This is a genomic window from Burkholderia pseudomultivorans (assembly GCF_001718415.1).
GTDB lineage: Bacteria > Pseudomonadota > Gammaproteobacteria > Burkholderiales > Burkholderiaceae > Burkholderia > Burkholderia pseudomultivorans_A.
The window spans coordinates 3,657,901-4,111,674 of record NZ_CP013378.1 but is presented as its reverse complement, the minus strand read 5'-3'; the positions used below and the strand labels follow the sequence as shown (position 1 = coordinate 4,111,674).

At 67.4% G+C, this 453,774-nt stretch carries 416 protein-coding genes, 9 tRNA genes, 3 rRNA genes, 1 other RNA gene and 1 riboswitch (2 of these 430 cut by a window edge); of the genes, 244 read left to right on the top strand and 185 right to left on the bottom strand.

The genetic code is table 11. The annotated features are described in order from the left end of the window. From WS57_RS31325 to WS57_RS31315, 3 genes are all read left to right on the top strand, one after another. Positions 1-694: the 3' portion of an ABC transporter ATP-binding protein gene (locus tag WS57_RS31325; RefSeq protein WP_009688990.1), read on the top strand. 83 nt of this gene lie to the left of the window's left edge; only the last 694 of its 777 coding nucleotides appear in the window; its start codon lies off the left edge, out of view; the stop codon is at positions 692-694. Then, positions 694-1,410 (top strand): ABC transporter ATP-binding protein, encoded by a 717-nt coding sequence (locus tag WS57_RS31320; protein WP_040127994.1) that lies wholly within the window; start codon positions 694-696, stop codon positions 1,408-1,410. Before WS57_RS31325 ends, WS57_RS31320 begins: the two co-directional genes overlap by 1 nt. 238 nt (positions 1,411-1,648) lie before the next feature. Continuing rightward, positions 1,649-2,320 (top strand): DUF2278 family protein, encoded by a 672-nt coding sequence (locus tag WS57_RS31315; RefSeq protein ID WP_059513266.1) that lies wholly within the window; start codon positions 1,649-1,651, stop codon positions 2,318-2,320. A 61-nt stretch (positions 2,321-2,381) separates the two neighbouring features. Here WS57_RS31315 and WS57_RS31310 read toward each other — a convergent pair whose 3' ends face one another. The 3 genes from WS57_RS31310 to WS57_RS31300 form a co-directional block, all read right to left on the bottom strand. Next, the gene (locus tag WS57_RS31310) at positions 2,382-2,837 is read right to left on the bottom strand and encodes a GNAT family acetyltransferase (RefSeq protein WP_069245279.1); all 456 of its coding nucleotides are present in this window, start codon (positions 2,835-2,837) and stop codon (positions 2,382-2,384) included. A gap of 13 nt (positions 2,838-2,850) precedes the next feature. Further along, on the bottom strand, positions 2,851-4,035 hold the full coding sequence (locus tag WS57_RS31305) for an acetylornithine transaminase (protein ID WP_059603479.1): 1,185 nt from the start codon (positions 4,033-4,035) through the stop codon (positions 2,851-2,853). A gap of 299 nt (positions 4,036-4,334) precedes the next feature. Continuing rightward, positions 4,335-5,366, bottom strand: coding sequence for a CDP-6-deoxy-delta-3,4-glucoseen reductase (locus WS57_RS31300; RefSeq protein WP_069245278.1), 1,032 nt, complete (start codon positions 5,364-5,366; stop codon positions 4,335-4,337). A 106-nt stretch (positions 5,367-5,472) separates the two neighbouring features. Here WS57_RS31300 and WS57_RS31295 point away from each other — a divergent pair, with 106 nt between their 5' ends. Further along, positions 5,473-6,507, top strand: coding sequence for an NAD-dependent epimerase/dehydratase family protein (locus WS57_RS31295; protein ID WP_069245277.1), 1,035 nt, complete (start codon positions 5,473-5,475; stop codon positions 6,505-6,507). On the opposite strand, the gene WS57_RS31290 is transcribed toward WS57_RS31295, so the two are convergent. Then, positions 6,490-6,678, bottom strand: coding sequence for a hypothetical protein (locus WS57_RS31290; RefSeq protein WP_009690891.1), 189 nt, complete (start codon positions 6,676-6,678; stop codon positions 6,490-6,492). The genes WS57_RS31295 and WS57_RS31290 overlap by 18 nt on opposite strands. Before the next feature lie 106 nt (positions 6,679-6,784). Further along, positions 6,785-7,501, bottom strand: a complete 717-nt coding sequence (locus WS57_RS31285) for a pseudouridine synthase (protein WP_009690890.1) — start codon at positions 7,499-7,501, stop codon at positions 6,785-6,787. A gap of 104 nt (positions 7,502-7,605) precedes the next feature. On the opposite strand from WS57_RS31285, the gene copC reads away from it, so the two are divergent. The 4 genes from copC (at position 7,606) to WS57_RS31265 (ending at position 10,596) form a co-directional block, all read left to right on the top strand. After that, positions 7,606-7,980 (top strand): copper homeostasis periplasmic binding protein CopC, encoded by a 375-nt coding sequence (gene copC / locus WS57_RS31280; RefSeq protein ID WP_009690889.1) that lies wholly within the window; start codon positions 7,606-7,608, stop codon positions 7,978-7,980. Between the two features lie 66 nt (positions 7,981-8,046). Further along, on the top strand, positions 8,047-8,547 hold the full coding sequence (locus WS57_RS31275; protein ID WP_069245276.1) for a DinB family protein: 501 nt from the start codon (positions 8,047-8,049) through the stop codon (positions 8,545-8,547). Between the two features lie 214 nt (positions 8,548-8,761). After that, entirely contained in the window at positions 8,762-9,535 is a 774-nt protein-coding gene (locus WS57_RS31270) for an SDR family oxidoreductase (RefSeq protein ID WP_069245275.1), read from the top strand. A gap of 143 nt (positions 9,536-9,678) precedes the next feature. Further along, positions 9,679-10,596 (top strand): LysR family transcriptional regulator, encoded by a 918-nt coding sequence (locus tag WS57_RS31265; RefSeq protein WP_040127987.1) that lies wholly within the window; start codon positions 9,679-9,681, stop codon positions 10,594-10,596. Between the two features lie 24 nt (positions 10,597-10,620). Here WS57_RS31265 and WS57_RS31260 read toward each other — a convergent pair whose 3' ends face one another. Beyond that, a complete protein-coding gene (locus WS57_RS31260; protein WP_059513291.1) occupies positions 10,621-11,514 on the bottom strand; it encodes a LysR family transcriptional regulator in 894 nt (297 codons plus the stop codon). Between the two features lie 108 nt (positions 11,515-11,622). Here WS57_RS31260 and WS57_RS31255 point away from each other — a divergent pair, with 108 nt between their 5' ends. From WS57_RS31255 to WS57_RS31220, 7 genes are all read left to right on the top strand, one after another. Beyond that, complete coding sequence (locus tag WS57_RS31255) at positions 11,623-12,513, top strand: alpha/beta fold hydrolase (protein ID WP_059603481.1); 891 nt, start codon at positions 11,623-11,625, stop codon at positions 12,511-12,513. A gap of 1,049 nt (positions 12,514-13,562) precedes the next feature. Beyond that, positions 13,563-13,655, top strand: coding sequence for a K(+)-transporting ATPase subunit F (gene kdpF / locus WS57_RS31250; protein WP_063597840.1), 93 nt, complete (start codon positions 13,563-13,565; stop codon positions 13,653-13,655). Beyond that, the gene (kdpA, locus tag WS57_RS31245) at positions 13,652-15,460 is read left to right on the top strand and encodes a potassium-transporting ATPase subunit KdpA (RefSeq protein WP_058036676.1); all 1,809 of its coding nucleotides are present in this window, start codon (positions 13,652-13,654) and stop codon (positions 15,458-15,460) included. Before kdpF (WS57_RS31250) ends, kdpA (WS57_RS31245) begins: the two co-directional genes overlap by 4 nt. Before the next feature lie 22 nt (positions 15,461-15,482). Further along, positions 15,483-17,612, top strand: coding sequence for a potassium-transporting ATPase subunit KdpB (gene kdpB, locus WS57_RS31240; protein WP_081337682.1), 2,130 nt, complete (start codon positions 15,483-15,485; stop codon positions 17,610-17,612). A 15-nt stretch (positions 17,613-17,627) separates the two neighbouring features. Next, a complete protein-coding gene (kdpC, locus tag WS57_RS31235) occupies positions 17,628-18,209 on the top strand; it encodes a potassium-transporting ATPase subunit KdpC (protein ID WP_059493067.1) in 582 nt (193 codons plus the stop codon). A 375-nt stretch (positions 18,210-18,584) separates the two neighbouring features. Beyond that, positions 18,585-19,711 (top strand): IS3 family transposase gene (locus WS57_RS31225; RefSeq protein ID WP_419468979.1). Its coding sequence is split into 2 segments (ribosomal slippage): positions 18,585-18,843 and positions 18,843-19,711, totalling 1,128 coding nucleotides; the frame shifts between segments, so codons are not numbered across the junction. Continuing rightward, complete coding sequence (locus WS57_RS31220; protein WP_069245273.1) at positions 19,696-20,388, top strand: response regulator; 693 nt, start codon at positions 19,696-19,698, stop codon at positions 20,386-20,388. Before WS57_RS31225 ends, WS57_RS31220 begins: the two co-directional genes overlap by 16 nt. A gap of 249 nt (positions 20,389-20,637) precedes the next feature. Here WS57_RS31220 and WS57_RS31215 read toward each other — a convergent pair. After that, positions 20,638-21,848, bottom strand: a protein-coding gene (locus WS57_RS31215) for an IS3 family transposase (protein ID WP_155774271.1) whose coding sequence is annotated in 2 segments (ribosomal slippage) — positions 20,638-21,533 and positions 21,533-21,848 — 1,212 coding nt in all. Because the reading frame shifts where the segments join, the coding sequence is not laid out codon by codon here. 508 nt (positions 21,849-22,356) lie between these two features. Between WS57_RS31215 and WS57_RS31205 the strand changes: the two genes are divergently transcribed. Further along, positions 22,357-23,577: an AAA family ATPase gene (locus WS57_RS31205; RefSeq protein ID WP_060336949.1), complete on the top strand. Its 1,221-nt coding sequence runs from the start codon at positions 22,357-22,359 to the stop codon at positions 23,575-23,577. Positions 23,578-24,249: 672 nt separating this feature from the next. On the opposite strand, the gene WS57_RS31200 is transcribed toward WS57_RS31205, so the two are convergent. The 4 genes from WS57_RS31200 to WS57_RS31185 form a co-directional block, all read right to left on the bottom strand. After that, positions 24,250-24,468 (bottom strand): DUF6538 domain-containing protein, encoded by a 219-nt coding sequence (locus WS57_RS31200; protein ID WP_069245272.1) that lies wholly within the window; start codon positions 24,466-24,468, stop codon positions 24,250-24,252. An 83-nt stretch (positions 24,469-24,551) separates the two neighbouring features. Continuing rightward, positions 24,552-24,636, bottom strand: a tRNA-Leu gene (locus tag WS57_RS31195). 79 nt (positions 24,637-24,715) lie between these two features. Further along, complete coding sequence (locus tag WS57_RS31190; RefSeq protein ID WP_059514885.1) at positions 24,716-25,873, bottom strand: ABC transporter substrate-binding protein; 1,158 nt, start codon at positions 25,871-25,873, stop codon at positions 24,716-24,718. Between the two features lie 64 nt (positions 25,874-25,937). Next, on the bottom strand, positions 25,938-26,879 hold the full coding sequence (locus WS57_RS31185; RefSeq protein ID WP_009689198.1) for a CysB family HTH-type transcriptional regulator: 942 nt from the start codon (positions 26,877-26,879) through the stop codon (positions 25,938-25,940). Between the two features lie 216 nt (positions 26,880-27,095). Between WS57_RS31185 and WS57_RS31180 the strand changes: the two genes are divergently transcribed. The 6 genes from WS57_RS31180 to cobA all read left to right on the top strand — a co-directional run bounded on the left by WS57_RS31180 (position 27,096) and on the right by cobA (position 33,290). Further along, positions 27,096-28,775 (top strand): nitrite/sulfite reductase, encoded by a 1,680-nt coding sequence (locus WS57_RS31180; RefSeq protein ID WP_009689197.1) that lies wholly within the window; start codon positions 27,096-27,098, stop codon positions 28,773-28,775. A gap of 25 nt (positions 28,776-28,800) precedes the next feature. Then, a complete protein-coding gene (locus WS57_RS31175; RefSeq protein WP_009689196.1) occupies positions 28,801-29,343 on the top strand; it encodes a DUF934 domain-containing protein in 543 nt (180 codons plus the stop codon). Next, the gene (locus WS57_RS31170) at positions 29,340-30,092 is read left to right on the top strand and encodes a phosphoadenylyl-sulfate reductase (protein ID WP_009689195.1); all 753 of its coding nucleotides are present in this window, start codon (positions 29,340-29,342) and stop codon (positions 30,090-30,092) included. Before WS57_RS31175 ends, WS57_RS31170 begins: the two co-directional genes overlap by 4 nt. 75 nt (positions 30,093-30,167) lie before the next feature. Next, the gene (gene cysD / locus WS57_RS31165; RefSeq protein ID WP_060245126.1) at positions 30,168-31,130 is read left to right on the top strand and encodes a sulfate adenylyltransferase subunit CysD; all 963 of its coding nucleotides are present in this window, start codon (positions 30,168-30,170) and stop codon (positions 31,128-31,130) included. A gap of 22 nt (positions 31,131-31,152) precedes the next feature. Then, positions 31,153-32,469, top strand: coding sequence for a sulfate adenylyltransferase subunit 1 (locus tag WS57_RS31160; RefSeq protein WP_069245271.1), 1,317 nt, complete (start codon positions 31,153-31,155; stop codon positions 32,467-32,469). A 71-nt stretch (positions 32,470-32,540) separates the two neighbouring features. After that, complete coding sequence (gene cobA, locus WS57_RS31155) at positions 32,541-33,290, top strand: uroporphyrinogen-III C-methyltransferase (protein WP_059514889.1); 750 nt, start codon at positions 32,541-32,543, stop codon at positions 33,288-33,290. Between the two features lie 73 nt (positions 33,291-33,363). Here cobA and WS57_RS31150 read toward each other — a convergent pair whose 3' ends face one another. Genes WS57_RS31150 through lptF form a run of 3 tightly spaced genes read right to left on the bottom strand, consistent with a single transcriptional unit; the run spans position 33,364 to position 36,031 of the window. Next, positions 33,364-33,759, bottom strand: coding sequence for a sirohydrochlorin chelatase (locus WS57_RS31150; RefSeq protein WP_009689190.1), 396 nt, complete (start codon positions 33,757-33,759; stop codon positions 33,364-33,366). 28 nt (positions 33,760-33,787) lie between these two features. Then, positions 33,788-34,936 (bottom strand): LPS export ABC transporter permease LptG, encoded by a 1,149-nt coding sequence (gene lptG / locus WS57_RS31145; protein WP_009689189.1) that lies wholly within the window; start codon positions 34,934-34,936, stop codon positions 33,788-33,790. 3 nt (positions 34,937-34,939) lie between these two features. Next, positions 34,940-36,031, bottom strand: coding sequence for an LPS export ABC transporter permease LptF (gene lptF, locus WS57_RS31140; RefSeq protein WP_009689188.1), 1,092 nt, complete (start codon positions 36,029-36,031; stop codon positions 34,940-34,942). 122 nt (positions 36,032-36,153) lie between these two features. Here lptF and WS57_RS31135 point away from each other — a divergent pair, with 122 nt between their 5' ends. The 3 genes from WS57_RS31135 to WS57_RS31125 all read left to right on the top strand — a co-directional run bounded on the left by WS57_RS31135 (position 36,154) and on the right by WS57_RS31125 (position 39,064). Further along, complete coding sequence (locus WS57_RS31135; RefSeq protein WP_009689187.1) at positions 36,154-37,665, top strand: leucyl aminopeptidase; 1,512 nt, start codon at positions 36,154-36,156, stop codon at positions 37,663-37,665. A 34-nt stretch (positions 37,666-37,699) separates the two neighbouring features. Then, complete coding sequence (locus tag WS57_RS31130) at positions 37,700-38,116, top strand: DNA polymerase III subunit chi (protein ID WP_009689186.1); 417 nt, start codon at positions 37,700-37,702, stop codon at positions 38,114-38,116. Positions 38,117-38,245: 129 nt separating this feature from the next. Then, positions 38,246-39,064 (top strand): DUF2486 family protein, encoded by an 819-nt coding sequence (locus WS57_RS31125; RefSeq protein ID WP_059514891.1) that lies wholly within the window; start codon positions 38,246-38,248, stop codon positions 39,062-39,064. Positions 39,065-39,188: 124 nt separating this feature from the next. On the opposite strand, the gene WS57_RS31120 is transcribed toward WS57_RS31125, so the two are convergent. Together WS57_RS31120 and ilvD are read right to left on the bottom strand one after the other, a co-directional pair. Continuing rightward, positions 39,189-39,515 carry a c-type cytochrome gene (locus WS57_RS31120; RefSeq protein ID WP_040128981.1) on the bottom strand — a complete coding sequence of 109 codons (327 nt, stop codon included), beginning with the start codon at positions 39,513-39,515 and terminating at the stop codon, positions 39,189-39,191. 123 nt (positions 39,516-39,638) lie between these two features. Next, entirely contained in the window at positions 39,639-41,312 is a 1,674-nt protein-coding gene (ilvD, locus tag WS57_RS31115) for a dihydroxy-acid dehydratase (RefSeq protein WP_009695736.1), read from the bottom strand. 146 nt (positions 41,313-41,458) lie between these two features. Between ilvD and WS57_RS31110 the strand changes: the two genes are divergently transcribed. Together WS57_RS31110 and lgt are read left to right on the top strand one after the other, a co-directional pair. Then, the gene (locus WS57_RS31110; RefSeq protein ID WP_059514893.1) at positions 41,459-42,373 is read left to right on the top strand and encodes a LysR substrate-binding domain-containing protein; all 915 of its coding nucleotides are present in this window, start codon (positions 41,459-41,461) and stop codon (positions 42,371-42,373) included. 80 nt (positions 42,374-42,453) lie between these two features. After that, complete coding sequence (gene lgt, locus WS57_RS31105) at positions 42,454-43,344, top strand: prolipoprotein diacylglyceryl transferase (RefSeq protein ID WP_009692312.1); 891 nt, start codon at positions 42,454-42,456, stop codon at positions 43,342-43,344. Between the two features lie 113 nt (positions 43,345-43,457). Here the strand turns inward: lgt and WS57_RS31100 are convergent, their stop codons facing one another. From WS57_RS31100 to WS57_RS31080, 5 genes are all read right to left on the bottom strand, one after another. Further along, positions 43,458-44,198 (bottom strand): SIMPL domain-containing protein, encoded by a 741-nt coding sequence (locus WS57_RS31100; protein ID WP_009692313.1) that lies wholly within the window; start codon positions 44,196-44,198, stop codon positions 43,458-43,460. A gap of 179 nt (positions 44,199-44,377) precedes the next feature. Next, positions 44,378-44,839 (bottom strand): EVE domain-containing protein, encoded by a 462-nt coding sequence (locus WS57_RS31095; protein WP_059604674.1) that lies wholly within the window; start codon positions 44,837-44,839, stop codon positions 44,378-44,380. 135 nt (positions 44,840-44,974) lie between these two features. Next, positions 44,975-45,156: non-coding RNA, 6S RNA (gene ssrS, locus WS57_RS31090), on the bottom strand. A 90-nt stretch (positions 45,157-45,246) separates the two neighbouring features. Then, entirely contained in the window at positions 45,247-45,561 is a 315-nt protein-coding gene (locus tag WS57_RS31085; RefSeq protein ID WP_009692315.1) for a cell division protein ZapA, read from the bottom strand. Then, the gene (locus WS57_RS31080) at positions 45,558-45,908 is read right to left on the bottom strand and encodes a hypothetical protein (RefSeq protein WP_009692316.1); all 351 of its coding nucleotides are present in this window, start codon (positions 45,906-45,908) and stop codon (positions 45,558-45,560) included. Before WS57_RS31080 ends, WS57_RS31085 begins: the two co-directional genes overlap by 4 nt. A 166-nt stretch (positions 45,909-46,074) precedes the next feature. Beyond that, positions 46,075-46,327, top strand: a riboswitch (cobalamin riboswitch). A 63-nt stretch (positions 46,328-46,390) separates the two neighbouring features. Between WS57_RS31080 and WS57_RS37425 the strand changes: the two genes are divergently transcribed. Genes WS57_RS37425 through cobC form a run of 6 tightly spaced genes read left to right on the top strand, consistent with a single transcriptional unit; the run spans position 46,391 to position 51,096 of the window. Beyond that, positions 46,391-46,843, top strand: a complete 453-nt coding sequence (locus tag WS57_RS37425; protein ID WP_155741141.1) for a hypothetical protein — start codon at positions 46,391-46,393, stop codon at positions 46,841-46,843. Continuing rightward, entirely contained in the window at positions 46,840-47,853 is a 1,014-nt protein-coding gene (locus WS57_RS31075) for a FecCD family ABC transporter permease (RefSeq protein WP_059514947.1), read from the top strand. The genes WS57_RS37425 and WS57_RS31075 overlap by 4 nt, the downstream gene beginning before the upstream one ends. Then, positions 47,850-48,650: an ABC transporter ATP-binding protein gene (locus WS57_RS31070; protein WP_059514895.1), complete on the top strand. Its 801-nt coding sequence runs from the start codon at positions 47,850-47,852 to the stop codon at positions 48,648-48,650. The genes WS57_RS31075 and WS57_RS31070 overlap by 4 nt, the downstream gene beginning before the upstream one ends. 52 nt (positions 48,651-48,702) lie before the next feature. Beyond that, on the top strand, positions 48,703-49,761 hold the full coding sequence (gene cobT, locus WS57_RS31065) for a nicotinate-nucleotide--dimethylbenzimidazole phosphoribosyltransferase (protein WP_069245506.1): 1,059 nt from the start codon (positions 48,703-48,705) through the stop codon (positions 49,759-49,761). Beyond that, a complete protein-coding gene (locus tag WS57_RS31060; RefSeq protein ID WP_069245270.1) occupies positions 49,751-50,527 on the top strand; it encodes an adenosylcobinamide-GDP ribazoletransferase in 777 nt (258 codons plus the stop codon). Before cobT ends, WS57_RS31060 begins: the two co-directional genes overlap by 11 nt. Beyond that, positions 50,512-51,096, top strand: coding sequence for an alpha-ribazole phosphatase (cobC, locus tag WS57_RS31055; protein WP_069245269.1), 585 nt, complete (start codon positions 50,512-50,514; stop codon positions 51,094-51,096). The genes WS57_RS31060 and cobC overlap by 16 nt, the downstream gene beginning before the upstream one ends. A 174-nt stretch (positions 51,097-51,270) precedes the next feature. Here the strand turns inward: cobC and WS57_RS31050 are convergent, their stop codons facing one another. Genes WS57_RS31050 through cobU form a run of 4 tightly spaced genes read right to left on the bottom strand, consistent with a single transcriptional unit; the run spans position 51,271 to position 54,692 of the window. After that, a complete protein-coding gene (locus tag WS57_RS31050) occupies positions 51,271-52,188 on the bottom strand; it encodes a cobalamin-binding protein (RefSeq protein ID WP_059514902.1) in 918 nt (305 codons plus the stop codon). After that, the gene (cobD, locus tag WS57_RS31045) at positions 52,185-53,204 is read right to left on the bottom strand and encodes a threonine-phosphate decarboxylase CobD (protein WP_059514904.1); all 1,020 of its coding nucleotides are present in this window, start codon (positions 53,202-53,204) and stop codon (positions 52,185-52,187) included. Before cobD ends, WS57_RS31050 begins: the two co-directional genes overlap by 4 nt. Beyond that, a complete protein-coding gene (gene cbiB, locus WS57_RS31040; protein ID WP_059604662.1) occupies positions 53,197-54,141 on the bottom strand; it encodes an adenosylcobinamide-phosphate synthase CbiB in 945 nt (314 codons plus the stop codon). Before cbiB ends, cobD begins: the two co-directional genes overlap by 8 nt. Beyond that, the gene (gene cobU / locus WS57_RS31035; protein ID WP_040127966.1) at positions 54,135-54,692 is read right to left on the bottom strand and encodes a bifunctional adenosylcobinamide kinase/adenosylcobinamide-phosphate guanylyltransferase; all 558 of its coding nucleotides are present in this window, start codon (positions 54,690-54,692) and stop codon (positions 54,135-54,137) included. Before cobU ends, cbiB begins: the two co-directional genes overlap by 7 nt. Before the next feature lie 90 nt (positions 54,693-54,782). Between cobU and WS57_RS31030 the strand changes: the two genes are divergently transcribed. The 4 genes from WS57_RS31030 (at position 54,783) to WS57_RS31020 (ending at position 57,872) form a co-directional block, all read left to right on the top strand. Next, positions 54,783-56,288 (top strand): cobyric acid synthase, encoded by a 1,506-nt coding sequence (locus tag WS57_RS31030; RefSeq protein WP_059514908.1) that lies wholly within the window; start codon positions 54,783-54,785, stop codon positions 56,286-56,288. Positions 56,289-56,372: 84 nt separating this feature from the next. Then, positions 56,373-56,513: a hypothetical protein gene (locus tag WS57_RS37755; RefSeq protein ID WP_167361746.1), complete on the top strand. Its 141-nt coding sequence runs from the start codon at positions 56,373-56,375 to the stop codon at positions 56,511-56,513. Positions 56,514-56,672: 159 nt separating this feature from the next. Further along, a complete protein-coding gene (locus WS57_RS31025) occupies positions 56,673-57,086 on the top strand; it encodes a DoxX family protein (protein ID WP_040127964.1) in 414 nt (137 codons plus the stop codon). 126 nt (positions 57,087-57,212) lie between these two features. Beyond that, complete coding sequence (locus WS57_RS31020; RefSeq protein WP_040127963.1) at positions 57,213-57,872, top strand: ParA family protein; 660 nt, start codon at positions 57,213-57,215, stop codon at positions 57,870-57,872. A 119-nt stretch (positions 57,873-57,991) separates the two neighbouring features. Here the strand turns inward: WS57_RS31020 and panD are convergent, their stop codons facing one another. The 4 genes from panD to WS57_RS31000 all read right to left on the bottom strand — a co-directional run bounded on the left by panD (position 57,992) and on the right by WS57_RS31000 (position 60,535). Further along, complete coding sequence (gene panD / locus WS57_RS31015) at positions 57,992-58,378, bottom strand: aspartate 1-decarboxylase (RefSeq protein WP_009692999.1); 387 nt, start codon at positions 58,376-58,378, stop codon at positions 57,992-57,994. Between the two features lie 44 nt (positions 58,379-58,422). Then, on the bottom strand, positions 58,423-59,262 hold the full coding sequence (gene panC / locus WS57_RS31010; protein WP_059514949.1) for a pantoate--beta-alanine ligase: 840 nt from the start codon (positions 59,260-59,262) through the stop codon (positions 58,423-58,425). A 207-nt stretch (positions 59,263-59,469) separates the two neighbouring features. Next, positions 59,470-60,342 carry a segregation and condensation protein A gene (locus WS57_RS31005; protein ID WP_009692997.1) on the bottom strand — a complete coding sequence of 291 codons (873 nt, stop codon included), beginning with the start codon at positions 60,340-60,342 and terminating at the stop codon, positions 59,470-59,472. Positions 60,343-60,346: 4 nt separating this feature from the next. Then, on the bottom strand, positions 60,347-60,535 hold the full coding sequence (locus WS57_RS31000; RefSeq protein ID WP_009692996.1) for a DUF3460 family protein: 189 nt from the start codon (positions 60,533-60,535) through the stop codon (positions 60,347-60,349). Between the two features lie 255 nt (positions 60,536-60,790). Here WS57_RS31000 and WS57_RS30995 point away from each other — a divergent pair, with 255 nt between their 5' ends. Together WS57_RS30995 and WS57_RS30990 are read left to right on the top strand one after the other, a co-directional pair. Further along, positions 60,791-62,608, top strand: a complete 1,818-nt coding sequence (locus tag WS57_RS30995; RefSeq protein WP_059604659.1) for an autotransporter assembly complex protein TamA — start codon at positions 60,791-60,793, stop codon at positions 62,606-62,608. A gap of 28 nt (positions 62,609-62,636) precedes the next feature. Beyond that, positions 62,637-66,677, top strand: coding sequence for a translocation/assembly module TamB domain-containing protein (locus tag WS57_RS30990; RefSeq protein WP_069245268.1), 4,041 nt, complete (start codon positions 62,637-62,639; stop codon positions 66,675-66,677). A 38-nt stretch (positions 66,678-66,715) separates the two neighbouring features. On the opposite strand, the gene WS57_RS30985 is transcribed toward WS57_RS30990, so the two are convergent. The 5 genes from WS57_RS30985 to WS57_RS30965 form a co-directional block, all read right to left on the bottom strand. Then, positions 66,716-67,828, bottom strand: coding sequence for a DNA methyltransferase (locus tag WS57_RS30985; RefSeq protein ID WP_059514916.1), 1,113 nt, complete (start codon positions 67,826-67,828; stop codon positions 66,716-66,718). Further along, positions 67,812-68,966: a hypothetical protein gene (locus WS57_RS30980; protein WP_060336967.1), complete on the bottom strand. Its 1,155-nt coding sequence runs from the start codon at positions 68,964-68,966 to the stop codon at positions 67,812-67,814. The genes WS57_RS30985 and WS57_RS30980 overlap by 17 nt, the downstream gene beginning before the upstream one ends. Beyond that, complete coding sequence (locus tag WS57_RS30975; protein WP_059514920.1) at positions 68,963-69,169, bottom strand: hypothetical protein; 207 nt, start codon at positions 69,167-69,169, stop codon at positions 68,963-68,965. The genes WS57_RS30980 and WS57_RS30975 overlap by 4 nt, the downstream gene beginning before the upstream one ends. 82 nt (positions 69,170-69,251) lie before the next feature. Continuing rightward, complete coding sequence (gene metG / locus WS57_RS30970) at positions 69,252-71,408, bottom strand: methionine--tRNA ligase (RefSeq protein WP_069245267.1); 2,157 nt, start codon at positions 71,406-71,408, stop codon at positions 69,252-69,254. Between the two features lie 377 nt (positions 71,409-71,785). Continuing rightward, positions 71,786-72,433, bottom strand: a complete 648-nt coding sequence (locus WS57_RS30965; protein WP_040127958.1) for an OmpA family protein — start codon at positions 72,431-72,433, stop codon at positions 71,786-71,788. Positions 72,434-72,782: 349 nt separating this feature from the next. Here WS57_RS30965 and apbC point away from each other — a divergent pair, with 349 nt between their 5' ends. The 5 genes from apbC (at position 72,783) to WS57_RS30940 (ending at position 78,417) form a co-directional block, all read left to right on the top strand. Continuing rightward, the gene (gene apbC / locus WS57_RS30960) at positions 72,783-73,874 is read left to right on the top strand and encodes an iron-sulfur cluster carrier protein ApbC (RefSeq protein ID WP_040127957.1); all 1,092 of its coding nucleotides are present in this window, start codon (positions 72,783-72,785) and stop codon (positions 73,872-73,874) included. A 133-nt stretch (positions 73,875-74,007) separates the two neighbouring features. Beyond that, positions 74,008-74,544: a superoxide dismutase [Cu-Zn] gene (sodC, locus tag WS57_RS30955; protein ID WP_040127956.1), complete on the top strand. Its 537-nt coding sequence runs from the start codon at positions 74,008-74,010 to the stop codon at positions 74,542-74,544. A gap of 118 nt (positions 74,545-74,662) precedes the next feature. Continuing rightward, the gene (gene dcd / locus WS57_RS30950; RefSeq protein ID WP_006398615.1) at positions 74,663-75,232 is read left to right on the top strand and encodes a dCTP deaminase; all 570 of its coding nucleotides are present in this window, start codon (positions 74,663-74,665) and stop codon (positions 75,230-75,232) included. Positions 75,233-75,313: 81 nt separating this feature from the next. Continuing rightward, the gene (locus WS57_RS30945) at positions 75,314-77,593 is read left to right on the top strand and encodes an arginine/lysine/ornithine decarboxylase (protein ID WP_009690200.1); all 2,280 of its coding nucleotides are present in this window, start codon (positions 75,314-75,316) and stop codon (positions 77,591-77,593) included. Continuing rightward, positions 77,593-78,417: a lysozyme inhibitor LprI family protein gene (locus WS57_RS30940; protein WP_059514923.1), complete on the top strand. Its 825-nt coding sequence runs from the start codon at positions 77,593-77,595 to the stop codon at positions 78,415-78,417. The genes WS57_RS30945 and WS57_RS30940 overlap by 1 nt, the downstream gene beginning before the upstream one ends. Positions 78,418-78,503: 86 nt before the next feature. On the opposite strand, the gene WS57_RS30935 is transcribed toward WS57_RS30940, so the two are convergent. The 3 genes from WS57_RS30935 to WS57_RS30925 form a co-directional block, all read right to left on the bottom strand. Continuing rightward, the gene (locus tag WS57_RS30935) at positions 78,504-79,184 is read right to left on the bottom strand and encodes an HAD family hydrolase (protein WP_040127954.1); all 681 of its coding nucleotides are present in this window, start codon (positions 79,182-79,184) and stop codon (positions 78,504-78,506) included. 91 nt (positions 79,185-79,275) lie between these two features. Next, positions 79,276-80,685 carry an argininosuccinate lyase gene (gene argH, locus WS57_RS30930; RefSeq protein WP_009690880.1) on the bottom strand — a complete coding sequence of 470 codons (1,410 nt, stop codon included), beginning with the start codon at positions 80,683-80,685 and terminating at the stop codon, positions 79,276-79,278. 103 nt (positions 80,686-80,788) lie between these two features. Further along, on the bottom strand, positions 80,789-81,601 hold the full coding sequence (locus WS57_RS30925; protein ID WP_040127953.1) for a helix-turn-helix transcriptional regulator: 813 nt from the start codon (positions 81,599-81,601) through the stop codon (positions 80,789-80,791). A 231-nt stretch (positions 81,602-81,832) separates the two neighbouring features. Here WS57_RS30925 and WS57_RS30920 point away from each other — a divergent pair, with 231 nt between their 5' ends. Next, entirely contained in the window at positions 81,833-82,585 is a 753-nt protein-coding gene (locus tag WS57_RS30920) for a class I SAM-dependent methyltransferase (protein WP_059604645.1), read from the top strand. A gap of 91 nt (positions 82,586-82,676) precedes the next feature. On the opposite strand, the gene ppc is transcribed toward WS57_RS30920, so the two are convergent. After that, positions 82,677-85,661: a phosphoenolpyruvate carboxylase gene (ppc, locus tag WS57_RS30915; protein ID WP_059604642.1), complete on the bottom strand. Its 2,985-nt coding sequence runs from the start codon at positions 85,659-85,661 to the stop codon at positions 82,677-82,679. A gap of 207 nt (positions 85,662-85,868) precedes the next feature. On the opposite strand from ppc, the gene hemC reads away from it, so the two are divergent. Genes hemC through WS57_RS30900 form a run of 3 tightly spaced genes read left to right on the top strand, consistent with a single transcriptional unit; the run spans position 85,869 to position 90,033 of the window. After that, positions 85,869-86,870 (top strand): hydroxymethylbilane synthase, encoded by a 1,002-nt coding sequence (hemC, locus tag WS57_RS30910; RefSeq protein ID WP_059479027.1) that lies wholly within the window; start codon positions 85,869-85,871, stop codon positions 86,868-86,870. Next, the gene (gene hemDX, locus WS57_RS30905; protein WP_069245266.1) at positions 86,870-88,843 is read left to right on the top strand and encodes a fused uroporphyrinogen-III synthase HemD/membrane protein HemX; all 1,974 of its coding nucleotides are present in this window, start codon (positions 86,870-86,872) and stop codon (positions 88,841-88,843) included. The genes hemC and hemDX overlap by 1 nt, the downstream gene beginning before the upstream one ends. Before the next feature lie 2 nt (positions 88,844-88,845). Further along, positions 88,846-90,033, top strand: coding sequence for a heme biosynthesis protein HemY (locus tag WS57_RS30900; RefSeq protein ID WP_009690220.1), 1,188 nt, complete (start codon positions 88,846-88,848; stop codon positions 90,031-90,033). 148 nt (positions 90,034-90,181) lie between these two features. Here WS57_RS30900 and WS57_RS30895 read toward each other — a convergent pair whose 3' ends face one another. From WS57_RS30895 to WS57_RS30885, 3 genes are all read right to left on the bottom strand, one after another. Further along, positions 90,182-91,486, bottom strand: coding sequence for an MFS transporter (locus WS57_RS30895; protein WP_059479030.1), 1,305 nt, complete (start codon positions 91,484-91,486; stop codon positions 90,182-90,184). Between the two features lie 113 nt (positions 91,487-91,599). Beyond that, a complete protein-coding gene (locus WS57_RS30890; protein WP_040127947.1) occupies positions 91,600-92,358 on the bottom strand; it encodes an SDR family oxidoreductase in 759 nt (252 codons plus the stop codon). Positions 92,359-92,454: 96 nt separating this feature from the next. Next, on the bottom strand, positions 92,455-93,894 hold the full coding sequence (locus WS57_RS30885) for an aldehyde dehydrogenase family protein (RefSeq protein WP_059514933.1): 1,440 nt from the start codon (positions 93,892-93,894) through the stop codon (positions 92,455-92,457). Positions 93,895-94,228: 334 nt separating this feature from the next. Here WS57_RS30885 and ppa point away from each other — a divergent pair, with 334 nt between their 5' ends. Then, entirely contained in the window at positions 94,229-94,756 is a 528-nt protein-coding gene (gene ppa, locus WS57_RS30880) for an inorganic diphosphatase (RefSeq protein WP_009692593.1), read from the top strand. A 55-nt stretch (positions 94,757-94,811) separates the two neighbouring features. Here ppa and WS57_RS30875 read toward each other — a convergent pair whose 3' ends face one another. Both WS57_RS30875 and WS57_RS30870 read right to left on the bottom strand, forming a co-directional pair. Further along, positions 94,812-95,624 carry a GIY-YIG nuclease family protein gene (locus tag WS57_RS30875; protein WP_059602454.1) on the bottom strand — a complete coding sequence of 271 codons (813 nt, stop codon included), beginning with the start codon at positions 95,622-95,624 and terminating at the stop codon, positions 94,812-94,814. 58 nt (positions 95,625-95,682) lie between these two features. Then, the gene (locus WS57_RS30870) at positions 95,683-96,708 is read right to left on the bottom strand and encodes a helix-turn-helix transcriptional regulator (RefSeq protein ID WP_040127943.1); all 1,026 of its coding nucleotides are present in this window, start codon (positions 96,706-96,708) and stop codon (positions 95,683-95,685) included. 151 nt (positions 96,709-96,859) lie between these two features. Here WS57_RS30870 and WS57_RS30865 point away from each other — a divergent pair, with 151 nt between their 5' ends. Continuing rightward, the gene (locus WS57_RS30865; protein WP_069245265.1) at positions 96,860-99,118 is read left to right on the top strand and encodes a glycoside hydrolase family 3 C-terminal domain-containing protein; all 2,259 of its coding nucleotides are present in this window, start codon (positions 96,860-96,862) and stop codon (positions 99,116-99,118) included. A gap of 63 nt (positions 99,119-99,181) precedes the next feature. On the opposite strand, the gene WS57_RS30860 is transcribed toward WS57_RS30865, so the two are convergent. Beyond that, complete coding sequence (locus WS57_RS30860) at positions 99,182-100,354, bottom strand: GNAT family N-acetyltransferase (protein ID WP_069245264.1); 1,173 nt, start codon at positions 100,352-100,354, stop codon at positions 99,182-99,184. 104 nt (positions 100,355-100,458) lie between these two features. On the opposite strand from WS57_RS30860, the gene WS57_RS30855 reads away from it, so the two are divergent. Both WS57_RS30855 and WS57_RS30850 read left to right on the top strand, forming a co-directional pair. Beyond that, a complete protein-coding gene (locus WS57_RS30855) occupies positions 100,459-102,147 on the top strand; it encodes an NAD+ synthase (RefSeq protein ID WP_059514951.1) in 1,689 nt (562 codons plus the stop codon). Between the two features lie 135 nt (positions 102,148-102,282). After that, on the top strand, positions 102,283-102,621 hold the full coding sequence (locus tag WS57_RS30850; protein WP_006398637.1) for a P-II family nitrogen regulator: 339 nt from the start codon (positions 102,283-102,285) through the stop codon (positions 102,619-102,621). Positions 102,622-102,767: 146 nt separating this feature from the next. Here WS57_RS30850 and WS57_RS30845 read toward each other — a convergent pair whose 3' ends face one another. After that, positions 102,768-103,853, bottom strand: a complete 1,086-nt coding sequence (locus WS57_RS30845; RefSeq protein WP_069245505.1) for a porin — start codon at positions 103,851-103,853, stop codon at positions 102,768-102,770. A gap of 493 nt (positions 103,854-104,346) precedes the next feature. After that, on the bottom strand, positions 104,347-105,318 hold the full coding sequence (locus tag WS57_RS30840; protein WP_236871929.1) for a LysR family transcriptional regulator: 972 nt from the start codon (positions 105,316-105,318) through the stop codon (positions 104,347-104,349). An 85-nt stretch (positions 105,319-105,403) separates the two neighbouring features. Between WS57_RS30840 and WS57_RS30835 the strand changes: the two genes are divergently transcribed. Further along, positions 105,404-105,901 (top strand): GNAT family N-acetyltransferase, encoded by a 498-nt coding sequence (locus tag WS57_RS30835; protein WP_040127940.1) that lies wholly within the window; start codon positions 105,404-105,406, stop codon positions 105,899-105,901. 70 nt (positions 105,902-105,971) lie between these two features. Here WS57_RS30835 and WS57_RS30830 read toward each other — a convergent pair whose 3' ends face one another. The 4 genes from WS57_RS30830 to WS57_RS30815 form a co-directional block, all read right to left on the bottom strand. Further along, complete coding sequence (locus tag WS57_RS30830) at positions 105,972-106,751, bottom strand: ABC transporter ATP-binding protein (RefSeq protein ID WP_040127939.1); 780 nt, start codon at positions 106,749-106,751, stop codon at positions 105,972-105,974. 18 nt (positions 106,752-106,769) lie between these two features. Further along, positions 106,770-107,483 carry an ABC transporter permease gene (locus WS57_RS30825; protein ID WP_040127938.1) on the bottom strand — a complete coding sequence of 238 codons (714 nt, stop codon included), beginning with the start codon at positions 107,481-107,483 and terminating at the stop codon, positions 106,770-106,772. After that, complete coding sequence (locus WS57_RS30820; RefSeq protein WP_040127937.1) at positions 107,480-108,169, bottom strand: ABC transporter permease; 690 nt, start codon at positions 108,167-108,169, stop codon at positions 107,480-107,482. Before WS57_RS30820 ends, WS57_RS30825 begins: the two co-directional genes overlap by 4 nt. 244 nt (positions 108,170-108,413) lie before the next feature. Continuing rightward, on the bottom strand, positions 108,414-109,190 hold the full coding sequence (locus WS57_RS30815) for an ABC transporter substrate-binding protein (protein ID WP_009693182.1): 777 nt from the start codon (positions 109,188-109,190) through the stop codon (positions 108,414-108,416). A gap of 357 nt (positions 109,191-109,547) precedes the next feature. Between WS57_RS30815 and WS57_RS30810 the strand changes: the two genes are divergently transcribed. Next, positions 109,548-110,240, top strand: coding sequence for a pirin family protein (locus WS57_RS30810; RefSeq protein WP_059602465.1), 693 nt, complete (start codon positions 109,548-109,550; stop codon positions 110,238-110,240). Positions 110,241-110,312: 72 nt separating this feature from the next. Here WS57_RS30810 and WS57_RS30805 read toward each other — a convergent pair whose 3' ends face one another. Beyond that, positions 110,313-110,867, bottom strand: a complete 555-nt coding sequence (locus WS57_RS30805) for a periplasmic heavy metal sensor (RefSeq protein WP_009693255.1) — start codon at positions 110,865-110,867, stop codon at positions 110,313-110,315. Positions 110,868-111,092: 225 nt separating this feature from the next. Here WS57_RS30805 and WS57_RS30800 point away from each other — a divergent pair, with 225 nt between their 5' ends. Together WS57_RS30800 and WS57_RS30795 are read left to right on the top strand one after the other, a co-directional pair. After that, the gene (locus WS57_RS30800; RefSeq protein WP_009693256.1) at positions 111,093-111,818 is read left to right on the top strand and encodes a response regulator; all 726 of its coding nucleotides are present in this window, start codon (positions 111,093-111,095) and stop codon (positions 111,816-111,818) included. Beyond that, a complete protein-coding gene (locus WS57_RS30795) occupies positions 111,802-113,118 on the top strand; it encodes an ATP-binding protein (protein WP_059479044.1) in 1,317 nt (438 codons plus the stop codon). Before WS57_RS30800 ends, WS57_RS30795 begins: the two co-directional genes overlap by 17 nt. A 42-nt stretch (positions 113,119-113,160) precedes the next feature. Here the strand turns inward: WS57_RS30795 and WS57_RS30790 are convergent, their stop codons facing one another. Then, positions 113,161-113,424, bottom strand: a complete 264-nt coding sequence (locus WS57_RS30790; RefSeq protein WP_009694930.1) for a hypothetical protein — start codon at positions 113,422-113,424, stop codon at positions 113,161-113,163. Between the two features lie 526 nt (positions 113,425-113,950). Between WS57_RS30790 and WS57_RS30785 the strand changes: the two genes are divergently transcribed. Both WS57_RS30785 and WS57_RS30780 read left to right on the top strand, forming a co-directional pair. Next, the gene (locus WS57_RS30785; protein WP_040127934.1) at positions 113,951-115,708 is read left to right on the top strand and encodes an ABC transporter permease; all 1,758 of its coding nucleotides are present in this window, start codon (positions 113,951-113,953) and stop codon (positions 115,706-115,708) included. Between the two features lie 22 nt (positions 115,709-115,730). Further along, complete coding sequence (locus WS57_RS30780) at positions 115,731-117,068, top strand: AAA-associated domain-containing protein (RefSeq protein WP_040127933.1); 1,338 nt, start codon at positions 115,731-115,733, stop codon at positions 117,066-117,068. Between the two features lie 99 nt (positions 117,069-117,167). On the opposite strand, the gene WS57_RS30775 is transcribed toward WS57_RS30780, so the two are convergent. Continuing rightward, positions 117,168-117,662 carry a hypothetical protein gene (locus tag WS57_RS30775; protein WP_069245263.1) on the bottom strand — a complete coding sequence of 165 codons (495 nt, stop codon included), beginning with the start codon at positions 117,660-117,662 and terminating at the stop codon, positions 117,168-117,170. Next, complete coding sequence (locus WS57_RS30770; protein ID WP_040127931.1) at positions 117,659-118,210, bottom strand: hypothetical protein; 552 nt, start codon at positions 118,208-118,210, stop codon at positions 117,659-117,661. Before WS57_RS30770 ends, WS57_RS30775 begins: the two co-directional genes overlap by 4 nt. A gap of 291 nt (positions 118,211-118,501) precedes the next feature. Here WS57_RS30770 and WS57_RS36490 point away from each other — a divergent pair, with 291 nt between their 5' ends. The 3 genes from WS57_RS36490 to WS57_RS30755 all read left to right on the top strand — a co-directional run bounded on the left by WS57_RS36490 (position 118,502) and on the right by WS57_RS30755 (position 120,848). Next, positions 118,502-118,699: a hypothetical protein gene (locus WS57_RS36490; protein ID WP_081078835.1), complete on the top strand. Its 198-nt coding sequence runs from the start codon at positions 118,502-118,504 to the stop codon at positions 118,697-118,699. Positions 118,700-118,837: 138 nt separating this feature from the next. Continuing rightward, on the top strand, positions 118,838-120,259 hold the full coding sequence (otsA, locus tag WS57_RS30760; RefSeq protein ID WP_069245261.1) for an alpha,alpha-trehalose-phosphate synthase (UDP-forming): 1,422 nt from the start codon (positions 118,838-118,840) through the stop codon (positions 120,257-120,259). Then, on the top strand, positions 120,252-120,848 hold the full coding sequence (locus tag WS57_RS30755) for an AAA family ATPase (RefSeq protein ID WP_009688766.1): 597 nt from the start codon (positions 120,252-120,254) through the stop codon (positions 120,846-120,848). Before otsA ends, WS57_RS30755 begins: the two co-directional genes overlap by 8 nt. Before the next feature lie 16 nt (positions 120,849-120,864). Here WS57_RS30755 and WS57_RS30750 read toward each other — a convergent pair whose 3' ends face one another. After that, positions 120,865-122,232: an MFS transporter gene (locus WS57_RS30750; protein ID WP_040127928.1), complete on the bottom strand. Its 1,368-nt coding sequence runs from the start codon at positions 122,230-122,232 to the stop codon at positions 120,865-120,867. Positions 122,233-122,425: 193 nt separating this feature from the next. Beyond that, on the bottom strand, positions 122,426-122,806 hold the full coding sequence (locus WS57_RS30745; protein WP_040127927.1) for a DUF5594 family protein: 381 nt from the start codon (positions 122,804-122,806) through the stop codon (positions 122,426-122,428). Between the two features lie 157 nt (positions 122,807-122,963). Here WS57_RS30745 and WS57_RS30740 point away from each other — a divergent pair, with 157 nt between their 5' ends. After that, positions 122,964-123,332 (top strand): hypothetical protein, encoded by a 369-nt coding sequence (locus WS57_RS30740; RefSeq protein ID WP_059601315.1) that lies wholly within the window; start codon positions 122,964-122,966, stop codon positions 123,330-123,332. Between the two features lie 327 nt (positions 123,333-123,659). On the opposite strand, the gene WS57_RS30735 is transcribed toward WS57_RS30740, so the two are convergent. Further along, positions 123,660-123,968 carry a hypothetical protein gene (locus WS57_RS30735; protein WP_009688762.1) on the bottom strand — a complete coding sequence of 103 codons (309 nt, stop codon included), beginning with the start codon at positions 123,966-123,968 and terminating at the stop codon, positions 123,660-123,662. 142 nt (positions 123,969-124,110) lie between these two features. Here WS57_RS30735 and eco point away from each other — a divergent pair, with 142 nt between their 5' ends. Further along, a complete protein-coding gene (eco, locus tag WS57_RS30730; RefSeq protein ID WP_059601317.1) occupies positions 124,111-124,608 on the top strand; it encodes a serine protease inhibitor ecotin in 498 nt (165 codons plus the stop codon). A 149-nt stretch (positions 124,609-124,757) separates the two neighbouring features. Here the strand turns inward: eco and WS57_RS30725 are convergent. Further along, positions 124,758-124,832 (bottom strand) — tRNA-Arg (locus WS57_RS30725). 142 nt (positions 124,833-124,974) lie between these two features. Then, positions 124,975-125,157 (bottom strand): rubredoxin, encoded by a 183-nt coding sequence (locus WS57_RS30720; protein ID WP_006398668.1) that lies wholly within the window; start codon positions 125,155-125,157, stop codon positions 124,975-124,977. A 208-nt stretch (positions 125,158-125,365) separates the two neighbouring features. Here WS57_RS30720 and WS57_RS30715 point away from each other — a divergent pair, with 208 nt between their 5' ends. The 5 genes from WS57_RS30715 (at position 125,366) to WS57_RS30695 (ending at position 133,278) form a co-directional block, all read left to right on the top strand. Further along, a complete protein-coding gene (locus WS57_RS30715) occupies positions 125,366-125,770 on the top strand; it encodes a DUF4399 domain-containing protein (protein WP_009694757.1) in 405 nt (134 codons plus the stop codon). A gap of 163 nt (positions 125,771-125,933) precedes the next feature. Continuing rightward, entirely contained in the window at positions 125,934-127,919 is a 1,986-nt protein-coding gene (locus tag WS57_RS30710) for an ATP-binding cassette domain-containing protein (RefSeq protein WP_208610308.1), read from the top strand. 277 nt (positions 127,920-128,196) lie between these two features. Then, positions 128,197-130,179, top strand: a complete 1,983-nt coding sequence (gene parE, locus WS57_RS30705) for a DNA topoisomerase IV subunit B (RefSeq protein ID WP_009694760.1) — start codon at positions 128,197-128,199, stop codon at positions 130,177-130,179. A 70-nt stretch (positions 130,180-130,249) separates the two neighbouring features. Then, a complete protein-coding gene (gene parC, locus WS57_RS30700) occupies positions 130,250-132,571 on the top strand; it encodes a DNA topoisomerase IV subunit A (protein WP_040127924.1) in 2,322 nt (773 codons plus the stop codon). A gap of 248 nt (positions 132,572-132,819) precedes the next feature. Next, positions 132,820-133,278, top strand: a complete 459-nt coding sequence (locus WS57_RS30695) for a CopD family protein (RefSeq protein WP_009691819.1) — start codon at positions 132,820-132,822, stop codon at positions 133,276-133,278. Positions 133,279-133,394: 116 nt separating this feature from the next. On the opposite strand, the gene WS57_RS30690 is transcribed toward WS57_RS30695, so the two are convergent. Beyond that, entirely contained in the window at positions 133,395-134,279 is an 885-nt protein-coding gene (locus WS57_RS30690) for a LysR family transcriptional regulator (RefSeq protein ID WP_009691818.1), read from the bottom strand. A gap of 112 nt (positions 134,280-134,391) precedes the next feature. On the opposite strand from WS57_RS30690, the gene WS57_RS30685 reads away from it, so the two are divergent. Further along, positions 134,392-134,838 (top strand): multidrug/biocide efflux PACE transporter, encoded by a 447-nt coding sequence (locus WS57_RS30685; protein WP_009691817.1) that lies wholly within the window; start codon positions 134,392-134,394, stop codon positions 134,836-134,838. A gap of 36 nt (positions 134,839-134,874) precedes the next feature. Here the strand turns inward: WS57_RS30685 and WS57_RS30680 are convergent, their stop codons facing one another. The 7 genes from WS57_RS30680 to WS57_RS30650 all read right to left on the bottom strand — a co-directional run bounded on the left by WS57_RS30680 (position 134,875) and on the right by WS57_RS30650 (position 143,271). After that, positions 134,875-136,080 (bottom strand): chromate transporter, encoded by a 1,206-nt coding sequence (locus WS57_RS30680; protein WP_009691816.1) that lies wholly within the window; start codon positions 136,078-136,080, stop codon positions 134,875-134,877. 199 nt (positions 136,081-136,279) lie between these two features. Further along, positions 136,280-138,616 carry an EAL domain-containing protein gene (locus tag WS57_RS30675; RefSeq protein WP_059479071.1) on the bottom strand — a complete coding sequence of 779 codons (2,337 nt, stop codon included), beginning with the start codon at positions 138,614-138,616 and terminating at the stop codon, positions 136,280-136,282. A 274-nt stretch (positions 138,617-138,890) separates the two neighbouring features. Then, on the bottom strand, positions 138,891-139,775 hold the full coding sequence (locus WS57_RS30670; protein WP_059479072.1) for a PhzF family phenazine biosynthesis protein: 885 nt from the start codon (positions 139,773-139,775) through the stop codon (positions 138,891-138,893). A 13-nt stretch (positions 139,776-139,788) separates the two neighbouring features. Next, positions 139,789-140,247, bottom strand: a complete 459-nt coding sequence (locus tag WS57_RS30665) for a RidA family protein (RefSeq protein WP_059519593.1) — start codon at positions 140,245-140,247, stop codon at positions 139,789-139,791. A gap of 44 nt (positions 140,248-140,291) precedes the next feature. Next, positions 140,292-141,473 (bottom strand): PLP-dependent aminotransferase family protein, encoded by a 1,182-nt coding sequence (locus tag WS57_RS30660; RefSeq protein WP_059479073.1) that lies wholly within the window; start codon positions 141,471-141,473, stop codon positions 140,292-140,294. A 152-nt stretch (positions 141,474-141,625) separates the two neighbouring features. After that, positions 141,626-142,534 carry a DMT family transporter gene (locus WS57_RS30655; protein WP_059519591.1) on the bottom strand — a complete coding sequence of 303 codons (909 nt, stop codon included), beginning with the start codon at positions 142,532-142,534 and terminating at the stop codon, positions 141,626-141,628. Between the two features lie 44 nt (positions 142,535-142,578). Further along, positions 142,579-143,271, bottom strand: a complete 693-nt coding sequence (locus tag WS57_RS30650; RefSeq protein WP_059601321.1) for a VOC family protein — start codon at positions 143,269-143,271, stop codon at positions 142,579-142,581. Positions 143,272-143,479: 208 nt separating this feature from the next. On the opposite strand from WS57_RS30650, the gene WS57_RS30645 reads away from it, so the two are divergent. The 4 genes from WS57_RS30645 (at position 143,480) to WS57_RS30630 (ending at position 148,100) form a co-directional block, all read left to right on the top strand. Further along, positions 143,480-144,940, top strand: coding sequence for a PLP-dependent aminotransferase family protein (locus tag WS57_RS30645; protein ID WP_069245259.1), 1,461 nt, complete (start codon positions 143,480-143,482; stop codon positions 144,938-144,940). A 150-nt stretch (positions 144,941-145,090) separates the two neighbouring features. Then, positions 145,091-146,989 carry a molecular chaperone HtpG gene (htpG, locus tag WS57_RS30640; protein ID WP_069245258.1) on the top strand — a complete coding sequence of 633 codons (1,899 nt, stop codon included), beginning with the start codon at positions 145,091-145,093 and terminating at the stop codon, positions 146,987-146,989. 8 nt (positions 146,990-146,997) lie between these two features. After that, a complete protein-coding gene (locus WS57_RS30635; RefSeq protein WP_059479203.1) occupies positions 146,998-147,612 on the top strand; it encodes a chorismate--pyruvate lyase family protein in 615 nt (204 codons plus the stop codon). Then, a complete protein-coding gene (locus tag WS57_RS30630; protein ID WP_069245257.1) occupies positions 147,609-148,100 on the top strand; it encodes a DNA-deoxyinosine glycosylase in 492 nt (163 codons plus the stop codon). The genes WS57_RS30635 and WS57_RS30630 overlap by 4 nt, the downstream gene beginning before the upstream one ends. A 22-nt stretch (positions 148,101-148,122) precedes the next feature. Here WS57_RS30630 and WS57_RS30625 read toward each other — a convergent pair whose 3' ends face one another. From WS57_RS30625 to WS57_RS30615, 3 genes are all read right to left on the bottom strand, one after another. Further along, positions 148,123-148,446, bottom strand: a complete 324-nt coding sequence (locus WS57_RS30625) for a helix-turn-helix domain-containing protein (protein WP_009688335.1) — start codon at positions 148,444-148,446, stop codon at positions 148,123-148,125. After that, positions 148,446-148,823, bottom strand: a complete 378-nt coding sequence (locus WS57_RS30620) for a type II toxin-antitoxin system RelE/ParE family toxin (protein ID WP_069245256.1) — start codon at positions 148,821-148,823, stop codon at positions 148,446-148,448. The genes WS57_RS30625 and WS57_RS30620 overlap by 1 nt, the downstream gene beginning before the upstream one ends. 321 nt (positions 148,824-149,144) lie before the next feature. Then, a complete protein-coding gene (locus WS57_RS30615; protein WP_009688334.1) occupies positions 149,145-149,399 on the bottom strand; it encodes a hypothetical protein in 255 nt (84 codons plus the stop codon). A gap of 289 nt (positions 149,400-149,688) precedes the next feature. Here WS57_RS30615 and WS57_RS30610 point away from each other — a divergent pair, with 289 nt between their 5' ends. The 3 genes from WS57_RS30610 to mctP all read left to right on the top strand — a co-directional run bounded on the left by WS57_RS30610 (position 149,689) and on the right by mctP (position 152,594). Then, on the top strand, positions 149,689-150,606 hold the full coding sequence (locus WS57_RS30610) for a spermidine synthase (RefSeq protein ID WP_069245255.1): 918 nt from the start codon (positions 149,689-149,691) through the stop codon (positions 150,604-150,606). A gap of 198 nt (positions 150,607-150,804) precedes the next feature. After that, the gene (locus WS57_RS30605; RefSeq protein ID WP_009688332.1) at positions 150,805-151,047 is read left to right on the top strand and encodes a DUF3311 domain-containing protein; all 243 of its coding nucleotides are present in this window, start codon (positions 150,805-150,807) and stop codon (positions 151,045-151,047) included. Next, positions 151,044-152,594: a monocarboxylate uptake permease MctP gene (gene mctP / locus WS57_RS30600; RefSeq protein WP_040127912.1), complete on the top strand. Its 1,551-nt coding sequence runs from the start codon at positions 151,044-151,046 to the stop codon at positions 152,592-152,594. The genes WS57_RS30605 and mctP overlap by 4 nt, the downstream gene beginning before the upstream one ends. 67 nt (positions 152,595-152,661) lie before the next feature. On the opposite strand, the gene WS57_RS30595 is transcribed toward mctP, so the two are convergent. From WS57_RS30595 to WS57_RS30575, 5 genes are all read right to left on the bottom strand, one after another. Continuing rightward, positions 152,662-153,117, bottom strand: coding sequence for a VOC family protein (locus tag WS57_RS30595; RefSeq protein ID WP_040127911.1), 456 nt, complete (start codon positions 153,115-153,117; stop codon positions 152,662-152,664). 235 nt (positions 153,118-153,352) lie between these two features. After that, entirely contained in the window at positions 153,353-154,306 is a 954-nt protein-coding gene (gene tal, locus WS57_RS30590) for a transaldolase (protein ID WP_069245254.1), read from the bottom strand. A 157-nt stretch (positions 154,307-154,463) separates the two neighbouring features. Next, a complete protein-coding gene (locus WS57_RS30585) occupies positions 154,464-155,672 on the bottom strand; it encodes a benzoate/H(+) symporter BenE family transporter (RefSeq protein ID WP_009688328.1) in 1,209 nt (402 codons plus the stop codon). Positions 155,673-155,729: 57 nt separating this feature from the next. Beyond that, a complete protein-coding gene (locus WS57_RS30580; protein WP_009688327.1) occupies positions 155,730-156,905 on the bottom strand; it encodes a vWA domain-containing protein in 1,176 nt (391 codons plus the stop codon). A 25-nt stretch (positions 156,906-156,930) separates the two neighbouring features. After that, entirely contained in the window at positions 156,931-157,773 is an 843-nt protein-coding gene (locus WS57_RS30575; RefSeq protein ID WP_009688326.1) for an AAA family ATPase, read from the bottom strand. A gap of 245 nt (positions 157,774-158,018) precedes the next feature. Between WS57_RS30575 and WS57_RS30570 the strand changes: the two genes are divergently transcribed. Next, positions 158,019-158,378, top strand: a complete 360-nt coding sequence (locus tag WS57_RS30570; protein WP_006398704.1) for a c-type cytochrome — start codon at positions 158,019-158,021, stop codon at positions 158,376-158,378. Between the two features lie 39 nt (positions 158,379-158,417). Further along, on the top strand, positions 158,418-158,777 hold the full coding sequence (locus WS57_RS30565; RefSeq protein WP_009688325.1) for a c-type cytochrome: 360 nt from the start codon (positions 158,418-158,420) through the stop codon (positions 158,775-158,777). A gap of 112 nt (positions 158,778-158,889) precedes the next feature. Here WS57_RS30565 and WS57_RS30560 read toward each other — a convergent pair whose 3' ends face one another. Further along, positions 158,890-159,324, bottom strand: a complete 435-nt coding sequence (locus WS57_RS30560) for a DUF1841 family protein (protein ID WP_059479082.1) — start codon at positions 159,322-159,324, stop codon at positions 158,890-158,892. Positions 159,325-159,538: 214 nt separating this feature from the next. On the opposite strand from WS57_RS30560, the gene WS57_RS30555 reads away from it, so the two are divergent. After that, positions 159,539-160,468, top strand: a complete 930-nt coding sequence (locus tag WS57_RS30555; RefSeq protein WP_059519605.1) for a DMT family transporter — start codon at positions 159,539-159,541, stop codon at positions 160,466-160,468. A 160-nt stretch (positions 160,469-160,628) separates the two neighbouring features. Here WS57_RS30555 and nth read toward each other — a convergent pair whose 3' ends face one another. Next, on the bottom strand, positions 160,629-161,273 hold the full coding sequence (gene nth, locus WS57_RS30550; protein WP_069245253.1) for an endonuclease III: 645 nt from the start codon (positions 161,271-161,273) through the stop codon (positions 160,629-160,631). After that, positions 161,270-162,259, bottom strand: coding sequence for an electron transport complex subunit RsxB (rsxB, locus tag WS57_RS30545; protein ID WP_059519582.1), 990 nt, complete (start codon positions 162,257-162,259; stop codon positions 161,270-161,272). The genes nth and rsxB overlap by 4 nt, the downstream gene beginning before the upstream one ends. A 156-nt stretch (positions 162,260-162,415) precedes the next feature. Here rsxB and WS57_RS30540 point away from each other — a divergent pair, with 156 nt between their 5' ends. Continuing rightward, positions 162,416-163,048 carry a TetR family transcriptional regulator gene (locus WS57_RS30540; RefSeq protein ID WP_009687728.1) on the top strand — a complete coding sequence of 211 codons (633 nt, stop codon included), beginning with the start codon at positions 162,416-162,418 and terminating at the stop codon, positions 163,046-163,048. Positions 163,049-163,141: 93 nt separating this feature from the next. On the opposite strand, the gene WS57_RS30535 is transcribed toward WS57_RS30540, so the two are convergent. Together WS57_RS30535 and WS57_RS30530 are read right to left on the bottom strand one after the other, a co-directional pair. After that, positions 163,142-164,611 (bottom strand): polyhydroxyalkanoate depolymerase, encoded by a 1,470-nt coding sequence (locus WS57_RS30535; protein WP_040127904.1) that lies wholly within the window; start codon positions 164,609-164,611, stop codon positions 163,142-163,144. Positions 164,612-164,822: 211 nt separating this feature from the next. After that, positions 164,823-166,652 carry a glycoside hydrolase family 15 protein gene (locus WS57_RS30530; protein WP_040127903.1) on the bottom strand — a complete coding sequence of 610 codons (1,830 nt, stop codon included), beginning with the start codon at positions 166,650-166,652 and terminating at the stop codon, positions 164,823-164,825. Positions 166,653-166,815: 163 nt separating this feature from the next. Between WS57_RS30530 and WS57_RS30525 the strand changes: the two genes are divergently transcribed. Next, positions 166,816-168,063 (top strand): lactonase family protein, encoded by a 1,248-nt coding sequence (locus WS57_RS30525; protein WP_155774378.1) that lies wholly within the window; start codon positions 166,816-166,818, stop codon positions 168,061-168,063. 118 nt (positions 168,064-168,181) lie between these two features. On the opposite strand, the gene WS57_RS30520 is transcribed toward WS57_RS30525, so the two are convergent. Both WS57_RS30520 and WS57_RS30515 read right to left on the bottom strand, forming a co-directional pair. Beyond that, a complete protein-coding gene (locus WS57_RS30520; protein ID WP_069245251.1) occupies positions 168,182-173,554 on the bottom strand; it encodes a DNA translocase FtsK in 5,373 nt (1,790 codons plus the stop codon). 176 nt (positions 173,555-173,730) lie between these two features. Further along, a complete protein-coding gene (locus WS57_RS30515) occupies positions 173,731-174,276 on the bottom strand; it encodes an META domain-containing protein (protein WP_009689221.1) in 546 nt (181 codons plus the stop codon). A gap of 208 nt (positions 174,277-174,484) precedes the next feature. Here WS57_RS30515 and purT point away from each other — a divergent pair, with 208 nt between their 5' ends. The 4 genes from purT (at position 174,485) to WS57_RS30495 (ending at position 178,197) form a co-directional block, all read left to right on the top strand. Further along, positions 174,485-175,699 (top strand): formate-dependent phosphoribosylglycinamide formyltransferase, encoded by a 1,215-nt coding sequence (purT, locus tag WS57_RS30510; protein WP_009689220.1) that lies wholly within the window; start codon positions 174,485-174,487, stop codon positions 175,697-175,699. A 19-nt stretch (positions 175,700-175,718) separates the two neighbouring features. Further along, complete coding sequence (locus tag WS57_RS30505) at positions 175,719-175,904, top strand: DUF6726 family protein (protein ID WP_009689219.1); 186 nt, start codon at positions 175,719-175,721, stop codon at positions 175,902-175,904. A 76-nt stretch (positions 175,905-175,980) separates the two neighbouring features. Further along, entirely contained in the window at positions 175,981-176,361 is a 381-nt protein-coding gene (locus WS57_RS30500) for an MliC family protein (RefSeq protein ID WP_009689218.1), read from the top strand. Between the two features lie 318 nt (positions 176,362-176,679). Beyond that, positions 176,680-178,197 (top strand): DEAD/DEAH box helicase, encoded by a 1,518-nt coding sequence (locus WS57_RS30495; protein WP_081055823.1) that lies wholly within the window; start codon positions 176,680-176,682, stop codon positions 178,195-178,197. Positions 178,198-178,325: 128 nt separating this feature from the next. Here WS57_RS30495 and gluQRS read toward each other — a convergent pair whose 3' ends face one another. Beyond that, the gene (gluQRS, locus tag WS57_RS30490) at positions 178,326-179,219 is read right to left on the bottom strand and encodes a tRNA glutamyl-Q(34) synthetase GluQRS (RefSeq protein WP_059519578.1); all 894 of its coding nucleotides are present in this window, start codon (positions 179,217-179,219) and stop codon (positions 178,326-178,328) included. 22 nt (positions 179,220-179,241) lie between these two features. Next, positions 179,242-180,096, bottom strand: coding sequence for a sulfurtransferase (locus tag WS57_RS30485; protein WP_069245250.1), 855 nt, complete (start codon positions 180,094-180,096; stop codon positions 179,242-179,244). Positions 180,097-180,332: 236 nt separating this feature from the next. Between WS57_RS30485 and dnaE the strand changes: the two genes are divergently transcribed. The 3 genes from dnaE to WS57_RS30470 all read left to right on the top strand — a co-directional run bounded on the left by dnaE (position 180,333) and on the right by WS57_RS30470 (position 186,787). Then, positions 180,333-183,866, top strand: a complete 3,534-nt coding sequence (gene dnaE, locus WS57_RS30480) for a DNA polymerase III subunit alpha (protein WP_059601333.1) — start codon at positions 180,333-180,335, stop codon at positions 183,864-183,866. A gap of 255 nt (positions 183,867-184,121) precedes the next feature. Continuing rightward, entirely contained in the window at positions 184,122-185,195 is a 1,074-nt protein-coding gene (locus WS57_RS30475; protein WP_069245249.1) for a glycosyltransferase family 9 protein, read from the top strand. A gap of 416 nt (positions 185,196-185,611) precedes the next feature. After that, the gene (locus tag WS57_RS30470; RefSeq protein WP_009692955.1) at positions 185,612-186,787 is read left to right on the top strand and encodes a glycosyltransferase family 9 protein; all 1,176 of its coding nucleotides are present in this window, start codon (positions 185,612-185,614) and stop codon (positions 186,785-186,787) included. A gap of 128 nt (positions 186,788-186,915) precedes the next feature. On the opposite strand, the gene WS57_RS30465 is transcribed toward WS57_RS30470, so the two are convergent. The 3 genes from WS57_RS30465 to WS57_RS30455 form a co-directional block, all read right to left on the bottom strand. Continuing rightward, positions 186,916-188,196: an O-antigen ligase family protein gene (locus WS57_RS30465; RefSeq protein ID WP_069245248.1), complete on the bottom strand. Its 1,281-nt coding sequence runs from the start codon at positions 188,194-188,196 to the stop codon at positions 186,916-186,918. Positions 188,197-188,331: 135 nt separating this feature from the next. Continuing rightward, positions 188,332-189,174, bottom strand: coding sequence for a glycosyltransferase family 2 protein (locus tag WS57_RS30460; RefSeq protein WP_009688081.1), 843 nt, complete (start codon positions 189,172-189,174; stop codon positions 188,332-188,334). Positions 189,175-189,296: 122 nt separating this feature from the next. Continuing rightward, positions 189,297-190,049 carry a glycosyltransferase family 2 protein gene (locus tag WS57_RS30455; RefSeq protein WP_059519568.1) on the bottom strand — a complete coding sequence of 251 codons (753 nt, stop codon included), beginning with the start codon at positions 190,047-190,049 and terminating at the stop codon, positions 189,297-189,299. Between the two features lie 216 nt (positions 190,050-190,265). Between WS57_RS30455 and msbA the strand changes: the two genes are divergently transcribed. Continuing rightward, positions 190,266-192,017, top strand: coding sequence for a lipid A export permease/ATP-binding protein MsbA (gene msbA, locus WS57_RS30450; protein WP_040127891.1), 1,752 nt, complete (start codon positions 190,266-190,268; stop codon positions 192,015-192,017). Between the two features lie 90 nt (positions 192,018-192,107). Next, on the top strand, positions 192,108-192,479 hold the full coding sequence (locus WS57_RS30445) for an RcnB family protein (RefSeq protein WP_009694587.1): 372 nt from the start codon (positions 192,108-192,110) through the stop codon (positions 192,477-192,479). A 59-nt stretch (positions 192,480-192,538) separates the two neighbouring features. Here the strand turns inward: WS57_RS30445 and WS57_RS30440 are convergent, their stop codons facing one another. The 7 genes from WS57_RS30440 to WS57_RS30410 form a co-directional block, all read right to left on the bottom strand. Continuing rightward, complete coding sequence (locus WS57_RS30440) at positions 192,539-193,105, bottom strand: FUSC family protein (protein WP_009694586.1); 567 nt, start codon at positions 193,103-193,105, stop codon at positions 192,539-192,541. A 26-nt stretch (positions 193,106-193,131) separates the two neighbouring features. Further along, positions 193,132-194,394: an MFS transporter gene (locus tag WS57_RS30435; RefSeq protein WP_040127890.1), complete on the bottom strand. Its 1,263-nt coding sequence runs from the start codon at positions 194,392-194,394 to the stop codon at positions 193,132-193,134. Beyond that, positions 194,391-195,353: a PRC-barrel domain-containing protein gene (locus WS57_RS30430; protein WP_040127889.1), complete on the bottom strand. Its 963-nt coding sequence runs from the start codon at positions 195,351-195,353 to the stop codon at positions 194,391-194,393. The genes WS57_RS30435 and WS57_RS30430 overlap by 4 nt, the downstream gene beginning before the upstream one ends. Positions 195,354-195,730: 377 nt before the next feature. Next, a complete protein-coding gene (locus WS57_RS30425) occupies positions 195,731-196,975 on the bottom strand; it encodes a collagen-like triple helix repeat-containing protein (RefSeq protein ID WP_059519564.1) in 1,245 nt (414 codons plus the stop codon). 464 nt (positions 196,976-197,439) lie between these two features. Then, on the bottom strand, positions 197,440-197,775 hold the full coding sequence (locus tag WS57_RS30420; protein ID WP_009691293.1) for a YggL family protein: 336 nt from the start codon (positions 197,773-197,775) through the stop codon (positions 197,440-197,442). Between the two features lie 234 nt (positions 197,776-198,009). Beyond that, a tRNA-Met gene (locus tag WS57_RS30415) sits at positions 198,010-198,086 on the bottom strand. 95 nt (positions 198,087-198,181) lie between these two features. After that, positions 198,182-199,180 carry an AraC family transcriptional regulator gene (locus WS57_RS30410; protein WP_009691294.1) on the bottom strand — a complete coding sequence of 333 codons (999 nt, stop codon included), beginning with the start codon at positions 199,178-199,180 and terminating at the stop codon, positions 198,182-198,184. Positions 199,181-199,320: 140 nt separating this feature from the next. Here WS57_RS30410 and WS57_RS30405 point away from each other — a divergent pair, with 140 nt between their 5' ends. The 7 genes from WS57_RS30405 (at position 199,321) to WS57_RS30375 (ending at position 205,883) form a co-directional block, all read left to right on the top strand. After that, positions 199,321-200,169, top strand: coding sequence for a TauD/TfdA dioxygenase family protein (locus tag WS57_RS30405; protein WP_069245247.1), 849 nt, complete (start codon positions 199,321-199,323; stop codon positions 200,167-200,169). A gap of 33 nt (positions 200,170-200,202) precedes the next feature. Then, positions 200,203-201,261 carry a 3-keto-5-aminohexanoate cleavage protein gene (locus tag WS57_RS30400; RefSeq protein ID WP_009691296.1) on the top strand — a complete coding sequence of 353 codons (1,059 nt, stop codon included), beginning with the start codon at positions 200,203-200,205 and terminating at the stop codon, positions 201,259-201,261. 2 nt (positions 201,262-201,263) lie between these two features. After that, positions 201,264-201,830 carry an RBBP9/YdeN family alpha/beta hydrolase gene (locus tag WS57_RS30395; protein ID WP_059519560.1) on the top strand — a complete coding sequence of 189 codons (567 nt, stop codon included), beginning with the start codon at positions 201,264-201,266 and terminating at the stop codon, positions 201,828-201,830. Between the two features lie 17 nt (positions 201,831-201,847). Then, a complete protein-coding gene (locus WS57_RS30390; protein ID WP_009691298.1) occupies positions 201,848-202,819 on the top strand; it encodes a quinone oxidoreductase family protein in 972 nt (323 codons plus the stop codon). A gap of 78 nt (positions 202,820-202,897) precedes the next feature. Then, positions 202,898-204,199 (top strand): MFS transporter, encoded by a 1,302-nt coding sequence (locus tag WS57_RS30385; RefSeq protein ID WP_059519558.1) that lies wholly within the window; start codon positions 202,898-202,900, stop codon positions 204,197-204,199. A gap of 144 nt (positions 204,200-204,343) precedes the next feature. Continuing rightward, complete coding sequence (locus WS57_RS30380; protein ID WP_059519556.1) at positions 204,344-205,465, top strand: porin; 1,122 nt, start codon at positions 204,344-204,346, stop codon at positions 205,463-205,465. Positions 205,466-205,496: 31 nt separating this feature from the next. Further along, positions 205,497-205,883 carry a BON domain-containing protein gene (locus WS57_RS30375; protein WP_059519554.1) on the top strand — a complete coding sequence of 129 codons (387 nt, stop codon included), beginning with the start codon at positions 205,497-205,499 and terminating at the stop codon, positions 205,881-205,883. Between the two features lie 137 nt (positions 205,884-206,020). On the opposite strand, the gene rng is transcribed toward WS57_RS30375, so the two are convergent. From rng to upp, 9 genes are all read right to left on the bottom strand, one after another. After that, a complete protein-coding gene (rng, locus tag WS57_RS30370) occupies positions 206,021-207,490 on the bottom strand; it encodes a ribonuclease G (RefSeq protein ID WP_009691303.1) in 1,470 nt (489 codons plus the stop codon). Positions 207,491-207,498: 8 nt separating this feature from the next. Then, on the bottom strand, positions 207,499-208,134 hold the full coding sequence (locus tag WS57_RS30365; RefSeq protein ID WP_040127880.1) for a Maf family protein: 636 nt from the start codon (positions 208,132-208,134) through the stop codon (positions 207,499-207,501). Between the two features lie 51 nt (positions 208,135-208,185). Then, on the bottom strand, positions 208,186-208,656 hold the full coding sequence (gene rlmH / locus WS57_RS30360; protein WP_009691797.1) for a 23S rRNA (pseudouridine(1915)-N(3))-methyltransferase RlmH: 471 nt from the start codon (positions 208,654-208,656) through the stop codon (positions 208,186-208,188). An 18-nt stretch (positions 208,657-208,674) separates the two neighbouring features. Then, on the bottom strand, positions 208,675-209,124 hold the full coding sequence (rsfS, locus tag WS57_RS30355; RefSeq protein ID WP_060300811.1) for a ribosome silencing factor: 450 nt from the start codon (positions 209,122-209,124) through the stop codon (positions 208,675-208,677). 4 nt (positions 209,125-209,128) lie between these two features. Continuing rightward, positions 209,129-209,860, bottom strand: coding sequence for a nicotinate-nucleotide adenylyltransferase (locus tag WS57_RS30350; RefSeq protein ID WP_081055824.1), 732 nt, complete (start codon positions 209,858-209,860; stop codon positions 209,129-209,131). 10 nt (positions 209,861-209,870) lie between these two features. Further along, on the bottom strand, positions 209,871-210,794 hold the full coding sequence (gene hemF, locus WS57_RS30345; protein WP_009691793.1) for an oxygen-dependent coproporphyrinogen oxidase: 924 nt from the start codon (positions 210,792-210,794) through the stop codon (positions 209,871-209,873). Between the two features lie 113 nt (positions 210,795-210,907). Further along, entirely contained in the window at positions 210,908-212,188 is a 1,281-nt protein-coding gene (purD, locus tag WS57_RS30340) for a phosphoribosylamine--glycine ligase (protein WP_069245246.1), read from the bottom strand. Between the two features lie 104 nt (positions 212,189-212,292). Continuing rightward, a complete protein-coding gene (locus tag WS57_RS30335; RefSeq protein WP_009691791.1) occupies positions 212,293-213,021 on the bottom strand; it encodes a YebC/PmpR family DNA-binding transcriptional regulator in 729 nt (242 codons plus the stop codon). A 219-nt stretch (positions 213,022-213,240) separates the two neighbouring features. Then, positions 213,241-213,891 (bottom strand): uracil phosphoribosyltransferase, encoded by a 651-nt coding sequence (upp, locus tag WS57_RS30330; protein ID WP_009689258.1) that lies wholly within the window; start codon positions 213,889-213,891, stop codon positions 213,241-213,243. Positions 213,892-214,075: 184 nt separating this feature from the next. Between upp and WS57_RS30325 the strand changes: the two genes are divergently transcribed. The 16 genes from WS57_RS30325 (at position 214,076) to WS57_RS30250 (ending at position 231,330) form a co-directional block, all read left to right on the top strand. Next, the gene (locus tag WS57_RS30325) at positions 214,076-214,855 is read left to right on the top strand and encodes an SDR family oxidoreductase (RefSeq protein ID WP_009689257.1); all 780 of its coding nucleotides are present in this window, start codon (positions 214,076-214,078) and stop codon (positions 214,853-214,855) included. Positions 214,856-214,904: 49 nt separating this feature from the next. After that, positions 214,905-215,291 (top strand): methylglyoxal synthase, encoded by a 387-nt coding sequence (locus WS57_RS30320; RefSeq protein WP_059519545.1) that lies wholly within the window; start codon positions 214,905-214,907, stop codon positions 215,289-215,291. Between the two features lie 202 nt (positions 215,292-215,493). Continuing rightward, the gene (locus WS57_RS30315) at positions 215,494-216,468 is read left to right on the top strand and encodes a quinone oxidoreductase family protein (protein WP_069245245.1); all 975 of its coding nucleotides are present in this window, start codon (positions 215,494-215,496) and stop codon (positions 216,466-216,468) included. 305 nt (positions 216,469-216,773) lie between these two features. Continuing rightward, positions 216,774-216,866 (top strand): K(+)-transporting ATPase subunit F, encoded by a 93-nt coding sequence (gene kdpF / locus WS57_RS30310; protein ID WP_009689253.1) that lies wholly within the window; start codon positions 216,774-216,776, stop codon positions 216,864-216,866. Next, positions 216,863-218,668 (top strand): potassium-transporting ATPase subunit KdpA, encoded by a 1,806-nt coding sequence (gene kdpA, locus WS57_RS30305; protein WP_069245244.1) that lies wholly within the window; start codon positions 216,863-216,865, stop codon positions 218,666-218,668. Before kdpF (WS57_RS30310) ends, kdpA (WS57_RS30305) begins: the two co-directional genes overlap by 4 nt. Positions 218,669-218,705: 37 nt before the next feature. After that, a complete protein-coding gene (gene kdpB, locus WS57_RS30300; RefSeq protein ID WP_059479128.1) occupies positions 218,706-220,790 on the top strand; it encodes a potassium-transporting ATPase subunit KdpB in 2,085 nt (694 codons plus the stop codon). Between the two features lie 22 nt (positions 220,791-220,812). Then, complete coding sequence (gene kdpC, locus WS57_RS30295) at positions 220,813-221,394, top strand: potassium-transporting ATPase subunit KdpC (protein ID WP_059601336.1); 582 nt, start codon at positions 220,813-220,815, stop codon at positions 221,392-221,394. Positions 221,395-221,545: 151 nt separating this feature from the next. Further along, positions 221,546-224,401 (top strand): DUF4118 domain-containing protein, encoded by a 2,856-nt coding sequence (locus tag WS57_RS30290; protein WP_069245243.1) that lies wholly within the window; start codon positions 221,546-221,548, stop codon positions 224,399-224,401. Beyond that, entirely contained in the window at positions 224,394-225,092 is a 699-nt protein-coding gene (kdpE, locus tag WS57_RS30285) for a two-component system response regulator KdpE (RefSeq protein ID WP_040127870.1), read from the top strand. Before WS57_RS30290 ends, kdpE begins: the two co-directional genes overlap by 8 nt. 146 nt (positions 225,093-225,238) lie before the next feature. After that, positions 225,239-225,526: a DUF333 domain-containing protein gene (locus WS57_RS30280; RefSeq protein ID WP_009689438.1), complete on the top strand. Its 288-nt coding sequence runs from the start codon at positions 225,239-225,241 to the stop codon at positions 225,524-225,526. Between the two features lie 153 nt (positions 225,527-225,679). Beyond that, a complete protein-coding gene (gene sugE / locus WS57_RS30275) occupies positions 225,680-226,000 on the top strand; it encodes a quaternary ammonium compound efflux SMR transporter SugE (protein WP_040127869.1) in 321 nt (106 codons plus the stop codon). Between the two features lie 217 nt (positions 226,001-226,217). Next, the gene (locus WS57_RS30270; RefSeq protein ID WP_009689440.1) at positions 226,218-226,835 is read left to right on the top strand and encodes a DUF4126 domain-containing protein; all 618 of its coding nucleotides are present in this window, start codon (positions 226,218-226,220) and stop codon (positions 226,833-226,835) included. A gap of 95 nt (positions 226,836-226,930) precedes the next feature. Further along, positions 226,931-229,432 (top strand): ABC transporter permease, encoded by a 2,502-nt coding sequence (locus tag WS57_RS30265; protein WP_236871978.1) that lies wholly within the window; start codon positions 226,931-226,933, stop codon positions 229,430-229,432. Positions 229,433-229,473: 41 nt separating this feature from the next. Further along, the gene (locus WS57_RS30260) at positions 229,474-229,884 is read left to right on the top strand and encodes a group II truncated hemoglobin (RefSeq protein WP_006398765.1); all 411 of its coding nucleotides are present in this window, start codon (positions 229,474-229,476) and stop codon (positions 229,882-229,884) included. Between the two features lie 103 nt (positions 229,885-229,987). Next, a complete protein-coding gene (locus WS57_RS30255; RefSeq protein WP_069245241.1) occupies positions 229,988-230,716 on the top strand; it encodes an alanyl-tRNA editing protein in 729 nt (242 codons plus the stop codon). Continuing rightward, a complete protein-coding gene (locus WS57_RS30250) occupies positions 230,713-231,330 on the top strand; it encodes a DUF924 family protein (protein ID WP_009691947.1) in 618 nt (205 codons plus the stop codon). Before WS57_RS30255 ends, WS57_RS30250 begins: the two co-directional genes overlap by 4 nt. A gap of 94 nt (positions 231,331-231,424) precedes the next feature. Here WS57_RS30250 and WS57_RS30245 read toward each other — a convergent pair whose 3' ends face one another. The 11 genes from WS57_RS30245 to WS57_RS30195 all read right to left on the bottom strand — a co-directional run bounded on the left by WS57_RS30245 (position 231,425) and on the right by WS57_RS30195 (position 240,930). Beyond that, positions 231,425-233,317, bottom strand: coding sequence for an ArnT family glycosyltransferase (locus tag WS57_RS30245; RefSeq protein WP_069245503.1), 1,893 nt, complete (start codon positions 233,315-233,317; stop codon positions 231,425-231,427). Between the two features lie 228 nt (positions 233,318-233,545). Continuing rightward, positions 233,546-234,307 (bottom strand): SDR family oxidoreductase, encoded by a 762-nt coding sequence (locus WS57_RS30240; RefSeq protein ID WP_069245240.1) that lies wholly within the window; start codon positions 234,305-234,307, stop codon positions 233,546-233,548. 22 nt (positions 234,308-234,329) lie between these two features. Then, complete coding sequence (locus tag WS57_RS30235) at positions 234,330-234,911, bottom strand: TIGR00730 family Rossman fold protein (protein WP_040127865.1); 582 nt, start codon at positions 234,909-234,911, stop codon at positions 234,330-234,332. Continuing rightward, the gene (locus WS57_RS30230) at positions 234,908-235,645 is read right to left on the bottom strand and encodes a TetR/AcrR family transcriptional regulator (RefSeq protein ID WP_009695432.1); all 738 of its coding nucleotides are present in this window, start codon (positions 235,643-235,645) and stop codon (positions 234,908-234,910) included. Before WS57_RS30230 ends, WS57_RS30235 begins: the two co-directional genes overlap by 4 nt. A gap of 200 nt (positions 235,646-235,845) precedes the next feature. Continuing rightward, a complete protein-coding gene (locus WS57_RS30225; protein WP_009695433.1) occupies positions 235,846-236,373 on the bottom strand; it encodes a diacylglycerol kinase in 528 nt (175 codons plus the stop codon). Then, positions 236,370-237,404, bottom strand: a complete 1,035-nt coding sequence (locus WS57_RS30220; RefSeq protein WP_040127863.1) for a glycosyltransferase family 4 protein — start codon at positions 237,402-237,404, stop codon at positions 236,370-236,372. Before WS57_RS30220 ends, WS57_RS30225 begins: the two co-directional genes overlap by 4 nt. Positions 237,405-237,432: 28 nt before the next feature. After that, on the bottom strand, positions 237,433-238,371 hold the full coding sequence (locus WS57_RS30215; protein WP_069245239.1) for a UDP-2,3-diacylglucosamine diphosphatase: 939 nt from the start codon (positions 238,369-238,371) through the stop codon (positions 237,433-237,435). Positions 238,372-238,639: 268 nt separating this feature from the next. Beyond that, on the bottom strand, positions 238,640-239,146 hold the full coding sequence (locus WS57_RS30210) for an RDD family protein (RefSeq protein WP_196482470.1): 507 nt from the start codon (positions 239,144-239,146) through the stop codon (positions 238,640-238,642). 6 nt (positions 239,147-239,152) lie between these two features. Next, the gene (locus WS57_RS30205) at positions 239,153-239,914 is read right to left on the bottom strand and encodes a DUF3106 domain-containing protein (RefSeq protein ID WP_040127861.1); all 762 of its coding nucleotides are present in this window, start codon (positions 239,912-239,914) and stop codon (positions 239,153-239,155) included. 27 nt (positions 239,915-239,941) lie between these two features. Beyond that, a complete protein-coding gene (locus WS57_RS30200; protein WP_069245238.1) occupies positions 239,942-240,370 on the bottom strand; it encodes a DUF3619 family protein in 429 nt (142 codons plus the stop codon). Continuing rightward, complete coding sequence (locus WS57_RS30195; RefSeq protein ID WP_009688212.1) at positions 240,367-240,930, bottom strand: RNA polymerase sigma factor; 564 nt, start codon at positions 240,928-240,930, stop codon at positions 240,367-240,369. Before WS57_RS30195 ends, WS57_RS30200 begins: the two co-directional genes overlap by 4 nt. Before the next feature lie 354 nt (positions 240,931-241,284). Between WS57_RS30195 and WS57_RS30190 the strand changes: the two genes are divergently transcribed. The 6 genes from WS57_RS30190 to WS57_RS30165 all read left to right on the top strand — a co-directional run bounded on the left by WS57_RS30190 (position 241,285) and on the right by WS57_RS30165 (position 248,296). Next, positions 241,285-243,048 (top strand): acetolactate synthase 3 catalytic subunit, encoded by a 1,764-nt coding sequence (locus WS57_RS30190; protein ID WP_009688213.1) that lies wholly within the window; start codon positions 241,285-241,287, stop codon positions 243,046-243,048. Positions 243,049-243,159: 111 nt separating this feature from the next. Continuing rightward, positions 243,160-243,651: an acetolactate synthase small subunit gene (ilvN, locus tag WS57_RS30185; protein ID WP_006398781.1), complete on the top strand. Its 492-nt coding sequence runs from the start codon at positions 243,160-243,162 to the stop codon at positions 243,649-243,651. Between the two features lie 94 nt (positions 243,652-243,745). Further along, complete coding sequence (ilvC, locus tag WS57_RS30180; RefSeq protein WP_006478252.1) at positions 243,746-244,762, top strand: ketol-acid reductoisomerase; 1,017 nt, start codon at positions 243,746-243,748, stop codon at positions 244,760-244,762. A 138-nt stretch (positions 244,763-244,900) separates the two neighbouring features. Beyond that, on the top strand, positions 244,901-245,545 hold the full coding sequence (locus WS57_RS30175) for a phosphatidylserine decarboxylase (protein ID WP_031401923.1): 645 nt from the start codon (positions 244,901-244,903) through the stop codon (positions 245,543-245,545). A 15-nt stretch (positions 245,546-245,560) separates the two neighbouring features. Then, positions 245,561-246,433 (top strand): CDP-diacylglycerol--serine O-phosphatidyltransferase, encoded by an 873-nt coding sequence (gene pssA / locus WS57_RS30170; protein ID WP_009688216.1) that lies wholly within the window; start codon positions 245,561-245,563, stop codon positions 246,431-246,433. A gap of 318 nt (positions 246,434-246,751) precedes the next feature. Next, positions 246,752-248,296, top strand: a complete 1,545-nt coding sequence (locus tag WS57_RS30165) for a 2-isopropylmalate synthase (protein ID WP_009688217.1) — start codon at positions 246,752-246,754, stop codon at positions 248,294-248,296. Positions 248,297-248,369: 73 nt separating this feature from the next. Here the strand turns inward: WS57_RS30165 and WS57_RS30160 are convergent, their stop codons facing one another. From WS57_RS30160 to WS57_RS30150, 3 genes are all read right to left on the bottom strand, one after another. Beyond that, positions 248,370-249,920: a SulP family inorganic anion transporter gene (locus tag WS57_RS30160; protein WP_059519527.1), complete on the bottom strand. Its 1,551-nt coding sequence runs from the start codon at positions 249,918-249,920 to the stop codon at positions 248,370-248,372. A 37-nt stretch (positions 249,921-249,957) separates the two neighbouring features. Next, on the bottom strand, positions 249,958-250,590 hold the full coding sequence (locus tag WS57_RS30155) for a carbonic anhydrase (RefSeq protein WP_059519525.1): 633 nt from the start codon (positions 250,588-250,590) through the stop codon (positions 249,958-249,960). Between the two features lie 282 nt (positions 250,591-250,872). Next, entirely contained in the window at positions 250,873-251,385 is a 513-nt protein-coding gene (locus WS57_RS30150; RefSeq protein ID WP_009691051.1) for a hypothetical protein, read from the bottom strand. A gap of 170 nt (positions 251,386-251,555) precedes the next feature. Here WS57_RS30150 and WS57_RS30145 point away from each other — a divergent pair, with 170 nt between their 5' ends. From WS57_RS30145 to WS57_RS30010, 28 genes are all read left to right on the top strand, one after another. Next, positions 251,556-252,815: a branched-chain amino acid ABC transporter substrate-binding protein gene (locus WS57_RS30145; RefSeq protein ID WP_069245237.1), complete on the top strand. Its 1,260-nt coding sequence runs from the start codon at positions 251,556-251,558 to the stop codon at positions 252,813-252,815. A gap of 117 nt (positions 252,816-252,932) precedes the next feature. Next, the gene (gene rpsO, locus WS57_RS30140) at positions 252,933-253,202 is read left to right on the top strand and encodes a 30S ribosomal protein S15 (RefSeq protein ID WP_006398792.1); all 270 of its coding nucleotides are present in this window, start codon (positions 252,933-252,935) and stop codon (positions 253,200-253,202) included. Between the two features lie 290 nt (positions 253,203-253,492). Continuing rightward, the gene (pnp, locus tag WS57_RS30135; RefSeq protein WP_040127856.1) at positions 253,493-255,640 is read left to right on the top strand and encodes a polyribonucleotide nucleotidyltransferase; all 2,148 of its coding nucleotides are present in this window, start codon (positions 253,493-253,495) and stop codon (positions 255,638-255,640) included. A gap of 148 nt (positions 255,641-255,788) precedes the next feature. Next, entirely contained in the window at positions 255,789-256,808 is a 1,020-nt protein-coding gene (locus WS57_RS30130) for an NAD(P)H-quinone oxidoreductase (RefSeq protein WP_069245236.1), read from the top strand. 132 nt (positions 256,809-256,940) lie between these two features. Further along, positions 256,941-257,696: a triose-phosphate isomerase gene (gene tpiA, locus WS57_RS30125; RefSeq protein WP_059519521.1), complete on the top strand. Its 756-nt coding sequence runs from the start codon at positions 256,941-256,943 to the stop codon at positions 257,694-257,696. Positions 257,697-257,768: 72 nt separating this feature from the next. Next, positions 257,769-258,146, top strand: coding sequence for a preprotein translocase subunit SecG (gene secG, locus WS57_RS30120; RefSeq protein ID WP_059519519.1), 378 nt, complete (start codon positions 257,769-257,771; stop codon positions 258,144-258,146). 112 nt (positions 258,147-258,258) lie between these two features. Beyond that, positions 258,259-258,343, top strand: a tRNA-Leu gene (locus WS57_RS30115). Between the two features lie 154 nt (positions 258,344-258,497). Next, positions 258,498-258,857 carry an NADH-quinone oxidoreductase subunit A gene (locus WS57_RS30110; protein WP_006398798.1) on the top strand — a complete coding sequence of 120 codons (360 nt, stop codon included), beginning with the start codon at positions 258,498-258,500 and terminating at the stop codon, positions 258,855-258,857. A 62-nt stretch (positions 258,858-258,919) separates the two neighbouring features. Then, a complete protein-coding gene (locus tag WS57_RS30105) occupies positions 258,920-259,399 on the top strand; it encodes a NuoB/complex I 20 kDa subunit family protein (RefSeq protein WP_006398799.1) in 480 nt (159 codons plus the stop codon). 20 nt (positions 259,400-259,419) lie between these two features. Beyond that, on the top strand, positions 259,420-260,022 hold the full coding sequence (locus WS57_RS30100; protein ID WP_009694119.1) for an NADH-quinone oxidoreductase subunit C: 603 nt from the start codon (positions 259,420-259,422) through the stop codon (positions 260,020-260,022). Between the two features lie 9 nt (positions 260,023-260,031). Further along, a complete protein-coding gene (locus tag WS57_RS30095) occupies positions 260,032-261,285 on the top strand; it encodes an NADH-quinone oxidoreductase subunit D (RefSeq protein WP_009694120.1) in 1,254 nt (417 codons plus the stop codon). Between the two features lie 167 nt (positions 261,286-261,452). Further along, entirely contained in the window at positions 261,453-261,938 is a 486-nt protein-coding gene (gene nuoE / locus WS57_RS30090; RefSeq protein ID WP_009694121.1) for an NADH-quinone oxidoreductase subunit NuoE, read from the top strand. Further along, the gene (nuoF, locus tag WS57_RS30085) at positions 261,935-263,245 is read left to right on the top strand and encodes an NADH-quinone oxidoreductase subunit NuoF (protein ID WP_009694122.1); all 1,311 of its coding nucleotides are present in this window, start codon (positions 261,935-261,937) and stop codon (positions 263,243-263,245) included. Before nuoE ends, nuoF begins: the two co-directional genes overlap by 4 nt. Positions 263,246-263,327: 82 nt before the next feature. Beyond that, positions 263,328-265,658, top strand: a complete 2,331-nt coding sequence (nuoG, locus tag WS57_RS30080; protein ID WP_059601348.1) for an NADH-quinone oxidoreductase subunit NuoG — start codon at positions 263,328-263,330, stop codon at positions 265,656-265,658. Continuing rightward, the gene (nuoH, locus tag WS57_RS30075) at positions 265,659-266,726 is read left to right on the top strand and encodes an NADH-quinone oxidoreductase subunit NuoH (protein ID WP_009691264.1); all 1,068 of its coding nucleotides are present in this window, start codon (positions 265,659-265,661) and stop codon (positions 266,724-266,726) included. It abuts the gene before it with no gap. Between the two features lie 15 nt (positions 266,727-266,741). Continuing rightward, entirely contained in the window at positions 266,742-267,230 is a 489-nt protein-coding gene (nuoI, locus tag WS57_RS30070) for an NADH-quinone oxidoreductase subunit NuoI (protein ID WP_009691265.1), read from the top strand. Between the two features lie 92 nt (positions 267,231-267,322). Beyond that, positions 267,323-267,973 (top strand): NADH-quinone oxidoreductase subunit J, encoded by a 651-nt coding sequence (locus WS57_RS30065; protein ID WP_009691266.1) that lies wholly within the window; start codon positions 267,323-267,325, stop codon positions 267,971-267,973. An 18-nt stretch (positions 267,974-267,991) separates the two neighbouring features. Next, positions 267,992-268,297, top strand: a complete 306-nt coding sequence (gene nuoK, locus WS57_RS30060) for an NADH-quinone oxidoreductase subunit NuoK (RefSeq protein ID WP_004185739.1) — start codon at positions 267,992-267,994, stop codon at positions 268,295-268,297. Between the two features lie 17 nt (positions 268,298-268,314). Further along, positions 268,315-270,369: an NADH-quinone oxidoreductase subunit L gene (gene nuoL / locus WS57_RS30055; protein WP_069245235.1), complete on the top strand. Its 2,055-nt coding sequence runs from the start codon at positions 268,315-268,317 to the stop codon at positions 270,367-270,369. An 18-nt stretch (positions 270,370-270,387) separates the two neighbouring features. After that, positions 270,388-271,878, top strand: a complete 1,491-nt coding sequence (locus WS57_RS30050) for an NADH-quinone oxidoreductase subunit M (protein WP_009691269.1) — start codon at positions 270,388-270,390, stop codon at positions 271,876-271,878. A gap of 36 nt (positions 271,879-271,914) precedes the next feature. After that, positions 271,915-273,378, top strand: a complete 1,464-nt coding sequence (gene nuoN / locus WS57_RS30045) for an NADH-quinone oxidoreductase subunit NuoN (protein ID WP_208610320.1) — start codon at positions 271,915-271,917, stop codon at positions 273,376-273,378. Then, positions 273,378-273,674 carry a DUF2818 family protein gene (locus WS57_RS30040; protein WP_009691271.1) on the top strand — a complete coding sequence of 99 codons (297 nt, stop codon included), beginning with the start codon at positions 273,378-273,380 and terminating at the stop codon, positions 273,672-273,674. Before nuoN ends, WS57_RS30040 begins: the two co-directional genes overlap by 1 nt. A 35-nt stretch (positions 273,675-273,709) precedes the next feature. Then, on the top strand, positions 273,710-274,300 hold the full coding sequence (locus tag WS57_RS30035; protein ID WP_009691272.1) for an NUDIX domain-containing protein: 591 nt from the start codon (positions 273,710-273,712) through the stop codon (positions 274,298-274,300). A gap of 139 nt (positions 274,301-274,439) precedes the next feature. Then, a complete protein-coding gene (locus tag WS57_RS30030; RefSeq protein WP_009691273.1) occupies positions 274,440-274,862 on the top strand; it encodes a DUF1178 family protein in 423 nt (140 codons plus the stop codon). Between the two features lie 199 nt (positions 274,863-275,061). Next, positions 275,062-276,258 (top strand): acyl-CoA dehydrogenase family protein, encoded by a 1,197-nt coding sequence (locus WS57_RS30025; RefSeq protein ID WP_059601351.1) that lies wholly within the window; start codon positions 275,062-275,064, stop codon positions 276,256-276,258. 27 nt (positions 276,259-276,285) lie between these two features. Further along, on the top strand, positions 276,286-277,419 hold the full coding sequence (locus WS57_RS30020; protein ID WP_009691276.1) for an acyl-CoA dehydrogenase family protein: 1,134 nt from the start codon (positions 276,286-276,288) through the stop codon (positions 277,417-277,419). 40 nt (positions 277,420-277,459) lie between these two features. Continuing rightward, entirely contained in the window at positions 277,460-277,921 is a 462-nt protein-coding gene (locus WS57_RS30015) for a MaoC family dehydratase (RefSeq protein WP_009691277.1), read from the top strand. After that, the gene (locus WS57_RS30010) at positions 277,918-278,394 is read left to right on the top strand and encodes a MaoC family dehydratase (RefSeq protein WP_009691278.1); all 477 of its coding nucleotides are present in this window, start codon (positions 277,918-277,920) and stop codon (positions 278,392-278,394) included. Before WS57_RS30015 ends, WS57_RS30010 begins: the two co-directional genes overlap by 4 nt. Before the next feature lie 45 nt (positions 278,395-278,439). Here WS57_RS30010 and WS57_RS30005 read toward each other — a convergent pair whose 3' ends face one another. From WS57_RS30005 to WS57_RS29995, 3 genes are all read right to left on the bottom strand, one after another. Continuing rightward, the gene (locus WS57_RS30005) at positions 278,440-279,132 is read right to left on the bottom strand and encodes a glutathione binding-like protein (protein WP_009691279.1); all 693 of its coding nucleotides are present in this window, start codon (positions 279,130-279,132) and stop codon (positions 278,440-278,442) included. A gap of 99 nt (positions 279,133-279,231) precedes the next feature. Further along, positions 279,232-279,948, bottom strand: coding sequence for a histidine phosphatase family protein (locus WS57_RS30000; RefSeq protein ID WP_009691280.1), 717 nt, complete (start codon positions 279,946-279,948; stop codon positions 279,232-279,234). A gap of 6 nt (positions 279,949-279,954) precedes the next feature. Then, complete coding sequence (locus WS57_RS29995) at positions 279,955-280,746, bottom strand: oxepin-CoA hydrolase, alternative type (protein WP_009691281.1); 792 nt, start codon at positions 280,744-280,746, stop codon at positions 279,955-279,957. A 200-nt stretch (positions 280,747-280,946) separates the two neighbouring features. On the opposite strand from WS57_RS29995, the gene WS57_RS29990 reads away from it, so the two are divergent. After that, entirely contained in the window at positions 280,947-281,603 is a 657-nt protein-coding gene (locus WS57_RS29990; RefSeq protein ID WP_009691282.1) for a glutathione S-transferase, read from the top strand. 91 nt (positions 281,604-281,694) lie between these two features. On the opposite strand, the gene WS57_RS29985 is transcribed toward WS57_RS29990, so the two are convergent. Next, entirely contained in the window at positions 281,695-282,867 is a 1,173-nt protein-coding gene (locus WS57_RS29985; protein ID WP_059519509.1) for a pyridoxal phosphate-dependent aminotransferase, read from the bottom strand. Between the two features lie 31 nt (positions 282,868-282,898). Then, positions 282,899-283,402, bottom strand: a complete 504-nt coding sequence (locus tag WS57_RS29980; protein ID WP_059519507.1) for a putative toxin-antitoxin system toxin component, PIN family — start codon at positions 283,400-283,402, stop codon at positions 282,899-282,901. 57 nt (positions 283,403-283,459) lie between these two features. Between WS57_RS29980 and yaaA the strand changes: the two genes are divergently transcribed. Then, positions 283,460-284,242 (top strand): peroxide stress protein YaaA, encoded by a 783-nt coding sequence (gene yaaA, locus WS57_RS29975; protein WP_009691286.1) that lies wholly within the window; start codon positions 283,460-283,462, stop codon positions 284,240-284,242. An 88-nt stretch (positions 284,243-284,330) separates the two neighbouring features. Beyond that, on the top strand, positions 284,331-285,485 hold the full coding sequence (locus WS57_RS29970; RefSeq protein ID WP_059601357.1) for a M14 family metallopeptidase: 1,155 nt from the start codon (positions 284,331-284,333) through the stop codon (positions 285,483-285,485). Between the two features lie 732 nt (positions 285,486-286,217). Here WS57_RS29970 and WS57_RS29965 read toward each other — a convergent pair. The 4 genes from WS57_RS29965 to WS57_RS29950 form a co-directional block, all read right to left on the bottom strand. Next, the gene (locus WS57_RS29965; protein ID WP_059514587.1) at positions 286,218-286,865 is read right to left on the bottom strand and encodes a BspC domain-containing protein; all 648 of its coding nucleotides are present in this window, start codon (positions 286,863-286,865) and stop codon (positions 286,218-286,220) included. 141 nt (positions 286,866-287,006) lie between these two features. Further along, positions 287,007-287,681, bottom strand: coding sequence for an energy-coupling factor ABC transporter permease (locus WS57_RS29960; RefSeq protein WP_009688976.1), 675 nt, complete (start codon positions 287,679-287,681; stop codon positions 287,007-287,009). A gap of 75 nt (positions 287,682-287,756) precedes the next feature. Beyond that, on the bottom strand, positions 287,757-288,599 hold the full coding sequence (locus WS57_RS29955) for a response regulator transcription factor (RefSeq protein ID WP_009688977.1): 843 nt from the start codon (positions 288,597-288,599) through the stop codon (positions 287,757-287,759). A 207-nt stretch (positions 288,600-288,806) separates the two neighbouring features. Then, complete coding sequence (locus WS57_RS29950; protein ID WP_009688978.1) at positions 288,807-290,024, bottom strand: DUF2863 family protein; 1,218 nt, start codon at positions 290,022-290,024, stop codon at positions 288,807-288,809. Positions 290,025-290,588: 564 nt separating this feature from the next. Here WS57_RS29950 and WS57_RS29945 point away from each other — a divergent pair. The 8 genes from WS57_RS29945 (at position 290,589) to WS57_RS29910 (ending at position 297,330) form a co-directional block, all read left to right on the top strand. Beyond that, positions 290,589-292,121 (top strand): 16S ribosomal RNA (locus WS57_RS29945). A 62-nt stretch (positions 292,122-292,183) separates the two neighbouring features. Beyond that, positions 292,184-292,260, top strand: a tRNA-Ile gene (locus WS57_RS29940). A 38-nt stretch (positions 292,261-292,298) separates the two neighbouring features. Then, a tRNA-Ala gene (locus WS57_RS29935) sits at positions 292,299-292,374 on the top strand. A gap of 292 nt (positions 292,375-292,666) precedes the next feature. Then, positions 292,667-295,547: ribosomal RNA gene (locus WS57_RS29930) — 23S ribosomal RNA — on the top strand. A 186-nt stretch (positions 295,548-295,733) separates the two neighbouring features. Continuing rightward, positions 295,734-295,846: ribosomal RNA gene (gene rrf / locus WS57_RS29920) — 5S ribosomal RNA — on the top strand. Together the 16S, 23S and 5S rRNA genes with 2 tRNA genes alongside form the textbook arrangement of a ribosomal RNA operon. A 234-nt stretch (positions 295,847-296,080) precedes the next feature. Then, positions 296,081-296,485 carry a Cu(I)-responsive transcriptional regulator gene (gene cueR / locus WS57_RS29915; protein WP_009687218.1) on the top strand — a complete coding sequence of 135 codons (405 nt, stop codon included), beginning with the start codon at positions 296,081-296,083 and terminating at the stop codon, positions 296,483-296,485. Positions 296,486-296,700: 215 nt separating this feature from the next. Then, positions 296,701-296,847 carry a DUF3563 family protein gene (locus WS57_RS36435; protein ID WP_009687219.1) on the top strand — a complete coding sequence of 49 codons (147 nt, stop codon included), beginning with the start codon at positions 296,701-296,703 and terminating at the stop codon, positions 296,845-296,847. Positions 296,848-296,994: 147 nt separating this feature from the next. Continuing rightward, positions 296,995-297,330, top strand: coding sequence for a hypothetical protein (locus tag WS57_RS29910; RefSeq protein ID WP_059603728.1), 336 nt, complete (start codon positions 296,995-296,997; stop codon positions 297,328-297,330). A 15-nt stretch (positions 297,331-297,345) separates the two neighbouring features. Here the strand turns inward: WS57_RS29910 and WS57_RS29905 are convergent, their stop codons facing one another. Together WS57_RS29905 and WS57_RS29900 are read right to left on the bottom strand one after the other, a co-directional pair. Then, a complete protein-coding gene (locus WS57_RS29905; protein WP_009687221.1) occupies positions 297,346-298,191 on the bottom strand; it encodes a 23S rRNA (adenine(2030)-N(6))-methyltransferase RlmJ in 846 nt (281 codons plus the stop codon). Positions 298,192-298,310: 119 nt separating this feature from the next. Continuing rightward, positions 298,311-299,282 (bottom strand): potassium channel beta subunit family protein, encoded by a 972-nt coding sequence (locus WS57_RS29900; protein ID WP_009687222.1) that lies wholly within the window; start codon positions 299,280-299,282, stop codon positions 298,311-298,313. A 164-nt stretch (positions 299,283-299,446) separates the two neighbouring features. Between WS57_RS29900 and WS57_RS29895 the strand changes: the two genes are divergently transcribed. After that, positions 299,447-300,235 (top strand): 3-hydroxybutyrate dehydrogenase, encoded by a 789-nt coding sequence (locus WS57_RS29895; RefSeq protein WP_069245233.1) that lies wholly within the window; start codon positions 299,447-299,449, stop codon positions 300,233-300,235. 131 nt (positions 300,236-300,366) lie between these two features. Here WS57_RS29895 and WS57_RS29890 read toward each other — a convergent pair whose 3' ends face one another. Next, positions 300,367-301,566: an amino acid aminotransferase gene (locus WS57_RS29890; RefSeq protein WP_009695535.1), complete on the bottom strand. Its 1,200-nt coding sequence runs from the start codon at positions 301,564-301,566 to the stop codon at positions 300,367-300,369. A 238-nt stretch (positions 301,567-301,804) separates the two neighbouring features. Here WS57_RS29890 and uvrB point away from each other — a divergent pair, with 238 nt between their 5' ends. The 5 genes from uvrB (at position 301,805) to WS57_RS29865 (ending at position 307,350) form a co-directional block, all read left to right on the top strand. Continuing rightward, positions 301,805-303,895, top strand: a complete 2,091-nt coding sequence (gene uvrB / locus WS57_RS29885; protein ID WP_040127836.1) for an excinuclease ABC subunit UvrB — start codon at positions 301,805-301,807, stop codon at positions 303,893-303,895. A gap of 219 nt (positions 303,896-304,114) precedes the next feature. Further along, a complete protein-coding gene (locus tag WS57_RS29880) occupies positions 304,115-304,666 on the top strand; it encodes an iron transporter (protein ID WP_009695533.1) in 552 nt (183 codons plus the stop codon). A 56-nt stretch (positions 304,667-304,722) separates the two neighbouring features. Continuing rightward, positions 304,723-305,055 carry a cupredoxin domain-containing protein gene (locus WS57_RS29875; RefSeq protein ID WP_040127834.1) on the top strand — a complete coding sequence of 111 codons (333 nt, stop codon included), beginning with the start codon at positions 304,723-304,725 and terminating at the stop codon, positions 305,053-305,055. 58 nt (positions 305,056-305,113) lie between these two features. Further along, positions 305,114-305,956, top strand: coding sequence for an FTR1 family iron permease (locus WS57_RS29870; RefSeq protein WP_009695531.1), 843 nt, complete (start codon positions 305,114-305,116; stop codon positions 305,954-305,956). After that, positions 305,953-307,350 carry a 4Fe-4S binding protein gene (locus WS57_RS29865; protein ID WP_009695530.1) on the top strand — a complete coding sequence of 466 codons (1,398 nt, stop codon included), beginning with the start codon at positions 305,953-305,955 and terminating at the stop codon, positions 307,348-307,350. Before WS57_RS29870 ends, WS57_RS29865 begins: the two co-directional genes overlap by 4 nt. Before the next feature lie 239 nt (positions 307,351-307,589). Here WS57_RS29865 and hemP read toward each other — a convergent pair whose 3' ends face one another. The 3 genes from hemP to WS57_RS29850 form a co-directional block, all read right to left on the bottom strand. Continuing rightward, positions 307,590-307,835, bottom strand: a complete 246-nt coding sequence (gene hemP, locus WS57_RS29860) for a hemin uptake protein HemP (protein WP_009695529.1) — start codon at positions 307,833-307,835, stop codon at positions 307,590-307,592. 136 nt (positions 307,836-307,971) lie between these two features. Next, positions 307,972-308,454, bottom strand: coding sequence for an SRPBCC family protein (locus WS57_RS29855; protein WP_009695528.1), 483 nt, complete (start codon positions 308,452-308,454; stop codon positions 307,972-307,974). Positions 308,455-308,553: 99 nt separating this feature from the next. Beyond that, positions 308,554-309,426 (bottom strand): pirin family protein, encoded by an 873-nt coding sequence (locus tag WS57_RS29850; RefSeq protein WP_009695527.1) that lies wholly within the window; start codon positions 309,424-309,426, stop codon positions 308,554-308,556. 121 nt (positions 309,427-309,547) lie between these two features. On the opposite strand from WS57_RS29850, the gene WS57_RS29845 reads away from it, so the two are divergent. After that, a complete protein-coding gene (locus WS57_RS29845; RefSeq protein ID WP_009695526.1) occupies positions 309,548-310,522 on the top strand; it encodes a LysR family transcriptional regulator in 975 nt (324 codons plus the stop codon). A gap of 400 nt (positions 310,523-310,922) precedes the next feature. Here the strand turns inward: WS57_RS29845 and WS57_RS29840 are convergent, their stop codons facing one another. From WS57_RS29840 to WS57_RS29800, 9 genes are all read right to left on the bottom strand, one after another. Continuing rightward, entirely contained in the window at positions 310,923-311,351 is a 429-nt protein-coding gene (locus WS57_RS29840) for an ExbD/TolR family protein (protein WP_009695525.1), read from the bottom strand. Positions 311,352-311,365: 14 nt separating this feature from the next. Further along, complete coding sequence (locus tag WS57_RS29835; RefSeq protein ID WP_009695524.1) at positions 311,366-312,097, bottom strand: MotA/TolQ/ExbB proton channel family protein; 732 nt, start codon at positions 312,095-312,097, stop codon at positions 311,366-311,368. A 36-nt stretch (positions 312,098-312,133) separates the two neighbouring features. After that, positions 312,134-312,868, bottom strand: coding sequence for an energy transducer TonB (locus tag WS57_RS29830; RefSeq protein WP_059516389.1), 735 nt, complete (start codon positions 312,866-312,868; stop codon positions 312,134-312,136). 215 nt (positions 312,869-313,083) lie between these two features. Then, positions 313,084-313,320 (bottom strand): (2Fe-2S)-binding protein, encoded by a 237-nt coding sequence (locus WS57_RS29825; RefSeq protein WP_006482749.1) that lies wholly within the window; start codon positions 313,318-313,320, stop codon positions 313,084-313,086. Between the two features lie 149 nt (positions 313,321-313,469). After that, complete coding sequence (gene murI / locus WS57_RS29820; RefSeq protein WP_059516391.1) at positions 313,470-314,333, bottom strand: glutamate racemase; 864 nt, start codon at positions 314,331-314,333, stop codon at positions 313,470-313,472. 28 nt (positions 314,334-314,361) lie between these two features. Next, a complete protein-coding gene (gene bfr, locus WS57_RS29815; protein ID WP_009695520.1) occupies positions 314,362-314,838 on the bottom strand; it encodes a bacterioferritin in 477 nt (158 codons plus the stop codon). 196 nt (positions 314,839-315,034) lie between these two features. Further along, complete coding sequence (locus WS57_RS29810) at positions 315,035-316,558, bottom strand: fumarate hydratase (RefSeq protein ID WP_009695519.1); 1,524 nt, start codon at positions 316,556-316,558, stop codon at positions 315,035-315,037. Positions 316,559-316,602: 44 nt separating this feature from the next. Beyond that, positions 316,603-317,187: a TIGR00645 family protein gene (locus WS57_RS29805; RefSeq protein ID WP_069245232.1), complete on the bottom strand. Its 585-nt coding sequence runs from the start codon at positions 317,185-317,187 to the stop codon at positions 316,603-316,605. A 113-nt stretch (positions 317,188-317,300) separates the two neighbouring features. Further along, complete coding sequence (locus tag WS57_RS29800) at positions 317,301-318,200, bottom strand: DMT family transporter (protein ID WP_009695517.1); 900 nt, start codon at positions 318,198-318,200, stop codon at positions 317,301-317,303. Positions 318,201-318,502: 302 nt separating this feature from the next. On the opposite strand from WS57_RS29800, the gene acs reads away from it, so the two are divergent. The 12 genes from acs to WS57_RS29740 all read left to right on the top strand — a co-directional run bounded on the left by acs (position 318,503) and on the right by WS57_RS29740 (position 329,941). Next, the gene (acs, locus tag WS57_RS29795) at positions 318,503-320,485 is read left to right on the top strand and encodes an acetate--CoA ligase (RefSeq protein WP_009695516.1); all 1,983 of its coding nucleotides are present in this window, start codon (positions 318,503-318,505) and stop codon (positions 320,483-320,485) included. A gap of 85 nt (positions 320,486-320,570) precedes the next feature. Then, entirely contained in the window at positions 320,571-320,933 is a 363-nt protein-coding gene (locus WS57_RS29790) for a DUF4212 domain-containing protein (RefSeq protein ID WP_009695515.1), read from the top strand. Positions 320,934-320,936: 3 nt separating this feature from the next. Then, positions 320,937-322,952 carry a sodium:solute symporter family protein gene (locus WS57_RS29785; protein ID WP_009695514.1) on the top strand — a complete coding sequence of 672 codons (2,016 nt, stop codon included), beginning with the start codon at positions 320,937-320,939 and terminating at the stop codon, positions 322,950-322,952. 57 nt (positions 322,953-323,009) lie between these two features. After that, positions 323,010-323,100: transfer RNA gene (locus WS57_RS29780), tRNA-Ser, on the top strand. Between the two features lie 340 nt (positions 323,101-323,440). Continuing rightward, a complete protein-coding gene (locus WS57_RS29775) occupies positions 323,441-324,070 on the top strand; it encodes a LysE family translocator (protein ID WP_009695513.1) in 630 nt (209 codons plus the stop codon). Between the two features lie 56 nt (positions 324,071-324,126). Further along, entirely contained in the window at positions 324,127-324,267 is a 141-nt protein-coding gene (locus tag WS57_RS37745; protein WP_009695512.1) for a hypothetical protein, read from the top strand. Between the two features lie 345 nt (positions 324,268-324,612). Beyond that, on the top strand, positions 324,613-325,692 hold the full coding sequence (locus WS57_RS29765) for a toxic anion resistance protein (protein WP_069245231.1): 1,080 nt from the start codon (positions 324,613-324,615) through the stop codon (positions 325,690-325,692). Between the two features lie 19 nt (positions 325,693-325,711). Next, a complete protein-coding gene (locus WS57_RS29760; RefSeq protein ID WP_060253487.1) occupies positions 325,712-326,452 on the top strand; it encodes a VWA domain-containing protein in 741 nt (246 codons plus the stop codon). A 44-nt stretch (positions 326,453-326,496) separates the two neighbouring features. Further along, the gene (locus WS57_RS29755; RefSeq protein ID WP_059477845.1) at positions 326,497-327,513 is read left to right on the top strand and encodes a DUF475 domain-containing protein; all 1,017 of its coding nucleotides are present in this window, start codon (positions 326,497-326,499) and stop codon (positions 327,511-327,513) included. A 91-nt stretch (positions 327,514-327,604) separates the two neighbouring features. Then, entirely contained in the window at positions 327,605-328,261 is a 657-nt protein-coding gene (locus WS57_RS29750; RefSeq protein WP_069245230.1) for a TerD family protein, read from the top strand. Positions 328,262-328,312: 51 nt separating this feature from the next. Then, positions 328,313-329,179, top strand: coding sequence for a hypothetical protein (locus tag WS57_RS29745; RefSeq protein ID WP_059516396.1), 867 nt, complete (start codon positions 328,313-328,315; stop codon positions 329,177-329,179). Between the two features lie 141 nt (positions 329,180-329,320). Then, positions 329,321-329,941: an HAD family hydrolase gene (locus WS57_RS29740; RefSeq protein ID WP_059516398.1), complete on the top strand. Its 621-nt coding sequence runs from the start codon at positions 329,321-329,323 to the stop codon at positions 329,939-329,941. Positions 329,942-329,971: 30 nt separating this feature from the next. Here WS57_RS29740 and WS57_RS29735 read toward each other — a convergent pair whose 3' ends face one another. After that, on the bottom strand, positions 329,972-331,072 hold the full coding sequence (locus WS57_RS29735; protein ID WP_069245229.1) for a fatty acid desaturase: 1,101 nt from the start codon (positions 331,070-331,072) through the stop codon (positions 329,972-329,974). A gap of 221 nt (positions 331,073-331,293) precedes the next feature. Here WS57_RS29735 and WS57_RS29730 point away from each other — a divergent pair, with 221 nt between their 5' ends. Continuing rightward, the gene (locus WS57_RS29730) at positions 331,294-332,334 is read left to right on the top strand and encodes an AraC family transcriptional regulator (RefSeq protein ID WP_059604480.1); all 1,041 of its coding nucleotides are present in this window, start codon (positions 331,294-331,296) and stop codon (positions 332,332-332,334) included. 12 nt (positions 332,335-332,346) lie between these two features. Here WS57_RS29730 and WS57_RS29725 read toward each other — a convergent pair whose 3' ends face one another. The 5 genes from WS57_RS29725 to cysD (WS57_RS29705) all read right to left on the bottom strand — a co-directional run bounded on the left by WS57_RS29725 (position 332,347) and on the right by cysD (WS57_RS29705) (position 339,108). After that, entirely contained in the window at positions 332,347-333,396 is a 1,050-nt protein-coding gene (locus WS57_RS29725; RefSeq protein WP_059516400.1) for a lactonase family protein, read from the bottom strand. After that, entirely contained in the window at positions 333,383-334,750 is a 1,368-nt protein-coding gene (locus WS57_RS29720; RefSeq protein WP_069245228.1) for an MFS transporter, read from the bottom strand. The genes WS57_RS29725 and WS57_RS29720 overlap by 14 nt, the downstream gene beginning before the upstream one ends. Positions 334,751-335,003: 253 nt before the next feature. Next, complete coding sequence (locus WS57_RS29715; RefSeq protein WP_059477877.1) at positions 335,004-336,191, bottom strand: helix-turn-helix transcriptional regulator; 1,188 nt, start codon at positions 336,189-336,191, stop codon at positions 335,004-335,006. A gap of 104 nt (positions 336,192-336,295) precedes the next feature. Further along, positions 336,296-338,212 (bottom strand): sulfate adenylyltransferase subunit CysN, encoded by a 1,917-nt coding sequence (gene cysN, locus WS57_RS29710; protein WP_069245227.1) that lies wholly within the window; start codon positions 338,210-338,212, stop codon positions 336,296-336,298. Beyond that, positions 338,212-339,108: a sulfate adenylyltransferase subunit CysD gene (cysD, locus tag WS57_RS29705; protein ID WP_060253466.1), complete on the bottom strand. Its 897-nt coding sequence runs from the start codon at positions 339,106-339,108 to the stop codon at positions 338,212-338,214. Before cysD (WS57_RS29705) ends, cysN begins: the two co-directional genes overlap by 1 nt. Positions 339,109-339,321: 213 nt before the next feature. Between cysD (WS57_RS29705) and WS57_RS29700 the strand changes: the two genes are divergently transcribed. Genes WS57_RS29700 through WS57_RS29685 form a run of 4 tightly spaced genes read left to right on the top strand, consistent with a single transcriptional unit; the run spans position 339,322 to position 343,452 of the window. Further along, complete coding sequence (locus WS57_RS29700) at positions 339,322-340,431, top strand: DUF1214 domain-containing protein (protein ID WP_009692509.1); 1,110 nt, start codon at positions 339,322-339,324, stop codon at positions 340,429-340,431. After that, positions 340,428-341,621, top strand: a complete 1,194-nt coding sequence (locus WS57_RS29695; RefSeq protein ID WP_069245226.1) for a sulfotransferase family protein — start codon at positions 340,428-340,430, stop codon at positions 341,619-341,621. Before WS57_RS29700 ends, WS57_RS29695 begins: the two co-directional genes overlap by 4 nt. 41 nt (positions 341,622-341,662) lie before the next feature. Continuing rightward, positions 341,663-342,454 carry an SDR family oxidoreductase gene (locus tag WS57_RS29690; protein WP_069245225.1) on the top strand — a complete coding sequence of 264 codons (792 nt, stop codon included), beginning with the start codon at positions 341,663-341,665 and terminating at the stop codon, positions 342,452-342,454. Positions 342,455-342,471: 17 nt separating this feature from the next. Then, on the top strand, positions 342,472-343,452 hold the full coding sequence (locus WS57_RS29685; RefSeq protein ID WP_069245502.1) for an acetyltransferase: 981 nt from the start codon (positions 342,472-342,474) through the stop codon (positions 343,450-343,452). 42 nt (positions 343,453-343,494) lie between these two features. Here WS57_RS29685 and WS57_RS29680 read toward each other — a convergent pair whose 3' ends face one another. Together WS57_RS29680 and WS57_RS29675 are read right to left on the bottom strand one after the other, a co-directional pair. Beyond that, on the bottom strand, positions 343,495-343,947 hold the full coding sequence (locus WS57_RS29680) for a nuclear transport factor 2 family protein (RefSeq protein WP_069245224.1): 453 nt from the start codon (positions 343,945-343,947) through the stop codon (positions 343,495-343,497). A 13-nt stretch (positions 343,948-343,960) separates the two neighbouring features. After that, positions 343,961-344,440: an SRPBCC domain-containing protein gene (locus WS57_RS29675; protein WP_009692808.1), complete on the bottom strand. Its 480-nt coding sequence runs from the start codon at positions 344,438-344,440 to the stop codon at positions 343,961-343,963. Positions 344,441-344,882: 442 nt separating this feature from the next. Between WS57_RS29675 and WS57_RS29670 the strand changes: the two genes are divergently transcribed. After that, a complete protein-coding gene (locus WS57_RS29670; protein WP_069245223.1) occupies positions 344,883-346,361 on the top strand; it encodes a cryptochrome/photolyase family protein in 1,479 nt (492 codons plus the stop codon). Between the two features lie 26 nt (positions 346,362-346,387). Here the strand turns inward: WS57_RS29670 and WS57_RS38220 are convergent, their stop codons facing one another. From WS57_RS38220 to WS57_RS29660, 3 genes are all read right to left on the bottom strand, one after another. After that, on the bottom strand, positions 346,388-346,510 hold the full coding sequence (locus tag WS57_RS38220; RefSeq protein ID WP_060246505.1) for a hypothetical protein: 123 nt from the start codon (positions 346,508-346,510) through the stop codon (positions 346,388-346,390). Beyond that, on the bottom strand, positions 346,501-347,733 hold the full coding sequence (locus tag WS57_RS29665; RefSeq protein WP_069245222.1) for an MFS transporter: 1,233 nt from the start codon (positions 347,731-347,733) through the stop codon (positions 346,501-346,503). The genes WS57_RS38220 and WS57_RS29665 overlap by 10 nt, the downstream gene beginning before the upstream one ends. Before the next feature lie 163 nt (positions 347,734-347,896). Continuing rightward, positions 347,897-348,838: a LysR substrate-binding domain-containing protein gene (locus tag WS57_RS29660; RefSeq protein WP_069245221.1), complete on the bottom strand. Its 942-nt coding sequence runs from the start codon at positions 348,836-348,838 to the stop codon at positions 347,897-347,899. 224 nt (positions 348,839-349,062) lie between these two features. Here WS57_RS29660 and WS57_RS29655 point away from each other — a divergent pair, with 224 nt between their 5' ends. Together WS57_RS29655 and WS57_RS29650 are read left to right on the top strand one after the other, a co-directional pair. Then, positions 349,063-350,103, top strand: a complete 1,041-nt coding sequence (locus WS57_RS29655) for an alpha/beta fold hydrolase (protein ID WP_069245220.1) — start codon at positions 349,063-349,065, stop codon at positions 350,101-350,103. 86 nt (positions 350,104-350,189) lie between these two features. Then, positions 350,190-350,945, top strand: a complete 756-nt coding sequence (locus WS57_RS29650) for a 4'-phosphopantetheinyl transferase family protein (protein ID WP_069245219.1) — start codon at positions 350,190-350,192, stop codon at positions 350,943-350,945. 13 nt (positions 350,946-350,958) lie between these two features. On the opposite strand, the gene WS57_RS29645 is transcribed toward WS57_RS29650, so the two are convergent. After that, positions 350,959-351,864, bottom strand: coding sequence for a glutamate/aspartate ABC transporter substrate-binding protein (locus WS57_RS29645; RefSeq protein ID WP_009689681.1), 906 nt, complete (start codon positions 351,862-351,864; stop codon positions 350,959-350,961). 214 nt (positions 351,865-352,078) lie between these two features. On the opposite strand from WS57_RS29645, the gene hutH reads away from it, so the two are divergent. The 10 genes from hutH to WS57_RS29595 all read left to right on the top strand — a co-directional run bounded on the left by hutH (position 352,079) and on the right by WS57_RS29595 (position 364,604). After that, entirely contained in the window at positions 352,079-353,602 is a 1,524-nt protein-coding gene (hutH, locus tag WS57_RS29640; RefSeq protein ID WP_040127797.1) for a histidine ammonia-lyase, read from the top strand. A gap of 4 nt (positions 353,603-353,606) precedes the next feature. Next, entirely contained in the window at positions 353,607-354,302 is a 696-nt protein-coding gene (gene hutC / locus WS57_RS29635) for a histidine utilization repressor (protein ID WP_009689679.1), read from the top strand. A gap of 38 nt (positions 354,303-354,340) precedes the next feature. Beyond that, a complete protein-coding gene (gene hutU, locus WS57_RS29630) occupies positions 354,341-356,029 on the top strand; it encodes a urocanate hydratase (RefSeq protein ID WP_040127796.1) in 1,689 nt (562 codons plus the stop codon). 2 nt (positions 356,030-356,031) lie between these two features. Then, positions 356,032-356,643: a HutD family protein gene (locus WS57_RS29625; protein ID WP_069245218.1), complete on the top strand. Its 612-nt coding sequence runs from the start codon at positions 356,032-356,034 to the stop codon at positions 356,641-356,643. 4 nt (positions 356,644-356,647) lie between these two features. Then, a complete protein-coding gene (hutI, locus tag WS57_RS29620; RefSeq protein ID WP_069245217.1) occupies positions 356,648-357,868 on the top strand; it encodes an imidazolonepropionase in 1,221 nt (406 codons plus the stop codon). Positions 357,869-358,028: 160 nt separating this feature from the next. After that, complete coding sequence (locus tag WS57_RS29615; RefSeq protein ID WP_009694792.1) at positions 358,029-359,405, top strand: formimidoylglutamate deiminase; 1,377 nt, start codon at positions 358,029-358,031, stop codon at positions 359,403-359,405. 59 nt (positions 359,406-359,464) lie between these two features. Next, positions 359,465-360,262 (top strand): N-formylglutamate deformylase, encoded by a 798-nt coding sequence (gene hutG, locus WS57_RS29610; RefSeq protein WP_009694793.1) that lies wholly within the window; start codon positions 359,465-359,467, stop codon positions 360,260-360,262. Positions 360,263-360,990: 728 nt separating this feature from the next. Beyond that, complete coding sequence (locus WS57_RS29605; RefSeq protein WP_069245501.1) at positions 360,991-361,791, top strand: gamma-glutamyl-gamma-aminobutyrate hydrolase family protein; 801 nt, start codon at positions 360,991-360,993, stop codon at positions 361,789-361,791. A gap of 12 nt (positions 361,792-361,803) precedes the next feature. After that, positions 361,804-363,141, top strand: coding sequence for a glutamine synthetase family protein (locus tag WS57_RS29600; RefSeq protein WP_040127792.1), 1,338 nt, complete (start codon positions 361,804-361,806; stop codon positions 363,139-363,141). 29 nt (positions 363,142-363,170) lie between these two features. Then, positions 363,171-364,604, top strand: a complete 1,434-nt coding sequence (locus WS57_RS29595) for an aspartate aminotransferase family protein (RefSeq protein WP_069245216.1) — start codon at positions 363,171-363,173, stop codon at positions 364,602-364,604. 41 nt (positions 364,605-364,645) lie between these two features. Here WS57_RS29595 and cysC read toward each other — a convergent pair whose 3' ends face one another. After that, on the bottom strand, positions 364,646-365,185 hold the full coding sequence (gene cysC, locus WS57_RS29590) for an adenylyl-sulfate kinase (RefSeq protein ID WP_009693670.1): 540 nt from the start codon (positions 365,183-365,185) through the stop codon (positions 364,646-364,648). Between the two features lie 400 nt (positions 365,186-365,585). Here cysC and WS57_RS29580 point away from each other — a divergent pair, with 400 nt between their 5' ends. Continuing rightward, on the top strand, positions 365,586-366,581 hold the full coding sequence (locus WS57_RS29580; protein ID WP_069245215.1) for a tyrosine-type recombinase/integrase: 996 nt from the start codon (positions 365,586-365,588) through the stop codon (positions 366,579-366,581). Positions 366,582-366,700: 119 nt separating this feature from the next. Here the strand turns inward: WS57_RS29580 and WS57_RS37405 are convergent, their stop codons facing one another. The 8 genes from WS57_RS37405 to WS57_RS29555 all read right to left on the bottom strand — a co-directional run bounded on the left by WS57_RS37405 (position 366,701) and on the right by WS57_RS29555 (position 373,759). Beyond that, on the bottom strand, positions 366,701-367,255 hold the full coding sequence (locus WS57_RS37405) for a HEPN domain-containing protein (RefSeq protein ID WP_155774375.1): 555 nt from the start codon (positions 367,253-367,255) through the stop codon (positions 366,701-366,703). Between the two features lie 57 nt (positions 367,256-367,312). Next, positions 367,313-368,344, bottom strand: a complete 1,032-nt coding sequence (locus WS57_RS36405; RefSeq protein WP_081337680.1) for a ParA family protein — start codon at positions 368,342-368,344, stop codon at positions 367,313-367,315. Positions 368,345-368,680: 336 nt separating this feature from the next. Beyond that, on the bottom strand, positions 368,681-369,148 hold the full coding sequence (locus tag WS57_RS29575; protein ID WP_069245214.1) for a hypothetical protein: 468 nt from the start codon (positions 369,146-369,148) through the stop codon (positions 368,681-368,683). Then, positions 369,148-369,792, bottom strand: coding sequence for a hypothetical protein (locus tag WS57_RS29570; RefSeq protein WP_069245213.1), 645 nt, complete (start codon positions 369,790-369,792; stop codon positions 369,148-369,150). The genes WS57_RS29575 and WS57_RS29570 overlap by 1 nt, the downstream gene beginning before the upstream one ends. Positions 369,793-369,796: 4 nt before the next feature. After that, positions 369,797-370,279, bottom strand: coding sequence for a hypothetical protein (locus WS57_RS29565; protein WP_069245212.1), 483 nt, complete (start codon positions 370,277-370,279; stop codon positions 369,797-369,799). Between the two features lie 831 nt (positions 370,280-371,110). Continuing rightward, entirely contained in the window at positions 371,111-373,141 is a 2,031-nt protein-coding gene (locus WS57_RS29560) for a VapE domain-containing protein (RefSeq protein ID WP_081337679.1), read from the bottom strand. 96 nt (positions 373,142-373,237) lie between these two features. Then, the gene (locus WS57_RS37400) at positions 373,238-373,441 is read right to left on the bottom strand and encodes a hypothetical protein (RefSeq protein ID WP_155774374.1); all 204 of its coding nucleotides are present in this window, start codon (positions 373,439-373,441) and stop codon (positions 373,238-373,240) included. A 129-nt stretch (positions 373,442-373,570) separates the two neighbouring features. Continuing rightward, positions 373,571-373,759, bottom strand: coding sequence for a hypothetical protein (locus tag WS57_RS29555; protein ID WP_069245210.1), 189 nt, complete (start codon positions 373,757-373,759; stop codon positions 373,571-373,573). Positions 373,760-374,458: 699 nt separating this feature from the next. Here WS57_RS29555 and WS57_RS29550 point away from each other — a divergent pair. The 8 genes from WS57_RS29550 (at position 374,459) to WS57_RS29515 (ending at position 379,891) form a co-directional block, all read left to right on the top strand. Continuing rightward, positions 374,459-375,031 carry a hypothetical protein gene (locus tag WS57_RS29550; RefSeq protein ID WP_069245209.1) on the top strand — a complete coding sequence of 191 codons (573 nt, stop codon included), beginning with the start codon at positions 374,459-374,461 and terminating at the stop codon, positions 375,029-375,031. 17 nt (positions 375,032-375,048) lie between these two features. Further along, complete coding sequence (locus WS57_RS29545) at positions 375,049-375,474, top strand: hypothetical protein (protein WP_069245208.1); 426 nt, start codon at positions 375,049-375,051, stop codon at positions 375,472-375,474. Further along, on the top strand, positions 375,471-377,501 hold the full coding sequence (locus WS57_RS29540; protein WP_069245207.1) for a hypothetical protein: 2,031 nt from the start codon (positions 375,471-375,473) through the stop codon (positions 377,499-377,501). The genes WS57_RS29545 and WS57_RS29540 overlap by 4 nt, the downstream gene beginning before the upstream one ends. A gap of 4 nt (positions 377,502-377,505) precedes the next feature. Further along, positions 377,506-378,033: a hypothetical protein gene (locus WS57_RS29535; protein WP_069245206.1), complete on the top strand. Its 528-nt coding sequence runs from the start codon at positions 377,506-377,508 to the stop codon at positions 378,031-378,033. Positions 378,034-378,153: 120 nt separating this feature from the next. After that, a complete protein-coding gene (locus WS57_RS37395; RefSeq protein ID WP_155774373.1) occupies positions 378,154-378,759 on the top strand; it encodes a hypothetical protein in 606 nt (201 codons plus the stop codon). A gap of 10 nt (positions 378,760-378,769) precedes the next feature. After that, positions 378,770-378,967, top strand: coding sequence for a hypothetical protein (locus WS57_RS29525; RefSeq protein ID WP_155774372.1), 198 nt, complete (start codon positions 378,770-378,772; stop codon positions 378,965-378,967). Between the two features lie 90 nt (positions 378,968-379,057). Continuing rightward, positions 379,058-379,591 carry a hypothetical protein gene (locus tag WS57_RS29520; protein WP_069245203.1) on the top strand — a complete coding sequence of 178 codons (534 nt, stop codon included), beginning with the start codon at positions 379,058-379,060 and terminating at the stop codon, positions 379,589-379,591. Positions 379,592-379,678: 87 nt separating this feature from the next. Then, complete coding sequence (locus WS57_RS29515) at positions 379,679-379,891, top strand: hypothetical protein (RefSeq protein ID WP_069245202.1); 213 nt, start codon at positions 379,679-379,681, stop codon at positions 379,889-379,891. Positions 379,892-380,168: 277 nt separating this feature from the next. Here WS57_RS29515 and WS57_RS37390 read toward each other — a convergent pair whose 3' ends face one another. The 4 genes from WS57_RS37390 to WS57_RS37385 form a co-directional block, all read right to left on the bottom strand. Beyond that, complete coding sequence (locus WS57_RS37390; RefSeq protein ID WP_155774371.1) at positions 380,169-380,615, bottom strand: hypothetical protein; 447 nt, start codon at positions 380,613-380,615, stop codon at positions 380,169-380,171. A 71-nt stretch (positions 380,616-380,686) separates the two neighbouring features. Then, a complete protein-coding gene (locus tag WS57_RS29510; RefSeq protein WP_069245201.1) occupies positions 380,687-380,953 on the bottom strand; it encodes a hypothetical protein in 267 nt (88 codons plus the stop codon). A 49-nt stretch (positions 380,954-381,002) separates the two neighbouring features. Further along, positions 381,003-382,213, bottom strand: a protein-coding gene (locus tag WS57_RS29505) for an IS3 family transposase (protein WP_155774291.1) whose coding sequence is annotated in 2 segments (ribosomal slippage) — positions 381,003-381,898 and positions 381,898-382,213 — 1,212 coding nt in all. Because the reading frame shifts where the segments join, the coding sequence is not laid out codon by codon here. 78 nt (positions 382,214-382,291) lie between these two features. Continuing rightward, positions 382,292-382,501: a hypothetical protein gene (locus WS57_RS37385; RefSeq protein ID WP_155774370.1), complete on the bottom strand. Its 210-nt coding sequence runs from the start codon at positions 382,499-382,501 to the stop codon at positions 382,292-382,294. 152 nt (positions 382,502-382,653) lie between these two features. Here WS57_RS37385 and WS57_RS29495 point away from each other — a divergent pair, with 152 nt between their 5' ends. Next, positions 382,654-383,346: a hypothetical protein gene (locus WS57_RS29495; RefSeq protein ID WP_236871928.1), complete on the top strand. Its 693-nt coding sequence runs from the start codon at positions 382,654-382,656 to the stop codon at positions 383,344-383,346. 255 nt (positions 383,347-383,601) lie between these two features. On the opposite strand, the gene WS57_RS29490 is transcribed toward WS57_RS29495, so the two are convergent. Then, positions 383,602-383,676: transfer RNA gene (locus WS57_RS29490), tRNA-Val, on the bottom strand. 82 nt (positions 383,677-383,758) lie between these two features. Beyond that, on the bottom strand, positions 383,759-384,241 hold the full coding sequence (locus WS57_RS29485) for an Lrp/AsnC family transcriptional regulator (RefSeq protein WP_040127788.1): 483 nt from the start codon (positions 384,239-384,241) through the stop codon (positions 383,759-383,761). A gap of 190 nt (positions 384,242-384,431) precedes the next feature. Here WS57_RS29485 and WS57_RS29480 point away from each other — a divergent pair, with 190 nt between their 5' ends. From WS57_RS29480 to WS57_RS29465, 4 genes are all read left to right on the top strand, one after another. Next, the gene (locus tag WS57_RS29480) at positions 384,432-385,646 is read left to right on the top strand and encodes an amino acid aminotransferase (RefSeq protein ID WP_059516824.1); all 1,215 of its coding nucleotides are present in this window, start codon (positions 384,432-384,434) and stop codon (positions 385,644-385,646) included. A 33-nt stretch (positions 385,647-385,679) separates the two neighbouring features. Then, positions 385,680-386,066 carry a RidA family protein gene (locus WS57_RS29475; protein WP_009693673.1) on the top strand — a complete coding sequence of 129 codons (387 nt, stop codon included), beginning with the start codon at positions 385,680-385,682 and terminating at the stop codon, positions 386,064-386,066. 68 nt (positions 386,067-386,134) lie between these two features. Continuing rightward, positions 386,135-387,205 (top strand): porin, encoded by a 1,071-nt coding sequence (locus tag WS57_RS29470; protein WP_059603410.1) that lies wholly within the window; start codon positions 386,135-386,137, stop codon positions 387,203-387,205. Between the two features lie 101 nt (positions 387,206-387,306). Beyond that, positions 387,307-388,725 carry an amino acid permease gene (locus tag WS57_RS29465; protein ID WP_059481322.1) on the top strand — a complete coding sequence of 473 codons (1,419 nt, stop codon included), beginning with the start codon at positions 387,307-387,309 and terminating at the stop codon, positions 388,723-388,725. 41 nt (positions 388,726-388,766) lie between these two features. Here WS57_RS29465 and WS57_RS29460 read toward each other — a convergent pair whose 3' ends face one another. After that, positions 388,767-389,669 carry a LysR family transcriptional regulator gene (locus WS57_RS29460; RefSeq protein ID WP_009690501.1) on the bottom strand — a complete coding sequence of 301 codons (903 nt, stop codon included), beginning with the start codon at positions 389,667-389,669 and terminating at the stop codon, positions 388,767-388,769. A 162-nt stretch (positions 389,670-389,831) separates the two neighbouring features. On the opposite strand from WS57_RS29460, the gene WS57_RS29455 reads away from it, so the two are divergent. From WS57_RS29455 to WS57_RS29445, 3 genes are all read left to right on the top strand, one after another. Then, positions 389,832-391,583 carry an acyl-CoA dehydrogenase family protein gene (locus tag WS57_RS29455; protein WP_059516818.1) on the top strand — a complete coding sequence of 584 codons (1,752 nt, stop codon included), beginning with the start codon at positions 389,832-389,834 and terminating at the stop codon, positions 391,581-391,583. Continuing rightward, on the top strand, positions 391,580-392,791 hold the full coding sequence (locus WS57_RS29450) for a CaiB/BaiF CoA transferase family protein (RefSeq protein WP_059481317.1): 1,212 nt from the start codon (positions 391,580-391,582) through the stop codon (positions 392,789-392,791). The genes WS57_RS29455 and WS57_RS29450 overlap by 4 nt, the downstream gene beginning before the upstream one ends. A gap of 88 nt (positions 392,792-392,879) precedes the next feature. Beyond that, positions 392,880-394,295 (top strand): MFS transporter, encoded by a 1,416-nt coding sequence (locus tag WS57_RS29445; protein ID WP_059516823.1) that lies wholly within the window; start codon positions 392,880-392,882, stop codon positions 394,293-394,295. Between the two features lie 150 nt (positions 394,296-394,445). Here the strand turns inward: WS57_RS29445 and WS57_RS29440 are convergent, their stop codons facing one another. Then, positions 394,446-394,721 carry an oxidative damage protection protein gene (locus WS57_RS29440; protein WP_009692666.1) on the bottom strand — a complete coding sequence of 92 codons (276 nt, stop codon included), beginning with the start codon at positions 394,719-394,721 and terminating at the stop codon, positions 394,446-394,448. Between the two features lie 50 nt (positions 394,722-394,771). Continuing rightward, positions 394,772-396,151 carry an amino-acid N-acetyltransferase gene (gene argA / locus WS57_RS29435; protein ID WP_059516816.1) on the bottom strand — a complete coding sequence of 460 codons (1,380 nt, stop codon included), beginning with the start codon at positions 396,149-396,151 and terminating at the stop codon, positions 394,772-394,774. A 344-nt stretch (positions 396,152-396,495) separates the two neighbouring features. Between argA and hrpA the strand changes: the two genes are divergently transcribed. The 5 genes from hrpA to WS57_RS29410 all read left to right on the top strand — a co-directional run bounded on the left by hrpA (position 396,496) and on the right by WS57_RS29410 (position 404,287). Continuing rightward, positions 396,496-400,389 carry an ATP-dependent RNA helicase HrpA gene (hrpA, locus tag WS57_RS29430; protein WP_420481043.1) on the top strand — a complete coding sequence of 1,298 codons (3,894 nt, stop codon included), beginning with the start codon at positions 396,496-396,498 and terminating at the stop codon, positions 400,387-400,389. A gap of 169 nt (positions 400,390-400,558) precedes the next feature. Next, positions 400,559-401,548, top strand: coding sequence for a beta-propeller fold lactonase family protein (locus WS57_RS29425; RefSeq protein ID WP_009688926.1), 990 nt, complete (start codon positions 400,559-400,561; stop codon positions 401,546-401,548). 16 nt (positions 401,549-401,564) lie between these two features. Then, entirely contained in the window at positions 401,565-402,539 is a 975-nt protein-coding gene (locus tag WS57_RS29420) for a sterol desaturase family protein (RefSeq protein WP_009688925.1), read from the top strand. A 111-nt stretch (positions 402,540-402,650) separates the two neighbouring features. Further along, positions 402,651-403,478 carry an EI24 domain-containing protein gene (locus tag WS57_RS29415; RefSeq protein WP_059516813.1) on the top strand — a complete coding sequence of 276 codons (828 nt, stop codon included), beginning with the start codon at positions 402,651-402,653 and terminating at the stop codon, positions 403,476-403,478. Beyond that, positions 403,475-404,287, top strand: a complete 813-nt coding sequence (locus tag WS57_RS29410) for a competence/damage-inducible protein A (protein WP_009688922.1) — start codon at positions 403,475-403,477, stop codon at positions 404,285-404,287. Before WS57_RS29415 ends, WS57_RS29410 begins: the two co-directional genes overlap by 4 nt. Positions 404,288-404,429: 142 nt before the next feature. Here WS57_RS29410 and WS57_RS29405 read toward each other — a convergent pair whose 3' ends face one another. Continuing rightward, positions 404,430-404,894: a rhodanese-like domain-containing protein gene (locus WS57_RS29405; protein WP_009688921.1), complete on the bottom strand. Its 465-nt coding sequence runs from the start codon at positions 404,892-404,894 to the stop codon at positions 404,430-404,432. Positions 404,895-405,301: 407 nt separating this feature from the next. Between WS57_RS29405 and glnA the strand changes: the two genes are divergently transcribed. The 4 genes from glnA (at position 405,302) to WS57_RS29385 (ending at position 411,765) form a co-directional block, all read left to right on the top strand. After that, positions 405,302-406,717 carry a type I glutamate--ammonia ligase gene (glnA, locus tag WS57_RS29400; protein WP_009688920.1) on the top strand — a complete coding sequence of 472 codons (1,416 nt, stop codon included), beginning with the start codon at positions 405,302-405,304 and terminating at the stop codon, positions 406,715-406,717. Positions 406,718-406,886: 169 nt separating this feature from the next. Then, entirely contained in the window at positions 406,887-408,029 is a 1,143-nt protein-coding gene (gene glnL / locus WS57_RS29395) for a nitrogen regulation protein NR(II) (protein ID WP_009688919.1), read from the top strand. A gap of 46 nt (positions 408,030-408,075) precedes the next feature. Next, positions 408,076-409,587 (top strand): nitrogen regulation protein NR(I), encoded by a 1,512-nt coding sequence (gene ntrC / locus WS57_RS29390; protein WP_069245198.1) that lies wholly within the window; start codon positions 408,076-408,078, stop codon positions 409,585-409,587. Between the two features lie 78 nt (positions 409,588-409,665). Beyond that, positions 409,666-411,765, top strand: coding sequence for a prolyl oligopeptidase family serine peptidase (locus WS57_RS29385; protein ID WP_069245197.1), 2,100 nt, complete (start codon positions 409,666-409,668; stop codon positions 411,763-411,765). 18 nt (positions 411,766-411,783) lie between these two features. On the opposite strand, the gene xth is transcribed toward WS57_RS29385, so the two are convergent. Beyond that, positions 411,784-412,560, bottom strand: a complete 777-nt coding sequence (gene xth / locus WS57_RS29380) for an exodeoxyribonuclease III (protein WP_009689069.1) — start codon at positions 412,558-412,560, stop codon at positions 411,784-411,786. Positions 412,561-412,742: 182 nt separating this feature from the next. Here xth and WS57_RS29375 point away from each other — a divergent pair. Next, positions 412,743-412,819: transfer RNA gene (locus WS57_RS29375), tRNA-Met, on the top strand. A gap of 247 nt (positions 412,820-413,066) precedes the next feature. Here the strand turns inward: WS57_RS29375 and WS57_RS29370 are convergent. Next, on the bottom strand, positions 413,067-413,759 hold the full coding sequence (locus tag WS57_RS29370; protein ID WP_069245196.1) for an aspartate/glutamate racemase family protein: 693 nt from the start codon (positions 413,757-413,759) through the stop codon (positions 413,067-413,069). 164 nt (positions 413,760-413,923) lie between these two features. Here WS57_RS29370 and dinB point away from each other — a divergent pair, with 164 nt between their 5' ends. Next, the gene (gene dinB / locus WS57_RS29365; protein WP_069245195.1) at positions 413,924-415,087 is read left to right on the top strand and encodes a DNA polymerase IV; all 1,164 of its coding nucleotides are present in this window, start codon (positions 413,924-413,926) and stop codon (positions 415,085-415,087) included. Positions 415,088-415,136: 49 nt separating this feature from the next. On the opposite strand, the gene WS57_RS29360 is transcribed toward dinB, so the two are convergent. The 4 genes from WS57_RS29360 to fixL form a co-directional block, all read right to left on the bottom strand. After that, entirely contained in the window at positions 415,137-417,224 is a 2,088-nt protein-coding gene (locus WS57_RS29360) for a M3 family metallopeptidase (RefSeq protein ID WP_009689064.1), read from the bottom strand. Positions 417,225-417,435: 211 nt separating this feature from the next. Continuing rightward, positions 417,436-418,293 carry a bifunctional methylenetetrahydrofolate dehydrogenase/methenyltetrahydrofolate cyclohydrolase FolD gene (gene folD, locus WS57_RS29355; protein WP_040127771.1) on the bottom strand — a complete coding sequence of 286 codons (858 nt, stop codon included), beginning with the start codon at positions 418,291-418,293 and terminating at the stop codon, positions 417,436-417,438. Between the two features lie 235 nt (positions 418,294-418,528). Continuing rightward, complete coding sequence (gene fixJ, locus WS57_RS29350; protein WP_006493245.1) at positions 418,529-419,167, bottom strand: oxygen response regulator transcription factor FixJ; 639 nt, start codon at positions 419,165-419,167, stop codon at positions 418,529-418,531. Then, on the bottom strand, positions 419,164-421,680 hold the full coding sequence (gene fixL, locus WS57_RS29345) for an oxygen sensor histidine kinase FixL (RefSeq protein WP_040127770.1): 2,517 nt from the start codon (positions 421,678-421,680) through the stop codon (positions 419,164-419,166). The genes fixJ and fixL overlap by 4 nt, the downstream gene beginning before the upstream one ends. Positions 421,681-421,953: 273 nt before the next feature. Between fixL and aceE the strand changes: the two genes are divergently transcribed. The 3 genes from aceE to lpdA all read left to right on the top strand — a co-directional run bounded on the left by aceE (position 421,954) and on the right by lpdA (position 428,429). Beyond that, entirely contained in the window at positions 421,954-424,650 is a 2,697-nt protein-coding gene (aceE, locus tag WS57_RS29340; protein WP_009689059.1) for a pyruvate dehydrogenase (acetyl-transferring), homodimeric type, read from the top strand. A 68-nt stretch (positions 424,651-424,718) separates the two neighbouring features. Beyond that, positions 424,719-426,380, top strand: a complete 1,662-nt coding sequence (gene aceF, locus WS57_RS29335) for a dihydrolipoyllysine-residue acetyltransferase (RefSeq protein WP_069245194.1) — start codon at positions 424,719-424,721, stop codon at positions 426,378-426,380. A gap of 270 nt (positions 426,381-426,650) precedes the next feature. Continuing rightward, the gene (gene lpdA, locus WS57_RS29330) at positions 426,651-428,429 is read left to right on the top strand and encodes a dihydrolipoyl dehydrogenase (RefSeq protein WP_059517934.1); all 1,779 of its coding nucleotides are present in this window, start codon (positions 426,651-426,653) and stop codon (positions 428,427-428,429) included. A 263-nt stretch (positions 428,430-428,692) separates the two neighbouring features. Here the strand turns inward: lpdA and WS57_RS29325 are convergent, their stop codons facing one another. Further along, entirely contained in the window at positions 428,693-429,259 is a 567-nt protein-coding gene (locus WS57_RS29325) for a phasin family protein (protein WP_009691738.1), read from the bottom strand. A 650-nt stretch (positions 429,260-429,909) separates the two neighbouring features. Here WS57_RS29325 and pbpG point away from each other — a divergent pair. After that, positions 429,910-431,070 carry a D-alanyl-D-alanine endopeptidase gene (gene pbpG / locus WS57_RS29320; RefSeq protein WP_059517937.1) on the top strand — a complete coding sequence of 387 codons (1,161 nt, stop codon included), beginning with the start codon at positions 429,910-429,912 and terminating at the stop codon, positions 431,068-431,070. 123 nt (positions 431,071-431,193) lie between these two features. Next, positions 431,194-432,657 carry an IS1182 family transposase gene (locus WS57_RS29315; RefSeq protein WP_155741224.1) on the top strand — a complete coding sequence of 488 codons (1,464 nt, stop codon included), beginning with the start codon at positions 431,194-431,196 and terminating at the stop codon, positions 432,655-432,657. Positions 432,658-432,776: 119 nt separating this feature from the next. Here WS57_RS29315 and WS57_RS29310 read toward each other — a convergent pair whose 3' ends face one another. Next, entirely contained in the window at positions 432,777-433,586 is an 810-nt protein-coding gene (locus tag WS57_RS29310; protein ID WP_009691736.1) for an IclR family transcriptional regulator, read from the bottom strand. A gap of 180 nt (positions 433,587-433,766) precedes the next feature. Between WS57_RS29310 and WS57_RS29305 the strand changes: the two genes are divergently transcribed. From WS57_RS29305 to iscX, 12 genes are all read left to right on the top strand, one after another. After that, positions 433,767-434,489, top strand: coding sequence for a (Fe-S)-binding protein (locus WS57_RS29305; protein ID WP_009691735.1), 723 nt, complete (start codon positions 433,767-433,769; stop codon positions 434,487-434,489). 35 nt (positions 434,490-434,524) lie between these two features. Continuing rightward, on the top strand, positions 434,525-435,937 hold the full coding sequence (locus WS57_RS29300; protein WP_040127766.1) for a lactate utilization protein B: 1,413 nt from the start codon (positions 434,525-434,527) through the stop codon (positions 435,935-435,937). 129 nt (positions 435,938-436,066) lie between these two features. Next, positions 436,067-436,294 carry a hypothetical protein gene (locus WS57_RS29295; RefSeq protein ID WP_059518847.1) on the top strand — a complete coding sequence of 76 codons (228 nt, stop codon included), beginning with the start codon at positions 436,067-436,069 and terminating at the stop codon, positions 436,292-436,294. Between the two features lie 101 nt (positions 436,295-436,395). Then, on the top strand, positions 436,396-436,878 hold the full coding sequence (locus tag WS57_RS29290; RefSeq protein WP_059518845.1) for a low molecular weight protein-tyrosine-phosphatase: 483 nt from the start codon (positions 436,396-436,398) through the stop codon (positions 436,876-436,878). A gap of 118 nt (positions 436,879-436,996) precedes the next feature. Further along, positions 436,997-437,536, top strand: coding sequence for a Fe-S cluster assembly transcriptional regulator IscR (gene iscR / locus WS57_RS29285; RefSeq protein ID WP_009691731.1), 540 nt, complete (start codon positions 436,997-436,999; stop codon positions 437,534-437,536). Between the two features lie 63 nt (positions 437,537-437,599). Further along, complete coding sequence (locus WS57_RS29280) at positions 437,600-438,823, top strand: IscS subfamily cysteine desulfurase (protein ID WP_009691730.1); 1,224 nt, start codon at positions 437,600-437,602, stop codon at positions 438,821-438,823. Positions 438,824-438,893: 70 nt separating this feature from the next. Next, a complete protein-coding gene (gene iscU, locus WS57_RS29275) occupies positions 438,894-439,301 on the top strand; it encodes a Fe-S cluster assembly scaffold IscU (RefSeq protein WP_009691729.1) in 408 nt (135 codons plus the stop codon). 64 nt (positions 439,302-439,365) lie between these two features. Then, positions 439,366-439,689: an iron-sulfur cluster assembly protein IscA gene (gene iscA / locus WS57_RS29270; RefSeq protein WP_009691728.1), complete on the top strand. Its 324-nt coding sequence runs from the start codon at positions 439,366-439,368 to the stop codon at positions 439,687-439,689. A 94-nt stretch (positions 439,690-439,783) separates the two neighbouring features. Then, the gene (gene hscB / locus WS57_RS29265) at positions 439,784-440,311 is read left to right on the top strand and encodes a Fe-S protein assembly co-chaperone HscB (protein WP_009691727.1); all 528 of its coding nucleotides are present in this window, start codon (positions 439,784-439,786) and stop codon (positions 440,309-440,311) included. Between the two features lie 54 nt (positions 440,312-440,365). Continuing rightward, positions 440,366-442,234, top strand: a complete 1,869-nt coding sequence (gene hscA, locus WS57_RS29260) for a Fe-S protein assembly chaperone HscA (RefSeq protein WP_059481292.1) — start codon at positions 440,366-440,368, stop codon at positions 442,232-442,234. A gap of 93 nt (positions 442,235-442,327) precedes the next feature. Then, on the top strand, positions 442,328-442,669 hold the full coding sequence (fdx, locus tag WS57_RS29255; RefSeq protein ID WP_040127762.1) for an ISC system 2Fe-2S type ferredoxin: 342 nt from the start codon (positions 442,328-442,330) through the stop codon (positions 442,667-442,669). Positions 442,670-442,753: 84 nt separating this feature from the next. Beyond that, a complete protein-coding gene (gene iscX / locus WS57_RS29250; RefSeq protein ID WP_009691724.1) occupies positions 442,754-442,963 on the top strand; it encodes a Fe-S cluster assembly protein IscX in 210 nt (69 codons plus the stop codon). 128 nt (positions 442,964-443,091) lie between these two features. On the opposite strand, the gene WS57_RS29245 is transcribed toward iscX, so the two are convergent. From WS57_RS29245 to WS57_RS29225, 5 genes are all read right to left on the bottom strand, one after another. Next, positions 443,092-443,814, bottom strand: a complete 723-nt coding sequence (locus WS57_RS29245; RefSeq protein ID WP_040127761.1) for a glycine zipper 2TM domain-containing protein — start codon at positions 443,812-443,814, stop codon at positions 443,092-443,094. A 335-nt stretch (positions 443,815-444,149) separates the two neighbouring features. Then, positions 444,150-445,676 (bottom strand): lysine--tRNA ligase, encoded by a 1,527-nt coding sequence (gene lysS, locus WS57_RS29240; protein WP_009690698.1) that lies wholly within the window; start codon positions 445,674-445,676, stop codon positions 444,150-444,152. A gap of 72 nt (positions 445,677-445,748) precedes the next feature. Further along, positions 445,749-446,853 (bottom strand): peptide chain release factor 2 gene (gene prfB, locus WS57_RS37735; protein ID WP_194796231.1). Its coding sequence is split into 2 segments (ribosomal slippage): positions 445,749-446,771 and positions 446,773-446,853, totalling 1,104 coding nucleotides; the frame shifts between segments, so codons are not numbered across the junction. Between the two features lie 159 nt (positions 446,854-447,012). Beyond that, a complete protein-coding gene (recJ, locus tag WS57_RS29230) occupies positions 447,013-448,710 on the bottom strand; it encodes a single-stranded-DNA-specific exonuclease RecJ (RefSeq protein WP_059518841.1) in 1,698 nt (565 codons plus the stop codon). Between the two features lie 18 nt (positions 448,711-448,728). Beyond that, positions 448,729-449,793, bottom strand: coding sequence for a regulator (locus tag WS57_RS29225; RefSeq protein WP_155755054.1), 1,065 nt, complete (start codon positions 449,791-449,793; stop codon positions 448,729-448,731). Positions 449,794-449,958: 165 nt separating this feature from the next. Between WS57_RS29225 and WS57_RS29220 the strand changes: the two genes are divergently transcribed. The 4 genes from WS57_RS29220 to WS57_RS29205 all read left to right on the top strand — a co-directional run. Next, positions 449,959-451,212: a lipoprotein-releasing ABC transporter permease subunit gene (locus tag WS57_RS29220; protein WP_009695684.1), complete on the top strand. Its 1,254-nt coding sequence runs from the start codon at positions 449,959-449,961 to the stop codon at positions 451,210-451,212. After that, entirely contained in the window at positions 451,205-451,963 is a 759-nt protein-coding gene (gene lolD / locus WS57_RS29215; RefSeq protein ID WP_080292932.1) for a lipoprotein-releasing ABC transporter ATP-binding protein LolD, read from the top strand. Before WS57_RS29220 ends, lolD begins: the two co-directional genes overlap by 8 nt. Before the next feature lie 77 nt (positions 451,964-452,040). Beyond that, positions 452,041-452,829 (top strand): TatD family hydrolase, encoded by a 789-nt coding sequence (locus WS57_RS29210; protein ID WP_009691165.1) that lies wholly within the window; start codon positions 452,041-452,043, stop codon positions 452,827-452,829. Between the two features lie 54 nt (positions 452,830-452,883). After that, positions 452,884-453,774, top strand: the beginning of a protein-coding gene (locus WS57_RS29205) for a DNA internalization-related competence protein ComEC/Rec2 (protein ID WP_069245193.1). 1,590 nt of this gene lie beyond the right edge of the window; the window shows 891 of its 2,481 coding nt (coding positions 1-891); the start codon lies at positions 452,884-452,886; its stop codon lies off the right edge, out of view.

The following is a 453,774-nucleotide window of genomic DNA, read 5'->3' as shown; positions in this document are numbered from 1 at the left end:
GCAGATCAAGGAAGGCGAGATCTACGGGCTGATCGGCCCGAACGGCGCGGGCAAGACCACGTTCTTCAACGTGATCACGGGCCTCTACACGCCGGACTCCGGCGACTTCAAGCTGGACGGCCAGAACTACACGCCGACGGCGGTGCACCAGGTCGCCAAGGCCGGCATCGCGCGCACGTTCCAGAACATCCGGCTGTTCGGCGGGATGACGGCGCTGGAGAACGTGATGGTGGGCCGCCACGTGCGCACCAAGCACGGGCTGCTCGGCGCGGTGTTCCAGACGCCGGCCGAACGCCAGGAAGAGCGCGAGATCAAGGAGCGTGCGATCGAGCTGCTCGAATACGTCGGCGTGCTGCAGTACGCGGACTACACCGCGCGCAACCTGTCGTACGGCCACCAGCGCCGGCTGGAGATCGCGCGTGCCCTGGCGACCGACCCGAAGCTGCTCGCGCTCGACGAGCCGGCAGCCGGGATGAACGCGACCGAGAAGGTCGAACTCACGCGCCTGCTCGACAAGATCCGTTCGGACGGCCGCACGATCCTGCTGATCGAGCACGACGTGAAGCTCGTGATGGGGCTGTGCAACCGGATGACGGTGCTCGATTACGGCAAGGTGATCGCCGAGGGTCTGCCGCAGGACGTGCAGAAGAATCCGAAGGTGATTGAGGCATATCTCGGCGCAGGGGTGCACTGATGGCAGCGGCAATGTTGAAAATCAAGGGCTTGCAGGTCAACTACGGCGGCATCCAGGCCGTCAAGGGCGTTGACATGGAAGTCCGTCAGGGCGAGCTCGTGACGCTGATCGGCGCGAACGGCGCCGGCAAGACCACGACGATGAAGGCGATCACCGGCCTGAAGCCGTATTCGGCCGGCGACATCGAATACGACGGCAAGTCGATCAAGGGCGTGCCGCCGCACGAGCTGCTCAAGCGCGGCCTCGCGATGGTACCGGAAGGTCGCGGGATCTTCGCGCGCATGTCGATCGTCGAGAACATGCAGATGGGCGCGTACCTGCGCAACGACAACGACCAGATCAAGAAGGACGTCGACCGGATGTTCGGCTTCTTCCCGCGTCTGAAGGAGCGGGCGTCGCAGCTCGCGGGCACGCTGTCGGGCGGCGAGCAGCAGATGCTGGCGATGGCGCGCGCAATCCTGTCGAAGCCGAAGCTGCTGCTGCTCGACGAGCCGTCGATGGGGCTGTCGCCGATCATGGTCGAGAAGATCTTCGAAGTGGTGCGCGAGATCTCGAAGGAGGGCATCACGGTGCTGCTCGTCGAGCAGAACGCGCGCCTCGCGCTGCAGGCAGCCGACCGCGGCTACGTGATGGATTCGGGCACGGTCACGATGGAAGGCGACGCGAAGCAGATGCTCGACGATCCGAAGGTGCGGGCTGCGTATCTCGGTGAATGAGCGGACTCGCATGGCGCGGCGACAAGGCCGCGCCATGCGGGGGCTTTCGAAAGGCTGTCACGCGATGTCGTGACGGCCTTTTTTCATTCCGGGCGCCCGGCAGCGAACTGTGCGCGCGTTTCCGACTCCATTCGACGAACGTGCCGCGCATGCGGCACGGCACACGGCGCGCGGCTGTCGGCAGGCCGACATGCGCAGCGCGCAGCATGATCAGCCCCTCGGCGCATGGAGAGCACGCATGAGTCTGGATTACGGTTTCGTGAAGGCGAAGGTGAAGTCGGTGGCGCAACTGAAGGGTTCGCCGCATGGCAGCGAGATCCAGTATCACATCCACTTGACGCTGGCGCTGCCGGCGGGCGACTGGGATGTCGCGATCAACGTCGGCACCAACGATGCGGACGACCTGCTGAACTACAAGCTCGTCTACGATTTCCACCACCCGATCACGCAGACGCTCGCGGCGGCGCCCGAAGGCTACTCGGACCTCACCGGGCAGGCCGCGCTGCCGGCGCTCGACTACCTGCGCAGCGACATCCTGGACGAAACGGGTGCATGGCGCGCGAGCGCGGTGATGGACGGCACCGAGCATGCGGAGCCGATTCCGTCCTTGCTGCGGCTCGTGAGTGCCGCGCAGTCGCAAGGGCTCGACGTCGTCGTGTTCGGCCGTACGTATTCGGAAGGCAACGGCATCCACGACACGCACATGAACCAGGGCTCGACGGGCCAGAACTACCTGCACCGCGCGGGCGACGACCATAACGACCACAACGACGTGTGGCAGGACGGCGCGCTGATCGTGCGTGTCAGCGACACGCAGTGGGCCGCCTACTTCGCCGCGTTCGAACAGCAGGCCGTGCCGACCGATGCGCTCGGCAATCCGCTGCCGTGCGCGGGGCCGATCACGCGCTGACGCGCATGAAAAAGGCCGCCGTGCCCGCATGGGCAGGCGGCCGTTGCAACGGCATCGGCTTTTACGCGGCCGGCAGCGTCTTGCCGAACGAGATGCGTTCCTCGACGCGATAGCCGAGCGCCGCATAGAAGCGGCACGCGTCATCGTTGCCGGGCAGCACCTGCAGGTTGATCTTCAGGCAGCCGCGCTCGGCCAGCGCACGCTCCGCATGCGCGATCAGTGCGCGGCCGATGCCGAGCCGCCGCGCATCGTGCGCGACGCCGAACGAGTAGAGCCAGCCGCGATGCCCGTCGAAGCCCGCCATCAGCGTGCCGACCACGCGCGCGCCGCAGGTTGCGACGAAGAACAGCTCCGGCTGCGTCGCGAGCTTCAGCTCGATCGATCGCCGCGGATCGCGATGCGGCGGCGCGCCGGCCGCGTCGTAATGCGGAAACGCGTCGCGCCACACCGCGAGCACGGCATCGGTGTCGGCGCGTTCGAACGGGCGGATCACGACGGCATCGGCGGCGGCATCCATCGGCGGGTTCTCCTCAGAGCGTATCGAGCACCGACCGCAGCATCGCCATCATCTGGTCGATTTCCTCGGTCGTCACGTTCAGCGCGGGCATGAAGCGTAGCAGGTTCGGGCGTGCGGCGTTCAGCAGCAGGCCGTCGGGCTGCATGTCGCGCGCCTTCTCGACGATCTGCGGGCCGATGTCCTTGCCGAGCAGCAGCGCGCGCAACAGGCCTTCGCCGCGTTCGCCTTCGAAGCCGCGTTCCTCCGACAGCTCGAGCAGCTTGCGCTTCAGGTATTCGCCGCGCGCCCGCACGCCTTCGAGGAAGCCGGGCGCGACGAGCTGCGAGATCACCGAATGGCCGACCGCCGTCATCAGCGGGTTGCCGTTGTACGTGCCGCCCTGGTCGCCGGCCTCGAACACCGCGACGTCGGCCTTCGACAGCAGCGCGCCGAGCGGCACGCCGCCGCCGATGCCCTTCGCGAGCGTCATGATGTCCGGCTCGATGCCCGACAGCTCGTAGGCGAACAGCGTGCCCGCGCGGCCACAGCCGCTCTGCACTTCGTCGACGATCAGCAGCAGGTTGTGCTGCCGGGTCAGCGCGCGCAGCTCGCGCATGAATTCGGGCGTCGCCGGCAGCACGCCGCCTTCGCCCTGGATCGGTTCGAGCATCACCGCGACGGTCTTGTCGGTGATCAGCTTCTCGACCGAATTGATGTTGTTCAGCTCGGCCTTCGGGAAGCCCGGCACTTGCGGCGCGTAGATCGTGTCCCAGCCCGGCTTGCCGCTGGCCGACATCGTCGCGAGCGTGCGGCCGTGGAAGCTGTGGTCGAACGTGATGATCTCGTACGCGCCGTTCCTGAACTTGCGGCCCCACTTGCGCGCGAGCTTGATCGCGCCTTCGTTCGCTTCCGCGCCGCTGTTCGTGAAGAACACCTTGTCGAACACGCTGTGCTGCGTGAGCAGGCCCGCGAGCTTCGCCATCGGCTCGTTGTAGAACGCCGGCGACGGGTTCAGCAGCTTGTCGGCCTGCGTCTTCAGCGCTTCGACGATGCCGTCGTTGCAATGCCCGAGGCTGTTGACGGCCCAGCCCTGGATGAAGTCCAGATAGCGCTTGCCCGTGTGATCGTAGAGCCACGAACCCTTGCCGTGCGTAAACACGATGTCGGGGCGGTTCGTGATGTACATCAGCGAGTCGATCGGGTAATCGTTCAGGGGCATGGCAGCAGACTCCAGCGGACGTTGAAAGCGAAACGGGCAATAAAAAAGCCACGGAATGCCGTGGCTGGTGGATCGAACAGCTTGTGCGTAACCGGTGAAGCAGCGATGAAGCAGGTGGGGGTTACGCGCGAGTCCGTGACGAGCCGGCGGCATCCGGGAGGAGCGGCGAGCGGCGACGTCGGAGGGCGGACAGGAAGCGGTTCATGTGCGCAAGCATAAGGCATCCCGCGCCCGACTGTAAACCGCCGCGATGCCATCGATGTGACATCGCGGCGCCCGGCGCGGGACGCGCGCCGGCGTCAGACCGGATGCGCGAGGTCGGCAGCGCTCGTGAACGAGTCCGCGTAGAACTCGTCGGCCGGCAGCCCGTGGTGCTGCGTGAAGTCGCGCTGCGCCGACTCGACCATCACCGGCGCGCCGCACGCGTAGATCTGATGACCCGACAGGTCGGGCAGGTCCTCGATCACCGCGCGGTGCACGAAGCCGGTGCGGCCCGTCCACTGGTCGGCGGCGTCCGGCTCCGACAGCACCGGCACGTACTTGAAGTTCGGGATCTCGCGCGCCCACTGCTCGGCCAGCTCGCCGAGATAGATGTCCTTCTTGCGGCGCGCGCCCCAGTAGAGCGTCATCGGCCGCGTGATGCCCGCGTGCTTCACGTGCTCGATGATCGCCTTGATCGGCGCGAAGCCGGTGCCCGATGCGAGCAGCACGATCGGCTTGTCGGAATCCTCGCGCAGGAAGAACGTGCCGAGCGGCCCCTCGAAGCGCAGGATGTCGCGCTCCTTCATCGCGCCGAACACGTGGTCGGTGAACTTGCCGCCCGGCATGTGGCGGATATGCAGCTCGATCGGGCCTTCCTCGTGCGGCGCGTTCGCCATCGAGTAGCTGCGGCGCGCGCCGTCCTTCAGGATGAACTCGACGTACTGGCCCGCCAGATACTGCAGGCGCTCGTTGGCCGGCAGCTGCAGCTTCACGACCATCACGTCGTCGGCCTTGCGTTCGAGCGCGGCGATCCGGCACGGCAGCTTCTTGACCTGCACGCCGTCGACGCCGGCGATCTCGCGCACGTCGATCTCGAGATCGCATTGCGCCTTCGAGCAGCACAGCAGCGCGAGGCCGCGCGTGCGTTCGTCGTTGGACAGCGCCGACGCCGCGTGCGGACCCTGCTCGATCTGCCCCGACACGATCTGCCCCTTGCAGGAGCCGCACGCGCCGTTCTTGCAGCCGTACGGCAGATGGACGTTCTGGCGCAGCGCGGCGGCCAGCACGGTTTCATCCGACTCGACCTGGAACTGCCGGCCGCTTTGCTTGAGAGTGACGTTGAATGCCATAGAACCAAACTAGAACAAAATGTGGGGACCGTGCATGTCGCGCACGGCAGCTACAATGCAATCCGTTGCGCGTCGCGCAACGGTGGCTACTGATTTCGCAAACAACATGATCGCGACACGAACCCTGCGCCGGCCGCGCGCGCTGATCGTCGGCTGCGGCGACGTCGGCCTGCGCTGCGTCGCGCAATGGCGCGGCGCGCGCTGCAACCCGCGGATCGTCGCGCTGACGAGCCATCCGGCGCGCCGCGACGCGCTGCGCGACGCGGGCGCGACGCCGATCGTCGGCAATCTCGACCAGCGCGCCACGCTGCGCCGCATCGCGGGCCTTGCCCGCACGGTCCTGCATCTCGCGCCGCCGCAGCCCGACGGCCGTGACGACCGGCGCACGCGTGCGCTGATCGCCGCATTGAGCATGCCTGCCCGGCGGCCGGGCCAGCCCGTATCGGCGGTGGGCCGGCTGCGCACGCTGCGCGTCGCGTCCCGGCAGGTTGGCGCGCCCGGCCGGAAAGCGCGTATTGTACCCGACGGCCTTCGCGCGCCACGGCTCGTCTACGCGAGCACGACGGGCGTTTACGGCGACTGCGGCGGGGCGCGCATCGACGAAACCCGGCCGCTGCGCCCCGCGAATCCGCGTGCGTTTCGCCGCGTGTCGGCCGAACGGCAGCTGCGCGCGGCGACGGCGCGGGGCGTGCTGTCCGCGCGTATCGTGCGCATCCCGGGCATCTACGCGGAGAACCGGCTGCCGCTCGCGCGTCTCGAGCGCGGCACGCCTGCGCTCGAGACGGCCGACGACGTCTACACGAACCACATCCATGCGGACGACCTCGCGACGATCCTGCGCCGCGCGGCCGAACGCGGCAGGCCGGCGCGCGCGGTGCACGCGTCGGACGACAGCGAACTGCGGATGGGAGACTATTTCGACCGGGTCGCGCAGGCGTTCGGCCTGCCGCGGCCGCCGCGCATCAGCCGCGCGGACGCCGAGCGCCAGCTCGAGCCGACGCTGCTGTCGTTCATGCGCGAGTCGCGACGGCTGTCCAACGCACGGCTCAAGACCGAATTGTGCGTGAGCCTGCGCTATCCGACCGTAGACGAATTCCTTCAAACGCTCGCGCCGGGCGGCGCGTCAGGTCAGCGCCGGTAGCGCCTCGATCAGCAGGAAGCACAGCAGCGCGCCGATCAGTGCGCCGATCAGGTTCGGATGATATTGGTGCCTGGCGCGCATCGTGGCCAGCAGGGCACCGATCGCGATGGCGCCGACGACCGCGAACGCGATGATCACGTAGGACAGTTCGAACGATTGGTTGGTATGCATGACGTCTCCCCCAGCATCGCTGCTCGTACAGCTTGTCGTTTCAGTATAGCGGGGGAACCTGCGGCTGCGATGCGGGCAGCCTTCGAACGGTCGTGCGGATTTTCCCTTACAGGGTTTTGACGGGATTGCGCAGCGCTGAAAGGTCGGCGTCGTCGAGCCAGCGCCATGCACCCGGTGCCAGGTCGTCCGGCAGCGTGAAGCCGCCGATGCGCTCGCGGTGCAGCGCTTCCACGCGGTTGCTGGCCGCCGCGACCATGCGCTTCACCTGGTGATACTTGCCTTCGAGGACGGTCAGCGCGAGCGCGTGCGTGTCGCGCGCGTCGGCGGCGACCGCCGCGATCGGCCTGGGCTCGCCGTGCAGCTGCACGCCGGTGCGCAGCGCGTCGAGCTGCGCGTCGTCGAGCGGATGGCGCACGGTCGCGACGTAGGTTTTCGGTACCTTGCGCTTGGGCGACGTGTACGCGTGCACGAACTGGCCGTCGTCGGACAGCAGCAGCAGGCCGGTCGTGTCCTGGTCGAGGCGGCCGACGCACTGCACGCCGCGCGCGACGAGCGGCGCGGGCAGCAGGCTGAACACGCTCGCGTGATGCTGCGGATCGCGCGAGCACTCGTAGCCGGCCGGCTTGTTCAGCGCGAGATACGCGCGCGCATGGAAGGGCCACGGCGTGCCGTCGACGGTGAAGACGAGGCCGTCGGTGTCGAACCGGGCGTCCGGGTCGGTCGCGGGCGCGCCCGCGATGGCGACGCGGCCCGCGTCGATCAGGCCGCGGCACTGGCGGCGCGAGCCGAAGCCCTGCGTGTAGAGAATGCTTTCGAGATCCATAGCGCGCGCATTCTACCAAGCGCTGCGCGCGTGCCGGCGCGCGCTGGTAAGCTGCCGGGACGCCGCGCGGCGCGTGGCGCCTGTTCATTCTTCACGGAAAGCCCATGTATTTCGATTCGTTCCCGTTCGGCCGCAAGGCCGCCGCCGTCGTGCTCGCCGCGACCATTTCGTCGGCCGCGTTCGCGCATGCGCACGTCGCGAGCAGCGATCCGGCCGCGAACGCGGCGCTTGCCGCCGCGCCGGCGGCCGTCACGATCGACTTCACCGAAACGCTCGAGCCGGCGTTCAGCTCGATCGTGGTGGTCGACGGCGACGGCAAGACCGTGTCGGACGGCCGCGCGCGCATCGACGCCGCGAACCGCAAGCGCATGACGGTGCCGCTCGCCGCGCTCGGCGCCGGCGCCTACACGGTGAAGTGGGTGGCCGTCGCGACCGACGGGCACCGGACGCAGGGCGCATACGGCTTCAGCGTCAAGTAAGCTCGCCACGGCGTCGGCGGGCCGGTGCCGGGCTCGCCGGCGTCCCATCCGACACGGAGTCTCCGCATGAATCCGACGACGCTCGACGCACTCGCCGATTTTCCCCGCCAGCTCGAAGCGCAGTTCGCCGCCGTGCCCGACGGCTATGCGCGCTGGACGCCCGACGACTGGACCGGCATGCCGAGCGAGCATTTCTCGCCGCTCGGCCAGCTGTGCCACGTGCGCGACATCGAGATCGACGGCTATCACGTGCGGCTGCGGCGGATGCTCGACGAGGACTGGCCGCTGCTCGTGTCGCTCGACGGCGATGCGCTCGCGCTCGCGCGGCGCTACGACGACGCGTACGCGTCCGACGTGCTGGCCGCGTTTCGCGCGGCGCGGCGCGAGACGCTCGATCTCGTGTCGCGCCTCACGCCCGAGCAGTTCGCCCGCACCGGCGAGTTCGAAGGCTACGGCCCGCTGACCGTGCGCGGGCTCATCCATTACCTGTGCAGCCACGATCAGCAGCATCTCGCCGGGATGCAATGGCTGCTCGGCAAGATCGATGCCGCGCGCTACGCGCGCTGAGCGGGCGGGGCGGCGATCCTGTCGCGGGCCGCGTCGCGTCCGGCTGCCGCAGGCCGGTTGCCTTGTCGGTGCGGTAGCGCGCATTTCGCGCACTTGATCGCCGGTTTTTGCGCGATTGGTCAGGTTTTCTGGATAATCCATCCAGCCGCGGCCGGCTGACCGGCGCGTCGCACATGCCTACACTCGGAGCTTCTTCAACGAAAAGGAGTCAACCGTGGCTACTCATACGCTCGCAGACAAGGTCGTCCTGATCGCAGGCGGCGCGAAGAACCTCGGCGGCCTGATCGCTCGCGACTTGGCGAGCCACGGCGCGAAGGCGGTCGCGATCCACTACAACAGCGCCGCGACGCAGGCCGCTGCCGAAGAGACGGCCGCCGCCGTGCGCGCGGCCGGCGCGCAGGCCGACACGTTCCAGGGCGACCTGACGACCGCCGGCGCGGTCGAGAAGCTGTTCGACGTCGCGAAGCAACGCTTCGGCAGGATCGACATCGCGATCAACACGGTCGGCAAGGTGCTGAAGAAGCCGATCACCGAGATCAGCGAGGCCGAATACGACGACATGTTCGCGGTCAACAGCAAGTCGGCGTTCTTCTTCATCAAGGAAGCCGGGCGGCATCTCGAGGACAACGGCAAGCTCGTCACGCTCGTGACGTCGCTGCTCGGCGCATTCACGCCGTTCTACGCGGCCTACGAAGGGTCGAAGGCGCCGGTCGAGCATTTCACGCGCGCGGCGGCGAAGGAATACGGCGCGCGCGGGATCTCGGTGACGGCCGTCGGGCCGGGCCCGATGGACACGCCGTTCTTCTATCCGGCCGAAGGCGCCGATGCGGTCGCGTATCACAAGACCGCGGCCGCGCTGTCGCCGTTCAGCAAGACCGGCCTGACCGATATCGAGGACGTCGTGCCGTTCATCCGCCATCTGGTGACCGACGGCTGGTGGATCACCGGCCAGACGATCCTGATCAACGGCGGCTATACGACGAAGTAGGCGGCGCGCCTCGCGCGCCGCACTGGCCGGTTTGCGTGGACAATGAGCAGGCGCGCGGGCGACCCCCGCGCGCCTGTTTCGTTTCCGGCGCGGCCCGACGCGCGCCCGGGGGGCAGGCGATCAATCCAGCGAACGCGGTGACGATGGACAAGCTCGACCAGGTCAGGATCTTTCTTCAGGTTGCCGAAATGGGCAGCTTCATCAAGGCCGCGCATGCGCTCGACGTGCCGCGCGCGACCGTGTCGGCGGCCGTCCAGCAGCTCGAGGCGGCGCTCGGCACGCGCCTGCTGCATCGCACGACGCGGCAGGTGCAGTTGACCGCTGACGGCGCGCTGCTGCTCGAGCGCGGCCGCCGCCTGCTCGCGGAGGCCGACGAGCTCGACCGGCTGTTTCGCCGCCGCGATCGAGACGTGGTCGGTCGACTGAACGTCGACGTGCCGAGCCGGATCGCGCGCCGCATGATCGCGCCCGCGCTGCCGTCGCTGTTTCGCCGCCACCCTAAGCTGCAGCTGTCGCTCGGCTCGACCGACCGGTCGATCGACCTGGTGCAGGAAGGCGTCGACTGCGCGATCCGGGTGGGGCGGCTTGCGGACAGCAGCCTCGTCGTGCGGCCGCTCGGCCGATTCACGCTGATCAACTGCGCGAGCCCCGACTATCTGCGCGAATGCGGCGTGCCCGAGCATCCGGATGCGCTCGCGCACGGGCACTGGGCGATCGGCTATGCGTCGCCGACGAGCGGGCGCGAGCTCGAATGGGAGTATCGCGCGGACGGCGGCCTGCACACGCTGACGCTGCCGAGCCGCGTGATCGTCAACAACGCGGAAACCTATATCGCGAGCTGCATCGCGGGGATGGGGCTGATCCAGATTCCGCGTTTCGACGTCGCGCATCTGCTGGACAGCGGCGCGCTGGTCGAGGTGATGCCCGGGCATCGGGCCGAGCCGATGGACGTGTCGGCCGTCTATCCGCACCGGCGGCACCGGTCGCGGCGGCTCAACGCGTTCATCGACTGGTTCGGGGAACTGATGGCGGAGGCGTTGACGGGCGCGCACGACGACTGAAGCGACGCCGCGCGCCGCGCGATCTCAGTCGGCCGGCGCGAAGTGCCGGCCGCGTCCGGTTTCGCGCACCGCGTCGATCAGCGTCGCGCCGACGCCGTCGGGCTTCGCCGCGAACGCGTAGAAGCGCGCCGCCGGCAACGCCGGCAGGCCGTCCTGCGGCCCGCACGCGCGCAGGCCGTCGCGCAGCTGGCTGCGCGCCAGCGCGGTGACCGCGAACCCGGCGAGCGCGGCCGATACGCAGCCGGCCATGCTGGCGCTTTCGAACAGCACGCGAAACGGCCGCAATGCCGCGGCGAGCGCCGACACGGCGGCGTCCCGGTACACGCAAGGCTCGGGAAACAGCGCGAGCGGCACTTCGCGCGCCGCGTCGAGCGCGCGATCCGCCGCGAACGCCCAGACGAGCGGTTCTTCCCAGAGCAGTTCGCCGGGCGCGTCGACCTGCCGGCACAGCTTGCCGAACACGACGTCGAGCCGGCCGAGCGCCTGCTCGCGCAGCAGCGACGCGGTGATGCCGACCTTCAGTTCGATCGACGTATGCGGATGGCGATCGCCGAACGCGCGCAGCACCAGCGGCAGCCATGTGCCGGCGAAGTCTTCCGACGCTCCGATGCGCAGCCGGCCGTGCGCGGGCGCGCCGCGCAGCCTCGCGCGCGCCTCGCGCTCCATGTCGACGATGTTGCGCGCATACGCGTACAGCGTGTCGCCGGCCGGCGTGAGCGCGACGCGCCGCGTGGTGCGCGCGAGCAGCACCGCGCCGGCCGCCTGCTCGAGCCGCTTGATGTGACCGCTGACGGCCGACGGCGTCAGCGCGAGACGTTCGGCGGCCGGCGCGAAGCCGTGGCAGTCGACGACCGCGAGGAAGGTGCGCAGCAACGCGATGTCGAGTGCGCTCGAGGCGGGATCGGTGGGCGGTTCCATCGGGGGTTTCAACGCGAAACTCGGATAATGAATCATGATACTCCGCGAATCGTGACGAGATCGCGACCTACCATTGACCGGTCGGCTCGATCAACGAAGGAGTGCACGATGAGCGCCTATGCGCATGCGACGACCGCGTCGCTCGATATCGCCTATCTCGAATGGAACCCGCGCGGCGCGCGCACGGCCGTGCTGCTGCACGGCTGGCCCGACAGCCCGGTCGGCTGGGAGGGCGTCGCGGCGGCGCTCGCCGCGCACGGCTACCGCGTGCTGGCGCCCGCGCTGCGCGGCTTCGCGCCGACGCGTTTTCGCGACGCGTCCGCGCCGCGCAGCGGCCAGCTGGCGGCGCTCGGGCGCGACCTGCTCGACTTCGTCGATGCGCTGGGCCTCGACCGGCCGGTGCTGGTCGGGCACGACTGGGGCGCCCGCGCGGTCGCGAACGCGTGCGGGCTGCGCGACGGCGTCGCGTCGCATCTGGTGATGCTGTCGGTCGGCTACGGCACCAACGATCCGGGCCAGCCGCTGTCGCTGCCGCAGGCGCGCAACTACTGGTATCACTGGTTCCTCGCGACGCCGCGCGGCGAGCGCGCGCTGCGCGACGACCGCCGCGCGTTCGCGCGCCTGATGTGGGACACCTGGTCGCCACCGGGCTGGTATCGCGACGACGCGTTCGACGCGGCCGCCGCTGCGTTCGACGGCCCCGACTGGATCGACGTCGTGCTGCACTCGTACCGGCATCGCTGGGGATTCGCGCCGGGCGCGCCGGCGTATGCGGACGACGACGCGCGGCTGAACCCCGCGCCCGTGCTGTCGGTGCCGACGCTCGTGCTGCATGGCGGCGCGGATGCGTGCAATCACCCGGACAGCTCGGCCGGGCGCGAGCGCTTCTTCAGCGGTCGCTACGAGCGGCAGGTGCTCGACGGCGTCGGGCATTTCCCGCAGCGCGAGGCGGCGGCGCCGGTGGCGGACGCGATCGTGCGGTTCTGCGGGCGTGGTTGAGCGGAAGGGCGGGGAGAATGGGGCGCGGGAAAAACAAAAACCCGCGAAGCGACGAGCTTGCGCGGGTTTCGACGGGACTGCGAATGCTGGTGCCAGGGCCGGAATGAAATAATTCTATGTGAGGCCCGTGGTGTAAGGGTGTTGCTTGTGAAGTGATGCTGAGTTGCCCCCAGAGTTGCCCCCCACGCTTCTGGCAGCCGCCGAATTCATATCGATCTGCTGCGTATGCCGTTCGGGCGAGGTCGTTCAGAAGATACCAACAGGCGTATCGGCGTAGGCTCGATCAGTCGAAGGCCGGTGCCGTGCGGAACGTTGCTGTGCCGCCGGAAGCAAAAATATTTGGAGATTTGGAGATAGACGGTTGTATCGGCCTGTAAGCCTTGTCTGGTAAGGCTGTGGTTATCTCCAAGTCTATCTCCAAAGTACACATTTTCTTGGAGATAAAGTTGGAGACAGACTGCTGAGCTATGGCGTCCGCACGACGACGTTGAGAGTTGCCCCGCCTTCTGGAACGCTGCGCGCAAAGAACGCCCCGCGCGCCCACACCCCCGAGCCGGCGTTACGCTAGAAAGTTACTTTGCAACCGTCGCATCACGTGAGTGATTGGCACGAGCTGACCGGCCCCCGATTTTCCACCCGCAAACCGTCAGTTGACTCAAGTCAATCGCTCACGGGAGCCGACATCTAACCTGATGTTAGCCAGTCATCACGCTTTGCCCCCGGTAACCGATGCGTCGGCACGCATTGCGAGGTTTGCTTCGCATCTAGAAGACGCACGCGTCTCGTCGCGATACGTGCCAAGTGTGTCGGCAGCCGGGGCAACGTCGCGGCACCCACTGACCCGCTGTATACAACGTTTTTACGCGTTCCCGAGAGCCCTTACCGCAAAGTTTACTGTGGTCCACATACGCTGGATGTAGTGGAAGTCCAACAGGAGGCATGCTCATGGATCTCCTTTACCTGATCGGCATCGGCGCCTTTGCCGGCCTGATTGCCACGATGGTTGCCGGTTGCGACAAACTCCGCCGCGTAAAGGGAGGCCGGCCATGATCCCGTGGATGATGTGGCTCGCTGGAGCATCGACGTTCATTCTCTTCGCCTATCTCCTTTATGCGTTGCTGCGCGCGGAGGATCTCGAATGAACCTCAACAATCTGTTCCAGACGGCACTCTACATTGTCATTTTGACTGCGCTCGCACTGCCGCTCGGCCGTTACATCGCGAACGTGCTCGATGGCTCGTCCGTCGTCGTCCGGAGAATCGGGCGCCCCGTCGAATCGCTGCTGTTCAGGCTCGCGGGTGTCGATCCCGGAGCCGAGATGTCATGGAAACAATACGCGCTCGCGGTGCTCGTGTTCAACGCGCTCGGCGTACTCGTCGTCTATGGCGTGCTGCGCTTGCAGCAATGGTTGCCGGGCAATCCGCAGGGATTCGGTCCGATGACGCCCGATGCCGCATTCAACACGGCAGTCAGCTTCGTGACCAACACCAACTGGCAGGATTACACGCCTGAGCAGGCCGTCAGTTACTTGACGCAAATGACGGGCCTGACCGTACAGAACTTCTTTTCCGCCGCGACCGGCATTGCAGTCGTGATCGCGCTGATCCGGGGTTTCGCGCGTCATTCGGCAAAGACGATCGGCAATTTCTGGGTGGACCTGACACGCATCACGCTGTATATCCTGATGCCGATCGCGACCGTTGTCGCGCTGGTGCTCGTGAGCCAGGGTGCGATTCAGAACTACCTTGCCTATGTCGACGTCCCGACGTTGCAGGTCACGACCTATCAGGCGCCGAAAACGGATGCACAGGGTAACCCGGTGAAGGATGCGAAGGGCAACCCGGTGATGGTCGAGCAGAAGGCCGACAAGCAGACGATCGCGATGGGGCCGGCGGCCTCGCAGGAAGCGATCAAGATGCTCGGCACCAACGGCGGCGGCTTCTTCAATGCGAACTCCGCGCATCCGTACGAGAACCCGACACCGTTTGCCAACTTCGTGCAAATGATCGCGATGCTGGTGATCCCTGCTGCGCTATGCGTCGTCTTCGGCAGGGTGGTCGGTGACGCTCGCCAGGGCTATGCGATCCTCGCGGCGATGACGATTGCGTTCGCGGTCGCCTGCTGGGGCGAGATTTCTGCCGAGCAGGCCGGCAACCCCGTGTTCACGACGCTGCACGTCGATCAGAGTGCGACTGCCAGCCAGGACGGCGGCAACATGGAGGGCAAGGAAACGCGCTTCGGTATCGCGCAGTCGGGGATCTTCACCGTCGCGACGACTTCCGCCTCCTGTGGCGCGGTCAACAACATGCATGACTCATTGACGCCGATGGGCGGACTCGTGCCGCTGTTGCTTATCGAGCTGGGCGAAGTGATCTACGGTGGCGTCGGCTCCGGTCTGTACGGGATGCTCGTGTTCGCGCTGCTCGCGGTGTTCGTCGCCGGGCTGATGATCGGGCGCACCCCAGAATACGTGGGCAAGAAGATCGAGTCGTACGAGATGAAGATGGTGTCGATTGCTGTTCTGCTGACGCCCCTTCTCGTGCTCGTCGGCGCGTCGGTCGCCGTGCTGTCGGCGGCAGGCGTGGCGGGCATCGCGAACCCCGGGCCGCACGGCTTTTCGGAGATCTTGTACGCATACAGTTCCGCCGCGAACAACAACGGCAGCGCTTTCGCTGGTCTGTCGGTCAATACACCGTTCTACAACATAACGCTTGCGATCGTCATGTGGTTCGGCCGGCTCGGCACGATCGTACCAGTGCTCGCGATCGCGGGATCACTCGCAGACAAGAAGCGCCTTGCTGTCACGGCCGGTACGTTGCCGACCCACGGGCCGTTGTTCGTGGTGCTGCTGCTCGGGACCGTGGTGCTGGTTGGCGCGTTGACCTATGTGCCTGCGCTGGCGCTTGGGCCGATGGTCGAGCACTTGATGATGATTGCAGGTCACTGATGTCCTTGATGGTGAGGCAAGCATGACTTCCCATACCGAACCTCCGATGCATCGTCCGGACAATCTTGGTCATACGCGTATTGCGGCACGGTCGATGTTCGATCCGTCCATCGTGCGGCCGGCGCTGATTGATTCATTCCGCAAGCTTGCGCCTCGCACGCAACTGCGTAATCCAGTGATGTTCTGCGTGTACGTCGGTAGCATCCTGACGACGATCCTCTGGTTTGCCGCGTTGCGCGGCGAGGCGGAGGCACCTGCAGGTTTCATTGTCGCGATCGCGCTGTGGCTGTGGTTCACCGTGCTGTTCGCGAATTTCGCGGAGGCGCTCGCCGAAGGGCGCTCAAAGGCGCAAGCCGCGTCGTTGCGCGCGGCGCGTCACGATGTAATGGCGAAGAAACTGGAGGATGCACATCCGAAATCGCCGGTTCGCATCATGACGGCGAGCGATCTTCGTCGGGATGACATCGTTCTGGTCGAAACCGGAGACACGATCCCGGCTGACGGCGAGGTGATCGAAGGTGTCGCGTCGGTTGACGAGTCGGCGATTACGGGCGAATCCGCGCCGGTGATTCGTGAATCGGGCGGCGACTTTTCGTCGGTGACAGGCGGCACGCGCGTGCTGTCCGACTGGATCGTCGTCCGAGTCACGGTGAACCCCGGCGAAGCTTTCCTGGACCGGATGATCGCGATGGTCGAGGGCGCGAAGCGTCAGAAGACTCCGAACGAGATTGCACTGACAATCCTGCTCGTCGCGCTGACGATCGTACTGTTGCTGGCGACCGCAACATTGCTGCCGTTCTCGATCTTCTCCGTCGCGGCTGTGAAGGCCGGGCATGCCGTCACAATCACCGCGCTCGTTGCGCTGCTCGTGTGCTTGATCCCGACGACGATCGGTGGCTTGCTGTCGGCGATCGGTGTCGCCGGAATGAGCAGGATGATGCAGGCAAACGTGATTGCGACATCCGGCCGAGCTGTCGAGGCAGCGGGCGACGTCGATGTGCTGCTGCTTGACAAGACCGGCACGATCACGCTCGGCAACCGCCAGGCGTCCGCCTTTTTCCCCGTGATGAACGTGACCGAAGATGCTCTTGCCGATGCGGCACAACTGGCATCTCTGTCTGACGAGACGCCGGAAGGTCGTAGCATTGTCATCTTGGCGAAACAACGATTCAACATTCGCCAACGCGACATGGCTGCCCTCCACCCAGTCTTTCTCGCGTTCAGTGCGCAAACCCGCATGAGTGGCGTCGATCTGCCGGATCGAGAAATTCGCAAGGGCTCGGCCGATGCGATCAAGCACTACGTGGAGGTGCGCGGTGGTCGCTTTCCGGCAGAGATGGACCAGATCGTCAATGACATTGCGAGACGCGGCAGCACTCCGCTCGTTGTCTCTGAGCTGCACAATGGGCTCGCGCGCGTGCTCGGGGCGATCGAGCTGAAGGACATCGTGAAAGGCAACATCAAGGAACGCTTCGCCGAACTTCGCAAGATGGGCATCAAGACCATCATGGTCACCGGCGACAATCGCTTGACTGCGGCGACGATTGCCGCTGAGGCCGGCGTCGACGACTTTCTTGCCGAAGCGACGCCCGAGACGAAACTGACGACGATTCGGACGCATCAGGCCGAGGGGCGACTGGTCGCGATGACAGGTGATGGCACGAACGACGCACCCGCACTCGCACAAGCCGATGTCGCGGTAGCGATGAACACCGGCACACAGGCCGCGAAGGAAGCGGGCAACATGGTCGACCTCGATTCGAATCCGACCAAGCTGATCGAGGTGGTCGAGATCGGCAAGCAGATGTTGATGACGCGAGGCTCGCTGACGACCTTCTCGATCGCCAACGACGTCGCGAAGTATTTCGCGATCATTCCGGCGGCCTTCGCGACGACATACCCGCAGTTGCGGGTGCTCGACGTGATGCACTTGACGTCGCCGTCTTCGGCGATTTTGTCGGCCGTCATTTTCAATGCGCTGATCATCGTTGCGCTGATTCCGCTCGCGCTCAAGGGCGTGAAGTATCGTCCTCTCGGCGCGGCGGCGCTGCTGCGCCGTAACTTGTTGGTCTATGGGGTGGGCGGGATCCTGTTGCCGTTTCCGTTCATCAAGCTGATCGACATGACCCTCAGTGCATTTGGCTGGGCATGACTGTAGAGGTTCATCGTGAAAACAGTACTTCGTCCCGTGCTTGTGTTGTTTATCGCCTTGACCGTGATCACTGGCGGGATATATCCGCTGATCGTGACCGCGATCGGTCAAGCCGTATTTCCGTGGCAGGCTAATGGGAGTCTGCTGATGAAGGGCGGTAAGGCTATCGGTTCGGAGGTGATCGGCCAGCAATTCGATGCGCCACATTATTTCTGGGGACGGCTATCTGCCACGTCGCCGAACCCCTACAACGCGCAGGGGTCCGGTGGGTCGAATCTCGGCCCGACGAATCCTGCCCTTGCGGATGAGGTGAAAGGCCGCATCGACGCGCTGAAAGCCGCCGGCACCGACTTGTCGAAGCCCGTGCCAGTCGATCTCGTGACGTCGTCAGGCAGTGGCCTCGATCCGGAGATTACCCCGGCTGCTGCGGCTTACCAAGCAGAGCGGGTCGCCAAAGCGCGCGGTCTGGCCGTCGAGCAGGTAAACCAACTGATCGCCGCAAACACGTCAGGGCGCCAACTCGGTGTCCTGGGTGAAGCGCGTGTCAACGTACTCAAGCTGAACCTCGCACTCGACGAGATGAAGCCGATGCATTGATGGCCCAGCAACCGCCGCGGAGCACACTTGAATGCAACTCGCGGGAGCGACATCCCGGAAGCAATCCACTGCCATTCTGTCTCATGCCCATGACCCGACGTGAGCAGAGCCATCGCTCACGTATGGTGTATCGGGCAACTCGCGTCCGGCTGCCGCTGCGGCAAACATCACATCATGTTGCCGCGCCGGACTGGGCCGGTACGACGGCTTGACGACGAGCACTGCGGACGTGCGTCGTCATCCACCTGGATGAAACGATCGATTCGGCAAAGATGCGCAGCCCAAACACCACAGTTGTGCTCATCGACGACGATTGACCTGCTCCCCGCGTTTAGTACGGTGACGGTGTAGAGTCCGTTCCAGAGAGGAACGGCAATGAAAAAGCGATTCACCGAAGAACAGATCATCGGCATCTTGAAGGAAGCCGAGGCTGGCCTGAAGCCGGCGGAGCTGTGTCGCAAGTACGGCATCTCGGAAGCGACCTACTACAACTGGAAAGCGAAGTTCGGCGGGATGACGGTCTCCGAAGCTCAGCGCCTGAAGGAACTGGAGCAGGAGAACAGCAAGCTCAAGCGACTGTTAGCCGAATCGATGCTCGACAACGCCGCGCTGAAGGACCTGCTGGCTCGAAAGTAGCAAGCCCGCAGGCCAAGCGCGAAGCGGTCCGGATATTGATGACCGAACGTGCCATGGGTGTTACCCGGGCCTGCGGGCTGGTAGGGATTTCGCGCTCGCTGTTCCACTACGAATCACGCCGCCGAGTTGATGACGAAGCGCTGACTGGCCGGATGATGGCCATCGCCGCGCAGAAGCGCCGCTACGGCTATCGCCGGATTCACGTGCTGTTGCAGCGGGATGGCTGCTTCGCCAACCACAAGCGCATCTGGCGCCTGTACAGCAAGGCGGGGCTGAGCGTGCGCAAGCGGCGACGCAAGCGTATTGCGGCTGTCGAGCGCACGCCGCTGCCGTTAGCAACAGGCCCGAATCAGAGCTGGTCGATGGACTTCGTTTCTGACGGGCTGGCCTATGGTCGGCGGTTTCGATGCCTGAACGTGGTCGACGACTACACGCGCGAGTGCTTGGCCATCGAGGTCGATACTTCGCTGCCGGGCCTACGAGTGCAGCAAGTGCTCGAGCGGCTCAAGGAGATGCGAGGCTTACCCGCATCCATCACGGTCGACAACGGGCCGGAGTTCGCTGGTAAGGTGCTGGATGCATGGGCCTACGAAGCCGGTGTCACGCTGTCGTTCATTCGGCCTGGCAAGCCGGTGGAGAATGCCTATATCGAGAGCTTCAACGGGCGGTTCCGCGATGAATGCCTGAACGAGCACTGGTTCGTCTCAATGCGCCACGCCAAGCGGCTGATTGAGGAATGGCGTATCGAGTACAACACCGAGCGGCCTCATAGTTCACTCGGCTATCTGACGCCGGTGCAGTTCGCGCGGGCGCACGATGCAAAGCAGCAGTTTTTAACCTCGGACTCTAACTGCGGTTCGGACTAAAACCGGGGGCAGGTCACGATGCATGCATCCGCCATTTCGTGCGCGCATCACTCACGGACGAGGGCATGGCTGTCTTCGAAGCCGCTACCGGTATGCAAGGATTGTCGGAGGCCGCGACCCGGCGCCCTGATTTGCTGATCGTCGACGTCCACCTGCCGGACATCGATGGCATAGAGTTAATTCGGGAGTTTCGTCGCTGGTCCACTTCGCCACTGATTGTTCTATCGTCTATGGACCGGGAAGCGGATAAAGTTGCTGCGTTGAATGCCGGCGCTGACGACTATCTCACGAAGCCGTTCGGACTGCCCGAGTTGAAGGCACGTATTCATGCCCACTTGCGAAGGCAGGCGTGCGAAGGGGCAACCGGGGCTACGACGATTTGCTTTGGCAGCATTGTGGTGGACCTTGGCGAGAGAAGAGTGACACGTGAAGGCCGACCGGTTCATTTGAGCCGAATCGAATATCGTCTATTGGCTGAGCTGGTTCGGCACGCGAATCAATTGATGACGCACGACGAATTGCTTGGGGCGGTGTGGGGGCCGGCGCATGCCAAGGATCATCACTATCTGCGAGTTTATGTCGGGCATTTGCGGCAAAGGCTGGAACGTGACCCAACTCATCCCGAGCACATCATAACGGAGGCCGGTACGGGATACCGTCTCGTCGGGACTCGTTAAGCACGTAGCGCGTTGCAGCCCTTCGCGCGGCGAATCACTTGATCCACTTTGAGTGGTATTCATACCTTACGTGCAAATTCTGGTGCTCGGTTCGGAAATATCTTTCTGATCAAAGGCTTGCGAGATCGCGTTTTTATAAGCTGTCGCAGCGCAGCGGAGCCTCACGGGAAAAGGAGCTGCGCAAACTGGCTGCCAGAATTTGCACGTAAGGTACGAATTGGAGTTGACCCTGTAATCCCGGACACAGCGTCACACTAAGGTTGCTGAATCCATTGAGCGCCGGAACTCGCGAGGCGAGCGGTACTTCAGCGCGCTATGGGGATGCTTCTCGTTGTAATGCTCGAACGCGATGGCCAAGTTGCGTGCAGCAGTCGCTGCGTCCGGCTTTGGCATGAAGGCAACGTAGTCGCGCTTCATTGTCTTCACGAAGCTCTCGGCCATCCCGTTACTTTGCGGGCTGCACACCGGCGTGGTCAATGGCTTCAGGCCGATGGCCGCTGCAAACCGGCGCGTATCATCGGCCGTATAGCCCGAACCGTTGTCGCTCAGCCACTCGATTTCGGACGGGGTATGCAGTTCGTTGCCAAACCGATTTTCCACTGCAGCCAGCATCACGTCGCGCACGATGTCGCCGCTGTGACCTGCTGTCGTGGCTGCCCAGCTCATCGCCTCTCGGTCGCAGCAATCCAGCGCAAACGTCACCCGCAGCGGCTCGCCGTTGTCGCAGCGGAACTCGAAGCCGTCCGAGCACCATCGCTGATTGCTGCGCGCGACGGCCACCTTGCCATCGTGCCGACGTTGCGGCCGAGGCGGTGCTGGACGCCGTTGCATCAGCAGACCGTGAGTGCGCATGATGCGATAGATGCGCTTCGCATTGAACGGCACCTGTCCGGCAGCAATGCGTTCATTGCGCAGCGAGCCCCACACCCGGCGATAGCCATAGCTGGGCAAATCGCCGACGACTCGGCGGATTTCCTCGACCACGCTCGCATCGTCCGTCTGCCGCGATTGACGGCCATCGCGCCACGTCGCCGGACGCGACAGTCGTGCCGATACGTTCGAGCGCGACACGCCGAGAACTTCACAAACCAGTTTCACTGGTCGTCCTCCGGCAGCGAGGGCGAGTGCGCTATCCATTTTTTTGCCCGGCCGTACTCGACTGCTTCGCGGAGAATCTCGTTCTCCATGGTCTTCTTGCCGAGCATCCGTTGCAGCTCGCGAATCTGCTTGAGCGCGTCGGCCAGCTCTGAGGCCGGAACCACTTCCTCGCCAGCCTTGACCGCTGACAGGCTCCCATCCTGGTACAGCTTGCGCCAGTGGAACAGCTGGTTCGGGTTCACGCCGTGCTGCCGCGCGACCATCGAAACCGACTTCCCTGGTTCGAAACTCTCGCGAACCATCGCCAGCTTTTGCTCCGCCGTCCAGCGCCGCCGGCGCTCCGGGCCCGTCAACACTTCCATCACTTCCTGCCTGGTGTTAGTCAAAAACACAGTCTTATGCCTACCCGCTAGTTTAAGTGAGAGGCTATGTCCGGTGTTTCAAGGGGCTGCTCCAGTGACACTGCCCGATTTTGCGACGGTGTTACAAGGGTTCGCCGGTCGTTTATCCCCGGAAAGGCGTTGTCAGGCATCGGCGATGCGGGGTACGGGACGCCCCCGGACTGGTACAGGCTGCGCGAAAGATTGCCCGAGCCACCGACAACGCGCGCGCCGCCCTTTGATTGGCCGCTAATTGAGAGTGGATCCTTGGAATTTAAATGTAACAAATTATTACTGGCTTTGAATCAACTGAGCGTATCAGGGCCTCGCTAGGCATCCTCCGGGCAGGCGTCGGCACAGCGAAAGTGCCTTTACTTAGCTTCAAGGCAGTTTACTTGGCGAAAATTGACGCTACTTGGCTGTGTCGGCTCATACTTGGCTTCTTGTTGCGGGGTCACTACAATGAATCCAACTATTTAGGGAGTGACTCGTGGACGTAGCTGAACGGTTTGAGCGGATACAGAAAGTCGGTTCGGTGTTTACGCCGAGCGCGCCGATTGACCAGAAGTCGTTGTTCGCCGGTCGCATCGAGCAATTGCACGAGGTTGTCAGTGCGGTTTCGCAGCGCGGGCAACACGTAGTTATGTTTGGTGAGCGAGGCGTCGGCAAGACATCGCTCGCCACGGTCATCTCGCGCATTTTTCAAGGGACAACGAACACCTTGCCGTCAGGGACGATCAACTGCGATCCGACGACGACGTTTTCGTCCCTCTGGCACAAAGTGTTTCGCGAGATTCCTGTACCTACAGTTGGACGGGGCGTCGGATTCACCGCTGAAACGCAAATCGGTGCCGCCAATCTTGCTCAATTTCTTCCTCCTGTTGTCACTCCGGATGATGTGCGTCACTTGCTCCAACGGATTCCGCGCACTGTGATCGTGATTGACGAGGTGGACAGAATTCAAGACAAGGAGACAACGACACTCCTGGCCGATACGATTAAGAATCTTTCGGACCATTCTGTCGAGAGCACGTTGATTTTGGTCGGTGTTGCCGACTCTGTTGACGCATTGATTGCCGAACACCAATCGGTCGAACGGGCTCTGGTCCAGGTGCGGATGCCTCGTATGGGCATTGCCGAGATCAAGGAGATCATTGATAACGGCCTCAAGGTACTTGGGATGACGATGGATGAGAGCGCCCGCGAAAAAATCGCAGTGCTCTCACAGGGGCTGCCGCACTACACGCACTTGCTGTGTCTGAACGCATTGCAAAGCGCCGTCTACCGCGATAGCACGCACGTGCAGCCGGTCGACGTAACCAACGCAATTGAAAAAGCGCACAAGGGCACCCAGCAAACAATCGTCACCGCGTATCACAAGGCAACGAGTAGTAGCCGAGAGAATCTGTATCCACAAGTTCTGCTGGCGTGTGCACTAACGAACCGGGATTCGTTGAACTACTTTGCTGCTGCCGACGTTCGGGAGCCCATGTCACGCATCATGGGGAAACCGTACGACATCCCAGCGTACTCGCAGCATCTAAATGCGTTGTGTGAAGACGCGCGCGGCCCCATTTTGCAGCGCATCGGTGCGACACGAAAATTTCGCTTTCGCTTCGTTAATCCGCTGATGCAACCCTTCGTGGTTATGGAAGGGGTCAAGAGAGGTTTTATTAAGGAAGAGGATTTGATCGGCAGCGTTGATCACTGATGCTGTCGGAAATGAGGCGAACGGGAGTGGGGACTCCCGACGCCCGAGCAAAGGAACACCAAATTGCCCCTGGTGGTCCCTCGCAAACTACGACTCTAGTGCGCCCGGAATGGTAGGTTGCCAGATCCGGATAGTCAAGTTGTGAGTTTCGGTTGGGGCGCGCTTCTACGGAGGTGTCGCATGTTCACACAGAGCCTGCGCCCGAAAGTCGTCCGTGTAAGCAGCTATGTTCGCGTGCGGTTTGGCCGGCGTGAGCATGTCTGTCAGCACTGGCGTTCAGCTCCCAGCGTCTGATGGCTGGTTGTACGGCGGACGGGGAGATCCTCTGCCGCCGTGTAGTTCCAATCCGTCAACTTAACTTGAGAAAGAACATGACGAAACCTCTTAAACCAGGATCAATCGCCCCACGTTCGGGGGAGTATGAAATAAAAGGTCCGCGCGGCGGCGACACCGGGCAAGAGCGAACTGCCGTTAAAGGAAAGCCTCTGCCGCCAACTCCGAAGCCCGGTCAGAGCTACGAATTGCATCGCCCTGCTCATAACGGCGCGGGCCGGCCGCCCAAGAAATAGTCCGTTGGAGTCGCACGGGGCAGTCGATCGTCCCGTGCAATGATTTTGTGCCCGTAGAGCGGCGGGAGGAGCGATGGTTGCAGGGAAATGCAGCGCTTCCGGATCAGCGCGCAGCATCCGCCACTCTTTCCTCATACCGCTTGTTGAGGGCGTTAATCATGTGCGCCGCTTGGCCAACAGAAGTCTTGAGGTTGATCTTTACGGTTTTCTTGCCGTAGTGGCGTGGGAGGTCGCGGGGGATGGGGCGCGGGAAGTAGTAGGTGTCCCCACGCAGATAGCTGTTCTTCAAGGTGAAGGTGAGCGCGCCTAGGCGTAGCTTCATAGGAGGGTAACCACAGGAGTTACCACAGAAATACGCCGGGAATTGCTGGAGGGCCTACGGGATAAGGCTTTGAAGGAATTCGATGGTGCCCAGGGCCGGAATCGAACCGGCACGCCTTGCGGCGGGGGATTTTGAGTCCCCTGCGTCTACCAATTTCACCACCTGGGCCTGATCCTGGCCGCGCATGCGATTGTGCGCGGCGAAACGCGGATTATGGCGGAAATCCGCCCGCCGGGCAAGCCGCCCGTCACTGGCTCAGATAGACGAACTGTCCGTGCTTCACGATTCCCATCACGCTCGCGCGCTGATCGAGCCCCACGTGGTCCTTGTCGCTGGTATTGACGACGCCGTTCGGCACGACGAGTTCGTGCGCGCGTTCGAGCTCGCGCCGCAGCGCCGCGCGGAACGCGGGCGTGCCGGGCTGCGCGGTCTTCAGCGCGCGGCCGACCGCGTCGGCGAGGCGCGGGTAGACGCCGGCCGCGTCGCCCGCGAACTGCGTGACGGTGCCGGCGCCGTATTTCGCCTCGTACGCGTCGACGAACGCGAGCGCGGCCTTGCGGGCCGGATGGTCGGCCGGCAGCGTGCGCGCGACGACCACCGGCTGGGTCGGGAACAGCGTGCCGTCCACGTCCTTGCCGCCGAGCTTGATGAATTCCGGCGTCGCGATGCCGTGCGTCTGGTAGATCGGGCCCTTGTAGCCGCGCTCGATCAGCGTGCGCTGCGGCAGCACGGCCGGCGTGCCCGAGCCCGCGATCAGGATCGCGTCGGGCTTCGCGGCGACCAGCTTCAGCGCCTGGCCCGTGACGCTCGCGTCGGTGCGGTTGAAGCGCTCGGTCGCGACCACGCGGATCTTGCGCAGCTCCGCGAAGCGCGTGAACTCGTTGAGCCAGCTGTCGCCGTAGCTGTCCGCGAAGCCGATGAAGCCGACCGTCTTCACGCCGTGGTTCGCCATGTAGCGCGTCATCACGTCGGCCATCGCGCGGTCGCTCTGCGCCATCTTGAACGCCCAGGTGCGCGCGCCTTCCTGCGGCTCGACGATCGCGCCCGAGCCCACCAGCGTGATCATCGGCGTCTGGCCGGCCGCCACCGCGTCGAGCGCCGCGAGCGCGGCCGGCGTGATGTTCGGCCCGACCACCACGTCGACGTGATCCTCGTCCACCAGCTTGCGGATGTTGCGCACGGCGGCGCCCGGGTCCGACGCGTCGTCGAGCACCGTCACCTGCAGCGGCTGCCCGGCGATCGTCTTCGGCCACATCAGGATCGCGTTCTTGCTCGTGATGCCGATCGCGGCGGCGGGGCCGGTCGACGACAGGTCGACGCCGACCTTCAGGTCGGCCTGCGCGGCCATGCAGGCGAGCGCAAGGGCGGCGCCGGCGGCGCGGCGCAGCAGGGCGGGAGGCGTCATGCGGGAATCTCCGTCGGGCAATAAAAAGGGGCGCGATGTGCGCCCCTGTGGTTATACACGCGGCTCAAAGCTCGTACGATTCGGATTCGCCCTTGAGCGCCTGTTCGATCAGCTTGCGGTTCAGCGTCGGCGACAGCAGCTCGACCAGCGTATACACATAGCTGCGCAGATACGCGCCCTGCTTCAGCGCGACGCGCGTCACGTTGCTGCCGAACAGGTGGCCGACCGGAATCAGCCGCAGGTTGCGGTCGCGCTCCGGGTTGAACGCGATGTCGGCCATGATCCCGACGCCGAGGCCGAGCTCGACATAGGTCTTGATCACGTCGGCGTCGATCGCCTCCAGCACGATGTCCGGCGACAGCCCGCGCAGCGCGAACGCATGGTTGATCTTCTTGCGGCCCGCGAACGCGTCGTCGTAGGTGATCAGCGGATACTGCGCGAGATCGTCGAGCGTGACCGGCTTGCGCTCGAGCAGCGGATGGTCGGCCGGCACGACGGCCGCGTGATGCCACTGGAAGCAGGGCAGCGACACGAGCTCCTTGTAGTCGGCGATCGCCTCGGTCGCGATCGCGAGATCGGCCTGGTCGTGGATCACCATCTCGGCGACCTGCGTCGGGCTGCCCTGCAGGATCGACAGGTGCACCTTCGGGAAGCGCTTCTTGAATTCGGCGATCGCGGCCGGCAGCGAATAGCGCGCCTGCGTGTGGGTCGCCGCGATCGTCAGGTTGCCCTGGTCCTGCGCCGCATAGTCTTTCCCGACCCTTTTTAGGCTCTCGACCTCCTGCAGGATCCGCTCGACCGAGGCGAGGATGATCCGCCCCGGCTCGGTGAGCGAGCGCACGCGCTTGCCGTGCCGCGTGAAGATCTCCACGCCCAGTTCGTCCTCGAGCTCGATGATCGCCTTCGATACCCCCGGTTGCGACGTGTAGAGCGCCTTCGCGGCCTCGGTGAGGTTGAAATTCTGCCGGACGGCCTCGCGCACGAAGCGAAATTGGTGCAGGTTCATTTATAACCCTTCCGCATATCAACAGAATTTTTTAGTCGTTTGAAATATAAGGCGAGTTTATTACGATTCACCGGAGTTTTTCAAATATGGATATCTGTTTTCGTCATTAGCAATCCACCGGGCGGCGGATGACCCGGCGGCAGCGGCGGAACGGAGATTCGGGCGCGACGTGGCTAGGACGTCGCGCGGTCACCACGAAAACCCTGGGGTCCCCGAATGTATCAGTACGACCAGTACGACCAGACGATCGTCGACGAGCGTGTCGCGCAGTACCGCGATCAGGTGCGCCGCCGCCTGTCGGGCGAGTTGAGCGAAGACGAGTTCCGTCCGCTGCGCCTGCAGAACGGCCTGTACATGCAGCGCCACGCGTACATGCACCGCATCGCGATTCCTTACGGCAACCTGCGCAGCGAGCAGCTGCGGATGCTGGCGCGCATCGCGCGCGAGCACGACCGCGGCTACGGCCACTTCTCGACGCGCTCGAACATCCAGTTCAACTGGATCAAGCTGGAAGAAACGCCCGAGATCCTCGCCAAGCTCGCGTCGGTGCAGATGCACGCGATCCAGACGTCCGGCAACTGCATCCGCAACATCACGGCCGACCAGTTCGCGGGCGTCGCGCAGGACGAGGAGATCGATCCGCGTCCGTGGGCCGAGATCCTGCGTCAATGGTCGACGTTCCATCCCGAATTCGCATGGCTGCCGCGCAAGTTCAAGATCGCGGTGTCGGGCTCGAAGCACGACCGCGCGGCCGTGCAGATCCACGACCTCGGCGTGTACCTGAAGAAGAACGCGCAGGGCGAGGTGGTCGCGAGCATCCTCGCGGGCGGCGGCCTCGGCCGCACGCCGATCGTCGGCGCGGTGATCAAGGAAGACCTGCCGTGGCAGCACCTGCTCACGTACTGCGAAGCCGTGCTGCGCGTGTACAACCGCTACGGCCGCCGCGACAACATGTACAAGGCGCGCATCAAGATCCTCGTGAAGGCGCTGTCGCCGGCGAAGTTCGCGCAGCAGGTCGAGGAGGAATGGCAGCACCTGAAGGACGGCCCGTCGACGCTCACGCAGGCCGAACTCGACCGCGTGTCGCAGTACTTCAAGCCGCCCGTCTACGAGAAGCTGGCCGACACCGACGCGTCGTTCGAGCAGCACCTGCTCGAGAACAAGGCGTTCGCGCGCTGGGTCGAGCGCAACGTCGCGCCGCACAAGGTGCCGGGCTACGCGGCCGTCACGCTGTCGCTGAAGGATCACCGCGCGGCGCCGGGCGACGCGACCGACAAGCAGATGGAGCTGGTCGCGGACTGGGCCGATGCGTACTCGTTCGGCGAGCTGCGCGTGTCGCACGAGCAGAACCTGATTCTCGCCAACGTGAAGAAGCGCGACCTGTTCGCGGTGTGGGAAAAGGCCAAGGCCGCCGGTTTCGCGACGCCGAACATCGGCCTGCTGACCGACATCATCGCGTGCCCGGGCGGCGACTTCTGCTCGCTCGCGAACGCGAAGTCGATCCCGATCGCGCTGGGGATCCAGCAGCGCTTCGACGATCTCGACTACGTGTACGACCTCGGCGACCTGTCGCTGAACATTTCCGGTTGCATGAACTCGTGCGGCCATCACCACGTCGGCAACATCGGCATCCTCGGCGTCGACAAGGACGGCGCCGAGTGGTACCAGGTGTCGCTCGGCGGCGAGCAGGGCACGGGCCGCGACGGCGCGCGCCTGGGCCGCGTGATCGGGCCGTCGTTCTCGGCGGAAGAGGTGCCGGACGTGATCGCGAAGCTGATCGACACGTTCGTCGAGTCGCGCATCGACGGCGAGCGCTTCATCGACACGTACGACCGCATCGGCATCGCGCCGTTCAAGGAGCGCGTGTATGCGGCGCGCCAGGCAGTGAACGCCTAACCCACCGGCTAGAAGGAATTTGCAGATGGCTTCGATTATCAAGAACCGCGCAGTGATCGACGACGCATGGCAGGTCGTGCGCGCGTCGGAAGACGGCGCGCTGCCCGCGGTCGACGCATTGCCGGCCGGCAAGGTGCTGGTGCCGCTCGCGTTGTGGCAGGCCGAGCGCGCAGCGCTGGTCGCCGCGAAGACGAAGGACGAACTGGGCGTGTGGCTCGCGCCGGACAGCGAGCCGGCCGATCTCGCGGCCGACTTCGGCGCGATTTCGCTGATCGCGGTGGATTTCCCGCGCTTCGCGGACGGTCGCGGCTACAGCATCGCGCGCCTGCTGCGCGAGCGTCACGGCTGGACGGGCGAGCTGCGCGCGATCGGCGACGTGCTGCGCGACCAGCTGCTGTACATGTCGCGCTGCGGCTTCGATGCGTTCGCGGTGCGCGCCGACAAGGACATCCACGACGCGCTGAACGCGTTCGGCGAGTTCACGCAGCGTTACCAGGGTGCGTTCGACGAGCCCGCGCCGCTGTTCCGCCGCCGTGCCGCGTCGGCCGACACCAAGGTGAGCGCATGAGCACCGCGACCGCCACCGCGCTGACGCCGGAACTCGCGGCGAAGGTCGAGCGGCTCGACGCGCTGCTCGCGCAGATCGCCGCGCGCCATCCGAAGGTGAAGCTCGCGAGCAGCCTCGCAGCCGAAGACATGCTGCTCACGCACGCGATCCTGTCGAAGGGCGTGTCGATCGGCATCTTCTCGCTGAACACGGGCCGCCTGCACGCGGAGACGCTCGGCATGATCGACCGCGTGCGCGAGCGCTACGGCTACGAGATCGAGCAGTTTCATCCGCAGCAGGACGCGGTGGATCAATATGTGGCCGAACACGGGCTGAACGCGTTCTACGAGAGCGTCGAGCTGCGCAAGTCGTGCTGCCACATCCGCAAGGTCGAGCCGCTGAACCGCGCGCTGTCGGACGTCGGCGCGTGGGTCACGGGCCAGCGTCGCGAGCAGTCGGTCACGCGTGCCGAGCTGCACGAGCAAGAGCAGGACGAGGCGCGCGGGATCGCGAAGTACAACCCGCTCGCCGACTGGACGGAAGACGACGTGTGGGCGTACCTCAAGGCGTTCGACGTGCCGGTCAATCCGCTGCATGCGCGCGGCTACCCGAGCATCGGCTGCGAGCCCTGTACGCGCGCGATTCGCCCCGGCGAGGACAGCCGCGCGGGCCGCTGGTGGTGGGAGTCGCGCGACACGAAGGAATGCGGGCTGCACATCACGACGATCACGCCGATTCCCGCGAATGCCGAAGCCGGCGCCGCGCACTGAAAGCCGACAAGACACTGAATATTGCGCCGCCCGCGACAGCGGGCGGCACGAACCCGGAAGAGAAGGACTGAAATCATGAGCACGACGCTCGAGCAATCCGCCTTTGCCCCGCCCACCGGCGCCGACAGCCGCATGGGCCACCTCGACTGGCTCGAAGCCGAGTCGATCCATATCCTGCGCGAGCTGGTCGCCGAGTGCAGCAAGCCGGCGCTGCTGTTCTCGGGCGGCAAGGATTCGGTCGTCGTGCTGCACCTGGCGCTGAAGGCGTTCGGCCTCGGCGCGAACCGCAAGACCACGCTGCCGTTCCCGCTCGTGCACATCGACACGGGCCACAACTACGACGAGGTGATCGACTTCCGCGACCGTCGCGCCCAGGAGATCGGCGCCGAGCTGATCGTCGGCCACGTCGAGGATTCGATCAAGCGCGGCACGGTCGTGCTGCGCCGCGAAACCGATTCGCGCAATGCCGCGCAGGCCGTCACGCTGCTCGAGACGATCGAGCAGCACGGCTTCACCGCGATGATCGGCGGCGCGCGCCGCGACGAAGAGAAGGCGCGCGCGAAGGAGCGCATCTTCTCGTTCCGCGACGAATTCGGCCAGTGGGACCCGAAGGCGCAGCGTCCGGAACTGTGGAGCCTGTACAACGCACGCCTGCACAACGGCGAACACCTGCGCGTGTTCCCGATCTCGAACTGGACCGAACTCGACGTGTGGCAGTACATCGCGCGCGAAAACCTCGAGCTGCCGTCGATCTACTACGCGCACCAGCGCGAGATCGTGCGCCGCAACGGGCTGCTGGTGCCGGTCACGCCGCTCACGCCGATGCGCGACGGCGAGACGAGCGAAGTCGCGCAGGTGCGGTTCCGCACGGTCGGCGACATTTCCTGCACGTGCCCGGTCGAGAGCGACGCGGACGACGTCGAGAAGATCATCGCCGAGACGGCGGTGACCGAGATCACCGAGCGCGGCGCGACGCGGATGGACGACCAGACCTCCGAAGCCGCGATGGAGCAGCGCAAGAAGCAGGGTTATTTCTGAAGCACACGAGGACATTCACATCATGAGCATCATCGAGAACACCGAAGACCTCGGCGTGCTGCGCTTCATCACCGCGGGCAGCGTCGACGACGGCAAGAGCACGCTGATCGGCCGCCTGCTGTACGACAGCAAGGCCGTGCTGTCCGACCAGCTGTCCGCGCTGTCGCGCGCGAAGAACAAGCGCACGGTCGGCGACGAGCTCGACCTCGCGCTGCTGACCGACGGGCTGGAAGCCGAGCGCGAGCAGGGCATCACGATCGACGTCGCGTATCGCTATTTCGCGACCGCCAAGCGCAAGTTCATCATCGCCGACACGCCGGGCCACGAGCAGTACACACGCAACATGGTGACGGGTGCGTCGACCGCGCATGCCGCGATCATCCTGATCGACGCGACGCGCGTGACGGTCGAGAACGGCGTCGCGGAACTGCTGCCGCAAACCAAGCGCCACAGCGCGATCGTCAAGCTGCTCGCGCTGCAACACGTGATCGTCGCGATCAACAAGATGGACCTGGTCGACTACAGCGAGGCGCGCTTCAATGAGATCCGCGACGCCTACGTGACGCTCGCGAAGCAGCTCGGCTTGAGCGACGTGCGCTTCGTGCCGGTGTCGGCGCTGAAGGGCGACAACATCGTCGGCGCGAGCGAGCGCATGCCGTGGTATGCGGGCGAGCCGCTGCTCGACGTGCTCGAATCGCTGCCGGTCGAGACGCAGGCGCACGACGCGCTGCGTTTCCCGGTGCAGTGGGTCGCGCGCCAGGACGGCAGCTCGGCCGACGATTTCCGCGGCTACATGGGCCGCATCGAGTCGGGCGAAGTGAAGGTCGGCGACGCGATCGCCGTGCTGCCGTCGAACCGCACCGCAACGGTCGCCGAGATCGTCGCGCCGGTGCCGGGCGGCACCGCGTCGGTCGCGCACGCGTTCGCGGGCCAGACGGTGACGATCCGCCTCGCGGAAGACGTCGACGTGTCGCGCGGCGACATGTTCGTCACGGCCGCCGAACCGGTGACGCCGGCGAAGAAGCTCGAGGCCGACCTGTGCTGGTTCGACGAAGCGCCGCTGTCGCCGCAGCGCAAGTACCTGCTGAAGCAGACCACCAGCACGGTGTTCGCGAAGATCGGCGGCGTCAAGCAGGTGCTCGACGTGCATACGCTGTCGCACGCGACCGACCGTCAGGACCTGAAGATGAACGACATCGGCCGCGTCGCGCTGACGCTGCAAAAGCCGATCGTCTGCGACACGTACGACGCGCATCCGGGCACCGGCGCGTTCGTGCTGATCGACGAGGCGACGCATCACACGGTCGCGGCCGGCATGATCCGGGCCTACTCGGCGTAACCGGCATACCGCGCCGCTTCGCGGCGGCGCGGGCTGCAGCGGCCGTTTTCGGACCAAGCGAAGTGACTGAAATGGGCAAGGTTTATCTGATCGGAGCAGGGCCGGGCGCGGCCGACCTCATCACGGTTCGCGGCGCGCGGCTGCTCGAACGCGCGGACGTCGTGCTGCACGACGCGCTCGTCGAGCCCGCGATGCTCGACTATGCGCCGCACGCGCGCAGGATCGCGGTCGGCAAGCGCTGCGGGCAGCGCTCGACCGCGCAGCATTTCATCAACAAGCAGATCGTCGACGCGGCGCGCGAGCATGCATGCGTGGTGCGGCTCAAGGGCGGCGATCCGATGCTGTTCGGCCGTGCTGACGAGGAAATGCGCGCGCTCGAAGCGGCCGGCATCGACTACGAGATCGTGCCGGGCATCACCGCGGCGCTTGCCGGCGCCGCGACGCTGAAGCGCTCGCTGACCTTGCGCGGCGTCGCGCGCAGCGTCGCGTTCGCGACGCACAGCCGTGCGCCGGGCAGCGACGAGATTCGCGAAGCCGCACGCGCCGATTCGATGGTCTACTACATGGGCCGCGACAGCGCGCCCGGCATCGCGCAGCAGCTGATCGACGCGGGCCGTGCGCCGGCCACGCCGGTGGCGATCGTCGAGGCGTGCAGCACCGCGCGCGAGCGCACGCTGACGCTCACGCTCGCGCAGATGGCGGCCGGCGACGCGCAGGCGTGGCTCGATCCGGCGCAGCCGAGCCTGCTGATGATCGGCGATGCGTTCGCGGAGCGGGTGCGCGACGTCAAAGAGGGCGATGCGCTGCGGAACGCCGCCTGATCGCGACGTCGTCCGACATGAAAAACGCTGGCGAAGGCCAGCGTTTTTCATTTGAGCGCGACCGTTGCGCGTGTCACGCGTCGTCGCTTCCGAGCTGGTCGAGGCAGTAGCGTGCGATCGCGTCGAGCACGCCGTCGTCTTCGCCGACCGCCGTCGCGCAGCGGATCTCGACGCCCGGATGCGCGGCGCGGCACGCGTCGACCAGTTGCGGCAGGTCGCGGCGCACGTGGCCGCCCTGGCCGAAGAATACCGGCACCACGGTGACATGCGCGCAGCCGGCCGCGGCCTGCGCGGCGACTGCTTCGCCGAGCGAAGGCGTCATCAGTTCGAGGAACGCGAGCGACACGAGCGGCGCGGGGGAGGCGGGCGAGCTGGCGCCGCGCAGCCGCGCGGCGAGCCGCTCGAACGGCTCGGCCCAGCGCGGATCGCGTGCGCCGTGACCGAACAGGACGATGCCGTGCGAACTCATGTCGAAACCTCCGTCGGGTGCGCGGCGCTCAGTGCCGGTCGACCCATTTCAGCGCGAACAGGCCGAGCGCGAGATAGATCAGGCCCGGCGTGGCCGCGGTGAGCGGCGCGGGCCAGGTGTTCAGCGTGCCGATATGCGAGAACAGCGTATTGAGCAGCTGGAAGCTCATCCCGAGCATGATGCCGCCGAACACCTTCACGCCGACCACGCCTGCCCGCGTGTGCAGGTACGCGAACGGCAGCGACAGCACCAGCATCACGAACACCGCGAACGGATACAGCAGCTTGCGCCACAGCGCGATGTCGTAGCGCTGCGTGTCCTGCTGGTTCTCGCGCAAATGCTGGATGTAGCGGAACAGGTTGATGATCGACATGCGCTCCGGCGAGACGAGCAGCACCGACAGGATCTGCGGCGTCAGGTCCGAGCGCAGCCGGTATTCGGGCAGCGTGACCTGCTGCGACCGGTACACGGGATTCAGCGCGTCGGCCGGCTGGCCGGCGATCGGCTTGATCGGCGTCAGCTCGGTCTCGGTGACGCCCTTCAGCAGCCAGTGGCCGGGCGGCTCGTAGCTGCCCTTCTGCGCGATCCGCACGTTCTGCAGCTGGAATTTCGAGTCGAATTCGTAGATCCGCACGTTGCTGATCGTCGAGTCGGGCGACAGGCTGCCGACGTTGACGAAGCGCGTGACCTGCTCGCCGTTCTCGCGGGCCGCGAGCGTGTCCTTCACCCACACGCCCGACTGGAAGTTCGACGACACCGACGCGCCGAGCGCCTGCAGCCGCACGCGTTCGGACAGCTGATCCGCATACGGGCCGACGAACTCGCCGATCAGGTAGGTGACGATCACGAGCGGCACGCCGATCTTCAGCAGCGAGCGCAGCGCCTGGTTGGTCGCGAGGCCCGACACGCGGAAGATCGTGAATTCGGAGTTCGCGGCCATCTGCGCGAACACGTAGATCGCGCTGATCAGCGCGGCGACCGGGATGATCTCGTAGAAGCGCGACGGCGTCTGCAGCGCGACGCGCAGCACCGCGTAGCCGAACTTGTAGTTGCCGTGCCCGACCGAGTTCAGTTCGCTGATCAGGTCGAAGAAGAAGAACAGGCCCGAGAACGCGAACAGGATGAAGACGAACGTGACGTAGATCTGTCGCGCGAAGTACTTTTCATAGAGCCGCATCGATCATGCTCCCGAGCGGCCGAACAGCGCGCGTGTGAACAGCGGACGATTGCGCACGCGCAACCAGAAGATGAATCCGACGATCGCCGCGACGATCAGGTGCAGGCCGAGCAGGCCGACGCCGAACGACATCTTGCCCTGCTCGATCTGCGCCTGCACGACGTTCAGCAGGTTCGAGTACGTGAGGTAGATCAGCACCGCCATCACGAGGTTGATCGTGCGGCTGCGGCGCGGGTTCTGATAGGCGAGCGGGATGCCGAGCACCATCAGGTTGATCGCGATCAGCGGCAGCCCCGCGCGCCACGCGAATTCGGCGAGGTTGTCGCGCGTCGGGTTGCGCAGCAGGTCGAGCGTCGGCGTGCTGTTGGTGGTCGGCACGTTGACGACCGGCGTGCTGGTGATCTTCACGCCGTAGCGCTGGAACTCCATGATCTTGAAGTTCGGCTGACCGGGCGTGCCGTCGTAGCGGCGGCCGTTCTCGAGCACGACGAAGCGGTCGCCGTCGCGGGTCTCGGTGTGACCCGTCTGCGACACGACGACGTTGACCTTGCCGTTCTCGGTCGAGGTCACGAACACGTTCTGCACCTTGCTCTGGTCGGGTGTCATCTTCTCGATGAAGAACACGCGATGGTTCGTCGCCGATTCGCGGAACTGGCCCGGCGCGAGCAGCGAGATTTCGTCGCGCTGCTGGAAGCGCGCCTTGATCATCTTGCTCTGCTGGTTCGACCACGGCCAGCCGACGAACGCGAAGAACGCGATCAGCAGGATGATCGGCGTCGCGAACACGCCGATCGGCTTGATCAGGCGCGTGAGGCTCACGCCGGACGCGAGCCAGACGACCATTTCGGAGTCCCGGTACCACCGGGTGAGCACGAACAGGATCGACACGAACAGCGTGACGACGAGCATCACCGCGAGGTAGCCGATCACGGTCAGGCCGATCAGCACGAGCACGTCGCGCGGATCGATTTCGCCGGACGCGGCATAGCCGACGATGCGGATCATCATCGTCGTGAGCATGATCGTGAGCAGCACCATGAACACGGCGCCAGCCGTATACGCAAGCTCGCGCTGGAGGGAGCGTTCGAAGATCATTCTTGATGAGAAGAGGGCGGGAGGCTGCGCACGCGTGGTGGAGCGCTCGCGCCGCCACGGGAAAAATAGCGGATAATTGCGGCTTTCATCCTTAGCCCAGATTTTATCCGAGGACAAGCGCGATGGACTTTAGCATAAAAGGCTGTGATTGGAGCAAAGGCGAGGCCAAGGGGTTCCTGACCGGGAAGTCCGACTGCATCGTGCTCGGCATCTTCGAGGCGCAGACGCTGTCCGGCGCGGCGCTCGACATCGACACGGCCACCAAGGGACTGATTTCGCGCGTCGTGAAGGCCGGCGACATGGACGGCAAGCGCGGCAAGACGCTGTTCCTGCCCGAAGTGTCGGGCATCGGCGCATCGCGCGTGCTGCTGGTCGGCCTCGGCAAGCAGGATGCTTTCAACCAGAAAGCCTATAACGACGCGGCGACGGCCGCATGGCGCGCGCTGCTCGCGACCAAGGTCGTCCAGGTCACCTTCACGCTCGCGCAACTGCCGGTCGACGAGCGCGGCTCCGACTGGGGCGTGCGCGCGGCGATCCTCGCGCTGCGCAACGAGACCTACCGCTTCACGCAGATGAAGAGCAAGCCGGAACCGGTGTCGCACACGCTCAAGCGCGTCGTGTTCAGCGTCGATCCGGCGGACGAAAAGGCTTCGAAGCTCGCAGTCAAGCAGGCCGTCGCGCTCGCGAACGGGATGGACCTGACGCGCGATCTCGGCAACCTGCCGGGCAACGTCTGCACGCCGACCTATCTCGGCAACACCGCGAAGCAGCTCGCGAAGGATTGGGGCCTGAAGGCCGAGGTCCTCGGCCTCAAGCAGATCCAGGCGCTGAAGATGGGCTCGTTCCTGTCGGTCGCGCGCGCGTCGGTCGAGCCGCCGCAGTTCATCGTGCTGCACTACCAGGGCGCCGCCGCGAAGGCCGCGCCGGTCGTGCTGGTCGGCAAGGGCATCACGTTCGACACGGGCGGCATCTCGCTGAAGCCGGGCGAGGGCATGGACGAGATGAAGTACGACATGTGCGGCGCCGGCTCGGTGCTCGGCACGATGCGTGCGGTCGCCGAGATGGGGCTGAAGCTGAACGTCGTCGCGATCATCCCGACCTGCGAGAACATGCCGGGCGGCAACGCGACGAAGCCGGGCGACGTGGTCACCAGCATGAAGGGCCTGACGATCGAGGTGCTGAACACCGACGCCGAGGGCCGCCTGATCCTGTGCGACGCGCTCACCTACGCGGAGCGCTTCAAGCCGGCGGCGGTGATCGACGTCGCGACGCTGACGGGTGCGTGCATCATTGCGCTCGGCCATCACAACAGCGGGCTGTTCTCGAAGGACGACGCGCTCGCGGGCGAACTGCTCGACGCGTCGCGCGAGGCGAACGACCCGGCATGGCGCCTGCCGCTCGACGACGAGTACCAGGACCAGCTGAAGTCGAATTTCGCGGATCTCGCGAACATCGGCGGGCGTCCGGCCGGCAGCGTGACGGCCGCGTGCTTCCTGTCGCGCTTCACCGAGGCGTACCCGTGGGCGCACCTCGACATCGCCGGCACCGCGTGGAAGAGCGGCGCGGCGAAGGGCGCGACGGGCCGTCCGGTGCCGCTGCTCACGCAGTTCCTGATCGACCGCGCCGGCCAGTGATGGCGGCACGCAAGCTGTTGCAGGTGCGCGGACGATGACGCGGATCGACTTCCACTCGAACGTCGGCGATTCGCTCGCGTACGCGTGCCGGCTGCTGCGCAAGGCCTACCAGGCCGGGCAGCCGGTCGTCGTGCTCGCCGAGCCCGCGCGGCTGCGCGCGCTCGACGAGCGGCTGTGGACGTTCTCGCCGCTCGACTTCATCCCGCATTGCGGCGTCGACAGCGCGCACGCGGCCGGCACGCCGATCGTGCTGGCGGCCGACCTCGACCGCGCGCCGCATCATCATGTGCTGCTGAACCTCGGCGCGGCCGTGCCCGCGCAGTTCGCACGCTTCGAGCGCCTGCTCGAAGTGGTCGGCAATGCGCCGGACGAACTGGCCGCGGGGCGCGAGCGCTACCGCTTCTACCGCGATCGCGGCTACGCGCTGAACAACTACAAGCAGGGCGACTAGCGCGGTGTCCGAGGCGGGGCGGCACCGATGCGCCGCGCTTTCACCTGGAGGCGGCGTTGCGCGGCCTCGCCCGCGCTGCGAGCCGGCATTGCCCACTACACTAGCGGAAACCGTCGACGGAGTGCTGCCGTGACACAAGCCGAATCATCCTCGATCCCGACGCTGACCGACGTGCTGGTGCCGGGCAATCCCGACCGCGCGCGTCCGCCGGCTGCCGGCGCGCCGCAGCCGCACGACGACGCGGCGCTGCCGGTGCTGACCGACGTGATCGCGCCGGGCGGCGGCGCGGCGCCCCCCGTACCGCCTAAAGTCGAAGCCGACCCCGATACCGTCGTGGTCGAGCCGGTGCCGACGCCCGACGTGCCGGCGGTCGAATGGCCGCCGCGCGCCGAGGCCGCGATCCCCAGCGACGCCGATGCGCCGGCCGAGCCGGCCGCCGCGCAGCGTGTCGTCGCCGAACATGCGGCGATGGACGCGCCGCTCGCGTCTGCGCTGGCCGCGGACGCCCTGTCGCCGCATGCCGATCCGACGGCCGCGCACGGGCATGCGCCGCTCGAGCCAGTGTCGGGCGTGCCGCAAACGGCCATATCGGGCGCTGACGGGCCTGCGACCGTTGCCGGCCCCGGAGATGCGGCCATCGGCTCGGAACCGGCCGGCAGGCCGATTTCCGACTCGGCGCAACCCGCCGAAGCCGCGACCGCGCTCACGGCCGAAGACGCGCAGCATATCGCCGAGCGCCTGCGCAATCGTCTGACGAGCTATCTGACCGGCGCGGGGCGCGAAACCATCGAGGCCCGTTGCCGCGACGCGCTGCACGACCATTCGGCGTGGCTGGTCGGCCAGATCACGCGTGAAGTGGCGCTGGCGCTCGAAACGGAAGTGATGGAGTGGGTCCGCGACGCGGTCGACGAGGAGATCGCGCGGCGGCGGGCCGGGAATTCGGGCTGAGCGCGCGCGGCGCGGCGGCGGAAAAGAGGGAAGGCGGGCGACAGTCGGCTTGCCTGCGTGGCGACGAGGGCCGGCCTGCCGTTCGAACGAGGGACGTGTTCCGTCCCCGACAGGTGCTACGGATTCAGCGCAACGACAACACCCACTGCGCAAGCGCATGCGCCTCGGTGCTCGTCAATTGCGTATTGGCCGGCATCGGCACGTTGCCCCAGACGCCGACGCTGCCCTTCACGATCGATTGCGCGAGGTAGTCGCCCGCGTCGCTGCGCGCGGCGTATTTGCCGGCGATGTCGTGGAACGACGGGCCCATCAACGGCTTGCCGACCGCGTGGCACGCCATGCAGTTCTTGCGCTGCGCAAGCGCGAGCCCGTCGGCCTGTTCGGCGTGCGCGGCCGCTGCGCTGCCGGTCAGCAGCGTCGCCAGCAGCGCGCGCAATATCGTCTGTTTCATGCAGTTCTCCGCCGGCGCAACGGCCGGCTTCACGGTCCGCGCATTATAAAAGCAAAGGGAAAACGCGTTTTGCGCGTTCCCCGGTGCGCGCCGTTAAATGGGGCTGCATGACGCCGCGGCCGGTCAGCCGGTCACCGCGCCGCGGTTCGCCGGCCGCGCGAGCGCCGCGTATTTCGCGAGCACGCCGCGCGTGTAGCGGGGCGCCGGCTGCTTCCACGCGGCGCGGCGGCGCGCCAGCTCCGCATCGTCGACGTTCAGCTGCAGCAGCAGCTTATGCGCGTCGATCGTGATTGAGTCGCCTTCCTGCACGAGCGCGATCGTGCCGCCGACGAACGCCTCGGGCGCGACGTGGCCGACCACCATCCCCCAGGTGCCGCCCGAGAAGCGGCCATCGGTGATGAAGCCGACCGATTCGCCGAGCCCCTTGCCGATGATCGCCGAGGTCGGCGCGAGCATTTCCGGCATGCCGGGGCCGCCCTGCGGGCCAAGGTAGCGCAGCACGAGCACGTCGCCCGCGCGGATCTTGTCGCCGAGGATCGCGTCCATCGCGCTCTGCTCGTCGTCGAACACGCGCGCCGGGCCCGTGATCACCGGGTTCTTCAGGCCGGTGATCTTCGCGACCGCGCCGTCCTCGGCGAGATTGCCCTTCAGGATCGCGAGATGGCCCTCCTTGTACAGCGCGCGCTCGATCGGGAAGATCACCTGCTGGTCGGCGCGCGGCACCGACGGCACGTCCTTCAGCTCTTCGGCGATCGTGCGGCCGGTGATCGTGATGCAGTCGCCGTGCAGCAGGCCCGCGTCGAGCAGGATCTTCAGCACCTGCGGAATGCCGCCCGCGCGGTGCAGGTCGGTCGCGACGTACTGGCCGGACGGCTTCAGGTCGCAGATCACCGGCACGCGCTTGCGGATCCGCTCGAAATCGTCGATGGTCCAGTCGACTTCGGCCGCATGCGCGATCGCGAGATAGTGCAGTACCGCATTGGTCGAGCCGCCGGTCGCCATGATCAGCGACACCGCGTTCTCGATCGACTGCTTCGTGATGATGTCGCGCGGCTTCAGGTCGCGCTTCACGGCCTCGACGAGCACGCGCGCGGATTCGGCGGCCGAATCGACCTTTTCCTGATCGGGGTTCGCCATCGTCGACGAGTACATCAGCGACATGCCGAGCGCCTCGAACGACGAACTCATCGTGTTCGCGGTGTACATGCCGCCGCACGAGCCGGAGGTCGGGCACGCGTGCTTCTCGACCCCTTCGAAGTCTTCCTGCGACATCCGGCCCGCGGTGAACTCGCCGACGGCCTCGAACGCCGACACGATCGTCAGGTCGCGTCCCTTCCAGTTGCCGGGGCGGATCGTGCCGCCGTACACGTAGATGCCCGGCACGTTCAGGCGCGCGAGCGCGATCATCCCGCCGGGCATGTTCTTGTCGCAGCCGCCGACCACGACCACGCCGTCCATCCACTGGCCCTGCACGCAGGTCTCGATGCAGTCGGCGATCACCTCGCGCGACACCAGCGAGTACTTCATCCCTTCGGTCCCCATCGACATGCCGTCCGAGATCGTCGGCGTGCCGAAGATCTGCGGGTTCGCGTCGGCCGCCTTGACGGCCGCGACGGCGGCGTCCGACAGGCGCTGCAGCCCCGAGTTGCAAGGCGTGATCGTCGAGTGGCCGTTCGCGATGCCGATCATCGGCTTGTCGAAATCGTCCTCCTGATAGCCGAGGGCGTAATACATCGAGCGGTTCGGCGAGCGGGCCACGCCTTGCGTGATGTGCTTCGAGCGACGGTTGTACGGCATGGGGGACTCCATCGTTGTAGGGGCGACGCCGGCAGGACGCCTGCGACCGGTGCGCCGGTTCGGATGAAGCAAGAATGGCGTTTCGGTTAAGGCCTGTCCAATATATTATTTGTGACCTATTAGGTCGTTTTACGAATGAGTGACGCATGACCGATCCGGTCCCCGACTTGCGCCAGTGGCGCTATTTCGCGACTGTCGCCGACGAGCGCCATTTCGGCCGCGCGGCCGAGCGGCTGTCGATCACGCAGCCGCCGCTGTCGCAGGCGATCCGCGCGCTCGAGGAGGCGCTCGGCGTCGCGCTGTTCGTGCGCACCAAGCGCTCGGTCGCGCTGACGGCGGTCGGCGCGGCGCTGCTGCCCGACGTGCGGCGGCTGCTCGCAGCGGCCGAAGCGCTGCCGCCGCTCGCCAGGCGGCTCGCGCGCGGCGAGGCCGGCTCGCTCGCGCTCGCGTTCGTGTCGACGGCCGACTACGGGCTGCTGCCGTCGCTGCTGCGCGCGTTCGGCGCGCGCTATCCGCAGGTGCGGCTGCAACTCGCGGAGGCGACCAGCGACGTGCAGATCGACGAACTCGTCGCCGGCCGCATCGACGCGGGGCTCGTGATCCCGCCGGTGCCGCCGCGCCACGCGGCCGAACTGTCGTACCTGCCGGTCGTGCGCGAGCCGCTGGTGGTGGCGATGCCGGCGGCGCTGTCCGACGCGCCCGAGCACGAACCCGTGCAGCTCGCCGAGATTGCCGCGCTGCCGCTCGTGATCTTCCCGCGACGTTTGGCGCCCGGCTTTTATGACATCATTACGGGCTGCTATGGCGCGGCGGGGGAAACCCCGCGCATCGGCCAGGAGGCGATCCAGATGCAGACGATCGTCAGCCTCGTGTCGGCCGGCATGGGCGTCGCACTGGTGCCGCAGTCGCTGCGTAACCTGCGGCGCACCGGCGTCGCGTACCGGCCGCTCGCCGGCGAGGCGCCGGTCGTCGAGACGGGCCTCGTCTGGCGCACCGGCGACGTGAGCCCGGTGCTGGCTGGCTTCATCGACGTCGTGCGCGCGCAGTGCGCGGCCGCGTGACGCGAACGATGACGCGCGGGCGCCGTCCAATGCGCGGTGCCGGCGCGCCGCACCGCATTCGAAAACTTCATCGCTAACCCATGATCATTCACCCGAATTTCGACCCCGTTGCGATCCATCTCGGGCCGCTGGCCGTACGCTGGTACGGCCTCATGTATCTCGTCGGCTTCATCGCGGCGATCGTCGTCGGCCGGATCCGCCTGAAGCTGCCGCATGTGGCCGCGCAGGGCTGGACCGCGAAGGACATCGACGACATGATGTTCTACGGCGTGCTCGGCACCGTGCTCGGCGGCCGGCTCGGCTACGTGCTGTTCTACAAGGCCGACTTCTACTTCTCGCATCCGCTCGACGTGTTCAAGGTGTGGGAAGGCGGGATGTCGTTTCACGGTGGCTTTCTCGGCGTGACGCTCGCGATGGTGCTGTTCGCGTGGCAGCGCAAGCGCCACTGGCTGCAGGTCACCGACTTCGTCGCGCCGATGGTGCCGACCGGGCTCGCGGCCGGGCGCCTCGGCAACTTCATCAACGGCGAGCTGTGGGGGCGCGTGACCGATCCGCATGCGCCGTGGGCGATGCTGTTCCCGGGCGCGATGCGCGACGACGCCGCATGGCTGCCGAAGCATCCGGACCTCGTCGAGAAGTGGCATCTCGCCGATGTGTTCATGCAGTACCAGATGCTGCCGCGTCATCCTTCGCAGCTCTACGAAATCGCGCTCGAAGGGATCGTGCTGTTCTTCCTGCTGTTCTTCTTCTCGCGCAAGTCGCGGCCGATGGGCGCGGTGTCCGCGCTGTTCCTGATCGGCTACGGCCTTGCCCGCTTCACGGTCGAGTTCGCGCGCGAACCCGACGACTTCCTCGGCCTGCTCGCGCTCGGGCTGTCGATGGGGCAGTGGCTGTCGCTGCCGATGATCCTCGCGGGCGTCGCGCTGATGGTGTGGGCATATCGCCGCCGCACGGCGAACGCGACCGCATGAGCGAGGCGGCGCCGGTGCGCATGCGCCGGCGCCGCGCATCGATCGCCTCGCGCGTAAACGGCAAACGCCGGCCTGCGGGCCGGCGTTTGCACATGCGGGGCAGCAGTCGTGCGTTACTTCATCTGCACCGATCCGTTGACGGTGACCGACACGGTCGCTTTGCCGCCTTCGACCGAGATCGGCGCGCTCATCTTCGCGCTGTCCATCGGCGCCGCGGCCATCGCCATCATGCGCGGGTAGGGCTGCACGTTGCGGCCGCCGCCGACGTTTACGTCGCGGATCGTGTAGCTGCTGTAGCCGAACGCCTTCGCGGCCTCGTCCGCGCGTGCGCGGAACGACTTGATCGCTTCGGTCGTCAGCTTCTGCTCGGCCGCGCGCTGCGCCTCCGGCGACAGCGAGAACTCGACGTTCGCGACCTGCATCTGGTTCGACAGCTGGCCCGCGAGCTTCGATGCCGCGGCGAAATCGCGCGATTCGAGCACGACCTCGGTGCGGCCGCGCCAGGCGGAGATCTTGCCGTCGCGGTCGGTGCTCGGATAGACGGAGAACGCGCCCGTGTGCGCGGTGACGCCCGACACGCCCTTCGCCTGAGCGAGTGCGGCGTCGGCGCGCTGGTTCAGCGCGGACGTGAGGCTGCCCGGATCCTTCGCCTGCTGTTCGTAGAACAGCGTGATGTGGATGATGTCCTGCGGCACGTCGGCGCTGGCCTGCGACGACAGCGACAGCACGCCGGCCGGCTCCGGGAAGTGCGGGTTCACGGCCTGTGCGTGCGCGGCGGGCGACGCGAGCGTCAGCGCGACGGGAACGGCAGCGGCGAGTGCGAGCGACAGCGCGAGTGCGGATTTCTTGGTCATTGTTGGACTCCTTGTGCGAGGGCGCGCATGCGGATCACGCGTGCGCGACGCGGCATGCCGCGCGACAAAAACGAGCGCCGGCCCGATCGGCCGGCAGCGGTTGCTTAGGCCGCGCAAACGTGCCGCGAGTTCCACGGCGGTGCTGCGAACTGACCGGATTTGACCTTTGGCGCACGCGCCTACTTCATCAGCTTCTCGGTGATGAAGCGCCATTCCGCACGCGTCACGGGCGTGATCGACAAGCGGTTGCCGCGCGCGAGCACGCGCATGTCGGCCAGTTCGTCATGCTCGCGCAGCGCGGCGAGCGGCACCAGCGGCGATTTCTTCACGAAGCGCACGTCGACCAGCAGCCAGCGCGGCGACTCCTGCGACGACTTCGGATCGTAGTACGGGCTCTCGGGATCGAACTGCGTGGGATCGGGGTAGGGGGTCGACGACACTTCGGCGAGGCCGGCGATGCCCGGCTCGGGGCAGCTCGAGTGATAGAACAGCACGCCGTCGCCGATTTTCATCGTGTCGCGCATGAAGTTGCGCGCCTGATAGTTGCGTACGCCCGTCCAGGGCAGCGTGCGTAGCGGTGCGCTCGCGAGATCGTCGATGCTCGCTTCGTCCGGTTCGGACTTCATCAGCCAGTATTGCATGGATCGTAATCGACGCAAGAAGAGGCGGTCTGGAGCGATCGGCGGACAGGACGCGCAACGGCAGGATCGCGCGCTCCGTCCACAGACGGACCCTGAAAAAGGAAACGGCATCGGGACTCGCCCGATGCCGTTGAATAGGCCCCCGCCTTGGCCGCTAGGCCGGCATCCTGAACCTGAGGTTCAGAATTGGTCGCAGTTAGCAGCACTTCGGGTACATCAGACAGAGTGACGCGCGCGCCCGTGCTACAAATTTCCGCAACCGTGCACATGGCATTGGTTCAAGGAATATATGACCTTGGCGAACCAGGCAGGGAAGCTGACTAAACTGTGAAACGGTGAATCGTTGCGTCCAATTTGACCACCGTTGATCGTCGAGATCAAGGGAAATCGGCGCGTCGATTCGAAGCTTACTGCGGCTCGTGCTGTGCGAGCACCGCACCGAGCTGTTCATTCATCTGGCGCATTGTACGCCGGATTTCTTCGGCCGGAAATGCTTCACCGTGCCGCACGCTCGTTTGCAGTCGCAGCAATTCCGATGCGAGCGACAGCGCCGCCATGACCGCGATGCGATCGGTGCCGCGCACCGAACTGTTCGCGCGGATCTTCGACATTTCGGCGTCGACGCGCGCGACGGCCTCGAGCAGCGCTGCTTCGGTCTCGGCCGAGCAGGCGAGACGATAGGCCTGGCCGAGAATCGAGACTTCGATCTGCTTGGTGCTCATGCATGTTCTCCGTGGCTGGCCGCGTCGTCGCCATCGGTGCGCGCCTGCGCATCCAGCAGGTCGAGCTGGTTGTCGGATTGTTCCGCGCTCTTGGTGCGCGGCAGCTTCTCGAGGATCGCGTTCAGTTTGACCTGGGCGTCGTCGATCTTCGCCGACAGCGTGTCGCGCTCGGCTGCGAGCGCATTGCGTTCCTCGCGCAGTTGCGCGAGCTCCGCGCGGACCGTGTCCGCTTCCGCGCGCAATTGCGCGACCTGCTCCTCGAGCGCGAGCCGTTCCGAGTGGTAGCGCTTGTTCAGCGAAATCAGTCGGCCAATATTTTGAGAAAGGGTTTCGAGTTCGTTGAGCATCTGCTGCGTCCTCTAAAGACCCAGCATTTTAGCGCGGAATACCGGGCATTCCGACATCTGTAACGTTTCCAGTCGTAACACCCCCGCTTCTTGTCGCGAATCGGCGTGTTGCGCGGCACATTGCGCACGTCGCGCGAGGCTTTCTTGACGCTCGCGCGGCCCGCTCCTAAACTGGCGCCGCCTCGGTGCACGCGCGTGGCACGCGCGGTTAAACGGGAAGCAGGGCGCGCGCTTTCGCCAGCAAGCCGCCAACCTGCGCTGCCCCCGCAACGGTAAGCGGCCGCGTCGTTCGACGCAGGCCGGCTCGGGCGCGTCCGGCATGCGTTTCGCATGCGGCGCGGGCCACTGCGCGATTTCGCGCGGGAAGGCGAGCCGGTCCGCCGCCAGCCCGGATACCGGCCGGGGCGGGAAGCCCGCACGGGCTTCATGACGCGCGGCCTGCGGGGAGGCAGGATGCGCAGTGCTTGACGGGATTTTCTTCGATGCCGACCCCAATCGTGCGCCGGGCACCGGGCGCGCGCCGCAGCCTTGTCGCTTGCCGCCGTCGTGCGCATCGGCGCGGCTGGATCGCCGATCGTGCTGCGGCGCGCCGTGCCCTGTTCGAAGCGGCGCCGGCGCATCGGTCGCACGCGGTGCGGCCGTTCGCGTCGGGCCGCACCGTGCCGGCTCGACCTGACCGCCGTCCCGACCCGGACGCTTTCCTCTATATTGCGCACAATGCCTGCCGCGCGACCGCGCACGGATCCGGATCCGACGCGATCGCCGACTTCACCGTGCATGCCGGCGCGACGGCGGTTACGCCGGCGTGCATCCCGACACGCCGTTCGACAAGGACTACAAGCTTGCCTATGCCCATCCCCTGCGATGCCGCGATGCCGCTGTCGCGCCCGGCCGGCCGCCGCCGCGCATCGCGCACGGCGCCGCACGTCGCATGAACGCCGCGCGCGCCACGGCGATCTGGACCGCGCTCGCGGCCGTGGTCGCGCTCTTGCTGGTCGCGTCGCTGTCGATCGGCAGCGTGCCGATGTCGCCATGGCAGGCGCTTGCATCGCTCGTGCCGCACGGCGGCGGCGCGGCGGCCCACGACGCGCTGTTCGCCGACATCGTGCGCACCTTGCGCCTGCCGCGCGCGCTCGCGGGCTTTGCGTGCGGCGCACTGCTCGCGCTGGCCGGCGCGCTGCTGCAGGTGCTGCTGCGCAATCCGCTCGCGGAACCGTACGTGCTCGGCGTGTCGGGCGGCGCGGCCGGCTTCGCGCTGGTTGCGATGATCGCGGGCGGCGCATGGTGGCTCGTCGACGCGTCCGCGTTCGCCGGCGCGCTCGTGTCGATCGCGCTCGTGCTCGGGCTCGCGCGCCGCGAGCTGGGGCGCGGCGACGCACGCGACGCGTCGCCGCGGCTGCTGCTCACCGGCGTCGTGATCGCGGCCGGGTGGGGGGCGCTCGTCACGCTGCTGCTGTCGCTCGCGCCCGACGCGCGCCTGCGCGGCATCATCTTCTGGCTGACCGGCGACCTGAACGGCGCAAGCGCGCCGTGGTTCGCCTGGGGCGCGCTGCTGCTGGCGGCCGGCGTCGCGCTGCCGGCCGCGCCGCAACTGAACGTGCTGCTGCGCGGCGATGCGACCGCGCTTGCGCTCGGCGTGCCGGTCGCGCGCTTGCGCGTGCGGATCTATCTCGTCGCGTCGCTGGCCGCCGCCGCCGCGGTGACGACGGCCGGCACGATCGGCTTCGTCGGCCTCGTCGTGCCGCATGCGCTGCGGCTCGCGTTCGGCAACGACCAGCGCATGCTGCTGCCCGCCGCGATGCTCGCGGGCGGCGGCGGCGTGATGGCGGCCGACCTGCTCGCACGCACCGCGATCGCGCCCGCGCAGTTGCCGGTCGGCGTGATGACCGCGCTGATCGGCGTGCCGGTGTTCCTGTGGATGTTGCTGAGGAGACCGATGCGATGACGGCCGCCGCAAAGACGAGCTGCGCGGCGGTCGGCCTGACGCTGCAGGCCGGCGCGCGCACGCTGCTCGACGGCTTCACGCAGGCGTTTCGTCCCGGCGAGATCTGGTGCGTCGCGGGGCCGAACGGCGCCGGCAAGACGACGCTGCTCGCGACGCTCGCGGGCCTGCAGCCGCCGGCCGGCGGCCACGTCGAGATCGACGGGCGGCCGCTGTCCGCGTGGTCGCAGGGGCCGCTCGCGCAGCGGCGCGCGCTGATGCCGCAGCAACTGCACGACGCGTTCAGCGCGACCGTGTTCGACACCGTGCTGCTCAACCGCTTCCCGTATCTCGGCGGCTGGGGCTGGGAGCGCGACGACGATCGCGCGGCGGCCCGTGCGGCGCTCGCGACCTTCGGCCTGGGCGCACTCGCGGCGCGCGACGTGCTGTCGCTGTCGGGCGGCGAGCGGCAGCGCGTCGCACTGGCGGCGACCCTGTGCCAGGATGCGCCGCTGATGCTGCTCGACGAGCCGCTCGCGCATCTCGACCTGCATCACCAGATCGACTGCCTGACCGCGCTGGGCGCATGGCTCGACGCGGGGCCGCGCACCGTGCTGTTCTCGTGTCACGACCTGAATCTCGCGCGACGCTTCGCGACGCATGCGCTGCTGCTCGACGGCCGCGGCCGCGCGTGGGCCGGCCCGGTGCACGACGTGCTGACGCCCGAGCGCGCGAGCGACGCGTTCGGCTATCCGCTCGTGCTGATCCGCGAGCATGGCCGCGATGCGCTGCTGCCCGCGTGGCCCGCGCGGCGATCCTGACGAACTTTCTTTCGATGCGCGGCGCGAGCCGCGCCAACGAGGCTCCCCTTCGATGACGACGACCCCGACCGATTTTCCTCCCGCGATTGCGCCGCTCGACGATGCGCTGCGCACGCGCCTGCAGCACGTGATCGACCACAAGACCAAGCCGCCCGGCAGCCTCGGGCAGCTCGAGGCGGTCGCGTTGCAGATCGGGCTGATCCAGCAGAGCGAGCGGCCGAGCGTGCAGCGTCCGGTGACGATCGTGTTCGCGGGCGACCACGGGATCGCGGTCGAGGGCGTGAGTCCGTATCCGCAGTCGGTGACCGCGCAGATGGTCGCGAATTTCCTCGCGGGCGGCGCGGCGATCAATGCGTTCTCCGAGGTCGCGCAGAGCGTGCTCGAGATCGTCGATGCGGGTGTCGCGTCGCCGCTGCCCGCGTCCGACCGGCTGGTGTCGCTGCCGGTCGGACGCGGCACGCGCAACTTCGCGGTCGAGCCGGCGATGACGCGCGACGAGGCGATGACGGCGCTCGCGGCCGGCGCTTCGCGCGTGCGCCATCACGCGTCGCTCGGCACCAACGTGATCGGCTTCGGCGAGATGGGGATCGCGAACACGTCGGCGGCCGCGTGCCTGATGAGCCGGCTGCTCGACGTGCCGATCGACGCGTGCGTCGGGCGCGGCACGGGCCTCGACGATCAGGGCCTCGCGCACAAGCGCGCGGTGCTCGGCCGCGCGCTCGTGCGGCACTCGCATGCGATCGCGCCGCTCGACGTGCTCGCGACCTTCGGCGGCTTCGAGATCGCGATGATGACGGGCGCCTATCTGGCGGCCGCGAGCGAGCGCATGACGATCCTCGTCGACGGCTTCATCGCGACCTCGGCATTGCTCGTCGCCGAGCGGATCGTGCCGGGCGTGCGCGACTACTGCGTGTTCTCGCATGCGTCGCACGAGGCCGGGCACCGTCGGATGCTCGAGCATTTCGGCGCGAAGCCGCTGCTCGCGCTCGACCTGCGGCTCGGCGAAGGCACGGGCGCCGCGCTCGCGCTGCCGCTGGTGCGCGCGGCCGTCGCGTTCCTGACCGGGATGGCGAGCTTCGAATCCGCGGGCGTCGACAATCGTGACGCCTGAGCGCTCGCGCGGCGTGCGCGCCGAGGCGCGCTATTTCTTCGTCGCGCTCGGCTATTTCACGCGCGTGCCGGTGCCGAAGGCGATCGGCTATGCGGCCGGCGATCTCGACCAGGCCGCGCGCTATTTCCCGCTGGTCGGCGCGTGCGTCGGCGCGTGGGGCGCGCTCGTCTATCTCGCCGCGCTGCGCGTGCTGCCCGCGTCGATCGCCGTCGGCCTGTCGATGGCCGCGACGCTGCTCGCGACCGGCGCGTTTCACGAGGACGGCCTCGCCGACAGCTGCGACGCGTTCGGCGGCGGCTACACGCGCGACGACGTGCTGCGCATCATGCACGACTCGCGGATCGGCACGTTCGGCGCGGTCGCGCTCATCGTCACGCTCGGCCTGAAGTGGCAGGCGCTCGCCGCGCTGCCGCCGCTGCGCGCCGCATGGACGATGGTCGCCGCGCATGCGGCGAGTCGCGCGGCGGCCGTGAGCCTGCTGATGTCGCTCGACTACGTGCGGCCCGAAGGCAAGGCGAAGCCGGTCGCGCAGCGGATGCCGGCGCGCGCGGCGTGCGTCGCGGCGGCGTTCGGTTTGCCCTGGCTGTTCTGGCCGGACTGGCGCGCGGGCCTCGCTGCGCTGGCCGCGCTCGCGCTCGTGCGCGCATGGGCGGCGCGCTATTTCGTGAAGCGGATCGGCGGTTATACCGGCGACTGTCTCGGCTTCGCGCAGCAGCTGAGCGAGCTGGCGATCTATCTGGTGGTGCTCGGATGGATGTCGTCCTGATCCGTCATCCGGCCGTCGCCGTCGAGCCGGGCGTTTGCTACGGGCGCAGCGACGTGCCGCTCGCGGCGTCGGCCGACGCCGGCGCGCGCGCGCTGCGCGAGCGGCTTGCCGCGCTCGGCGCGCCGTTGCCCGCGCGTATCGGCGCGAGCCCGCTGGTGCGTTGCGCGTCGGTGGCTGCGCGGCTCGCGCGCGCGCTCGACGTGCCGCTCGCATGCGATGCGGGCTGGCAGGAAATGGACTTCGGCGCGTGGGAGATGCAGCGCTGGGACGCGATCGATCGCGCGGCGCTCGATGCGTGGGCGGCCGACCTCATGCATGCGTGCGCGCACGGCGGCGAGAGCGTCGCGCGCTTCGCCGCGCGCGTCGCGACGATGGCCGATGCGATCGGGCAGAGCGGCGGTGCGCATTGGGTCGTCACGCACGCGGGCGTGATCCGCGCGTTTGCGTCGCATGCGCTGCGCGTGCCGCTCGGCACGCTGCTGTCGCGACCGGTGCCGACCGGCGGCGTGGTCTGGCTCAGAGCGGGGGGCGGCGCGCATGCATGGGATGTCGTGCACTGGGACGAGTAGCGCGCAATCCTTCACGCGGGGAAATCATGCGCGAGGACGGCTCCAGGCGCGACCGTGATCCCGGCGTTTCGCGCGTTTGCACCGCTTCCTGAAGCGACGCACGCGGATAAACGTATTCGCCGTGCGCGAACGGTCGGCACAGCTGCGCCGGCGAAACGCGCGAGCCGCCCGAAGTCAGCGCGCAGGCCGCCGCGCACGCGCGGCGTCGAGGTCCTCGCACAGTGCCGCGGCGCCTTGCGCGATTCGCGGGGCGGGCCGCGTCAGCAGGTCGCCGTCGATCGCGAACAGGTTGCCGCGCGCGACGGCCGTCAGCGCGGGCCATGCGCGCCAGCGCTCGAGGCTCGGCAGCGCCTGGTCCGAACGCGTCGCACCGGCGCTCGTCGTCACGATCGCCTCCGGATCGGCGGCGAGCACCGCTTCGTCGGTGACGGTCGGCACCCGCGGCTGCAGCGACGCGAACACGTTGCGCCCACCGCAGAGCGCGATCACGTCGCTGATCAGGTGCGCGCCGTTGAGCGTCATCAGCGGCCGGTCCCATACCTGGAAGAACACCGTGACGGGCGGCCGTGCCGCATAGCGCGCGCGCAGCGATCCGATCGTGCGATCGAACGACGCGGCGGCCGCATCGGCCGCCGTCTGCGTGCCGAGCAGCGTGCCGAGGCGGCGCAGCGACGACGACACATCGTCGAGATGCTTCGGCTCGCTGAAGAACAGCGGGATATGCAGCGCGCGCAGCGCGTCGGTCTGCCGCGCGGCATTGCCGTGTCGCCAGACCACGATCAGGTCGGGTTTCAGCGCGGCGATTCGTTCGAGGTCGAGCGCCTTGTTGTCGCCGACGCGCGGCACCGACCTCGCGGCGGCCGGATAGTCGCTGTACGACACGGCGCCGACGAGCTTTGCGCCGCCGCCGGCCGCAAAGACCAGCTCGGTCGCATGCGGCGCGAGGCTGATCACGCGTTGCGCGGGCGCAGGCAGTGTCACGGTGTTGCCGGCATCGTCGCGCGCGCTGACATCGGCATGCGCGAGCGGCGCGTGCGCGAGCGCGGTCAGTGCGGCGGCCGGCAGCAGCCGGCGGAGCGTGCGTGCTTTCATGCGAAGGCCTGTTGCAGCGTGGGCGCGCATTGCGCGAGCGCGTCGGCAAGGCGCTGCCATTCGGCTTCGCTGCCCGGCAGCCCGACCCGCACGCTCGATGGCCGCGCGAAGTGACGCGTCCAGATGCCGCGTGCCGCGAGCGCCGCGTGCAGCGCCGCGGCGCGCGGATCGTCGGTCCAGCTGTAGAGCGGCGTCGCGCGCACCGCGAAACCGTGCGCGCGCAATAACGCGGCGAGGCGCGCACCGTCGGCGGCCAGCCGCTCGCGCGCGGCGGCCTGCCATGCGCGATCGGCGAACGCGGCGGCAACCGCGTGGCGTGCCGGGCCGCCGACGGTCCATGCGCCGAGCATGTCGCGCAGCGCGGCGATCCGGTCGGGGCACGCGAGCACGAAGCCCGCGCGGATGCCGGCGAGACCGAAGAACTTGCCGACCGAGCGCAGCACGACCAGGCCCGCACGATCCGCGTGCGCCGCGAGCGACGGCGTCGCGCCGGTATCGGCGAACGCCTCGTCGACGATCAGCGTACCGCCGCGCGCCGCCAGCTGTGCATGCCAGCCGAGGAGGCGGGCGGCTGGCACGACGTCGGCGGTCGGATTGTTCGGATTGCCGATGATGACGTGGCGCAGCGTCGCGGGCAGCGTGTCCGTGTCGATATCGAGCGGCACGACGCGATGGCCGTGACGCGCGAACGCGGGCGCGTATTCGCCGTAGGCGAGCGGCGCGACACCCGCGTCGCCGGCCGGCAGCAGCGCAGGCAGCGCGCGGATTGCGGCCTGGCTACCGGCGACCGGCAGCACGTGCGCGGCATCGGGCGCACCGTAGTAGCGCGCCGCGCATGCGGCGAGGCCGTCGCCGTCGTCGGGCAGCCGCCGCCATGCGTCGGCCGGCACCGGCGGCACCGGATAGCCGAGCGGGTTGATGCCGGTCGACAGGTCGAGCCACGCATCGTATGGAACGCCGTGGCGGCGTGCGGCCTCGTGCAGGTTGCCGCCGTGAGGAATCGGAGTGTCAGACATGATGGGTGGCCATGACGAGGGCGCCGCTCGCGACGAGCAGCGCGAGCCACAGCGCGAGCGTGCGCGTGACGAGCGACAGCGCGGCGACGACGTGCGCGGCGGTTGCCTGCGCGCCGGTGCCGAGCACGGGGCGGTCTTCGATTTCGCCGTGATAGACGGCCGGGCCGCCGAGCTGCACGTTCAGGCTGCCGGCGCCCGCGGCCATCACGGGGCCCGCGTTCGGGCTGTCCCAGTGGCGTGCCTGCGTGCGCCAGCAGCGCCACGCGGCGGCCGTGTCGCCGAGCAGCGCGTAGCTCGCGGCGGTCAGGCGCGCGGGGATCCAGTTCAGCGCGTCGTCGAGGCGCGCGGCGGCCCAGCCGAAGGTCAGGAAGCGCGGCGTGCGGTAGCCCCACATCGCGTCGAGCGTGTTCGCGAGCCGGAACAGCAGCGCGCCGGGGCCGCCGGCGACGACGAACCAGAACAGCGCGCCGAAGATCGCGTCGTTGCCGTTTTCCAGCGCCGATTCGACGGCCGCGCGCGACAGTGCGCCTTCGTCGGCCGTGCTCGTGTCGCGCGACACGATGCGCGCGGTCAGTGCGCGGGCCGTGTCGAGGTCGCGTTGCAGCAGCGCGGCGGCGATCGGCGCGACGTGGTCGGCGAGGCTCTTCGCGCCGAGCGCGAACCACAGCAGGGCGACGTGCAGCGCGGCCGCGAACGGCCACGGCAGCACGGCCACGAGCCAGGCCGCGATCGCGACCGGCGGCAGGACGGCCGCGGCCCATGCGGCGACGCCCGTCACGCGGCCGCGCCGGCCGGTGTTCCACGCGGCTTCGATGCGCGTGGCGAGGCGGCCGAACGCGACCAGCGGATGCCAGCCGGCCGGTTCGCCGAGCACGCGGTCGACGAGCACCGCCGCGACCGCGAGCATCGCGACGATCGGCAGCGACAGCATCAGCATGCAGGCGCTCCGGCCTTGAGCTCGAGCGGCAGCCCGGCGACCAGCAGCGTCACGCGCGTCGCGAGCGCCGCGATGCGCTGGTTCAGGCGCCCGAGCTCGTCGACGTAGCGGCGCGTGATCGATCCGAGCGGCACGACGCCGAGCCCGATCTCGTTGCTGACGACGATCACTTTCGCGCGGGCGCCGCGCAGCGCGGCGTCGAGCGCGTCGACGCGCGCGAGGTATTGCGCGTCGTCGAGCGGTTCGCCGTCGGCCGGGCACAGCAGGTTCGTGAGCCACAGCGTCAGGCAGTCGACCAGCAGGCACGCGCGCGGATCGTCGAGCCGCGCGAGCGTGCCGGCGAGTTCGAGCGGCGCGTCGGCGAAGCCCCAGTCGGCGGGCCGGCGCGCGCGATGGTGGGCGATGCGCCGGGCGAATTCGGCATCGTCGGTGGCGGCCGCGGTCGCGATATAGGTGACGGGACGGCCGCTGTCGGCCGCGAGCCGCTCGGCATAGGCGCTCTTGCCCGAGCGCGCGCCGCCGAGAACGAAGGTGAGGTCGTGCGGAATCATCGCGTGATTGTACCGGCGCGGAGGTCCCGTCACCGGCCATCCCGGCATCGGGCGATAATGCGCGCTCCGTTTTGCCACGACTTTCGCAACATGAATGCACCCGACCCGCTGCCGCGCGGCACGCTGATGATCCAGGGCACGACGTCCGACGCGGGCAAGAGCACGCTCGTCGCGGGCCTGTGCCGCCTCGCGCGCCGCGCGGGCGCGCGCGTCGCGCCGTTCAAGCCGCAGAACATGGCGCTCAACAGCGCGGTGACGGCCGACGGCGGCGAGATCGGCCGCGCGCAGGCGCTGCAGGCGCTCGCCGCCGGCGTCGCGCCGCATACGGATTTCAATCCGGTGCTGCTGAAGCCGACCAGCGACCGCGGCGCGCAGGTGATCATCCACGGCAAGGCGCGCGCGAACCTGAATGCGCGTGCGTATCACGACTACAAGCCGGTCGCGTTCGACGCGGTGCTCGAATCGTATGCGCGCCTGCGCGCCGGCTACGACACGGTGATCGTCGAAGGCGCGGGCAGCCCGGCCGAGATCAACCTGCGCGAAGGCGACATCGCGAACATGGGTTTTGCGGAGCGCGTCGACTGCCCGGTCGTGCTGGTGGCCGACATCGATCGCGGCGGCGTGTTCGCGCATCTGGTCGGCACGCTGGCCTGCCTGTCGGACAGCGAACGCGCGCGCGTGCGCGGCTTCGTGATCAATCGCTTTCGCGGCGATTTCAAACTGCTCGAACCGGGCCTCGACTGGCTGCGCGCGCAGACCGGCAAGCCGGTGTTCGGCGTGCTGCCGTACCTGCACGGGCTGCTGCTCGACGCGGAGGACATGCTGCCCGCCCAGGCGCGCAGCGCGGCCGCGCGCGGCGATGCCGGCGTGTTGCGGGTGGTCGTGCCGGCGCTGCCGCGCATCAGCAACCACACCGACTTCGATCCGCTGCGCGCGCATCCGCAGGTCGAGTTCACGTACTGGAAGAGCGGCCCCGTGCCGCCCGCCGACCTGCTGATCGTGCCCGGCTCGAAGAGCGTGCAGCGCGATCTCGCATGGCTGCGCGAGGCCGGCTGGGAAGCGGTGATCCACCGCCATCTGCGCTACGGCGGCAAGCTGATCGGCATCTGCGGCGGGATGCAGATGCTCGGCCGCACGCTCGACGATCCGCTCGGCCTCGAAGGCGCGCCCGGCAGCGTGCCGGGCCTCGGGCTGCTCGATTTCGCGACGACGCTGCAGCCGGACAAGACGCTGAAGAACGTGACGGGACGCCTCGCGCTGCCGGGCGCGGCCGCCGTGCAGGGCTACGAGATCCATATGGGCGACACGCGCGGGCCGGCGCTCGCGGCGCCCGCGCTGGAGCTGGCGGCCGACGGCGCAGACGCGCCGCGCGCGCGCCCGGACGGCGCGCTGTCCGCCGACGGACAGATCCTCGCCACCTATGTCCACGGGCTGTTCGACGCGCCCGACGCTTGCGCGGCGCTGCTTGCGTGGGCGGGGCTCGACGGCGCCGAGCGGATCGACTATCCGGCGCTGCGCGAAGCGTCGCTGGAGCGGCTCGCCGATACGTTCGCCACGCACCTCGACCTGGCTGCGCTGTACGCCGAATTCCGCTGAGGCCGGCCCGCGCGCCGGGCTCGCTTTTTCCGCCGGATCGCGTACAACACAGGAGGGCGGCTGTTCGTCCGGAGGAGTGCGACGATGAAGGCTCGATGGTGGTGGAGCGTACTGCTGGCGGCGCTGCTGGGCGCGTCGGCGGCCGCGCACGCGTGCGACGGGTACGGACCGGGCGGCAGCCCGTCCGGATCGGGCGATGCGACGCAAGGCAAGAGCGGTTACTGAGCGCCGCGAAACCGGCGGCAGGGCATGATCGGTCATGCCCTTTTTTATGCCCGGATTCGTTCCCAATAGGAATCAGTTAAAGCGAATGGGCGTGTTTATCGGCGGAAACGGTTCGAATAGAGTGCGATCCATTGCCATCCACTTACGAAGGAATCCGTCATGAACCCCGATCGCCTGAACGATTTCGCCGCGACGCTGCTGCGCGTCGCGCTCGGCGTGCTGTACCTCGCGCACGTCGCGCAGAAGGTGTTCGTCTTCACGCTGCCCGGCACCGCGCAGTTCTTCGCGTCGATCGGCCTGCCGGGCTGGCTCGCGTATCTGACGACGCTGGTCGAGCTGATCGGCGGTCTCGCGTTGCTGGCGGGCGTGCGCGTACGCGTCGCCGCGCTCGTGCTGCTGCCGTTCATGCTCGGCGCGACCGCCGCGCATCTGCCGAACGGCTGGAGCTTCGCGTCGCCGAACGGCGGCTGGGAGTATCCGGCGTTCTGGGCCGTGACGCTTGCGGTGCAGGCGCTGCTGGGCGGCGGCGCTTTCGCGATCGGCGCGCCGCAGCGGGCGGCCCGGTCCGCCTGAACGGGGCGCCGATCGGCGCAACCCGTTCCGGTGACACCCGTTTTGCCGATATCATCGCTCCCTGTATCCGCAATCGAGCGGCGCCTGCCATGCGGCGGGCGCCGCGCGGCTTTTTCGGGGGAATTCATGACGGTAATCGTGGTGGCGAATCCGAAGGGCGGCGTGGGGAAGAGCACGCTGTCCACCAACCTTGCCGGCTACTTCGCGGCGCAGGGCGCGTGGGTCGCGCTGGCCGATCTCGACCGGCAGCAGTCCGCGCATGCGTGGCTCGACCTGCGGCCGGCCGGGCTGCCGGCGATCGAGGCATGGGCGCTCGATCCGGACGCGCCGACGAAGCCGCCGCGCGGCCTCGAGTACGCGGTGATCGACACGCCGGCCGGCCTGCACGGCAACCGGCTCAATGTCGCGCTGCAGCTCGCCGACAAGGTGATCGTGCCGCTGCAGCCGTCGATGTTCGATATTCTCGCGACGCAGCAGTTTCTGGAGCGCCTGGCCGGCGAGAAGGCGGTGCGCAAGGGCAGCGTCGAGGTCGGGATCGTCGGGATGCGCGTCGACGCGCGCACGCGCTCGTCCGACCAGCTGCACCGTTTCGTCGAAGGGCTCGGCCTGCCGGTGCTCGGCTACGTGCGCGACACGCAGAACTACGTGCAGATCGCCGCGCATGGGCTGACGCTGTGGGACGTCGCGAAAAGCCGCGTCGAGAAGGATCTCGAACAGTGGCGGCCGATCGTCGAATGGGCGGAGCGCCGCGCGCCGAAAGCGGAGCGCGTCGCGAAGGCCTCCTAGGCGCGGCGGCTGCGCCGGCGCGGCGCTGGCGCCCGGCGGCGCGCCCGCTCCGAATGAAAAAGGGCCGGATTTCGCTTCGCGACGAAATCCGGCCCTTCGTGCGTCGACGACCGGGCGCGTCAGGTCCAGTTCTGCGTCGGCACGTGATCGCGGTGGCCCTTGATCTTGTTGCCTTCGTCGATGAACACGAGCTTCGGCTTCCAGCCGGCCTGCAGTTCGGCCTCGTCGACCATCGCGAACGCGGCGATGATCACCAGGTCGCCGAGCTGCGCGCGGCGCGCGGCCGAGCCGTTCAGCGAGATCATCCCGCTGCCGCGTTCGCCCTTGATCGCGTAGGTCGAGAAGCGTTCGCCGTTGTTGATGTTCCAGATGTCGATCCGCTCGTTTTCGACGATGTTCGCCGCTTCGAGCAGGTCCTCGTCGATCGCGCACGAGCCTTCGTAGTGCAACTCGCAGTGCGTGACCGCCGCGCGATGGATTTTCGATTTGAGCATGTGGCGCTGCATGATGTCTCCGTGATGCGTCGTGAGAGGCGCGGGCGGGCGGCCCGTCAGATTTCCAGGTTGTCGATGAGGCGCGTCGCGCCGAGCTTGGCGGCCGCGAGCACGACGAGCGGCTCGCCGGCTTCGAGCTCGGCCGCGCTCGGCGCGATCAGGTTCGCGCGGCGGCGGATCGAGATGTAGTCGGGCGCCCAGCCGCGCGCGCTCAGGTGCGCGCGCATCTGCGCCTCGAGCTTGCCGAGGTCGCGCTCGCCGCCGAGCACGCTGTCGCGCACGCGCTGCAGCGTCTTCGCGAGCTCGGGCGCTTCCTCGCGCTCGGCCGCCGACAGATAGCGGTTGCGCGACGACAGCGCGAGGCCGTCTTGGTCGCGCACGGTCTCGGCCGCGACGATGTCGACCGGCAGCGCGAGCTGCTGGCACATGCGGCGCACGATCATCAGCTGCTGGTAGTCCTTCTTGCCGAACACGGCGACGCGCGGCTGCACGCAGGCCATCAGCTTCGCGACCACCGTGCACACGCCGGTGAAGAAGCCGGGCCGGAACTCGCCTTCGAGAATCCCGCCGAGATCGTCGGGCGGCAGCACGCGGTACTCCTGCGGCTCCGGATACATGTCGCGCTCGGTCGGCGCGAACAGCACGTAGACGTTTTCCTTCTGCAGCTTCTCGATGTCGTCCTGGAGCGTGCGCGGATATTTGTCGAAATCCTCGTTCGGGCCGAACTGCAGCCGGTTGACGAAGATGCTCGCCACGACCGGGTCGCCGTGCTGGCGCGCGAGGCGCATCAGCGACAGGTGACCTTCGTGCAGGTTGCCCATCGTCGGCACGAACGCCGTGCGGTTCTGGCCGCGCAACTGGTCGCGCAGTTCCTGGATCGAGCTGATGACTTTCATGATCGGGTAGCGATTTCCTCGCGCCTAGGGCGCGTTGCCGCCGCGGCACGCGGCGTCGGGGTCGGAGCGAAACGCGCCCGGGCGCGGGCGGCGCATCGGGCGTCGGCGGATTGTAGAGGATTTGGCCGCCGCACGCACCGAAAAGAGAACGGTCGTTCTATTTTTGGGCGGCGCGCTGGCGGCGGGCCGTCGCGGCCGCGTGCGCGCTTACGCGGGCAGGTAGGCGAGGCGGACGTAGATCGGCGCGAACGGCTCGGCCTGCGTGATCTCGACGAGCGACTCGCGCGCGAGCTCGAGCATCGCGATGAAGTTCACGACGACGACCGGCACGCCGCGCGACGTGTCGAACAGATCGGCGAACTCCATGAAGCGCGCATTCTGCAGCCGGCGCAGGATCAGGCTCATGTGTTCGCGAACGGACAGTTCTTCGCGGGAAATCTTGTGATGCTGGACCAGCTTCGCGCGCTTGAGCACGTCGGCCCACGCGGCGCGCAGGTCGTCCGAGTTCACGTCGGGGAAGCGCGGCGTGATGCTCTGCTCGATGTACACCTCGGCGCGCAGGAAGTCGCGGCCGAGCTGCGGCAACTGGTCGAGGCGCTGTGCGGCGAGCTTCATCTGCTCGTACTCGAGCAGGCGGCGCACGAGTTCCGCGCGCGGATCCTCGGCTTCCTCGCCGGTATCGGCCTTCTTGACCGGCAGCAGCATCCGCGACTTGATCTCGATCAGCATCGCGGCCATCAGCAGGTACTCGGCCGCGAGTTCGAGGTTCGACGTGCGGATCTGGTCGACATAGCCCAGATACTGCGCGGTGACCTGCGCCATCGGGATGTCGAGCACGTTGAAGTTCTGCTTGCGGATCAGGTACAGCAGCAGGTCGAGCGGGCCTTCGAACGCTTCGAGGAAGATCTCGAGCGCGTCCGGCGGGATGTACAGGTCCTGCGGCAGCTTGAAGAGCGGCTCGCCGTACAGGCGAGCGAACGCCGCGACACCGTCGACCGTGTCGGGCGTCGAATCGGCGCCCGCGGGCGCGGCAACCGCGTCGTCCTGCCGGGCGGCGCTGGCCTCGTCGGCGGCGCTCACGTCGTCAGAAGTTCTGGTAGTAGACGTACGGCGTTTGCTTCACGCGCGATTCCTGCTGCTCGGCGCGCTCGTCGAGGTCGATCGGCTGCTTGTCCCACAGCAGCGAGCGGCCCTTGCGCTGCTCTTCCTCGAGCGTCGGCTTCTGCTGCTTGAGCTGGTTCAGGAATTGCGTGACGTCGGACTGGTACGGCATGGCTTGGCTTTCCGTTTCGGGCGGCGCACGGTGCGCCGGATTCTGCGATGGCGGGATTTTACCGCATCGCGGGGAACAGCCGGTGCCAATCGCACGTCGAAACCGCCGACCACCAGCCGGCGGCAGGGCCGGCACGCCGGAGCGCGGGCCGTTGCGCGCAAGCGTCAAAGCCGCGCCGGTGCGGGCAGCGCCGGCGCGCTGTGGTCAAATACAGGGTTTTCCACGAAACCGTGACAACCGACGGCGAGGTCTTATTTGGCGGGGCACGCGAACCAGCAACGACACATCGCGCATGACGCGGCGCACCGCGCATCGCAACCCCTGGCGCGCCGCGGCGCCGGCGCGGCGGCGCGGGCCGCGCTCGCGGGTTGCCTCGCCGCCTGCTTCGCGCTGCCGGCCCACGCGAAGTACGACGTCGACATCGACGCGCCGCGTTCGATCCGCAAGCTCCTCAAGTCGCATCTCGACATCGCGCGCTTCGCCAAGCGCGACGACATCAGCGACGACCAGTTCGACTTCCTCGTCACCGCGACGCCGCAGCAGGTGCGCGACCTCGCCGCGACGGCCGGCTATTTCTCGCCGGTGGTGCGCACCGACGTGCGCATGCGCGACGGCAGGCGCGACGTGCGGGTCGCGGTCGAGCCGGGGCCGCAGACGGTCGTGTCGTCGGTCGCGCTGAGCTTCAAGGGGCCGGTCGACAGCGAGGATCCGAAGCAGGAGGCCGCGACGCGTTTTGCGTTCACGCTGAAGCCGGGCGACCCGTTCACGCAGTCGGACTGGGACGGCGCGAAGAGCGCCGCGCTCAAGCAGCTGCAGTCGCGTCGCTATCTCGGCGCGAAGATCACGTCGTCCGAGGCGCGCATCGATCCGCGCACGCAGCGCGCGACGCTCGCGGTCACGTTCGACAGCGGGCCGACCTTCACGATCGGCAAGGTCGACGTCGACGGCGTGCGCCGCTATCCGGAGAAGATCGTCACGAACGTCAATCCGCTGTCGGAAGGCGAGATCTACGACGTGCAGCGGATCAACGAGCTGCAGCGGCAGCTGCAGAACACGCCGTACTACGCGAGCGTCGCGATCGACGTCGGCGACGACGTGAACAAGCCCGAGCGCACGCCCGTGCATGTGAAGGTCAGCGAGTTCCCGTACAACAACATCCGCGGCGGGGTCGGCTATGCGACCGACACCGGCCCGCACGTGCAGGGCTCCTACACGTACCTGGACACGTTCGGCGCCGCGTGGCCGCTGACCGTGTCGGGCCGGCTCGACCAGATCCAGCAGTACGGGCAGATCCAGCTGTCGATGCCGCCCGGCGAGCGCGGCTGGACCAACAGCGTGCTTGCGTCGTACACCAACACCAACGTGTCGGACACGCGCATCTACAGCGCGCGGGTCGGCGCGCAGCGCACCCGCACCGGGCAGTTCATCGACTATTCGTATTCGCTGATGTACTACCAGGACCGGCTCGACCAGAACGGCGCGGGACCGACCACCAGCCGCGCGCTGGTGCCGCAGTGGGCGTGGACGCGCCGCAACGTCGACGATCCGCTGTTCCCGCGCTCGGGCAACCTGATTCACGCGGAGGCCGGCTTCGCCATCAAGGGCGTGCTGACCGACCAGACCTTCATTCGCGGCTATGCGCGCGGCCAGCAATACCTGCCGATCGGCAAGCGCGACCTGTTCGTGTTCCGCGCGGAGCTCGGCGGCGTGTTTACGAGCGGCAGCTCGTCGGGCGTGCCGGCGTCGCTGCTGTTTCGCGCCGGCGGCTCGAACTCGGTGCGCGGCTACGGCTACCAGAGCATCGGCAACAGCGTCGACGGCTCGGTGCTGCCGACCAAGTACCTGATGACGGGCACCGCCGAATACCAGCACTGGTTCAACCGCGACTGGGGCGCCGCGACGTTCTTCGACATCGGCACCGCGACCGATGCGTGGGGCGAGAAGGTGTTCTACCCGGGCGTCGGCATCGGCGCGCGCTGGCGCAGCCCGGTCGGCCCGATTAACGTCGACGTCGCGTACGGGCTGCGCAACCATAGCGTGCGCCCGTACCTGACGCTCGGCATCGCATTCTGAACGAACCGCCTGATTCACGACGACCCGCATGACGAAGGACCCGAACGATACGCCGCCGCCTCACGATCCGGACTCGCCCGACGGCGCGCCCGACACGCCGCCGCGCGCGCCGCGGCGCGGCCGCGCGCTGCGCGTCGTCGCGTGGACGCTGGCGACGCTGGTGCTGCTCGTCGTGCTGGCGGTCGCGCTCGTGCTGGCCGCGGCGACTACCGAGCGCGGTACGCGGCTCGCATGGCAGACGGCCGTGCGCGTGCTCGGCGGCCGGCTTGCCGGCACGCTCGACGGCGGCGCGCTCGCGACCGGCGTGCGGCTGCGCGATGTCGCGTGGACGAGCCCGGGCGGCGCCGGCACCGAACTGCGCATCGACTGGATCGATGGTCGCTGGGCGCTGACGCGTGCGCCGCTGCGGCTGTCGATCGCCTATCTGCGCGCGGGCACGATCGACGTGCGGATCGTGCCGGGGCCGTCGACGCCGTCCAGGACGCCGCAGGATCTGAGCCTGCCGCTGCAGTTGCGGATCGACGACCTGCGCATCGATCACCTGGCGATCCACGAAGGCGCCTCGACGACGCAGCTCGACCGGATCGCGCTGAGCGGGCGCAGCGACGGCCGCCATCACGAGCTCGCGCTCGACAGCATCGAGACGCCGTGCGGCGCGCTGAGCGCGCGCGCGCAGCTCGACGGCGTGAAACCGTTCGCGCTGACGGGCGACGCGACCTATACGGGCAAGCTCGCCGACGAGCCGGTCGATGCGCGCGCGCGCGTGTCGGGCTCGCTCGAGGCGCTGGTCGCCGACATCGACGCGAGCGGGATGAAGCTGAACGGGCGGGCGCACGTCGAGGCCGCGCCGTTCGGCGAGGTGCCGCTCACGCGCGCGTCGCTCGCGTTCGACCACGTCAATCCGCAGGCGATCGCGCCGGGTGCGCCGGCCGCCGATCTCGCGGTGCGCGCGGAGCTTGCGCCCGTGACCGCGCCGGCCGGCGCCGCGCCGCACGGCTTCGCGGTGACGGGCCCGGTATCGATCGTCAACGCGAAGCCGGGCACGCTCGGCGACCACCTGCTGCCGGTCGTCGATGCGCGCGCGACCGTGCATCTCGACGCGCAGGCGCAGCGGGTCGACGGCCTCGCGCTGAAACTGATCCGCGACGGCAGCGTGACGGGCGGCGGCACGCTGAAGGGCGGCAAGGGCCGCTTCGACCTGAAGGTCGCGAACCTCGACCTGAACGCGTTCGTCGCCGAGCTGCGGCCGATGCGGCTCGGCGGCCCGCTCGGCGTGACGCTCGCGGGCGATGCGACGACCGTCGATTTCGACCTGGCCGATCCGAAGCTCGCGCTTGGCGCGCGCGCGAAGGTCGCGCTGACCTCGCAGCAGACCGTGCTGACCGACGCGCGCGTGACGGCCGGCAAGGGCCGCATCGACCTGACGGGCGTGTTCCGTCACGACGCGCATTCGAGCTACGACGCGAAGGCGACGCTGACCGCGTTCGATCCGCTGCTGCTCGCCGCGATGAGCGCGCCGCCGGGCGCCGCCGGCAAGACGAAGGCGCCGGCGGCCAAGGCGCCGGCGCGGCGCGGCGAGACGCGCGTGACGGGCACGCTGACGGCCTCGGGCGCGCTCGCGCCGCAGGTGTCGACCAAGGCGACCTTCAAGCTCGGCGACAGTCTGTACGACGGCGTGCCGCTGACCGGCGCCGGCGTCGTGCAGCTGGCCGGCTCGCGGATCCTGCCGAGCAACGCGACGCTGTCGATCGCCGGCAACCGTGTCGACCTGCGCGGCAGCTTCGGCGCGCCGGGCGACCGGCTGCGCTTCGTCGTCGACGCGCCGCAGCTCGACCGGCTCGGCTTCGGCATCGCGGGTCTCGTGCAGGCGCAGGGCGACCTGACCGGCAGCTTCGCGCATCCGAACGTGACGGCGACCTACAAGGCCGAGCGCGTGGTCGTCGGCTCGAACCGCATCGGCGCCGCGCAGGGGCGCGCGGACATCCGCGACGGCGCGCACGGCGCGCTGGTGTTCACGGCCGACGCGAGCGACCTCGCGCTGGGCTCGCTGCAGCTCAAGTCGCTGCGCGCGAACCTCGACGGCACGCGCGCGAAGCACACGCTGGAAGCGTCGGCGCTCGGGACGGCCGGCGGCCGCATGATCGACCTGACGCTCGCGGCGAACGGAGGCGTCGTCGAAAACCGCGACGGGATGCGCTGGGACGGCACCGTCACGCGACTGGCGAACCGCGGCACGCCGTCGGTCGCGCTGCAGGCGCCGCTGACCGTATCGGCCGGCGCGGGGCGCGTAACGCTCGGCGCGACGCGGCTCACGCTCGAAGGCGCGGCGATCGACCTGAAGTCGTTCGTGTTCGATCACGGCCAGATGCGCTCCGCGGGTTCCGTCAGCGGCGCGTCGGTCGCGCGTTTCCTCGAGATCCGCCAGGAGATGACGGGCCAGCGCCCGCCGGTGCGCACCGACGTCGTGCTCGACGCCGACTGGGACTTCTCGATCGGCGCGAGCGCGACCGGCTACCTGCAGGTGAAGCGCCGCGGCGGCGACGTGACGGTCGAAAGCGGACGCGGCATCGCGTCGCTCGGCCTGACCGAGCTGTCCGCGCGCGCGGCGTTCGGCCCCGGCAACCGGCTCAACGTGACCGCGCAGGCGAAGGCGAACCGGATCGGCACGCTCGACGCGAACGTCGCGGTGCCGTTCGCGCTGCGCGGCGGCGTGCTGTCGGTCGCCGACGACGGTCCGCTGTCGGGCCGCATCGATGCCGACATGCCTTCGCTGAAGGCGACCGGCAACCTGTTCGGGCCGAGCTACCTGCTCGGCGGGCGCGCGGCGCTGAAGCTGACGGTCGCCGGCACGCCGGCCAAGCCGAACCTGTCGGGGATGCTGACGGGCGACGACCTGTCGGCGACGCTGATCGACCAGGGCGTGCAGCTGAAGGACGGCATCGTGCGCGTGAAGCTCGCGGAGAACCTCGTCGAATTCCAGCAGGTCGAGTTCCACGGCGGCGACGGCACGTTGCGCGCGATCGGGCGCGTGCGCCTCGACGGCGAGGCGCCCGACCTGACCGCGAGCATCGTCGCCGACAAGCTGGAGTTGTTCGCCGCGCCGGACCGCAAGCTGTCGCTGTCGGGCAAGGCGACCGTCGCGAACGACGGGCCGCGCGGCGGGATGTCGATCGACGGCAAGTTCGTCGTCGATCGCGCGCTGTTCGACCTGCCGGAGGACGCGGCCCCGCACCTGTCCGACGATGTCGTGATCGTGCAGCCGGACGGCACGGTGCGCGGCGAGACGCCGAGCGGCAGCGCGGCCGCCAAGCCGCAGAAGGTGACCGACAAGCCGGCGCCGTCGCTCGCGCCGCGCGCGAACATCGACATCGGGCTCGGCAACAACTTCCGCTTCAAGGGACACGGCGCGGATCTCGGGCTGCGCGGCACGATCACCGTGATGAGCGCGCCGGGCGTGCCGCTGCGCGCGATCGGCAACGTGCGCGTGACCGAAGGCTCGACCTACACGTCGTTCGGCCGCAAGCTCGCGATCGAGAACGGCTTCTTCACGTTCAACGGCCCGGTGTCGAACCCGGGCGTGAACATCCTCGCGATGCGGCGCAACCAGGAGGTCGAGGCCGGCGTGCAGGTGACGGGTACGATCCAGTCGCCGACGGTCAAGCTGGTGTCGGAGCCGAACGTCACGGACAACGAAAAGCTGTCGTGGCTGCTGTTCGGGCACGGCACCGACCAGGGCAACAACGTCGGCCAGCAGGGCGCGATGACCGCGGCGCTCGGGCTGCTCGGCAGCGTGACCGGCAAGCGCGTCGCGCAGACCTTCGGCCTCGACGAGGTGTCGATCGGCCGCAGCGAAGTCGGCCTGACCGATCCGCAGGTCGTGCTGGTGTCGAAGGCGATCAACGAGCGCTTCGTGCTCGGCTTCGAGCAGGGGCTGCAGTCGGCGAGCAACGCGTTCAAGGCGACGATCAACCTGACGCGCTTCTGGTCGGTGTCCGCGTACGGCGGCACGTTCCAGGGCGTCGACCTGAATTACACGCGGCGCTTCGATCGCTGGTTCAGCCGGCGCTGAGGACGGGGCGGCCCTTCAGCGGCCGCGCCCCGCAACCGTCATGCCGGGTTCGCTGCCGCGCATGCGGCGAATCCTTCGTGCGTCTCGGCGACCGTGACGTCCACCTGCAGCAGCCGGCCGCGCGCGTCGACCCGCCGCGCGCGGAAGTAGTGACGGTAGCGCAGCGCCGCGGCGGCGACCGGCGGCGTGATCCGCGAATTCCACGATTCGATCGAGAAACCGTCGGCGTCGAGCCATTGCAGCAGCCGCGACAGGCCCGCATCGTCGGGCGGCACGACGAGATCGACGTCGTTCAGCGGCGCGGCGTCGGTCGCATCGGCCGCGAGCTGCCGGGCGAAACCGCCGAACACGGCGAACGCGAAGCCGTCGCGCGCGAGCGCGGCAAGCAGCGCGCGGGCCGCGTCGACGTCGCTGGCGAGCGGTGCCTTGCGGCACACGAGCGCGTATTCATGCGTGCGGTCGGTCGGCCCGTTGCCGTGCGGTGCGGGGCCGCCCGCACGTTCATAGACCAGCACGCGTTCCTCGTGCAGCACGAAGCGTTCGCCGAGCAGCCGCGCGACATCCCACGCGAGCGGCACGAACCGGCCGCCGAGCCGCAGGTTCTGCGCCATCGCGATACACCAGCCGCCCGGTTCGAGCAGCGCGTGCACGCCCGCGAACACGTCGCGCATCCGTTCCAGAAAGGTCGCGTAGTGCGTGATGCCGTACAACTGCCCGTCGGCGGCCCCGAGCCGCTCGTCGCAGCCGAAGTACGGCACGCTCGTCAGGCACAGCGTGAACGGTCCGCCCGCGTCGCGGGCGGCGGCCTGCGTCGCGGCGCGCGACAGGTCGCCCGCCAGCACCGGATGGCGGGCGGGCGTCGTGCCGGCCCGTGCGAGCCGCTCGCGCGCGAACCTTACGCGCTGCGCATCGACCTCGACGCCGAGCGCCGGCACGCCGCAGCGCGCGGCCGCGACCAGCGTCGTGCCGAAGCCGCAGAACGGATCGACGATCCAGCCGCCCGGCGTCGCGTGGCTGCCGATGAACGGCACCATCTGCTCGACCCAGCCGCAGTCGCGCGCGGCGAACGAATCCCGCGCACGCAGGTCGGCCGGCAGCGTCGATTCGGCGGCTTCGTCGCTCAGCCGCAGCCAGCTAGTCACGATGGTCATCGTCGCTCCACAGGATGTCGCGCGTCGGCTGCCAGCCGGCGCACAGGTTGCCGTTCGGATGGAACACGAGCTTGTACACGGCGTCGCGCAATTCGTGCTCGCGCATCGCGCCGTAGTCGGACGTCTCGAACACGACCTCGAACCCGTCGCGATGCGCCCAGCGCGCATTCCAGAAGTAGTAGCCGCCCGTCAGCGCGATCGGCTCGCAGCGCGCGGAGAAGCCGGGATCGGCGACGCATGCGAGCAGCAGCGCGTCGATCGCGATGCGCGCACGGTCGATGTAGCGGCGCGTCGCGTTGTGGCGGTATGTGTCGGGCAGCACGGAGAATTCGCGGAAGATCACCGTGCTCGCGCCGAGCGCGCGGGCGCGGTCCAGATAGCGCAGCACGTCGGCCGGCGTCTCGATGCCGCCGCGCTGCACGATGCACACGAGCTTGACCGGAAAGTGCGCGCGCGCCGCGGCGAACGCGGTCTCGAACGCGGCGTCGCGCATCACCGGCTGGCCGGGGCGAAAGCGCATGATCGACTGGTTCACGTCGTCGCGGTCGTGATGGCGCGACCATTCGAGCCACGACAGCCCGAACGCGGCGAGCGCCGGCAGCAGCGCGCCGCCGTGCTCGACGAGGCCCGCGCCGTTCGTGTACAGCACGCTGCCGCCGACCTCGGGGCCGTCGTCGCCGGCCGCGTCGAGCGTCGCGACGAGCGACAGCAGCCAGTCGGGATCGTCGGTGTTCTCGAGCCCGGACAGCGAATACGACAGCGGCACGCCGCGCAGCGCCCGCAGCGCGCGGGCGAGTCGCGCGAAATGATCGGCGCCGGGGCGCAGGCTGGCCGCCATCGGGCCCGACGCGGTATCGTCGACGAGCGTTTCCGAGCAGAACCGGCAGCGCGCGGAGCACGGCTGCGCGGCGGCGTATGGCGTGAAGGTCAGCGGCTGCGCGAAGCGGATCGTGCGTGCGCCGAGCTGATGCGCGTGCCAGCGTGCGCGATCGCCGGCGGGCGGCTCGCGCAGCGCGAGCCACGCGAAGCGTTCGGCGAGCGCGCCGAACGCGCGGCTGCGCGCGACGAGCGGCGCGACGCCGTTCGCGTCGGCGACCGGCACGAGCGGGATCGTCGGCAGGGAACGGGCGCGGCTCATGCGAGGCGGCGCGCGCGTCCGTCCGGCCGGAAGGGCATCGGATGCGTTCTCATGGTGTTGTTCTGGATGCGGAACCCGCCGCCACGGCCCGTGGCCGGCCGCATGCAGCGGCCGTCGGAATCCGGCGGGTTCCGGTGCTGCGACAGCATCGGCTTGCGCGAGCGGCTGCCGCGCAAGCCGACATGGTAGCGGAAGTCGCGCATCGCACGCAGACGCCGCGCCCGGATACAAAAACGCCCCGCACGAGGCGTGCGGGGCGCGTTGCGCGAGCGGCGGCGGGGCCGCTTACTTCACGCGCATGCCGGGCTTCGCGCCGCTGTGCGGCTCGAGGATGTACAGGCCCGGCTCGGCCTTCTCGTCGCTCGCCGACGCCGCGAGCACCATCCCTTCGGACAGCCCGAACTTCATCTTGCGCGGCGCGAGGTTCGCGACCATCACCGTGAGCTTGCCGACCAGCTGCTCGGGCTGATACGCGGACTTGATGCCGGAGAACACGTTGCGGGTCTTTTCCTCGCCGACGTCGAGCGTGAGCTGCAGCAGCTTGTCCGAGCCTTCGACGGCCTGGCAGGCGACGATCTTCGCGATGCGCAGGTCGACTTTCGCGAAATCGTCGATCGAGATCGGCGCATCGCCGTCCGTGCCATTGACGGCGGCCGGCTTCGCGTTCGCCTTGGCCTGCTTCGCCTCCTTCGCGGCGGCCGCGCCGGAGGCCGCTGCGCCGGCTGCGTCGGCCTGCAGCGAGTCGCGGTTCGCGGCGAGCAGCGCTTCGATCTGCTTCGCATCAACGCGCGTCATCAGGTGCTGGTACGCGCGGATCGGCTGCGCGGACGACAGCGGCTTCGCCGCGTCGGCCCACGCGAGCGGCGCGATCCCGAAGAAGGCCTCGACGGCTTCCGCGACACGCGGCATCACCGGCTTCAGCGCGAGCGACAGCAGGCGGAACGCCTCGAGGCTCACGCTGCAGGTTTCGTGCAGCGCGACCGCGTTGGCCGGATCCTTCGCGAGTTCCCACGGCTTCGCGCCGTCGACGTACGCGTTGACTTCGTCCGCGAGCTCCATCGTGTGGCGCAGCGCGCGGCCGTATTCGCGCGCTTCGTACTGCGCGGCGATCTGCGGGATCGCGTCGCGCAGCTTCGCGACGAGCGGGTGATTCATCGCGCTGTCCTGCACGCGGCCGTCGAAACGCTTGATCAGGAAGCCGGCCGCGCGGCTCGCGATGTTCACGTACTTGCCCACCAGGTCGCTGTTCACGCGCGCCTGGAAATCCTCGAGGTTCAGGTCGAGGTCTTCCATCGTCGCGTTCAGCTTCGCGGCGAAGTAGTAGCGCAGCCATTCCGGGTTCAGCCCCGTGTCGATGTAGCTCTGCGCAGTGATGAAGGTGCCGCGCGACTTCGACATCTTCGCGCCGTCGACGGTCAGGAAGCCGTGCGCGAACACGTTGGTCGGCGTGCGGTGGCCCGAGAACTCGAGCATCGCCGGCCAGAACAGCGTATGGAAATACAGGATGTCCTTGCCGATGAAGTGATACTGCTCGGCGGTCGAGCCCGGGCGGATCCATGCGTCGAAGTCGACGCCGTTGCGCTCGCACAGGTTCTTGAAGCTCGCGTAGTAGCCGACCGGCGCGTCGAGCCACACGTAGAAGTACTTGCCGGGCGCGCCCGGGATCTCGAAGCCGAAGTACGGCGCGTCGCGCGAGATGTCCCAGTCGGCGAGCTTCGCCTCGCCGGCGTCGCCGAGCCATTCGCGCATCTTGTTGGTCGCCTCGGGTTGCGCGAGGCCGCCGACCCATTCACGCAGGAACCACTCGCAGCGCGGGTCGGACAGGCGGAAGAAGTAGTGCGTCGAGGTCTTGCGCACGGGCGTCGCGCCCGACACGACCGAATACGGGTTCAGCAGCTCGGTCGGCAGGTAGGTCGAGCCGCACACTTCGCAGCTGTCGCCGTACTGGTCCTTCGCGTGGCACTTCGGGCACTCGCCCTTGATGAAGCGGTCCGGCAGGAACATTTCCTTGACCGGGTCGTACGCCTGCTCGATCTCGCGCTCGGCGATCAGCCCGTTTTCCTTCAGCGCGAGATAGATCTTCTCGCTCAGCACGCGGTTTTCTTCGGAGTCGGTCGAGTAGAAGTTGTCGAACGACACGCCGAAGCTGTCGAAGTCGCGCTTGTGCTCGGTCCACACGCGCTCGATCAGCTGCTTCGGGGTCAGGCCTTCCTTCTCCGCGCGCAGCATGACCGGCGTGCCGTGCGTGTCGTCGGCGCCGATGTAGTAGACCTCGTGCCCGTGCATTCGCAGCGTCCGCACCCAGATGTCGGTCTGGATGTACTCGACCAGGTGGCCGATATGGATCTGGCCGTTGGCGTAGGGCAGGGCGGACGTGACGAGGATCTGGCGGCGGCCTTGCGGCGCCGCGGCCTGCACGGAAGTGAGGTCGGATGCGGACATAGGGTCGGTAGAGAACAGCGGAAAACGACGGGAAACTGCGATTCTAGCAGGGGCGCGGCGCGGGAACGCGGGCGGGAGGCCGAGGCGGGTGCCGGCGAATGCGCAGGGCGGCGCAGGCCGCGTGCCCGGTGACGGGATGCTGCGGTGCAGCACAAATTTCGCGGGCAAAAAAAACCGGGGCGGATACGGCCCCGGAGCAACAACGACAAGAGGAGAATGGTGACGCGCCGGCAACACCAGCCGCGTACCGTAAAGACAGACCACGGCGCGCGACAGAAGTTCGAAATTTTTTTCGATTTGTTACCGGCGCGGCCGAAAGCCTTGTCCGGCGGGGCTGTGCGGGCAGCGCGCCCGCACCCTTCCTGTCGTTGCCGCGCTTACTGATGCTGCTGCGGCGCGCGCAGGTAGATCTCGACGCGGCGGTTCTGTGCGCGGCCGGCTTCGGTCGCGTTGTCCGCGATCGGGTTCGACGCGCCCATGCCTTGCGCCGACAGGCGGCCGCCCGCGACGCCGCGCTGCACGAGCGCGTTCACGACGCTCTGCGCACGGTTCTGCGACAGCGTCTGGTTCAGCTGGGCCGAGCCCGTGCTGTCCGTGTAGCCGACGATCGATGCCGTCACCTGCGGGTTCTGGTTCAGCGTCGTCGCCAGGTCGTTCAGCAGCGGCGTGAAGGCCGGCGTGATCGCGTACTGGTTCGTCGCGAACGTGACCGAGCTCGGCACGTTCAGCTTCAGCGAGCCGTCCGGCTGCTCGGTGACCTGCGTGCCCGTCTGCGCCGCCGACGGCGCGAGCTTGTTCTTGATCGCTTGCCAGTTGTAGCCCGTCACGCCGCCGACCAGCGCGCCGACGCCCGCGCCGATCGCCGCGCCCTTGCCGCCGCCTGCCAGTGCGCCGATGCCTGCGCCCAGCGCCGCACCCGTGCCGGTGCCGACGGCCGTGTTGTTGCCTTGCTGCGTCGCGCAGCCTGCCAGCAGGGCGCCGGCCAGTGCGAAGACGGACAAGCGGGTCGCGATTTTCATGTTCATCTTGGATTCCTCTCTTGGTTGAACGAGTCGACAACGACATCAACAGCTACGGCTCCCTACGCGGGCCGCCCGGAAAAAGGAGGGCCGGCCCGTGCTCGCGGCAGCCGCCGAGGCGGCCGCATGCCCAGTCCGTCAGCGTGGCTGTTCGGACAGGGCGGCGCGTCAGCCTCTACAATATAGGCGGTAAGCGGCCGATTTGGCCCCATAGCATGCCGCACGCGAAGATTGCGCCGCCGCGCGCGTTCGCGCAATGGCGTGCAACAGATTCTTTCACTTTTCCCGATTTTCGCCGCGTTATTTGATATTTCTTGACGTTTGAGTGCGGAAAAAACGTTTTCACGGAGTTTCGATGAGCATTGACCGGGCACAAGTCGACGCCGCGCTGGCGGCGGTCGTCGACCCCAATACCGACCGTCCGTATGCGGCGAACAAGGGCGTGCGCAACGTCGCGATCGACGGCGACGCCGTGACGGTCGACGTGGTGCTCGGCTACCCCGCGCGCAGCCAGCACGACGACGTGCGCGCGCGCGTCGCCGCCGCGCTGCGCAGTGTGCCGGGCGTGCGCGACGCGCGCGTGAACGTGTCGCAGGAGATCGTCGCGCACACGGTGCAGCGCGGCGTGAAACTGCTGCCGAACGTGAAGAACATCGTCGCGGTCGCGTCGGGCAAGGGCGGCGTCGGCAAGAGCACGACGGCCGTCAACCTCGCGCTCGCGCTGGCCGCGGAAGGCGCGTCGGTCGGCATCCTCGACGCCGACATCTACGGCCCGTCGCTGCCGACGATGCTCGGCATCCATGGCCAGCGCCCCGAGTCGCCGGACAACCAGTCGATGAACCCGCTGGTCGGGCACGGGCTGCAGGCGAACTCGATCGGCTTCCTGATCGAGGAGGACAACCCGATGGTGTGGCGCGGCCCGATGGCGACGTCGGCGCTCGAGCAGCTGCTGCGCCAGACCAACTGGCGCGAGCTCGACTACCTGATCGTCGACATGCCGCCGGGCACCGGCGACATCCAGCTGACGCTCGCGCAGCGCGTGCCGGTGACGGGCGCGGTGATCGTCACGACGCCGCAGGACATCGCGCTGCTCGACGCGAAGAAGGGCCTGAAGATGTTCGAGAAGGTCGGCATCCCGATCCTCGGCATCGTCGAGAACATGAGCATCCACGTGTGTTCGAACTGCGGCCACGAGGAGCACATCTTCGGCGCGGGCGGCGCCGAGCGGATGGCCAAGGACTACGGCGTGACCGTGCTCGGCAGCCTGCCGCTCGACATCGCGATCCGCGAGCGGGCCGACAGCGGCGCGCCGACCGTGGCGGCCGATCCGGACGGCGCGCTGGCGCGCCGCTACCGCGACATCGCGCGCGGCGTCGCGCTGGCGATTGCCGAGCGCGCGCGCGACATGACCTCGAAGTTCCCGTCGATCGTTGTTCAAAATACGTAAAACCCTTGCGGGGCGGGGCCTCACGCTGTTTACGCCGCCGCGAGGCGCGGTATCATGGCGACTTTTCCCGGGTCCCTTTACCCGTCCGGCGCGGCCGCCGTGTCAAATGGCCGTCAGCCGGCATGAGGATCGAATGAACCAACGACATCACGGCGTGCGCGCCGGCCGCGCGCGGCGCGCGCTGCTGGCCGCCGCCGCGCTGGGCCTGCTGGCCGGCTGTACCTCCTTTTCCTCGTCGCACGAAAAACGGGCCGATGCGCAGCTGCAGCCGACGGTCGGCTCGCAGACGCGCGGCGCGGTGACCTTCGTCGAGCGCCCGGACGGCGTCCAGGTCACCTACAACCTCGTCGGCCTGCCGCCGAACAGCGACCACGCGCTGCAGGTGCACGAGCGCGGCGACTGCAACGCGGGCGACGGCTCAAGCGCCGGCCAGGTGTTCGCGCCGGCGGCCGACCGCCTGCGCGCGGGAGCGCGGGTCGCGGGCGACCTCGGAAACATTCATGCGGATGCGAACGGCGTCGCGGCCGGCTTCATCGTCGCGCCCGATCTGGCCCTCGACGGCGTGCGCTCCGCGATGAACCGTTCGGCGCTCGTCCACCGCGATGCGAGCGACCCGGCGTTTCCGCAGCACGGTGCGGGCCCCGCGCTCGCGTGCGGCGTGATCCGGTGACGGGCGCGCATGCGCGAGCCGATGATCGCGTAAAATGTGCGCCTTTCCCGGTCGCCGGCCCGAACCGGCGGCCTGACCCCAACACCCACCGTCACGCAGCGTTTCCAGGCGCCCCGTTATGAGCATCAAGTCCGACAAATGGATTCGGCGCATGGCCGAAGAGCACAAGATGATCGAGCCGTTCGTGCCCGATCAGGTTCGCGCGTCCGAGGACGGTCGCAGGATCGTCAGCTACGGCACCTCGAGCTACGGCTACGATATCCGCTGCGCGGACGAATTCAAGATCTTCACGAACATCAACTCGACGATCGTCGATCCGAAGAACTTCGACGAGGGTTCGTTTGTCGATTTCAAGGGCGACGTGTGCATCATCCCGCCGAACTCGTTCGCGCTGGCCCGCACCGTCGAATATTTCCGCATCCCGCGCACCGTGCTGACGGTCTGCCTCGGCAAGTCGACCTACGCGCGCTGCGGGATCATCGTCAACGTGACGCCGTTCGAGCCCGAGTGGGAAGGCTACGTCACGCTGGAATTCTCGAACACCACGCCGCTGCCCGCGAAGATCTACGCGAACGAAGGCGTCGCGCAGGTGCTCTTCTTCGAGAGCGACGAGGTGTGCGACGTGTCGTACGCCGATCGCGGCGGCAAGTATCAGGGGCAGCGCGGTGTCACGCTGCCGAAAACCTGATCTGCTTGCATAACGTCTCACCAGTTTCCGGGTGACCGCTGCGCGTGACGCGCCGCGGTCGTTCTTTTTGGAGAATCGCCCATGAAGTTTCGTTTCCCCGTCGTGATCATCGACGAAGATTTCCGCTCCGAGAACATCTCGGGCTCCGGCATCCGGGCGCTGGCCGAAGCGATCGAGAAGGAGGGCGTCGAAGTCCTCGGCCTCACGAGCTACGGCGATCTGACGTCGTTCGCGCAGCAGTCGAGCCGCGCGTCGTGCTTCATCCTGTCGATCGACGACGACGAGCTGATGCTCGGCGAAACGGGCCCGGACGGCGAGCTGCCGGAGCTCGCCACCGCGATCATCGAGCTGCGCGCGTTCGTGACCGAAGTGCGCCGCCGCAACGCGGACATCCCGATCTTCCTGTACGGCGAGACGCGCACGTCGCGCCATCTGCCGAACGACATCCTGCGCGAACTGCACGGCTTCATCCACATGTTCGAGGACACGCCGGAGTTCGTCGCGCGCCACATCATCCGCGAGGCGAAGGTCTATCTCGACTCGCTCGCGCCGCCGTTCTTCAAGGAACTGGTCAAGTACGCGGACGAAGGCTCGTACTCGTGGCACTGCCCGGGCCACTCGGGCGGCGTCGCGTTCCTGAAGAACCCGCTCGGCCAGATGTTCCACCAGTTCTTCGGCGAGAACATGCTGCGCGCGGACGTCTGCAATGCCGTGGACGAACTCGGCCAGCTGCTCGACCACACCGGCCCGGTCGCGGCGTCCGAGCGCAACGCGGCGCGCATCTTCAGCGCCGACCACCTGTTCTTCGTGACCAACGGCACGTCGACGTCGAACAAGATCGTCTGGCATGCGACGGTCGCGCCGGGCGACATCGTGCTGGTCGACCGCAACTGCCACAAGTCGATCCTGCACGCGATCACGATGACGGGCGCGATTCCGGTGTTCCTGACGCCAACGCGCAACCACTTCGGCATCATCGGGCCGATCCCGCGCGACGAGTTCAAGCCGGAGAACATCCGCAAGAAGATCGAGGCGAACCCGTTCGCGCGCGAGGCGCTGCGCGAGAACCCGGACCTGAAGCCGCGCATCCTGACGATCACGCAGAGCACCTACGACGGCGTCGTGTACAACGTCGAGATGATCAAGGACCTGCTCGGCGACCTGCTCGACACGCTGCACTTCGACGAAGCGTGGCTGCCGCACGCGGCATTCCACGAGTTCTACCGCGACATGCACGCGATCGGCGACGGCCGTCCGCGCACCGGCGCGCTGGTGTTCGCGACGCACTCGACGCACAAGCTGCTCGCCGGCATCTCGCAGGCGTCGCAGATCGTCGTTCAGGATTCGGAAAACCGCACCTTCGACAAGCACCGCTTCAACGAGGCGTACCTGATGCACACGTCGACGAGCCCGCAGTACGCGATCATCGCGTCGTGCGACGTCGCGGCCGCGATGATGGAGCCGCCGGGCGGCACCGCGCTCGTCGAGGAATCGATCGCCGAGGCGATCGACTTCCGCCGCGCGATGCGCAAGGTCGACGCCGAGTACGGCGACGACTGGTTCTTCCGCGTGTGGGGCCCGGACGACCTGTCCGAAGAGGGCATCGGTTCGCGCGATGACTGGATGCTGAAGCCGAACGACCACTGGCACGGCTTCGGCCCGCTCGCGGAAGGCTTCAACATGCTCGACCCGATCAAGGCGACGATCATCACGCCGGGGCTCGACGTCGACGGCGAGTTCGGCGAGACGGGCATCCCGGCCGCGATCGTCACGAAGTACCTGGCCGAGCACGGCATCATCGTCGAGAAGACCGGCCTGTACTCGTTCTTCATCATGTTCACGATCGGCATCACCAAGGGCCGCTGGAACTCGATGGTGACCGAGCTGCAGCAGTTCAAGGACGACTACGACAACAACCAGCCGCTGTGGCGCGTGCTGCCGGAATTCGTCGCGCAGCATCCGCGCTACGAGCGCGTCGGCCTGCGCGACCTGTGCATGCAGATCCACGACGTGTACCGCGCGAACGACATCGCGCGCCTGACGACCGAGATGTACCTGTCGGACATGGAGCCGGCGATGAAGCCGTCGGACGCGTTCGCGAAGCTCGCGCACCGCAAGATCGACCGCGTGCCGCTCGACGAGCTCGAAGGCCGCGTGACGAGCATCCTGCTGACGCCGTACCCGCCGGGCATTCCGCTGCTGATCCCGGGCGAGCGCTTCAACAAGACGATCGTCAACTACCTGCGGTTCGCGCGCGACTTCAACGAGCGCTTCCCGGGCTTCCACACCGATATCCACGGCCTCGTCGCGGAAGAGGTGAACGGCCGCGTCGAGTACTTCGTCGACTGCGTGCGCGACTGATGGCGACGCACGGAACGAACCGGACGATGCGCGCGGCGGCGGCCGCGCTCGTCGTCTGGGCGGCAGGATTGGCGGGGGCGGGCGTCGTGCACGCGGAAGTCGCCGCGGCCGACCCGGTCGACGTCGCGATGCGGCAATGCCTCGCGCGGCGCGACCGGTCGTCGACGGCGGGCCAGATCCAGTGCATGGACGAGGCGCAGCAGCAGTGGCAGTCGGTGATGGACGGCGCGTACCAGCGCCTGTTGAAGGATGCGCCGGCCGACGCGAAGCGCGGCTGGCAGGACAGCCAGCGGCGCTGGCTGACGTGGCGCAAGGACGAGGCGCATCTGCTGAAGGCCGTGTACGACACGACGCGCGGCACGATGTACACGATGGCGAGCGCCGACATGCAGCTGCAGCCGGTGCGCGATCGCGCGCTGGCGTTGCGCGCGGCGGCCGACCGCTATGCGCCGCCGCCGGCGGTGCCGGTGGCCGCGACCAGCGGTGCGCAGGGCACGGCGGTTGCGGCCGGGCAGCCCGACCCGAAGGCGGCGAACGGCAAGCCGGCGGCGAACGCGCCGCGCGACCCGGCCGTGCGCCGCGTGCGTCCGTGCGAGCAGGATGCCGCGTGCGAGCATGCGGTGTTCGACCTGAACCGCTATTACCAGAAGCTGCGCCGCAAGATGCCCGCGCATTCGGCCGCGACGCTGGTGCGCGCGCAGCGCGCGTGGATCGCGTTTCGCGATGCGACGGCGCCGCTCGTCGGCGAGGACGGGCGCGTCGACCTGATCGGCGCGCGCATCGCGACGATGAAGCGGCTGTCGGAGACGGCCGGCAACAAGTAACGAGGAAGCCACGACGCCGCCGGTTCGACGGCCATCCACGACGGGCACCGCGAGGTGCCCGTTTGCATTCGGGGAGAGCGTGCGCGCTACGCGAGCTGCGTATCGCGGCGGCCGAACCACGACGGCACGAGCGCGACCGCATCGTCGAGCGACGCGAGCACGTGCAGGCTCAGCGCGACGATCTCGGGCGTCGGCGCCTTCAGGTCGGGCACGGTGACGACCGAGGCGCCCGCGCCGGCCGCCGACTGCGCGCCGAAATCGCTGTCCTCGAACGCGACGCACGCGTGTGCCGGCACGCCGAGGCGCTCGGCCGCGAGCAGGTATACGGCCGGGTCGGGCTTGCCGCGCGCGACCTCGGTGCCGCTTGCGATCGCCTGGAAGTACGGCAGCACGCCGACCGCGTCGAGCCGCGCGCGAATCACGTCCTGCGCGGACGACGACGCCACCGCGCACGGAATGCCGGCTTGCGCGAGCGTGTCGAGCAGCGCCAGCGCGCCCGGCTTCAGCGGGAACTTCGGGTGCGGCTCGGGCGCCGCCAGCCGTTCGCGCACGCGCGTGCGCACCGCGTCGAACGTGTCCGGGTCGCCGATCAGCCGCGCGAGAACCGTCTGGCCTTCGGCGAACGAGCGGCCGACGATCTGCAGGTAGTCGGCGACGGTCAGCACGACGCCATGCGCGCCCGACACGTCGATCCACGTGTTCATGATGGTCCGCTCGGAATCGACGAGCAGGCCGTCCATGTCGAAGAGCGCGGCGGAGAAGGTCATCGGGGGCATCCGGGAAGCAGGGAGCAGGCGGCGGTCGTCGCCGCCGGAATAAAAAACGGACGCCGAAGGCGTCCGTCTGCACGGGGCGGGCTTACTGGCCGAGGGCGGCGCGCGCGGCCTTCGCCGCTGCACGCACCTGGTCCGGCGCGGTGCCGCCCGGGTGGTTGCGGCTCGCGACCGAGCCTTCGAGCGTCAGGTAGCCGAACACGTCGTCGCCGATCAGGTGCGCGACGTTCGGCAGTTCCTGCTTCATTTCGTCGAGCGTCAGGTCGGCGAGGTCGATGCCGCGGTCGTCGCAGATCTTCACCGCGTGCGCGACGGCTTCGTGCGCGTCGCGGAACGGCAGGCCGCGCTTGACCAGATAGTCGGCGAGGTCGGTGGCGGTCGAGAAACCCTGCAGCGCGGCCGCGCGCATCGCATCCGGCTTCACGGTGATGCCGGCGACCATCTCGGCGAAGATCCGCAGCGTGTCGGCGACGGTGTCGACCGTGTCGAACAGCGGCTCCTTGTCTTCCTGGTTGTCCTTGTTGTACGCGAGCGGCTGGCCCTTCATCAGCGTGAGCAGCGCCATCAGATGGCCGTTCACGCGGCCGGTCTTGCCGCGCGCGAGTTCGGGCACGTCCGGGTTCTTCTTCTGCGGCATGATCGAGCTGCCGGTGCAGAAGCGGTCGGCGATGTCGATGAAGCCGACGCGCGGGCTCATCCACAGCACGAGTTCTTCGGAGAAGCGCGACACGTGCGTCATCACCAGCGCCGCCGCGGCCGTGAATTCGATTGCGAAGTCACGATCGGACACCGCGTCGAGCGAATTCGTGCAGATATCGTCGAAGCCGAGCGACTTCGCGACCGCATGACGGTCGATCGGGTAGCTGGTGCCGGCGAGCGCGGCCGCGCCGAGCGGCAGGCGGTTCACGCGCGTGCGGCAGTCGCGCATGCGCTGCGCGTCGCGCGTAAACATCTCGACATACGCGAGCAGGTGGTGGCCGAACGTGACGGGCTGCGCGACCTGCAGGTGCGTGAAGCCCGGCATGATCGTGTCGGCGTTCTGTTCCGCGAGGTCGATCAGCGCGCCGCGCAGGTCGTTCAGCAGGCCGCCGATGCGGTCGATCTCGCCGCGCAGCCACAGGCGGATGTCGGTCGCGACCTGGTCGTTGCGCGAGCGGCCCGTGTGCAGGCGCTTGCCGGCGTCGCCGATCAGCGCGGTCAGGCGCGCCTCGATGTTCAGGTGGACGTCTTCCAGGTCGAGCTGCCATTCGAACTCGCCGCGCTCGATCTCGCCCTTGATTTGCGCCATCCCGCGTTCGATCGCGGCGAGGTCGTCGGCGCTGATGATCTTCTGCGCCGCGAGCATGTTCGCGTGCGCGAGCGAGCCGGCGATGTCGACGAGCGCGAGGCGCTTGTCGAAAAACACCGACGACGTATAGCGCTTGACCAGCTCCGACATCGGTTCGGAGAAGCGGGCCGACCAGGCCTCGCCCTTTTTGTGCAGTTGGGACGTCATGGCGATTCTTCGAAGGGGAGTTGGGCGGCGTGCGCCGCCGAGGAATCCGGGGATTCTAACATTCGCGGGGCCGCCCGCCGCGGCGCGGCGCGCGGCAGCCGCGTCAGTCGCGCACCAGCACGACGAGCTTCAGGTCCTCGCGATGCGCGGGCTTCAGCGTGATCTGCTGGTACACGAGCCGGCCGTGCTGCGGATGGTCGAATTCGCGCAGGCCGCCTTCGCGCTCGAACACGTCCTGCGACGCCCAGTACTGCGCGAACGCGTCGCTGCCGGCCGTCAGCGCGTCGATCAGCGCGCGCGTCGGCGCGTCGGCGAGGTGGCGGATCGAATCGGCGCGGAATTCGGCCGCGAGCCGCCGTGCGCGGGTGTCCCAGTCGACGATCAGCGTGCGCGCGGCCGGCGACATGAACGTGAAGCGCAGCAGGTTGCGGTCGTGCTCGCCGTCGAGCCAGCCGGTAAACAGCGCGGTGGCCGGCGCGTTCCACGCGAGCGCGTTCCATTGGCGGTCGAGCACGTAGGCGGGCGTCGCGATCGCCGCGACGGTAGCGGCGAGCGTCGGCGGCAGGTCGCCGGCCGCGACGTCGGGCTCGGCCGGATCGCGCTGGGCGGCCAGCTCGAACAGGTACGCGCGCTCGGCCTTCGACAGCTGCAGCGCGACCGCGATCCGCGCGAGCGCGTCGGCCGACGCCGACACGGGGCGGCCCTGTTCGATCCAGGTGTACCAGGTCGGGCTGACGCCGCACAGCTGCGCGACTTCCTCGCGCCGCAGCCCCGGCGTGCGGCGGCGCGGGCCGGGCGGCAGGCCGACGGCCTGCGGCGACAGCCGCTCGCGGTGGGCACGGATGAATTCGCCGAGCGCACGGGCGGGCGTGGCGTCGAGCGGCGGGACAGGCGCGGAGGAGGAGGAAGGGTTCATGCGAAAACGGCGAAGCGCAGGCGGCAAAGGATTTGACAGGTGTATCGAATACCAGAATAACTACTTGACTTGTACTGGTACAAACGCAGGCCTATTGTAGCGGCTCGTGCGCTGACAGGCAGCGTCCACACGACCGACCCGGCACGGGACCTGCGCCAGCGCGACGGCGCGCCACCGTGCACGGGGCCGCCGGCGCCGATGCGCTCGCGGATCAGACAGGAGAAACATGCGATGAAACACCACGACCAGGTCGCCGACGCATTCGGCACGACGGCCGCCGCCTATCTGACGAGCACCGTCCACGCGACGGGCGCCGATCTGCAGACGCTCGCCGACGCGATGCGCGCGACGCCCGACGCGGCGGTGCTCGATCTCGGCTGCGGCGCGGGCCACGCGAGTTTCGCGGTCGCGCCGCACGTGCGCGAGGTGGTCGCGTACGACCTTGCCGCGCCGATGCTCGCGACCGTCGACGCGGCCGCGCGCGAGCGCGGGCTCGCGAACATCCGCACGCAGCAGGGGCCGGCCGAGCGCCTGCCGTTCGACGCGGCGAGGTTCGACTGGGTCGTGAGCCGGATGAGCGCGCACCACTGGCACGACGTGCGCGCGGCGCTCGCCGAGGTGCGGCGCGTGCTGAAGCCGGGGGGCCGCGTGCTGATGATCGACATTGCGGGCAACGACCATCCGCTGCTCGACACGTACCTGCAGGCGGCCGAAGTGCTGCGCGACGCGTCGCACGTGCGCGACTACCGCGCCGACGAATGGCTCGCGATGTTCCGCGAGGCCGGTTTCGACGCGCAGGTGCACAGCCGCTGGCGCCTGCCGATCGACTTCGCGACGTGGGTCGAGCGGATCCGCACGCCGGAAGACAGCGTCGCCGGCATTCGCGCGTTGTGGGCGCATGCGCCCGACGAGGTGCGCGCGTACTACGCGGTGCAGGCCGACGGGTCGTTCGAGCACGATGCGCTGCTGATCGACGCGCATTGAGATGAAAAAAGCCGCGACACGCGTAGCGGCGTGTCGCGGCTTCTGTCGCGCCGGTCGGGCACCGGCGTGCACCGGCGCCGCCGCATGCGGATCAGCCCGTGTTGCGCAGGCCGGCCGCGATCCCGTTGATCGTCAGATGAATGCCTCGGCGCAGCCGCGCGTTGGTATCGCCCGCGCGGTGTCGCTTGATCAGTTCGACCTGCAGATGGTTCAGCGGGTCGAGATACGGGAAGCGGTTCTTGATCGAACGCGCGAGCAGCGGGTTGGTCGCGAGGCGGCCTTCGTGCCCGGTGATTTCCGCGAGCGCCTGCGAGGTGCGCTCCCATTCGGCGACGATCCGCTCGAACACGTGCTTGCGCAGCTTGCGGTCGGCCACCAGCTGCGCATAGCGCGAGGCGACCGCGAGATCGGTCTTCGCGAGCACCATGTCCATGTTCGACAGCAGGTTCGCGAAGAACGGCCAGGTCTTGTTCATCTTCTTCAGCAGTGCGAGCCGCTTGCCGCGCTCGGCTGCGTCGCCCGCGCCGTCGAGGTACGCGCTCACCGCGCTGCCGAAGCCGTACCAGCCGGTCAGCAGCAGCCGGCACTGGCCCCACGAGAAGCCCCACGGAATCGCGCGCAGATCCTCGATCCGGCGGTTCTTCGGATCCTGCAGCTTGCGCGACGCCGGACGGCTGCCGATGTTCAGCTCGGCGATCTCGGTGATCGGCGTCGACGAGAAGAAGTAGTCGGTGAAGCCGGGCGTTTCGTAGACGAGCGCACGGTACGCGGCCATCGCCTCGTCGGACAGCGTCTGCATCGCGGCCTCGAACGCGGGCAGTTGCGCCGGTGCGTTCGACTGCGGCAGCAGCGACGCCTCGAGCGTCGCGGCGACCACCGTCTCGAGGTTGCGCCGGCCGATCTCGGGGTTCGCGAACTTGCTCGCGATCACCTCGCCCTGTTCGGTCAGGCGGATCTGGCCGTTCACGGTGCCCGGCGGCTGCGACAGGATCGCCTGGTAGGTCGGGCCGCCGCCGCGGCCGACCGTGCCGCCGCGGCCGTGGAACAGCCGCAGCGTGATCTTGCGCGCACGGAACAGTTCGACGAGCGCGAGCTCGGCGCGGTACAGCTCCCAGTTCGACGTCAGGAAGCCGCCGTCCTTGTTGCTGTCCGAGTAGCCGAGCATCACTTCCTGCTCGCCGCCCTGGTGCGCGATCAGCGCCTCGACGCCCGGCAGCGCGAAGTACTCGCGCATGATGCGCGACGCGTCGCGCAGGTCGGGGATCGTCTCGAACAGCGGGATCACCATCAGGCCGCTGCGCGCATGGCCGTCGGGCGTGCCGAGCGTGCCGTCGAGCAGCCCGGTTTCCTTCTGCAGCAGCAGCACCTCGACGAGGTCGCTGACCGTTTCCGTATGCGAGATGATGTAGTTGCGCACCGCGCGTGCGCCGAACTGCGCGCGCACGTCGCGCGCCTTCTCGAACACGCCGAGCTCGCTCTGCGCGAGCGCCGAGTATTCGATGTACGGCGAGCGCAGCGGGCGCGGGTCGGCGAGCGCCGCCAGCAGCACGCGCTGCTTGTCTTCCTCGGCGAGCCCCGCGTAGTCGGCCTCGACGCCCGCGCGCGCGAACAGTTCGGCGACCACCGCCTCGTGGATGTCCGAGCTCTGGCGCAGGTCGATGCTCGCGAGATGGAAGCCGAACACCTCGGCCGCGCGCATCAGCGGCGCGAGGCGCGGTGCGGCGAGCGACGCGCCGTGATGCTCGGCGAGCGAAGCGGTCAGCACCTTCAGGTCGGCGACGAATTCGTCGGAATCCGCGTACGGCGTCGCGCGCACCGGCGGCGCGCCGCGTCCGGCGCTGCGCACCGGCACCGTGCCTTCGCCGAGACGCACGCGCGCGCTCGCGGCGAGCCGCGTGTAGATGCCGATCAGCGCGCGGCGGTAAGGTTCGTCGACGCGGTGCGGCGACTGGTCGGGCGACGCTGCCGCGAGCGCCTTCACCGCGTCGTTCGCGCCGACCAGCAGGTTCGACACCGACAGCTCGGCGCCGAGCTTGTGCACCTGTTCCAGGTAGTGCTCGAGGATCACCGCCGACTGGCGGTTGATCGCCTCGTCGAGCGTCGCGGCCGTCACGTTCGGGTTGCCGTCGCGGTCGCCGCCGATCCAGCTGCCCATCTGGAAGAACGCGGGCACGCGCGCGGGCAGGCCGTGCTCGGCGAGCGCGGCCTCGATGTCGCCGTACAGCGCGGGCAGTTCGTCGAGGAAGGTCGCGCGGTAGTACGACAGCGCGTTCTCGATCTCGTCGCCGACGGTCAGGCGCGCGTCGCGCAGCATGCGGGTCTGCCACAGCGCGGTCACGCGCGCGCGCAGCATCGCTTCGTTGTGCTGGCGCTCGCGTGCGGTCAGTTCCTGGTCGCGCTCGGCGAGCAGCCGCGCGATGTCGTGCTGCGCGTCGAGGATGCTCTTGCGCTGCACCTCGGTCGGGTGCGCGGTCAGCACGGGCACGATCAGCGCGTCGTCGAAGAAGCGCTGCAGCAGGCGCTTCGATGCATTGCCGGTCGTCTTCAGCTGGTCGAGCGCATAGGCCATCGTGCCCGGCTGCGGCGCCGAGCCGGCCAGCGCGTGGATGCGGCGGCGACGGTTGTGATGACGGTCCTCGGCGATGTTCGCGAGATGCGAGAAATAGCTGAACGCGCGCACGACGCTCACCGTCTGCTCCGGCGTCAGCTTGCGCAGCTTCTTCTCGAGCGTCTGCGCGGCCTCGTGGTCGTCCTCGCGGCGGAACTTGACGGCGGTCTGGCGGATCGTCTCGACGACGTCGAACACGGTGTCGCCTTCCTGTTCGCGCACCACGTCGCCGAGCAGGCGGCCGAGGAAGCGGATGTCCTCGAACAGCGGGCGGTCCTTGTCCTCGCGCGTGCGTGCGGCGGGCTTCGCCGCGCCGGCCGCGCGTTTTGTCTGAGGTATCGTGGCTTTCGGTTTCGTTGCCGGTTTCGCACGACCGTTCGCGGCGGTGGTGACGGTGCTCGTCGGAGCGTCGGTGGAGGGCAGGGCAGCATTGCGGCGTGTCGTACGCGCCGATCCGGAAGACTTCACGATGGGTTTCCTTGGGAAAGCTCGAGTCAAAAGGAACTGCGGGAACTGCGGGAACTGCGGTCAAGCAACCAGCTGGGTGCGGCATATCTGCGCATCGGCGCCGCGCGCCGCGCGCGGGCGGCGCGGCGCGGGCTCCAGGCCCGGGCGGGCTGGGGCGTGCGTGCTACCATTGTTCGATCTTCAATCCCGTCCTTCGATGTTCCTGCAATGAATTCCGAGATCCTTTCGGCCGGGCCGAAACAGGCACAGCCGCCGGCGACGCTGACGATTGCCTCGCGAGAGAGCCGCCTGGCGATGTGGCAAGCCGAACATGTGCGTGATGCGCTGCGCAAATTATATCCAGCTTGCGACGTAAAAATCCTCGGGATGACGACCCGCGGCGACCAGATTCTCGATCGCACGCTGTCGAAGGTGGGCGGCAAGGGTCTGTTCGTGAAGGAACTCGAGAACGCGCTCGCCGACGGTCGCGCCGATCTCGCCGTGCATTCGCTGAAGGACGTGCCGATGGCGCTGCCCGACGGCTTCTCGCTCGCCGCGATCATGAGCCGCGAGGATCCGCGCGACGCGTTCGTGTCGAACGACTACGCGTCGCTCGACGCGCTGCCGGCCGGCGCGGTCGTCGGCACCTCGAGCCTGCGCCGCGAGGCGATGCTGCGCGCGCGCTATCCGCACCTGCAGGTGCTGCCGCTGCGCGGCAACCTCGACACGCGCCTGTCGAAGCTCGATCGCGGCGACTACGCGGGCATCATTCTCGCCGCCGCCGGCCTGAAGCGCCTCGGTCTCGAAGCGCGGATCCGCGCGCTGCTCGACGTCGAGGACAGCCCGCCCGCGGCCGGCCAGGGCGCGCTCGGCATCGAGATCGCCGCGCACCGCGACGACGTCGCCGCGTGGCTCGCGCCGCTGCACGACGCGCAGACCGCCCTCGCGGTCGAGGCCGAGCGGATGGTGTCGCGCGCGCTCGGCGGCAGCTGCGAGGTGCCGCTCGCCGCGCACGCGGTATGGCGGGCGGGCGAGCTGTATCTGCAGGGCCGCGTGTCGACGACCGACGGCAAGCGCGTGCTGACGGCCGAGGAATGCGCGGCCGTGATGACCGTCGCCGATGCGCTCGCGCTCGGCCGCGCGGTGTCCGACGAGCTCGAGGCGCAGGGGGCGCTCGAGATCGTCCACGCGCTGCTCGCCGCCTCGCAGGCCGGCAAGGGCGAGGCCTGATGGCGGGCGGCGCGCGCGCGTTCACCGCCGTCCTGACACGCCCGGACGGACAGTCGGCCGGGCTCGCGTCGCAACTGGCCGCAGCCGGTTGCGAGGTGCTCGAATTTCCGCTGATCGACATTGCGCCGCTCGACGATCCGGCGCCGCTGGCCGCCGCGTTCGCGGCGCTGGCCGACTACGCGCTGGTGATCTTCGTGTCGCCGAACGCGATCGACCGCGCGCTCGCGCAGTACGGCGCGATCTGGCCGAACGCGTTGCCGGTCGGCGTGGTCGGGCCCGGCAGCGTCGCGGCGCTCGAGCGTCACGGGATCGCGGCGCCCGCGTATCGCGTGATCGCGCCGCAGGCGCCCGCCGACGGCAGCGCACCGCATTACGACTCCGAAAGCCTGTACGCGAGCATCGAAGCCGCGTTCGGCGGCGCGCACGCGCTGTCCGGCAAGCGCGTGCTGATCGTGCGCGGCGACGGCGGCCGCGAATGGCTCGCCGACCGCCTGCGCGACGCGGGCGCCGACGTGACGCTGGTCGCCGCCTATCGTCGCGTCGTGCCCGAGCCGCGCATCGGCGCATGGGAGCGCGTGCATGCGCTGCTCGGCGGCGAGCCGCATGCGTGGCTCGTGACGAGCTCGGAGGGCGTGCGCAACCTGCACGAACTGGCGCGCACGCACCTGAACGACGCCGAGATCGACGCGCTGAAGCACGCGCCGCTCGTGACGCCGCATCCGCGGATCGAGCAGACCGCGCGCGCACTCGGTTTTGATAGGATTACGCTGACCGGCGCGGGCGATGAGCGCATCGTCCGCGCGTTTCGAACGATGGCCGACGAGGCCGTCCAACCGGCGACAGCCGCACCGGTGAATAAACGCATGACAGATACCAACGATTCCAAAAGTGTCGCTTCCCAGCCGGCCGCTGCATCCGCACCGCCGTCCCGGCCCGCGTACATGGCGTCCGAGCCGCCCGCGCGCCGCGGCGGCAGCGCGCTGCTGTGGCTGGTCGTCGTCGTGCTCGGCTGCGCGGCGGGCGTCGGCGGCTACGCGCTGAACCGCAAGGTCGACCGGCTCGACGACGCGCTGGTCGCGCGCCAGAAGGCGCTCGACGCCCAGACGGCCGAGACCCGCACCAAGACCGAGCAGGCGCTCGCGAGCGCGCATCAGGTCGACACGCAGCTCGCGCAGCTCGACGGCAAGCTGGCCGACGCACAGAACGCGCAGCAGGCGCTGCAGCAGCAATACCAGGATCTCTCGCGCAACCGCGATGCGTGGATGCTCGAGGAAGTCGATCAGATGCTGTCGAGCGCGAGCCAGCAGCTGCAGCTGACCGGCAATACGCAGCTCGCGCTGATCGCGCTGCAGAACGCCGACGCGCGCCTCGCGACCTCGCAGAGCGCGCAGGCCGTCACGGTGCGCAAGGCACTCGCCCAGGACATCGAGAAGCTGAAGGCCGCGCCGTCGGCCGACCTCACGGGCCTCGCGATCAAGCTCGACGACGCGATTGGCAAGATCGACGCGCTGCCGCTCGCCGGCGAGGCGATCGTCCCGCATGCGGCGCCGAAGGCGGTCGAGCCGACCGCGGCATCGGCCGCGGTCGCGGCCGGCGAGCCGCGCTGGAAGGTGTGGTGGCATGACTTCTCGGCCGGCCTCGGCCAGCAGTTGAAGGGCCTCGTGCAGGTGCGCCGGATCGACAACGCCGACGCGATGCTCGCGTCGCCCGACCAGGGCTACTTCGTGCGCGAGAACGTGAAGCTGCGCCTGCTGACCGCGCGGCTGTCGCTGCTCGCGCGCAACGAGTCCGCGATGAAGGCCGACCTGCACGCCGCGCAGGCGTCGCTCGGCAAGTATTTCGATCAGGCGTCGAAGGACACGCAGACCGTCGAGGATCTGCTGAAACAGGTCGACGGCGCATCGCTGACGGTCGCGGTGCCGAACCTGAACACGAGCCTGAACGCCGTTCAGCAGTTCAAGAGCCGGGGGTAACGATGACGCTTCGAGGAATCGTCTGGCTCGCGATCCTGTTCGCGATCGCCGTCGCGCTGGCCACGGTCGGCCGTTTCGATGCGGGGCAGGTGCTGCTCGTCTACCCGCCGTATCGCGTCGACGTGTCGCTGAACCTGTTCGTGATCGCCGTCGTCGTGCTGTTCATCGTCGTGTATGCACTGCTGCGCATCGTGCGCAACATCTGGCGCATGCCGCAGCGCGTCGCCGCGTATCGCGCGCGCGCGCGCAACGAGAAGGCGCAGGCGTCGCTGCGCGATGCGATCGCCAATCTGTACGCGGGCCGCTTCTCGCGCGCCGAGAAGGCCGCGCGCGAAGCGCTGGCGGTCGATGCGAACCAGGGCGCGGCGAGTCTCGTCGGCGCCACCGCCGCGCACCGGATGCACGAGTACACGCGCCGCGACGACTGGCTGTCGAAGGTCGACGCGCCCGAATGGCAGGATGCGCGGCTGCTCGCCGCGGCCGACATGCGCGCCGATGCACGCGACGCCGACGGTGCGCTCGCCGCGCTGGCCGACCTGCAGGCGGGCGGCAAGCGCATCCATGCGCAGCAGGTCGCGCTGCGCGCGCAGCAGCAGTTGAAGAACTGGGCCGAGGTGCTGAAGCTCGCGAAGGCGCTCGAGAAGCGCGAGGCGCTGCATCCGGCCGCGGCCGTGCGGCTGCGCCAGCAGGCCGCCGAAAACCTGCTGCGCGAACGCCGGCACGATCCGGACGCGCTGCTCGAGGTGTGGCAGTCGCTGTCGCCGGCCGAGCGCCAGTCGCCGCGTCTCGCCGATCTCGCGGCCGACCTGCTGGTGCCGCTCGAGCGCCGCACCGAAGCGCGCCGCATCGTCGAGGAGGCGCTCGCGCACAACTGGGACGCGCGCCTGCTGCGCCGCTATCCGGATACGGCGGGCGCCGATGCGCTGCCGCTGATCCAGAAGGCCGAAGGGTGGAAGAAGGATCATCCGGAGGACGCCGACCTGCTGTTCGCGCTCGGCCGCCTGTGCCAGCAGCAGCAGCTGTGGGGTAAGGCGCAGTCGTTCCTCGAGGCGGCGCTGAAGCTCGCCGACAACGAGGCGCTGAAGGTGCGCACGCATCGCGCGCTCGCGCGCCTGTTCGAGCATCTCGGCGAAACCGACAAGGCGGCGAAGCACTATCGCGAAAGCGCGCTGGCGATCACGGTGGTCTGACGCGAAGCCGCGGCAAGCGGCTCGTCACGGTTCGAAAGCCCAGAAGGCCGAATGGCGTTCGGGGCTTTTTCGTTTCCTTTGCAGCGTGGGTGCGCCGCGCTGTCCGGCGGTGCCGGCGATCGGCCGGCCCGCGGTCACACACCGCGCCTCACTTGTCGACCAGCCGCTTCGGCACCGACAGCGCGAGCAGCCCGCCGAGCACGAGGAACCCGGCCAGCATGTACATGCCCGAATCGTTGGCGCCCGTCGCCTGCTTGAGCCAGCCCATCAGGTACGGGCTCAGGAAGCCCGCGAGGTTGCCGATCGAATTGATCATCGCGATGCCGGCCGCGGCCGCCGCGCCGCCGAGGAAGGCGGTCGGCAGGCTCCAGAACAGCGGCAGCGTCGTCAGGATGCCGATCGTCGCGAGCGTGAGGCCGAGCATCGCGAGCGCGGTCTGGTGCGCCCAGATCACCGACAGCACGAGCCCGAGCGCGCCGATCGCGGCCGGGATCGCGAGGTGCCAGCGGCGTTCGCGGCGCTTGTCCGCGCTGCGCGCGATCAGGATCATCGCGACCACCGCGGCCGCATACGGAATCGCCGACAGCAGGCCGATCATGAACGAGTCGGTGACGCCCGTCGCCTTGATGATCGTCGGCAGCCAGAAGCCGACGCCGTAGAGGCCCATCACGAACGAGAAATAGATCAGCGCCATCAGCCATACGCGCGGGCTCGACATCACCGCGCCGAGCGGCAGGTCCTCCTTGGTCGCTTCCTCGGCGTCGACGTTGCGGGCGAGCAGCGCCTTCTCCTCGTCGGTCAGCCATCCGGCTTTCGCGATCCGCTCGTCGAGCGTGAAGAACACCAGCACGCCGGCCAGCACCGACGGAATGCCTTCGAGCAGGAACAACCATTGCCAGCCGTGCCAGCCGCTCACGCCGTCGAACGCCTTCAGGATGAAGCCCGAGATCGGCCCGCCGATCACGCCCGACAGCGCGACGGCCGTCATGAAGAAGGTCGTCATGCGGCCGCGCCGGTGCGCGGGATACCAGTAGGTGAGGTACAGGATCACGCCGGGAAAGAAGCCTGCTTCGGCGACGCCGAGCAGGAAGCGCATCACGTAGAACATCGCGGGCGTCGTGACGAACATCGTCAGGATCGAGATCACGCCCCAGGTCGCCATGATGCGCGCGATCCACACGCGCGCGCCGACCTTGTGCAGGATGATGTTGCTCGGCACCTCGAACAGGAAATAGCCGAAGAAGAAGATGCCGGCGCCGAGCCCGTACACGGTGTCGCTGAGGTTCAGGTCGCTCGCCATCTGCAGCTTCGCGAAGCCGACGTTGACGCGGTCGAGATACGCGACCACGTAGCACAGCAGCAGCAGGGGCGTGAGCCGCCACGACACCTTGCGATAGGTTGCTTCCTCGAATGCGCCGGACGAGCCCGGTAGCGACTGCGTCGATGTTGCCATGTTGTCTCCTGTCCTTGTTGTCGGCCGGACCGGCGCGTCGGCGCGGGGCCCGGTTGCGTGCGAAGCCAGCGTTACAGATGCGGCAAGGCCGGCCGTGGCGGCCGGGTACGGCTCTAGATGCAGCGTCCGCCGTCGACTTCGAGGCACACGCCGGTGATGAACTCGGCCTCGTCGGACGCGAGGTAAAGCGCCGCGTTCGCGATGTCCTGCGGCGTCGAGAAGCGGCCGAGCGGGATCGTCGCGAGGAAGCGGCGACGGTTCTCGGGCGTATCTTCGCAGCCCATGAACTCGGTCATCAGCGCGGTTTCGCCGAGCACCGGGTTGATGCAGTTCACGCGGATGCGATCGGCGCCGAGCTCGGCCGCGAGCGATTTGCTCGCGGTGATCATCGCGCCTTTCGTGCTGTTGTACCAGACGAGACCCGGGCGCGGCCGCACGCCGGCCGTCGACGCGACGTTCACGAACACGCCGCCGCCCTGCGAGCGGAAGTACGGGACGAAGGTCTGCACGCTCCAGAACAGGCTCTTCATGTTGACCGCGTACACGCGGTCGAACTCGGCTTCCGTCACGTCGAGCACCGGCTTGTTGCGATGCGTGGTGCCCGCGTTGTTCACGACGATCTGCACCGAATGGAAATCGTCGAGCGCGGCCTGCAGCAGCGCGCGCCAGTCGTCGCTTTTCGACACGTCGCCGGCGAGCGCGATCGCCTTGCCGCCCGCGAGCGCGATCTCGCTCGCGACGCGCTCGGCCGCCGCACCGTTCAGGTCGTTGACGACCACGTTCGCGCCTTCGCGCGCATACGTCTTCGCGATGCCTTCGCCGAAACCCGAGCCGCCGCCCGTGACGATCGCCGTCTTGCCGCTCAACCGCATGGTGTGTCTCCTTCGTTCGAGTGTTGTCGTCGTGTTGCGTGGTGCCGCGTCTGCCGGCGACCCGTGCGTCGCGGACGAGACCGGGCGGCGCCGCATTCAGCCGTGCCGGATCGCGATCGTCTTCAGCACGGTGAAGCCGTACAGCGCCTCGAAGCCCTTCTCGCGGCCGTGCCCCGAGTGGCCGACGCCGCCGAACGGCAGCTCGACACCGCCGCCCGCGCCGTAGTTGTTGATGAACACCTGGCCCGCGCGCAGGCGTCGCGCCATGCGCAGCTGGCGCGCGCCGTCGCGCGTCCAGATGCCGGCGACGAGGCCGTACGGCGTGCCGTTCGCGAGCGCGACGGCTTCGTCCTCGTCGACGAAGCGCATCGCGGCGAGCACCGGCCCGAACACTTCCTCCTGTGCGAGCCGGTGCGACGGCGGTACGTCGCGCAGCAGCGCGGGCGCCTGGTAGAAGCCGCTTTCGGGCGCCTCGGGCACGACCTGCCCGTGCGCGGCCATCGGAATGCCGTCGTGCTGCGCATCGGACAGGAAGTCCCACACGCGCTGCTGCTGTTTCGCATTGATCAGCGGACCGCAGTCGAGATCCGCGCGGCTCGGCCCGACGCGCAGCCCGTTGAACGCGGTCGCGAGCCGTTCGACGAGCGGTTCGTACACCGCGCGCTCGATCAGCACGCGGCTGCCGGCCGAGCAGGTCTGCCCGCCGTTCTGTACGATCGCGGCGACCAGCACCGGCAGCGCCGCCTCGAGATCGGCATCGGCGAACACGATCTGCGGCGACTTGCCGCCGAGCTCGAGCGTGACGGGCACGTGGTTTTCGGCGGCCATCTGCGCGACCAGCTTGCCGGTCGCGGGCGAGCCCGTAAACGAGATGTGGTCGATGCCCGGATGGCGGGCGAGCGCGGCGCCGGCCTCGTGGCCGTAGCCGGTGACGATATTCAATGCGCCGGCCGGCAAGCCGGCCTCGGCGGCCAGCTCGGCGACGCGCAGCACCGACAGGCATGCGTCCTCGGCCGGCTTGACCACGCACGCGTTGCCGGCCGCGAGCGCCGCGCCGACGCTGCGCCCGAAGATCTGCATCGGATAGTTCCACGGCACGATATGGCCCGTGACGCCGTGCGGCTCGCGCACGGTCAGCACCGTGTAGCCGGCGTGATAGGGAAGGGTCTCGCCGTGCAGCTTGTCGGCGGCGCCCGCGTAGAACTCGAAGTAGCGCGCGAGCGCGGCCGCGTCGGCGCGCGCCTGCTTCAGCGGCTTGCCGGTATCGCGCGCCTCGATCGTCGCGAGTTCCTCGATGCAGTCCGCGACGCGCATCGACAGCCGCATCAGCACGCGGCCGCGCTCGGCGGCGCTCGCGGCGCCCCATGCGCCGGCAAAGGCGTCCCGCGCCGCGGCGACCGCGCGCTCGACGTCGGGCGCCGTGCCGCGCGCGATCGTCGCGAACGGCTGGCCGTCGGACGGATCGATGACCGCGATCGTCTCCAGTTGCGCGGGCAACGTCCATTCGCCCGCGATGAAGTGCTTTGCCTCTTCCATGCCTGCTCCTGTCGGTAGGCGTCGATGCGTCGTCGCGGCTGGCGTCGGGGGCGCGCGCCAGCGCCGGTTGCCCGCGCTGCGTCCCGTCGGCGCACCGGCCGATCCCGCCCGTTGCGATGAATCGTGTCCGACGTGCGGGCGCGCCGCGCATCGTGCCGTGCCGTGTCGCCGGTCGTCCGACGCCGGACATCCGGAACGATTATCGCGCCGATCGTCATCCGGACGCCACCGGTCGATTGGCTATAATGGCGCAGTCCCGGCGGGGACGCCCGTGGCGGAGCATCGGCCGCGGCATGCCCTGTCCCGAATTCCCATCGACCAACAGAGAGCGCTCATGAGCTTCAATCATGTTCCGGCCGGCAAGGACCTGCCGCAAGATTTCAACGTGATCATCGAGATCCCCGCGCAAAGCGACCCGGTGAAGTACGAGGCGGACAAGGAGCTGGGCCTCCTCGTCGTCGACCGCTTCATCGGCACGGGCATGCGCTATCCGGTGAACTACGGCTACATTCCGCAGACGCTGTCGGGCGACGGCGATCCGGTCGACGTGCTGGTGATCACGCCGTTCCCGTTGCTGGCCGGCTCGATCGTGCGTTCGCGTGCGCTCGGCATGCTGCAGATGACCGACGAGTCGGGCGTCGACGCGAAGCTGATCGCGGTGCCGCACGACAAGGTCTGCCCGATGACGGCGAACCTGAAGTCGATCGACGACGTGCCCGAGTACCTGAAGGACCAGATCAAGCACTTCTTCGAGCAGTACAAGGCGCTCGAGAAGGGCAAGTGGGTGAAGGTCGAGGGCTGGGCCGGCATCGACGCCGCGCACAAGGAAATCACCGACGGCGCCGCGAACTACAAGAAGTAAGCGGCGCACCGGCCCGACGGCCGGTTCGCGTGAAGCGCAAACCGCGCGTGTCTCGTTACGAGGCCGCGCGGTTTTGTTTTGTGCGCGGGGTTTTGCTGGCGGTGGAAGGCGCGCGCGGGGCGGCGTCCTTCGCGCGTTTTGCGCGGGGCGAGCCGCGGCGGGGCGGCGGGACGGCGGTGTCGGGCGCGTTCGTGTCGAGGGCGACGGCCGGGGCTTTGCCGTTCGTCGATGGGCTGGGCGCGGATTTTTTGTGGCTCGCGGATACTCGGTGCGGTGACGCCTTCTTTGCAGATGTATCGTTGCTGGTCTTGGCGGTCTTGGCGGTCTTGGCGGTCTTGGCGGTCTTGCCGGCCTTCGCGCCTTTTCCGACCGTTTCCGTCTTCGTAGCCTTCGCGCTCTTCGCCGGCCTTGCCGCTTTCGCCGATTCAAGCCCGGCCGTACCCACGACCTTCGCCGTCTTCGCGCGCTTCCTTCCCTTGACGGCTTCCGGCGCTTCCACTGTTTCAGCCGCGTCCGTTGCTTCCACCTTCTTCTTCCGCCGCCCGCGCGCAGCTACCCCGGTCTCCACCGCATCGCCGCCCGCATCGGCCAGCAACCCGACCGGCAGCACCGATTCGAGCGTCCGGATGCCCGCCGCCAGCTCGCGCTTTTGCGCGGGCGTGAGCCGCTTCACCCAGTATTCGGCGCGCGACGCGATCGACCGGTCGCGCAGCGGAAACGACGCGAGCACCGCGCGCGGCTTGCGCGAGCGCGTGTAGCGCGCGCCCTTGCCGGCCGCGTGCTCGTCGAAGCGCGCGGCGACGTCGGTCGTGATGCCCGTATAGACGCTGTCGTCGGCGCATTCGATCAGATACAGAAACCAGGACATGACGGATCGTCTGAATGCGGAGCCGCCAGTGTCTCAGAAAAAGCGCGGGCGATCGTCGTCAATCGATGCGTCCGTCGCGAAAGCGGCTTGGCGGCGCGCCGAGTTCGCGCGTGAAGAAGCGCGTGAAGGCACTGGTCGAGCGGAACCCGACACGGCTGCCGATTTCGCCGATCGGCAGCCGTGTGTTCAGCAGCAGGTCGCGCGCTTCGCCGAGCCGCGCCTGCGCGACGAGTGCATGGAAGCCGACCGCTTCGCGATGCAGCCGCCGGCGCAGCGTCCAGCGCGACATCGCGAAGCGCGAGCACACGTGCTGCATCAGCGTGTCGGCCGGCACGTCGGGATCGTCCGACGTACGCAGCCAGTCGCGCACGCACTGCTCGACGGACGAGCCGAATGTCGAGCGCGCACGCACGCGCTCGCGCGCGGCGTCGGCCGCGGGGCGCTGGATACTGGCGAGCGGCGCGTTGTAGCGTTCGAACGGCGTGTCGAATCGTGCGGAGCGCAGCACGATGCGGTTGTGCGCGGCATCGAACGACGCCGGCGCGCCGAGGGCGTCGCGCAGCGCGGAGGCCGGCGCGAATGCGCGCCCGACGAAGCGCGCATCGTCGATGCGAGCCTGCGGATCGTACAGGCGCGCGAGCGCGGCGAGGATCGACAGGTTCACGAACGCGCTGTCGGCCGGTCGCCCGTCGCCTTCGTCCACATAGTCGAACGCGATCGCGTCGCCGGTTTCGCGCGCGAAGATCCAGTCGACGTTGCCGATCAGGTCGCGGTAGCGCAGGTAACCGTGCAGCGCGTCGCGCAGCGTCGGCGCGTTGCACGTGACGCCGGCCAGTTCGGGAAACGGCGCCAGCCACGGCACGCCGCCAGCCGGCGGCCGATGCCAGGACCGCGGCCACGCGCCGGTCAGCCGCATCGCGGCGACGTGCCGGTCGCCGGCGATGCGGCGCGCGTCGTCGGCGAGATCGGCCGGCCCGATGCCGAGCGTCGCGTACAGCGGCGCGACGTCGATGCCGTTTGCGCGCGCGTCGTCGAACAGCCCGCGGTAGATCCGGACCGATACCGATTTCTGGTGCAACTCCATGTCTGCCTCCCTGTCGTCATGCCGTTCGGGTTTGTCCCCGCTGCGAGAGGTCAACGCATGCTCCTGCCGGTCAAACGTGGTGACCGGTCGATTTTTAGACTCGGACGCTGGAGTGTGGCGACAAGTACAACAGAACCATCCTGGAGGATCAATGAAAACTTCGCTGTTCCGGTGTTCGACGATCGCGTCCGCATGCGCGCTCGCAGTACTGCTCGCGTCGTGCGGCGGCGACGACATTCATGCGGGCCCGGCCGCGCCGGCGGACGCGGACGCCGCGGCCGACCAGCGCGCGGCCGCGCTCGTCGCGCAACTGACGACCGACGAAAAGCTGCAACTCGTGCACGGCACGGGCCTGCCGGCGCTCGACCTGGGCGGACCGTTTCCCGCCGAGGCGCTGAACGGCGCGAGCTATATCCCCGGCGTGCCGCGACTCGGCATCCCGGCCGTCAGCAGCGCCGACTCGGCGGGCGGCGTCAACGTGAAGAATGCGCGCGTGACCGCGCTGCCCGCGCCGGTTGCGCTGGCCGCGACCTGGGATACGTCGCTCGCGGCCGCTTACGGCAAGCGCATCGCGCTCGAATTGCGCGCGCTCGGCTTCGCGGAAGGGCTCGGCGGCGGCATCAACCTCGCGCGCGAGCCGCGCAACGGCCGCACGTTCGAATACATGGGCGAGGATCCGGTGCTCGCGGGCACGCTGAGCGCCGCGCGCACGCAGGCAACGCAGGCGCAGAAGGTGATCGCGACGATCAAGCACTTCGCGTTCAACGACCAGGAAACCAACCGGATGACGATCGATTCGGTGGTCGACGAACGCACGATGCGCGAGGCCGAGCTGCTCGCGTTCGAGATCGGCGTGAAGGACGGCCAGCCGGGCAACGTGATGTGTTCGTACAACAAGCTGAACGGCGTATATGCGTGCGAGAACCCGTATCTGCTGACGACCGTGCTGAAGAACGAATGGGGCTTCAAGGGCGTCGTGCAGTCGGACTGGGGCGCGACGCACTCGACGGTCGCGGCCGTGCAGGCCGGCCTCGACGAGGAGGAGCCCGGCGCAGCCGACGACGGCAACGCGCCGCTCGGCTCGTACTTCAACACGAAGCTGCGCGCGGCGGTGCAGGCCGGCAGCGTGTCGGTCGCGCGGCTCAACGACATGGTGCAGCGCAAGCTGCGCACGCTGGTCCGGATCGGCGTGATGGATGCCCCGCCGAAGCCGGGCGGCGCGATCGACGAAGCCGCGGGCAACGCCGACGCGCTCGCGATCGCGCGGCAATCCGCGGTGCTGCTGAAGAACGCGGCCGCGCCCGGCGATGCGCAGCCGGTGCTGCCGCTCGCCGCCGGCGCGCTGCGCTCGATCGTCGTGATTGGCGGCCATGCGGACGCGGGCGTGCTGTCGGGCGGCGGCTCCGGCGCCGTGCCGGCGATCGACGGCAATGCGGTGACGGGCTGCCAGCAGCCGTCCGGCATGCTGTTCGGCGGCTGCGCGACCTGGTACAAGTCGGCGCCGCTGGCGGCAATTCGCGCGAAGGCGCCGAACGCGGCGGTCAGCTACGTCGACGGCACCGACGCAAACGCCGCCGCGACCGCGGCCGCGCAGGCCGACGTCGCGATCGTGTTCGCGACGCAGTGGCAGACCGAGGGGCTCGATCTCGCGAGCCTGTCGCTGCCCGACGCGAACGCCGATCCGTACAACCAGCAATACGACCAGAACGCGCTGATCGCGGCGGTCGCGGCCAAGGCGAAGCGCGTGATCGTGGTGCTCGAGAACGGCAGCCCGGTGCTGATGCCCTGGCTCGCGAACGTGCACGGCGTGCTCGATGCGTGGTATCCGGGCGTGCAGGGCGGCCAGGCGATCGCCGACCTGCTGTTCGGCGACGCGAATCCGTCGGGGCGGCTGCCGCTGACGTTTCCGAAGCAGGAAGCAGACCTGCCGCAGCCGACGATCGACGCGGCGAAGCAGCAGACCGTCTATGCGGAAGGCCTCGCATACGGTTACCGCTGGTTCGACGCGCAGGGAATCGAACCGCTGTTCCCGTTCGGCTACGGGCTGTCGTACACGAGCTACGCGTATTCGGCGATGCACGCGCAGGCCGACGCGGCAGGCAACGTGACGGTGGACGTGACGGTGACGAACACGGGCGCGCGGGCCGGCACCGAGACCGTGCAGGTGTATGCGGCGCTGCCCGCATCGCTCGGTGAACCGCCGCAGCGGCTCGTCGGCTGGACGAAGGTCGCGCTGCAGCCGAACGAGGCGCGCACGGTCAGCATCGCGATTCCGTCGCAGCGCTTCGCGGTCTGGAACGCGGACGCGCACGCATGGCGCGTCGGCGCGGGCAGCTATACGCTGTCGGCGGCGGCCTCGTCGCGCGATCCGCACGCGTTGTCGCAGACGGTGACGCTCGCGGCGCGTTAGGCCGGCGGCCCGGCGGAAGGCTCGCGGCGCGGCTGCACAGCTGCGCCGCGCTCGCGCGCCGCATCATCTCCGCCGGAACGGATCGTGCTCGCGCAGTTCGTCGACGTACGCGTGGATATGCTCGGTCTCGCGTTCGAGAAAGCGCGCGACCGCGTCCGAGAACGCGGGATGCGCGAGCCAGTGCGCGGAGTGCGTGACGGTCGGCAGGAAGCCGCGCGCGAGCTTGTGCTCGCCCTGCGCGCCGCCTTCGAAGGTGTCGAGCCCGGCCTCGATGCAGAATTCGAGCAGCTGGTAGTAGGCCGTTTCGAAATGCAGGCAGGGCACGTGCTCGAGCGCCCCCCAGTAGCGGCCGTACAGCGTGCCGCCGCCGTGCTCGCCGCGCCGGTAGACCGCGAGCGCGCTGGCGATCGGCCGGCCGTCGGCTTCCGCGATCACGAGCAGCAGGTTCTCGGGCATCGTCGCGCCGATCGTGCGGAAGAAGTCGAGATTCAGGTACGGGCTCGAAAAGTGTTCTCGATAGGTCTGCCGGTAGCAGCGCGAGAAGAAGCGCCAGTCCGCATCGCCGATCTGGTCGCCGGTGAGCCGCCGGAACCGGACGCCCGCATCGTGCACCTTGCGCCGCTCCGCGCGGATGTTCTTGCGCTTCTTCTGTTCGAGCGTGCCGAGGAAGTCGTCGAAGTGCCGGTAGCCGTCGTTGATCCAGTGGAACTGCACGCCCTCGCGCAGCATCATCCCCATCGATTCGAGCAGCCGCGCCTCGTCGCCGGTCGGGAACAGCACGTGCAGCGACGACACGTCGCTCTGCTCGGCGAACGCGAGCAGTGTGGCCGCGAGCCGGCGGCGCGCGTCGTCGTCGGCGGCAAGCAGGCGCGTGCCCTGCACGGGCGTGAACGGCACCGCGCACAGCAGCTTCGGGTAGTAGGGCAGGTCGTTGCGCTGGTACGCGTCGGCCCATGCCCAGTCGAACACGTATTCGCCATACGAATGCTGTTTCGCGTAGACGGGCGCGGCTGCCGCGAGGCGGCCCGTGCGCGCGTCGGTCAGCGTGACGAAGTGTGGCGACCAGCCGGTCTCGTCGACCGCGCAGCGCGCGACGTGCAGTGCGTCGAGGAATTCGTGGCGCAGGAACGGCGTCGGCTGCGCGTCGCGGGCGAGCAGCGCGTTCCATTCGTCGGCCGCGACCTCGGCGGGGGACGACAGGATGCCCGTGCGATAATCGATGCGTTCGTGTTTCAAGCGTGAATCCGTACCGTTGGATGTCGCCGGATGCGTGCCGCCTCGGCATGCGTCGGCGACGATTTCGTCAGCCGTTCAGGGCGCGCCGCCGCGCCGATCCCGTCATGAAGACCCGACTCGCTCTCGCCCAGATCAACGTCACCGTCGGCGACTTCGCCGGCAACGTCGCGCGGATCGTCGCGGCCGCACGCGCCGCGCACAACGATGGTGCGCAGCTGATGATCGCACCCGAACTCGCGCTGTCCGGCTATCCGCCGGAAGACCTTTTGCTGCGACCGGCGTTCTATGCGGCCGCCGCCGACGCGCTCGTCGCGCTCGCCGATGCGCTGAAGGCATTCGACGGGCTCGCGGTGCTGGTCGGCCATCCGCTGCGCGGCGCACCAGGCGTCGATGGTAATGCAAACGGCCCGATCGAGCGCGGCATGCCGCCGACCGATACCTACAACGCGGTCTCGCTGATCGTCGGCGGCGCGATCGTCGGCACCTACCGCAAGCAGGACCTGCCGAATGCCGACGTGTTCGACGAGAAGCGCTACTTCGCGACCGACGCAGAGCCGCTCGTGTTCGAGCTGGGCGGCGTGCGCTACGGCGTGATCATCTGCGAGGACGCGTGGCACGCCTCGGCCGCGCAGATCGCGAAGGCGGCCGGCGCGCAGGTGCTGCTGATCCCGAACGGCTCGCCGTACCACATGAACAAGGAGGCGGTGCGCATCGACATCCTGCGCGCGCGGATCCGCGAGACGGGGCTGCCGATGGTGTACGTGAACCTCGTCGGCGGCCAGGACGAGCTCGTGTTCGACGGCGGCTCGTTCGTGCTCGACGCGCAGGGCGCGCTCGTCGCGAAGATGCCGCAGTTCGACGAAGGGCACGCGATCGTCGAATTCGACGGTGCGCGGCCGCTGCCCGGCGCGATCGCGCCCGAGCTGCCGCTCGAGGCGCAGGTCTATCGCGCGCTCGTGCTGGGGGTGCGCGACTACATCGGCAAGAACGGTTTCCCCGGCGCGCTGATCGGCTTGTCGGGCGGCGTCGACTCGGCGCTGGTGCTGGCGGTCGCCTGCGATGCGCTCGGGCCCGAGCGCGTGCGCGCGGTGATGATGCCGTCGCGCTATACGGCCGACATCTCGACCACCGACGCGGCCGACATGGCGCGGCGCGTCGGCGTGCGCTACGACGAGATTGCGATCGCGCCGATGTTCGACGCGTTCCGCGCGTCGCTGGCCGAGGAATTCGCGGGCCGCGCCGAAGACGCGACCGAGGAGAACATCCAGGCGCGCATTCGCGGCACGCTGCTGATGGCGCTGTCGAACAAGTTCGGCTCGATCGTGCTGACGACCGGCAACAAGAGCGAGATGGCGGTCGGCTACTGCACGCTGTACGGCGACATGGCGGGCGGCTTCGCGGTGATCAAGGACATCGCGAAAACGCTGGTCTACCGGCTCTGCCGCTACCGCAACGAGACGACCGACTACGCGCTGCGCGACGTGATTCCCGAGCGGATCCTGACGCGCGCGCCGTCGGCCGAGCTGCGCGAGAACCAGACCGACCAGGACAGCCTGCCGCCGTACGACGTGCTCGACGCGATCATGCGGATGTACATGGAAGAGGACCGGCCGCTCGCCGAGATCGTCGCGGCCGGCTACGCGCCGGCCGACGTCGCGCGCGTGACGCGGCTCATCAAGATCAACGAGTACAAGCGGCGCCAGGCGCCGATCGGGATTCGCGTCACGCATCGCGCGTTCGGGCGCGACTGGCGCTATCCGATCACGTCACGTTTTACCGAGCGTCTCGATTGAGCCGGGTGCGGTGTACCGGCGCGGGCGTACCAGCGCGGGCATACCGGCGCGGGCATACCGGCGCGGGCATACCGGCGCGGGCTTACAATCGGGATCGCGATTTTTCATCCAAACGAGCATTGAGGGACAACCATCATGAAACGCATCACCGCCATCATCAAGCCGTTCAAGCTGGACGAAGTCCGCGAAGCGCTCGCCGAAGTGGGCCTCACGGGGCTGACCGTGACGGAAGTGAAGGGCTTCGGTCGCCAGAAGGGGCATACCGAGCTGTATCGCGGCGCCGAGTACGTCGTCGATTTCCTGCCGAAGATGAAGATCGAGGTCGTGGTCGCCGAAGCGCAGGTCGACCAGGTGATCGACGCGGTGATCGGCGCCGCGCGCACCGGCAAGATCGGCGACGGCAAGATCTTCGTGTCGGACGTCGAGCGCGTGATCCGCATCCGCACCGGCGAGGAGAACGAAGCGGCGGTCTGACGCCGGCCGCGACGTTCGCCGCGGGTCGTGCGATACCGGCCCGCCAATAAAAAACGGTGCGGATACCCGGTTGGGTACCGCACCGATACGCGCCTCTCGCAGCAGCGTGGAAAGCGTTGTCGAATCGTTCTTGGGACGGCGCCTGATCAGAACAGGTGCTGGATGCCGGCGTAGACGCCGGTCTGGCTGCCGCCCGGGTTCGGGTTGCCCGTCGACACGGCCGTGCCGGCCGGGTTCGCGTTCAGGCCGAAGTTGGCCGTCTTGCTGTTGCGCACCGTCGCGACCTGGATGTCGAACAGCGTGCGCTTCGAGATGTTGTACGAGCCGCCGACCGTGTAGATGTTCGCGTTGCCGCCGCCGTGGTTGGCATTCACGTGATACACGGCCCCGATCAGCGCCGCTGCCGGCGTTGCCTGCCACGTCACACCGCCCCAGACCTGCTGCGTGCCCGTGACGCCGTTGTTGACCGCCGGGCCGCCGCTGCCGTCCGCACGCGATGCCTGGTAGGCGGCCTGCAGCTTGAACTGGCCGAGGAACACGTTCAGGCCGGCGAAGTATTCGCGCGAGTAGTTGAACACGTCCGAGAAGCGGCCGTTGCTGTCGCGCGTTTCGTCATAGATGCCGCGCAACTGGAACAGCGAGTTCGTGTACGTGATCTGCGCGCCGGCCGCACGGCCCGGCTGGCCGGCCGTCGTGTTGCCGTTGAAGTTGGTCGAGTTCGAGAACGAGAACTGGCCGTAGAAGTCGAGGCCGTAGACCTGCGGCGACTGGTACGACACGTTGTTGCTGGTCTTGTTCCAGTTGCGGCCGCGCACGAGCGACGCGGTCGACCAGTTCGACTGGCCGAACGGGTCGAAGTCCCACACGCCGTTCGCGATCGCGAGTTCGCGACCGAGCAGCAGGGTACCGTAACGATCGTTCGACACGCCGACGGTCGCATAACGATCCCAGATCGTGCCGCTCGAACCGAGGCCGCCGTTCATCGTGTTGAACGCGCCTTCCAGGTGGAACAGCACCTTGTTGCCGCCGCCGATGTCCTCGGTGCCCTTCAAGCCCCACAGGCTCGTGCCCCAGTCGCCGCTTTCCGCGCGGAATTGATGGCCGTTCTGCAGGCCGTTCATATACTCGAGGCCGGCATCCAGGCGGCCATACAGCGTGACGCTGCTCTGCGCGTGCGCCGTTACCACCCCAGCAGCCATCAGCGCGGCCGCGACCAAAGCTTTCTTCATCATCTCCTCCATACCCTGTCAAAAAGTCAACCCAGACTACGTAAGATGCCCGGGGCGACGAGCGCCGGGCAAAAGCGGGATAACCAGGGAGACCTCGTGCGGGGCCGGTTCGGCTGGGCACGCGGGCAAGCGGACGGGAAGACCGTTGAGCGGTCCCGCGCGGCCGGGTGGGCTTGCGGGGTCTCCTTGTTGTGTCGTGAAGCTAAACTACATTTCACGCACTTCGTTTTGCTACTTTGGTTACTAATTTAGCAAAAATACAATTTTGTGGCGACGGAAATCGTTGTTTGACTAACACGTGTCGCCAAATTGCCATGCAACACGGGGCGCAACCGTTGCCGGATGGCCTGCCGATTCGCGGAAAACCCTTGTCCGACAAGGGAGGCACGAATTCGGCAAAGTTGGGTCAAGGATTGCCACTATTGACGGCGGCGAGGCGTGCGCGTAATGCGCAAAAGACGCGGAAAAGGTAAGGATTTCGTAATGAAAACCGGCGTCAGCCGCCATCCGGCCGCGCCTCGAGCAGTTGCGCGCGGATCCAGCGGTGCGCGTCGGTGCGCGCATGTTTGGCATGCGAATAGATCTTCAGCGTGTAGCGCGGTATCTCGAACGGCGCGGGGAAGAGGCGGATCGGCGCCGCAGGCAGCAATGCGCGCGCCGCGCGGTTCGGCACCGTCATCAGGAGTGCAGATTCCGCGATCACGAACGGCGCGGCCAGCACGCTCGGCAGCTGCACGGCGACCTGCCGCGCGAGGCCGATCCGGTCGAGCACGTGGTCGACGACGCCGCGCGACTCGTTCCACGGCGTGACGACGACGTGGCGCGCGGCGAGGTAGCGTTCGAGCGTCAGCCGCGTGCCGATCTCCGGATGCGTGGCGCTCGCGATCACCACGTAGTCGTCCGAAAACCAGTCGAAATCCTCGATGCCCGGCGCGTCGGCCGACGATTCCTCGTGATAGCCGAGCGCGAAATCGATGCGGCCGGCCGCGAGCTCGTCGACGGCGATCTTGCGGTCCGAATGGACCACGCGGATCCGCAGCTGCGGCGCGACGTGCTGGATGCGCGCGATGAAGGGCGGCAGCACGGCGAACGCCGTATAGTCGGTCGCCGCGAACACGAAGGTGCGGTCGCTGTGTGCGGGATCGAAGCGGCGCGCGCGGGCGAGCCCCTTCGACATCGCGTCGAGCGCGTCGCCGGCCCATGCTGCGATGTCGTCGGCGCGCACGGTCGGCTGCATTTCGTTGCCGAGGCGCACGAACAGCGCATCGCCGATCGCGTCGCGCAGCCGCGCCAGCGCATGGCTCAGCGCGGACGGGCTCATCGCGAGCTCGTGCGCGGCCGCCGCGACCGAGCGGTGACGGTACAGCGCGTCGAACACGAGCAGCAGGTTCAGGTCGAGACGGCGCAGGTCGGGATGCATCATGTTCAGGTCGGGATGAAGAAACTGCACTTCCTGCAGCGGCAGCATGACCGTAGCATGACGGTCTGATCGGCGCCAGCGCTTGCGGGGCGCCGGGTTTCGTTTCAGTCCGGGCCGGAGGAGGGCCCATTCCGTGCAAATCGACATCCGTTCCGCCAGCCCGGCCGACGTGCCGCTGATCCTGCGCTTCATCACCGAACTGGCCGTCTATGAAAAAGCGGAGCACGAAGTGGTCGCGACGCCCGCGTCGCTCGAGCGCAGCCTGTTCGGGGAAGGCTCGCCGGCGCGCGCGCTGATCTGCGAGGTCGACGGCGAGCCGGCCGGCTTTGCCGTGTATTTCTTCTCGTATTCGACGTGGCTGGCCCGGCAGGGGCTGTATCTCGAGGATCTCTACGTGTCGCCGCGCTTTCGCGGCGCGGGCGCGGGGCTGCGGCTGCTGAAGGCGCTCGCGCGGATCGCGGTCGAGTCGGGCTGCGGCCGTTTCGAGTGGAGCGTGCTCGACTGGAACGAGCCGGCGATCCGCTTCTACGAGAGCGTCGGCGCGGCGCCGCAAAGCGAGTGGGTGCGCTACCGGCTCGCGGGCGATGCGCTGCGCGCGTTCGCCGACCCCGCGCCGGCGCACGCCGCGTAAACGCAAAACGGGCGCCGCGCGGCCGGCTGGCCGCGGGCGCCCGTTCGCGCGCTACGACGCGCGCCGTGCGTTACTTGAGGCTGCCCGACAGGAACCCGCGCAGGCGCTCGCTCTTCGGGTTCGCGAACACCTCGGCCGGCACGCCTTCTTCCTCGACGCGCCCCTGGTGCAGGAACATCACGTGGTTCGACACGTTGCGCGCGAAGCCCATCTCGTGCGTGACGACGATCATCGTGCGGCCTTCCTCGGCCAGCTTCTGCATCACCTTCAGCACTTCGCCGACGAGCTCCGGATCGAGCGCCGACGTGGGCTCGTCGAACAGCATCACGTCGGGATGCATCGCGAGCGCGCGCGCGATCGCGACACGCTGCTGCTGGCCGCCCGACAGGTGCGACGGATACTGCTTCTCGACGCGCGGCGCGAGGCCGACCTTCTCGAGATAGGTGCGCGCGCGCTCCTCGGCTTCCTTCTTCGGGATGCCGAGCACGTTGACGGGCGCTTCCATCACGTTCTCGAGCACGTTCATGTGCGACCACAGGTTGAAGTGCTGGAACACCATCGACAGCTTGGTGCGCACGCGCTGCAGCTGCTTCGTATCGGCCGCGCGCAGCGCGCCGGTCTTGTCGAGCGCGGTGCGGACTTCCTCGCCGTCGACGAAGATGCGGCCCGAGTTCGGCTGCTCGAGGAAGTTGATGCAGCGGAGCATCGTGCTCTTGCCGGAGCCGGACGAGCCGATCACGCTGATCACGTCGCCCGAGTTCGCCTTCAGCGACACGCCCTTGAGCACCTCGTTGTCGCCGTACCGCTTGTGCAGATCGTCGACGAAAAGCTTCTGAGTCTGGGAATTCATCAATAGTCCTGCGGAAACTTACTTGCCTTGCGGGCGCAGATACGCGAGCCAGCGGCGCTCGGCCTGGCGGAACAGCCAGACGAGCGTGAACGAGATCACGAGATAGAGCAGGGCGGCGATGCCGAACGCGTGGAACGACATGTAGGTCGCCGAGTTCACGTCGCGGGCGATCTTCAGGATGTCCGGCACGGTCGCCGTGAAGGCGACGGTCGTCGCGTGCAGCATCAGGATCACCTCGTTGCTGTACAGCGGCAGCGCGCGGCGCAGCGCCGACGGCAGGATCACGCGGCGATACATCGTGAACGTCGACATCCCGTAGGCGCGCGCGGCCTCGATCTCGCCGTACGAGGTCGCCTTGATCGCGCCGGCGAAGATCTCGGTGGTGTACGCGCAGGTGTTCAGCGTGAACGCGAGCAGCGTGCAGTGCATGCCGTCGCGGAAGAACGCGTCGAGCATCGGCGTGCCGCGCACGACCTGCAGGCTGTAGAGGCCCGTGTAGCAGAGCAGCAGCTGCACGTAGAGCGGTGTGCCGCGGAACACGTACGTATACAGCCACACGGCGCCCGACAGCCATTTCCGCTTCGACACGCGCGCGACCGCGAGCGGCACCGACAGGCAGAAGCCGAGGCCGATCGACACGACCAGCAGCCACAGCGTGATCGCGACGCCGGTGATGCGGTAGCCGTCGGTATAGAGGTAGTTGCGCCAGTATTCTTGGATGAGTTCGATCATAGGTCTGCCTTGCGGACGCCGGTCGAGTAGCGTTTTTCAAGCCACATCAGCACGAAGTTCGAGATCGTCGTGATGGCCAGGTAGACCGCGCCGGCGATCAGCGTGAAGAAGAAGAACCGCAGCGTGCCCTTGCCGGCGTCCTGCGACGCCTTCACGACGTCGGCGAGGCCGATGATCGACACCAGCGCGGTCGACTTCACGAGCACCTGCCAGTTGTTGCCGATGCCCGGCAGCGCGAAGCGCATCATCTGCGGGAACATGATCCGCGTGAACACCTGCCAGTTCGTCATCCCGTACGCGCTGCCGGCCTCGAGCTGGCCGCGCGGCACCGACAGGAACGCGCCGCGGAAGGTCTCGGTGAAGTACGCGCCGTAGATGAAGCCGAGCACCAGCACGCCGGCGAGGAACGGGTCGATGTCGATCTGGTCCCAGCCGAGCGCGTCGGTCGCCATGTTCAGCCAGATCTGCAGGCTGTAGAACAGCAGCAGCATCAGCACGAGGTCGGGCACGCCGCGGATCAGCGTCGTGTAGACGGTGCCGATGCCGTTCGTGAAGCGGTTGCGCGACAGCTTCGCGCCCGCGCCGAGCAGGCCCAGCAGGAACGACAGCGCAAGCGAAAGCACCGCCAGTTTGACGGTTTGCCAGGTGCCTGCGAGGATCAGCGGGCCGTAACCTTGTAGAAACATATGTGGTCCCTGGTGTGGTCCCTGAGGGCGCACGCGGTGCGCCGCGAAAGACGCGCCCGCCAAGCTGCGCGGAACGCCCCGTGCGTATCATGACCGTCCGCCCCGGCGGTGCCGGGTCCGCCCGTCGCGCGAACGGCGGGCGGGGAGGCGGGCGGCGCGTGGTTGTCCGGCGCTGCGCAATGCGCGGCGCCCATACTGCCCGGACGCGGGGCCGCCCCCGCATCCGCTGCTGCTGCGTCGGCGCTCAGCGCGCCGAGTAGACGCTGAACGAGAAATACTTGTGCGACAGACGATCGTACGTGCCGTCCTTGTGCATGTCGGCCAGCGCCTTGTTGATCTTGAGCTTCAGGTCGGTATCTTCCTTGCGCAGGCCGATCGCGGTGCCGTCGCCGATCGTCTTCGGATCCTTCACTTCCGGCCCCGCGAACGCGAAGCCCTTGCCGCGCGGCGTGCGCAGGAAGCCGTAGTCAGCCTGCAGTTCGTCCTGCAGCGTCGCGTCGAGGCGCCCCGAGCCGAGATCGGTATAGACCTGGTCCTGGTTCTGGTACGGAATGACCGTCACGCCCGCCGGTTCCCAGTACGCCTTGGCGTAGCTTTCCTGCGTGGAGCCCTGCTCGACGCCGACGCGCTTGCCCTTCAGCGACGCGACCGTCGGCAGCAACGGCGAACCGGCCTTCGCGATCATCCGCGCGGGCGCGTCGTACACCTTGTCGGAGAAGTCGATCTGCTCGCGGCGCTTGTCCGTGACGGTCAGCGACGACACGATGATGTCGTACTTCTTCGCCTTGAGCGCCGGGATGATCCCGTCGAGGTCCTGCGCCACCCACACGCATTTCACGTCGATCCGCTTGCAGATTTCCTTGGTGAGATCGACGTCGAAACCGACGATCTCGCCGCTCGGCGCGGTCGACTCGAACGGCGGGTAGCTGGCATCGACGCCGATCCGCACGGTCTTCCACTCCTTCGCGAAGGCGCTGCCCGCCACAAGGGCAAGGGCGGCGCACAGGGCGGCCTTCTTCATTTCCATCCTTTTGTTGCTGACTTTCCGGGACGCTCGCGGCCGGTCGGGCCGGGCGTCGCGGCGTATTCTAGACGGCCAAAATTCGCGGCTAGGCGTTCTGGCGACGACGGCCGCCGGATCGGCGGACGCCAAAAGGGCGGTATTTTACCCGAACGCGATACCCGGAAAACGGCAATCCGGCGCAACCGATCGATTCTTCGGTGCGGCTGTTGCGGCAATCGACGTATTCGCAACGAGTATTGCGGCGATTGCGTGCGTGGGTGCAACGATGCGGTGCGTGCGCGCGGATTGCTGCGACATCGGCGCGCTTCTACAGTGGCGGCACATCCAGAACAACACGTATTACGGAGTGTCACCATGTTCCAGATTCGCCGCGCCGTCGATCGCGACCAGCGCAGCCAGGGCTGGCACGAATCCCGTCACAGCCTGCCGTGCGCGGCCGGCGGCGCGCCGTCGGCGTTCGGCGCGCTGCGCGAGCTGACCGAGGAGTGTCTCGCGCCGACCCGCGGGTTCGGCATGCAGCCCTACCGCGACGTGGAGATCGTCACGTTCGTGCTCGACGGCGCGCTCGCGTACCGCGACAGCCTCGGCAGCGGCGCGATCGTGCGCGCGGGCGGCCTGCAGCGCACCAGCGCCGGCACGGGCATCATGCTGAGCGAGACCAACGCGTCGCGCGACCGGCCGCTGCGGCTGCTGCGCTTCCGGCTCGCGCCGGCCGGGCCCGGCGCGCAGCCCGGCTACGTGGAGCGGCGCTTCGCCGACGACGAGCGGCGCGGCCGGCTGCGCGTGGTCGCGTCGCCGGACGGCGGCGAAGGCTCGCTGCGCGTGCATGCGGACGCGTCGATCTTCGCGGCGCTGATCGACGGGGACGAGCGGGCGGTGTACGCGGTGCCGGCCGGTCGCCGGGTGTACGCGCATGTCGTGAGCGGCGACGTGGAGATCAATGGCCACGCGCTGGCCGCGGGCGACGGCGCGCGCATCGGCGGCGTGGACGCGATCGCGCTGTCGAACGGCCGCGCGGCCGACGTGCTGCTGCTCGACGTCGCGTGAAATAAAAAAGGGGACGCGGGCCGGGCGCCCGCGTCCCCTATGTGCCGCCGCGGGGGGCGGCGGCCTGCCGGCTTACTGCGCCGGCGCCGAGGCCGCGTTGGCCGCCTTCGCCTGGCGGTGCTGCTGCCAGCGTTCCTTCATCTTCTCGTGACGCTGCTCCATCCGCGCGAACTGCTGCTTGAGCGCCGTGCTGACGGTGGTCTTCTGCTGGTCGTTCAGGCCGTTGTAGAACGCGAGCCATGCGGCCGAGGTCTGCTGGCGCAGCTGCGCGTTCTGCTGCTCGGCCTGCTGATGCGCGGCCTGCATCGCGCTCAGGTCGAGGATCGGCTGGTTCTGCTGCGCCTTGAACTGCTCGCGCATCTGCTCGTGGCTCTTGCGCATCGCTTCACGATTCTGCTTCATCGTGTTGAGCGCGGTCTGCCACTGCTGTTCCTGCGACGCGTTGAGCTTCAGCTGGTCGTGCAGCTTCAGCATCACGCCGAACGGGCCGCCGTGGTCGCCGTGCATGTGATGCATGCCGGGGCCGCCCGGCGGCGGGCCGTCGGGCTGGGCGGCATGGGCGGTACCGAAAGCGAGGGCGAGCACGGCGGCGGCAGCGATGGCCACGCGGGAAGTCTTCTTATACATTTCAGAAACTCCTTGTATCCAAAGGGTCCGGCGATGCGGCGGCCGGGCGAGCCGGTTGCCGCATCCGGTAAGACGCAGGTTAGCGGCGGGCGCACCGGCCGGTGTTACGCGGGGCGGCAGCCGGGTTACGGTGCATTACAGTTCCCTTGCGCGGTAACCCGCAGTAACCCTTTCGTCCCTTTGTTTCGTTCTTCGAGGCCGCCTGCGCGCGGTAAACTTCAAGCCATGACTACCCAGATCCTCATCGTCGACGACGACCAAGAACTCCGCGACCTGCTGCGCGACTATCTCGTGCGCCAGGGGATGGAGGTATCCGTGCTGCACGACGCGGCCACGCTCGAGAAGCGACTCGAGCGCGAGCGCCCCGACCTGATCGTGCTGGACCTGATGATGCCGGGCGTGGACGGCCTCACCGCGCTGCGCCAGCTGCGCGCGGCGGGCGACGACATCCCCGTGATCATGCTGACCGCGCGCGCGGACGACGTCGACCGCATCGTCGGGCTCGAGCTCGGCGCGGACGACTACCTCGGCAAGCCGTTCAACCCGCGCGAACTGCTCGCGCGCGTGCAGGCCGTGCTGCGCCGCCGCCGCGCGACGCCGTCGGCGGCCGCGCCCGAGCAGCGCGAGCCGTTCGCGTTCGGCCGCTTCGTGCTCGATTTCCAGGCGCGCACGCTGTCGGTCGACGGCAAGCCGGCGACGCTGTCGAGCAGCGAATTCGCGCTGCTGAAGATCTTCGTGAACCACGCGCTGCGCACGCTCACGCGCGAGCGGCTGCTCGAGCTGCTGCACGGGCCCGAGTACGACGGCACCGACCGCGGCATCGACGTCCAGGTGTGGCGCCTGCGCCGCATCCTCGAGACGGATCCGTCGACGCCGCGCTTCATCCAGACGGTGCGCGGGCGCGGCTACGTGTTCGTGCCCGACGGCGAGGCCCATGCGCAAACCCATTGATTCGCTGTTCGGGCGGCTCGCGCTGCTCGTCGTCGGCGTGCTGCTCCTGTCGCATTTCGCGTGGTTTTTCGCGATGCGGCTCGAGCGCAACCAGATGCAGACGCGCTACGCGGTCGAGGAGGCCGCGTTCCTGGTCGATGCGGTGCGCCAGCACGTCGCGCGCACGCCCGACCAGCCGCTGCCGTCGCGCGTGCGCCTGGTGACGCCGGGCAGCGCGGACGTGCCGAAGGGCGACGACGCAAACCTGCCGCCCGCGCTCAAGCGCTTTCGCGACGACGTGACCGAGCGCATGCCGCCCGGCACGCGCGTCGAGATCGGCGCGCCGGGGCGTCCGCCCGTGCTGTGGGTCAAGGAGCCGTCCGACCGCAACTGGATCGTCGTGCCGGTGCAGCCGCTGCGGCCGCCGCGCTCGATCGACCGGATGCTGCTGTGGCTCGGCACGATCTTCTCGGCGGGCGTGATCGCCGCGCTGTTCGCCGCGTGGCAGCTGCAGCAGCCGCTGCGCTCGCTGGCGCGCGCGGTCGCGCGCTTCGGCCGCGGGCAGCCGGTGCCGCCGCTGCGCGAGCGCGGCCCGCGCGAGCTGCGCCAGCTCACGCACGGCTTCAACCAGATGGTGGAACAGGTGTCGCAGGCCGAGAGCGACCGGGCGGTGATGCTGGCGGGCGTCGCGCACGACCTGCGCACGCCGCTTGCGCGGATGCGCCTGCGCGCGGAGATGATGGAGGACGCGCGGCTGCGCGACGGCGTGGTGCGCGACGTCGACTCGATGTCGCATATCGTCGACCAGTTCCTCGTGTTCGCGCACGGCGGGGCCGATCGCAGCGAGCCGGTGCCGGTCGACCAGGCCTGCGAGCGGATCGCGCGCACCTATCGCGCGGTCGCACCGAATGCGCCGACGGTCCAGACGCGCCTCATGGCCGACCCGGGCTTCTGCCTGCCGACCGCGACGCTCGACCGGATCCTGTCGAACCTGCTCGACAACGCCCATGCATACGGCGCGCCGCCCGTGCTCGTCGAGACGGCGCGCACGCCGGCCGGCTATGTGCTGGCGGTCAGCGATCACGGCAGCGGGATCGCGCCGCGCGACCTCGCGGCCGCGACGCGGCCGTTCGTGCGCCTCGATCCGGCGCGCGGCGGCAACGGGCACAGCGGGCTCGGGCTCGCGATCGTCGAGCGGCTGGTGCTCAGGCTGGGCGGGACGTGCGAGATCGGCAACCGCCCCGAAGGCGGGCTGCGCGTCGCGATGACATTCCCGTTCGACGTCGTGCCGAAGGGCGAACCGCACCCGCAGGCCGCATAAGCGGCGCCGGCGGCGCCAGGGCGGCCGCCGCGCCGCGCGGCGTCACTCGAACAGCGTGCCGAGCGTCTCCGCGGCGTTGCTGTCGACGGTGTTGTAGGTCACGCTCGTGGCCTCGAAGATATAGACGGTCGTATACCGGCCGAGGCGCTCCAGGATTTCCTCCTGCAACGATTCCGGCACGACGTTCATGTTCAGGTACCACGTCGTCGACGACAGCCGCGTCTGGAACGACCCGTATTCCTGCATCAGCTCGTAGAACGCGTCGGCATCCTGATCGCGACAGACGATCACCAAGTTTCCTGCCATTCCCTTCCTCCCGCTCGTCGATCGATCCCCGGCGCCTGCCGACGTCGTGCTCCGCGTGCGACTGCGGGCGTTCGCCCGCGCGTTCCCGTGTCGGCAGACCCCGAGGGCCAACCCCGATCATACCCGCTTCGCTGTGTCCGTCTGCTGACGCGCGACACGGTTTGTGTCCGCATGCGGCCGGCGGGTTCCCGGCCGGGCCGGATCACGGCATAATTCGGGCCTGCGCGCCGGCCGCAACACGGCGGCCGGGCTGCTTCGCCCCGTGCGAGCGTCGGCCCGCCGCGTGTCGGGCACGCTCCGTGCACGCGGCCGCGACCGCCGCGCCGCCTCCAGACGGTTGGACCTGACATACAGGTTGGTGTAGTGTCGTGCCGTCGCGGGCCGACTCGGCCGGGGCAGCGCATGCACGCACGGCGCGGCGCGCCAGCGTGAAATCGTGAGTCAACCGAATTACCGCGCCCGAGCGCTTTGCCATGAATCAACATCGTCTGCCGGCTTCGTTCGGCCTTACCGGGGAGGGCGCCTGATGGACGTCGGATTCTTCAATCCGAACCGGACCGCCAATGCGTCCGCGTGGCGCGTCCTGCCGAACCGGTGGGACTTCATTGCGTTTCCGCTGATCATCTGCCTGATCGCGATGGCCGTCGTCGGCTTCCACGAGACGATGGCGCCGATCGGGACGCTGCAGACGCAGAAGATCTCGCTCGACCCGTCGAACCTGCCCGAATACGCGCTGCGCACGACGCTGCGGATGCTCGCGGCGATGGTCGCGTCGCTCGCGTTCACGCTGATCTACGGCACGCTTGCCGCAAAGAGCCGCCGCGCGGGGATGGTGCTGATCCCGATCCTCGACATCCTGCAGTCGGTGCCGGTGCTCGGCTTCATCTCGTTTACGGTCACGTTCTTCCTCGCGCTGTTCCCGAGCCGCGTGCTCGGCGCCGAGCTCGCGGCGATCTTCGCGATCTTCACGAGCCAGGCGTGGAACATGACGTTCAGTTTCTACCAGTCGCTGCGCACGGTGCCGCGCGATCTCGACGAAGTGTCGCGCGGCTTCCACCTGACATCATGGCAGCGCTTCTGGAAGCTCGAGGTGCCGTTCTCGATGCCGGGGCTGATCTGGAACATGATGATGTCGATGTCGGGCGGCTGGTTCTTCGTGGTCGCGTCGGAAGCGATCACGGTCGGCAACCAGACGATCACGCTGCCGGGCATCGGCGCGTATCTCGCGCAGGCGATCACCGACAAGAACCTCGGCGCGATCGGCTGGGTGATCCTGACGATGACGGTCGTGATCCTCGCGTACGACCAGCTGCTGTTCCGCCCGCTGATCGCGTGGGCCGACAAGTTCCGGATGGAGAACACCGCGTCGGGCGACGCGCCGCAATCGTGGCTGCTCGACCTCGTGCGCCGCACGCGGCTGATTCATCAACTGCTGGTGCCGGCCGGCTGGTTCTTCGCGAAGGCCGCGCGGATTCCGCTGCGCCTGCCGCTGTCGGGCGCGATGCGCTTCACGCTGCCGAAAGTCGAGAAGAAGGCGTCGCGCACGGTCGACATCGTGTGGGCGACGCTCGTGCTGATCGGCACCGCGTATATCGTGTGGCGCGTGTTCAGCTTCGTGTCGACCGGCGTGACGATGGCCGAGGTCGGCCACGTGCTGGTGCTCGGGCTCATCACGCTGCTGCGCGTGGTGGTGCTGATCGCGATCGCATCGGTGATCTGGGTGCCGGTCGGCGTGTGGATCGGGCTGCGCCCGGCGCTCGCCGAGAAGCTGCAGCCGCTCGCGCAGTTTCTTGCCGCATTCCCGGCGAACCTGCTGTTCCCGGTGTTCGTGATCGTGATCGCGCGCTTCCACCTGAACGCCGATATCTGGCTGTCGCCGCTGATCGTGCTCGGCACGCAGTGGTATATCCTGTTCAACGTGATTGCCGGCGCGACGTCCTACCCGAACGACTACCGCGAGGCGGCGACGAACTTCCGCATCCGCGGCTGGCAGTGGTGGCGGCAGGCGATCCTGCCGGGCATCTTCCCGTACTACGTGACGGGCGCGATCACCGCGTCGGGCGGTGCATGGAACGCCAGCATCGTGTCCGAAGCCGTGCAGTGGGGCTCGACCCGGATCGAGGCGCACGGGCTCGGCGCCTATATCGCGCAGACGACCGCCGACGGCGATTTTCCGAAGATCATCCTGGGCATCGCCGTGATGTCCCTGTTCGTCACCCTGTTCAACCGCCTGCTGTGGCGCCCGCTGTATGCCTTTGCGGAAGCGAAGCTGCGGCTCGACTGAGACTGATTGAGAGCGAAACGCGATGCACAATCCGAATGCTGTAAACGCCCCCGTCCAGACTCCGCAGCCGCCGCGCCTCGGCGAGGAAATCCTGCGCGTCGACCACGTCTGCCGCGGCTTCAACAAGACGCAAGGCGAGCTGCTGGTGCTCGACGATGCGAATCTGTCGCTGCGCGAAGGCGAGATCGTCGGGCTGCTCGGCCGTTCCGGTTCCGGCAAGTCGACGCTGCTGCGGATCATCGCCGGGCTGATCGAGCCGACCGGCGGTGAAGTGACCTATCTCGGCAAGCCGCTGACCGGTCCCGCCGAAGGCGTCGCGATGGTGTTCCAGACCTTCGCGCTGTTTCCGTGGCTGACCGTGCTGCAGAACGTGGAAGCCGGCCTCGAGGCGCTCGGCGTCGGCGCGCGCGAGCGGCGCGAGCGCGCGCTGGCCGCGATCGACCTGATCGGTCTCGACGGTTTCGAGAACGCGTATCCGCGCGAGCTGTCGGGCGGGATGCGGCAGCGCGTGGGCTTTGCGCGCGCGCTGGTCGTCGATCCGACGATCCTGCTGATGGACGAGCCATTCTCCGCTCTCGACGTGCTGACGGCCGAGACGCTGCGTACCGACCTGCTCGACCTGTGGACGCAGGGCCGCATGCCGATCAAGTCGGTGCTGATCGTCACGCACAACATCGAGGAAGCGGTGTTCATGTGCGACCGGATCCTCGTGCTGTCGTCGAACCCGGGGCGCGTGATCGCCGAGATCAAGGTGCCGTTCAAGCATCCGCGCAACCGGCTGGATCCGGCGTTCCGCAAGCTGGTCGACGACATCTACGCGAAGATGACGGCCCGCCAGACCGGCGAGGCGACGAAGAAGGGGCTCGAACTCGGCAGCTGGCTGCCGCAGGTGTCGACCAACCTGATGGCCGGCCTGATCGAGACGCTTGCGATGGCGCCGTACCACGGCCGCGCGGACATGCCGGAAATCGCGCGGTCGCTGCATCTTGAGGTCGACGACCTGTTCCCGATCGCGGAAGTGCTGCAATACCTCGGTTTTGCCGACGTGCGGGAAGGGGACGTGTTCCTGACGCCGCCGGGGCGCGTGTTCGCGGAATTCGGCACGCAGGAGCGCAAGCTGATGTTCGCCGATCACCTGCTGAAGCACGTGCCGCTGGCCGCGCGGATCAAGAAGGTGCTGAACGAGCGGCCGGGGCATCGTGCGCCGCGCGTGCGCTTCGAGCAGGAACTGGAGGATTTCCTGTCGGACGGCGCGGCCGAGGAGACGCTTGACGCGGTGATCGACTGGGGTCGTTATGGCGAGATTTTCTCGTACAACGATCAGACGGAAATTTTCAGTCTTGAGGACGTCGAGTCCTGAAGCGATACGGCGAGGTCCTTCAGGGGCGCGAGCCGGTATCGCGCATTCCTGACCGGGCGCTCGCCGTTTTTCACACGGGCGCCCGCTCGCGCCACCCCGTCACTGCAAATTCCCCCACCGATCGACCGCCGGCTCCGCCGACGCCCACTTCCAGTGCGACCCTTGCTGGCACGCATTCGCGAAATACCAGTCGGCCTTGTCGCCGTCCTTCACCGAGAACGCGAATTCCTTGCACATCGCGAGCGCCGACGAATACGCGCGCGTGACGCGCACTTCGCCTTCGCCGTTCTCGAGCGGGATCGTCTTCTTCACCTTCCACGGCTTCACGTCGCCGACCGCACTGCTGCCGACCACGCTTGCGATCGCGTCCTGCTGGTTCTGATGGAGCTGCTTCATCGTGCGGTTGACGGCCTCGTCGGTCGCCGCCTGCACGGCGATGCCGACCCCGACGCCGACGGCCGGGTTTGCGGTGACGAGGCCCGTCGCCGCGCCGGCCAGTGCGCCGCTCGCGGCGCCGACCGATCCGCAGCCCGACAGCGCGACCGTCGCCGCGCACAGCACGCCGAGCGACGCGACACGGATCGCGACGCTCATTGCAGCGCGCCCCAGCGCTCGGTCGCGGGTTCCGCGGACGCCCACTTCCAGGTCGGGCCGTCGCGGCAGATCGTGGCGACGTAGAACGCCGACTGCGCGGCCTTGTCGGGCTTCGCCGGCGTATCGACCGCGAACACGATCTCCTTGCAGTCGAGCGGGCCGACGCTGATCATCCGGCTGACCGTCACGCGGCCCTGTTCGTCGTCCTCGATCGGAAACGAGTGATGCGTCGACCACGGTGCGACGCCGCCGACCTCGAGCGGACCGGCCGCCTTCGCGATCTGTTCCTGCGTATAGCGGTGCGCGACGCGCTGCGTGTACTGGACGCCGGCGCGCGCGCCGGCGACGGCGCCGAGGCCGATGCCCGTCGCGACAGCGGCGTTGTTGGTGACCTTGGACGCGATCGCCGCGCCCGCGATGCCGGCGCCGGCCGTCGCGCCTTCGCTGTACAGCGAGTTGCAGCCGGACAGCAGCGCGGCCGTGGCGGCCGCGGCCAGCACGATGCGCGCCGGCATGGCCCGACGCGGCGATTCGAAACGAATGTTCATCCCTGAGTGCAAGTCCTGTCTGGGTGAGCGGCGACCCGCCCCATGCCGCGTCATTGTTTCGCAATTGTCATAGGAAAACTGCAAAGCTTTGACAAATCGGCGGAAGCGGAACACCGCCGCTACGCGCGCGGGCGCGCGACGTCATTTTCGAACAGACGGCTGGCGAGGGGTCGAAACGTTACAAATTGAAGGGTCTTGTTACCGCGATGCGCGAAGAAGCGCCCTAAACTATTTCCTTATGACAGGTTTCAACGACGGCTCCGAGCCGCGCCGCATATGAGACACCCCGTCATGCGCCGTTCGAAACGGCCCGCGCACCGGCCCGCCGACGAGGGTGCCGACCATTCGCGCCCAACGACCGACGCGCCATCCGCACCGCCAGCCGGCACCCCTGGCGAGACGCCGTCCGACGGCGATCACAACCAGGGCGGCGCCCGCCCGGAAGGGCTCGACTATCAGCGCGACCTCGGCCAGGAGCAGGACGCTTGACCCTGTCGCCGCTGCATTCCGCTGTCGCATTTCATTGCATCTCTCACGTCTGAACTGCCGCGCGGCCGCCTGCGGGCCGTCGCGCCCGTCGTGGCGCGCGCTGCGCGTCATCCAATCGAATCGAGGAGGGAAAGCCGCATGAGCAGATTGATCGTGGTATCGAACCGTGTCGCCGCCGGCGAGGACACGCGCCCGAGCGCGGGCGGCCTCGCAGTCGGCGTGATGGACGCGCTGAAGGAAACCGGCGGCGTGTGGTTCGGCTGGAACGGCGAGATCGTCGGCACGCCCGACGCCGCGCCCGCGATCCAGCGCGACGGCAACGTCACGTACGCGACGCTCGGGCTGACCCGGCGCGACTACGATCAGTACTACCGCGGCTTCTCGAACGCGACGCTCTGGCCGGTGTTTCACTATCGCGGCGATCTCGCGCGCTTCGACCGGCAGGAGTACGCCGGCTACCTGCGCGTGAACGCGATGCTGGCGAAGCAGCTCGCCGCGCTGCTGCGGCCCGACGACCTGATCTGGGTGCACGACTATCATCTGCTGCCGTTCGCGCACTGCCTGCGCGAGCTCGGCGTGAAGAACCCGATCGGCTTCTTCCTGCACATTCCGTTTCCGTCGCCCGACATGCTGCGCCTCGTGCCGCCGCACGAGGAGCTCGTGAAGTTCATGTGCGCGTACGACGTCGCAGGCTTCCAGACCGACGCGGACAAGCAGGCGTTTACCGACTACATCGAGCGGCGCGGCATCGGCACGGCGAGCGACGACGGGATGCTGCATGCGCATGGCCGCGTCGTGAAGGTCGCCGCCTATCCGATCGGCGTGCACCCGGACGCGATTGCGCAGGCGGCCGTCCAGTACGGTTCGCGCAAGCCCGTGAAGATGCTGCGCGACGCGCTCGACGGCCGCAAGCTCGTGATGAGCGTCGATCGCCTCGACTATTCGAAGGGGCTCGTCGAGCGCTTCCGGTCGTTCGAGCGGATGCTGACGAACGCGCCGGGCTGGCAGGGGCGCGTATCGCTCGTGCAGATCGCGCCGCCGACGCGCTCCGACGTGCAGACCTACCAGCACATCCGCGAAACGCTCGAAGGCGAGGCCGGCCGCATCAACGGGCGTTTTTCGCAGCTCGACTGGACGCCGATCCAGTACCTCAACCGCAAGTACGAGCGCAACCTGCTGATGGCGTTCTTCCGGATGTCGCAGGTCGGCTACGTGACGCCGTTGCGCGACGGGATGAATCTCGTCGCGAAGGAATACGTCGCGTCGCAGGATCCGGCCGATCCGGGCGTGCTGGTGCTGTCGGAATTCGCCGGCGCGGCGGCCGAGCTGACGGGCGCGCTGCTCGTCAACCCGTACGACCTGTCGCAGATGGCCGACGCGCTCGAGCGCGCGCTGTCGATGCCGCTCGCGGAGCGGCAGGCGCGTCACGAGGAAAACCTCGCACGCCTGCGGGCAAACGACCTGTCGGTGTGGCGCGACACGTTCGTCGCCGACTTGCGCAGCGTCGCGGCGGCCGCCTCGGTCACGCAGCGCGCGGGCCGGCGGGTCGCGCATGCGTGAGTTCGCGCAGCCGGCCGGCGCGACGGAAGAGGGCGTCGCCGACGATGCGATCGAACGCTTCTTCGTCGTGACGGGCGGCCCCGGCTCCGGCAAGAGCACGCTGCTCGATGCACTCGAACGCGCCGGCTTCGCGCGTTCGCACGAGGCCGGGCGCGGCGTGATCCGCGACCAGATGACCGTCGACGGCCACGCGCTGCCGTGGCGCGATCCGGCCGCGTTCGCCGAACTGATGCTGAGCTGGGAGATGCGCTCGCACCATCTGGCGCGGCATGCGCGCGGCCCGGTGTTCTTCGATCGCGGCATGCCGGACGTGATCGGATATCTACGACTGACGGGCCTCGCGGTGCCCGCGCATGCGGAAGCGGCGGCGCGGCATTTTCGTTATCACCGGCGCGTGTTCATCGCGCCGCCGTGGCGCGACATCTACGCGCAGGACACCGAGCGCCGGCAGGATTTCGCGGAGGCGGTGCGCACCTACGACGCGATGGTGGAGTGCTACACGTCGTACGGTTACCGGCTGATCGAACTGCCACGCGCGAGCGTGAAGGCGCGCGTGCGTTTCGTGCTGGACACGCTCGACGCGGCGTGAGCGGCGAGCGACGGCATCAGGTCGACGCGTCCGGCTGCGGCGACGCGATGCGCAGCATGCTGACGACGGCTGCCGCCGCCGCGAACGCGGTGGCGACATAGAGCGCGATCGTCGGCCCGCGGTCGGGCGCGAGCCCGAAGATCAGTGCGACGAGCGCGGCGCCGAGCGTCTGGCCCGTTAGCCGCGCGGTGCTCAGCATGCCGCCCGCGCCGCCGCTGCGTGCGCGCGGCGCCGACGACAGCATCGCGCGGTTGTTCGGCGACTGGAACAGCCCGAAGCCCGCGCCGCACAACGCCATCCGCCAGACGATGTCGACGGTGCCCGGATGCGCGCCGATCGTCGCGAGCGACAGCAGGCCGGCCGCAAACAGCGCGAGCCCGATGCCGCCGAGGATGCCGGCCGAGTAGCGGTCCGACAGCACGCCCGCGAGCGGCGCGGCGAACACGATCACGAGCGGCCACGGCGTCATGTACAGGCCCGTCTCGACCTGCGAGAAGCCGAGCGAATTCTGCAGCCAGAACGGCAGTGCGACGAACGCGAGCATCTGCGAGGTAAACGACGCGACCGACGTGCAGATCGACAGCGCGAACATCGGGATGCGCATCAGGTCGACGGGCAGCAGCGGCGCCGGCTGCGTCAACTGGCGCTTCACGAAGAAATAGCCGACCGCAAACGCGACGGCCAGCTCGGCCGCGACATACGCGCGGCTTTCGCCGTGACCGAGCCCGTCGACCGCCATGATCAGCAGGCCGAACACGCATGCGTTCATCAGCGCGCTCGGGAAATCGTACGGCGCGTCGTGCAACGGATTGGCGGGCAGCGCGCGCACGCTGCCGAGCACCGCGGCGATGCCGATCGGCACGTTGACCGCGAACAGCCACGGCCACGACGCGAACGACAGGATCGCGGACGCGACCGTCGGCCCGATCGCCGACGACAGCGCGACCACCATCGCATTGATCGACAGTCCGCGCCCGAGCATCGACGACGGATAGATCATCCGTACCAGCGCCGCGTTGACGCTCATGATGCCGGCCGCCCCGAAGCCCTGGATCACGCGCATGACCGCGAGCATCGGCAGCGAGCCGGCGAGCGCGCAGCCGAGCGACGCGGCGGTGAACAGCGCGAGCCCGGCGATATAGATGCGGCGATAGCCGACACGTTCGCCGAGCGACGCGAGCGGCAGCAGCGTGATCGTGACCGCGAGCTGATAGGCGTTGACGATCCAGATCGATGCGGCGTCGGATGCGTGGAGGTCGCGTGCGATGGTCGGCAGCGCGACGTTGGCGATGGCGCCGTCGAGCACGGCGAGCGTGATGCCCAGGGCGACGCAGACGATCGCCCAGTAGCGTTGCGGAATCGGCAGGCCGGTATCGGCGTTCATGACGGGAGCGATTGCAGGGTTGTGCGCGCAGCTTGCGGCCGGTTGCATGCGCAACCATGAAGCCGGGCGAACGCGGCGGTGAACGGCCCGGCCGACGCGAACGCGCCGGATCGGGACCGGCCGAGTGTATCACCGGCGTGGATCGGGCGACGCGGACACATCTCGCCGTCCGGTCGCCGGCCGGCGCGCATGCTCAGCCTTCGAAGTCGAGGCCGCCGAGCCGCACGAGCGGGTCGGCCTGCGTGCGCGACGCGAGGTCGATGTCGCGCGCGCCCTGCCAGGCGCCGAGCTTCTTCGGCAGTGCGGCCAGATAGTGCTCGAAGCGCTGCGGGCCGTCGGGCTCCATCAGGCGTTCGATTTCGTCGGTGTCCCAGGTCAGCTCGAGATTCAGCGGATGCGTGAAGCCGCTGACGTGTTCATGCGGCGCGCTGCGGATCTGAACCCGCGTCGGATGCCCGTGGCCGCCATACGGCACGACGTCGGCACGGACATGATCGGAGAAGAAGGCGGCGATCGCCTGCGCGATGCGCGGCGCGAATTCGGTATCGAAACGGCGAGCGGTTTCGGGCTGCATGACGGTGTCTCCTTTGTGCGGAAAATCGTAGCACGGCGTTACCGCGTTTCGGCGGGCATTGCAGCGGTAATCGCGCGTTACCACTTGCTGCATCTATTACGGCGACTTGCGGCCACAATGCATCGCATCCCGTACCACTTCGCGTGGGAGTCCAATCATGAAAAAAATTGCCGCAGTCTGTGTTCTCGCCGGTTCGCTCGCCGTGGCGGGCCCGGCTTCCGCGCATGGCCGCGACGGCGGTGCCGTGATCGGCGCGCTGATCGGCGGCGCCGTGCTGGGCGCGATCGTCACGTCCGCGCTGAATCCGCCGGTCGCATATCAGGCGCCCGTGTATCAGGCGCCGGCCTATCAGCCGCCGACGTACTACCAGGCGCCGGCGTATCAGCAGCCGGCGTACCCGACCTATCAGCAGGCGCAGTACGAGGACGACGGCCCGCGGTATTGCTATGACCGCTATCAACGCGCGTACGTGTGCGGTGCACCTGTGTCGAGTGGTTACGGTTACGCGCAACCGGCGGGCTGGTAAGCGGGAGAATGCGTGATGCGCGAGTCGATGCGGCGTCGGAGGGCGGTGGAGCCGTCATGAGGCCCGGTGGTTGCGTCGGGCCGCTGATGTTATCGGTCGGCTGATGTTGCGCGTGATTGCGGAGTCACCGGTCGCTCGAGACGGCGTCGGCAGCAGCGATTGATTCTTGACCGGCATCGGTAGGACGTCCGGTGCGATAACGACGAAAGGCCCTCGCGTCATGCGAGGGCCTTTGCTTTTGCGCCGATATGCCGGCATACGATCGTTTCGCGCGCGACGCCGACGATCAACGACGCTCGCGCGCGGATACAAACGGTTGCAATTGAGTCAGTGGCGATGGCCGCCGTCGCCGTGGCCGCGTCCGCCGCCGTCGTTCCAGTCGTCGCGGCGTCCGCCGCGCCAGCCGCCGTGGTCGCCGCGATCGCGGTCCCAGCGACGGTAGTCGCGGTGTCCGCGGTCCCAGTCGCGCCCGCCGCCACCGCCCCAGATATTGACCGTGCCGTAGACGGGAGAAGGCCCGTACGCGTAGCCGGGATCGGAATAGTAGGGCTGGCCGTAGCCATAACCGGGGTCCGGGCCGACGACGCAGCCGGCCAGCAGGGTGGCGACGCCGGCGGCAGCAATGAGCTTCAGCATGATGTTCTCCGTTGTTTCGTTATAAGTACCGCGCGACGCGGTTGCCGGCTGTTTGGAATTGTGTCTTGAAATTACAGCGTCGTAAGGTGTCGCGACGAAAGTGTTAGCATCCGGGGCTCATTTGTTTTTCAGGAGCACATCGATGAAATTCGCGATCCGGGCCGCGCTGGCCGCTTTCTGCGTGACGACTGCCGCATGTGCGGCGGGGCCGGCGTCGGCGCCCGCCGTGCCGGCCGAATCGATCAAGATGTTTCCGCAGCCGACGGCCGGCCAGCAGCGCGTCGTGATCGCGCTGCCCGCGCTCGAGAACGAAGGCGACGCGCGCGTCGAGCTGATGATCGGCAAGACGCTGCAGACCGACTGCAACCAGCAGTGGTTCGGTGGCGAACTGACCGCCGAGGACGTGAAGGGCTGGGGCTATACGTACTATCGGCTGGCCGACGTGAAGGGGCCGGCGTCGACGCTGATGGCGTGTCCGGGGCAGGCGCCGCAGCAGCGGTTCGTGCAGGTGCGTGGTGGGGACCAACTGCTGCGTTATAACAGTCGTTTGCCGCTGGTTGTTTATGTGCCGGAGGGGTTCGAGGTGCGGTATCGCGTTTGGAATGCGTCGAAGGAAGTGCGGGAGGGGGTGAGGCAGTAAGGGCGGCGGGGCGACTGCGGGAGGGAAGGGACCTTCGTGTGGTCGCTTGATCGCGGCAATATCGTCGTCGTCGCGGGCGTTTGCTGATGACGCGGTGCGGATCGGGGACGGGCTGTGTTGTCGAGGATATAGAGGGACTACAAGAAGGATGGTCCCCCCGACAGGAATCGAACCTGTATCTAGCGCTTAGGAGGCGCTTGTTCTATCCATTGAACTACGGGGAGAGCCATGTCCGTTGCCCGACGCGCGAACGCGTCAGCCGGACGGCGATGTGGACAGCGCCGCAGAGTATAGCAAACGCGCGGCGCATCGGCTGACGGAATGCACGCCAACGCGACGCGCATTCCCCGCAGCCGCTCGCCGCGATCAGAAATCGACGACGACGAAATCTTCCTTGCCCACGTCGCACAGCGGGCAGCGCCAGTCGGCGGGAATGTCGGCGAAGCGCGTGCCGGGCGCGATGCCCTCGTCGGGCAGCCCTTCCGCTTCGTTGTAGACCCACCCGCAAATCAGGCAGACCCAGCTCTGGTATTCGGTGACTTCGCTCATGTCGCGTTCAGATGATGAAAGATCGGTGATGCCGTCCGCGCCACAGCCGGCGGACGAAAGGCGCAATAGTACCGGAATTTCGCCGATCTCTGCCGCAACGTCGTTTTAAACGTACGCATCGCGAACAATGCCCGTTCGGCGCGTGTCATCGCGCGCGGCGGGCATGCAGTGTATGCTTCGTGGGCCTGTCAATCTGAAGGAGAAAACGATGCTCAACAGAAAGTGGATCGCGGGTGCGGTATGTGTTGCAGCGCTGGCCGTGTCGACTGTCGCGCGCGCCGAAGCGCGCGTGTTCTTCATCGAGCCGAAGGACGGCGCGACGGTGTCGAGCCCGGTGCACGTGAAGTTCGGCCTCGAAGGGATGGACCTCAAGCCGGCCGGCGACATGACGCCGGACACGGGCCACCATCACCTGCTGATCGACGGCAAGCCGCTGCCGAAAGGCGACGTGATCCCGGCGACCGACCATTCGCTGCATTTCGGCAAGGGCCAGACCGAAACCGACGTGAAACTACCGCCGGGTCAGCACACGCTGACGCTGCAGCTCGGCGACGGCGCGCATCGCTCGTATGGCCCCGAAATGAGCTCGACGATTACGGTCAACGTGAAGTAAGCGCGTTTTCCCGTGTGCGGGCGCGAATCGCGTCCGCGCGCAGTGATCGGCCGGGCGCCCGCCGCGCTTCCGACTTCCGCCGTCCCGCGCGGCCCCGCTGCCGCCGCAACGCACGCTGCTCGTCCATCCGGCCATACCGTTGCCGGCGTCCGCCCCCGGTACAATGGGCGCTTCCGATTTCTTCTCTTCGCCGTCTCCCATGTCGCTTTATTCCATTACCGGCGCGCAACTCGCGTTCGGTCACGTCGCATTGCTCGATCATGCGGACTTCTCGCTGGAGGCCGGCGAGCGCGTCGGCCTGATCGGCCGCAACGGCGCGGGCAAGTCGTCGCTGCTGAAGATCGTCGCGGGGCTCGCGAAACCCGACGACGGGCTCGTCACGCGCCAGCAGGAGCTGGTGACCGTCTACGTGCCGCAGGAGCCCGAATTCGAGCACGGCGCGACCGTGTTCGACGCGGTCGCGTCGGGGCTCACGCATACGCGCGAACTGCTCGACGAATACGAGTCGATCGCGCACCGTCTCGCGGAGACGCCCGAAGGCGCCGAGCACGACGCGCTGCTCGCGCGCATGAACGCGCTGCAGTCGTCGCTCGACGCGCACGACGCATGGAACTGGCGCACGCGCGTGTCGATGACGCTCGCGCAGATCGGCCTGTCGGACGTCGACGCGCGCGTCGAAGCGCTGTCGGGCGGGATGCAGAAGCGCGTCGCGCTGGCGCGCGCGCTGGTGCTTCAGCCCGATGTCCTGCTGCTCGACGAGCCGACCAACCACCTCGATTTCGACGGCATCCGCTGGCTGGAGGAACTGCTGGTCGCGCAGCGCGCGGGCCTGCTGTTCATCACGCACGATCGCGCGTTCCTCGACCGCGTTGCGACGCGCATCGTCGAACTCGACCGCGGCCGCCTGCTGTCGTACCCGGGCAATTTCTCCGCGTACCAGACGCGCAAGGCGCAGCAGCTGGAAGTCGAGCGCGTTGAGAACGAGAAGTTCGACAAGCTGCTCGCCCAGGAAGAAGTCTGGATCCGCAAGGGCGTCGAGGCGCGCCGCACGCGTAGCGTCGGCCGCATCGCGCGGCTCGAGCAGATGCGCCGCGAGCGCGCCGAGCGCCGCAACACGCAGGGCAACGTGAAGCTCGACGTCGCGCAGGGCGAGAAGTCGGGCAAGATCGTCGCGGAGCTGACCGACGTGACGAAGCGCTACGGCGGCCGCACGATCGTCGACCGCTTCTCGGCGACGGTCATGCGCGGCGACAAGATCGGCTTCGTCGGCCCGAACGGCGCGGGCAAGACCACGCTGCTGAAGCTGATCCTCGGCGACCTGCAGCCCGACGAAGGCACGGTGCGCACCGGCACGAACCTGCAGGTCGCGTATTTCGACCAGATGCGCGCGCAGCTCGACCAGGAGAAGAGCCTCGCGGATACCATCAGCCCCGGCAGCGAATGGGTCGAGATCGGCGGCGTGCGCAAGCACGTGATGAGCTATCTCGGCGACTTCCTGTTCGCGCCGGAACGCGCGCGTTCGCCGGTGAAGTCGCTGTCGGGCGGCGAGCGCAACCGGCTGCTGCTCGCGCGCCTGTTTGCGCGCCCGGCCAACGTGCTGGTGCTCGACGAACCGACCAACGATCTCGACATCCCGACGCTCGAACTGCTCGAAGAGCTGCTGACCGACTACGACGGCACGGTGCTGCTCGTCAGCCACGACCGCGCGTTCCTCGACAACGTCGCGACCTCGGTGATCGCCTCCGAGGGCGACGGCAAGTGGCGCGAATATGTCGGCGGCTTCACCGACTGGCAGATCCAGAGCGAGCGCTCGCAGCAGCTCGCGCAGCAGGAAGCCGCGAAGCGGGCGGTGAAGGAGGCCGTGCCGGTCAAGGAGGAAGCGGCGAAGGGCGCGGCGGGCCGCAATACGCAGCGTACGGTGAAGCTGTCGTTCAACGAGCAGCGCGAACTCGATGCGCTGCCGGAGAAGATCGCCGCGCTCGAGGAAGAACAGAAAACGATCGGCGCGCAACTCGAGGACGGTTCGATCTTCGCGAAGGATCCGCAGGAAGGCACGCGCCTGACCGAGCGGTTCGCCGCGATCGACGACGAACTGCTCGCCGCGCTCGAACGCTGGGAAACGCTCGAGGCGAAACGCAAGCCGGTGTGACGCGCGGGCCGCGCCGGCGCCCATGCCGGCGGTCGCCCGCGCCGTGCAAGCGCACGGCTGCCGGCCCGCCGCGACAATCGGGCGATGGCGCGCCACGCGGAACCAGTAAAATACCGCGCGTCCCGGGCCGCGCAGCGCACGCCGCGCGCCCGCTTTCGGAGCAGTCCAAGCACACTGTTGTTTCGATTCGCTTTTTTACGGAACTCAACGTTTTGTCCACGACGTTATCCACACGAGGTGTGGACAACGTCCCGATGAATGACGAAATTCAGCGCCTATGTCAACGAAGAAGCCCAGCGCGGCCTATAGCGAAGCATCGATCAAGGTGCTCAAGGGTCTCGAGCCGGTCAAGCAGCGGCCCGGCATGTACACCCGCACCGAGAATCCGCTGCACATCATCCAGGAAGTCATCGACAACGCGTCCGACGAGGCGCTCGGCGGCTACGGCCGGCAGATCACCGTCACGCTGCATGCCGACCAGTCGGTATCGGTCGAGGACGACGGCCGCGGCATCCCGTTCGGCATGCATCCCGAGGAAGGCGTGCCGGTCGTCGAGATCGTGTTCACGCGCCTGCACGCGGGCGGCAAGTTCGACAAGGCCGCGGGCGGCGCGTACACGTTCTCGGGCGGCCTGCACGGCGTCGGCGTGTCGGTGACCAACGCGCTCGCGACGCGGCTCGACGTGACCGTGTGGCGCGACGGCAAGATCGCGGAACTCGGCTTCGCCGACGGCGACGTCGTGAAGCCGCTGTCCACGCAGTCGGCCGGTCGCGGCGAGAAGAAATCCGGCACGCGCGTGCAGGTATGGCCGAACCCGAAGTACTTCGATTCGCCGAACCTGCCGCTCGGCGAGCTGCAGCGCCTGCTGCGCTCGAAGGCCGTGCTGCTGCCGGGCGTCGAGGTCGTGCTCGTCAACGAGAAGAGCGGCGAGCGCCAGAGCTGGAAATACGAGGACGGCCTGCGCGGCTACCTGCTCGACGAGATGAACGGCAGCGAGCTGCTGATCCCGCTGTTCGAAGGCGAGCGCTTCGCCGATTCGCGCTCGGGCGACGACACGTTCGCCGAGGGCGAGGGTGCGTCGTGGGTCGTCGCCTGGAGCGAGGAGGGTTCGCTCGTGCGCGAGTCGTACGTGAACCTGATCCCGACGCCGGCCGGCGGCACGCACGAATCCGGCCTGCGCGACGGTCTTTACCAGGCGGTGAAAAGCTTCGTCGAACTGCATAACCTGCAGCCGAAGGGCGTGAAGCTGCTCGCGGAAGACGTGTTCGCGCGCGTGTCGTTCGTGCTGTCTGCAAAGGTGCTCGATCCGCAGTTCCAGGGGCAGATCAAGGAGCGCCTGAACAGCCGCGACGCGGTGAAGCTCGTGTCGTCGTTCTCGCGCCCGGCGCTCGAACTGTGGCTGAACCAGCACGTCGAGCACGGCAAGAAGCTCGCGGAACTCGTGATCAAGCAGGCGCAGGCGCGCACGCGCGCGGGCCAGAAGGTCGAGAAGCGCAAGAGCTCGGGCGTCGCGGTGCTGCCTGGCAAGCTGACCGACTGCGAGACCGAGGATACCGCGCGCAACGAACTGTTCCTCGTCGAGGGCGACTCGGCGGGCGGCTCCGCGAAGATGGGCCGCGACAAGGAATACCAGGCGATCCTGCCGCTGCGCGGCAAGGTGCTGAATACGTGGGAAACCGAGCGCGACCGCCTGTTCGCGAACAACGAGGTGCACGACATCTCGGTGGCGATCGGCGTCGATCCGCACAGCCCGGACGACGGCGTCGACCTGTCGAACCTGCGCTACGGCAAGATCTGCATCCTGTCGGACGCGGACGTCGACGGCTCGCACATCCAGGTGCTGCTGCTCACGCTGTTCTTCAAGCATTTCCCGCAGCTGATCGAGCGCGGTCACGTCTACGTCGCGCGTCCGCCGCTGTTCCGCGTCGATGCGCCGGCGCGCGGCAAGAAGCCCGCGCAGAAGCTGTATGCACTCGACGACGGCGAACTGGAAGCGATCCTCGACAAGCTGCGCAAGGACGGCGTGCGCGACACGCAGTGGAGCATCAGCCGCTTCAAGGGCCTCGGCGAAATGAGCGCCGAGCAGCTGTGGGACACGACGATGAACCCCGACACGCGCCGCCTGATGCCGGTGAAGCTCGGCGAGCTCGACTACGAGGCGACCGTCGAGCGGATGACGATGCTGATGGGCAAGGGCGAGGCAGCCGCGCGGCGCGGCTGGCTCGAGGAAAAGGGCAACGACGTCGAAGCGGACATCTAGGCGCCCCGACGCCCGCGGGCCGGACTGAGGTCCGGCCCGGCCTCACGCCACTTACGAATACGGAATTCAGATGGACGACAATACTTCCGATCTCTTCGCCGGGTCCGACGCACCCGGGGCCGATGCGCTGACGCTCGGCAACTACGCGGAGCAGGCGTATCTCAGCTACGCGGTCAGCGTCGTGAAGAGCCGCGCGCTGCCGGACGTGTGCGACGGCCAGAAGCCGGTGCAGCGCCGCATCCTGTTCGCGATGAACGAAATGGGCCTCGGCCCGGACGCGAAGCCGGTGAAGTCGGCGCGCGTGGTCGGCGACGTGCTCGGTAAATACCACCCGCACGGCGACCAGTCGGCGTACGACGCGCTCGTGCGTCTCGCGCAGGACTTCTCGCTGCGCTATCCGCTGATCGACGGGCAGGGCAACTTCGGCTCGCGCGACGGCGACGGCGCGGCGGCGATGCGTTACACCGAAGCGCGGCTGACGCCGATCTCGAAGCTGCTGCTCGACGAGATCGACCAGGGCACGGTCGATTTCATGCCGAACTACGACGGCTCGTTCGAGGAGCCGAAGACGCTGCCGAGCCGCATGCCGTTCGTGCTGCTGAACGGCGCGTCGGGGATCGCGGTCGGTCTCGCCACCGAAATCCCGTCGCACAACCTGCGCGAGGTCGCGGCGGCGGCGGTCGCGTTGATCCGCAATCCGAAGCTGTCGCACGCGGAGCTGATGAACCTGATCCCAGGCCCCGACTTCCCCGGCGGCGGCCAGATCATCTCGAGCGACGCCGAGATCGCGGCGGCCTACGAAACGGGCCGCGGCAGCCTGAAGGTGCGCGCGCGCTGGAAGATCGAGGATCTCGCGCGCGGCCAGTGGCAGCTGGTCGTCACCGAGCTGCCGCCGAACACGTCGGGCCAGAAGGTGCTCGAGGAAATCGAGGAACTGACCAACCCGAAGCTCAAGCTCGGCAAGAAGACGCTGACGCCCGAACAGCTCAACACGAAGAAGGCGATGCTCGACCTGCTCGACGCGGTGCGCGACGAGTCGGGCAAGGAAGCGGCGGTGCGGCTCGTGTTCGAGCCGAAGTCGCGCACGATCGACCAGACCGAATTCGTGAACTCGCTGCTCGCGCACACGAGCCTCGAGTCGAACGCGACGCTGAACCTCGTGATGATCGGCGCCGATGGCCGGCCGGGCCAGAAGGGGCTGCTGACGATCCTCGACGAATGGGTGAAGTTCCGCCAGCAGACGATGACGCGCCGCTGCCGCCATCGTCTCGGCAAGGTCGACGACCGCATCCACATCCTCGAAGGGCGGATGATCGTCTTCCTGAATATCGACGAGGTGATCCGCATCATCCGCGAGTCGGACGAGCCGAAGGCCGCGCTGATGAGCGCGTTCGGCCTGACCGAGCGCCAGGCCGACGACATCCTCGAAATCCGCCTGCGTCAGCTCGCGCGGCTCGAGAAGATCAAGATCGAGAAGGAGCTCGAGGCACTGCGCGACGAGAAGGCGAAGCTGGAAGACCTGCTCGCGAACGACAACGCGATGAAGCGGCTGATGATCAAGGAGATCGAGGCCGATGCGAAGCAGTATGGCGACGATCGCCGCACGCTGATCCAGCAGGAAAAGCGCGCGACGTTCGAGGCGAAGGTGGTCGACGAGCCGGTGACGGTCGTCGTGTCGCAGAAGGGCTGGGTGCGTGCGCTGAAGGGCCACGGGCTCGATCCGGCCAGCTTCTCGTTCAAGGCCGGCGACAGCCTGTACGCGGCGTTCCAGTGCCGCACGCCGGACCGGCTGATCGCGTGGGGCAGCAGCGGCCGCGTGTACTCGGTCGACGTGTCGGTGCTGCCGGGCGGGCGCGGCGACGGCGTGCCCGTCACGTCGCTGATCGAGCTCGAATCGGGCTCGCACCTGATGCACTACTACGCGGCGGCGGCCGACCAGCCGCTGCTGCTCGCGTCGAGCAACGGCTTCGGCTTCATCGCGAAGGTCGGCGACATGGTGAGCCGCGTGAAGGCCGGCAAGGCGTTCATGACGATCGACGCGGGCGCGGTGCCGCTCGCGCCGATGCCGGTGCTGCCGAACGCGACGCAGGTCGCGTGCCTGTCGAGCGGCGGCCGGCTGCTGGTGTTCGGCATCGACGAGATGAAGACGCTGTCGGGCGGCGGCCGCGGCGTGACGCTGATGGCGCTCGACGACAAGGAAACGCTCGTGCAGGCGCTCGCGATCGATCCGGCGGGCGTCGTGCTGATCGGCACCGGTCGCGGCGGCAAGGTGCAGGACGAGACGCTGTCGTACGCGGGCCTCGCGCCGCATGTCGGCAAGCGTGCACGCAAAGGCCGTACGCCGGACACGAAGCTGAAGGTCGTCAACGAGCTGCGTCCGCTGCTCGGCTGAGCCGGCGCGCAGCCGCCGGCGTCGAAAGCCGCACGTTCGCCTCGGCGGATGTGCGGCTTTTTTGCATGGCGCGCGTGGCGCGATGACGACACCGTCACGCACCACTTGCAAAATATTGTGAAATCGCGCGCAGGGCTTGAACCGCGCGGCGGCGCGCGGGTCGAACGTCGCTTGATGCCGCGTGCATCGCGCCGGTTCGTCGCCGGCGCAGCCGCGTTGCCGCTTCCACTCGTCACAGGATCGTCGCCATGTCCCATGCCGTTGCCGTCGCGCTGTTTCTTCATCTGCTGGCCGTCGCCGTGTGGGTGGGCGGGATGGTGTTCGCGAACTTCTGCCTGCGTCCCGCGCTGTCCGACCTGTCGCCGCAACTGCGGCTGCCGCTGATCGAAGGCGTGTTCAGCCGCTTCTTCAACTGGGTCGCGGGCGCGGTGATCGTGATCCTGCTGTCCGGCGGCATGCTGCTGATGCAGTTCGGCGGCGCGCATGCGACCTGGCCGCTGCACGCGATGGCGGGCCTCGGCGTCGTGATGATGCTGATCTTCGGCCACATCCGGTTCGCGCTGTTCCCGCGCATCCGGCGTGCGGTGCAGGCGCAGAACTGGCCGGACGGCGCGCGCGCGGTGAACGGCGTGCGCCTGCTCGTCGTCGTCAACCTGGTGCTCGGCGTCGTGACGATCGGCGCGGCGGTGTTGTCGCGCGGTTTCTGACGCCGGGGGCGAGGAGGCCGCTTGGCCGATCGCGGGTCGAATGCCGCGAAGGTGGCGAAGCGGTTATCCCGACGAATGCGCCACACGCAATGACGTGGCGCTCGCCGCCGCCGCGCCTATGCGGCCAGCATTGCGTCGAGCAGCCACGAACCGGCCGGCCCGAGCGGCCGGTTGCGTGACCATACCGCATCGACCCGCACGCGGCGCGGCCAGCCGCGTGCGCGCAGCTCGCACAGGCGCTCGCGCGCGAAGTGCTCGACCATCCAGCGCGGCAATTCGGCCCAGCCGAACCCCAGCACCGCCATCTCCAGCAGCATCAGGTAGCTCGGCGCAAGCCAGCGCTGCGTGCCGACGACGATCCGGCTGTCGTCGCCGCGGCCTTCCGGTTTCACGTAGGTATTGAGGCGCAGTTCGCGCGCGTCGCGCAGCGCCGCGTGCGGCACCTCGGCGTCGCCGTATCCGGCCAGCGCGTGCGTGCGCCCGACGAACAGCCCGATCTCCGATTCTTCCGCCACCGTCGCCGCACCGATGTCGGCCGGGTAGGTTGCGCGCGCGGCCATCAGGCCGAGCTGGGCGCGCCCTTGCTGGATCAGGTCCAGCACGTCCTCGTGCTCGGCGATCTGGCATTCGAGTTCGAGCGCCGGAAAGCGCTGCTCGAGCGCCTGCAGCGTTTCCTCGTAGCGCTTCGACTGATACGTGTCCGACACGACGAGCGTCAGCCGCGCTTCCTCGCCGCCGGCGAGCCGCGCGGCGGTGCGGTCGATTGCCGCGCCGGCCTCCAGCGCACGCTGGACCTGCGGCAGCAGCGCGCGCCCGGCGTCGGTCAGCGTCGGCGTGCGCGTCGAGCGGTCGAACAACTGCACGCCGAGGTCGATCTCGAGGTTCGCGATCGCTTCCGACACGGTCGACTGGCGCTTGCCGAGCTTGCGCGCGGCGGCCGTGAACGAACCGAGCAGCGCGGCCTCGGTGAACGCGAGCAGGGCTTCGGGAGCGTGGCGCATGCGCGGTCCTTTGCGGTTTATATCGGTAAAACCGATGATAACAAACTGGATCAATCCGGTTTTACCGATCAGAATGGCCGACATCCCCGCAATCCACGTATCGGAGAGAACCATGAAACAGACGAACAAAACCATGACGGAACGCCTCGCGCACGCGCTGACGTTCGAACTGGTCGCGATCGCGCTGTGCGCGCCGGTCGGCGCATGGCTGCTCGACATGCCGGTGGCGCACGTCGGCGTGCTGACGGTGATGGTGTCGCTGATCGCGATGGCCTGGAACATGACCTTCAACACGCTGTTCGACCGCTTCGAGCGGCGTGCGGGCTTGTCGCGCACGCTCGGCGTGCGGATCGTGCATGCGGTCGTGTTCGAGCTCGGCCTCGTCGCGATGGTGGTGCCGCTTGCCGCCTGGTGGCTGAACGTGGGACTCGTCGAAGCGCTGCTGCTCGACCTCGGCCTCGTGCTGTTCTTCCTGCCCTATACGTTCTGCTTCAACCTCGCGTACGACACGCTGCGGGCACGCTGGCTCGCGCGCCGCGTCGCGGCGCAGGCCGGTTGACGTCGATCGGCGCAGAAGCGGGGCGACTGCCGCCGCTCAGTGCGCGGCGGCCAGCAGCCATGCGCCGCACGCCATCGCGACCGCGCCGTAGACCGCATACACGGGCACCTTGAAGCGCGCAAAGCACAGCGTGGCGAACGCGCCGGTGAGCCAGTAGACGGGATCGGCCGGCTCGCGATGCAGGATCTTCACGACGGCGACGACCAGAAAGCCCGTCGTCGCCGCGCGCAGCAGGCGCATGCCGTGCTCGAAGCGCGAATGGCGCTTGAGCCGCAGCAGATGGCGCTGCGCGAACACGACGAGGCAGCCGGACGGAATGAACAGCGCGGCGGTCGCGAGCAGCGCGCCGACCCAGCCGTCGGTCAGGTAGCCGAGAAACGGCACGACGTTCAGCAGCGGCCCCGGCGATACCGGCGACAGCGCAAACGCGAGCGTGAAGTCGCGATCGGAGATGCCGGTGGCCGGCGTGACGAACAGCGTCTTCAGCACGGGCAGCGCGGAAAAGCCGCCGCCGAACAGCGTCATCCCGGCGCCCGCGAGCCGCGGCCACAGCAGCGTCGTCTGGTAGTCGCCGGGCAGCGGCAGCGCGAACAGCGCGACCAGCACGGCGAGCAGCACGAGCAGGTTGCGGTCGCGCTTCGACAGCGTGAAATCGACCGCGTCGCGCTGCGTCGGCCCGGTCAGCCAGCCCGCTGCAAACGCAGCGAACAGAATCCCGACGAAAGCGGCCGGACTATGCGCGAAAGCGAGCAGAATCGTCGACAGCGCAGCGATCGCCTGCTCGCGCCGCGTGCGCGCCAGCGTGCGCAGCTGCCTGACCCACGTGACGCCGATCAGCGCGGCGAGCACCATCCCGAAGTGATTGAGCAGCATCGGCGCCGCGAGCGCACGCACGAGCGGCGTGCGATAGAAGGTCGCGAACAGCGTCATCAGCACGAAGAACGGCAGCACGCTCGCGATCCCGGCCACCCATGCGCCGGCGCGGCCGTGCAGCGTCTGCCCGACCTGCACCGCGACATTGCAGCCGACCGGCCCCGGCACGAGCCATGCGAGCGCGACGAGATCGCCGAACACGTGCGGCTCGATGCGCTGCAGCCGCTCGACATAATGGCGTTCGAGCTGCGCCATCATCGACAGCCCGCCCCACGAGATCGCGGAAATGCCGGCGACGACCTTGAACAGCGCCCACAGGGACGCCCGTCCGACATGCTCGGTCGTTTCGACTTCGATGGTGGTCGCCATGATTGTGTGGTGGCCGGGAGGCCGGATCTCGCGCGTCAGAAAATGCCGGCGGCCCGCCGACACGATTGCCCTCCCGATTGTCCCCCGCGCACGATGACACTGCCATGCGCGAAAACGCTAGTAAATAAACTAAACAACAAGATCGGAAGCCGAAACAATCGGGACGGCGGCATACGTCGCACGCCGCGCGCGGACGCGTTCAGGCGCTCGCGTTGCCGGTCGCGCGGTGCGGGATCGACGGGCGATCGCCGCGCACGCCATAGCGCGCGATCAGTGCGGGAATCGCGTCGGCCGGCACCGGGCGCGAGAACAGGAAGCCTTGCGCCTCGATCTCGCCGAGCGCGGACAGCCACGCGATCTGTTCCTCGGTCTCGGTGCCTTCGACGACGACCGTCAGCCCGAGCGAGCGCGCGAGATGCACGATCGACGCGACCATCACGCATACGCTGCGATCGTTCGGGATCGCCTGCACGAACGAGCGATCGACCTTCAGCGTGTCGACGGAGAAGCGGTGCAGGTACGACAGCGACGAATAGCCGGTGCCGAAATCGTCGAGCGCGATCCGGATGCCGAGCTTTTTCAGCGCGACGATCTTCTCGGACACGAGCTCCGGATACTCCATCATCGCGGTCTCGGTGATCTCGAGTTCGAGATGGCTGGCCTCGATGCCGGTTTCCTGCAGCGTGCGCGAGATCGTCTCGATCAGGTCGCCGCGCCAGAACTGCACGGGCGAGATATTGACGGCAAGCGTCAGCGTGTCGTGGCCTTCTTCGTGCCAGCGCGCGATCTGCCGGCATGCGGTGCGGATCACGAAATCGCCGATCGGCACGATCAGGCCCGTCGATTCGGCGATCGAAATGAATTCGTTCGCGGAGATGATGCCGTGCTCCGGGTGGTCCCAGCGCGCGAGCGCCTCGAAGCCGGTGATCGTGCGGTGTGCGAGGTCGATCTTCGGCTGGTACGCGAGGAACAGCTGCCCCTCGGCGAGCGCGACGCGCAGCTGCTGCTCCCAGCGCATCAGGTGATCGGCGCGATGCGACAGGTGCGGCGCATAGAACTGATAGCAGTTCTTGCCGGCGTCCTTCGCGCTGTACATCGCGAGATCGGCCTTCTTCAGCAGGTCGATCTCGCTTTCGTTCGCGACGGTATGCAGCGCGATGCCGATGCTCGCATGCAGCACGAACGAGCTGCCGCGCACGTCGAACGGCTCGCCGAACATCCGGATGATCGCCTCGGCGAGCCGCACCGCGCGCCGCTCGACGTCGTCGCCCTTCATCACGACGACGAACTCGTCGCCGCCGATGCGCGCGAGCGTGCCTTCGTCGCCGACCGCGTCCGACAGGCGCGACGCGGTCATCTGCAGCACGATGTCGCCGGCGTTGTGGCCGAGCGTGTCGTTGACGGTCTTGAAGTTGTCGAGATCGATGAACAGCAGCCCCAGCCGCGACAGGCTGGCCGGCGCCGACACGTCGTTGCGCAGCCCGCGCAGCGTCGCGTAGCGGTTCGCGAGGCCGGTGAGCAGGTCGTATTCGGCGAGCTGGGTCATCTCGCGCTCGCGGCCGAGCAGCTTGCCGATCAGGCCCGTCGCGACGCCGAAGAACGCGAGCATCGCCAGCGTGATGAAGCTCGTCATCAGCAGGTAGACGTTGCGCGTGTGGTAGTAGTCCGCGTATTCCTCGGTCTGCGACAGCCCGACCATCACCGCGAGCGGATAGCCGTCCAGATGGCGGTACGACACGATGCGCGTCACGCCGTCGATCGGGTCGATGATCGTGCCGGTCACGCGCTCGGCGATCGGGTAGACGCCCGATGCGGAGAACGCGCCCGGCGCATTGCTGACCGAACCCGTGCGCCGCGCGAGCACGGTGCCCGTGTCCGACACCACCGCGATCACGCCTTCCTTGCCGATCGCCGCGTTGTTGTAGAAGTCGTTCGTGAAGTAGCTCGGGTCTTCCGACACCACGACGATGCCGGCGAAACTGCCGTCCGGATTGTTCAGGCGCCGCGTCATCTGCAGCGTCCAGTGGCTCGACACGCGGCCGAGCACGGGCTTGCTGATGTAGAGGCGGTCGTCGTTGTGCGCGAGGTGGACCTTGAAGTGCTCGCGGTCGGACAGGTTGATCGGCTGCGGATGGGTCTCGGCGGTGTTCGCGAACAGGATGCCCTTCGCGTTGACGAGCGAGACCTGGATCAGCGTGTCGCTCGGCACGACGCCTTTCTCGACCGCGCTCGCGAGGTTGAAGTGCGCGGGCGACTTCTCGAACTCGAACTTGACGAAGCGCGTGATCTGGTCGACCTGGTGGATCGCCTTGACCGTGTGCTGTTCGAGCGCGGACGACAGGATCGCGGCGGACGCGGCGGCTTCCTTGTACGCGCTGTCCTTCTCGACCGACAGCCGCGCGATGATCACGGCCCACAGCAGCGCCAGCGCGAGCATCCCGAGCAGCGGGATCGCGAACAGCGCGCGCCGGCGCGACTTGCGCGGCGTACGCAGCGGTCGGGGCGGCGACGGATGGGAGGACCGGGCGGAGCTCATCGAAAAGGGCGGCGTCCTGCTCGCATACGCCATCCTTCTGGATGGCCGGCTAGGGGTGGGGGCGCTCCGGCGTCCGTTCGTACGCAGGACGCGCAACCATGGACAGACCTCCGAAGCAACGGATTAGGCCCGATATTACTGGCTGGAAGGCTTTTGCGATAGCTAGGGTCTGTTTACATGCTGCATGCGGGGTTCGCATGGATTCCCGATGGCGCGCTATCGGCGGCAGTGGAGGGGCGCCGGTCGAGCCGGCGCCCGCGCGCAGCGTCAAACGTCAGGCGGGCGCCTGGAACGTGCCGTCGACGACCGTCACGACGTGGCCGCCGATCCAGGTCGTGCCGTCGTCGTCGTAGCGGACGAAGATGCGGCCGTCGCGGCCGATCGCGGTGCCCTGGCGGGCCGTGTACGACGTGCCGGGACGGCGCTGCTGACGCGTCAGCAGCCCGGCCAGCGCGGCGTTCGCACTGCCGGTGACCGGATCCTCGCCGACGGGGCCGAACGCGTCGCCCGTCATCAGGCAGCGGATTTCGAACGTGGCGGGGCCGCCGTCGGCGTGCGGCCCATAGGCGGCGAGGCCGTGCGCGCCGTAGCGGTGCACGATCGCCGCCAGCGCGGCCGGATCGGGCGTGAGCCCGACGCAGGCATCGGCCGACGTCAGCCGCACGACGAGCCAGGGCGCGCCGTTGTCGACCGCGCACGGTTCGGCGTCGAAGTCGATCGCGTCGCTGCGCAGCGCGGCGGCCAGCGCCGGGTAGTCCGACCGCTCGACCGGCGTGACGCGTGCCGGCGGCGCGGCGAACGCCCAGCCGTCGGCCTGCTCGCGCAATGCGACCCGGCCGACCCCGCACTGCTGGATCAGCCGCCCCGGCGTGCGCGGCCGCGCGCCGCTCTCGAGGAACGCGTGCGCGGTGCCGAGCGTCGGATGGCCGGCGAACGGCAGTTCGCCGCCCGGCGTGAAGATTCGCACGCGGTAGTCGGCTTCCGGATCGGTCGGCGAGCAGACGAACGTCGTTTCCGACAGGTTCGTCCAGCGGGCGATCGCGAGCATCGCGTCGTCGCCGAGCGAATCGGCGTCGAACACCACGGCGAGCGGATTGCCCTTGAACGGCACCGACGTAAACACGTCGACCTGCTTGAAACGCACGAGGCGGCTCGTCATCGCGACGCGCCCGTTACGCGACTTCGGCGATCAGTTCGATCTCGACGCACGCGCCGAGCGGAATCTGCGCGACGCCGAACGCCGAACGGGCATGCTTGCCCGCGTCGCCGAACACGTCGGCGATCAGTTCCGACGCGCCGTTCGTCACGAGGTGCTGCTCGGTGAAGTCGAGCGTCGAGTTGACGAGGCTCATCAGCTTGACGATGCGCGTGACCTTGTTCAGGTCGCCGGTGTGCGCGTGCAGCGTCGCGAGCAGGTCGATCGCGATCGCGCGCGCGGCGGCCTTGCCGTCTTCGGTCGTCAGGTCGGCGCCGAGCTTGCCGGCCCAGACCTTGCCGTCCTTCTTCGCGATATGGCCCGACAGGTAGACCGTGTTGCCGCTTTGCGCGCTCATCACGTAGGCGGCGGCCGGTGCGCCGGCGGTCGGCAGCTCGATGCCGAGCGATTTCAGTTTGTCGTAGACGTTAGCCATGTGTTCGATTCCTCGTAGAGAGTCGTGACAGGGAAAAAGGGGGATCAGAGACGCTCGCGGATCAGCTTGCCGAGGCGCGCGACGCCTTCCTCGATCTTCTCCGGCGGCACCGTCACGAACGACAGGCGCAGCGTGTTCTGCTGCGCGTCGTTCGCGAAGAACGGCGCGCCCGGCACGAACGCGACGTGGTTGTCGACGGCTTCGGCGAGCAGCTTCATGCTGTCGATCTGCGCGGGCAGGTTCACCCAGATGAACATCCCGCCTTCCGGACGGTTCCACGTGACGCCCTCCGGCATGTGACGCGCGAGCGAGCCGAGCATCGCCTCGCACTGCGCGCCGTACAGCTGGCGGATCGTCGGGATGTGCTCGTCGAGGAAGCCGTCCTTGATCACTTCGTGCGCGATGCGCTGCGTCAGCGTCGGCGTGTGCAGGTCGGTGGCCTGCTTGGCCTGCACCAGCTTGAAGTGGAGTTCCTCGGGCGCGATGATGTAGCCGATCCGCAGGCCCGGCGCGAGCACCTTCGAGAACGTGCCGAGGTGCACGACGTGGTCGGGCGCCATCGACAGCATCGTCGGCAGCGGTTCGCCCTGGTAGTTGAGCGCGCCGTACGGGTCGTCCTCGAGCACCGGGAACGGGCTCGTCTGCGCGAACGCGGCGAGCGCGCGGCGGCGCTCGACCGGCAGGCGGCGGCCGGTCGGGTTCTGGAAGTTCGGCTGCGCGTAGAGCAGGCGCGCGCCCTGCGTCAGCGCGGGCGTGAGGCCTTCGGGCAGCAGGCCCTGCTCGTCGGTCGGCACCTGCACGTAGCGCGGCTCGTACAGCGAGAACGACTGCAGCGCGCCGAGGTAGGTCGGCGTTTCGACGAGGATCGGGCTGCCCGGATCGACGAGCGCCTTGCCGAGCAGGTCGAGCGCCTGCTGCGAGCCGGTCGTGACCAGTACCTGCGACACGCGCACGCTGTAGCGCTCGGCGATCCACTCGCGCAGCGGCAGGTAGCCTTCGGTCGCGCTGTACTGCAGTGCCGCGGCCGGCGCGTCGCGCAGCACGCGGTCGGCCGCCGCGCGCATGCGCTCGGCCGGGAACGTCGCGGGGGCGGGCAGGCCGCCGGCGAACGAGATGACCTCGGGGCGCTCCGTCACCTTCAGGATCTCGCGGATCGCCGAGCTCGTCAGCTTGCGGGCGCGTTCGGAAAGCTGCCAGTGCGGCGGGTGCAGGTCGCTCGGATTCATAGTCTCCTCGTTCGGGTATCGTGGTCAGTCAAGAAAGGTCGGTCGGGCAGACCGCTTCGCGGCGGCCGGGTAGGCGCGCCGGAACGCGATCGAGCCTTCGCGGCTGGGTGGGCAACACCGATCAGGCAAAACAGCCATTATGGCGCACCTGTTCAGCCGGCGCGAGCGGGACGCGGGGCCGTGGCCACCGCCGAGCGCCGCCCGAGCATCACCGTCGCGATCACCGCGGCCGCGAACAGCCATGTCGACGGCGTCACCGTTTCGCCGAACAGCAGCGCGGAAAAGGCGATCGTGAAGAAGATCTGCAGCAACTGCACCTGGCCGACGCGCGCGGTGCCGCCCATCGCGAGGCCCGCGTACCACGCGAAGAAGCCGATGAACTGCGAAAAGAGGGTCACGTAGCCGAACGCGAGCCAGGTGCGCAGCGCGAGCGGGCCCGGGTGCGCGGCATGCTGCAGCCACGCGAGCCAGCCGACCGGCAGCACGAGGACCGGCGCGGACACCACGAGCGCCCAGCAGATCACCTGCCAGCCGCCGATCTGGCGCGCGAGGCGCGCGCCTTCCGCATAGCCGAGCGCGCCGATGCCGACCGCGACGAGCATCAGCGCGTCGCCGGCCTGCAGCGTGCCGCCGCCGTCGCGCAGCGCGAACGCGATCACGAGCGCGCTGCCGGTCACCGCGCTGATCCAGAACGCCTTCGACGGCCGTTCGTGCGACAGCCAGGCCGCATACAGCGCGACGAACAGCGGCTGCAGCCCGTTGACGACCGCGCCGTGCGAGGCGGGCACGGTCTTCATCGCCCACGCGGAGAACACCGGATACGCGACGATCACGCCGGCCGACACGACCGCGAGGCTCTTCAGCTGCGCGCGCGTCGGCAGCGCTTCGCGACGCCACCAGAGCAGCAGGCCGGCCGGCACCGACGCGGCGAGCGCGCGGCCGAGCCCGTTGAGCAGCGGATTGAGTTCGGACACGACGATCCGCGTCATCGGCAGCGTCAGGCTGAAGATCATCACGCCGATCAGGCCGAGCAGCATGCCCCGGGTTTCGCGCGAATTCATGTCGTGGGTGTCTCCGTATCGTCGGGTAGGTGAGTCGGGGGCGTTCAGCGCAGCGTGCGCGGACCTTGCGGTGTATCGAATTCGGCGACCAGCGCGGGCGGGCCGTCGCCGGCCTCGAGGTCGAGCAGGTGCGCGGCGCCGAGCCAGTCGAGCTGATCGCGAATCGCGTCGGCGCGCGGATGGCGGCCCTTGAGCGCCTTCAGCGCGACGCCGTCGTGCGGCAGCGATTCGGTCGGGTGGCGAGCGCTGTCCCACTGGATCAGCGACGGCAGCAGGCCGTCGCCCGCGCCCTGCCAGGCCGGAAACGCGCCGTCGTCCGGCACCGTCAGGCCCCAGCTCAGGTCGCCGCGCCGCATCGCGACCACGCGCGGGATGCGCGTCGGATACTGGCTTTGCCAGAGCGCAAGCTGGCGCGGACGCTCGACGCGCGCGACCCAGTGCGCGAGGAACGGGCCCTGCGCGAGCCGTGCGTGCATCGTCGGATCGTCGAGCGCGAACAGCCGCGCACGCGGCGGCGCGGCGGCATTGTCCGCGTCGCGCGCATCGGGATCGATCGCGATCACTTCGAGGTACAGGCCGCCCCACACGCCGAACAGCGCGTTATGGGTGCGCATCAGCGGATGGCGGCCGCCGCCGGCCGGTTCGATGCCGAGCGCGTCGGCGACGTGGCGCACGCCTTCGTCGAGCGTGCGCGCGGCAATCACGAGATGGTCGAGTGTCAGGGAACGGGCTGGCATGAGCGTCGGACGAGAAAACGAAAGTGTCATGGCGGGCGGACCGTCTGCCGGACCGGCCGGGGCGCGGGCGCCGCAGCCGCCGTGGCGGCGCGGCGACGCGCAGGCGCGCGCCGCACGGCCGCCATTTCGGTCAACTGTAATCGTGCGCACCGGCACAGTAACGGTACAATCGCCTCGATAGCTTTCGGTACAGTTGGAGTCGCCGCCCATGTCCACCGTCCCTCTTGCCCAGATTCCCGCGCCGCACGACACCGCCACGCTGACGCTGGTCGACCAGCTCGTCCAGTGGGCGCGCCGCCGCATCGACGAGCGCGTGTTCCGGCCCGGCATGCGGATGCCGTCGATCCGCAAGCTCGCGCTCGACAAGAGCGTCTCGCGCTTCACCGTCGTCGAGGCGTACGAGCGCCTCGTCGCGCAGGGCTACCTCGATTCGCGCCGCGGCTCGGGCTTCTACGTACGCGAGCGCACGGCCGGCCCGCAGCCGGTGCCCGACGGCGTCGTGCGCGTGGCCGAGGCCGCGCCCGTGCACAACACGATCGACGTCGTCTGGCTGCTGCGCAACATGCTGCATACCGCCAGCCCGGAAAAGGGGCCGGGTCTGGGCTATCTGCCGGGCCGCTGGCTCGACGGCGAGCTGATCACCGGCGCGCTGCGCGCGCTCGGGCGCCAGTCCGGCGCGCAGATGATCGGCTTCGGCACCGCGCAGGGCTTCCTGCCGCTGCGCCAGCAGCTGCAGACGCGGCTCGCGGAAGTCGAGATCGGCACGACGCCCGAGCAGGTCGTGCTGGTGTCGGGGATCACGCAGGCGATCGACCTGATCGCGCGCATCTACGTGCAGCCGGGCGACGCGGTGATCGTCGGCGATCCCGCGTGGTTCCAGATGTTCGGCCGCTTCGCCTCGCAGGGCGCGCAGCTCGTCGGGATGCCGTACACGCCCGACGGCCCCGATCTCGACGCGCTCGAGACGCTCGTGCAGATGTGGCGGCCGAAGATGCTCGTGATCAACTCGGTGCTGCAGAACCCGACCGGCACGTCGCTGTCGGCCGCGCAGGCGTTCCGGATCCTGAAACTCGCGGAGCAGTACGACTTTCTCGTCGTCGAGGACGACGTGTACGGCGACCTGTGCCCGCCGAGCTATCCGGCGACGCGGCTCGCGAGCCTCGACCAGCTGAAGCGCGTGATCTATCTCGGCAGCTATTCGAAGACGCTCGCGGCGAACCTGCGGGTCGGCTACGTCGCGTGCGCGCCGGAGATCGCGAAGGCGATCACCGACCAGAAGATGCTGGTCGGGATGACGACGCCCGAGCTCAACGAGCGCGTGCTGTACAAGATCCTGACCGAGGGGCATTACCGGCGGCACGTCGAGCGGCTGCGCGCGCGGCTCGACGGCGTGCGCGACAAGACCGCGCGGATGCTCGAGCGCACCGGGCTGAAGCTGTTCGCGATGCCGGCGGCCGGCATGTTCCTGTGGGCCGACACGGGCGTCGACTCGGACGCGCTCGCGGCCGCCGCGCACGAGGAAGGCTTCCTGCTGACGCCGGGCAGCCTGTTCTCGCCGCAGCAGTCGCCGTCGACGTGGACGCGCTTCAACGTCGCGAACTGCGGCGATCCGGCGCTGCCGGGGTTTCTCGCGCGCTATATCGACTCGGCCGTGCGGCGCGCGTCGTGACGCTGCTGCGGCGGCTCTTGAAATCGCCGGCGCGATCCCCAGATACCCGCGCAAGCCGCGTGCGCCACGCGGCGGTTCGACCGGCACCGGCATCGCGCGCCGGGCGCCCGCGCCACACCATTCAAGTTCAAGTAAGAGGAAACAGCATCCATGGCACACGAAACGATGAGCTTTCAGGCAGAGGTCAAGCAACTCCTCCACCTGATGATTCATTCGCTCTACAGCAACAAGGAAATCTTCCTGCGCGAACTGGTGTCGAACGCGTCCGACGCGGCCGACAAGCTGCGTTTCGAGGCGCTCGCGGACAACGCGCTGTATGAAAACGATCCGAACCTGCGCATCCGCATCGGCTACGACAAGGCCGCGCGCACCATCACGATCGACGACAACGGCATCGGCATGAGCCGCGACGAGGCGATCGCGAACCTCGGCACGATCGCGCGCTCGGGCACCAAGGAATTCTTCACGAAGCTGTCCGGCGACCAGCAGAAGGATGCGGCGCTGATCGGCCAGTTCGGCGTCGGCTTCTACTCGGGCTTCATCGTCGCCGACAAGATCACCGTCGAGACGCGCCGCGCGGGCCTGCCGGCGAGCGAAGGCGTGCGCTGGGAAAGCGCGGGCGAGGGCGATTTCACGATCGACGCGATCGAGCGCGCGCAGCGCGGCACGACGATCACGCTGCACCTGCGCGAAGGCGAGGACGAGCTGCTGTCGTCGTACCGGCTGAAGTCGATCATCCAGAAGTATTCCGACCATATCGCGCTGCCGATCCTGATGCAGAAGGAAGAGTGGGATCAGGAAAAAGGCGAGATGGTCCTGAAGGACGAGGACGAGACCGTCAACCAGGCGAGCGCGCTGTGGACGCGTGCGAAGAGCGACATCACCGACGAGCAGTACACGCAGTTCTACCAGCACATCGCGCACGACCACCAGGATCCGCTCGCCTGGACGCACAACCGCGTCGAGGGCCGCAGCGAATACACGCAACTGCTGTACGTGCCGTCGCATGCGCCGTTCGACCTGTGGAACCGCGACTATCGCGGTGGCCTGAAGCTGTACGTGAAGCGCGTGTTCATCATGGACGACGCCGAGCAGCTGCTGCCGCAGTACCTGCGCTTCGTGAAGGGCGTCGTCGATTCGGCCGACCTGCCGCTGAACGTGTCGCGTGAAATCCTGCAGGAAAGCCGCGACGTGAAGGCGATCCGCGAAGGCGTGACCAAGCGCGCGCTGTCGATGCTCGAAGAGCTTGCGAACGCGGAAGACGATGCCGGCAAGGAGAAGTACAAGACGTTCTGGAGCGCGTTCGGCCAGGTGCTGAAGGAAGGCCTCGGCGAGGATCACGCGAACCGCGAGCGCATCGCGAAGCTGCTGCGTTTCGCGTCGACGCATGGCGACACCGCCGCGCAGGACGTGTCGCTGGCCGACTACGTCGCGCACATGAAGCCCGAGCAGACGAAGATCTACTACGTGACGGCCGACACGTGGCAGGCCGCGAAGAACAGCCCGCATCTCGAAGTGTTCCGCAAGAAGGGCGTCGAGGTGCTGCTGCTGACCGATCGCGTCGACGAATGGATGCTGTCGTTCCTGCACGAGTTCGACGGCAAGCCGCTGGCGAGCGTCGCGCGCGGCGACCTCGATCTCGGCGAGCTGAACGACGACGAGAAGAAGGCGCAGGAAGCGGCGGGCGAGGCGATCAAGCCGGTCGTCGAGAAGATGAAGGAAGCGCTCGGCGACAAGGTGAAGGACGTGCGCGTCACGTTCCGCCTGACCGATTCGCCGTCGTGCCTCGTCGCGGACGACAACGACATGAGCGGCTATCTGCAGCGGATGCTGAAGGCGGCCGGGCAGAATGCGCCGGCGATGCAGCCGATCCTCGAAATCAATCCCGAGCATGCGCTCGTCAAGCAGCTGAAGGCCGACAGCGCCGATTTCGGCGACTGGTGCCATCTGCTGTTCGATCAGGCGCTGCTTGCCGAGGGCGGGATGCTCGACGATCCGGCGAGCTTCGTGAAGCGGACCAACGCGCTGCTGCTGTCGCGCGCGGCGTGAACGCACGCATGCGATTCGACGGCGGGCAGGCGGGCTGGCGCGAGACGCCGCGGCCCGGCTGCACGATCGATCAGCGCGACTGGCTGACGCGCGGCGGTTCGCTGACCGCGCATCTCGCGCGGCTCGGCCGCGTGAGCGTGCGCGTGACGCGCGAGTCGGTCGACTGCCCGTGGTTCGACGAGCATGCGGCGGTTGCCGCTTCGCCGCGCGCGCCGATGTGGGTGCGCGAGGTGATCCTGTCGGTGGACGGCACGCCGTACGTCGCCGCGCACAGCATCGCGCCGCTCGCGGCGAGCAAGGGCGTGTGGCAGGCGATGCGGCGGCTGCGCACGCGGCCGCTCGCCGAGCTGCTGTACAGCGATCCGCAGGTCGAGCGCTCGGCGCTCGTCAGCCGCCGCGTGATCGCCGGGCATCCGCTTTATGCTCTTGCGAGCCATGCACTCGGCGGCGCGCGGGCGCCGCATGCGTTTGCCGCGCGGCGCTCGGTGTTCCAGCGTCATGGCGAGCCGTTGATGGTGACCGAGTGCATGCTGCCGGCGCTGTGGCGGCATCTCGACGCGCATGGTGACGGGCCGCGCTCGGGCGGGCCGGGCGTCGTAACGGGAGCGGCGATCGCGCAATGAACAAGCGTTGCTTTCCGCCGGTCGTCGATGCGAACACGCGGATATTGATTCTCGGTAGCCTGCCGGGCGAGCGATCGTTGGCCCTTCGTCAATACTACGGACATCCGCAAAACAAGTTCTGGTCCCTGGTCGGCGAAGTGATCGAGCGCGATCTGGTGGGCATGAGCTATCCGGCGCGTCTCGATACGTTGCTCGAACACCGGATCGGCTTGTGGGACGTCGTTGCCGAGGCGCGTCGTATCGGCAGTCTCGATAGCCGCATACGCGATCACGCCAGCAACGATCTGGTCGCGCTGATCGATACCTTGCCGAATCTGACCACCATCGCCTTCAACGGCGGCACGGCAGCCAAAATCGGAATGACGGCGCTCGGTGACGACGGCTCCCGGTATCGATTGCTCCGTCTGCCGTCGAGCAGTCCCGCCTATGCTTCGATCTCGTATGCGGAAAAACTGGCCGTCTGGCGGCAGCTACGACTGTTGAATTGATGCGTCCAAGCCTGCCGTGCCGTCAGGCAGCGAAGACAACTTCGATGTGTCCTTCGGCTTCCGGATGACGGTCCGGCCCCACGACGATCTGTACGTCGCGCCCGAGCTTGGCGAGACAGTCCAGCATCTTTGCTTCGCTCACGCCGCGAAACTGCCCGCGCAGCATGTTCGACAGCTTGGGTTGCGTCATGCCCAGCAACCGGGCCGCGTGCTGCTGCGTCCATTTCCGCGCCTTGATGATCTCCGCGATCTTGGCGGCGAGTTGAGCCTTCACGCGCATTTCTTCGGCATCGGGCATGCCGAGGTCCGCGTAGACGTTGCCGCTGCCCGGTTCGATTTCGATCATCACTTTTCTCCCATTGCGTGTGCTTCGGCTGCCTTCAGACGCTCGCGAACCAGATCGACGTCCGGCTTCGGCGTAGCGATACCGCTGGACGATTTCTTCTGAAAGCAGTGCAGCACATAGACGGCGCTACCCAGTTTCACCGTATAGACGGCACGATACGTGCCGTTGTCCTCCGACTCCACGACCTCGAGCACGCCGGCCGATCCAAAGCCCCTCAACGGTTTGGCCTGATCGTGCTTTCTTCCCGTCTGGGCCAGATACAGCGCGTAGCCGAACGTGTCCTGCACCGCTTCGGGCATCGCTTTCAAATCCTTGCGTGCCGAGCCGAGCCAGTAGAGCGGTTTGGTGTACGGAGCCATCGATGAATTTATACCCATTTATGTATATTTGCAACCGTGACGCACGGAAAAAGCAGTTCGGTCATGCGGACCGTTGCGGTGGGTCACGTCGTATGCCGAACAGATCGGCATGGGCATTTTTGTCGTCAGCCAAGAGCCGGGGCAATTCGGCCGTTCGGGAGATATCGATACGGGAGCGACTGAGCGGTCCCTGAGGTTTCGAGGACGATGGGACGCAGCGCGCCGGAAACGGAACAGGCAGGTCGAAATGGCTTGCTGCGCGCGGGGCAAAAGGGGGCCGAGCGACCGCCTCCGCGTGTCCGATTGCAGCCCGAATTGCACGCGTTGGCGTACGACGCGTTACTCGTCCTTCCCCCATCGCCATTTCGGCTTTTCGCCTTTCGCCCAACACACGATCGTGAGCGCGACCACCAGACCCACGACGCATGCTGCGAATGCGAGCGGCGCCTGGGCCGGCGGAAAGCGCCGCGAACTCGCGACGAGGCCGAGCGCAAAGAGCAGCAGGACCACCCAGCCCTGCCATGCGACCGGCAGTCCCCATCCCCATCCGTAGCGTTTGGCCGGAAACCAGATCTTCCTGTTGGTCGAGGTCATGCGATCTCCCTTCGCGTACCGATCGTTCGACGAAGCTCGACAGCGTTTCGCCTTCCTGAAGGACGCCTTCGGCGGCGCCGCCCAGTTCGGGTTCGATCTGCCCTGACGGAAAAGGGCGGTTTTCATCATGGCCCTCGTTCGAGCGCGATTGCGATGCATTGTCGATCACCATACCTGCGCTCGCAAGTCGGCCGACCGGAGCCGCGCAATCCGTCCGGCGCAGGCGACGGGCGCCGCCAATGCTATCCTCTCGTCCGCCAAAACCAGCTTCATCGAGCGAGATTCATACATGACCCGACTGATCAAGCGCGCATCCGCCGAGGCGCGCGCGTTCAAGCGCAACCAGCCGTCCGCATACAACGGCTCCGAGAAACTGCAACCGCCGCGCGTGAAGCGCCGCAGCGAGCTCGACGAGCACGACGACGTGCCCGTGCTCGAAGCGCCGCGCAAGCCGCGCTTCGCGCCTGTCACGTTCTCCGAAGAGCGCGGCGTGCGCTTCCTGCATTTCGGCACCGAATGGGTGCAGGGCGCGATGCGGATCTCGAAGCCGCTGCATATCGAGCTCGAATACGCGCAGCAGATGATGGCGTGGCTGCTGTTCCTCGAAACCCCCGAGCGGATCGTCCAGCTCGGCCTCGGCACCGGCGCGCTGACGAAGTTCGCGCACCGCTTCCTGCCGCGCGCGAAGGTCGAGGCCGTCGAGCTGAACCCGGCCGTGATCGTCGCGGCGCGCACGATGTTCGCGCTGCCGCCCGACGATGCGCGCCTGGTCGTGCACGAAGCCGACGCGTGGGACTTCGTCAACGATCCGGCCAACCGCGGCACGACGGGCGCGCTGCAGATCGACCTGTACGACGCGACCGCGCGCGGCCCCGTGCTCGACAGCGTCGCGTTCTACCGCGCGGTGCGCGGCTGTCTCGCCGACGCAGGCATCGCGACGATCAACCTGTTCGGCGACCATCCGAGCTTCGTGCGCAACATGAAGCACTTGAACGCCGCCTTCGATCACCGCGTGATCGCACTGCCCGAAGTGCACGACGGCAACCGGATCGCGATCGCGTTCTCGGGCCCCGCGCTCGACGTGCCGTTCGAACAGCTCGACGCGCGCGCGAAGCTGATCGAGGACACGCTGAAGCTGCCCGCGCGCAAATGGGTGAAAGCTTTGAAAGAAACGACCGGCGCTCGCGGCGCGTCGTTCGCGATCTGACGCTGCATGCACCGGCCGCATGCCGGTGCAACCGCACGACAAGGGGCGGATCACCTCGGGTTCGCCCCCGCTTGACCGCATGAGCGCGGCTCCTATACTGGCGCGAAGCCAGGGGGGCTGCCGCTACCCGTTCCGCCGCTCCTCTCGCCGCCGTACCCGCTCAACAAGATCGATAACCGGGAAAGATGAGGAGACGTCATGGCTCACGATGCCGACGCCAACCGGGCCGCCAAGCGCTGGCTCTGGCTGCTGGTGCTGCCGTTGATCGCGATGGTCTGGGTGCCGTCGTACAGCAAGATCGAACCGCAATGGTTCGGGTTTCCGTTCTTCTACTGGTACCAGCTGCTGTGGGTCTTCATTAGCGCGGTGATTACCGCCTTCGTCTATTACAAGACGAAGAACGCGTGGAAGTCGAGCGGCCCGCAGGGAGGTGCGCGATGAATCTCGGCGCAACCTTCGTCTTCGTGCTGCTGTTCATCGGCGTCACGATCCTCGGTTTCCTGGCCGCGAACTGGCGGCGCGGCGATCTCGCCCATCTCGACGAATGGGGCCTCGGCGGCCGCCGCTTCGGCACGATCGTCACGTGGTTCCTGCTCGGCGGCGACCTCTACACGGCGTACACCTTCGTCGCGGTGCCCGCGCTCGTGTTCGGCGCCGGCGCGATGGGCTTCTTCGCACTGCCTTACACGATCCTGATCTATCCGTTCGCGTTCGTCGTGTTCCCGAAACTGTGGAGCATCGCGAAGCGGCACGGCTACGTGACGGCCGCCGACTTCGTCAACGCGCGCTACGGCAGCCGCATGCTCGCGCTCGCGATCGCGGTGACCGGCATCGTCGCGACGATGCCGTACATCGCGCTGCAGCTGGTCGGCATCGAGGTCGTGATCGGCGCGCTCGGCTTCGACACGACGGGCTTCGTCGGCGACCTGCCGCTGATCATCGCGTTCGCGATCCTCGCCGCGTACACGTACACGTCGGGGCTGCGCGCGCCGGCGATGATCGCGATCGTCAAGGACATCCTGATCTACATCACGATCGCGGCAGCCATCATCGTGATTCCGGCGAAGCTCGGCGGCTTCGGTCACATCTTTGCGAGCGTGCCGCCCGCGAAGCTGCTGCTGAAGGCGCCCGACGCGGCGAACCTGAACGGCTACAGCGCCTACGCGACGCTCGCGCTCGGCTCGGCGCTCGCGCTGTTCCTGTATCCGCACTCGGTCACGGCGATCCTGTCGTCGTCGTCGGGCAACACCATTCGCCGCAACATGGCGATGCTGCCCGCGTATTCGTTCGTGCTCGGCCTGCTCGCGCTGCTCGGCTACATGGCGCTTGCGTCCGGCGTGAAGGACATGCCGCAGTACGCGCCGTACTTCAAGGCGTTCGGTCCGAACTTCGCGGTGCCTGCGCTGTTCCTGAACTACTTCCCGTCGTGGTTCGTCGGCGTTGCATTCGCGGCGATCGGGATCGGCGCGCTGGTGCCGGCGGCGATCATGTCGATCGCGGCCGCGAACCTGTACACGCGCAACATCCATCGCGAGTTCGTGAATCGCAACATGTCGCACGAGCAGGAAACGCATGTCGCGAAGCTCGTGTCGCTGATCGTCAAGGTCGGCGCGGTCGCGTTCATCCTCGGCCTGCCGCTGACCTACGCGATCCAGCTTCAACTGCTCGGCGGGATCTGGATCATCCAGACGCTGCCGGCGATCGTGCTCGGCCTCTATACGCGCGTGCTCGACCATCGCGGCCTGCTGGTCGGCTGGGCGGCCGGCATCGTGTGCGGCACGTGGATGGCGATCTCGCTGAAACTGGCCGGCTCGATCTTCACGATCCACCTGTTCGGTCTCGCGATTCCCGGCTATGCGGCCGTGTGGTCGCTGATCGTGAACCTCGTGGTGTCGGTGGTGGTGAGCGTGCTGGTGCGCGTGATGGGCATCGCGCATGCGGAAGATCGCACGCGGCCCGAAGACTATCTCGACGTGGTCGAAAGCTGACGAAGGCCGCGCGGCCGGCCCATGAAAAAGCCCGCCACGGCAACGTGGTGGGCTTCGTTTCTTCGCGTCATCCCTGTGCGCGCTGCACCAGTTCGTCGCGTTGCGACAGGTCCTCGACGTTGACCATCCAGTGCACGCCGAAACGATCCTTGGCCATCCCGAAACCGAGCGCCCAGAACGTCTTGCCGAACGGCATCGTCACCTCGCCGCCGTCGGCGAGCGCGTCGAACAGCTTCTTGCCTTCCTCGACCGTGGCCGGGTTCAGCGACAGCGAATAGCCGGCGTGCCGGGCGCCCGCGGGCTGGCTGCAATCGCCGTCCGAGCACATGATCATCGAGTCGCCGATCGTGAAGCTCGCGTGCATCACCTTGTCGGCCATCTCGGGCGTGATCGGGTGCTCCGCGTTCGGCGGCGCATCCTTGAAGTGCATCTTGAACATCGTCTTCGCGCCGAGTGCCTTTTCATAGAACCGAAGGGCTTCGTCGGCCTGGCCGTAGAAGGTCAGGTACGGTTGGACTTGCATTGCTGTCTCCTGTGGTCCGGGTCGGCATGCTGGCGCCGGCTCGGTTCATGCAAGGTTGACGGGGAAGGGACGCGCCGGGAGCGGCCTGCGTATCCGTGACGTGGATTGTAGTGCGCGCGCTTGACGACGGAATGAAAAATTAAAGCGGCCGCGAACGCAAGGTTCGCGGCCGCCTACAGGGTGCTGCTGACGGCTGTTGTCAGCGTTGCCGACATCAGCCGGGGCGATGCACGCTTCAGCGCAACGCGTCGATCAGCTTCTCGAGCTTCACCGCATCGGCGGCGAATACGCGAATGCCTTCGGCGAGCTTTTCCGTCGCCATCGCATCGTCGTTCAGCTGGAAGCGGAACGATGCCTCGTCGATCGCGACGCGCTCGGTCGGCTTGTCGTGCAGCGCGTCCGGCGACAGCTTGCGCGCGACCGCGTCATTGCTGTCCTGCAGCTTCTGCAGCAAATCGGGACTGATCGTCAGCAGGTCGCAGCCCGCCAGTTCGGTGATCTGACTGGTCGTGCGGAAGCTCGCGCCCATCACTTCGGTGGCGTAGCCGAAGGTCTTGTAGTACGTGTAGATGCGGCGCACCGACTGCACGCCCGGATCGTTCGCGCCGCCGTTCTTCGTTTCGTCCCAGTCGGCGCCGGCCTGCTTCTTGTACCAGTCGTAGATGCGGCCGACGAACGGCGAGATCAGCTGCGCGCCGGCTTCGGCGCACGCGGCGGCCTGCACGAGCGAGAAAAGCAGGGTCATGTTGCACTTGATCCCTTCCTTCTGCAGCACCTCGGCCGCGCGGACGCCTTCCCACGTCGACGCGAGCTTGATCAGGATCCGTTCGCGGCCGATGCCGGCCGCTTCGTACAGCTTGATGAGTTCGCGACCCTTGTCGATCGAGCGTTTCGCGTCGAACGACAGGCGCGCGTCGACTTCGGTCGACACGCGGCCCGGGATCAGCTTCAGGATCTCGGTGCCGAATGCAATCAGCAGGCGATCGATGATGACGTCGTTGCTTTCGTTGCGATGATCGCGGACGGTTTTCTCGAGGATCGGCTTGTACGCGTCTTTCTGCACGGCCTTCAGGATCAGCGACGGGTTCGTGGTCGCATCCTGCGGCTGGTATTGCGCGAGCTGCTGGAAATCGCCCGTGTCGGCGACGACGGTCGTGTACTGCTTGAGCTGGTCGAGTGCGGTAGTCATGGCGATTCGGGAGGAGGGCGCACAGGCGCCGGGTTCTCACGGGCCGCGCGAACGCGGCGGCGAAGCGAGGCGACGCCATGCGCCGCCTTCGATCCACTATTTTAGGCCCGATTCGTGTCGAGCACCTTTTCGCGCATCGCGCCTACGCGGCGGCGCGTCACGGCGCGCGGCGCGCGTTCAGGATCACCTGCGTGACGATGCCGGCGACGAGCCCCCAGAACGCCGAGCCGATCGACAGCAGCGTGAGGCCCGATGCGGTGACCATGAACGTGACGAGCGCGGCCTCGCGCTGCTTCACGTCCTGCATCGCATTCGCGAGCCCGCTCATGATCGAGCCGAACAGCGCGAGCGCGGCGACCGACACGACGAGCGCCTTCGGCAGCGCCGCGAACAGCGCGGCGATCGTCGCGCCGAAGATCCCCGCGATCAGGTAGAACGTGCCGCACCACACGGCGGCCGTGTAGCGCTTCGTGCGATCCTCGTGCGCCTCGGGGCCGGTGCAGATCGCGGCCGTGATCGCCGCGAGGTTCACGCCGTGCGAGCCGAACGGCGCGAGCAGCAGCGACGCGAGGCCGGTCGTCGCGATCAGCGGCGACGACGGCGTCTGGTAGCCGTCCGCGCGCAGCACCGCGATGCCCGGCACGTTCTGCGACGCCATCGCGACGACGAACAGCGGAATGCCGATGCTGACGATCGACGCGATCGAGAAGGCGGGCATCGTGAACACGGGATGGGCGAGCGCGATATGGAAGCGGCTGAAGTCGAGCAGGCCGAGGCCGCCCGCGACCGCGGTGCCGACGATCAGCGTCGTGACGATCGCATAGCGCGGCGCGAGCCGCTTGACGATCAGGTACGTGAAGAACATCGCGAGCACGAGCGCGGTCTGGAACTGCGCGGCGCGGAAGATCTCGATGCCGATCTCGAACAGGATGCCCGCGAGCAGCGCGGCGGCGATGCCGGCCGGGATCCGGCGCATCAGCGTGTCGAACAGGCCGCTGACGCCGACGGCCGTCAGCAGCACCGCGCACACGACGAACGCGCCGATCGCCTCCGCGTACGGCACGCCGGGCAGCGACGCGATCAGCAGCGCGGCGCCGGGCGTCGACCACGCGACCACGACGGGCGCGCGAAAGCGCAGCGACAGGCCGATCGTCGTCAGCGCCATGCCGATCGACAGCGCCCAGATCCACGACGAGATCTGCGCATCGGTGAGGTGGGCGGCGCGCCCGGCCTGGAACATCAGCACGAGCGAGCTCGTATAGCCGGTCATCATCGCGACGAAGCCGGCGACGAGCGCCGAGACGGACGTGTCGGAAAAGAAGCGGCCGCCGGCGCGGTCCGCGCTCGCGGTGGGCGAAGGGTTCATGCTATCTCCGGGACGGGCCGCTCGACGGCGGCCTCGTATCTGCTGGTTGGGGATTCGTTACTTGCTCAGGGCGCGCATCGCGGTTTCGAGGCCCGCGAGCGTGAGCGGATACATGCGCTGGCCCAGCAGGTCGCGAATGATCGCGACCGACTGCCGGTATTCCCATAGCCGCTCGGGCTCGGGATTCAGCCATGCATGATGGGGGAACTGGTCGGCGAGGCGGCGCAGCCAGACGGCGCCGGCCTCCGCGTTGTTGTACTCGACCGAGCCGCCCGGCTGCAGCACCTCGTACGGGCTCATCGTCGCGTCGCCGACGAAGATCAGCTTGTAGTCGGGCGTGAACTTGTGCAGCACGTCCCAGGTCGCGGTGCGCTCCGCGTGGCGGCGCCGGTTGTTCTTCCACAGGTGGTCGTACACGCAGTTGTGGAAGTAGAAGAACTCCAGATGCTTGAATTCGGCCTTCGCGGCCGAGAACAGCTCTTCGGTGCGCTTGATGTGGTCGTCCATCGAGCCGCCGACGTCGAGCAGCATCAGCACCTTCACGTTGTTGTGGCGCTCGGGCACCATCCGCAGGTCGAGCCAGCCCGCGTTCGCGGCCGTGCTGCGGATCGTGCCGGGCAGGTCGAGCTCCTCGGCCGCGCCTTCGCGCGCGAAGCGGCGCAGCCGCCGCAGCGCGACCTTGATGTTGCGCGTGCCGATTTCGACCGAATCGTCGTAGTCGCGGTAGGCGCGCGCTTCCCACACCTTCACCGCGGTGCGGTTGCCGTTCGACGGGCCGCCGATGCGCATGCCTTCCGGGTTGTAGCCGCCATGGCCGAACGGCGACGTGCCGCCGGTGCCGATCCACTTGTTGCCGCCTTCGTGCCGCTCCTTCTGTTCGTCGAGCAGTTCCTTCAGGCGCTCCATCAGCTTGTCGAGGCCGCCGAGCGCTTCGATCTGCGCCTTTTCCTCGGGCGACAGCTCGCGCTCGAGGCGCTTTTCGAGCCAGTCGAGCGGCACGTCGAACGCATCGGACGGCAGCGCGGACACGCCGTGGAAGTACGCGCCGAAGGCCTGGTCGAACTTGTCGAAGTACTGCTCGTCCTTGACGAGCGTCATGCGCGCGAGGAAGTAGAACGCGTCGATCGACGGCTCGATCAGCCCGGCCTTCAGCGATTCGAGCAGCGTCAGGTATTCCTTCACCGAGACGGGCAGCTTGGCCGCACGTAGCGCGTAGAAGAAATTGAGCAGCATGGCCGGGCCTTTGCGGAAGGGGGGATTACCGGTTGTGCCGGTTCATGTAGACGAGCCGCTCGAGCAGGTTCAGGTCCTGCTCGTTCTTCAGCAGCGCGCCCGCCAGCGGCGGCACGATCTGCTTCGCGTCGGCGCCGCGCAGCGCGTCGGCCGGGATGTTCTCGGCGAGCAGCAGCTTGAGCCAGTCGAGCAGTTCGGACGTCGACGGCTTCTTCTTCAGCCCCGACACGCCGCGCAGCTCGAAGAAGCTCTCGAGCGCCGCATGCAGCAGTTCCTCGCGGATGTTCGGGAAGTGGACCGCGACGATCTTCTGCATCGTCGCCGGGTCGGGAAACTGGATGTAGTGGAAGAAGCAGCGGCGCAGGAACGCGTCGGGCAGCTCCTTCTCGTTGTTCGACGTGATGATGACGAGCGGGCGGTGCTTCGCGCGCACGGTCTCGCGCGTCTCGTACACGTGGAATTCCATCCGGTCGAGCTCGCGCAGCAGGTCGTTCGGGAACTCGATGTCGGCCTTGTCGATCTCGTCGATCAGCAGCACGCTCGGGCGTTCGGCGTCGAACGCCTGCCACAGCACGCCCTTGACGATGTAGTTCGCGATGTCCTTCACGCGTTCGTCGCCGAGCTGCGAATCGCGCAGCCGCGACACGGCGTCGTATTCGTACAGGCCCTGCTGCGCCTTGGTCGTCGACTTGATGTGCCATTGCAGCAGCGGCATGTCGAGGGCGGCCGCGACTTCCTCGGCGAGCATGGTCTTGCCGGTGCCGGGCTCGCCCTTGATCAGCAGCGGGCGTTGCAGCGTCAGCGCGGCATTGACCGCGAGCTTCAGATCGTCGGTGGCGACGTAGTGCGAGGACCCTTCGAAACGCATGGCGGCGCTCTTCTCTGTCGGGAAAAAATCCCAGTATAAGTCAGAAGGGCTGTCGGGTTCGGCGTGGCCCGCGTATCGTTGCGGGGCTGCGGCGGGGCGGACCGGGGCGCCCATATGGACGCGTTCCCCGCCGGCGCGGTACAATCTGGCCGTTTTTTTTGGCCTGCGTGGCGACCGACAAGCAAAACGGCGCGGGCCGTTGCCGCTTCGGCGCCAGTTTCCCCTCAAGCTAGGTTACAAGAGCTATGAACAAATTCGTCGGCAAACACGTCGTTGTCGCAGCGCTCGTGGCGCTCGCGGGCAGCGCGCAGGCGGCCGGTGTGGTCGGCAACCCGAAGGACGGGGCGAGCAAGGCCGCCATGTGCATCGGTTGCCACGGCATCCAGGATTACCGCGCGGCGTATCCGGAGGTCTACCGGGTGCCCGTGCTCGGCGGCCAGAACCAGCAATACCTCGAGAACGCGCTGAAGTCCTACCGCAAGAAGGATCGTCACTTCCCGTCGATGAACGCGATCGCCGGCTCGCTGACGGACCAGGACATCGCCGATCTGGCGGCCTACTACGCCGCCCAGAAGGTCGACTCGAAGGACAATCCCTACAAGTAAGCGCGCGCCGCTGATCTCAGCAGCGGGACAGGAGCATTCATGAACAACGCATTCAAGACGGCGGCGGCGATTGCGGTCGCGGCCGGCCTCGCGATCGGCACCGCGCATGCGGCCGATCTGGCGAAGGGCAAGGACCTGGTCGAATCGCACAACTGCGCGGCCTGCCACGGCGCCAAGCTGAACCAGCCGATCAACGCCGAGTATCCGCGCCTCGCGGGCCAGCACGCCGACTATCTCGTGTGGGCGATGCGCCAGTACCAGATGGGCCTGACGAACCCGCTGCTCGGTCGCAACAACGCGATCATGCAGGCGCAGGTGCAGAACCTGTCGGTCAGCGACATGAAGGACATCGCGGCCTACATCGAGTCGCTGAAGGGCGACCTCGTGTTCAAGAAGTAAGCGCGCCGGGCCTGCGGGCCCGTGCAGCGGAAATACCCCGCCGAGGCGGGGTATTTTTTTGCTCGCGCGCGGTGGCGGCGCGGCGGCGCCGCGCCCGTGTGCGTGCTGCGGCTCAGTCGCGCGACGCGCGGCGCAGGATGCGCTGCAGGTATGCGTCGGTATCGGGCGGCGTGTTGGTGCGCTGCGCTTCCCAGATCGTTTCGCCGAGGCATTCCATGATCGCGTGCTGCGCGTCGTGGGTCGAGCCGAGCTTTGCCGCGAGCTTGTCGTGCGCGGCGCGGATCCCGGGCGGCTGGTCGATCGACAGCTGCTCGCTGATCGCCAGGTGCATCGACAGGTGCAGGAACGGGTTCGTGCGGCCTTCCTCGGGCGTGTAGCTGCGCGCGGCCGCACCGTCCGCGTCCGCGAGTTCGGCGTGGTATTCGGGGTGCTCGACGATCCAGTCGGCGGCCATCGCTTCCAGCGGCGTCAGGATCTCGCCGGCGCGCTGCTTGCGCCAGGTCTCGGTGAAAAAGCGACGGACTTCGTCGCGACTCGGATTGAACATGGTGGGGAACGTCGTGATTCGCGCGGCGTCATGCCGCGTCGCGCATTGTACGCCGGGTCGGCGCACGGCGCTGGCGCCGGCCGTGCGGGGCCGCGCCCCGGCGCGCTGCGGCGTGAACAACGGCCTAGGCCCGCGGCCCGACTCCCGCTACACTCCGACGGTCTCCATCGTCCCGTCTTTCCCGTTGCCGCGCATCGTGCGTGCCCGTACCGCCATGACCGTCGCCACCCGCTCGTCTTCCGCCGCGCTGCAGGGCGCACTCTACGTCGCGTTGTCCGCCGCCGCGTTCGGCGCGATGGCGATCTTCGGCCGCTATGCGTATGCGGCTGGCGTCGACGTGCTCGGCCTGCTGATCGTGCGCTTCGCGATCGGCGGCGCGATCCTGGCCGCGATCGCGCGGCGCCGCGGCGTCGCCTGGCCGCGCGGCCGGGCGCTGATGCCGCTCGTCGCGATGGGCGCGCTCGGCTACGTCGGGCAGTCGTTCTGCTATTTCAGCGCGCTCCAGCACGCGCAGGCGAGTCTCGTCGCGCTGCTGCTGTACCTGTATCCGGCGTTCGTCACGCTGCTTGCCGCGTGGTGGCTCGGCGAGCGGCTCACGCGCGCGAAGGCCGTCGCGCTCGTGCTGTGCGTCGCCGGCTCGGCGCTGATGGTCGGCGGCGGTCACGGCGAGCCGCTCGGCATCGCGCTGGCGCTGGCCGCCGCGGTGATCTATTCGCTGTATATCGTCGGCGGCACGAAGGCGACGCGCGGCATCGATCCGCTCGCGACCACCGCGATCATCTGCCTGTCGGCGACCGCGACGCTCGTCGCGATCGCCGTCGTGCGGACCGCGGCGTTCGGCGCGCCGCCGCGCTGGCCGGCGAACGCGGGCGGCTGGGCCGCGATGCTCGCGATCGCGCTCGTATCGACGGTCGCGGCGATGCTCGCGTTCTTCGCGGGGCTGCAGCGGCTCGGGGCCGCGCGCACGTCGATGCTGTCGACGCTGGAGCCGGTCGTCACGGTCGCGCTGGCCGCGCTGCTGTTCGGCGAGGCGCTGTCGCCGCTGCAGTGGGCAGGCGGCGTCGCGATCCTCGCGGCCGTGCTGGCGCTGGTGCGCGCGGGCGGTGCGGCGGCCGACGACGCGACCGCGACGTCGAATGCATAGCCGGTCGGGAAGGGCGCGGGGCCGGTTCGGGGAACCGGACCTCCCCGGCGCGCGGATGCGTTGCCCGGGCGCCCGCCAGGCGGGGCGGTTCGCGGGGCCCCGTTGCGGGCGCCGGGATCGATCGGGTTCGCGCGACAGCCCGTCAACCGGCGCTGCCGGCTTATTCGTTGGGCGGCGGCGTCTTCGGCCGGAATTCGCACAGCGGCTCGATCGCGCAGTGCCAGCATTCGGGCTTGCGCGCCTTGCACACGTAGCGGCCGTGCAGGATCAGCCAGTGGTGCGCGTCGTGCAGGAATTCCTTCGGCGTGAACTTCTCGAGGGCGGCCTCGACGGCCCGCACATCCTTGCCGGGCGCGAGCCCCGTGCGGTTCGCGACGCGGAAGATATGCGTGTCGACCGCGATGGTCGGCTGGCCGAACGCGGTGTTCAGCACGACGTTGGCGGTCTTGCGGCCGACGCCGGGCAGGCTTTCGAGCGCCTCGCGGTCGGCCGGCACCTCGCCGTCGTAGCGGTCGAGCAGGATCCGGCAGGCCGCGACGACGTTCTTCGCCTTGGTCCGGTAGAGCCCGATCGTCTTGATGTAGTCGGCGACGCCTTCCTCGCCCAGCGCGACGATTTGTCGCGGGGTGTTCGCGACCGGGAACATCTTGCGCATCGCCTTGTTGACCGACACGTCGGTCGCCTGCGCGGACAGCATGACCGCGATCAGCAGCTCGAACGGCGTCGAGTATTCGAGCTCGCTGGTCGGATGCGGATTGAGGCTCTGCAGCGTTTCGTAGATCGCGCGTCGTTTGCTGGCGTTCATGGAGCGTTCTTGTCGGGCGGCGCAGACGGGCCGGGGTCGTCCTGGTCGTTGGCGGCGGGGGCGTCGTCGCCGGATGCCGGGCCGGCCGCCTCCGCATCGCGCGCGGCCCGCTGTTCGGCGAGCCGCTTGCGGCGCGCTTCGGCCGCGTCGATCTGCGCCTGCACGGCCGCGCTCACGCCTTCGGTGTTCTTCGGCGCGGCGCCCTGCGACGCGAGTTCTTCCTTCTTCTTGCGCGCGCGTTCGAGTGCGGCGGCGATGATCGCGCGTTTCTTCGCGGCGGCATCGTCCTCGGCGGCCGGTGCGGCGGCTTGTTCCGCGCCCGTCTTCGCGGCGCTTGCGCTGGCGGCGCGCCGTGCGGCGGCGCGCGCCTCGGCCGCCTCGCGCTCGCGGCGCTGGCGGGCGAGACGCCGGTCGTGGCGTTCGCGCGCGGCATCGGCCTGCTCCTGCGTCCACGCGTCCCAGCCGGTGCGCTCGCCGGTGACGGGCACCATCGCAATGCAGTCGACCGGGCAGGGCGGCACGCACAGGTCGCAGCCGGTGCACAGCGATTCGACGATCGTGTGCATCTGCTTGGGCGCGCCGACGATCGCGTCGACCGGGCAGGCCTGCATGCACAGCGTGCAGCCGATGCAGAGGCTTTCGTCGATGAAGGCGACCGCGCGCGGATGTTCGCTGCCGTTGACGGGATTCAGCGGAATCACCGGCTTGCCGAGCAGGCCCGCGAGCCGCGCGATGCCTTGGGCGCCGCCGGGCGGGCACTGGTTGTAGTTCGCGTCGCCGGCGGCGATCGCCTCGGCGTACGGACGGCAGCCGTTATAGCCGCACTTCGTGCATTGGGTCTGGGGAAGCAGATCTTCGATGCGATCTGCGAGTGTCTTGGAATCGGTCACGGTGACAACGGGCGCTGCGGCGCCGAATGGCTCTCGGCCGCAGCGGGTGCGGCCGGAAAGGTTTGCCAAACCCAGATTATCGCCGATTTCCCGCATTGCGCTGGACGCCGTCTGTGCGCATAATCAAACCGCTTTTTTGCAGGAGCGCAGCAGGAGGGCGGCCGCACGCGGCGCGTCCGTTCCACGGCGGCCGGCGCCGAGGCGGTGGGGGTGCCGGTCCGGATCACGCGGCTCACATAGCAAAACGCCACCATGAATCAGCCAAAAATCAAAAGAGATCCTGAAGGTACGCGCCGTCGCATTCTGATGGCGGCAGCCGAAGAATTCGCGAGTGGAGGGCTGTTCGGTGCGCGCGTCGACCAGATCGCGCGGCGGGCCGAGACCAACGAGCGCATGCTCTATTACTACTTCGGCAGCAAGGAGCAGCTGTTTACCGCCGTGCTCGAACACGCGTTCTCCGCGCTCACCGAAGCCGAACGCGTGCTCGATCTCGATGGCGTCGCGCCCGTCGAAGCCATCACGCGGCTTGCGCATTTCGTTTGGGACTACTATCGCGACCATCCCGAACTGCTGCGGCTCATCAACAACGAGAACCTGCACGAAGCGCGCTACCTGCACAAGTCGACGCGCATCCGCGAGATGATGTCGCCGATCGTGTCGATGCTCGCCAACGTGCTGACGCGCGGCCAGAAGGCCGGGCTGTTCCGCAGCGACGTCGATCCGCTGCGCTTCTACGTGACGCTGTCCGGGCTCGGCTACTACATCGTGTCGAACCGCTTCACGCTCGCCGCGACGCTCGGCCGCGACTTCAGTGAAGCCGACGAGCGCGCGGAAATGGTCAGGATGAACACCGAGGTGCTGCTCGCCTACCTGCTGCGGCGCTGAACGGGTGCAGCCCGAAGCGCCACGGCTCGCGCAGAAACGAAAACGCCGCCGTGCTGTGCGCACGGCGGCGTTTTTTCGTCGGAACGCGGCGCGTCAGGCCGCCTTGCGGGCGCGCACGGGTTTCGCACGCGTGCCGGCCGCGCGTTTCGCGGCGGGGGCGGCCGCCTTGGCGGGCGCCGCGGCCGGCGCTTTCACGCGCGTGCGCTTCGCGGCGGTGGCGCGGGCGGTTTCGGCCTGCGCCTTGTCGGTGGCCGGCACGGCCGCGAGCGTCTTGGCCGCCGGTGCGTCGGGGCGGTCCTTGGCTGCGCCGGGCTTCGGCTCCGGCGCATGCTCGCGGATGAAGTCGCGCAACTGCGGGTAGATGATGGTGCGCCAGCGGCGGCCCGAGAAGATCCCGTAGTGGCCGCACTTCTCGGCGGTCAGGCTGCGCCGGTGGTCCTGCGGGATGCCGGTGCACAGTTCGTGCGCGACGTGCGTCTGGCCGCTGCCCGAGATGTCGTCGAGCTCGCCTTCGATCGTCATCAGCGCGGTGCGCCGGATGTCCTGCGGACGCACGAGTTCGCCGCCGACTTCCCACGTGCCTTCGGCGAGCCGGAATTCCTGGAACACCACGCGGATCGTCTCGAGGTAATACTCGGCGGCCATGTCGAGCACCGCGTTGTACTCGTCGTAGAAGCGGCGGTGCGCTTCCGCGTCTTCCTCGTCGCCGCGCAGCAGGCTCTGGTAGAAGTCCCAGTGCGATTGCGCATGGCGTTCCGGGTTCATCGCGACGAAGCCCGTGTGCTGCAGGAAGCCCGGATACACCTGGCGGCCTTCGCCCGGATAGTTCGCCGGCACCGTGTGGATCACGTTGTTCTCGAACCACGACAGCGAATGCTGCGTCGCCAGCGAGTTCACCGACGTCGGGCTGCGGCGCGCGTCGATCGGGCCACCCATCATCGTCATCGTGAGCGGCGTGTCCTCGCCGCGGCTCGCCATCAGCGAGATCGCCGCGAGCACCGGCACCGTGGGCTGACACACCGAGATCACGTGCAGGTTGCGCGCGCCGATATGGCGGATGAATTCCTGGATGTACGCGATGTAGTCGTGCAGATGGAACGGACCGGTCTCGACCGGCACCATCCGCGCATCGATCCAGTCGGTGATGTAGACCTTGTGATCCTGCAGCAGCGTGCGCACGGTGTCGCGCAGCAGCGTCGAGTGGTGGCCCGACAGCGGCGCGCAGACCAGCACGGTCGGCTCGTCCTTCAGCTGCGTGACGGCATCGGCATCGTCCGAATAGCGTTTGAAACGCAGCAGCCGGCAGAACGGCTTCTCGATGATCGTCTGCTCGACGATCGGGATGTTGTGGCCGTCCTTGACGATCTGGTGAAGGTTGAATTCCGGCTTCTCGTAATCCTTGCCGAGCCGGTACAGCAGCTCGTAGGCGGCCGCCATGCGCGGCGCGCCGGGCATCAGCGAGAACGGGCTGGACGGGTTGGCGAACGATTTCGATGCAGCCTGGGCCCAGGCCGTGAGCGGGCTCAGCATCGCTCGCTGGAATTCGTGCAGTTGGTAAAGCATGCAGGCTACTCCCGCGTGGGGGACGGTGCGCAATGGCGGCGTGGGGCGTCGCCGCGTGCCGTGTGGGTCAGCGGCCGGCCATGTTGCAGTGCGGCCGGACAATCGCGTCGATCATATCGGACAACGATCGGTGGTGCAATGCAACATTTCCCCGATATTTCATCAAATTTTTGCGATTTGACGTTCTCTGACCAAGCTGCGCAGGCCGGTTTCAGCGTCCCGTGGCCACGGCCGGCGCCGGCTGGCCCGCCGCGCGCGCCATTGCATCTTCATGGTGCATGAGGTTCATGGCCGTATGCACGAGCGCGACGTGCGAGAACGCCTGCGGGAAATTGCCGACGAGGCGCCCCTCGACCGGATCGTACTCCTCCGCGAGCAGTCCGAGGTCGTTCGACAGCGCGAGCAGCCGGCCGAACAGCCGGTGCGCATCGTCGATCCGGCCGAGCAGCGCGTAATTGTCGACGAGCCAGAAGCTGCATGCGAGAAACGTGCCTTCGCCGGGCGGCAGGCCGTCGTTGTACTCGGTCGTGCGGTAGCGCATCACGAGCCCGTCGTGCAGCAATTCGCGCTCGATCGCCTCGACCGTGCCGACGATGCGCGGGTCTTCCGGCGGCAGGAAGCCGAGCAGCGGCAGCAGCAGCACGCTCGCGTCGAGCTCGTCGCTGCCGTAGCTCTGCGCGAACGCCTGCTTCTCCTCGTGCCAGGCCTTCTCGCACACGTCCGCGTGAATCCGCTCGCGCATCGCGCGCCAGCGGTCGAGCGGGCCGGACAGGCGGAACATCTCGGCCGACTTGATCGCGCGGTCGAACGCGACCCACGCCATCACCTTCGAGAACGTGAAATGGCGGCGGCCGCCGCGCGTTTCCCAGATGCCTTCGTCGGGCTCCTGCCAGATCTTCTCGAGATGATCGAGCAGCGCGCATTGCACCGACCACACCGTATCGTCGGCCTGCAGGCCGCCCACGCGCGCGAGGTGCAGCGCGGCCATCACCTCGCCGAACACGTCGAGCTGCAGCTGGTTCGCCGCGCCATTGCCGACCCGCACCGGCTTCGAATCCTGGTAGCCGGGCAGCCAGTCGAGCTCCATCTCCGGCAGCCGGCGCTCGCCGGCGATCCCGTACATGATCTGGATCTGCTCGGGCGAGCCGGCCATCACGCGGCCGAGCCAGGCGCGCCACGCGCGCGCCTCGTCGTAGTAGCCGCCGCGCATCAGCGCGAGCAGCGTGATCGTCGCGTCGCGCAGCCAGCAGAAGCGGTAGTCCCAGTTGCGGTTGCCGCCGATCTTTTCCGGCAGCGACGTGGTCGGCGCGGCGACGATGCCGCCGGTCGGCTCGTACGCGAGCGCCTTCAGCGTGATCAGCGAACGGCGCACGGCGGCCGCGTAGCGGCCCTGCACCTGGCAGCGGCCCGACCATTCGAGCCAGTAGTTCTCGGTGCGCGCGAGCATCGACAGCGGATCGCGCGCGGGCGGCAGACGCAGGTGCGACGGTGCGTAGCCGAGCGAGAACGGCACGCGTTCGTCGGCGCTTACCGTGAATTCGGCGAGCGTATGCAGGTTCTTGCCGGTGAGCGGCACCGGCGTGCGCAGCACGACCGTGTCGGGGCCTGCGATCGCCTTCATGCCGTCCTCGCGCGCGAGCTGCGTGACCCACGGGATCGAGAAGCCGTAGTCGAAGCGCAGCACCAGTTCCATGCGCATCTTCATCGTGCCGCGCCGGCCGACGACGATCCGCACCAGCTCGGACCAGCCGTTGCCGGGCGGCATGAAGTCGACCACGGTCACGGCGCCGTCGGCGCTCTCATAGTCGGTTTCGAGAATCAGCGTGTCGCCGCGATAGCGGCGGGTCGTGTGCGTGATCGCGGCGTCGGCGGCCGGCGCAAGCAGCCAGCGGCCGTGCTCGGGCGTGCCGACGAGTGCCGCGAAGCAGGCCCCCGAGTCGAAGCGGGGCCAGCACAGCCAGTCGACGGAGCCGTCTTTTGCGATCAGCGCGGCCGTGTGGCCGTCGCCGACGAGGGCGTAGTCTTCGATCAGGGCGGGCATGGGCGGCGGTCCTTGGATATCGAGTTCACAATGCGGACTACGGCGAGCGGGCTTCACGCCCGAGCGCCGCGGCCCGTATACTCGGCCGGGCGGCGGAGCGCATGAACGGCCGGCGTTTCGTCCTATCTCAACACTTGAAGCGACTCGACGCAAGGAGGATTCAATGCCCAACCGTTTACGCGAGCATGACGCCCGCGCTTCGACACGAGGGTTCCCGCTTAGGTTCGCTCACTGGATGAAAGGTTTCGCGATCGTGCTTTCGCTGTCCGCGACCCATGCATTTGCGCAGCAATCGCCGGCATCGGCCGACGGCGTCTACAACCTGCTGGTCGGCACCTATACCGGTGGCGGCAGCGACGGGATCTATGTTTACCGTTTCGATACGAAAACCGGCAGCGTCGCGCCGGTGTCGTCGGCGAAGACGGTGAACCCGTCGTACCTGTTGCCTAGCCGCGACGGTCAGACCGTCTACGCGGTCAACGAGCTGCCCGGCGACAACGGGCCGGCCACCCAGCGCGGCGGCATCAGCGCATTCCGCTTCGACGCGAGGACGGGGGCGCTCACGTTCATCGACCGCGTTTCTTCAGAAGGGAACGATCCTTGCTATCTCGCGCTGTCGCCGGACGGCAAATACCTCGTGACGGCCAATTATTCGGTCGCGGCGGATCCGGGCGGCAGCTTCGCGGTGTTCCCGATCGGCAGCGGCGGCGCGGTCGGGCCGGCCGTGCTGACCGTGCACCATGAAGGCACGGGGCCGGTGAAGGGCCGTCAGGACGGCGCGCACGTGCATTCGACGGTGTTCTCGCCGGACGGCCGCTATCTGTTCGTGCAGGATCTCGGCACCGACAAGATCTACGGCTACCGCTACACGGTGGACGGCAGCCGCGGCCTGGTCAGCCCGACCGACACGCGCTACACGCCCGTGAAGGCCGGCTCGGGGCCGCGTCACATGGTATTCAGCGCCGACGGCCGGTTCGCGTACGTGACGAGCGAACTGAACGCGTCGGTGGAGGTGTTCGGCTATCACGACGGCAAGCTGACGCCGGTCGAGACGGTGCCGATGACGGCGCCGGGCTTCAAGGGCAAGGTCGGCGGCGGCGCGATCCATCTGTCGCCGGACGGCCGGTTCCTGTACGCGAGCAACCGCGGCGACGCGAACGACATCGTGATCTACGCGGTGAACCGGGCCGATGGTCGGCTGAAGACGGTCGGCCGCCAGTCGAGCCTCGGCCGGACGCCGCGCGAGTTCCTGATCGACCCGACCGGCAAGTGGCTGATCGTCGGCAACCAGGACAGCGATACGTTCTACGTGTTCAGCCGCGACGTCGATACCGGCCTGCTGGGCGCCAATCCGCAGAAGGTCTCGGTCGGCAAGCCGGTCGATTTCAAGCTGGTGGGGGTGCCGCAGTAAATGAAAAGGGCGCGGCGGATGAACCGCAGCGCCCTTCGTGTTTCGCGAGGCCGGCGACGCGCGCCGGTTTCGCGGGTTCCGGTTGCGGCCGATCGCAGAGTATCGGCCGATCGGTCGCTCAGTCCGCCGCGGCCGGCACGAGCACCTCGCGACTGCCGTTGATGCCCATCGACGATACCAGCCCGGCCGCTTCCATCTGCTCGACGAGACGCGCGGCGCGGTTGTAGCCGATGCGCAGCTGCCGCTGCACCGACGAGATCGACGCACGCCGCGTGCGCACGACGAAGGCGACGGCTTCGTCGTACAGCGGATCGGCTTCCGCGTCGGGCGCGTCGCCGAACAGGTCCTGCGTCGCGCCGTCGGCCGCGGGGCCGTCGAGAATGCCTTCCTCGTACTGCGGCTCGCCGAACTGCTTCAGGTATTCGACGATCCGGTGCACTTCCTCGTCGGCGACGAACGCGCCGTGCACGCGCTGCGGATAGCCGGTGCCGGGCGGCAGGAACAGCATGTCGCCCTGGCCGAGCAGCGATTCGGCGCCCATCTGGTCGAGAATCGTGCGCGAATCGATCTTCGACGACACCTGGAACGCGACGCGCGTCGGGATGTTCGCCTTGATCAGGCCGGTGATCACGTCGACCGACGGACGCTGCGTGGCTAGGATCAGGTGGATGCCGGCCGCGCGCGCCTTCTGCGCGAGGCGGGCGATCAGCTCCTCGATCTTCTTGCCTGCGACCATCATCAGGTCGGCCAGCTCGTCGATCACGACGACGATCAGCGGCAGCGTCGACAGCGGTTCCGGATCGTCCGGCGTCAGCGAGAACGGGTTGCCGATCTTCTTTTCCTTCGCCTCGGCGTCGCGGATCTTCTGGTTGAAGCCCGCGAGGTTGCGCACGCCGACGGCCGACATCAGCCGGTAGCGCTTCTCCATCTCGCCGACGCACCAGTTCAGCGCATTCGCGGCGAGCTTCATGTCGGTGACGACCGGCGCGAGCAGGTGCGGAATCCCCTCGTAGACCGACAGCTCCAGCATCTTCGGGTCGATCATGATGAGGCGCACGTCGTCGGGCGTCGCCTTGTACAGCAGCGACAGGATCATCGCGTTGATCGCGACCGACTTGCCCGAACCGGTGGTGCCGGCCACGAGCATGTGCGGCGCCTTCGCGAGATCGGTGACGACCGGATGACCGGTGATGTCCTTGCCCATCGCGATCGTCAGCTGCGACGCCGAATGCTGGTACTGGCGCGACTCGAGGATCTCCGACAGCCGGATCATCTGGCGTTTCGCGTTCGGCAGTTCGAGGCCCATGCAGGTCTTGCCGGGAATCGTCTCGACGACGCGGATCGACGTGAGGCCGAGGCCGCGCGACAGGTCCTTCATCAGCCCGACGATCTGGCTGCCGCGCACGCCGAGCGCGGGCTCGATCTCGAAGCGCGTGATCACGGGGCCGGCCGACGCGCCGACGACCGTCACCGGCACCTTGAATTCCTGCAGGCGCTGCTCGATCACCTGGCCGGTCTGCGCGAGATGTTCGTCGCTGATCGTCTCGATGTCGTCCGACGCAGGCTCGAGCAGGTCGAGCGTCGGCAGTTCGACGTCGAACGACGCGGGCGCGTGGAATTCGAATGCATTCGGGCGCGGCTGGCGGGCCGGGGTGTCGGGTGCGGTGGGCGCAGCGGGCAATGGCGCGGCGGCTGCGGTGTCGGCGCTCGGGGCGGCCGTTGCCGGCGCGGTCGAGTCGACGGATGCGGCAGCGGCGACCGGTGCGACGACCGGCGGCGCGGGCGGGTTGGTGCCGGGAACGGTCGAAGCCGGCGCGGCCACGACGAATGCGGGCGCAACGGCCGTGGCGGGGGAGAGCGGTGACTGTGGCGCTGGCGATGCGATGGACGGGGCCGGTACGCCATGCGGCACGGATCCGCTGGATGCGGCTGACGGGGCGCCTGGCGTGGATCCGTAGGTCGCTGCCGCGGCGGTGTTCGACGCGGTGCCGTTTGCAGGCGCGAGGGCGGGGCTGGCCGCTGTCGTGAACGACGTGGCGGGCGCCGCGGAGAGCGCGGTTGCTGCGGCAGGCGTTGTCGATGCGGCCGGTACGGCAGCCGGAGCGGTCGTCTCGACGCTCGCGGGCGTGACCGGTGTGCCGGTGGGTACGGTCGGCACGGCAGGGCTGCCGGAAAGCGTCGCCGTGGGGGCTGCCGGCGACACGGGCGCGGCAGCCGGCGCGAGAGCGCCGGCGGTCGTGCCAGTCGTCGTCACGGGTGAGCTGGTCGCCGAGTGAACGGAAGCCGACGTTCCCGTCGTCATCGGAGCGATCGCGGCGGGAGCCGCGACGACAGGTGCATCGATTGCGGTTCGCGTCGTTTCGGTCGCGGCGGACGGCGTAGCGGTAGCGGGGATGTCGGCCACGCGATTCGACGGAACGGCTGGTGCCGGCGTCGCCGCTGCGGGATGAGCGGATACCGCGCCGCTCGATTGCGCCGTCGGAGGGGCGATCGTCGCGGAGCGTGTCGGCGCGACGGCCGACGGCTGATGCGTGGACATGGTCGTGCCGCTTGCCGCGGTCGGCGCAGCAGTCGGTGTGTGCGTCGCGGTATCGGCGATCGGCGCTGCCGAAGGCTGCAGGGCTGTCGAACCGGGCAGCGCGTTCGCTGACGCGGGAGCGAAGGCCGCAGGCGCCGGCGATTGCGAAACCAAGCCGGACGCGGCGCGCGCGACGCCAATGGCCGCGGACGTGCCGGCGAGCGTCGACGAAGCTGCTGTCGGCTGGACCGAAGCCGGTGCCGAACCCGCGGCGCCACCGGACGATGGCACGCGAACGGTCTGCGCGGCGGAAGCCGACGGCTGCGCGATCGTATCGGCAGCCGTACGCGCGACGCCGATCGGCGACGATTCAGCGCTCGATGCCGATGCGCTCGCCTGCGCGAACGAACCGGATGCAGCCGTCGCCGCGCCGAGAGGGGAGGTCGTCGCGGCTATCGACGCGGCGGATGCCGGTACTGGCGCAGCAGAACCGGTCGAGGACGTTGCCGCCTCATCGGACGTCGCCGTAATGGATATGGTGTTCGCGGCCGGTGCAGGTGCTGCGGAGCCGGGAGCGGACACCGTCGAGCCGCCGGACGAAGGCGTCGCAGCACTGGGCGCGCTGTTCGCGGCCGGTGTCAGTGCCGCAGAGCCGGAAGTAGACGCTGTCGAGTCACCGGGCGACAGCATCGCCGCAATGGGGGCGGTGCTCGCAGTCGATGCCGGCGTCGCGGGGCCGGAAGCAGACCCGGTCGTAGCAACGGGCGCGCCGTTCGCTGCGGAAGCCAGAGGCGTCGAACCACCGGATGCGGCGTCGGCAGGCGACGGCGTGGCGGCGATCGTCGCGGCCGAGAATGGTTGAGCCACCGAGGATTTGGGCGTCGATGCGACCGCGGTCACGCCCGAAGCGGGCGCCGGCTTCGCAGCCGACTGCACGCTGTCCTGCATCGACGATCCGGCATCGGCGACGGGCTTCGTCACGACGCTTCCTGCTGCCGCAGGCTCGACGGTTTCCGCCGCGGGATCGGCTGCTACCGCCACTGCTGCGATCGAAGCGGCGCCGCGCACCGCCTTCGCCGATGTCTCACCGATCGACGAAGCGGGAAGGGGCGAGACCGGCCCGGCCGGTGCGGCGACAGGCTGCACGCCGCCCGCGTTCGATTCCGCGCCGAGAGAATTCGACTTCCCGTTCCCGTCTTCCGATGCCGTGCTATCGGTTTCCGCCGCACGCTCGACGGTGTCGACCGACGAAGCCGATGCCGGCGCGATACCGTCATGTCGATTCGCGTCAGCTTCCGGCTGCGCGATTTCGACGGAGGGTCGCGACCCGGCCGCAGTCGCGGGCCGAGCGTCGGCCGCGGCCGGCGACAGCGCATCAGACGAACCATCACGCGACCCGCCGAACGCGGCGACCGACTGACCGGCAAAGTCTTCCCACGGCGCAAGCGCGATCGCCGCATCGGGCGCGGACGCCGGCGCGACGTCGAACGTCGGCACGGCAGGCGCCGCAACGCTGTTGTGCATCTCGTTGTCCGCGTGCGACGCAAATGCGTGAGGACCGACGGCGCTGCCCGACTGTGCATCTTGCGCGGCCATCCCGAACGTCGTCGCCGTACCTGCGCCGATCGTCGAAGCGAGGCCGTGCGGTTCAACCGGCGCGAACGCATCCAGCACGATCGGTGCATCGTCGTCGTGCGCGGTCGGCGCCGCCTCGCGCACGACCGTTTGGTCGCCACGATGCGCGGCATGGTCGGAAATGCCGGAAACGCTCGCGTCCGATCCGGTGGCGGAAAACGGCGCGGCCATGCCGTTCCCTGCGGCAGCGATCCCGGCCACGCCGGCCGCCGCCGCGCCGGCGGCGTCGCCGGGCTGCTGCGCGCCGGCCATCGCGGCCCATTGCGCGGTGCTCGCCTCGATCGAGCGGAGCGTTTCATGGACGCTTGGCGCCGGCGAGATCGGCGTCGCCGGCTTTTCCGCCCACGCGTAGAGCGGCGCGCGCTTAGGCGGCGGTGGCGTCACCGTGCGACGGCGCGACGGATCAGAAGCCGTGCCGGCCGGCACGATTCCGCCGACCGGCCGCACCGGCGGGCGCGGCTGCGTCGCGGGAGCGGGGCGGGGCGTGACGGCCGCGCGGGGCGCAGCCGGCTGTTTGTTGAGCGCAGCGGCGGCAACCGGCCGCGCGGCGGTCGGCCGAGGCCGTACCGGCTCGAAGCCGGCCGGCAGCGGGGCCGGATCGGGGCGCGGCACCTGCGCGTTCGCTGCGGCGCGCGCGAGGCTGGCGGTGCTGCCGGTCGTCGGCGGCGGCATCGCGCCGGTCGTGACGGGGACGGACGGCGGTGGCGGCGTGCGACCGGCCGGTGCCGACGGCTTCAGCCAGCCGGAAGGCGCGACGGGCTCGACCGGCGGACGCGGCGCGGTCTTGCGGCGCGGCTGCGGCCGTGCCTGCGGATCGGGCTTCCACAGCGTCGGGCGCGCATAGCGGCCGTTCTGTCGCGGCGCCATCGAGTTGACGGTGTGCGCGGTGGTCGGCTGCACGATGTCGTCGTCGCGATGCAGCGCGCTGCGCGGCAGGTCGGCGATGCCATGCGCATCGTCGTCGCCGCGGTCGCGCGACAGCTTGACGCCGAACGACGTGTCGACCCACGCGGCGAACTGCCGCCAGCCGATGCCGGTCAGCCAGGGCAGCCCCGCGAACAGCAGCACGACCATCGCGACCGGCGTGCCGACCGGGCCGAGCACGTGCGCGAAGCCGGCCGCGAACGCATGACCGAGCGCGTTCGTGTCGGGGCCGGAGAGTGCACTCGTCAGCGTGCAGCTCGCGACGAAGACGGCCGCGAAGCCGAGCCACAGACGGATCGACCCGCGGCCGGCGAGCCCGCCGCCGCCGGGCAGCATGGCCTGCACGAGACGCCAGAAGAGAAGGAGGAACCAGACGGCGGAGACGCCGAACCAGCCGAAAACAACCGTGTGCATGCTATGAAACAGGAATGAGGCGGGGAGCGCGACGCGCGACCCGCCGAGTTTAACCGGCCGACGAACAAGACTCTAAGACAAGGCGGCGCAAATATCGGTTTCACGCCGCGCCATGCGTGCGACGCGCAGGGAGAAGGCGGCCGGTCGGCCTTCGCGCCGCGCGCGGTTTCGGCGCTTCAGGGGCCGCGGCGCGTGAAGGTCAGCGTCGCGCCGGCTTCGGTCACGATCTGCAACTGCTGCGGGTCGCGCATCTGCACGCCGGTCTTCGCGATGTGCGCGAGCGCGTCGAGGTACGCGCGTTCGAGCTGACCGCCGAGCGTGTTCGGGCACGCCATCCGCGTGCCGGCGAGCGGGCCGAAGCTGAGCAGCCCGTTCTTCACGTTGTAGGCGCCCATGTAGCGGTTGCAGCCGGCGAACCCGCTCGCGCGCCGGATGCCCGACTGCGTCGACAGCTCGAGCTTGATCGGCTCGCCGTTGTCGCCGTGAGGGACCGTGCGCGACGTGCCGTCGGCGTTCTGCCAGCTCGTGAGTTCCCAGCTCGTGTCGTCGAGCAGCTGGACGGCGGCGGGGTTGTACGGGTCGGGTGCGGGGGCGGCGGAATCGGGGTGGGTCGGCATCGCGCAGGCGGCGAGAAGCGTGGCAAGCGTCAACGCGCAAAGCGGCGCGCGCAGCGGGCGGAGCAGGCCGTTGCATGCGCGGGCGGTGGCGGACAGGTGGGACATGAGCCTCGTTCCTCATCGGATTCTGAACAAGGCGTAAGAGTAACGCACCCGCCCCGCGCGAGCGAGCCGACACCGTGCGCATGAAAACGTTCGCAGCCCGCCTGCGCGCCGGGCGCGGCGGCGCGACGAAACGCGTCGGACCGGCCCGTGCGCGCGTGTTAACATCGAAGCCGTTTCGATCCTCCAACAGAAAGAAGCGGGAAATCACATGCAGATCGGTCAGCGGCTCGGGACGCCGCTTTCTCCGTCGGCCACGCGCGTCATGCTGCTCGGCGCCGGCGAACTCGGCAAGGAAGTCATCATCGCGTTGCAGCGGCTCGGCGTCGAAGTCGTCGCGGTCGACCGCTACCCGGACGCGCCGGGCCACCAGGTCGCGCACCGCGCGCACGTGATCGACATGACGGACGGCGCCGCGCTGCGCGCGCTCGTCGAGGCCGAGCGGCCGCATCTGATCGTGCCGGAAATCGAGGCGATCGCGACCGACGCGCTGGCCGCGATCGAGGCGGCCGGCCTCGCCGAAGTGATTCCGACCGCGCGCGCGACGCAGCTCACGATGAACCGCGAAGGCATCCGCCGCCTCGCGGCCGAGGAGCTCGGGCTGCCGACGTCGCCGTACGCGTTCGCCGAATCGTTCGACGCATTCGCGGCGGCCGTCGCGAAGATCGGCATGCCGTGCGTCGTGAAGCCGGTGATGTCGTCGTCGGGCAAGGGGCAGTCGGTCGTGCGCACCGACGCCGACATCAAGCCCGCCTGGGATTACGCGATGGCCGGCGGCCGCGTGAACCACGGCCGCGTGATCGTCGAGGGCTTCATCGATTTCGAATACGAGATCACGCAGCTGACGGTGCGCGCGATCGACCCCGCGACGCTCGACACGCGCACCTGGTTCTGCGAGCCGGTCGGCCACGTGCAGGTGGCGGGCGACTACGTCGAGTCGTGGCAGCCTCAGCCGATGAGCGCGGCGGCGCTCGCGAAATCGCGCGAGATCGCGCACAAGGTGACCGAGGCGCTCGGCGGCCGCGGGCTGTTCGGCGTCGAACTGTTCGTGCGCGGCGACGACGTGTGGTTCTCCGAGGTGAGCCCGCGCCCGCACGACACGGGGCTCGTCACGCTCGCGTCGCAGCGCCAGTCGGAGTTCGAGCTGCACGCGCGCGCGATCCTCGGGCTGCCGGTCGATCCGACGCTCGGCTCGCCGGCCGCGTCGGCCGTGATCTATGGCGGGCTCGACGAGCGCGGCATCGCGTTCGAAGGCGTGCGCGACGCGCTTGCGGTGCCGGGCGCCGACCTGCGGCTGTTCGGCAAGCCGGAAAGTTTTGCAAAGCGGCGCATGGGCGTCGCGCTCGCGACCGGCGCGACCGTCGACGAAGCCCGTGAACGCGCGAAGCGCGCCGCCGCGGCCGTCCGACCCGTGTCGGGCCGCTGAGCAACCGGGAGAGGACGAGATGACGTCGATGCTGTTGCGAATCGGGAAGCTGGGCGCCGCGCTGGCGCTCTTCGCCGGGCTTGCCGGCTGCGGCCTGGCGGCCGCGCCGTGCCGGGTCGCGTCGGCGGGGCTCAAGATCGTGCCGCTCGTCGGCCATGTCGCCGCCGCGCCGACCGATGCCTGCGCGGACGTCATCGATCCCTGATCCCGTCGAACCCGACCAAGAACAACCGCGCGCCGCGAGCGGTGCGCATCCACACCCGTCTCGTGAGAGGACCTGCATGATTCGCCAGACCCTTGCCGCGCTCGCGCTGGCCGGCACCGCCGTTTCCGTCGCGCACGCCGCGCAACTGACCGTCGAGGAGATCGACGCCGATTCGCGCCAGAACGCCGTCTACCAGTGCGCGAACCAGACGCAGCCGGTGCGCGTGTCGTACTGGCTCGCGGGCAACGGCCAGAGCTTCGCGCTGGTGCCGGTCAACGGGCAGCGGCTGCTGTTCGTCGATACCGTGTCGGCATCGGGCGTGCGCTATCAGGCCGGCCGCTATACATGGTGGACGAAGGGCAAGGAAGCGACGCTGCGCGACGAAATCGCCGACCAGAAGTCGCCGCCGCTGCTCAGCGACTGCGTGCAGGTCGAGAAGAAAAAGAAGAAGGGCTGATCGACCGCGCGCAGCGGCCCGAGAAACAGGGTTGGAACACTGCGGGCCGTTTCCTTCCGCCGGCCGTCGTCGCCGGTGCAGCGGCGAACGCGCGATCGCGCACGGACGCGCCCGCCGGCCGGGCGGGCCGCCGCATCGGCCGTTCGCGGCGTTGTCACGGACAGATTGCTGCGCAGTGCTACAATACGGCCCTTTCCGCCGGCATTCGCGCCGAACGGAGTCCGCACGGCCTGGTGCCCGGCGTTCGAATCGAACCGGTCCCAAGCGCCAGAGCGGCGCCGCGCGGCGCGCCGCGGCTCCGTCTACTTCCGAAATGTGATGAGCGCAGGCCCGGCCGGCCTGACGCACGATGTCCCCGCCGCGCCTTTTGAGCGAAACGCCACCATGTCCGATTCTGTCGCCAAGCCTGTCGACGCAACCTTCGATCAATTCGGCCTTGCCGCCGACATCCTGAAAGCCATTGCGGAGCAGGGTTATACGACGCCGACGCCGATCCAGGCGCAGGCCATTCCGGTCGTGCTCGCCGGCCGCGACGTCATGGGCGCCGCGCAAACGGGCACCGGCAAGACCGCGAGCTTCTCGCTGCCGATCATCCAGCGCCTGCTGCCGCAGGCCAACACCAGCGCCTCGCCCGCGCGCCATCCGGTGCGCGCGCTGATCCTCACGCCGACGCGCGAACTGGCCGACCAGGTCGCCGCGAACGTGCACGCGTATGCGAAGCACACTTCGCTGCGCAGCGCGGTCGTGTTCGGCGGCGTCGACATGAATCCGCAGATGGCCGAGCTGCGCCGCGGCGTCGAGATCCTGATCGCGACGCCGGGCCGCCTGCTCGACCACGTGCAGCAGAAGACGGCGAATCTCGGCCAGGTGCAGATCCTCGTGCTGGACGAAGCCGACCGGATGCTCGACATGGGCTTCCTGCCCGATCTGCAGCGCATCCTGAACCTGCTGCCGAAGGAGCGCCAGACGCTGCTGTTCTCGGCGACCTTCTCGCCGGAAATCAAGAAGCTCGCGTCGACCTACCTGCGCAATCCGCAGACGATCGAGGTCGCACGCAGCAACTCGACCAACGCGAACGTCACGCAGATCGTCTACGACGTCGCGGAGGGCGACAAGCAGGCAGCCGTCGTGCAGTTGCTGCGCGATCGCGGCCTGAAGCAGGTGATCGTGTTCTGCAACAGCAAGATCGGCGCGAGCCGGCTCGCGCGCAATCTCGAGCGCGACGGCGTGGTGGCATCGGCGATCCACGGCGACAAGTCGCAGATCGAGCGGATGCAGGCGCTCGACGCGTTCAAGCGCGGCGAGATCGAGGCGCTGGTCGCGACCGACGTGGCCGCGCGCGGCCTCGACATCGCCGAACTACCGGCCGTGATCAACTTCGACCTGCCGTTCAACGCGGAAGACTACGTGCACCGGATCGGCCGCACGGGTCGTGCGGGCGCGACCGGCGATGCGCTGTCGCTGTGCAGCCCGAACGAGCGCAAGCAGCTCGCGGATATCGAAAAGCTGATCAAGCGTCCGCTCGAGGTGCAGACGCTCGCGCTCGACAAGCCGGCGCGTCATCGTCACGACGAGCGCGGCGGCGAACGCGGTGGACGACGCGATCGCGACGAGCATCGCGGCGCGTCGGCACGCCGCTCGTCGGGGACGGAACGCGGCCATCATCGCCGCCACGAGGCGCCGGTCGACGATTTCTTCCTGAAGCCGTACGAGCCGTCGGCGTCGACGAAGCAGCCCGAGGAGACGAAGGCCGCGCAGCCCGAAAAGAAGGGGCCGAAGCGTCAGGTCGCCGCGCTGCTCGGCGGGTTCGGCATGCCGCGCAAGCCGTCGGCCTGAGGCGTCGGAAGCGGGACGGGCGGTGCGCAGGCGCCGCCGGAGAAGCGGGTGCATGCGTGGGCATGTGCCCGTTTTTTATTGGCGCGGCGGAGGATGAGGCGGGGACGCTGGGCGCGATCGCGCCCGATTCAGCCGGCCTGCGGCCCGAAGCGCCGCGCCCATGCCTGCGTGGCCGCCGCATGGAACGCATCCAGCGTGGTGCCGGGCAGCGCGCCGTCGGCCGTCAGGCCCAGATGCGCGGCGGCGGCCTGCAGTGCCGGCAGCGGATCGTCGCGTTCGAGCGCGGTCGCGCCCGTCTGCTTGCTGAGTTTTTCGCCGTTCGCGTCGACCACGACCGGAACGTGCAGATAGGCGGGCGTCGGCACGCCGAGGCAGCGCTGCAGATAGATCTGCCGCGCGGTGGAGTCGAGCAGGTCGGCGCCGCGCACCACGTGCGTGATGCCCGCGTCGGCATCGTCGACGACGACCGCGAGCTGGTACGCCCACTGTCCGTCCGCGCGCTTCAGCACGAAGTCGCCGACTTCGGTCGCCAGATCCTGCGACTGCCGGTGCTGCCAGCGGTCGTCGAACGCGATGACCGCGTCGTCGCCGTCCGGCACGCGCAGCCGCCATGCGCGCGCGGGCTTGCCGTGCAGGCCCGTGCGGCAGGTGCCCGGATACGCGAGCGTGGTGTGGCGCTCGTGTGCGGCGCGCAGCGAATCCGCGATTTCCTTGCGCGTGCAGCCGCACGGATACACGCGCCCGGCGGCGACGAGCCGTTCGAGCGCGGCCGCATAGGCGGCGTCGCGCGTGCTCTGCCAGACGGGCGGCTCGTCCGGCGTCATGCCGAAATGCGCGAGCGTCGCGAGGATGTCCTCGGCCGCGCCGGGCACCGTGCGCGGCGCGTCGATGTCCTCGATGCGCACGAGCCAGGCGCCGCCGTGCGCGCGCGCGTCGAGCCAGCTCGCCAGCGCACCGACCAGCGAGCCGAAATGCAGCGGGCCGGTGGGCGACGGCGCGAAGCGGCCGCGATAGCCGTTCATCGGGGCGCGGGACGGCGCGCGATTACGCGGCGCTGGCCGCCTGCGCGCAGGCCGGGCACGACTTGCCGGGCACGTAGCTCGGCGATTGCTGCGCCTGCGGCGTGACGACCGCGCGGCACGCGAAGCAGGTGACGTTCTCGGTCGGCTGCAGCTGCGGGTTCAGCGCGGTGCGGTAGTCGAACACGAAGCAGTCGCCGTGATAGTGCGCACCGCCGACTTCCTCGAAATACTTCAGGATCCCGCCTTCGAGCTGGTACACGTTCTCGATGCCGATTTCCTTCATGTGGATCGCGGCCTTCTCGCAGCGGATGCCGCCCGTGCAGAACGACACGACCGTCTTGCCTTCGAGATCGGCGCGGTTTGCGTCGATCACTTCCGGGAATTCGCTGAACTTGTCGATCCGGTAGTCGAGTGCGTCGTCGAACGTGCCGACGTCGACTTCGAACGCGTTGCGCGTGTCGAGCATCACGACCGGGCGGCCGGCATCGTCGTGGCCGCGGTCGAGCCACGTTTTCAGCGTGCGCGCGTCGACCGACGGCGCGCGGCCGAGCTCGGGCCTGATCGCGGGCTTCTTCATCGTGATGATCTCGCGCTTCATGCGCACCAGCATGCGGCGGAACGGCTGCGAGTCGGACAGGCTTTCCTTGAACTGCAGCGTCGCGAACTTGCCTTCGAACAGCGGATCGTGGCGGATGTAGTCGATGAAGGCGTCGGTCGCTTCGCGCGGGCCGGCGACGAACAGGTTGATGCCTTCCGGGGCGAGCAGGATCGTGCCGCGCAGGCCGAGTTCGTTGCAGCGGGCGGTGACGAGCGGGCGCCATTGCTCGTTCGCGTCGAGCGACACGAAATGATAGGCGGCGAGGTTGACGATGGTCATGATGATCGGACGCAAAAACGGCCGCGGCCGTGCGGCGGACGCACGGCGGCTCGCAGCAAAAAAGGGTGCGAAGCCAGGGCGATGATTCGAAAACCCGTATTATCCCGCAAACTGCGCACGCGCCGGCACTCTGCCGTTCGGCCGGGTCCGCGACGCGGCGTCGCGTGCATTGGCCGAACGGCCGGCGCGGGGATTTTTTGGGCAGCCGATGCGGCGACGCGGCTACAATAGCGCCCATGTCAGATCCTCGCTTCGTCCATCTTCGCGTTCACTCCGAATTCTCGATTGCCGACGGCATCGTGCGTCTCGACGACATCGTCAAGGCGGCGGCCGCGGACGGCCAGGGCGCGCTCGCCCTGACCGATCTCGGCAACGCATTCGGCCTCGTCCGTTTCTACCAGGAAGCCCGCGGCAAGGGCATCAAGCCGATCGCCGGCTGCGACGTCTGGATCACCAATCCGGACGATCGCGACAAGCCGTCGCGTCTGCTGCTGCTCGTGAAGGACAAGCGCGGCTACCTGAATCTGTGCGAGCTGCTGTCGAAGGCATGGCTCACGAACCAGTATCGCGGCCGCGCGGAGCTCGACCCGGGCTGGCTCGACGGCGAACTGTCGGAGGGCCTGCTCGCGCTGTCGGGTGCGCAGCAGGGCGATATCGGCCTCGCGCTCGCGGCCGGCAACGAGGAAGCCGCGCGCCGCCATGCGCAGCGCTGGGCGAAGGTGTTTCCGGGCGGCTTCTACATCGAGCTGCAGCGCTACGGGCAGCCCGGCGCGGAAGCGTACATCCAGCAGGCCGCGACGCTCGCCGCGTCGCTGAAGCTGCCGGTCGTCGCGACGCATCCGACGCAGTTCATGACCGACGACGATTTCACCGCGCACGAGGCGCGCGTGTGCATCTCCGAAGGCGACATCCTCGCGAACCCGCGGCGCCAGAAGCGCTTCACGACCGACCAGTATTTCCGCACGCAGGACGAGATGGTCGCGCTGTTCGCCGATCTGCCGTCGGCGATCGCGAACACCGTCGAGATCGCCAAGCGCTGCAACCTGAAGCTCGAGCTCGGCAAGCCGAAGCTGCCGCTGTTCCCGACGCCCGACGGCATGTCGCTCGACGACTACCTGGTCCAGCTGTCGAAGGAGGGGCTCGAAAAGCGCCTCGCGCAGCTGTATCCGGACGAAGCCGAACGCGACGCGCAGCGCGACACGTACTACAAGCGGCTCGAGTTCGAATGCGGGACCATCACGAAGATGGGCTTCCCGGGCTACTTCCTGATCGTCGCGGACTTCATCAACTGGGCGAAGAACAACGGCGTGCCGGTCGGGCCGGGCCGCGGCTCGGGCGCCGGTTCGCTGGTCGCGTACGCGCTCGGCATTACCGACCTCGACCCGCTGCGCTACAACCTGCTGTTCGAGCGCTTCCTGAACCCGGAACGCGTGTCGATGCCCGACTTCGACATCGACTTCTGCCAGCACGGCCGCGACCGCGTGATCCAGTACGTGAAGGAGAAGTACGGCGCGGACGCGGTGTCGCAGATCGCCACGTTCGGCACGATGGCCGCGAAGGCGGCCGTGCGCGACATCGGCCGCGTGCTCGACCTCGGCTACATGTTCACCGACGGCGTCGCGAAGCTGATCCCGTTCAAGCCCGGCAAGCACGTGACGATTGCCGACGCGATGAAGGAAGAGCCGCAGCTGCAGGAGCGCTACGACAACGAGGACGAGGTGCACCAGCTGCTCGACCTCGCGCAGCGCGTCGAGGGCCTGACGCGCAACGTCGGGATGCACGCGGGCGGCGTGCTGATCGCGCCCGGCAAGCTGACCGATTTCTGCCCGCTGTACACGCAGGGCGACGACGGCGGCGTCGTGAGCCAGTACGACAAGGACGACGTCGAAGCCGTCGGCCTCGTGAAGTTCGACTTTCTGGGCCTGACCACGCTGACGATCCTCGACTGGGCCGAGCGCTACATCCGCCGTCTCGATCCGTCGAAGGCCGACTGGTCGCTGTCGCAGGTGCCGCTCGACGATCCGGCGTCGTTCCAGATCCTCAAGAAGGCCAACACGGTCGCCGTGTTCCAGCTGGAAAGCCGCGGCATGCAGGGCATGCTGAAGGACGCGCAGCCCGACCGCTTCGAGGACATCATCGCGCTCGTGTCGTTGTACCGTCCGGGCCCGATGGACCTGATCCCGAGCTTCTGCGCACGCAAGCACGGCCGCGAGAAGGTCGAGTATCCGGATCCGCGCGTCGAACCCGTCCTGAAAGAGACCTACGGCATCATGGTCTATCAGGAGCAGGTGATGCAGATGGCGCAGATCATCGGCGGCTACTCGCTCGGCGGCGCCGACTTGCTGCGTCGTGCGATGGGCAAGAAAAAGCCCGAGGAGATGGTCAAGCACCGCGAGATCTTCGCCGAGGGTGCGGCGAAGAACGGGCTGTCGCGCGAGAAGTCGGACGAGATCTTCGACCTGATGGAGAAGTTCGCGGGCTACGGCTTCAACAAGTCGCACGCGGCCGCGTACGCGCTGCTCGCGTATTACACCGCGTGGCTGAAGGCGCACCATCCGGCCGAATTCATGGCGGCCAACATGACGCTCGCGATGGACGACACCGACAAGGTGAAGATCCTGTTCGACGACTGCATCGTGAACAACCTCGTCGTGCTGCCGCCCGACATCAACCAGTCGCACTACCGGTTCGAGCCGGTCGCCGAAGCCGACGGCAAGCGCTCGCGCACGATCCGCTACGGGCTCGGCGCGGTGAAGGGCAGCGGCCAGAACGCGATCGAGGAAATCCTGCGCGCCCGCGAGGAAAAGCCGTTCACGGATCTGTTCGATTTCTGCGAGCGCATCGACCGCCGCATCGTGAACCGCCGCACCATCGAGGCGCTGATCCGCGCCGGCGCATTCGACTCGCTGAATACGAACCGCGCGCAGCTGCTCGCGTCGGTGCCGCTCGCGATGGAGGCGGCCGACCAGGCCGAGGCAAACGCATTGCAGGCCGGCCTGTTCGACATGGGCGCCGAGTCGCCGCACGCGCATGCGCTCGTCGACGAGCCCGCGTGGGACGACAAGCGGCGCCTGCAGGAAGAAAAGGGTGCGCTCGGCTTCTACCTGTCGGGCCACCTGTTCGACGCGTATCGCGACGAGGTGCGCCGCTTCGTGCGGCAGAAGGTCGGCGAGCTGAAGGAAGGGCGCGACAAGCTCGTCGCCGGCATCATCGCGTCGCTGCGCACGCAGATGACCCAGCGCGGCAAGATGCTGATCGCGCTGCTCGACGACGGCACCGGCCAGTGCGAAATCACGATCTTCAACGAGCAGTTCGAGGCGAACAAGGCGCTGTTCAAGGAAGACGAACTGCTGATCGTACAAGGGCAGGCGCGCAACGATGCGTTTACCGGCGGCATTCGCTTCACGGCCGATACGGTGATGGACCTCGAACGCGCGCGCAGCCGCTACGCGCAGGCCGTGCGGCTGACGATGAACGGCAATGCCGATGCGACGGCATTGCGCCGCGTGCTCGAGCCGCATGTGTCGAAGGACGATCCGGCGGCGGCGAACGCGGTCGAGGCGCCCGCGCCGCGCGGCGGCGGACGCGACGGCGGCCGGCGTCCGCAGCCGCCGCTGCCCAACGGGCTCGCGGTCCAGATCCACTACAGCAATGCGCGCGCGCAGGGCGAGATGCGGCTTGGCGATGCGTGGCGCGTGAAGCCGAGCGACACGCTGCTCGCGGAGCTGCGCGCAGCCTTCGACGGCAGCACGGTCGAAATCACCTACTGATCGCGTACCGTTCCTGACGCGTCGCGACAAGCGGCCCGCCGCATCGCCATCGTGCGATGCGGCGGGCCGTTTTTCATGTGATCCGGTGCTTGGGTGCGTCAACCTGACGCTATACAATCCGTCGCGCGCGCGACGATCCGGCGGGGAAAGACCGGAGGTCGCGCGCCACCACACGCGGCGACGCCGGCATCGCGCAACAGGCGCGTGCCGCAGGCGGCGCACGACGATAAAAAACTGACAGCCACTATTACAACAATGGCCTACGGGAACTCGGCGGGACGGATCCTCGTGATCCGGATTGATTTTCTGGGCGACATGCTGTGCACGACGGCATTGCTCGGCGCGTTGAAGCGGCGCTGGCCCGGTTCGGAACTGCATGTGGTCGCGAACCGCTACAACGCGGCCGTGCTGGCCGGCAACCCGGACGTGGATGCGGTTCACACGTACGTGTACAGCCGTCAGTGCGAGCGCAACGATCGGCCGGGCCGGCTGCGCGCCTTCCTCGACCGCATGCGGCTGGTCCGGCGCCTGCGTCGCCTGCGGTTCGACCTCGTGGTCGTGCCGAACGGCGGCATGCACCGCAGCAGCGTGCAGTTCGCGCGGCAGCTCGGCGCAAAGGACTGCCGCTGGCACGATGCCGATACCGAATTCGACGATCGCAAGCCCGACCATGTCACGACGCGGCCGATCTGGCACGAGGCGCTGTCGGGGTTCCGGCTCGTTCCCGAGCTCGGCGGTGTCGGGATCGACGAGCTCGTGCTGACGGTGCATCCCGACCGCACGCTGCAACAGGCGTGGCGCGATCGGCTCGGGCCGCGCACGAAGCCGCGCGTCGGCCTGTTCGTGTCGAACAAGGCCGCCGAACGGCGCTGGCCCGCCGACCGGTGGCGCGAGCTCGGCCGGCGGCTCGCGCCGCTCGTCGACGTGATCGTGTTTCGCGATCCCGCGCTCGCGTCGGCGGACGGGGGCGCGTGCGACGCATGGCAGGGCGTGGAAGCGCGGCATGTCGTGCCGTCGTCGGTCGGCGAGTTGATGGCGCTCGCCAGCCTGCTCGACGCGATCGTGTCGGCGGACAGCGCACCCGTGCATCTCGCGTCGGCGCTGCGCGTGCCCGTCGCCGCACTGTTCGAGGACCGGCCGGAAAAGTATCTGCGCTGGCATCCGCTCGGCGTGCCGCACGCGATCCTGCGGGCGGGCGCGAGCGTCGATGCGATCGGCGTCGACGCGGTCGAGCGTGCGGTGCGCGATCTGCTGGCGCAGTCCGTGGAATGCGCCGTGCCGGAGACCGACGCGACGGAGACGGTGGCGATCGAGGCGCTCGCCGTGTAGCACGCGGGCGCGACGCAGCGGACGAGCCGAGCCAAGCCAAGCCCGGCTCGCCCGGCATCGCGACCGCGCCGCCGCATACCGGCGTACGATCCGCTGCGCCACTGCGCCACTGCGCCACTGCGCCACTGCGCCACTGCGCCACTGCGCCACTGCGCCACTGCGCCACTGCGCCACTGCGCCACTGCGCCACTGCGCCACTGCGCCACTGCGCCACTGCGCCACTGCGCCACTGCGCCACTGCGCCACTGCGCCACCGCGCCACTGCGCCACCGCGCCACCGCGCCACCGCGCCCCCGCGCCCCCGCGCCACCGCGCCACCGCGCCACCGCGTTCGCCGCGTTCGCCGTGCCGCGCCGGCTGCTGCAAAATCCTGTACATTGCCAGCCTTGTTCAGCCAGCTAGACGGACCGACTGCCGTGGCCCTGTTTTCCTCCGCCCGCCCGCCCAGAACCATCCTCGTCGCGGCGCCGCGCCGTATCGGCGACGTGCTGCTGACGACGCCGCTCGTGCGCTCGCTGAAGGCCCGCTGGCCCGACGCGCAGATCGACATGCTGGTGTTTCGCGGCACCGAAGGCGTGCTCGAGCACAACCCGGACGTGCGGCGCGTGATCGTCGTCGCGCAGCGCGCGGGATTCCGCGAGCGCCTGCGCGATGCATTGTCGATGTGGCGTCGCTACGACCTCGCGTGCGCGGCGCTGAGTTCCGACCGGCCGCGCTTCTACAGCTGGTTCGCCGGCCGCAAGCGCGTCGGCCTCGTCGATCCGGACCGCGTCACCTGGCTCACGCGGATGATGCTGCACGGGATCGCGATCAATCACCACGAGTCCGCGCATACGGTCGTCAGCACGCTCGCGCTGGCGCCCGTGATCGGCATCGAGCCGGTATCCGAGGTCGTCGCGCCCGGCATCGGCGACGATCCCGCGCGGCGTGCGCGCTTCGACGCGCGGCTCGCGGAGTCGCCGGCGCTTCGCGAGGGCAGGCCGCTCGTCGTCCTGCATCCGTACCCGATGTTCCGCTACAAGCAATGGCGGCTCGACGGCTGGGTCGAGATGATCGACTGGCTGCGCGGGCACGGCTTCGCGGTCGCGCTGTCGGGCGGTCCGGCCGATCGCGAGCGCGAGTATGGCGAGCAGGTCGCGGCGCAGGCCGGCGGCGACGTGCTGAACCTGGTCGGCCGGTTGAGCTTCGGCGAGAGCGCGGAACTCGTGCGGCGCGCGCGGCTGTTCATCGGGCCCGACACGGGAGCGACGCACGTCGCGGCGGCGACGGGCACCGACACGATCGCGCTGTTTGGGCCGTCCGATCCGGTGCGCTGGGGGCCGTGGCCGCAGCACTGGCCGGCGACCGAGAATCCGTGGCCGCTGCGCGGCTCGGGGCGGCACGGCAACGTGTGGCTGATCCAGGGCGAGGGCGACTGCGTGCCGTGCCGGCACGAGGGCTGCGAGCGTCACGTCGACAGCCGCAGCGATTGCCTCGTCAATCTCGGCGCGCAGCGCGTCAAGGCCGCGGCCGCCGAGATGCTCGGACTCAAGCCGCCGGGCGCGGAAGCCGTCGTCGACACGTCGCGACTGCATCGCAGCGGATCGGACTGACGCACCGCCGGGCGCGTCATCGCGTCGCGGGAACGAGCCCGCGGTGGAGGGGGGAAGCCGGAGCCACGTCGAAGCGGCCCCGTGCGGGCACGGGCCGGGGCCGACATAGCCCCGCCCGGCACCCGGTATTACGCGCTGCGCCGGATCGCCGAGGTTTCGCGCGGCAGCGCTTCGTCGCGGCCGCCGCAGCCGAGCAGGATGCCCGCGAGCAGCACCAGCAGGTGCCCTTCGGCGAAATCGAGCAGCAGCGAATTCGCGAGGCTGCCGACCGTGAAGATCGCGAGCCACCCGAGCAGCAGCTGCCGCGAGCGCGGATCGAGCGTGCGGCTGCCGCGCGCGATCTGCACGATCAGGTTGATGAACAGCAGCACGCCGAGCGAGCCAAGCTGCACGGCCATCAGCATGTATTCGTTATGCGGATTCGACGTGAGCTGGCCTTCGGCTGCCGTCTTGCCGGCCGCGAGCTTCTGGAACTCGAACTCGAGGCCGCCCGCGCCATAGCCGATCGCCGGTCGCATCCGGTACAGCTCGAGTCCCTTCTTGTACCACTCGAGGCGCAGCCCGGTCGACGTCGCCGCGTCGCTCTGACGGTACTGCTGCACTTCCGACGCGACCTTCACGAGCCGGCCGCCGTGCACCGTGCAGGCGGCCACCACCAGCGCCGCGCCGGCCAGCACCAGCGCGCCCGCGGCGAGCCCCGCGCGCAGCGCCGACTGCTTGCGCAGCAGCAGCACGAAACGCACGGCGACGACGAGGATCAGCAGCAGCGCGACGACCTGGCCGGTGCGCCCCTGCAGCATCACGAACACGTTGACGAGCGCCCACGCGGCGACGCCGGCGTACGCTGCGCGCGACAGCGCGGTGCGGGCCGCCAGCGCAAGGTCGGCCGCCTGGTAGAACAGCAGCGCGCCGAACATGCCGGCCGCGATATGGTTCTTGAACACCCACGCGCGCGACAGCGGCAGTTCGGTCGCATGGGCGGGCCCGATCGCGGTCAGCCCGAGATAGTTGGTCGTCGACAGCAGCAGGATCGCGCACAGCGTGCCGAACCAGCAGCGCCGCACGATCGGCGCCCAGTTCGACTGGCGGAACGCGAGCGCGGCGAAGGGCAGCAGCAGCAGCTTGTCGTACTTGGCGACCCAGTTCCACGCCTTGTCGTGCGGCGCGACCGTATAGGTGACGCTGACGGTCAGCGCGGCCAGGATCAGCAGCGCCGCGAGCGACGCGGGTTCGGTGACGAAGGTGCGCAGGTCGCGCCAGAATTCGGGCGAGATCACGAGCGCGGCCGCGAACAGCCCGCAGAACACGTTGGTCAGCGCGGTCGAGACGGGCACCATGCAGAGTGCGATGACGGCGAAGGCGCGGGCGGCGGTCAGGCGCCGCGTGGCGGAAGCGGAAAACGAAAGCATCGGAACCTGTCGAATGGACGAATGCGGCATGCGGGCACCGTGCTGCGCGCCGCGCGTCCCGGGCGGCACGCGGCGGGACGAACCGCGCAGTATACGCGAACCGAGGTACGTTTCCGTGTCGTTTTCGGGGCTGGATCAGCCAAGGGCGCGCTTGATCCGCGAACGCAGCAGCGCGCGCTTCAGCCGACCCTCGACCACCGGCGTGTCGAGCACGAGACGCGTGCCGACCGGCTCGCCGCGATGCAGGTAATAGCGGTCGAACGTCGCCTGCGTCATGCCCCATTTGTTGAGGAACTGGCGGCGGCCGTCGTTCTTGACGATCTTGCCCGTGCTCTTCTGCTGGAAGTGGTAGACCAGGCTGTCGCCGACGCCGATGAAGATCCGGCAGCCGGCGTCCCAGCATTTCATCGAGAAGTCGTTGTCGCTGCTCATCCCCGGCGACAGCTCGCTGCTGTAGCCGCCGATGCGGTTCCACCAGTCGCGATGCACGAGCGTCGGCGGCCAGGTCGAGCCGAGCCAGTCCGCGCGTGCGAGGCGCGGTGCGGCGGCGACGAGGCCCGCTGCGTCGAACTGTCCGGCGTCGCGGCCGAAGTCGGCGACCACGACGCACGGGTTGCCCGTATCGACCGGCTCGACCATCGTGCCGGACAGCATGAACAGGTCGGTCGGCATCTGCTCGATGCGCCGCACCAGCGCCGTGTCCCAGCCGGGGCAGCAGAACATGTCGTCGTTCATGTAGACGACGTAGTCGCGCGTCGCGCGCGCGGCGGCCAGGTTCACCGCATGACAGATGCCGATGTTGGCCGGCGACGCCGTGTGCTCGATGCCTTCGCTGCGCACCCAGTCGAGCGTGCCGTCCGAGCCGTCGTTCACGTGCACGATGATCTGGTGGTCGTACGCGGAATGGCGGCGCAGGCTGTCGACGACGAGCCTGAGGTACGGCAGGTTGTTCCAGGTCGGGATGATGATGGAGAACATGGCGGTCGGATTGGGTGTTCGTCGTGTCGGGCGGCGCGGCCGCTCCGCAGGCGTGCGGTGCACGGGCAGGCCGGCATTGTAACGCTGCTGCCGGCGCGCGCCGGCCGGGCCTCGGGGGAAGATCAGCGGGCCGCTTCGTGGCCGAGCTTCAGGAAGCGGTAGTAGACCGTCTCCGCGTTGAACACCGCGATCATGAAGCCGGCGCGGCCGTCGAGGAAGCCGCGCCGCAACAGGTAGGTGCGCACGAACGCCCACGCGCCGCGCGCGAGCGCCTTGCCGAAGCCGCCGCGCTGGCCGGCCGCGCGGCGCTGGCGCGCGCCGGCCGTCGAATATGCGTCGAGCTTGCGCACCACGGTTTCGAAATCTTCATATGAATAATGCATCAGCTTGCCGGGCAGGCGCTGCGCGGCGCTGTCGAACACGAGGCGTTCGTGCACGAGATCGTCCGAGAAGCGCGCGGCGCCGCGCCGGAACAGGCGCGGCACCCAGTCCGGATACCAGCCGCTGTGGTGGATCCACTGGCCGCAGAAGCTCGACAGCCGGTCGAGTGCGTACACCTGCGCGGCCGGCGCGCGAATCGCGTCGCGGATCGACTGCGCGAGTTCCGGGCTGACGACTTCGTCGGTGTCGAGCGACAGGATCCAGTCGGTGTCGAGCGCGTCGAGCGCGCGGTTCTTCTGCGGGCCGAAGCCCGGCCAGTCGCGCTCGACGATCACGCGCGCGCCGTGCGCCTGCGCGATCGCGACGGTGTCGTCGGTGCTGCCGCCGTCGATCACGACGATGTCGTCGGCGAACGTCAGCGCATCGAGGCACTGCGCGAGCCGCGCGGACGCGTTGAGGGCGATGAGGGCGACGCCGAGGGTGGGTTCAGCCATGAAAATCGTCGAAAGGGCGGAGAAACGGTGAGCGGCAGTATACCCGCGGCCCGCGTGCCGGCAGCGGCCGTGCGGCGGCAGGCGGTGCGGCTATAATGTTGGGCCATTTTCGGCACCCGCCCGACGGGGCAGGACCCCGGGCGGACCACGCGCCGGGCGCCGCGTCGCGGCTCAAGAAGGATCGCCTTGGAAACCCAGAACACTCTTCGCAAACCGATGGACGGCACCGGCACGTCGCCGCTCACCGTCCTCAAGCGCCTGTGGCCGTATATCCGGCCGCTGATCGGCATCGTGGTGCTCGCCGTGATGACGATGGGCGTCGTCGCGGCGACGGAAGCCGGGATTCCCGCGCTGCTCAAGCCGCTGCTCGACCATGGCTTCGGGTCGCACGGCAGCGACCGTGCGAAGTGGTACGTGCCGATCGCGGTGATCGGCCTCGCGCTCGTGCGCGGCGTGTCGCAGTACGCGTCGAATTACCTGCTCAACTACGTATCGAACCGCATCCTGCTGCAGCTTCGGCTCGAGATGTTCCAGCGGATGATCCACACCGGCGCGTCGTTCTTCCAGCGCGAGACCGCCAGCACGGTGATCAACGCGATCGTGTTCGAGGTCAACCAGATCCTGTCGGTGCTGACCGGCGTGATGGTCACGCTGGTGCGCGATTCGCTGACGGTGGTGTTCCTGCTCGGCTACCTGTTCTACCTGAACTGGCGCCTCACGCTGATCGTCGCGGTGATCCTGCCGGGCATCGGCTGGCTCGTCAGCAAGATCAACCGGCGCCTGCGGCGCCTGAACCGCGAGCACCAGACGCTGACCAACGAGCTGTCGTACATCGTCGAGGAGACGGTCGGCGGCTACAAGGTCGTCAAGGTGCACAACGGCGAGCCGTACGAGGTCGACCGCTTCACCGCGATGAGCAAGCGCCTGCGCGGCTACGCGATGCGCATGACGATTTCCGGCGGCCTCGCGCAGCCGCTCACGCAGTTCCTCGCGTCGATCGCGCTCGCAGTGGTGATCACGATCGCGGTCGTGCAGTCGTCGAACGACCAGACGACGGTCGGCGGCTTCGTCGCGTTCGTCACGTCGATGCTGCTGGTGATTTCGCCGCTGAAGCACCTGATCGACGTGAACCAGCCGCTGCAGCGCGGGATGACGGCCGCCGAACTGATCTTCGGGCTGATCGACGAGCCGGCCGAGCCGCAGGGCGGCGGCCGGCCGCTGCCGCATGCGCGCGGCGAAATCGAGTTCCGCGACGTGTCGTTCGACTACGGCGCGGCCGAGCGGCCGACGCTCGACCGCATCTCGTTCAAGGTCGCGCCGGGCGAGATGATCGCGCTCGCGGGCCCGTCGGGCAGCGGCAAGACGACGCTCGTAAACCTGCTGCCGCGCTTCTTCGATCCGACCGGCGGGGCGATCCTGCTCGACGGCGTGCCGGTCGCGGACTTCGACATCCACGCGCTGCGCAGCCAGATGGCGATGGTGAGCCAGGACGTCGTGCTGTTCAACGACACGATCGCCGCGAACGTCGCATACGGGCAGACACCCGACCGCGCACGCGTGCAGGCGGCGCTCGAGGCCGCGAACCTGGCCGACGCGGTGGCCGCGATGCCCGACGGGCTCGACACGCTGGTCGGCGGCAACGGGATGCGGCTGTCCGGCGGTCAGCGCCAGCGGCTCGCGATCGCGCGCGCGATCTACAAGGACGCGCCGATCCTGATCCTCGACGAGGCGACCTCGGCGCTCGATTCGGAATCGGAGCGCCATGTGCAGGCCGCGCTCGAACGGCTGATGGAAGGGCGCACGACGCTCGTGATCGCGCACCGGCTGTCGACGATCGAGCGCGCGGATCGCATCCTCGTGCTCGAGGCCGGCAAGATCGTCGAGTCGGGCAGCCACGACGAGCTGCTGCGCCACGGCGGCCTCTATGCGCATCTGCACCGGATCCAGTACCAGCAGCAGGCGGCCTGACCGGACGCCCGCGCCGTGGTTTCATGGCCGTGTGCTAGTCTTCACTGCGTAGTTGCCTCGTTTGATGTGACAACACGGAGGGAAGGCAGAATGAAAAAGACGCACGGCATGATGCTGGCGGCGCTGATCGCGGCGGGTTTCGCCGCGCCGGCCGCGATGGCGCAGGATCATCACGACGATCATGGCAGACCCGAGATGCAGCATGGCCGCGGGCAGCATATGCCGCCCGGCCAGATGCGTCATGAGGACGACGTGCCGCCGCGCTGGGCCGACCAGCCGCGCCGCGAGTGGCACAAGGGCGACCGCCTCCCCAGCGAATTCCGCGACCGCCAGTATGTGGTCGACGACTGGCGCGGCTACCACCTGAGCCCGCCGCCGCGCGGCTATCACTGGGTCGGCGTCGGCGGCGACTACCTGCTCGTGCAGATCGGCTCGGGCGTCGTGCTGCGCGTCGGTCCGTAACGAACGCCGGCAGTCAGTCGTCCATCATCCGGCTGTCGGGCAACGGCCCGGCAGCCGCGTCACTTCGTCGCCGACCGGCGAAACCAGCGCCGCTCGATCTGCGACATCCCCCAGCACACGGCCAGCGCGCATACGGTGCCGAGCGTGACTTCGGCGAGTCGCATCAGCGGAATGTCCCATAGCGGGCCGTTGCCCGGAAACAGCAGCACGATCGTCGCGGTGACGCCGCCGAGCCGTGCCGCGCTGCCGACGTTCAGGCACCAGCAGCAGACGATCACGACCGCGACCGTGAGCGCGTACGCGACCAGCCGGTCGCCGCCGAGCGCCGCGCCCGCGAAGCCGAGCACGCCGCCGACCATCGCGCCGACGAACTGGTCGCGCGACAGCGACATCGTGTCCGAGTAGTTGTGCTGCGTGACGGCGATCGCGGTGATCGCCGCCCACACGGCTTGCTCGGTGTGCAGCGCGCGGCCGATCGCATACGCGAGGCAGGCGCCGCACACGGCCTGGAACGCCATCAGCGCGCCTTGCGCGAGCCGCTCGCCGAACGTCAGTCCCTTGAACAGATCGAAGATCGACTGCTGGATCTGCTGGCGCGCTTCGTTGAGTGTCCTGATCGTATCCATCGTGTGTCGCCAAGAAGCGGGGTGCGTCAGTGCGCCTGTTCGGGCGAGGTGGCGGCCGGCTCGGCGGCGGGCGCGTCGCCGTTCTCGACGCGCGTTTCGGGCATCCCGAGCCAGACCAGCAGCACCGCGAGCGCGCCCGCGGCCGCGAGTCCGAAGAAGCTCACCGCATTGCCGAAGTGATCGGCGACGTAGCCGGCCGCGGCCGTGCTGAGCGTCGCGCCGATCCCGGCTGCGAGGCCGAACAGCCCGATGCACAAGTTGTAGCGGCCCTTACCGCCGGCGACGTCGGCCGCGATCAGCGGCAGCATCACGCCGAACACGGCCGCGCTGATGCCGTCGAGCATTTGCACCGGCACGAGCAGGTACGGGCTGCTCACGCCGGCGAACAGCAGGGCGCGCACCGGCAGCGCGGAGAAGCCGAGCAGCAGGATCGGCCGCCGGCCCCAGCGCTGCGCGGAGCGGCCGACCCACGGCGACAGCATCGCGACGATCGCCTGCGGCACGATGATGCACGCGGCAATCACGAGCTGCACGTTCTCGCCCATCCCGGCCGTCACTTCGCCGGCCGCGAGGTTCAGCATCGCCGCATTCGACAGGTGGAACAGCACGACGCACGCCGCGAAGATCAGCATCCGGCGGTCGCGCAGCAGTTCGAGCAGCGTTTCGCGCTCGCCGCTTTCATCGCCGTCGTCGTGTTTCGACGACGATTGCGGGATCACCTCGTGGGTCGGCTGGATCATCGCGAGCGCGAACAGCGCGGGCAGCGCGAGCACGGCGGTCAGCCAGAACACCGCGCGCGCGGAGAAGTATTCGCCGGTGAGGCCCATCAGGCCGGCTGCGACCGCGCTGCCGATCGACGCCCAGCGCGCGTTACGGCCGAGCCGGTCGCCGAGATCCGCGCGGCCGACGAGCGAGAACGAGATCGCGGCCATCGCCGGCACGAGCATGCAGCTCGCGAAGCCGTGGAACACTTCGGCGGCGATCACCGGCACGATCGTCGGGCTCGACGCGAGCAGCACCGCGGACAGGATGATCGCGGCGATCGCCCACGCGGCCGCGCCTTTCTTGTTCTTCAGCGCATCGACGGCGGCGCCGCCCGGCACCTGGCTGACCATCGCGCTGATCGTGCCGATCGACAGCACCATGCCGATCTCGCCCTGCGTCCACTTGTGCGACGCGAGGTAGGACGCGATGAACGGACCGAAGCCGGTTTGAACGTTTGCAACGAAGAAGTTGAGCCAGTCGAGGGCCCGCAGACTGCGAACGCTGACGGAATGCTTGATCGTCATCGGGTCGTACTCGCAGTCGAAGCCGGTGCCGGTGCGACCGGCGGGTAGACCGCGACGATCGGCTTGTCGGCCGCGTAGGGCGGCGCTGCCTTGATCTGTGCGTCGTTCAGGTCGAGCTGCGGGCGCAGTGCCTTGTCGCGCATGACGAAGCGCAGCGCGCCCCAGCTCGCGGCGATCGAACGGCGGTCGGTATTGACGAGGCCGCCGAGGTCGAGCACGACGGCCTGCGGCTCGGCGGCGCGGTCGATCAGCACGTCGACGACGCGGCCGATCTTCGTGCCGTTCGGGCGCTCGACGTCGCTGTCGAGCAGCGGCAGCCGCGTCGCCGGCGAGGCGGCTGCCGAACCCGACAGCGGCACGGCCTTGGGCCGTGCGGCCGGCGGCAGGTCGCCCGACGGCACGTCGAGCACGATCGGCTCCTGCTTGCCGCCCGGCGTGAAGCGGAACACGTTCCACGGGAAGCTGACCTTGCGGTCGCCGACGCCCATGAAGCCCTGCAGGTTGACGATCATCTCGCGCGGCTTGCCGCTCGGGTCGGTCACCATGTCGACCGCGCGGCCGATCACCTTGCCGTTGCGTCGCGCGACTTCGCTGTCGAGCAGCGCGTGGATCTGGGTGCGGTCGAGCGGGCGCGTCCCGACGATCGGCGGGGGCGGAGGCGGCGGTGGTGTCGGCGATTCGGGGCGCTGCACGGGTTTCGGCCGCGCGACTTCGCGGTGCGGCTTCTTCGGCGCTTCCGGCTCTTCCGGGCGCGTCGGCGCGGGCACGGGCGGCATCGTCAGCGGCTCGCCGGCCGTTTCCTCGACCGGCTCGACCAGCGCCTCGCTGATCGGTGCGGGCGGGTTCTGGACCGGCAGCAGCCCGCAGCCGGACAGCAGCGCGGCGGCAGCGAGAATCAGGAAGACCGTCGAGGACGGGAACGACTTGCGGGATGCGGGAAACGGGAGTCCGCCGCTCATTGACACTCACTCCATGGGTCGGGGGGCGGGCCCGGAGGCACGCGGCTGGCGATGGATGGCGGGTGCGGGCGGCGCACCACGCGAGGTGAGAGTTTAACGTGTCTAGCTTTCAGTCCCGAATTCGTCGGCGGATAGCGGGTGGCGGTGGGGCGGAAGGAGCGGTCCGGCCGCGTTTGCCGGAGTCCGGCAAGCGGGTATCGGCATGCCGCGCCCGGGGACTCGGGATGAGCGGCGCGGCGTCAGGCCGACGTATGCGCGGGTGAGGGAGCATGCGTGATGTGCGGCATCCGCGTCCGCATGCGCATCGACATCGATTCCGATTCAGCCTCAGCGCCCGGTCGTGGCGACGACGACCGGGCGCTGCGCGTGCCGCCGGCCTACTTGACCAGCGCGCCGAGCGTCGTCGTCACGGGCGCGAGCAGCCCGCCGCCCGTCTTCGACAGCGCGCCGCCGGTGCTGCCGCCCGCGAGGCCCGCGACCGGCGAACTGCCGGCCGCACCCGACACCGCGCCCGTCGCGGCGCCGACCGCCGACGTGAGCGCGCCCGCCGGATTGCCGCCGCCCGTCGCGCCGCCGAGCGCGCCGGCCGCGGTCGACACGAGCCCCGTCACCGGCGCGAGCGGATTCGTCGTCGCCGCGCCGCCGCCGAGCAGCGTCGTGCCCGCCGTCGATACGGTGTTGCCGGTCGCCGTCACGACGTTGCCGACGCCGGTCGTGACAGGATTGCCACCACTCTTCGCGAGCATCGTGCCGGCGCCCGCGACACCGTTGCCGACGGTCGTCACGAGGTTCGTCAGCGGCGCGCCGAGCGGCGTGCTCGACGCGACGGTCTGCGTGACCGAGCCGACCGTCGACGTGATCGGCGTGATCGCCGAACTCGCGGCGCCCGTCACCTGCGCGACCGGGCCGCTCGACAGTTGCGTGCCGAGCGTCGTGCCGCCGCCGGCGATCGTGTTGCCGAGCATCGTGACCGCACCGCCGACCGGCGACGTGACAGGCGCGAGCGGCGCCAGCGCCGACCCGCTGCCGCCGAGGCTCGATACGACGCCGCCCGTCGCCGCGACGGCGTGGCCGACGTCGGTGACCACGCCGCCGGTGCTCGCGACCGTCGTGCCGACCGGGTTCGACGATGCGCCGAGCTGGCCGAGACCGGAGCCGATGCCGTTGCCAAGCGTGGTGACGGCCGCGCCGGCATCCTGCACGACGGCGCCGAGGCCCTGCGTGGTCGCCGCGTTCGTGCCCGGCAGCGACTGGCCGCCGAGCGCGGCGCCGACACCCGAGACGGCGCCGCCGGCGGCCGTCACGATATTGCCCGATGCATCGATCGTCTGGCCGAGTGCATTGGCAGAGGCGCCGCCGGCAGCGGTGCCGGTGCCCGAGTTTCCACTCGTGCCGCCCGTGCTGCCGACGGTCGATCCGCTGCTCGACGTGCCACCCGAACCGCTGCCTGCGCCGCCCGTCGTGGCGGTGGTATCGCCCGAACCCGATCCGGAGCCCGAGCCGCCGGTGCCCTGGCTCAGCGTGCCCGAGCCGCCGCACGCGGACAGCGACATCAGCGCCGCGGCGCCCGCTGCAATCAAGATCGTTCGGAATCCTGCTTGATGGATGGTCGGCGTGTTCATGTCTTCCTCGTATCGATTGAAGCAATGGGTCAGGCGGCCTGCGCGTGCGGCGGCGTGTCGTCGCTGCGCAGGCAAGACGGCTGGCGTGTCGAGTGGTGTCTCCCTGATTGACCTGTCGCCGTGTCGTGTTTTCGCCCGTGTCGGAATCCCGGATGATGGCCGGACGAGCGGATCGCATTCTTTCGTATCGCTTGCCGATCGTGCCGGATACCGCGGGATTCTTTGCGATCAGAGTAGGTCTGTCGCCGCAAGACTTCCTTTAATCATCGTTAAATTGAAGTAAGCGTCCGATTCACTGCTGAAATCGGGGTAGTCACGGTCGACGCAATGCGAATGGTGTGGATCGACTGCCGGGCGAACAGAGGGAGAGGAGGAGGAGGCGCGGAGACGTCAGGTGGAGGCGCTGCATGCAGCGACGTGCGGTCCGCCCGCATGGCGGACTCGCACGTCGGATCGACCGAAGCTCAGGCGGCCGGATACCACGCGTCGGTGAATTCGCTGACCTCGACGTCGGTCAGTTCCGGCCGCGCGGCCAGCCATGCGCGCACGGCCTCGCGGTCGGCGTCGGTCGTCGTGCCGCGCGGTGCGCCGGAGATCACGTATGCGCCGATGCCTTCGTCGGCGGATGCGACGGTCAGCAGGCCGTTCGCTTCGACGAAATCGATGAACGCGTCGATCAGCTGGCCGCGTTCGAGATCGCTGAGCTCGTTGCGGTACTGCGCGGTCGCGTTGAAGGCGAGTTCCTGGAATTCGCCGATGTGCAGTTTCTTGCGCTGGCGGCGGTTATGGCGTTGGCTCATGGTGCTCGATGAATGCGAAAAGGGTAACGGAAGGGCCGCGACGGTCGATTGCGCGTCGCGATGCGCGATCGACCCGGCGCGGCATCGAGATGCCGCACGGCGATGCCGGCACGTTTGCGCCGGCTGCCCGTGGGGGATGGGACAGCATGATACAGGTCGGGTCGGCCGCTGTCGTGCGGATCGGCCCGCGCAATGCAAGAAGCCCGCTTGCTGTCGCAGAGCGGGCTTCGATATTGGTTGCGGGGACAGGATTTGAACCTGTGACCTTCGGGTTATGAGCCCGACGAGCTGCCAGACTGCTCCACCCCGCGGCGCGAAGTGTACGTCGAATGTTGCGGCGAGTCAAACGATCGGTGCGGCATTCGCGGCAGGCCGGCACGGCGGACGAGACGACCCGGATTTTTCATCATCCTCTATGCCTGCGGTTGCGCCACGCTTGCGGCGGACAGCCAAACTGCGCGCCGAACCAGCGCGTGAAGGCGCTGTGGCTCGCATAGCCGAGCATGGTCGCGATCTGCCCCATCCCGTAGTGCGGGTTGGCGAGGTAACGCCGGGCGAGGTCGTGCCGCACTTCGTCGAGCAGTGTGGTGAACGACAGTCCCTCGGCATCCAGTGCGCGCTGCAGCGTGCGCATGCTGCGCCCCAGCCCTTGCGCCACGCCCGCGCAGGTGGCCCGGCCCGAAGGCAGCAGCAGATAGATGGCGCGGCGCACCTGCTGGCCGATGCTGGCATCGCGGGCGCTGATCTGGGCGTCCACCAGCGTCTGCGCGTAGCGGGCGAGCGTGGGGTCGGCCAAGGGGTTGGGCTCGTCCAGGTCGGCCGCCTTGCAGACGATGCCGTTGAATTCCGCGTCGAACGCCAGGCGGCAGGCGAACAGCCGCTTGTGTACGGACAGATCGCGCGGGGCCGAATGGGAAAAGCACACGCATTGCGGCCGCCAGCGCTCGTGCAGCAGCGCCGCACACATGCGGTAGAGCACGCCGATGGCGAGATCGACGGACTGCCGCATGGGCCGCCCGGCCACGATGTCTTCGCGCAGGATGACCACGCCGTCCACGTCTTCCATCTGAATGGCGAGCGATTCGTTCAGTACATGCGCGTAAGCAATCAGCGTGGCCAGCGCATCGCGCAGCGTAGGCTGGTGCAGCAGCAGCAGGCTCACCACGCCAAAGTGGGAAAGCTGGCGCGACTCGGCCATGCGCAGGCCCAGCGTGTCGCACTGAACCGCTTCGGCCGCGTCTTCGATCACTTGCACAGCCAGGGCGGCGTCGATGAGTTGATCGGGTTCGCGAACGAGCGCATGGCGCAGCCCCGCGACCCGCAGCGCCTTGTCCGCGTCACCGCCGAGGGCGCGCATGACTTCGGCAAAGCCGGTCAATGCCGCCGCGCGCACCAAAGTCACCATTTCCGCCCCCTCGGGGAAAACCCAGGCTGGCATGAAGAGTATAGCCAGTGGCACGAAATGCAAAGCGGGGAAACACCCGTATTCCTAAGATTGCACCTGTTGGACGAACGATCCACACGGCACCGTGAAGGAGACAAGCGATGCGTATCGAACCATTGACCTGCGCCATTGGTGCTGAAATCACCGGAGTGAACCTGGCCGACGCCGCCCGCGACGACGCGCTGTTTGCCGACATCCGGGACGCCTTGCTGAAGCACAAGGTCGTGTTTCTGCGCAACCAGGACATCGCCCGCGCCGACCACGTGGCGTTCGCGCGCCGCTTCGGCGAACTCGAAGACCACCCGGTGGTGGGCAGCGATCCGGAGAACCCGGGCCTGGTGCGCATCTACAAGTCGCCCGACGCACCCAACGATCACTACGAAAACGGCTGGCACGCGGACGCCACGTGGCGCGAAATCCCGCAAATGGGCGCCGTGCTGCGCTGTGTCGAGTGCCCGCCTGTCGGCGGCGACACCATGTGGGCCAACATGGTGCTGGCCTATGAAAAGCTGCCCCGGCACGTCAAGGACCTGATCGCGCCGCTGCGGGCGCGCCACAGCATCGAAGCGACCTTCGGCGCGGTCATGCCGATCGACAAGCGCCTGGCGCTCAAGGCCCGGTTCCCCGACGCCGAGCACCCGGTGGTCCGCACCCACCCGGAGACGGGCGAGAAGGTGCTGTTCGTGTGCGGCTTCACCACGCACTTCACCAACTACCACAACCCCGGCAACGTGCGCGTCGGGCAGGACTTCACGCGCGGCGCCTCCGACCTGCTGCAGTACCTGATCAGCCAGGCCGCCATCCCCGAATACCAGGTGCGTTGGCGCTGGAGGCAGGGCGACATCGCCATCTGGGACAACCGCGCCACCCAGCACTACGCGGTGATGGACTACCCGCCCTGCCACCGGAAGATGGAGCGCGCCGGAATCATCGGCACCCGGCCTTACTGAATCTCACCATCCGCATACTCAGGAGATACCACCATGAACTTCCTCGACGGCCATCTGTTCCCGGAAAACCAGCCGCCGCTGATCATTACTGCCGCGCCCTATGCGCCGTCGTATGTGCCGTCGGATTTCCCCGAGGACATCCCGGTCACGATGGAGGCGCAGATCCAGAAGGCCGTCGATTGCTACAACGCCGGCGCAACCGTGCTGCACCTGCACGTGCGCGAGCTGGACGGCAAGGGCAGCAAGCGGCTGTCCAGGTTCAACGAGCTGATCGCCGGCGTGCGTGCGCGCGTGCCGGACATGATCATCCAGGTCGGCGGCTCGATCAGCTTCGCGCCGGAAACCGAGGGCGCGGCGGCCAAGTGGCTGTCGGACGACACGCGCCACATGCTGGCCGAGCTGGACCCGAAGCCCGACCAGGTGACCGTGACGATCAACACGTCGCAGATGAACTTCCTGGAGCAGTTCGACTATCGCGACTGGCAGGGCAGTTCGCTGGAAGACCCGGCGGTTCACGGCGCCTACAGGGAAATGACCGTGCCGGCGCAACCCGGCTGGGCCGAGGAGCACATTCGTCGCCTGACGGCCGCGGGCATCCAGAGCGCGTTCCAGTGTTACAACCAGAACAGCTTCGAATCGGTCGAGCGACTCATTCGCCGCGGCATCTACAAAGGCCCGCTCGTGCTGAACTGGGTGGCGATCGGCGGCGGCATGGATTCGCCCAACGTCTACACGCTGGCCAACTTCGTGCGTGGCGTGCCCGACGGCGCGATGCTGACGGTCGAAAGCTCGGTGCTCAACGTGCTGCCCGTCAACATGATGGGCATCGCGATGGGCCTGCACGTGCGCACCGGCATCGAGGACAACCTGTGGAACCAGTCGCGTACCAGGAAGATCGGCACGGTCGAACAGATCGAGCAGCTGGTGCGGATCTCGCGCGAGTTCGGCCGCCCGGTCGCCACCGCGAAACAGGCGCGCGAGATCTGCAGGATCGGCGTGTTCTACGACACGGTCGACGAAACGCTGGCCGCCAACGGCTTCGCGCCGAACGCCCCCGGCCGCCAGCAGGGCTTCCTGCGCAAGGTCGCCTGAACATGCCCGCCGTTACGCCCACCATCCTCGTCGTCCCCGGTCTGCGCGATCACGTGGATACCCACTGGCAGACGCTGCTGGCCGCGCAATTGCCGCGCGTACGCACCGTGCCGCCGATGGGGCGCAGCCGTGAAGGGCTGGACTGCGCGGCGCGCGTGGAGGCCATCGAGCGCGAAGCCTGCGCCATCGACGGCCCGCTCGTGATCGTCGCGCACAGCGGCGGCTGCGTGATGGTCGCGCACTGGGCGCAGCGCACGCGCCGCGCCGTGAAGGGCGCGCTGCTGGCCGCACCGCCGGAATTCGAGCGTCCGATGCCCGACGGCTACCCGACACGCGATGAGCTGCGAGACGGCGGCTGGTTTCCCGTGCCGCTGCAACCGCTGCCGTTTCCGAGCATCGTGGCCGCCAGCCGCAACGACCCGCTCGCGCGCCATGAACAGGTGGAACACATGGCGCGCTGCTGGGGCAGCCGCCTGGTGGACCTCGGCAACGTGGGCCATCTCAACCCCGCGTCCGGCTATGGCGAATGGCCGCGCGCGCATGAATTCATCACCGAGCTGTCGGCTTGAACCGAGGAGACACGATCATGGTCAAGGCAGTGCGTTTTTACGAAACCGGCGGCCCCGAGGTGCTGAAGCTCGAACACGTCGAGGTGGGCGACCCCGGCCCCGGCGAGGCGCGCGTGCGCCACAGCTTCATTGCGCTGAACTTCATCGACATCTATTTCCGCACCGGACGCTATCCGCTGGACCTGCCCAACGGTCTGGGCTCCGATGCAGTGGGCGTGGTCGAGGCCGTGGGGCCCGGCGTCGATTATCTGAAGCCCGGCGACCGTGTCGGCTACCTGATCGGCCCGCAGGGCGCGTACGCCGAAGCGCGCGTGATGCCCGCGGCCGTGTTGATCCCGCTGCCCGACGGCATCAGCGACCGCACCGCCGCCACGCTGATGATGAAAGGCATGACGGCTCAGTACCTGTTCCGCCAGGTCTATCCGTTGAGCGGCGGTGAAACCATCCTGTATCACGCCGCCGCCGGCGGCGTGGGCCTGATCGCCTGCCAGTGGGCGCGCGCGCTCGGCGTGACGATGATCGGCACCGTGAGCACCGACGAGAAAGCCGCGCTCGCCAAGGCCAACGGCTGTGCGCACACCATCGTCACCTCGCGCGAAAACATCGTCGATCGCGTGAAGGAACTGACGGACGGCAAAGGCGTGAGCGTGGTCTACGACTCGGTGGGCAAGGACACGCTGATGGATTCCCTGAGCTGCCTGCAACCGCGCGGCCATTTCGTGAGCAACGGCACGTCGTCCGGGCCGGTGGTCGTCGATTCGCAACTGCTCGCAGCCAAGGGCTCGATCTGGATGACACGGCCTGCGATGATCCACTACATCCACCCGCGTCCGCACATGCTCGACATGGCGAGGGAATTGTTCGACCACGTGCTGGCCGGCAACATCGTGAGCGAGCCGCAGCAGGCGTTCGCGCTCGAAGACGCAGCCGACGCGCACCGCGCGCTCGAAGCGCGCAAGACGGTCGGGTCGACCATCCTCGTGCCGTGAGGCGGTCGGTGCGGGCGTGACGGAGGCCGTCGCGACGCGAGCGCAGTCTCGCCGCGATAACGAATCAAGGAGACGAAGATGGGAATGCATGCGATCACGGCCCCGGGCGACGCCCTTGCGCCCGCACCGACCGTATCCCGGGCATACGCGTGGAGCGTTTTCGCGTTGACGTTCGGCCTGCTGCTCGCCGACTACATGTCGCGGCAGGTGCTCAACGCGGTTTTCCCGTTGCTGAAGGCACAGTGGCTGCTGAGCGATACGCGGCTCGGCTCGCTGAGCAGCATCGTGTCGCTGATGGTCGGGCTGCTGACGTTCCCGCTGTCGCTGCTCGCGGACCGCTGGGGGCGGGTGCGCAGCCTGATCCTGATGGCCGTGATCTGGAGCGTCGCGACGCTCGGCTGTGCGGTGTCCGCGAACTACGGCCAGATGTTCGCCGCGCGGTTCGTCGTCGGCGTCGGCGAGGCCGCGTACGGCAGTGTCGGGCTCGCGGTCGTGCTGAGCGTGTTCCCCGCGCATCTGCGTGCGACGCTGTCCGGCTCGTTCCTGGCGGGCGGCGCGTTCGGCTCGATGCTCGGGATGGCGTTGAGCGGCGTCGTCGCCGCGCACTTCGGCTGGCGCTGGTCGTTCGCGACGATGGCGATCTTCGGGCTCGCGCTCGCCGGTGTCTACCGGATCGTCGTGACCGAGAAGCGTCTCGCACCCGGCGGCGATGCCGCCGTACTCGCGGCGCTGCGCCGTGCACGACCGAAGGTCACGCTGCAAGGCCTCGTGCCGGCGCTGTTCGCGTCGAAGTCGATCGTCTATGCGTACGTCGGCTGCGGTCTGCAACTGATCGTGCCGGGCGCGCTCTACGCATGGCTGCCGAGCTTCCTCGGCCGCTACTACGGGCTGCACGTCGACCGCGCGAGCGCGCTCGCCGCGGTGTTCGTGCTGACGACGGGCGTCGGGATGATCGTTTGCGGCATCGTGACCGACCGCATCAGCCGGCGCCATGCGCCGCGCAAGTGGACGGTCGCGGCCGCTTACTGCATGGGCTCGTTCGCGGCGCTCGGCGGCGCGTTCCTGCTGCATCCGGGAATGACGCAGCTCGTGCTGATCGGCATCGGCATGTTCCTCGCGGCGGGCAGCGTCGGGCCGTCCGGCGCGATGGTGGCCGATCTGACGCCGCCATCGATTCACGCGACCGCGATGGCGGTGTGGTCGCTCGCGAACAATCTGCTCGGCCTGGCGGCGGGCCCGGTACTGACCGGCATGATCGCGGACCGGATCGGGCTGCATGCGGCGCTGCAGCTGATTCCACTCGCGGCCATCGCATCGACCGCACTGTTCCTGACCGGCAAGCGCCACTACCCGGACGACCGGCGGCGGGTTGCCGCGTAGCGGCACACGCCACACCCACACGCAGTACCCGATCAAGACCGGAATCGCCGGATCGGCGATTCCGCGCGTCACGATAACAAACGACAACAAGCAGGGCATCCGGCCGGATCGGTCCGGCCGGCACAGGGAATGGAGGAGACGTCAGTGAAACTGAAATGGAGCGGTGGGGCTGCACTCGCGATGTTCGCGTGCGTGGCGCATGCGCAATCGTCGGTCACGCTGTACGGTGCGATCGATTCGGGCCTCGTTTATCAGAGTACGTCGGCGTCGTCGTTCGCCCCGACCGCGAAGAACAACGGGCACATGTTCGGCTTCAAGGATGCCGGCATCTATTCGAGTTTCTGGGGCTTGAAGGGCAGCGAGGACATCGGCGGCGGCTACAAGGTGAACTTCCGGTTGCAGGGGGTGTTCAACAGCGGCAACGGCAAGCTCGGGCTCGCGGACACGACGGGCGGCACCGCGGTGTTCAATCAGCAGGCGACCATCGGTATCTCGGGGCCGTTCGGCACGTTGGATGTCGGCCGCCAGTTCACGCCGATGATCTACGCGATGGCCGACACCGACGTCCGCAATGCGCAGTATTTCGGCAGCATCCTGAGCGCGTGGCTCGGACTGAACCAGGTGGCCGGCTGGTCCGGCACGAACACGAACGTGCCGATCGGCGCGCTGTACGACAGCAATGCGCTCGTCTACCAGTCGCCGAAGTTCTACGGCGCGTCGATCGGGCTCGAATACGCGCCGGGCGGCGTGCCGGGGCAGATCCAGGGCGGCGCGCGCGAGTCGGCGGTGCTCAGGTATTCGAACTACGGGCTCAATCTCGCGGCGGTTTACTACAACGCACACGACACCAACACCGCGGCGGCGACGCCGACCGGTCTGGCCAACAATCGCTTCTACTACGTCGGTGCGAAGTACACGTTCAGCGGATTGTCGGTGTCGGCGTCGTACGCGATCGGCAAGAATCCGTCGAACACGAGCCGCACGAACTACGAAATGATTTCCGGCGGCCTCGGCTACCAGTTCAGCCCGTTCTTCCGGATCACGTCGGGCTACTACTACCTGAAGGATCGCAACAACGGCGCGAACCATTCGAGCGAATACGCGGCGGGCGCCGAATACAGCCTGTCGAAGCGCACGATGGTCTATGCGCAGGTCGGCTACGTCGCGAACCACGGCACGATGAACCAGACAATCACATACGGTCAGCCCGTCGCGCCGGGCGTGTCGACGACCGCCGCGATGATCGGCATGCGACACACCTTCTGACGATGTGAAAGCGAAACGGAGAACAACGACGATGAAGATGGGGCATGGCATTCGAGCAGCGCTCGGCGTCGCTGTCGCGGCGGTGTCGATCGGCGCAGGGGCGCAGTCGGGGGCGTCGGCGGGCATGGCGGCGAGCGCGCCGGCCGGCGTGGGAGGCGCCGCGTCCGCGGGCACGCGTGCGAAGGTGATGCGGCAGGCGAACCGCGCGCTGCGGCGCAAGGTCTACGCGGCGCTCGCCCGGCACCGGGAGATCGACGCGGGCAGCATCAGCGTGACCGCGAAGGGCGGCGCGATCACGCTGAACGGCACGGTCGCCGAGGCGTCGCAGCTCGAGACGGTCGAGCAGGTCGCAAGGGAGGTCGCCGGCGTGACGTCGGTGACGAACAGGCTGGCCGTGCAGCGACCGCTCGGCCAGTGAGCGGCGTTCGCCGGGAACCCGGCATGCCTGTGGCTGCCGCCGATCCGGCGAGCGAGGTCGCGCCGTCCTTCCATGCGCATGGTTCGTGCCGGCGCTGACGATCGAAGGCGCGGCACGCGCCGGCATTCAGCGCGGATTTACATCAAGACGATGTCGTACTGCTCCTGACTCAAATTCGACTCCACCTGCAGCGACACCGGCTTGCCGATGAAGTCGATCAGCATCGCGAGATGCTGCGACTCCTCGTCGAGAAACAGGTCGATCACCTGCTGCGCGGCGATCACGCGGAATTCGCGCGGATTGAACTGGCGCGACTCGCGCAGGATCTCGCGCAGGATGTCGTAGCACACGGTGCGCGACGTCTTCACCTGGCCCTTGCCCTGGCAGGTCGGGCAGGGCTCGCACAGCACGTGCGCGAGCGATTCGCGCGTGCGCTTGCGCGTCATCTCGACGAGCCCCAGCTGCGAGAAGCCGTTGACGGTCACGCGCGTGCGGTCGCGCGACAGCGCCTTCTTCAGCTCGGACAGCACCGCGTCGCGATGCTCGGCGTTCTCCATGTCGATGAAGTCGATGATGATGATCCCGCCGAGATTGCGCAGCCGCAGCTGCCGCGCGATCGTATGCGCGGCCTCGAGGTTGGTCTTGAAGATCGTGTCGTCGAAGTTGCGCGCGCCGACGTAGCCGCCGGTGTTCACGTCGATCGTCGTCATCGCCTCGGTCTGGTCGATCATCAGGTAGCCGCCCGACTTCAGGTCGACGCGGCGCGACAGCGCGCGCTGGATCTCCGTCTCGATGTTGTACAGGTCGAACAGCGGCCGCTCGCCGGTGTAGTGGTGCAGCTTCGGGCTCACGGCCGGCGTGAATTCGGCCGCGAAATCGGCGAGGCGCTGGTAGGTTTCGCGCGAATCGACCTGGATGCGCGTCGTGTCGTCGTTCGCGAAGTCGCGCAGCACGCGCTGCGCGAGGTCGAGATCCTGGTACAGCAGGCTCGTCGCCGGCAGCCGCTGCGCCTGCGCGACGATCGTCGCCCAGGTCTTGCGCAGGTACGCGACGTCGCCGGCCAGCTCGTCCGAGGTCGCATCCTCGGCGATCGTGCGCACGATATAGCCGCCTTTCTCGTCCGGCGGGATCACGGCCGTCAGGCGCGCGCGCACGGCTTCGCGCTCGGCTTCGCTCTCGATCTTCTGCGAGATGCCGATATGCGGCTCCTGCGGCAGGTAGACGAGCGTGCGGCCCGCGATGCTGACCTGCGTCGACAGCCGTGCGCCCTTCGTGCCGATCGGATCCTTGATCACCTGGACCATCAGCGTCTGGCCCTCGAACACGGTCTTCTCGATCGGCTGGTGGGCGGCGGCCGACGGCGGCTCGCCCGCGATGCGCGGCTGCCAGATGTCGGCGACGTGCAGGAAGGCCGCGCGTTCGAGGCCGATGTCGATGAACGCCGACTGCATGCCGGGCAGCACGCGCACGACCTTGCCGAGATAGATGTTGCCGACCCGTCCGCGCGACAGCGTGCGCTCGACGTGAAGTTCCTGCACCGCGCCTTGCTGGACGAGTGCGACCCGCGTTTCCTGCGGCGTGAGGTTGATCAGGATTTCTTCGTTCATGGTGCGGTTCAGAAAGCGACGCGGGCGGCGCGCAGCAGCGCGGCGGTCTCAAAAAGGGGCAGACCCATGATACCTGAATGGGAACCGTCGATTCGCTCGACGAACTCGGCCGCGCGACCCTGGATCGCATACGCGCCCGCCTTGCCGAACGGCTCGCCGGTCTCGACGTAGCGCGCGAACGCGTCGCGCGGCGCGGCCGCGAAGCGCACCGACGAGCGCGACAGCGCGGGCGGCAGCAGCGCGCCGTCGGCGCCGACCACCGCGACCGCGGTCAGCACTTCATGTGCGCGGCCGGCGAGGCGCGTCAGCATCGCGAGCGCGTCGGCCGCGTCGGCCGGCTTGCCGAGGATCGCGCCGTCGATCGTCACGGTGGTGTCCGCGACCAGCACCGGCGCGGCCGGCCTGCCGCTCGCGACGAGCCGCGCACGCGCGGCTTCGGCCTTCGCGACGGTCACGCGCTGCACGTACGTGTCGGCGGACTCGCCGGGCAGTTCGGCCTCCAGCGCCTCGGCGTCCTCGTCGGCGCGCGGCAGCAGCAGTTCGAAGCGCACGCCGATCTGCTGCAGCAGTTCCTGGCGGCGCGGGCTTTGCGAAGCGAGATAAAGGGTCGGGAAGCGTTCGGAGGAGGAGGGGCTGGACGGCATGGTGTCGTTATCTCGTTGAGCGCGCGCGGCGCGCGTCGCGAGGACGACGCGTCAGGCGCGGTGGTAGGGGTGATTCTGCGTGATGCTCCACGCGCGGTAAAGCTGTTCGGCGAGCAGCACGCGCACCATGCCGTGCGGCAGCGTCATGCTGGAGATGCGCAGCAGCAGGTCGGCGCGGCCTTTCAGTTCGGGATCGAGCCCGTCGGCGCCGCCGATCACGAACGCGACGTCGCGACCGTCCTGCTGCCAGCCCGGCAGCGCCTGTGCGAGCTGCATCGTGGTCCAGTCGCGGCCGCGCTCGTCGAGCGCGACGATGCGCGCGCCCTTCGGCAGCGCGGCCTCGATCTTCTGCCGCTCGGCCGCCATCACGCTTTCGGCGCTGCGGCCGCCCGAACGCAGTTCGGGCTTGATCTCGCGCAGCTCGATGCGCAGCTCGGGCGGCATCCGCTTCGTGTATTCGTCGAAGCCGGACGCGATCCAGCCGGGCATCTTGTGGCCGACCGCGAGGATGTAAAGCTTCATCGGGACGATTCGGGCAGCTTAACGGCGGCGGGCGGCCGTCTTGCGCGCCGGGCGGGCCGGTGCGGCTTCTTCCTCGTCGTCTTCGTCGTCGCTCGCCCCGGCCGCGCCGTTCGGGCCCTTGCCGCCGCCGAGCTTCATCCGCACCGGCTTGTCGCCCCAGATTTCCTCGAGGTTGTAGTACTGGCGCAGCGCCGGCTGGAGGATGTGCACGACCGCGTCGCCGCAGTCGACCAGCACCCATTCGCCGGTATCTTCGCCTTCGGAGCTGACGACGTCGCCGCCGGCTTCCTTGACCTTCTCGCGCACGCTCGACGCGAGCGCCTTGGTCTGGCGGTTGGAGGTGCCCGATGCGACGACCACGCGGTCGAACAGTTCGGTCAGGTGGCTGGTGTTGAACACCTTGATGTCTTGCGCCTTGACGTCTTCGAGGGCGTCGACGATCACGCGCTGCAGTTTGCGGATATCCATGGAATCAGGAATGGTAGAGACGATGTTGAAGAATATAGGCCCAGACGGCGGCCGGCACATGCTCGGCCGACGCGTCGGGCATCCGGGCGCGACGCGCGAGGCATTCGCGCAGGTGCGCGCGGATGTCGGTCGCGGCGATGTCGAACGCGAGCGTCGTGTCGATCAGCAGCCGGCCGGCCGGCGTGGCCTTCAGCTGGTCGGCGCCGGCCTGCCGCGCGGCGATTTCCTGCGCGACGGCCGGCGACGCCGCGCCGAGGTCGAAGCCCGGGCGCGTCGCCGCGCAGATGTGCGCGTAGTCGAACAGCCTGCGCCAGTCGCGCCACGTGTCGAGGCGCACGAGCTGGTCGGCGCCGATCAGCAGCGACAGCGACGCGTCGGGGCCGATCCGCTCGCGCCAGCGCGCGAGCGTGTCGACCGTGTAGGTCGGGCCTTCGTGCTCGATCTCGTCGGTCGCGACGCTGACGCTCGCGCCCGGCAGCGAAAGCGACGCGGCGGCCGCGCGCGTCATCGCGAGCCGATGCTCGGCGGCCGACACGTCCCGTTTCTGGTACGGCTGCCCGGCGGGCAGCAGCACGACTTCGGTCAGGTCGAGCACCTCGGCGAAACGGCGCGCGAGCGCGAGATGGCCGTCGTGGATCGGGTCGAACGTGCCGCCCAGCAGGCCGATACGGCGCGGCAGCGGGGCGGGGCGGGCGGTGGTGTCCAGAAAACGCGTCCTTTTGTTGGGGCGGGGCAGCGCGGCGGGCTCAGACCCAGTCGCGCGGCACGATGAAGTCGCTGTACAGGCGCGCTTCCGGCGAACCCGGCTCGGGCTGCCAGTTGTAGCGCCAGTTCGCGACCGGCGGCATCGACATCAGGATCGACTCGGTGCGGCCGCCGCTTTGCAGGCCGAACAGCGTGCCGCGGTCGAATACCAGGTTGAATTCGACGTAGCGGCCGCGGCGATAGGCCTGGAACTCGCGCTCGCGCTCGCCGTACGGCAGGTCGACGCGGCGCTCGACGATCGGCAGGTAGGCCGACAGGAACGCGTCGCCGACGCTGCGCATCATGTCAAACGACCGTTCGAATCCGGGCTCGGAGAAATCGTCGAAGAAGATCCCGCCGATGCCGCGCATCTCGTTGCGGTGCTTCAGGAAGAAATACTCGTCGCACCACTTCTTGAAGCGCGGGTACAGTTCGGCGCCGAACGGATCGAGCGCGTCCTTGCAGGTCTGGTGGAAATGCCGGGCGTCGTCCTCGAAGCCGTACACCGGGGTCAGGTCCATGCCGCCGCCGAACCAGAAGACCGGCGCTTCGCCGGGCTTCGTCGCGATCAGCATCCGCACGTTCATGTGCACGGTCGGGCAGTACGGGTTGCGCGGGTGCAGCACCAGCGACACGCCGAGCGCCTCGAAGCCGCGGCCCGCGAGCTGCGGGCGCGCCGCGCTCGCCGACGGCGGCAGCGCATCGCCCGCGACGTCGGAAAAGCCGATTCCCGCGCGCTCGAACACGCGGCCGCCTTCGAGGATCCGCGTGCAGCCGCCGCCGCGCAGCCGCTCGGCGGGACCGCGCTGCCAGGCATCGGTCGCGAGCGGCGTGCCGTCGAGTGCGCCGAGCGCATCGGCGATGCGCGTCTGCAGGTCCTGGAGATACGTGCGCACGCGCGCCACGTCGTAGGTCGAATCGGTCATGTGGACTGGGCGCCCCCGCCTGCGGGGGCCGTAAAAAAGGCTTCTGCCGGGCATTCTATCGAACCCCGGCAGAGGACAGGGCGCGCCGCGTCGCGGCGCACCCGCGGCCAGCGTCACGCGCTCTTGCGATTGAGCGCGCGGTAGCCGATGTCGCGGCGATACTGCATGCCTTCGAAATTGATCTGGTTGATCGCGTCGTACGCATGCTGCTGCGCTTCGCGCACCGAATCGGCGAGGCCGACCACGCACAGCACGCGGCCGCCCGACGTGACGAGCTTGTCGCCGTCGGCGAGCGTGGTGCCCGCATGGAACGTCACGGCCTGCTCGGTTTCGGCCGGGATCCCGTTGATGCGGTCGCCCTTGCGCGGCGCGTCCGGGTAGCCGTGCGCGGCCAGCACGACGCCGAGCGCGGTGCGGCGGTCCCAGTCGAGCTCGACCGTGTCGAGCGTGCCCGCGATCGCCTGCTCGACGACCTTCGAGAAATCGCTCTTCAGGCGCGCCATGATCGGCTGCGTCTCCGGGTCGCCCATCCGGCAGTTGAATTCCAGCGTGCGCGGATTGCCGTCCTTGTCGATCATCAGGCCCGCATACAGGAAGCCGGTGAAGCGGATGCCGTCCTTCTCCATCCCGCGCACGGTCGGCATGATGATCTCGCGCATCACGCGCGCGTGCATCTGCGGCGTGACGATCGGCGCGGGCGAATACGCGCCCATGCCGCCGGTGTTCGGGCCGCGATCCTCGTCGAGCAGGCGCTTGTGGTCCTGGCTCGAGGCGAGCGCGAGCGCGTGCTTGCCGTCGACCATCACGATGAAGCTGGCTTCCTCGCCGTCGAGGAATTCCTCGATCACGACGCGTGCGCCGGCATCGCCGAGCTTGTTGTCCGACAGCATCATGTCGACGGCCGCGTGCGCTTCTTCCAGCGTCATCGCGACGACCACGCCCTTGCCGGCCGCGAGGCCGTCGGCCTTCACGACGATCGGCGCGCCCTTCGCGTCGATGTACGCGTGCGCGGCGGCCGTGTCGGAGAAGGTTTCGTAGTCGGCGGTCGGGATGCCGTGGCGCTTCATGAACGCCTTCGCGAAATCCTTCGAGCTTTCGAGCTGCGCGGCTTCGCGGGTCGGCCCGAAGATCTTCAGGCCGCGCGCGCGGAACAGGTTGACGATGCCGGCCGCAAGCGGCGCTTCCGGCCCGACCAGCGTGAACGCGACGCTTTCGCGTTCCGCGAAATCGGCGAGTTCGTCGAGCGACGTGATATCGACGTTCTTCAGACGCTCGTCCTGCGCCGTGCCGCCATTGCCGGGCGCGACGTAGACCATCTGGACGCGCGGCGCTTGCGCGAGCTTCCACGCCAGCGCATGTTCGCGGCCGCCGGAACCGACGACGAGTAGTTTCATGGGATTCCCCGCAGACTAGAAAACAGGGCGGCCGGCACGCTCAGGCGCGCCGGCCGCGGAATCGGTCGGGCCGCCGCCATCGCGAGCGAGCGGCGGCCGGCATCTCATTCCTCGACGATGACGGCGTTCGTATACACCTCCTGCACGTCGTCGAGGTTTTCGATCGCGTCCAGGAGCTTCTGCATCTTTACCGCGTCGTCGCCGGTGAATTCGACTTCGTTCTGCGGCTTCATCGTCACTTCGGCGAGCTCGGCCTTGAAGCCGGCCGCTTCGAGCGCGTCCTTCACTGCCGAGAAGGCTTGCCAGTCGCACAGCACTTCGATCGAGCCGTCGTCGTTCGTGCTGACGTCGTCCGCGCCGGCTTCGAGCGCCGCTTCCATCAGCGCGTCTTCCGACGTGCCGGGCGCGAACAGGAACTGGCCGACGTGATCGAACATGAACGCGACCGAGCCGTCGGTGCCCATGTTGCCGCCGAACTTCGAGAACGCGTGGCGGACTTCCGCGACGGTGCGCGTGCGGTTGTCGGTCAGCGTGTCGACGATGATCGCCGCGCCGCCGATGCCGTAGCCTTCGTAGCGGATTTCCTCGTAGTTCGCGCCGTCCGCGCCGCCGACGCCGCGATCGATCGCGCGCTTGACGTTGTCCTTCGGCATGTTCGCGTCGGCCGCCTTGTCGACCGCCAGACGCAGGCGCGGGTTCGAGTTGACGTCGCCGCCGCCGAGACGGGCCGCGACCTGGATTTCCTTGATCAGGCGGGTCCAGACCTTGCCGCGCTTCGCGTCGGCCGCTGCCTTCTTATGCTTGATGTTGGCCCATTTCGAGTGACCAGCCATACCTTTCTCCGTGCCCGGGCGCGCTCGCGCGGGCGATTGTGCCAATGTGTCGTTGAATCGGCGGCCGTTGTGGCGGGCGTGATGCCGCGGGGCCGCGCGTGTCGAGTGGATCGTGATTTTATCACGCGGCGACCGCCGCTTCGGGGCCGCCGCGCATGGGCCGAACGGCCGGGGCGGGGCGCCGCACCGTGCGCGGCGCGGCTGCCGGCGCGGCCGGCGTCAGTTCTTGGTGCCGAACAGGCGGTCGCCCGCGTCGCCGAGGCCCGGCACGATGTATGCATGCTCGTTCAGGTGCGAATCGAGCGATGCGACGAACAGCTTCACGTCCGGGTGCGCGTCCTGGAACACCTGCACGCCCTCGGGCGCGGCGACCAGCGCGACGAACATGATGTTCGCGGCCGGCACGTTGCGGCGCTTGAGCACGTCGACCGCATGCACGGCCGAGTAGCCGGTCGCGACCATCGGGTCGCACAGGATGAAGATCCGGTCCTCGAGGTCGGGCAGGCGCACCAGGTATTCGACCGGGCGATGATCCTCCGCGCGGTACACGCCGATATGGCCGACGCGGGCCGACGGCACCAGGTCGAGCAGGCCGTCCGACATCCCGATGCCCGCGCGCAGCACCGGCACGATCGCCAGTTTCTTGCCCGCGATCACGGGCGCGTCGATCGCGACCAGCGGGGTTTCGACCCGCTTGGTCGTGATCGGCAGGTTGCGGGTGATCTCGTAGCCCATCAGCAGCGTGATTTCGCGCAGCAGCTCGCGGAACGTGCGGGTCGACGTGTCCTTGTCGCGCATGTGCGTGAGCTTGTGCTGGATCAGCGGGTGATCGGTGATGAAGAGATTCGGGAAGCGGCTGTCCTGTTTCATGACGGGGGCGCCTTGGCGGCAAAAGAGGATCGGGGGCGGCGGCGGGCGCAAGGCCCGCGGCGCGCTGATGGCCGCAATTTTACCAAGGCGCGCCGCACGATCCGGATAATATCGACGTCTCATTACCCACCGCGCGTCGCGTACGACCGTTCGCCCGACGCGCGTCGCCACAGAGGAATCGACGATGGATCTCGGCATCGAAGGAAAGACCGCGCTCGTGTGCGCGGCGAGCAAGGGGCTCGGGCGCGGCTGCGCGGAAGCGCTGGCCGCCGAAGGCGTGAACCTCGTGATCGTCGCGCGCACGCGCGACACGCTCGAGGAAACCGCGGAGGAGATCCGCGCGGCGTCGAACGTGTCGATCGCCGCGGTCGCCTGCGACATCACGACGCCCGACGGCCGTGCGGCCGCGCTCGCGGCGTGCCCGCAGCCCGACATTCTCGTGACGAATGCGGGCGGCCCGCCGCCGGGCGACTTCCGCGACTTCTCGCACGACGACTGGATCCGCGCGCTCGAGGCGAACATGCTGACGCCGATCGAGCTGATCCGCGCGACCGTCGACGGCATGATCGCGCGCCGCTTCGGCCGGATCGTCAACATCACGAGCTCGGCGGTCAAGGCGCCGATCGACGTGCTCGCGCTGTCGAACGGCGCGCGCTCCGGGCTGACCGGCTTCGTCGCCGGGCTGGCGCGCAAGGTCGCGCCGCATGGCGTGACGATCAACAACCTGCTGCCGGGGCTGTTCGACACCGACCGCATCGCGACCACGCTGTCCGCGTCGGCGAAAGCGCAGGGCGTGACGGTCGACGAGATGCGCGCGCGGCGCGCGAAGGAGATTCCGGCCGGGCGGCTGGGCCGGCGCGACGAGTTCGGCGCGGCCTGCGCGTTCCTGTGCAGCGCGCACGCGGGCTATATCACCGGGCAGAACTGGCTGCTCGACGGCGGCGCGTATCCGGGCACGTTCTGACGCGCCGCGCCACCCCGACCATAACAACCGAACCACGAAGGATCTGGAGATGAGCAACACTCGTATCGCACTGATTGCGCACGACGCGAAGAAGGACGAGATCGTCGCGCTCGCGGGTGAATATCGCGACACGCTCGCGCAATGCCGGCTGGTCGGCACGGGCACGACGGGCGGGCGCATCGCGGCCGCGCACGGGCTCGAGGTCGAGCGCAAGCTGTCGGGGCCGCTCGGCGGCGACCTGCAGATCGGTGCGGAACTGGCCGAAGGCCGCGTCGACATCGTCGTGTTCCTGCGCGACCCGATGACCGCGCAGCCGCATGATCCCGACATCACCGCGCTGGTGCGCGCATGCGACGTGCACAACGTGCCGGTGGCGACCAACGTCGCGACCGCGCGGATGCTGCTCGACGACCTGGCGCGGAAGATGCGGGACTAGGGCCTCGACGAACGCAGGCACGCCGCACGCTTGCCCCGTCGATTGCCCCTGTTGCCGTCAGGGCCATGCATGGCGCGCCGCGACGCGCGAGAATCGAGCGTCGCGGCGCGCCGGCCCGTCGGACTTCGGATCCGGCGGCTTGCCGGCCGGTGCGTCGGCGATCCGAATATGACCTGACCGATTGAGAACGAGGAGCGAAACGATGCCGAAAGCAATCCGATACGACCAGCCGGGCGGCCCAGATGTCATGAAATGGGTCGATGTCGAGGTCGGCGCGCCGAACGCGGGCGAAGTCCGGATCCGCCAGCATGCGGTCGGGCTCAACTACATCGACGTGTATTTCCGCACCGGCCTCTATCCGCAGCCGCTGCCCGGCGGTCTCGGGATGGAGGCGGCCGGCGAGGTCACGGCCGTCGGCGATGGCGTGAGCGCGCTGAAGGTCGGCGACCGCGTCGCGTATGTCGCGCAGCCGCCGGGCGCATATGCGCAGGAACGCGTGCTGTCGGCCGAGCGCGTCGTGAAGCTGCCTGACGGCATCGGCTACGACGACGCGGCGTCGGTGATGCTGCAGGGCCTGACCGCGCATTACCTGCTGCGCCGCACGTACCCGGTGAAGGCCGGCGACACGATCGTGATCCATGCGGCGGCCGGCGGCGTCGGCCTGCTGGTGTGCCAGTGGGCGAAGGCGCTCGGCGCGACCGTGATCGGTACGGTCGGTTCCGACGAGAAGGCCGAGCTCGCGAAGGCGCACGGCTGCGATCATCCGGTCGTCTATACGCGCGAGAACTTCACGCAGCGCGTGAAGGACCTCACGAACGGCGCCGGCGTGCCGGTCGTCTACGATTCGATCGGCAAGGACACCTACATCGGCTCGCTCGACAGCCTTGCGCCGCTCGGCTATTTCGTCAGCTTCGGCAACGCGTCGGGCCCGCTGCCGCCGATCGACTCGAAGGAATTCTCGTCGCGCGGCTCGCTGTTCTTCACGCGGCCGACGCTGTTCTCGTACATCGCGAAGCGTGCCGATCTCGAAGCGGCCGCCACCGAGCTGTTCGACGTGATCCAGTCGGGCAAGGTGAAGACCAGCATCAACCAGCGCTATCCGCTCGCGGAAGTCGGCCGCGCGCACGCCGATCTCGAGTCGCGCAAGACGACCGGATCGACGCTCCTCGTTCCCTGATCCGACGCGGCGCGCCGGCATGCCGCCGGCGCCAGCCTTCCTTTCGCCTCCCGGACGGCGCAGCCGCGCCGTCCGACGCGCACCCGCCTGCCGCCGTCCGTTTACACGCTTTTTATACCCGCCCGATCACCTTTGACCCGCCCTTTACGCGCGTTCCCATAAGGTTCTAGTCGTCCGATTTCGACGACGGAGAACACAAAAATGGATGGGGTTTTCATCGGCGCACTGGTGCTCTTCACCGCGCTGATCCTCGGTTTGATCGCCGGTTGCGACAAGCTCGCGCAATACGGCCGCGGGGGGCGAGCATGACCTGGATGCTATGGCTGGCGGGCACTTCGACCGCCCTGTTGTTCGCGTATCTCGTCTATGCGCTGCTGCGCGCGGAGGACATCGAATGAACGCGAACAACCTGTTTCAGGCGCTGCTGTTCATCGTCATGCTGCTGGCCGCGGCCGTGCCGGTTGCGCGCTACCTGTCGGCCGTGATGGACGGCAGCTCGCGCGTCGTGCGCGTGTTCGGGCCGCTCGAACGCGTGCTGTACCGCATCGCCGGCGTCGATGCCGGCACCGAGATGAACTGGAAGCAGTATGCGATCGCGACGATCGCGTTCAACGCGCTCGGCGCGCTGTTCCTCTATGCGCTGCTGCGCGTGCAGGGCCTGCTGCCGGGCAACCCGCAGCAGTTCGGCGCGATGACGGTCGACGGCGCGTTCAACACGGCCGTCAGCTTCGTCACCAACACGAACTGGCAGGACTACACGCCCGAGCAGACGGTCAGCTACTTGACGCAGATGCTCGGCCTGACCGTGCAGAACTTCCTGTCGGCGGCGACCGGCATCGTCGTCGTGATCGCGCTGATCCGCGGCTTCGCGCGCCACACCGCGCAGACGATCGGCAACTTCTGGGTCGACCTGACGCGCGTGACGCTCTACGTGCTGGTGCCGATGGCGGCGATCGTTGCCGCGCTGCTGATGAGCCAGGGCGTGATCCAGAACCTGAAGGCGTACCAGGACGTGCCGGTGCTGCAGGCGAGCACCTATGCGGCACCGAAGCTCGACGCGCAGGGCAACCCGCTCAAGGACGACAAGGGCAATGCGGTGACGGTGCCCACGCCGCTCACGAAGCAGACGCTCGCGATGGGCCCGGTCGCGTCGCAGGAAGCGATCAAGATGCTCGGCACCAACGGCGGCGGCTTCTTCAACGCGAACTCCGCGCATCCGTACGAGAACCCGACGCCGTTCGCGAACTTCCTGCAGATCTTCTCGATCCTGATCATCCCGGCCGCGCTGTGTCTCGTGTTCGGCCGCATGATCGGCGACCGCCGCCAGGGCATCGCGGTGCTCGCGGCGATGACGGTCGCGTTCGCGGTCGCGATCGGCGTCGAGCTGAGCGCCGAGCAGGCCGGCAATCCGACGCTCGCTGCACTGCACGTCGACCAGTCGACGAGCGCGCTGCAGCCGGGCGGCAACATGGAAGGCAAGGAAACGCGCTTCGGCATCGCGCAGACCGGCATCTTCACGGTCGCGACCACGGCCGCGTCGTGCGGCGCGGTCGACACGATGCACGATTCGCTGACGCCGCTCGGCGGCCTCGTGCCGATGCTGCTGATGCAGCTCGGCGAGGTGGTGTACGGCGGGGTCGGCTCGGGACTCTACGGGATGCTCGTGTTCGCGCTGCTCGCGGTGTTCGTCGCGGGGCTGATGATCGGCCGCACGCCCGAATACGTCGGCAAGAAGATCGAGTCGTACGAGATGAAGATGGTGTCGATCGTCGTGTTGCTCACGCCGCTGCTGGTGCTGCTCGGCACGTCGATCGCCGTGCTCGCCGACGCAGGCAGGGCCGGCATCGCGAACCCGGGCCCGCACGGCTTCTCGGAAATCCTCTACGCGTTCAGCTCGGCCGCGAACAACAACGGCAGCGCGTTTGCGGGCCTGACGGTCGGCACGCCGTTCTACAACTGGATGACCGCGATCGCGATGTGGTTCGGCCGCTTCGGCACGATCGTGCCGGTGCTGGCGATCGCCGGCTCGCTCGCGGCGAAGAAGCGCATCGCGGTGACGAGCGGCACGCTGCCGACGCACGGCCCGCTGTTCGTCGTGCTGCTGCTCGGCACGGTGCTGCTGGTCGGCGCGCTGACCTACGTGCCGGCGCTCGCGCTCGGCCCGGGCGTCGAGCATCTGATGATGTGGCTGGGCGCATGACGCGCGGCCGAAACGACAAGGCATCGAAGAGATCGCAATGACTCAACATTCCGCTACCCGCTCCATGTTCGACCCGGCGCTCGTGCGCCCGGCGATCGTGGAGTCGTTCAAGAAACTCACGCCGCGCACGCAGTTCCGCAATCCGGTGATGTTCTGCGTGTACGTCGGCAGCATTTTGACGACGGTGCTGTGGATCGCCGCGCTCACGGGGCAGGCCGAGGCGCCGGCCGGCTTCATCCTCGCAATCGCGCTGTGGCTGTGGTTCACGGTGCTGTTCGCGAACTTCGCGGAGGCGCTCGCCGAAGGGCGCTCGAAGGCGCAGGCCGCGTCGCTGCGCAGCGCGAAGAAGGACGTGATGGCGAAGAAGCTCAACGAGCCGCATCCGAAGTCGCCGATCCGCATCACGACCGCGTCCGACCTGCGCCGCGGCGACGTCGTGCTGGTCGAGGCCGGCGACGTGATTCCGGCCGACGGCGAGGTCGTCGACGGCGTCGCGTCGGTCGACGAATCGGCGATCACCGGCGAATCCGCGCCGGTGATCCGCGAGTCGGGCGGCGACTTCTCGTCGGTGACGGGCGGCACGCGCGTGCTGTCCGACTGGATCGTCGTGCAGGTCACCGCGAATCCCGGCGAGGCGTTCCTCGACCGGATGATCGCGATGGTCGAGGGCGCGAAGCGCAAGAAGACGCCGAACGAAGTCGCGCTGACGATCCTGCTCGTCGCGCTGACGATCGTGATGCTGCTCGCGACGGCGACGCTGCTGCCGTTCTCGATGTTCTCGGTCGACGCGATGAAGGCCGGCCACGTGGTGACGATCACCGCGCTGGTCGCGCTGCTCGTGTGCCTGATTCCGACGACGATCGGCGGCCTGCTGTCTGCGATCGGCGTGGCCGGGATGAGCCGGATGATGCAGGCGAACGTGATCGCGACGTCGGGCCGCGCGGTCGAGGCAGCGGGCGACGTCGACGTGCTGCTGCTCGACAAGACCGGCACGATCACGCTCGGCAATCGCCAGGCGTCGCTGTTCGTGCCGGCGCCCGGCGTGACGGAGGAGGCGCTCGCCGATGCCGCGCAGCTGTCGTCGCTCGCCGACGAGACGCCGGAAGGCCGCAGCATCGTCGTGCTCGCGAAGGAGCGCTTCAACATCCGCCAGCGCGACATGGCGCAGCTGCATGCGACCTTCCTCGGCTTCTCCGCGCAGACGCGCATGAGCGGCGTCGACCTGCCCGGCCGCGAGATCCGCAAGGGCGCGGCCGACGCGATCAAGCGCTATGTCGAGACGCACGGCAGCCGCTTTCCCGACGAAGTGCGGCGCGCGGTCGACGACGTCGCGCGCCGCGGCAGCACGCCGCTCGTCGTGGCCGACCTGCAGCAGGGCGCGGCGCGCGTGCTCGGCGTGATCGAGCTGAAGGACATCGTGAAGGGCGGCATCAAGGAGCGCTTCGCGGAACTGCGCAAGATGGGCATCAAGACCGTGATGGTGACGGGCGACAACCGGCTGACGGCCGCGGCGATCGCGGCGGAGGCGGGCGTCGACGACTTCCTCGCGGAAGCGACGCCGGAAACCAAGCTCGCGACGATCCGCGAGCATCAGGCGGCCGGGCGCCTCGTCGCGATGACGGGCGACGGCACCAACGACGCGCCGGCGCTCGCGCAGGCCGACGTCGCGGTCGCGATGAACACCGGCACGCAGGCCGCGAAGGAAGCCGGCAACATGGTCGACCTCGACTCGAATCCGACCAAGCTGATCGAGATCGTCGAGATCGGCAAGCAGATGCTGATGACGCGCGGCTCGCTGACGACGTTCTCGATCGCGAACGACATCGCGAAGTATTTCGCGATCATCCCGGCCGCGTTCGTGACCACCTATCCGCAGCTGAAGGTGCTCGACATCATGCATCTGAGCTCGCCGGCGTCGGCGATCCTGTCGGCCGTGATCTTCAACGCGCTGATCATCGTCGCGCTGATTCCGCTCGCGCTGAAGGGCGTCACCTACCGGCCGCTCGGCGCCGCGTCGCTGCTGCGCCGCAACCTGCTGGTGTACGGCCTCGGCGGCGTGCTGCTGCCGTTCCCGTTCATCAAGCTGATCGACATGACGCTCGCCGCGCTCGGCTGGGCCTGATGCGCCACTCGAAGGAACCATCATGAAATCGTTGATTCGTCCGCTCGTCGTGATCTTCGCCGTACTGACCGCCGTCACGGGGCTCGCGTATCCGGCGGTGCTGACCGCGTTCGGCCAGGCCGTGTTCCCGTCGCAGGCGAACGGCAGCCTGATCGAGCGCAACGGCCAGGTCGTCGGCTCCGCGCTGATCGGCCAGCAGTTCGACGCGCCGAAGTACTTCTGGGGGCGCCTGTCGGCCACCTCGCCGATGCCGTACAACGCGACCGGCTCCGGCGGCTCGAACCTCGGCCCGCTGAACCCGTCGCTCGCCGAGCAGGTGAAGGCGCGCCTCGCCGCGCTGCGGGACGCGGGCACCGACCTGTCGCAGCCGGTGCCGGTCGACCTCGTGACGGCGTCGGCCAGCGGCCTCGATCCGGAGATCACGCCGGCCGCCGCCGCCTACCAGGTCGAGCGCGTCGCGAAGGCGCGCAAGCTGGCGCCCGACGCGGTCGCGCGGCTCGTCGCCGCGAACACGACGGGGCGCCAGTTCGGCGTGCTCGGCGAACCGCGCGTGAACGTGCTGAAGCTGAACCTCGCACTCGACGCGGCGCAGGCCGCGCACTGAGCGCGCGGCGCGGCACACGCCGTCCGGTGCGGCCCGCGCCGCGCCGGGCGCGGGTTTTTCGACGGCGCGCGCGCCGTCTTTGCCTTTTGTGGCGATTTGGATCGACAATGCTCTCACTTGCGCGCCCCCGGGCGCTCCGCCTTCCGCCAGCATGAACCGCCCCGATCCCGACCAACTGCTCGACAAGCTGCAACGCGACGAGGAAAAGCAGCGGCGCGGCCAGCTCAAGATCTTCTTCGGCGCATCGGCCGGCGTCGGCAAGACCTATGCGATGCTGCAGGCCGCGCGCCAGCGCCGGCAGGACGGCGTCGACGTCGTGGTCGGCATCGTCGAGACGCACGGCCGCGGCGAAACCGCCGCGCTGCTCGACGGCCTCGACGTGCTGCCGCTCGCGCGCATCGACTATCGCGGCCGCACGCTCGCCGAATTCGATCTCGACGCCGCGCTTGCGCGCGCGCCGCAGCTGATCCTCGTCGACGAGCTCGCGCATTCGAACGTGCAGGGCGCGCGGCACCTGAAGCGCTGGCAGGACGTGTACGAGCTGCTCGACGCGGGCATCGACGTCTATACGACCGTCAACGTCCAGCATCTCGAAAGCCTGAACGACGTGGTCGGCGCGATCACCGGCATCCGCGTCTGGGAGACCGTGCCCGACCGCGTGTTCGACGCGGCCGACGAGGTCACGCTGGTCGACCTGCCGGCCGAGGAACTGCTCGCGCGGATGCGCGACGGCAAGGTCTATCTCGCGCAGCAGGCCGAGCGCGCGGTGCGCAACTTCTTCCGCAAGGGCAACCTGATCGCGCTGCGCGAACTCGCGCTGCGACGCACCGCCGATCGCGTCGACGCGCAGATGCGCGAATACCGCGCGGATCGCTCGATCCAGCGCATCTGGCAGGCGCGCGAGCGCCTGCTGGTCTGCGTCGGGCCGGGCCCCGAGGCGCCGACGCTGGTGCGCGCGGCCGCGCGGCTGGCGGCGAGCCTGAAGGCCGACTGGATCGCCGTCTATGTCGAGACGCCGCGCCTGCAGCGGCTGCCCGATGCGCAGCGGCAGCGCACGCTCGACGCGCTGAAGCTCGCGGCCGAACTCGGCGCGGAGACGGCCACGCTCGCCGGCGGCGATGCGGTCGCCGCGCTGATCGGCTATGCGAAGGTCCGCAACGTGTCGAAGCTCGTCGCGGGCGGCTCGCAGAAGACCGGCCTCGCGCGCTGGTTCGCACGCCCGTTCGGCGACAAGCTCGCCGAGCGCGCCGGCGACGTCGACCTGATGCTGATCCGCGCGTCGGCGAGCGACGAGGTGCGCGCGGCGCCGCTCGATGCGCGCGCGCGCGACTGGCGCGACGCGTTCGCGCGGCTCGGCGGACATCGTTCGCCGCCGCGCCACTACGCGTACGCGGCCGCGATCTGCGCGGCGATCACGGTGGTCGCGAGCTTCGTGGCCGAGCGGCTCGACCTGACCAATCTCGTGATGCTGTACCTGCTCGGCGTCGTGTTCTCGGCCGTGCGGCTCGGACGCGGCCCGGGCGTGCTGCAGTCGTTCCTGTCGGTGGCGGCGTTCGATTTCTTCTTCGTGCCGCCGCGCATGTCGCTGTCGGTCAGCGACACGCAGTACCTGCTGACCTTCTTCGGGATGCTGCTGACGTCGCTCGTGATCAGCCACCTGACGTCGAGCCTGACCCGCGCGGCCGACATTGCGCAGCGCCGCGAACGCCGCACCGGCGCGATCTACGCGATGGCGCGCGAGCTGGGCGCGGCGCTGACGACCGAGCAGATCGTCGAGATCGGCAGCCGCCACGTGGGCGAGGTGTTCCGCGCGCGCGTCGCGATCCTGCTGCCCGACAGCGCGGACCAGGTGCAGCAGAAGATCGAGGATCCCGACGCGGCCGTCACGTTGACCGGCGCCGAGCTCGACAGCGACGTCGGCCAGTGGGTGTACGACCAGCAGAAGCCGGCCGGCCGCGGCACCGACACGCTGCCCGCGACGGCCGCGCTGTACCTGCCGCTGAAGGCGCCGATGCGCACGCGCGGCGTGCTCGCGGTCGCGTCGAAAGAGCCGCGCGAGCTCGAAGTGCCCGAGCAGCAGCGGATGCTCGATGCGTTCGCCGCGCAGATCGCGCTCGCGCTCGAACGCGTGCACTACGTCGAGATCGCGCGCGACGCGCTCGTCAGCATGGAATCCGAGCGGCTGCGCAACTCGCTGCTGTCGGCGATCTCGCACGACCTGCGCACGCCGCTCACGACGATCGTCGGCTTCTCGTCGATGCTCGCGAACGGTCGCGCGGCCGCAGCGGGCGGCGACGCGGCCGCAGCCGGGCGCCTCGCGCAGCGCGAGGGCGAGCTCGTCGACGCGATCCACGACGAGGCGCTGCGCATGACCGGCATCGTCACGAACCTGCTCGACATGGCGCGGCTGCAGGCCGGCAGCCTGCAGCTCAAGCGCCAGTGGTCGCTGCTCGAGGAAACCGTCGGCGCGGCGCTCGCCGCCTGCAAGCGCGTGCTCGCGCGCCATCCGGCGCGCGTCGCGCTGCCGCCCGACCTGCCGCTGCTGCAGATGGACGCGGTGCTGATGGAGCGCCTGTTCACCAACCTGTTCGAGAACGCGGCGAAGTACACGCCGCCCGACACACCGATCGAGATCGGCGCGGAGCGCGTGACCGACGACGGCGAGCCCGAAGGACGACCGTTCGTGCGCGTGCATGTCGACGACTACGGCCCCGGCCTGCCGCCCGGCATGGAAACGCGGATCTTCGACAAGTTCACGCGCGGCGAGAAGGAATCGGCGACGCCCGGCATCGGGCTCGGCCTCGCGATCTGCCGCGCGATCGTCGAGGCGCACGGCGGTAGAATCGGCGCGCTCAACCGCACCGCGCCCGACGGCCGCGTGAGCGGCGCGCGCTTCTGGTTCACGCTGCCGGTCGACACGCCGCCGGACACGCCCGCCGCGCCCGACGACGAACCCGACGCGCTGCCCGCGCCATCCTCATCCGAATCATCGCCAGACCATGAGTGAACCGAGCCTGACCGTCGTCCTGATCGAGGACGAAAAGCAGATCCGCCGTTTCGTGCGCGCCGCGCTCGAAGAGGAGGACATCGCCGTGTTCGAGGCCGAGACGGGCAAGCAGGGGCTGATCGACGCGGCGACGCGCAAGCCCGATCTCGTGATCGTCGATCTCGGCCTGCCCGACACCGACGGGCTCGACGTGATCCGCGAACTGCGCGGCTGGTCCGAGGTGCCGGTGATCGTGCTGTCCGCGCGCACGCAGGAAGAGGAGAAGGTCGCCGCGCTCGATGCCGGCGCGGACGACTACCTGACCAAGCCGTTCGGCGTATCCGAGCTGCGCGCGCGGATCCGGGCGCAGCTGCGCCGGCGCAACCAGGGCGGCGCGAACGAATCGCCGAAGGTGAGCTTCGGCACCGTCAGCGTCGACCTCGCGTTGCGCCAGGTCTGGCGCGACGGCGAGATCGTGCACCTGACGCCGCTCGAATACCGGCTGCTCGCGACGCTCGTGCGCCACGCCGGGCGCGTGCTGACGCACCGCCAGCTGCTGCGCGACGTGTGGGGGCCGTCGCATGTCGAAAGCCATCACTACCTGCGCATCTACATGGCCCACTTGCGCCAGAAGCTCGAGCGCGATCCTGCGCAGCCGGAGCATATCGTCACCGAGACGGGCGTCGGCTACCGGCTCGTCGGCGCTGCATGACGTGCGGCGGTGCGGCGGCACGGCGCGGATTTTGCGGGACTGCCGCGGCGCCGTGTCGGGCGCGCATCGACGCGCGCGGATCCGCACACCCGCCGCGCATTCCCCGTTATGCTGACCGTTCCGGAACAATAAACGAGGAAGGTGCCATGCTCGTCCGTTTCGCTGTCTCCTGCGCACTGGCGCTTGCCGTGTCCGGCGCGCTCGCGCAACCGCTGCCGCCGGGGCAGCAGCCGGCCCAGACGTCCCGGCCGGCGCTGCCCAATCCCGCGTCGGTCAACTGCGAGAAGCTCGGCGGCCGGCACGTGATCCGCAGCCTGCCGCGCGGGCAGGTCGGGATGTGCGTGTTCAAGGACGGCCGCGTGTGCGAGGAGTGGGCGCTGTACCGCGACGACCGCTGCGTCGGCGGTGTCGCGCCGAAGCGCGTGTCCAACTGATGCTGTCCGGCGCGACCGCGTGCGGCGTGCCGGATCCGCCGGCCGCCCGCGCGGCGCATTCGTAAGCAACTTGTTATACTCGCGCCGCCCGGGGACGACCCCGGGTCATTCGTTTCAACGGGGACGGCCCCATCCGATACGGAGTACGTCGAGATGGCGTGGGTATGGTTGTTTATTGCCGGTTTGCTGGAAGTGGCCTGGGCGGCCGGCATGAAATCGTCGCAGGGTTTCACGCGGCTCGGGCCGTCGGTATTCACGATCGTGACGGCGCTGGCCAGCTTCGGGCTGCTTGCGGTCGCGATGCGCCAGCTGCCGCTCGGCACCGCCTATGCGGTATGGACCGGCATCGGCGCAGTCGGCGCGTTCGTGTTCGGCATCGTGATGATGGGCGAGGCGCTGACCGTCGCGCGCGTCGCGAGCGCCGTGCTGATCGTGATGGGGCTGATCGGCCTGAAACTGTCGTCGGCCGCGTAAGGCCCGCGTGCCGCGCCCCGGATCCGAGCGCGGCGGAATTGCGCCGGCCGGCCCGTCACCCTGTCTATAATGGAACGTATTCGGGTCTGAATGCCGTTGCACCGCGGGACGCGGGCGAGGCGGCACACGGCACCGGTCGCCATGCGCCGCGCGACCGGCCCACGCCGATTCGGTCCGGTCGATCGGCAAAGCGCACGGTACGTGCAAGGAGAGGGCCATGATCGAAGCCATTTCGCTCGGCGCGGGGCTCGCATGGGCGAGCGGCCTGCGTCTGTACCTGACGGTGCTGATCGCCGGCGTGCTCGCGCGCTTCGGCTGGCTCCATCTGCCCGATACGCTGGCTGTCCTCACGTCGCCGTGGGTCATCGGCGCCGCGGCCGTGCTGGCCGTCACCGAATTCCTCGCCGACAAGATTCCCGCCTTCGACTCGCTGTGGGATGCCGTCCATACGTTCATCCGCATCCCGGCCGGCGCGGTGCTCGCGGCCGGCGCGCTCGGCCACGCCGATCCGACCGTGCTCGCGGTCGCGGGGCTCGCCGGCGGCTCGCTCGCCGGCGCCGCGCATGTCGCGAAGGCCGGCACCCGCGCGCTGATCAACCTGTCTCCGGAACCGGTCTCCAACTGGGTCGCGTCGTCCACCGAGGACGGCCTCGTATTCGGCGGGCTCGCGCTCGCCTTTTTCGTGCCGCTCGTGTTCCTGGTGCTGCTCGTCGCATTCATCGCCGCGTCGGCGTGGGCGCTGCCGCGCCTGTGGCGCGGCGTGTCGGGCGGTTTTCGCGGGATGGCGAACCACATGGTCTCGCGCATCAACGCGATCGGAGGCAAGCGCGATTGAACCGGCAGCCGACCGTCGTCGGGCGTCCCGACCGTCAACCGCCCGCGCACGCCGGCCGCTTCGGCTGGCGCGACCTGATCCGGCAGGCCGCGCGGATGACCGCGCGCGACTGGCGCGCGGGTGAACTGACGCTGCTCGTGCTGGCGCTGGTGCTCGCGGTCGCCGCGCTGACCAGCGTCGGCTTTCTCGCCGACCGGCTGCGCCAGGGGCTCGAACGCGACGCACGCCAGATGCTCGGCGCCGATTTCGTCGTGCGCGCCGATCATCCCGTCGATCCCTCGTTCGACCGCGAGGCGCGCGCGCTCGGCCTGCGCACCGCGACGACCGCGATCTTCCCGAGCATGATCGCGTCGACCGTCGACGAGCAAGCCGGCAGCGCGCCCGCGCGCCTCGCGGCCGTGAAGGCCGTGTCGCCCGGCTATCCGCTGCGCGGCGCGGTCGAGATCCAGCCGGCCGGCGCCGCCATCGCACACAAGGCGACCGCGATTCCCGCGCCGGGCACCGTGTGGGCCGATCCCGCGCTGCTCGACGCGCTGCACCTGAAGGCTGGCGATACCGTGCGCGTCGGGCTGCGCACGTTTACGGTGGCCGCATCGATCTCCCGCGAACTCGACCGCGGCTTCTCGTTCGTCAATTTCTCGCCGCGGCTGATGATGCGCGCCGACGAGCTGGCGGCGACCGGGCTCACGGGCTACGGCAGCCGCGTCACCTACCGGTTGCTGGTCGCCGGCGACGCACCGGCCGTCGCGCGCTTCGAGGCCTATGCGCATGCGCGCGTCGACGGCGGCAAGCTGCGCGGCGTCGGCCTCGAGTCGCTGCAGGAAGGGCAGCCGCAGGTGCGGCAGACGCTCGATCGCGCCCGTCACTTCCTGACGCTCGTCGCGCTGCTGACGGCGCTGCTCGCCGCGGTCGCGATCGCGATGGCCGCGCAGCGCTATATGCGGCGCCATCTCGACGGCTGCGCGACGATGCGCTGCCTCGGCGTGAGCCGCCGCACGCTCGGCGCGCTGTTCGCGCTCGAATTCACCGGGATCGGCATCGTGTCCGGCATCGCCGGCGCCGCGCTCGGCTACGGCGGCCACTGGGCGCTGCTGTCGGCGCTCGGCGGGCTGATCGACGTGGTGCTGCCGCCGCCGACGCCTTGGCCGGCGCTGATCGGCGTCGGCGCGGCGCTCGTGCTGCTGCTCGGCTTCGCGCTGCCGCCGCTCGCGCCGCTCACGCGCGTGCCGCCGGTGCGCGTGCTGCGGCGCGAGTGGGGCGACGCATCGCGCACCGCGTGGGCGGCCTATGCGCTCGGTGTCTTGCTGTTCGCGGGGCTGCTGATCGTCGCTGCCGGCAACCTGAAGCTCGGCCTGATCGTTTCGGGCGGGTTCGCGGGCGCGCTGGTCGGCTTCGCGCTGATCGCGCGGCTCGTGCTGTTCGCGGCCGCGCGCGCGGTGCGCAACGCGCGGGTCGCCGCCGGCGTCGGCTGGCGCTACGCGCTCGCGTCGCTGCACCGGCGCGGCACCGCGAGCGCGCTGCAGATCACCGCGCTCGCGCTCGGCCTGATGTGCCTGCTGCTGATCGCGATCACGCGCAACGACCTGGTGGCCGGCTGGCGCGAGTCGACGCCGCCCGATGCGCCGAACCAGTTCCTGATCGACATCCAGCCCGACCAGCGCGACGACGTCGCGGCCTACCTGGCCGCGCACGGCGTACGCGATGCGGTGCCGGCGCCGATGGTGCGCGGCCGCCTCGTCGCGATCAACGGCAAGCCGGTCAACCCCGACGCATATCCGTCCGACGAGGCGCGCCGGCTCGTCGATCGCGAGTTCAACCTGTCGTATACGACCGAGCTGCCGCCGGACAACCGGGTCGTCGCAGGCGACTGGTTCGGCACCGCATCGACGCCGCAGATCTCGATCGAGGCCGGCCTCGCGAAGACGCTGAACGTGAAGCCCGGCGACAGGCTGCGCTTCGACGTGACCGGGCTGACCGTCGATGCGCCGGTCACGAGCGTGCGCAAGCTCGATTGGGGCACGTTCCGCGTGAACTTCTTCGTGCTGATGCCGCCCGCCGTGCTGAAGGATTTTCCGGCCGTCTATCTGACGAGCTTCCATCTGCCGGCGTCGGACGCCGCGCTGCTCGACCCGCTGATCGCGCGCTATCCGAACCTGACCGCGATCGACGTCGCGCCGATCCTCGCGCAGCTGGAGCGGATGATGCTGCAGGTGGTCGGCGCGGTGCAGTTCCTGTTTGCGTTCACGCTCGCAGCCGGCGTACTGGTGCTGTATACGGCGCTGGCCGGCTCGCGCGACGAGCGCGTGCGCGAGGCCGCGCTGCTGCGCGCGCTCGGCGCGTCGCGCGCGCAGGTCAACGCGGTGCAGCGCGCGGAGTTCGTGGTGGTCGGCGCGCTGGCCGGCGCGCTCGCGTCGGCGGGCGCGATCGCGGTCGGCTGGGTGCTCGCGTCGCGCGTGTTCGACTTCCGGCTCGCGGTCGATCCGTGGCTCGTGCCGGCGGGCATCGCGGCCGGCATCGCATGCGCCGGTGCGGCCGGCTGGCTGAGCCTGCATAATGTGCTGCGGCGCCCCGCGCTGCAGTCGCTGCGCGACGCGTGAGCGCCGCTGGCGGCCCCGAACACCCTGATTCCGATATCCGTATGACCGATGTGAATGACGATGCGCCGTCGCAGCCGACGGCGTTCGAGCTCGTGGGCGGCGAAGCCCGCGTGCGCGAAATGGTGGACCGCTTCTACGACCTGATGGATCTCGAGCCGGAGTTCGCGCAGATTCGCGCGCTGCATCCGGCGTCGCTCGACGGCTCCCGCGACAAGCTGTTCTGGTTCCTGTGCGGCTGGCTCGGCGGCCCCGATCACTACATCAGCCGGTTCGGCCATCCGCGGCTGCGGGCGCGGCACCTGCCGTTCCCGATCGCATCGGTCGAGCGCGACCAGTGGCTGCGCTGCATGGCGTGGGCGATGGAGGATGTCGGCCTGCCGGAGCCGCTGCGCGAGCGGCTGATGCATTCGTTCTACGATACGGCCGACTGGATGCGCAACCGGCCCGGTTGATCGACCGGTACGCCGCCGCCCGCGCGGCGGGCGAGCTGCGCTGGGCGCGCGCGCCGCGCGGCGCGACACTGGCCGTTTCTCCCTTCGATACGAGTTCTGCCCGATGACGACACAAGCCCTGTTTCGCGAAGACGCGTATCTCACGCACTGCGACGCGATCGTCGAGGCCGTCGGCGACGACGGCCTGCGGCTCGACCGCACGGTGTTCTATCCGCTCGGCGGCGGCCAGGCCGGCGACAGCGGCACGCTGACGCTGCCCGACGGCAGCACGATCGCGATCGCCGACACGCGCAAGGCGAAGTTCGACGGCGCGACGCCCGACGACGCCGTGCACGTGCCCGCGGCCGGGCAGGAGGCACTGGCGACGCTGGCGCCCGGCGCGCGCGTGGTCGCGACGATCGACTGGACGCGCCGCTACCGGCACATGCGCCTGCATACGGCCGCGCACCTGATGTGCGCGGTGCTGCTGTATCCGGTCGACGGCTGCAGCGTGACGGCCGACTACGTGCGGCTCGATTTCGCGACATCCGATGCGATCGACCGCGACGCGGTCGAGCGGCGTCTCGCCGAACTGGTCGGCGGCGCGCATCCGGTCACGACCGAATGGATTACCGACGACGAGATGGCCGCCCGGCCCGAACTCGTACGCACGATGAGCGTGAAGCCGCCGATGGGGCTTGGCCGCGTGCGGCTGCTGCGCATCGAAGGCGTCGACCTGCAGCCGTGCGGCGGCACGCACGTGCGCAATACGTCGGAGATCGGCGCGCTGCGGGTCGCGAAACTGGAAAAGAAGAGCGCGCGCACGCGGCGCCTCGTACTGGAGTTTGCATGACGAACGCATTACCGGCGCACGGCGCGGCGACGCTCGATCCGCAAGCGCGCGAGATCCTGGATTTCTGGTTCGGCGCGCCGGACTCGGCCGAATTCGGGCACAGCCGCAAGGTCTGGTTCAGCGGCGGCGCGGCGTTCGACGCGTTGTTGCGCGCACGTTACGGCGCGCTGCTCGATGCCGCGTGCGACGGCGCCTGCGACCATTGGGCCGAATCGCCGCTCGGCGCGCTCGCGCTGATCGTCGTGCTCGACCAGTTCTCGCGCAACATCCATCGCGGCACGCCGCGCGCGTTCGCGGCCGATCCGAAGGCGCTCGCGCTCGCACGGCGCATCGTCGCCGCCGGCTGGGATGCGCAGTTGCCGAGCGGGCATCACCGCGCGTTCGCGTACCTGCCGTTCGAGCACGACGAGTCGGCCGCAAGCCAGCGTGAAGCGGTGCGCCTGTGCGCGGCGATTCGCGCCGAGGCCGGTTGCGAGGGCTATCACGACTTCGCGCTGCGGCATGCGGCCGTGATCGAACGCTTCGGCCGCTTTCCGCACCGGAACGCGATCCTGGGCCGCGCGTCGACCGACGACGAGGCCGCGTTTCTGCGCGAGCCCGGTTCGTCGTTCTGAGGAGGGAGGGCGCGCCCGCGCATGTCGCGCGGGCATCGTCATCGAGCGGGAAGGAAATCGGGCCGGCAGCGCCGACGCGCCACACCGCCTCGCGTCACGGCGCGTGCTGCTCCGGCGTCCGCACGTAGACGCGCAGCAGCTCGTCGTTGTCGCCGGGCCGCGCGCCCGACCAGAACAGCTTCCATTCGTTGCCGGGCGCCGGATCGACGGCCCGCACACCCTGGACGATCATCCACGTGCAGCGGGTCGATTTCGCGTCGTCGATCGGCAGGTGCTGGATGCCCGAGAAGTAGTACAGCATCGGCGCTTCCGATTCGCCGAGCCCGTGCAGGCTCGCCATGCAGTCGCCGTCGTTCCATTCGAGCGCGAGATGCGCGTTCAGGTCGTCGAACACCGACCGGTAGCTCTTCGCGACGTCGAGCCACGGCAGCAGCAGCGTATAGACGAGCCCCCACGCGACGAGCGCGCCCGCACCCCACGACAGCGCGCCGCGCCAGCGACCGGTCGTGCGCAGCTTCGGCAGCAGCCACAGCCAGCCGAGCGTCAGCGCGAGCGCGCCGAGCACGAGGCCCGGCTCGATCGGCATCGTCCAGTCGAGCGGCAGCCAGCGGCCGAGCGGCGCGAGATGCGCACGCGACATCGTCGGGTCCGCCATCACCGACCAGATCGCCCAGGCCAGCACGACCACCGCGCCGAACAGCGCGCGGCTCAGGTAGTCCCAGGCGCGATGCAGCCCGTGCGGCAGGCGGTCGATGGCCTGGGCGGCGACCAGCGCGAGCGGCGCGAAGAACGGCAGGATGTAGAGCTGGCGCGAGGTGGCGGACACTTGCAGCACCGCGAGGCCGATGCCGGCGAACAGCACCGGCAGCGCGATGCGCGGCGTGCGCCAGTCGCGCCATGCGCCGCGGGCGAGCGCGACGATCGCGAGCGGTGCTACGGGGAAGCCGACGCCGACGAACGCGCGCAGGATGAAGAACGGCTTGTCGTTTTCCGCACCGAGTTCGGGCACCGAGAAGCCGAAGAAGCGGCCGACGTTGTTGTCCCAGAACCACGCGAGGAACAGCGTTTCGGAGCGCATGAATAGCGCGGTCGGCCAGATCAGTGCGAACGGCGCGAACACGAGCGCGGCGACGCCGAGCGCACGCGCGAACGCGCGGGTACGGCAGGCCGGATAGAGCACGGGCACGGCCGTGAGCGTGGCCGCGAACACGAGCGGCACGAACAGTCCCTTGGCCATCAGTGCGATGCCGACGCCCGCGCCGAACAGCGGCGCGGCCCAGCGGTTCGACGGCCGCACCGGCAGCCCGTGCCGCAGCTGCCGTGCGCGCGCGACATGATGCATCACGAGTTCGAGCAGCCCGCAGAACCCCATCGCCGTGCCGGCGAACAGCGCGACGTCGGTCATCATGTCGTGGACGTGCTTGATGACGACCAGCGTGCTCGCGCTCAGCACGACCGGCCCGATCACGCGCAGGTCGAACCAGCTGTCCGCGCGGCTCGCGGCGCGCGCCGCGCGCGCGACGAAGCCGAACGCGAGCATCGCGAACAGCGCGCTCGCGAGCCGCGCCGCGTCGTGCAGCGGCATCACGCGCTGCAGCAGCCATGCGAGGCTGGTGGCGACCCATGCGTAGAGCGGTGGCTTTTCCATGAACGGCTGGCCGGCGTTGGTCGGCACGACGAAGTCGCCCGTTTCCAGCATGTGCTGGATGATGCCGAACGTATAGGTTTCGTCCTGCTTCCACGGGTCGTGGCCGAGCACGCCCGGCAGCGCATACGCGCAGAACAGCACGGCGACCAGCAGCCAGGCCCGCCAGCCGAGCAGCGCGACACGGCCGCGCGACGCCGTCGTCGCGGCGCCGCCGCTCATCACGGAGGCGCCGGCCTCGCGCGGGGCGGCGGCAAGTTCGGCATCGGCGCTCGAGCGGGCGTGCGGGGCCGGGGCGGGCACGGACGTGCGTCGCCGGCTGGGCGCTGCGGTTCCAGGCATGGAAAAGATCTCGGGTTGATCGTGCCGGTTCGGCGGCATGGGCCGGACCGATAAAGGGCCGCATCGGCGGCAGTGGACAGGCGGCAAGACCGACTATCGAATTGGCCGCTAGTAGACCATGAAACTGTTACGGATGTTTACTGAAACTGTCGCGGAATTGTGGAGATTTGTGGTGTCGGGACGACAGGAGGCGCCGCGCGCGGCCGGAGTTCCGCGCCGGACGGTCGTTCAGCGGCCGCCGCCGACGTCGAGCAGGGCGCCCGTCGTGTACGACGCGGCGTCGCTCAGCAGCCACAGGACCGCCTCGGCGATCTCCTGCGCTTCGCCGGCGCGGCCGAGCGGCGTCTGCGCGCCGAGCCGGGCGGCGCGGCCCGGCTGGCCGCCGCTCGCGTGAATGTCGGTTTCGATCAGGCCCGGGCGCACCGCGTTGACGCGCACGCCGTGCGGGCCGAGTTCCTTCGCGAGGCCGATCGTCAGCGAATCGACCGCGCCTTTCGAGCCCGCATAGTCGACGTATTCGTTCGGCGAGCCGAGCCGCGCGGCGATCGACGACACGTTGACGATCGCGCCGCCCTGGCCGCCGCGGTCGGTGGACAGCCGCCGTGCCGCTTCGCGCGCACACAGGTAGGCGCCGAGCACGTTGGTGTCGAACATCCGCCGCAGCCGGTCGGCCGGCATGTCGGCGAGCGGCAGCGACGGCGCGACGATGCCCGCATTGTTGACGAGCGCATCGAGACGGCCGAACGCGGCCGCGACCGTGTCGAACATCGCGATGACGTCGGCCTCGTTCGCGACGTCGCCGGCCACGACGCACGCACGGCCGCCCGCGTCGCGCACGGCCTGCGCGGCCGACTCGGCCGCCGCCGCGTCGCGCGCGTAGTTGATGCCGACGTCCCAGCCGCGCGCGGCCGCCAGCACGGCGGTCGCGCGGCCGATGCCGCGGCTCGCGCCGGTGATGAGGACGGCCTTGCGGGCGGACGATGCGTTCATCGCTTGCGGTTCCCGGTCGGGTTCACTTCGCTGCGTCGGAGGCCCACTTGTCGCGGGCGGGCGGCTGGTAATTGCGCAGCCGGTCGATCAGCGCGACCGGCTCGGCGTCGATGCAGAGCGCGTCGAAATAGGTCGGGCGCATGAAGCCCTCGTCGACCGTGTGGCGCAGCAACGCGATCAGCGGGTCGTAGAACGAATCGATGTTGTACAGCGCGACGGGCTTGCGGTGATAGCCGAGCTGCGCCCACGTGTAGACCTCGAAGAATTCCTCGAGCGTGCCGGCGCCGCCAGGCATCGCGACGAACGCATCGGCGAGGTCGGCCATCATCTTCTTGCGGTGGTGCATGTCGGGCACGACGTGCAGTTCCGACAGCCCCGTATGGCCGACTTCCTTGTCGACCAGCAGTTCGGGAATCACGCCGACCGCGCGGCCGCCGACGGCCATCACTTCGTCGGCGATCACGCCCATCAGGCCCACGCGGCCGCCGCCGTAGACGAGCGTGAGACCCGCGTCGACGAGTGCGCGCCCGAACGCGCGCGCAGCATCGGTGTAGACGGGGCGCGCACCGGGCGCGGACCCGCAGTAGACGCAAACGGCCTTCATTGCTTCGTATCCTTGGTGGCGGGGGAGGCCGTGCGCGGCGAGCCGTCGCGCGGCGGCAGGTAGTCGGCGAACTGGCGCTTGGGCAGCTTGCCGGACACGAGATCGTCGAACAGCTGGCGCGAACGGCCGCGCAGGTACGGCGCCATCACCGAGATCACGTGCATGCTGACCTGGTGCAGTTCTTCGCGGATCGCGTCCTGGTCGTTGTACTTGCGCGGGTGCATCACGTACTGATACGACAGCCAGTACGTCGAGATCACGGCCATGTTGGTCGCGATGACCTCGATTTCGGCCGGCGTCGCGACCATCTCGGCATCGGACACGAGCAGTTCGCACATCTCGCGCGCGAAGCGCACCTTGTGGCTGATGATCTGCTTGAAGTGCGTCTCGAGCGTGCGGTTGCGCGCGAGCAGGTCGTTCAGGTCGCGATACAGGAACCGGTAGGTCCACATGAAATCGGCCATGTACTGCAGGTACGACCAGGTTTCGTCGATCGTCGGACGATGATCTTCGGGGAAGCGCAGCCGCCGTTCGATCTGCTGCTCGAACTGCGCGAAGATGCTGTTGATGATGTCGTCCTTGTTGCGGAAATGGTAGTACAGGTTGCCTGGACTGATTTCCATTTCCTCGGCGATGGTCGTGGTCGTGACGTTCGGCTCGCCGATCTCGTTGAAGAGTTTCAACGACAACTCGAGAATCCGTTCGCGGGTGCGGCGGGGAGGTTTCGCTTCCATGTCGTCCGGCCCTGTGTGCGCCGGACTGGCGTGCGCTGCAGATGCTGCGAGATTCGTCCGGCGCGGGTTGCTGTTCTTAAGTCTAGCGGACGATTATAAACCGGGGTTTCGTCGCATCGGGCGCATTTCGTGCCGAAGGCCGCGCCGGCACCATGGTGCAGCGCCGCAGGCGGGCGCCGCGAAGCGAACCGGAAGCCGCGCTAGAAGCCGAGCCAGCGCGTGACGACGGGCCCGAGCACGAAGCCCCAGGTCGTCACGCAGGCGAACAGCGCGACGGTGACGGCCGCGCTGCCGAAGTCCTTCGCGCGCTTGGACAGCTCGTGGCGTTCGAGCGAGATGCGGTCGATTGCGGCCTCGACGCTCGAGTTCAGCAGTTCGACGATCAGCACCAGCAGCACCGAGGCGATCAGCAGCGCGCGCGATGCGGCCGGCACCGGCGCGAACGCGCCGATCGGCAGCATCAGCGCGGCGAGCGTCAGCTCCTGCCGGAACGCGCTCTCTTCGCGGATCGCGACGCGAAAGCCGTTCAGCGAATGCTTGAGCGCGTACCACGCGCGCGTGATGCCGCGGTGGCGCTTGTACGGGTTCGGCGGCAGCGGCGACAGCGGATCGTCGGGGCCGAGCGGTTCGTGCGCATGCCCGTCCGCATCGGCATGCGCGTCTTCCTCGTCGAACGGCCGCGGCGACGCGGCGGGGAGCGGGGTCTTGTCGTTCAGGTCTCGTTTCAAACGGCGGCACCTTCGGCAGGCGAGTACGCGTTTTTCGGCAGCGGCTGCAGATGCGATGCGAACTGTTCGGAGGCCGCGCGCCACGAGAAGCGCTCCGCCCATTCCCGCGCGGTCGAGCGCTCGATCTTCAGCGCCTCGAGACAGGCTTCCTGCAGATCCTCGTTCATCGCGCCGGCGTTGCCGCCGGCGAGCACGTCGATCGGGCCGGTGACCGGATACGCGGCGACCGGCGTGCCGCAGGCGAGCGCCTCGAGCAGCACGAGGCCGAACGTGTCGGTGCGACTCGGGAACACGAACACGTCGGCCGCAGCATACACCTTCGCGAGCTCGGCCTGTGACAGCACGCCGAGATAATTCGCTTCCGGATAGCGCGACTTCAGTTCGGCGAGCGCCGGGCCTTCGCCCGCGACCCATTTCGAGCCGGGCAGGTCGAGGCGCAGGAACGCCTCGACGTTCTTCTCGATCGCCACGCGGCCCACGTACAGGAAGATCGGCCGCACGGTGTTGAGCACCTTCGACTCCATCGGCCGGAAGATCTCGAGATCGACGCCGCGCGTCCACAGCACGACGTTCGTGAATCCGTACTTTTCGAGGTCCGCCTTGACGACCGGCGTCGGCGCCATCACCGCGCGCGACGGGCCGTGGAACCAGTGCAGGAAGCGGTAGGTCGCGGCCAGCGGGATCCCGAAGCGTGCCTGCACGTATTCGGGAAAGCGGGTGTGATACGCGGTCGTAAACGGCAGCTTGCGGGTGCGCGCATAGCGGCGCGCGGCCAGGCCGAGCGGGCCTTCGGTCGCGATGTGCAGCGCATCGGGCCCGAACGCGTCGATCCGCGCGCGCAGCTTGCGGTACGGCAGGATCGACAGGCGGATTTCGGGGTAGGTCGGGCAGGGCACCGTGCGGAATTCGAGCGGGGTCAGCAGTTCGACGCGATGGCCGAGCGCGGCGAGTTCGCGCGACGTGCTCTTCAGCGTACGCACGACGCCGTTGACCTGCGGTTCCCACGCATCGGTGACGATCATGATCTTCATCGCGGCATGTGTCCTGTAGTGAGGGGTGTCAGGCGGTTGCCCGGGTCTTGCGCGCCGCGGGTGCGGACGGTGCGGTGCGCATCACCGTCCAGTAGACGACTTTCAGTTCGCCTTCCATCGTTTCGACCAGCGCGGACAGGCTTTCGACCCAGTCGCCGTCGTTGCAGTACAGCACGCCGTCGATGTCGCGGATCTCGGCCTTGTGGATGTGACCGCACACGACGCCGTCGCAGCCGCGGCGACGCGCCTCGTCGGTCATCACGGTCTCGAACTGCGAGATGAAGTTGACCGCGTTCTTCACCTGGTGCTTCAGGTACTGCGACAGCGACCAGTACTGGAAGCCGAGCCGGCTGCGGATCCGGTTGAACCAGCGGTTCAGCACGAGGATCAGCGTGTACAGCGTGTCGCCGAGATACGCGAGCCATTTCGCGTGCTGGATCACGCCGTCGAACAGGTCGCCGTGCACGATCCACAAACGTTTGCCGGCCAGCGTCGTGTGGAACGCCTCGCCGCGCACCTGGATGTCGCCGAACGCGAGGTCGCAGAACTGCCGCGCGCCCTCGTCGTGGTTGCCGGGGATGTAGACGACCTGCGTGCCCTTGCGCGCCTTGCGCAGGATCTTCTGCACGACGTCGTTGTGCGCCTGCGGCCAGTACCAGCCCTTCTTCAACTGCCAGCCGTCGATGATGTCGCCGACCAGGTACAGGTATTCCGAGTCGTTGTGGCGCAGGAAGTCGAGCAGGTACGGCGCCTGGCAGCCGCTCGAGCCGAGGTGGATGTCGGACAGCCAGATGGTGCGGTAGCGATGGGTGGACGGCTCGTGCTCGTCGTGTCGCGTGACGTGCTCGGCAGGCGGTTCTTGCGGCGCGAGTGCATCGGTGGCAGCCGAGCCGGACAGGAAGGCGGTGGCGGCGCGGGCGCCGAGGGGGTGACGGAACAGGGAGGTCGCGGACGTTTTCTGGCACATGCATGACTCGCGCCGGTTGACATTACCGGCATTGCGCCATGCGGGCGTGACTGTGCCGTGACAGTCACGAGACGTTCTTATTACGACCGTCGAACGATGTTTAGCAGTGAATCATGCGTTGTTGTGTCAGCTGCCGCACCGACGGTTCGGGCGCGTGTGTTTAGGTCCGGCGATGGGCGCTGCGGCACGCGCGGCCGGCATCGCGCGGCGTTTTTGTCCGATCAATGGTGAGTCGACCGCGCCATCGGGCGGCCGGGCGCGCGGCGCGTCAGCGCGGGACCGCGACCACGCGCGTGCGCGCGAGCCGGTCGTGCGGGAACTGGCGGTCGGCGTGCAGCCGCGCGGCGCCGGCCCAGACGACGATCCACGCGGCGGCGAGCGCGAGCGTGGCGGGCACCGACAGGCCGAGCAGCGGATGCAGCGCGAGCGGCGGCAGGAACCACAGCCAGCCGAGTACGTAGCGAACGAGCGCATGGGCGGCGCTCAGCGGCCGCCCGCTCGACGCTTCGAGCCGCAGCCGCCAGGTCTTCATCGGCAGCGTCTGGCCGCCGTGCGTCCAGAACCACACGAAATACGCGCCGACCACGAGCGCGATCCAGGCGGCGAGGAGGTTGTGGTGGACGAGGCCGTTGCGCTGCTGCGTCGCGAGACCGAACGCGAGCCCGGCGAAGAACACGACGCCGAACAGCAGCACGCCTTCGTAGAGGAGCGCCGCGAGACGCCGCCGGATCGACGGCGCGGCGACGGCGGCCGGGGCCTGGGGCGCGCTCGCCACGGCCGCTCAGGAACCCTTGAACAGCGACGGCGCGTCGGCGGGCGACACCGGCGTCACGGTGGCGGGCATGGACGCCGCGCCCGCCGTGGACGACGCGACGGCGGGCGGCGCCGCCGCACCGGTCGATGCCGGCGGAGGTGCGACGGCCGCGCCGCTGGCCGGATGCTCGTGGGCGTTGACGAGGCGGCGCACGTCGCGGTCGGCGCCGGTCGGCGGCGCGCTGACGACGCTCGGCCGGCGCCGGCGCTCGGCCGCCGCGAGCCGTTCCTTCTGCTCTTCGGGGAGTTGCTGGTAGGCCTTCCACGCGCGCTCGCGCGCCTGCGCGGACAGCTCCTTCGCGCTCTGGTAGTTCTCGCGGGCGACGCGGCGCTGCTCGGGCGTCATCCGCGCCCATTCGGTCATCCGTTCCTGCAGGCGCTTTTGCGCATCAGGCGTCATCTTCTGGAAACGCGACGCGATCTTCAGCCATTTGCGTTTGCGTGCGTCGCTGAAGCCGTCCCACTGGTCGGCGAACGGCGCGAGCGCCGCATGCTGCGCGGGCGTGAGGCGCGACCACGACAGCGGGCCGGTGGCGGCGGGCAGCGGAAGGGGCAGCGGGGCGAGGTCGGCGCTCAGCGCGGCCGCGGTCGAGGCGGGCGCGACTGCGCTGCTGGTCGCGACGGCGACCGTCTCGGCAGGCGGGTGGAATCGCGGGTACGTGGCGACGTAGGCGACGGCGACCGCGATCACGCATCCGAAAAATACGGCCAGGCCGCGCTTTTGACTCACCCGTGCGATCCCCTCGTTATTGGTTTGTTAGCGAGCGTGCGAAAGATACGCGTTGAACCCGTGGTCGAGATACGCGTTGAGCGGCAGGTCGTCGCTGAGCATCGCCGCGTCGATGTCGGCGAGTTCGGCGGTGCGCTGCATGTCTTCCCAGTACGCGATGCCGACCAGCCCCGCGAGCAGCAGGGCGAGCGGCCACGCGCGCAGCAGGCGGCGCGCGAACGAGGCGCGCGGGCGGGCCGGGCTGTGCGTCGGGCCGTATGCGCCCGCCGCGCCGGCGAACGCGGGCACGAACACCGGCGCCGTCGCGGCTTCAGGTTTCTTGCGCGCGAGCGCGGCCCGGCGCGCGGCGGCCAGCCGGTCGGTGGTGGCGGCTGGCAGCGCGGCCGTGCGCTCGTCGAGCGCGCGGCGCACCTTCAGCGCGAATTCGTGTTCTCGGTTTGCGGGAGCGGAGCTCATAGCGTGATTCCTTTGGCCTTGAGCGCGTGTGCCAGGGTATGGGTGGCTCGCGAGCAATGTGTCTTGACACTGCCTTCGGAGCACCCCATTGCGGCGGCAGTCTCGGCAACATCCATATCTTCCCAGTAACGCATCAGGAACGCTTCCCGTTGACGCGCCGGAAGTTTCTGGATTTCTTCGTCGATCAGGGCCAGAACCTGTTCCCGTTCGAGACGGTGCTCGCTGCTCTCGACGCCCGGGTTGTCGTCCGCGGCCTCGAGCGTTTCGAGCGGGTCGAAGTCCTCGTCGTCGGTGCTGTTGAGCGACGAGAACAGCGTCACCCATGTATTGCGGACTTTCTGGCGGCGGAACCAGTCGTGGATCGCATTCTGCAGGATCCGCTGGAACAGCAGCGGCAGCTCGGCCGCCGGCCGGTCGCCGTATTTCTCCGCTAGCTTGATCATCGCGTCCTGCACGATGTCGAGCGACGCATCGTCGTCACGCACGGCGTACGCAGCCTGCTTGAACGCGCGCCTTTCGACGCCCGCCAGAAAGTCGGCGAGTTCCTTGTCTGATGCCATTCCGTGAAGGTATGCGCTGCGGACTGCGGCGTGGTGTGAAAGGTCGAAAAATTTCGTAAAACCCGCGGATGCTAACAAATTTTCGGGCCGCTTGGCACCGGTACCGGTCCCGCGCGTTGCGCGCGAGCCGCGCGGGCGGGGCGCCGGACGCCGGCCATGATGCGCTGCGGGATATTTTGCTTGACGGCGCCTGCGCGAGCGGCTATCGTCGGCGATTCGCAACATGAAGTGATGGTCTCATTTGAGGCTGGCCCAAGAAGCCCGCCCTTCAACTGGACGCGCCGCTTGAACCCGAGCCACAAGCCCGGCAGAGAGCACCCGATCAATTTTTTGCCGAAAATTCGAAAGGTCAAAATGAACATGCCCAGCGCGGAATTCTCCACGTCGGAACCCCTTTCCCCTCCCGATAGCGACTCCATCGGCGGCACCGTGCTCATGAAGGCACTGGCCGACGAAAACGTCGAATTCATCTGGGGCTATCCCGGCGGCTCGGTTCTCTACATCTACGACGAGCTGTACAAGCAGGACAAGATTCAGCACGTGCTGGTGCGCCACGAACAGGCGGCCGTGCACGCAGCCGATGCGTATGCGCGTTCCACCGGCAAGGTCGGCGTCTGTCTCGTGACGTCGGGCCCCGGTGTCACCAACGCGGTGACCGGGATCGCCACGGCCTACATGGATTCGATCCCGATGGTCGTGATCAGCGGCCAGGTGCCGACTGCCGCGATCGGCCAGGACGCGTTCCAGGAGTGCGACACCGTCGGCATCACGCGTCCGTGCGTGAAGCACAACTTCCTCGTGAAGGACGTGCGCGACCTCGCGGAAACCGTCAAGAAGGCGTTCTACATCGCCCGCACCGGCCGTCCGGGCCCGGTGCTGATCGACATCCCGAAAGACGTCTCGAAGACGCCGTGCCAGTACGAGCCCGTCAAGAGCGTGTCGCTGCGTTCGTACAACCCCGTCACGAAGGGCCATTCGGGCCAGATCCGCAAGGCCGTGTCGCTGCTGCTGTCGGCCAAGCGCCCGTACATCTACACCGGCGGCGGCATCATCCTCGCCGACGCGTCGCGCGAGCTGAACCAGTTCGCGGACCTGCTCGGCTACCCGGTCACCAACACGCTGATGGGCCTGGGCGGCTATCGCGCGTCGGACAAGAAGTTCCTCGGCATGCTTGGCATGCACGGCACCTACGAAGCGAACATGGCGATGCAGCACTGCGACGTGCTGATCGCGATCGGCGCGCGCTTCGACGACCGCGTGATCGGCGACCCGGCGCACTTCGCGTCGCGCCCGCGCAAGATCATCCACATCGACATCGATCCGTCGTCGATCTCGAAGCGCGTGAAGGTCGACATCCCGATCGTCGGCGACGTGAAGGAAGTGCTGAAGGAACTGATCGAACAGCTGCAGACGGCCGAGCACGGCCCCGACACCGAAGCGCTCGCGCAATGGTGGAAGGACATCGAGAGCTGGCGCGCGAAGGACTGCCTGAAGTACGACCGCGACAGCGAGATCATCAAGCCGCAGTACGTGGTCGAGAAGGCGTGGGAGCTGACGGACGGCAACGCGTTCGTGTGCTCGGACGTCGGCCAGCACCAGATGTGGGCCGCGCAGTTCTACCGATTCAACAAGCCGCGTCGCTGGATCAACTCCGGCGGCCTCGGCACGATGGGCTTCGGCCTGCCGGCGGCGATGGGCGTCAAGATGGCGCACCCGGACGACGACGTGCTGTGCATCACGGGCGAAGGCTCGATCCAGATGTGCATCCAGGAGTTGTCGACCTGCCTGCAGTACGACACGCCCGTGAAGATCATTTCGCTGAACAACCGCTACCTCGGCATGGTTCGCCAGTGGCAGCAGATCGAATACAGCAAGCGCTATTCGCATTCGTACATGGATGCGCTGCCCGATTTCGTGAAGCTCGCCGAAGCGTACGGCCATGTCGGCATGCGGATCGAAAAGACTTCGGATGTGGAGCCGGCGCTGAAGGAAGCGCTGCGCCTGAAGGACCGCACCGTGTTTCTCGACTTCCAGACCGATCCGACCGAAAACGTCTGGCCGATGGTCCAGGCCGGCAAGGGCATCACCGAGATGCTGCTCGGATCGGAAGATCTGTAACGGCGCGACGCGCGCGCCGGCCGTTGCGGCCGCCTTCACGAAGGGCGGTGCGGCACGCGGCGGCGCGCGGCGCGAGTGAATCGACACGGACACATTCTGGAAGAAGCGAACATGAGACACATCATTTCCGTCCTGCTGGAAAACGAACCGGGCGCGCTGTCGCGCGTGGTCGGTCTGTTCTCCGCACGCGGCTACAACATTGAAACCTTGACGGTGGCGCCGACCGAAGACCAATCGCTGTCGCGGCTCACCATCGTATCCATTGGCTCCGACGACGTGATCGAACAGATCACGAAGCATCTGAACCGCCTGATCGAGGTGGTGAAAGTGGTGGACCTGACCGACGGTGCACACATCGAACGCGAGCTGATGCTGATCAAGGTCCGTGCAGTGGGCAAGGAGCGCGAAGAGATGAAGCGGATGTCGGACATTTTCCGCGGCCGCATCATCGACGTGACCGAGAAGACCTACACGATCGAATTGACGGGCGCGAGCGACAAGCTCGACGCATTCATCCAGGGGCTGGACGCGGGCGCGATCCTCGAGACCGTGCGCACCGGCAGCTCCGGCATCGGACGCGGCGAGCGCATCCTGAAGGTGTGATGCCGAAAGGCACGCCGGGTGCGCCGTCATGTCCCGGCCCGCAGTACTCCAATCGAACGAATTGTTGAATTTTTGAATTAGCGAAGGAACCATCATGAACGTTTTCTACGACAAAGACGCCGACCTCTCCCTCATCAAGGGCAAGCAAGTCACGATCATCGGCTACGGCTCGCAAGGCCATGCACACGCGCTGAACCTGAAGGACAGCGGCGTCAACGTGACGGTCGGCCTGCGCAAGGGCGGCGCGTCGTGGAGCAAGGCCGAGAACGCCGGCCTGTCGGTCAAGGAAGTCGCGGAAGCCGTGAAGGGCGCCGACGTCGTGATGATGCTGCTGCCGGACGAGCAGATCGCCGACGTGTACGCGAAGGAAGTGCACGCGAACATCAAGCAGGGCGCGGCGCTGGCATTCGCGCACGGCTTCAACGTCCACTACGGCCAGGTGATCCCGCGCGCCGACCTCGACGTGATCATGATCGCGCCGAAGGCACCGGGCCACACCGTGCGCGGCACGTACTCGCAGGGCGGCGGCGTGCCGCACCTGATCGCGGTTGCGCAGAACAAGTCGGGCGCGGCGCGCGACATCGCGCTGTCGTACGCGGCGGCCAACGGCGGCGGCCGTGCCGGCATCATCGAGACGAACTTCCGTGAAGAGACTGAAACCGACCTGTTCGGCGAGCAGGCCGTGCTGTGCGGCGGTACCGTCGAGCTGATCAAGGCTGGCTTCGAGACGCTGGTCGAAGCGGGCTACGCGCCGGAAATGGCGTACTTCGAGTGCCTGCACGAACTGAAGCTGATCGTGGACCTGATCTACGAAGGCGGCATCGCCAACATGAACTACTCGATCTCGAACAACGCCGAGTACGGCGAGTACGTGACGGGCCCGCGCGTCGTCACCGAAGAGACGAAGAAGGCGATGAAGCAGTGCCTGACCGACATCCAGACGGGCGAGTACGCGAAGAGCTTCATTCTCGAGAACAAGGCAGGTGCGCCGACGCTGCAGTCGCGCCGCCGCCTGACGGCCGAGCACCAGATCGAGCAGGTCGGCGCGAAGCTGCGCGCGATGATGCCGTGGATCGCGAAGAACAAGCTCGTCGACCAGACGAAGAACTAAGCACGCCGCAAGCAAAACGTGCTGTTCCGGCCCTTCGAGTGGAGGGTCGGTATCAAAAAGCCGCCCGAAGGCAGCAGTGCCCCGGGCGGCTTTTGCTATCCTACGGGCTTTGCAATTCACCGAACACAGAACGAATCCATGAACTATCCTCATCCGATCATCGCGCGCGAAGGCTGGCCGTTCATCGCGATCGCAGCCGTCATCGCGTTGTTGATCCACGCGGTCGGGGGCTTCGGCTTCGCGTGGCCGTTCTGGCTGCTGCTCGTCTTCGTCGTCCAGTTCTTCCGCGACCCGCAGCGCCCGATCCCGGCGCAGCCGAACGCGGTCCTGTGCCCGGCGGACGGCCGGATCGTCGCGGTCGAGACCGCGCAGGATCCGTACGCGAACCGCGAAGCGCTGAAGATCAGCGTGTTCATGAATGTCTTCAACGTCCACTCGCAGCGTTCGCCGGTCGACGGTGCGATCACCAAGGTCGAGTACTTCCCGGGCGCGTTCCTGAACGCGGCGATCGACAAGGCGTCGACCGAGAACGAGCGCAACGCGGTCGTGATCCAGACGGCGAGCGGCAAGACCGTCACCGCCGTGCAGATCGCCGGCCTCGTCGCGCGCCGGATCCTCTGCTACGTGCGCGCCGGCGAGCCGCTGTCGCGCGGCCAGCGTTACGGTTTCATCCGCTTCGGTTCGCGCGTCGACGTGTACCTGCCGCTCGGCAGCCGCGCGAAGGTGTCGATCGGCGAGAAGGTCTACGCGTCGTCGACGATCCTCGCCGAGCTCGAGCAGTAAGCGGCGAGGCGCACGATGGCCGCATTCAAACCGCGCCGCCCGCGCAACGGCGTCAACCAGCCGCCGCGCCCGTTCCGCCGCAACAAGGCGCTCGCGCCCGATCCGGCGCCGCTGGAAAGCCGGCGCGCCGCGCGCCAGCGGTTCCTGCGCACGCGCGGCATCTACCTGCTGCCGAACGCGTTCACGACCGCCGCGCTGTTCTGCGGCTTCTTCGCGGTCGTGCAGGCAATGAACGTGCGCTTCGAGATCGCCGCGATCGCGATCTTCGTCGCGATGGTGCTCGACGGGATGGACGGGCGCGTCGCGCGCATGACGCATACGCAGAGCGCGTTCGGCGAGCAGTTCGACAGCCTGTCGGACATGGTGTCGTTCGGCGTCGCGCCGGCGCTCGTGATGTACGAATGGGTGCTGAAGGATCTCGGCCGCTGGGGTTGGCTCGCCGCGTTCGTCTACTGCTCGGGCGCCGCGCTGCGTCTCGCGCGCTTCAACACGAACATCGGCGTGGTCGACAAGCGCTTCTTCCAGGGCCTGCCGAGCCCGGCCGCCGCGGCGCTGATCGCGGGCTTCGTCTGGCTCGCCACCGACAACCGCGTGCCGATGAAGCTCGGCTGGCTGCCGTGGGTCGCGTTCGCGCTGACCATCTACGCGGGCGTGACGATGGTGTCGAACGCGCCGTTCTACAGCGGCAAGGCGCTCGACGTGCGGCATCGCGTGCCGTTCGCGGCGATCCTGCTCGTCGTCGTCGCATTCGTGCTGGTGTCGTCCGACCCGCCGCTGATGTTGTTCTGCCTGTTCGTGCTGTACGGGCTGTCCGGCTACGTGTTCTGGGCCTACATGGCCGTGCGCGGGCGTGCGAACCCCGCGCGCTCGTCGCAGCGCGATCACTGACGCGCGCGATCTCAGCACGCAACACGGCGGCCGCGCGGCCGCCGTTTTTATTTGTCCCTTTTTCAGCGCCGGCGGACCGAATCATCGGGCGGCGTCCGATTGCGCGCGTCGCGGAATCTCGCTATAGTCTTTGGCATGACTGCATTTTCCCGCCTCTCCCTCCTTCTAGCCGGTGCGCCGCTACGCGCGCTAGCTTTGGCGCGCCTGCCGCGCTGACCGTTCCCGCCCTCCGTCAAGCCTCGTCTGTTGTTGAGCGTCGCCAGCGGTGGCGCGATCTCGTTACGTTTGACTTCCGTATAAAGAGCCCTGGAGCCCCCCATGACAGACAAGCTGATCATTTTCGATACGACGTTGCGTGACGGCGAACAATCGCCCGGCGCGTCGATGACGAAGGAAGAGAAAATCCGCATCGCGAAGAACCTCGAGCGGATGAAGGTCGACGTGATCGAGGCCGGCTTCGCGGCCAGCTCGAACGGCGACTTCGACGCGATCCACACGATCGCCGGTCTCGTGAAGGACAGCACGATCTGTTCGCTGGCGCGGGCCAACGACAAGGACATCCAGCGCGCGGCCGACGCACTGAAGCCGGCGAACAGCTTCCGGATCCACACGTTCATCGCGACCTCGCCGCTGCACATGGAAAAGAAGCTGCGGATGACGCCCGAGCAGGTGTACGAGCAGGCGCGTCTCGCGGTGCGCTTCGCGCGCAAGTTCACCGACAATGTCGAATTCTCGCCGGAAGACGGCAGCCGCTCCGACATGGACTTCCTGTGCCGCGTGCTGGAAGGCGTGATCGCCGAAGGCGCGACGACGATCAACATCACCGACACGGTCGGCTACGGCGTGCCGGAAATGTACGGCAACCTCGTGAAGACGCTGCGCGAACGCATTCCGAACTCGGACAAGGCGATCTTCTCGGTGCACTGCCACAACGACCTCGGGATGGCCGTCGCGAACTCGCTGGCCGGCGTGATGATCGGCGGCGCGCGTCAGGTCGAGTGCACGATCAACGGTCTCGGCGAGCGCGCGGGCAACACCTCGCTCGAGGAAATCGTGATGGCGGTGAAGACGCGCAAGGACTACTTCGGTCTCGACGTCGGCATCGACACGACGCAGATCGTGCCGACCTCGAAGCTCGTGTCGCAGATCACCGGTTTCGTCGTGCAGCCGAACAAGGCGGTGGTCGGTGCGAACGCGTTCGCGCACGCGTCGGGCATCCACCAGGACGGCGTGCTGAAGGCGCGCGACACGTACGAGATCATGCGCGCGGAAGACGTGGGCTGGACCGCGAACAAGATCGTGCTCGGCAAGCTGTCGGGCCGTAACGCATTCAAGCAGCGCCTGCAGGAGCTCGGCGTGTCGCTCGACAGCGAAGCCGAACTGAACGCCGCGTTCATGCGCTTCAAGGACCTGGCCGATCGCAAGTCGGAAATCTTCGACGAGGACATCATCGCGATCGTCTCCGAGGAGTCCGCGCTCGCGCAGGAGCAGGAGCACTACAAGTTCGTGTCGCTGTCGCAGCATTCGGAAACGGGCGAGCAGCCGCACGCGAAGGTCGTGTTCGCGGTCGAAGGCAAGGAAGTGACCGGCGAAGCGCGCGGCAACGGCCCGGTCGACGCGACGCTGAACGCGATCGAGAGCGAAGTCGGCAGCGGTTCCGAACTGCTGCTGTATTCGGTGAACGCGATCACGACCGGTACGCAGGCGCAGGGCGAAGTGACCGTGCGGCTGTCGAAGAGCGGCCGGATCGTCAACGGCGTCGGCACCGATCCGGACATCGTCGCGGCGTCCGCGAAGGCGTACATCGCGGCGCTGAACAAGCTGCACTCGAAGGACGACAAGCTCAACCCGCAGCGCTCGTAAGCGCGGCGCGCGGCGCACGTCGCGAAACGCCCCGTGCGGCCCTGTGCCGCCGGGGCGTTTTTTCATGCGCCGCTCATTCGGCGGCCGGCGCGCGGAACAGCCAGCGGCGCGCGGCCGCGCGCGGCGGCGGGCTCGGCCGGCGAAACTCGACGGCGATCCCGCGGCGCGGCGCATCGGCGACGAACGCGTCGAGCAGCTCCAGCACGTCGTGGTCGATGTAGTCGGCGCGCGTCGCATCGATGATCACCGCCGCGCGATCCGGAATGTGCCGCAGATGATGCTTGACCTGCACCTTGCCGAGGAACGACACGTCCTTGCGGAACGACAGCAGGAAGTGATCGTCGTGCTGCGCGAGCGTGACCGGGCTCTTCAGGTTCGCGACGGCGACCGACAGCACACTGCAGGCGAGGCCGAGCGCGATGCCGAACAGCAGGTCGACCGCGAGCACACCGGCGATCGTCGCCGCGAACGGCACGAACGCGGCCGGCCCTTGCTTCATCACCGCGCGGAACAGCGCCGGCTTCGCGAGCTTGAAGCCGGTGTGGATCAGGATCGCGGCGAGGCTCGCGAGCGGAATCAGGTTGATCAGGCCGGTCAGCGCGAACACGCTGGCGAGCAGCAGCACCCCGTGGACGATCGCCGAGAGCCGGCTCTGCGCGCCCGCATGGACGTTGACCGAACTGCGCACGATCACCGACGTGATCGGCAGCCCGCCCACCGCACCCGCGACGAGATTGCCGACGCCCTGCGCCTTCAGTTCGCGGTCGGGTTGCGTCGGCCGGCGCTTCGGATCGATCTGCTCGACCGCCTCGAGGCTCAGCAGCGTCTCGAGGCTCGCGACGACCGCGAGCGTGATCGCGACGCGCCAGACGTCCGGATTGACGAGCTGCGCGAAGTTCCGCCCGAGCTCCGCATGCTTGAGCGATGCCGCGAAGGCCGCGAACGATTCGAGTTCGGGCAGCGTGACGCGATGGGCGGCGCCCGGCGCGACCGACGGCGCGACGATGCCGAGCACCAGCGTGGCGCCGATGCCGAGCACCACGACCGCAAGCGGCGCGGGCACCGCGCGCACCAGCGCGAAGCGGCGCAGCGCGGGCGTGTCCCATGCGATCAGCAGCGCGAGCGATGCCAGCGCGATGGCCGTCGCGGCCCAGGCGGTCGGCAGGCCCGGCCACGACGAAAACGTTTGCGCGGCCGCGCCGCCGATGCCGAACGCGAACGGAATCTGCTTGACGATCAGCAGCAGGCCGATCGCCGCGAGCATGCCCTTGATCACGGGCGACGGCACGTAGGCCGCGAAGCGGCCCGCGCGCAGCATGCCGAAGCCGAACTGCAGCACGCCGGACAGCAGCACCGCGAGCAGGAACGCGGAGAAGCTGCCGAGTTGCGCGATGCCTTCGACGACGATCACGACGAGACCGGCGGCGGGCCCGCTGACCGACAGCGACGAGCCGCTCAGCAGTGCGACGACGATCCCGCCGACGATGCCGGACACGAGCCCGGCGAACGGTTCGACGCCGGAGGCATTGGCGATGCCGAGACAGAGCGGCAGCGCGACGAGGAACACGACGATGCCGGCGACGATGTCGCGCGGCAGGGTGGACAGACGCTCGTTGAGTTTCATGGTCGGGGCGATTTCATGGACATGAGGGCGGGGCGGTTCAGCCGAGCGCGGCGGCATGCGCGGGCTCGGCATCGACGGGCTGCGCGGCATAGCCGGAGTCGAGTTCGACGAGGCGGCCGTCGGCGAGCGAGAAGATCCAGCCGTGGACGAGCGGCGGCCGTTCGCGGTCGCGCACGATCGGCGACGCGCGCAGCAGCCGCACCTGTTCGAGCACGTTCAGCTCGGCGAGGCGGTCGGCGGCGGCCGCGTCGTCGAGGCCGGCGAGCGTGTCGCGATGGCGCCGCGCGAGCGCGCAGAGCGGCGCGATGCGGCGCGCGACGTGCGGCAGGTCGGACGGCGGCGGCAGCAGCGACGCGCGCACGCCGCCGCAACCGGTGTGCCCGCAGACGATCACGTGATCGACCTGCAGTACGCGCACCGCGTATTCGAGCACGCTCGCCGCGTTGTCGTCCTCGGGGTGGAACAGGTTCGCGATATTGCGATGGACGAACAGCTCGCCGGGCGCGCAGTGCGTGATGGTTTCGGCCGGTACGCGGCTGTCCGCGCAGCCGATCCACAGCACGCGCGGGTTCTGGCCGCGCGCGAGCGCGTCGAAGAAGCCGGGTGTGCGTTCGTGCGTCTCGCGGGCCCAGGCGATGTTGGCGACCAGCATGCTCTTGGGGCGATTCATGAGGACTCCTTTTTGATAAAGGCAAATGAAGATCGGCCGGAATGGTGCGGCGAAATGCTTTCTGAATTGAAAGGTTGGATTGGAACCGATATTAGGGGTATGCCCTAGCGGTCCGTATGCGCCGAAACAATTTGTTTCAAATTGACGCCGCGCGGTGCATCGGGCGCACCAAGGCGACGCATGACCGGTGCGATTCGAATCGCCCGGCGCAACAAAACGAACGGCCATTCACGAACGATTCATGAATGGCCGTCGGCGCAACCGCGGATCACGCGCTGCCGGTCAGAACAGGTTGCGGCGATCGGGGTCGTGAAGCGGATCGGGCGTTTTCTGCGTCATGCGCAGGATGCCCTGCGGGTCGAAATAGAAGCTGTACATCATGTACCAGACGTTGTCCTCGAGATACCGGTACGTCCACACCTCGCGCTTCATCAGCGGGAAGTAGGAGGTTTCGACCGGGCGGCCGAAATTGACGAGGACGTCGGTCCTGGTCCACTTGCCGATTTCCGCGCGATAGAACTCGTTCGGCTGCAGCACCTGGCGCACGTTGACGATCTTGTGGGCCGCGTCGACGTCGGCCGCGATCGTGACTTCGCCCATCGGCTGGGTCGGCCACATCAGGCGCTTGCCGCCGCCGGGCAGGTCGTAGATCTCGCGCGGCGGGCCCAGGCGCGCGACGATGGCCGATTCGTCCTGGCCGGCCTGGTATTGCTGCCACGGTTGTGCGCAACCGGCCAGCAGCACCGCCGCGCAGGCGGTCAGCATCGACAGGCGCGCGGGAAGGCGAATGCGCATCGGGATTCTCCAGAACACGGGAACAGCCCAGTTGTATCACGGACGACGCGCGCCGGCGCATCGCAGCGCAAAAATCGGTGCGGATCGCCGGATGGCCGCCGCGCTTGCCGGCCGCGGCCCGGCCGGCCTATGATCCGCGCTTCTCCGAATGATCGAAGGGCAGGTGGCCGATGCAGGGGTGGAAACGGTATGCGCTCGCGTGGAGCGCGGGATGGATGCTCGTGTCGTCCGCGTTCGCGGGCGGCGAGCCGGTGCGGATCGCGCTGATCGAAGGGATGTCGGGGCCGTTCGCGAATGCCGGGGCGGCGGTCGAGCGCAACCTGCGGTTCGGCGTCGAGCAGGTCAATGCGGCGGGCGGCGTGAAGCTGCGCGACGGCGCGCATCCGCTCGAACTGGTCGTGCTCGACAGCAAGGGCAGCCCGGAAGAGGCGCTCGTGCAGTTGCGCGCGGCGGCCGACCGCCATATCGGCTTCGTCGCGCAGGGCAACAGCTCGGCGGTCGCGGCTGCGCTCGTCGGTGCGCTCGACAAGCAGAACGCGCGCGATCCGGACAGCCGGATGCTGTTCCTCAACTACTCGGCCGACGATCCGGCGCTGACCGGCGCGCGCTGCAGCTTCTGGCATTTCCGCTTCGACGCGCACGCGGGGATGCGGATGGCCGCGCTCGCCGACGTGATGGCGCGCGACCGCGCGCTGCGCAAGGTCTATCTGCTGAACCAGGACTACAGCTTCGGCCACGACGTAAGCACGCTGGCGCGGCAGGCGCTCGCCGCGCGACGCGCGGACGTGAGCGTGGTCGGCGACGAATTCCATCCGATCGGCCGCATCAAGGATTTTTCGCCGTATATCGCGAAGATCCGCGCGGGCGGCGCGGATGCGGTCGTGACGGGCAACTGGGGCAACGACCTGACGCTGCTCGTGAAGGCCGCGCGCGAACAGGGCCTGAACGCGAAGTTCTACACGTTCTACGGCAACAGCCTCGGCGCGCCGGCCGCGCTTGGCGACGCGGGCGTCGGGCGTGTCGTGGCGGTCGCGGACTGGCACCCGAACGCGGGCGGCGCGAAATCCGACGCGTTCTACCGCGCGTTCCGCACCCGTTTCCCGGCCGCGCAGGACGACTATCCGGTGCGGCGCATGAGCCTGATGATCGAGATGCTCGCGGCCGCGATGAACCGCGCCGGCTCGGCCGATCCGGTCGCGGTCGCGCGGGCGCTCGAGGGGCTGTCGTTCGACGACGGCTTCCATCCGGCGCGGATGCGCGCGCAGGACCACCAGCTGATCCAGCCCCTTTATGTGATGGAAATGGGCCGGCTCGGCGCGCCGGGCGTGCGCTTCGACAACGAGGGTTCCGGCTACGGGTTCCGGACGGTGCTCGCGGTGCCGGCGGCGCGCACCGAGATGCCGTCGACCTGCTCGATGACGCGTCCGTGACGGCGATTGTCGAGACCGCTTAGGCGGGCTGCGGAGTTGTGCTACAATGCCGGCCGGTTGTAAGTCACGGCACGGCCATTCTTCCGTGTCCGCCTGTTCAGTTAGAAAGGAAATCACATGTCTGTTGCAGATATCAAGAAGTCGGAAGTCGTTGCTCAGTTCGCCCGCGGTACCAACGACACGGGTTCGCCCGAAGTCCAGGTCGCACTGCTGACCGCACGTATCGTCGAACTGACGGGTCACTTCAAGACCCACGCGAAGGACCACCACAGCCGCCGCGGCCTGCTGCGCATGGTGAGCCGCCGCCGCAAGCTGCTCGACTACCTCAAGGGCAAGGATGCCGATCGTTACCGCGCGCTGATCGAGAAGCTGGGTCTGCGTAAGTAATCGAGGCGATTGCCGCCAGCAAGATGCCTGTGTCAGTCCGCTGATACAGGCATTTTGTTTTTGCGCGGTGCGTAGCGTCACGCGCACCGCAGGCTGTCCGGCCGTTTGCGCCGGGCCGCCGGAACGGCTGATACCGGGGTCGGGATTTGTGTCATTCCAGCGCGCCGCTGTGCGAGCGCCGCGCTGGAATGGCATAAAAAACACACCTTGCTCCGGGTGAATCGGTCGCGACGCCGCCGCACGGCAGGGCCGGTGCGGTGAATGATAGAAATGCATTCAAAGGAGCAACCATGTCCATGTTCAACAAGGTCGTGAAGGAATTCCAGTGGGGCCAGCACAAGGTGCGCCTCGAAACCGGTGAAATCGCCCGCCAGGCGAGCGGCGCCGTGATCGTCGACGTCGAAGACACCGTCGTGCTCGCGACCGTCGTCGGCGCGAAGTCGGCGAAGCCGGGCCAGGATTTCTTCCCGCTGACCGTCGACTACATCGAGAAGACCTACTCGGCCGGCAAGATCCCGGGCGGCTTCTTCCGTCGCGAAGGCCGTCCGTCGGAGCACGAGACGCTGACCTCGCGCCTGATCGACCGTCCGCTGCGCCCGCTGTTCCCGGAAGGCTTCTACAACGAAGTGCAGGTCGTGATCCACGTGCTGTCGGTGAACCCGGAAATCCCGGCGGACATCCCCGCGCTGATCGGCGCGTCGGCTGCGCTCGCCGTGTCGGGCCTGCCGTTCAACGGCCCGGTCGGCGCCGCGCGCGTCGCCTACGTGAACGACCAGTACGTGCTGAACCCGACCCGCGAGCAGCTCAAGACGTCGCGCCTCGACCTCGTCGTCGCGGGCACGGAGCGTGCGGTGCTGATGGTCGAGTCGGAAGCCGATCAACTGCCGGAAGACGTGATGCTCGGCGCGGTCGTGTTCGGCCATGAGCAGATGCAGACGGCGATCGACGCGATCCACGAGCTGGTGCGCGAAGGCGGCAAGCCCGAGTGGGACTGGCAGCCGGCGCCGAAGGACGAGGCGCTGATCGCACGCGTGACCGAACTCGCGCAGCCGGAACTGCTCGCGGCCTACCAGATCCGCGACAAGCAGGCGCGTTCGACGAAGCTGAAGGAAGTGTACGCGGCGACCTCGGCGAAGCTCGAAGAAGCGGCGCTGGCGGCCGGCACGGTCGCGGCCGACAAGGCCACGGTCGGCAACATCCTGTTCGACCTCGAGGCGAAGATCGTCCGCGGCCAGATCCTGAACGGCGAGCCGCGCATCGACGGCCGCGACACGCGCACCGTGCGCCCGATCGAGATCCGCACCGGCGTGCTGCCGCGCACCCACGGCTCGGCGCTGTTCACGCGCGGCGAGACGCAGGCGCTCGTCGTCGCGACGCTCGGCACGAAGGGTGACGAGCAGATCATCGACGCGCTCGAAGGCGAGTACCGCGAGCGCTTCATGCTCCACTACAACATGCCCCCGTTCGCGACTGGGGAAACGGGCCGCGTCGGTTCGCCGAAGCGTCGCGAAATCGGCCACGGCCGCCTCGCGAAGCGCGCGCTCGTCGCGTGCCTGCCGAGCGCCGACGAATTCGGCTACTCGATCCGCGTCGTGTCGGAAATCACCGAGTCGAACGGTTCGTCGTCGATGGCATCGGTGTGCGGCGGCTGCCTCGCGCTGATGGACGCCGGCGTGCCGATGAAGGCGCACGTCGCGGGTATCGCGATGGGCCTGATCCTCGAAGGCAACAAGTTCGCGGTGCTGACCGACATCCTCGGCGACGAAGACCACCTCGGCGACATGGACTTCAAGGTGGCCGGTACGGAGCAAGGCGTGACGGCGCTGCAGATGGACATCAAGATCCAGGGCATCACGAAGGAAATCATGCAGGTCGCGCTCGCGCAGGCGAAGGAAGGCCGCATGCATATCCTCGGCAAGATGACGTCGGCGGTGGCCGGTGCGAACACGCAACTGTCGGAATTCGCGCCGCGCATGATCACGATCAAGATCAACCCGGAAAAGATCCGCGACGTGATCGGCAAGGGCGGTTCGGTGATCCGTGCGCTGACGGAAGAAACGGGCACGACCATCGACATCTCCGACGACGGCGTCGTGACGATCGCGAGCACGAACAGCGAAGGCATGGCCGAAGCGAAGAAGCGCATCGAGAACATCACGGCCGAGATCGAAGTCGGTCAGGTGTACGAAGGCACGGTGCTGAAGCTGCTCGATTTCGGCGCGATCGTGAACCTGCTGCCGGGCAAGGATGGCCTGCTGCACATCTCCGAAATCGTCAACGAGCGCGTGAAGGACATCAACGACTACCTGAAGGAAGGCCAGCAGGTCAAGGTCAAGGTGATCCAGACGGATGAAAAGGGTCGCGTGCGTCTGTCGGCGAAGGCGCTGCTGAACGAAGCAGCGGCTGCGTCGCAGTCGGATGCGCCGCCGCAGCAGTAAGCGGACAGGCGGACCAACGGCCGGCAGTGCGAAAGCGTGCCGGCCGTTTTTTCTGTAGCATCGTTGTGCGGCGCAGCAGCGCCGGCAAGGCGCCCGCGCCGTCGGCGCGGGCGTGCCATCCGATTCCGATTCAGGAGCGACCACGACCATGAAAGCCATCGAAATCACCGAATTCGGCGCCCCCGACGTGCTGAAGCTTGCGGAGCGTCCGCGCCCCGAACCGAAGCGCGGCGAGGTGCTCGTCAAGGTGGCGGCTTCCGGCGTGAACCGGCCCGACGTGTTCCAGCGCAAGGGCGCCTATGCGCCGCCGCCGGGCGCGTCGGACCTGCCGGGCCTCGAGATTGCGGGCGAAATCGTCGGCGGCGACCTGTCCGACGCTGCGCTGAACCCGTTCGGCCTGAAGCTCGGCGATCGCGTGTGTGCGCTGCTCGCGGGCGGCGGCTATGCGGAATACGCGGTCGTGCCGCTGCTGCAGTGCCTGCCGGTGCCCGGCGCGCTGACCGACATCGAGGCCGCGTCGCTGCCGGAAACGTTCTTCACGGTGTGGAGCAACGTGTTCGACCGCGCGCAGCTCGGCGCGGGCGAGGGCGGCGAGCAGGAGACGCTGCTGGTGCAGGGCGGCTCGAGCGGCATCGGCGTGACGGCGATCCAGATCGCGCACGCGCTCGGCTTTCGCGTGTTCGCGACGGCCGGCACCGCCGAGAAATGCCGTGCCTGCGAGGCGCTCGGCGCCGAACGCGCGATCAACTACAAGAGCGAGGACTTCGTCGAGGTCGTGAAGTCGCTGACGCACGATCGCGGCGTCGACGTGATCCTCGACATGGTCGCGGGCTCGTACGTGCCGCGCGAACTGTCCGCACTCGCGGACGGCGGCCGGCTCGTGCTGATCGCGCTGCTCGGCGGCGCGAGGGCCGAGGTCAATCTCAACGAGATCCTGCGGCGCCGTCTCACGATCACGGGCTCGACGCTGCGCCCGCGCCCGGTCGAGTTCAAGGCCAAGATCGCGGCGCAGCTGCACGCGCGCGTGTGGCCGCTGCTCGCCGACGGCCGCATCAAGCCGGTGATCTATCGCGTGCTGCCGGCGGCCGACGCCGCCCAGGCGCATGCGCTGATGGAAAGCGGCGAGCATATCGGCAAGATCGTGCTCGATTGGGGCGCGAACGCGTGACGGCCCGCGCGGCCGGGCTTGACATGCGCGGTTTGACCGGTTCAAGCCGCGCGCAGTAAAATCGCGGGTTTGCTTCGCCAGACCAATCCTGACGGCCGGCTCGCACGGCGCGTCGATGACGAGACAGACACGATGTCGAAACAAAGAACCAAGCGGGTGATCGGCAACTGGAAGATGCACGGCCGGCTGGCCGGCAACCAGGCGTTGCTGAACGAAGTGGTGCAGGGCGCGTGCGCGGTGGCGGCCGACACGGCGATCGGCGTGTGCGTGCCGTTCCCGTATCTGGCGCAGGTCCAGGCGCAGCTCGACGGCGGCCGTGTCGCGTGGGGCGCGCAGGACGTGTCCGCGCACGAGCAGGGCGCCTTCACCGGTGAAGTGGCGGCCGCGATGGTCGCGGAATTCGGCGCGCGCTACGCGATCGTCGGCCACTCGGAGCGCCGCGCCTATCACGGCGAGCGCAACGAGACGGTCGCGGCGAAGACGCAGCGTGCGCTGGCGGCGGGTCTGACGCCCGTCGTGTGCGTCGGCGAGACGCTCGACGAGCGCGAAGCGGGCGCGACCGAGCAGGTCGTCGGCGCGCAACTCGACGCGGTGCTGGCCGTGCTGACGGCCGACGAGGCGGCGCGCATCGTCGTCGCGTACGAGCCCGTCTGGGCGATCGGCACGGGCAAGAGCGCGACGTCGGCGCAGGCGCAGGACGTGCACGCGTTCCTGCGGGCGCGCCTGGCGGCGAAGGGCGCGGCGGACGTGTCCGTGCTGTACGGCGGCAGCGTGAAGCCGGACAACGCGGAAGAGCTGTTCGCGCAGCCGGACATCGACGGCGGCCTGATCGGCGGCGCGTCGCTGAAGGCGGAAGATTTCCTGGCGATCTGCCGGGCCGCGCGCTGAGCGGTCCGCGATCGAATTGAACCATGACGGCGGCCGGTCGAAGCGGTCGCCTGATCCAATCGGGTGGGTGTGATGCTGTTATTCAAGACGCTGATTATTGTGGTGCAGGTGCTGTCTGCACTCGGTGTGATTGGTCTCGTGCTGCTGCAGCACGGCAAGGGTGCCGACATGGGCGCTGCATTCGGCAGCGGCGCGTCGGGCAGCCTGTTCGGTGCGACGGGCTCGGCGAACTTCCTGTCGCGCACGACGGCCGTGCTGGCGACGATCTTCTTCGTCGCGACGCTCGCGCTGACGTACCTCGGTTCGTACAAGTCGACGCCGTCGGCCGGCGTGCTCGGCGGCGTGGCGACGGCTCCGGCGACAGCGTCCGCGGCGTCGGCGCCGGCGGTCGCGGCCTCCGCTGCGGCGGCTTCGGCGGCGAGCGCGCCGGGCCAGGACGTCCCGAAATAAAAATTTAAAATTTTTGCGTTTGTGCGTTGAACAATTCTGGAAGTCAGGTTAGAATTTAATTCTTGAAGCGATTCGCGGGAAACAAGTAGTTACAACCCCGGTTGCATGCAGTGCCGACGTGGTGAAATTGGTAGACACGCTATCTTGAGGGGGTAGTGGCGAAAGCTGTGCGAGTTCGAGTCTCGCCGTCGGCACCAAAGTTACTCAATGCCAGCCGCTTCTAGTGGCTGGCATTTTTCATTTGTGGGGTGCGCTTTCGGATGTCTTGCGATCGCATGCACTCCGAAATGATCCCTTCCGCCGGATAGTGGTATTCTCCGGACGCTCAGAACCAACCGATAGAGGATTGCCTTGAACCTCGCAGCCTATTACCCCGTCTTGTTGTTCCTCCTCGTGGGCACTGGTTTAGGTATAGCGCTGGTCAGTATCGGCAAGCTCCTTGGTCCCAACAAGCCGGACGTCGAGAAGAACGCACCGTACGAGTGCGGCTTCGAAGCCTTTGAAGACGCCCGGATGAAGTTCGACGTCCGGTACTACCTCGTCGCCATCCTGTTCATCATCTTCGATCTCGAAACCGCATTCCTGTTTCCGTGGGGCGTCGCGCTGCGGGACATCGGCTGGCCCGGTTTCATCGCTATGATGATTTTTCTGCTCGAATTCCTGCTGGGCTTTGCCTATATCTGGAAGAAAGGCGGCCTCGACTGGGAGTGATGGGTTAATCGCCGGTTTGCATGGGTGGCCACGCTCGGCCGCCCGTCTGGAGTGGAAAGCAAATGAGTATCGAAGGGGTCTTGAAGGAAGGGTTTGTCACCACGACGGCTGACAAGCTGATCAACTGGACGCGTACCGGCTCGCTGTGGCCGATGACGTTCGGGCTCGCGTGTTGCGCCGTCGAGATGATGCATGCGGGCGCGGCCCGCTACGATCTGGACCGGTTCGGGGTCGTGTTCCGTCCGAGTCCGCGTCAGTCGGACGTGATGATCGTCGCCGGCACGCTCTGCAACAAGATGGCGCCCGCGCTGCGCCGCGTCTACGACCAGATGGCCGAGCCGCGCTGGGTGATCTCGATGGGGTCGTGCGCGAACGGCGGCGGCTACTACCATTATTCGTACTCGGTGGTGCGCGGCTGCGACCGGATCGTGCCGGTCGACGTCTACGTGCCGGGCTGTCCGCCGACGGCCGAGGCGCTGGTCTACGGCGTGATCCAGCTTCAGGCGAAGATCCGTCGCACCAACACCATCGCCCGTCAATAAAGCCCCGAGCGTCCCCCAATATGGCAAGCAAAATCGAGACCCTCAAGGCCAACCTCGAAGCCGCGCTCGGCGCGCGCGTGGTGAGCCTCACCGAAGCGATCGGTGAACTGACGCTCGTCGTGAAGGCGAGCGATTACCTCGAAGTCGCAACGACGTTGCGCGACGATCCGAAGCTCCGTTTCGAGCAGCTGATCGACCTGTGCGGCGTCGACTACCAGACCTTCGGCGACGGCGCCTACGACGGCCCGCGCTTCGCGGCCGTGTCGCACCTGCTGTCGGTCACGAACAACTGGCGCCTGCGTCTGCGCGTGTTCGCACCGGACGACGACCTGCCGATCGTGGCGTCGCTGGTCGACATCTGGACCTCTGCGAACTGGTACGAGCGCGAAGCGTTCGACCTGTACGGCATCGTGTTCGAAGGCCACCCCGACCTGCGCCGCATCCTCACCGACTACGGCTTCATCGGCCATCCGTTCCGCAAGGACTTCCCGGTGTCGGGCTATGTCGAAATGCGTTACGACCCGGAAGAGAAGCGGGTCGTCTACCAGCCGGTGACGATCGAGCCGCGCGAAATCACGCCGCGCGTGATCCGCGAGGATCGCTATGGCGGTCTGAAACATTAAGGGGGCGTCATGGCAGAAATCAAGAACTACACGCTCAACTTCGGCCCGCAGCACCCGGCAGCGCACGGCGTGCTGCGCCTCGTGCTCGAGCTCGACGGCGAAGTCATCCAGCGTGCCGATCCGCACATCGGCCTGCTGCACCGCGCGACCGAAAAGCTCGCGGAATCCAAGACCTTCATCCAGTCCGTGCCGTACATGGACCGTCTCGACTACGTGTCGATGATGGTCAACGAGCACGGCTACGTGCTCGCGATCGAGAAGCTGCTCGGCATCGACGTGCCGGAGCGCGCGCAGTACATCCGCGTGCTGTTCGACGAGATCACGCGCGTGCTGAACCACCTGATGTGGATCGGCGCGCACGCGCTCGACGTCGGCGCGATGGCGGTGTTCCTGTACGCATTCCGCGAGCGCGAAGACCTGATGGACGTGTACGAGGCGGTGTCCGGTGCCCGGATGCACGCGGCGTATTATCGTCCGGGCGGCGTCTATCGCGACCTGCCTGACGCAATGCCGCAATACAAGGCGTCGAAGATTCGCAACGAGAAGGCGCTCGCGAAGATGAACGAGGCGCGCAGCGGCTCGGTGCTCGACTTCATCGACGATTTCTTCACGCGCTTCCCGAAGTGCGTCGACGAATACGAAACGCTGCTGACCGACAACCGGATCTGGAAACAGCGTCTGGTCGGGATCGGCGTCGTCAGCCCGGAGCGGGCGCTGCAGATGGGCCTGACGGGCCCGATGCTGCGCGGCTCGGGCATTGCCTGGGATTTGCGCAAGAAGCAGCCGTACGAAGTGTACGATCGCCTCGATTTCGACGTGCCGGTGGGCGTGAACGGCGATTGCTACGACCGTTACCTGGTGCGCGTCGAAGAAATGCGCCAGTCGATCCGCATCGCGAAACAGTGTATTGAGTGGCTGCGCAAGAATCCGGGCCCCGTGATGACGGACAATCACAAGGTTGCACCGCCGTCGCGCGTCGGCATGAAGACCAACATGGAAGACTTGATTCACCACTTCAAGCTCTTCACCGAAGGTTTCCATGTGCCGGAAGGCGAAGCGTATGCGGCGGTCGAGCATCCGAAGGGCGAATTCGGCATCTACCTCGTGTCGGACGGCGCCAACAAGCCGTACCGTCTCAAGATTCGCGCACCGGGCTTCGCGCATCTGGCGTCGCTCGACGAAATGGCGCGCGGCCACATGATTGCCGACGCCGTCACGATCATCGGTACGCAGGACATCGTGTTCGGCGAAATCGATCGCTAATGGTTACACCGCCCGCGCGAGCGGGCGGCGAGCAGTAAGTCACACGCGATGCGCGCTGAACCGGCGCGGCTTCGCAAGCTGTCAACAGTGAGCGCCAGGTCTGCCGTCTACGCACGCCGTGCGGCAGGTTGTTCGTTCGGTAGGAATTGAAAGAGTCGTGTCTGAAAATGATCTCAGCTGAAGGCCTGAAGGAAATCGATCGAGCGTTGACGAAGTATCCCGCCGATCAGAAACAGTCCGCCGTGATGTCGGCGTTGGCCGTTGCTCAGGAAGAGCACGGCTGGCTGTCGCCCGAACTGATGCAGTTCGTCGCGGACTATCTCGGCATGCCGGCCGTCGCCGTGCAGGAAGTCGCGACGTTCTACACGATGTACGAGCTGAAGCCGGTCGGCAAGCACAAGATCACGCTCTGCACGAACCTGCCGTGCCAGCTCGGCCCACACGGCGGCGCGGAAGCGACCGCCGACTACCTGAAACAGAAGCTCGGCATCGACTTCGGCGAGACGACGCCCGACGGCAAGTTCACGCTGAAGGAAGGCGAATGCATGGGCTCGTGCGGCGATGCGCCGGTGCTGCTGGTGAACAATCACAGAATGTGCAGCTTCATGAGCCGCGAGAAGATCGACCAGCTGCTTGAGGAGCTCTCGAAATGACGTCCCTCCACGACCGTCACATCAAACCGCTGATCCTCGCTGGTCTGAACGGCGAGAACTGGCATCTCGAAGATTACGTTGCGCGCGGCGGCTACAAGCAGCTGCGCCGCATTCTCGAAGAAAAGATCCCGCCCGAGCAGGTGATCGCCGACGTGAAGGCGTCGGGCCTGCGCGGCCGCGGCGGCGCGGGCTTCCCGACCGGCCTGAAGTGGAGCTTCATGCCGCGCCAGTTCCCGGGGCAGAAGTACCTCGTCTGCAACTCGGACGAAGGCGAGCCGGGCACGTTCAAGGATCGCGACATCCTGCGCTGGAACCCGCATGCGCTGATCGAGGGCATGGCCATCGGCGCGTACGCGATGGGCATCACGGTCGGCTACAACTACATCCACGGCGAGATCTTCGAAGTGTATCGACGCTTCGAAGCGGCGCTCGACGAGGCGCGCGCGGCCGGTTTCCTCGGCGACAACATCATGGGCTCGGAATTCTCGTTCCAGCTCCATGCGCACCACGGCTACGGCGCGTACATCTGCGGCGAGGAAACGGCGCTGCTCGAGTCGCTCGAAGGCAAGAAGGGCCAGCCGCGCTTCAAGCCGCCGTTCCCGGCGAGCTTCGGCGTGTACGGCAAGCCGACCACGATCAACAACACCGAGACGTTCGCCGCGGTGCCGTTCCTGCTGGCCATCGGGCCGCAGAACTACCTCGAGATCGGCAAGCCGAACAACGGCGGCACGAAGATCTTCTCGGTGTCGGGCGACGTCGAGCGTCCGGGCAACTATGAAGTGCCGCTCGGCACGCCGTTCGCGACGCTGATGGAACTCGCCGGCGGGATGCGCGGCGGCAGGAAGATCAAGGCCGTGATTCCGGGCGGCTCGTCCGCGCCGGTGGTGCCGGGCGACATCATGATGCAGACCGACATGGACTACGACTCGATCGCGAAGGTCGGCTCGATGCTCGGTTCGGGTGCGGTGATCGTGATGGACGAGACGCGCTGCATGGTGCGCTCGCTGCTGCGCCTGTCGTACTTCTACTACGAGGAATCGTGCGGTCAGTGCACGCCGTGCCGCGAAGGCACGGGCTGGCTGTATCGCGTCGTGAACCGCATCGAGCACGGCGAAGGGCGCCAGGAAGACCTGGACCTGCTGAACTCGGTGGCCGAGAACATCATGGGTCGCACGATCTGCGCGCTCGGCGATGCGGCGGCGATGCCGGTGCGCGGGATGCTCAAGCACTACTGGGACGAATTCGCGTACCACGTCGAGCACAAGCACTGCATGGTCGGCGGCCACGCGCACGCGGCGGCGGCCTGACGCGAAACCGGTTGCGGAATTTGAGCGCACGGTCGGGCGAATGCGCGAACGGGCGGAAATAGGTTAAGGACCATTCACCATCATGGTTGAACTTGAAATAGACGGCAAGAAGGTCGAGGTGCCCGAAGGCAGCATGGTGATCCAGGCTGCGCACAAGGCGGATACGTACATTCCTCACTTCTGCTATCACAAGAAACTGTCGGTCGCGGCCAACTGCCGGATGTGTCTCGTCGAAGTCGAGAAGATGCCGAAGGCCGTGCCTGCCTGCGCGACGCCCGTGTCGGCCGGCATGATCGTGCGCACGCAGTCCGACAAGGCCGTGAAGGCGCAGCAGTCGGTGATGGAATTCCTCCTCATCAACCACCCGCTCGACTGCCCGATCTGCGATCAGGGCGGCGAATGCCAGCTGCAGGATCTCGCGGTCGGCTACGGCAAGTCGTCGTCGCGCTACTCGGAAGAGAAGCGCGTGGTGTTCCACAAGAACGTGGGCCCGCTGATCTCGATGGAAGAAATGTCGCGCTGCATCCACTGCACGCGCTGCGTTCGCTTCGGCCAGGAAATTGCCGGCGTGATGGAGTTCGGCATGCTGGGCCGCGGCGAGCATTCGGAAATCACGACCTTCGTCGGCAAGACGGTCGATTCCGAGCTGTCGGGCAACATGATCGACCTGTGTCCGGTCGGCGCGCTGACCAGCAAGCCGTTCCGCTACAGCGCCCGCACCTGGGAACTGTCGCGCCGCAAGTCGGTGAGCCCGCACGATTCCGTCGGCGCGAACCTCGTCGTGCAGGTGAAGAACAACCGCGTGATGCGCGTGCTGCCGTTCGAGAACGAAGCGATCAACGAATGCTGGATCTCCGACAAGGACCGCTTCTCGTACGAAGGCCTGAACAGCGAAGAGCGCCTGACCAAGCCGATGCTGAAGCAGGGCGGCCAGTGGATCGAGACCGACTGGCAGACCGCGCTCGAATACGTCGCGAAGGGCCTGAAGGGCATCGCGGCCGATCACGGCGCGAACGCGCTGGCGATGCTCGCGAGCGCGCACAGCACCGCTGAAGAGCTGTTCCTCGTGAAGCAGCTCGCACACGAACTGAAGACGCCGAACGTCGATTTCCGTCTGCGTCAGCAGGACTTCTCGGCGCCGGTGCAGGGCGCACCGTGGCTCGGCATGCCGATCGCCGACCTGTCGACGCTGAACGCCGCGTTCGTCGTCGGCTCGATGCTGCGCCGCGACCATCCGCTGTTCGCATCGCGTCTGCGTCAGGCAGCCAAGAGCGGCGCGAAGCTGCACTTCCTGAACGCGACGGGCGACGACGCACTGATCCCGACCGCGCAGCGCATCGTCGCCGCGCCGTCGGCATGGCTCGACGAGCTGGCCGGCGTTGCCGCCGCCGTCGCGCAGCTGCGCGGTGTCGCGCTGCCCGACACGCTCGCCGGCGTCACGGCTTCGGCCGCCGCGCAGGCGGTGGCCCAGGCGCTCGCGAACGGCGAACGCCGCGCGGTGCTGCTCGGCAACGCGGCCGTCCGTCATCCGGAATTCGCGAAGCTGCACGCGGTTGCGCAGTGGATCGCCGACAACACCGGCGCCACGTTCGGTTTCCTGACCGAAGCGGCGAACACGGTCGGCGCGCACGTCGTCGGCGCGCTGCCGGGCGACGGCGGCCTGAATGCACGCGAAGCGTTCGCCCAGCCGCGCAAGGGCTACGTGCTGCTGAACGTCGAGCCGGAATTCGACACGGTCGATCCGGTGCAGGCGCTGGCCGCGCTGAACCAGGCGGAAATGGTCGTCGTGATGTCGCCGTTCAAGCACGGCCTCGACTACGCCGACGTGCTGCTGCCGATCGCGCCGTTCACCGAAACGGCCGGCACCTTCGTCAACGCGGAAGGCACGGTGCAGAGCTTCAACGGCGTGGTGCGTCCGCTCGGCGACACGCGTCCGGCATGGAAGGTGCTGCGCGTGCTCGGCAGCCTGCTGGGCCTGCCGAACTTCGAATACGAAACGGCGGAAGAAGTGCGCATCGCCGCACTGGGCGACGCAGGCATCGCCGGCCGCCTGTCGAACAAGACGACGGTCGCACCGGCACGCGTCGCCGCGCCGGCGGCCAACGGCGGCTTCGAGCGCCTGGCCGACGTGCCGATCTATCACGCCGACGCGCTGGTGCGCCGCGCGGGTGCGCTGCACCTGACGGCCGCCGCGAAGGCTGCGAACGCCGCCGGCCTGCCGGCCGCGCTGTTCGACAAGCTGGGCCTGAAGGATGGCGACGCGGTTCGCGTGCGTCAGGGCGAGCGTACGGTGCAGTTGCCGGCCGTGCGTGACGAGAATCTTGCGGAGACGGTCGTTCGCGTGTCGGCGGCGACGCCTGCCGGCGCAGCGCTCGGCAGCCTGTCCGGTGAACTGGTGGTGGAGAAGGCGTAAATGAGCTTGTTCGATACGATCAACTCGGGCGGAGCCCAGCTTCTCGGGTTCGCATGGCCGACGGTGTGGGCACTCGTGCGCATCCTCGTCGTCGCCGTCGTGATCCTGCTGTGCGTGGCGTACCTGATTCTGTGGGAGCGCAAGCTGATCGGCTGGATGCACGTGCGTCTCGGCCCGAACCGCGTCGGCCCCGGCGGCCTGCTGCAGCCGATCGCCGACGTGCTGAAGCTGCTGCTGAAGGAAGTCATCCAGCCGTCCGCTGCCAGCCGCTGGCTGTATCTGGTCGCACCGGTGATGACCGTGGTGCCGGCCTTCGCGGTATGGGCGGTGATCCCGTTCCAGGCCGAGGCGGTGCTCGCGAACGTGAACGCGGGCCTGCTGTACGCGATGGCGATTTCGTCGATCGGCGTGTACGCGGTGATTCTCGCGGGCTGGGCGTCGAACTCGAAGTACGCGTTCCTCGGCGCGATGCGTGCCGCGGCGCAGATGGTGTCGTACGAAATCTCGATGGGCTTCGCGCTGGTGCTCGTGCTGATGACGGCCGGCAGCCTGAACCTGTCGGAAATCGTCAATTCGCAGCAGCACGGCTTCTTCGCCGGCCACGGCGTGAACTTCCTGTCGTGGAACTGGCTGCCGCTCTTGCCGGCGTTCGTCGTCTACTTCATCTCGGGCATCGCCGAAACGAACCGTCACCCGTTCGACGTGGTGGAAGGCGAGTCGGAAATCGTCGCGGGTCACATGATCGACTACTCGGGCATGGCGTTCGCGCTGTTCTTCCTCGCCGAGTACATCAACATGATCGTGATCTCGGCGCTGGCCGCGACGCTGTTCCTCGGCGGCTGGGATGCACCGTTCGAATTCCTGTCGTTCATCCCGGGCATCTTCTGGCTCGTGCTGAAGGTATTCGCGCTGCTGTCGGTGTTCATCTGGGTTCGTGCGACGTTCCCGCGCTTCCGTTACGACCAGATCATGCGCCTGGGCTGGAAGGTGTTCCTGCCCGTCACGGTGATCTGGGTGGTCGTGGTCGGCTTCTGGATGATGTCGCCGCTCAACATCTGGGTGAAGTAAAGATCGGACGAAATCATGACGGCTATCCAACACTTCTTTAAGACCTTCTTCCTGACCGAGCTGCTGAAGGGGCTCGCGCTGACCGGTCGTTACACGTTCAAGCGCAAGTTCACCGTGCAGTTCCCGGAAGAAAAGACCCCGATTTCGCCGCGTTTCCGCGGACTGCACGCGCTGCGCCGCTATGAGAACGGCGAAGAGCGCTGCATCGCGTGCAAGCTGTGCGAGGCCGTGTGCCCCGCGATGGCGATCACGATCGAATCGGAAACGCGCGCGGACAACACGCGCCGCACGACGCGCTACGACATCGACCTGACGAAGTGCATCTTCTGCGGTTTCTGCGAAGAGAGCTGCCCGGTCGATTCGATCGTCGAGACGCAGATTCTCGAGTACCACGGCGAAAAGCGCGGCGACCTGTATTTCACGAAGGAAATGCTGCTCGCGGTGGGCGATCGCTACGAGAAGGACATCGCCGCGGCGAAGGCTGCCGACGCGCCGTATCGTTGATCGAGTTTCCAGCGCCGGCCCGAAGCACGGGCCGAGCCGCCGCGACGGGTGCGATACGCGCCTGACTATGGCCTAACGATGAACCGGTAATCATGGAATTCACGACCGTACTGTTCTACATCTTCGCGCTGCTCCTGGTGGTATCAGGGCTGAAGGTGATCACTTCGCGCAACCCGGTGGCGTCTGCGCTTTTCCTTGTGCTGGCGTTCTTCAACGCCGCCGCGATCTGGATGCTGCTGGAAGCGGAGTTCCTCGCGATCCTGCTGGTGCTGGTCTACGTGGGCGCCGTGATGGTGCTGTTCCTGTTCGTCGTGATGATGCTGGACATCAACATCGACTTCCTGCGACGCGACTTCAAGCGCTTCGTGCCGATGGCGACCGTGGTCGGCGCGATCATCGTGATCGAAACCGCGCTGATCCTGTGGCGCGGCTACGGCGACACGCACGCGGCGCACGCGATGGCGACCGGCGCGATGGCCGACTGGTCGAACACGCGCCTGATCGGCAAGGTGATCTACACCGACTACATCTTCGCGTTCGAAATCGCCGGCCTCGTGCTGCTGGTCGCGATCATCGCCGCGATCGGGCTGACCGAGCGCAAGGGCAAGGACAGCAAGCGCCAGCGCGTGTCGGATCAGGTCAAGGTGCGCCGCGACGACCGCGTGCGCCTCGTGAAGATGGAAGCGGAAAAGCCGCAGCCGGAAACGGCCCAGAGCGAAGCCGGTACGGGCGCCAACGGCTAAGCGGAGGAAAGGAAAACCATGTTGACTCTTGCTCACTACCTCGTGCTCGGCGCGATCCTGTTCGCGATCGCGATCGTCGGGATTTTCCTGAACCGCCGCAACATCATCATCATCCTGATGGCGATCGAACTGATGTTGCTCGCGGTGAATACCAACTTCGTCGCGTTTTCGCACTACCTCGGCGATGTACACGGCCAGATCTTCGTGTTCTTCGTGCTGACCGTCGCCGCAGCGGAAGCCGCGATCGGTCTCGCGATTCTGGTGACCCTGTTCCGTAAGCTCGACACGATCAATGTCGAGGATCTCGATCAGCTCAAAGGTTAATTTCAGGCAACGCTGTTATGTCAACGACACTCAATGAAAACCTGCTGCTGGCGATTCCGCTCGCTCCGCTGGCCGGCTCGCTGATTGCGGGGCTGTTCGGGAACGCAGTCGGGCGCAAGGGCGCACACCGGATCACGATCCTCGGCGTATTGATCGCGTTCCTCCTGTCGGCGAAAGTCTTCCTCGACGTGATGGGCGGCGCGAGCTTCAACGCGACCGTCTACGAATGGATGCACGTCGGCTCGCTGAAGCTCGAAGTCGGCTTCCTGGTCGATTCGCTGACCGCGATGATGATGGTCGTCGTGACCTTCGTGTCGCTGATGGTGCACATCTACACGATCGGCTACATGTCGGAAGAGGACGGCTACCAGCGCTTCTTCTCGTACATCTCGCTGTTCACGTTCTCGATGCTGATGCTCGTGATGAGCAACAACTTCCTGCAGCTGTTCTTCGGCTGGGAAGCGGTGGGCCTCGTGTCGTACCTGCTGATCGGCTTCTACTTCACGCGTGAGAGCGCGATCTACGCGAACATGAAGGCGTTCCTCGTGAACCGCGTGGGCGACTTCGGCTTCCTGCTCGGCATCGGCCTGCTGCTCGCGTTCGCCGGCTCGATGAACTACGGCGAAGTGTTCGCGAAGCGCGCGGAACTCGCGAGCCTGCACTTCCCGGGCACCGACTGGGGCCTGCTGACGGTCGCCTGTATCTGCCTGTTCATCGGCGCGATGGGCAAGTCGGCGCAGTTCCCGCTGCACGTGTGGCTGCCCGACTCGATGGAAGGCCCGACGCCGATCTCGGCGCTGATTCACGCGGCGACGATGGTGACGGCCGGTATCTTCATGGTGTCGCGCATGTCGCCGCTGTTCGAGCTGTCGGACACCGCGCTGTCGTTCATCACGGTGATCGGCGCGATCACGGCGCTGTTCATGGGCTTCCTCGGGATCGTCCAGAACGACATCAAGCGCGTCGTCGCTTATTCGACGCTGTCGCAGCTCGGCTACATGACGGTCGCGCTCGGCGTGTCCGCGTACCCGGTCGCCGTGTTCCACCTGATGACGCACGCGTTCTTCAAGGCGCTGCTGTTCCTCGGCGCAGGCTCGGTGATCATCGGCATGCACCACGACCAGGACATGCGCAACATGGGCGGCCTGCGCAAGTACATGCCGATCACCTGGATCACGTCGCTGGTCGGCTCGCTTGCGCTGATCGGCACGCCGTTCTTCTCGGGCTTCTACTCGAAGGACTCGATCATCGACGCGGTGAAGCTGTCGCACCTGCCGGGTTCGGGCTTCGCGTACTTCGCGGTCGTCGCGAGCGTGTTCGTCACGGCGCTGTACTCGTTCCGCATGTACTTCCTGGTGTTCCACGGCGAGGAGCGCTTCCGCAAGCCGAAGCATCCGGAATCGCCGATGGGCATGGCGGCCGCCCACGGCCACGACGATCACGGCCATGGCCACGGCCATGACGACCACGCGCACGAGCCGCACGAGACCCCGTGGGTCGTGTGGGTGCCGCTGGTCCTGCTGGCGATTCCGTCGGTGATCATCGGTGCGATCGCGATCGGCCCGATGCTGTTCGGGGACTTCTTCCAGCACGGCGTGGCGTTCGACAAGGTGATCTTCATCGGCGAAAACCATCCGGCGCTCGCCGAGATGGCCGAGGAGTTCCACGGCTGGGGCGGCATGGGCCTGCATTCGGTGTCGGGCCTGCCGGTCTGGCTCGCGCTCGCCGGCGTCGTCGTCGCGTGGTTCCTGTACCTGAAGCGTCCGGATCTGCCGGCGTCGATCCGCCGCGCGTTCGGCCCGATCTACACGCTGCTGGACAACAAGTACTACATGGACAAGATCAACGAAGTGGTGTTCGCCCGCGGTTCGGTGGCGATCGGCCGCGGCCTGTGGAAAGAGGGCGACGTCGTGGTGATCGACGGCCTCGTCAACGGCAGCGCCAAATTCATCGGCTGGTTCGCCGGTGTGATCCGCTTCCTCCAATCCGGTTACATCTATCACTACGCGTTCGCCATGATCATCGGCATGCTGGGGCTCCTGACCCTGTTTGTAACGCTCGGCGGCAAATAAGGCGGGGGGACAAAACTAATGCACGCTTTTCCGATTCTCAGTACCGCGATCTGGCTGCCGATCGTTTTCGGCCTCCTCGTGCTCGCGGTGGGTAACGACAAAAATCCGGGGACGGCGCGCTGGGTCGCGCTGATCGGCTCGCTGCTCGGGCTCGCGGTCACGATCCCGCTGATCACGGGCTTCGACTCGAGCACGGCCGCGCTGCAGTTCGTCGAGCATTCGACCTGGATCGAGCGTTTCGACATCTCGTACCACCTCGGCGTCGACGGCATCTCGATGTGGTTCGTCGTGCTGACCGCGCTGATCACGGTGATCGTCGTGATCGCCGCATGGGAAGTGATCACCGAGAACGTCGCGCAGTACCTCGCTGCGTTCCTGATCCTGTCCGGGATCATGATCGGCGTGTTCTCGGCGGCCGACGGCCTGCTGTTCTACGTGTTCTTCGAAGCGACCCTGATCCCGATGTACATCATCATCGGCGTGTGGGGCGGCCCGAACCGCGTGTACGCAGCGTTCAAGTTCTTCCTGTACACGCTGGCCGGCTCGCTGCTGATGCTGGTCGCGCTGATCTACCTGTACACGCAGACGCATTCGTTCGACCTCGCGACGTGGCAGAACGCGAAGATCGCGATGACGCCGCAGATCCTGCTGTTCATTGCCTTCTTCCTCGCCTTCGCGGTGAAGGTGCCGATGTGGCCGGTGCACACCTGGCTGCCGGATGCGCACGTGGAAGCGCCGACGGGCGGCTCGGTCGTGCTGGCCGCGATCATGCTGAAGCTCGGCGCATACGGTTTCCTGCGCTTCTCGCTGCCGATCACGCCTGACGCGAGCCACTTCCTGGCGCCCGTCGTGATCACGCTGTCGCTGATCGCGGTGATCTACATCGGTCTCGTCGCGATGGTGCAGGCCGACATGAAGAAGCTGGTCGCGTATTCGTCGATCGCGCACATGGGCTTCGTCACGCTCGGCTTCTTCATCTTCAACCAGCTCGGCGTCGAAGGCGCGATCGTGCAGATGATCTCGCACGGCTTCGTGTCGGGCGCGATGTTCCTCTGTATCGGCGTGCTGTACGACCGCGTGCACTCGCGCCAGATCGCCGACTACGGCGGCGTCGTCAACGTGATGCCGAAGTTCGCGGCGTTCGCGATGCTGTTCTCGATGGCCAACTGCGGCCTGCCGGGCACGTCCGGTTTCGTCGGCGAGTTCATGGTGATTCTCGCGGCCGTCCAGTACAACTTCTGGATCGCATTCGGCGCGGCGTTCACGCTGATCCTCGGCGCGGCCTACACGCTGTGGATGTACAAGCGCGTGTACTTCGGCGCGGTCGCGAACGACCACGTCGCGAAGCTGAAGGACATCGGCCGTCGCGAATTCCTGATGCTGGCCGTGCTTGCCGCGTTCACGCTGCTGATGGGCCTGTATCCGAAGCCCTTTACCGACGTGATGCACGTTTCCGTGGAAAACCTCCTCTCCCATGTCGCGCAGTCGAAGCTGCCGCTGGCCCAGTAATCGCGAGCGGAGGAACTCAAGATCATGAACGCTCCTATGAATGTCCTGTTGCCTGACGCGCTGGTGATGGCCGCCATCATCGTCGCATGGCTGAACGACACCTTTACCGGCGCCTCCGGCCGCCGCCTCACTTACCTGATCGCGGTGATCTCGTCGGTGGTCGCCGGCGTCTGGTTCGCGGTGCAGGCGCTCGATCCGCAGCATTACTACTTCTTCTCGCGGATGGTCGTCGTCGACTCGTTCGCCAGCGCGATGAAGGCGGTGGTGTCGCTCGGCTTTGCGGTGTCGCTCGTCTACTCGCGCCGCTACCTCGAAGATCGCGACCTGTTCCGCGGCGACGTGTTCCTGCTCGGCATGTTCTCGCTGCTCGGCCAGCTCGTGATGATCTCGGGCAACAACTTCCTGACGCTGTATCTCGGCCTGGAACTGATGTCGCTGTCGCTGTACGCGGTCATCGCGCTGCGTCGCGACGGCACCGTGTCGAGCGAAGCCGCGATGAAGTACTACGTGCTGGGCGCGCTTGCGTCGGGCTTCGTGCTGTACGGCATTTCGATGCTCTACGGCGCGACCTCGGGTTCGCTCGAGCTCGGCGAGGTGTACAAGGCGGTCAGCAGCGGCGGCACCGAGGATGCGGTGCTGATGTTCGGCGTGATCTTCATCGTCGCCGGTATCGCGTTCAAGCTCGGCGCCGTGCCGTTCCACATGTGGGTGCCGGACGTCTACCAGGGCGCACCGACCGCGATGACGCTGTTCGTCGGCGGCGGTCCGAAGGTGGCCGCGTTCGCGTGGGGCCTGCGTTTCCTGGTGATGGGCCTGCTGCCGCTCGCGCAGAACTGGCAGACCGCGCTCGTGATCCTCGCCGCGCTGTCGCTGATCGTCGGCAACATCACCGGTATCGTCCAGCGCAACATCAAGCGGATGCTCGCGTACTCGGCGATCTCGAACATGGGCTTCGTGCTGCTCGGCCTGCTCGCGGGCATCGTGAAGGGCGACGCGGCAGCGCCGGCGAACGCCTACAGCTCGGCGATGTTCTACGCGATCGTCTACCTGATCACGACGCTCGGCTCGTTCGGCGTGGTGATGCTGCTCGCCCGCCGCGACTTCGAAGCGGAAACGATCGACGACTTCAAGGGCCTCAACAAGCGCAGCCCGGTGTTCGCGTTCGTGATGATGGTCATGGTGTTCTCGCTGGCCGGCATTCCGCCGACCGTCGGCTTCTACGCGAAGCTCGCGGTGCTCGAGGCGACCGTCAACGCGGGCCTCACGTGGCTGGCCGTGCTGGCCGTGATCACCTCGCTGTTCGGCGCGTTCTACTATCTGCGCATCGTCAAGCTGATCTACTTCGACGCACCGCAGGATTCCACGCCGATCGGCGGCGATTTCTGCAAGCGCACGATCCTCGTGCTGAACGGCCTCGCGGTCGTCGTGCTCGGCCTGATCCCGAGCCCGCTGCTGACGGTTTGCCTCGACGCGATCCGTCACTCGCTGCCGACGCTGTAATGTCGGCCGCGGGCTGGTTTATCGTGCTGTTGGCGCTCGTGGGCGCCAACCTGCCGTTCCTGAACCAGCGCCTGTTCGCCGTCGTGCCGATCGGCGCGGCGAAGAAGGGCGCGTGGATCCGGATCGGCGAACTGATCGTGCTGTATTTCATCGTCGGCGCGCTCGGCTTCTGGCTCGAGTCGCGCGCCGGCAACCGCTTCGAACAGGGCTGGCAGTTTTACGCGATCACCTTCAGTCTCTTCGTCGTGTTCGCGTTTCCCGGCTTCACGTTCCAGTATCTCGTCAAACGACGCTGACGGCTTCGGCCGTCACGCTCATCCAGGAGCCGCCGATGGCCGAATTGCCCAATCACGACGCCGCACTGACCGAAACCTGCCTCGAAAGCGAAGCGATCTTCGAAGGCTCGTTCCTTAAGCTCAAGCGCGATACCGTCCGCCTGCCTGACGGCAAGCAGGCCACGCGCGAATACGTCCAGCACCCGGGCGCGGTGATGGTGATCCCGCTGTTCGACGACGGCCGCGTGCTGATGGAAAACCAGTACCGCTATCCGATCGGCAAGGTGATGGCCGAATTCCCGGCCGGCAAGCTCGACCCGGACGAAGGCGCACTCGCCTGCGCGGTGCGCGAACTGCGCGAGGAAACCGGCTACACGGCCCGCGAATATGTGTTCCTGGCCCGGATTCACCCGATCATTTCCTACTCGACCGAATTCATCGACCTGTATCTCGCGCGCGGCCTGACCGCCGGCGAGCGCAAGCTCGACGAAGGCGAATTCCTCGAAACCTTCACGGCGACGCTGCCCGACCTGCTCGAATGGGTGCGCACCGGCCAGATCAGCGACGTAAAGACCATCATCGGCACGATGTGGCTGGACCGCGTGCTGTCCGGCGCATGGCCGCTCGGCCCGGTCCTGACGCCCTGAAGGCAGCGCCGGCGGCGGGCGGAACGCCGCGTTACAATCCGGTGACACGCGGCGGCGCCGCTGCGCGCCCGACCGGATTTAGCACGATCGTTCACAAAACCGCTTTTTGCGCTACACTCGTCACACGCCCTGATTCAGCATGAAGGTCCTCGATTTACAGTGCCCGCATGGTCATCGGTTCGAAGGCTGGTTCGCTTCCGCCGATGAATTCGAAGCGCAGTTGTCCCGCAAGCTGGTCGAATGTCCGGTATGCGGGGCGACCGAGATCAGCCGTATGCCGTCCGCGCCGCGCCTGAACCTGTCGGGTGCGACGCAGGCCCAGCCGGCCGATCCGCATGCGCTGCAGGCGCAGGTCATGCGTGCGCTGCGCGAGGTACTGGAGAAGACCGAGAACGTGGGCGAGCGCTTCGCCGAGGAAGCGCGGCGCATTCATTACAACGAGGCGCCCGCGCGCAGCATTCGTGGCGTCACGACGCCGCAGGATGCGCAAGCCCTGGTCGAAGAAGGCATCGACGTGATGCCGCTGCCGATTCCTGCCGCGCTGAAAGAACCGCTGCAATAAGCTGCGCAGCGTGTCTCCCTGTCGCGGCCGGACGGCCGCGGCGAGCCATGGGGCTCGAGTGACCGCCGAAGCGATCGCTCGGGTCACCGCGAAGCATGGGACCGGAGTAAGCGCTAAAGCGCCAACTCCGGTCGACCGCGAAGCATGGGACCGGAGTAAGCGCTAAAGCGCCAACTCCGGTCGACAGGAGACACAGCGCATGGATCTGGATTATTCCCCCGCCGACGACGCATTCCGCGCCGACATTCGCGCCTGGCTCGAGGCCAACCTGCCTCGGGCGCTGCGCGCCAAGGTTCTCGATCACAAACGACTCGACCGCGAAGACTACGCGAGCTGGCACCGGATTCTCGGCCAGCGCGGCTGGTCCGCGCCCGCATGGCCGACCGAATACGGCGGCCCGGGATGGAACGCGACGCAGCGGCACATCTGGGACGAGGAATGCGCGCGGATCGGCGCGCCGACCGTCCTGCCGTTCGGCGTGTCGATGGTCGCGCCGGTGCTGATGAAATACGGCAGCGAAGCGCAGAAGCGTCACTACCTGCCGCGCATTCTCGACGGCACCGACTGGTGGTGTCAGGGCTATTCGGAGCCGGGCTCCGGATCCGATCTCGCGTCGCTGCGCACGCGCGCCGAGCGCCGGGGCGATCACTACGTCGTGAACGGCCAGAAGACCTGGACGACGCTCGGCCAGTACGCCGACATGATGTTCTGCCTCGTGCGCACCGATCCGGCCGCGAAGAAGCAGGAGGGCATCTCGTTCCTGCTGATCGACATGAAGACGCCCGGCATCACGGTGCGCCCGATCATCACGCTCGACGAGGATCACGAAGTCAACGAGGTGTTCTTCGAGGACGTGAAGGTGCCCGTCGAGAATCTCGTCGGCGACGAGAACCGCGGCTGGACCTATGCGAAATACCTGCTCGGCCACGAGCGCACCGGCATTGCACGCGTCGGCGCGTCGAAGCGCGAGCTCGCGTTCCTGAAGCGCGTCGCGTCGAATCAGCGCAAGAACGGCAAGCCGCTGCTCGCCGATCCGGTGTTCGCCGCGAAAGTCGCGGCGCTCGAAGTCGAGCTGATGGCGCTCGAGGTGACGGTGCTGCGCGTCGTCAGCCGCGAGACGAGCGGCAAGGGGCCGGGCCCCGAGGCGTCGATGCTGAAGATCAAGGGTACCGAGGTGCAGCAGGCGCTGACCGAGCTGATGTTCGAGGCGATCGGCCCGCTCGCGGCGCCGTTCGACGTGCCGTTCCTCAAGGGCGAGCGCGCGCACAGCTGCGCGGGCGACGACGACGCGGCGCCGCTCGCCGCGTACTACTTCAATTACCGGAAGACGTCGATCTACGGCGGCTCGAACGAAATTCAGAAGAACATCATCGCGCAGATGATTCTCGGGCTGTGAGCACCGGGAACGGGATCGGAGACAAGCATGGATTTCACCTTTACCGATGAGCAGCAGCAGTTCGCCGACGCGCTGCGTCGTTATCTCGGCGAGCAATACGGATTCGATGCGCGTCAGGCGATCGTGCGCAGCGACGCGGGCGTGTCGGACGCGCAATGGAGCGCGTTCACGGAACTCGGGCTGACCGCGCTGCCCGTGCCGGACGCGCAGGGCGGCTTCGGCGGCGGCCCGGTCGACATGCTGGTCGTCATGCAGGAGCTGGGCCGCGCGCTGGTCGTCGAGCCGTACTGGGCGACGGCGGTCGGCGCGGAGGCGCTGCGCATTGCCGGTTCCGGCGCGGGCGACGATGCCGCGCTGCTGGAGGCAATCGCGCAAGGGCAGAAGCGTGTGGCGGTCGCGTTTCACGAGCCGCACGCGCGCTACGACCTGTTCGAACTCGACACGCATGCAAGCGCGCAGGGCGACGCGTACCGGCTGACCGGCACCAAGTCGGTCGTGCAGCATGGCGCGCAGGCCGATGCGTGGATCGTGCCCGCGCGCGTCGACGGCGGCGGCATCGGCCTGTTCGTCGTCGAGCGCGATGCGGCGGGCGTGAAGCTCGTCGACTATCGGACGATCGATGGCCAGCGTGCCGCGACGATCGACTTCGACGCGACGCCCGCGCGCCTGCTGACCGGCGGTGCGCGCGACGCGGCCGCGCTCGAGCAGATCGCCGACTACGCAACCTTCCTGCTGTGCGCGGAAGCGGTCGGCGCGCTCGACGAGCTGAACCGCGCGACGGTCGAATACACGAAGACGCGCGAGCAGTTCGGCGTGCCGATCGCGCGTTTCCAGGCGCTGCAGCACCGGATGGTCGACATGCTGATCCACGCGGAGCAGGCGCGGTCGCTGACGTATCTGGCGGCGGTGCGCTATGCGAGCGGCGACGCCGATGCGCGCCGCAAGGCCGTGTCCGCCGCGAAGGCGCGGGTCGGCGCGGCCGCGCGCTTCGTCGGCCAGCAGGCCGTGCAGCTGCACGGCGGGATGGGTGTGACCAACGAGGTCGCGGCCGCCCACCTGTTCAAGCGGCTGTCGATCATCGAGACGACGCTCGGCGACACCGATCATCATCTGGCCCGTATCGCGGCGCTGCCCGATTTCGCGCAGGCCGACGCAGCATGACGGCGCCGCGCACCGGCGCGCGCCCATCAAGGAGACGCATGTGAGCATCAGTTACGAAGACCTGGTAGTCGGCAGCACCACCGAAGTGGGCCGCTATACGTTCGAAGCCGACGACATCAAGGCATTCGCCGGGCGCTACGACCCGCAACCCTTCCACGTCGACGAAGAAGCCGCGAAGGCGTCGCCGTTCGGCGGCCTCGTCGCGAGCGGCTGGCATACCTGCTCGGTGTTCATGAGCCTGCTGGTGCGTCATCTCGGCGCCGACTCGACCAGCATGGGCTCGCCCGGCATCGACGAGATTCGCTGGATCAAGCCGGTGCGCGCCGGCGACACGATCACGATGCACCAGAAGATCCACGACAAGCGCGTATCGGCGAGCAAGCCCGACCGCGGAATCGTGTCGACCGAGTGGATCGGCACCAACGATCGCGGCGAGACGGTGATCACGGTGCGGACCAAGGTGATCTTCGGGCTGCGTCATCCGGATGGAGCGCGCGCATGACGGACGTCACGCTGCCGCTGATCGCGTCGGCGCAGGCGCTGCACGCGCGCGTCGGCGCGGCGCCGCTCGAAAGCGGCTGGATCGCGATCGACCAGCGTCGCGTCGACGGTTTTGCCGACGCGACCGACGATCACCAGTGGATTCACGTCGATCCCGAGCGGGCGCGGCGCGAGTCGCCGTTCGGCGGCCCGATCGCGCACGGCTTCCTGACGCTGTCGCTGATTCCCGCGCTGATGAACGGCGCGATGCGCTTCGAGCAGAAGATGGGCGTGAACTACGGGCTGAACCGCGTGCGCTTCCTGAAGCCGGTGCCGGTCGGCGCGCGCGTGCGCGCGCTGTTCGCGGTGAAGGAAACGGCGGATGCCGCGCAGGGCGGCGTGCAGGTCACGTGGTCGGTATCGGTCCAGGCCGAGCGTGCCGACGCGCCGCTGCTCGTGTGTGCGGCGGAGTTCATCACGCTGCATTACTTCTGAAACGCGGGCCGGAAGCGGGTGACGCGTCACCCGCCGGCCGGTTCGTCAGTGCTTCGCGTATTGCGTCGCACCGAACAGCACCTCGCGTGCCTTGTCGTCCTGCAGGGCCTTGCGCAGCGATGCGAGCACCTCGACGCCGCGCTGCACGGCCGGCCGCGCGGCGATCGCTTCGTGCCAGCGCTTCACGTTCGGCAGTTCGTCGAGCACGATGCCCTGGTTCTGCCACGAACGCGTCCACGGGAACGTCGCGATGTCCGCGATCGTGTACGCGTCGCCGGCCAGATACTCCGATTCGCCGAGGCGCTTTTCCATCACGTTGTACAGGCGTTTCGCCTCGTTCGTGTAGCGGTTGACCGCGTACTCGATCTTCTCCGGCGCATAGAGGCGGAAGTGGTGCGCCTGGCCGAGCATCGGGCCGACGCCGCCCATCTGGAACATCAGCCATTCGAGCGTCGCATAGCGCGCGGCCGGGTCGGTCGGCAGGAACTGGCCGGTTTTCTCGGCGAGGTAGATCAGGATCGCCCCCGATTCGAACAGCGAGATCGGCTGGCCGCCGGGGCCGTCCGGATCGACGATCGCGGGGATCTTGTTGTTCGGGCTGATCTTCAGGAATTCGGGCTTGAACTGGTCGCCCGCGCCGATATCGACCGGATGCGCGCGATACGCGAGGCCCGTCTCCTCGAGCATGATGTGGACCTTGTGGCCGTTCGGGGTCGCCCAGCTATAGACGTCGATCATCGTCACTCCTTCGTTGCGTGCGCGAATGCGGCGCAGGCGGCGCGCCGCGACAGGCGGTCATTAGAGCATGGATCGACGCGGGCTGCAGACGGCCGGCGCTCAGCGCCGGACGGACTGCAGGTACTGGTGGTACAGCACGTCCATCGTCGTGTTGCGCGTGTCGCGATGCAGCGCGGCGGGCGGCGAATAGTTGAGCAGGCGGATCACCCAGTCGTGCGGCGCGTCGCCGACGTCGAGCGCGTTGATGCAGCCGGTCTCCTGCGACAGGTGGCCGATGAACAGGCGCTGGCCCGGCACCGTCGCGTGCGACAGCAGCGCGCAGTTGACGCCGCCGTGCAGCACCAGCAGCGCGGTATCCCAGGTGCGATCGGCGCGCAGCGCGTCGAGCGGCGGCAGCACGCGATCGATCAGTTCACCGATCGTTTCGCCGCCGAGAAAGCGCGTCGATTCGGGGACGATGCCGTCGAGCACGCGCAGGAATGCGTCGCGATGCTGCTCGGGCGGAATGTCGGCCAGGTGGCCGCCACGAATCTCGCGCCACGCCGGCTCGATTTCGATGTCGATGCGCTGCCCGGTTTCCGCGAGCACGCGCTGCGCGGTCTCGATCGTGCGCGGCAGGCCGCTCGCGATCACGCGGTCGAAACGGATCTGCTGCGCGGCGAACACGCGGCCCGCGGCGCTCGCCTGCTCGCGCCCGCGTGCATTGAGCGGCACGGTGTCGGGATCGATCGCGCGTCCGGAGTCGTCGAAATAGGTGACGTCGCCGTGGCGCATCAGATAGAGGCGGCGCCGGCGGGGCAGGTCGAAAGCGGGCATGGCGGGTCAGCGTTTGTAGCGGGGTTGGCGCTTCTCGAGAAACGCGGTGATGCCTTCGAGACCGTCGGCGTGATGCAGCGACGCGACGAAATGATTGCGCTCGGTGACGAGGTGCGTATCGAGCGGCTGCGCAACCGCGTCGTCGAGCAGCGACTTGATGCGCGTGAGCGCGTTCGGCGAGATGCCGGCGAGCGTGTCGGCCCACGCGAGCGCCTCGGTCAACGCGGCGCCGGGTGCGGTCACGCGGTTGACGACGCCGAGCGCATGCAGCCGCTCGGCCGCGACGGGCTTGCCTTCGAACAGGATTTCGGCGGCCAGCGCGCGCGGCAGCGTGCGGGCGAGGAACCACGAACCACCGCCGTCGGGCGTCAGGCCCACGCGCGCATACGACATCACGAACTTCACGTCGTGCGCGGCGACGATCAGGTCGCAGGCGAGCGCAAGCGAGAAGCCCGCGCCGGCCGCGGCGCGTTCGACCGCCGCGATCACGGGCTTGGTCGACGCACGGATCGCCGTGATCCAGGCGCCGAGCTGGTCGACGCTGTCGGCCTGGTACGACGGATCCTTCGCGCGATTGTCGAGCAGCCGGTTCAGGTTGCCGCCCGCGCAAAAGAAGCGATCGGCGCCAGTGAGCACGACCGCGCGAATCGACGGATCGCGCTCGGCGGTGGCGAGCGCTTCGACGCCGGCCGCGTACATGTCGGGATGCAGCGCGTTGCGCGCGCCGGGATTGGATATCGTGAGGACGAGGGTCGATTCGCTCTCGGGCGGGCGGCTGGCCAGCAGTTCGGCGCTCATGCGGTGTGTCTCCAGCGAATGGCGAGGCGGCGGCGTCGCATGTCGTGCCCGGACATGCGAGGCCGCCGCCGCAGCGGACGCGATGTTGTCGTGACGGACGTGAAACTGCTTTAGACTAGCACGAACGTGCTTTTCAGCGCGACGAATCCCGGTGCGGCCGACGCTGTCGCGGCCGCGCTTCAGCAAGGAAGGAGAGTCCGATGCTACAGCTGTGCGGTATTCCGTTATCCAACTATTACAACAAGGTGAAGTTCGTGCTGCTCGAGCACGACATTCCGTTCGAAGAGCGGCCGTGCGGTCTGCCGATCAGCGATCCGGCGGTGCTTGCCGATTCCCCGCTCGGCAAGATTCCGTATCTGAAGACCGACGAAGGCGCGCTGTTCGAGTCGCAGGTGATCATCGAGTACCTGGCGGCGCGCTATCCCGAGAAAGCCATTCTTCCGTCGGCGCCGTTCGCGGCCGCGAAGGTACGCGAACTCGTCGAGACGCTCGAGCTGTATCTCGAATGGACCGCGCGCGAGATCTATACGGAAGCGTTCTTCGGCGGCAAGGTCAGCGACGGGATGAAGGCGCACGTCGAGAAGCGCCTGCCGCGCGCGATCGACGCATTCAAGCGGATGACGAAGTTTGCACCGTACGTGATGGGCGAATCGTTCAGCCTCGCGGACATTGCCGCGGCGATTCACCTGCCGGTGATCGGGATGGCGACGAAGGCCGTCTACGGTCGCGATTTCCTGCTCGACGCGGGAATCGACTGGAAGGCGCACGCGAAGCAGGTCGGCGAGCGGCCGGCCGCGCAACGCGTGGCGGCCGATCGCAAGGCGTTCGTCGACGCGTCCAACGCCGCGCGTTCTTGACGGCGGTGCGGCGCCCAAGGGCGTCGCGCCATGAACGTGGCCGCTGCGTGCGGCCGATGATCGGGCGACGCGCGGTCGCCCGATCGCGCACTTACAGGCGGGCGAGCCGTTCGAGCGCGGCCGCCAGCGTGCTTTCCTGCTTCGCGAAGCAGAAGCGCACGACGCCCGATTCGTGCGGCGCGTGATAGAACGCCGACACCGGAATCGCGGCCACGCCGATCTCCGAGGTCAGCCATTTCGAGAATTCCGCTTCCGGCAGATCGCTGATCGCCGAATAGTCGACGCACTGGAAGTACGTGCCCGAGCACGGCAGCAGCTTGAAGCGCGTGCGTTCGAGGCCCGCGCGGAAGAAGTCGCGCTTGTTCTGGTAGAAGCCGGCGAGCGTCAGGTACGGCGCCGGATCGCGCAGGTAGTCGGCGAGGCCGATCTGCATCGGCGTGTTCACCGTGAACACGTTGAACTGATGGACCTTGCGGAACTCGGCGCTCAGTGCGGCGGGCGCCGCGACGTAACCGACCTTCCAGCCCGTCACGTGATAGGTCTTGCCGAAGCTCGACACGATGAAGCTGCGCGCCGCGAGTTCCGGATAGCGCGCGACGCTTTCGTGGCGCGCGCCGTCGTACACCATGTGCTCGTACACCTCGTCGGACAGGATCAGCACGTTGGTGCCGCGCACGATCTCCTCGAGCTTGCGCATGTCTGCCTCGCGCCACACGGTGCCGGTCGGATTGTGCGGCGTATTGATCAGGATCATGCGCGTCTTCGGCGTGATCGCGGCCGCGAGACGGTCGAACGGGATCGCGTAGTCGGGCGCTTCCAGCGTGACGAACACCGGTTTGCCGCCCGCCAGTTCGATCGACGGCAGGTAGCTGTCGTAGGTCGGCTCGACGACGATCACCTCGTCGCCCGGATGCACCGCGCACAGGATCGCGGTGAGCAGCGCCTGCGTCGCGCCGGCCGTCACCGTGATCTCGGTGGCCGGATCGTAGCGCCGGCCGTAGACCTGCGCGATCTTGTCCGCGATTGCCTCGCGCAGCGGCGCGACGCCCGCCATCGGCGGATACTGGTTGTGGCCGTTGCGCATCGCGGCCGCGACCGCGTCGACGATGCGCGGATCGCAGTCGAAATCCGGGAAGCCCTGGCCGAGGTTCACGGCGCCTTTTTCGGCGGAGAGCGCACTCATGACCGTGAAGATCGTCGTGCCGACGTTCGGCAGGCGCGAGGGAAAAACGGGAGTCGTTGGCATGTCGGAAGGTGCGTTCATCGGGACGGTCGAAGTCGTGGATGCCGGTCGCTCAGGCCGGCGTGGCGGTAACGGTGGCGGCCGGTGCGGCGTCGAGCGCGCAGGCCTCGTTGAACGGCGCGGGCTGTGCGATCCGGAAGCCGAAGTCGCGCGCGGTGCGCTTCGCGAGCTTCAGCAGCGCGCGGTCTTTCGACACGAGCCACTCGGCCTGCGCGGCGCGGGCGAGTTCGAGAAACTTCTGGTCGTCGCGGTCCTTGCATTTCGGCAGCGGCGGCGCGTCGGCGTCGACCGGCGCCGGCTCGACGAGGCGCGCGAGCCGGGCGACCGTCGCGAGCGCGGCGGCCTTGTCGATCGCGCGGGCCTGGAACTGCGGATAGTCGAGCACGTGCTCGAGCTCGGTCAGGCAGCGGCTGTCGATCACGGCGGCGAGCGCGCCGCATTCCAGCGCGGCGCGAATCGGACGCGTGGCGGGATCGTCGAACACGAGTATGTCGATCCAGACGTTCGAGTCGAGTACGACGCGGCGCGCGACGGGCGGGGCGAGGGAGCTGGGCATTCGTTACAATCGGTGGTTTTCGTCTGACCGCACGGCACGGCGTGCCAGCGAGCCTCTATGATAATCGTTCTCTCTCCCGCCAAATCCCTCGACTACGAGACGCCCGCCCACGTCCCGTCTTACACGGAGCCTGCATTCGTCGGCGACGCGTCGGAACTGATCGACGGGCTGCGCAAGCTGTCGCCTCAGGACATCGCGACGCTGATGGACATTTCCGACCCGCTCGCGCGGCTGAACTTCCAGCGCTACGCGGACTGGTCGCCCACGTTTACGCCGGCCAATGCGAAGCAGGCCGTGCTCGCGTTCAACGGCGACGTGTACGAAGGATTCGACGCGAAATCGCTGTCGGCCGACGATCTCGACTACGCGCAGCGGCACGTGCGCGTGCTGTCGGGCCTGTACGGGCTGCTGCGTCCGCTCGACCTGCTGCAGCCGTACCGGCTCGAGATGGGCACGCGGTTCGCGAACGCGCGTGGCAAGGATCTGTATGCATTCTGGGGCGACCGCATCACGCGCGCGCTGAACGAGCAGCTCGAAACGCGCAGCGGCGCGTCGCGCGTGCTGATCAATTGCGCGTCGACCGAGTACTTCAAGTCGGTCAAGCCGAAGCTGCTGGCCGCGCCGGTGATCACGCCGGTGTTCGAGGACTGGAAGGGCGGCCGCTACAAGATCATCAGCTTCCATGCGAAGCGCGCGCGCGGCCTGATGGCGCGCTATGTCGTCGAGAACCGCATCGCCGAGCCGCAGGCGCTGCGCGATTTTGCGGCGGAAGGCTATGCGTTCGACGCCGCCGCGTCGAACGATTCGACTTACGTATATCGCCGGCGAGTCGGCGAGTGACCCTGCCGGCCGTTCACGAGACGGCCGGCGCATGCATCAGGCCCGGCGCGCGGCACACCGCGCGTGACGGCCGCTCAAGGAGAAACGGATGGCCCTTTCGATCACCAGCAACTTCGACGCGGGCGCGATCGAGGTCGTGTCGTGCGACAGCCCGGATGCGATCCGGCTGCGCGTGCGCGGCGACAATCGCTCGGAATTCGCGCAGTGGTTCTACTACCGCCTGACCGGCGCGCGCGGCGAGCGGTGCGTGATGACGTTCGAGAACGCGGACCAGTGCGCGTATCCGTCGGGCTGGCGCAACTATGAAGCGGTCGCGAGCTACGACCGCGTCGTCTGGTTCCGCGTGCCGACGACGTTCGACGGCAAGACGATGACGATCGACCACACGCCCGAGTTCGACAGCATCTACTACGCGTATTTCGAACCGTACTCGGAAGAGCGGCACGCGGCGTTCCTCGGTGCGGTCCAGCAGTTGCCGCACGCGAACGTGGTTGAACTCGGCCGCACAGTCGAAGGCCGTCCGATGTCGCTGCTGACGCTCGGTACGCCTGAGACCGACGGCGCACCGAAGAAGAAGGTGTGGATCATCGCGCGCCAGCATCCGGGCGAGACGATGGCCGAGTGGTTCGTCGAAGGGCTGGTCAAGCGGCTGGCCGGGTGGGGCGACTGGGCCGGCGATCCGGTCGCGCGCAAGCTCTACGATCGCGTGACGTTCCATATCGTGCCGAACATGAACCCCGACGGCAGCGTGCATGGCAACCTGCGCACCAATGCCGCGGGCGCGAACCTGAACCGCGAGTGGATGGCGCCCGATGCGGAGCGCAGCCCCGAGGTGCTGGCCGTGCGCGATGCGATTCATGCGACCGGCTGCGACATGTTCTTCGACATTCACGGCGACGAGGATCTGCCGTACGTGTTCGTCGCCGGTTCGGAGATGCTGCCGAGCTTCACCGAGCAGCAGGGCAAGGAGCAGGCCGCGTTCATCGAGGCGTTCAAGGTTGCGAGCCCCGACTTCCAGACCGAGCACGGCTATGCGGCAAGCAAGTACAAGGAGGACGCGCTGAAGCTCGCGTCGAAGTACATCGGGCATCGGTTCGGCTGCCTGTCGCTGACGCTCGAAATGCCGTTCAAGGACAATGCGAACCTGCCCGACGAGCGCGTCGGCTGGAACGGCGAGCGCAGCGCGGCGCTCGGTGCGGCGATGCTGGCTGCGATCCTGAAGCACGTCGAGACGTTCGCGTAAGCGAGTTCGTCGACCGCAAAAAAAGCTGGGGCATCCTGCGATGCCCCGGCTTTTTGCTGTGCGCCCAGCATGGGCGCACTCCTGCGGGTGAAAGTCCCGCCATAAGCTGGTCATGGCGAATGAAGCGAAGCGCAACTGCATGAGGGCGACCGAGTGTGGGGAGGAAGCGTGGAGCGTAAATCGCGAGCCGATGGACAAGAACCGTATAGAAGGCGCTGCCGAGCAGGGCGAGCGGGCAACAAACCGCAAAGCTCTCGTGACCAAAGCGAAGCGGCGTAAATACGGCGGTTGTGCGATGAAGGAGTGCGTTCTTACCTGGGGAGATCTCGCCTTGTGCCTGAAAGGGCGACGGTGCAGACCGGAGCGAGAAGTCAGCAGAGGCCGTAGTAGTGAGGTGGTGTGGCCGGGAAGGCTAAAGCTGCCAGCGAAGGGCCGAAGGAATGGGAGGGCAAGCCCTCTGGTTCTCGGAAGTGAATAGCCTCAGATGTTCGCGTAAGTGAAGCTCGCCGAACGGTGGATAGGGTGAAGCCCGACAGGCCCAGGCAGCGAGGAATCAGTTTCGGTGAAGCAGACAACAGCGAACCTGGGTGTCGGGTCGGGAGCAACACAAGCCCGGCAACCTCAACCATTCCAACCGCCCGGTGCGGACCCGCATGCCGGGTGGTGTGGGAGGGGATCGGTCAGGTTAACTGACCGCCCCTATCCCGATTCTGTCGTTGCCGTTCCGTCGTATCAGGACTTCTTCGCGGTTTTCTTTTTCACGGTCTTTTTCTGCGCGCCCGATTTTTTCGCGGCGGCCGACTTCTTGCCGGTGTGGCCCGTTGCCTTGGCCTTGCCGCGATGCGTCTTGCCCTTGAGCTTCTTCGTCGACGGCGCGGGGCGTTCGACGCGCGGCTTCAGCGGCGGCACCGGATCGTTCCAGCTGAACGCGAGCATTTGCTGGCCGACATAGCCGCAGCGAAACTTCAGCGGCGTCGGATCGCCACCGTCACCGCGAATGCCGAGCCCATCGACGGTGACGATGTTGTCGACCTTCACGCGCTGCTTGCCCTGATCGAACGAATCGTTCCACGGCGTGATCGTCGCGTTGCTGCTGTCGAATGCATTCGGCGCGAAATCGACGCGCTCGAACGCGGACGACGTGCTGGCGATGAAGCTGCCGTGCGCCGCACAATCGGCGACGAGCGGATCGGCGTGCATGTCGTTGACGAATTTGTTGATCAGCTCGGAGCGCTGGTCGAGAAGGTCGGCGAAGACCGGTGCCGGAAGCGCAAGCGACAGGCCCGCGACACAGGCTGCCAGCTTGCCGAACGCCCGGAGAATCCGGAGCGAGGCGGGTGAGCTGTCCATCTGGTTATTGGTGAGGAGCGAATGAGGCATCGGGCAGATATAGAGGCCCGATGAAGAACAGGAGTTCAATCTTAGCGTAAAAAAGTCGTGCCGCAGTAGACGGCGCACTTTCTTGCGCCGAGCAGGCCGTGCACGATGCGCGTCGATGCGGCCCGGAACCGGGCCCGGTGCTCAGGCGCGCGGGCCGCCGAGGCGATAGCGTCGCACGTCGAAGGTCGTGACCCACGCAGGACGATAGACGGCGATGAGCGCGGTCGCCATCCCGGTGAACCATGCTTCGCCGAGCGCGAGCAGTGCGGTGTTCAGCAGATAGCCGGCCGGGATCACGACGGGGGTGCCGTCGGCAAGCGCGAGCTGGACACCGGCCGCGGCCGCGGCGACCGCGACGATCGCGATGGCCGGCGACAGGAATCCCTGGCCCGTGATGAACGAGGCGAGATTGTGCGGCAGCCATGCGAGCGCGGCGCGCTGCAGCAACGCCGATACGGCGACCGGTAATGCGCCGTAAACCAGATAGGTCAGGCCGACGCCTTGCCACGACGCGTCGAAGATGACTGCGGCGATGGCGGTGACGACGCCCATCGCAACGAGCGCGAGGGTCCAGTCGAATAGTGTGACGAGCAGCGTCGCGCCGAGCAGGTGCATGACGATGCCGTCGTCGAGCCACGCGTTCGAGGCCCACAGCACCGTGATCGCGGTGACGAGCGCGAGCCATACGTGCTGGAGCGTCGCATCCTGCAGCCGCACGAAGGGGCGATTCCAGAACGCGAGCGCGAGCAGGGCCGCGGCGGCGATCCAGCCACCGACGCCAATCCAGAACGGAAGCGGTGTGAAAAGAAAACCCATGTGTTCATATTACTCGTTGAGCATCAAAGGTGGGAATCCGCACATGTCGAGCGTCGCAATATCGAGACTGTCCGTCTAGCGTTCGCGGCGGAATCGTGCCGGCGGCTCGGCCGCGAGCTGCAATTCGTGCGTGCCGGCATGCTCGCCCGGCAGCGGGTACGGGCGGTCGCGACGTTGTGCGCGCAGCGGGACGGGGCCGCGCTCGCCGAGGGCCGGCTTGCGTGTGCAGTCGCGGCTGGCCAGCAGCACTTCGAGGTGGGGCGACAGCCAGCCGTTGTAGATCGCGACCGCGGCGGCGCGGTTTGCCGCACCGAGCTGCTGGAAGATGCTCGCAAGATGGATTTTCACGGTGCCTTCGCTGATGCCGAGCGTGCGCGCGATCATCTTGTTCGTGCTGCCGAGGTGAACGAAGCGCATGATCTGCGCTTGTCTCGGCGACAGCAGCCCGGCGGTCGGGCGACGGGGGAGCGATCCGGCAAGCGCCTGGAAATGGGCGTCGCGGCGGCCCGCGAGCGTCGACGTGGACGGCAGCAGGCTGAGCGCGATCGGCGGAATATAGTGGCCGCCGAGCAGCACCATTTCGAGTGCGCGAACGATCAGGTGCGGCCGCGTCGAATGCGGGATCACGCCTGCGACGCCGTAGTTGAAAAAGCGCTGGATCGACTGCGGCGTGGCTTCGTCGATCAGCATCGCGGCGGGCGTCGGCGAACAGGCGCTGCAGAGCGCCTGAAGCTCGCTGACCCTGCCGACATCCAGCCAGTCGATCGCGACGAGGTCGAAGCGCTGCGTGCGCAACAGGCGGCGCGCATGGAAGCCGTCGGGCGCGTCGTTGATACGGGCGTGACGGTCGATCTGCCGCAACAGGGCCTTCAGCCCGTCACGCCGCTCGGCGTCTGAGTTGAGCACCAGGAACCGCATAGTCAACCTCCATGGATGAGTCATTGATCTGCCGACGGGCATGCTGTGGGCCGAATAATGACAAATACCTTACACGATGTCTGCTTGGCCGAAAGGTCTAGGAGAAGTCCGAAATGTCGGGCGCGGGAGGTCGGATAAGAAAAAAGCCGCTCCGGCGGAACCGGGAGCGGCTTCGGACGCACAGGCCGTGCGGGCCTGTAGGGCGGATCAGTGGAAATGCGGCTGGGCGGGCGAGGCGTCTTCCGGCATTTCGGCGTGGACGATTTCGCCGAGCGGATCGGCGTAGAGCGGCACGCCGCAATCGTCGCAGTACTCGGGTTCGAAGCGGCCCGCGTGCCGGCGAATATCGGTGACGCCGCATTCCTTCAGCAGGCTGACGATTTCCTCGAGCGGCCCCTCGATCGGGGCTTCGCCCTCGAGCGTCGCGCTGTCGATCGACACGTCGCCGTTCTCGCGGCCATAAAGCGGCCATACGACGCCGTAGATCACGTCGTTGCTGCCGCGCCGCGTGAAGCCGACGCGATACTCGTCGATGCGCCGCTCGCCGAAGCCGGCGACGACGGCGCGCAGTTCCTGCGGCGCTGCACCAAGTGTGTCGAACAGATAACGAATCGCGGTGCGCACCGTGTGCGGGCGTATGCGTTCGTCCGCATCGCGGCATGCGGAGTAGTACGCGTCCGGAAGCAGGCACTCGAACTCGCATCCGGGCAGCGCGATCGACAGATTCGGGCCGCCCTGGGCCATCCATTGTTCGAGGCACTGGCCGCGCTCGATCCGGCTGCCGTGCTCTTCTTCCTGCCAGCGGAACAGCGGGGCGCCGGCCGGCGCCGCGACCACGGCGAGCAGGAAGCGCGGGTCGGCCAGGATCGGCGAGGTTTCGGGCAGGTCGCCGAAGTTGAGCTTGGCGGCGTGCTGGCCGAGTGCTGCGTGCGCGAGCTGCTGCGCGAGCCGATAGGTTTCGACGTGGTGCCGCGGCAACTGGTCGATGCTGTAGAGGAACGGCGCGAGCCCGACCAGCGTGCCGCTCGCGAGCACGTGCGCTTGGAGCTGCGTGCGCAGTGCGTCGGCGACATCGCCCTTCAGCGCGCCCGACGGAATCATGTAGCGCGTCCATGCGAGCACGGGCACCGCAACCAGCAGCGTGTCGTACGGCTGGCCGTCGTGTTCGACCACCATCGACTCGCTGTGCGTTTCGGCCATGTCGGCGAGTGCGCCGTATGCGTCGGGGTGATTTTGCTGAAGATGATCGAGCGCTGCGTCGAGCGTGGTCTGGTTGCCGTTGCGGATAATCTTGGCGAGCAGGGCGTCGAGCTTCGCTTCCCAGAAGCGATCCTCGATGCGGCTACCCGAGGCGAAGAGCGCAAGCGACAGGCCGACCAGCTTGTCGGCATCGGGGGGGAGGCGTTTGGCGATTCGCTGGCGCATGTTAAATACGTATAGAAAGAGGCGAAGAACCTCACATTCTAGTCCGTTCTGTGCGCTATAAGCGGTGTCGCGCCATCGTGCGGTCGGATGCCCGAAATTCGGGGCGCAAAAAAACTGCGCCAAACCCCTTGCGCGGAACGGCCAACGTGCCTAGAATCACGCCTCTTTCGCGCTGACGGCAACGCGGCGCGGAAGGGGAAGCGGAGTCGGCGGTGTGCTGCAGTGGGGGCGCGCTGGCGACGAAGGAAGAAGAACCCCGCAGTCGCAACGCTGAGTAGCAAAAAGTTGTTGACGCGCTGCGAAACACGGTTCATAATCTCGCTTCTCTGCTGCTGAAAACGCAGCGCTGCTGGAAGCGCCCGATGCCTCTCGCAGAATGCTCTTTAAAAACTAACAGCCGATAAGTGTGGGCGCTTGATGTGAGCGAGACCCGGTCCTCGGATCGGGATAGCAAAAGTATCAAGAGTCTCACACTAAAGTAAGTCAGGTTTATGAAGTAATTCATTGACCTGTCAGCTTTGAGTGAGCGACCGGTTCGAAAGAACCGAAAACAGTAACAGGTTTGAACTGAAGAGTTTGATCCTGGCTCAGATTGAACGCTGGCGGCATGCCTTACACATGCAAGTCGAACGGCAGCACGGGTGCTTGCACCTGGTGGCGAGTGGCGAACGGGTGAGTAATACATCGGAACATGTCCTGTAGTGGGGGATAGCCCGGCGAAAGCCGGATTAATACCGCATACGATCCACGGATGAAAGCGGGGGACCTTCGGGCCTCGCGCTATAGGGTTGGCCGATGGCTGATTAGCTAGTTGGTGGGGTAAAGGCCTACCAAGGCGACGATCAGTAGCTGGTCTGAGAGGACGACCAGCCACACTGGGACTGAGACACGGCCCAGACTCCTACGGGAGGCAGCAGTGGGGAATTTTGGACAATGGGCGAAAGCCTGATCCAGCAATGCCGCGTGTGTGAAGAAGGCCTTCGGGTTGTAAAGCACTTTTGTCCGGAAAGAAATCCTTGGCTCTAATACAGTCGGGGGATGACGGTACCGGAAGAATAAGCACCGGCTAACTACGTGCCAGCAGCCGCGGTAATACGTAGGGTGCAAGCGTTAATCGGAATTACTGGGCGTAAAGCGTGCGCAGGCGGTCTGTTAAGACAGATGTGAAATCCCCGGGCTCAACCTGGGAACTGCATTTGTGACTGGCAGGCTAGAGTATGGCAGAGGGGGGTAGAATTCCACGTGTAGCAGTGAAATGCGTAGAGATGTGGAGGAATACCGATGGCGAAGGCAGCCCCCTGGGCCAATACTGACGCTCATGCACGAAAGCGTGGGGAGCAAACAGGATTAGATACCCTGGTAGTCCACGCCCTAAACGATGTCAACTAGTTGTTGGGGATTCATTTCCTTAGTAACGTAGCTAACGCGTGAAGTTGACCGCCTGGGGAGTACGGTCGCAAGATTAAAACTCAAAGGAATTGACGGGGACCCGCACAAGCGGTGGATGATGTGGATTAATTCGATGCAACGCGAAAAACCTTACCTACCCTTGACATGGTCGGAATCCTGAAGAGATTCGGGAGTGCTCGAAAGAGAACCGGCGCACAGGTGCTGCATGGCTGTCGTCAGCTCGTGTCGTGAGATGTTGGGTTAAGTCCCGCAACGAGCGCAACCCTTGTCCTTAGTTGCTACGCAAGAGCACTCTAAGGAGACTGCCGGTGACAAACCGGAGGAAGGTGGGGATGACGTCAAGTCCTCATGGCCCTTATGGGTAGGGCTTCACACGTCATACAATGGTCGGAACAGAGGGTTGCCAACCCGCGAGGGGGAGCTAATCCCAGAAAACCGATCGTAGTCCGGATTGCACTCTGCAACTCGAGTGCATGAAGCTGGAATCGCTAGTAATCGCGGATCAGCATGCCGCGGTGAATACGTTCCCGGGTCTTGTACACACCGCCCGTCACACCATGGGAGTGGGTTTTACCAGAAGTGGCTAGTCTAACCGCAAGGAGGACGGTCACCACGGTAGGATTCATGACTGGGGTGAAGTCGTAACAAGGTAGCCGTATCGGAAGGTGCGGCTGGATCACCTCCTTTCCAGAGCTAGCTCGCCAGGTTGAGCGCTCACGCTTATCGGCTGTAAATCAAGACAGACTCAGGGGTCTGTAGCTCAGTCGGTTAGAGCACCGTCTTGATAAGGCGGGGGTCGTTGGTTCGAATCCAACCAGACCCACCAAGTTGTCTGGCGTGAAGAAACCTGGGGCGTCTCTGTATGGGGGCATAGCTCAGCTGGGAGAGCACCTGCTTTGCAAGCAGGGGGTCGTCGGTTCGATCCCGTCTGCCTCCACCAATCTTCAATGGGAAGCGTTTGGCTCACACGTAAGTGACGTGTGAGACGAGCATTTGCCATTGGCGATTGAGCCAGTCAGAGTGATGCAGGCAACTGTATCGGCTGTCGTTCTTTAACAATCTGGAAGAAGTAAGTAATTTGGATAGCGGAAGCGTCTTTGAGATGGACGTGGAAACTATCCGGGTTGTGATTGTATCGATGTATCTCAAGATGATTCGAACTTCATGTTCGACTCAATTGGAATACGGCACAACGCGAGAACTCAACCTGTAACGAGACAGACTCGTTATAGGGTCAAGCGAACAAGTGCATGTGGTGGATGCCTTGGCGATCACAGGCGATGAAGGACGCGGTAGCCTGCGAAAAGCCCCGGGGAGCTGGCAAACAAGCTTTGATCCGGGGATGTCCGAATGGGGAAACCCACTCCTTATGGAGTATCCATGGCTGAATACATAGGCCATGCGAAGCGAACGCGGTGAACTGAAACATCTAAGTAACCGCAGGAAAAGAAATCAACCGAGATTCCCAAAGTAGTGGCGAGCGAAATGGGATGAGCCTTGTACTCTTTATTTGTATTGTTAGCCGAACGCTCTGGAAAGTGCGGCCATAGCAGGTGATAGCCCTGTAGGCGAAAACAGTATGAAAGAACTAGGTGTACGACAAGTAGGGCGGGACACGTGAAATCCTGTCTGAAGATGGGGGGACCATCCTCCAAGGCTAAATACTCGTGATCGACCGATAGTGAACCAGTACCGTGAGGGAAAGGCGAAAAGAACCCCGGGAGGGGAGTGAAATAGATCCTGAAACCGCATGCATACAAACAGTCGGAGCCTCGCAAGGGGTGACGGCGTACCTTTTGTATAATGGGTCAGCGACTTACGTTCAGTAGCAAGCTTAACCGTATAGGGCAGGCGTAGCGAAAGCGAGTCCGAATAGGGCGTTCAGTTGCTGGGCGTAGACCCGAAACCAGGTGATCTATCCATGGCCAGGATGAAGGTGCGGTAACACGTACTGGAGGTCCGAACCCACTAACGTTGAAAAGTTAGGGGATGAGCTGTGGATAGGGGTGAAAGGCTAAACAAACCTGGAAATAGCTGGTTCTCTCCGAAAACTATTTAGGTAGTGCCTCGTGTCTCACCTTCGGGGGTAGAGCACTGTCATGGTTGGGGGGTCTATTGCAGATTACCCCGCCATAGCAAACTCCGAATACCGAAGAGTGCAATCACGGGAGACAGACATCGGGTGCTAACGTCCGGTGTCAAGAGGGAAACAACCCAGACCGCCAGCTAAGGTCCCCAAATATGGCTAAGTGGGAAACGAAGTGGGAAGGCTAAAACAGTCAGGAGGTTGGCTTAGAAGCAGCCACCCTTTAAAGAAAGCGTAATAGCTCACTGATCGAGTCGTCCTGCGCGGAAGATGTAACGGGGCTAAGCCATATACCGAAGCTGCGGATGCGAGCTTGCTCGCATGGTAGGAGAGCGTTCCGTAAGCCTGCGAAGGTGTCTTGTAAAGGATGCTGGAGGTATCGGAAGTGCGAATGCTGACATGAGTAGCGATAAAGGGGGTGAAAGGCCCCCTCGCCGTAAGCCCAAGGTTTCCTACGCAACGTTCATCGGCGTAGGGTGAGTCGGCCCCTAAGGCGAGGCAGAAATGCGTAGCTGATGGGAAGCAGGTCAATATTCCTGCACCATTGTTAGATGCGATGGGGGGACGGATCGCGGAAGGTTGTCCGGGTGTTGGAAGTCCCGGTCGCTGCATTGGAGAAGGCGCTTAGGCAAATCCGGGCGCAGGATTCAAGGGTGTGGCGCGAGCGACTTAGGTCGCGAAGCAATTGGAAGTGGTTCCAAGAAAAGCCTCTAAGCTTCAGTCTAACGATGACCGTACCGCAAACCGACACAGGTGGGCGAGATGAGTATTCTAAGGCGCTTGAGAGAACTCGGGAGAAGGAACTCGGCAAATTGGTACCGTAACTTCGGGATAAGGTACGCCCTTGTAGCTTGACCAGCCTGCGCTGGAAGGGTGAAGGGGTTGCAATAAACTGGTGGCTGCGACTGTTTAATAAAAACACAGCACTCTGCAAACACGAAAGTGGACGTATAGGGTGTGACGCCTGCCCGGTGCCGGAAGATTAAATGATGGGGTGCAAGCTCTTGATTGAAGTCCCGGTAAACGGCGGCCGTAACTATAACGGTCCTAAGGTAGCGAAATTCCTTGTCGGGTAAGTTCCGACCTGCACGAATGGCGTAACGATGGCCACACTGTCTCCTCCCGAGACTCAGCGAAGTTGAAGTGTTTGTGATGATGCAATCTACCCGCGGCTAGACGGAAAGACCCCATGAACCTTTACTGTAGCTTTGCATTGGACTTTGAACCGATCTGTGTAGGATAGGTGGGAGGCTATGAAACCGGAACGCTAGTTTCGGTGGAGCCGTCCTTGAAATACCACCCTGGTTTGTTTGAGGTTCTAACCTTGGTCCGTGATCCGGATCGGGGACAGTGCATGGTAGGCAGTTTGACTGGGGCGGTCTCCTCCCAAAGGGTAACGGAGGAGTACGAAGGTACGCTAGGTACGGTCGGAAATCGTGCTGATAGTGCAATGGCATAAGCGTGCTTAACTGCGAGACCGACAAGTCGAGCAGGTGCGAAAGCAGGTCATAGTGATCCGGTGGTTCTGTATGGAAGGGCCATCGCTCAACGGATAAAAGGTACTCTGGGGATAACAGGCTGATACCGCCCAAGAGTTCATATCGACGGCGGTGTTTGGCACCTCGATGTCGGCTCATCTCATCCTGGGGCTGTAGCCGGTCCCAAGGGTATGGCTGTTCGCCATTTAAAGAGGTACGTGAGCTGGGTTTAAAACGTCGTGAGACAGTTTGGTCCCTATCTGCCGTGGGCGTTGGATATTTGAAGGGGGCTGCTCCTAGTACGAGAGGACCGGAGTGGACGAACCTCTGGTGTACCGGTTGTGACGCCAGTCGCATCGCCGGGTAGCTATGTTCGGAAGAGATAACCGCTGAAAGCATCTAAGCGGGAAACTCGCCTTAAGATGAGATATCCCTGGAGGCTTGACCTCCTTGAAGGGTCGTTCGAGACCAGGACGTTGATAGGTCGGGTGTGTAAGCGCAGTAATGCGTTCAGCTAACCGATACTAATTGCCCGTAAGGCTTGATCCTATAACAAGTCTGTCTCGATAGCCGTTAGCGCTTCAGCGCTTACGGATATCGAGCGTCGAGTGCGAGGCACTCGACGTACTGCGGTTGAAGTACCGCGTATGTGTGAGATACAACCTCACAACCCAACCAAATTACTGCTTCTTCCAAGATTGGTTGCGCTGCGAAGCAACGCAACAACCCTCTTTGCCTGATGACCATAGCGAGTCGGTCCCACCCCTTCCCATCCCGAACAGGACCGTGAAACGACTCCACGCCGATGATAGTGCGGATTCCCGTGTGAAAGTAGGTAATCGTCAGGCTCCCTAAGCCAGAAACCCCCGCCCGAAAGGCGGGGGTTTTTGCATTTGTGGCGCGGAAAAGGGCGCAGCCAGCAGGCCGGCAGGACCGTCGATTTTCTCTGTCGTCGGAACAGACGCCATCGCTAACAGCCTCACCAGAACGAAACGACGCGATTTGATACGATCGAAACGTCACCGGCAGATCGCATCCGCCGGTGTTTCGTTCGAAATCAGGGCTTGAGAAGAGGGCGTGGAATGAATATCGGCGACGCGTCGCGCGAATCCGGGGTAAGCGCAAAAATGATCCGGTACTACGAACAGGTCGGTCTGCTGGCGCCGAGCAAGCGCAGCGATGCCGGCTACCGGCTCTACGGATCCGACGAAATCCATACGCTGCGCTTCATCCGGCAGGCGAGGCGGCTCGGTTTTCTCGTCGAGGATATCCGCAAGCTGCTGATGCTCTGGCAGGACCGTTCGCGCGCCAGCGCCGAGGTGAAGTCGATCGCACTCGAGCACGTCGCTGAACTCGACAAGCGCATCGCCGAGTTGACCGACATGCGCGACACGCTGGCCGACCTGGCCGCGCACTGCCATGGGGACGGCCGGCCCGAATGCCCGATTTTGGCGCGGCTGGCCGACCCGGTCGGTGAACCAGATTAGTGCACGTCCTCGACGTGTCAGAAGGTGCTTAACTCGATATCTATAAAAATCAAAGAGTTACAAGCGACGAAGGTGTGCACATTCCAGAATGGAATGGTTCCCATGCAAGCATTTCACTGGCTTCCTCGTGTGGCATCGCTATAATTCGGGATAACCCTATACGGGAAATCCCTGAATCTCGATTCGCCAGGGGTCCCCCTTCCTTGGAGAACATCATGATCGCCTACATCGTCGAAAAGCTGAGCAACTGGTTCGAATCCGCAGAGCGTGAGCGCCGTGAGGCCTACCTCGCCACGTCGTCGGACATCGTCCAGCTCGAGCAACGCATCCGTTCGCTCGAATCGAACGGCTACTCGCTGTAATCGCAGTTGCCGTCGGGTGCCGTGTGGCACCGATCGAGAAGCAAGCCCCGTATTGACGGGGCTTTGTTTTTTTGTGCGCCGAATCTGGCGAAATCGCGCGTGCGGCGCTATGGTATGGGCCTGTTTTTCAACCGAAAGGATAGGATCATGCGCCTGCGTCTCGATATGCGCCGCGTTTGCCGGGCACGGCTCGTTCTGGGCACGGCGGTGCTCGTCCACGGCATCGCGGCCGCGGCCGCGACGTCGTCGAAGCCGCTGATTCTCGATACCCAGCGTGGCATCCAGGACGGCAAGGGCGGATTGATGCTGCAAACGGCCCCGCTGTCGTCGGAGCCGATTGTCGAGCCGGCCGGCATGCGCGCGCCGGCGGGGCAGGGGGCGAACACGTCGATTCCGCTGTTCATCGCCCCGTATATCGACGTGCCGGGCGCGCAGCCCGCCGGTCGCCCAAGGCCGACACCGCGGCCGCAACTGCAGCCTTGATCGCGGCTCCGGCGCTCAGCCGCCGCGCTGCTCGATCTGGCAACGCGCGCCGCTGTCCTGTCCGAGCGCTTCCACCAGGTATGGCAGCGCGTCGTTCATGCTCTGCGCGAGCGTGTACGGCGGGTTCAGGATGAACATTCCGCTGCCGTAAAGACCAAGACCGTCAGCGGGCGGGTTCGATACCGTCAAGGTCAGATGCAGCCAGTTGTCCGGCTGCAGCCGCTTGAGCTGTTCGGCGAAACGCTGGGACTCCGTCCGCGCGACCTGCGGATACCAGATCGCATAGCAACCCGTCGCAAAACGCTTCAGACACTCGGACACACAAGTCACCGTGCGCGCGTAGTCCTTCTTGTCCTCGTACGACGGGTCGATCAGCACGAGGGCGCGCCTCGGCGGCGGCGGCAGCAGCGCCTTGATGCCCTCGAAACCGTCGCCGGCAAAGATCATCGCGCGGCGCCCCGCGTCGCGGAAATTGTGGCGCAGCACGTCGATTTCGGTCGTGTGCATCTCGAACAGACGCATCCGGTCCTGCTCGCGCATCAGCCGCCATGCGAGATACGGCGAACCCGGGTAGAAGCGCAGTTCGCCGTCGTCGTTCAGCGCGCGCACTTCGTCGAGATACTCGCCCAGCGCAGTCGGCAGATTCTTGTCGTTCCACAGCCGGCCGATACCGGTGTCGTATTCGACGGTCTTCGCGGCATAGCCGTCGCGCAGCGAATACACGCCGGCGCCGGCGTGCGTGTCGATATACCAGTACGACTTGTCTTTCTTGTTCAGGTAGCGCAGCAGCTGGACGACGACGGTGTGCTTGAGCACATCCGCGTGGTTGCCTGCGTGAAAACCGTGACGATAGCTGAGCATGGCGGGCTGCCTGAAACAGAGGGTGAATCGGTAAGCGATCGATCGTGCGCGGCCCCCGGGGCAGCGCCGATGCGGCCGCGTATTGTACGCGAGTGGTACGCGAGTGGCCGCGAATCGCCTTACTCGTACGCGTCGCCGACCACGGTCTCGATCCGTTGCTTCACGTCGGGCGTCAGCTTCCCGGCGACGTCGAGCGCGGCCATGTTGTCGGCGATCTGTTCGATTCGCGATGCGCCCGTGATCACCGAACTCACGCGCGGATTCGCGAGCACCCATGCGATCGCGAGCTGGCCGGTGCTGCAGCCGAGCTCGGTCGCGATCTCGCCGAGCCGTTCGACCACCGCGTTGCTGCCGGGATCGGTCAGGCGCTCGCGCAGCCAGTCGTAGCCCTGTACTTCCGCCCGGCTGCCCGGCGGCACGCCGTTCCGGTATTTGCCGGTGAGCAGGCCCGACGCCAGCGGGCTCCAGGTCGTCAGGCCGAGGCCGTAATCGTCGTAGAGCCGCGCATATTCCTGCTCGACCCGCGTGCGATGGAACAGGTTGTACTGCGGCTGCTCGACGACCGGCCGGTGCAGGTGATGGCGCTCGGCAATCTCGTACGCGGCGCGGATCTCGTCGGCGCTCCATTCCGACGTGCCCCAGTACAGCGCCTTGCCGCGCGTGATCATGTCGCTCATGGCCCACACGGTTTCGTCGATCGGCGTATGCGGATCGGGGCGATGGCAGTAGACGAGATCGACGTAGTCGAGCTGAAGCCGGCGCAGTGAACCGTCGATCGCGTTCAGCAGGTATTTGCGGTTCAGCGTGTGGTGCTGGTTCGGCCCTTGCGCGAGGCCCCAGAAGAATTTCGTCGACACGATGTAGCTGACGCGCGGCCAGCCGAGCGCCTTGAACGCGTGGCCCATGATCTCCTCGGACTGGCCGCCCGCATAGACCTCGGCGTTGTCGAAGAAATTGACGCCTGCGTCCCGCGCCGCGGCGAGACATTCGCGTGCGCGCCGCTGGTCGACCTGATTGCCGTACGTGACCCACGAGCCGAGCGAAAGGGCGCTGATCTGCAGGCCGGAGCGGCCCAGTCGTCGATAGTCCATGCGACTCTCCTGCATGACGAAGCCGACCTTAAGCTTAGACGTTTTGCGCGCGAACGGCAGGGGCGATCGTGCACAATAGCGGCTGGTTCGCCGGCGTGCCCGCGTGACGGATGCGGATGCGGCGGGCGTGTGCTTTATCGATCCGATCACTGAAGGAGACGGGCATGGCAGCAGATCTGAGCGGCAAGACCGCAGTCGTCACGGGCGCCGCGAGCGGCATCGGCAAGGAAATCGCGCTGGAACTCGCGAAGGCGGGCGCGGCGGTCGCGATCGCCGACCTGAACCAGGACGGCGCGAACGCCGTTGCCGACGAGATCGTCAAGGCGGGCGGCAAGGCGATCGGCGTGGCGATGGACGTGACCAACGAGGAAGCCGTCAACAGCGGCATCGACAAGGTGGCCGACACCTTCGGCTCGGTCGACATCCTCGTGTCGAACGCGGGCATCCAGATCGTCAACCCGATCGAGAACTACTCGTTCGCCGACTGGAAGAAGATGCAGGCGATCCACGTCGACGGCGCGTTCCTGACGACGAAGGCCGCGCTCAAGCACATGTACAAGGACGATCGCGGCGGCGTCGTGATCTACATGGGCTCGGTGCACTCGCACGAAGCATCGCCGCTGAAGTCGGCGTACGTGACGGCCAAGCACGGCCTGCTGGGCTTGGCGCGCGTGCTGGCGAAGGAAGGCGCGAAGCACAACGTGCGCTCGCACGTCGTGTGTCCGGGATTCGTGCGCACGCCGCTGGTCGACAAGCAGATTCCCGAGCAGGCGAAGGAACTGGGCATCAGCGAAGAGGAAGTGATCAAGAAGGTGATGCTGGGCAACACGGTCGACGGCGTGTTCACGACGGTGCAGGACGTCGCGCAGACGGTGCTGTTCCTGTCGGCATTCCCGAGCGCGGCGCTGACCGGACAGTCGGTGGTCGTCAGCCACGGCTGGTTCATGCAGTAAGCCGGATGCGTCGCGGGCGGCACGCATGCCTTGCGACGACGACGGAAATGAAAAAACGCGCTCCGTGGAGCGCGTTTTCCATTTCGGCAGGGCGGGGCCGATCGCGGCCGGCGCCCGCTGGAGCCGATGATTTACTTCAGCACCGTCGCGACTGCGTTGGCGACGACGTCGAGGTTGCGCGTGTTCAGCGCAGCGACGCAGATCCGGCCCGTGGCGACGGCGTAGATGCCGAACTCTTCGCGCAGGCGGTCGACTTGCGCGGCGGTCAGGCCCGAATACGAGAACATGCCGCGCTGCGCATTGATGAAGCTAAAGTCGCGATCGACGCCGCTCGCCTTCAGGCGCTCGACGAGGCCGTTGCGCATCGCGCGGATGCGATCGCGCATTTCGCCGAGTTCCTGCACCCATGCAGCGTGCAGTTCCGGCGACGCGAGCACCGCAGCGACCACCGCGCCGCCGTGAGTCGGCGGGTTCGAGTAGTTCGTGCGGATCACGCGCTTCAGCTGCGACAGCACGCGAGCGGCTTCGTCCTTGCTCGACGTGATGATCGACAGCGCGCCGACGCGTTCGCCGTACAGCGAGAACGACTTCGAGAACGACGACGACACGAATGCACTCAGGTCGGCCGCGGCAAACAGGCGCACGGCAGCTGCATCGGCCTCGATGCTCTCGCCGAAGCCCTGGTACGCGATGTCGAGGAACGGCACGAGGTTGCGCGCCTTGACGACGTCGACGACCTGCTGCCATTGCGCTTCGGTCAGGTCCACGCCGGTCGGGTTGTGGCAGCACGCGTGCAGCACGACGATCGTGCCGGCCGCGTAGCCGTTCAGCGCCGACAGCATGCCTTCGAAGTTCACGCCGTTGGTGGCCGCGTCGTAGTACGGATACGCGACGACCTCGAAACCGGCCGCTTCGAACAGCGCGCGGTGGTTTTCCCAGCTCGGATCGCTGATCGCGACCTTCGCGTTCGGGTTCACGGTGCGCAGGAAATCCGCGCCGATCTTCAGCGCGCCGGTGCCGCCCAGTGCCTGCGCCGTGACCACGCGACCCGCCGCGATCAGCGGCGAATCGTTGCCGAGCAGCAGCTTCTGCACGGCCGCGTCGTACGCGGCGATCCCGTCGATCGGCAGGTAGCCGCGCGGCAGGCCGGCGTCGACGCGAGCCTTCTCCGCGTCGCGAACCGCGCGCAGCAGCGGAATCTTGCCGTCCTCGTTCGTGTACACGCCGACGCCGAGGTTGACCTTGGTCGGACGCGTATCGGCGTTGAAGGCTTCGTTCAGGCCCAGGATCGGGTCGCGGGGAGCAAGCTGGACAGCGGAGAAGAGCGACATGATGATTCGGCAGTAGTGAAAAGAGGGTCAGGCTTTCAACCGGCGGGGCGGGCGCAGCGGAGCGCGCGGACAGCCACGACACCGGAAAGCGCAGCAGCCTGACATTGTAGCGAATTCACGCAGGCGCGACGCGCACAATCACGATTTCGGGCCCCGGCCGCGCGGCAGGAGCCGACAGCAGTTCGACCGGCCGCGAAGCGCTAGAATAGTTTTTTTGCCTACGCTGCGGCTGCACTCCATGTCAGAACATCATGCCGAAGTCGGCGACGCGCTCGACGAATCGAAATTCGTGACTTTCGAAGGCTCGCCGTTCCAGCTCTATCAACCGTATCCCCCCGCCGGCGACCAGCCGACCGCGATCGACACGCTCGTCGAAGGCGTCGAGGACGGCCTCGCGTTCCAGACGCTGCTCGGCGTGACGGGCTCGGGCAAGACCTTCACGATGGCGAACACGATCGCGCGGCTCGGCCGCCCGGCGATCGTGTTCGCGCCGAACAAGACGCTCGCCGCGCAGCTCTACGCGGAGTTCCGCGAGTTCTTTCCACGCAACGCGGTCGAGTACTTCGTGTCGTACTACGACTACTACCAGCCTGAGGCGTATGTGCCGCAGCGCGACCTGTTCATCGAGAAGGACTCGTCGATCAACGAGCATATCGAGCAGATGCGGCTGTCGGCGACCAAGAGTCTGATGGAGCGCCGCGACGTGGTGATCGTCGCGACGGTGTCCGCGATCTACGGTATCGGCAATCCGTCCGAATACCACCAGATGATCCTGACGCTGCGCACCGGCGACAAGCTGGGCCAGCGCGAAGTGATCGCGCGGCTGATCGCGATGCAGTACACGCGCAACGAACAGGATTTCCAGCGCGGCACGTTCCGCGTGCGCGGCGACACGATCGACATCTTCCCGGCCGAACACGCGGAGATGGCCGTGCGCGTCGAGCTGTTCGACGACGAGGTCGACACGCTGCAGCTGTTCGACCCGCTGACCGGCCGCGTGCGGCAGAAGATCCCGCGCTTCACCGTCTATCCGTCGTCGCACTACGTGACGCCGCGCGACACCGTGATGCGCGCGGTCGAGACGATCAAGGAGGAGCTGCGCGAGCGGCTCGAGTTCTTCCATCGCGACGGCAAGCTGGTCGAGGCGCAGCGCCTCGAGCAGCGCACCCGCTTCGATCTCGAGATGCTGCAAGAGCTCGGCTTCTGCAAGGGCATCGAGAACTATTCGCGGCATTTCTCGGGCGCGGCGCCCGGCGAGCCGCCGCCGACGCTGGTCGACTATCTGCCGCCCGATGCGCTGATGCTGCTCGACGAATCGCACGTGCTGATCGGCCAGTTGAACGGGATGTACAACGGCGACCGCGCGCGCAAGGAGAATCTCGTCAACTACGGGTTCCGGCTGCCGTCGGCGCTCGACAACCGGCCGCTCAAGTTCCATGAATTCGAGCGCAAGATGCGCCAGGTGGTGTTCGTGTCGGCCACGCCGGCCGATTACGAGCAGCGCGTGACAGGGCAGGTCGCCGAGCAGGTCGTGCGGCCGACCGGCCTCGTCGATCCGGAAATCGAAGTGCGCCCGGCGAGCTCGCAGGTCGACGACGTGCTGGCCGAGATCAACGCGCGCGTGAAGGCCGGCGAGCGCGTGCTGATCACCGTGCTGACCAAGCGGATGGCCGAGCAGCTGACCGAATTCCTTGCCGACCACGGCGTCAAGGTGCGCTACCTGCACAGCGACATCGACACGGTCGAGCGCGTCGAGATCATCCGCGACCTGCGGCTCGGCACGTTCGACGTGCTGGTCGGGATCAACCTGCTGCGCGAGGGTCTCGACATTCCGGAGGTGTCGCTCGTCGCGATCCTCGACGCGGACAAGGAGGGCTTCCTGCGCGCCGAGCGCTCGCTGATCCAGACGATCGGCCGCGCGGCGCGCAACGTGAACGGCAAGGCGATTCTCTATGCCGACAACATGACCGACTCGATGAAGCGCGCGATCGGCGAGACCGAGCGGCGCCGCGCGAAGCAGATCGCGTACAACGAGCAGATGGGCATCACGCCGCGCGGCGTCGTCAAGCGCATCAAGGACATCATCGACGGCGTGTACAACGCCGACGAAGCGCGCGCGGAGCTGAAGGAGGCGCAGCAGCGCGCGAAATTCGAAGACATGTCGGAGAAGCAGCTCGCGAAGGAAATCAAGCGCCTCGAAAAGCAGATGGCCGATTACGCGAAGAACCTCGAGTTCGAGAAGGCCGCGGCGACCCGCGACCAGCTCGCGCTGCTGCGCGAGCGTGTGTTCGGCGCGAATGTCGGCGATCACGTGAGCGGCGGCCGGTAAATCTTTCCATGCGTCACCGAAACCGGACGGTAACAAACCTGTAAGCCTTTTCGGATCAGGGGTTTAGGCAGCCTCGGGTTTGTTCCGGAACGGGTTCGGTGCTACACTCCGCAATTATTGAGAATAGTTCGCATTAACGTTCTTGGTTGCGTTAGTGTTTCCAGCGGGCCGCCCTGCGGGGCGTTCCGCGTATCAACCGATAAAAAACAAGGAGTGTCCATGTTGGGTTCTTCGTTCATCCGCACGTCGGTTGCGGTGGCGGCGGCGTTTGCCGCCATGTCGGCCTCGGCTGCCGAGTATCCGATCGGCAAGCAGCAGATCCAGGGCGGCATGGAGATCGGCGCGGTGTACCTTCAGCCGATCACGATGGACCCGGAAGGGATGATGCGCAAGGCGTCGGATTCCGACATCCACCTCGAGGCCGACATCCACGCGGTCAAGAACAATCCGACCGGTTTTGCCGAAGGCGACTGGATGCCGTACCTGCAGGTCACGTACAAGCTGACGAAGCAGGGCGACACGAAGTGGAAGGCCGAAGGCGACCTGATGGCAATGGTCGCGAGCGACGGCCCGCACTACGGCGACAACGTGAAGCTGAACGGCCCGGGCAAGTACCACCTGACGATGACCGTGAAGCCGCCGATGCAGTCGGGCCACATGGCGTTCGGCCGTCACGTCGACAAGGAAACGGGCGTGGGCCCGTGGTTCAAGCCCATCACCCTCGAATACGATTTCCCGTTCGCCGGCATCGGCAAGAAGGGCGGGTATTGATCGGCAGCATCACGGACGGCGCACCTCGGGTGCGCCGTCGGCGTAGAGAACCCAGAATGAAATTTCCCCAGAAAATCGTCGCCGCGACCGCCGCACTGTGGCTCGCCGGCGCAGCGTATGCCGCCGACCTGCCGACGTTCAAGCTCGAGATGGCGGACGGCAAGCTGAATCCGGCGCGCATCGAGGTGCCGGCCGGCCAGCGCTTCAAGATCGAAATCAGGAATACCGGCAAGGGCGCCGCCGAATTCGAGAGCGTGCAGCTGCGCAAGGAGAAGGTGCTCGCGCCGGGCGCCGATTCGTTCGTGGTCGTCGCGCCGCTGTCGCCGGGTGAGTACAAGTTTTTCGACGATTTCCACCAGCAGGCGCAGGGCGTGATCGTCGCGAAGTAACGCGTTTTATCTGCGTGCAGGTGCGCGGGTGCGCCGCCTTGCACGTCAGGAGGTATCGATGGGTCAGATCTTGTTCATCGTCTGGCGGGAGAGCGTCGAAGCGCTGCTCGTCGTCGGCATCCTTTATGCATGGCTGAAGAACGGCGACGACGATGCGCGCCGCGGCCTGCCGTTCCTGTGGACCGGCGTCGTCGTCGGCCTGCTGATGGCCGTCGGCCTCGGCGCCGCGCTCGTCGGCTTCACCGAAGTATTGTCCGGCGATGCGCAGGACTACTTCCAGACCGCGATGGTGCTGATCGCGTGCGTGCTGATCGTGCAGATGGTGCTGTGGATGCGCCGGCACGGCCGCACGCTGAAGCGCGACATGGAGCAGTCGTTGCAGCAGAGCACGCGCGATTCGAACTGGTGGGGCGTCGCGGTGCTGGTCGCGCTCGCGATCGCTCGCGAGGGCAGCGAGACGGTGATCTTCCTGTACGGCCTCGGGTTCGGCCAGTCGGGTCATGTCGACGGCAGCCAGATGCTCGCGGTCGTGATCGGCCTCGGTCTCGCGTTCCTGACGTTCTACCTGCTGCAGCTCGGCGGCAAGTACTTCTCGTGGCGGCACTTCTTCCGCGTCACCGAAGTGATGCTGCTGTTCCTCGGCGCGGGCCTGTTCCAGACCGGTGTCGACAAGCTGATCGACAAGGAAATCCTGCCGCTCGGCATCTCGCAGGTGTGGGATACGTCGTCGATTCTCGACGACTCCGGCACGTTCGGCTCGCTCGTCGCGACGCTGACCGGCTATCGCGCGCATCCGGCGCTGACCAACCTGATCGCATACGCGCTGTACTGGGCGGTCGTCTGGCTGCTGATGAAGCGCGCGAGCCGTCGTCCGGCCGTCGCAGCGGGCCGCGCGGCATGAGCGTCGTCGCAGCAGCCAAGCCGGGCCGGCTTGCGCAGGCCGGCCAGTGGATGCAGCGCCACGGCGCGCTGATTCGCGGCATCCAGTGGGTGGTCGTGGCCGTCTATGCGTTCCTGATCATCGTGCCGGCCGTGATGCCGCTGCCGGACGACTCCGCGCATCTGTGGAGCAATCTCACGCTCGCCGCGGAGTTCGTGTTCTGGGGCATCTGGTGGCCGTTCGTCCTGCTGTCGATGGTGATGCTCGGCCGCGTCTGGTGCGGCGTGCTGTGTCCGGAGGGAGCGCTCGCCGAGTTCGCGAGCACCTTCGGCCGCGGTCGCGCGATTCCGCGCTGGATGCGATGGGGCGGCTGGCCGTTCGTCGCGTTCGGGATCACGACGATCTACGGGCAGATGGTCAGCGTCTATCAGTACCCGCTCGCGGTGCTGCTCGTGCTCGGCGGCTCGACCGCCGCGGCGATCGTGATCGGCCTGCTGTACGGCCGCGAGAAGCGCGTGTGGTGCAAGTATCTGTGCCCGGTCAATGGCGTGTTCGGGCTGCTCGCGCGGCTCGCGCCGATGCGCTACAAGGTCGATGAAGAGGCCTGGCGCCGCTCGTACAAGAACGGCGAGCACGGGCATCGCGTGATTCCGATCAACTGCGCGCCGCTCGTGCCGCTGCGCAACATGAAGGGCGCCGCTGCCTGCCATATGTGCGGCCGCTGCGCCGGGCATCGCGACGCGATCGCGCTGTCGTGGCGCTCGCCGTCCGACGAGGTCGTGAATCTTGGCGCGCAGCAGGCGAACCCGTGGGATACCGCGCTGATCCTGTACGGGCTGCTCGGCGTCGCGATCGGCGCATTCCACTGGACCGTCAGCCCGTGGTTCGTGCAGATCAAGCAATGGCTCGCGGGCTGGCTGATCGATCGCGACATCACGTGGCCGCTCGAGACCAACGCGCCGTGGTTCCTGCTCACGCACTATCCGGACCGCAACGACGTGTTCTCGTGGCTCGACGGCGGGCTGATCGTCAGCTACATCGTCGGCACGGGGCTCGTGTACGGCACGGCGCTGCTGGTGCTGCTGGCCGGCGCGACGCTGATGCTCGGCCGCTTCGACCGCGTGCGCCTGCATCATCTCGCGCAGGCGCTGATTCCGATCGCGGGCGCGGGCGTGTTCCTCGGCTTGTCCGCGACGACGCTGTCGCTGCTGCGCGCCGAGCATGTGCCGCTCGGCTGGGCGACGGACGTGCGCATCGCGATCCTGGTCGGCGCAAACGCATGGAGCGCGTGGCTCGCATGGAAGGTGACGGCGCGCTATGCGGCGTGGCCGCGCCGGCTGATGGCATTCGCGTGGTTCGCGGCGGCACTGGCCGTTATCGACAGCGCGTGGTGGTTGATGTTCTGGGGTTTCTGACCGGCATCCGACAGGCAGCATGCCGAACGCTTCGGTTCTTCAACCGGCCAAACAAAAAGCGACACGTCTTTCGGCGTGTCGCTTTTTTTCTTCATGGGTGAGAACCAAAAAAGTGGCTTGGCTTGCTGCAACGGCTGCTTGAGTGTGTTTGCACGAAGGGGTCTAGATCTCGCGTGCAAGCCGTTGCGCTGGCTACTGCCCAACACCTCTCAGGGAGGTGGTCCCCACAATACGCTGTACTACTTCGTCAGGATCAGCTTGCCGAGCCGCGTGGCGCGCAACTGATAGGTTTCCCCGTTGTGCGCGATGCTGATGTGGCTGTGGCCTTGCAGCAGCGCATCGCTGCTGACGACCCGTGTGCCTGCATCGCGGTTTCCGGCCGGTTTCGCCGGCGTCGTAACCGCTGCCGTCTTCTGACGGCTGCTGCTTGCGGTGCCGGTCGTGCGGCGCAAGGTCAGCGTGGTCGGGCGCATGGTGTCGGTCATTCGGTTGATCGGTGACTGTCGATACGATGGAATGAATTCTAAATGATAACTATTCCCATTTACAAAAACTCTTTATCGATCGAATCGGCAAGCTTGATAGTCTGATCAAATGGCGGCCCGCAGGCCGCCGCCGGCATCAGTGCAGCGGATCGGGATCCCTGCGGCCCTGCGCGTATTCGCGGATCAGGCGGACCGTGTCGATATCGGACGTGCGATACGCTTCCTTGACGATCCCGTGCGTCTGCCGCGCTTCCTCGCTGTCGTCCGTGACGGTCAGCGTCGTGCGGTATTCGAAACGCAGGAACAGCTGCTGATCGTCGCGTTCCTCGATCGTCATCGTCAGCGAGCCGCCGATTTCGCCATCGGCTGCGTGGATGTCGTAGCGGACCTGGTGGTTCGGCGTGAACGTCACGCGGTCGCGCACGGTGGCGTGGCCGTAGTGCAGTTCGCGTTCGAGCGTCGTCGCCGTCCGTTCGTGCACGACGCAGCTGTCGAGGCCGATCACGAACAATTGCGGCTGTTCCGCGCGCAGCACGAGGCCTTCCCACAGTTGCTCGCGGGTCAGGGACGGCACGGCCGGATCGTCGGCGTTGATCTGGATCAGGTGTTCGAAGTTCAAGGGGACGGGTTCCTTCTGGTGGCGCACGGCCACGTGGTTCAAGGAGTCATTGTGACGCAAAATCCGCCGCTTCGCGGCACCTGCGTCCCCGCTCGTGCATCACGCGTCGATGCGCCCCATGCGGCCGGTCTGGTAGTCGACGACGGCCTGCCGGATCTCTTCCTCGGTATTCATCACGAACGGCCCGTAGCGGACGATCGGCTCGTTCAGCGGCACGCCGCCGATCAGCAGCAGATCGAGCGCGGTGTCGCCGGCCGCGAACGTGACCGCGTCGCCGTCATCGCCATAGACGACCATGTTGCGGGCCTCGACCGCCTGCCTGTCGGGCCCGTAGAGGCCCGTGCCGTCGAGCGGGTAGGCGAACACGCGATAGCCGGCCGGAACCGGCTGCGTGACCGTGGCGCCCGGTTCCAGCGTGAAATGCAGATAGAGGATCGGCGTGCGCGTCTCGATCGCCGCGTCGACGCCGAATGCCTCGCCCGCGATCACGCGCACGTGTGCGCGGCCGTCCGGCGAGGTCGCGCGCGGAATACGCGCCGCCGATATCTCCTGGTAGCGCGGCGCGATCAGCTTGTCGCGGCGCGGCAGGTTGACCCACAGCTGGAAGCCGTGCGAGCGGCCGCCGGCCTCGGCGAACGCCGGGTCCGGCATCTCGCTGTGCACGACGCCGGCGCCGGCCGTCATCCACTGGACGTCGCCCGGGCCGAGCGTGCCCGCATGGCCGGCCGAATCGCGATGGCGGAAGCGGCCGTCGAGCACGTAGGTGACGGTCTCGAAGCCGCGGTGCGGATGGTCGGGCGCGCCTTTGGCCTCGCCGGGCGCGTAATCGACGGGGCCCATTTCGTCGAGCAGCAGGAACGGATCGAAATCCATCAGGAGCCGGGTCGGGAACGGGCGGTGAACCACGAAGCCGCCGCCTTCGGTCGTGCGAAGCGCGGGATAGGTACGGTCAAGCGAGCGAGCGATCGTCATGCGGAAGCCCTCGATTCAGCGGAATAGCATCATTTTTGAAACATAGGGCTATTATATTGGGCGATTTGTCGTTAAATTGGCAGCAGTTCGCAATGGATTGTTCTGAAATTGGAACGATGACATGAATATCGATGCACACAACCTGAACGACCTGATGTACTTCTCGCAGGTCGTCGAGCACGGCGGGTTCTCGGCGGCGGAGCGCGTGCTGGGTATCTCGAAGTCGCGCCTGTCGCGGCGCCTGACCGAGCTCGAGGCCGCGCTCGGCGTGCGCCTGCTGCAGCGCTCGACCCGCAAGCTCGCGCTGACCGAGGCGGGCGAGCTGTTCTACCAGCACTGCCAGGCGATGCTGGCCGAAGCGCAGGCCGCGATGAACGCGGTGCAGCAACTGCGTGCGTCGCCGCGCGGTTCGGTGCGCGTCAGCGTGCCGGTCACGCTGTCGCAGACGATGCTGTCGCGCATCCTGCCGGAATTCCTGCATCGGTATCCCGAGGTGAAGGTGCACATCCGTGTGACGAATCGCGTGATCGACCTGTTCGAGGATTCGATCGACGTCGCGCTGCGCGTGCGCTCGGAGCCGCCGCAGAACGCGAACATCGTCGTGCGGCCGCTGTGGCGCACCGAGCAGATGCTGGTCGGGGCGCCGAGCCTGCTGAACCAGAACGCGCCGCCGCTCGTGCCGGACGATCTCGCGCATTTCGAAACGCTCGATACGCCGAGCGTCGACGGGCGGCACGTGTTCAACCTGATCGCGCCGGACGGAACGCGCCACGTGCACGAGCACGACCCGCGGCTCGTGACGGCGGACCTGATGACGATACGCGAGGCCGCGCTCGACGGTCTCGGCATCGCCGCGCTGCCCGAGATGATGTACGGCAACGCGTTGCGCGCCGGGCAGCTCTCGCCGGTGATGCCCGGCTGGACGCTGCCGGTGCCGCAGCTGTATGCGGTGTTCGTGTCGCGGCAGGGCATGCCGCCCGCGGTGCGCGCGTTCGTCGACTATCTGGTCGAGAAGCTCGATCACGGCGAATACAAGCAGCCCGGCTGTCCCGAGCGGGCGAAGAAGGACGCGACGGCCGATGTTTCGGCGACCTGAATGCGGCGTGCGCGACGCGGCAGATTTGTTTTGTCATTGAAGCGTCGCCTGCAATCGCAAGTTTCAATCGCGGGGGGCTTGAATGCGCGCGCGGGCAGGCCTATATTGAAATCCCATTTCGCGAAGGAAGTTCTGAGCGGAATCAGGTGGCCGCATATGTTGCGAGCCAGATAGGGCAGAACGCGCAAGTCCGTGCAGACCACGGCAAGTCGCATTTGCGTTGCTCGAGGCGCAACCGATACCGCCGAAGAGCCCGCCGCCCGAAGGCGCCCGCGTGCGCATGAAAAAAGGCCTTCATCTGGCGATGAAGGCCTTTTACTTTGTGTGCTTCGGTGGTGGGCCGCGGCCGGCCCTTCAAGCGCCACCGTCGATTACGACCGGCAACGCTTTGGCGCGCGCATTACTTCGCTTTCGCCGTCGGCTCCGTCACGAAGCCGAGCTTCGTCAGGCCGCCGGCCTGGGCATCCGACATCACTTCGGCCACGCGTTCGTAGGCCACCTTGCGATCCGCGCGCAGGTGCAGCTCGGGCTGCGGCTGATGCTGCGCCGCTTCCGCGATGCGGGCCTGCAACTGCTCGCGCGTGACCGTGTGGTCGTCCCACAGGATCGTGCCGTCGCCCTGGATCGCGACGTCGACGGTCTGCGGCTTTTCGTCGACCGGCTGGCTGCTGGCATGCGGCAGGTCGATCTTCACAGCATGCTGCATTGCCGGAATCGTCACGAGGAAAATGATCAGGAGTACGAGCATGACGTCGACGAGCGGCGTCATGTTGATCTCGCTCATCACGCCATCGTCGTCATCGTCGCTGAAACCGGTGTTCATCGCCATCGCTCACCCCCGCTTCAGCTGGCGCGCGTCGCGAGACGCAGGCCGTTGCGGTCCGACGACGACGCGAGGCGCTCGCCCGTCACGAAATACGCGTGCAGACCATGCGCGAAGCGGCGCAGCTTGCTGACGACGCCCTTGTTTGCGCGCGTCAGCGCGTTGTAGCCGAGCACGGCCGGGATTGCGACGAACAGGCCGAAGGCCGTCATGATCAGCGATTCGCCGACCGGGCCGGCGACCTGGTCGATCGAGGTCTGGCCGCTCATGCCGATCGCGAGCAGCGCGTGGTAGATCCCCCAGACCGTACCGAACAGGCCGACGAACGGCGCGGTACTGCCGATCGATGCGAGGATCGCGAGGCCGCTTTGCATGCGCGCGATGCCTTCGTCCATGGTGTCCTTCAGGCAGCGCGTGACCCAGTCCGATACGTCCATGCGATCGTGCAGGTGCGGCTGCGTCTGGTGGTGGTGATCGGCCGCTTCCTTGCCCGACAGCGCGAGCGCGAGGAACGGGTTGTCGCTCGGCGTCGACGTGGCGAGCCCGAGCTTCTTCACGCCGTCGTCGAAGTCGTCCGAATGCCAGAACGCCTGTTCGGCGTTCTTCGTCAGGCGGTTCAGGCGAACCACGTTCCAGCCCTTGACGATGATCACGATCCACGACAGGACCGACATCACGAGCAGCGTGATCGCAATGGCGCGCGTGACGAAATCACCTTGCGCCCAGACGTGCGCGATACCGTAGCTTTGCATTTTTGTTTCCTTTGAATCTTTTCCGGATAAGGCGGGTTAATCGGTGAGCCCGAAGTTGTAGGGCTGCGTGTGCGCAACGCGGATCGCCTGGCCGTTCTCCATATAGGGAGGGCAGGAGGATGCACGCATTGCCTCGAGGGCGGCTTCGTCGAGGCGCGGATAACCGCTGCTCTTCTGCAGCGTGATGTTTTCGATCTTGCCGGTGACGCCGACGACGAAGTGGACATAGGCCGTGCCCGTCTCGCCGCGGCGGCGCGACATCGACGGGTAGTCGGGCTTCACGAGCGTGCACTGCAGCGCCTGCACGTTCTTGGGCGCGCCGACGTGCATCGTTTCGCGGGCCGGGCCGGGGGCCGCGGCGGGCGCCGCGGGAGCGGGCGTCTCCGGCGCCGGCGTTGCGGCCACCGGTGCGGGCGCGGGCGTCGGCGACGGTTCCGGCGAAGTCGTGACGGGCTGCGGCACCGGCTTCGCGACCTTCGGCACCGGCTTCGGCTCGACCTTCGGTTTCACGTGCGGCGCGGGCTTCGGCGGCGCGGGCTGCTGGACCGATGCGACCGCAACCTGCGGGACCGGTGCCGGCGTGATGAGCTGCGCGGTGATCGACTGGACTTCGACCAGCTTCGGCGGAGGCGGCGCGCTGCGATGGAGCCATGCGGCGGTCAGCATGATCGCGTGCGCGGCCAGCACACCGACCGCGACGGTGACGACTCGGGGATTCATACGTGGAGCGGCCGGCAGGGCGCCGGCAGGTGCGGAATGCGATGCCTGCATGTTAGCTTGAAAGGACGACGTCGCACCCGGGGCGCGGCGGGTGAAACGGGATCACTTGCGGAAGATCAGCAGCGAGATGCACACGGTGGTCAAAAAACCGATCAGCAATTCCATACAGGCTCCTGGGCAGGTGGGCCGCTGGCTCGCGCAGACGCTGGCTTGCTGACGGGTAAAACAAAAAGGCGGCCGAAGCCGCTTGCGCGCACTCGACGCGATCAGGCCGCCTTGCGGTCGTAGAACGTTACCGGAATCGGGTGAGCGTGGTGCTCGACACCGCACCGGCTCGCGCAGACGCCTTGCTCGGCCATCAGGTCGCGTACGGACTCCTCGCACTTGCCGCAGCACGTGGCCACGCCAAGCTCGAACTGGAGTTCATCGAAAGAGTTCACGCCCTCGGCGAGGGACGCGCGAATCTTGCGATCGGAAACAGACTTGCACACGCAGACGATCATGATGAGTGCGATAGCTAACGTTAATGCGAATTATTATCATTAAATTCCCCCGCGTTGACAAGCCTGGTGTCGGCTTTTTTTAAAGCTCATCGGACCCTTGAATCGGAGGACGGCGCGGCGGTGCTGCGGAGCGAGCGTGTAGGGCGGCGTCAGGCCGGGGCGCACGCGCGTGCGTTCGGCGAGGAAATGGTGACGGATTCGACCGGCGCGTCGAGGCCGAGCAGCGTCGACGCCAGCGCCTGCAATTGCCGGCCGTCGCCTGTCGAGTAGAAGCGGGGTGGGGCGACGGGGGCGCCGCCAGGCGCGCGCAGGTCGTGCTGGTCGAGCACGCGGGCCAGTTGCAGGGCGATCGCGTCGCTCGTGTCGACGATCGTCACGCGCTCGCCGACAATGTCGCGAATCGTTGCAGTGAGAAACGGGTAGTGCGTGCAGCCGAGGACGATCGCGTCGGCGCCGGCATCGAGCATCGGCCTGAGGTAGCTGTCGAGCAGCGCGCGCAGCGCAGGCGACCCGGTGTCGCCGCTTTCGATCGCCTGCACGAGCCCGTGGCCCGGCTGGCAGATGAAGCGGCATCCGGCGCCGTGGCGCTCGAGCAGCGCCTGGAAGCGCGCGCTGCGCAGCGTCGCCTGGGTGGCCAGCACGCCGGCGACACCGCTGGCGGACTGCTGCACGGCCGGCTTGATGCCCGGCTCGACGCCAACCAGCGGAATCGCGAGGCGCTCGCGCACGGCCGCGATCGACTGGGCCGTCGCCGTATTGCAGGCGACGACGAGTGCTTTCGCACCCTGCTGCACGAACCATTCGCCGATCGCGAGCGTGCGCTCGGTGATGAACGCGTCGTCGCGCTCGCCGTACGGGTTGTAGCGCGTATCGGCGACATAGACGAGCGACTCGTGCGGCAGGTGCGCGCGCGCGGCGCGCAGCACCGACAGGCCGCCGAGCCCCGAGTCGAAGATACCGACGGGGGCGGCGGGGCGGGCCCCGGAAGCGGCGGGCTGGATCGTCATCGTCATGCGAACGGCGCGGTGGCGGGGGAGGCGATTACTCCGGCGAACCCATCATCGACTGCTGGTAGTTCTGGAGGCCGACCTTCGCGATCAGGTCGATCTGCGTTTCGAGCCAGTCGATATGCTCTTCGGTGTCGTCGAGGATCTTTTCGAAGATCTCGCGCGACACGTAGTCGCGGACCGATTCGCAGTAGGCGATCGCTTCCTTGCAGGTGGACTGCGAGATCTGCTCGAGCTTCAGGTCGCACTTCAGGATCTCTTCGGTTTCCTCGCCGACCAGCAGCTTGTGCAGGTCCTGCAGGTTCGGCAGCCCGTCGAGCATGAACACGCGCTCGATCAGCCAGTCGGCATGCTTCATTTCGCCGATCGACTCGTCGTATTCGTGCTTGCCGAGCTTGTCGAGGCCCCAGTGCTTGTACATGCGGGCATGCAGGAAGTACTGGTTGATCGCCGTCAGCTCGTTCTTCAACTGGGCGTTCAGGTATTCGATGACTTTCTTGTCGCCTTGCATGGTTGTTCCTTGTTCAGTAGCGCTTCAGAACCCGAACGATAATCGCTCGAACGCGAAATGCCAAGCCTCGAAGCCTTGCCCGGCCTGCGTTTGCGGCGTAATGAGAATCAGCCGCGCGCGATCGGCCGCACACCATAATGAGAATGAGAAGTAAAAAGGCCGGACACCTTCCGTCCGGCCTTTCGTGGCGTCGCGCTTAAGCGGCGGCGACCGGGATCTTGCCGATCTTCGCCTGCCATTCCTTCGGGCCGGTCTGGTGCACCGAGGTGCCCGACGAATCGACAGCAACTGTTACAGGCATGTCCTGCACGTCGAACTCGTAGATCGCTTCCATGCCCAGATCCTCGAACGCGATGACCTTCGCATCGCGGATCGCCTTCGACACGAGGTAAGCCGCGCCGCCGACCGCCATCAGGTAGGCGGCCTTGTGCTTCTTGATCGCCTCGATCGCGACCGGGCCGCGTTCGGCCTTGCCGATCATCGAGATCAGGCCCGTCTGCGCGAGCATCGTCTCGGTGAACTTGTCCATCCGCGTCGCGGTCGTCGGGCCGGCCGGGCCGACCACTTCGTCACGCACCGGATCGACCGGGCCGACGTAGTAGATCACGCGGTTCGTGAAGTCGACCGGCAGCTTCTCGCCCTTCGCGAGCATGTCGGCGATGCGCTTGTGCGCGGCGTCGCGGCCCGTGAGCATCTTGCCCGACAGCAGCAGCGTCTGGCCCGGCTTCCAGCTCGCGACTTCTTCCGGCGTCAGCGTGTTGAGGTCGACGCGCTTGCTGGTTTCCGTGTTCGGCTCCCACTGCACCTTCGGCCAGGCGTCGAGCGACGGCGCTTCGAGCTTCGCCGGGCCCGAGCCGTCGAGCACGAAGTGCGCGTGGCGCGTGGCCGCGCAGTTCGGGATCAGCGCGACCGGCTTCGACGCCGCGTGCGTGGCCGTGGCCATGATCTTCACGTCGAGCACCGTCGACAGGCCGCCGAGACCCTGCGCGCCGATGCCGAGCGCGTTGACCTTCTCGTGCAGCTCGACACGCAGCTCCTCGATCCAGTCCTGCGGGCCGCGCGCAATGATTTCCTGGATGTCGATCGGATCCATCAGCGATTCCTTCGCCATCAGCATCGCCTTCTCGGCGGTGCCGCCGATGCCGATCCCGAGCATGCCGGGCGGGCACCAGCCAGCGCCCATGGTCGGGACCGTCTTCAGCACCCAGTCGACGATCGAGTCGGACGGGTTCAGCATCACGAACTTCGACTTGTTCTCCGAGCCGCCGCCCTTCGCCGCGACCTGCACGTCGACCTTGTCGCCCGGCACGATCTCGTAGTGGATCACGGCCGGCGTGTTGTCCTTGGTATTCTTGCGGGCGCCTTCCGGCGGATTGACGATCGACGCGCGCAGCACGTTGTCCGGGTGCGTGTAGCCGCGGCGCACGCCTTCGTTGATCATGTCGGTGACGCCCATCGTCGCGCCGTCCCAGCGCACGTCCATGCCGACCTTCACGAAGATCGTGACGATCCCGGTGTCCTGGCAGATCGGGCGCTTGCCTTCCGCGCACATGCGGCTGTTCGTGAGGATCTGCGCGATCGCGTCCTTCGCGGCCGGGCTTTCTTCCAGCTCGTACGCGCGGCCGAGGGCCTGGATGTAGTCGAGCGGATGGTAGTAGCTGATGTACTGCAGCGAATCCGCGATGCTCTGGATCAGGTCTTCCTGTTTGATGACGGTCATGGCTGAGACTCTGTGAGGACTGTGGGGAATGCGTGGCCGGCGGTTCAGGCCGGCGTGCGGGACGCGGCGTGCGCCGGCGTCTCGTGGAAATGGGCCGGGTGCGTGTGGGTCGTCAGGCGGTCGACCCACGCCATCACGAGCGCCGACACGAGGAACGACACGTGGATGATCACCTGCCACATGATCGCGTGCACGGTGTGCTGATCCGGGTTGATGAAGGTCTTCAGCAGGTGGATCGACGAAATGCTGATCAGCGCCATCGACAGCTTCACCTTCAGCACGCCCGCGTTCACGTGGTCGAGCCATTCGGGCTCGTCGGGATGCCCTTCGATGCCGAGGCGCGACACGAACGTTTCGTAGCCGCCGACGATCACCATGATCAGCAGGTTCGAGATCATCACCACGTCGATCAGGCCGAGCACCGCGAGCATCACGCTGATTTCGTCGAGGCCCGTCGTATGCGACAGCAGGTGCCAGACTTCCTTCAGGAACAGGAACACATAGACGGCCTGCGCGACGATCAGGCCCAGATACAGCGGAACCTGGAGCCAGCGGCTCATGAAGATCAGCGCGGGCAGCGGGCGCAACGAACGAGGGGCGGGACGGCCGGGCGAATGCGGGGCGGACATGGTGAGCGTACGGGCGCGATGCGCAGGTATCGGGGGTATTCTTGAAAAGGCGCGCTATTGTAACGCGTCGGCCGGCGCGGCTGCAGCGACGCGCCGGGATCGCCGGGGACGGATCAGGACGCGGCCGCCGGCGCGCGCTTCACGCGCAGGCTGGCGAGCACGATGCCCGTGACGACGCAGGCGAGCGCGATGCCGTGCGCGAGCGTCGGGCGCTCGCCGAGGAACGCGATCCCGTAGACGGCCGCGGCAACCGGCAGCACCGCGCTGAACACGCCGGCGAGACTGCCCGGCACGTGCCGGATGCCCTTCATCCACAACCAGAACGAGAAGATGCTGGCCGACAGGCCATACCAGACGACCAGCGCCCAGGTGCCGGCCGGCACGCTCGCGTAATCGAAATGCCACAAGGCCGTCGCGCCGAGCGGCAGCATCAGGCACAGGCCGAACAGGTGCGTATACGCGCAGATGTCGATCGGCGCGAGCGTCTGCGTGAGCCGGCGCGACAGGATCACGTAGATCGATTCGCAGCACACCGCGCCGAGAATCAGCAGGTTGCCGGTGAGCGAGCCGGCCGACGCGCCGGGCGCGGTCGCACTGCCGTTCGCGAGATTGATCGTCACGACGCCGGCGATCGCGAGCGCGATCGACACGAGTGCACGAGCGTTCGGTTTTTCGCGCAGGATCAGCCATGCGAACAGCGCGACGATCGCCGGGATCGTGCTGGTGATGACGCCGGCCGCCACCGCGCTGGTGCGCTGCACGCCGTTGAGCATCAGCAGCGTAAACATGAAGGTGCCGAAGAAGGCCTGCAGGAACAGGTTCAGCCACTCGCCGCGCTTGACCGCGCGCATCTTGACGGGGCTGAACAGCGGCCACAGCACTGCGATGGCGATCACGAAGCGCAGCGTGGCGAGGATGGCGACGGGGACGAAGGCGACGATCGATTTGCCGATGCCGACGTTGCTGCCGACGAACAGCATCGACAGGATGAGGAAGAAAGCGTAGCGATTCAAGCTGGAATCCGGAAGGCGAGTTCAGTTAGGATTGTAGGGTCGCGGTCGTTGCCGCGCCAAGCGCCGGCCGGCGCGCGAAACGATCGCGCCGCGTAAGTGACGGGTAAGTTCAGGCGCTTATCGTGGAAGCTGACCGGCTCGCGCGATCTCCATCGCGTGGCCTGGTGCGGTGCAACATCGCACATGACCCGACGGGGCGTGTGCGGATGGGTGGGAGACAGCGGCGCGCATGCGCCGGCCAACACGCGGCGCGCACGATCGCGCCGCCATGCAGAGGATTCATGTTCACCAAGGGGTAGTCGATGTCTGCGATTGAATCGGTTCTTCACGAAAGCCGCCAGTTTGCGCCCCCCGCGGCGCTCGAGAAGGCGGCAACCATTTCCGGCATGCCGGCCTACCAGGCGCTCGCCGCCGAGGCCGAGCGCGATTACGAAGGGTTCTGGGCGCGTCTCGCGCGCGAAGGCCTGTCGTGGCACAAGCCGTTCACGAAGGTGCTCGACGAGTCGAACGCGCCGTTCTACAAGTGGTTCGACGACGGCGAACTGAACGCGTCGTACAACTGCCTCGACCGCCACGTCGAAGCCGGCAACGGCGAGCGCGTCGCGGTGATCTTCGAGGCCGACGACGGCACCGTCACGCGCGTCACCTATGCGGATCTGCTGGCGCGCGTGTCGCGTTTCGCGAATGCGCTGAAGAAACGCGGGATCGGCAAGGGCGATCGCGTCGTCATCTATATTCCGATGTCGATCGAAGGCATCGTCGCGATGCAGGCCTGCGCACGCATCGGCGCGACGCACTCGGTCGTGTTCGGCGGCTTCTCCGCGAAGTCGCTGAACGAACGGCTGGTCGACGTCGGCGCGGTCGCGCTGATCACGGCCGACGAACAGGCGCGCGGCGGCAAGACGCTGCCGCTGAAGAGCATCGCCGACGAGGCGCTCGCGATGGGCGGCTGCGAAGCGGTGAAGAGCGTGATCGTCTATCGCCGCACCGGCGGCAAGATCGACTGGCACGCCGGCCGCGACCTGTGGATGCACGAACTGACCGACGGCGAGTCCGATCGCTGCGAGCCGGAATGGGTCGGCGCCGAGCATCCGCTGTTCATCCTGTATACGTCGGGCTCGACCGGCAAGCCCAAGGGCGTGCAGCACAGCACCGGCGGCTACCTGCTGTGGGCCGCGCAGACGATGAAGTGGACCTTCGACTGGAAGCCGACCGACGTGTTCTGGTGCACGGCCGACATCGGCTGGGTCACGGGCCACACGTACATCACGTACGGTCCGCTCGCATGCGGCGGCACGCAGGTCGTGTTCGAGGGCGTGCCGACCTGGCCGGACGCCGGCCGGTTCTGGAAGATGATCGGCGACCACAAGGTCAGCGTGTTCTACACCGCGCCGACCGCGATCCGTTCGCTGATCAAGGCGGCCGAGGCCGACGAGAAAGTGCATCCGAAGAGCTACGACCTGTCGAGCCTGCGCATCATCGGCACGGTCGGCGAGCCGATCAATCCGGAAGCATGGATGTGGTATCACAAGAACGTCGGCCAGGAGCGCTGCCCGATCGTCGATACCTGGTGGCAGACCGAGACGGGCGGCCACATGATCACGCCGCTGCCGGGCGCGACGCCGACGGTGCCGGGTTCGTGCACGCTGCCGCTGCCGGGCATCATCGCCGCGGTGGTCGACGAGACCGGGCAGGACGTGCCGAACGGGCAAGGCGGCATCCTGGTCGTCAAGCGTCCGTGGCCGTCGATGATCCGCACGATCTGGGGCGACCCGGAGCGCTTCAAGAAGAGCTACTACCCGGAAGAGCTCGGCGGCACGCTGTACCTGGCCGGCGACGGCACCGTGCGCGACAAGGAAACCGGCTACTTCACGATCATGGGCCGCATCGACGACGTGCTGAACGTGTCCGGTCACCGGCTCGGCACGATGGAGATCGAGTCGGCGCTGGTCGCGCATGAACTGGTCGCCGAGGCCGCCGTGGTCGGCCGTCCGGACGACACGACGGGCGAGGCGGTGGTCGCGTTCGTCGTGCTCAAGCGTGCGCGTCCGGAAGGCGAGGAGGCTGCGGCGCTCGCGAAGACGTTGCGCGACTGGGTCGGCAAGCAGATCGGGCCGATCGCGAAGCCGAAGGACATCCGCTTCGGCGACAACCTGCCGAAGACGCGCTCGGGCAAGATCATGCGGCGCCTGCTGCGTTCGCTCGCGAAGGGCGAGGCGATCACGCAGGATACGTCCACGCTCGAGAACCCGGCGATCCTCGAACAGCTCACGGAAGTGCGCTGATCGCGTCCGGCATGCGCGTCGCGCGCATGAGCCCCTGCGCGGCATTCCCGATTGCCCGCGCAGGGGCTTTTTGTTACATAACGGCATGACCGTTTCGTCCCGCCCGGCGCCTGTCGCGCCGCCGCCCGTTCCCGAGCCGCTCGCGCGCGCACATGCGCGCTACTGGCGTTTCAACGTGGTGCTGATCGTGGTGCTGATGGCGATCGGCTTCGCGGTGTCGTTCGTCGTGCCGTTCTTCGCGCCCGCGCTCGCCGGTGTGCATTTCGCCGGCTTCAGCCTGCCGTTCTACGTCGGCGCGCAGGGCGCGATTCTCGTCTATCTCGTGCTGATCGCCGTCTACATCGGACTGATGCAGCGCGCCGACCGCGCGTTGCGCCGTGCATACGACGAGCATGCGGCGCGCGCGGGCAATACGCGCGATACGCCCAATACGCACGACGGACGCTGATTCATGCTCACGCATCGACTGATACGCGCGTATGCGCTCTACACGCTTGGCTTCCTCGGCTTCGTGCTGCTGCTGTGGCGCATCGAGCGCGCGGCCGGCTCCGGCGTATGGGTCGGCTACGTGTTCCTGTTCGTGCCGATCGCCGTCTATGCGGTGATCGGGCTGCTGTCGCGCACCTCCGATCTGGTCGAGTACTACGTGGCCGGGCGGCGCGTGCCGTCCGCGTTCAACGGGATGGCGACGGCGGCCGACTGGTTGTCGGCCGCGTCGTTCATCGGGCTGGCCGGCTCGCTCTACGCGACCGGCTACGACGCGCTCGCCTACGTGATGGGCTGGACCGGCGGCTTCTGTCTCGTCGCGTTCCTGCTCGCGCCATACGTGCGCAAGCTCGCGCGCTACACGATTCCCGATTTCCTCGGCACGCGCTTTTCCAGCACCGCGGTGCGTGCGCTCGCGGCGGGCGCGGCGATCCTCTGTTCGTTCGTCTATCTGGTCGCGCAGATCCAGGGGATCGGGCTGATCGCGACGCGCTTCATCGGCGTCGACTTCGCGATCGGCATCTTCTGCGGGCTCGCGGGCATCCTCGTCTGCTCGTTTCTCGGCGGGATGCGCGCGGTGACGTGGACGCAGGTCGCGCAGTACATCATCCTGATCAGCGCGATCCTGATACCGGTGTCGCTGATCGCGATGAAGAACGGACTCGGGCCCGTGCCGCAGTTCAACTACGGCAAGCTGATGGAGCGCGTCGCGGCGCGCGAGGCGCAGGTGCGCGACGCGGCCGAGGAGCAGCAGGTGCGCGAGGCGTACCGGCGGCGGGCCGCGTTCATCCAGACGCAGCTCGACCGGCTGCCGGCATCGTACGGCGAAGTGCGTCGTCAGCTCGTCGACCAGCTCGCCGAGCTGCGGCGCCACAACGGGCCGCTGCGCGAGATCAGCCAGCGCGAGCGCGAGCTGGCCGACTTCCCGCGCGACCCGGCGGCGGCGCGCGTGGTGTGGACGCAGATGCGCGACGACCTGCTCGCGCGTGCCGAGCCGCCGGTGCCGATGCACGAGCCGTTTCCCGCCGTCAGCGATGCCGAGCGCAAACCGCGCGAGCGCAATTTCCTCGCGCTGCTGCTGTGCCTGTCGCTCGGCACCGCGAGCCTGCCGCACATCCTGACGCGCTACAACACGACGACCTCGGTCGCATCGGCGCGCCGCTCGGTCGGCTGGACGCTGTTCTTCATCGCACTGTTCTATCTGAGCGTGCCGGTGCTCGCGGTGATGATCAAGTACGAGATCCTCGCGAACCTCGTCGGGCGGCCGTTTGCGGAACTGCCGGCGTGGGTCACGCAGTGGCATCACTTCGAGCCGGATCTGATCAGCGTGGTCGACGAGATTCGCGACGGCATCGTGCGCTGGTCGGAGATCCAGATGCAGCCGGACATGGTCGTGCTCGCGGCACCCGAGATCGCGGGGCTGCCGTACGTGATATCGGGGCTGGTCGCGGCCGGCGCGCTCGCGGCCGCGCTGTCGACCGCGGACGGGCTGTTGCTGACGATCGCGAACGCGCTGTCGCACGATGTCTACTACTGCATGGTCGCACCCGACGCGACGAGCCAGCGGCGCGTGACGATCTCGAAGGTGCTGCTGCTCGGCGTGGCGCTGTTCGCGTCGTACGTGGCGTCGCTGAACACGGGGAAGATCCTGTTCCTGGTCGGCGCGGCGTTCTCGCTTGCGGCCTCGAGCTTCTTTCCGGTGCTGGTGCTCGGCGTGTTCTGGAAGCGCACGACCACGCGCGGCGCGATTGCAGGGATGGTGACGGGGCTGGCGGTCTGCGTGTATTACATCGTGTCGACCTATCCGTACTTCACGCAGCTGACGGGCTTCGCGGGGCCGACGTGGTTCGGGATCGAGCCGATCAGCTCGGGCGTGTTCGGGGTGCCGGCCGGGTTCGCGGTCGCGATCGCGGTCAGTTTGTGCGACCGGCGGCCGGACGAGTACACGCGGGCGCTGGTGGATTACATCCGGCATCCGTGAGGTTCATCGGGGGAGTGGCGGGGTGCCGTCAGAGTTTGCTATACTCTCGTTCTTCCCGGAGAGATGGATGAGTGGTTTAAGTCGCACGCCTGGAAAGCGTGTATAGGTTAATCGCCTATCGGGGGTTCGAATCCCCCTCTCTCCGCCAGAATTCAAATGCCCGCGCAAGCGGGCATTTTCGTTTCCGCAAGGGGCGTCGGCGCCGGCCATTCTTTCATCGTCCGTGATTCCAGCTCGCTGATTTTCAGTGAGCCTTTAATTGCGTGAGTGCCGACGCTCAAAGCCGGGTACGGGCGCGAAAAATCAATACCACCGTGCAGCGGCGCCGAAGCGCGACCACGAACGCACGACAACTCGACCGCTTCGCCCGCCAACTTCCCGCTTCGCTATCATGTCGACGGCACAATCGTTCGATATGCGCGAGACCGGCGACACGCCCGCCAATCTCGTCCGCTCTTCCCACTCCATTCCCAAAGGAGCGCCGCAGCATGTCCCTTTCCGCCTTGCTTGCCTTTGCGCTGATCCTGTCCGTCGGCGTCGCGACACCCGGCCCGACGGTGTTGCTTGCGATGAGCAACGGCTCGCGATACGGGCTGCGCCATGCGATGGTCGGCATGCTCGGCGCGGTCACGGCTGACGTCGTGCTCGTCGCGCTGGTCGGCCTGGGTCTCGGCGTGCTGCTCGAAGCGTCCGAGGCGGCGTTCGTCACGCTGAAACTGGCGGGGGCGGCGTGGCTCGCGTACGTGGGTGTGCGGATGCTGCTGTCGAGCGGCGGCCCCGCAGCCGCGCAGCCGCTCGATCATCCGCCGCCCGATCGCAAGACAGCGTTCCTGAAGAGCTTTTTCGTCGCGATGAGCAACCCGAAGTACTACCTGTTCATGTCCGCGCTGCTGCCGCAGTTCGTCGACCGGTCGCACGCGATCGGGCCGCAGTACGCGATTCTGGCGGCGACGATCGTGACGATCGATGTCATCGGAATGACCGGCTATGCGCTGCTGGGCGTGCATTCGGTGCGCGTGTGGAAAGCGGCCGGAGAGAAGTGGCTGAACCGGATCAGCGGATCGCTGCTGTTGATGCTCGCGGGGTATGTCGCGCTGTACAGAAAGAGCGCGACCTGACACGACGATGCAACGGAACAGGGCCGCACGCGGGCTCGTGCAACGATGAAGGCGACATGACATGGACCGACGACCGGCACTTCAGCGCGACATTCGACGATATCGACGGACGATGGGACTTCACCATTCGCGACCGGCCGGCATGGTGCATTTTCCCGCGACTCGGCATGCGGCGCGTGCAGGGCGATTCCGCGTGAGCGCTAATAGAAAAAACGCCATGCATTCGCCCGCGCTCACCCGGACGCACAAAAAGCTCATATTTTTCATTTAACTTTCACATCGGCGACAGGTGTAAGATTCCGCCCTCGAAACCTGAGCTGTCCTGCGGCCCGATGCGGCACGAACGCCATCCGTTCATCGCCTTGCCCGCCCGCAATCTTACAAAATGAATGGAAATTGAAAGCAAGGCTTTCTTGACGCCATGCGCTCACGCCATTTATTGTCCGTCTGCCGGCCGCGAGAGAGCGCGACGGCCATCGCGGAAGTGCGCAGCGCGCACGACAACACGCAGCAAAAAGTAGAAAAGGAAACGTGGTAGCCACATGAAGCCGCTATTCGACGACAAGAAATCCGATGCGGTCAGCGATCGTCCTTCCATTCCGCCTTCGTCTCCCGTCGTCGTGACGGCTGCTCCCGCGCCGGTCGCGATCGAGCACGCGCGCCTGATCTCCGTCGACGAAATCGACCAGCTCGGCGCGGCGCAGGGCACGCGGATCGCCGCGTTCTCGCAGCAGATTCTCGCCAGCGTGCGCGCGTCCGATGCCGACCAGTTCGGCGACAAGCTCAACGAACTGATTGCGACCGCGAAGGGGCTCGACCCGCGCGGCGCCGACAAGGGCGGCCTGATCACGCAGGTCACGCGCCTGTTCCGCTCGACCAAGGAAAAGCTGCTGTCGCAATACGAGTCGGTGAGCAAGCGGATGGACACGCTCGTCGTCGAACTCGAAAGCCATGCGCAGCGGCAGAAGGCCGGCATCGACGAGCTCGAGCGGATGTACAACGACAACTACGCGCTGCACCAGGAGCTCGCGCAGGCGAAGGCGCACGGCGAAACCGCGCTCGCGACGCTGCGTGCGCATCTCGCGGCCGGGCAGCAGCCGGCCGACGACGCGTTCGCCGCGCAACGCCTGCTCGACGTGAAGCGCAAGGTCGACGCGCTCGAAAGCAAGCTCGACGATCTCGACCGCGCGATGCTGATGTCGAAGCAGCTCGCGCCGCAGATCCGCATGGAGCAGGACCAGAAGCGCACGCTGACGTCGAAGTTCATGACGATCAAGACCGTGCTGATTCCCGCCTGGACCAACGCATTCGCGCTCTATCTCGAACAGCTCAGCACCAAGCGCGCGGCGGCGCTGGCGAACGCGACCTACGACGCGGCCGACGAGGCGATCCGCGCGCAGGCCGATCTGAATCGCCGGAACGCACAGGAAGTCGCGAAGCTCGGCCAGCGCCCGGTGATCTCGACCGATACGTTCGAGTACGCGCAGCAGCAGCTGTTCGGCGCGTTCGACGACATCACGCAGATCATCGCCGACGGCAAGCGCCAGCGCGAGCAGGACGCGCCGCGCCTGCGCCAGCTCGAACAGGACCTGATCACCCGATTCGCTCCGAAGCACAACTGACAAAACTGAGAGAACCTGCATGATTACGCTTGAGAAACGCGCGGCGAAGGTCGCGATCGTCCTCGAAAAACGTCAGATCCTGAAGCCGCCCGTCGTGCGCGTGGGCGCAGCGCTCGACATCTCGGGCTCCGCGAAGCAGCTCTACCAGTCGGGCGTGATCCAGGACACGCACGACCGGATCCTCGGCATCGCGCTGAAGTTCGACGACAACGGCGAAGTCGACACCTGGACCTTCACCGAAGGCTTCGACCGCCTGCCGACCGCGACGCCGGACAACTACGGCTCGTACATCTCGGACTACGTGCTGAACGGCAAGATCGACAAGTGGGGCGGCACGCAATACGCGCCGGTGATGCACGACATCGTCGACTTCTTCTTCCGCGCGCCGGAGCCGAAGGCCGCGGCCAAGCGCGGTTTCCTGAGCCGCCTGTTCGGCGGCGACGAGGCGCCGGCGCAGGCGCCGGCCAGCGCACCGGTGAACGGCCATCTGCCGGCATGGGTGCTGTTCGTCACCGACGGCCAGAACCCGACGAACGACCGCAAGCGCGTGCGCCAGCTGCTCGCCGAGTCGCAGCACTTTCCGCTGTACTGGTCGCTCATCGGCGTCGGCGATCCGGCCGAATTCGGCTTTCTCGCGGAAGTCGCCGACGAGATGCCGAACGTCGGCTTCCTGCATCTCGAATCGCTCGACATCAGCGACGAACAGATCTACGAACAGCTGATCACGCAGGAATTCTGCGACTGGGTGCGCGCGAAGTAAGCGCGGCCCGCACGCTCCTTTATCCCGAACCCGATTTCCCCATCATGTTGAAAGACTTCAAGATCCCGCTGTCGCTCACGGTGCTCGCGCTCGTCGCGGCCTATCTCCTCGGCGGCGTAAAGGACATGCTGATCGTCGCGGTGCTGTCCGTGCTCGAAATCTCGTTGTCGCTCGACAACGCGGTCGTCAATGCGTCGGTCCTGAAGAACTGGTCGGAGAAGTGGCGCAACCGCTTCATGGTGTTCGGCCTGCCGGTGGCGGTGTTCGGCATGCGGCTCGTGTTCCCGCTGCTGATCGTCGCGGTGATTGGTCACATCGGCCTGTGGGATGCGCTGCGGCTCGCGATCGAGTCGCCGGAGCAATACGCGGCGATGCTGACGTCCGCGCATCACGAGGTGTCGGCGTTCGGCGGCGCGTTCCTGCTGATGGTGTTCTTCAAGTTCATGCTCGACACCGAGAAGGACGAGCACTGGATCGGCTTCCTCGAAGGCCCGATGCGCCATCTCGGCCGCATCACGGCGCTCGAGGTCGCGCTGACGCTCGGCATCATCATCGTCGCGTCGTTCTACGTGCCGGGCGCGGAGCAGGTCAGCTTCCTGCTCGCGGGCGCGTTCGGTGTGATCGGCTTCGTGATCGCGCACGGCGTGGGCGACCTGGTCGGCGGCGAGGACACCGGCACGCGCGTGGTGCGCGAAGGCGTCGCCGGTTTCCTGTATCTCGAGGTGCTCGATTCGTCGTTCAGCTTCGACGGCGTGATCGGCGCATTCGCGCTGTCGAACAACATCTTCCTGATCGCACTCGGCCTCGGCGTCGGCGCGGCCTATATCCGGGAGATGACGCTGGTGCTGCTGAAGAAGGGCACGCTCGCGCAGTACCGCTATCTCGAGCACGGCGCGTTCTGGGCGATCGGCGCGCTCGCGGCCATCATGTTCCTCGGCGTGAAGTTCGACGTGCCCGAGGTCGTGACGGGGCTGGTCGGCGCCGCGATGATCGGCGCGGCCGTGTGGTCGTCGATCGTCGCGCAACGCAGGGAAGCGCGGGCCGCGGTGGCAGGCGAGTGACGCGCGCGGCACGTACGGATCAACGAGGGGCCGCAGCGGGCGGCCCGGCATTGCCGCCGGCGCAACGGCGGTTCCAGCAGGAGAAGTTCAGATGATCAATTTGTCGAAAGGCGGTCGCGTCAACCTGTCGAAGGAAGCGCCCGGCACGCAGAAATTCCGCATCGGTCTCGGTTGGGACGCGAACGCGACGGACACGGGCACGGACTTCGATCTCGACGTGTCGGTGTTCCTGTGCAAGTACGACGCGCAAAGCAATCCGAAGCTGATCTCGGACCAGCACTTCGTGTTCTACAACAGCGAAGTGCGCACGATGGACCGCAAGGAAACCTTCATCCAGCCCGGCGACGAATTCCCGAAGCGCGGGATGCCTTCGTCGAAGTGCCTGGGCGTCGTCCACAGCGGCGACAACCGCACCGGCAGCGGTGACGGCGACGACGAGGTGATCTTCATCGACGTGACCAAGCTCGCGCAGGACGTCGAGGAAATCTCGGTGGTGGTCACGATCGACCAGGCCGAAGCGCGCCGCCAGAATTTCGGGCAGGTCCGCAACAGCTACATCCAGATCGCCGACGAGGTGTCGGGCGCCGTGATCGCGAAGTACGCGCTCGAAGAGGACTTCTCGATGGAGACGTCGGTGCAGGTCGGCAGCTTCTATCGTCGCGACGGCCACTTCATGTTCAAGGCGGTCGGTGCGGGCTACAACCGCGGTCTCGGCGACTTCGTCCGGGCCTACGGCGGCGCCGTCTGACTGGCGGCAGCCCGGCGCGCGGGCAGCCGCCGCGGCGGGCAGGATGCATCGATGACGAACCGGTCCGACGAGCCGAAACGGCTCGAGTTCGATACGACGCCCGAGCGCACGCCCGGGCGTCTTGCGTTCGACGCGCCGTCCGCTGCCGGCGCGGCTGCCGCGCGCGCGCCCGAGCGGCCGGTGCCGAAGGCGCTCGACCTCGGTCCCGCGCCGCCCAAGCCTGCGCAGGCGGCGCCGCTCGATGCGCCCGGCCGCGCGCTGTTCGGCGAAGCGAACCATCCGCTGCTCGAATCGTGCTTCCGCGCGGCGCAGGCCCGCTTTCCGAATCTCTATCCCGACTGCGCGCCGCGCATCGAGCGGTATATCCGCCAGCTGGTGCCGCTGAAGCTGGCCAGCGTCGCGACGATCGGCGACAGCGCGCTCGAAACCGCAGGCGATCTCGTCGAAGCGGTCGCGGCGACGACGCGCGAATTCAACGAACTCGGCGCGGCCGACATGATGGCCGGGATGCTGGCGCAGGCCACGCGCAAGGCCGGCATGTTCGAGCGCTGGTTCGGCGCGTCGTCGGCCCCGGTCGATTACCGCGCGGCGCTCGGTGCGCTCAAGCAGTCGCTCGGCTTCTTCCCGCGCCGCACCGAGGCGCTCGCCGCCAAGCTTCGTCATGCGGAGGAGAATCTCGTCGTCGTGCTCGCCGCATTGAGCGCGGTGTCGGACGTCGTGCGCGTGCCGGACGACGCGGGGCTCGAGCGCACGCTGTTCGATCGTCGCAACATCGTCGGCCAGGCGCTCCAGCAGATCCGCATGCAGCCCGCGCAGTTGCGCGGACTCGACGAGCGCGTGATCGATCTGTTGTCGCGCGCCGATCACCTGATGAACGTCGTGCTGCCCGCGGCGCTGGCGGCGCGGCCGCCGCGCTGAGCCGTCGGCGTCGAACGACGAGCGAACGGGAAAAGCGCACGCATCGGCGTGCGCGTTCGCCGTTGCGGCGCGCCGTTTCGCGCGAGCGGGCGCGAGTCTGCTATCTTCCCGGGCATCTCATCGCTTTCCCGCTGCCATTCCATGACCGACCGCATCGTCGCCGCATTCGATTTCGACGGCACCATCACGACTTCCGACAGCTTTCGCCATTTCGTCCTCGAGACGGTCGGCCTGCCGCGCTTCGCGTGGGCCGGACTGCGCGCGCTGCCGTGGATCGTCGCGATGAAGGCCGGGCTGGTGTCGCGCGGCGATGCGAAAGCGAAGTTCGCATGGTTCGCGTTCGGCGCGATGCGCGAGGATGCGCTCGATGCACAGGCGCGCAGGTTCGTCGACGCGTATCTGCCGCGCCTCGTGCGTCCGGAGATGCTCGAGCGCGTGCGCGAGCATCGCGCGCGCGGTCACGAGGTGGTGCTGGTCAGCGCATCGCCGTCGCTGTATCTCGACAAATGGGCGAAGACGGCCGGCTTCGACGCCGTGCTCGCGACGCGTCTCGCGTTCGAGCGCGGCCTGTTCACGGGGCGGCTCGACGGCCAGAACTGCTGGGGGCCGCAGAAGGTCGTGCGCCTGCGCGGATGGTGGGGCGATCGCCCGCCGCAGCGCCTGTTCGCGTATGGCGACAGCCGCGGCGACAAGGAGATGGCCGAGCTGGCGAACTGGTCGTGGATCCGCGGGCAGGGCCCGATGCCGCCGATCGGCGCTTGAGGCGGCCGGGGCCGCCCGGGCGCCGCCGCGTTACGCGTCGGCCCGCGCTGCGCGTCCGCCGCGACAGGCGCCCCAGCGATTCGCGCGGGCGAACGTGCCGACGTCGTTGAAGCGTACGCCGACCTCGCGCAGCGCCGCGTGCGCGGTGCGCGCGGTCAGCTGGCGGATATAGAACGGGTCGCGCACGACGAAGTGATGGATCGCATGCGTGCTGCCGAAATTGAAGCAGAACAGCTGGAACGGCAGCATCCACCACGGGTTGAGCACCTGCGTCTGCTGGATCACGTTGCGCGAATCGATGTCGCCGAAGTAGTGCATGTTCGAGCTGACGAAGTTGATGCAGAAGCTGCGCAGGAAGTTCGGCCCGAGCCACACGACGGCGAGGAAATCGACGACGCTCATCGCGCGCTCGACGACGGCCGGCACGGCGACCGACACGCCGCACGCATGCAGCACGAACAGGCCGGCGTGATAGACGATGAACGCGTGCCACAGCGCGTAGTACGCATGGCCGACCGGCATGTACGACGACACCTGCTCGACGCGCAGCTGCGCGCGCTCGGCCGGATCCTGCACCGGTTGCGCGGCGACGTACTGCTTCACCTTGCGGCGCATCGCGGCGGGCCGCAGCGCGACGGCGAGCATGCCGTCGGCGATCATCAGCAGGCGCTTCACGCCCCAGCGCTCGCCGTTCGTGATGCCGAATTCCTCGAGATCCGATTCGCCGCCGGACACCTTGTGGTGATGCAGGTGCATGCGCCGGCGCGTCCACGGGTTGATCGTGCCGGGCCGCGTGAGCCAGCAGAGTGCCATCATCAAGTGATACGCCCACGGCGTCTTCCTGAAGTACATCAGGTGGATCAGGTCGTGCTCGAGCTCGTGGATCAGCGACGTGACGAACGCGGCGAGCGGCAGCGCGACGTACCACGCGATCGTGCCGCGCGCATACAGCCACGCGAGCGCGAGCATCGCGCTCACCGACACGGCCATCACGGTCGCGCCGACGAGGTTCTGCTGGTCGAGCAGCGGATAGCGCGCGCGGATCGCATCGCTCGCCGCGTTGACCTCGCGGCGCACGTAAGCGACCTTGTCCGCGTCATCGCGAAAGACGGTTCGGGCGGGTTGATTCATCGACCGGGATTCCTGCGGAAGAGTGGGGCGCAATGCCGACCTGACAAGCATAGGCGCGCACGCGATCGTGCGCGAGGGCCGCAGGTGCCAATGGCGGTGTCATTTCGGGCCATGATCGCTTTGGCGGCCGGCCATCACGCCGGCCGGCGTAGAGTTCCGCTTCGGTGTCATTCCGGGCCAGCGCCGCTACAATCCGCCGAAACCGCTCCGGAGTCCATTGCATGGCCCTGTCCGTCCCGGATGCCGCGCGCCAGTTGAACCGGGCGACGGTGTCGTCCGCGTATGCGCTGTTCATGCTGATGCTCGCCGAGGAGCGCGGCATCGACGCGAGCCGGATTCTCGCCGGCTCCGGCGTCGAGCGCGAGCGGCTCGCGCAGCCCGATGCGCGCATCACGCCGCTGCAGCAGGCGGCGATCGTCTTCAACCTGCTCGACGCGACCGACGATCCGTCGATCGCAATCGAGATCGGCCTGCGCAGCAGCCTCACGAAAGCGGGGCTGATCGGCTTCGGGCTGATGAGCTGCGCGACGCTCGGCGAGGCGATCGCGCTCGGCATCCGCTATCTGCCGACCCGCGTGCCGTTTTTCTCGGTACGGCTCGCGCAGCTCGACGGCATCGTCGACATCGACGTGCTCGAGGCGTTTCCGCTCGGCCGGCTGCGCCAGTTCGCGGTCGAGAACTTCCTGGTGGAAACCGCGATCCTGTTCAACTCGCTGCTCGATCCGGCGCCGGCGCGCACGCTGCAGTCGCGCGCGGAGTTGCATTTCGCCTGGCCCGAGCCGCCGTGGTTCGACCGGTATCGCACGCGCCTGCCGCGCTGTCATTTCGACGCGAGCGCGAACCGGATCCGCTGCGACGCCGCGCTGCTCGACGAGCCGATCGGCACCGCGAACGCGCAGACCGCGCAGATGATCGTCCAGCAGTGCGAGGCCGAGCTTGCCCGGCTCGGCTATGCGGAAAGCATCGTCGAGCGCGTGCGCAACCTGCTGATCTGCGGCGACGCGGGCTATCCGTCGGTCGACGACGTCGCGCGCGAACTGCACGTGTCGTCGCGCACGCTCAAGCGCAAGCTGGCCGAATACGGCGCGACCTATTCCGCGCTGCTCGACGAGATCCGCCTGCGCGATGCGCTGCGGCTGCTCGAAGGCACGCGCTTGCCGGTCGACGAGATCGCCGCGCGGGTCGGTTATACGGACCGCGCGAATTTCACGCGCGCGTTCAAGCGCTGGACCGGCGTCGCGCCGAGCGAGCGGCGCGGCTGACGGCGCGCTTCGTCACACGATCGCGATCCAGTTCGCGCCGCGTCCGCCCGGTGCGCGTGCGTGCAGCGACAGCGCACCGTCATCGGGCGAGATCGCATAGACCGCGACGTGCTCCGAGCGCTCGCCGCATGCGACGAGCCAGCGTCCCGACGGATCGATCGCGAACCCGCGCGGCTGCGTCTCGGTGGCCGTCGCGTGCGCGGGCTCGAAGCGCTCGTCGGCGTTGCGCCGGTAACAGAGCAGCTGGCTCGACGTGCGTTCGCTGACGTATGCATGGCGTTCGTCGGGCGTCAGCTGCAGGTCGGCGGCCCATACGGCCGGTTCGATCGGCGCGGGCGGGCGCGCATGGCCCGGCGCGAGCCCGGCGACGGCCGGGTGGGGCGCGCTCACGTGCGCAACGTCGAGCCGGCCGCTGTCGGCGTCGCGCGCGAACGTCGCGAGCGTGCCTTGGAATTCGCTGACCGCGATCAGCGTTCGACCGTCGCGTGCGAAACGCAGGTGACGCGGCCCGAAACCGGCCGGCACGCGGGTCTCGCCATGCTCGCGCACGCGCAGGCCGTGCGCATCCTGTTCCAGCGCGAAGCAGAACACGCGATCCGAGCCGAGCGAGCTCACGTACGCGAAACGATTGTCCGGCGACACGACGACCGCGTGCGCATTCGCGATGCCGTCCGCCACGTGCAGCGGCGTGCCGTCGCCGTCGCGCACGCGCGCGGCGTCGTACACGCTCAGCGAATGGCCGCCGTACGACGCGCCGAGCAGCCAGCGGCCGCTGCGGTCGAGCGACAGGTAGGCGTGACTCGCGTCGATCGCGGTCGCGCCGAGCCGGGCCAGCGCGCCGCTGGCCGGCGCGACGCGGAACGCGACGATCGACGGCTGCGCGCCGCGCGTCGCGACGTAGAGCCGCGCGCGGTCGGCCTGCACGGCGATCGGCATCGCGTTGTCCGCGGCGGGGTAGCGGGCGAGCGGCGCGATCGCACCGTCGTTCGCGAGCGAGAAGGTGGCGAGGTCGCCGTCGACGGCATTCGAGACGACGACGGTCAGGCGATCAGTGTTCGGCATGGCGGAGCATCGAGGCGGAAGTGAAGGACTCGTCGGCCGGCAGCCCGCGCGGCGGATCGCTGCGCCGGTGCGTGCGGGCGAACAGCGCGGCGACCGCGGCGACGAGGGACGCGATCGCGAGCGCATACAGGCCGCCCGTGATCGATCCCGTATGTTGCTTCAGATAGCCGAATGCCGTCGGCGCGACGAAACCGCCGAGGTTGCCGACCGAGTTGATCAGCGCGATCACGGCCGCGGCGACGCGCGTGTCGAGGTAGCCCTGCGGGATCGGCCAGAACAGCGACGACGCGGCCTTGAAGCCGAGCGCGGCGAAGCAGATCGACGCGAACGACCACACCGGGTCGCGCGAGGTCGACGCGAACAGCCCGCAGGCTGCGAGTACCAGCGCGAACGCGAGCCAGCGCTGCGGGTGCTTCCATTTCGCGGACAGCACCGCGAAGCCGTACATCGCGCCGATCGCGATCATCCACGGAATCGTGTTGTAGAGGCCGACCTGGAAGTCCGTGAGGCCGCCCATCTTGCGGATGATCGTCGGCAGCCAGAAGGTGGCTGCGTAGATCGTCAGCTGGATCGAGAAATACAGGAAGCAGAACAGCGCGATCTGCGGATCGCGCAGCAGCGCAACGCCCGGCACGCGCACGTTCGAGCGCACGTCGCGGGTCGCGCGTTCGTCGTCGAGCGCGGTTTCGAGTGCCGCGCGCTCGTCGGCCGTCAGCCACGTCGCGTCGCGGATGTGCGACTTCAGCAGCAGCCAGCTCGCGCCGCACAGCGCGACCGAGAACAGCCCTTCGACGAGGAACATCCACTGCCAGCCTTCGAGGCCGAAGCCGTGGATCGACAGCAGCGCGCCGGTGACGGGCCCGGACAGCACCGACGCGAACGCCGAGCCGCCGAGGAAGATCGCCATCGCCTTGCCGCGTTCCTGCGGCGGCAGCCATTGCGACAGGTAGAGCACGACGCCGGGGAAGAAGCCGGCCTCGGCCGCGCCGAGCAGGAAGCGCAGCACGTAGAACGACGTGTCGTTCCACACGAACGCCATCGCCGCCGCGACGAGGCCCCACGTCGCCATGATGCGCGCGAGCCAGACGCGCGCGCCGTAGCGCTGCATCAGCAGGTTCGACGGAACTTCGAACAGCGCGTAGCCGACGAAGAACAGCCCCGCGCCGAGTCCGTACGCGGCCGCGCCGATGCCGATCGACGCCTCGAGATGGCGATCGACGAAGCCGACGTTGACGCGGTCGATGTAGTTCGCGATGAACATGATCAGCACGAGCGGCAGCACGTGCCATTTCACTTTCGAGACGGCCGAGGCGAGCGGATCGCGGCCGGGCAGGGTGGGCGAGGGCGGGTTCAAGCGTGTCTCCGGTCGGACGGCGGCGCGCGGGCAAGATAGCCGGCCTCGCTGTCCGGGTGGTGATGGATGTAGTACGTTGTCGTACAACATGGTACGCCGGATGGACGATCGTGACGTCGCGGGTTTACCCGGAAATTTTACTGAAATCTCTCAAAGTCGAAGTCGATTCGTTTGAGCCGGTAATGTCTGATGACGTATGACATAAACTAGCGCTATGCCAGCCGAAACAGGCGCGACGCGCCAACGCGGCGCCCTACGCCATCGACACGACGCTGTTGAGCAGCATCTTCACGAGCACGGCCTGCCGCGTCGCGCCCGTCTTCGCGAAGATCCCGCGCAGGTGCGCACGCGCGGTGTTCTTCGTGATGCCGGTCGCGGCGGCCGCTTCGTCGAGCGTCATGCCGTCGACGAGCAGCAGTGCGATCTCGGTTTCCATCGGCGTCAGGCGGAACAGCCGGTGCAGCATGTCGCGCGAGGTGTGCGGCGACGCCGCCGGGTCGCGCACGAACACCGCGACGGCCGGCCGGTGCTGGCGGTCCTCGGCGCCGCGGTACGGCGCGAGCGGACGCAGCAGCACGCTGAGCGGCATCGCACCGTCGGGGCGCGACAGCGTGGTGGCCTCGATGCGCGCGAGCGCGCCCGCGCGGAAGTGCTCGAGCGCGGCCTGCAGCGCCTTCTGCAGGCGGCGCTCGTCGAGCGGGCACGACGCATGCAGCCGCTGCTGGCGCAGGCACAGCCCGTCCTGCCGGTCGAACAGCCGCGCCGCGATGCGGTTGTGCTTGATCACGCGGCCGTCCTCGTCGACGATCGCGGTGCCGACGTCGAGCCGGTCGACGGTGCCCGCGTACAGCGCGCGCTCGGCGTCGAGCACGTCGAGCGCCGCATGCAGCTCGACCGCGCGCTGCAGGTGCGGCAGCAGCGTCGCGACCTGCGCGCGCTCGGCGGCATCGAAGTCGCGGCTGCGATGCGTGCGGCTCACGAAGAACGCGCATTCGACGCCGCGCTCGCCGCGCAAATTCGCGCCGAGGATGTAGCGCAGGTCGAGCGGCTGCAGGTACTGCCGATAGAAGTCGTGCGCGCACCATGCGGGCTCGCCGAACAGCCGGTCGGCGGTGAACACCTGGCCGGGCGGCTGGTCGAGGAACGGGCACAGCGCGTAGAACTGTTCGCTGTACGACGGCTCGCCGGGCAGCAGCGGGCCGTGCGTCGACGCGTTGATGATGAGCCCGCGCCGCGCGCCGCCGGGGTTGCGCAGCACGAGCGTCGTGAAGCTGGCGTCGAGCCGCACGCGGATCGCCTCGAGAAAACCGGCCCACGGCGTCGCTTCCGACGGCCCCTGATAGACGAGGCCGAGCCACGCGCTCAGTTCGCGCGCGGTCCACGCCGCATCGTCGAAGCCGTCGTGCGTGGCCGTGGGGTCGGGCGGCGCCGCGATCCGCATGCTCGTCGTCTCCTGATCGGGATGAGGGGTTTCGACGAGCATACCGGTCAGCCGGCGGCCCGCGTCATCCGAACGGAGTAGACGACGCGGGGCGGCCGGCCTCGTCAGGCCGCGCGTTCGCGCAGCAGGTACGCGACGATGCGGGCCGCCGCGTCCTCCGGCGTTTCGGTTACCGTATCGATGCGCAGCTCCGGCTGCGCGGGCGGTTCGTACGGCGAATCGATGCCGGTGAAGTGCTTCAGCTCGCCGCGCCGCGCCTTCCTGTACAGGCCCTTCGGATCGCGTTCCTCGGCGATCGCGAGCGGCGTGTCGACGAACACCTCGACGAACTCGTCGGCGCCGACCATCGCGCGTGCCATGTCGCGCTCCGCACGGAACGGCGAGATGAACGACACGAGCGCGATCAGCCCCGCGTCGAGCATCAGCCGCGCGACTTCGGCGACGCGCCGGATGTTCTCGACGCGATCGGCCTCGGTGAAGCCGAGGTCGCGGTTGAGCCCGTGCCGCACGTTGTCGCCGTCGAGCAGGTAGGTGTGCTTGCCGAGCGCGTGCAGCCGCTTTTCGACGAGGTTCGCGATCGTCGACTTGCCGGCGCCCGACAGCCCCGTCAGCCATACGATGCGCGGCGTCTGCGCCTTCTGTGCGGCGCGCGCGTCGCGATCGACGTCGACCGCCTGCCAGTGCACGTTGTGCGCGCGGCGCAGCGCGAAGTGCAGCATCCCCGCGCCGACCGTGTCGTTGCTGAAGCGGTCGATCACGATGAAGCCGCCCGTATCGCGATTCCGCTCGTACGGATCGAACGCGACCGGCCGGTCGAAGCTCAGGTTGCACACGCCGATCTCGTTCAGCGCGAGCGTGCGCGCGGCCAGGTGCTCGCGCGTGTTCACGTCGATCTTGTACTTGGGCGTCGCGCAGGTCGCGCCGACCGTCTGCGTGCCGAGCTTTACCAGATACGGCCGGCCCGGCAGCAGCGGCTCGTCGTGCATCCAGACGAGCGTCGCCTCGAACTGGTCGGCCACTTCCGGCGGCGCGTCGGCGCGCGCGATCATGTCGCCGCGGCTGATGTCGATCTCGTCGGCGAGCGTGAGCGTCACGGCTTCGCCGGCGCGCGCGACGCCGGTTTCGCCCGCCGGCGTGATCACCGACGCGACGCGGCTTTCCTTGCCGGACGGCAGCACGCGCACGCGCTCGCCGACGCGGATCTCGCCCGACGCGATGCTGCCCGCATAGCCGCGGAAATTCAGGTGTGGCCGGTTGACCCACTGCACCGGCAGCCGGAACGGTTCGTCGCGCGTCACGCGCGCGGCGAGCGGCACGGCGTCGAGTTGCTGCATCAGCGTCGGACCCGCGTACCACGGCATTTGCGCGCTCGGCACGATCACGTTGTCGCCGCGCAGCGCCGACATCGGAATGCTGACGATGTCCGACAGCCCGAGCTCGGCGGCGAATCCGCGATAGTCGGCGTCGATGCGCTCGAACACCGCGCGGTCGTAGTCGACGAGATCCATCTTGTTGATCGCGAGCACCACGCGCCGGATGCCGATCAGCGCGACGAGATGGCTGTGACGGCGCGTCTGCGTGAGCACGCCCTTGCGCGCATCGACCAGGATCACGGCGAGATCGGCGGTCGACGCGCCGGTGATCATGTTGCGCGTGTACTGCTCGTGGCCCGGCGTATCGGCGACGATGAACTTGCGCCGTGCGGTCGCGAAGAAGCGGTACGCGACGTCGATCGTGATGCCTTGCTCGCGCTCGGCCGACAGCCCGTCCACCAGCAGCGCGAAATCGAGTTCGCCGCCCTGCGTGCCGAGTTTCTTCGAATCGGCTTCGAGCTGCGTCAGCTGGTCGTCGAACAGCATGTTGGATTCGTAGAGCAGGCGGCCGATCAGCGTGCTCTTGCCGTCGTCGACGCTGCCGCAGGTGATGAAGCGCAGCAGGTCCCGGGTTTGCGTGTCGCCGGCGGCGAGCGCGTCGGAAGCGGGGCGCGCGAGCGGGTCGGGCGCGGTGAGTACGTGTGCCATCAGAAGTATCCCTCCTGTTTCTTCTTTTCCATCGACCCGGCCGAATCGCTGTCGATCAGCCGTCCCTGGCGCTCCGACGTGCGCGTCTCGCGCATCTCCCGCAGGATGTCGTCGAGCGACGTCGCGTCGCTGTCGATCGCGCCCGTCAGCGGATAGCAGCCGAGCGTGCGGAAGCGCACCTTGCGCAGCTGCGGCACTTCGCCGTCACGCAGCGGCAGCCGTTCGTCGTCGACCATGATCAGCGCGCCGTCGCGTTCGACGACGGGCCGTTCCTTCGCGAAGTAGAGCGGCACGATCGGGATCTCGTGAAGCTGGATGTACTGCCAGATGTCGAGCTCGGTCCAGTTCGAGATCGGGAACACGCGCAGGCTTTCGCCCTTGCGCTTGCGCGCGTTGTACAGCGACCAGAGTTCGGGGCGCTGGCGCTTCGGATCCCAGCGATGCTGCTCCGAGCGCAGCGACACGATGCGCTCCTTGGCGCGCGACTTCTCCTCGTCGCGGCGCGCACCGCCGAACGCGGCGTCGAAGCCGTAGTGGTCGAGCGCCTGCTTGAGGCCCTGCGTCTTCCACACGTCGGTGTGCAGCGCGGAGCCGTGCGTGAACGGATTGATGCCGTTCGCGACGCCATCGGGGTTCACGTGCACGCGCAGATCGAGGCCGAGCCGTTCGGCCGTCGCGTCGCGAAACGCGATCATCTCGCGGAACTTCCACGTCGTATCGACGTGCAGCAGCGGGAAGGGCGGCCGCGCCGGGTAGAACGCCTTCATCGCGAGATGCAGCATGACCGAGCTGTCCTTGCCGATCGAATACAGCATCACGGGGTTTTCGCTCTCCGCGACCACCTCGCGCATGATGTGGATGCTTTCGGCCTCCAGCCGCTCCAAGTGGGTCAACATCGTTCGTCTCCTGTTCCATGCCGGCGCCGCGCGACATGTGCGGCGATTCGTGCATGACGCCAACGGTATCGACGCACGACCGTGCCGCTCTTCGTCCGGATGAACTAAGTCGCGGTGCGGCCGGGGCGCGGATCTTTCCTTAGTCCACCCGGACGAAGTGACGCGCGGCGCGCCCGCTTAAGGTGGACGTTCGACCATCGGCGGAGACGACACATGACGGACGACACACGTGCCACGCAATTGCTTTCGGGCCAGACCTGGGCCGAGTTCTGCGACACCCTGAAACGCAGCGGACAGCAGATCCTGCGCGCCGAGGCGCCGGACGATCCGCTTACGCGTGCCGAAGGGTTCCGCTATCTGAGCCGGCTGATGCGCATTGCGCTGGAAATGCACGTCGAATTCGCGGACGGCGCATGGCCGGGCTTTTTCTCGCCGTCGCACGAGACCGCGAAGATCGGCGCCGACAATCCCGACAACCTCTACCAGTACGCGCGTCTCGACGGCCGCTGCGAATACCGCGTGACGGGGCGGCGCGGCACGGTCGCGTACCTGAGCTTCGGCACGCAGAAGGGCGGCTACGAGACCGACGGCAAGATGCTGCAGACGGGCTTTCTCGACGCGAAGCAGCTCGAGGTCGCGCCGGACGGCAGCTTCGAGATCGTGCTGGGCGAAACGCCGCGTGCCGGCAACTGGGTGCGCATGGAGGCCGCCACCAACGCGCTGCTCGTGCGCCAGACCTTCCTCGACCGGCGCACCGAGACGCCGGCGCAACTGAAGATCGAACGCATCGGCGCCGATACCCGTCCGGCGCCGCTCGATCCGGTCACGCTGCAGGGCGGCCTCGTGCGCGCCGCGCAGTTCGTCGAGCAGACGGCGCGACTGTTCGCGGACTGGGCCGCGAGCTATCGCTCGCACGTGAACGCGCTGCCGCCCGCCGACCAGGCGCTGTGCCAGTCGGTCGGCGGCGACCCGAACATCTACTACTACCACTCGTGCTGGTCGCTCGCCGACGACGAGGCGCTCGTGATCGACGTCGAGACGGTGCCCGACTGCGACTTCTGGAACGTGCAGCTCAACAACTACTGGATGGAATCGCTCGACTATCGTCATTTCGACGTGTGCGTGAACAAGCACGGCGCGAAGCGCAACGCCGACGGCGGCGTGACGATCGTGGTCGCCGCAGCGAAGCCGGGCGACGCGAACTGGCTCGATACGGCCGGGCACCGCACCGGCACGATCTGCTGGCGCTGGGTCGGCGCCGCGCACCCGGTGCATCCGCGCACGCGCGTCGTCAAGCTCGCGACGCTGCAGGAGGCCGCATGAACGCGCCGCTCGAGCAGATCCGCATGCAGCTCGACCCCGACGCACTGATCGCCGAGGCCGTGTCGCGCACGGGCGGGCTCACCGCGTTCGGCGACGGCCCGTATCGCGACGCGCTCGACGTGATGTGCGCGTCGCTGATCGACGACGCGCGGCTGTCCGCGCGCGGCGTGGCGATGATGCGCGAGAAGCTCGTCGGCCAGCTCGTGAACCGGCTCGTCGTCGAGGCCTACTGCCGGCGCCATCCGGACATCGCCGACATCGAGATCGACGATCCGCTCGTGATCGTCGGCCTGCCGCGCACCGGCACGACGCTGCTGCAGCGCCTGCTGGCCGTCGATCCGCGCTTTCATTCGGCCGCGTGGTGGGAAACCCGCTATCCGGCGCCGCTCGCCGGCGAAACGCTCGCCGCGCCGACCGTGCGCATCGCACGCGCGCAGGCCGAGGTCGCGACGATGATCGACTGCATTCCGCAGATCCTGTCGATCCATCCGCTCGATGCGATGCTCGCCGACGAGGAGTTCATGCTGATGGAGCACTCGTTCGTGTGCGCGATGGATTCGTACGCGAACGTGCCGCGCTATACGGCGTGGCTCGAGCAGCAGGACCTCACGCCGGTCTATACGTACCTGAAGCGGATGCTGCAGTTCCTGCAGTGGCAGAAGGCGCAGCGCGGCGTCGCGCCGGCCGCGCGCTGGCTGCTGAAGACGCCGCAGCACCTGCATGCGCTCGACGTGCTGTGCCGCGTGTTTCCGCGCGCGCAGGTGGTGCTCACGCACCGCGACCCGGCGCAGACGATCCCGTCGATGGCGAGCATGGCGCACACGCTGTGGCAGATGTACGCGGACAATCCGGATCCGCGCACCGTCGGCGCGCAATGGAGTGCGGGAATGGCGCGCGCGATCGGCGCGGCGATGCGGGCGCGCGATGCGCTGCCTGCCGAGCGGTTCCTCGATATCCGCTTCGAGGACACCGTGTCGAATCCGCTCGGTGTCGCCGAGGCCGTCTACCGCTTCGCGGGCCTGTCGCTCGATGCGCGGCAGCGCGCGGCGATGACCGACTGGCTCGCGCGCAACGGTCGCGACAAGCGCGCCGCGCACGACTATTCGATCGCGCGCTTCGGCCTGACCGATGCGCAGCTCGCGCGCGATTTCGCCGCGTACCGCGCGCGGCATCTGCGGGCAGCCGGCTGACGGCGGCCCCGCGAGACGCACGACAACCAGGAGACAAAGCCATGTTGCTGAAGGACAAGATCGTCGTGATTTCCGGGATCGGGCCGGGGCTCGGCGTGAAGCTCGCCGTCGAGGCGGCACGCGAAGGCGCGCGCGGCCTCGTCGTCGCGGCGCGCACCGTGCAGAAGCTCGACGATGCACAGGCGCGGATCGCCGAGCTCGGCGTCGACTGCGACGTGCTGAAGGTGGCGACCGACATCACCGATCGCGCGCAATGCCGGCAGCTCGCGACGCAGGCCGTCGAGCGCTTCGGCCGGATCGACGCGCTCGTGAACAGCGCATTCGTGCACGGCACGTTCCCCGAGCCCGTTGAGGAGGCTGACCTCGACGGCTGGCGCGAGGTGTTCGACACCAACGTGTTCGGCACGATGGCGCTGACGCAGGAAATCGTGCCGCACATGAAGCGGCAGAAGCGCGGCGCGATCGTGATGATCAACACGCAGGCGACCCGCAAGCCTTTTGCAGGGGAATCCGGCTACGCTGTGTCCAAAGGCGCGCTCGCGGTTGCGGCAAAATACCTGGCTCGCGAGCTCGGCGTGCACGGCATTCGCGCGAACAGCATCCACATGGGCTGGATGTGGGGCGTGCCGACGCAGACCTATTTCCGGCAGGCCGCGGCCGAGTACGGCGTGCCGGAAGCGCAACTGATCGCGCCGATCGCATCGAATATCGCGCTCGCGAAGCTGCCGACCGACGACGATTGTGCGCGCGCCGCGCTGTTCCTCGCGTCGGATTACGCGAACGCGGTGACGGGCGCGACGCTGGACGCGAACGGCGGCGATTTCATGCCCTGACGATGGAGCCACGGATCATGCAGCAACACCACGACGGACGACACTTCTACGCGTTCAACGGCGACGCGGACGGTCTGTGCGCGCTCCAGCAGCTGCGGCTCGCGGAAGGGGCGCAGGGCACGCTCGTGACGGGCGTGAAGCGCGACATCCGCTTGCTCGAACGGATCGACGCACGGGCCGGCGATCGCATCACCGTGCTCGACGTGTCGCACGACCAGAACCGCGACGCATGCGCGCGGCTGCTGCGCGACGGCGTGACGATCCGCTATTTCGACCATCACTTCGCGGGCGAGCTGCCCGGCGATCCGTGCTTCGTCGCGCATATCGACACGTCGGCCGACGTTTGCACGAGCGCGATCGTGAACCGCCATCTCGGCGGCCGGCACGCGCGCTGGGCGATCGTCGCGGCGTTCGGCGACGAACTGCCGGCGCTCGGCGACGCGCTCGCACGCGAGCACGGGATCGGCGCGGCCGAGCGTGACCTGTTCGCCGAGCTGGGGCTTTATCTGAACTACAACGCGTACGGCGAGTGTATCGGCGACCTCCACTTCGATCCCGCGGCGCTGGCCGAGGCGATGCTGCCGTGCGCCGATCCGATGGCGTTCGTGCGCGACACGCCGGTGTTCGCCGCGCTGCGCGACGGCTATCGCGACGACATGGCGCGTGCCTGCGCGCTCGCACCGTGGCGCGACGTGCCGGGCGCGACGCTGATCCGGATGCCCGATCATCCGTGGGCGCGCCGCGCGACCGGCATGCTCGCGAACGAGCGCATGCGCAACGCGCCGCATGCGGCGCTCGCGGTGCTGTCGCCGCGCGCGGACGGCGGGCTGGTCGTCAGCGTGCGCGTGCCCGACGGCCGGCCGCTCGGCGCCGACGAATTCTGCCGCGGTTTTCCGACCGGCGGCGGACGCAAGCGCGCGGGCGGCATCAACCATCTGCCGGAAGCCGAGTTCGACGCGTTCGCCGCGCGTTTCGAGGCGGCCTTCCGCCTCGACTGACGGCCGCGCGGCACGCGCCGCGCGCCGGCCGGCTCGGCAGGATCAGCCGGTTGCGTCGGCCAGCACGGCCGGCACGTTGTGGTCGTAGCAGCGCTCCTCGACGCGCTCGGCAATGCGCCAGCCGTGCGCGGTGCGCACGAAGCGGTCGACGTACCACAGCCCGAGAAACATCACCTCGGTGCCGCCGTCCGGCAGCGCGACCGCCATCGGATTGAAGCAGATCGTGCGGCCGCGCGCGGTGTCGCCGTCGAACCGGATCGACAGGTTGCCGACCATGTGCTGGTACTGCGGAAACTGCGGCAGCACGCTGCGCAGCCACGCCTTCACGTCCGGATAGCGGCCGGCGATGCCGCCCATCGCGCGATAGTCGATCGCCGCGTCGGGCGTGAAGACCGCGTCGAGCGCATAGAAGTCGCGCGCGTCGATCGCGGTCGAGTACGCGACGACCAGCTCGCGAATGTCGTGATGGTCGGACAGCGTCTGCAGGTCGGGCATCGGCGCGACTCCGTCATGCGCTTTTGCGGCTGCGCGCCGCATGCAGGGTTTCCGCGCGCTGCTTCACGTCGCGCGCGCACTGGTCGAAGCCCTGCTGCACCCAGGCGCCGTGGTTCTGCATGATGGTGTCGGCGTTGACGCCGAGGAACTGGTCGGTCGTGAAGTAGCGGCAGCGTTCGGCGCCGTCGGCCTCGATGTACTGATCGCGGCGCGCGGCGTCCTTGTTGTCGTCGGTCGGGCGCTGTTCCCACGACAGCAGGCGTTCGGGCTCGAACGCGACGAGGATTTCATTGACGGGGATCACGGTGTCGGTGCCCGGGATGCGCACCTGCATGTGCACGAAATCGCCGAGGCGGCCGGTCGTTTCGAGACCGACGCAGAAGCTGTTCCATTCGCCGTAGCGCGGGAAGTCGGTCAGCACTTCCCAGACGACGGAAGCCGGTGCGTCGATGTCGACGGTGATCGAGGTGACGAGATTGGCGGGTTTGGTCATGGCGGTGTCGGATGGGACTGCGCACGCGTCCGCGCACGGGCGGGGCGGGCAGCGATCGAAAGCGTTTGCGCCGACGCCGGCCGGCGCGCAGAGGCGGGCGGCGGCGCGGGCGCGCCTGGCGGGCGCGTCGCGCGATGCGCTGCGTCGGCGGCGGCCGACGTGCGCCGCGCATCGCGGCGAACCCGGGATCGAGCGTAGGCCGGTGCGCGCCGCGAAAAATCGTCGGAATGGACTAAGGCGTTTCACGGGGCCGGCTCGGACCGGAAGCGGCGGCGCCGCATGCGGCCGGCGCGCGCGACGAAAACCGCGGTCTGGCGTGGCGGCGTGATCGCCTGCCGACCGTCAAGCGAACCCGCGCGCCACCGCAGCCATCGAACGTCGACACCGTGCGGCGCACCCGCGACAATACGCATCACGTTCCGCTTCCCGCCTCGAGGTACCCGTGCCCGTCCCGTCGTCCGTTGCACCTGCGATCGTCTGGTTCCGCGACGATCTGCGCCTGACCGACCAGCCCGCGCTGACGCGCGCGGTCGCGTCGGGCCGGCCGCTCGTCTGCGTGTTCGTCGACGACACGGGCGCCGGCGCGGGGCGACCGCTCGGTGGCGCCGCGCGCTGGTGGCTGCACGGCTCGTTGGCCGGGCTCGACGCGGCGCTCGCGCGTCACGGCGGACGCCTGCTGGTGCTGCGCGGCGACGCCCGGCACGAGATCGAGCGCATCGCGCACGACACGGGCGCGGCGGCGGTCTACTGGAACCGTCGCTACGCGCAGCCGCAACGCGACGCCGATGCGGCGCTGAAGGCGTCGCTCAAGGCGCGCGGGCTGGCGGTCGAAAGCAGCAACGGCAGCCTGCTGAACGAGCCGTGGGAGGTGCTGACCGGCGCCGGCGCGCCGTTCCAGGTCTTCACCGCGTACTGGCGCGCGGCGCGCCGCGACCGTATCGTCGAGGCGCCGCTGCCGGCACCCGCGCACATCGTGTTTCATTCCTGGCCGGACAGCGTGCGCGAACGCGCGCTGACGCTCGACGCGCTCGCGTTGCGCACGCACACGCCGGACTGGGCCGGCGGCTTGCGCGACGCGTGGCCCGCACCCGACGAAGCCGGCGCGCACGCGCGGCTCGACGCATTCGCGAGCGCGTCGCTCGCCGGCTATGCGGGGGCGCGCGATCGTCCGGACCAGCCCGCGACGAGCCGGCTGTCGCCGTTCCTGCGCTTCGGCAACGTGTCGCCGCGGCAGGTATGGCATGCGGTCCAGGGGGCCGCGCAGGCGGGCGGCGCGGCCTGGTCGGCAGGTGCCGACAAGTTCCTGAGCGAGCTCGGCTGGCGCGAATTCAGCTACGCGCTGTTGTATCACTTCCCGTCGCTCGCGACCGACAACTTCCGTGCGCAGTTCGACGCGATGCCGTGGCGCGACGATCCCGCCGCACTGCGCGCGTGGCAGCGCGGCCGGACCGGCTATCCGCTCGTCGATGCGGGCCTGCGCGAACTGTGGACGACGGGCTGGATGCACAACCGCGTGCGGATGGTCGTCGCGTCGTTTCTCGCGAAGCATCTTCTGATCGACTGGCGCGAGGGCGAAGCGTGGTTCCGGGACACGCTGGTCGACGCCGATCCCGCGAACAACGCGGCGAGCTGGCAGTGGGTGGCCGGCTGCGGCGCCGATGCCGCGCCGTATTTCCGGATCTTCAATCCGGTCGCGCAGGGCCGCCGGTTCGATCCGCACGGCGCCTACGTGCGGCGCTGGGTGCCCGAGCTCGCGGGCCTCGACGATGCGGCGATTCATGCGCCGTGGCAGGCGTCGCCGCTGGAACTCGCAGCGGCCGGCGTGCGGCTCGGCGTCGATTACCCGGCGCCGCTCGTCGAGCACGACGCGGCGCGTCGTCGCGCGCTCGATGCGCTGGCCGCATTGCCGAAGCGGCGCTGAGCCCGACGCCGGCGCGGCACGCGCCTTCAATTGCAGAACGCGACGTGTTCGAGCAGCGCGAACGCGACGTGTGGATCGAAGTAGGCGGCGCCGCACCACGCGACGAACGCGAGCGCGGTGGCGGCGAGCGTCGCGCGGATCATGCCCACGCGGCCTCGCCCGGCGCGCGGCGCGCGACGCGCGCGTCGTCGATCGGCAGATGCAGGAGCGCCGCCAGCACGCCGAGCGCGATCGAGCCGAGCCACAGCGGCAGGTACGAATGCATCGCGTCGTACACGAGCGCGCCGAGCCACACGCCGAAGAAACTGCCGAGCTGGTGCCCGAAGAACACGAAGCCGAACAGCGTCGCGATATAGCGCACGCCGAACACCTGCGAGATCACGCCGTTGGTCAGCGGCACCGTGCCGAGCCACGTGAAGCCCATCACGGCAGCGAACACGTAGACGCTCGCGGGCGACAGCGGCGCGGCGACGAACACGGCCATCGCGAGCGCACGCATGAGGTACAGCACGGACAGCACGTACTTGCGCCGCAGCAGGCCGCCGAGATGACCGCACGCGTAAGTGCCGGCCACGTTGGTCAGTGCGATCAGCGCAAGCGCGACGCTGGCGTGGCGCGCCGGCAGTCCGTGATCGAGCAGGTAGGCGGGCAGGTGCGTCGCGATGAACGCGAGCTGGAAGCCGCACGCGAAGAAGCCGGCATTGAGCAGCCAGAAGCCGCGATGCGCGAACGCCTCGCGCACCGCGTCGCCGATCGACTGATCGGCATCGGCGGCGGCGCCCGCAGCCTCGGCGGGGCGGTCGCGCAGCAGCACGGCGAGCGGCGCGAGCAGCGCCGCGACGACAGCCAGCGCAATGAACGCATGCTGCCAGCCGATGCCGCCGATCAGTTCCTGCGCGACGGGCACCATGCAGAACTGGCCGAGCCCGCCGATCGCGCCGGCGACGCCGAGCGCCCAGCCGCGCCGGTCGGGCGGGAACAGGCGGCTGAGCGCGCCGTAGATCGACGCGAACGCGGAGCCCGACAGCGCGATGCCGATCACGAGCCCGGCGCCGACCGTAAACGTGCCGGTCGACGTCGCATGCGCCATCGTGACGAGCCCGGCCGCGTACAGCAGCATCCCGACCACGATCACGCGCACCGAGCCGAAACGGTCGGCGATCATGCCGGTGAACGGCTGCGCGACGCCCCAGATCAGGTTCTGCAACGCGAGCGCGAGGCCGAACGCTTCGCGCGACCAGCCATGATCGAGCGTGACGGGCGCGAGGAACAGGCCCTGCACGTGGCGGATGCCGAGCGCGGCGCCCATGATGAGGCCGCCCGCGAGCACGGGCAGCCAGCGGCGTCGGACGTCTTGCTCGATCGGGGTCATGCGGGTCTCCGGATGAACGCGCGGCGAAAGGGCCGCGTCCGGTCCGATTAGACGACCGGGCCGGCGCTCGCTCAAGCGATCATTCGGTCAGGTTCGCATGCGTGGCGGGAATGCGAGACGACGGGCGGCCGTTCTCTGCTGCGTGACGGCGAGCGACGCGCGTTCAGTCCCGGGCCGCGTCGTGCGCGCGGATCATCGCATCGCATTCGGCGGCTTCCGCGAGCATCCAGTCGCGCACCTCGGCGACTTCGCGCCGCGGCGCCGCATCGTGCTGAAACAGCCAGTAGCCGTACGGATCGGGCTGCGCGCGCGGGCGCGGCCCGAGCACCGCGAGCCGCCCGTCGGACAGCATCGGCGCGACCAGCGCGAGCCGTCCGAGCGCGACGCCCTGGCCCGCGATCGCGGCCTGGATCACCTGATCGTACTGGTTGAAGCGCAGCACGCCCTTCGGGCGCGCGTCGCCGAGCCCGGCCGCGTGCAGGTGCGTGCGCCATTGCAGGTGGGGCTGCTGCGGCCCGTCGAACTCGAGCAGCACGTGGTCGGCGAGCGCGGCGGCGTCGACGAGCGCTCGTGCGGCGAGCGCCGGATGCGCGACCGGCAGCACGACCTCGTCGAACAGGCGCAGCGCGCCGGGCGGCGCGCGATCGCGCGGGCAGTAGCGAATCCCGAGATCGATGCCTTCGGTGCGCAAATCGAGTACCTTGTCGTTCGCGGCCACGCGCAGGTCGATCTCGGGCAGGCGCGCCTGCAGGCGCCCGAGTCGCGGCAGCAGCCACAGCGCGGTGACGCCGATGCTGGCGGTGATCGTCACCGGCTGGCGCTCGCGCGCGGCGGCGAGCGACGCGACGGTGTCCTGCAGGCTGTGCAGCGCCGCATCGGCGGCGCGGAACAGCCGCTCGCCTTCCGGCGTGAAGGCGATGGTCCGGTAGCCGCGCCGCAGCAGCGCGACGCCGAGATGGGCCTCGAGCGCATGGATCTGCCGGCTGACCGCCGACTGCGTGACGCACAGATCCTGCGCGGCGAGCGTGATGCTCATGCGGCGGCCGACCGCGACGAAGCCGCGGACGAGGTCCAGCGACGGGAGACGAACGAGCGGCGTTGACATGCGTCTGGCTCATGCGAACGGAGCAGCAAGATTGGTTGAGAACGCGGCGCGCGTCAAGTTCAATGGAGGCGGGCGGCCGCGCGCCGGTGCGTCGCGGTTCCCGCATCGGGCGGCGGGCACGGGCCGCGTGGCGGACGAACGGGCCGCGCGCTGCAGCGCCGGGCCCGATCGGGCATGAAGCACGGATCGACGGCAGGCTCCGACCGCGATCGACAGGAGACAGGATGACGATTTCGAATGAAGGAAGCGGGCCGGCGCGCGGCGAACGGGCGACGGGCGCGCTGCCGCCCGAACCCGTGACGCTGCGCGCGGCCGACGGCTACGCGCTGCGCGGCCATGTCTGGCGGCATCGCGGCGGCGCGGCGGGGCGGCCGGTGACGGTCGTCAATTGCGCGACCTCGGTGCGCTGCGACTACTACTTCCGTTTCGCGGCCTGGCTGTTCGCGCAGGGGCGCGACGTGCTCGTGTACGACTATCGCGGCATCGGCGGGTCGCGTCCGGAGCGGCTCGCGGCGCTGCGGGCGAACTGGCTCGACTGGGGGCGGCTCGACTGCGAGGCCGCGCTGCAATACGCGCGCGACGCGTTTCCCGGGCAGCCGCTCGACGTGGTCGCGCACAGCGTGGGCGGGTTCGCGCTCGGGCTTGCCGCGTCGAACGTGCAGGTGCGGCACGTGCTGACGGTCGGTTCGCAGTACGCATACTGGCGCGACTATCTGCCGGCCGTGCGGCGGCGCATGTGGTGGAAGTGGCACGTCGCGATGCCGGCGCTCGCGGCCGTGTTCGGCTACGTGCCCGCGAAGCGGCTCGGCTGGATGGAGGACACGCCGCGCGGCGTCGCGCTGTCGTGGGCGCGCTCGCGGCCGCGTTTCGAGGACGTCTACACCGGCGGGCTGCTGGCCGAACCCGCCGCGAGCCGCGCCGCGCTGCCCGCGCGCTTCGCGCGACTGACCGCGCCGATGCTCGCGATCGGGCTCGACGACGACGAATTCGGCACCGTCGGCGCGATCGAGCGGCTGGTCGGCTACTACACCGGCAGCGACGTCACGCACTGGCGGATCGCGCCGCGCGATATCGGCGTCGAGGCGATCGGCCATTTCGCGTTTTTCCACAGCCGCTTTGCCGACACGCTATGGCCGCTCGCGCTGTACTGGCTGCAGCACGGCGCGCTGCCGGCCGATGCGCCGGGCTACGCGCATGCGCGCCATCCGGCGCGGCGCGCGCGGCCGACGGGCGTCGGCGTGCCGGGCGTCGTCGCGAACGGGTAGCGGCGCGTCGCGGCGCGCGACCCGGATCGCGCACCGGCGCGATCGATTAACATCGGACGTTTCATGTCACAGCCCGCCGCCCGCCGATGCATCGTCCGCTCGCTCCCGATTCTGCCGCCGACACGCCGCGTGCCTTTCGCGTGCATTCGCTCGACGCGCCGCCTGCCGCGTCCCGCGCCGGCGTGCGGATCGTCCGCATCGATTTCGACTGGAACGTGCCGCTCGCGTCGCCCGCGTATGCGGCGCTGAGCGACGCCGAGCGGGCGCGCGCCGCCCGCTACCTGAGACACGACGATGCGGTGCGCAGCGCCGCGACGCGCGCCGCGCTACGCGAGCGGCTCGGCGCGGCGCTGGGCGTCGCGCCGCATGCGGTCTCGATCGTCGTCGACGCGTCGGGCCGTCCGTCGCTGGATGCCGTGCATGGCACGTCGCTCGACTTCAACGTGTCGCACTCGGGCGATCATGCGCTGATCGCGTGGGCGCCCGCCGGCCGCGTCGGCATCGACATCGAATCGTGCCGCCGCCCGACCGACTGGCGTGCGCTCACGCGCGAAGTGTGCACGCCGGCCGAATCGGCCTATCTCGACAGCCTGCCCGACGCGGCGCGCGCACCCGCGTTCATGCGCGTGTGGGCCGCGAAGGAGGCGCTGCTCAAGGCGCTCGGCACCGGCATCGTCGGCGGGCTCGGCGCGTTCGCGGTCGTGCCGCCGCGCGACGCGGCAACGCCCGCGACGACGATCGTCGCGCCGGCCGCGCCCGCCGCCGGCGTGGCCGCGTTCGACGCCGCGTGGCTCGACGCGGCGCCCGACTACGCGGCGTGCGTCGCGTGGACGCGCACGTGAGCGGCGCCGGCGTTCATTCGAGCGGCATGTCGTTCGGCGCCGCGTAGCGCGCCTTGATCACGTCGCTCATCGGGAAGTCGAACGACAGCCCCTTCGGCGGCACCGGCTTCATGAACCACTTGTCGTACAGCGCGTCGATCTCGCCGCGCTTCATCAACTGGACGAGCACGCCGTCGACGAGCGCCTTGAACTGCGGATCGTCCTTGCGCAGCATGAACCCGTAGGCTTCCGACGACTGCGGCGTGCCGACGATCTGCCAGTCGGCCGGCTTCGCGGCAAGCTGGCGCACGCCCGCGAGCAGCACGTCGTCCATCATGTACGCGGCCGCGCGGCCCGATTCGAGCGTGAGGCGTCCTTCGCCGTAGTCCTTCGCGCTGATGATCTGCATGTTCATCTTCTTGTCCTCGTTCATCTTGCGCAGCAGGCGTTCGGACGTCGTGCCCTGGTTCGTCACGACCGTCTTGCCGGCGAGATCGGGAAAGTCGCGGATGCCGGACTGGGTGCGCGTGAGCAGGCGCGTCGTCGCGACGAAGAAGGTCGTCGAGAACGCGACCTGTGCATGACGCGCGGCGAGGTTGGTCGTCACGCCGCATTCGAGATCGACGGTGCCGTTCTGCACGAGCGGAATGCGGTTCTGCGAGGTGACCGGAATGAAGCGCACCTGCAGGTCGGGCTTGCCGGTGCGCGCCTTCACGGCGGCGATCACGCGGTCGCACAGATCCTGCGAGAAGCCGATCACCTTGCCGCTCGCATCGACGTACGAGAACGGCACCGAGGTTTCGCGATGGCCGATCGAGATCAGGTTGTTCTGGCGGATCTTCTCGAGCGTGCCCGAGAGCGGTTCGGCGGCGTGCGCGGCGGCGCCGGCGAGTGCGCCGGCGGCGACCAGCAGGGCGGCGAGCCGGGACGGGAAGTTCATGGCAGGGCTCCGTAGGCGAATGGTGATCCGTATGTTGCCAAAGACAAAATAAATACAACATCTGTTAAACCCGCGGTGCCGCGGGCCGAGCCGGCGGGCCGCGCCGGACATCAGGGAAACTCCTGAGTCGAAATCGCCGAAAACGGGTTGTCTAGACAAGTTCGGATGGCTACACTGCAATCCATCCCGAACTTGTCTAGACAGGATTGCTCACATGATCACGCTTACCCCCGGCCACCTGACCCTCCCGCAACTGCGCCAGATCGCGCGCGAGTCCGTGCAGCTGGCGCTCGATCCGGCCAGCTTCGCGAAGATCGACGCCGGTGCGAAGGCCGTCGCCGACATCGCCGCGAAGGGCGAGCCGGCGTACGGCATCAACACGGGCTTCGGCCGCCTGGCCAGCACGCACATCCCGCACGACCAGCTCGAACTGCTGCAGAAGAACCTCGTGCTGTCGCACGCGGTCGGCGTGGGCGAGCCGATGGCGCGCTCGTCGGTGCGCCTGCTGATGGCGCTGAAGCTGTCGAGCCTCGGCCGCGGCCACTCGGGCATCCGCCGCGAGGTGATGGACGCGCTGATCACGCTGTTCAACGCCGACGTGCTGCCGCTGATCCCGGTGAAGGGCTCGGTCGGCGCATCGGGCGACCTCGCGCCGCTCGCGCACATGTCGGCCGTGCTGCTCGGCGTCGGCGAAGTGTTCATCCGCGGCGAGCGCGCCAGCGCGCTTGACGGTCTGCGCGTCGCGGGCCTCGCGCCGCTGACGCTGCAGGCGAAGGAAGGCCTCGCGCTGCTGAACGGCACGCAGGCATCGACCGCGCTGGCGCTCGACAACATGTTCGCGATCGAAGACCTGTACCGCACCGCGCTGGTCGCGGGCGCGCTGTCGGTCGACGCGGCCGCCGGCTCGGTGAAGCCGTTCGACGCACGCATTCACGAACTGCGCGGCCATCAAGGCCAGATCGACGCGGCCGCGGCTTATCGCGAACTGCTCGAAGGCTCGCCGATCAACCAGTCGCACCGCGACTGCGACAAGGTGCAGGATCCGTACAGCCTGCGCTGCCAGCCGCAGGTGATGGGCGCGTGCCTGGACCAGATGCGCCATGCGGCCGACGTGCTGCTGGTCGAGGCGAACGCCGTGTCGGACAACCCGCTGATCTTCCCGGATACCGGCGAAGTGCTGTCGGGCGGCAACTTCCACGCCGAGCCCGTCGCGTTCGCGGCCGACAATCTCGCGCTCGCCGCATCGGAAATCGGCGCGCTGGCCGAGCGCCGCATCGCGCTGCTGATCGACGCGACGCTGTCGGGCCTGCCCCCGTTCCTCGTGAAGGATGGCGGCGTGAACTCGGGCTTCATGATCGCCCACGTGACGGCCGCTGCGCTCGCCTCGGAAAACAAGACGCTCGCGCATCCGGCGTCGGTCGACTCGCTGCCGACCTCGGCGAACCAGGAAGACCACGTGTCGATGGCGACCTTCGCCGCGCGCAAGCTCGCCGACATCGCGGATAACACCAAACACATCCTCGCGATCGAACTGCTGGCCGCCGCCCAGGGCGTCGACCTGCGCGCGCCGTACCACACGAGCCCGAAGCTCGCGGGCGTGATGGAAACGATCCGCAGCAAGGTCGCGCACTACGAGCTCGACCACTACTTCGCACCGGACATCGCGGTGATCGCGAAGCTCGTCGGCGAGCGTGCGTTCGCGAAGGTCGCGCCGTTCTCGTTCCCGTCGGAACAGTAAGCCGATGAACGCGCCGGTCTACCAGGAGATCAAGGATTTCATCCTGGGCCGCATCCACGCCGGCGAGTGGGCCGAGGGCGACCAAGTGCCGTCCGAGAACGAACTGGCCCGCGAGTTCGGGGTCGCGCGCATGACCGTCAACCGCGCGCTGCGCGAGTTGACGGCCGAGCAGGTGCTGACCCGCATGAAGGGCGCGGGCACCTACGTCGCGCGGCCGAAGTACGAGTCGACGCTGGTGGCGATCCGCAGCATCTCGGAGGAGGTCGACGCGCGCGGGCATGCGTACCACGCCCGCGTGCTCGGTCTCGAGACGGTCCGCGCCGACGAGGCGCTCGCCGACGAGATGCAGGTGGCCGTGCGCGCGAAGCTGTTTCATTCGCAGGTGCTGCACTTCGAGAACGACGAGCCGGTCCAGCTCGAAGAGCGTTGGGTGAATCCGGCGGTCGCGCCGGATTACGCCCGGCAGGATTTCACGAACACGACGCCGAACCAGTACCTGATGCGCGCGGCGCCGCTGCAGCGCGTCGAATACCGGATCGAAGCGGCGGCCCCGGCGCCCGAGCGGCGCGAGCAGCTGCGGATGGACGACGTCGAGCCGTGTCTGGTTTTACATCGGCGCACCTGGTCGCAGGGCGTCGTCGCCTCGGTGGCGAATCTGTGGCACCCCGGCAGCCGTTATCGCTTCACCGGGCATTTCTGATTCCTATTGATATTTCATTTCCTTCGGGAGCTGTCGTCATGAACCATCCGAAACACATCGATCCCCGTCTCGACCCGACGCGCACGATCCGCGCCCCGCGCGGCAGCGAGAAAGTCTGCAAGACCTGGCTGGCCGAGGCGGCCTACCGGATGATCCAGAACAACCTCGACCCGGAAGTCGCCGAGCATCCGCACGCGCTGGTCGTGTACGGCGGCATCGGCCGCGCGGCGCGCAACTGGGAATGCTACGACCAGATCCTCGCGTCGCTGAAGGATCTCGAGGAAAACGAAACGTTGCTGATCCAGTCGGGCAAGCCGGTCGGCGTGTTCCGCACGCACAAGGATGCGCCGCGCGTGCTGCTCGCGAACTCGAACCTCGTGCCGCACTGGGCGAACTGGGACCACTTCCACGAGCTCGACCGCAAGGGCCTGATGATGTACGGCCAGATGACGGCCGGCAGCTGGATCTACATCGGCAGCCAGGGCATCGTGCAGGGCACCTATGAAACCTTCTTCTCGGTCGCGAACCAGCACTTCAACGGCGACCCGTCGGGCCGCTGGATCCTGACGGGCGGCCTGGGCGGGATGGGCGGCGCCCAGCCGCTGGCCGCGACGATGGCGGGCTTCTCGATGATCGCGGTCGAATGCGACGAGACGCGCATCGACTTCCGCCTGAAGACGCGCTATGTCGACAAGAAGGCGACGACGCTCGACGAAGCGCTCGGCATGATCGAGGAAGCGAAGCGCACCGGCAAGCCGGTGTCGGTCGGCCTGCTCGGCAACGCGGCCGACGTGTTCGCGGAACTCGTCAAGCGCGGCGTCACGCCGGACTGCGTGACCGACCAGACCAGCGCACACGACCCGATCAACGGCTACCTGCCGCAGGGCTGGACCGTCGCGCAATGGCGCGAAGCGCAGAAGGTCGATCCGCAAAGCATCGTGAAGGCCGCGAAGCAGTCGATGGCCGCGCAGGTGCGCGCGATGCTGACGCTGCAGGAACGCGGCGCGGCGACGCTCGACTACGGCAACAACATCCGCCAGATGGCGCTGGAAATGGGCGTTGAGAACGCGTTCGACTTCCCGGGCTTCGTGCCGGCGTATATCCGTCCGCTGTTCTGCGAAGGCAAGGGGCCGTTCCGCTGGGTCGCGCTGTCGGGCGATCCGGAAGACATCTACAAGACCGACCAGAAGGTGAAGGAGCTGATCCCCGACGATCCGCACCTGCACAACTGGCTCGACATGGCGCGCGAGCGCATCGCGTTCCAGGGCCTGCCGGCGCGGATCTGCTGGGTCGGCGTGAAGGATCGCTATCGCCTCGGCCAGGCGTTCAACGAGATGGTGAAGAACGGCGAGCTGAAGGCGCCGATCGTGATCGGCCGCGACCACCTCGACACGGGTTCGGTCGCGAGCCCGAACCGCGAGACCGAATCGATGAAGGACGGCTCGGACGCGGTCAGCGACTGGCCGCTGCTCAACGCGCTGCTGAACACGGCAGGCGGGGCGTCGTGGGTGTCGCTGCACCACGGCGGCGGCGTCGGCATGGGCTTCTCGCAACACTCGGGCGTCGTGATCGTCGCCGACGGCACGGCCGACGCGCACGAGCGTCTCGGTCGCGTGCTGCTGAACGACCCGGCGACGGGCGTGATGCGCCATGCGGATGCCGGCTACGAACTCGCGCAGCAGACGGCCCGCGAAGCCGGCCTGAAGCTGCCGATGCTCGGTCGCTGAGCATGACGGCGCTCGACCAGGCGCCCGTGACCGCCGCGCAGACCCGCGCGGCGGATCTCGTCGCGTCGCCGTGGAAGAATGGCGGCGGCGTGACGCGCGAGATCGCCGCGTTTCCGCCCGGCGCCGCGCTCGATGCGTTCGCATGGCGCGTGAGCGTCGCGGACGTCGGCGCGGCCGGGCCGTTCTCGCGCTTCGACGGAATCGACCGCACGCTGGTGCTGCTGTCCGGCGCGGGCATGACGCTCGCGGCGGCCGACGGCGCGCGCCACGTGCTCGATGCGCCGCTCGCGCGCGCGGACTTCGCCGGCGAAACGGCGATCGACGCGACGCTGCACGACGGGCCGACCCGCGACTTCAACCTGATGACGCGCCGTTCGGCCGCGCGCGGCACGCTCGACGTGTGGCGCGCGGGCACGCATCGCATCGAGCGCGCCGATACCGTGCTGCTGCATTGCGCTACGGGCGCCGTCGACGTCGCGGTCGCCGGCGCGCGCTACGCACTGGAAGAAATGGACACGCTGCGGCTCGACGGGCCGCTGCGTGCGCTTGACGTCGTCGTGAGCGGTGGCGGCGCGCTGCTGGCCGTATCGCTTGCCGTCGGCGAACGAGACTGAACGCATGAAACCGACTGTCTGGCATCACCTGAGGCTGTGCGCGCACGGCCATCCCGACGAAACGATCGACGATGCGGCGATCGCCGTCGACGAAACCGGCACGATCGTGTGGCTCGGCGCATTCGGCGAGCTGCCGCACGGTTATGCACACTGGCAGCGCGAGGATCTGCGCGGCGCGTGGGTGACGCCGGGCCTCGTCGACTGCCATACGCACCTCGTCTACGGCGGCACGCGCGCCGACGAATTCGCGCAGCGCCTCGCAGGCGTCAGCTACGAGGAAATCGCGCGGCAGGGCGGCGGGATCGTGTCGACGGTGCGCGCGACGCGCGCGGCCGACGAGACCACGCTGTTCGTGCAGGCCGCTGCGCGGCTGCAGCCGCTGCTTGCCGAAGGCGTGACCGCGATCGAGATCAAGTCGGGCTACGGGCTCGACCTCGCGAGCGAGCGCAAGATGCTGCGCGTCGCGCGCCAGCTCGGCGAACGCTTCCCGGTGTCGGTCTACACGACCTTCCTCGGCGCGCATGCGCTGCCGCCCGAATACGCGGGCCGCGCGGATGCGTACATCGACGAAGTGTGCGACCGGATGCTGCCGGCGCTGGCCGGCGAAGGCCTCGTCGACGCGGTCGACGTGTTCTGCGAGCGCATCGGCTTTTCGCTCGCGCAGACCGAGCGCGTCTTCGTGGCCGCGACGCGTCGCGGGCTGCCCGTGAAGCTGCACGCGGAGCAGTTGTCGAATGCGGGCGGCACCGCGCTGGCCGCGCGTTATCGCGCGCTGTCCGCCGATCACCTCGAGTTTCTCGACGAAGCCGGTATCGAGGCGATGAAGGCGGCCGGCACGGTCGCCGTGCTGCTGCCCGGTGCGTATTACTTCATCCGCGAAACGCAATTGCCGCCGATCGAACTGCTGCGCAAGCACGGCGTGCCGATCGCGCTCGCGACCGATCACAATCCGGGCACGTCGCCGCTCGAATCGCTGCTGCTGACGATGAATCTCGCCTGCACGCTGTTCCGCATGACGGTGCCCGAGGTGCTGCAGGGCGTCACGCGCCATGCGGCCGCGGCGCTCGGCCGGGCGGATGCACACGGCGCGCTCGAGGTCGGCCGTCGCGCCGACTTCGCGGTGTGGTCGGTCGGTTCGCTGTCGGAGCTGGCTTACTGGATCGGTCGGCCGCTGTGCGAGCAGGTCGTGCGCGGCGGGACGACGGTGTTTCGTCGCGTGAATTGATGGTTTTGCATGGGGCCGGGCTAGGTACTGAAGCGCCAAGTCCGGTCGACAGCTTTGCATGGGGCCGGACTAAGCGCTGAAGCGCCAGGTCCGACCGACAGCTTTGCATGGGGTCTGACTAGGCGCTAAAGCGCCAAGTCAGACCGACAAAGGACTCACGATGATCGATTCGATATTGTTCGCGGACCATGCGTATCTGCCCGATGGCTGGCGCCGCAACGTGCTGCTGCGCTGGGACGCGAACGGCACGCTGACCGACGTGACGCCCGACAGCGACGCGCCGGCAGGTGTCGCGCGCGCGGCCGGGCCCGTGCTGCCCGGCATGCCGAACCTGCACTCGCATGCCTTCCAGCGCGCGATGGCGGGGCTCACCGAATACCGCGCGAATCCCGCCGACAGCTTCTGGAGCTGGCGTGACCTGATGTACCGCTTCGCGCTGAAGATCACGCCCGATGCGCTCGCGGCGATCGCACGCTGGCTGTACGTCGAGATGCTCAAGTGCGGCTACACGTCGGTCTGCGAATTCCATTACGTGCATCACGCGCAGGACGGCTCGCGCTATCCGCAACTCGCCGAACTCGGCACGCGCGTCGTCGGTGCCGCGCGCGCGGCCGGCATCGGCATCACGATGCTGCCCGTGTCGTACCAGTTCGCCGGCTTCGGCAACAAGCCGCCGCGCGACGACCAGCGCCGCTTCATCAACACGCCCGACGGCCTGCTCGAACTGCTCGACGCGATGCGCCGCGCCGCGCCCGAACATGGCGGGCTGCGCTACGGCGTCGCGCCGCATTCGCTGCGCGCGGTGTCGGAAAACGGACTGCGCGTGCTGCTCGACGGCCTGCCCGACGATGCGCCCGTGCATATCCATATCGCCGAACAGACGGCCGAGGTCGACGACTGCGTGCGCGCCTACGGCGCGCGTCCCGTGCAGTGGCTGCTCGACCGCTTTGACGTCGATGCGCGCTGGTGCCTCGTGCATGCGACGCACATCGACGCGGCCGAGACGCAGGCGCTCGCGAAGCGTCGCGCGGTGGCCGGCCTGTGCCTGACGACCGAGGCGAATCTCGGCGACGGCGTATTCCCGGCCGTCGACTATCTCGCGCACGGCGGCGTGATCGGCATCGGCTCCGACAGCCACGCATCGGTCGACTGGCGCGCGGAGCTGCGCCTGCTCGAATACGGGCAGCGGCTCGTGCACCGCGCGCGCAACGTGCTCGCGAGCGAGACGCAGGCCCGCGTCGCGGACCGTCTGTTCGATGCGTCGCTCGCGGGCGGCGCGCAGGCGAGCGGGCGGCGCATCGGCGCGCTGCGCGAAGGGTGCCGCGCCGACTGGCTGGTGCTCGATCCCGACCACCCGGCGATCGCCGAACACGACAGCGCGGCCTGGCTGTCGGGCGCGGTGTTCGCCGAGCACGGCGACACGCCGGTGCTCGACGTCTATACGGGCGGCGAGCGCGTCGTGAGCGGCCGCCGCCATCGCGACGAAGCCGCCGCGTATGCCGATTACCGCGCCGCGCTGGCGCAACTGCTGCGCTGACGCGCGGCAACCGGCGCACGCCGCACGCGTGCGCCGCTCGACTTCTACGGTGATGCGACATGACTGAACAACCGGCTGTATTCACGCTGAAGCAGGGCACGCTGCCGCTGCTGATCTCGATTCCGCACGCAGGCACCTACATCCCCGACGACATCGCCGCGACGATGACGCCCGACGCGCGCTTCGTCGACGACTGCGACTGGCACCTCGAACGCCTGTACGGGTTCGCGGCGACGCTCGGCGCGTCGATCCTCGTGCCGTCGCACGCGCGCTACGTCGTCGACCTGAACCGACCGCCCGACAACGAGAACCTGTATCCGGGGCAGGACACGACGGGCCTCGTGCCGGTCGACACGTTCGACAAGGCGCCGCTGTATCCGGCCGGCGCACTGCCCGACAACGACGAGATCATGCGCCGCCGCGATCGCTACTGGCTGCCGTATCACGACGCGCTGCAACGCGAAATCGAGCGGCTGAAGCGCGAGCACGGCCGCGTGCTCGTCTGGGAGGCGCATTCGATCCGTTCGCATGTGCCGCGCTTCTTCGAAGGCCGCCTGCCGGACTTCAACTTCGGCACGTCGAGCGGCGCGAGCGCCGCACCTGGCCTCGCCGAAGCGCTTGCCGCGCGCGTGCTCGAACACGGCGGCTACACGGCCGTCGCGAACGGGCGCTTCAAGGGCGGCTACATCACGCGCCACTACGGCGTGCCCGCCAGCGGCGTGCAGGCCGTGCAACTCGAACTGTCGCAGATCACCTACATGGAAGAAACGCGTCCGTACGCCTACGACGAAGCGCGGGCGGCGCGGGTCGCGCCGCTGCTGCAGACGCTCGTCGAAACCGCGCTCGCGCATCGTTGAGCATCGCGCCGCGCCGTTGCGGCGGCGCGGCGAAACGGTGCGGGGCGGCGCGCGGGCGCTTTGCGCCTGTGCGACCGCAGCGCACAAAACGGCATCGATTCGTCTGGATCGATGCCATTTTTTTCGTCTGCCCGATGCCGCGATCGGTACCTGAAAATTTGACGCAATTTTTAGGTGATATAAGCTGAATGTCAGGGAGTCGTCACATACGCATCGGCGGGGGCACCGAACCGTGCCGCGCCGGGGCGTGCCGTGATGTCCAGCCGACGTGCCGCGCGCCGTATCCGCTTGACCGCGACACGTGTCCTGCCTTCATCAGCCAGTCGAGTACGATCGTGAAAGCCGCCAGCCCATCGATACGCCGGACCCGAAGTCCGTCGGCGGGCGCGCCGCGTCAGGCCGGGACGAGCCGGCATGCTGATCGCGGCACGCGTGCCGCCCGTTTGCGCGAGCCTCGTTTTTTCCTTGCCTGTCCTCGCGGCCTGCGCCGCTTCAACCTCGCGACCGTGCACGTATTGAGCGCGGTGCGGTGCGACGGCAGCGCGTCGTTGTTGCCCTAGCGTCCCTTTCCGCTTCCACACCGGTCCGCATCGCCTGCCGCCGCATCGCCGGGGCGGCCGGAGCGTCCGTGCGTGCGCGACGCGGTGCGTGACGTGCATGCCGGCACGGCGCGGGCTTTCCTTGTCCAGCGCGCGGCCGTGCGTCGCGCCGTCACCGGAGACGCGATCATGCGGGCGCGCCCGATCGTAGCCGTCACCGCCGACCGCATCATGCGCGGCGCCCATCCGAACCATACGGCCGGGGAGAAATACCTCGCCGCGCTGATCGACGGCGCGGGCGTGCTCGCGTTCGTCTTGCCCGCGCTCGGCGCGCGGCAGCCGGACGATGCGATCGTCGCGTCGATCGACGGGCTGCTGCTGACCGGCAGCTATTCGAACGTCGAGCCGCATCACTATGGCGGCGAGACGAGCGCGCCCGACACGCTGCACGATCCCGCGCGCGACGCCACCGCGCTGCCGCTGATCCGCGCGGCGATCGACGCGGGCGTGCCGGTGCTTGCGATCTGCCGCGGCATGCAGGAGCTGAACGTCGCGTACGGCGGCACGCTGCATCAGCGGCTGCATGCGACCGCGGGCTTCGACGATCATCGCGAGCGGCTGGACGATCCGCTCGAGCGGCAGTACGGCCCCGCGCACGTCGTGCAGTTCGCGGCCGACGGGCTGCTGCAGCGGATCGCGCACGGCGCGCGCGAAGCGACCGTCAATTCGCTGCACGACCAGGGCATTGCGCGTATCGGCGCGGGGCTCGCCGTCGAGGCGAGCGCGCCCGACGGGCTGGTCGAGGCCGTCAGCGTGCGCGGCGCGCGCGCGTTCGCGCTGGGCGTGCAGTGGCATCCCGAGTGGCGCTACGCGGAGCAGCCGCTGTCGCGCGCCATCTTCGCGGCATTCGGCGCGGCGTGCCGCGCGCGCATGACGCATCGCATTCATGCGGCCGGCGGCGACTCGCCGTCCGCATCCGACGTCGACTGAAAGAGGCCGATCATGCAACCCGAACTGAGCGAATTCCTGCGTCAGCATCGCATCACCGAGGTCGAGGCGATCATTCCCGACATGGCCGGTATCGCGCGCGGCAAGATCATTCCGCGCAACAAATTCGAATCCGGCGAATCGATGCGATTGCCGCAGGCCGTGATGGTGCAGACCGTCACCGGCGACTATCCGGAAGACGGCACGCTGACCGGCGTCACCGATCCCGACATGGTCTGCGTGCCCGATCCGTCGACGATCTGCCTGATTCCATGGGCCGTCGATCCAACCGCACAGGTGATCCACGACTGCGTGCACTTCGACGGCTCGCCCGTCGAGATCTCGCCGCGCTACGTGCTGCGCCGCGTGCTCGACCTGTACAAGGCCAAGGGCTGGAAGCCGGTCGTCGCGCCCGAACTCGAGTTCTACCTGGTCGACATGAACGCCGATCCCGACCTGCCGCTGCGTCCGCCGGTCGGCCGCACGGGGCGCGCGGAAACCGGCCGTCAGTCGTATTCGATCGAGGCCGTCAACGAGTTCGATCCGCTGTTCGAGGACATCTACGAGTACTGCGAAATGCAGGGCCTCGACATCGAGACGCTGATCCACGAAGTCGGCGCCGCGCAGATGGAGATCAACTTCGTGCATGGCGACGCGCTGTCGCTGGCCGACCAGGTGTTCCTGTTCAAGCGCACGGTGCGCGAGGCCGCGCTGCGCCACAACATGTACGCGACCTTCATGGCCAAGCCGATGGAAGGCGAGCCGGGCTCCGCGATGCACATCCACCAGAGCCTCGCCGATGCACGCACCGGCCGCAACCTGTTCGCCGACGAGGACGGCGCCGTATCGCCGCTGTTCCACAGCTATCTCGCGGGCCTGCAGAAGTACACGCCGGCGCTGATGCCGATCTTCGCGCCGTACATCAACTCGTACCGCCGGCTGTCGCGCTTCATGGCCGCGCCGATCAACGTGCAGTGGGGCTACGACAACCGCACGGTCGGCTTCCGGATCCCGCAGTCGAGCCCGGTCGCGCGGCGCATCGAGAACCGGATTCCGGGCGTCGACTGCAATCCGTACCTCGCGTTCGCGGCGACGCTCGCGGCCGGCTATCTCGGCCTCACGCAACAGCTCGCGCCGACCGAGCCGATCGCATCGGACGGTTACGACCTGCCGTACCAGCTGCCGCGCAATCTCGAGGAGGGCATCTCGCTGATGGCCGCGTGCACGCCGCTGGCCGGCATTCTCGGCGACAAGTTCGTGAAGGCGTACCTGGCGCTGAAGGAAACCGAATACGAAGCGTTCTTCCGCGTGATCAGCTCGTGGGAACGCCGCCATCTGCTGCTGCACGTGTAAGCGCGCAACGACCGCCATACGGAGGAAACATGACGTACCGCAACGAATCTGCCTGGATCCAGCCCGCCGCGCCCGCGGCCCGCGCCACGCAAGCCGCGCGCTCGACCGCCGAATACCGCGCGCTCGACGCCGCGCACCACATCCACCCGTTCTCGGACATGGGCGCGCTGAACCGCGCGGGCAGCCGCGTGATCGTGAAGGCCGACGGCGTCTACCTGTGGGACTCGGAAGGCAACAAGATCATCGACGGGATGGCCGGCCTCTGGTGCGTGAACGTCGGCTACGGCCGCAAGGAACTCGCCGACGCCGCGTATCGCCAGCTGCAGGAGCTGCCGTTCTACAACACGTTCTTCAAGACCACGCACCCGCCGGTGATCGAGCTGTCCGCGATGCTCGCGGAAGTCACGCCGGCCGGCTTCAATCACTTCTTCTATTGCAACAGCGGCTCGGAAGGCAACGACACCGTGCTGCGCGTCGTGCATCAGTACTGGCGCGTGCAGGGCAAGCCGCAGAAGAAATACGTGATCTCGCGCCGCAACGGCTATCACGGCTCGACGATCGCCGGCGGCACGCTCGGCGGGATGGGCTACATGCACGAGCAGATGCCGTCGAAGGTCGAGAACATCGTGCATATCGACCAGCCGTATTTCTTCGGCGAGGCGCAGCCGGGCGAGACGCCCGAGGCGTTCGGCCTCGCGCGTGCGCAGCAGCTCGAGGCGAAGATCCTCGAACTCGGCGCGGAGAACGTCGCGGCGTTCATCGGCGAGCCGTTCCAGGGCGCGGGCGGCGTGATCTTCCCGCCGTCGACGTACTGGCCGGAGATCGAACGGATCTGCCGCAAGTACGACATCCTGCTGGTCGCCGACGAAGTGATCGGCGGGTTCGGGCGCACCGGCGAATGGTTCGCGCACCAGCACTTCGGCTTCGAGCCGGACCTGATCACGATGGCCAAGGGCCTGACTTCGGGCTATATCCCGATGGGCGCGGTCGGCATCCACGAACGCATCGCGCGGCCGATCATCGACAACGGCGAATTCAACCACGGCCTCACGTACTCGGGGCATCCGGTGGCGGCCGCGGTCGCGGTCGCGAACCTGAAGCTGCTGCGCGACGAAGGGATCGTGGCGCGCGTGAAGCAGGAGACCGGACCGTATTTCCAGCGGCGGCTGGCGGAGGCGCTCGGCGATCATCCGATCGTCGGCGAGATTGCCGGCGCGGGGCTGGTCGCAGGCGTTCAGCTCGCGCGCGACCGGCAGCGGCGCACGCGCTTCGATGCAGGCGTCGATATCGGCACGATCTGCCGCGACTTCTGCTTCAACGGCAACCTGATCATGCGCGCGACCGGCGACCGCATGCTGCTGTCGCCGCCGCTCGTGATCGGCAAGGAGGAGATCGACGAGATCGTCGACAAGGCGAAGCGCGCGTTCGACGCGACGGCGCAGCGGATCGGCGGCGCGGCGTGACGTCGGCCGCCGGCGGTTGCGTCGCCGCGTGCGGGCCGCGGCTACAGACAGGCGAAGCGCTGCCGGTCGAACGCGACGATGCGCGCGACGGAATCGGCGATCGACATCGCGCCCGTCTCGACGACGAGATCGGGCGATACGGGCGCCTCGTATGGATCGGAGATGCCGGTGAACTGACGCGTCTGGCCCGTCATCGCGCTGGCGTAGAGCCGCTTCGGATCGCGCGCGGAGCAGGTCGCGATGTCGGTCTTCAGATAGATCTCGACGAAGCGCTCGTCGCCGACGATCTCGCGCGCCAGTTGCCGGTCCGCCGCGTACGGCGAGATCAGCGCGACGACGGCCGTGATGCCCTGGCTGTTCAGCAGCTTCGCGATTTCGGCGGTGCGCCGGCAGTTTTCGGCGCGATCCTCGCGTCGGAAGCCGAGATCGGGCGAGACGCCCGAGCGCAATTCGTCGCCGTCGAGGATGCAGACCGGGATGGCGTGCATGCGCAGATGCGCGGCGACTTCGCGCGACAGCGTGGATTTGCCGGCGCCGCTCAGGCCGGTCAGCCACAGCGTATGTGAGTTGGACGTTGTCATGGGCAGTCGGAACGGTGCGAACCGGACACGCGATGCGTGTTCCTGTCCACTCGTCCTGTTGGTATTGACTGGGAGCCGGCGCCGCCTCGGTCGGCCGTTATTTGCGGGTCGATTCTAGTCAGCCGATATCGGGGCGATGTTACGAAATCGTTACCGGCGATTACGAGGAGGGGCGGATGTCGCGAATGCACGTTTGAGGCGTGCGGACGTCGATCGACGGGAAGGGGAGACCGGAAATGAAAAAGGCCTGCGTCGTGAGACGCAGGCCTTCGAATTCTTTGGTGGGCGGTACTGGGATCGAACCAGTGACCCCTGCCGTGTGAAGGCAGTGCTAGACCCAATAGCGGCGGGCTTCTCCGCCAGTTTTTGCGCCCGAGGGACTCATACGGGACGCAAAGTCATGGGTGCCATCGTCAAACGAGTTGCCAAAAACGGGGACGTAACATATCAGGCGAAGATTCGCCGTAAGAACTGTCCGACCCAGTCGAAGACCTTCCAGAACAAGAGGGATGCGGAAAGGTGGATGCGGGCCGCTGAGGCGGCGCTCGACCGTGGGGAAATACCAACACCTGCCAAGCCGAAGCCGAACGGCCTGAACACCCTCGCGGACGTTCTGCGGCGTTACCGGGATACGGTTTGTAACGACCACAAGGGCGGCTGGATCGAGGTATTGAAGATCAACATTTGGTTGCGACAGAGTTTTTCGAAGACGCCGTTGGCTGATCTATCGCCGTCAATGATGGCCGCGTGGCGAGACGATCGCCTGAAAGAGGTGAAGCCATCTTCCTGCGCGCGGGAGATGAACCTCCTGTTTGCAGCGATCAACAAGGCGCGGACGGAGTGGGGCTGCACGATCCCGGACTGTAAGGTGGCTCGGCCGAAAAGCCCGCCGCACCGTGAACGCGTTCTGGAAGACGATGAGGAAGTGGTGCTGCTGACTTCCGCGCGAGCGTCCATGAATCCGCACCTGGCACCGGCCATCGAGTTCGCGTTGGCGACGGCTATGCGGGCTGGCGAAATCATTGGTCTGCGCTGGGTGGATGTCGACCGGCAGCGGCGCGTCTGCCGCATTCGGGAAGCGAAGAACGGGCATCCGCGCGACGTACCGCTTTCATCCAAGGCGCTCGCCGCGCTGGAGTCAATCGAGCGGGACGGGGAACGCGTTTTCTCGCGGCTGACGTCCGACACGCTCAAACACCTGTTTGCTCGACTGACGAAGCGCTGCGAACTCGACAACCTCCGCTTCCACGACCTTCGGCATACGGCGATCACGCGTTACGCTCGGCTGGGCATGAACCCGATCCAACTAGCGGTGATCAGCGGTCACAAGGATATCCGGATGCTGGCGCGTTATACGCACCTGAAGGCGGAAGAGCTGGTTGGTGCGATGGGGTGATAGTCGCGTAAGAGCGGTTAGTTATGGCCGCCACTTCATGGCGGCTATTTTACTTGCATGAAGATTGAAAAACAGAGGAATATGCTGATCTGATGTTAAAAGGTATATAAAAATTCCAACTACCATGGGCTCGGTTTGCCGTGTTGATTTGCTATGTGGAGTGCCATGCCGAAATCGGTTTCTTTGACGAGCTCACTAAAAAATTGAGCAATATTTCTCAGTACACTACAGGTTAGGCGTGCCGCTCCGGTTGGATCTTGATTCCAAGTATAGATTGGCATCGTGAATCCGTGGGCAAAACTGTGGCGGACCTTGAATATTTCGTTTAGCCGATTGCGGACGTGCAACGAAGAGCCGGGTTGGCCGGCATATCGCCCAACTTTAGGCCAGCTAGTCCATGGATCAAATCCGGTATATTCGGCGCAGAAATTTCGACAGTTTTCGCTGTTTGGCGTGTTAAGTTTCTCCTTTGCGGCAATCATTCTGGTTTTGGCTATCGAATGAATGGCACTATATGATAAATCCAGTGGCTTAACTGTTGCGTCAAAATAGTCGTCTGCAAGTGCCTTAATATAAGCGTCCCATGCTGCTGTATATGCCGCGAGAGCGGCATGAAGGAAAATTGACTTCGCTGCTGCCTCGTTCTTTTTTCGCAGTTTGGCGGCATGGTTCACGAGGTGCGTGGCATTGTCCCTCAAATCCACGTACTTATTAAAGGCGCGCGAAGGCATTTAGAAGCGAGCAACCAGATTTGCAAGAGCGGCTTTATAGTTTTTCAGTGGCTCAAGGTTCACCTGAACGCGTTCGCCGTTAATCATTTTGGGGCCTGCCTTCATTTTGTGCATTGGTGTGCCAGTCAACGATGAAACGATAGATGCACCATGGTGGTCGGGGATTTCAACGAAGCGTTCGTCTACATCGACCTGTGGAGATGCGAAAAGTGTTCTATGCTTCTTTGCCAACTTTGACACGGTGGCCCGAATGCTGAGATTGGCTGCTTTGAAGGCTTTGCTTGGTTCGCCATCAAAAAGCATCACGCGATTGGAAATAAATGTATGTAATTTGGGAAGGTCAATTCCTTCTTCCTTTGCTCGCTTATAAAAGCTCAAGCGTGCGAAGCTTGCAATATATTCGTCACCCTGCCCATATAGCAGGGCGATTATGTTTTCCATGCCGCGCCGGGAGCTTTCGTCGGCAGTAAACGGTACCACTAGATAATCCGATGCTGCCACCGCAAGTTGCGTGTAAACTGCAAAGCTCGGGTTGCAGTCAAAGAAGAAGACTGATTCGTTTTCTCTGGACTCTCGGATACTGTCTTTGAGGTCTTTAATCCAATAGATGACTTTCTTCCAAGAGTCAATTGGAACGGAGAGCTGAGACGTTTGGCGAATTGCTTCAGCAAGTACTTCAACCAGATTGTCGCCGCAAACCAAATGCAGATTCTTCGGAACCTTGTCGTTCCACATAGATACCTGCGTTGCATATTTTGCAGCATCGGGAATTTGGTAGAACGGTGAATTCAGGCGGCGCTCCAGATAGCCGCCAACACTATTTCTATCGTTGCCGCCAAGGATTTCTCTTAGAGCCTTGCCACCCTTCTCCTGACCGCCTAACAACGTTTCTGAGACGTTAGCTTGGGGACACAAGTCAATAACGACTACATCGATGTCAGGGTGTAGGTGTGCGTATTCGCACGCGGCCACAAAGCACAGATAGCTTTTGCCTACTCCCCCTTTGTTGTTCCAAAAAGCGTACGATGACATAGAAGCCTTTTTCGGTTTGAGCCGCTGGCGTTGGTTATGCCAGTCGCAAACTTATGACATTACTGGAAACAAGGCGAACGGACAATGGGGGCGGCGAATATTCGAGCGCGACCGCCCGCTTAGACAGCTACGGAGCACTTCTAAGCGGAAAATTGGGAGGACGGACGCGACACGGGGCGTTTCTTCAGATCGTTGAAGATACAACTGCCTATGCGCGGCAGGGCCAAGTCAATGACGACGGACGTTTGGCGACCGGTGGGACGCATACGGGACTTTTGATCGTGTTGTACGTACGCGACGGGGTAGTGCGACCGGAGTTGATACCGGTCGCAGAGATCATCGGGAAAGCAAGTCGCGAAGGTGCATGAGGCCGCGCCGGGCGCGTTCGTTCTGCGCCTCTCTGAGCTCGGCCCGTTTGCTTTCGGGCATGGTCGACTCGCCGCGCATCGCACGGTGCGTCGACAGTTGATACAGGCCGTCAGGCTCGGCGGGCTTCGATCGTGGGCGCATGGCGTGCTCGATGCGCTGACGGATGGTCGGCTGCGCTTTCACGTCGGCAGTTGTTTGCACGCACTTTGCGAGGTAGTCGCGGCTTGTCTCCGTGATCTCAGTTTGGAGGGTGAGAGATTCGTCGACGTTGATCGTCGGGTCGATCGCCGCGCCAATACCGGGCGCTTGCTCGGTCCTCCACGCTCCGGGCGTATCGTCGGCCGTACCGCTGTCGAAGAATGTCCCTGCGGGCTTCTTCGCGTCGGTCGACGGTTCGGTTGCGCTCGGCTTTGCGCCCTTGGTGAACAGCCCCATTACGCTTCCTCCTGGTCCGTTTCCGGACGTTTCGATGGATACTTCATCTCTGCTTCCGGTGAGCCGGGTTCGGGGTGACGTTGGATCGGATGGGTGATGCCGCGCAACCAATCGAAGGTGAGGCGCAACGCTGCTATTTCGTCTTCAGCAAGGTCGTCAGAGAACGCAGCCCAGCCGCGCCAACCGTCGTACCAAAAGCAAAATGGCGCGCCGTCTTCTGCCTTCCCTTCGCCTTCGTCACGCGCGATGCTGTCGAGGGCTTCGATGGACTCGCCGCGATCGGCCAGCCATAAGCTCAGGTTGATGAACGCGATGACCCATTCTCCCCAGACTTGACGAGTCGACACGAGCCAATCGAACCATTGCGCGCTCAGGCCGTTCGTCAGGCGATATACCGGGCTGCGCTCGTCGCACGGGTGATCGGGATAAAGTCTGCTATAGCCGAGCGGGTCATAGCGATCGATCATCCCAGTACGGCAGCGCTCGCCCTCCGGCAATACGTCTTCGCGCCCGTACGCCTCGTAGAACCAGCCGAATTCCCGATCCTCTGGCCGTGTCGATTCGAGCACTGCGCGGTTCGCGACGCGCCGCCCGTGGGTGTCGAGCAGGCGCTGATATGTCTCGCGATCGACGGTCGTTGCCATCTGCTTAGTGGACCTTGTGCGCGTCCGCGTTCGCGCTGGGCGTCATCTTCAGCAACTCGTCGAGCGTCACGCCGCTGCGACGGGTGTTGCCCTTCTCGTCGATAATCGTGATGCCGTAGAGCACGTTGAGCTCCTTCGCCGCCGCGATGCGTTCGGTGCGCTTGGCTGACTCGTCGGTCGCGATCGAGATGAGGACGCGCGCGGCGGCCATCGCGTTCCACAACGGACTGTCCATCTTGTCGCGCTTGGCTGCGCCGCTGGCAAAGCCGCCCATGTAGAAGTCGCTCGTCTCGATCATGTCGATGATCGTGTGAGCGTACGGCGAGTGCGCGTACGACGGACCGAATGCGTTTGCCAGCGCCGCGAGCGCCTTGTGGCCGATCACGCGCAGGACGATGTAACGGTGCACCGCCGCGCCGTGGTGCGCTTCGATGCGATCGTTTTTGAAGGTTTCGAGCGGTGCGATACCGTCGTTGTCGTAGGACATGGGCTTGCTCTAGTGATCCGGTGTTACGCGCGAGTATGGCCGCTGCCAATGTCCACGGGTAGGCGTTCGTAGCCGAGCGGGTAGGGCGATAGGCGACGGGGCGACGGCAACTTGTCTCGGAGTGTTCTGGTTGGTCGCGCGGGCTTTCTTCGGGGCTTCCGTTGGGTTCGATCCGGCGCAGGCTCCGACGCATTAAACCGGGGAACGTCCCGCACGAGTCCCGGCGCGTCGCCAACACATGAATCGAGTCGCTGCAACTGCCCTAGCTCGGCAAGGTGCTTGATCCGTCGCAGGTGCACACCGATGCGCCGTTCGTGTTCGTGCGTCGGATATGGCCGCAGGGTGCTGCGCGGATGCGCATTTGAGGAAGGGTCCACGGCTCGTGGTTCGAAGCGGCTTGCCGCGCAGGATGATGGATTGTTCGCGCTTAGAACGCGGTGATAGCCGCAGGGCGCAGGGCGGTCTAAGGATCGCTCTAGCGGATTTTCCTTTGCCTTCAAGCGCTTACTCCTTCTTAGAACCTTAGAACCTTAGATATCGAGACGGAGAAAGTATGTAGAGCGATACAGCGTCTATATATGGTTGCAAACGCGCGTAGATCTAGCTCTAAGGTCTAAGCCCTCACCCGACCAATGTACAAGCCACGCGGCAGTAGGCTCTTCGGTGTTCGATTCCTTAGATATAGGCCGCTGCTTAGAGCAGGAACGTCAGACGATCTAAGCGTCGCCGCACGAGGGCGCATGTCGAATCACACAGCCAAACGTCCGCAGAAACGAAAACGGCGTCACCCGGATCGAGCAACGCCGCCCACGCACGTCGAATAAGGCCGAATCAGAACCGATCGTCCTGCACCTTCGTCGTCTCATCGTCCATCGAAGGATTTCGCTCAGCCAGCCTCTTATCGAACGCGGCTTGGTCCGCCAGCTTAGCAAAGCGATACTTCGGTATGCCACTGGGCTTCACCTCATCAGCGCCGCGCGCCGCCATAGCCTTTCGGAGACCGTTCGGGTGAATCTTCGCTTTGCCGTTCGACAGACCATGAATTACATCGAGCAGTTCAACGCGATCCACGCGCACGCACGTGCTACCGCTTCCGTCACGCATCTGGACAGTCTCCAGCTTCACCTTGCTCAGGGCTAGGTCGAGATAAGTCTCAATATCGCCATCCACGACAATCCCGCGCTCAGCGGCCATCTCGCCCTTGTTGAATTCAAGCACCTGCCGAACGACCTCGCGGACAAAAGCACCATAACCGCTCTCGCCGTTGTCGTTCATCCATTCGGCGCACTCCGCCATGATTTGCCACACGTCATCCTCAAAGCAGATGCCGCGCTCCTTATCATCAAAGATTGCTTCAAAGTCATGACGCCAGCGCGGCTGTCCGCCGACATCCTCCAGTTGACCGCAGAAGAGGGGCATGAAACGCCTGTTGCCGGTCTCGTCACGTTGAAGCTCATACTTATTCCCGTCCAGCATCATGATCCACTGGCGCTGTTGCGTGAATGTACCCTCGAATTTGTAGTGCATCTGATCGGCGACGCGTGTGGTGACGTCTTTGATCTTGTTGGTGTCGGCGCGCGTGAAGCCTGCCATTTCACCAACAGTCGCAATTACGCTATTACCGGTGATGGCTCGCAAGAACTCCATCCAATCTCCATCGAGGTTCAACTGGACCGAATCGGCTTCGTCATCGCCGGTGATGATCTGGCAAAGCTTCTTGGCGAACAGCGATTTGCCGCAACCTTGCGCGCCGATAAGGGCAATAGCGATAGGCGCCAATGATCCAGGAACCATCACGCGGTTGTACAGAGACAACCAGAAGTACTGCCCGACGTTCTGAGTGAGCGGCGTATCACGCAACTCGAAGAGGTCGATTAGCTTTCTCTTCATGCGTGACTGTCCGTCCCATTGCGGGATGTGACGGTTCACGCGGTCTATCAAGTCATTGCGCTCATGGCAAAGCGCGTACTCTTTGACTGCCTCGCGGGCTGCCCTTAGCGATACTCCCTTGAGGCCGGCCGCTGAGAAGGCTTGTACCCAGCATACAACCGGATAGTGGTCGTCAATGATGTTTCCTTCGTGGTCGACGATTCGGCCACGATAGTGGTCGCGATGCGGCCTCTCTTGCTCGTCAGAGAACAGCGCATTTAACACGCAGAGCTTGTTTTCGTCCGTCATCTGCGGCTGCGGGATGAACATATCCCCGTTACGCACCTTTTTGACGTCCTTGAACTGGATTTCCGGCGCCAGCCGTCGGGCGCGCTCGACGATATCGACAGTACGCCGCGCGCCTGCCATACGCTGCTGACGTTCACCCTCTGCGGCAAGCTGCCGCGCTTCAGCTTCCGCCACAGCCTTGTTTCCGTGTTCGAATCCTTCACTCACTTCAAACCATTCGATCCGCGTCGCAGCACGTGCATCGGCCATACGCGCTTCCCTGTCGGCCTCGGCCTTCTTTTGCCGTTCCTCGGACTCCGCGATGACTTTTTTGGCTTCACGGCTTTCGTCACCTTCACTCACTTCGCCCCATTCGATCCGCGTCTCTTCCCGGATCGCAGCCATACGCGCTTCCCTGTCGGCTTCTGCCTGCTTCCGCCGCGCTTCGCCCTCGGCGATCACCTTGGCAGCCTTCTTATCGAGCCCGTCGAACGCCTTTTCAAGCTCACTCAGTTCGTCCGCGCTGGACCGGCGATACCCCACAGCCTCCCCGATCGCCGCGACCGGATTCGTGGCGTCCGGCGTGGTGGGCGGAACGTATTGATCCGTAACGGATTTTTCAGCCGCACTCTTTTCGTCGACATATTCGTTAGGCATACTATATTTACTCGACAACGGTTCCTGATGGTTTGGGGTGTTGCTCATCGCTGTTCCTGTCCGGATGGGTGGTGTTCGGGTACTCTTGTGAGGTTGTTTTAAGCCGCTACGGTTCGCTCGCCGCAGCGGCTTTTCTTTTGGCCGTCATTCGTTCTCACGTCTCGCCGGTCGGCAGCTTGCACGCATGCCACTATGGCTCGCGAGCGCGGCGGGGCGCGCGTCGATCGCATGGATCACCGCACGGCGCATAAATTCGCTCGGATTTACGTTCAACTCGGCAGCAGCAGCGCGCAGCCGCTCGCGAAGCTCGATCGATGCAGTACAGAAAAGTGTGATATCGCCTTCCATGACTTTCTCCTTCGGCTGGATGGCTTAGTATCTAATCGATCGATGTGTTCACGTGTTCCACCGTCGCGACCGTTCGACGCCAAGCGAAGCGCGGCAGATCGATTCCGCCGCGCTACGTCTGAACGCTAGTCAGTTGCCGTTCTTCTTCGCATAGAAGCCGCGATTGAACATGTGCCGCTGGGCCTGTCGCGCGGCGACGGCTCTAGCTTTCGGATTAACAAACGAAAGGACGTACAGAAGCGCGTCGCGGTCCATGCCGATGTCAAGTCGGCCTTCCACGATAGCGGCGATGGTCTTTGCGGTGTTGACGGTTGTCATGATGGTCTGTTCCTTACAAATTTTGAGGGTTGGCCCTTCGCTTCAAAAAGGTTGTTCTGTCGCTTTGCGCGACCGAACGAAGCGTGGCGGGGTTCTCTGTAGGACAGACCGTGCGGGATGTGCCGGTGCTCATGTGAGCAACGACATTTGACTAAATCGTAGTGACAGACGCAAGTGGTTTATTTCGCTGCGTCGACTTGCATTGTTCATTGACTTATGGGAAGAGGGCGCGCCGCGCACCATGCGGCTTCGACTTCCGGATAGGCGACATCATTGACCACCGCGTCTTCACTCATCGCCTTCGGCCTCCGAAACGGTCGCATCGCTTGTAAGCTGCTCGGCGTCCATAGTGCTGTAAGTGAACCGGCTCCAACGCTTCCGCGCGGCCCTCATCGCGTCGCTCTCCGGACCTTTCTTTTGAGTCGACCTCGCGACTCCATCACGAACATCGACACCGAAAAAGGCATCTCTGAACTTGTCACCGGCGAAACGTGATTCTCCGACAGTAGGAAATGAAACAGGCGACATATTTCCACCGAGGCAATGTATTGGACGGGAGGGTAGTTGTCCGCGGCGTGTTCGCGCTATATACAAGAAGCGAGTGTTATACGCGTTTCGCGAACATATAGCTGCAAGGGAGAATCCCGACAGAGGTCGAACGGCTCGGCCTCAAAAATATCATATGGACAACATACCATCATGGGCGCGACCACGAACCCCCTCCACGCAATCCGCATCCGTTACAGCGAATACGCACCCCTCCAGCCCGAAGACTTCGGCAATCGTTCCGTCGTCCGCGCTCTGTTCGAGCCGGTCGACCGTCGCAAGCACGCGATGCTGCGCGCGGCCGGGTACAGCGCGGCGGAATCGTTTATGGCCGTGTTCGGACACCTCTTCATCGCGACGCCCGAAGCCCTCGCGCTCGCGGCGGACGCGTACGAAACCACGAACACCTTCACCATCGAGCTTGGTGAAGCACTCGCGACTGTCGATCCGGCGCTGCGTGACGTGCTGCTGACCCAGAACGTCGAACAGTTCGCCGCGCTCGCCAAGGTTGCTGCGGCAGATGCCGAACCGCTGTTGAAGGAGTACCGTCCGGCGCAGCACTTGCACCCGATCGAATCCAACTTCGAGGAGTTCGACGCGGTCATCGCCATGCGGCAGAAGGAAATTGACGACGCGGCGAACGAAGATGCGCGGAACGCGAACTGGTGCGCTCCGCAGCAGCGCATCAGCGAGTCCGGCGCGACGCGTCCGGGCGACTTCGAGTAAGCAGGAGGGCGGAAGACATGAACGCAAACACGATCAAGATCAAAACGAGCAAGGGTGAGAAGGACGTGACGCTTCATGTCTTCCCAGCTTTCGCGGGCTTCGATCTCAACCGGCGCTACCGCGTCGACTACCGGATGGAGAACGCGGATGCGCGCAAGCGTCTCGCGTACACGCTGGACGTGCTGGAGCACGCTGAGATCGACGGCGCGCGGCTCGACACCGAATCGGCGGTGAACGAGGCGCTGGAAACGTGGAAGAACGTCGAAGCCGTGTTCCACGCCGTCCTCGCGCACAATGAGGTCGATCTGGAACTGGCCGAGGAAAAGGCGCGCTGGTTCGAATATGCTGGTGCCGAACTCGCTACATCGTTCATCGCGGAAGCGGGCGCGCTACTCGCTCCCCTCGCGCAGATTCTCGATCAGAATAAAGAGGTCAGCGCATGAGTGACGATATCGATCGATTCGTGCTCGCGTACACCGTCGATCTGCGCGACTCGATTGCGCGGCTCGAAGCACTCAACGAAAAGGTCAGTAAGGTCGGCAAGGGCAGCGATAACCTGAGGGGGAAGGTCGGTCACGAATTGAAGGGCGCGCTGGACGATCTGACGAATTCGTTCGGCGGACTCGAAGGAACGTTGGGCCGCGTCATCGGCCGTCTCGGTGCCGTCGGGGGCGCGGCTGGTGTCGCGGCTGCGGGTGTCGCAGCGGCTGTCGCGCTCGCCGCCAAAGGCATCCGCGACATGAACGCGATGCAAGACCTGTCCTACAAGACGGGCATAGGCACGCTGTCGATGGAGGCCATCCAGCGCAATGTCTCGAAGTTCTCGAACGGGCGTGTCGACCGCGACATGACCAAGGGCGGCATGGAGAGCTTCGGCAACTTCTGGAAGGACGCGTACAAGAACCCGACAGGCAAAGCGTCGCTGGCGATGCTGCGGATGGGCGTAAACGTTCGCGAGCTTGGGCCGAATGCCGCGTTCGGCGCGGCGGCGGACTGGCTGCACGCGCATCAAGGGCCGGAAGCGCTCGCCATCGGCAACCAGATCGGGTGGAATCCAAACCTCACGAACGCGATCGCGGCACGCGGCAAGTCGATCAACTCGCTCGATTCGCTCACCACCGATCAGATCAACGAACACTCGAAAGCGCAGGAAGCCGCAAACCGCGTGAACAAGTTCGTGGGCGATCTGAACGAGACGTTGAGCGAATGGAAGTTCGAAGCGGCCGACAAGGTCATCAACTTCTTCCAGACTGTCGGACACGTTCTCGGCGGCGCGATGGCGCGCATCGGCCAAGCGCAGATCGATAGCAGCAACGCGCAGATGGCGGCACTCGGCATCGACCCAAACAAGATCGCCACCAAGCCGAAGGAAGTCACCGAGGCCGAGAAGAAGAAAGCGAAGGAAGAAGCCGACACGGCAGAGAAGGCGCGCAAGACCGCCGAGAAGCAGGCCGAAGATCAGGACGCGGCCGCGAAGGCACAAGCGAACGCTGACGGTCAGTGGCAGCAGATCATCGACCTGTTCAGTTCGTCCGTCTCGAAGTTCGCGGCAGCGGTCGACCAAAACCAGATGCTGGCGGCTTGGGCCGGTGAGATCGGGAAGGCGAACGGCCTGCCGGGTTCCTCGAACGACATCCGGAACGCCGCTAACCCCGGCGCGGCCGCGCGCGGCCTTCGCAACAATAACCCCGGCAATATCGAATACGGCTCCTTCGCGAAGTCGCAAGGCGCGATCGGCTCGGACGGGCGCTTTGCCATCTTTCCGTCAATGGAGCAGGGCGCAGCCGCGCGGAAAACCCTCCTGGACAAAAACTATTTTGCGAAGGGCTTGGACACGCCGCGCAAGATCATCAACAAGTACGCTCCGGGCAACGAAAACGACGTTCCCAAGTATCTCGCATACCTGAAGTCCAAGGGCTTCGATCCCGACATGCCGGTGAAGGATCGCGACGCGTTCAGCGCGGCCGTCATGGCGCACGAGTCTGGTTACAACAGTGGGCGCGGCATCGGTGAAAGCCGCGCGAAAATCCAGCGCCGTGAAGTCCAGGTACAGCTCGCCGGAGCGCTCGGCGTTCCGTTGTCGCAGGTTCAGCGCGGCGGCGTGTCGAAGGGTGACGCGCAGTTCGCGCTTCAACAAGCGCAGACGGGTGTATCGAACCACATCTACCAGCTTCGTAAAGAGTTGCTGAACCCGATGCTGCCGCCGCTTAAGCGCGGACAGATCCAGATGGAAATTCGTGACCAGCAGCGCGGCCTGAACCTGATGCAGCAGTACTCGGGCGGTATCGAGGCCGGCCAAAAAGCGGGCGGGCGCATGCTCACGGAAGGTCAGATTCCGGCGATCAGCATCCAGAACGTCATCAACGGCGGTCAGCAAGACTCGAAGGCCATCGCGGAAGAGGTCACCCGACAGCTTCGTAAGGCGCTGCTCGACGTGCTCAATCAAAACGCGAACGGCATCAAGGGGTAACGGTATGGCGCGGCAGACAAAAGAGTTCGAATCGTTCGGCGTCCGCTACCGCATCCAGCAGATGTCGGCGTTCGAGGCGTTCGCCTTCGTCATGATGAACGAAGAACCGAACCCGATCGATATCCTGCGCAGCAGCGCGGCCGAGGCGAAGGTGGACGGGCGCTGGGTCGCGCTCGATTCGGCCGAGGCCGTCGATGCATACGTTCGGGACGTGGCCGGGGCGCTCCAGCCGCGCGCAGTCCTGAACGGCCTTGTTCGGGTCGCGACCGATTACAGCTGGGGCTTCCTGAACACGCGTAAACAGGAGAAGGTGCCTTCGTATCTTCGATCCGATTCGACCGTGCGCAGTGTTGATGGTGTATCGCCGATCATGGGCGCGATCATCGCGACGGGGAAGGCGAGTTTGCGTGAGCTACAGGAGTTTTACTCCTTGGCAGACGCCTTCCAGATTTTCGACGTCATCTTTGCCGATCAATTGAATAAGGCGCAAGCCTCGTATGACGCCGCGCAGGCGATGAAGGCGAAGCGGTAGCGATCCGATCCATGTCGCGCTGGTGATCTGGTACATCGGTAGACACGGAGAATCGTACTTGAGCGAACGATTCTCCTTCGCTTTTAACAATATGGATATCTTATCAATGTGGAGAAAGAAATGACCACCCGTATGAGCCACGACAAAATCCCGCACAACCAACGCGTTCCTCGCAACAAGGCAAAAACCGCGCGCGACGCTGTTACGCCGTCCGTTCGCGGCATCACCGGCATCACCCCGTCCGTTCGCGGAATCGCCCTCCGCAAGATCACAGGCAGCGACCCGGTAGCGGACGCTCTGCGGAAGGCAACGAAGATCGCTGTTGGTCTTGACGCGCTCGTGACGGCGCAAAAGCTCGCGGCCGAAACTGGCGATGCGGAACTCGCCGCGCTCGTGAACAGCCCGAAGCTCATGAAGGCAGTCGACCGCGCAATCAAGCGCCTCGGTTGCGATGTAGACCTCTTCACGAATCGCCCCACCGAAGGCGATCCGAACGTCACGGCAGGCCTGATCGGCGACTCGCGCGGCCAATGGCACGCGATGGACCATCACACGCGCCTTCAGATGGAGCAAGCCGCCAAGAAGGCCGCCGAATTGCGCTCCACGATGGCGCTCGATACGGCGCAGAACAAGGTGCGAGCCCAGTTCGGCCTCGACCCCGTGCCGGTCGACGCAGACACGCTGTACGGCCTGTTCGGCCGCGAGAGCAAGCGCAGCGATGTGTAAGGAGCCTACGATGAACATCGCTAAAAGCATCCACCACACCCTGACTAACGAACGGGAAGACGATTCCCTCATTCGGTATCAGTCTGCGCGAGCCTACCTGACGGAAGCATCGGCGAACGCTGGCGAATCGGCCGAAGGTCAGGAAAAGCTCATCGGTGCGCTGTACACGTTTATTCGCGCTGCGGACCGTCTCGCCGAAACGACCTAGAAGCTCAAAGCAAGCAACCGCTGATAGAACGGCCCGCCGCGCCCTGATCGAATCGACGGGCGCGGCAATATAAATAAGGATGACGAAAGTATGAGAAACGAACATAAAGTCGACGCGAACAAGCGCTATCTGCTCGCTCATCTGACCGCCAAGTTATTCCGGCTCGCCTCCATTAACAATGAAGGCTTCGAACCGACCCAACTGCCAGATTTTCAACTGATCCCGAAGATCGTCCTCACCTCGTTCAAGTCAGGCGACCAGAGCGATACCGGAACCTACAACAAAATCACCATGTTCTGCGGCGTATTCGCGAAAGGCATGGACTACACCACTCTGCCATTCGTCGTATCGTTCAATTACCGGGCAGGCGTGCCGCGCGCTGCTCTCGGGCAGTTCGCTATCGGCTGTCGCGTCGCGACACGTGAGCGCATTCTGGCGTTCCTGTCGGTGATCGACTACCTGGAGCTGCTGGGTGACTTGCCGGGTGGGTCGCTGGAAGATCACGCACGCCGCCTCACGAAGAGCGGAAAGCTCACGGAGCGCGTGGCGATCGTCGACGAGTACCAGGAGTTCTGTACCCGCGCGGCACGTGACCTCCCGTATGACGACCTAATCGCCGCGTGAAGAAGGTGGTCGTGGTGCTGATCGTCCTATGGGCGATCTTCAAAGCGATGCTCGGCATCGAGCTTATGTACCAGAGGTGGAAGAACGATGAGTGACGGAATCCATTTCATGAGCCGCGAAGAGTTTGACCGGCTGTGGGAGAGCGGCGAACAGGACAAAATTTGGAGCCGTGAGAAGGCGATCGAGGCGCTGGAAAAGATGACGAAGTTTGGCAGCGGTAACCGGCTTACGCGCGCGGCGGCTCGCCGCGAACTGGAGCAGGTTCGTGCTGATGCGCCCGACGGTGCGTCGCGCGTGTAGGATCGACCGGGGGCGCGGCTCGGGAGGGCTGGGAATGCCGAAGCTAGGCCGGGAGAGTCGAAAGGCTCCCCGGTCTTTCTCTTGGGCGTTAGACCTTTGTGCCTGGACATATCGATAATCGCCGCAGCGATCGACCGTCCGGCCCGTCGCCGGTCTAGCCGCGCGGGCGGCGCTTTTACACAGTGTCCATTCGGGTGGCACCGTCCCGCCAGCGCCCTTCGCCGCAACGCTTCCACGCCGGTCCGCGCGGCGACAGCCTAGACGGGGCAGGGTGCGTTTATTGGCGGCTATATTTTCGCCAGCTTTCAAGGTGCAGTTGATTGTCTGGTACGCCGGAAATCTGCTCAAGCACCAGCCAGACCGCATCATGGATCATGATGTTTCGGTTTCGAAAGTCGGAGTAAAACTGATTAAGGCCATCGACGATTTGTCCGACGGTCACGTTGGTAAGATATTTTTGAGATTCCGTGTTGTAAGAGTCAAGAGCACTCCCTGCCTTGGAACGCCCGTCTTTACTCATAACGTCCCATTTCCACTGCGAGAAATTTGCACCGAGTCGCATGCCTTCCATGAATCCAAGGACATAGTCAAGGTGGGAGGATGCGGACTGTGTCGACCAGAAGTTGCCGTTTTGGATCAGATCGTCGGCTGATGCTGGCCTGGGAAGGGTGGAAATCGTGGTCGAGAGTGCAATTGCCGCGACCACCACGGTGAGCGCTTTCATTGTCAAGGTCTCCTTCTTGTTTCCTGCGGAAGCGATATCACATATCTTGGCAGGGAAATCTGGTCGAATTGCTATTGCTTCTGGCTCATACGTGCAGCCGCTATTGCTGTTTGCTGCTGGCCGATTTGACGACGAGTATCATCATCGGCCGCAAGTTCGCCGCGATACTTTTCGACTAATGTTGCTAGGCTCATCTTGATCTTGTGCGCGACAACTAGCTCGGTCTCCAACTGCGCTTCGGATAGAGCGGCAAAGTCCGTGCCTTCACTTCGGATGGACGCTCCGATCTGTTCGATTGTCGTGCGGTCAGTTTCAAGTGCCTGTTCCCAGATGACCATCGCGCCTGATCTGCCAAGTGGAGTTGACCCTGTAATCCCGGACACGGCATCACACTAAGGTTGCTGAATCCATCGAGCGCCGGAACTCGCGAGGCGAGCGGTATTTCAGCGCGCTATGGGGATGCTTCTCGTTGTAATGCTCGAACGCGATGGCCAAGTTGCGTGCGGCAGTCGCTGCGTCCGGCTTCGGCATGAAGGCGACGTAGTCGCGTTTCATCGTCTTCACGAAGCTCTCTGCCATCCCATTACTTTGTGGGCTGCACACCGGTGTGGTCAATGGCTTCAGGCCGATGGCCACTGCGAACCGGCGCGTGTCGTCGGCCGTGTAGCCCGAACCGTTGTCGCTCAGCCACTCGATTTCGGACGGGGTATGCAGTTCGTTGCCAAACCGATTTTCCACTGCAGCCAGCATCACGTCGCGCACGATGTCGCCGCTGTGACCTGCTGTCGTGGCTGCCCAGCTCATCGCCTCTCGGTCGCAGCAATCCAGCGCAAACGTCACCCGCAGCGGCTCGCCGTTGTCGCAGCGGAACTCGAAGCCGTCCGAGCACCATCGCTGATTGCTGCGCGCGACGGCCACCTTGCCATCGTGCCGACGTTGCGGCCGAGGCGGGGCTGGACGCCGTTGCATCAGCAGACCGTGAGTGCGCATGATGCGATAGATGCGCTTCGCATTGAACGGCACCTGTCCGGCAGCAATGCGTTCATTGCGCAGCGAGCCCCACACCCGGCGATAGCCATAGCTGGGCAAATCGCCGACGACTCGGCGGATTTCCTCGACCACGCTCGCATCGTCCGTCTGCCGCGATTGACGGCCATCGCGCCACGTCGCCGGACGCGACAGTCGTGCCGATACGTTCGAGCGCGACACGCCGAGAACTTCACAAACCAGTTTCACTGGTCGTCCTCCGGCAGCGAGGGCGAGTGCGCTATCCATTTTTTTGCCCGGCCGTACTCGACTGCTTCGCGGAGAATCTCGTTCTCCATGGTCTTCTTGCCGAGCATCCGTTGCAGCTCGCGAATCTGCTTGAGCGCGTCGGCCAGCTCTGAGGCCGGAACCACTTCCTCGCCAGCCTTGACCGCTGACAGGCTCCCATCCTGGTACAGCTTGCGCCAGTGGAACAGCTGGTTCGGGTTCACGCCGTGCTGCCGCGCGACCATCGAAACCGACTTCCCTGGTTCGAAACTCTCGCGAACCATCGCCAGCTTTTGCTCCGCCGTCCAGCGCCGCCGGCGCTCCGGGCCCGTCAACACTTCCATCACTTCCTGCCTGGTGTTAGTCAAAAACACAGTCTTATGCCTACCCGTTATTGTAAGTGGGTGACTGTGTCCGGCGTTTCAGGGGGCTGCTCCACCAAGTCCTCTGGCGGCGAGCGTTGCTCTTCGCGAGCCAGCGGCGGAGGCCATCAATTCTCGAAGCATGGTGACCGACTCGCGCGCTTCTCCCAAATCCTTCCGAAGTGCCAGTCGCATGTCCAGAGCCTTGATCTGGTTGCTGCGCCGGTAACCGACGTAACCCATCACTGCGCCGAACAGTCCAGTTGCCATTCCGACATAACCAGCCCAATCCGAATCGGCCATTTGGTCCCCCGATCTGGTAATTTTCGCTTTGGCATTCTGCCACCGACATAACCAACACGGCAGAGCTTTTCTACAGGGGCAGGTTGATGGCGTGGGTCGCGGATATAGCGAAGGATGCAGTGAAGAGTGTCGTGGGGGCGGCCTTGTTATCAGGCTTGGCAATGGTGTGGCAGCACTATTACGGAAGTACTGCTGAGTCTGCCTACAAAAAATTGGTTTCGCCCGTGGAGCTATCTCAATGGCAGTTGTGGCTATGGGGCGCTGCTACGGTGTTCCTCGTAATCTTCGGTGTGTCATCAACTCTTCGCAGACGGACGGCTGACGGAGCAGCTGCTGTTTCGAGCAATGCTGCACTCGATCCGAAGATCGAAATCTGCACTGAAGACAAGCCGCCATATCAGATCACCGACGTTAAAGCCGGACGCGTCGAGAGCACGGTCAAGGTTGGCATTAAGAACGCGGGCGGCAAGACGCTTTCAAACTGCAAGGTTTACATCGACCGAATTGCACCGCCTACCAATTCGCCAGGAGGCGATACGCATTTGCTGGAAGGGGGTGGCTTCCACCTACGGCATGACGATCCGGAAAAGCTCTTGGACATCGCGTCTCATTGGGATCACCTCGACAAGTTCAAGTTCAGTACACCCATATCTGGTGGATTTTTCGACAGTTCTGTCTATATGGAAGATGGAACGAAGCGAACGTTCGCGGTGCGGGTTGTGGCGACCGAGTGTGAGCGATCGGCCCTGTTCGAGATAGAGACTGACGCGGCGAAGCGCCTGCACCTGAAGTTCCTCAACTACATCAACTGAGTTGGAGGTTATGAAGGCGAAGTTGGAGTGTTACGGGGCGGCGAGACTGCCGCATGCGTCCTTCAGGGTAAACTTACGGAGCCTGACCGATCCCGGTCGGGCGCAACCAACCCGAAGACGCAGAATCTGACGGGACGCAGGCGGGACTTGAACTGTCCCGTGGCGCCGCTAGAAGAGGGGGCGTGGAAAAGAAAAAAGGGCTTACGCATCTCTGCATAAACCCTTGATTTTCCGGCATTTCTGCCTTGAATTCTTTGGTGGGCGGTACTGGGATCGAACCAGTGACCCCTGCCGTGTGAAGGCAGTGCTCTACCGCTGAGCTAACCGCCCAAAGAAGCTGAAATTATGTCAGAGCTTTTCGGGTTCGTAAAGCACTTTCTGCAAATTTTTTTCGGGCGCACGCACGAACCGGTCAGGCGGCCGTCGACGGCTCGACCAGGTCGAGGATCGACCCGTCCCGCTTGAGCGTCGCGAGCACGATGCTCGAATTGATCGACATCACGCCCGTCGCGCGGTGCAGCCGGTTGATCACGAAGTCCGAGTAGTGGTCGAGGTCGCGCGCGCGTACCGTCAGCACGTAGTTCGAGCCGCCCGTCACGATCTGCGCGGCGACGACTTCCGGCCACTGCCGGATCGCCTCCACGAACCTGTCGTGCCACTCCGGCACGTCGGGCCGCATCGACACATGCACGAGCGCCTCGAACGCGACGCCGACCTTCTTCGGCTCGATCGTGCAGCGATAGCCGGAAATCGCGCCGCGTTCCTCGAGCAGCTTCACGCGCCGCAGGCACGCGGACGGCGACAGCGCGACCGCGTTCGCCAGGTCCTGATTGCTGATGCGGCCGTCGCGCTCGAGGTGTCGCAGGATCCGCATATCGGTTCGGTCCAGAGCCATATCGCAGAATCCGATAAAAATTGAGATAGAAGCCGCAGACTCTACTGCAAACGGCCGGATTCGTCATCGAAAAGTGAAGCTCATTCTATTTCGTCCCCGATAACATGCGCCCCATGCCTTGACCGCACGGCCCGTCGCGACACGCGTCGCCGGCCGTGCCGCCGCCTTCCACCTTCACGTCATTTTCGCCATGTACGAACACATTCCCGCCTATCCGGGCGATCCGATCCTGTCGCTGTTCCAGGCGTTCCAGCAGGACGCGCATCCGCACAAGGTCAACCTCAGCATCGGCCTGTACTACGACGACGCGGGCCGCATTCCGGTGCTCGACAGCACGCGCATCGCGGCCGAGCGTCTGCACGAGGCCGCCGCGCCGCACACCTATCTGCCGATGGAAGGGCAGGCCGCGTATCGGCAGGGCGTGCAGCGTCTCGTGTTCGGCGCCGACTGCGCGGCGCTCGCGCAAGGGCGCATCGCGACGCTGCAGACGCTCGGCGGCTCGGGCGCGATCCGGCTCGGCGCGGAATTCGTGAAGCGCTACTTCCCGGACAGCGCGGTCTGGATCAGCGACCCGACCTGGGACAACCATCGCGTGATCCTGTCGGCGGCGGGCCTCGACGTGCATACGTATCCGTACTACGACGAAGCGCGCAACGCGCTGCGCGTCGACGCGATGCTCGCGACGCTCGATGCGCTGCCCGCACGCAGCGTCGTGCTGCTGCAGCCGTGCTGCCACAACCCGACCGGCCTCGACCTCGACCGCGACGCGTGGCGCGCGGTGATCGAGGTGCTCGCGCGGCGCGGGCTGATCCCGTTCCTCGACATGGCGTACCAGGGTTTCGGCGACGGCCTTGCCGAGGACGCGTGGGCCGTGCGCGCCATCGTCGACGCAGGGCTGCCGGCGATCGTCGGCAATTCGTTCTCGAAGAATTTCTCGCTGTACGGCGAGCGCGTCGGCGGGCTGTCGGTGGTCTGCGCGAGCGCAGGCGAGGCCGCGACGGTGCTGAGCCAGTTGCAGGCCGGCGTGCGCCGCACCTATTCGAGCCCGCCGCTGTTCGGCGCGCAGCTCGTGTCGACGGTGCTGAACGACGACGCGCTGCGCGCGCGCTGGGAAGACGAGGTGGCGCAGGTGCGCACGCGCATCAAGCGCATGCGCGGCGCGCTGAAGGAACGGCTCGATGCGCGTCTGCCCGGGCGGTCGTTCGATGCGCTCGTCGCGCAGCGCGGGATGTTCAGCTACACGGGCATCGCGGCGGCCGAGGTCGATCGCCTGCGCGCTTCGCACGGCGTCTATCTGCTGCGCTCGGGACGCCTGTGCATCGCGGGCCTGAACGACGCGAACGTCGACCACGTCGCGGCCGCGATCGCCGACGTGCTCGGCAGCCCGTCGCGCCGGGCCGCCTGAGCGCCCCGTTACCGATTCGAAGGAGGAAACACGATGGCAGAAACGATTCCGGTCGACTTGCCGCCGCTCGCGCAGCCGTTCTCGTGGGCGACCCGCGCGGCCGGGCTGATGTTTACCGGCCACGGACCGGTCGATGCCGCCGGCGCGATCGTCGGCGACACGATGGCGGAACAGGCGCGCGTCACGCTCGGCAATCTCGCGAAGGCCGTCGCGGCGGCCGGCGCGACGATGGACGATGTCGCACAGGTGCTCGTGTACCTGTCCGACGTGCAGGCGATGGCCGAATTCGACGCCGAGTACCGGCGTCATTTCCGCGCGCCTTATCCGAACCGCACGTGCGTCGGCGTGCAGGGCTTCGCGCATCCGGCGATGCGTGTCGAACTCGTCGCATACGTCGCGCTGCCGACGGTGCGCACCTAGCAGGAAAGCCGCCTGCGGGCGGTTTGCATCACCACACCACAATCATCAGAACAGGCTTGGAGGAGCACATGAGGAGAATTCGTCGATTGGCAGTCCCGATGACGGCAGGAATGTTCGTCGCCGGCGGCGCGATGGCGCAGGGCAGCGTGACGCTGTACGGCATCGTCGACCAGAGCGTCCGCTACACGACGCATGCAGACGCGTCGAACGACGCGAGCGTGCAGATGACCAACGGCGCCATCACCAACAGCCGCTGGGGCCTGAAGGGCAGCGAAGCGCTCGGCGGCGGGCTGAAGGCGATCTTCCAGCTCGAAAGCGGCTTCGAGCCGCAGAACGGGCAGCTCGACGGCGCATTGTTCGGCCGCTACGCGTATGTCGGCCTGGCGGGCGGCTGGGGCGCGGTGAAGCTCGGCCGGCAGGCGACCGAGGCGTTCAACCTGTTCGGCGACCTCGACCCGCTGACGGTCGGCAACTACACGGCGAACATGTGGCCGTACTTTCTCACGCAGGGGCGCGCGAGCAATGCGGTCAGCTACGACGGCACGTTCGGCGGGCTGAACGTCGGCGCGAGCTACGGCTTCGGCGGCGTCGCGGGCAGCCTCGGCGCGAATGCGTACTGGGGCGCGCACGCGTCGTATACGCAGGGCGGCCTGATGATCGGCGCAACGTACCAGCAGGTGCGCGACCTGAACAGTCGCGCGCAGCAGGCGTGGGGCGCGGGTGCGCGCTACGCGTTCGGCGCGGCGACGCTGTATGCGGGCTATCTCGGCGGCATCGACCGTTCGGGCGTGCTCGACCGGCAACTGCTGAATGCGCCGGGGCGCGACGTGAGCTACGGTTCGTTCGTCGACAACCCGCGCCGCGACGCGATCTTCTACGCCGGCGCGAGCGTGAAGCTCTCGCCGGCGGTTTCGGTAACGGGCGTCGCGTACTACGACGACATCCGCAACGTGAACGGCGTCGCCGGTAACGGCGGCAAGCGCTGCACGGGCGTGCTCGAGGCGGAATACGCGCTGTCGAAGGCGACCCAGGTCTACGCGACGGTCGACTACAACCGCGTCACCGGCGGCGCGTTCACCGAGATGCCGGGCCGCGGCAACCAGACCGGCGTCGCAGCCGGCCTGCGCCACATGTTCTGAGTGCGCGGCGTGCGTCGCGCCGCGGCAGCCGGAGAGACCGGCGCCGCGCCGCACGCCGTCGCGGCTTCGACCAGACAATCGCTTTCGAACGAGGTCATTCGATGCAACCAGAAGGGCAATTCCAGCATATCGCGGCGCGCGAGCACGGTCTGCGCCGCACGCTTTCCGCACGGCAGATGGCGATGATCGCGATCGGCGGCGCGATCGGCACCGGCCTGTTCCTCGGCAGCGGCTTCGCGATCGGCTTCGCCGGCCCGAGCGTGCTCGTCAGCTACGCGATCGGCGCGTTCATCTCGCTGCTGCTGATGGGCTGTCTCGCCGAGATGACGGTCGCCCATCCGACCTCCGGTTCGTTCGGCGCATATGCCGAGCATTACGTGAGCCCGTGGGCCGGCTTCCTGGTGCGCTACGCGTACTGGGCGTGCATCGTGCTCGCGGTCGGCACCGAGGTCACCGCGATCGCGCTGTACATGAAGTACTGGTTTCCGGGCGTGCCCGGCTGGGTATGGATCGTCGCTTTCTCGGCGCTGCTCGTGTTCGTCAACGCGCGCAGCGTCGACGTGTTCGGGGCGGTCGAGTACGGCTTCTCGGTCGTGAAGATCGCGGCGATCGTCGGCTTCATCGCGCTCGGCGCATATGTCGTGTTCGGCAATCCCGAGCTCGTCGGCAGCGGCGCGGCGCGTGCGGGCTTCCATCATTACACCGGTCACGGCGGCTTCTTCCCGAAAGGCATGTGGGGCATGTGGGTGGCGGTGATCGTGTCGATCTTCAGCTACCTGAGCATCGAGATGATCGCGGTCGCGGCCGGCGAGGCGCAGGATCCCGAGCGCGCGGTCACGCGCGCGTTCCGCTCGACGATCGTGCGGCTCGTGCTGTTCTATCTCGTCACGCTCGCGCTGATGCTCGCGATCGTGCCGTGGACGGCGGCCGGGCGCGACGAGAGCCCGTTCGTCAAGGTGATGGAGGCGATCCACCTGCCGGGCGCCGCGGGGCTGATCAATTTCGTCGTGCTGATCGCGGCCTTGTCGGCGATGAACAGCCAGCTCTACATCACGACGCGGATGATGTTCAGCCTGTCGCGCGCGGGGCACGCGCCGAAGGCGCTCGGCGAAGTGAACGCGCGCGGCGTGCCGTTCGGCGCGCTGATGCTGTCGACGCTCGGCATCGCGCTCGCGACCGTGCTGAGCGTGCTGTATCCGGACGCGTCGTTCACGATCATGATGTCGGTATCGATGTTCGGCGCGCTGTTCACGTGGATGATGATCTTCGTCACGCACTACTGCTTCCGGCGTCGTCGCGCGGCGCTCGGGCTGCCGGCGCCCGCCTTCCGGATGCGCGGCTTTCCGGTGCTGACGCTGCTCGGCGCGGGCCTGATGATCGCGGTGATGGCGACGACCTACTTCACGCCGGAATTCCACATGACGCTGATCTTCGGCATCCCGTTCCTGGCCGCATTGTCCGTCGTCTACGCGGTGTGGTATCGCCGCGCGCAGCCCGCGCTCCAGCCGGAGGCGAAGTAACGGCGCGCCGGCGACGGTTCGCGCGCTGGCGCGACCGGACGCTAGCCCGCCAGCGCGGGCAGCGCGTCGATCGACGCGCGCACATACCCGGCGAAGCGCAGCGCGACCGGTTCCGCGCTGCCGCTGCGCTTCAGCTCGAGCGTGCGCGATTCGAGCGACGCATCCTTCAGCGGCCGGAACGCGAGCCGGTCGCTCTTCACCTGCTGCAGCACGCGCGGCACCAGCGCGACGCCCATCCCGAACTCGATCATCGACAGGATCGTCTGCCAGAGCCGCGCCTCGTGGCGGATCAGCGGGCTGAATCCCGCGTTCACGCACTGCGCGATGATCAGGTCGTGATAGTGCGGCGCCGCGTCGCGCGGAAACAGGATGAACGGCTCCGTCGCCAGCGCGGCGAGCGCGACCTGCCGCCGCCGCGCGAACGGGTGCGCGGCCGGCAGGCAGCAGACGAACGGCTCCGCATAGACGGGCGTCGATTCGACCTCGGGCGGGAAGTGGCCCCAGTGCGCGTAGCCGAGATCGATCTGGCCGCGCTGCACGGCCTGCACCTGCGCGTGCGTATTCATCTCGCTCAGCACGACCTCGACGCCCGGATAGTCGGCTTCGAAGCGCCGCACCGCGTCGGGCAGCCCGCGATACAGCATCGAATGGACGAAGCCGATCCGCAGCCGGCCCGCCAGGCCCGACGCGGAGCGCACCGTCAGGCGCTCGGCCTCGGCCGCCTGCAGCAGCAGCCGGCGCGCTTCGCCGAGCAGCACCTCGCCCGCGTTGGTCAGCGCGACCGCCTTGTTGGTGCGCGAGAACAGCTGCACGCCGAGCGCATCCTCGAACTTGCGGATGTCGAAGCTCAGCGCCGGCTGCGAGATGAACAGGCGCTTGGCCGCGCGCCCGAAATGCAGCTCCTCGGCGACCGCCACGAAGTAGCGCAACTGCCTCAGTTCCATGGTGTCTCCTCCCGGCGCCGGCATCGATAAGTGCCGTCTATCGTACCGGATAAATCCTGTATTGGACGCTTATCGACCGCGCGCCTACGCTGTCCGGAAAGCCTGACAGAGCGCCGGCGCGGGGCAGCAGCCACGCGGCCGGCCGACACCGGAGACGCACGCATGAACGACACCGCTCGACCGCCGGCCGCCGGCGCATCCAACATCCCCGACAGCCGGGGCGTCAATTTCTTCACCGCCGATCCCGATCTTGGCGCATTGCTGAAGCTGCACCTCGGCGACGCGCAATACGCCGAACTCGAACCGCAGCTGCGTGCGCTCGGCGCGCGCGTGTCGGACGAGCTCGACGCATGGGCGTCGCGCGCGGACAAGCATCCGCCCGTGCTCGAACATCGCAACCGGCGCGGCGAGGCCGTGCAGCGCATCGACAAGGATCCCGCCTATGTCGCGCTCGAACGCGTCGCGTATTCCGAGCTGGGGCTCGCGGCGCTGAGCCACCGGTCCGACGCGGTGCCGCCGCTCGTCAAGTACGCGCTGACCTTCCTGTTCGTGCAGGCCGAATTCGGGCTGTGCTGCCCGGTCAGCATGACCGATTCGCTGACGCGCACGCTGCGCCGCTTCGGCGATCCCGATCTCGTCGCGCACTATCTGCCGAAGCTGGCGTCGCGCGACTTCGACACGCTGTACCAGGGCGCGATGTTCATGACCGAGCAGGCGGCCGGCTCCGACGTCGGCCGGATCGCCACGCGCGCGGCGCGCGACACCGACGCGCAGGGCAACGCGGTGTGGCGGCTGTACGGCGACAAGTGGTTCTGCTCGAACGCGGACGCCGATCTCGCGATGGTGCTCGCGCGCCCCGACGGCGCACCGGAAGGCATCAAGGGCCTCGCACTGTTCCTGCTGCCGAAGACGCTGCCGGACGGCACGCGCAACCGCTACCGGATCATCCGCCTGAAGGACAAGCTCGGCAGCCGTTCGATGGCGAGCGGCGAAATCGCGCTCGAAGGCGCGCAGGCCTACCTGATCGGCGAGATCGGCCGCGGCTTTCACCAGATGGCCGACATGATCAACATGTCGCGGCTGTCGAACGGCGTGCGCGCGGCGGGGCTGATGCGGCGCGCGCTGAACGAGGCGCTGCATGTCGCCGCGCACCGCGAGGCATTCGGCCGCAAGCTGATCGAGATGCCGCTGATGCAGCGCCAGCTGATCAAGATGCTGCTGCCCGCCGAGGCCGCGCGCGCGATGTTCATGCAGATCGCGCTGCTGCTGCCGCAGGCCGACGCGGGCGACCTTCAGGCCGCGCGCTGCGTGCGCATCCTGACGCCGCTGATCAAGTTCCGCGCGTGCCGCGACGCGCGCCGCGTGACGGGCGACGCGATGGAAGTGCGCGGCGGCACCGGCTATATCGAGGAATGGAGCGACGCGCGGCTGGTGCGCGATGCGCATCTCGGCTCGATCTGGGAGGGCACCAGCAACATCGTCGCGCTCGACGTCGCGCGCGCCGCGCAGCGCGAGCAGGCGCTCGATGCGCTGCGCGCGTTCCTCGGCGACCGGCTCGGCGCGGCGCCGCTGCCCGACGCGAGCCGCGCGGCGCTGCGGCGCATCCTGGCGCGGGCGTGCGACGCGCTCGCTCGCGTCGCATCGGCGGGCGACGACGCGTGCGTGCGGCAGGCCGCGTCCGCGCTGTACTACGCGAGCGCGGCCGTGCTGATGGCGTGCGAAGGCGCGCAGCTCGCGCCGGACTTCCGCCGCCTCGCGCTCGCACACCTGCTTGCGCGCTACAAGCTGCTGCCCGTCGATCCGCTCGCGCCGGCCTCGCACGACGACGAATCGGCGGCGATCGGCGCACTGCTGCGCGGCGCGCCCGTGCCGCTCGACATGGCGCTCGACCTGCTGCCGGAGGTGACGCGATGAGCGCGTCGCGCGGTGCGCTGGACGGCCTGAAGGTCGTCGACCTGAGCCGCGTGCTCGGCGGCCCGTACTGCACGCAGGCGCTCGCCGATCACGGTGCGACGGTGATCAAGGTCGAGCCGCCGGGCGGCGACGAGACGCGCGGCTGGGGGCCGCCGTTCGTCGGCGAGACGGCCTGGTACTTCATGGGCGTGAACCGCAACAAGGAAGGGCTCGCGCTCGACCTGTCGCGCGACGAAGGGCGCGCGATCCTGTGGCGCCTGCTCGAGGACGCCGACGTGCTCGTCGAGAACTTCAAGCCCGGCACGCTCGCGCGCTGGGGGATGGACTACGCGCGCGACCTGCAGCCGCGCTTTCCGCGCCTGATCCACTGCGCGGTGACGGGGTTCGGCGACGACGGCCCGCTCGGCGGCTTGCCCGGTTACGACGCGGTGATCCAGGCGATGGCGGGGCTGATGAGCGTAAACGGCGAACGCGACGGCGACGCGACGCGCATCGGCCTGCCGATCGTCGACATGGTCACGGGGCTCAATGCGCTCGCCGGGATCCTGCTGGCGCTCGCGGAGCGCGACAAGAGCGGGCGCGGGCAGTCGATCGACATCGCGCTGTACGACTGCGGCGTGTCGCTGCTGCATCCGCACCTGCCGAACTTCTTCGGCTCGGGGCGCGTGCCCGAGCGCAGCGGCAACGCGCATCCGAACATCGCGCCGTACGACAGCTACCGCACCGCGACTGCGCCGATCTTTCTCGCGGTCGGCAACGACCGGCAGTTCGCGCGGCTCGTCGCGCATCTCGGCGCGCCCGCGCTTGCCGGAGACCCGCGCTTCGTCGACAACCGCAGCCGCTGCGCGCACCGGCCCGAGCTGAAGGCCGAACTCGAGGCGCGGCTCGCCGCGCATGCGTGCGAACCGCTCGCGCGCGACCTGATGGCGGCCGGCGTGCCGTGCGGGCCGGTGCGTACGGTGGCCGACGTCGCATGCGATCCGCATGCGCTGCATCGCAACCTGTTCGTCGAACTCGGCGCGTACCGCGGCACCGCATCGCCGGTGAAGCTGTCGCGCACGCCGGCGACCTACCGTTCGCCGCCGCCGGCGCTCGGCCGCGACACGCGCGCGGTGCTCGACCGGCTCGGCATCGATCCCGAGCGCCAGCAGCAGCTGCTCGACGCCGGCGTGCTGAAGGCGGCGCCCGACCAGGAACCGCCCGGCTGACGGGCCGCCGCCGGCCGGCGGCGCGTTACCGGCCAAACGGACAAGGCGCGCGACAGTCGCGCCGCCGACAACGAACATGGAGACATCGATGACCGGTCCGCAAACCCAACCCGCCTCGTCCCCGAAGCCCGGCCGCGCCGCGCTCGCGGCCTTCGTCGGCACGACGATCGAATGGTACGACTTCTATATCTACGGCACGGCCGCCGCGCTCGTGTTCGGCAAGGTGTTCTTTTCGAGCGCGATGGATCCGGGCGTCGCGACGCTGCTCGCGTTCGTCACGTTCTGGGCCGGCTTCGCGGCGCGACCGCTCGGCGGCATCGTGTTCGGCCATCTCGGCGACCGCGTCGGCCGCAAGACCGCGCTCGTCATCACGCTGGTGATGATGGGGCTCGCGACGACCGGCATCGGCCTGCTGCCGACCTACGCGCAGATCGGCGTATGGGCGCCGGCGGGCCTCGTCGTGCTGCGCGTGCTGCAGGGCATCGCGGTCGGCGGCGAGTGGGGCGGCGCGGTGCTGATCGCGAGCGAGAACGCGCCGAAGCACAAGAGCATTCTCTACGCGGCATTCGCGCAGCAGGGCTCGCCGACCGGCAACCTGCTCGCGACGGGCGCGTTCTTCGCGCTGAGCGCGATGCCGACGCCCGATTTCCTGATGTGGGGCTGGCGCATTCCGTTCCTGCTGTCGGCGGTGCTCGTGATCGTCGGGATGGTGATCCGGCTGAAGCTCGAGGAGTCGGTCGACATGCAGCGCGTGCTCGCGCGCAAGCGCACCGTGAAGCTGCCGCTGCGCGAAGTCGTGCGCGATCACTGGGTGGTCGTGCTGCTCGCCGCCGGCACGCTGCCCGTGATCAACGTCACGTACTTCCGCAGCACGTTCGCGCTGTCGTGGGCGACCAAGGAGCTCGGCTACGCGCAGGGCACCTTCCTCGGCATCCTGTCGATGTCGCTCGTCGTGCAGTTCCTGATGCAGCCGGTCGGCGCGTGGTTCGTGTCGAAGGTCGACATGCGCCGTGCGATGTGCTGGATCCTGATTCCGGAGATCGTGCTGATGCCGGTGATGTTCCACGCGGTCGGCACGGGGTCGTACTGGATGGCTGTCGCGGGCATGTGCATCTCGACGATTCCGTCGGCGATGTTCTACGGCGCGGTGGGGGGCGTGCTGGCCCGCGTGTTCCCGGCGAACATCCGCTATACGGGGCTGTCGCTTGCGTACCAGTTGAGCGCGCTGGTCGTCGGCGGCGGCACGCCGGTGCTCGCGCAGGCGATCCTCAACGCGACCGGCAGCATCGTCGGCGTCGCGATCGCGTCGGGCGTCTATGCGCTGGTGTCGCTGCTCTGCATGCTCGCGCTGCTGAACCGCACCGGCCATCGCGCGGACGAGCTGTCGACGGCCGAGCGCAGCGACGCGGCCGAGTGGGGCGCCGAACACGCGGCGGGCGAGCCGGAGCAGGCCGGCACGGGCGACAGCGGCGACGGGCGCGGCGCGCTGAAGCCGGCCGGGTGAGTCGGCCGGGGCGGCGTGCCACACGGACGCGCCGGCGCGTCAGGATCGATCGCACCGCCCGAAACGAAAACGGCACCGTGCAGAACGAACTGCACGGTGCCGTTTTCGCGTGACCGCCAGGCCGGCCGTGTGCCGGCCGCGCGACGCGCGTCAGCCTTCCGTCGGCGGCACGTAGCCGGACGCCTGGTCCGCGCCTTCGCCGAAGAAGTATTTCTCGGTCTGCTTCATCAGGTACTGGCGCGCGCGCGGATCGGCCATGTTCAGGCGGTTCTCGTTGATCAGCATCGTCTGCTGCTTGAGCCAGCCCTGCCACGCTTCCTTCGACACGCTTTCGTAAATGCGCTTGCCGAGTTCGCCCGGCAGCGGCGGGAAATCGAGGCCTTCGGCTTCCTTGCCGAGCTTCGCGCATTGAATCATTCGAGCCATCGTGTACTTCTCCTGTAATCGGTCTGGGGGAAGGGCAGGCGTGCCTGCGCTCAGAGCTGCTTCATCAGCACGAGCGACTTGCGCTGCCAGTTATAGAGTTTGCGGCGGTCTTCGGGGAGGTCGTCGACGGTCGCCTTCACGAAGCCGCGCTTGAGGAACCAGTGCTCGGTGCGCGTCGTCAGCACGAAGATGTGCGTGAGGCCGCGCGCCCGCGCGCGCTGCTCGATGCGCTTGAGCAGGCGCTCGCCGTCGCCGGAGCCCTGCGCTTCCGGTGCGACCGTCAGGCACGCCATTTCGCCGATCTTCTCCTGCTGGTACGGATACAGCGCCGCGCAGCCGAACAGCACGCCATCGTGCTCGATCACCGAGAAGTGATCGATGTCGCGTTCGATCTGGTGACGGCCGCGCCGCACCAGCGTGCCGTCCATCTCGAGCGGCTCGATCAGCGACAGGATGCCGCCGACGTCGTCCGGCGTCGCCTCGCGCAGGCTCTCGAGGTTCTCGTACGAGATCATCGTGCCGACGCCGTCGTGCAGGAACAGTTCGAGCAGCATGCTGCCGTCGAGCGATTGCGGAATCAGGTGCGCGCGCGTGACGCCGCCGCGGCAGGCGCGGATCGCATGCTTCAGGAAGAACGCGTCGTCGCCCTGCAGGTCGCCGGAGTCGAGCAGGTCGGCGGCCGAATCGAGCGACATTTCGCGAATCAGCGCGCCTTCGTCGTCGACGATGCCGGGCCCTTCGGTCAGGAACACGATCTTGTCGGCGCGCAGCGCGATCGCGGCGGCCGACGCGACGTCTTCCATCGACAGGTTGAACGCCTCGCCGGTCGGCGAGAAACCGAGCGGCGACAGCAGCACGAGCTTGCGGCTCGCGAGCGAATGGCGGATCGATTCGGCATCGATCTTGCGCACGATGCCCGTATGCGCGAAATCGACCCCGTCGAGAATCCCGACCGGCCGCGCGGTCACGAAGTTGCCCGACACGACGCTGATGTGCGCGTGCGCCATCGGCGAGTTCGGCAAGCCCTGGCTGATCGCGGCCTCGATGTCGAGGCGCACTTCGCCGGCCGCTTCCTTCGCCGATTCGAGCGCGCGCGCATCGGTGATGCGCAGCCCGTGCGAAAACTCGGATTCGACACCGTGCAGGTTCAACTGCTCCTCGACCTGCGGCCGCGAGCCGTGCACCAGCACGATCTGGATGCCCATCGCCTGCAGCAGCGCGATATCGGACACGAGCGCGTTCAGCAGCCCCTGCTGCACCACCTCGCCACCGAACCCCACGACGAACGTGTTGTTGCGGAACTTGTGGATATAGGGCGCGACGGAGCGCATCCAGTCGACGAACTGCGCGTGGCTGGCGGCCGTATCGTCGGCGGCCGGCGGGTTCGTGTCGCCGGTCTGGGCGGGGGGGAGGTCGGTTTGGGAATTCATGGGCGGGATTATAATGCGCCCCCATGTCGAATGTACCTAAAAGTCCCGCGCCGACGCGGGCCAAGACGCCGTCGGCCCGGCACCCGGATGGTGCGGCCGACGCGCGCCAGCAGCAGGGCCAGCAGCAGGGCCAGGTAAAGGACCAGGCGAAGGGCCAGGCATCGGGCCAGGCATCGGGCCAGCCGCCGACGCCGCAGCAAGGCCGGTCGCCCGGCGGCGAACGGCGCGGCGAGCCGCGCCAGCCGGCCGCGCCCGACGCGCGCGCGCCGCGCCGCGAGCGTGCGCCGCGCGCGGCCGTCGCCCCGAACCCGATTCCGCCGATCACGTTTCCCGAAAGCCTGCCGGTGTCGGCCCGCCGCGACGAGATCGCGCGCGCGATCGCCGGTCATCAGGTCGTCATCGTGTGCGGCGAGACCGGCTCGGGCAAGACCACGCAGCTGCCGAAGATCTGTCTCGAACTTGGCCGCGGCCTCGGCGCGGGCGGCACGGGCCTGATCGGCCATACGCAGCCGCGCCGTCTCGCCGCGTCGTCGACCGGCCGCCGGATCGCCGAGGAACTCGGCACACCGTTCGGCGAAGTGGTCGGCTACAAGGTGCGGTTCACCGACAATCTCGCGCCGGGCGCGTCGGTGAAGCTGATGACGGACGGCATCCTGCTCGCCGAGACGCAGACCGATCCGCTGCTGAAGGCGTACGACACGCTGATCATCGACGAGGCGCACGAGCGCAGCCTGAACATCGACTTCCTGCTCGGCTACCTGAAGGAAGTGTTGCCGAAGCGGCCGGACCTGAAGCTGATCGTCACGTCCGCGACGATCGACGCCGATCGCTTCGCGCGCCATTTCGGCACCGACGCGCGCCCCGCGCCCGTGATCGAGGTGAGCGGGCGGCTGTATCCGGTCGAGGTGCGCTACCGCCCGGTGGCCGAGGATCGGCCGGCGGTGAAGCATGCCGAAGGCACCGCAAGCCGCGACCGCGTGAAAACCGCGCGCGAGGCCGAGCGCGACCTGATGGACGCGATCGTCGACGCGGTCGACGAGCTGTGCCGGGAAGGCCCGGGCGACGTGCTCGTGTTCCTGCCCGGCGAGCGCGAGATCCGCGAAGCCGCGGAGGCGCTGCGCAAGCATCACCCGCCGCATACCGAGATCCTGCCGCTGTTCGCGCGGCTGTCCGCGGCCGACCAGGACAAGGTGTTCAAGGCGTCGAACGCGCGCCGCATCGTGCTCGCGACCAACGTCGCCGAGACCTCGCTGACGGTGCCGGGGATCCGCTACGTCGTCGACACGGGTCTCGCACGCGTGAAGCGCTATTCGTACCGGAACAAGGTCGAGCAGCTGCAGGTCGAGTCGATCTCGCAGGCCGCCGCGAACCAGCGCGCGGGCCGCTGCGGCCGCGTGGCCGACGGCATCTGCATCCGCCTGTACGAGGAAAGCGACTATCAGGCGCGGCCGCGCTTCACCGATCCGGAAATCCTGCGCTCGTCGCTCGCGTCGGTGATCCTGCGGATGAAGTCGCTGCACCTGACGGCGATCGAAACCTTCCCGTTCCTCGAGCCGCCGCCGGGCCGCGCGATCGCGGACGGCTACCAGCTGCTCAACGAGCTCGGCGCGGTCGACGACGACAACGCGCTGACGCCGCTCGGCCGCGAACTCGCGCGCCTGCCGCTCGACCCGCGCGTGGGCCGGATGATTCTCGCCGCGCGCGACCAGCAGTCGCTGCGCGAGGTGCTGATCATCGCCAGCGCGCTGTCCGTGCAGGATCCGCGCGACCGCCCGATCGAAGCGCAGGAGCAGGCCGACCAGGCGCATCGGCGCTTTGCCGACGAGCGCTCGGAATTCCTGCAGTGGCTGAAGATCTGGGCATGGTTCGAGGAAGCGGTCGCGCACAAGAAGTCGAACCGCCAGCTGATCGACGCGTGCCGGCAGAACTTCCTGTCGCACCTGCGGCTGCGCGAGTGGCGCGACGTCCACTCGCAGCTGCTGACGGTCGTGCGCGAGCACGGCTGGCGCCTCAACGAAGCCGACGCGACCTACGAGCAGGTGCATCTGGCGCTGCTGACGGGCCTGCTCGGCAACCTCGGCATGAAGGCCGACGACGATCCGCACTATCTCGGCGCGCGCGGGATCAAGTTCTACCTGTGGCCGGGCTCCGCGCTCGCGAAGAAGGCCGGCCGCTGGGTGATGGCGGCCGAGCTCGTCGAGACGAGCCGGCTGTATGCGCGCTGCCTCGCGAAGATCGAGCCGGAGTGGGTCGAGAAGATCGGCGCGCACCTGCTGAAGAAGTCGCTGTCCGAGCCGCACTGGGAGAAGCGCCCCGCGCAGGTCAGCGCGTTCGAGCGCGCGACGCTGTACGGGCTGCCGATCTATCACCGGCGGCGCGTCGCGTTCGGCAGGCAGGATCCGGCGCGGGCGCGCGAGCTGTTCATCCGCGGCGCGCTCGTCGAAGGCGAGTTCGACACGAAGCTGCCGTTCTTCGCGCACAACCGCAAGCTGCTCGCCGACATCGAGCAGCTCGAGCACAAGTCGCGCCGGCAGGACGTGCTGGTCGACGACGAGCTGATCTACGCGTTCTACGACCACGCGATTCCGGACGGCATCCATACGGGCGCCGCATTCGAGCGCTGGTATCGCGACGAGGTGAAGAAAAGCGGCCAGTCCGAGGACAAGCCGCGCCTGCTGTACCTGTCGCGCGACGACCTGATGCGCCACGAGGCGGCCGGCGTGACGACCGAGCTGTTCCCGAAGCGCGCGACGATGGCGGGCGTCGAGATGGCGCTGACCTATCATTTCGAGCCCGGCACGCCGCGCGACGGCGTGACGCTCGCGGTGCCGCTGTTCGCGCTGAACCAGGTCGACGCGCGCCGCTGCGAGTGGCTGGTGCCGGGGATGCTGAAGGAAAAGGTGCAGCTGCTGCTGAAGTCGCTGCCGCAGAAGCTGCGCCGCCACTGCGTGCCGCTGCCCGAATACGCGGCCGGCTTCGTCGAGCGCACGGGCCGCGAGCGCTTCGGCGCGGGCGGCCTCGTCGAGGCGCTGATCGCCGACGTGCGCAGCGAGACGCAGGTCGCGATGAAGACGGCCGACTTCAAGCTCGAAACGCTGCCCGCGCACCTGTTCATGAACTTCAAGGTGATCGACGAGCACGGCCGCCAGCTCGCGATGGGGCGCAATCTCGCGCAGCTTCGCCAGGAGCTCGGCGCGCAGGCGCAGCAGCAGTTCCAGAAGATCGCGGCGGCATCGACGATCGCGGCCGGCGGCGACGCCGACGCGGGCGCCGCGACGATGCCGGCCGCCGCGGGCGGCGACGCCGGTCGCAGCGGCAAGGGCGGCAGCGGCGGCAAGGGCGCGGCGCCGCACACGGCCGTCCCGGCCGAAGCCGGCGCGACCGCGCTGTACGAGAACCTGACGACGTGGAATTTCGGCAAACTCCCCGAGCTGCTGGAAATCCGCCGGCGCGGCCAGACGCTGTACGGCTATCCGGCGCTCGTCGATCGCGGCAGCCACTGCGACGTCGAGGTGTTCGACTCGCCCGAGGAAGCCGCGCGCATCCACCGCGCAGGCCTGCGCCGGCTGTTCGCGCTGCAGCTGAAGGAGCCGATCAAGTACCTGGAGAAGAACCTGCCGGGCCTGCGCGAGATGGCGATGCAGTACATGTCGCTCGGCACGCAGGACGAGCTGCGCGACCAGCTGATCGACACGGCGCTCGACCGCGCGTGCCTGCAGGACCCGCTGCCCGACGACGACGCGAGCTTCCATGCGCGCCGCGACGAGGGCCGCAGCCGCCTGAACCTGCTCGCGCAGGAGATCGCGCGGCTCGTCGGGCAGATCCTCGCCGAATACGCGGGGCTCGCGAAGAAGCTCGCGCAGGCGAAGCCGTTCGCGTCCGCGTACGCGGACCTGCAGCAGCAGCTCGGCGCGCTGGTCGGCAAGCGCTTCGTGATCGACACGCCTTACGCGCAGCTTGCGCATTTCCCGCGCTACCTGAAGGGCATCGCGCTGCGGATCGACAAGCTGAAGGCCGATCCGGCGCGCGACGCGAAGCAGGCCGGCGAGCTGCAGCCGCTCGTCCAGCAATACCAGCGCGCGGTGTCGCAGCGCGGCGGCGTGGTCGACCCGCGCCTTGCCGAATTCCGCTGGCTGCTCGAAGAACTGCGAATTTCGCTGTTCGCGCAGGAACTGCGCACGCCGATGCCGGTCTCTGTCAAGCGCCTGTACAAGGTCTGGGAATCGATGCAGCGCTGACGCGCGACCGCCTGCCCGGCCCGTGCGGCTGCCGGCTTGGGCCGGCGGCCGGCCAGCGCCGCGCATGCCGCCGGCGGCGTGCGTCGAAGTGGCGCAACGCCGGCCTCCGTCAACCGGCGGGGCCGGCCGAACGTTTTACAATGACGGTTGTTCCTCGACGTGAGTCTTCATGCGCACTTTCCTTTCCCTCGGCCGCACGCTTGCGCTGGCCGCCGCCGTGCTGGCGCCCGCCGCACACGCGAATAACGTGATCGTCCTCAATTCGGCCGAGGCGACGCTTTCCCTGATCGACCAGCAGACCCGCGAGGTCGTCGGCACGATGCCGACCGGCAAGGAACCGCATCACCTGATGGCGACGCCCGACAATTCGTCGCTGATCGTCGCGAATTCGGTCTCGAACAGCCTGATGTTCCTCGATCCGAAGACGGGCAAGCTGCAGCGCACCGTCGAAGGGATCGACGACCCGTACCAGCTCGGCTTCTCGCCGGACCGCAAGTGGTTCGCGGCGGCCGGCCTGCGCCTCGACCGCGTCGACATCTACGGCTACGACGGCCGCGACCTGCATCTCGCGAAGCGCGTGCCGCTCGCGGTGATGCCGAGCCACCTCGCGTTCACCAAGGACAGCAAGACGCTGCTCGTGTCGCTGCAGGTGTCCGGCGAGATCGCGGCGATCGACCTGCCGACGCAGACGGTCAAGTGGAAGATGAAGGTCGGCAAGGTGCCGGCCGGCCTGTGGCTCACGCCCGACGACAAGTACCTGCTGGTCGGGATGACCGGCGCGGACTACGTCGCCGTGGTCGACTGGCGCAACCAGAAGGTCGTCAAGCAGATCTACACGGGCAAGGGCGCGCACAACTTCCGCTCGCTCGCCGACGGCACGCACGTCGCGGTGACCAACCGCGTCGCGAACACGATCAGCATCATCGACGAGAACACGCTGACCAACGTCGGCGACATCACCGGCCTGCTGCCGGGCCCGGACGACATGGAGCTGTCGGCCGACAAGAAGACGCTATGGGTGACGTTCCGCTTCGCGAAGAAGGTCGGGATCATCGACCTGGCGTCGCGCAAGCTGGTGCAGACGATCGCCGTCGGCCGCTCGCCGCACGGCATCTACTTCTACGATCGCGCGCCGTGGCGCGCGGCGAACGGCGCGTGACGAACGGAGGCGGGCCATGCTGCACCTGATCGATGCGTTCGTGTCGGACATCCAGACCTGGCTGTACGTCGACGTCGTGCAGCCGCTCCTCTTCAAGTTCAACCTGATGGACTACGACGAGGACACCTACGACGCGCTGTACTGGGTGATCGTCGGCGCGCTGCAGATGGTGCTGATGTTCGTGCTGCTGCGCCCGCTCGAGGCGCTGGTGCCGGTCGAGCGCTGGACCAGCCGCAGGGCGGTGCGGGTCGACGTGATCTACACGGCGATCGCGAAGCTCGGCATCTACTCGCTGTTCTTCTTCTTCGCGCTGCAGCCGCTGTTCGACAACTTCCAGGCGTGGCTGCGGCTGCACGGCATCGCGAACGTCAACCTCGACTATCTGTGGCCGGGCGTGACTTCGCAGCCGCTCGTCACGTTCGCGATCTACCTCGTCGTGCTCGACTTCGCCGGCTACTGGTACCACCGCTGGCAACACAAGTTCGGCATCTGGTGGGAGCTGCATGCGGTGCATCACAGCCAGCGGCAGATGTCGCTGTGGTGCGACGACCGCAACCACGTGCTCGACGATGTGATCCAGTCGTGCTTCTTCGCGGCGATCGCGCTCGTGATCGGCGTGACGCCGTCGCAGTTCGTCGTGCTGACCGCGTTCACGAACTTCATGCAGAGCATCCAGCATACGAATGCGCGGCTGTCGTTCGGCTGGCTCGGCGAGCGCCTGTTCGTGAGCCCGACCTTCCACCGGCGCCACCACGCGGTCGGCTATGGCCACGAAGGCACGAAGTACGGCTGCAACTTCGGCGTGCTGTTCCCGTGGTGGGACATGATGTTCGGCACCGCGTCGTGGAACCGCACGGTCGAGCCGACCGGCATTCGCGACCAGATCGAGGGCGTATCCTACGGCGACGGCTTCTGGGCGCAGCACGGCCTCGCGTTCGTGCGGATCTTCCGGCGCCTGTTCCCCGCCAAGCGCGGCGCGGCGTCGGCCTGATCCGGCCGTTTTCCCGTTGAACGGCTTTCCCCCGCGGCCCGCATGTGCTTTGGCGCATGCGGGCCGCGTGGTTTATCCTTTCCCCGTTTTTCCTCATCGAGACAGGCTCGCATGAACGACCTGCTGCGCTCCTTCATCCGTGCGTTCGCGAGTGCGCTGCACCCGCGCATGCTGTGGCTCACCCTGATGCCGTTCGTCGTCTCCGCGCTGTTCTGGGGCGCGCTGCTGTGGTTCTCGTGGCAGACGCTGATCGACGCCGCGCGCGGCGCGCTCGACGGCTTCGTGCTGACGGCCGCGCTGTACCGCGCGTTCGACGCGATCGGCATGTCGCAGCTGCATGCGGTGGTCGCGCCGTTCGTCGTCGTGTCGCTCGCGATCCCGCTGATCGTGCTGACCGTGCTGCTGCTGATCGCGTCGATCTCGATGCCGGTCGTCGTCAAGCACCTGTCGAACCGGCAGTTCGCCGCGCTGGAGGCGAAGCGCGGCGGCACCTTCTTCGGCAGCGTGTTCAATTCGCTGGGGGCGGCGATCGTCGGCGTCGTGCTGCTGATCGTCACGATCCCGCTGTGGCTGATCCCGCCGTTCTTCGCGCTGCTGCCGCCGGTGATCTGGGGCTGGCTCACCTATCGCGTGATGACCTACGACGCGCTCGCGCAGCATGCGAGCCGCGACGAGCGCCGCGAACTGATCCGGCGCCACCGCTGGCCGCTGATCGGCATCGGCATCGCGACCGGGCTGCTCGGCACCGTGCCGACCTTCGTCTGGGTGTCGTCGATCTGGATGATGGTGCTGTTCCCGTTCGTCGCGGCGGCCATGATCTGGGTTTACGCTTTCATCCTCGTCTTCTCGGCGCTGTGGTTCGGGCACTATTGCCTGCGCGCGCTGGAAGACCTGCGCGCGGCATCGCGCGCCACCACCATCGACCTGGGGCAGGCATGAGCATCGGCATCATCATCATCGGCGACGAAATCCTTTCGGGCCGCCGGCAGGACAAGCATCTGGCGAAGATCATCGAGCTGCTCGGCGCGCGCGGCCTGGCGCTCGACTGGGCCGAGTACGTCGGCGACGATCCGGCGCGCATCACGGCGACGCTGGCGCGCGCGATCGCGTCGGGCGACATCGTGTTCTCGACGGGCGGCATCGGCGCGACGCCGGACGACCACACGCGCCAGTGCGCGGCGGCCGCGCTCGGCGTGCCGCTCGAGCTGCATCCGGAAGCGAAGCGGCTGATCGAGGAGCGGATCCGCGAAACGCATACCGATCCCGACCGCCCGGTCGACTTCGATTCGCCGGAAAACCAGCACCGCTTCAACATGGGCGTGTTCCCGGTCGGCGCGACGATCATCCCGAACGGCTACAACCGGATTCCGGGCTTCTCGGTCGGCGATCTCCACTTCATGCCGGGCTTCCCGGTGATGGCGTGGCCGATGATCGAATGGGTGCTCGACACGAAGTACGCGCACCTGCATTACGCGACGCCGCATGCGGAGCGCTCGCTGTACGTGTTCGAGCTGCCGGAATCGACGCTCACGCCGCTGATGGAGCGCATCGAGCGCGATTTCCCCGGCGTGCGCGTGTTCAGCCTGCCGAGCGTCGGCGACGCCGAGCGCGGCGGCATCTATGCGCGCCGCCATATCGATCTTGGCGTGAAGGGCGAGCCGGAAGCGGTCGCGGCCGCGTTCGTGAAGCTGCGCGAAGGCGTCCACCTGCTCGGCGGCGACATCGTCGAGCCCGGCACGCCGGGCTGACGGCCCGTTCGCGCTTGCTGCGGCCCGGCCGGAGAAAAGCAGCGGGCCGCGCAACGCGGCCCGTCATGCGGCCCGTCATGCGGCCCGTCATCGGCATGTCATCGCCCGGCTCGACGATGACGCGAACGGGTTCGGCGCGCGCTCAGGCGCCGATCCAGGGCAGTTTCCGGAAGCACCAGCCGTCCACCGTCTTGCGGTGGCCTTCGGCGTCCTTGGCGCCCTCGAAGCCTTCGAGCAGGTCGAACGCCTTCGTGAAGCCGGCCTGCGACGCGGCGACGGCGGCGAGCTTCGAGCGCGCGGCGCTGCGGCACAGGAACAGCACGGGCGTGTCGGGCGTGATGGCCGCGCGCAGTTCATCGACGAAGCCGGTGTTCGGCACGCCGCCCGGGTAGCGCGTCCATTCGAGATGCAGGTACTGGCCGTCGCCGACGAGCGGGCGGCCGATCCAGTCGAGCTCGGCGCGAGTGCGCACGTCCACGAGGCGCGCCGACGGATCGAGCTGCAGCAGTTCGAATGCCTCGGCCGGCAGCAGCGCGCCGGCATAGTTGAGCGAGCCTTGCGCGCGGCGTTCGTCGGCCTTCGCGTAAAGCTGTTCGAGCGTACTCATGGCAGGGAGTCTCCATATCGGTCAAACGAACATTCTAGCGCCGCACCGTCGCCCGGGCGTTCCCGTGGCGATGCCGCGCGCGCACCGCACACGCGCTCACCAAAAAGGTGCAGAATGGCGCGCGTGCACCAAGATGATTCGATGTCGGCGGCGTGTCGGCGAGATTGCACCGACGAGGTGCATGCGGTTGGCGGACGACGCGGCGCGGAGCCCCGGAATCGCGCAGCCGGCCCCCGTGGCGGCGCGCCTCCGCGCGATTTGCGCCAGATTCGCGCATGCTGGCACGGAAGCTGCTCTATAGAATTCGGTCGAATCGGGGCGCGCTGCGCAAAAGCCTGATCCCCGGTCAGCTCGATAAACGAGGCGGTTCCCAGTCCGCCGGAATTGTTCAATCAGGAGAAGAGGTTATGAGTAAAACCGTCGCCGACGTCATGCAGCTCGTGAAGGACGAGGACGTCAAGTTTGTCGATTTCCGCTTCACGGATACGCGCGGCAAGGAGCAGCACGTGTCGGTGCCGGTTTCGGCGTTTGACGAAGACAAGTTCGAGAGCGGTCATGCATTCGACGGTTCGTCGATCGCCGGCTGGAAGGGCATCGAGGCGTCGGACATGCTGCTCATGCCGGACCCGAACGCGGCATTCGTCGACCCGTTCTACGAAGAGTCGACCCTCGTGCTGACCTGCGACGTGGTCGAGCCGGCCGACGGCAAGGGCTACGAGCGCGATCCGCGTTCGCTCGCGAAGCGCGGCGAAGCGTACCTGAAGAGCACGGGCATCGGCGACACGGCCTACTTCGGTCCGGAGCCGGAATTCTTCATCTTCGACTCGGTCCAGTGGAACACGGACATGTCGGGCTGCTTCGTGAAGATCAACTCGGAAGAAGCGCCGTGGTCGTCGGGCAAGGACTTCGAAGGCGGCAACACGGGCCACCGTCCGGGCACGAAGGGCGGCTACTTCCCGGTCGCGCCGGTCGACACGTTCCAGGACATGCGTTCGGAAATGTGCCTGCTGCTCGAACAGCTCGGCATTCCGGTCGAAGTGCACCACCACGAAGTGGCGGGCCAGGGCCAGAACGAAATCGGCACGAAGTTCTCGACGCTGGTGCAGCGCGCCGACTGGACGCAATGGTCGAAGTACATCATCCATAACGTCGCGCACTCGTACGGCAAGACCGCGACGTTCATGCCGAAGCCGGTCGTCGGCGACAACGGTTCGGGCATGCACGTTCACCAGTCGATCTGGAAGGACGGCCAGAACCTGTTCGCGGGCAACGGCTACGCGGGCCTGTCGGAACAGGCGCTGTTCTACATCGGCGGCATCATCAAGCACGCTCGCGCGCTGAACGCGATCACGAACCCGACGACGAACTCGTACAAGCGTCTGGTTCCGCACTTCGAGGCGCCGGTCAAGCTCGCCTACTCGGCGCGCAACCGCTCGGCATCGATCCGCATTCCGCACGTGTCGAACCCGAAGGGCCGCCGCATCGAGACGCGCTTCCCGGATCCGATGGCGAACCCGTACCTGTGCTTCACGGCGCTGATGATGGCCGGTCTGGACGGGATTCAGAACAAGATCCATCCGGGCGAAGCGGCCGACAAGAACCTGTACGACCTGCCGCCGGAAGAGGATGCAAAGATCCCGACCGTCTGCGCGGGCCTCGACCAGGCGCTCGAAGCGCTCGACAAGGATCGCGAGTTCCTGACGCGCGGCGGCGTGTTCACGGACGGCATGATCGATGCGTACCTCGCGCTGAAGGAGCAGGAGCTGGCGAAGTTCCGCATGACGACGCATCCGATCGAGTTCGAGATGTACTACTCGCTGTAATCGGCGATGGCGCTTCGATTCAGCGCCGTCATGCCGGTTCGTTCCCGTCGCGCGGCGCGCGGCGGGAACGGCGGAGTCTGAAAAGGGGACGGCGCCCAGCCGTCCCCTTTTTGTTCCGCGATTTCCTTTTTTCTGGCTTCTGGCGCAGCAGGCGCGACACGCACGCACGATGGTTCTGAAGAATCTGATCAAGGCGAAGACAGGACACGCCGGGCAACCGACGGACGACGAGCGGCTCGCGCGCTCGGGCCTGCTGGCGGGGCTGGAGGCGTTGCCGACGGTCGTGCTGGTGCTCGACCGCAAGACGCTGCGGATCGCGTTCGCGAATCCGTCGGCGGAGGCGATGCTCGACATCTCGCGCCGCCAGCTCGCGCAGCGGCCGTGGGGCGAGATCTTTCCGAACGCGAACGAGCTCGCGTCGACGATCACCGCGATCGGCGAGGAGCGCTTTCATGCGACGCATCTCGACACCGTGCTCGACCGGCCCGGCCGCGAGCCGCTGCACGTGCATGCGATCGTCGGCTTCCTCGAGAGCGCGCCCGATTTCGTGCTCGTCGAGCTGTTCGAGAACGAACGGCAGTCGCGCACCGACCGCGAGGAGCGCATCCACGACCTGACCGCGGTCAACAAGCAGCTGATCCGCAATCTCGCGCACGAGATCAAGAACCCGCTCGGCGGGATACGCGGCGCCGCGCAGCTGCTCGAATTCGAGCTCGGCGAACGCGAGCGCGGCGAGCTGCGCGAATACACGCAGGTGATCATCAAGGAGTCCGATCGCCTGCAGACGCTCGTCGACCGACTGCTGGAGCCGCACCGGCATCCGCACATCGTCGGCGACGTGAACATCCATGAGGTCTGCGAGCGCGTGCGCGCGGTGATGCTCGCCGAATTCCCGCGCGGGCTCACGATCGAGCGCGACTACGACGTCAGCGTGCCGGACCTGCGCGGCGACAAGGAGCAGCTGATCCAGGCGCTGCTGAACATCGTGCGCAATGCCGCGCAGGCGCTGCGCGAGCGGATCGCGCAGGGCGACGCGAAGATCGAGCTGCGCACGCGCGTCGCGCGCAAGGTGACGATCGCCAAGCGGCTGTACAAGCTGGCACTGGACTTGCACGTGATCGACAACGGGCCCGGCATTCCGGAAGAGATCCGCGACCGGATCTTCTATCCGCTCGTGTCCGGGCGCGACGACGGCAGCGGCCTCGGCCTCACGCTCGCGCAGACCTTCGTGCAGCAGCACGACGGGATGATCGAGGTCGAAAGCCGCCCGGGACGTACCGAATTTCAGATTCTGCTGCCGCTCGACCCGTGAGCGGCGACAGTGCGATTCACCGGATTCACCAATATCTGACCGACCTATGAAGCCGATCTGGATAGTAGACGACGACCAATCGATCCGCTGGGTGCTCGAGAAGGCACTCGCCCGGGACAGCTTCGCGACCAAGAGCTTCGCGAACGTGCGCGACGCGCTGGCCGCGCTCGACCACGAGACGCCGCAGGTGCTCGTGTCCGACATCCGGATGCCGGGCGGTTCCGGCCTCGAGCTGCTGCAGGCGGTGCACGAGCGCCTGCCGGGCCTGCCCGTCATCATCATGACGGCGTTCTCCGATCTCGACAGCGCCGTCGCGGCGTTCCAGGGCGGCGCGTTCGAGTATCTCGCGAAGCCGTTCGACGTCGACAAGGCCGTCGAGCTGATCCGCCGCGCGGTCGAGGAAAGCCTGCGCAGCGGCGCACCACAGGACGACCGCGTGGCCGAGGCGCCCGAGATGCTCGGCCAGGCGCCCGCGATGCAGGACATGTTCCGCGCGATCGGCCGCCTGTCGCATTCGGCCGCGACTGTGCTGATCACCGGCGAGTCGGGCACCGGCAAGGAACTCGTCGCGCGGGCGCTGCATCGTCACAGCCCGCGCGCGAACGGCCCGTTCATCGCGCTGAACACCGCGGCGATTCCGAAGGACCTGCTCGAATCCGAGCTGTTCGGTCACGAGCGCGGCGCGTTCACCGGCGCGCAGACCACGCGGCAGGGCCGCTTCGAGCAGGCCGAGAACGGCACGCTGTTCCTCGACGAAATCGGCGACATGCCGTTCGACCTGCAGACGCGCCTGTTGCGCGTGCTGTCGGACGGGCAGTTCTATCGCGTCGGCGGCCACAATCCGCTGCGCGCGAACGTGCGCGTGATCGCCGCGACGCACCAGAACCTCGAATCGCGCGTGCGGCAAGGGCTGTTTCGCGAGGACCTGTATCACCGGCTCAACGTGATCCGGCTGCGCCTGCCGCCGCTGCGCGAGCGCAGCGACGACATCCCGCTGCTCACGCGCCATTTCCTGCAGAAAAGCGCCCGCGATCTCGGCGTCGAGCCGAAGCGCGTGTCCGACGAGGCGCTGGCGTACCTGACGTCGCTGCCGTTTCCCGGCAACGTGCGGCAGCTCGAGAACCTCGCGAACTGGCTGACCGTGATGGCGCCCGCGCAGACCGTCGAGATCAAGGACCTGCCGCCCGATCTCGTGCCGTCGGGCGCGCCGGCGGTCGCGGCGGCCGACGATGCGCAGGCGCACGGCGGCGGCGATGCGCAGGGCGTCCAGCCGGCCGTCGACGCGGCGCCGGCGGGCCTGCCTGCCGCGGTGGCCGCACCGAACGGCGCGCCGGCCGGCTATCCGCTGTGGGAGAGCGGGCTGCGTACCGAAGTCGCGCGGCTGCTGCGCGAGAATTCGGCCGACGTGATGGACGAGCTCGCGCGCCGCTTCGAGGCGGCCGTGATCCGCGAGGCGCTCGACTTCACGCGCGGCCGCAAGGTCGAGGCCGCCGAGCGGCTCGGCATCGGCCGCAACACGATCACGCGCAAGATCCAGGAACTGCATCTGGAGCCCTGAGCGCGACACGCGGCATGCGCGGGCGTCGCGCCTGCCGCGATCGGACATAATCGCGGTTTGCCGTCACGCGGGTTTGTCATGTCCGAATCTTTCCGCTGGCCCGCCGGGGCCGATCCGTTCCGTTATCTCGAAGCGCTCGGCAGCGCGCGCGCCCGCGCGTGGGTCGACGCGCAGAATGCGCGCACGCGCGCCGCGCTGCGCGACGACGATGCGTATCGCGCGCTCGCCGCGCGTCTCGCGCAGGCGTATCTGCCGCGCGAGCGCCCGGTGATTCCGACCCGCTGGCGCGACTGGGCCTACGACCTGTGGCAGGACGACCTGCATCCGAAGGGACTGTGGCGCCGCGCGCGCTGGGACGACTGGCGCGCGGGCCGGCCCGACTGGGAAACGCTGCTCGACGTCGACGCGCTCGGCGCCGAAGAGGGCGAGTCGTGGGTTTTCGAGCAGGACGCGATCCTCTATCCGGACGGCGATCGCGCGCTGCTGTCGCTGTCGCCGGGCGGCGCCGATGCGGTCGTCGTGCGCGAATTCGATCTGGTGCAGCGCCGTTTCGTCGACGACGGCTTCACGATCGACACGCCGGGCAATCACACGGTGGGCTGGATCGACCGCGATACCGTCTATGTGAGCTGGGATCGCGGCGAAGCGCATGCGACCGCGGCAGGTTATCCCTATGACGCGCGGCGCTGGGTGCGCGGTACGCCGCTGGCCGACGCGCCGGTCGTGTTTCGCGGCGAGCCCGACGACATCAGCGCGGGCGCGTGGTTCGACCCGATCGACGGCCGTCACGTCGCGTGGCGCAGCGTCGACTTCTTCGACGCGCATGCGTACCGGCTGACCGAAGCGGGCGAGTGGGCGCGCTACGACGTGCCGACGCACGTCGAGGTCGGCTTCTGGGAAGGCTGGCTCGTGCTGGAGCCGCGGCTCGACTGGGACTGCGACGGCGTGCGCCATGCGGGCGGCTCGCTGCTCGCGATTCGCGAGCAGGCGTTTCTCGAGGGTTCGCGCGCGTTCACCACGCTGTTTGCGCCGCAGCCTTCGACCTCCGCATGCACGTGGACGCATACGCGCCACACGCTGATCGCGAGCTGGCTCGACGACGTGCACAACCGCACGCTGCTGTGGCAGCCGCATCAGGCCGACGACGGCACCTGGCGCTGGGATGCGCGGCCGTTCGACTGGCCGGGCGACGCGCAGATCGACGTCGAGCCGGTCGAGTCGACGCTGAACGACGAGGTGTACGTGGATGTCGACACCTATCTCGATCCGCCTGAATGCTGGCTTGCCGATCTGGCCGATCGCGCGGCCGATGCGGCGTCGCGCCGCGTGCTGCTCGACCGGCCGCCGGTGCAGTTCGACGCGGCCGGGCTCGTCGTGCGCCGCGCCAGCGCGCGCTCGCGCGACGGCACGCTGGTGCCGTACACGCTGATCGGCCCGCGCGACGCGCTCGACGGCGACGTACGCGTCGCGCGGCCGTGCCTGCTGTCGGGCTACGGCGGCTTCGCGCTGCCGAACCTGCCGGGCTACAGCGACGCGCTCGGCATCGCATGGCTCGAACGCGGCGGCGTCGCCGCATTCGCGCATATCCGCGGCGGCGGCGAGTTCGGACCGCGCTGGCACGTCGATGCGCAGCGCGAGCACCGGCAGCGCTCGTTCGACGATTTCATCGCGGTGGCGGAGGACCTGGTCGCGACCGGCGTGACGACGGCGGCCCAGCTCGGCATCGAAGGCGGCAGCAACGGCGGGCTGCTGGTCGCGGCCTGCATGGTGCAGCGCCCGGAGCTGTTCGGCGCGGTGCTGTGCCGCGTGCCGCTGCTCGACATGCGGCGCTATCCGAAGCTGCATGCGGGCGCTGCGTGGCTCGACGAATACGGCGATCCCGACGATCGCGACGAAGGCGCGGCGCTGGCCGCGTATTCGCCGTATCACCGCGTGCGCGAAGGCGTCGCGTATCCGCCGCTGCTGCTGACGACATCGACGCGCGACGACCGCGTGCATCCCGCGCACGCGCGCAAGATGGCCGCGCGCATGCACGCGCTCGGTCACGACCGGGTGTGGTACTGGGAGAACACCGACGGCGGCCACGGCAGCGCCGACGATCTGGAGCGGGCCGAATCCGATGCGGCCGAATTCGGGTTCCTGTGGGCCCATCTCGGGCCCGCGCCCGCGCGTCGCTGACGGCGCGCGGGCGCAGGGTCAGCCGACGACCGCGACGACGGGCGTGTGGTCGGACGGCTGTTCCCAGGTGCGCGGCGTGCGATCGACGACGCACGACGTGCAGGTGTCGGCGAGCGCCGGCGACAGCAGGATGTGATCGATGCGCAGCCCCGCGTTGCGGCGGAACGCGAACATCCGGTAGTCCCACCACGTGAAGGTTTTTTCGGGCTGTTCGAAGCGGCGGAACGCATCGACGAAGCCGAGTTCGATCAGCTGGGCGAAGTGCGCGCGCTCCTGCGGCGACACGAGGTTCTGGCCTTCCCATTTCGCGGGATCGTGCACGTCGCGGTCTTCCGGCGCGATGTTGTAGTCGCCGAGCAGCGCGAGCTTCGGGTAGCGCTGCATTTCCGCGCGCAGCCACGCCTGCAGCGCATCGAGCCACTGCATCTTGTAGACGAACTTGTCGGAGTCGGGCGCCTGGCCGTTCGGGAAATACGCGGACACGAAGCGAACGCCGTCGATCGTCACGGCGACCACGCGCTGCTGCGGATCGTCGAAGCCGGGGATGTTGCGCACGATGTCCGACTCGTCGAACGGCAGCGTATCGCGCGCGAGGATCGCGACGCCGTTATAGGTCTTCTGTCCCGTGAACCAGCTGCGATAGCCGATCGCCTCGAGGTCGGCGCGCGGGAATTTCTCGTCGGGCAGCTTCAGCTCCTGCAGGCACAGCACGTCGGTTCCGCTTTGCGCGAGCCAGTCGAGCACGTGCTGCTTGCGGACGTTGAGCGAGTTGACGTTCCAAGTTGCTATCTTCATGTACGGAAGGGCGCGTGAAGCGTGAATGCAAAGGTCGCCATCTTACCGCGAGCGCGTCGCGCGAATGCGTGCGATGCGCCGCGCGACGGCGTCCGGCTCGACCCGCGCAGCGGCGACAAGCAAACGGATGTGACAAAAGTGTTGACGTAAGTGCTTAACCACCCTATAATTTATTTCTCTGACGCGGGGTGGAGCAGTCTGGCAGCTCGTCGGGCTCATAACCCGAAGGTCACAGGTTCAAATCCTGTCCCCGCAACCAAGCACACCAGACGATGTGCAGCGCACTGACCGATGCGCGCTTCGTCGACAAGAACCCGGCTTCTGCCGGGTTTTTTGTTTTCCGGCGCCGGTTTCTTTTTTCGCTCGACGTGCGCTGTCCGGTTGCGCATCGAGGCTGCGCGCGAAATCGAGATGCCCGTCGTGTCACGATGCGTCGCGCATCGCCGGATGCCATGCGTCGAGACAGGCGTCGCGGCCGGTCCGAACGGCCCGGCCCCTCCCCACAGTCAACCCGCCGCCCATTCGACGGCGGCCTTCGCATGCAGCGCCGTCGTATCGAACACGGGCAGCGGCGAATCGTCCGCGCCGATCAGCAGCGTGATCTCCGTGCAGCCGAGAATCACCGCCTGCGCGCCGCGCTGCGCGAGCGACTCGATGATCCGCACGTAGGTCGCGCGCGACGCCGGTTCGACGATGCCGTGGCACAGCTCGTCGTAGATGATCCGGTGCACGTCGCCGCGCTGGCTGTCGCCGGGCACCAGCACGTCGAGGCCGAAGCGGTCGCGCAGCCGCTCCGCGTAGAACGGCAGTTCCATCGTATAGCGCGTGCCGAGCAGCGCGACGCGCTCGATGCCCGCGTCGCGCAGCGCCGTGCCGGTCGGATCGGCGATATGCAGGCACGGCAGCGCGACCGCCGCTTCGATCGCGTCGTACACGCGATGCATCGTGTTGGTCGTCAGCACGACCAGCTCGGCGCCCGCTGCTTCGAGCTGCCGCGCGGCCCCGGCCATGCGCTCGCCGAGCGCGGGCCAGTCGTGCGTGCGCTGCAGCGCCTCGATCTCGGCGAAATCGACCGTCACCAGCACGCTCTTCGCGTTGTGATGTCCGCCGTGCAGCGCCTTCGAATGGCGATTGATCATCCGGTAATACTCGGCCGACGATTCCCAGCTCATGCCGCCGATCAGTCCGATCGTCTTCATCCGTCACCTGTTGCATGTCGTGTGTCGCGGCAGACGAGTATAGGCGGCCGCGTGTGCGCCCGGCGGTACGGTCGGTGCGAAGCGGGCCGGTACGGCGCTGCCGCGCGCGACGGCCAGCCGCCGGCCGCCAGCCTGGGCCGCACGTGACAGTTGAAACGCCCACTGTGTTTTTGTACAGTATCGGCACCGTGAATCCGACCATCCCTCCGAGCACCGATCCAGGCCTGCCGCCGCCGGGCGAGGCGACGCCGCGCGTGCGCAAGATCATCCACTGCGATTGCGACTGCTTCTACGCGTCGGTGGAGATGCGCGACGATCCGTCGCTGCGTAACCGTCCGCTCGCGGTCGGCGGCCGGCCCGACCAGCGCGGCGTGATCGCGACCTGCAATTACGAGGCGCGGCGTTACGGCGTGCATTCGGCGATGTCGTCGGCGCTCGCGATGCGCAAGTGCCCGGACCTGCTGATCCTGCCGTCCGCGATGGACAAGTACCGCGCGGCCTCGCGGCTGATCATGGCGATCTATCGCGACTACACGCCCGACGTCGAGCCGCTGTCGCTCGACGAGGCGTATCTCGACGTCAGCGGGTCGGAGCGCTGCCAGGGCAGCGCGACGCTGATCGCCACCGAGATCCGCCGGCGCGTGCACGAGACGGTCGGCGTGACGGTGTCGGCCGGCGTCGCGCCGAACAAGTTCATCGCGAAGATTGCCTCCGACTGGAACAAGCCCGACGGCCTGTTCGTCGTGCGCCCGCACGAGGTCGACGCGTTCGTCGCGGCGCTGCCGGTGCGCAAGCTGCACGGCGTCGGCAAGGTGACGGCGTCGCGGCTCGACCGGCTCGGCATCCAGACCTGCGCGCAGCTGCGCGACTGGTCGCTGATCGATCTGCATCGCGAGTTCGGCGCGTTCGGACGGCGCCTGTACGAACTGGCGCGCGGGATCGACGAGCGGCCGGTGCAGGCCGACCAGGAGCGCAAGTCGGTCAGCGTCGAGACGACCTACGTGACCGACCTGACGACGCTCGAGCAATGCGCGGCGGAAATTCGCCGGCTGGTCGTGCAGCTCGATGCACGGATCGAGCGGGCCGGTGCGCTGCGCGCGATCCGCAAGCTGTACGTGAAGATCCGCTTCGCCGATTTCCAGCGCACGACGGTCGAGTGCGTGGCCGACGCGACCAACGCGGAAACGGCGGTCACGCTGCTCGCGAAAGGGCTGCTGCGGCGCGCGCAGCCAGTGCGGCTGCTCGGCGTCGGCGTGCGCATCGACGAAGACACGGCCGAGCGCCACGGACAGATCTCGCTGTTCGACGACGAACCGCCCGCGCAATAAAAAAGCACCGCCGAAGCGGTGCTTTGCGGTGCAGCGAAGGGCGCTGCGCTCAGTGCGCGGGCGACGCCATCCCGTTGTGACGCAGCAGCGCGTCGATCTCCGGCTCGCGGCCGCGGAACGCCTTGAACGACTCCATCGCCGGGCGGCTGCCGCCGACCTCGAGGATCTCGCGGCGATAGCGCGTGCCGGTTGCCGCGTCGAGCACGCTGCCGCTGGCGGCAGCCGCTTCCTCGAATGCCGCGTAGGCATCCGCCGACAGCACTTCGGCCCACTTGTAGCTGTAGTAGCCGGCCGCATAGCCGCCCGCGAAGATATGGCTGAAGGTGTTCGGCCAGCGCGAGAACGGCGCCTGCGGAATCACGTGATAGCGCTCGTTGATCTCGCGCGCGAACGCGTTCACGCCGGCCGCGCCGGCCGGATCGAAATCGACGTGCAGCAGCATGTCGAACATCGAGAACACGATCTGGCGCAGCGTGCCGAGCCCGCTCTGGAAGTTCTTCGCGGCGATCATCTTGTCGAACAGCGCGCGCGGCAGCGACGCACCGGTATCGACGTGCGACGACATCGACGACAGCACGTCCCATTCCCAGCAGAAGTTTTCCATGAACTGCGACGGCAGCTCGACCGCATCCCATTCGACGCCGTTGATGCCCGACACGCCGAGTTCGTCGACGCGCGTGAGCATGTGATGCAGCCCGTGGCCGAACTCGTGGAACAGCGTGATCACTTCGTCGTGCGTGAAGCAGGCGGGCTTGCCGCCGACCGGCGCCGAGAAATTGCAGGTCAGGTAGGCGACCGGCGTCTGCACGCCGTCGTCGCGCTTCGCGCGCGAGCGCGCGTCGTCCATCCACGCGCCGCCGCGCTTGCCTTCGCGCGCGTACAGGTCCAGGTAGAACTGCGCGACGAGCGAGCCGTCGCGGTTCTCGACGCGGAAGAAGCGCACGTCCTTGTGCCAGACCGGCGCGTCGTCGGGCTTGATCTGCACGCCGAACAGCGTCTCGGTGACGGTGAACAACCCCTTGAGCACGGCCGGTTCCGGGAAGTACTGCTTGACCTCGTTCTCGGAGAACGCATAGCGCTGCTGGCGCAGCTTTTCGGCCGCGTAGGCGACATCCCACGGCGCGAGCTCGCTGAGCCCGAGCTCCTTCGCGGCGAATGCGCGCAGCTCGTCCCAGTCCTTTTCCGCGTGCGGACGCGCGCGCGTCGCGAGATCCTCGAGGAACGCGATCACCTGTTGCGGCGACTCGGCCATCTTCGGTGCGAGCGACACTTCGGCGAAGTTGCGGTAGCCGAGCATCTGCGCCTCTTCGCGGCGCAGCTTCAGTTCGTCGGCGACGATCGCCGTGTTGTCCCATTCGGCCTTGCCGCCGCCGTATTGCGGCCCGAGTTCCGACGCGCGCGTCGCATACGCGCGGTACAGCGTTTCGCGCATCGCGCGGTTTTCCGCGTACTGCAGCACCGGGAAATACGACGGGAAGTGCAGCGTGAATTTCCAGCCGTCCTTGCCGTCCTTCTGCGCGGCTTCGCGGGCGGCTTCGATCGCGTCGCCGGGCAGGCCGGCCAGCTCGGCCTCGTCCTGCGCGAAGTACGCGTACGCGTTGGTCGCGTCGAGCACATGGTCGGAGAACGCCTTCGACAGCGCCGCCTGCTGTTCCTGCAGCTCGGCGAAGCGCGGCTTCTGGTCCTCGGGCAGCTCGGCGCCCGACAGGCGGAAGTCGCGCAGCGCGTTGTCGAGGATCTTGCGGCGCTCGACCGACAGCGTCGCGTATTCGGCGCCCGCGGCGATCGCCTTGTACTTCTCGTACAGCGCGAGGTTCTGGCCGACGCTCGACCAGAACTCGGTCACGCGCGGCAGGTTCTCGCCGTAGGCGGCGCGCAGCTCGGGCGTATCGGCGACCGCGTTCAGGTGGCCGACGATGCCCCAGGCGCGGCCGAGCGGCTCGGTCGCATGCTCGACCGTCTCGACGACATCGGCCCAGGTCGCCGGCGTCGCGGGTGCGCTCGCGGTGTCGACCGCGCGGTTGGCCGCTTCGAGCAGCGTGTCGAGCGCGGGCGTCACATGTTCCGGTCGGATCTCGCCGAAGCGGGGCAGGCCGGAGAAATCGAGAAGCGGATTGGAATTGGCGCTGGCGGACATAAGACTCCCTGTCTGTTGCCGGATGAACCGGGGTGAAAAGGGTAAGGCGCGGCGGCGGCGCCCGATACCGACATTATTGGGGCGCATCGCGCGCTTTCCAATCGTTAGTTTCTAACGGCGCGATTGACGCAGGGTCGGATGCGGGGCGGGCGGCCGCGACGCGGCCGGCGGGACGCCGGCGCGCAAGCGCGCGCCGGTCGGGAGAGGGCACTCAGGCGGCCGCGGCGGCGCGCTCGGCGGATTCGATCGTGTTGATCAGCAGCATCGTGATGGTCATCGGGCCGACGCCGCCCGGCACCGGCGTGATATGGCCGGCGACTTCCTTCACGCCCGCGAAATCGACGTCGCCGCACAGCTTGCCCGCATCGTCGCGGTTCATGCCGACGTCGATCACCGTCGCGCCCGGCTTCACCATGTCGGCCGTCAGGATGTTGCGCTTGCCGACCGCCGCGACGACGATGTCGGCCTGCCGCGTGTGCGCGGCGAGGTCGCGCGTCTTGCTGTGGCAGATCGTCACGGTCGCGCCGGCGTCGAGCAGCATCATCGCCATCGGCTTGCCGACGATGTTCGAGCGGCCGATCACGACCGCGTTCGCGCCCTGCAGCGGAATCCGGTGCGCTTCGAACATCTTCATCACGCCGTACGGCGTGCACGGGCGGAACAGCGGCTTGCCGGTCATCAGCCCGCCGGCGTTCGCGACGTGGAAGCCGTCGACGTCCTTCTCCGGCGCGATCGCCTCGATCACCTTGTGGCTGTCGATGTGCGCGGGCAGCGGCAGCTGGACGAGGATCCCGTGGATCTTCGGATCGCGGTTCAGCGCGTCGATGCGCGCGAGCAGGTCGGCCTCCGACAGCGATGCCGGGTACGCCTCCTTCTGCGAGAAGAAGCCGTTGTCCTCGCACGCCTTGATCTTGTTGCGCACATAGACTTCGCTGGCCGGATTGTCGCCGACGAGGATCACCGCGAGGCCGGGCTGGTGGCCGCGGGCGGTCAGCGCGGCGGCGCGTTCGGCGGCCTGGGCGCGCAAGGTCTTCGAGAGGGCGTTGCCGTCGATGAGGAGGGCTGTCATGGTGGTGGGTCCTGCCGGGAAGTTGGAATGCGGGCGTGCGGCGCCCGCAAGCGCCGCAGCAAAGCACGGAATTATACCGTCCGCCTGCTGCCGCCCGACAGCGAATGCGCGGGAAGCGTCATGCACGCGCGCTCGCGCGCCGCAGGGAAAAGCCGCTGCGCGAGCGGGCCGCGTCGCGCGGAAGGGGCGACGGCGCGGCCGGCCGGGCAGGGCTGCCCGGCGCCGCGCCGCCGGGTCAGGCCTGCTTCTTCGACAGCGCGAGGCGCAGCAGGTCGGCCACCGTGTTGACGTTGAGCTTTTCCATGATGTTCGCGCGGTGCGCTTCGACCGTCTTGATGCTGATGCCGAGATCGTCGGCGATCTGCTTGTTCAGGCGGCCGGCGATGATCCGTTCGAGCACCTGCTGCTCGCGCGCGGTCAGCTTCGACAGGCGCTCGCTCGCGGCGCGCTGTTCCTGGACGCTCTTGCTTTCGCTTCGGGCCTTGTCGAGCATCCGCTCGACGAGCTTGCGCAGCTCGGCTTCGTCGAACGGTTTCTCGATAAAGTCCATCGCACCCTTTTTCATCGTCGACACGGCCATCGGCACGTCGCCGTGACCGGTGACGAAGATGATCGGCAGCGCGGCGTTATCGGCGATCAGGCGCTCCTGCAGCTCGAGGCCGCTCATGCCCGACATCCGCACGTCGAGGATCAGGCAAGCGATCTGGCCGGCCTGCTGCGCAGGCTGGTACGCATCGAGAAACTGCTCGGCGCTCGAGAAGCACTGCACGCGATAGCCGTTCGCCTCCAGCAGCCAGCGCAGCGAGTCCCGCACGGCCTCGTCGTCGTCGACGACAAAGACGGTTTCCTGAGTGGTGGTGACAGGGCTATTCATAGTTCTCCCGTAACGGTATGTGATGCCGATGCCTCGCGCCCCCCTTGGCCGAGATCAGCGGGTTCCCCAATGGGCAGGCTGCAGTGGAACGTCGCGCCGGAAATGCGGCCGTCCGGCTCGACGTTGTTGACCACCCACAGGCGCCCCCGATGCGATTCGATGATCGAACGGCAGATGTTCAGCCCCATGCCCATGCCGTCGGACTTGGTGCTGTAAAACGGTTCGAACAGGCGTTCGGCGGTCGCTTCGTCGACGCCCGGACCCTGGTCGATCACGCGGATGTCGACGAAGCCCGCGTCGATGTCGGCGACGACGCGGATCACACCGTCCGCCGACGCCGGCTTCACGTCGGCCATCGCTTCGGCCGCGTTCTTCATCAGGTTCACGAGCACCTGCTCGATCAGCACGGGGTCGACATAAATAATAGGCATTCTTGCGAGGATTTCCGTGACGATCCGGATCCTGCGCTTGCGCGCCTCGATTTCGGCGAGCCCGACCGCGTCCGCGACGATGTCCGCGACGCGCGCCGGCTGGCGCTTCGGCTCGCTGCGCTTCACGAATTCGCGGATGCGCTTGACGATCATCCCCGCGCGCAGCGCCTGCTGCGCGGTCTTTTCGAGCGCGGGCTGCAGCGTCTCGGGCGTGCCGCGCCCGCTCTTGACGAGCGCGAGCGTGCCCGAGCAATAGTTGTTGATCGCCGCGAGCGGCTGGTTCAGTTCGTGAGCAATCGACGACGCCATTTCGCCCATCGTCATCAATCGGCTCGTGAACTGCAGCTTCTCTTCCTGCTGGTGCGCGAGTTCCTGCGCCTTCTTGCGGGTCGTGATGTCGGTCGCGATCTGCATCTGCGCGAGGTGGCCGTCGACCCACTGGATGTACTGGCGGCGCACCTCGAACCATTTCTGGATGCTCTCGACATACACTTCCTGCGCATCCGCGGCGCTGCTCGTCAGCGCGGCGGCGGGCAGGCCCGCGAACGCGTCGACCATGTCGATCGAGTCGGACGAGGCCTGCGCGCGGTCGAAGCCGCCGCCGGACAGTTCGAGATGGCCGTCGGGGCGGATGCCGAACAGATGGCGGTAGTAGCGGTTCGCGAACAGCAGCTCGGCCTCGTCGGCGGCCAGCACCGACACTGCGGCGTCGAGGCTTTCGAGCACCGTCGTGAAGCGCTCGTGCGCGGCGGCGAGTTCCTCGCGCGCGCGCTTCGGCTCGGTGATGTCGGTCATCGACGACATCCAGCCGGTCTGGCGGCCCGAGCTGTCGATCAGCGGCGATACGTAGAGGCGGGCATGGAACAGCGTGCCGTTCTTGCGGCGCACGCGCAGCTCGAAGCCCGAGCTCGGTGCCTTGCCGCGCAGCGTCATGTCGAGCTGGCGCTGCATCTCGGGATACGCGTCGCGCGGCCAGTACGGGAACGGCGCGACCTTGCCGACGAGATCGGTCTCATCCCAGCCCGTCATCCGGCAGAACGCGGGGTTCACGTGCGTGATGCGGCCGTGCATGTCGAGCACGCGCATGCCGATCAGCACCGAATTTTCCATCGCGCGGCGGAAGAACGCTTCCGCGTACAGCGCCTGCTGCGCCTCGAAGCGCTGCCGCGTGTGCTTCCACAGGCTCCAGAGGCTCCACAGCACGAAGCACGACAGGCCCGCCACGAGCCAGACGAGCGTATTGTTGGTCAGGTTGGTGAGCTGCGGGAACGCGTAGACGCGCACGGTCAGGCCCTGGCCGGGCGGATCGAGCGGCAGGTCGTAGTGCGAGTCGCGCGGCAGGCGCGGGCGCGTCGACGTCGACGACAGCTCGCGGTTGTTCGCGTCGGTGATCGAGATCTTGTACTTCGACGACAGCTCCTGCGGGATGTCGTGCTTCAGGATCCCCTCGACCGAGAATACCGCGGCGATCGAGCCGAGATAGTCGCGGTCGCCGCGCATCACGGGCGTCTGCAGCGTAATGTAGCCGTTGCCGAAGTCGTCGTAGATCAGCGGCGAATAGGCCTGGCGGCGCGAGCTGCGCGCCTCGTCGTAGGCGCCGCGCACCGCGTCCTGCAGCTGGGCGTCGCCGGGCTTCGCGAGCCGCTGGCCGAGCAGCGGCGGATGCACGGTCGGCCAGCGCTGCACGCCGGGCGCGGTGTACCAGTTCAGGTAGAGGATTTCGGGATGCGTCTGCATCACGTCCGCGACCGCCATCTGGAACGCGTTCTGGTCGAGGCGGCCGGATGCGAGGTCGCGCGACAGCGCCTGCAGCTGTTCCTGCGCGCCCGTCATCGACAGGCGGATCTGCTGCTGCGCCCACGCGACGTTGCGGAACAGCGTGTCTTCCTGCTGCTGCTGTTCGCGGCGGTTGAGGCTCCATAGAATGAGGCTCATCACCACGAGAAACACGAGGATCGACAGCAGCGGCGTCAGCAAATAGGAATTGGACCACCACGGTCCGTGGTGCCAACGGGACGGCTGCGACTCCGCCGGCGGGCCCGACGGTCGCGCCGAGCGTGCGAAAAGCCGATCGGTCAACATGGCAGGATTGTAGCGCAGCGCAATACATGGAAAACCTATACCGGATATGTTGAACGGAAACGGATTTGTGCCGGCGGAACGTGCCGGAGAGCCCCGAAATATGGGTGCGGCGCAGCAATATTCCGCATTACGAGAAAAGATCTCATAATTCGAAAATTTTGTTGCGCCCGGCCGCAGAGGCTCATTACAATCCGCTGGAGCTTGCCCGCAGCCGGCCGCGCCGCGTCGTCTGCACGAGTGCGATCCTCACATTCCAGGACCCAGGAGACGAGAATGTCCGCTGTACCGAACGAAGTGATGAAATATGTCGCCGCCGAGCGTGACGACGACCCGCAAGAAACCGTCGAATGGCTCGAAGCGCTCGACGGCGTGATCTCCTCCGTGGGCACCGGCCGCGCGCACTACCTGATCGAAAAGCAGATCGAATTCGCGCGCATGCACGGCGAGCACCTGCCGTTCTCCGCGAACACCCCGTACATCAACACGATTCCGGTCGAAGCCCAGGCGAAGATTCCGGGCGACCAGGACATCGAGCACCGCATCCGTTCGTACACGCGCTGGAACGCGCTGGCGATGGTGCTGCGCGCCGGCAAGGACACGAACGTCGGCGGTCACATCGCGTCGTTCGCGTCGGCCGCGACGCTCTACGACGTCGGCTACAACCATTTCTGGCACGCCCCGTCCGACCAGCACGGCGGCGATCTCGTGTTCGTGCAGGGCCACTCGTCGCCGGGCGTCTACTCGCGCGCGTTCCTGCTCGGCCGCCTGACCGAGGAGCAGCTCGACAACTTCCGCCAGGAAGTCGGCGGCAACGGCATCTCGTCGTACCCGCACCCGTGGCTGATGCCGGACTTCTGGCAGTTCCCGACCGTGTCGATGGGCCTCGGCCCGATCATGGCGATCTACCAGGCACGCTTCATGAAGTACCTCGAAGCGCGCGGCATCGCGAAGACGGAAGGCCGCAAGGTGTGGGCGTTCCTCGGCGACGGCGAGACCGACGAGCCGGAATCGCTCGGCGCGATCGGGATGGCGAGCCGCGAGAAGCTCGACAACCTCGTGTTCGTGATCAACTGCAACCTGCAGCGACTGGACGGCCCGGTGCGCGGCAACGGCAAGATCATCCAGGAACTGGAGTCGGAATTCCGCGGCGCCGGCTGGAACGTCATCAAGGTCATCTGGGGCAGCCGCTGGGATGCGCTGTTCGCGCGTGACAAGACGGGCGCGCTGATGCGCCGCATGATGGAAGTCGTCGACGGCGAATACCAGACCTACAAGTCCGAGTCGGGCGCGTTCGTGCGCGAGCACTTCTTCAACACGCCGGAACTGAAGGCGCTCGTCGCCGACTGGTCCGACGACGACATCTGGAACCTGAACCGCGGCGGCCACGATCCGCACAAGATCTACGCGGCGTTCCACGAAGCCAGCAACACCAAGGGCGCGCCGACCGTCATCCTCGCGAAGACCATCAAGGGCTACGGGATGGGCGAGTCGGGCCAGGCGATGAACATCACGCACCAGCAGAAGAAGCTGCCGGTCGAGCAACTGAAGAAGTTCCGCGACCAGTTCCGCCTGCCGATCACCGACGAACAGATCGCCGACGTGCCGTACCTGAAGTTCGAGGAAGGCTCGAAGGAACTCGAATACATGCGCAAGCAGCGCATGGACCTCGGCGGCTACCTGCCGCAGCGCCGCGAGAAGGCGACGTCGCTGCCGGTGCCGGCGCTCGACGCGTTCGAGCCGCTGCTGAAGGGCACGGGCGAAGGCCGCGAGATCTCGACGACGATGGCGTTCGTGCGGATCCTGAACATCCTGCTGAAGGACAAGGCGCTCGGCAAGCGCGTCGTGCCGATCGTCCCGGACGAGTCGCGCACGTTCGGCATGGAAGGCCTGTTCCGCCAGATCGGCATCTGGAACCAGGAAGGCCAGAAGTACGTGCCGGAAGATTCCGACCAGCTGATGTTCTACAAGGAATCGCAGACCGGCCAGATCCTGCAGGAAGGCATCAACGAAGCGGGCGGCATGTGCGACTGGATCGCGGCGGCGACGTCGTACTCGACGCACGGCGAGATCATGGTGCCGTTCTACATCTTCTACTCGATGTTCGGCTTCCAGCGGATCGGCGACCTGGCATGGGCGGCGGGCGACATGCGCTCGCGCGGCTTCCTGCTCGGCGGCACCGCGGGCCGCACGACGCTGAACGGCGAAGGCCTGCAGCACGAAGACGGCCACTCGCTGCTGTGGGCGGCATCGGTGCCGAACTGCGTGAGCTACGACCCGACCTTCGGCTACGAACTCGCGGTCATCATCCAGGACGGCCTGCGCCGCATGGTGCAGGACCAGGAAGACGTGTACTACTACATCACGGTGATGAACGAGAACTACGAGCACCCGGCGATTCCGCAGGGCGAGCACGTGGCGGCCGACATCATCAAGGGCATGTACGCGTTCCGCAAGGCCGACGCGAGCAAGAAGGCGCCGCGCGTGCAGCTGCTTGGCGCGGGCACGATCTTCAACGAAGTGATCGCCGCCGCCGACCTGCTGAAGAACGACTGGGGCGTCGCCGCCGACCTCTGGAGCGTGCCGAGCTTCACCGAACTCGCGCGTGAAGGCCACGAAGTCGAGCGCTGGAACCTGCTCCATCCGACCGAGGAGCGCCGCCTGTCGCACGTGCAGCAGTGCCTGAAGGACACGCAGGGTCCGGTGATCGCATCGACCGACTACGTGCGCGCACTGGTCGACCAGATCCGCGGCCAGATCGACCGCCGCTTCGTCGTGCTGGGCACCGACGGCTACGGCCGTTCGGACACCCGCGAAAACCTGCGTCACTTCTTCGAGGTCGACCGTTACTGGGTCACCGTCGCCGCGCTCAACGCGCTGGCCGACGAAGGCACGATCGAGCGCAAGGTGGTCGCCGACGCGATCGCCAAGTACAACCTCGATCCGTCCAAGCCCAACCCGATGACGGTTTAACCCACACGCCGTGTGATGCCGCGCGCCGCTTCCGGCAGGGGCGCGCGCGGCCATGGAGACACCAAAAGATGAGTCAAGCGATCGAAGTGAAGGTGCCGGATATCGGCGATTACAAGGACGTGCCGGTCATCGAGATCGGCGTGAAGGTCGGCGACACGGTCGAGCCCGAGCAGTCGCTCGTCACGCTCGAGTCGGACAAGGCGACGATGGACGTGCCGAGCCCGGTGGCGGGCATCGTGAAGGAAATCAAGGTCAAGGTCGGTGATTCCGTGTCGGAAGGCTCGCTGATCGTGCTGCTCGAAGGCGGCGCCGCCGCGCAGCCTAACGGCGCGGCTGCACCGGCAGCGGCGCAGGCTCCGGCGGCAGCGCCGGCACCGGCACCGGCTGCTGCGGCGCCGGCCGCCGCACCGGCCGCAGCCGGCGGCACGCTCGAAGTGAAGGTGCCGGATATCGGTGACTACAAGGACGTGCCGGTCATCGAGATCGGCGTGAAGGTCGGCGACACGGTCGAGAAGGAGCAGTCGCTCGTCACGCTCGAGTCGGACAAGGCGACGATGGACGTGCCGAGCCCGGCCGCCGGCGTCGTGAAGGACATCAAGGTCAAGGTCGGCGATGCCGTGTCGGAAGGCTCGCTGATCGTGCTGCTCGAAGCCGCCGGCGCCGCGCCGGCGGCGGCCCCGCAGGCCAGCGCACCGGCACCGGCTCCGGCCGCGCCCGCCGCGGCGCCCGCCGCTGCACCGGCGAAGGCTGCTGCGCCGGCCCCGGCGCCGGCTGCCGCCGCACCGGCTGCGGCGCCGTCGGGTGAATACCGCGCGAGCCACGCATCGCCGTCGGTACGCAAGTTCGCGCGCGAACTCGGCGTCGACGTCGCACGCGTGCCGGGTACCGGTCCGAAGGGCCGCATCACGAAGGAAGACATCACGGGCTTCGTGAAGGGCGTGATGTCGGGCCAGCGCGCGGCGCCGGCCGCAGCGGCCGCGCCGGCAGGCGGCGGCGAGCTGAACCTGCTGCCGTGGCCGAAGGTCGACTTCTCGAAGTTCGGCCCGTTCGAGGCGAAGCCGCTGTCGCGCATCAAGAAGATCTCGGGCGCGAACCTGCATCGCAACTGGGTGATGATCCCGCACGTCACGAACAACGACGAAGCCGACATCACCGAGCTCGAGGCGCTGCGCGTGCAACTGAACAAGGAACACGAGAAGGCGGGCGTGAAGTTCACGATGCTCGCGTTCGTGATCAAGGCGGTCGTCGCCGCGCTGAAGAAGTTCCCGACCTTCAACGCGAGCCTCGACGGCGACAACCTCGTGTTCAAGCAGTACTACCACATCGGTTTCGCCGCCGACACGCCGAACGGCCTCGTCGTGCCGGTGATCCGCGATGCGGACAAGAAGGGTCTCGTCGACATCGCGAAGGAAATGGCCGAGCTGTCGAAGGCCGCGCGCGAAGGCAAGCTGAAGCCGGACCAGATGCAGGGCGGCTGCTTCTCGATCTCGTCGCTCGGCGGGATCGGCGGCACGAACTTCACGCCGATCATCAATGCGCCGGAAGTGGCGATCCTCGGCTTGTCGCGCGGCCAGATGAAGCCGGTGTGGGACGGCAAGCAGTTCGTGCCGCGCCTGACGCTGCCGCTGTCGCTGTCGTACGACCATCGCGTGATCGATGGCGCGGAAGCCGCGCGGTTCAATGCGTATCTCGGCGCGTTGCTGGCGGATTTCCGTCGCATCATTCTTTGATGAGCTGAGGGGCTCGCAGGGGCGCGGGTTTTGAGTCGGTGATCCGCGCTCCGTCGTTGAACTGGTTGGCTTGACGGTCTATTGGCGTCGCCCCTGCGCGGGGCGGCGGTCACTTTTCTTTGTCTTCCAAAGAAAAGTAACCAAAAGAAAGGCGCGTCCTTGGGCGGACGGCAAAGGTGGTACTGCCCAGGTTCGCGTGCTTGGGTCAGGCCGTAGTTCAGCCGCGGGTTTTCCTCCCTCTCTCAGCAGCCAAACAAGAAGGGGACGTACATGAGTCTCATCGAAGTCAAGGTTCCGGATATCGGCGATTTCAGCGGCGTCGATGTCATCGAAGTCAACGTGAAGCCGGGCGACGTGATCGAAAAAGAGCAGACGCTCATCACGCTCGAATCGGACAAGGCCTCCATGGAAGTGCCGAGCGACGTCGCCGGCACGGTCAAGGAAATCAAGATCAAGGCCGGCGACAAGGTCTCGCAAGGCACGGTCATCGCGCTCGTCGAAGCGTCGGCCGACGCGGCCGCGGCCGCGCCCGTGAAGGCAGCCGAACCGGCCAAGGCCGCGGCTCCGGCCGCCGCGCCCGCAGCCGCACCGGCCGCACCGGCGCCCGCACCGCAAGCCGGCAGCTACACCGGCGCCGCCGACATCGAGTGCGACATGCTCGTGCTCGGTGCCGGCCCCGGCGGCTATTCGGCCGCGTTCCGCGCCGCGGATCTCGGCATGAAGACGGTGCTCGTCGAGCGCTATTCGACGCTCGGCGGCGTGTGCCTGAACGTCGGCTGCATCCCGTCGAAGGCGCTGCTGCATACGGCGCTGATCGTCGAGGAAGCCGAAGCGCTCGCATCGCACGGCATCTCGTTCGGCAAGCCGCAGGTCGATCTCGACAAGCTGCGCGACTTCAAGGGCGGCGTCGTCAAGAAGCTGACGACGGGCCTCGCCGGCATGGCGAAGGCGCGCAAGGTCGAGGTCGTGACCGGCGTCGGCGCGTTCGTCGATCCGTACCACATGGAAGTGCAGGGCGAAAACGGCAAGAAGGTCGTCAAGTTCAAGCAGGCGATCATCGCCGCGGGCTCGCAGGCCGTGAAGCTGCCGTTCATGCCGGAAGATCCGCGCGTTGTCGATTCGACCGGCGCGCTCGAACTGCGCCAGCTGCCCAAGCGCATGCTCGTGATCGGCGGCGGCATCATCGGTCTCGAAATGGCGACGGTCTACTCGACGCTCGGCGCCGAGATCGACGTCGTCGAAATGATGGACGGCCTGATGATGGGCGCCGACCGCGATCTCGTGAAGGTCTGGGAAAAGTACAACGCGAAGCGCTTCGGCAACGTGATGCTGAAGACCAAGACGGTCGGCGCGGAAGCGAAGGAAGACGGCATCTACGTGAAGTTCGAGGGCGAGAAGGCGCCGGCCGAAGCGCAGCGCTACGACCTCGTGCTCGTCGCGGTGGGCCGCAGCCCCAACGGCAAGAAGATCGGCGCCGACAAGGCGGGCGTTGCCGTCACCGACCGCGGCTTCATCGAAGTCGACAAGCAGATGCGCACGAACGTCCCGCACATCTTCGCGATCGGCGACATCGTCGGCCAGCCGATGCTCGCGCACAAGGCCGTGCATGAAGGCCACGTCGCAGCGGAAGCCGCGCACGGCGAGAAGGCGTACTTCGACGCGCTGCAGATTCCGTCCGTCGCGTATACGGATCCGGAAGTCGCATGGGCCGGCAAGACCGAGGACCAGTGCAAGGCCGAAGGCATCAAGTACGGCAAGGCCGTGTTCCCGTGGGCCGCATCGGGCCGCGCGATCGCGAACGGCCGCGACGAAGGCTTCACGAAGCTGATTTTCGACGAGGAAACCCATCGCGTGATCGGCGGCGGCATCGTCGGCCTGAACGCGGGCGACCTGATCAGCGAAGTGTGCCTCGCGGTCGAAATGGGCGCGGACGCGGAAGATATCGGCAAGACGATCCATCCGCACCCGACGCTCGGCGAATCGGTCGGCATGGCCGCCGAACTGTACGAAGGCGTGTGCACGGATCTTCCGCCGCAACGCAAGAAGTAAGCAGGCCGCGTCGCCGGCTTCGCGCCGGCCGCGAACGAACGCCGCCTGTCGGGTCACACCGGCAGGCGGCGTTTTTGTTTTCCTTCCCGAGATCGAGGCCGGCGCCGCAGCGGCGGGCTATCGATGAGGCGCGAGCGCCCGGTCGAAACGATCGAGCGAAGCGTCGCGCGTGGAGGTCGGGCAGGGCGGGGGCAGCGGTGTGTGCCGACGCCGGAAACGAAAAAGCCGCGCGGGTGCGCGGCTCTTTCAGGAGCAACGGACGCTTACGCGGCCGGCTTGGTCGAACGGCGCGAGGCAGCGGCGTTCGCAGCCTTCGTCGCGACGGCGGCGGCGGCGTTGAAGTTCGTCTCGGCGATTTCGACGGCCTGCTTTGCAGCCTTCTGGACCGTTTCGTACGTGGTGTTCGCAGCGTTCAGTGCCGACTTCAGCGCGGCGACAGCCGTTTCCGAACCGGCCGGGGCGTTCTTCGCGACGTTGTCGACGAGCGCCTGGACCTTGCGGTTCTGCTCTTCGTATTGCGATTCCGCGACCTTCGCGAATTCGGCTTGCGTGGCCGACGCGATTTCATACAGGTGACGGCCGTACGACAGCACCTTTTCCGCGACCGGCTGCGTGAGGCTGGCTTGCAGCGCGATCAGTTCCTGCGCGTCCTTCACCGACAGCAGGCGCTGCGCGTTTTCCTGGCCCTCGGCCAGCGTCGACTTCACAACTTGCAGGTTGAGTTCGATCAGCTTCTCGACGCCTTCGAACGCCTTGGTCGTCAGACCGAACAGGCTTTCAAGGTTGGCTTTCTGTGCGGCGGCGATTTGCTCGGGGGTCAGCAAAGACATGTCAAGCTCCTGAAAAGCGATCGGGCGATCGCAGGGTAAAGGGCACTACGCTGGGGAACCTCGGATGCGCGTGCTTTGTGCAACGCAGCAATGAAGCCTATTTTAGGGCACAGAAAAACCTTGTCAAGCATTTTTTGTGCGTTGCACAATCGCGATAAAATATCGAGAAAACAACGGGTTAACGCCAGGGTCCGGAATCGGTTTCAGCGGCGCTCCGGAACGGTGCGCGCGGCCTGCAGGCGCCTGCGGCGCACCATGATCAGGCACAGGTAAACCTGACGGGCCCATGGAACGTTATCCTTCTGCTCCTGTCGAAAAGCGCGCCGTTTCGATGCGCACGCCGCGGCGACGCGCCAGCGCCGCGGCCCGACCGGCGCCCAGGCACGCCGAGCGCCGGATACGTACTTACCCCGCTTTAAAATGCCGCCGAAGTGACGTTATCTCAATTAACCGCGTGGTAATCGGGAGACCGCACCGTTGGGCGACGCATCCCATGATTTTTTTCGATGGGAGCGGGTGGGGCGATCGAAGGAATCTTCGATAACGCTTACAATCCGGTTTAAAGACGATCGGTAAGTGCCTAATATTGCTCTTTTTTTCAGCTTTAACTACACTGGCGGTACCCTCCCGCCCGCTTTGTCCAGACCCCAATGAAAGCCGAATCGTTTTCACCGCGCAGATTGTTGCAGAGCATGACGCTCGGCACGGCTGTGTCGGTCGCCGTCGCGTTGCTCGCGACCGCGGCGTCCGTCGCGCCCGCTGACGCCTTTGCCGCCACTGCGAAAGCCCACCAGACCGCCAAGAAGAAGGCCGTTGCTCCTGCTGCGTCCGCGAAGCAGAAGTCGGCCAAGGCGGCCTCCGCCAAAGTCGCATCGGCCGAAGCGCCGCGCGCGAAGGCGTCGCGCAAGCGCGTGACGCTCGCCGCCAACAGCGTGCACGGCGGCCACCGCGGCGCGGTCCGCAAGGTCGCGTTCCAGCCGCGCCGGCCGACGGTCGGCCAGGCGTTCGGCCTGCACGACACGCCCGATGCGCTCGCGCTGCGTTCGAGCGTCGCGTACGTGGTCGACCAGAACACCGGCGAGCCGCTGTTCGACAAGAATTCGCACGCAGTCGTGCCGATCGCGTCGATCTCGAAGCTGATGACGGCAATGGTCGTGCTCGACTCGAAGGCGCCGATGACCGACCAGATCGAGGTCACGGACGAAGACCGCGACTACGAGAAGGGCACGGGCTCGCGCCTGTCGGTCGGCTCGGTGCTGTCGCGCGAGGACATGCTGCACATCGCGCTGATGGCGTCGGAAAACCGCGCCGCGGCCGCGCTGTCGCGCTACTACCCGGGCGGCCGTCCGGCCTTCATCGCCGCGATGAACGCGAAGGCGAAGGCGCTCGGCATGACCGACACCCATTTCGAGAATTCGACCGGCCTGTCGAGCTCGAACGTGTCGAGCGCGCGCGACCTGGTGAAGATGGTCAACGCGGCGTACCAGTACCCGCTGATCCGCCAGTTCTCGACCGATCGCACCTACGAGGTCTACACCGGCAAGCGCAACCTCGTGTACAACAGCACGAATGCGCTGATCCGCGGCAACGGCTCGTGGGACATCGGCCTGCAGAAGACGGGCTTCATCAACGAAGCCGGCGAATGCCTGGTGATGCAGGCGACGATCCACGGCCGGCCGATGGTGATGGTGCTGCTCGACTCGTTCGGCAAGTACTCGCGCTTCGCCGACGCATCGCGTCTGCGCAACTGGCTCGACGCCGGCGGCGGCGAGCGCCTGACCGCGGCCAACACGCCGAGCGGCGGGACCTGATCGGGCGCGCGGCGGCGCACCGCCGCGTCGCTTCCGGCAGACGACAAAAAGCCCGCACAAAGCGGGCTTCAGATTGCTGACAAACCCTCGCCAAGTGCGGGGGTTTTGTTTTTTAATGGCGTGATGCTGAAGACGCCCATGCCCACGCAGCACGAACTCGAGATGGTGACGCTCGAGGAACTCGTGCCGAAGGACCACCTGCTGCGCCAGATCGACGCGGCGGTGGATTTCGAGTTCATCCGCGCGAAGGTGGCGCATCTGTATTGCGCGGATAACGGGCGGCCAGCGCTCGATCCCGTGGTGATGTTCAAGCTGCTGTTCATCGGCTACCTGTTTGGGGTGGGCAGCGAGCGGCAACTGATGCGTGAGGTCCAGGTCAACGTCGCCTATCGGTGGTTCGCGCGGTTCCGGCTGACCGACAAGGTGCCGGATGCGTCGACGTTCTCGCAGAATCGCCGCCGCCGCTTCCCGGACACGGTGGTGTATCAGGAGATCTTCGACGAGATCGTGCGGCAGGCAATGAAGCGCGGGTTGGTCGATGGTCGGGTGCTGTACACCGACAGCACGCACCTGAAGGCGAATGCGAACAAAGGCAAGTTTGATGTCGTGAAGCTGGAGCAGACGCCTGCGGCGTACACGGAGGCGCTGAATGCGGCGGTGGATGCGGACCGGGCCGCGCATGGCAAGAAGCCGCTGGATCGCGACGACGACGAGCCGCCGCCGAGCAAGGACACCAAGATCAGCCGAACCGATCCGGACAGCGGCTACATGGTTCGGGACGACAAGCCCAAAGGGTTCTTCTATCTGGACCACCGCACGGTGGATGCCCGGCACGCGATCATCACCGATACGCATGTGACGCCGGCCTCGGTGCACGACAGCCAGCCGTATCTGGATCGGCTGGATCGGCAGCGCGAGCGCTTCGAGTTCAAGGTCGATGCGGTGGGGCTGGATGCGGGCTACTTCACGCCGGCGGTGTGCCAGGGGCTGGAGGAGCGAGGGATTGCCGGGGTGATGGGCTATCGCACGCCGAACCACAAGCCGGGCATGTTCTACAAACGGCAGTTCAAGTACGACGCGTATCGCAACGAATACGTGTGCCCGCAGGGGCAGGCACTGCCTTACAGCACGACCAATCGAGTCGGCTACCGGGAATACAAATCCAACCCGCAGATCTGCCGGCGTTGCCCGGTACGCGCGCAGTGCACGAACAGTGCGAACGCGGTGAAGGTGGTGACGCGCCACGTGTGGGAGCGCGCCAAGGAGAAGGTGGACGCGCGGCGCTTGACCGAATGGGGCCAACGCATTTACGCGCGGCGCAAGGAGACGGTGGAGCGTAGCTTCGCCGATGCCAAGCAACTGCATGGGCACCGTTATGCGCGTATGCGTGGGCTACGCAAGGTGGCCGAGCAGTGCTTGCTGGCCGCGGCGGCGCAGAACATCAAGAAGATCGCGATGCTGGTGGCGCGGAAGCGGAAAAAGGGGCCAGCGGGTCCCGATTGGCGCTTCGTGCGCATGCTGCTGCGTCTGGTGAGCGGTTTGCGCTGCAGCTTCGACTACCCGCTCGCGGCGAGCTCGCAATCCTGATCCCAGAAAGACAAAACCCCACGCTTCCAAAAACGTGGGGTTCGTCAGCAATCTGAGCCCCGCAATCGCGGGGCTTTTGCATTTGGCGGTATTCGGCGTGCGCGATACGCGCCGCGGATTTACGCCTGCCGCTGCAAGCCTTCCGTTTCCTTCGCGGCCTCGGGCCGGTAGCCGAGCGATTCCGAGATGGTCAGCGCGGTCCGGCTGAGCTGGCCGAGCCAGGCGTCCTGCAGCCGATCTGCCGGCGCCGACAGCGACAGGCCTGCGACCAGCTTGCCCGAGTCGTCGTAGATGCCGGCCGCGATGCAGCGCACGCCGAGTTCCAGTTCCTCGTTGTCGCGCGCGCACGATTGCTGGCGCACGAGCGTCAGCTCGCGCTCGAGCTTCGTCAGGTCGGTGATGCTGTTCTGCGTATGGCCGGAAAGCCCCGTGCGCGTCGCGTAGGCGCGCACGCGCGCGGTTTCGTCGGCGGCGAGGAACAGCTTGCCGACCGACGTCAGGTGCAGCGGCGCGCGGCCGCCGATCGCGCGGACGACCTGCATGCCCGAGCGCTCCGAATACGCGCGCTCGATATAGACGATCTCGTCGCCCTGGCGCACCGACAGGTTCACGGTCTGGCCGGTGAGGCGGTGCAGTTCGCGCATCGGCATCAGCGCCGCGTCGCGCACCGACAGGCGCGCCTTCACGAGATTGCCGAGTTCGAGCAGCCGCATGCCGAGCCGGTACGTGCCGGGATCGGAGCGGTCGACGAGGCGGCAGGTCACCATGTCGTTGAGGATGCGGTGCGCGGTCGACGGATGCAGTTCCGTGCGCTGCGCGAGTTCCTTCAGGCTGACGGGGTCGCTGTGCGCGGCGAGCGCGTCCAGCAACCGCATCATGCGTTCGATCACCTGGATCGACGTTTTGGAATCCGGGGTGGGTTGGCTCATGTCGGGGGAATCGGTTGACGCGTCATGCGAGGTTGCAACGATTGTATCTCGTATCGTGAAAAAAGCGAACGCCGTTCGAGGGAGTCCTCGCTTCCGGTCGTGCCGGCACGTGCGTGGTTCGGCGTTGGTCTGGCCGGCCAAAGCGCGGATAATGAGAGCCGTTTTCTCGAAGGAGCGCGTATGCGAGTCGGTTTGTTCGTGACCTGCCTGGTCGATCTGATGCGTCCCGAAATCGGTTTTTCCGCGCTCAAGCTGCTTCGCGAGGCCGGCTACGAGGTGATCGTGCCGCCCGCGCAGACCTGCTGCGGCCAGCCGGCCTACAATTCGGGCGACCGCGCGCTGGCGCGCGATCTGGCCGAAAAGACGCTGCGCGAATTCGAGCAGTTCGACTACGTCGTCGCGCCGTCGGGCTCGTGCGGCGGGATGATCCGCGCGCACTACGGCGACCTGTTCCGCGACGATCCCGAGCTGATGGGGCGTTATGCGCGGCTTCAGCAGAAAGTCTACGAACTGACCGATTTCCTCGCGAACGTCGCGAAGGTCACGCTCGCGCCGGGCGAGTTCACGGGCCCCGTCACCTATCACGATTCGTGCTCGGGCCTGCGCGAACTGGGCGTGAAGGCGCAGCCGCGCGCGCTGCTCGCGCAGCGCGGCGTCGCCGTCACCGAGATGAAGGACTGCGAGCACTGCTGCGGCTTCGGCGGCACCTTCGCGGTCAAGTACGGCGACATCTCGGCGGCGATCGCGGACGAGAAATGCGCGAACGTGCGCGCATCGGGCGCCGGCGCCGTGGTGCTCGGCGACCTCGGCTGCATGCTGAACATCGAAGGGCGGTTGCGCCGCACGGGCGACCGCGACACGCGCGTGCTGCACGTCGCGCAGGTGCTGGCGGGCGACGTCTGACGCCCGGTTCCGCTCACATTTCCCCCGATACCGCGATGCAAGTCCAATCGATGCATTTCAAGGCGCGCGCCGGCCAGAAGCTGGCCGACCAGCGCCTGCAGCAGAACCTGAAGAAGCTGTCGACGAAGTTCGTGTCCGCGCGCGCGGACGCGATGACCGAGATCGACTTCCCGACGACGCGCGCCGCGCTGAAGGCGCGCCGCAACCGCGCGCTGGAAAACCTCGACATGTGGCTCGACGCGTTCGAGCGCGAGGCGACGCGGCGCGGCACGACGGTGCTGTACGCGGAGACCACCGCGGACGCCGCGCGGCTCGTCGCCGACATCGCGCGTCGTCACGAGGTGAAGAAGGTCATCAAGACGAAGTCGATGGTGTCCGAGGAGATGCGCCTGAACGCGGTGCTCGCGGAAATGGGCGTGCAGTCGGTCGAGACCGACCTCGGCGAATACATTCTGCAGATCAACGACAACGAGCCGCCGAGCCACATCATCGCGCCCGTCGTGCACAAGGACAAGGACGAGATCGCCGACCTGTTCGCGCGCACCCATCATCGCGAGCGGCTGACCGAGATCCCGGACATGACGCGCGAGGCGCGCGAGATGCTGCGCCCGCAGTTCCTGTCGGCCGACATGGGCGTGACGGGCGGCAACTTCGTGATCGCGGAGACGGGCTCGGTCGCGCTCGTGACCAACGAGGGGAACGAGGGGATGTGCACGGTGATGCCGCGCGTGCATGTCGCGGTGACCGGCATCGAGAAGGTGCTGCCGACCCTCGAGGATCTCGCGACCGCGATGCGCCTGCTGCCGCGCTCGGCAACCGGCCAGAAGACGTCGAACTACTTCTCGCTGCTGACGGGCCCGCGCGGGCCCGGCGACGAGGACGGCCCCGAGCACAACTACGTGGTGCTGGTGGACGGCGGGCGGACCGGCCTGATCGGCGGCGAGTTCCAGGAGATGCTGCGCTGCATCCGCTGCGGCGCCTGCATGAATCATTGTCCGGTCTACCAGAAGGTCGGCGGCCACACGTACGGCTGGGTCTATCCGGGGCCGATGGGCTCGGTGCTGACGCCGAGCTACGTCGGGCTCGACCGGGCGCTGGACCTGCCGCAGGCCGCGACGCTGTGCGGCGAATGCGACAGCGTGTGTCCGGCCGGGATCCCGCTGTCGCAGCTACTGCGCACGCTGCGCGAGAAGCAGGTGGAGCGGCATCTGCGTCCGTGGCGCGAGCGCGCCGCGCTCGCTGCGTGGGGCTTCGTCGCGCGCCGGCCGATGCTGTATGCGCTGACGACCAAGCTCGCGGTGCGGGTCCTCGAACGCCTGGGCGGCGACGGCGGGATGCTGCGCCGCCTGCCGATGATGGGCGGCTGGATGGACACGCGCGACATGCCGACGCCGACCGGGCGCACGTTCCGCGAACTGTATGCGGCGTCGCAAAGCCACCTCGGCTGAGCACTGTTCACCCGGCGGCAACAGTGCATTCACTATTTACGTATTTATCCCGATAGATGCGGTCTATAGAATCTTGCCTGTAGTCCCCGGAATAGGGTTTCGGGGCATCAGGTCAAGGAGGTCCGCATCATGAAAAAGACAATATCGATGTACTGGCCGCTGGCAATCGTCGTTCCGCTGGCCGCGGCGGCCTATCTGCATGCGATGGACAATGCGCCGTCACGGGGTCCGCTCGCCGTTCACCAGGCGTCCGCCGAACTGGCGCGCGCGGTGTCGTTCGGGCTCGTCGACGACGCCGTGAAGCCGCTGCCCGCCGCGTCGGGCGAGGTCATGCTGGCTGCGCCGAAGGCGCTGTAATGCAGGCTGCTGTCGCTTTGCGCGGCGGCGCGATTCCGGGCGCCTTTGTATAATGGCGCGTTCTGCTCCCACGCGGTCCGCCGCGGCTTTCCGATCGTGCGATGACCCGCGTTGCAATCTGTTTCGTCTGCCTCGGCAACATCTGCCGTTCGCCCACCGCGGAAGGCGTGATGCGCCACCAGGTGGATGCTGCCGGCCTGGCGGACCGGATCGACGTCGATTCGGCCGGCACCGGCGACTGGCATGTCGGCGAGCCGCCCGACACGCGCGCGCAGGCAGCGGCGCGCCTGCGCGGCTACGATCTGTCGGCACTGCGCGCGCGGCAGGTGGGCACGGCCGATTTCGAGCGCTTCGACCTGCTGCTCGCGATGGACGAGGCCAATCTCGCGGAGCTGCGCCGCCGTTGCCCGCCGCAGCATCGCGACAAGGTGCGCCTGCTGATGGAATTCGCGCCGGGCGCGACCGAAACCGAAGTGGCCGACCCGTATTTCGGCGGCGCGCAGGGCTTCGAGCAGGTGCTCGACCAGGTCGAGCGCGCGTGCGAGGGCCTGCTGCAGACGCTGCGGGCGCGCGTCGCCCGCTGATCGCGACGCGGTTATTCAGCGGTCTGCGAATACCCTGCCGAAGACATGGATACTTGACTAAAAACGTCAAATATTTATACTTGACCAAAATCGTCAAGATTGCAGTCCCCTAGACACCATGAGACTCACCACCAAAGGCCGTTTCGCCGTCACGGCGATGATCGACTTGGCACTGCGCCAGGAGCAGGGCCCGGTGACGCTTGCAGGCATCAGCCAGCGCCAGCGGATTTCGCTCTCGTATCTCGAACAGCTGTTCGGCAAGCTGCGCCGGCATGAAATCGTCGAATCCGTGCGTGGCCCGGGCGGCGGCTACAACCTCGCGCGCCGCGCGCAGGACGTCACCGTCGCCGACATCATCATCGCGGTCGACGAACCGCTCGACGCGACGCAATGCGGCGGCAAAGGCACGTGCGACGGCTCGAAGCAGCCGGACGGCCATTGCATGACGCACGAACTGTGGTCGACGCTGAACCAGAAGATGGTCGAATACCTCGATTCGGTTTCGCTGCAGGATCTCGTCGATCAGCAGCGCGCCCGCGAAGGCGCGCCCGCGGTGCTGCGCGACCGGCGCACGCCGGAGCCCGTCGCCGCGCCTGCCGAGCCCGTGCGCACGATGCCGCTCGGCCCGAATTCGGTGTTCAACATCGCGAGCTCGTGAGCGCGAGCGCGCCCGACCCCCAATAACGCACATAGTCCCTGCACAGAATATCCGGAGCGACAGATGACCCAACAGACCCTCCACCTGCCCATCTACATGGATTACAGCGCGACGACGCCGGTCGATCCGCGCGTGGTCGACAAGATGGTGCCGTACCTGCGCGAGCAGTTCGGCAACCCGGCGTCGCGCAGCCACGCGTACGGCTGGGATGCGGAGCGCGCGGTCGAGGAAGCGCGCGAGCAGGTGGCTGCGCTCGTGAACGCGGATCCGCGCGAGATCATCTGGACGTCCGGCGCGACGGAATCGGACAACCTTGCGATCAAGGGCGCCGCGAATTTCTACAAGGGCAAGGGCAAGCACATCGTCACGGTGAAGACCGAGCACAAGGCCGTGCTCGACACCTGCCGCGAACTCGAGCGCGACGGCTTCGAAGTCACCTACCTCGACGTGAAGGACAACGGCCTGATCGACCTCGACGTGCTGAAGGCCGCGCTGCGCCCGGACACGATCCTCGTGTCGGTGATGCACGTGAACAACGAGATCGGCGTGATCCAGGACATCGAGACGATCGGCGAGATCTGCCGCGAGAAGGGCATCGTGTTCCACGTCGACGCCGCGCAGGCGACCGGCAAGGTCGAGATCGACCTCGCGAAGCTGAAGGTCGACCTGATGTCGTTCTCCGCGCACAAGACCTACGGCCCGAAGGGCATCGGCGCGCTGTACGTGCGCCGCAAGCCGCGTGTGCGCATCGAAGCGCAGATGCACGGGGGCGGCCACGAGCGCGGCATGCGCTCGGGCACGCTGCCGACGCACCAGATCGTCGGCATGGGCGAGGCGTTCCGCATCGCGCGCGAGGAAATGGCGACCGAGAACGAGCGGATCCGCATGCTGCGCGACAAGCTGCTGCGCGGCCTGTCGCAGATCGAGGAAACGTACGTGAACGGCGACATGGAGCACCGTATCCCGCACAACCTGAACATCAGCTTCAACTTCGTCGAAGGCGAGTCGCTGATCATGGCGATCAAGGACGTCGCGGTGTCGTCGGGTTCGGCGTGCACGTCGGCGTCGCTGGAGCCGTCGTACGTGCTGCGTGCGCTCGGCCGCAACGACGAACTCGCGCACAGCTCGATCCGCTTCACGGTCGGCCGCTTCACGACGGAGCAGGAAGTCGACTACGTGATCGAGTTGCTGAACAGCAAGATCGCGAAGCTGCGCGAGCTGTCGCCGCTCTGGGAAATGCACCAGGAAGGCATCGATCTGTCGACGATCGAATGGGCCGCACACTGAGCACCGCATATCGAACATACCCGCGGGCGGATTCGCGCACGCAGACGTAACGAGTCAAGGAGTCTGAGTCATGTCTTACAGCAACAAGGTTCTGGATCACTACGAAAACCCGCGTAACGTCGGTTCGTTCGCGAAGGACGACGATGCGGTCGGCACGGGCATGGTCGGCGCGCCGGCCTGCGGCGACGTGATGAAGCTGCAGATTCGCGTCGGCGCGGACGGCGTGATCGAAGATGCGAAGTTCAAGACCTACGGCTGCGGTTCGGCGATCGCGTCGAGCTCGCTCGTGACCGAGTGGGTGAAGGGCAAGACGCTCGACGAAGCGCTGTCGATCAAGAACACGCAGATCGCCGAGGAACTCGCGCTGCCGCCGGTGAAGATTCACTGCTCGATTCTCGCGGAAGACGCGATCAAGGCAGCCGTGGCCGACTACAAGAAGCGCCACGACACGAAGGAAGGCGATCAGGCAGCGGCCTGAGCGGCATCGAGCGGCTTCTGAAGGAACGCGGCGCGCCGTAGCGGCACGCCGCGGCAAGGACATCATGGCAATTACACTGACCGAAAAAGCAGCACAGCACGTCCAGAAATACCTCGTCCGTCGCGGCAAGGGTGTGGGCCTGCGGCTTGGCGTCCGCACGACCGGATGCTCGGGGCTCGCGTACAAGCTCGAGTATGTCGACGAGCTCGCCCCCGAGGATCAGGTGTTCGAGAGCCATGGCGTGAAGGTCGTGGTCGATCCGAAGAGCCTCGCGTATATCGACGGCACCGAGCTCGATTTCGCGCGCGAAGGCCTGAACGAAGGGTTCCGCTTCAACAACCCGAACGTGAAGGACGAGTGCGGCTGCGGCGAATCGTTCCGCGTGTGACGCGGATGGCCGCGCGATGCGGGCACGAGGCGGCAAGGGCCGCCTTTTTAATGTGCGGCGTTTGCCGCGCGACGAACCGGAATTGAACGCGACGATGGTTTCGCTGAAAGACAGCCATTTCGACCTGTTTCACCTGCCGGCGCAATTCGCGCTCGACGAAGCGGCGCTCGACGCCGCCTATCGCACCGTGCAGACACAGGTGCATCCGGACCGCTTCGCGGCGGCCGGCGATGCGCAAAAGCGCATCGCGATGCAGTGGGCAACCCGCGCGAACGAGGCGTACCGCACGCTGCGCGATCCGCTCAAGCGCGGCACCTATCTGCTGTCGCTGCGCGGCGTCGACATCGGCGCGGAAAACAATACCGCGATGGAGCCCGCGTTCCTGATGCAGCAGATGGAGTGGCGCGAGGGCATCGAGGATGCCGCGGCCGCCCGCAACGTCGACGCGCTCGACGCGCTGCTGGCCGAGCTGCGCGACGAGAAGCGCACGCGGCTCGAGCGCCTCGGCACGCTGCTCGACAGCGGCGCCGACCAGGCGGCCGCGGAGGCCGTGCGCCAGCTGATGTTCATCGAGCGGGTCGCGTCGGAAGTGAGCGCGCAGATCGAGCGCCTCGAAACTTAACCGCGTGCCTCGCGGCACGCGCAGCAAACGGGCCGAGCGCCCGAACGAACCAAGATGGCTTTACTGCAAATTTCCGAACCGGGCATGGCGCCGGCGCCGCACCAGCGGCGACTCGCCGTCGGGATCGATCTCGGCACGACGAACTCGCTCGTCGCCGCCGTGCGCAACAGCGTGCCGGAAGTGCTGCCGGACGAGGCGGGCCGCGTGCTGCTGCCGTCGGTGGTCCGTTATCTGGAGAAGGGCGGCCGTCGCATCGGCCACGAAGCGAAGGAACAGGCCGCGACCGATCCGCGCAACACGATCGTGTCGGTCAAGCGCTTCATGGGGCGCGGCAAGGCCGAGGTCGAGGGCGCGGCGAATGCGCCGTACGAATTCGTCGATGCGCCGGGCATGGTGCAGATCCGCACGATCGACGGCGTGAAGAGCCCGGTCGAGGTGTCGGCCGAAATTCTCGCGACGCTGCGCTATCGCGCCGAGGACACGCTCGGCGACGAGCTGGTCGGCGCGGTGATCACGGTGCCCGCCTATTTCGACGACGCGCAGCGCCAGGCGACCAAGGACGCCGCGCGTCTCGCGGGCCTCAACGTGCTGCGCCTGCTGAACGAGCCGACCGCGGCGGCGATCGCCTACGGTCTCGACAATGCGGCCGAAGGCCTCTACGCGGTGTACGACCTCGGCGGCGGCACGTTCGACCTGTCGATCCTGAAGCTCACGAAGGGCGTGTTCGAAGTGCTGGCCGCGGGCGGCGATTCCGCGCTCGGCGGCGACGATTTCGATCACGCGCTGTTCGGGCACGTGCTCGCGCAGGGCGGCATCGACGCGAAGACGCTCGCGCCGGAAGACGTGCGCCTGCTGCTCGACCGCGTGCGCGTGCTGAAGGAAGCGCTGTCGTCGGCGCCGCAGGCCACGCTCGACGTGACGCTGTCGAGCGGCGCACACCTCGTGCAGACGATTTCGCACGACACGTTCGCGTCGCTGGTCGAACCGCTCGTGCAGCGCACGCTGACGCCGACCCGCAAGGCGCTGCGCGACGCGCAGGTCACGCCGGCCGACATCAAGGGCGTCGTGCTCGTCGGCGGCGCGACGCGCATGCCGGTGATCCGCGCAGCCGTCGAGAAATACTTCGGCCAGCCGCCGCTCGTCAATCTCGATCCGGACCAGGTCGTCGCGCTCGGCGCGGCGATCCAGGCCGACCTGCTGGCCGGCAACCGCGGCAGCGGCGACGACTGGCTGCTGCTCGACGTGATTCCGCTGTCGCTCGGCGTCGAGACGATGGGCGGCCTCGTCGAGAAGATCATTCCGCGCAACTCGACGATTCCGATCGCGCGTGCGCAGGAATTCACGACTTTCAAGGACGGCCAGACCGCGATGGCGATCCACGTCGTGCAGGGCGAGCGCGAGCTCGTCGCCGACTGCCGGTCGCTCGCGCGCTTCGAGCTGCGCGGCATTCCGCCGATGACGGCCGGTGCGGCGCGCATCCGCGTCACCTATCAGGTCGATGCGGACGGGCTGCTGTCGGTGTTCGCGCGCGAGCAGCATTCGGGCGTCGAGGCGTCGGTCGTCGTGAAGCCGTCCTACGGCCTCGCCGACGACGACATCGCGAAGATGCTCGAGGACAGCTTCAAGACCGCCGAGATCGACATGCGCGCCCGCGCGCTGCGCGAGGCGCAGGTCGAGGCGCAGCGGATGATCGAGGCGACGGAGGCCGCGCTCGCGGCCGACGGCGAACTGCTCGATGCGGCCGAACGCGCGGAGGTCGATGCGCGCGTCGCGGCGCTGCGCGCGATCGCGCAGGGCGACGACGCGGATGCGATCGAGGCATCGACCAAGGCGCTGGCCGACGGCACCGACGAATTCGCGGCGCGCCGGATGGACAAGAGCATCAAGCGCGCACTGTCGGGTCGCCGGCTCGACGAGATCTGAACGAAGAATGCAGCGCGCGCGGGCCGGTGACGGCCCGCGCGCGATATTGAACCGTGCGGCGCGTGACGCCGCACCCTGACTGACGGAACGGACATGCCTCAACTGGTGGTGCTGCCTCACGTCGAACTGTGCCCGGACGGCGCGGTGATCGACGCGAAGCCCGGCAAGAGTATTTGCGACAACCTGCTCGACAACGGCATCGAGATCGAGCACGCGTGCGAGAAATCGTGCGCCTGCACGACATGCCACGTGGTGATCCGCGAAGGCTTCAACGATCTCGCGCCGTCCGAAGAGGACGAGGACGATCTGCTCGACAAGGCATGGGGCCTCGAGCCGACCTCGCGCCTGTCGTGCCAGGCGATCGTGACGGAGGATTCGGATCTCGTGGTCGAGATTCCGAAGTACTCGATCAATCACGCGAAGGAAAATCACTGAGCGGGTTGCATGCGAGCTGACCCGCTGCCGCTGCGTCGGTGCGGGCCGATTTCGGGGTGCAAGGACAGCAGAAGGAGAGCAGGCATGAAGTGGACCGATTCGCGCGAGATTGCGATCGCGCTTGCAGACAAGCATCCGGACGTCGATCCTCAGCGGGTCAATTTCGTCGACCTGCGCGCGTGGGTGATCGCGCTCGACGGTTTCGACGACGATCCGGGCCGCTCGGGCGAGAAAATCCTCGAGGCGATCCAGGCGCACTGGATCGACGAATCCGACTTCGACGACGAAGACTGAGCGGCGCGCGACGTTCTACGCGTCGCGCGGCGGTTGACGCAAAAACGGCTCGTGATGATTCACGAGCCGTTTTCGTTTGGCGAATCACACGGCAGCCCGTCGCGCGGGCGGCCATGCGAGGCGCGGCGTCAGGCGCCGACCAGCGTGCCGTTCTCGACGCGCACGCGCTGCCCCTGGCCGAACGGCGGCGCGTTACGGTACGTGAAGGTGCGCGTCGTGCCGTTTTCCATCTGCACTTGCACCTGGTAGTCGGTTTCCGCACGCACCTGCTTCTCGACCTGGTTGCCGGCCAGGCCGCCGCCCAGCGCGCCGATGATCGTCATCGCGGTGCGGCCGTTGCCGTGACCGAACTGGTTGCCGAGCAGGCCGCCGGCCGCGGCGCCGCCGACCGCGCCGATGCCCGAGCTCTGGCCGGGCGTGCGCGTCTGCGTGATCGCGACGACCGTGCCGCAGGTCTGGCAATAGGCCGGCTGCACGGGCGCGGACGGCTGCTGCGCGTATTGCGGCGGTTGCGGCGCGGGCGCACGGTGGTGGTGCGTCACCGGGCGCGGCGCCGGCTTCGGTTCGGCCTGCGCGAGCGCCTTTTGCTGCGCGGCCTGTTCAGCCGCCTGCTGCTGCGCCTGCGCGGCGAGCGCGGCGCTGGCGGCCGCCGCCGTGTCGACGGCCGGCTGCGACGCGATCAGCGCGGCCTGGGTCTGACCGTTCTGCTCGTTGCTGCTGTTGGCTTTCGGGAACACGCCCGTGATCGCTGCCGTCGCGGCGAGGCTGGCGACGATGACGGCGCCGGCCGCGGTTGCGATGAGCGGGTGGAGGCGTTGCTTTTGCGGCGTGGTCTGATTCTGATTGTCCATTTTTTTCTCCTGGGTCGATCCGGGATGTGACCCGGATCCCACGCGTCGGGGGCGCTCGGAGTCGGCGTTCCTGCGCCGGGCCCCGGCCCCGTGGTCATGCGTGGTGACGGAAAGGAGTGTCGTCCAGGCGCGCGGCGGCCGCCGTATCAAGGTGTAACGAATTGCAGCGCGGCAGCGGTGCTCGATACCGGGAAGACCCGCAGCGGGCCGGCGCGGCAAGGAAATAAAACGGGGAGGAATCAGGGGCCGGCGAACGCCGGCGGGCGGGATTTACGCGCGGTTACAAAGCCGGCGCGTGCGCGCCACGGCGGGCGGCGCACACGCGCGGGCGGGCGTCAGTCTTCGCGGCGCAGGTGGGGGAACAGCAGCACGTCGCGGATCGTCGGGCTGTCGGTCAGCAGCATCACGAGACGGTCGATGCCGATCCCGCAGCCGCCGGTCGGCGGCATCCCGTATTCGAGCGCGCGGATGTAGTCGGCGTCGAAGAACATCGCTTCCTCGTCGCCGGCATCCTTCTGTTCGACCTGCTTCCTGAAGCGTGCGGCCTGATCTTCCGGATCGTTCAGCTCCGAGAAGCCGTTCGCGATCTCGCGGCCGGTCATGAACAGCTCGAAACGCTCGGTGATGCCCGGCACCGTATCCGATGCGCGCGCGAGCGGCGACACCTCGACCGGATAGTCGATGATGAAGGTCGGCTCCCACAGCTGCGCTTCGGCCGTTTCCTCGAACAGCGCGAGCTGCAGCGCGCCGATGCCGGCGTTCAGGAACGCCGGCTGCGTGACGTCGACGCCGAGGCGCTTCAGCTCGCTGCGCAGGTAGGCGTCGTCCGACAGCTGGCCGTCGGTGTACTGCGGCGCGAACTTCTGGATCGCCTGCGTGATCGTCAGGCGGTGGAACGGCTTCGCGAGGTCGAGCTCGCGGCCCTGATACTGGATCGTCGCGGTGCCGAGCGCGTCGATCGCGGTCTGGCGGATCAGCTGCTCGGTGAAGTCCATCAGCCAGCGGTAGTCGGTGTACGCGGCGTAGAACTCCATCATCGTGAATTCCGGATTGTGGCGCGGCGACACGCCTTCATTCCGGAAGTTGCGGTTGATTTCGAACACGCGCTCGAAGCCGCCGACGATCAGCCGCTTCAGATACAGCTCCGGCGCGATGCGCAGGAACATCTGCATGTCGAGCGCATTGTGGTGCGTGACGAACGGCTTGGCGGCCGCGCCGCCCGGGATCGGGTGCAGCATCGGCGTCTCGACTTCCATGAAGTCGGCGTCGCCCATGAACTTGCGGATCGACGCGATCGCCTTGGTGCGCGCGCGGAACGTGTCGCGCGTCTCCGGCGTGACGATCAGGTCGACGTAGCGCTGGCGATAGCGCATTTCCTGGTCGGCGAGGCCGTGGAACTTGTCCGGCAGCGGGCGCAGCGCCTTCGACAGCAGGCGCAGTTCCGTGCACTTGACCGACAGCTCGCCCTTGTTGGTGCGGAACAGCACGCCGCGCGCGGCGACGATGTCGCCAAGGTCCCACTTCTTGAACGCATCGTACGTTTCCGCGCCGACATCGTTCGGCGTCACGAAGAACTGGATCTGGCCCGAACCGTCCTGCACCGTCGCGAAGCTCGCCTTGCCCATCACGCGCTTGAGCATCATGCGGCCGGCGATCGCGACTTCGAACGGATTCGCTTCGAGCGCTTCCTTGTCCGACTCGGCGAATTTCGCCTGCAGTTCGGCCGCGTGGTGCGTTGGCCGGAAATCGTTCGGATAGGCGACGCCTTGTTCGCGCAGCGCGCGCAGCTTGTCGCGGCGCTCGGCGATGATCTGGTTTTCGTCCGCCGCGACGGCGGCTTGCGTTTGGGTCGATTCGGTCATGATGGTCGGAATTCGGGGTGGGGGCGGCTACGCAAACGGGGAGGGCGGCGCGGAAAGCCCGCGCCGCGGCGCTCAGACGCCCTGTTTGAGGCTCGCGCTGATGAAGTCGTCGAGATCGCCGTCGAGCACCGCCCGCGTGTTGCTCATTTCGACGTTCGTGCGCAGGTCCTTCACGCGGCTCTGGTCGAGCACGTACGAGCGGATCTGGTGGCCCCAGCCCACGTCGGTCTTGCTCGACTCGAGCTTGTCCTGCTCGGCCTGGCGCTTGCGCATCTCGGCCTCGTACAGGCGCGACTTCAGCATCGCCATCGCTTCCGCGCGGTTGCGGTGCTGCGAGCGGTCGTTCTGGCACTGCACGACGATGCCGGTCGGCATGTGCGTGATCCGCACCGCCGAGTCGGTCTTGTTGATGTGCTGGCCGCCCGCGCCCGATGCGCGGTACGTGTCGATGCGCAGGTCGGCCGGGTTCACCTCGACTTCGATCGAGTCGTCGATTTCCGGATACACGAACACCGACGAGAACGACGTGTGGCGGCCGCCCGACGAGTCGAACGGCGACTTGCGCACCAGCCGGTGGATGCCCGTTTCGGTGCGCAGGAAGCCGTACGCGTATTCGCCCGTGACCTTGACCGTCGCGTTCTTGATGCCGGCGACGTCGCCGTCGGATTCTTCGAGCACTTCGGCCTTGAAGCCCTTGCGCTCGCAGTAGCGCAGGTACTGGCGCAGCAGCATCGACGCCCAGTCGCACGCCTCGGTGCCGCCGGCGCCGGCCTGGATGTCGATGAAGCAGTTGTTCGGGTCGGCCGGGTTCGAGAACATCCGGCGGAATTCGATGTCACCGACGCGCGCTTCGAGTTTCGCGGCGTCTTCTTCCGACGCGACGAGCGTGTCCTCGTCGCCTTCCTCGCGGGCCAGCTCGAACAGGTCGAGCGCGTCGCGCAGGTCGCTGTCGAGCACCGTCAGCGTCGTGACGACGCCTTCGAGCAGCTTCTTTTCGCGGCCGAGCGCCTGGGCGTTCTTCGAATCGTTCCAGACGTTCGGGTCTTCGAGTGCCTTGTTGACTTCGGTCAGACGCGCAGCTTTGGCGTCGTAGTCAAAGATACCCCCGAAGCTCGCCCGCGCGCTGGCGCAGGTCGAGCAGGGAGCTTTCGATCGCGTTGAGACGTTCCGCTTCCATGATCGTTTCGCTTTTCGTGCTTCGTAAAAAAGCGGAATTATAGCCGATCGGCAGAGGCTCCCGGTGGCGCGGATCGAATGCGCGCGCCCGCGGCGGCCCCGTCCGGCGCGGGGCGCAAGCCGTTTTCGGCGGTTCCGGTGCGCGCGGCGGCGCGGCGCGTTATCCGGCCGCGTGCTCGACGATCAGCTGCACGCGCGTGACGCCGTTCCAGGTATCGGCGACGAGGCGATACGCGATCAGCGCGCTCGCCGGCAGCGGCTCGGTATGGTTGAACCAGATCGCATTGAAGCGCTGGCGGCCGCGCGCGAGCTGCAGCTTCAGGTGCTTTTCCTTCACGAGGCTCTGCGACACGACGTCGAACTCGCCGGAAAAAAGCGGGGCCGGAAAGCCCTGGCCCCACACGGCCTCGTCGAGCAGTCCGACGAACTGCGGCGTGAAGTACGCATCCTCGAGCTCGCCGTCGGTCTCGATCACGCGAGCGAGCGCGTCGTCGGACAGCCATTCGCGCGCGACCGCTTCGAACGCGGCCGCGAAGCGAGGCACGTTGTCGGCGTCGAGCGTGACGCCGGCGGCCATCGCATGGCCGCCGAACGCGACGAGCAGGTCCGGTTCGCGCTTCGATACGAGGTCGAGCGCGTCGCGCAGGTGAAAACCGGGGATCGACCGGCCCGAGCCCTTGACCCGCGTGCCGTGCTCGTCCGCGTGCGCGAACGTGAACGACGGGCGGTGGAATTTTTCCTTGAGCCGCCCGGCGACGATGCCGATCACGCCCTGGTGCCATTCGGGGTTGAACAGCGTGATCGTGCAGGCGTCGGCCGGATCGACGTCGGCGAGATCGGCGAGCGCCTGCTGCTGCATGCCGGCCTCGATCTCGCGGCGTTCGCGGTTCATCACGTCGAGCTGCTGCGCGAGGTCCCACGCGCGGCCGATGTCGTCGGTGATCAGGCACTCGATGCCGAGCGACATGTCGGACAGTCGCCCGGCCGCGTTCAGGCGCGGGCCGAGGCCGAAGCCGAGGTCGAAGCCCGACGCGGTGCGCGCTTCGCGGCCCGCGGCGCGGAACAGCGCGGCGATGCCCGGCTGCATCCGGCCGTTGCGGATCCGCTGCAGCCCCTGCGCGACCAGCACGCGGTTGTTGCCGTCGAGCCGCACGACATCGGCGACGGTGCCGAGCGCGACGAGGTCGAGCAGGCCGTCGAGGCGCGGCTCGGCTTCCTTGCTCGCGAACGCGCCGCGGCGACGCAGTTCGGCGCGCAGCGCGAGCAGCACGTAGAACATCACGCCGACGCCGGCGATGTGCTTGCTCGGGAAGCCGCAGCCGGGCTGGTTCGGGTTGACGATCGCGCGCGCGGCGGGCAGCGCGTCGCCGGGCAGGTGGTGATCGGTCACGAGCACGTCGATGCCGCGCGCGTTGGCGGCCTCGACGCCCGCGACGCTCGCGATGCCGTTGTCGACGGTGATCAGCAGGTCGGGCTGGCGCGCGGCCGCCAGCTCGACGATTTCCGGCGTGAGGCCGTAGCCGTATTCGAAGCGGTTCGGCACCAGGTAGTCGATCTGTGCGCCGAACATCCGCAGGCCGCGCACGGCGACCGCGCAGGCGGTCGCGCCGTCGCAGTCGTAGTCGGCGACGACCAGCAGGCGCCGCCCGGCGGCGATCGCATCGGCGAGCAGCACGGCCGCGTCGGCGCAGCCCTTCAGTTCGGTGGGCGGCACGAGGCGCGCGAGCGCGGTCTCGATGTCGGCCGGGGACTGCACGCCGCGCGACGCGTACAGGCGCGCGAGCACCGGATGCAGGCCGTGGCGGGCGAGCGCTTCGGCGTCGGCGGGCGCGACGGAGCGGGTAACGATGCGGGTCATTCGGAGTCTTCTTTCGGCTTATTCGAACAGGGACGCGAGCGCACGGCGGCGCCAGAACTTGCGCAGGTCGCCGCGCGTCGCGCGCAGCGTCACGGAACTCGTGTCGCCGCACAGCGTGAAATCGACGCCGGCGCACTCGCCGCGCTGCAGCGCGGCAAGCGCCGGCGCGAACCAGTCGCGCTCGAGCGCGGCGAGCGCGTCGTGCCAGCGTGCCCAGTCCTGTTCGATGAATGGGGTGGTCAGCGCCGGCAGCTCGACGAGCGTCGTGCCGTCGGCGGCGGGCAGGGCGCCGAACGCGGCCGGCGGCGCGCCGGCGTCGGTGCCGGCCGCGCGGGCCAGGCCGAGCGCCGCGGGCGACGCGGACAGCACGCGCGCGAACGGCTTGCCGACCGGCTTCAGCGTGCCCTGCGCATGGAACCAGATCGAATTGACGGCCGGCAGCCCGCGCGCCTCGCGCGCCTCGTTGACCGGATGCTGGAACCAGGCCATCTGTACTTCGTTCTGCAGCTTCATCCACATCCGCGAGCGTTCGCCCGTGTGCGCCTCGTGCGGCAGCCAGATCTCGATGTTGCGGCCGCTCGCGCGCAGCGGGGCGGCGCCGGCGAGATGGGCGAACTGTTCGCTCGACAGATACCAGCGTGCCGGCTGCGGCGCTTCGACGCGCACGCCCAGTTCTTCGATCAGCGGGCGCGCGACCGCGAGCAGCGCGGCGGCATCGCCGTCGTCGAGTGCGAGGGCCGCGGGATCGACCAGCACCAGGTGATCGTGCGCGATTTCGACGTGGACCGGCTCGACGCAGGCCCACGCCTGCGTGCCGGGGTCGCCGCCGTCCGCGAGCAGCATGTAGGGTGCGAGCGGCGCCTCGTCGGCGGCATTGCCGTGCGTTGCGCCGAACTGGCGCGCCAGCCAGCGCTCGTGCGGCAGCGTGCGCTGGAAGTCCTCGCCGGCGACGCGCTCGACGACGCTCGCGCGCGCAAGCAACTTTTCGAGCGCGGGGCTGTCCAGCGTGTGCAGGGACGAGGCCGCATCGGCCGCCGACGGCAGCGCGAACGGAACGAGAAAATGGAGGCGTCGGTCGTGCATGATGGTGCGCATTGTATGGCAAACTGCGCGCGTGATCGGGCCGGCTGACGCCCCGATTGCGTCCGGCGGCCATTTTTTCGACCGCCTCCGGGCCGGCAGCCTGCCGCCCGGGCGGCGCTCCCGCCGCGGGCCGCCGCCCCGCCGCAACCAGCAGAAAGGATTCGCTTGAAACTTCCGTATGAATGGCAGATCGGCTGGCGCTACACGCGCGCCGGCAAACGTACGACCGGCAACGGCTTCATTTCCTTCATCGCGCTCGTGTCGATGCTCGGGATCGCGCTCGGCGTCGCTGCGCTGATCGTCGTGCTGTCGGTGATGAACGGCTTCCAGAAGGAAGTGCGCGACCGCATGCTGTCGGTGCTCGCGCACGTCGAGATCTTCTCGCCGACCGGCTCGATGCCCGACTGGCAGCTGACCGCGCAGGAAGCGCGCCGCAACCCGTCGGTGATCGGCGCCGCGCCGTATGTCGAAGCGCAGGCGCTGCTCACGCGCCAGGACGCGGTGAGCGGCGTGATGCTGCGCGGCGTCGAGCCGTCGCTCGAACCGCAGGTGTCGGACATCGGCAAGGACATGAAGGCCGGGCAGCTGAGCGCGCTGGTGCCGGGCCAGTTCGGCATCGTGCTCGGCGACGCGCTCGCCGGCAATCTCGGCGTGACGGTCGGCGACAAGATCACGCTGGTTGCGCCCGAAGGCTCGATCACGCCGGCCGGCATGATGCCGCGGCTCAAGCAGTTCACGGTCGTCGGCGTGTTCGAATCGGGGCATTACGAATACGACAGCACGCTCGCGATGATCGACATCCGCGACGCCGAGGCGCTGTTCCGGATGTCCGCGCCGACCGGCGTGCGGCTGCGGCTCAAGGACATGCAGAAGGCGCCGCAGGTCGCGCTCGAGCTGTCGCATACGCTGTCGGGCAGCCTGTACATCCGCGACTGGACGCAGCAGAACAAGACCTGGTTCTCGGCCGTGCAGATCGAGAAGCGGATGATGTTCATCATCCTCACGCTGATCATCGCGGTGGCCGCGTTCAACCTCGTGTCGTCGCTCGTGATGACGGTCACGAACAAGCAGGCCGACATCGCGATCCTGCGCACGCTCGGCGCGCAGCCCGGCTCGATCATGAAGATCTTCGTCGTGCAGGGCGTGACGATCGGCTTCGTCGGCACGGCGTCGGGCGTCGCGCTCGGCTGCCTGATCGCGTGGAGCATTCCGTGGCTGATCCCGATGATCGAGCATCTGTTCGGCGTGCAGTTCCTGCCGCCGTCCGTGTATTTCATCAGCGAGCTGCCGTCCGAACTCGTCGCGAGCGACGTGATCAGGATCGGCCTGATCGCGTTCGCGCTGTCGGCGGTCGCGACGCTCTATCCGAGCTGGCGCGGCGCGAAGGTGAAGCCGGCGGAGGCGCTGCGCTATGAATGACCACGCGACCGCATTCGCGGATTCACGACAACACATCAGACAGGATTCGGCAGGTATGCAGGATTACGTGCTTCAGGCGCGCGGGATCACGAAGGCGTTCGTGCAGGGCGGCTTCAACGTGCAGGTGCTCGACAATACCGAGCTGACGGTGCGGCGCGGCGAGAAGCTCGCGGTCGTCGGCGCGTCGGGCTCCGGCAAGAGCACGCTGCTGCACGTGCTGGGCGGGCTCGACGAGCCGAGCGCGGGCGAGGTGTCGCTGCTCGGCAAGCCGTTTACGCAGCTCGCGGAGCGCGAGCGCAACGAGCTGCGCAATCGCGCGCTCGGCTTTGTCTACCAGTTCCATCATCTGCTGCCGGAGTTCACCGCGCTCGACAACGTCGCGATGCCGCTGCGGATTCGCCGGATGACGACCGAAGACGCGCGCGCGCAGGCCCAGGCGATGCTCGAGCGCGTCGGGCTCGGCCCGCGCGCGAAGCATCGGCCGGGCGAGCTGTCCGGCGGCGAACGGCAGCGCGTCGCGATCGCGCGCGCGCTGGTCACGCAGCCGGCCTGCGTGCTCGCCGACGAGCCGACCGGCAACCTCGACGGCACGACGGCCGATACCGTGTTCAACCTGATGCTCGAGTTGTCGGAGACGCTGAACACGAGCTTCGTGATCGTCACGCACGACCCCGATCTCGCCGCGCGCTGCGATCGCATCATGCGGTTGCGCGACGGCGTGCTGCACGAAGAGCCGGCGCTGCCGGTCTGACCCAACGCCCGCCGCTCCGGGCTGCCGCCTGCCGCCCCGCGCGGCGGCGCGGACGGCGGGGCGCAGGAGTGCCCGACATGTGGATCGACACGCACTGCCATCTCGATGCGGCCGAATTCGACGCCGACCGCGACGCGGTCGCGCACGCGGCGCGCGCGGCCGGCGTGTCGCGCATCGTGATCCCGAGCATCGGCCGCGACAACTTCACGACGGTGCGCGAGCTGGCCGCGCGCACGCCGGGCGCGGCCTATGCGCTCGGCATCCACCCGATGTATACGCCGCATGCGCGCGACGAGGATCTCGACCGGCTGCGCATGGAGATCGAGGCGAGCCTCGACGATCCGCGCTTCGTCGCGATCGGCGAGATCGGCCTCGACTACTTCGTGCCGGGGCTCGACGAAGCGCGGCAGCAGTTCTTCTATCAGGGGCAGCTCAGGCTCGCGCGCGAATTCGACCTGCCCGTGCTGTGCCACGTGCGCAAGTCGCAGGATCGCGTGCTGGCGGGGCTGCGGCGCTTCGACGTGCGGCGCGGCATCGCCCATGCATTCAACGGCAGTTTTCAGCAGGCCGATGCGTATCTCGCGCACGGGCTGCATCTCGGCTTCGGCGGCAACGTGACCTTCGCGCGTGCGCTGCAGATCCGCCGGCTTGCCGCGCAGCTGCCGCTCGAGGCGATCGTCGTCGAGACCGACGCACCCGACATCGCGCCCGAATGGGCGTACAAATCCCGCAATACGCCCGACCAGGTGCCGCGCATCGGCGACGTGCTCGCCGAACTGCGCGGCATCGACGCGCATGCGCTGAGCCTCTCCACAACGGCCAACGCGCTCGCCGCGCTGCCGCGACTCGCGCTTTCGTCCGCATAATCGTTGCCGGAAGGCGCCGCATGCAGTGCGGCGTCGTGTCGGCAAGGAGGCGCAATGCGCGTGGGATGGATGGCGTTCGCGCTCGGCGTCGTCGTGTTGCAGCGGCAGGCGGCGTTGCCGGGCGCGTTTGCGTGGATCGCCATCGCGGTCGTGCTGTCCGGGTGCGCTGCGTTGTACGCGCGGCGCATGCGCCGGCCGCGCACGCGCGCCGGCGTCGTGCTCGGCTGGGCGCTGTGCGCGGTCGCGGCCGGCGTCGCGGGGTTCGGCTATGCGGCAGGGCGCGCCGAGTGGCGGCTGCGCGACAGCCTGCCGGTCGAGTGGGAAAGGCGCGACATCGTCGTCACGGGCGTGATCCGCGGGCTGCCCGTGGTCGACGCGTCGGGCGCGCGGCTGCTGCTCGCCGTCGAATCGAACGATGCGGGGCTCGCCCGTTTTCCGAAGCTGATCCGGCTGTCGTGGCGCACCCATGATGCGGCTGCGAGCCGCGACGCCGTGCCCGAGCTGCGCGCCGCGCAGCGCTGGCGGCTGGTCGTGCGGCTGAAGCGTCCGCATGCCGAAGCGAATCCGGGCGTGCGCGACAGCGAGGCGGCGTGGCTGGCCGCGGGCATTCGCGCGATCGGCTACGTGGCCGCGCCGCAGCGCGCGGTGCTGGTCGATGCGCGCGCGGCGGGATTGCGCGCGTCGATCGACCGGCTGCGCGACGCGCTGCGCGCACGCATCGCCGACGTGCTCGGTGCCGACGCGTTGCATCGCGGCATCGTCGCGGCACTCGCGATCGGCGACCAGTCGGGCATCGGCGACGGCGACTGGCGCGTGCTGCGCAATACCGGCACGAGTCATCTGGTCGCCATCTCCGGGCTGCATGTTGGACTCGTCGGCGCCTTTGCGGCCGGGCTCGCGTCGATGATCTGGCGTCGCCTGCGCTGGCGCACGCGGGCCGCGACG

Bases quoted from the DNA above. Each gene is read 5' to 3' on its own strand.
- WS57_RS31320 (WP_040127994.1), top strand. From the start codon at position 694: ATGGCAGCGGCAATGTTGAAAATCAAGGGCTTGCAGGTCAACTACGGC.
- WS57_RS31315 (WP_059513266.1), top strand. From the start codon at position 1,649: ATGAGTCTGGATTACGGTTTCGTGAAGGCGAAGGTGAAGTCGGTGGCG.
- WS57_RS31310 (WP_069245279.1), bottom strand. From the start codon at position 2,837: ATGGATGCCGCCGCCGATGCCGTCGTGATCCGCCCGTTCGAACGCGCC.
- WS57_RS31305 (WP_059603479.1), bottom strand. From the start codon at position 4,035: ATGCCCCTGAACGATTACCCGATCGACTCGCTGATGTACATCACGAAC.
- WS57_RS31300 (WP_069245278.1), bottom strand. From the start codon at position 5,366: ATGGCATTCAACGTCACTCTCAAGCAAAGCGGCCGGCAGTTCCAGGTC.
- WS57_RS31295 (WP_069245277.1), top strand. From the start codon at position 5,473: ATGATCGCGACACGAACCCTGCGCCGGCCGCGCGCGCTGATCGTCGGC.
- WS57_RS31290 (WP_009690891.1), bottom strand. From the start codon at position 6,678: ATGCATACCAACCAATCGTTCGAACTGTCCTACGTGATCATCGCGTTC.
- WS57_RS31285 (WP_009690890.1), bottom strand. From the start codon at position 7,501: ATGGATCTCGAAAGCATTCTCTACACGCAGGGCTTCGGCTCGCGCCGC.
- copC (WP_009690889.1), top strand. From the start codon at position 7,606: ATGTATTTCGATTCGTTCCCGTTCGGCCGCAAGGCCGCCGCCGTCGTG.
- WS57_RS31275 (WP_069245276.1), top strand. From the start codon at position 8,047: ATGAATCCGACGACGCTCGACGCACTCGCCGATTTTCCCCGCCAGCTC.
- WS57_RS31265 (WP_040127987.1), top strand. From the start codon at position 9,679: ATGGACAAGCTCGACCAGGTCAGGATCTTTCTTCAGGTTGCCGAAATG.
- WS57_RS31260 (WP_059513291.1), bottom strand. From the start codon at position 11,514: ATGGAACCGCCCACCGATCCCGCCTCGAGCGCACTCGACATCGCGTTG.
- WS57_RS31255 (WP_059603481.1), top strand. From the start codon at position 11,623: ATGAGCGCCTATGCGCATGCGACGACCGCGTCGCTCGATATCGCCTAT.
- kdpA (WP_058036676.1), top strand. From the start codon at position 13,652: ATGAACCTCAACAATCTGTTCCAGACGGCACTCTACATTGTCATTTTG.
- kdpB (WP_081337682.1), top strand. From the start codon at position 15,483: ATGACTTCCCATACCGAACCTCCGATGCATCGTCCGGACAATCTTGGT.
- WS57_RS31200 (WP_069245272.1), bottom strand. From the start codon at position 24,468: ATGAAGCTACGCCTAGGCGCGCTCACCTTCACCTTGAAGAACAGCTAT.
- WS57_RS31190 (WP_059514885.1), bottom strand. From the start codon at position 25,873: ATGACGCCTCCCGCCCTGCTGCGCCGCGCCGCCGGCGCCGCCCTTGCG.
- WS57_RS31185 (WP_009689198.1), bottom strand. From the start codon at position 26,879: ATGAACCTGCACCAATTTCGCTTCGTGCGCGAGGCCGTCCGGCAGAAT.
- WS57_RS31180 (WP_009689197.1), top strand. From the start codon at position 27,096: ATGTATCAGTACGACCAGTACGACCAGACGATCGTCGACGAGCGTGTC.
- WS57_RS31175 (WP_009689196.1), top strand. From the start codon at position 28,801: ATGGCTTCGATTATCAAGAACCGCGCAGTGATCGACGACGCATGGCAG.
- WS57_RS31170 (WP_009689195.1), top strand. From the start codon at position 29,340: ATGAGCACCGCGACCGCCACCGCGCTGACGCCGGAACTCGCGGCGAAG.
- cysD (WP_060245126.1), top strand. From the start codon at position 30,168: ATGAGCACGACGCTCGAGCAATCCGCCTTTGCCCCGCCCACCGGCGCC.
- WS57_RS31160 (WP_069245271.1), top strand. From the start codon at position 31,153: ATGAGCATCATCGAGAACACCGAAGACCTCGGCGTGCTGCGCTTCATC.
- cobA (WP_059514889.1), top strand. From the start codon at position 32,541: ATGGGCAAGGTTTATCTGATCGGAGCAGGGCCGGGCGCGGCCGACCTC.
- WS57_RS31150 (WP_009689190.1), bottom strand. From the start codon at position 33,759: ATGAGTTCGCACGGCATCGTCCTGTTCGGTCACGGCGCACGCGATCCG.
- lptG (WP_009689189.1), bottom strand. From the start codon at position 34,936: ATGCGGCTCTATGAAAAGTACTTCGCGCGACAGATCTACGTCACGTTC.
- lptF (WP_009689188.1), bottom strand. From the start codon at position 36,031: ATGATCTTCGAACGCTCCCTCCAGCGCGAGCTTGCGTATACGGCTGGC.
- WS57_RS31135 (WP_009689187.1), top strand. From the start codon at position 36,154: ATGGACTTTAGCATAAAAGGCTGTGATTGGAGCAAAGGCGAGGCCAAG.
- WS57_RS31130 (WP_009689186.1), top strand. From the start codon at position 37,700: ATGACGCGGATCGACTTCCACTCGAACGTCGGCGATTCGCTCGCGTAC.
- WS57_RS31120 (WP_040128981.1), bottom strand. From the start codon at position 39,515: ATGAAACAGACGATATTGCGCGCGCTGCTGGCGACGCTGCTGACCGGC.
- ilvD (WP_009695736.1), bottom strand. From the start codon at position 41,312: ATGCCGTACAACCGTCGCTCGAAGCACATCACGCAAGGCGTGGCCCGC.
- WS57_RS31110 (WP_059514893.1), top strand. From the start codon at position 41,459: ATGACCGATCCGGTCCCCGACTTGCGCCAGTGGCGCTATTTCGCGACT.
- lgt (WP_009692312.1), top strand. From the start codon at position 42,454: ATGATCATTCACCCGAATTTCGACCCCGTTGCGATCCATCTCGGGCCG.
- WS57_RS31100 (WP_009692313.1), bottom strand. From the start codon at position 44,198: ATGACCAAGAAATCCGCACTCGCGCTGTCGCTCGCACTCGCCGCTGCC.
- WS57_RS31095 (WP_059604674.1), bottom strand. From the start codon at position 44,839: ATGCAATACTGGCTGATGAAGTCCGAACCGGACGAAGCGAGCATCGAC.
- WS57_RS31085 (WP_009692315.1), bottom strand. From the start codon at position 45,561: ATGAGCACCAAGCAGATCGAAGTCTCGATTCTCGGCCAGGCCTATCGT.
- WS57_RS31080 (WP_009692316.1), bottom strand. From the start codon at position 45,908: ATGCTCAACGAACTCGAAACCCTTTCTCAAAATATTGGCCGACTGATT.
- WS57_RS37425 (WP_155741141.1), top strand. From the start codon at position 46,391: ATGCCGACCCCAATCGTGCGCCGGGCACCGGGCGCGCGCCGCAGCCTT.
- WS57_RS31075 (WP_059514947.1), top strand. From the start codon at position 46,840: ATGAACGCCGCGCGCGCCACGGCGATCTGGACCGCGCTCGCGGCCGTG.
- WS57_RS31070 (WP_059514895.1), top strand. From the start codon at position 47,850: ATGACGGCCGCCGCAAAGACGAGCTGCGCGGCGGTCGGCCTGACGCTG.
- cobT (WP_069245506.1), top strand. From the start codon at position 48,703: ATGACGACGACCCCGACCGATTTTCCTCCCGCGATTGCGCCGCTCGAC.
- cobC (WP_069245269.1), top strand. From the start codon at position 50,512: ATGGATGTCGTCCTGATCCGTCATCCGGCCGTCGCCGTCGAGCCGGGC.
- WS57_RS31050 (WP_059514902.1), bottom strand. From the start codon at position 52,188: ATGAAAGCACGCACGCTCCGCCGGCTGCTGCCGGCCGCCGCACTGACC.
- cobD (WP_059514904.1), bottom strand. From the start codon at position 53,204: ATGTCTGACACTCCGATTCCTCACGGCGGCAACCTGCACGAGGCCGCA.
- cbiB (WP_059604662.1), bottom strand. From the start codon at position 54,141: ATGCTGATGCTGTCGCTGCCGATCGTCGCGATGCTCGCGGTCGCGGCG.
- cobU (WP_040127966.1), bottom strand. From the start codon at position 54,692: ATGATTCCGCACGACCTCACCTTCGTTCTCGGCGGCGCGCGCTCGGGC.
- WS57_RS31030 (WP_059514908.1), top strand. From the start codon at position 54,783: ATGAATGCACCCGACCCGCTGCCGCGCGGCACGCTGATGATCCAGGGC.
- WS57_RS37755 (WP_167361746.1), top strand. From the start codon at position 56,373: ATGAAGGCTCGATGGTGGTGGAGCGTACTGCTGGCGGCGCTGCTGGGC.
- WS57_RS31025 (WP_040127964.1), top strand. From the start codon at position 56,673: ATGAACCCCGATCGCCTGAACGATTTCGCCGCGACGCTGCTGCGCGTC.
- WS57_RS31020 (WP_040127963.1), top strand. From the start codon at position 57,213: ATGACGGTAATCGTGGTGGCGAATCCGAAGGGCGGCGTGGGGAAGAGC.
- panD (WP_009692999.1), bottom strand. From the start codon at position 58,378: ATGCAGCGCCACATGCTCAAATCGAAAATCCATCGCGCGGCGGTCACG.
- panC (WP_059514949.1), bottom strand. From the start codon at position 59,262: ATGAAAGTCATCAGCTCGATCCAGGAACTGCGCGACCAGTTGCGCGGC.
- WS57_RS31000 (WP_009692996.1), bottom strand. From the start codon at position 60,535: ATGCCGTACCAGTCCGACGTCACGCAATTCCTGAACCAGCTCAAGCAG.
- WS57_RS30990 (WP_069245268.1), top strand. From the start codon at position 62,637: ATGACGAAGGACCCGAACGATACGCCGCCGCCTCACGATCCGGACTCG.
- WS57_RS30985 (WP_059514916.1), bottom strand. From the start codon at position 67,828: ATGACCATCGTGACTAGCTGGCTGCGGCTGAGCGACGAAGCCGCCGAA.
- WS57_RS30980 (WP_060336967.1), bottom strand. From the start codon at position 68,966: ATGAGCCGCGCCCGTTCCCTGCCGACGATCCCGCTCGTGCCGGTCGCC.
- WS57_RS30975 (WP_059514920.1), bottom strand. From the start codon at position 69,169: ATGCGCGACTTCCGCTACCATGTCGGCTTGCGCGGCAGCCGCTCGCGC.
- metG (WP_069245267.1), bottom strand. From the start codon at position 71,408: ATGTCCGCATCCGACCTCACTTCCGTGCAGGCCGCGGCGCCGCAAGGC.
- WS57_RS30965 (WP_040127958.1), bottom strand. From the start codon at position 72,433: ATGAACATGAAAATCGCGACCCGCTTGTCCGTCTTCGCACTGGCCGGC.
- apbC (WP_040127957.1), top strand. From the start codon at position 72,783: ATGAGCATTGACCGGGCACAAGTCGACGCCGCGCTGGCGGCGGTCGTC.
- sodC (WP_040127956.1), top strand. From the start codon at position 74,008: ATGAACCAACGACATCACGGCGTGCGCGCCGGCCGCGCGCGGCGCGCG.
- dcd (WP_006398615.1), top strand. From the start codon at position 74,663: ATGAGCATCAAGTCCGACAAATGGATTCGGCGCATGGCCGAAGAGCAC.
- WS57_RS30945 (WP_009690200.1), top strand. From the start codon at position 75,314: ATGAAGTTTCGTTTCCCCGTCGTGATCATCGACGAAGATTTCCGCTCC.
- WS57_RS30940 (WP_059514923.1), top strand. From the start codon at position 77,593: ATGGCGACGCACGGAACGAACCGGACGATGCGCGCGGCGGCGGCCGCG.
- WS57_RS30935 (WP_040127954.1), bottom strand. From the start codon at position 79,184: ATGACCTTCTCCGCCGCGCTCTTCGACATGGACGGCCTGCTCGTCGAT.
- argH (WP_009690880.1), bottom strand. From the start codon at position 80,685: ATGACGTCCCAACTGCACAAAAAGGGCGAGGCCTGGTCGGCCCGCTTC.
- WS57_RS30925 (WP_040127953.1), bottom strand. From the start codon at position 81,601: ATGAACCCTTCCTCCTCCTCCGCGCCTGTCCCGCCGCTCGACGCCACG.
- WS57_RS30920 (WP_059604645.1), top strand. From the start codon at position 81,833: ATGAAACACCACGACCAGGTCGCCGACGCATTCGGCACGACGGCCGCC.
- hemC (WP_059479027.1), top strand. From the start codon at position 85,869: ATGAATTCCGAGATCCTTTCGGCCGGGCCGAAACAGGCACAGCCGCCG.
- hemDX (WP_069245266.1), top strand. From the start codon at position 86,870: ATGGCGGGCGGCGCGCGCGCGTTCACCGCCGTCCTGACACGCCCGGAC.
- WS57_RS30900 (WP_009690220.1), top strand. From the start codon at position 88,846: ATGACGCTTCGAGGAATCGTCTGGCTCGCGATCCTGTTCGCGATCGCC.
- WS57_RS30895 (WP_059479030.1), bottom strand. From the start codon at position 91,486: ATGGCAACATCGACGCAGTCGCTACCGGGCTCGTCCGGCGCATTCGAG.
- WS57_RS30890 (WP_040127947.1), bottom strand. From the start codon at position 92,358: ATGCGGTTGAGCGGCAAGACGGCGATCGTCACGGGCGGCGGCTCGGGT.
- WS57_RS30885 (WP_059514933.1), bottom strand. From the start codon at position 93,894: ATGGAAGAGGCAAAGCACTTCATCGCGGGCGAATGGACGTTGCCCGCG.
- ppa (WP_009692593.1), top strand. From the start codon at position 94,229: ATGAGCTTCAATCATGTTCCGGCCGGCAAGGACCTGCCGCAAGATTTC.
- WS57_RS30875 (WP_059602454.1), bottom strand. From the start codon at position 95,624: ATGTCCTGGTTTCTGTATCTGATCGAATGCGCCGACGACAGCGTCTAT.
- WS57_RS30870 (WP_040127943.1), bottom strand. From the start codon at position 96,708: ATGGAGTTGCACCAGAAATCGGTATCGGTCCGGATCTACCGCGGGCTG.
- WS57_RS30865 (WP_069245265.1), top strand. From the start codon at position 96,860: ATGAAAACTTCGCTGTTCCGGTGTTCGACGATCGCGTCCGCATGCGCG.
- WS57_RS30855 (WP_059514951.1), top strand. From the start codon at position 100,459: ATGAAGACCCGACTCGCTCTCGCCCAGATCAACGTCACCGTCGGCGAC.
- WS57_RS30850 (WP_006398637.1), top strand. From the start codon at position 102,283: ATGAAACGCATCACCGCCATCATCAAGCCGTTCAAGCTGGACGAAGTC.
- WS57_RS30845 (WP_069245505.1), bottom strand. From the start codon at position 103,853: ATGATGAAGAAAGCTTTGGTCGCGGCCGCGCTGATGGCTGCTGGGGTG.
- WS57_RS30840 (WP_236871929.1), bottom strand. From the start codon at position 105,318: ATGCTGCCGCTGCAGGAAGTGCAGTTTCTTCATCCCGACCTGAACATG.
- WS57_RS30830 (WP_040127939.1), bottom strand. From the start codon at position 106,751: ATGAATTCCCAGACTCAGAAGCTTTTCGTCGACGATCTGCACAAGCGG.
- WS57_RS30825 (WP_040127938.1), bottom strand. From the start codon at position 107,483: ATGATCGAACTCATCCAAGAATACTGGCGCAACTACCTCTATACCGAC.
- WS57_RS30820 (WP_040127937.1), bottom strand. From the start codon at position 108,169: ATGTTTCTACAAGGTTACGGCCCGCTGATCCTCGCAGGCACCTGGCAA.
- WS57_RS30815 (WP_009693182.1), bottom strand. From the start codon at position 109,190: ATGAAGAAGGCCGCCCTGTGCGCCGCCCTTGCCCTTGTGGCGGGCAGC.
- WS57_RS30810 (WP_059602465.1), top strand. From the start codon at position 109,548: ATGTTCCAGATTCGCCGCGCCGTCGATCGCGACCAGCGCAGCCAGGGC.
- WS57_RS30805 (WP_009693255.1), bottom strand. From the start codon at position 110,867: ATGTATAAGAAGACTTCCCGCGTGGCCATCGCTGCCGCCGCCGTGCTC.
- WS57_RS30800 (WP_009693256.1), top strand. From the start codon at position 111,093: ATGACTACCCAGATCCTCATCGTCGACGACGACCAAGAACTCCGCGAC.
- WS57_RS30795 (WP_059479044.1), top strand. From the start codon at position 111,802: ATGCGCAAACCCATTGATTCGCTGTTCGGGCGGCTCGCGCTGCTCGTC.
- WS57_RS30790 (WP_009694930.1), bottom strand. From the start codon at position 113,424: ATGGCAGGAAACTTGGTGATCGTCTGTCGCGATCAGGATGCCGACGCG.
- WS57_RS30785 (WP_040127934.1), top strand. From the start codon at position 113,951: ATGGACGTCGGATTCTTCAATCCGAACCGGACCGCCAATGCGTCCGCG.
- WS57_RS30780 (WP_040127933.1), top strand. From the start codon at position 115,731: ATGCACAATCCGAATGCTGTAAACGCCCCCGTCCAGACTCCGCAGCCG.
- WS57_RS30775 (WP_069245263.1), bottom strand. From the start codon at position 117,662: ATGAGCGTCGCGATCCGTGTCGCGTCGCTCGGCGTGCTGTGCGCGGCG.
- WS57_RS30770 (WP_040127931.1), bottom strand. From the start codon at position 118,210: ATGAACATTCGTTTCGAATCGCCGCGTCGGGCCATGCCGGCGCGCATC.
- WS57_RS36490 (WP_081078835.1), top strand. From the start codon at position 118,502: ATGCGCCGTTCGAAACGGCCCGCGCACCGGCCCGCCGACGAGGGTGCC.
- otsA (WP_069245261.1), top strand. From the start codon at position 118,838: ATGAGCAGATTGATCGTGGTATCGAACCGTGTCGCCGCCGGCGAGGAC.
- WS57_RS30755 (WP_009688766.1), top strand. From the start codon at position 120,252: ATGCGTGAGTTCGCGCAGCCGGCCGGCGCGACGGAAGAGGGCGTCGCC.
- WS57_RS30750 (WP_040127928.1), bottom strand. From the start codon at position 122,232: ATGAACGCCGATACCGGCCTGCCGATTCCGCAACGCTACTGGGCGATC.
- WS57_RS30745 (WP_040127927.1), bottom strand. From the start codon at position 122,806: ATGCAGCCCGAAACCGCTCGCCGTTTCGATACCGAATTCGCGCCGCGC.
- WS57_RS30740 (WP_059601315.1), top strand. From the start codon at position 122,964: ATGAAAAAAATTGCCGCAGTCTGTGTTCTCGCCGGTTCGCTCGCCGTG.
- WS57_RS30735 (WP_009688762.1), bottom strand. From the start codon at position 123,968: ATGCTGAAGCTCATTGCTGCCGCCGGCGTCGCCACCCTGCTGGCCGGC.
- eco (WP_059601317.1), top strand. From the start codon at position 124,111: ATGAAATTCGCGATCCGGGCCGCGCTGGCCGCTTTCTGCGTGACGACT.
- WS57_RS30720 (WP_006398668.1), bottom strand. From the start codon at position 125,157: ATGAGCGAAGTCACCGAATACCAGAGCTGGGTCTGCCTGATTTGCGGG.
- WS57_RS30715 (WP_009694757.1), top strand. From the start codon at position 125,366: ATGCTCAACAGAAAGTGGATCGCGGGTGCGGTATGTGTTGCAGCGCTG.
- WS57_RS30710 (WP_208610308.1), top strand. From the start codon at position 125,934: ATGGGCGCTTCCGATTTCTTCTCTTCGCCGTCTCCCATGTCGCTTTAT.
- parE (WP_009694760.1), top strand. From the start codon at position 128,197: ATGTCAACGAAGAAGCCCAGCGCGGCCTATAGCGAAGCATCGATCAAG.
- parC (WP_040127924.1), top strand. From the start codon at position 130,250: ATGGACGACAATACTTCCGATCTCTTCGCCGGGTCCGACGCACCCGGG.
- WS57_RS30695 (WP_009691819.1), top strand. From the start codon at position 132,820: ATGTCCCATGCCGTTGCCGTCGCGCTGTTTCTTCATCTGCTGGCCGTC.
- WS57_RS30690 (WP_009691818.1), bottom strand. From the start codon at position 134,279: ATGCGCCACGCTCCCGAAGCCCTGCTCGCGTTCACCGAGGCCGCGCTG.
- WS57_RS30685 (WP_009691817.1), top strand. From the start codon at position 134,392: ATGAAACAGACGAACAAAACCATGACGGAACGCCTCGCGCACGCGCTG.
- WS57_RS30680 (WP_009691816.1), bottom strand. From the start codon at position 136,080: ATGGCGACCACCATCGAAGTCGAAACGACCGAGCATGTCGGACGGGCG.
- WS57_RS30675 (WP_059479071.1), bottom strand. From the start codon at position 138,616: ATGAGCTCCGCCCGGTCCTCCCATCCGTCGCCGCCCCGACCGCTGCGT.
- WS57_RS30670 (WP_059479072.1), bottom strand. From the start codon at position 139,775: ATGACGAGCCGCCTCGTGCGTTTCAAGCAGGTCGACGTGTTTACGTCG.
- WS57_RS30665 (WP_059519593.1), bottom strand. From the start codon at position 140,247: ATGGCTAACGTCTACGACAAACTGAAATCGCTCGGCATCGAGCTGCCG.
- WS57_RS30660 (WP_059479073.1), bottom strand. From the start codon at position 141,473: ATGAATCCGAGCGACCTGCACCCGCCGCACTGGCAGCTTTCCGAACGC.
- WS57_RS30655 (WP_059519591.1), bottom strand. From the start codon at position 142,534: ATGAATTCGCGCGAAACCCGGGGCATGCTGCTCGGCCTGATCGGCGTG.
- WS57_RS30650 (WP_059601321.1), bottom strand. From the start codon at position 143,271: ATGCCAGCCCGTTCCCTGACACTCGACCATCTCGTGATTGCCGCGCGC.
- WS57_RS30645 (WP_069245259.1), top strand. From the start codon at position 143,480: ATGTCCACCGTCCCTCTTGCCCAGATTCCCGCGCCGCACGACACCGCC.
- htpG (WP_069245258.1), top strand. From the start codon at position 145,091: ATGGCACACGAAACGATGAGCTTTCAGGCAGAGGTCAAGCAACTCCTC.
- WS57_RS30635 (WP_059479203.1), top strand. From the start codon at position 146,998: ATGCGATTCGACGGCGGGCAGGCGGGCTGGCGCGAGACGCCGCGGCCC.
- WS57_RS30630 (WP_069245257.1), top strand. From the start codon at position 147,609: ATGAACAAGCGTTGCTTTCCGCCGGTCGTCGATGCGAACACGCGGATA.
- WS57_RS30625 (WP_009688335.1), bottom strand. From the start codon at position 148,446: ATGATCGAAATCGAACCGGGCAGCGGCAACGTCTACGCGGACCTCGGC.
- WS57_RS30620 (WP_069245256.1), bottom strand. From the start codon at position 148,823: ATGGGTATAAATTCATCGATGGCTCCGTACACCAAACCGCTCTACTGG.
- WS57_RS30615 (WP_009688334.1), bottom strand. From the start codon at position 149,399: ATGACCTCGACCAACAGGAAGATCTGGTTTCCGGCCAAACGCTACGGA.
- WS57_RS30610 (WP_069245255.1), top strand. From the start codon at position 149,689: ATGACCCGACTGATCAAGCGCGCATCCGCCGAGGCGCGCGCGTTCAAG.
- WS57_RS30605 (WP_009688332.1), top strand. From the start codon at position 150,805: ATGGCTCACGATGCCGACGCCAACCGGGCCGCCAAGCGCTGGCTCTGG.
- mctP (WP_040127912.1), top strand. From the start codon at position 151,044: ATGAATCTCGGCGCAACCTTCGTCTTCGTGCTGCTGTTCATCGGCGTC.
- WS57_RS30595 (WP_040127911.1), bottom strand. From the start codon at position 153,117: ATGCAAGTCCAACCGTACCTGACCTTCTACGGCCAGGCCGACGAAGCC.
- tal (WP_069245254.1), bottom strand. From the start codon at position 154,306: ATGACTACCGCACTCGACCAGCTCAAGCAGTACACGACCGTCGTCGCC.
- WS57_RS30585 (WP_009688328.1), bottom strand. From the start codon at position 155,672: ATGAACCCTTCGCCCACCGCGAGCGCGGACCGCGCCGGCGGCCGCTTC.
- WS57_RS30580 (WP_009688327.1), bottom strand. From the start codon at position 156,905: ATGCTGCTCAATTTCTTCTACGCGCTACGTGCGGCCAAGCTGCCCGTC.
- WS57_RS30575 (WP_009688326.1), bottom strand. From the start codon at position 157,773: ATGCGTTTCGAAGGGTCCTCGCACTACGTCGCCACCGACGATCTGAAG.
- WS57_RS30570 (WP_006398704.1), top strand. From the start codon at position 158,019: ATGAACAAATTCGTCGGCAAACACGTCGTTGTCGCAGCGCTCGTGGCG.
- WS57_RS30565 (WP_009688325.1), top strand. From the start codon at position 158,418: ATGAACAACGCATTCAAGACGGCGGCGGCGATTGCGGTCGCGGCCGGC.
- WS57_RS30560 (WP_059479082.1), bottom strand. From the start codon at position 159,324: ATGTTCAATCCGAGTCGCGACGAAGTCCGTCGCTTTTTCACCGAGACC.
- WS57_RS30555 (WP_059519605.1), top strand. From the start codon at position 159,539: ATGACCGTCGCCACCCGCTCGTCTTCCGCCGCGCTGCAGGGCGCACTC.
- nth (WP_069245253.1), bottom strand. From the start codon at position 161,273: ATGAACGCCAGCAAACGACGCGCGATCTACGAAACGCTGCAGAGCCTC.
- rsxB (WP_059519582.1), bottom strand. From the start codon at position 162,259: ATGCGGGAAATCGGCGATAATCTGGGTTTGGCAAACCTTTCCGGCCGC.
- WS57_RS30540 (WP_009687728.1), top strand. From the start codon at position 162,416: ATGAATCAGCCAAAAATCAAAAGAGATCCTGAAGGTACGCGCCGTCGC.
- WS57_RS30535 (WP_040127904.1), bottom strand. From the start codon at position 164,611: ATGCTTTACCAACTGCACGAATTCCAGCGAGCGATGCTGAGCCCGCTC.
- WS57_RS30530 (WP_040127903.1), bottom strand. From the start codon at position 166,652: ATGCCCGCCCTGATCGAAGACTACGCCCTCGTCGGCGACGGCCACACG.
- WS57_RS30525 (WP_155774378.1), top strand. From the start codon at position 166,816: ATGCCCAACCGTTTACGCGAGCATGACGCCCGCGCTTCGACACGAGGG.
- WS57_RS30520 (WP_069245251.1), bottom strand. From the start codon at position 173,554: ATGCACACGGTTGTTTTCGGCTGGTTCGGCGTCTCCGCCGTCTGGTTC.
- WS57_RS30515 (WP_009689221.1), bottom strand. From the start codon at position 174,276: ATGTCCCACCTGTCCGCCACCGCCCGCGCATGCAACGGCCTGCTCCGC.
- purT (WP_009689220.1), top strand. From the start codon at position 174,485: ATGCAGATCGGTCAGCGGCTCGGGACGCCGCTTTCTCCGTCGGCCACG.
- WS57_RS30505 (WP_009689219.1), top strand. From the start codon at position 175,719: ATGACGTCGATGCTGTTGCGAATCGGGAAGCTGGGCGCCGCGCTGGCG.
- WS57_RS30500 (WP_009689218.1), top strand. From the start codon at position 175,981: ATGATTCGCCAGACCCTTGCCGCGCTCGCGCTGGCCGGCACCGCCGTT.
- WS57_RS30495 (WP_081055823.1), top strand. From the start codon at position 176,680: ATGAGCGCAGGCCCGGCCGGCCTGACGCACGATGTCCCCGCCGCGCCT.
- gluQRS (WP_059519578.1), bottom strand. From the start codon at position 179,219: ATGAACGGCTATCGCGGCCGCTTCGCGCCGTCGCCCACCGGCCCGCTG.
- WS57_RS30485 (WP_069245250.1), bottom strand. From the start codon at position 180,096: ATGACCATCGTCAACCTCGCCGCCTATCATTTCGTGTCGCTCGACGCG.
- dnaE (WP_059601333.1), top strand. From the start codon at position 180,333: ATGTCAGATCCTCGCTTCGTCCATCTTCGCGTTCACTCCGAATTCTCG.
- WS57_RS30475 (WP_069245249.1), top strand. From the start codon at position 184,122: ATGGCCTACGGGAACTCGGCGGGACGGATCCTCGTGATCCGGATTGAT.
- WS57_RS30465 (WP_069245248.1), bottom strand. From the start codon at position 188,196: ATGCTTTCGTTTTCCGCTTCCGCCACGCGGCGCCTGACCGCCGCCCGC.
- WS57_RS30460 (WP_009688081.1), bottom strand. From the start codon at position 189,174: ATGTTCTCCATCATCATCCCGACCTGGAACAACCTGCCGTACCTCAGG.
- WS57_RS30455 (WP_059519568.1), bottom strand. From the start codon at position 190,049: ATGGCTGAACCCACCCTCGGCGTCGCCCTCATCGCCCTCAACGCGTCC.
- msbA (WP_040127891.1), top strand. From the start codon at position 190,266: ATGGACGGCACCGGCACGTCGCCGCTCACCGTCCTCAAGCGCCTGTGG.
- WS57_RS30445 (WP_009694587.1), top strand. From the start codon at position 192,108: ATGAAAAAGACGCACGGCATGATGCTGGCGGCGCTGATCGCGGCGGGT.
- WS57_RS30440 (WP_009694586.1), bottom strand. From the start codon at position 193,105: ATGGATACGATCAGGACACTCAACGAAGCGCGCCAGCAGATCCAGCAG.
- WS57_RS30435 (WP_040127890.1), bottom strand. From the start codon at position 194,394: ATGACGATCAAGCATTCCGTCAGCGTTCGCAGTCTGCGGGCCCTCGAC.
- WS57_RS30430 (WP_040127889.1), bottom strand. From the start codon at position 195,353: ATGAGCGGCGGACTCCCGTTTCCCGCATCCCGCAAGTCGTTCCCGTCC.
- WS57_RS30425 (WP_059519564.1), bottom strand. From the start codon at position 196,975: ATGAACACGCCGACCATCCATCAAGCAGGATTCCGAACGATCTTGATT.
- WS57_RS30420 (WP_009691293.1), bottom strand. From the start codon at position 197,775: ATGAGCCAACGCCATAACCGCCGCCAGCGCAAGAAACTGCACATCGGC.
- WS57_RS30410 (WP_009691294.1), bottom strand. From the start codon at position 199,180: ATGGTGACTTTGGTGCGCGCGGCGGCATTGACCGGCTTTGCCGAAGTC.
- WS57_RS30405 (WP_069245247.1), top strand. From the start codon at position 199,321: ATGCGTATCGAACCATTGACCTGCGCCATTGGTGCTGAAATCACCGGA.
- WS57_RS30400 (WP_009691296.1), top strand. From the start codon at position 200,203: ATGAACTTCCTCGACGGCCATCTGTTCCCGGAAAACCAGCCGCCGCTG.
- WS57_RS30395 (WP_059519560.1), top strand. From the start codon at position 201,264: ATGCCCGCCGTTACGCCCACCATCCTCGTCGTCCCCGGTCTGCGCGAT.
- WS57_RS30390 (WP_009691298.1), top strand. From the start codon at position 201,848: ATGGTCAAGGCAGTGCGTTTTTACGAAACCGGCGGCCCCGAGGTGCTG.
- WS57_RS30385 (WP_059519558.1), top strand. From the start codon at position 202,898: ATGGGAATGCATGCGATCACGGCCCCGGGCGACGCCCTTGCGCCCGCA.
- WS57_RS30375 (WP_059519554.1), top strand. From the start codon at position 205,497: ATGAAGATGGGGCATGGCATTCGAGCAGCGCTCGGCGTCGCTGTCGCG.
- rng (WP_009691303.1), bottom strand. From the start codon at position 207,490: ATGAACGAAGAAATCCTGATCAACCTCACGCCGCAGGAAACGCGGGTC.
- WS57_RS30365 (WP_040127880.1), bottom strand. From the start codon at position 208,134: ATGCCGTCCAGCCCCTCCTCCTCCGAACGCTTCCCGACCCTTTATCTC.
- rlmH (WP_009691797.1), bottom strand. From the start codon at position 208,656: ATGAAGCTTTACATCCTCGCGGTCGGCCACAAGATGCCCGGCTGGATC.
- rsfS (WP_060300811.1), bottom strand. From the start codon at position 209,124: ATGGATATCCGCAAACTGCAGCGCGTGATCGTCGACGCCCTCGAAGAC.
- hemF (WP_009691793.1), bottom strand. From the start codon at position 210,794: ATGACCGATTCGACCTACGACGTGGCGCGCGTGCGCACGTATCTCCAG.
- purD (WP_069245246.1), bottom strand. From the start codon at position 212,188: ATGAAACTACTCGTCGTCGGTTCCGGCGGCCGCGAACATGCGCTGGCG.
- WS57_RS30335 (WP_009691791.1), bottom strand. From the start codon at position 213,021: ATGGCTGGTCACTCGAAATGGGCCAACATCAAGCATAAGAAGGCAGCG.
- upp (WP_009689258.1), bottom strand. From the start codon at position 213,891: ATGAAACAGGACAGCCGCTTCCCGAATCTCTTCATCACCGATCACCCG.
- WS57_RS30325 (WP_009689257.1), top strand. From the start codon at position 214,076: ATGGATCTCGGCATCGAAGGAAAGACCGCGCTCGTGTGCGCGGCGAGC.
- WS57_RS30320 (WP_059519545.1), top strand. From the start codon at position 214,905: ATGAGCAACACTCGTATCGCACTGATTGCGCACGACGCGAAGAAGGAC.
- WS57_RS30315 (WP_069245245.1), top strand. From the start codon at position 215,494: ATGCCGAAAGCAATCCGATACGACCAGCCGGGCGGCCCAGATGTCATG.
- kdpF (WP_009689253.1), top strand. From the start codon at position 216,774: ATGACCTGGATGCTATGGCTGGCGGGCACTTCGACCGCCCTGTTGTTC.
- kdpA (WP_069245244.1), top strand. From the start codon at position 216,863: ATGAACGCGAACAACCTGTTTCAGGCGCTGCTGTTCATCGTCATGCTG.
- kdpB (WP_059479128.1), top strand. From the start codon at position 218,706: ATGACTCAACATTCCGCTACCCGCTCCATGTTCGACCCGGCGCTCGTG.
- kdpC (WP_059601336.1), top strand. From the start codon at position 220,813: ATGAAATCGTTGATTCGTCCGCTCGTCGTGATCTTCGCCGTACTGACC.
- WS57_RS30290 (WP_069245243.1), top strand. From the start codon at position 221,546: ATGAACCGCCCCGATCCCGACCAACTGCTCGACAAGCTGCAACGCGAC.
- kdpE (WP_040127870.1), top strand. From the start codon at position 224,394: ATGAGTGAACCGAGCCTGACCGTCGTCCTGATCGAGGACGAAAAGCAG.
- WS57_RS30280 (WP_009689438.1), top strand. From the start codon at position 225,239: ATGCTCGTCCGTTTCGCTGTCTCCTGCGCACTGGCGCTTGCCGTGTCC.
- sugE (WP_040127869.1), top strand. From the start codon at position 225,680: ATGGCGTGGGTATGGTTGTTTATTGCCGGTTTGCTGGAAGTGGCCTGG.
- WS57_RS30270 (WP_009689440.1), top strand. From the start codon at position 226,218: ATGATCGAAGCCATTTCGCTCGGCGCGGGGCTCGCATGGGCGAGCGGC.
- WS57_RS30265 (WP_236871978.1), top strand. From the start codon at position 226,931: ATGACCGCGCGCGACTGGCGCGCGGGTGAACTGACGCTGCTCGTGCTG.
- WS57_RS30260 (WP_006398765.1), top strand. From the start codon at position 229,474: ATGACCGATGTGAATGACGATGCGCCGTCGCAGCCGACGGCGTTCGAG.
- WS57_RS30255 (WP_069245241.1), top strand. From the start codon at position 229,988: ATGACGACACAAGCCCTGTTTCGCGAAGACGCGTATCTCACGCACTGC.
- WS57_RS30250 (WP_009691947.1), top strand. From the start codon at position 230,713: ATGACGAACGCATTACCGGCGCACGGCGCGGCGACGCTCGATCCGCAA.
- WS57_RS30245 (WP_069245503.1), bottom strand. From the start codon at position 233,317: ATGCCTGGAACCGCAGCGCCCAGCCGGCGACGCACGTCCGTGCCCGCC.
- WS57_RS30240 (WP_069245240.1), bottom strand. From the start codon at position 234,307: ATGAACGCATCGTCCGCCCGCAAGGCCGTCCTCATCACCGGCGCGAGC.
- WS57_RS30235 (WP_040127865.1), bottom strand. From the start codon at position 234,911: ATGAAGGCCGTTTGCGTCTACTGCGGGTCCGCGCCCGGTGCGCGCCCC.
- WS57_RS30230 (WP_009695432.1), bottom strand. From the start codon at position 235,645: ATGGAAGCGAAACCTCCCCGCCGCACCCGCGAACGGATTCTCGAGTTG.
- WS57_RS30220 (WP_040127863.1), bottom strand. From the start codon at position 237,404: ATGAAGATCATGATCGTCACCGATGCGTGGGAACCGCAGGTCAACGGC.
- WS57_RS30215 (WP_069245239.1), bottom strand. From the start codon at position 238,371: ATGTGCCAGAAAACGTCCGCGACCTCCCTGTTCCGTCACCCCCTCGGC.
- WS57_RS30200 (WP_069245238.1), bottom strand. From the start codon at position 240,370: ATGAGCTCCGCTCCCGCAAACCGAGAACACGAATTCGCGCTGAAGGTG.
- WS57_RS30195 (WP_009688212.1), bottom strand. From the start codon at position 240,930: ATGGCATCAGACAAGGAACTCGCCGACTTTCTGGCGGGCGTCGAAAGG.
- WS57_RS30190 (WP_009688213.1), top strand. From the start codon at position 241,285: ATGAACATGCCCAGCGCGGAATTCTCCACGTCGGAACCCCTTTCCCCT.
- ilvN (WP_006398781.1), top strand. From the start codon at position 243,160: ATGAGACACATCATTTCCGTCCTGCTGGAAAACGAACCGGGCGCGCTG.
- ilvC (WP_006478252.1), top strand. From the start codon at position 243,746: ATGAACGTTTTCTACGACAAAGACGCCGACCTCTCCCTCATCAAGGGC.
- WS57_RS30175 (WP_031401923.1), top strand. From the start codon at position 244,901: ATGAACTATCCTCATCCGATCATCGCGCGCGAAGGCTGGCCGTTCATC.
- pssA (WP_009688216.1), top strand. From the start codon at position 245,561: ATGGCCGCATTCAAACCGCGCCGCCCGCGCAACGGCGTCAACCAGCCG.
- WS57_RS30165 (WP_009688217.1), top strand. From the start codon at position 246,752: ATGACAGACAAGCTGATCATTTTCGATACGACGTTGCGTGACGGCGAA.
- WS57_RS30160 (WP_059519527.1), bottom strand. From the start codon at position 249,920: ATGAAACTCAACGAGCGTCTGTCCACCCTGCCGCGCGACATCGTCGCC.
- WS57_RS30155 (WP_059519525.1), bottom strand. From the start codon at position 250,590: ATGAATCGCCCCAAGAGCATGCTGGTCGCCAACATCGCCTGGGCCCGC.
- WS57_RS30150 (WP_009691051.1), bottom strand. From the start codon at position 251,385: ATGCGCATTCGCCTTCCCGCGCGCCTGTCGATGCTGACCGCCTGCGCG.
- WS57_RS30145 (WP_069245237.1), top strand. From the start codon at position 251,556: ATGCAGGGGTGGAAACGGTATGCGCTCGCGTGGAGCGCGGGATGGATG.
- rpsO (WP_006398792.1), top strand. From the start codon at position 252,933: ATGTCTGTTGCAGATATCAAGAAGTCGGAAGTCGTTGCTCAGTTCGCC.
- pnp (WP_040127856.1), top strand. From the start codon at position 253,493: ATGTCCATGTTCAACAAGGTCGTGAAGGAATTCCAGTGGGGCCAGCAC.
- WS57_RS30130 (WP_069245236.1), top strand. From the start codon at position 255,789: ATGAAAGCCATCGAAATCACCGAATTCGGCGCCCCCGACGTGCTGAAG.
- tpiA (WP_059519521.1), top strand. From the start codon at position 256,941: ATGTCGAAACAAAGAACCAAGCGGGTGATCGGCAACTGGAAGATGCAC.
- secG (WP_059519519.1), top strand. From the start codon at position 257,769: ATGCTGTTATTCAAGACGCTGATTATTGTGGTGCAGGTGCTGTCTGCA.
- WS57_RS30105 (WP_006398799.1), top strand. From the start codon at position 258,920: ATGAGTATCGAAGGGGTCTTGAAGGAAGGGTTTGTCACCACGACGGCT.
- WS57_RS30100 (WP_009694119.1), top strand. From the start codon at position 259,420: ATGGCAAGCAAAATCGAGACCCTCAAGGCCAACCTCGAAGCCGCGCTC.
- WS57_RS30095 (WP_009694120.1), top strand. From the start codon at position 260,032: ATGGCAGAAATCAAGAACTACACGCTCAACTTCGGCCCGCAGCACCCG.
- nuoE (WP_009694121.1), top strand. From the start codon at position 261,453: ATGATCTCAGCTGAAGGCCTGAAGGAAATCGATCGAGCGTTGACGAAG.
- nuoF (WP_009694122.1), top strand. From the start codon at position 261,935: ATGACGTCCCTCCACGACCGTCACATCAAACCGCTGATCCTCGCTGGT.
- nuoG (WP_059601348.1), top strand. From the start codon at position 263,328: ATGGTTGAACTTGAAATAGACGGCAAGAAGGTCGAGGTGCCCGAAGGC.
- nuoH (WP_009691264.1), top strand. From the start codon at position 265,659: ATGAGCTTGTTCGATACGATCAACTCGGGCGGAGCCCAGCTTCTCGGG.
- nuoI (WP_009691265.1), top strand. From the start codon at position 266,742: ATGACGGCTATCCAACACTTCTTTAAGACCTTCTTCCTGACCGAGCTG.
- WS57_RS30065 (WP_009691266.1), top strand. From the start codon at position 267,323: ATGGAATTCACGACCGTACTGTTCTACATCTTCGCGCTGCTCCTGGTG.
- nuoK (WP_004185739.1), top strand. From the start codon at position 267,992: ATGTTGACTCTTGCTCACTACCTCGTGCTCGGCGCGATCCTGTTCGCG.
- nuoL (WP_069245235.1), top strand. From the start codon at position 268,315: ATGTCAACGACACTCAATGAAAACCTGCTGCTGGCGATTCCGCTCGCT.
- WS57_RS30050 (WP_009691269.1), top strand. From the start codon at position 270,388: ATGCACGCTTTTCCGATTCTCAGTACCGCGATCTGGCTGCCGATCGTT.
- nuoN (WP_208610320.1), top strand. From the start codon at position 271,915: ATGAATGTCCTGTTGCCTGACGCGCTGGTGATGGCCGCCATCATCGTC.
- WS57_RS30040 (WP_009691271.1), top strand. From the start codon at position 273,378: ATGTCGGCCGCGGGCTGGTTTATCGTGCTGTTGGCGCTCGTGGGCGCC.
- WS57_RS30035 (WP_009691272.1), top strand. From the start codon at position 273,710: ATGGCCGAATTGCCCAATCACGACGCCGCACTGACCGAAACCTGCCTC.
- WS57_RS30030 (WP_009691273.1), top strand. From the start codon at position 274,440: ATGAAGGTCCTCGATTTACAGTGCCCGCATGGTCATCGGTTCGAAGGC.
- WS57_RS30025 (WP_059601351.1), top strand. From the start codon at position 275,062: ATGGATCTGGATTATTCCCCCGCCGACGACGCATTCCGCGCCGACATT.
- WS57_RS30020 (WP_009691276.1), top strand. From the start codon at position 276,286: ATGGATTTCACCTTTACCGATGAGCAGCAGCAGTTCGCCGACGCGCTG.
- WS57_RS30010 (WP_009691278.1), top strand. From the start codon at position 277,918: ATGACGGACGTCACGCTGCCGCTGATCGCGTCGGCGCAGGCGCTGCAC.
- WS57_RS30005 (WP_009691279.1), bottom strand. From the start codon at position 279,132: ATGATCGACGTCTATAGCTGGGCGACCCCGAACGGCCACAAGGTCCAC.
- WS57_RS30000 (WP_009691280.1), bottom strand. From the start codon at position 279,948: ATGCCCGCTTTCGACCTGCCCCGCCGGCGCCGCCTCTATCTGATGCGC.
- WS57_RS29995 (WP_009691281.1), bottom strand. From the start codon at position 280,746: ATGAGCGCCGAACTGCTGGCCAGCCGCCCGCCCGAGAGCGAATCGACC.
- WS57_RS29990 (WP_009691282.1), top strand. From the start codon at position 280,947: ATGCTACAGCTGTGCGGTATTCCGTTATCCAACTATTACAACAAGGTG.
- WS57_RS29985 (WP_059519509.1), bottom strand. From the start codon at position 282,867: ATGAACGCACCTTCCGACATGCCAACGACTCCCGTTTTTCCCTCGCGC.
- WS57_RS29980 (WP_059519507.1), bottom strand. From the start codon at position 283,402: ATGCCCAGCTCCCTCGCCCCGCCCGTCGCGCGCCGCGTCGTACTCGAC.
- yaaA (WP_009691286.1), top strand. From the start codon at position 283,460: ATGATAATCGTTCTCTCTCCCGCCAAATCCCTCGACTACGAGACGCCC.
- WS57_RS29970 (WP_059601357.1), top strand. From the start codon at position 284,331: ATGGCCCTTTCGATCACCAGCAACTTCGACGCGGGCGCGATCGAGGTC.
- WS57_RS29965 (WP_059514587.1), bottom strand. From the start codon at position 286,865: ATGCCTCATTCGCTCCTCACCAATAACCAGATGGACAGCTCACCCGCC.
- WS57_RS29960 (WP_009688976.1), bottom strand. From the start codon at position 287,681: ATGGGTTTTCTTTTCACACCGCTTCCGTTCTGGATTGGCGTCGGTGGC.
- WS57_RS29955 (WP_009688977.1), bottom strand. From the start codon at position 288,599: ATGCGGTTCCTGGTGCTCAACTCAGACGCCGAGCGGCGTGACGGGCTG.
- WS57_RS29950 (WP_009688978.1), bottom strand. From the start codon at position 290,024: ATGCGCCAGCGAATCGCCAAACGCCTCCCCCCCGATGCCGACAAGCTG.
- cueR (WP_009687218.1), top strand. From the start codon at position 296,081: ATGAATATCGGCGACGCGTCGCGCGAATCCGGGGTAAGCGCAAAAATG.
- WS57_RS36435 (WP_009687219.1), top strand. From the start codon at position 296,701: ATGATCGCCTACATCGTCGAAAAGCTGAGCAACTGGTTCGAATCCGCA.
- WS57_RS29910 (WP_059603728.1), top strand. From the start codon at position 296,995: ATGCGCCTGCGTCTCGATATGCGCCGCGTTTGCCGGGCACGGCTCGTT.
- WS57_RS29905 (WP_009687221.1), bottom strand. From the start codon at position 298,191: ATGCTCAGCTATCGTCACGGTTTTCACGCAGGCAACCACGCGGATGTG.
- WS57_RS29900 (WP_009687222.1), bottom strand. From the start codon at position 299,282: ATGGACTATCGACGACTGGGCCGCTCCGGCCTGCAGATCAGCGCCCTT.
- WS57_RS29895 (WP_069245233.1), top strand. From the start codon at position 299,447: ATGGCAGCAGATCTGAGCGGCAAGACCGCAGTCGTCACGGGCGCCGCG.
- WS57_RS29890 (WP_009695535.1), bottom strand. From the start codon at position 301,566: ATGTCGCTCTTCTCCGCTGTCCAGCTTGCTCCCCGCGACCCGATCCTG.
- uvrB (WP_040127836.1), top strand. From the start codon at position 301,805: ATGTCAGAACATCATGCCGAAGTCGGCGACGCGCTCGACGAATCGAAA.
- WS57_RS29880 (WP_009695533.1), top strand. From the start codon at position 304,115: ATGTTGGGTTCTTCGTTCATCCGCACGTCGGTTGCGGTGGCGGCGGCG.
- WS57_RS29875 (WP_040127834.1), top strand. From the start codon at position 304,723: ATGAAATTTCCCCAGAAAATCGTCGCCGCGACCGCCGCACTGTGGCTC.
- WS57_RS29870 (WP_009695531.1), top strand. From the start codon at position 305,114: ATGGGTCAGATCTTGTTCATCGTCTGGCGGGAGAGCGTCGAAGCGCTG.
- WS57_RS29865 (WP_009695530.1), top strand. From the start codon at position 305,953: ATGAGCGTCGTCGCAGCAGCCAAGCCGGGCCGGCTTGCGCAGGCCGGC.
- hemP (WP_009695529.1), bottom strand. From the start codon at position 307,835: ATGACCGACACCATGCGCCCGACCACGCTGACCTTGCGCCGCACGACC.
- WS57_RS29850 (WP_009695527.1), bottom strand. From the start codon at position 309,426: ATGACGATCGCTCGCTCGCTTGACCGTACCTATCCCGCGCTTCGCACG.
- WS57_RS29845 (WP_009695526.1), top strand. From the start codon at position 309,548: ATGAATATCGATGCACACAACCTGAACGACCTGATGTACTTCTCGCAG.
- WS57_RS29840 (WP_009695525.1), bottom strand. From the start codon at position 311,351: ATGGCGATGAACACCGGTTTCAGCGACGATGACGACGATGGCGTGATG.
- WS57_RS29835 (WP_009695524.1), bottom strand. From the start codon at position 312,097: ATGCAAAGCTACGGTATCGCGCACGTCTGGGCGCAAGGTGATTTCGTC.
- WS57_RS29830 (WP_059516389.1), bottom strand. From the start codon at position 312,868: ATGCAGGCATCGCATTCCGCACCTGCCGGCGCCCTGCCGGCCGCTCCA.
- WS57_RS29825 (WP_006482749.1), bottom strand. From the start codon at position 313,320: ATGATCGTCTGCGTGTGCAAGTCTGTTTCCGATCGCAAGATTCGCGCG.
- murI (WP_059516391.1), bottom strand. From the start codon at position 314,333: ATGACGATGACGATCCAGCCCGCCGCTTCCGGGGCCCGCCCCGCCGCC.
- bfr (WP_009695520.1), bottom strand. From the start codon at position 314,838: ATGCAAGGCGACAAGAAAGTCATCGAATACCTGAACGCCCAGTTGAAG.
- WS57_RS29810 (WP_009695519.1), bottom strand. From the start codon at position 316,558: ATGACCGTCATCAAACAGGAAGACCTGATCCAGAGCATCGCGGATTCG.
- WS57_RS29805 (WP_069245232.1), bottom strand. From the start codon at position 317,187: ATGTCCGCCCCGCATTCGCCCGGCCGTCCCGCCCCTCGTTCGTTGCGC.
- acs (WP_009695516.1), top strand. From the start codon at position 318,503: ATGTCTGCGATTGAATCGGTTCTTCACGAAAGCCGCCAGTTTGCGCCC.
- WS57_RS29790 (WP_009695515.1), top strand. From the start codon at position 320,571: ATGACCGTTTCGTCCCGCCCGGCGCCTGTCGCGCCGCCGCCCGTTCCC.
- WS57_RS29785 (WP_009695514.1), top strand. From the start codon at position 320,937: ATGCTCACGCATCGACTGATACGCGCGTATGCGCTCTACACGCTTGGC.
- WS57_RS29775 (WP_009695513.1), top strand. From the start codon at position 323,441: ATGTCCCTTTCCGCCTTGCTTGCCTTTGCGCTGATCCTGTCCGTCGGC.
- WS57_RS37745 (WP_009695512.1), top strand. From the start codon at position 324,127: ATGACATGGACCGACGACCGGCACTTCAGCGCGACATTCGACGATATC.
- WS57_RS29765 (WP_069245231.1), top strand. From the start codon at position 324,613: ATGAAGCCGCTATTCGACGACAAGAAATCCGATGCGGTCAGCGATCGT.
- WS57_RS29760 (WP_060253487.1), top strand. From the start codon at position 325,712: ATGATTACGCTTGAGAAACGCGCGGCGAAGGTCGCGATCGTCCTCGAA.
- WS57_RS29755 (WP_059477845.1), top strand. From the start codon at position 326,497: ATGTTGAAAGACTTCAAGATCCCGCTGTCGCTCACGGTGCTCGCGCTC.
- WS57_RS29750 (WP_069245230.1), top strand. From the start codon at position 327,605: ATGATCAATTTGTCGAAAGGCGGTCGCGTCAACCTGTCGAAGGAAGCG.
- WS57_RS29745 (WP_059516396.1), top strand. From the start codon at position 328,313: ATGACGAACCGGTCCGACGAGCCGAAACGGCTCGAGTTCGATACGACG.
- WS57_RS29740 (WP_059516398.1), top strand. From the start codon at position 329,321: ATGACCGACCGCATCGTCGCCGCATTCGATTTCGACGGCACCATCACG.
- WS57_RS29735 (WP_069245229.1), bottom strand. From the start codon at position 331,072: ATGAATCAACCCGCCCGAACCGTCTTTCGCGATGACGCGGACAAGGTC.
- WS57_RS29730 (WP_059604480.1), top strand. From the start codon at position 331,294: ATGGCCCTGTCCGTCCCGGATGCCGCGCGCCAGTTGAACCGGGCGACG.
- WS57_RS29725 (WP_059516400.1), bottom strand. From the start codon at position 333,396: ATGCCGAACACTGATCGCCTGACCGTCGTCGTCTCGAATGCCGTCGAC.
- WS57_RS29715 (WP_059477877.1), bottom strand. From the start codon at position 336,191: ATGCGGATCGCGGCGCCGCCCGACCCCACGGCCACGCACGACGGCTTC.
- cysN (WP_069245227.1), bottom strand. From the start codon at position 338,212: ATGGCACACGTACTCACCGCGCCCGACCCGCTCGCGCGCCCCGCTTCC.
- cysD (WP_060253466.1), bottom strand. From the start codon at position 339,108: ATGTTGACCCACTTGGAGCGGCTGGAGGCCGAAAGCATCCACATCATG.
- WS57_RS29700 (WP_009692509.1), top strand. From the start codon at position 339,322: ATGACGGACGACACACGTGCCACGCAATTGCTTTCGGGCCAGACCTGG.
- WS57_RS29695 (WP_069245226.1), top strand. From the start codon at position 340,428: ATGAACGCGCCGCTCGAGCAGATCCGCATGCAGCTCGACCCCGACGCA.
- WS57_RS29690 (WP_069245225.1), top strand. From the start codon at position 341,663: ATGTTGCTGAAGGACAAGATCGTCGTGATTTCCGGGATCGGGCCGGGG.
- WS57_RS29685 (WP_069245502.1), top strand. From the start codon at position 342,472: ATGCAGCAACACCACGACGGACGACACTTCTACGCGTTCAACGGCGAC.
- WS57_RS29680 (WP_069245224.1), bottom strand. From the start codon at position 343,947: ATGCCCGACCTGCAGACGCTGTCCGACCATCACGACATTCGCGAGCTG.
- WS57_RS29675 (WP_009692808.1), bottom strand. From the start codon at position 344,440: ATGACCAAACCCGCCAATCTCGTCACCTCGATCACCGTCGACATCGAC.
- WS57_RS29665 (WP_069245222.1), bottom strand. From the start codon at position 347,733: ATGACCCCGATCGAGCAAGACGTCCGACGCCGCTGGCTGCCCGTGCTC.
- WS57_RS29660 (WP_069245221.1), bottom strand. From the start codon at position 348,838: ATGTCAACGCCGCTCGTTCGTCTCCCGTCGCTGGACCTCGTCCGCGGC.
- WS57_RS29655 (WP_069245220.1), top strand. From the start codon at position 349,063: ATGACGATTTCGAATGAAGGAAGCGGGCCGGCGCGCGGCGAACGGGCG.
- WS57_RS29650 (WP_069245219.1), top strand. From the start codon at position 350,190: ATGCATCGTCCGCTCGCTCCCGATTCTGCCGCCGACACGCCGCGTGCC.
- WS57_RS29645 (WP_009689681.1), bottom strand. From the start codon at position 351,864: ATGAACTTCCCGTCCCGGCTCGCCGCCCTGCTGGTCGCCGCCGGCGCA.
- hutH (WP_040127797.1), top strand. From the start codon at position 352,079: ATGATCACGCTTACCCCCGGCCACCTGACCCTCCCGCAACTGCGCCAG.
- hutC (WP_009689679.1), top strand. From the start codon at position 353,607: ATGAACGCGCCGGTCTACCAGGAGATCAAGGATTTCATCCTGGGCCGC.
- hutU (WP_040127796.1), top strand. From the start codon at position 354,341: ATGAACCATCCGAAACACATCGATCCCCGTCTCGACCCGACGCGCACG.
- WS57_RS29625 (WP_069245218.1), top strand. From the start codon at position 356,032: ATGACGGCGCTCGACCAGGCGCCCGTGACCGCCGCGCAGACCCGCGCG.
- hutI (WP_069245217.1), top strand. From the start codon at position 356,648: ATGAAACCGACTGTCTGGCATCACCTGAGGCTGTGCGCGCACGGCCAT.
- WS57_RS29615 (WP_009694792.1), top strand. From the start codon at position 358,029: ATGATCGATTCGATATTGTTCGCGGACCATGCGTATCTGCCCGATGGC.
- hutG (WP_009694793.1), top strand. From the start codon at position 359,465: ATGACTGAACAACCGGCTGTATTCACGCTGAAGCAGGGCACGCTGCCG.
- WS57_RS29605 (WP_069245501.1), top strand. From the start codon at position 360,991: ATGCGGGCGCGCCCGATCGTAGCCGTCACCGCCGACCGCATCATGCGC.
- WS57_RS29600 (WP_040127792.1), top strand. From the start codon at position 361,804: ATGCAACCCGAACTGAGCGAATTCCTGCGTCAGCATCGCATCACCGAG.
- WS57_RS29595 (WP_069245216.1), top strand. From the start codon at position 363,171: ATGACGTACCGCAACGAATCTGCCTGGATCCAGCCCGCCGCGCCCGCG.
- cysC (WP_009693670.1), bottom strand. From the start codon at position 365,185: ATGACAACGTCCAACTCACATACGCTGTGGCTGACCGGCCTGAGCGGC.
- WS57_RS29580 (WP_069245215.1), top strand. From the start codon at position 365,586: ATGGGTGCCATCGTCAAACGAGTTGCCAAAAACGGGGACGTAACATAT.
- WS57_RS36405 (WP_081337680.1), bottom strand. From the start codon at position 368,344: ATGTCATCGTACGCTTTTTGGAACAACAAAGGGGGAGTAGGCAAAAGC.
- WS57_RS29575 (WP_069245214.1), bottom strand. From the start codon at position 369,148: ATGGGGCTGTTCACCAAGGGCGCAAAGCCGAGCGCAACCGAACCGTCG.
- WS57_RS29570 (WP_069245213.1), bottom strand. From the start codon at position 369,792: ATGGCAACGACCGTCGATCGCGAGACATATCAGCGCCTGCTCGACACC.
- WS57_RS29565 (WP_069245212.1), bottom strand. From the start codon at position 370,279: ATGTCCTACGACAACGACGGTATCGCACCGCTCGAAACCTTCAAAAAC.
- WS57_RS29560 (WP_081337679.1), bottom strand. From the start codon at position 373,141: ATGAGCAACACCCCAAACCATCAGGAACCGTTGTCGAGTAAATATAGT.
- WS57_RS37400 (WP_155774374.1), bottom strand. From the start codon at position 373,441: ATGGAAGGCGATATCACACTTTTCTGTACTGCATCGATCGAGCTTCGC.
- WS57_RS29555 (WP_069245210.1), bottom strand. From the start codon at position 373,759: ATGACAACCGTCAACACCGCAAAGACCATCGCCGCTATCGTGGAAGGC.
- WS57_RS29550 (WP_069245209.1), top strand. From the start codon at position 374,459: ATGGGCGCGACCACGAACCCCCTCCACGCAATCCGCATCCGTTACAGC.
- WS57_RS29545 (WP_069245208.1), top strand. From the start codon at position 375,049: ATGAACGCAAACACGATCAAGATCAAAACGAGCAAGGGTGAGAAGGAC.
- WS57_RS29540 (WP_069245207.1), top strand. From the start codon at position 375,471: ATGAGTGACGATATCGATCGATTCGTGCTCGCGTACACCGTCGATCTG.
- WS57_RS29535 (WP_069245206.1), top strand. From the start codon at position 377,506: ATGGCGCGGCAGACAAAAGAGTTCGAATCGTTCGGCGTCCGCTACCGC.
- WS57_RS37395 (WP_155774373.1), top strand. From the start codon at position 378,154: ATGACCACCCGTATGAGCCACGACAAAATCCCGCACAACCAACGCGTT.
- WS57_RS29525 (WP_155774372.1), top strand. From the start codon at position 378,770: ATGAACATCGCTAAAAGCATCCACCACACCCTGACTAACGAACGGGAA.
- WS57_RS29520 (WP_069245203.1), top strand. From the start codon at position 379,058: ATGAGAAACGAACATAAAGTCGACGCGAACAAGCGCTATCTGCTCGCT.
- WS57_RS29515 (WP_069245202.1), top strand. From the start codon at position 379,679: ATGAGTGACGGAATCCATTTCATGAGCCGCGAAGAGTTTGACCGGCTG.
- WS57_RS37390 (WP_155774371.1), bottom strand. From the start codon at position 380,615: ATGAAAGCGCTCACCGTGGTGGTCGCGGCAATTGCACTCTCGACCACG.
- WS57_RS29510 (WP_069245201.1), bottom strand. From the start codon at position 380,953: ATGGTCATCTGGGAACAGGCACTTGAAACTGACCGCACGACAATCGAA.
- WS57_RS37385 (WP_155774370.1), bottom strand. From the start codon at position 382,501: ATGGCAACTGGACTGTTCGGCGCAGTGATGGGTTACGTCGGTTACCGG.
- WS57_RS29485 (WP_040127788.1), bottom strand. From the start codon at position 384,241: ATGGCTCTGGACCGAACCGATATGCGGATCCTGCGACACCTCGAGCGC.
- WS57_RS29480 (WP_059516824.1), top strand. From the start codon at position 384,432: ATGTACGAACACATTCCCGCCTATCCGGGCGATCCGATCCTGTCGCTG.
- WS57_RS29475 (WP_009693673.1), top strand. From the start codon at position 385,680: ATGGCAGAAACGATTCCGGTCGACTTGCCGCCGCTCGCGCAGCCGTTC.
- WS57_RS29470 (WP_059603410.1), top strand. From the start codon at position 386,135: ATGAGGAGAATTCGTCGATTGGCAGTCCCGATGACGGCAGGAATGTTC.
- WS57_RS29465 (WP_059481322.1), top strand. From the start codon at position 387,307: ATGCAACCAGAAGGGCAATTCCAGCATATCGCGGCGCGCGAGCACGGT.
- WS57_RS29460 (WP_009690501.1), bottom strand. From the start codon at position 389,669: ATGGAACTGAGGCAGTTGCGCTACTTCGTGGCGGTCGCCGAGGAGCTG.
- WS57_RS29455 (WP_059516818.1), top strand. From the start codon at position 389,832: ATGAACGACACCGCTCGACCGCCGGCCGCCGGCGCATCCAACATCCCC.
- WS57_RS29450 (WP_059481317.1), top strand. From the start codon at position 391,580: ATGAGCGCGTCGCGCGGTGCGCTGGACGGCCTGAAGGTCGTCGACCTG.
- WS57_RS29445 (WP_059516823.1), top strand. From the start codon at position 392,880: ATGACCGGTCCGCAAACCCAACCCGCCTCGTCCCCGAAGCCCGGCCGC.
- WS57_RS29440 (WP_009692666.1), bottom strand. From the start codon at position 394,721: ATGGCTCGAATGATTCAATGCGCGAAGCTCGGCAAGGAAGCCGAAGGC.
- argA (WP_059516816.1), bottom strand. From the start codon at position 396,151: ATGAATTCCCAAACCGACCTCCCCCCCGCCCAGACCGGCGACACGAAC.
- WS57_RS29425 (WP_009688926.1), top strand. From the start codon at position 400,559: ATGCGCACTTTCCTTTCCCTCGGCCGCACGCTTGCGCTGGCCGCCGCC.
- WS57_RS29420 (WP_009688925.1), top strand. From the start codon at position 401,565: ATGCTGCACCTGATCGATGCGTTCGTGTCGGACATCCAGACCTGGCTG.
- WS57_RS29415 (WP_059516813.1), top strand. From the start codon at position 402,651: ATGAACGACCTGCTGCGCTCCTTCATCCGTGCGTTCGCGAGTGCGCTG.
- WS57_RS29410 (WP_009688922.1), top strand. From the start codon at position 403,475: ATGAGCATCGGCATCATCATCATCGGCGACGAAATCCTTTCGGGCCGC.
- WS57_RS29405 (WP_009688921.1), bottom strand. From the start codon at position 404,894: ATGAGTACGCTCGAACAGCTTTACGCGAAGGCCGACGAACGCCGCGCG.
- glnA (WP_009688920.1), top strand. From the start codon at position 405,302: ATGAGTAAAACCGTCGCCGACGTCATGCAGCTCGTGAAGGACGAGGAC.
- glnL (WP_009688919.1), top strand. From the start codon at position 406,887: ATGGTTCTGAAGAATCTGATCAAGGCGAAGACAGGACACGCCGGGCAA.
- ntrC (WP_069245198.1), top strand. From the start codon at position 408,076: ATGAAGCCGATCTGGATAGTAGACGACGACCAATCGATCCGCTGGGTG.
- WS57_RS29385 (WP_069245197.1), top strand. From the start codon at position 409,666: ATGTCCGAATCTTTCCGCTGGCCCGCCGGGGCCGATCCGTTCCGTTAT.
- xth (WP_009689069.1), bottom strand. From the start codon at position 412,560: ATGAAGATAGCAACTTGGAACGTCAACTCGCTCAACGTCCGCAAGCAG.
- WS57_RS29370 (WP_069245196.1), bottom strand. From the start codon at position 413,759: ATGAAGACGATCGGACTGATCGGCGGCATGAGCTGGGAATCGTCGGCC.
- WS57_RS29360 (WP_009689064.1), bottom strand. From the start codon at position 417,224: ATGTCCGCCAGCGCCAATTCCAATCCGCTTCTCGATTTCTCCGGCCTG.
- folD (WP_040127771.1), bottom strand. From the start codon at position 418,293: ATGACAGCCCTCCTCATCGACGGCAACGCCCTCTCGAAGACCTTGCGC.
- fixJ (WP_006493245.1), bottom strand. From the start codon at position 419,167: ATGAATAGCCCTGTCACCACCACTCAGGAAACCGTCTTTGTCGTCGAC.
- fixL (WP_040127770.1), bottom strand. From the start codon at position 421,680: ATGTTGACCGATCGGCTTTTCGCACGCTCGGCGCGACCGTCGGGCCCG.
- aceE (WP_009689059.1), top strand. From the start codon at position 421,954: ATGTCCGCTGTACCGAACGAAGTGATGAAATATGTCGCCGCCGAGCGT.
- aceF (WP_069245194.1), top strand. From the start codon at position 424,719: ATGAGTCAAGCGATCGAAGTGAAGGTGCCGGATATCGGCGATTACAAG.
- lpdA (WP_059517934.1), top strand. From the start codon at position 426,651: ATGAGTCTCATCGAAGTCAAGGTTCCGGATATCGGCGATTTCAGCGGC.
- WS57_RS29325 (WP_009691738.1), bottom strand. From the start codon at position 429,259: ATGTCTTTGCTGACCCCCGAGCAAATCGCCGCCGCACAGAAAGCCAAC.
- pbpG (WP_059517937.1), top strand. From the start codon at position 429,910: ATGAAAGCCGAATCGTTTTCACCGCGCAGATTGTTGCAGAGCATGACG.
- WS57_RS29315 (WP_155741224.1), top strand. From the start codon at position 431,194: ATGCTGAAGACGCCCATGCCCACGCAGCACGAACTCGAGATGGTGACG.
- WS57_RS29310 (WP_009691736.1), bottom strand. From the start codon at position 433,586: ATGAGCCAACCCACCCCGGATTCCAAAACGTCGATCCAGGTGATCGAA.
- WS57_RS29305 (WP_009691735.1), top strand. From the start codon at position 433,767: ATGCGAGTCGGTTTGTTCGTGACCTGCCTGGTCGATCTGATGCGTCCC.
- WS57_RS29300 (WP_040127766.1), top strand. From the start codon at position 434,525: ATGCAAGTCCAATCGATGCATTTCAAGGCGCGCGCCGGCCAGAAGCTG.
- WS57_RS29295 (WP_059518847.1), top strand. From the start codon at position 436,067: ATGAAAAAGACAATATCGATGTACTGGCCGCTGGCAATCGTCGTTCCG.
- WS57_RS29290 (WP_059518845.1), top strand. From the start codon at position 436,396: ATGACCCGCGTTGCAATCTGTTTCGTCTGCCTCGGCAACATCTGCCGT.
- iscR (WP_009691731.1), top strand. From the start codon at position 436,997: ATGAGACTCACCACCAAAGGCCGTTTCGCCGTCACGGCGATGATCGAC.
- WS57_RS29280 (WP_009691730.1), top strand. From the start codon at position 437,600: ATGACCCAACAGACCCTCCACCTGCCCATCTACATGGATTACAGCGCG.
- iscU (WP_009691729.1), top strand. From the start codon at position 438,894: ATGTCTTACAGCAACAAGGTTCTGGATCACTACGAAAACCCGCGTAAC.
- iscA (WP_009691728.1), top strand. From the start codon at position 439,366: ATGGCAATTACACTGACCGAAAAAGCAGCACAGCACGTCCAGAAATAC.
- hscB (WP_009691727.1), top strand. From the start codon at position 439,784: ATGGTTTCGCTGAAAGACAGCCATTTCGACCTGTTTCACCTGCCGGCG.
- hscA (WP_059481292.1), top strand. From the start codon at position 440,366: ATGGCTTTACTGCAAATTTCCGAACCGGGCATGGCGCCGGCGCCGCAC.
- fdx (WP_040127762.1), top strand. From the start codon at position 442,328: ATGCCTCAACTGGTGGTGCTGCCTCACGTCGAACTGTGCCCGGACGGC.
- iscX (WP_009691724.1), top strand. From the start codon at position 442,754: ATGAAGTGGACCGATTCGCGCGAGATTGCGATCGCGCTTGCAGACAAG.
- WS57_RS29245 (WP_040127761.1), bottom strand. From the start codon at position 443,814: ATGGACAATCAGAATCAGACCACGCCGCAAAAGCAACGCCTCCACCCG.
- lysS (WP_009690698.1), bottom strand. From the start codon at position 445,676: ATGACCGAATCGACCCAAACGCAAGCCGCCGTCGCGGCGGACGAAAAC.
- recJ (WP_059518841.1), bottom strand. From the start codon at position 448,710: ATGACCCGCATCGTTACCCGCTCCGTCGCGCCCGCCGACGCCGAAGCG.
- WS57_RS29225 (WP_155755054.1), bottom strand. From the start codon at position 449,793: ATGCACGACCGACGCCTCCATTTTCTCGTTCCGTTCGCGCTGCCGTCG.
- lolD (WP_080292932.1), top strand. From the start codon at position 451,205: ATGAATGACCACGCGACCGCATTCGCGGATTCACGACAACACATCAGA.
- WS57_RS29210 (WP_009691165.1), top strand. From the start codon at position 452,041: ATGTGGATCGACACGCACTGCCATCTCGATGCGGCCGAATTCGACGCC.